The sequence below is a fragment of the Microcella alkaliphila genome, from assembly GCF_002355395.1.
Lineage (GTDB): Bacteria > Actinomycetota > Actinomycetes > Actinomycetales > Microbacteriaceae > Microcella > Microcella alkaliphila_A.
The window spans coordinates 1,534,170-1,982,303 of the sequence record NZ_AP017315.1 but is presented as its reverse complement, the minus strand read 5'-3'; the positions used below and the strand labels follow the sequence as shown (position 1 = coordinate 1,982,303).

Here is a 448,134-nt window from a genome sequence, read left to right as displayed (position 1 = left end):
TCGCTCGGCTGGCCGCCGATCGCGGCGCTCCTTCTCATCGGGATGCACGGAGCAGTCGACGCCGTCGCCATCGTCCGCGCAAATCGCGCCCACCGCGAACCGGCCCCGGTTTAGGCGACCGCACCCCGACAGCAGGCTGATGCTGGCCAGTGGTAATTCACGGTGGGAGCACGTCGGATCGTTTGCTCATCTCGATCGAAGTCGCGATCGCCGACTCGGGCTCCAGAAGCATGGCTGTGCCTCCACCAGTTCGCACGCCACGTTTCACTTCGGGCACGAAACCCGACTTGCCTGACCAGCGCGGTACTCAAGGGTTCTGGAGGACGAATTCGCCAATGACTGTTTCGCCGTCGGACAAGTACACGGGCACCGAAAGCCGCTTGCCTCGCTGTTCTTCTTGCCAGCGCAGTGCGTCTGCGGGCGAGGTGAACTCTTTGGCCGCGGCAGTTCCGTCGATTTCGGCTAGCTCAGCGGTGTACACGTAGCCCGGCCGCCCCTCCGTCGTGAGCACGGCGATCAGGTCTGGCGTTCCGGTCTCATTCGCGACTCCGAAGGTCTCGCCCTTCGCGTTCACGCCCCAATCGGTTGCCTCCCGTGCGACGTACACGGCGGCGATCCGCCACCTCACGTCAACGGGGCTGGTGAGGAAGATGGAATCTTGTCCGTTGACCGGGAAGTCGTACCACGTGGAGGCGGGATCGTCGCCCTGCTCGCAGATGATTTCCGGGCTGTTCAACGGGTCGGTACCAAACGAGATGGTGCCGGCCGACAAACACGTGATCTGGACGCTGACGTGGGTCGCTTCGGATGGTGGTGAAGGAAGAGTCACCTGAGCGGAGCCTGCGCCCGTCTGGTCGACCAGTAGCCCTTCAGTTGGAAGGTCACCGTCGTCTCGCCCTACCGCTTCTGGCGGGAGCACGGTTACGATCTCGCCGCCAGGTAGCGGGGCATTTACCGAGAACGGCCAGTCAAGCAACCCTGCGGCGGCAGCCGCGGTGAGACCCCCGCCGAGCACGAGGAATCCGACTCCAGTCGACACCGTAGCGATCACGGCTCGATTGGGCCGTCGGCTCAGCGCCTCTGCCTCGACGGAGACATGTTTGACGATGGCCTCGCGCCACGCGTCGCTGCGCTCAGGAGTGAACGTAGGGGTGTTCATGAAGCGGCCCCTTCCTCGTCGTCTAGTTCTGCTGCGGTTCGCAGTCTCGCCTTTGCTCGCGATAGGCGAGCCCTCGCGGCGGCGTGTGTCAGTCCGAGCTTCTCTCCCGCTTCCCGCACATTCAGGCCCTGGACTGCGGTGAGGGTCAGAAGCTCTCGGTCTACGTCCGGCAGAGAGCCGAGGGCTCGCTCTGCTTGCTCACGCGCGCCGATGTCATCGAGAACGTCATGCGCCTGTGTTGTCGGTAGCGAGTCGAGAAGTGCCTTGTATCGCCGTAGTGAGCGTTCGTGGTTTCGCGCTACGTTTCTGCAGGTCGTCAGCAACCACGGCAGCACGGAGTTGTTCACGACGCGAACGCGGGCCCGTCGTCGCCATGCCTCCAGGAAGGTGACCCCGGTGACGTCCTCGGCGTCAACAGGATTGGTCACCTGACGCAGTGCCTGCCGAAACACTGCGTCTCGATGTCGATCCCACAACGCGCCGAAAGCCTCTCCGTCGCCGCCCCGACAAGCCGCCCATAGGGCGGTGTCGTCGGCGAGATCATCCCTCATGCCTAAGACTGTCCGCTCACGGGGAAAGTGTGACATCACAACACGCAACCACGGGGGCCACGATCGCCGCGAGCCGCCGCCCCCGCGCATCCCGCCCCTCCCCGCGCCCGTAGGATTGTCGGTATGGCGCGCGCTGAACTCATGGACTTCGACAAGGCCCTCGAACTGTTCGAACCGGTGCTCGGCTTCGAGGTGCACGTCGAGCTCAGCACGAAGACGAAGATGTTCTCCGACGCCCCGAACCCGGCGTTCAGCGGCAATGCCATCACCGAGCCGAACACGGCGATCACGCCGGTCTGCCTCGGACTTCCCGGCAGCCTGCCTGTGGTCAACGAGACGGCCGTTCAGTATTCGATCTCGCTGGGCCTCGCGCTCGGCTGCCAGATCGCCCCGTCGAGCCGCTTCGCGCGCAAGAACTACTTCTACCCCGACCTTGCGAAGAACTACCAGATCAGCCAGTACGACGAGCCGATCGCCTTCGAGGGGATGCTCGAGGTCGAACTCGAGGACGGCGAACTCTGGCAGGTTCCCATCGAGCGCGCCCACATGGAGGAGGACGCCGGCAAGCTGACGCACGTGGGCGGGTCGACGGGCCGCATCCAGGGCGCCGAGTTCAGCCTCGTCGACTACAACCGCGCCGGTGTGCCGCTGGTGGAGATCGTGACGAAGCCGATCTACGGGGCCGAGCACCGCGCGCCCGAGCTCGCGAAGGCGTACGTCTCGACGATTCGCGACATCGTGCGCGCGCTGGGCATCAGCGAGGCCCGCATGGAGCGCGGCAACCTGCGCTGCGACGCGAACGTCTCGCTGCGCCCGCGCGGGCAAGAGAAGCTCGGCACCCGCACCGAGACGAAGAACGTCAACTCGTTCAGATCCGTCGAGCGGGCGGTGCGCTACGAAATTCAGCGCCAGGCGGCGATCTTGGCGAAGGGCGGCACGATCCAGCAGGAGACCCGCCACTGGCATGAAGACACGGGCACCACCTCGCCCGGTCGCGTGAAGAGCGACGCCGACGACTACCGCTACTTCCCCGAGCCCGACCTGCTGCCGGTGACGCCCGATGAGGCGCTGATCGAGCAACTGCGCGCTTCCTTGCCGGAGGCTCCGGCCGCGCGCCGTCGCCGCCTGAAGCAGGAGTGGGGCTTCACCGACCTCGAGTTCCGCGACGTGGTGAACTCGGGGCTCTTGGTCGAGGTCGATGAGACGGTCGCGGCGGGCGCCGCCCCGCAGCAGGCCCGCAAGTGGTGGACGGGCGAGATCGCCCGCATCGCGAACACGCAGGACGCCGAGCCGGCGTCTCTGATCTCACCGGCGGATGTCGCCGCGATTGTCGAGCTGGTCGAGTCGGGCACGTTGACCGACCGCCTGGCCCGTCAGGTCGTCGAGGGCGTCATCGCGGGGGAGGGCAGGCCTAAGGAGGTCGTGGATGCTCGTGGCCTCGCCGTCGTCTCCGACGACGGTGCGCTGATCGCGGCGGTGGATGCTGCACTCGCCTCCCAGCCGGACGTTCTGGAGAAGATCCGCGATGGCAAGGTGCAGGCCGCCGGCGCGATCATCGGCGCGGTCATGAAGGCGATGGGCGGCAAGGCGGATGCGGCGCGGGTGCGCGAGCTGGTGCTGGAGCGGGCCGGAGCATCGAACTAGTGCACGAATGGTGACCTCACGCGTCGTCGACGCGAAATCGCCCTTCTACTGTGTGGGTATTGTTCGCTCCAACTTCAACGAGTTGGCCGAGAATCCCAGGTGCGCATAGAACTGCAAGGCGCTCTCATTCGCGTCAACTGTGAACTGCGCAATGTTCCGCGCGGCACCGTGATCCAGCAATAGCCGCACCAATCCCCGGCCAATGCCGCGGTGACGATGACTTGATCGCACGTAGACGCTTTAGATCTCGCCCGTTGCTCGATCGAACCGCGATGGGTTCGGCACCCTGGGGTGGACTACGAGCCAGGCCATGCCAACCAGCTGATTGCCATCCTCTGCGACCGCGCATGCGCACCACGCTTGCGCGGCTGCTAGCCACTCCTCGAATCGCTCGGTGAAGGCGCGTCGTTCTGACGCAGAAGGCGTCCTGTTCGGCTGGTCCCGCTCAAATCGAAGATCGGCCAGCGACCGAGCGTCCGTAAGAGCCGCAAGACGTATCGGCCCCGGTCCACGCTGCGCTTCACCCACAAGCTTGACGCTAGTGAGTTATCGATCGGGAGTCACGCTGTCGGATGGCGCAGGTCAGCGCCATACAGCGAGTTCATCTGCCAAACGCGTCGCCGTTCCTCGGGGCCTTCGCCACTGGCGTTCGAGCAGATGAATGTGCCGGGTCATGCCGGACTGCGTCCATAACTTGGTGTATCCGGTTCCTCGGCGACCGAAACCTACGGCGCGATCGTCGAGGCGGTAGATGCTGCGCTCGCATCCCAGCCAGACTTTCTGTCGAGGGTCCGCGACGGTAGGGCTGACGTGGCTGGGGTGCACCAACTTGTGCTGGAGCGGGCGGGCACTTCCAGTTAGGTGCGCCAGGCGTATCGGGCCTATCGACGATTCGGCAACGAACATCCAGCGGGTGGGCGTTCTTCGCTCTAGCGTCGAAAGCTTGCCCACAAAGATCAGGTGCTCATCGAACTGCGAGCCCCGGCATTTTCATGCGCAGCGCGCGGGCTAATTCCACGTCCCGCATCGGATCGAGTAAAGGCTAGACCGACCTCCGGCCAACGCCGAGGCCGCGATGACCTGGTCGGATGAAGTAACCCTGAATGTCGTCAGATGCTTGAAGGGTCCGTAGCGGGTTACACGCCGGAGTTGATGATCTTCTCGAGAATTTCGCCGACACGCTCCGGTCGGTAAAGGCGTGTTTCGAGACGGATTAGTCAGCGGACTCGCTAATCAAGTCAGTGAGTTCAGCGACGAAAACCGCACGGACTGCAGTTCCTGCCCGCGTACACCCCGTGACAGCGACGCGGATAGCGCGACCGGTGAAGGCTGAATATGTCGGGGCTGGGCGGTACCCTCAGACCCGACGAGGAGGCGCACGTGGCGATTGATTTGGATGGCTTGCTGAAACAAGTTGGTGACCGTACGGCAGAGAAGCTTGATTCCCTGCCCGACGTCATCGAGAAGGGTCAAGATCTCGACGTCACGAAACTCCCAATCAACTCCACGTGGCATCGGCTTGCTGACGTTGTTTGTGTGGTGGCGGATCTTGAGCGCTCCACCAATCTCGCGAAGGGACGAACTCCAGCTGGTGTGGCGAGCATTTACGATGCGGGCGTGGGGTCAATCGTCCGGATTCTCGCGAGCTTTGGCGCAGACTTCATCGATATTCAGGGCGATGCCGCTTTCGCGCTTTTCTGGGACGAAAGGCGCTATGAAAGGGCTTTCTGTGCCGCGATGACGATCAGGACCTACAATCCAACCTTTACAAAGGAAGTCCACAACCGTTGGCCAAAGGCAGCGTCAACAGGATTCAAGGTTGGCGTAGCGAGCGGACCAGTGCTTGTGAAGCGCGTTGGCCCAGAACGTCAGGTTGACTTCCAAGAGCCTGTGTGGGCGGGACGACCCGTGAACTACGCGGTGAAGACCGCGCAACAGGGCGCGACTGATCGACTGTTGGTAACCGGTTCCGTGTGGGACGTAATCGGCAAGAACGATTACATCGCCTTTTCGTGCGGGTGTGACTCCGGGGTCCCCGGGCGCGAACCGTCGGTGCTCTGGAAGTCAATTGAGCTTGAGAAGATCCCCGATGGGCAGCGACACGGAACGTACGTTGGAAGCACGTGGTGCAGTACGCATGGCCAAGACTTCTGTACTGAGATCATGGCGGGCAAGACTGCACGCGGGGGCATTCCCCACCGTGAGATGAGCAAGCGGAATCTCTTGGACGAGGGGACTGTCCTGCTCAAGGATGCCTCTCGGCAACGCGCTGAGGAGAAGGCGGCATCGCTCAAGACCTTCTTGGACGCGAGCAAGTGATGTTCCGCCGAGCAGCATCGCGCGATGACTTGTTCTACTCGCTCGCTCTCCGCATTCTTGCGGAGTCAAGGGAAGAACTCGCCCGCGCGGACGGTAAGGCATCGATCCTGCTCGCTGCCGCGTCACTGATAGCGGGCGTAGTTCTGTCAGCAATTCTTGCTGGTGACTGGCAACCTGGTGACTTGAATCTTTGTAGCCAGATCGCCTGGTGGGCTGGAATCTTGAGCGCCGCGGTCGGGATAGTCGCATTGGCAACCGCCGTGTATCCGCGCACCAAGTACCGGGGCGCGCGACCGCCGAGTGTGATCGCTTACTTTGGGGACGTTGCGATGACACCAGTGCACACCCTCGCGAAGCGTTTGCGTGAGACCGCTGCGAGCACCGATGCGGTAATCGATCAGATGAAGGCCATAGCGTGGATTGTGGATCGCAAGTATCTCGGTATCCAGACGGCGTTGTGGGCATTTGCACTAGCCGGTCTGCTTTGTATCGGTTCAGTCGTTGTCGATCAAATCTTTTTCTAGCTAAGCACTGAGGATCAACCTTTCGTTCGCACATCGACTTTTGTCGTGGGTCCAGCGTGTCCAAAGGCCCCGACCCATAACCGATCGCGCGCTCGGTTCATCCCGACGTACAGCTCCCGCCGTTCGATCTCGAACCGCTCGCGAACCCCATCCTCAAGCTCGCCAACTCTGGCGGCCCCACCCAGCAACCGCCCCGGCACCCGCGTCAACACCACCTGCTTGAACTCCAAGCCTTTCGCACGCTTGATGGTGCCGACCTTCACCCGCCCCGACACCTCGCCGCGGTAGTCGGTGAGCAGCACGGTCTCGATTCCTGCGGAACGCAGTGCAGCATCCATCGCCGCAACGTCGCGGTTCGTCTGCGCGAGCACGCCGACGTCGCCCGGGTCGACGCCCGACGCGACCAAAGCGTGAATGTGCGCGACGACCGCCGCGTCATGCGCCGCCACAGAACCGAACTGGTGCACCTCGGGAACCGGGCCCGTGCGCGGGATCGCGACCGCAGCATCCCCGCGCCCCGCTCCGCCCTCGATGTCGACGAACTCGTCACCCTCAACAATCTGCAAAGCGAACTCCGCGATCTCGCGGGTGTTGCGGTAGTTGGTCGACAGCACGACTCCGCGGCCGGTGACCGAGAAGCCCGCCTCGGCGAGCGTGTAGCCGCCCGGGTAGATGGTCTGCTGGCCGTCACCGATGAGGGTGAGGCCGTCGGGGCGGTCGCCGACGAGGGCGTGCAGCATGCGGATCATCGCGCACGACAGATCCTGCGCCTCGTCGATCACGACCGCGCTGACCCCCTCCAGCGGGCGCTCGCGCAGCGACGCCTCGGCGCGCAGAATCACGTCCTCGAAGTCCATGACCCCCGCCTCGCGCAGGTTCTGCTGGTACTGCGCGTACAGCCGCCACACCTCGCGGCGCTGGTCGACCGTCAACCTCCGCCGACGCCCGGCGCGGGCCAGGTCGGCGTACTGCTCGAAGGTCGTGAGCCCGCGGCCCTTGATGACGTGCAGCAGCTCGTCCTGCCAGTACTTCGCGTTGCGGTCGAGGGCGCCGAGCGGGCCGCGCATGCCGACCTGGTTCCACGCGCGGTTGAACGCCTGGTTCGCCTCGGGCAGTTTCACCGTGACGCGCTGCCCGCGCTCGCGCAGCACGCGCAAGGCGAACTGGTGCACTCCGGTGAACTCGACCCGGTCGGCCACCTCGGGCGCGAGCCGCGTCATCAGCGTCGCCAGCACGTCGGGCAGGGTGCGCACGTACGTCGTCACGATCACGCGGCCCGTGGATGCGCGCGCCAGGTACGCGGCGCGGTGCAGCCCGACGACCGTCTTGCCACAACCGGCAGGCCCGCGCACGCGCGACGGGCCCGAAAAGCTGCGCCGCACCAGCTTCGCCTGGTCGGGGTGCAGAAACGCCATCCATTCCTCGATGGGGGCGGCGAGCATCCCGGCCAGAAACGTGTCGGCGATCTCGTCGAGCGTGAGCAGCGGCTCGGGCTCGCTTGCGACCGGCTCCGGGATGCTCGCATCCAGCTCCGACGGCGCGTCGCCCACCAGCGGGAAGTGGTCGAGCACCCGGGCCAGCACCGCGTTCTGCGCACGGTCGGTGAGCCGGCGGCCGAAGCCGGCGATGTGCTTCGCGGTGGCACGCTCGCCCACGACCATCAGGCCGCCGAGACCCTCAAGGGGAGTGGGCGGCATGGCTGAGCCGGCGAGCACGATGAGCACGTGCACTTCGCCGGGGGCGAGCCCCACGTCGGCGAGCACCGCTTCGGTGCTGTAGCCGACGTCGGCGAGTCCGGCGAGCTCATCGGTGACGTCGGCCTGGCCGCGGAAGATGCGCCCGGCCGCGACCGTCACCTCGCGCCACGCCTTCGTGTCGACGACGAAGACGCCGCCCGGGCCGACCAGTACGTGGTCGATCTGCGCGCGGCTGCCGCGGCGGGCGCCCGGCCAGCCGCGGTCATGCAAGAAGGTGTAGCCCTGGGCGGTGAGCGGGGCGAGACTGCCGGCGACCTGGCGTTCGGTGCGGTGGGCGATCATCCATCGTTCGGCCTCGTTGCGGGCGATCTCGGCAAGCCGCTGGTGCTCGTCAGCGAGGGCGACCAGGCGGCGCGCCTCAACGCCCGCCGATCGTCCCGCTTCGCTCACGACGCCCCCGATCTGAGTTCTTCTCCATCAGACCAGGCGGGGCGCAAGAAGGGAACCCTCGTTCTGTGGCCAGTTCGGGGGTGACACGTCACCCCTCTCCGCCACACTGAACCCATGCCCGCCGCCTACGTCTTCGACGCCGAGCTCTGGGAGTGGCCCGCCCGCGCATCCTGGTTCTTCGTCAGCGTGCCCGAGCCGATCAGTGACGAGATCGACGCGCGCACCCACGGGCTCACGCCCGGCTTCGGCAGCGTGCGCGTCACCGTGCGCGTCGGCGGCAGCGCATGGGCGACGAGCGTCTTCCCCGACACCACCCGCGGATGCTTCGTGCTGCCCATCAAGAAGGCGGTGCGCGACGCCGAAGGGATCGCACCCGGCGACAGCGTACGCATCCACCTCGACCTCGCGGATGCTCGCCCCTAATTTTCGAGACATCATCTCTTCATCAACTGACTGATGCTTTGGCATGCGTGTATTGCAAGTCACAAGACAGGTCTGTATGGTCAACATATGCCTGACACTCGGGGTCGGTCAGGTGAAGCAGCGGAGCGGTTCATGTCCCCTCAATGCCCCACTACGTAAGCATCGGGAGTGTCCGTTAAACGGTGTGTGAGGTCCGGCGGTTTTCAGTGATTGGTTCTGTCGAACCGTCCGGCGAAGGTGATCGCGAACGCGTTGAGCGCGGGCTTCCACCTGATCGCCCAGCGTGCCCTGCCGCCCCCGGTGGGGTCAAGTGACCGGGTCACAAGGTAGAGACACTTCAGCGCCGCGGCCTCGTTCGGGAAGTGTCCGCGGGCGCGGACCGCTCGCCGGTAGCGGGCATTGATCGACTCGATCGCGTTGGTCGTGCAGATCACCTTTCGGATCTCGACGTCGTACTCGAGGAACGGCACGAACTCGGCCCACGCGTTCTCCCATAGCTGCACGATCGCCGGATACCTGCCGCCCCACTCGGCCGCGAACTCGGCGAACCGGTCCCGGGCCGCAGCCTCGGACGGGGCTGTGTAGACGGGTCGGAGTCCCTTCACGATCGCGTCACGGTGCTGGCGGCCGGCGTAGCGGAAGCTGTTGCGGATCAGGTGCACGATGCACTGCTGCACGACCGTCCGCTCCCAGGTGGTATTGATCGCTTCGGGGAGTCCCTTCAGCCCGTCGCAGACGGCGATGAACACGTCCTCGACGCCACGGTTCTTCAGCTCGGTGAACACCTGCAGCCAGAACCTCGCGCCTTCTGCGCCGTCGCCGGCCCAGATCCCGAGGATGTCGCGTTCCCCGTGCACGGTGACGCCCATGACGACGTAGAACGGGGTGTTGCGGACCTGCCCGTCACGGACCTTGACGACGATCGCGTCGACGAAGATCACCGGGTAGATCGGGCAGTTTCTAGTCATCGTTGCGAATCCTGAGGAAGAGGGATTCAGATGGTGCGTTGGGCGTGGAACAAGTCGCAAGCGGGCGTGAAGAGGCGCTATTTCGAGCTTGTCCGGCAGGGGCTGAGCGGTTCGACTGCGTCGGAAGAGGTGGGAGTGTCGTTCAGCTGCGGATCGCTGTGGTTCATCGATGCTGGCAGCGTGAAGTTCATCGACACCCCGATCAGTGAGAGGTATCTGACCCAGGACGACCGGATCGAGATCGCCGACGGGCTTGACGCTGGCGAGTCAGTGAAGCTCATTGCCGCACGTATCGGGAAGAGCTTTCAGAGCGTGTATCGGGAGATCGCTCGCAACAAGAAGCCCGATGGTCGATATCAGCCTTGGTACGCGCACGGGCAGGCGCATGTCGCGCGGCGGCGCCCGAAGCCGCATCGGTTCAGCAGCGATCCGGAGCTTCGGACGGTGGTTGCAGCCAAGCTGGGCAAGCGATGGTCACCTCAGCAGATCAGCCGCTGGCTCCGCCGCCGATGGCCTGGGCGCTTGGGATGGCATGTCTGCGCGGAGACGATCTATGAAGCCGTCTATCGGGGCCTGATCGTCGTCACCGATCAGGAGGCGCTCCGGACCGGGCGCAAGTATCGTCACAAGCGTGGCCGCGGTCGCAACCGTGAAGGAGCGATGAAGCAGTCCACCAACATGCGCTCCATTCACGACCGGCCGGCCATCGTCGAGGAGCGACTGCAGGCGGGGCATTGGGAGGGCGACCTCATCATCGGTGCGGGGCAGAGATCGGCGATCGCGACGCTTGTGGAACGCAAGAGTCGCAGCACACTCCTCGTTCCGATCCGAGGCGGGCGATCTGCGCAGATCGTCGGTGACGCCCTCATCGATGCCCTGGAGAGCCTCCCGCCGCGGCTGCGCCGCACCCTGACATGGGATCAAGGAAACGAGATGTTCCACCACGAACGGATCGAACGCGACAGCGGCGTGAAGATCTACTTCGCCGACCCCCACTCGCCCTGGCAACGCGGGACGAACGAAAACACGAATGGGTTGCTCAGGCAGTATTTTCCGAAGGGCATCGACCTGGACCAGTTCACCGATCAGCGGCTCCGAGAAGTCAGCGAGGAACTCAACAATCGACCCCGTCTAATCCTCGGCGACCGGTCACCCGCGCAACTCATGAGACGATGGATTCGACAACCGATTCGCAACGATCGGTAGAAACTGCCACGGGTCCAACGGTCGGGAGGACCATTCCGCGAGCTCACCGGCCACCTTCTCCGTGATCCGGCTGATGGTGTCTTTGGAGACCTTCGCGTCGTAGACCTCGTCGAAGTGCGCGGCGATCTCCCCGGTCGTGAGTCCGCGGGCGCTGAGCGACAGCACGATCTGATCGATCCCGTCCAGGCGACGCTTCCGCTTGGGGACGATCACCGGTTCGAACGACCCGTCGCGATCCCGGGGGACCTCGATCTCCACGGGGCCGATCTCGGTGAGAACCGTCTTCGTCCGTGTCCCGTTGCGCATGTTCGACCCGGCAGGCGTCCCGCCATGCTGGTGCCCGAGATGCTCGGTCAGCTCCGCGTTCAACGCCGTCTCGAGGACGTTCTTCGTGAGCTGGTTCAGCAGCCCTCCCGGGCCGACCAGGCTCACGCCCTGCTCCTTCGCCTGCGCGAGCAACCGCTCGGCAAGGTCCTTCTGATCGATAATCTCTCCCGTCACGGGATCGATCATCGCGTCTTCCAACAACTCGGTCGTGTCAGCCACGGCCGTCTCCTTTCGGATCAGGCCGGACCCCACACACCGTTATTCAGACAGTCCCTAAGCATCAGAGAGGATGCACAGGATGAAACTCGTTGCTGCGGCAATTGCGGGAACTGTCGCCGTTGGTGCCGCGGGTCCGCTTCACCATCCACATCAGGAAAGCTCGCCGCTCGAGGTGGGGTACGCGATGGTCGAATTACCCGGGGAGATCGACGAACCGGTCGTGATCGAGCAGGACGGAAGCGATCTGCTCGCCATGAGTCTGCCGGTGGGTTCAGACGCGTCGGTTGAGAGCGTGGGGGATTCGATCGTGTATGTGGATGACGCTGCCTCGTTGATGGTTGACATCAGCGTTCCCGACCTGTCCGGAGAACCTGTCTTGGATTCCGGTGTGCAGGCAATCAAGACTCTGTACGGTGCGGAGGCGGAGGAGACCTTCTCCTATCCGGTTGACGTGCCACAAGGGTTCACCCTGTCGCTCATGGAGGACGGTAGCGTCGAGCTGCTCAACGCCGAGGGCGATATCGAAGGAATCTTTGCGCCCCCGTGGGCGGTTGACGCTGAGGGCAACCCCGTTGAGACCTATTTCGACGTCGTCGGCGACGGGCTTGTGCAGCATGTTCTCCATCGGGCCGAGGGAGTGTCGTACCCGGTCATCGCAGACCCGCTGTTCTTGGTTCCGGTGGCGGTGAAGATCGGCGCGAAGCTTGTCACCGTTCACGTCGTTCGGTCGGCAGCGACGCGGGCGGCCGCACAGCAGGCCGCGCAAGCGATGACACTGCGGGTTGCCGCCCCGCATGTGGTGACTAATGCGCTGAAGTCGTTCCAAACATTGCGCTTCCAAACGGGAAACCGAATCTTCACGCTGGACAAGGAACGAATGACCCATATCCTTGTCCGCCATCACCCGAGCTACTGGAACGGCTCGCTTCCTTCAGGTTCTGCGACTCCGCAGTCCTTCTTTGCTCGCAACGCGAGCATCGCCGACATCCGCTCCTTGGTGCACAGTGCCCTGCGGCTATCGACGACCCGCCTACAGCAGGTCGGGACAGGCTTCGGATCATGGGACGTCAGGATCGATGGGATTCTGTATCGGATCGCGGTCAACAACGGCAGGGTGACGCAGTTCTATCCGAAGGCGTAGGGAGGGCCAAATGGTAAATGTGGCGAGTGACCGGATGGTGTGGGCGCAGAACTATTTCGAGACCTTCTTCCCGTTGCGGGAGCCGATGATCACTTCGGACGTGGATGAAGATCCGGATCGGTACGGAGCGTGTGTTGAAACGCATCCGGATTTGGCTCGTCAGCGGCTGCAGCGCGGGAAGCGACCGTACGACTCTTTGTGCATCGACGGGTGGGTGTACTTCTGGGTCGGCGGAAAGCGATTCTTCGGCGGCGGCCTTCTGGACCCTCCCGTTCAGACGTGGGGGATGCTGCTGCAAGCCGTCGCAGATTTCGTTCGAGACGGCGATCAGGTTGGCTCGCTTGCCGGTTATCCAGACGAGTTTTCGCTCCAGCAGGTGAAGGGCACTGACTTGGTGCGGTTCACATTCCTTGGTGAGCGTGCAACGGTGCCGCGTGAGCGTTTCCTTGCGGATTTCGCGGACGAGTGCGAACGGTTCGTGACCTTTGTTGCGGCAGCCACCGGTGAGTCGTTCGACCACGTTCTTTCTGAGATCGCCGTTGTTCGTGCTGGCCTTTCAGCGTCTGGGTCGGAGGCCGCGGCGCTTCCGGCAGGGTGACTCGCACCACATTCAGGGTGACCGCCGCAGGTTCCAGCGACATCGACACCGGAAAGCGGTCGCTGCCGCGGGAAGTTGTTCTCCACTAACTGCGGGTCTGTGCAACTACCGTGCTGGCGACATCACACTCCCGCGCTGATGACCTATCGACAACGGGAAGAGAACACTCATGAGGGCCATTGAGGTCGAAGACATCAATCTAGGAATCGGCACCCACGACAACCCGTCGGAGGGACTGTGCTTGCTGGAGGCCGTGGCGTACGTGGCTGGCGAAGCGCATTCAGATCATCCACAGTGCGTCAGTCCTGTGCTTGGGGCGTACGGGCGCAAGCTCAACGATTGCCTGGGAAACGAAGACCGTCAGAAACTGAAACCCTTCATCGTGCACATGCCGGGCACCGCAGACGACGGTCTAGACGAAGTGCGCGGTTACATCGCAACCGACTGGGTGGTGCGCACGGCGACACCACGCCTGCTTCGCGCCGCAAACCACACGGCGTTGGCTGAGCGACTGGAGGCCTTGGCGCTGGTCAAGGACAAGAACACGGCTAGTGCGGCTGAGGGTGAAGCACTCAGGGTGCGCGAAATCCGTTCGAATGTCCGCGAGGCGGCTTTCGCCAACCTCGAGGCTCACTTCAGAGAGGAGATCCGGAAGCGTCGCCTCACCGGCACTGCTCCAGCGCCTGACGTAGCCGCTCTTGTTGGTGATCTCCATGACCTGGCCACCATCGATGCTGTCGTCGATGCCGCTGTCGATTGCGCCGTCAACGCCGCTAATGTCGCCGCCTTCGACGCAGCTAATGACGCTGTTGTTCATGCAGCTGTCGACGCCGCTGTCGACGGCGTTGTCACTGTCGTTGTCGACGCCGCTGCCGCTGCCGCACACGATTCCGATGAGCCATCCTCCGGAAAGGACTACTGGGCATTCCGCAACCTCATGTACGAGCAGGTACGTGACGCTCTGCTTTCCTCAGAGTCCGCGTTGGGTGCTGCTGTCCGTCTGAATGCAGAAGAAAGCATCGCGCTTCTCGGTCGCATGATCGCAGCGGAGTAAACACATATCCAGATTGAACTGTCCCCCATGAACTGGCACGGTCACGAGCCCCTCGAACGCTATGGCAGCGAGAGCGTGAGGCAGGTCAAGGCGCTGTCTCATCGGCTCATCTCAGAGTGACCCATCGGTTCCGCGGCCGGCACTTGATCCTGTGGTGACCACACGGTCTTTCCTGGTCTGACAGCCATTGCTGTCAGGCAGAAGGAGACCATCGTGACCGAGCAGAACAGAAACCAGCCTCGCGAAAACTGCGACACCACGACCTACCCGCCAACCCTCGCCGAAGACCTCTTGCTGCTGCTCTTCCAGCCGAGCACCGGCACGTTCGCCGGCGAGAACACCCTGCCCTACGCCCTCGGCGGAGCGGTCTTGTCTGACCTCGCCCTCGCGGGCCAGGTCGAAACCACGGAAGCGAAACCAGCCGGAACGGTCATCCGCGTGGTGGCCGACGCCGAGCCGGGTGACCCGCTCACACGCCCCGGTTGGCAGTACATCGAGCGCAAGCCCCGCACAGCCCAAGCAATCATCGCGGCGATCGGCCCCGAATTGCGCGAAGAGACGATTCGGCGCCTCGTTGACCGCGGAGACCTGATCGAACGCAAGGGCAAGACGCTCGGCGTCTTCTCCAGCACCGAGATTTCCGAGGGCGACACCGGACGCCGGTCCGAGCTCCTCGAGGCGGTGCGCAACGCGCTGGTGAGCGGCGGGGCGGCCGAACCGCGCCTTGCCGCCCTCTGCGGACTCGTGTTCGGAAGCGGAATGATGCCGCAGCTCGATCCCGACATCCCGTGGCGTTCTGACACCATCGCGGCCGCCGAAGCGCACCTGCAGGGCGACTGGGGCGCGGGCGCCGCCGCGCAGGCGGTCGCACGCACGATCGCCAGCGGCGTGATCAACAGCCTCATCGCCGCCGGAGTGCTCTTTCCCACCGTCCGGTAGTTGGGCCGTGCCGCGCGTCGCGGCACTGTCCGGCTCGTATTCCACGACGTCTGCGGCGCGGAGCGTCGGGGGAGTTGCGGCCCACGCGTTGATCCAAGGCGAGGCCAATCGACCCGGCGGCGTCCGAGAACTCCGGCGTACGATGACCTCATGGCCGAGTCGTTGACGCGCACCCTGTGGGCGTCGTTCGGCGCCCTCGGGGTCACTCTCGCTCTTGCCATATCGACGGCAGTGGGGGAGGCGGCACCGCTTGCAGCGGCCGCCAGCGTTGCGGCAAGCCTTCTCGTGATTGCCGCCGCCGTGGTCGCCAGCCGCGGGGCCGTCACCGCGATTCCGCACGCTGAACTCGCCGTCGGGGCGCGATCGCGCGCCCACCGTGAGTCGCTGTCTCACCAGGCCGAGCCCGCGCATCCGCTGACCGCCGGTCGGCCGCTGTCGCGCGCGCCGGGCGTCGCCATCCCGGCCGCCTGACCTGCCGCGCCCGCTCGCCCCGCAGGGGCTGTGTCGTCGTTCGCGCATCCGGTGGCCAGACGCCGCCACCGACCCCTCACGCGAACGGACAGCTCATGGACCCCTCCAGCTATTTTCTTGTCGGCCCGCTCATCACCGCCGCCGCCCGCGGCATTGACACCCTCATCGGGATGCTCGACCCCGCTCTCGGCGGCGCCTCCGCCCCGCTCGTCATCGCCGCCATCACCCTCGTCGTGCGAGCCGCACTCATCCCGCTCGACGTGCGCATGACGCGAGCGGAGGGAGCCAGGCGCCGACTCGCCCCACAGCTCGCCGCCCTTCGCGCGCGCTGGAAGAAGCGGCCCGAAGAGCTACAGAAGCGCACCATGCAGCTCTACCGCGACGCTGGCGTGTCGCCGCTCGCCGGAATGGGGTCGATGCTCGCCCAGGCGCCCATCGTCTCGGTGCTCTACCTCGCCCTGATCGCCGCGACCCTCGACGGCGAGCCGAACCCGCTCGTGCGGTACACCCTCGCCGGGGTGTCGTTCGCCGAGCCGCTCGGCGCCGCCGCCCTGACGGGGTCCGGGGCAGCCTTGCTGCTGGCCGCCGGAGTCGTCGTGTCGCTGAGCATCGCCGGCTGGGTGCAGCGCCAAACCATGACTCGGCTGCAGCGGGGGCTGCCCGCAGCCGACATGCCCGCGGGAGTCACGCGTGCGCTCGGCGTGCTGCCCTTCGTCGCCATCGTGCCCGCCCTCGTGGTGCCGCTCGGTGCCGCCATTTACCTGGTCGTCTCCACGCTGTGGAGCACGATCGAGCGGCCCCTCCTGCGGCGCATCCTGTGGTCGGAGGCCGAGTGGGCGCCGCAGTGAACGTGCGATCGGTGACCGCTCTGCGCGCTGCCCAGGATGCGCATCCCACGGTGTCGAGGCGGGAATGTTCTCGAGGAGTGATCGACTCATCCGGATAGGCTGATTCCGTGACGGATTCTCCGCGAGACAACGGGCGGCCACCCTCGATGGCGCGAAGCCAGGCATGGTTCGCCGTGTTCGCGATACTGGGCGTCGTTGTCGCGGAGCGAGCCGTCGCGGCCATCCTTCTCTCGCTTGAGGGGAGTGGCCCAGTGCCGGAAGTGGGGATGAGCCTGTTCCTCGTTATGGTGGGTCTCCTGACTCTGGCGATCCAGACGCTCTTCATGGTCGCCCTCCCGGTGCTGGCAGCGGTCGCCGTCGGCTCAGTCTTCAGCCGACGTCGGGCCGGCCTAGTCTTCCGAGCGCTCGCCGTGGCGCTAGCGTTCATGGTGGCCTCGGTGGGCATGAAGCTCTTGTTGTCGGCCCACGCGGGAAACCTTGGCCCCGCTGTTCCGTTCATGGTGTTCGACATCGTCGTCGGGTTCGCCCTGGGGGTCGTGGCGACGTCACCGTGGTTCGGGGGCTTCGCCTCCCGCCGCGTCGATTCGGTTCGCAATGTCCGCGCCTCGGTGCCGCCGGGCGCGGCGACCGAAGGTCCTCGGCGCGCGACGTGGCAGGGGTACACGGTGGTGTCGATCGCTTCGGCGATGGTGGTCGGAGCGGTCTTCGCGGTGTATGTCGCGACCGTCGTGACTCCGATCGATCCCGATGGCGTGATCGCCATCGGTTGGCTGGTTGCGATCGCGGCGGCCGCCACGCTGCTCGTGAGCGCCCTCGCCACCCTGACTGCGGTTGCGTTAGCCCAGCTCTCCCGACGAGCATCGACCACACGTGTGCGAGCCCTCATCATCGTCGGTGGACTCACGCTGTCCGTGTCCCTCGTCGCTGTTCCTGTGCTGGTGGAGCTGAGATGGCCACCCGCCGGTATCGCAGGGTTCGTGGCGATCATCGTCCTGATCGCGCTCGCGCTCGCAGGTGGCGCGCTCGCTCCGTGGCGGTACGGTTTCGCGTCCACCCGTGTCGACCGACTCCGGAATCAAAAAATAGAGACTTCATCGCCTAAGCAGGCCTAGAGTAGGCCCGTGAGCACTCCTACTGCCGCGGTGAGCTCCGACAGGGAGTCGCCCGCCGCGGGTGGCACCCTGTGGTTCATTCTCGTGTCGCTCGCCGCCGCCTGGGTCGTGTCACTTGCCGCCGCCGGTGTCCTCTTTGGCGACTGGGGTGAGGGCGCCGCAGCTGCCCTGTGGGCCACCCCGATGATCCTCGCCTTGGCGATCGTGCCGGTCGGCATCGCGGCAATCGTCGGCCACATCGTGTCAGGGCACACCCGGCGCGCCTGGGTGCGCTTCGCGGTCATCGCCGTGGTGGTCACAACCGTGACGTTCATCGGCCTGGCGAGCTTCACCGGCGGAGACATCGTCCAGGGTTTGACCGATCCACTCGTCCTCGTCGTACCCCTGATTGCCGGGCCGGCGCTGGCCGCCGGTGCGGTCGCGCCCTGGTTTGCGGGCTTCGCGTCCCCTCGCCGCGCGTTCACGGCGACCGTTCTCGACACGACCGCAAAGGACACGGAAGCGGGCCGCACCCCGTAAGGATGCGGCCCGCAGCATCAAGCAGCGACAGGCGCGAACGCTACGCGGTCTGCCCCGCGTGCTCGCCCTCGTAGATCTCCTCGACCGTCTTCGCGCAGAAGGCGGGCAGGTCCTTCGGCGTGCGGCTCGAGGTCAGGCCCTGGTCGACCACGACCTCCTCGTCGACCCATTCGGCGCCGGCGTTGATGAGGTCGGTCTTGAGCGACGGGTAGCTGGTGATCTCGCGGCCGCGCACCACGTCGGCCTCGATCAGGATCCACGCTCCGTGGCAGATCACCGACACCGGCTTGCCCTGCTCGAAAAAGTCCTTGGTGAACTTCACGGCCGCCTCGTCCATGCGCAGATGGTCGGCGTTCACGACGCCGCCGGGCAACACGAGCGCATCGTAGTGCTCCGCGTCGACGGAGGTGACCACCGCATCCACCGCCTGGGTGTGCCCCTTCTTGCCCGTCACTTCCGACGGCTTCGGTGACACGAGCAGGGCGCTTGCGCCCGCCTCGGTGACCGCCTTCCAGGGCTCGGTGAGCTCGCTGTCCTCGTATCCGTCGGTCAGCAGAAAGGCCACCTTCTTGCCAGTTAGGTCGTACGTCATGGGTCTCCTCCTTCGGTGAGATGACTCCACGCTAGGCAGACGACAGGATGCTCGTCACGCCCTCCAAGGGCTCGCTCACGTCGTTCCCACGCCCAGCCCAGAAAGTTCGTGACGAACGGGTCTGTCTGGGTTAGTCTCACGTCGTGGCCGTAGAAGAAATCTCGACAAGCGTGGATGCGCCTCCCGCTTCTCGACGACTCTCCACCGTTCCCGCGGCGGTCCTGTACCTTCTCGGCGCGACCGTGCTCGCCTTCGCGCTCGCTGCGGCCGTCGCGGTGGTGCGCCTGACGCCCGGCCTCATCTTTTCGCCGGGGTATCTCGGCATGTCCGACGTCTCGGAGGCCATCACTCGACTCGTCGCGGGCACCGCGTGGCTGCTGCCGATCACCCTCGTCGGCGCGGTCGTTGGCGGCATCGTCTCGCGCACCGAAGACCTCAAGCCGCAGACCGGCATGATCGCCGTTACGGTGGGCGGTGCCGTCGGAGCCCTCTCCGCCACCCAGCTGATGCCGCCGCCCGGCGTTGCCTCGCACGACCTCGCCGCGTGGGCGGTTCTCGCCCCCGCGCTGGCTCTGCTACTTGCGATTCTGCCCTGGCCGGGTGCCCTCGTGCATCCCGACGGGGGCACGGCAGACGACGCCGACGACGAATAGCCACGGTCACTCGAGGGGTTCGGCACCCTCTACAGTTTCTGCATGCCAGCTGCGGAAGCGACGGGGGAGACCGCCTTCGACGACGTGCTCGACGCTGCGCGCTCTGGCGAGGGGTGGGCGTTCACGCAGCTGTGGGTCGAATACGCCCCCGCCGTCGCCGCCTTCCTGACGGCTCGAGGGGCGCGCGAACCTGACGACCTGACAAGCGAAGTGTTCCTGGCCGTGTTCGAACGCATCCCGCAGTTTTCGGGCGACACCGTTGCGTTTCGATCGTTCGTTTTCTCGATCGCCTACCGCCGCCTCGTTGATGAGCTGCGTCAGCGCTCGCGCCGGGGCGAGCACGACGAGTGGACCCCCGAGGATGACCCGCGCCGCGAGCCGAGCGCCGAGGCGCTCGCGGAGCGCTCGCTCGGCGATAGCGCGGCGCTTCGGCTGCTCGACGAGCTGCCCGACGCGCAGCGCGACGTCATGGTGCTGCGGGTCGTCGCCGACCTCTCGATCGAGCAGACCGCGACGGTGCTCGGCAAACGTCCGGGGGCCGTGAAAGCCTTGCAACACCGAGCTATCGCGAACCTGCAGAAAAAAGTTCCCCGAACCCGTAACCCTCGGAGGGGGTCGAACGATAGCGGTGAGTGAGATGAGCGAACGCGTCCGCAATCACGAGGCCGAGCAGCTGCTGGCCGGGTCGACCCCTGAGGGCCGCCCCGAGCTGGGCGCGCTGACCGACGCTCTCGTCGAGTTTCGGGCTGCCGCTTACGAGACGGTGCCGCGTCCCTCCGACGCCCTCGCCGCTCTCGTGTCGGTGCCGGGGAGCGCCGACGTCTCTGCAGCCGCGGCCAATGCCTCGGCGAAGTCGCACGACAGGGCACTCGCCGACGAGGCGGTTGCCGGTCATCCTCATGGGGGAAAACGAATGTTCGAATGGATCGCAGGTCTCAGCGTGGCCGCCAAGGTCGCCGCCGGCACGGGAGTTCTGGCGCTCGGCGCGACGGGTGTCGCCACGGCCGGCGCGACGGGTGTGCTGCCGGGGCCGGTGCAGACCGCGTTCGACTCCGCCGTCACCGTGGTGCTCACCGATGATGAGTTCGTCGAGGACGACCTCATCGGCGACGAGGAGCCCGTCACGAACGATCTCGTCGGCGACGAGGAGCCCGTCACGAACGATCTCGTCGGCGACGAGGAGCCCGTCACGGATGACGCTCCGATTCCCGGCGCGGGCAACGAGTTCGGGAAGTGGGTGAGCGAGAACGCTCAGGACCCGGAGAAGATCGGCGAAGAGTTCGGCGAGCGCGTCTCGGAGCAGGCCCGCAAGCTGGGCGAGCAGAAGCGCGCCGAGCGCCCTGGCGGCTCCGACGTGCTGCCGGCCCCGACGCCGGAAACCGGTGACGACGAGATCGTGGGCGACGCCCCGGCCGTCGAACTGCCGAAGGCCCCGGGCAAGCCAGAGCTGCCCCAGCACAGGGGCGGCGCAAGCGAGCGTGGTGCGAACCGCTAGGGTTCCCACGCTTCCCCGGCGCGCTGCTGACACACCGCGCCGCAGGCGGTCCGCCTCGATTCGGGTTCGAGGCGGACCGCTTCGCCGTTTCTGGGCGGCCGCGGCTACTCTGCGCTTGTGACGATCGCACCTCACCCCGACACGGACCCGAACGACAGAGCCCTCGTCGTCGTCGACCCACAGCGCGGCTTCCTCGACCCGAGCTGGGGGCCGCGCGACAACCCGGTCGCCGAGCGCAACATCGCCCGACTGCTGGAGGCATGGCGTGACGCCGGGCTGCTCGTCGTGCTCGTGCGCCACGACTCTGTCGTTGACGGCTCGCCGCTCGCGCCCGGCACGCCCGGCAACGCGTTCCACGACGGTGTCGACGGCCCGCACGACCTGCTCGTCACGAAGACCGTCAACTCGGCCTTCTACGGCAGCCCGAACTTGCACGACTGGCTGCAGGCGGAGGGGGTGAGCGCTGTGACGATCTGCGGCATCACGACCGACCACTGCTGCTCGACGACCGCCCGTATGGCCGCGAACCTCGGCTACGCGGTCGACTTCGTGCTCGACGCGACCCACTGCCACGACCGGCAGCTGCCCGACGGAACCGTCATTCCGGCGGCGGAGGTCGCGCGGGCCGCGGCCGCGAGCCTGCACGGCGAGTTCGCGACCGTGCGCTCGACCGACGAGGTCATCGCTGAACTCGCCGAGCACTACCCGCCGAGCGACTGACTCCCGCCCCGACGAGGTGCTACGGCGCAGGAACTCGTGGCCTGCCCTCGTGTTCGAGCGCAGGGTCACGTCGATCCCACACCTTGACGATCGCCCACGCGGTCGCCGCGATCGGCACCGACAGGATTGCGCCGACGATGCCGCCCGTGATGGTGCCGACCGAGAGGGCGAGCAAAATCACGAGCGGGTGCAGCTTGAGCGTCTGCGCCATCACGATCGGCTGCAGGAAGTTGCTCTCGAGCTGGTTCACCAACACGACGATGCCGACGACAATCAGCGCCGTGACCAGGTCGTTCGTCACGAGTGCGACGAGGGCTGCGAGCGTGCCGGCGAGCGTCGCACCCACGATCGGGATGAACGCGGTCACGAACACGATCATGGCCAGCGGTAGCGCGAGCGGCACCCCGAGAATCCAGAGACCCAGGCCGATGCCGACCGCATCGGCGAGCGCGACGATCGACGTGCCGCGGATATAGCCGCCGAGCGTCGCGACCGACACCGCGCCGACACGCTCGCCGCGGCGGAAGCGCTCACCCTCGAAGGGCTTGAGGAAGAACGCCCAGATTCTCGGCCCGTCTTTCAAGAAGAAGAAGAGGATGACGATGAACAGGGCGAGGCCCGCGAAGAGCTGGCCGACAGCGGTCGCACCCGCCAGCGCGCCCGAGCCGAACTGGGCGCTCGTCACAAAGTTGACGATCTGATCGAGCGCCTCGTCGAGGTCGAAGTCGCCGACGAACTCGTCCGCGAAGGGAAGGCCCTGAAGCAGCTCGAGCAGCTCGCTGAACCCTTCCGCTGCCTGCGAGACCAGGTCCTCCCACTGGTTGCGCACGGCGATGACGATCGCCCAGATGATGCCGCCGAGCACGGCGAGTGCCCCGAGCAGGGCGATCCACGCGGCGGCCATGTCGGGAACGCCCCTGTCGCGCATCCACCGCATCAGGGGGTTGAAGGCGGCGGCGATGATCAGCGCGAGCAACAGGGGGATGACGGCGATGCTGACCTGCAGCAGTGCCCAGACGGTGACCGTCGAGAGGGTGAGCACGAGCAGAATCTGCAGGCTGCGGATGCCGAGCACGCCGAGGCGGTCGGTCCACATGGCGGTCAGGCTGGAACGACCCGGCTCGACGGGCGGCAGTGGTGGTCGGCGTCGGAACATGGTCAGCGGTCCTCCCCGCGCCGCAGGCGCACCTTGTGTAGTTGGGCGTTCGAGTCGTCAAGCTCGGCGATGTTCGCGCGCGAGGCGAGGAAGTCGCCGAACGTCGAGTACCCGATGGCCTTCTCATTGAAGGCCGGGTCGAGGCGCACCATCTGGCGCTTCAGCTCGGAGGTGTGCAGCCAGTCTTCGTCGTCGCGCTCGTGCATGAGTTCGAGTGCACGGACCAGTAACTGGCTGGAGGCCTTCTTGCCCGTCGCGGTCTCCGCCTTGCCCGCGGAGCCGTCACGGGCATCCGTCTTCTTGGTCGGCGCGGTCTCGTCGGCGCCGCGTGAGGCGCGCCGCGAGCGCGCGGGAGCCTCGTCGGGTTCGGCGACGGCGGCGCGCGCGGCCGGCCGCACGCCCGGCATCGCGTCGTAGTCGGCGAATTCGTCGCACGCGGCGGCCAGCGACTTGCTCGTGCCGCCCGCAACCCCCACACCCACCACGTAGCGTCCCAGCCGCTTCGCGCGCTGCGCGAGCGCGATGTAGTCGCTGTCGCCGGCCGCGATGACGACGTGGGTCACGTCGGGGAGCCGGAAGAGGTCTTCGACCACGTCGACGGCGAGCCGGATGTCGGCGCCGTTTTTCATCTGCTTCGTCGCGGGAAACAGCTGCGTGAGGTCGACGGCGCGTTCCATGAGCTGACCCTGGTAGCTGGCGTTCACCCCGATCGACCAGTCGGCGTAGGCCCGGCTGAGCACCGTCGTGCCGAAGCTCGTCGCATAGTCGATGATCGCGCCGATGTCGACGGTCGCCGCCTCGATCTTCTTTTTCAGCTCGGCGTCGGCGCCCTCGAGGCCCGGGCCGAGCCGGTAGACGTTGTCTTTGCGCCAGGCGCCGCGGCCGTGCACCTGGTCGTATCGCGAGATGACGATGTTGTCGAAGTCGATGTAGACGGCGACGCGACTCTCGGGTGTCTCAGCCATGGTGCTCCCTGCTGATCGGCGGTCGGGGCGGGAGACATCCTTCCACGCCGCGCCCGGCACGCGTTCAGGCCGCGCCCAGGGGCTACGGCTGCGGGTCGAGCGCGTCGTACGCGCGGAGGGTGCGCTGCACCCGCAGAATGACCGCCGCGGCCACCATGATGACGACCCCGCCGAGCAGCGGAGGGAACCACAGCAGCGCGGTCACACTGAGCACGCCGACGTACAGGTCGCCGACGCGCGGCCCGCCGGTGACGACGACGGTGAAGAGCCCCTGCAGGCGCCCCCGCATCTGGTCGGGAACGCTCGCCTGCAGCATCGTGTTGCGGTAGATCATGCTGACCGAGTCTGCCGCACCGGACGCCGCCAACAGGATGCACGCGGCAACCAGCGCGACCCAGTTCACGTCGTCGAGACTCTCGCTGACCGCCACGGGGCTGAGCGCGGCGAGCAGCAGCACGACCCCGAGCAGCAGGATCGTCGCGCCGTAGACCCCGACGCCGATGCCTACGGCGAGGCCCTGGCGGCGCACGGCGCCGAGCCTCCCCGAGAAGATGCCGAGCACGAGCGTTCCGACCGCGACGGCCGAGGTCAAGATGCCGACCGTGATGGCGCCACCGCCGATCAGCACCGCGCCGATCGCGGGAAACAGCACCCGGGGGTTGCCGAACGTCATCGCGAAGATGTCGAGCAGGAAGGAGGCGCGGATGTTCGGGGCCCGCTTCAAGAAGCGCGCCCCGTCGACGACGGCGCGCATCCCGGGTCTGCCGGGGGTGCCCTCGGGGCGCAGCGACGGCAATGTCCAGAGGCCGTAGAAGGCGGCGACGAACAGCACGACGTCGAACGTGTAGGTCCAGGCGAAGCCGACGGTGGCGATGAGCACCCCCGCGAGTGCCGGGCCGACCGTGAGCATGAGGCCGCCGCTGATGCCCCCGAGCGCGCCGGCGGCGGGCAGCAGTTCGCGGCGAATGAGGCGCGGCACCATCGCCTGGCGGGCGACGCCGACCATCGTGGAGGCGACCGTGTTGACGGTGATCAGCAGGTACAGCGGCCAGGTGGGGTCCTCGCCCGACCATGAGAACGCGGCGAGGCCCGCGGTGGTCGCCCAGGCGACCGTCGCCGAGAGCAGGGCCACCTTCCGGCGGTCGAAGCTGTCGGCGAGCACCCCGCCGTACAGGCCGAACAGGATCATGGGGCCGAGCGCGAAGGCGGCGACGAGCGACACCGCGAAGGTCGACTGGGTGCGGGCGTAGATGTCGAGGCCGACGGCGACGATCGTCATCTGGCTGCCGATGCCCGTGATCGAGCCGCCGATCCACATCCGCGCGAATGCGGGGCTCTCGGTCAGCGGTCGTAGGTCGACGAGGTGCCCCCGCGCCCCGCCGCGCGCCGGCAACGCGGCCGACGGGCGCACCTCCTCGATGGGTCCGGTGGGCGGATTCGACTCGCTGATGGTGACCCCAGACAACACGTGGTGCGTGACGCGGTCGCGCCAGCCTGTCAGCCTAACCCGGTGCATCCGTCGTTAGGGTCGAGGTATGCGCCAACGACTTCTCGGACACAGCGGCACCGCCGTCAGCGACCTCGCCCTCGGAACCATGACCTTCGGGGCCGAGAGCGACGAGGCGACGAGCCACGCGATTCTCGACGCCTACGCCGCGGCGGGTGGCACCCTCATCGACACAGCCGACGTGTACTCGGCGGGCGAGAGTGAGCGCATCGTCGGCCGGTGGCTGGCCGCCAACCCCGACGCGGCCGATGGGATGATCGTGGCCACGAAGGGCCGCTTCCCCATGGGACAGGGCCCCAACGACGTCGGCCTGAGCCGCCGTCACCTGCGCCGCGCCCTCGCCGCGTCGCTCGAGCGCCTCGGCGTCGACCACGTTGACCTCTACCAGTTCCACGCGTGGGACCCGCTGACGCCCGTGGAGGAGACACTGCGCTTTGCCGACGACGCGATTCGGGCCGGCGACATCGCGTACTACGGCTGGTCGAACCTCACGGGGTGGCAGCTCGCCGAGATCGTCCACACCGCCCGCGCGATGGGTGTTCCGCAGCCGGTGACCCTGCAGCCGCAGTACAACCTGCTGGCCCGCGAGCTCGAGTTCGAGGTCGTGCCAGCGGCAGAGCGCTACGACGTGGGGCTGCTGCCGTGGGGCCCGCTCGCCGGCGGCTGGCTGACCGGCAAGTACACGAAAGACGCGCGCCCGAGCGGTGCGACCCGACTCGGCGAGAACCCCGACCGCGGCATGGAGGCCTACGACCGGAAGGCGGGCAGCGACCGCACGTGGGCCGTTCTCGACGCGCTCACCGCCGTCGCCGCCGAGGTCGACGCGAGCCCCGCGCAGGTGGCGCTCGCGTGGCTCGTCGACCGGCCCACCGTCACCTCGGTGATTCTCGGCGCCCGCACGGTCGGACAGCTGGAGGCCAACATGGCGGCGGCATCCGTCACCCTGAGCGCCGATCAGCGCGCGCGGCTCGACACAGTAAGCGCCGTGCACGCGCCCGACTACCCGTACGGCGAGCTGGGCATCGAGCAGCGTTCGCGCGGCCTCGGGGGTGGGCGCTAAGCCCCGCCCGACATCAGCTCAAGCGAGGTGATGACCGCCTCGCGCGCAGCGGGGAAGGCGATCAGGGTGAAGGCGATGAGGGTGACGAACACGGTCACCCAGAAGGCGCCGACGAAACTCGCCTTCGTCGTCTTGTGCCGGTACCACCGCATGGCGGCGATCGCGCCGGGCCAGCCGCCGAGCAGGCAGAGCAACAGCAGCGAGCTCTCGGAGGTGCGCCAGCGGCCCTCCTCGGCGCGCCGCTTGTCGTCGGCGTAGGCGAAGGCGGTGACCAGCGAGACGAGGCCGACGACGAGCGGAATGGCGATGCTCATGTCGTACAGCAGCACCCCGGTCGCGAGCATGACGGCAAAACCCAGCACCGCCAGCATCTCGATGACGCTCCAGCGTTGCGGGCGGCGCCGAACGGGCGCGACCCTCTCGTCGACCGCGCCGTGCACGGCGACCCGCGCCGCGTGCATCCGGCCGCGATCGTCGCGTTCGAGCGCGTAGTCGACGCGGTCGCCGACGTGCGGCCGCGGCGAGCCGGGCGCGAGGTCGGAGACGTGGACGAAGACATTGGAGCCGCCGTCGTCGGGCGCGATGAAGCCGAAGCCGCGGTCGTTGTCCCACCGCACCACTTCGCCCACACGCGTCGTTAGCACGCGGCCCCCCTCCTCGGTCGAGTCCCCAGTGTGGCGGGTGCGCCTGAGTTCGGCCAGGGTCTTTCGGTGTTTGCGACGCGAAAGGGGGGAAGACGAGGCGGTTTCGTCGACTACGGGGCAACCCCGAGCCCGAGCAGGCGCCGCGCTTCGGCGACGAAGAGCTCGCGCTCGATCAGCGGCAGCGCCTTCGTCGGCCCGGCGAGCAGCGCGATGGGCACGACCGCCGACTCGTCAGACGGGCCCACCTCGACGTTCAGCGTCGGAACGCGAATGAGGCTGTCGGTCATGGCGCCCAAACGCACGTTCGTGATGCGGGAGGCGGGGATGTGCAGCACGACGTCGGCCTCCTCGTTCGCGCGCCGGATGCTCACACCCGACTCGTCGACCTCGACGAGCGCCCACGAGAGGAAGAACACGCGCTGCGGCCGCAGGTTGTAGCGCAGCGCCAGTGCGCGCATCCCGATGCGCGTCGGGGTGAAGGATGCGGTGGCGGCGCGAATCGCCGACGGCGCGGCCGCCAGCCGGCTCGCCTCCGCAATACCCATGCGCACGCCGCCGGCGAGCAGCGCGCCGACGACGACGATCGCGCCGCCGCCGACCGTCGAGGCGATGATCAGGTACAGCTCGCGCATCTGCTCGGGATTGTCGGCGATGACGAGCGGGCGGCTCAGCGTCCAGCCGGCCGAACCAACGAGGCTGAGCATGCTGAACAAGCGCCAGAACGACCACGTCGGCGCGTTGACCGAAGGGTGCTCCATGCTCATGCTGTCACCGCCTTTGCCTCTCGCCCTGCGACGCCGATTGTAGGCCGTGGCGCTCGGTGCGTGCTGGGATTCTCGCGCGCCTACGGCAGCAGCAGTGCGGCCTCGGCGACCGCCGCGCGCACCTCGGCCCGGTCGACCTCGAGCGGCCCATCGCCGCTCTGTGCGCCGTAGTCGCCGAAGCTCGCGTGGTTCGCCCCCGGGATGCTCACCCGCGTCACCGACGCCGGCAACAGTTCGGTGGCCGCATCGATCTGCGCGGGCGTGCTCAGCCCGTCGTTCGCGCCCTCCACGCTCACCGCCGTGAGGGGTGCTGCGCTCAGGTCGTTCGCGCAGTAGCTGCCGAGCAGGAAGAGGCCGTCGATCCCGCCGTCGGCGGCGACCTCGGCCATGATCGGCACGTACGCGTAGGGGTCGACGCGTGCCCCCGGGTAGAACACGAGCCCCGCGTCGGCGGCGCCCTCCGGGGTGACCACGATGCCCGCGTCTGTGGTCGTAAAGTCGACCCGAGCATCCTCGATCACGGCGACGAGCGCACCCCAGCCGGCGGTGCGAATGCGCGAGAGTACGGTCATGCCCTCCAGTGTGCCCCGTTCCCAGCGAGAACCTGGCAGAATGGGGGGCACCATGAAGATCCTGCCCGCCATCGCCGCCATCGCGTTGTTCCTCGCCTCGTTCCCGATGTTCGCGTACTCGTTCGAGGTGCCGGAGGTGTACGCCCCGTTCCTCTTCTTCGCAGGGATCCTCGCGGTGACGTTCTCGCTCATGATCCCGATCACGATCCTCGGGCGCCGCGACTAGCGTTCTGCGGTCTCCAGAATGCGTGCGGTGAAGGCGCGCACCCGTTCGCTGAGCCCCGCACTGCGCCGCGCAACCAACTCGTCGCGCCGCAGCAGCATCTCGCTCTGCCCGGGGAAGATGCGAATCATGATGGGGCACGCGAGATCGGCGCAGATGTAGGTGCCGATCGAGTTGCCGTCGCGGCCGGCCGCGCCACCGCGAGCCGCGCTGAACATCAGCACCTGCGTCGCGGGCTGCGGGGTGTGGCAGAGCGAACACATCGCGCCAATGCCGGGTCGCAGACCGCCGGAGGCGGCGCGCACCATGACCCCCACCGGCTCGTCGTCGACCCAGGTGACGAGGTAGCCGCGCAGCGAGCCCTGCGGGTCGCGCCAGCCGAGAAATTCGCGCTCCTCCCACACGGTCTCGTGCAGGCCAGGAATCTCCATACGCTGCAGCTCGGCCGCGGGGGCATTGACGAAACTCGCGCGAATCTGGTCTTCGGTGAGGGGACGCATCATCTCCAGGCTACGTGAGTGTTCCGAGAGGATGCGCGCCGCTGGATGCGACGATCGCTATCGGCGCACGAAAGGGGGTGGCGGCCAGCCGGCCACCACCCCCTGTGTTCGCCGCGTGGGCGGCGCAGGTCGCTACGCCGCGTCCTGCTGCAGCTCGAACTGGGCTTCGATGATGAGGGTGACGTCCTCGCCGAGCAGCATGCCGCCGGTCTCGAGCGGGGCGTTCCAGGTCACGCCGAAGTCGGTGCGGTTGATCACGGTCGTTCCGCTGGCGGCCGCCTTGACGGCACCGGTCGGGTCGGTCGCGATGCCGCCAAATTCGCCACGCAGGGTGATCGGCTTGGTGACACCCTTCAGGGTGAGCTCGCCGTCGAGCAGCACCTCGCCGCCCTCCTGGCGTACGCCGGTCGAGCGGAACTCGATCGTCGGGTACTCGCTGGCCGAGAAGAAGTCGTTCGTGCGCAGGTGGGCGTCGCGCGTCTCGTTGCCGGTGTTGATGCTCGTCACGTCGATCGTGACGTGGGCACTCGACTCGGCGGGGTTCTCGGCGGCGATCACGGTGGCGTCGAAGCGTTCAAACTTTCCGCGCACCTTGCTGATGGCGAGGTGGCGAACCGAGAAGCCGATCTCGGCGTGGGCGTGGTCAACCTTCCACGTGCCGGTGCGGTACCCGGGGATCATGTCGGCGGTGATGGTCATGCGGAGTCTCCTTCGTCAGGTGGTCACGGTGTGAAGCGGGCTCTGGCGACGCGCATTTATATGCGTACGCATGAAGCACACGGAACGATAGCGCCTCAAGCTCCCGGCCTATTCCCGGAATACCCAGAATTCTCGAAACGGTCCGCATGCGTTTGACTTGCTCGGTGCACACCTCCGAGCTCCGGGCCGACCTCCTCGACGCCGACTTCACGGTCGACCGCCTGCAGGGTCTGTGGGGTCCCGTCGCTGACGCGGCGCTCGCCCGCGACAATCCGGTGCCGGCGCGGCGGGCACTCGCTGGCCGCGAGCATCCTGCCGCCGTGTTGGCGCGACTGTTCCTGCTGGGGGACGCGCTCGACAGCGCTCAGATCGACCGTGCCCTCCCGCGTACCGGTGCCGCCGGGCTGCGCGCTCGCGGACTACTCGGCCCTGACGGCCGCGCGCTCGTCGAGGTCCGACCGTACTCGGCCGTGGATGCCACCGGCGTCGTCAACTGGTGGGTCGTGTCGGATCACGGCGAGATGGTGCGCCGCGGGCCGCTCAGCGCCGATCATGTGCTCGGCGTCGGTGGTGCGTCGCTGACCCTCGCGGGTCTCGTGCCCACCTCACCCGCGCGGCGCGTACTCGACCTCGGCACCGGGAGCGGTGTGCAGGCCCTTCACGCACGCCGCAGCGCCGCGAGCGTCGTCGCGACCGACCTCAGCGACCGGGCTCTGCGCCTGGCCGCGCTGACCCTGGAACTCAGCGGCGTCGACAACGTCGAGTTGCGGCACGGTGACATGCTCACCCCCGTGGCCGGCGAACGATTCGACCGGATCGTCTCGAACCCGCCCTTCGTCATCACCCCGCGAGAGCGCGGCGTCGACGTGCTGGAGTATCGCGACGGCGGTCGCGTGGGCGACGGCATCGTCGAGGAGCTCGTTCGCGCACTGCCCGACCACCTCGAGCCGGGCGGAACCGCCCACCTTCTCGGCAACTGGGAGTACCCCGCCGGCACCGACGGGCTCGACCGCGTGCGTGCCTGGGTTGAGGCGGCGGGCCTCGACGCCTGGGTAATCGAACGCGATAGGCAAGACGCGGCCGAGTACGCAGAGACGTGGCTGCGCGATGGGGGAGTGCGCACCGCGAGCGAGACCTTCGAGGCGCTCGCCGAGGCGTGGCTCGACGACTTCGCCGCCCGGGGCGTGACCCACGTCGGCTTCGGATACCTGACGTTGCGCCGCCCAGCCAACACCTCGGCACCGAGGCTGCGTCGATTCGAGCGGGTCGCGACGGCGGCACCGTCCGGCACCTCCGGACTCGGCGACGCCATCGCTGCCGGCTTCGCGGCGCACGATCAGATCGCTGCGCTCGACGATGTCGCATTCGCTCGGATGCACGCGACCGTCGCCCCGGACGTCACGGAAGAGCGCCACTTCTGGCCGGGGGCCGAGCATCCGACCGTCATGCGCCTTGTGCAGGGCACGGGGCTCGGTCGCGTGGTCGACCTGGACACAGGCCTCGGTGCCGTGGTGGGTGCCTGCGACGGCGAACTGCCCATGGGCGTCATCGTCGCCGCGGTTGCTGACCTGCTCGATGTCGACGCCGGAGCTCTGGCCGCCGAGGTTCTGCCGCGCATGCGCGAACTCGCGGTGGTCGGCATGATCACGCTCGCCGACCACCGCGAGTGACGGTGCCCTGAGCCGCTCAGTCGCGGGGCGTTGCCCACCGCAGCACGAGGTACAGCGTGAGTGTCGCTAGCGCCGTGATCACGAGACTCCACAGCGCCGTGCCGAGCACTCCCGCGTCGACGAAGAACTGCAATCTGCGCCCCCAGCCGCCTGTCACGCGTTCTACGACGGCCATGGCGGCGATGAGCAACCCGTAACTGAGCGACATGATCCCGAAAAACGCGAGCGTGCCGAGCGCGAAGTCGCGGCGGGTCGCGCCCCAGCCCAGCGCGATCGAGAAGGACATGTTTACCGACTGCACGGCGATGACGAGCATGTAGATGTAGACGAACGCCACCCCGCCGCTGACCGTGATCGTGACATCGGCCTCGCCGCCGGAGTCGGCGGCGCTCTGCGTGGCTTGCTCGATGACGATGCCAATGCCGATGTTCAGGAGTAGGATGAACGCGAGCACGCCGAGCGGCCACGCGACGACGTTCGCGGTGGTCCAGCCGCCGGAGCGGCGAATGATCAGTTGCTGCAGCGACACCGGGCCGACCTCGAGGCCCTCGCCCGCGGCGGATGCACGCTCGGCCTCCGACAGGGCGGCGACCGTTGCGGTGGCGAGCCCGCCGAGCGTCTGGTGGTGCATCACCTCGCGCCCGGTGAGGAGGGTGTCGACCGCGCTCGCCGGGCCGCTGACCGTCACCGCGCTCGCGCGCAGCTCATCGACCGGTGCGTCGAGCACGATGCGTCCGTCGTCGATCACGATCGCGTGTTCCAGCAGGTTCGCGACCTCGTCGATCAGGTGCGTCGACAGGATGATCGTGCGCGGGTTGTCGCTGTAGTCGGCGAGCAGGTGGTCGTAGAAGTTCTGCCGGGCGATCGCGTCGAGCCCGAGGTACGGCTCGTCGAAGATGGTCACCGGTGCCCGCGAGGCGAGGCCGACGATGATGCCAACGCTCGACAGCTGACCGCGTGAGAGCTTCTTGATGCGCTGCTTGCGGGTGAGCCGGAATTCGTCGATCAGTCGCTCGGCGTATTCGGCGTCCCAGTTCGGGAAGAACCGCGGCGCGACCGACATGACGTGCCGCACGCGGAAGTCTTCGGGGTACTTCTGTGCCTCCTTCACGAAGCACAGCGTGCTCATGACCCGCGGGTTTTCGACGGGGTTCTCGCCGAGCACCCGCACCTCGCCCGCCGTCGCGAGTTCTTGGCCGGTGATGAGTTGCATGAGCGTGGTCTTTCCGGCGCCGTTGCGGCCGAGCAGGCCGACGATGCTACCGCCGGGGATGGCGAAGCTGACCTCGTTCACGGCGCGCAATGCTCCGTAGCGCTTCGTGAGGCCGCGTGCCTCGACGGTGAGCGTCATGAGGGGGTGTCCTTTCTGATCAGGTCGATGAGTTCTGCCGTCGTCAGCCCGAGCGTGCGGGCTTCGGTGAGCAGGGGAGAAATGTGCGTCACGGCGAAGCGGTCGCGCCGCGCGGCGAGCAGGCGCTCGCGCGCTCCCGCGCTGACGAACATGCCGACGCCGCGTCGCTTGTACACGACGCCGGCGTCGACGAGCCGCTGAATGCCCTTCAGCGCCGTCGCGGGGTTGATGCGGTGAAACGCCGCGAAGTCGTTGATCGACGGCAGTTGCCCCTCGTCGGGGTAGGTGCCGTCGATGATGCCGTCTTCGATGCGCTCGGCGAGCTGCAGGAAGATCGGTCGCCCATCATCCATGCACGCCTCCGTTCGGTTATGCGGTTAGTTACATGACTAACTAACCAGATAACCGGATGCGCGTCAAGTCTTTAGCGGCGCACCCGCCGCTTCCAGCGCGGCACCGTCAGCACGATCGCCGCGAGGCACAGCCCGACACCGAGCAGCCCGAATCCCGAGCGCCAGGCGTCGGCGTCGCCCAGCGCCACCCCGGGGCCGAGCGCGCCAGCGAGGCCGGGTGCGGCCGCCGGGGCGAACCACCCGACAACGAGCGCCGCGCCCGCCACCGCCGCGAGCGCCACGATGCGCCGTGGGGAGGCGAGGCGCCGTGCGACGGGGCCGTCGGCCCGACCGCTCAGCCACAGCGCCGCCGCCACGACGAGAACGGCGATGCTCCAGATGCCGAGGCCCACCGCAAACAGCACGCTGCCCCCGCCCCACACGCCGTATGTCTGCGTGAGGGTGAGCCCGTCGCCAGCGAGTGCGCGGGGGATCGCGACCGCGGCGATGAGCGCACCCGCGACGCCCAGTGCCACGAGTCCGAGTGCCGACCCGAGGGCTGCGGTGCGGCGCGCGAGTCGCCGATCATCGGGGTCGGCGTCGAGCGCGTCGGGTTCGTCCGGAAAGATCAGGCGTTGACGCACGTCCAGCGGCTCCGCCGGCGCGTTGGCCTGCCCGTCGACCGAGCGCAGAATGTCATCGACGGCGCGGCCGTCGCTCACCCGACGGATTCCCCGCACCACGGCGGCGACATTCACCGCACCGCCCAGAAAGACCGCGATGAGTGCCGCCCACAGCAGGGCGGGAAGGCCGAGAGCCCATCCGCCAATCGCCAGAAACGGCACCATCAGCAGCACGCTGAGACCCCAGCGGAACAGATCGGCGGTGAGACGCATGGGGCTCCTTCGCGGGCGAGGCTCGGCGTGTGCGGCAACCCTAGCGTCACCGCTCGCGTAGCGTCTCCGCGTGGATCGCTACGGAAACGATGTGCTCGCCGGTGACTGGCGGTCAGCGGGTCGCGCACCTGTCGCGCGGGTGCCGGCTGACCCCGGGCTTGTCGTCGAGCTGCCCGACTCGGGCTTCGTGGGCGCGGTTGTCGGCGTCGAGGTTGGCAACGTGCACCTGGAGGACCGGCTGGGTCGAATCCGGGCATTTCCGCTCGGGCCGGGCTTCCTGGTCGACGGTGCACCCGCGACCCTCATCGAGCCGACGGTCGCCGCGCCCGCGGGCCGCGCGCGCTCGCTCAGCGGGTCGTTCCACGTCGCCGACCAGCGCGCGCGCACGGCCCGGGCGAGTCGCCTGTGGGTCGAAGGTCGTCACGACGCCGAACTCGTCGAGAAGGTGTGGGGCCACGACCTGCGGGTCGAGGGCGTCGTTGTTGAGTACCTGGAGGGTGTGGATCACCTTGCCGACCGCCTCGCGATCTTCGCCCCAACGCCGGGGCGTCGGGTGGGCGTGCTCGTCGATCACCTCGTCGAAGGCTCGAAGGAGGCGCGCATCGCGTCGGCTGCACTGCGGACCGTTCCCCGGGGCAGCGTGCACATCGTCGGCCACCCCTTCGTGGACATCTGGCAGGCCGTGAAGCCTGCCCGCCTCGGCATCGAGCGGTGGCCGGAGGTTCCGCGACACCTCGAATGGAAGAGGGGGGTGCTCGCCGCGCTCGGCATGCCCCACGACGACCAGGCCGACATTGCCCACGCGTGGCAGCGCATCCTCTCGCGCGTGCGCAGCTTCCACGATCTCGAGCCCGCGCTGCTCGGCCCCGTCGAGGAACTCATCGACTTCGTCACGGAGGCCTGATGCCCCTTAACGGCGAAAACCGCCCGGCATCGTCGACGGGCGGTTTTCTGTCGGCGCTCGCCCGTGAGGGCTCACGCGTCAGGGTTGCTCTGGTGCGAGCGGGATGGTGCTGCTTACAGCGGGCGAATGTTCTCGGCCTGCAGACCCTTCGGGCCCTGCGCGACGTCGAATTCGACCTTCTGGTTTTCGTCGAGCGAGCGGTAGCCGCTCGACTGGATGGCCGAGAAGTGCGCGAACACGTCGGCGCTTCCGTCATCGGGGGTGATGAAGCCGAAACCCTTTTCGGCGTTGAACCACTTAACGGTGCCAGTCGTCATGACTAACTCCCTTTCCTTCTTGTTTCACGGAGTTTCGACTGTCGAAACCACCAGTCGAACCAACTCGTGAACCGGAATCCATAGGGGAGTGCAACGACCTGCGTACTGCAAGACGCCCTGAACTCACGAGGCGCATCAACTTTCTTCTCCTGAGACTAGTGCACAGCACCCACACCTCTTCGACTGTGACCCAGTTGTTACCCAGGGTGTCGCTCATCGTTTCCTCAGCGCATCGCAGGACTTCCTGCGTACCGTGTGGCTGACCCCAGCCGACGCGGAGGCACGACGTGAGTTTCTTCGACCGATTGTTCGGCGCATCCCGTGACGAGGGCGGACCGCATCCGGCGCCGCCCCGCAGTGACGATGCGCGCGCGGTAGAGCGCTACCGCTACCTGCTGCAGACGGCCCCACCGGAGGCGATCGAGCGGGTGCACCGCGAGGCGTTCGAGCGCCTGGCGCCCGAACAGCGCGCCCTGCTACTGGACGAGTTGCGCAAGGACGCCCCCGAAAGCGAGCAGCCGGCGGACGACACCCCAGACACGCTCGCGCGTGCGGCGACGCGCGCCGAAATGCGCGAGCCGGGCTCGATGGAACGCACGATGCAGGCGCCCGTTTTCGGGCAGGTGCTCGGCGCATCCCTGCTCGGAACCGTCGCCGGCTACGTCGTCGGCTCGGCGCTGGTGTCGGCCTTCCTGCCGCCGATTGATGCCGGGGGCGACGTGGCGAGCGATGGCGGAGCGTTCGACGCGTCCGGGGACGCGGGCGGCGACTTCGGCGGCTTCGGGGACTTCGGGTTTTGATGCGTAGGGGAACCCCCGACACGCCAGGGCCCGGCCAAGAGTCGGTGTGGGACTACCCCCGGCCCCCGCGCGTCGAACCCGTACACGGGCGCGTGACCGTGGAACTGAACGGTCGGATGCTCGTGGACACGACGCGCGCTCTCCGCGTCCTCGAAACCAGCCACCCGCCAACGGTCTACGTGCCGCGCTCCGACGTCGCGCCGGGCGCCCTACGTGACGCGGAGGGAACGTCGTTCTGCGAGTTCAAGGGCCGGGCCGGCTACCTGGACGTCGTCGCGGGCGATGTTGTCGCGGCCCGCGCCGCCTGGTACTACCCGAGCCCCAGCCGCGGGTTTGAGCAGCTCGTCGACCACGTTGCGATCTACCCCGGTCGGATGGACCGCTGCACGCTCGACGGCGACGTGGTCACGGCGCAGGAGGGCGACTTCTACGGCGGGTGGATCACCCCCCGCGTCGTCGGCCCGTTCAAGGGAGCCCCCGGCACCTGGGGCTGGTAGGCGCCGGAGGCGGGACCCGCGTCGTTTTCGGATCGCCGAACCGCGCGCACGCGCGCGTTTTGCCAGGATGACCCCATGACGAACGCGGTGGAGCTCACCCCGACGCGCGCCCAGCTGCGTCGCTGGCGGCGGTATCTCGCCGACGAGCGCGCCGAAGCGGCCGTCTACCGCGACCTGGCCGAGCGTCGTACCGGCGAGGAGCGTGAGATTCTGCTCGCGCTCGCCGACGCCGAACGCCGCCACGAGCAGCACTGGGTCGAGCTGCTGGGCGACCATGCGAAGACGGTGCCGGCCGTCTCGCTGCGCACGCGCATCCTCGGTTTTTTCGCCCGCCGATTCGGGTCGATCTTCTTCCTCGCGCTCGCCCAGCGAGCAGAGGGGCGGTCGCCCTACGAAGCCGACGCGCACGCCACCGACGCGATGGCGGCGGACGAGCGTGTGCACGCCGAGGTGGTGCGCGGGCTCGCCGCGCGGGGGCGTAACCGGCTGGCGGGCACATTCCGCGCCGCCGTGTTCGGCGCCAACGACGGCCTCGTCTCGAATCTGGCGCTGGTGCTCGGCATCGGGGCGACCGGCGTGGCACCCGCCGTCGTCTTGTTCACGGGGCTGGCCGGTCTGCTCGCCGGCGCCCTGTCGATGGCGGCGGGCGAGTACGTGTCGGTGCGCTCGCAGCGCGAACTGCTCGAGGCGTCGACCCCCGACCCCGACTCGCACGGCGCGTTGCCCGCGCTCGACCTCGACGCGAACGAGCTCGCCCTCGTCTACCGAGCCCGGGGCCTGGATGCTCGAGAGGCGGACGAGCGCGCCCGCTCGGTGCTCGCCAGCGACCGCCCCGAGGAGGCGTCGCGTGCCCACGCGCCCGCGATCGATGAGCACGAAGAGGTGGGCTCCGCCTGGCGTGCCGCGTTCTCGAGTTTCGCGTTCTTCGCCTCGGGTGCCGCGATCCCCGTCGTGCCCTACGCGATCGGGCTCACCGGGCTCACGGCCGTGCTCTGGGCGGCCGCACTGGTGGGCATCGCTCTCGTCATCACCGGCGCCATCGTGGGTGTTCTGTCGGGAGCGTCGCCCGTCAAGCGCGCGCTCCGACAGCTTGCGATCGGCTACGGCGCGGCGGCCGCCACGTACCTGCTGGGGCTCGCATTCGGCACCACCATCGCGTAGCGTTCGTTACCTATTTGTAACCTTTCCGCGTCTGTTTGCTACACTGGGGCTTCGTCGGCTCCGTCGCCGACGCGAGCGAGTGCCCAGATGACCCTCATCAGCGAGCGCCATGACCTCGTTTCCCGCCTCGCGTAGTGAGTGCGGTGACCTTCTCGCGACGACGCGATCAGCCGTGTTCGAGGCGCGCCGCGCCGCTCACCGGAAAGCTCATTTCTCCTATGCTCCAACCCCGCCCTGGTGCGTCGCCGCGCGCGCACTTCTCGCGCAAGCCCGCCACCGCGTTGCTCGCCTCCCTGCTCGCCGCCAGCTTCTGGGCGGGTCACCCCATGACCGCCGAGGCTGCCGAGGTCGCGGTGGAGATCGAGGCAGCGGAGGCGCCCGCGCCGGCGCCGCAAACGTACGAGGTCCCGGTCACCGCGATCGCCGCATCCACCGCGATGCTCGCCGCCGAGCGCGACAGCGTCGAGATCACGTGGCGCTCACCCATCCAGTGGCCGGTTGCCGAAGGAAGTCCCATCGGCAACGGCTTCGGCTATCGCGGCAACGTCTGTGCCGGATGCTCGACCTACCACCTGGGCGTGGATCTCTTCCCGGGGTACGGGGCACCAGCCGTCGCAATCGCCGACGGCGTCGTCACCGCGGTTAGTAGTAACGGCGGCTGGGGCACCTACGTGGCTATCGAGCACACCATCAACGGGCAGCGGGTGAACTCGCTGTACGCGCACCTGATTCCGGGCTCTGCGCCCGTTGTTCCCGGGCAGCTTGTTGAGGTCGGTCAGACGATCGGTCAGGTCGGCAACAGCGGTACGACGACCGCAACGCACCTCCACTTTGAGCTCACTGTCGGCGGTGGCCACGTCGACCCCGTCTGGTGGCTGCGAGCGAACATCCCCGCTGATCCGACTCTGTGACGAAGCGGGAAGGGTCTGCGTCGATCCGTAGACTGAGCCGGCCATGACAGCCGCCGACAGCGAAACCGACCGCGCTAGAGGACGACCACGCGAGAACGGTGTCGCGTCGCGTCGTGGCGAAGCTTGTGGTCTTCGTGGCGATCGTCGCGATCGCTGTCGCCACCGGATTGCTCGTCGATCTGCCCTCAGTCGAGCAGGTCCAAACCGCCGCCGACGAGCTGGGCTGGTGGAGTCTCGCCGTGTTCGCCCTGCTCTATGGGGCTATCACGATGACGCCAGCGCCGAAGTCCGTCATATCGATCGCCGCCGGGGCAGTGTTTGGCTTCTGGACGGCACTACCCGTTGTCTTGCTGGGTGCCTTGCTGAGCGCCACCGGCTCGTTCTTCCTTGGCAAAGCGCTCGGCCGCGGCGCCGTCGAGAAGTTCACCGGTCAGCGCGTTGACAAGGTCGATAGACTGCTGTCCGATCGTGGGCTCGTCGCGGTGCTTGGTGTGCGCATGGTTCCGGTCATTCCGTTCATGGCGGTGAATTATGCATCCGGACTCACCGGGTTGCGGCGGCGCGACTACATCCTGGGAAGCGCAATCGGCATGATTCCTGGCGTCGTCGCGTGGGTCGCCATCGGAGCGTTCGGTCTCGAACTGGGTCCGCCCTTTTGGATCGCGGTGAGTGCGCTCGGCATCCTGACGGCGACCGCCGGACTCGTCGCTTGGAAGGCGCGGAAGGCAGAATCAGATGCATGACATCGCCTACGCCCACGCTTCGCCGTCTCACCGCCGCTGACGCGGACGAGCTCACACCGCTCAATGACGCGGCGAGCCCTGCCGTGCCGATCACGGCAGCCGCGGAACTGGCGCGGCTCATCACCCTCGCCGCTCTGCCGCTCGGACTTGAGCGCGATGGGCGACTCGTCGGCTTCGTGCTGGCGCTCGCGCCCGGTGCCGCGTACGACAGCGAGAACTACCGCTTCTTCGAGGGGCGCGGCGTTGCGAGTCTGTATGTCGACCGCATCGTCTTCGCCGAGAGTGAGCGCGGCGCAGGGCTCGGGCAGGTGCTGTACGCCGCGGTCTTCGACGAGGCCCGCACCCGCGGGTTCTCCGAAGTGACCTGCGAAGTGAACCTCGATCCGCCGAATCCCGGGTCGCTGGCGTTCCATGCGCGGCTCGGCTTCCGCCAGGTGGGCGAGCAGGCCACGAAGGGCGGCTCCGTGACGGTCGCGCTCCTTGCCGCCCCCGTCGCGCAGGCGGCGGCGTGACGACGCCGCTCACCGTCTCGATCGTCATCCCCGCGTACAACGAGGAATCGACGATCGAGCCCTGCGTGCTCGCGGCGCTCGCCCAGACCGTGCCGGCCCACGAGATCATCGTCGTCGACAACCGGTCGACCGACCGCACGGCCGCGATCGTCGCCGAACTGCAGGCCTCCCACCCCGACGCGCCCCTCATCTACCTTCCGCAGTTCGACGAGCAGGGGATTGTGCCCACCCGAAATGCCGGCCTCGATGCGGCCACCGGCGACGTGCTCGGCCGCATCGACGCCGACAGCGTGCTCGAGCCCAACTGGGTCGAAGAGGTGCAGAAGGCGTTCGCCGACCCCGAGGTGGCGGCCGCCACGGGACCGGTGCTCTACTACGACATGCCCTTGCGTCGCTTCGGCCTGAAGGCCGACGACACCCTCCGGCGCGCGATCCTGCGCTTGGCCCGCGAGTATCACTTCGTGTTTGGCAGCAACATGGCCCTGCGGGCGAGCGCGTGGCAGGCGATCCGCGGCGAGGTGTGCCGCGACGAAGACGACCTGTTCCACGAAGACATCGACATCTCGGTTCACCTGTACGACGCGGGGCTCACCGCGCGGTACATCCCGACGATGGTCACGGGCATGTCCGCACGGCGGATCGATGACAGCCCGCGCGACTACTACTCGTACGTGGGTCGCTTCGACCGCACGTACACCCACCACGGGGTGCGCAACCGTCGACTGCGCGCCCCCGCGTGGGTCTTTCTCGCCGTCTATCCGGTCGCGAAGGGGCTTCGCTGGGGGCAGGGCGAGTGGGATGCTCGCCGCCCGCAACCTCCCGGCTCGCGTCGCTGACGGCGAGCGCCCCGCACCCGACTAGTAGCGCAGGAGGCCGCTGAGCGGTGCCGGTGCCGCGTCGTCCTCCGCCACGACGATGCGCGCGGCCGTGCCCAGCGCGGCACTGACCACCTCGTCGAGGTCGCCGTCGTGGCTCGCGGCGGCGCTCGCCGACACGATGAGCGTGCCAAGACGCCCCTCGAGGGCCGCGGTCAGCAGTTCGGCGGCGTCGCTCGTGGCCGACCCGTCGGTGCGACCGAGCGCCGCGACGACGGTGCTGAGGGCGTCGGCGCGGTGCGCATCCAATTCGGATTCGATGGCTTTGAGTGCGTGCGCGTGGAGATCCTCAGGCGTCAGCGATTCGGGGTTGTGGTCGACATCGGCGGCGAAGAGGCCGCTCGGCCTTAGCAGTCCGATCACCTCCGCTCCCGCCACGAGCACGATGCGCTCGTGGCGGTCGCTCGTCGCCGCGGTCAGCGCCTGCACGACAGCCTGCGCGTGGTCGTGCTGACGCGTCTCGCGCCACTCGGGGGGAGCGTCGCCGTACACCTGTGCGTTGCTGATCGAGGCGTGGCCGGTGTTCGGGCGAAGCGGCGGGCTCGCCTGCACGGGGTTCTCGTAGTCGTTCTCCACCCCCTCATTGCCGGCGCTCGACGGCAGCCCGACCGCGAGCGCATCGCCGAGGCCCGCGCGCGTCGCCGTGAAGAGCTGGGCGCCGTCGTGCGTGGCAGTGGCGACGAGGAACGCGTCGTCGGCATCGAGCAGACCGAGAACCGGCGCGATGCGGAAGCGTCGGCCGACACTCACCTGCGGGTCGACCGACACTCCAAAGCGCACCAGGCGTGGCTCGTGACCGGCGGTGAGATAGATGCCGAGGCTGGCGCCCTGGTTCTGCCAGAACTCGTGGTCGTCGAGCAACTCGGTGGCGGGGGAGAGGAGGGCGGCCTGGTCGCTGTCGGAGACACCGGCGTCGGCAAGCTTTTCGCCAGCGTCCCGTAGCGCGTTCTTGAGCACGGTGCTGTTCGCGGCCGTCTCCTTTCCCGTCGTTGCCATCGGCACGAGGATGCTCACGGCGAGCTCGGGCTCGGCGGTCGCGAGCGAGACGAGGGTGTCGGGGCTGGCGTTTTCCGTCGTTGCGTACATGGTTTCCTCCGTGATCGAGCACCCGCGGGGGCGGGCGCAGAAGAACCGGAGACGCTAGCGAGGGGCCCTGGGCGCGTCCTCAGAATCTCGCGCGCGGCATCCGTCGAGTCGCTGCCGTAGGCCGCGCGGGCTTGCGGGCGCTAGCGAGCCGCGTCGGAGCGCTTGGGCAGCCACTCCGCGGCAAGGACGGCGGCCTGTGTGCGGCGCTGCATGCCCAGCTTCGCGAGGATGCCACTCACGTAATTCTTAACCGTCTTTTCGGCCAGGTACAGGCGCAGCCCTATTTCGCGGTTCGACAGCCCTTCGGCGATCAGCGCGAGGATCTCGGTCTCGCGTCGGGTCAAGCCATCGAGCGGTGTCGTTTCGCTGGCGGCCGCGCGCATCTTCGCGGTAACGCGAGCGACGACGGCGGGGTCGAGCAGCGACGCCCCCGCATTGACCTGCCGGATCGCCTCGACGAGCCGCGTCGCGCGCACCTCCTTCAACAGGTAGCCGTTCGCGCCGGCCAGCACCGCGGCGAAGACGGCCTCGTCGTCGTCATAGGAGGTCAAGATCAGGCAGCCGATGTCGGGCCGTGCCGACTTCACGTCGCGGCAGACGTCGATTCCGCTGCCGTCGGGCAGACGCCCGTCCAAGACGGCGACGGTGGCGTCGGCCGCGATGATCGCCTCCGCGGTTCCGGCCACCTGGTCCGCTTCGCCCACCACCTCCATGCCGTCCTCCGCGTCGAGCAGGTCGGCAAGCCCGCGGCGCACGATCTCATGGTCGTCGAGCAGGAAGACGCGCACGGTGTCGGTCATGATGCCCCCCAGGGTACGCGCCAGAGAAGTTCGGTGCCGCCGCCCGATGAGGCACCGACCTCACACGTGCCGCCGCGTTCCACGGCACGGGCGCGCAGATTCTCGAGCCCTGACCGTCGCGTCGAATCGCCCAGTCCCTGACCGTCATCAACCACACGGATGCTCACCTCGGCTCCGCGCACCGCCACCGCGACATCCACACGCGTCGCCTGCGCGTGCCGCACGGCGTTCGAGAGCGCCTCCCTCACGACGGCAACGAGGTCATCGCCGAGCTCAGAGTCGACCAGCGTGTCAACCGGGCCCTGGAACTCGAGCCCCGAGTCGAGGTCTTCGCCCTCGAGCGTCTCCCGCACCAGGGTGTTGATGCGGGCCCGCAGACTGTATGCGGCGGCTGACGGCGGCGCCGACAGGCGGTAGATAGCCTGGCGAATCTGCCGGATGGTGGAGTCGATCGCGTCGACCTGGTGGGCGATGCGCGCACCCGTCGGAGTCGTGGGGTCACTCACGACGCTTTGCAGGCTCAACCCCACCGCAAACAGACTCTGGATGACGTGGTCGTGCAGGTCGCGCGCGATCCGGTCGCGTTCGTCCGACAGGGCGATGCGCTGCTCGTCGACGCGTGCCCGAGCGAGCTCACGCGCGATCGTCACCGACTCGACGAAACGGGTGAGCATGGCGTCGTCGTCAGCGATGACGCGGCCGTCACCCCGAGCATCCGTGTGAGGGTCGACGACGAGGCGACCGTCGTCGTCAACCGCGATAACCCCGGTGGGTAGGCCCGTGAGGGTCTGCGCGGCGACGACGATGGCAGTCCCATCATCGGGCGAGAGCTCTCCGGCGAGAAGCCGGCGCGACACATCCTCCGCCGCCTCGAGCCAGACCCGTGAACGTTCCGAACGGGCATACAGGCGCGAGTTCGCGATTGCCGTGCCGGCCATCGCCGCGAGGCTCGCGATCACGCTCGCATCCAGGTCATCGAAGGGCCCGGAGTCGCGCTCGGTGAGATAGAGATTTCCGAAGGCGGCGCCGTCAACGTGAATCGGAACCCCGAGAAACGAGTTCATCGGCGGGTGGTGCGCGGGAAACCCGACAGACCGTGGATCGTCCGACAGTCGTGGCAGGCGAATGGTGGCGTCGTCGGCGATGACCGCGCCGAGAATCCCGCGACCGGTCGGCGGGGGGCCGAGGCGGGCGACGGTGTCGTCGTCGAACCCGGCATGCACAAACCGCTCGAGGCTGCCGTCCGGTGCGATGACGCCGAGGGCGCCGTAGCGGGCGCGCACCAGCTGACGGGCGGCCTCCACGATGCGCTGCAGGGCGATCGACAGGTCCAGATCTTGCGTCATCGCCTGCGCCGCCGAGATCAGCAGGCTGACGCGATGGCGGCCCTCCGTCTCGTCGGCAGCGTCGTCGAGCACCCGCCGCACGAGGGTTTCCAGCTCGTCGCTCTCGCCCAACAGTGGTGCCATGCCCGGAGTCTACTGAGGGCGGGATGCCGCCTTCGAGCCACCGGGCGTACACTGATCGACGTACACGGGAGCCCGATCGCCGGGCTGAGAGGAAGCCACAGGGCTTCGACCGTCGAACCTGATCCGGGTAATGCCGGCGCAGGGAGGACATCTCGCACCCGTGCCGTTGCGAAAGAACGGTGCGCCTCACCGGCGCGCACCCACATCGAAAGGCACGAATCATGACAGCAACCCCCACCCCGAAGTCGACCGCGCGCGGGGGTGCACGCCTGCGCTGGCGCGTCGTCGACATCGTCGTTGCGAGCGTCGTCGGCGTCGCCGTCGGCCTCGTCTTCTTCGCGTGGAACCTCACCTACAACCCGATCGGCAGCGCGCTCGGCGCTCTGCTTCCGGGCGTGCAGGGCAGCGTTCACGGCGTCTGGCTGATCGGCGGTGTTCTGACCGCCCTCATTGTGCGCAAGCCTGGCGCCGCGATCTACGGCGAGATGGTCGCCGCAACCGTGTCGGCACTGTTCGGAAACGAGTGGGGCCCGCTGACGCTGCTGTCCGGGCTCGTGCAGGGCCTCGGCGCCGAGATCGTCTTCGCGCTCTTGCTGTACAAGGCGTGGGGTGTTGTCGCCGCCATGCTCGCCGGCGCGGGCGCTGGCGTCGGCATGGTCATCCTCGACCTCGTGCTCTGGTACGCCGGAGCCGGCGCGCTGTTCGCCACCGTCTACGCCATCTCGGGCATCGCCTCCGGCGCCATCATCGCCGGCCTGTTGTCGTGGTTGGCGATGCGCGCGCTCGCGCGAACCGGCGCGCTTGATCGCTTCGCCGCGGGTCGCGAGCGCGGCGACGACGACGAGGACGAGGGTGACGATTCGTCGCCGGGCGCCTCGGCCGTCGACGGCGAGCACGCCGCCGCCCGGTGACCTCCGCCCTGCCGGCGGGCGCCGGCACCACCACACACCCGCGGGCTGCTCGCCTCGCGGCGCACGGCTTCGGCTGGCGTCCGCGCGGCCGCAAGGCCCCGGTGCTCGCCGACGTCGATCTTGCGATCGAGGCCGGCGAGCGCGTGCTGGTGCTCGGTGCCTCCGGCAGCGGCAAATCCACCCTGCTGCAGGCCTTCGCCGGAGTGCTCGGCGGCGACGACGACGGCGACCGCACTGGAACCATCACAGTCGACGGCCGCGACCCGGCAGATGCCCGCGGCCGGGTCGGTCTGCTTCTGCAAGACCCCGAAGCGGGCATCGTTCTCGAACGCGCCGGCGACGACCTCGCGTTCGGCCCGGAGAACCTGGGAGTACCGGTCGCGGAGATCGCAAGGCGGCTCGACGGTGCTCTCGACCGGGTGGGACTCGACATCGCCGCCGACCGGCGCACACCCGAATTGTCGGGCGGGCAGCAGCAGCGCCTCGCCCTCGCCGGCGTGCTCGCGCTCGAGCCCGGGGCGTTGCTGCTCGACGAACCCACCGCGCAACTCGACCCCTCAGGCGTCGGCGAGATCGTCGACGCCGTCATCGCCGCCGTCGAGCGTCGAGGGCTCACCCTCGTCGTCATCGAACACCGTGTCGACGTGTGGCTTCCCCACATCGACCGCGTCATCGTGCTAGACCGGGGGCGGGTGATCGCCGACGGTGACCCCGCGTCGGTTCTCGAGCGTGAGGGGGCGGCGCTCGCCGAGCGGGGCGTCTGGGTTCCTGGTCGCCCGCCCGTGCATCCGCCTGCCGCCGTCACGGCGGCCGCGCGAGAGCGCGCCGTTCTCCTGAAGGCGACCGGGCTCGCTGCCGGTCCCGCCGGAGCCAAGCCCGTCGTCGAGAACATCGACCTGACCGTGCGCGCGGGCGACGTGATCGCTCTCACCGGCCCGAACGGCGCAGGCAAATCGACTCTCGCCCTGGCGCTCGCGGGGCTGTTGCCGAGGGCCGCGGGCACCGTCACGACCGCCGACGGCGTCGACCCTGCGACGGTCAGCTCGGTCGAGCTGTCGCGGCTCGTCGGCGTGGTGTTCCAGAACCCCGAGCACCAGTTCGTCGCCGCCACCGTGCGTGACGAGCTCGCCCTCGGTGCTGGCGAAGTGCCCGCCGCATTGCTCGACCGTCTCGGGCTCGCGCGCCGCGGAGGAACGAGCCCGTACCGACTGAGCGGGGGAGAAAAGCGCCGCCTGTCGGTCGCGACCGCCATCGCGGCGGGGCCGCCCGTGTTGATCCTCGACGAGCCGACCTTCGGCCAGGACCGCCGCACCTGGGCCGAACTGGCCGCGCTGATCGCCGAACACCGCGATCGCGGCGGGGCCGTCATCATGGCCACGCACGACCGCGAGCTGATCGCCGCTCTCGGCGCGCGCGAACTGCGTCTGCCGGCCCGACCGCCGAGGCCCACTCCCGACGCGGCTGGCGAGGCGGTCGCGGCGGGCGAGACGTCAGCCGGGCCCGCGAGCAGGCCGCCGTTGCTCGAGCGCCTCAACCCGGTCGCCGCGCTCGCCGCCGGCCTGTTCCCCGCGCTGATCCTCGTCGCGACGATCGACATCGTCTCGGCCGCCGTCGCGCTCACGCTGCAGCTCCTGCTGCTTCCGCTGCTCGGGGTCGACGCGCGCACACTCGTTCGCCGCACCGCGCCGGTGTGGATCGCCGCGCCGCTATCGGGCCTCACGATCCTCCTGTACGGGCAAACGAGCGGCCAGATCTACGCCGAATTCCTCTTCGTGCGCATCAGCGACGGGTCGATCGAACTGGCGATCGCGACCGTCCTGCGCGTGCTCGCCATCGGCATCCCCGCTGTTGCGCTGTTCGCGCGCGTCGACGTGACCCGCTTCGGCGACGCGCTCGCGCAAACGCTGCGCCTGCCCGCCCGCTTCGTGCTCGGTGCCGTCGCGGCGCTGCGCATGCTCGGGCTCCTCGGCAGCGACATGCGGATGCTCGAACGGGCCCGCCGCGCCCGCGGGCTCGGCGACCGGGGCCGTATCCGCCGACTTCCCGGCCTCGTGCTGGCGCTGCTCGTCCTCGCGATCCGACGCGGTGCTGCCCTCGCCGTCGCGATGGAGGCGCGCGGCTTCGGCGCCCCCGTCGCCCGCACGTGGACTCGGCCGTCACCCTGGCGTGGCATCGACAGTCTTGCCCTTGCCGTCGCCGTCGCCGTCGCGGTGATCGCGACCGTGGCGGCCGTCGCGACGGGGCAGTGGAACAGCATCCTCACAGGGCGCGAGTTTGGCTAGCGTCGCACCCCCGATCATCCTGATCGACGGTCGCTCGGGCGCGGGCAAGACGACGATCGCGCGCGCGCTCGCCGCGCGCGAGGGCGCAACCCTCCTCAGCCTCGACGACGTCTACCCCGGCTGGGACGGCCTGGAGGCGGCCGAACAGCACGTGCTCGTGCACGTGCTCCGTCCATTCGCGGTGGGTGCGCCCGCGCGATACCGGCGCTGGGACTGGGCACGGGCATCCCCGGCCGACTGGGGCGACATCGACGGCGACCGTCCGCTCGTCATCGAAGGATGCGGGGCGATCGGCCCCGAGGCGCGTCGGCTCGCCGCCCGCGCGATCTGGGTGGAGCTCGGCGACGCCGAGCGCCGCCGCCGCGCGATCGACCGAGACGGCGACCTATTCGCCGCCCAGTGGGAGCGGTGGGCGCGTCAGGAAGAGTGGCACGCGCGGCTGCACCGACCGCGCGAGCTTGCGGGGGAAACGATCAGCGGTTCCAGCGGTCGATGACGGTGAACGGGTCGGCGAAGCGCCACCCGATTCCGGGCTCCGTGATCGTCTCGGCCGACTCGAGGATCACGACCGAGCGGCCGTCGCCCGTCGTCACCGTCATGCGACCGACGGTGGTGCCGCGCAGGACGGTTGTGCGCTCGTCGATCTCGAAGCTCACGTCGACCTCGCCCGCGCTGAGCGACGTCGTCTCGACGGTGTCGGTGGCGACGATGCGGGCGGTCTGGCCCCAGTCCGACACGTACTCGGCCACCGTGTCGCCCGGCGACACGATCGTGGTCGTGCGCAGGTTCTCTTCGAGAGCGGCGACGACAGCGCGCAGCGCCTCCTCCGCGGCCGGGTAGCTGGGTTGCCCGTACAGGGCGATCGTGACGGTCGTGCCCGCCACCTGCACCGAGGTCAAGATACAGACGCCGGCCTCGTCGGTGTACGTGTTGACGTAGCCGTTCGCGCCGATCTCGGGAAGGAACCGGGTGTTGTCGCTGAAGCTCGCGCCGGTCGACACGGTGGAGGGCCGAAGCGCGTAGATGTCGGCCATGACCGGCTGCTGCGCGGTGAGCTGGGCGAGCAGGGCGAGGTCAGCGGCCGACGCCGTCGTTCCCGGATTGATGCCCGACACGTCGGCGACCTGCGTGTCGGTGAGGCCGTTCGCGTCTAGCCACGCGCGGGCCGCCGACTGGTAGGCGCCGAGGTCGCCGAACACGTCGATTGCGAGAAACTCGGCGAGGTTGTTGCCGGAACCGAGCAGGGTGGCGACGAGCAGATCGCGCCGAGTCCACGGCTCTCCGACGAAAACCGGCACGGTGCGGATTCCGGCCGAGGCCAACTCCCGCGTGCGGGACACGTGGTCGGCGGTGATGATGAGCGCCTCACCCGTGCGTCCGACCTCGAGCGGCTCGCGGTCGAGGACGACGTGGGCGAGGATCAGCCGCGCGGTTCCCGCGATGGGTCGCGGGCCCTCGTCGCCGGCCGTGATCGGCTCGCCCGTAGGCAACACGACGGCGGAGGCGCCGACGGCCGGCAGTTCGAGCGCTGCTCCCGCCTCGCCGCCCGTCTCGATGGAGCGCTCGGCGACCTCAAGGGGAGGAATGGGGCTCAGCATCGCTCCGGCGGCGTACACCGCGCCCGCCGCGACGGCAAACGCCAGGAGTCCGCTGATCACCCGTCCGACGCGCCTACCTGCCCCCATACCGCAAGGCTAATTCAGCCCCACCCCAGTCGATGCAGTTCTTCGTCATCGATTCCATAAAAATGAGCGATCTCGTGCACAAGCGTCACGTGAATCTGCTCGCGCAACTCGTCGAGGTCGCCGCCGGCGTGGGCGATGAGCGGCTCACGGTACAGGATGATCCGGTCGGGCAGCTCGCCAAAGCCGTACTGGCCCCGGTCGGTCAGCGCCACGCCCTCGTACAGCCCGAGCAGGTCGAGCGAGCCGTCCTCCGGCCGCGCCTCGGTCACGAAGATCACGTTGTCGAGCCCGTCGACCATGTCGTCCGGCAGGGCATCCAACTCGTCGACCACCATCTGTTCGAACTCGGCCTCTGTCAGCGACAGCGGTTCGGGATGCTCGTGCTCGCTACCGTCCGCCATCGAGCGCCCTCACGAGGTCGTCTTGAATCCACGCCAACCACCGGTACAGGTCTCCCGCCTCGGGCGGGTCGTCCGCTCCCTCGTCGCCGTCGACGAGAATCCCGAGACGATCGGCGAGGATCAGGCGCAGGTCGCCGATGGCGCGCATCCAGTCGATCGCCTCGCCCTCGGTGACCGACAGGGGAGCGGGACCGTCCCCGTCCGCGATGGCGCGCAGTCCGGTTGTCATCGTCGCCGCGAACGCGCTCTTGCGCTCGATGAGGCCCCGCCGGCTGAGCTCGCGCCACTCGCGGGCGGCCTCTTCGTCGTCGCGGTAGGCGTTCGGAATGACCCGGTGCAGGGCCTCGTCGGCAGCGGGATTGCCGCCGAGACCGTCGGCGAGCAGCTGCTGAAGTTGCTCCCCGAGCGAGATGAGGATCTTCGCCTCGTACGGTTCGAGCACTGCCTGGTAGCCGCCGTCGTGCGGCTGGAAGCCCCTCACCGTTCGACCCGCTCGACGCTCGCCCACAGGCCGTACTCGTGCATCGCCTCCACGTGGCGCTCCATCTGCTCGCGGTTGCCCTCCGCGAGAATCGCGCGGCCGTCGTTGTGCACCTGCAGCATGCGCTGCTCGGCGGTGGCCTCGTCCAGTCCGAAATGACGGCGGAACACCCACGAGACGTAGCTCATCAGGTTGACGGGGTCGTTCCACACGACGGTGCGCCAGGGCACCTCGGCCGCGTGCTGGGGCGTCACTACGACCTGGTCGTCGAGAGCGGGGAGCGGGGCGGCGGTCATCACCCCATTGTCTCGCATGACCGCGAGCGACCCTGGGCGTGCGCTCGTGGAAACGGCGTCGGGCCCCGCATCGCTGCGAGGCCCGACGGGTTGGGGTGCCTGAGTAGCACGTTCGGCAACTCCGCCCCCAAGACATAGCCCCTGGTCAACCGGATAAAGCGTGGGGTCTACACGGTCTCCCGACGGCCCAAAAGTGGCGCTCCGAGGGACGATCGTGGCCCTGTTGTGAGGACTATCGAGACGGCTCAAACTTTTCTCACCGCTTTCGAAGTGGATGCGCTCGTCGGCGACTACTTGGCCGGGATGAACGTCAAGGCGCTCGCCGAGAGGTACGGCATCCATCGCGCGACGGTGTTCTCTCATCTGCGTCGCCGCAACGTGCCGAGCCGCCGACCGGAGCTCGGGACCTACGAGAAGGCCGAGGCGGTACGGCTGGCCCGCGCGGGTGTCTCGATGCGCGCGATCGGCTGCCGGATGGGTGTAGATCGCAAAGCCATGCGCGCGGCGCTGGTCGAGGCGGGACTCATCGTAGACAAGATCATCGACGGCGTGTCATGAAGCAGGGTGGTGGTCTGGCTCCGCGCGAGGGCGCATCAAAGTTCGAATGTCAGTGGTCCGCCGTAGGCTTTGAATGACGGTACGAGAGCGGCTCGACCGCAGGTGACGGGAGAGTCCAGCATGGCCAAGTCAGTCTTCTACAGCTTCCACTATGACCGCGACGCTTGGCGGGTGCAGCAGATCATCCAGCTGGGCGCGTTGGAGGGACAGCCCATCCTCAACGCGCAGCAGTGGGAGGAAGTCAAGCGCAAGGGCGACGCGGCTATCAAGAAGTGGATCGCCGATCAGATGGCCTACAAGTCGGCGGTCGTAGTCTTGATTGGCGCTCAGACTGCCAGCCGCCCGTGGGTGCGCCACGAGATCGCCCACGCCTGGGACAACCACAAGCCGCTCGTTGGCATCCGAATCCATGGGCTGGCCGACCGCAACGGCAACACCGACTCATACGGCGAGAACCCGTTAAGCAAGGTCTCGCTCAAGGGCGGCGGCACCGTCGGCGACTACGTGTCGGTCTACAGCCCCAGCGGATCGAACAGCCAGGCCGTCTACGCGGACATCAAAGCGAACATCACTACTTGGGTCAACAATGCCTACAAGCGATCCTGAGTGCCCCTTCTGCGAGATCGTCCAGAGAGACGACCCCGATGCCCGTGAGGTCTATCGCGATCAGCATGTCGTCGCGTTCTTCCCACACAACCCGGCAACCCTCGGACACACCCTTGTCATCCCTCGCGTCCACGTCCCCGACATCTGGTCGCTTGACCGAGGTACGGCAGAACAGCTCGCTGGCGCAACAACCCGGCTCGCGGCAGCGGTCAGACGTGGAGTCAATCCCGATGGGCTCAATGTCATCCAGTCCAATGGCAGTGCGGCGAGCCAGACTGTCTTCCACCTGCACATTCATCTTGTGCCTCGCTGGGAGGGCGACCCCATCGGGCACATATGGCCGCCCGAAAGCAACTACAGCGAGGAGGAGAAGGACGACGCATGGGAGGCGCTGAGAGTCGAGTGTCGGAAGGCGAGCAGCAGTTAAGCACTTCGAGCACACCCTCTGAAGAAGATCGGCGGAAGCACCTGGACTTCATCCAGGCCGTCGTCACTCGCATGTCCGCTGCGTCATCAAGCGCGAAGGGGTGGCTGCTACCAGTTGCGACGGCCACCTATGGATTTGCACTGATCCAGCACTCCCGGGCGGTAACTTTGCTCGGACTTGCCGCGGTCGTGCTCTTCATGTTCCTCGACGCCAACTACTTGCGACAAGAACGCGCCTACCGCCGTCTGTACGACACGGTTGCACGGGGCACGCGGGCCGTCCCGCAGTTCTCACTCGACCCATCCGAGGCTGACGATCCGATACCGGCGTCGGCCGGATGGCGTGAGCGAGCCAAGACTGTTCTTGGCCGGTGGGTCCCGACCTGGAGCGTTTGGTCTTCGTGGTCGATTCTTCCCTTCTACGGCGCGCTCTTGCTCATAGGAGTCGGCATCTATATCCGCGCCGTCCTCTCCTAGCTGCGGCCCAACCGGGGCCGACCGTGTGTACCTCGTCGGTAAGCGAAACGCCGAGAGGAACCGACGATGGCCAGCTTGAGTGATGTCGCGAGCGACGAGCGGACCGCGAGGCTGGTGCTGTCCATGCTGGTCGAGCCCAATGACCCGGTCACAGGTCGCATCCTGTCCAGGCTGGGAGCAGTCGAGACGCTTTGGCTCGCTGAGCGTGTCGGTGCGGTGGTGGGGCTGAGCCCCGTGGACGCGCAGGTCTGGCGCGACCACCTCAGTGTGCCAGGTGCGAATGAACTGGCCGCGCGTTGACGGCGCTCAGCGAATTTCCCCAGAGTTGCTCGTCGATATTCCCCAGGTCGCGTGGGTAGGTTAGCGCAGGTTTGTGCCGGTGGTGGCGCGGCGGAGTTCGTCGGCTGCGGCGTGGTGGTTGCGGAGCCGGTAGGAGGCGCCGTCGAGGGTGACGACGACGGAGCGGTGTAGCAGCCGGTCGAGCATGGCGGCGGCGACGGTGGTGTCGCCGAGGATCTCGCCCCAGGCGCCGACGGGCCGGTTCGTGGTGATCACGATCGAGGTCTTCAGGTAGCGCTGGTTGATGACCTGGAACAGTGCGGACGCGGCTTCGCCGGGCAGGGGGAGGTAGCCGAGCTCGTCGATGATGAGCAGGGTGGGGCCGGTGAAGAACCGCATCATCGTCGCCCATTTCCCTTCGATCGCGGCGCGGTGGCAGCGGGCGGCGAGGTCGGCGGCGGAGGTGAAGTAGACCCGGTAGCCGGCGTTCACCGCGGCATGCCCGAGTCCGGTTGCGATGTGTGTCTTCCCGACTCCGGGTGGGCCGATCAGCAGCACGTTGGTCGCGGTGTCGAGGAACCGGCAGGTGGCCAGTTCGGCCAGCAGCGAGCGGTCGATGCCGCTGGCGGAATCTAGGTCGAAGTCGTCGAGGGTGGTGCCGGTGGGGAGGTTCGCGAACCGGAACCTGCCGGCGAGGCGGCGGGCGTCGGTCGCGGTGACCTCGATCTGCAGGAGCTGTTCCAGGGCGTGGGTGAGGGTCCAACCCTCGGCCTGCGCCTGGTCGAGGACCTTCGGGAGGGCGTCGGCGGCGTCGGCGAGTTTCAGGTCGGTGAGATGGTTGCGGAGCTGCTGATAGACGGACGCTGCGGTCTTCGAGGTGGTCGTGGTGGTGGTCATCGGAGGGTGTTCCTGTTCTTCGCGGCCTGCTCGTAAGCGGCCAGGCTGATCACGGTCGTGGTGGGTGCGGCGGTGCCGGTCAGCACCTGCGCCGCCCGCAGCGCGGCCGCGCCGGGTGGGATGCGTTCCTTGCGGCGGTGCGGGCGCCCCGGTGGCGCTGACGCGAGAGCGATCGCTTCGAGCGCGGTGACGTGCCCGCCGTCGCGGATCGTGACCCCGAGCCCGGGCTGCGCGACGGCGTGTCGGGCGACGACCGTCCCGGAGACGGTGGCGATGTCGATGGTCGCGGCGCCGAGCCGCTGCTGGACGACGACTTTCGCGGCGGCGAGCTCGGGCGGGACGGAGTAGCGGTTCCCGCGCCAGTCGATCAGCGCCTGCCGGGTCGCAGTCCGCTCCTCGGTCACGATCACAGGGAACACCACCGGCGGCAACGGCCGCAGCCGCTCGTCGGCGAACATGGCGGCTGCTGTCGTGGTTCCGTGCTCGCCCTCCCGCTTGCGGGCGTCCTGCCCGGCGGCGAACGTCTCCACGGACGCCTGTGCTTGTTCGAGGGTGAGCTCGTCGGGGAGGTTCCGCCACCACCGTTGCGCGGCGGTGTGGTTGTTCTTCTCGACCACGCCCTTCCGATTCCCCGACCGCGGCCGGCAGACCACCGGCTGGACGCCGTGGTGCTTCGCGAACCCCGCGAACATCGGGGTGAGGTCTCCAGTGACAGGGTGCAGCACGGTCGCCATCCGATCGAACCGCCAGACCCGGGTCAGCCCGCCCAGCAGGGCGAGCAGGGTCGTCATCGCGGCAAGCAGGTGCGGGATATCCATCGACGGGGAGATCACGCCTCGCCAGACCCCTGAGTGCGCCAGAGATCCGACGAGGAGGTACGCGCGCTTGGTCGGGAACCCCCAGTGCGCGGGCGGGTCGGGTAGCTCGAGCCAGTCGAACTGGGTCTCCTCCCCGGGCGGGTGCTCGATGACCGCGTTCGGACGCTTCGTGACATGCGCGCAGGCCGTGCACGCGGGACGCAGGCCACGGGCGCGGATCTGCCGCGTCAACGTCGGATACGAACCCTCGAAGCCGAGTGGTCGTAGCTCGTCGAGCAGCGTCGCGGCCCAGAGGTGCGGGTCCTCGGTCAGCCTCGCGGTGACGTAGTCCACGAACCCGTCGAACTCGTCTGGGGCCGCGCGCTGACGGACTCCCGGGGCGCGGTCTCCGTTCAGGTAGGAACGGATCGTCTTGCGGTCATGGTTAGTGCGGCGGGCGATCTCACTGATCGTCATCCCCTGCCGTTTCAGAGCGTGGATGTCCACGCTGCTCCTCTCTGAAAGCATGAGAAGAGGGCCTCCCCCGGAAGCTGGTGTGTGGTTAGAGACCACCAGCATCGAGGGAGGCCCGCCTCATGTGGCGGAGCGACCCAGGGTGGGGAATTTCGATGAGCAGAAGTGAGGAATTTCAGTGAGCGCCGTCAGCGTATCGACCAGGTGCAGCAATCAGGCGTTCGAGCGCTCATCCCAAGCGATAGCGACTGGCCCACCGCAGTCGACGATCTTGTTGAAGCCGCCCCTACGTGCTGTGGACCCGCGGTGCGTCATCCTTCCTGTCGCGTCCGATGAGCGATCTCGTCACCATCACCGGCGCTCGGGCATGCACCTCCTACGGAGAGCATGTAGCCCGGGAGCTCGCCAGTTCCGTTGCCACCGACAAACGAGTTGTCGTTGCGGGAGGTGCCTACGGGATCGAAGTCGCGTCGCACCAGGCCGCACTCGCCGCAGGTGGCGACACGATCGCAATCCTCGCCAACGGAGTTGATCGCCCGTACCCTGTCGGCCATCGCGACCTACTCGATCGCATCGCTGATGTCGGCCTTCTCGTAAGCGAGGTTCCGCCCGGGGCCGTTCCGACTCGACATCGGGTGTGGTCCCTGATCGACGGACTGTTCAGCGCTGGGGACGCTACGCCGAGGCGATCGCCCGATGGGAACACATCACCGGACGGCCCGCGCCGGCGCCAGCGCTCCTGAACGGTGCCGACGGGCCCCGCCCAGCACCAGGATTCGTTGAATGGTTCATGGGACTGCCGACTGGATGGGTCACGGACAGCGACGACCTGACGCAGAACCAGCAGATCACCGCGCTTGGCAACGGAGTGCTACCTCTTCAGCCGTGTCCGCACTGTCGCTGCTCGCCGCGTGAACGTAGGCTACGAGAGAACCGCGTCCTCCGGTGCGCCCGGTGTTGTTCCCAGAGCGGCGAGTAGGCGGGTCCGGATTCGCTGCTTGCGCTCCTCGAAGAACCGCGTGAAGTCGGCCAGGTCGAGCGGAAGGCCGTCGAGGTCGTTCTCGGCGAGGTAGGTGGCGCGCTTGTCGTCGCTCGGGAAGGCGGTGTCGATCCACTCCGCAGGTAGGCTGTCCTGCTTCTCGATGTTGGCAGTCCCAGCGAGCAACTGGAGGTTCGGCAGGAGGTTCACGGCCGCGAGGTAGTCGTCGATGCTGTCGAGCGGAATCCCGGCGTCGAGGAGCTTCTTCTTGGTGAACCGTGACTTGGGGAAGATGTGATCCTCGTGGAACTTCTTGCTCAGGTCCAGCCCGGGGTACAGCACGGACAGCACTGAGAACGTCCGCTGGCCGGCGTACTTGAGGTTGAGCAGTTCGTCGATCTCGGCGTTGTCGAACGCGAGGCTCTTGCCGACGGCCGCCATCGCCTCCTCGACCGCCGCGACCGGGAAGCCGTTCGTCGAGTTGGTGCGGAGGACATCGCGGATGCGGGTGAGGAGCGTGTCGAGTCCCGACCCCCAGATACCGCGCTTGACGAGCGAACGGGTCACCCATCGTTGAAGGGCAAGCCTGTCGGCCGCGTCCGCGGTGGAGTCGAGGTAGGAGTCGCCCGCACCCCGCAAGTGCAGGTAGTGCGCGACCGGGACGATCACGCTGTTCGCAGTAAGGTTGCGTTCGTTGTACCCGAACTGCTGAAGCAGCGTCGCAGCACGGAGCAAGGCTCCCTTGATCTGCGGCCACGCGGCCTCCACCTTGGCCATGTTCCCCTGGGTGAAGTTGGTGACCTTGAACCGCACGTCCACGTCGGCGATCGTCAACGCGGTCTTCAGCACCACATCCTTGGAGAACGAGAACTGTCGCCCGGCGTTGCTGTTGATCTCGGAGACGAGCGAGCGGACCTCCTCCCGCGCATCCAGCTCTTGCCACTGGTTCGTCGCCATCGACAGAAGCAGGTCAGAGTAGGAGAGCGTGGTGCCGCCGCTGTTGACGCGGACGAAGATTTCAAGCACCTTGTCGGCGTCCTGATCGGTCACCAGGAAATAGTTCATCGGCTTGAGCACCCGCACCGCCTCGTACAGGTCATAGAGCCGCTGAAACGCGTCAGCCGATACGGCGATGCCGCGTTGCTCCAGCTCCCGCATGATCGCAGGTCCAGTGTTGGCCAGATCGAGGACCGCTCCGACCCGGAACCACTTGTCAGCCTCGCCGTCCGCCGGGGCCGCCTCCCGGTCGGTGAGGAACCGAAGGTCGTACTTCGTGCCGAGTTCCTCATCGTCGGGCTCGTCGATGAGGTTGAGGTAGAGGCGCTTGACGGGGAACGCGTCCGCGCTGTTCCACCACGCGTACTTCTTCTTCTCCGCGAAGCTACCGTACAGCGCGATGTTCAGCGAGGTGAGCCGCTGCTGCCCATCGAGTACTGCCGTCGTTCCGCTCCCGGAGGGGACAGTCGCCTTGTCCGCGTAGGGGTTGTCGCGCTCGTGATAGTTCGTCAGGAACTCGTAGAACGTGTACGACTGTGCCGTCTCAGGCTTCACGTCCCACAACAGGAACGACCCGACCGGGTACCCACGCATGAGGCTATCGACGAGCTTGGTGATCTGATCGGCACCCCATACGAACTCACGCTGGATCGCCGGCATCAGGTACTCACGCTTGTGGATGGCGGTAAGCATCTCCTCGATGCTGCGGGGGGTCTGGAACGACATTCGGTTTCTCTCGGTCAGGCGGGCAGGTGGTCAGGCGATGGCGTCGTCATCGATGGCGACCACGGTGTCGTAGAGGCCGTAGCGACGCAGGCCCTTGTGGGACTCGATGCCGGTGTAGGACAGAGACGCGTCCTCGTAGCGGCGGAAGGCGAAGACGGCCTGGTTCATTTGGGTCGCGTTGAAGACGCCGAGGTTCACGAGAAGGTGGAAGTCCTCGACAGTCAGGCCGGTGACGGTGCGGAACAGTCCGGGTTCGAGTTTGGTGATGACATCCTGGAGCGTGTTCTCGCGGAAGTCGGTCAGGTACATGAATGCTGGAATGCGGGTGGCAAACTTGACCAGCTTCTCCTGAATCTGCTTCCGCTTGGACTTGTACTCCTTCTCCTCTGCCGTGAGTTCCTTCTTCTCCGCCGGGGTGATGTCCTCGCCCTTCTCCTTCTTCGCCTTCTTCACAGCGTCACTCTTGTTCACGACGGTCTCGAAGATGTCGTTGCCGAGCGCGCGGAAGCCTTCGATGTTCATGACGGCGCTGAGGGCGTCGGGGTTGTTCATGATCTTGCGCAGGGTGTCGTTGTCGACGTTGACGAGGATCGCGGACTCCCACTTGCGGGCCAGGAGGGTCGCGGAGGTGCCCGACATAGCGATGTCGAGGATGCCGCCGGCATCGACCTGGGTCATGTTCGACCCGTCGTAGGCCAGCACGGGCAGGAACTTCACGAGCTCCTCCACGGCCTGCTCGGGGTTCGGCGTCTCCGGCGACAGGCCTGCGCCGTAGTCGGCGATCTGACGTAGCGCCCGGGTGGGCGCGAAGTCGAACACGAAGCACACGGGCTTGAGGACTGCTTCGGCGCTCGGGTTGTCACCGTCGGGGTTCTTGATCGACCACGGTGACTGTACGCGGAACGCTGCCTGGAAGTATGTCTCGGGTGAGTTGAGGTTTCGCAGCATCAGGATCGAGGACCACTGCTTGACGGTGACGCCCGTGGTGAGCTTGCCGCAGGACAGGGTGATCGTCTTCGTGTCGTGGCCGTCGCCGATCGCCGCTCGCACCGGTGGGAGCGCATCCAGACCAATGCCCGCCCCAGTGCCTGCGACGACGAGAACCTGGTAGTCCTGCCAGAACACGTTCTGCTTCTCCGCGAGCAGGTTCGCCATCGCCTGGCACGCCGCAACGTTGGGCAGGAACCAGAACGAGTGCTGCAGGTACGGCAGGAGCCGGACATCGGAGTACGGGAACGGCGGACGAGTGCCCATTCGCATGGCGTCGACCTGCGTGGGCAGGTGAGCGCCACGGATGAGATCGAGCCACTTCTGCACGTCGGTCTTGTGCGTGAACTCGGCGTCCTTGCCGATGCCCTTCGCCTCGAAGAACTCGTTGAGGTCGAACTCGTCGAACTCTCCCTGGTTCGCGACGGCGATGAGCTCGTCAGGCATCTGGTAGGTGAACAGACGCATCTCCGGGAGCGCCCCGTACGGGTTCCACGCGTCCGGGTGCGCGACGGCGTACTCGGCCTTGGCACGCTGCTCGTCGGTGTAGGTCCAGTTGAAGATTTGCTCCTCGATGAACTCACCGGTTGCCAGCGCCTTGAACGGTGTTCCCGACAGGTACAGATACGCGCGGGTGGTGATCGGCAGGAAGTCGTCCTCGTCGTTGCCGAGCTCGTCAAGCTCTTCATCGAAGGCGACTAGTAGTACTTGGTTAGGTCCTTGTTAATGGTCGTGGTGACTGTTAACCTCGCGGCGTGCGGGTGGATGAGATCGAGCGGGTGCGGGTCGAGTTGGACGAGTTCGTCGGTGAGGTGTTCGCGTCGCTGGCTCGGAAGGATCAGCGGTCCAAGGGTGGCCTGTATCTGCAGGGCCTGATGCTGGAGGGCAGGCGGAAGTCGATGCAGCCGATGGGCGACCGGCTCGGCATCGATTATCAGCAGCTGCAGCAGTTCGTGTCCTCCTCGCCGTGGCCTGTCGAGCCGGTGCGTCGTCGGCTCGCCCGTAAGGCGGCGTCGCTGTTGTCGCCGGAGGCGTGGGTTGTCGATGACACCGGGTTCGTCAAGGACGGCCCAGCCTCACCTGGGGTGGCGCGGCAGTACTCGGGCACGCTCGGAAAGGTCGGGAACGTGCAGATCGGTGTCACCGTGCACGCGGTCACCGATGCGGCGTCTTGCCCGTTGGACTGGCGGCTGTTCCTTCCCGAATCGTGGGACGACACCTGCTCGGACACCAACGAGCACGCCGACCTCGTCGTCGCGCGGCGGGTGAAGGCGCAGATCCCCGACGCGGTGCGGCATCGACCGAAGTGGGAGCTCGCGCTGGAGATGATCGACGAGCTTCGCAGCTGGGGGCTGCTGCCGCCGCTGATCTGCGCCGACGCCGGATACGGCGAGATCGGCTACTTCCGCACCGCGCTCACCGACCGCGGAATCCCTTACGTGGTGCAGGTGAAGTCGGACACCAGCATGCACCCCGAAGCCGCGGTGTTCGAGATGCCGCCCTACCGCGGACGCGGGCGGCCACCCGTGCAGGCCAGCTACCGCAGTGACCCGATCCGCGCGAAGAGCCTCATCGCAGCCCTCGGCGACGACGCGTTCGAGCAGGTGTCGTGGCGGCAAGGATCACGCGGCATGATGACCAGCCGGTTCACCGCCACGCGGGTGCGCCCCGCGAACCGGAACCTGCCCCGCGAGCCCGACGGATCGCTACCCGAGTGCTGGCTACTCGCCGAATGGCCGGACGACGCGGACGAGCCCACCGACTACTGGCTGTCCACCCTCCCCGCCCACACGCCGATCGCGGAGCTGGTTCGGCTCGGGAAGATCCGCTGGCGCATCGAGCACGACTACCGCGAACTCAAGCACGGCCTGGGCCTGGACCACTTCGAAGGACGCACCTGGCCCGGGTGGCACCACCACGTCACGCTCGTGAGCGCCGCGCACCTGTTCATCACGATCCAGCGCCTGAGCGCGGACCCAAAAGCCCGCGGGGCAGCCTGAGCTTCTACGGCATCCTCCGCGACCTTCAGACCGCGGTCATCCGCCTGCTCAGCCACTGCCCCTACTGCCAACGCGCTGGACCAACCTAACCAAGTACTACTAGGCCGTCGTTGTACTCGGCGGCCAACTCCTTCTGCTTGACCTTCTCGTCCTCGCCCTCGAACAGATCCTTGGCGGATTCACGCCAGGCACCGAAGTGGTACTCGTCGAAGATGACGAGGTCCCAGTTGGTGGTGTGAACCCACTCGTTCTTCGCCTTGATGAGCCCGGTCTTCCGGTCGCGCCCGAGCAGGTCCTGGAATGAGCCGAAGTAGACCAGCGGCCGAGTCTTGTAGGCGTCGTCCGGGCTACCCCCAGTCGCTGAGGAGAGGTACTGCCAACCGTCGAAGTCAGCGTGAGACTCCAGGTCGGTCTGCCAGGCGTCCTCCACCGCAGGTTTGAAGGTGACCACAAGGATGCGCTTGGCGCCGAGCCGCTTCGCGAGCTGGTAGGAGGCGAAGGTCTTCCCGAAGCGCATCTTGGCGTTCCACAGGAAGCGTGGCACCGCGTGGTAATCCTCGGCCCAAATCGACTCGAAGTAGCCCTGCGCCTTCTCGACGGCGCTGACCTGCTCCCGGCGCATTGGGAAAGTCTCATGATGGGTGCCGCTAAGCTTCACGCCCGTGCGAAGCTCAGTGATCGCCGTACGCACATCCTCCGGGGTACAGCGCATCCACTCTCGCGCTGAGCCGAAGATCGGGTTCTCGAAGCCCTTGTTGACCAACCGTTGACGCACATCTGAGTCGCGGAAGATCGACCCATCGCCGCGTTCGGCGAGCTCATCCACGTGGAGCGTGTAGGCCTGCTGCATCTGCCCCTGCGACTCGCGGATGCGCGCGTTCACGTCCGCCTTCGTCGTCTGACCCACCTTGAGGAGGCCTACGTATTCAGCTGGCGGATCGTTCGGCGACCACGCGTAGATGCGCAGCCTCGCTTCGGGGCGCTCGGGAAGGAGTTCGTCGATCTCCCTACTCATCGCTATCGTCGGCCCCGTCCTCGTCGAACAGGGCGTCGTCATGAGGAGCGACCTGAGACTCAATGAACGCGATCTCGTCGTCGGTCAGGCCGTAGCGCTCGTAGAGGAGAGCATCCGTCCAATCCCGGTCGAGAGGCAAGTCCGGCACAAACGCATATACGTTCCGCGCAGCGTCTTGTGTCCCCTTTCTTAAAGACACCAGAAAGCGGACGAAGCGAGTGCGCAGGTACGCTGCATACCGCGTCGCCTCCTCCTCAGTGTCGAACCTTCCGGCGACAAGATAAGTCTCCGTGCAGGCCGTGCCGGGCCCGGCAATGATCGGCTTCGAGAGGAACTTCGTCTCGACCGCGGCGCTCGTGCCCTGCACACGCGTCATCAAGACTTTCCAGTCGTCAACCCAATCGCGGTTGGACGGCAAGTCGCCTCGCTCTATCCAATCGACCCTCTGGTTCGCGAAAAGTTTCACCGGCGCGACCATTCGCGAGGGGGATGTACTCCCTCTGAAATTGGTAGCGAGCCCGAAAGGCTTACGACTCGACACCCGTGAGTCGAGCGTTGGCTCCTGCCTCGCTCGAACCTTTTCGAGAATCGGAACGGCTTCATTGCGTCGGACGAGTACGTCGTACGCGTCGAGATAGCGAGCAACACGTGCGCCGAGCGGCTCGCCGTCCCACATGGTCTGGATCGTGCAAGGACCGTCGTATTCGCGATCCCAGAGGAAATACGAGACTCCGCCTCGGATCTTTACGCCGGGGAAGGCCTCGTAGAGTTTGGGGTAGTCGACGATGTCGTGCATGCGATGGTCGGAGAGCATCTTCTTGCGGTACTCATCAAGACCCTTGCCTCCCGCAAACCAACGAGACGGAGTCACAAAGACGGCGAAGCGTGGGTCTAGCCCCAGCGCCTTCTCCACGAACAACTGGTAAATCGGTGCTGCGGAGGTGCCATAGCCGCCGTCACTGAGCTGGTACGGAGGGTTCCCGATGATGACGTCGAACTGCATGTCTTCTCCGAACAGCTCGGCGATGCGAGCCTTGATGTCGTCGGTATGGATGAAAGCGTAGGCGTGAGTCTCGAGGTCTTCGCCACGCCCGTAGTCACCTTCGCCTGCACCGCAATAGACGCACTTGCGGTTGGTATAGGCGATGACTTCTTCGCCGGTAAGTGGATCGGATCGGAACTCTGGTTTACCGCCGTCCCAGGTGTGCTCGGTGCGCTCGAACCAGATATTGCCGTCCTCGGTCGTGAATGACCTGGCGATCGAGTGCGGGCCGTTGGCGAACCTCGAGCAGTAGACGCTCCGGCGCGCAAGCAGCGCAGTGAGCTGGGTGATTCCGATGCCGAACACCTGATGGGTGAGGATGTGATCGACGCGTTGGTCGAGGTCGGGGATTGCCAGGACCAGTCCGTCGGTGAGTCGACGGACGATCTCGCGGAGGAACACGCCGGACTTGGTGAACGGATCGAGGAACGTGACATCGGGGTTAGCCCAGATGTCTGCGCCGTCGTTGGCGTCTGCCCACGCGGTTGCGAGCGTATCGAGCATCTGGTTCGCGAACTCTGGCCGGGTGAAGACCTCGTCGTTGGACAGGTTCGCGATGCAGGTCAAGACATCCGGGTTGTGCCCTCGGAGAGTGAAAGGTGCAAGGCTCACGCGGCGGCCTTCGCGATCTGGCTGAAGGTCATCGTCGGATAGGTTTGCGCGGGAACGAACAGGTCATCGTCGTCGAGTTCGCCGAACAGTGTCCCCTCGTACGAGGCGCGCTGAGTGAGATCGTCGTAGCGGAAGTCCCGCCTCTGGAACTTCCCCTTGCCGAGGTAACCCCACTCAGGAAACGTGATCGGCTGGCCGCTTGGCGCGGTCATAGTCAAGGCATCGCCCTGGACGATATTCACGGCTAGAACCGCGCGTGCCGCTCGCGCCCACTGGTCATCGCTGCCGATATCCAAGAACGTGTTGAACACCTCGGCGAGATTGTCCCGGCACTCCTCGGCGTTGTCACCGAGGAGCTCAATGCCGTAGGTGCACATCAGCGCAAACAGCGCGTAGTGACGCTTCTCGAAGTCGCTCTTGCCGTGGCGAAGCTGGACGGTCACGAGCTTGCGGGCCAAGACTGGCACGAGGAAGTTGCCCGAGCCGCAAGCGGGCTCAAGCACGCGAGAGTCGATCCGCTCAGACTCGTGCTTTACAAGATCGAGCATGTCCTCGACCATCCACGCTGGCGTGAACACCTCGCCGTGATCCGCAACGCGCTGCTTGGACTTCACCAAGCGCTGGGCCTCACTCAGCGTCATCGTCTCTCCTCCCCGTGCTCGTCGTCATGATCGTAGGAGCGGCCACCGACATTGGCGTGACCTGCTGCGGCGCCTCGTGGTCGCTGGCTGCAGCACCCGCGCGCACCCAGTCGTCGATCTCGCTGGCTTGGAACTTCCAGAGGCGTCCGACCTTGTGGGCGGGCATGGCCTTCTCGGCGATCCAGGTGTAGACGGTGTCTTTGGTGACCCCGAGGTGGGCGGCGATGTCATCTGCGGACAGCCACGGCTCAGCCACGTTGGTCCTCCCTCGCTCAATGGCCCAGTCAGGCCAACACTCACGATGATACCGGTGGAGGTACGGCTTGAGTTGGGTTTCTCCGGGCGTGGCCGAACGAGATGGGTGCTGAGGGAGGTCGCTCGGCTCGGCCAATCACCGTGGGACACGTGACGTGAGCCACATGGTCACTGCATACCGCCACCGGTCGGGGTCGGTGTTCCAGCAGAGGGTGTGGCCGGCGTCGAAGGGTTCCAACTCCACAAGATCGGGACGGACGCCTCGGAGTGCTTGTGAGAGCTGGATCGGTACGGAGTCGTCTCGTGTGCCGTGGAGGATCAGGGTCGGCATGGTGAGGTCTGCTGCTCGCGTGGACCAGTCGAACGAGCGGAGCGGGATGCGCTCCGGCAACCCGACGGCGCGCGCCAGCGGGTGAAGGGTGAGCCACCGGATCGCGAGGTGTCCGGCTGCTGAGGGCAGTCCGCTGCTGGCGCAGTTGGCCTTGATGACTTCGGTCCAGTTGAGGACTGGTGAGTCGAGTACAAGTGCGGCAATCAGCCCCTCGTGTCGCGGGTGGCTGGCGAGCTGGAGGGCGATCGCGGCACCCATCGACCAGCCGAAGATCACGACCTGTGCGGCTCAGCGTCGGACGGCATATCCGATGGCGTCGTCAACGTCGGCCATCTCTGCATCGCCGAGGGTTGATCGGCCGGCGCCGTCTCGCGGCCCCTCTACGGTGTTGCGGTAGCTGACGACGAGGGAGCTGTAACCGAGCTCGGCTGCGACCTGGACGCCGCGGAGGGTTCCGGCACGGGTGCTGCCGAGGCCGTGGATGTGGATCGCCCACGTTGAAGGGTCGCCGTCGATGCGCCAGACGGGGCATCGTCCGGCGGGGGTCGTGATGGTGATGTCGCGGGCGTGGAGTCCGGCGTCGGCTGGGGTGGCGTAGTAGATGCCGCTCCACGAGGCACTGTCGCCGACTTTCGGGGTGAAGTCGGGTGCGGTGCCTGTGATTCTGCGAGCGGTGCCAGTGGGTCCGCGGTCGACGATCTCGGTGGAGAGCTGTACCCAGCCGCCGGTCTCGAACCAGAGGTTGTAGATGCCGGCTGCGGTGGTCTGCTCGGTGCGGTCGAGCACGATCAGGCCGCCTCTGTCGTCGTGCTCGACTGCTCGGATGGTGAGGTCGAACGTGCGTGGGTCGGCGGGTGCGGTGAGTCGCCTGGCGATGACCCACCCGGCCCCGGCGGCCGCTGCCGTCGCGATCCCGCCGCCGAGGGCGATGCGGCCGATCACGACTCCCGCTCCTCGACGTAGGGACCGGGCAAGGCCCTTGCGACGGCGCTATCGCTTCCGACGAGGTGGCTCTCGGCGCGTTCGAGCAGGTCGCGGTCGTCGGTGCTGATGTCGAAGGTGATTCGGGGGTCGATCATCGCGTCGCGGATTTCGACGATCACGCGGCGGAGGTGTCCTTCGGGGTCTTCGCTGTTGGCGGCGAGGGGGTCGGCCTGGCTCAGCCCGGGCCGTGCGAGCGTGGCCCGGTGCCAGAGCGGCTCCAACTGCGCCGCGAAGGAGATGGTGTGCCGCCGTCGGGCGTGGTTCTGGGCGCGGCGGACGGCGAGTTGGACCGCGGACCCGGCGCAGAGGAACACGAAAGTGAGGACCGACAGCGGGTCGTAGTCGGGCTGGATGGCATGCATGAGGTCGAGTTGGCCGGTGGCGTGGGCGATGTCCAGGACGATCACGGCGAGGCAGAGGGCGGCGCCGAACGCTGATCCCAGGCTCAGCAGGGCTGCGGGGAGGCGTGGAGGCGAAGAAAATGGGCCAAGCGCGAACCCCGACCAAGGGCGGACCCTTGGTCGCAAGTTCACACCTGACCCATTTGGGGTGAGTAACGGGGCTTGAACCCGCGACCTCCTGGACCACAACCAGGCGCTCTACCGACTGAGCTATACCCACCGTGCGTCGCACGAGTGCGACCGGTCAATGGTAGTACAGGCTAGTGCCCGCCGCGCACCACCGGTAGGTGGCCGGACCACGCATCGACGACCTCGCCGGACACTGTCTGCAGGGCTTCGGTCGTCGGCCCCGGTTCGGGCACGAACGCGGCGCGACGGTAGTAGGCGAGCTCGCGGATCGACTCGAGAATGTCGGCGAGCGCCCGATGCCCGCCGTTCTTCTCGGGCGCGTTGAAGTAAATGCGCGGAAACCACCGCCGAGCAAGCTCTTTGATCGACGACACGTCGACCGACCGGTAGTGCAGGTGCGCGTCAACCGACGGCATCGAGCGCTGCAGGAACGCCCGGTCGGTGCCGATCGTGTTGCCGGCGAGCGGCGCGGAGCCGGCGGTCGGCACATGCTCGACGATGTAGTCGAGCACGGCCTTCTCGGCGTCGGGAAGGTCGGCACCGAGCGCCAACTCGTCGAGCAGGCCAGACGTCTCGTGCATCTGCCGGACGAAGTCACTCATGTTCGCGAGAGCCGTCGGCGACGGCGCGATCACGATCGAAAACCCGGGATGCACGGGGTTTAGGTCGTAGTCGGTGATGACGACGGCGACTTCGACGAGTTCGTCGATGGCTAGGTCGAGCCCCGTCATCTCGCAGTCGATCCAGACGAGACGGTCGTTGGCTGCACTCACCCGGGCAGTCTACCGGCGGGCTCCGACACGGGCGGCGGGAGACCGTCGCGGTACGGAACGCCGAGCGCTCGCACGCGCATCCATGCCCTCACGAAAGCAGTGTGATGCCTCGAGCGGGTCGCGGGCCGAGAAAGGGTGCCCGTGCGAGCATCCGTCTCTCACTGTTCACCGCAGGTTCGCCGAGGGCCGCGCCGTAGCATTGGGGGCGTGCGACTCGAGCTCTACACGTCAGCGTTCTGCGACCCCTGCCATCGGGCCAGGGAGGTCGTCGCCGAGGCGCAGCGCCTCGTGCCCGCGCTCGAGGTCGTTGAGCGCGACGTTGCCGCGCACCAGGAGCGAGCGGCTGACCTCGGCATTCGGTCGACGCCGACCACGGTCATCTACGCGGCCAACGGCGACGAGCACCTCCGCGCGGAAGGCGTGCCGACGCTACCGCGCCTGCTCACCGCTCTCGCCGCCGTCGCTGACGGCTGACGTGCTCGTCGCCTGGTCGTCAGCGTCTTTGATGCGCTCGACGAACCACGAGGCGAGCGTCGCCGTGACCGAACCGACGAGGGCAATGCCCGCGATCATGAGCCCCGAGGCGATGACGCGGCCCGTGCCCGTGACCGGATACAGGTCCCCGTAGCCGACCGTGGTTATCGTCACTAGTGCCCACCACAGTGCGTCGGGGAACGTCGTGATCAGGGCGCCGTCAGCGTTCTGCTCGGCGTCGAGCACGCCGAGCGCACCGATCAGGATGATCACGAGGGCCGCCACCGTGACGTACACCGTGACCGTGCCGCGGAACGCGGAGCCCGTGGCCTTGCGCAGCACCGTCAACAGTGTCAACAGGCGCAACAGGTACAACGGGCGGAAGAACGGAAGGACGACCATCAGCAGCAACGGGATGTTGCGCCAAAACCAGCGCGCCCGCGGCTTCGCAAGCGCCAGCCGCGCCACGTAGTCGACCGCGAACACGACCCACAGAACGAGCAGCGCCACATCGAGCACGATCAACGTCGTGCCCGTCGGCTGGGCGATAACTAGCCACGAACACATGCCCAAGAAGACAATAGCCGTCGAGGCGATCGGTCACTCGGCAACGCGGGTCCAGCGTTCGTACGTCATGCGATCCACGGTAGGCAGGGGGCCGGGATCCGCAGAGAGGGTGCGCCGCTCCGGTACCCTGAACGCGGTAAAGCCCTCGTAGCTCAGCGGATAGAGCAGGAGCCTTCTAATCTCTTGGTCGCAGGTTCGATTCCTGCCGAGGGCGCGCTGACCGCAGATCTCGTGGGCCGTCTCATCTCTTGGTCGCAGGTTCGATTCCTGCCGAGGGCGCGCTCACGCAATCTCGTACGCCTCCGAACGATCCTGACTAGACTCAGGCCAGCCACCCGGGGTGGCGGCCGATCCCGCGCCGCGTGCCCCGTTCATCCACACGAAGGAGTGCGGTGTGTCGTCCTCGAAGCGGGCCATGACGCTGGCCGAGTTGGTTCCTCAGGTCATCACGGGAATCGAAGACCTGAAAGCGACGTACGGAACGTGGGAGGCGCATCCCGCGACCCACGCCGACCCGACGCAGGTCGAGTCGGTACTCGGTGAACTGATCCAGCGACTCGACGCCGATTTTCCGTACTTCCACCCGCAGTACGCCGGGCAGATGCTGAAGCCCCCGCACCCCGTCGCGATGGCGGCGTACATCGCGGCGATGCAGATCAACCCCAACAACCACTCCATCGATGCGAGCCGCGCGACGACGCAGATGGAGCACGAGGTGCTCGACCAGCTCGCCGCCATGTTCGGTCTCGGCGCCGACTACATGGGTCATCTCACCTGGAGCGGCACGACCGCGAACCTCGAGGCGCTGTGGGTGTGCCGCGAGATTCGGCCGGGCGCGGCGATCGCGCACAGCGCCGACTCGCACTACACACACTCCCGCATGGGCGAGGTGCTCGGCATCGACACGGTGAGCGTCCCCACCGAGGCCGACGGTCGCATGTCGCTCGACGCGCTCGAGGAGCAGTTACGCAGCCGCGAGATCGGTGTTGTGGTCGGAACGCTCGGCACGACCGGCCTCGGCGCCGTCGACCCGCTCGCCGACATCATCCCGCTTGCGCGCGAGTACGGCGCGCGCGTGCACGTGGATGCAGCGTACGGCGGCTTCTTCACGCTTCTGCAGGGCGAGCTCGCGCCCGAAACAGCCCGCCACTACGCCGCGATCGGCGAGGCCGACAGCGTCGTTGTCGACCCGCACAAGCACGGCCTACAGCCGTACGGCTGCGGGGCGGTGCTGTTCCCGGACCAGTCGATCTTGCGCTTCTACCACCACGAGTCGCCGTACACGTACTTCGCCTCCACCGAGCGGCACTTCGGTGAGATCCAACTCGAGTGCTCGCGGGCCGGTGCCTCGGCCGCGGCGCTCTGGGCGACCCTCAAGGTGTTCCCCCTCGACATGTCGGGTCTCGGTGCGATCATCGCGCCGGGCTACCGCGCCGCGCAGGCCTGGCACGGCCTCATCAGTGACAGCGAGATCCTGCAGCCGTACCAACGCCCCGAGACCGACATCATCACGTACCTGCCGCGGGTGGAAACAATGCGTCAGCTCGACGAGGTGTCGCACGCCATTTTCGAGATGGCCGCGGCTCCCGCGCGCCCGCAGCAGACACACCTCGCGACGTACGTCGTGAAGCCCGAACAGTTGCGGATGCGCGGCATCAATCTGAAGGACGACGCGCCCACCGCGCGCATCATGCGCAGCGTATTGATGAAGCCCGAGCATGAACCGCTGATCCCCGAGATGCACCACCACGTGTCGATGTGGTCGCGCCGCGCCTACGAGCGCATACTCGCCGGGAAGTCCGCCCTGGCGAGCGCCGCGGAGGCTTAGGAGTTCTCGTCGCCCTCGATGCGTTCGCGAACCGCCGATGCCGGCTTTGGCGCCGGGGCATCGTCGCTCGGCGCTGAGGGCACGACCGCGGGTGGGGGAGCGAAAGCGAGGGCAACGGCCTCCGAGTTCGACGCCTCCGCGGGCTCCGATTCGGGTGTCGCTGGCGCTGGCGTGACGACGGCGGGTGCCGCGACCGTCTTTTCGTGCTCGGCTTGCGTGTGCCCGCGCTCCCACTCGACCTGTTCAGCGACGAGCTTCTGCTCCTCCGGGTCGGCCTCGTACTTCCAGCGCTCAAGGTCCGCGCCGAAAAGCTTCTTCGCCCGGCGGGGCTTCTCGTTCCACGCGATCAGTCGGTCGCGGTACTCGGCGAGCAGCTGCTGGGCCTGGAACGAGAACCCGGCCGAGTTGCGCTTCATGTCTTCCAGCTGGTGGGCCGACCAGTTGGCGGCGAGCGCGGCGCCCGGGACAGGCAGCAATCGGATGCGCGTCTCGGCTTCCGCAATGAGGTGGTCGACCTGCACGCGCTCGATGGTTCCGATCGCATTCCAGCCGGCGGCTTTGCGCCCGGCGAGCACGAGGCCCTGCACCGCGGCGGTGAGCGCATCGCGCTGGTATTGCGCGATCACCCGTTTCGACGCCGCGCGGCCGATCAGGGCCGCGATAATGCCGGCGACGACGATGGCGACGGCGGGCACGACCGAGCTGAACAGCACACGCTGCCCATCGTCGGTGGCCAGCCAGGTGAGTAGATCGTTCCCCCATTGCATGGGGTCAGGCTACTCCCGCTCAGGGCTCATTCGCGGGAGGCCTCGCGGGTGTGGATAGTCGTGATCGGACCGGTATCGAGCGCCAGGTCGGCGTCTACGACCGGACGCTTTCCGACGCGCGCGGTCTGGGCGAGCACAATGCCGACGAGCACGATCGCCGCCCCGAGAACCTGCACGAGCGCGAGCGTTTCGCCGAGCCACACCCAGGCGACGGCGAAGGCGAAGATGACCTCGCTCGAGGCGACGATCCCGGCCGCCGTCGCGGGCAGGTGGCGCAGGGCGGCGAGGCTCAGCAGGAAGGGGGCGAACGAGCCGAGCACGACGTTCCACAACAGCGGAATCAGCATCGGCACGCTGAGCTCACCGAGCACTCCACCGACCTCGACCGGGGTGACGAAGACGCCGGGTTCGAGTTCCCACCATCCACTGACGAAGGCCCAAAAGACGGCGGCGATGAGCATCGTCCAGAACGACACCGCCAGCGGCGAGGTTGTCGCGACCTGACGCTCACCGACGAGGAAGTAGGTGGCGAGGCAGACGGCCGCCGCGAGCGCGAGCAGAACGCCCACGACGTTCAACGTGCTCGACCAGATCTGCGCGACGACGGCGAGCCCCACCAGCACGAAGCCGATCGCGACCCACAGTCGCGCCTTGACCGGCTCGCGGAAGATGAAGAAGGCCACCAGCGCGACGAAGAGCACGGCGAGGTACTCGAGCAACAGGGCGATGCCCACCGGCAAGAGTTGAACGGCGGCGGCGTAGGTGGCCTGCAGCAGGGCGACGCCAACCACGCCGAGCACGATCAGTACCGGCCACTGCCGACGAGGAACCCGAAACGCCCGACGCTCAATGAGGAACAGCACAGCGCCGGCGATGAGCGCCGTGCCGATCAGGCGAAACTGCGTGACCTGCGCGGGGCTGAGACCTGCCTCCATCGTCAGCTTCGTGACGCTCCCGTTTGCCCCGAACAGCACAGCGGCGATCAGGGCGTAGACGTATCCCACCTAGCGCCGGGACCCAGTGCCGTGAACCGCGTGCGTCTCGATCAGGGCGAGCGTGTCGTCGTCGAGCGGCGCGCTCGCCAGTGCATCCAGGTTGTCGTCCAACTGTGCGACGCTCGATGCGCCGATGAGGGCGCTCGTCACCTGCGGGTGTCGCAGCACCCACTGCAACGCGAGCTGAGCGAGGCTCTGGCCGCGGTCCGTGGCGATCTGCTGCAGGGCGCGGGCGCGCTCGAGGTAGGTGTCGTCGATGTGATCGGGGGTGATCCAGCGACCCTCTGCGGCGCGCGATCCGTCGGGCACGCCGTTCAGGTAGCGGTTCGTCAACAGGCCCTGCGCGAGCGGCGAGAAGACGATCGAGCCCATCCCGGTGTCGCTGAGGGCGTCGAGCAGACCATCTTCGACCCAGCGATCGAACATGTTGTATCGCGGCTGGTGAATGACGAGTCGGAGCCCCAGGTCGAGCGCCACGTCGTAGGCCTCGCGCGTCTGGTCGGCCGAGTAGTTCGAGATGCCCGCGTACAGCGCCTTGCCGCTCTGCACGGCACTCGCGAGCGCGCCCATGGTCTCCTCGATCGGCGTCTCGGGGTCGGGGCGGTGGGAGTAGAAGATGTCGACGTAGTCGAGCTGCATGCGCTGGAGGCTCTGATCGAGCGAGGAGAGCATGTACTTGCGCGAGCCCCACTCGCCGTACGGTCCCTCCCACATGTAGTAGCCCGCCTTCGTCGAGATGACGAGCTCATCGCGGTGCTGCGCGAGGTCGTCGCGCAGGATGCGGCCGAAGTTGATCTCGGCACTGCCCGCCGGCGGGCCGTAGTTGTTGGCGAGGTCGATGTGCGTCACACCGCGATCGAACGCGCGCCGGATGATCGCCCGTTGCGTCTCGAGCGACCGGTCATCGCCGAAGTTGTTCCACAGTCCGAGTGAGATGCGGGGGAGCTTCAGACCGCTGACCCCGCACCGGGCGTAGTCGAGGCGGCTGTAGCGATCGGGGGCGGCGACGTAGCTCATGGCGTCACTCTAGCTTTGCCTGCGTACCATGAGCGCATGCGTACCTTTCACCTCGCCGGCGGTTGCTTCTGGTGCCTGGATGCGGTCTACCGCGTGCTCGACGGAGTCGAGGATGTGATCTCTGGTTACACCGGCGGAAGCCTGCCGAATCCGAGCTACGAGCAGGTCTGCACGGGCACAACCGGGCACGCGGAGGCCGTGAAGGTCGTGTTCGATCCGGAGATCATTCCCGCCGACGTCATCCTGGATGTTTTCTTCACCCTGCACGACCCGCGGCAGCTGAACCGTCAGGGGGCCGACATCGGCACGCAGTACCGCTCGGCGATGTTCTACGCCGACGACGAGGAGCGTGCGCTGTTCGAGTCGGCGATCGCGCGCGCCGACGACACCTGGGGCGGCGGGATCGTGACCGAGCTGTCTCCGCTCGGCTACTGGTACGACGCGGAGGAGTATCACCAGGACTTCTTCGCGAAGAACCCTGGCCAGGGCTACTGCCTGGCGGTCGCTCTTCCGAAGGTCAACAAGGTGCGTCAGTCGTACGCTCCTTACCTTCGCTCCCGCTGACGCCCCTACCGGCCTCGGCGCCGGAGGAGTACCGTCGATGAGTGCACCGAGTACGTCCCTGCGTGACGAGTAAGGAGCACCGATGACTAACCACACCGTCTACGACCAGAGCTGGGTCGCGACCGGCTCGGCGGGCACCGTCGGATCGATTCTGCGGCACGGCGACGAATTCTCGATCCGTGTTGCCGGCAAAGATGAGCTCCGCGGCCCGTTCGACTCCTTGGATGCGGCGAAGGGCGCGTTGACCGCCTCGCTCGGTCCCGGCGCCGATCGGCCTGAGTTCCGCGAACACTAGGCGCTTTCCGGCGTCCCTCCTCCCCACGCGGCGGCCGCGTCGCGGCTTCGACACTTCGCGGCTTGTGCCGCCGCCGCACTGTGGTGCGCGCCGACACTGTGCGCGGACGCCGGGCGTTCCCGGCACGAACCGTCCGGCGTCCACCCACACACCCATGAGGAGGACACCATGACCGACACCATCACCGTGACGGGGCTCGTCGCCACTGAGCCGCGCCACATCACGACCCAGAACGGCCTCACCATCACCTCGTTCCGGCTCGCGTCCAACCAGCGCCGCTTCGATCGCAGCCAGAACGCGTGGATCGACGGCGACACCAACTGGTACACCGTGACCGCTTTCCGTCAACTCGGGATGCACGTGGCATCGAGCGTGCGAAAGGGCGAGCGCGTCGTCGTGGCCGGCCGCGTCCGCCAGCGCGACTGGCAGAGCGACACGAACAAGGGAACGACGATCGAGATCGACGCCGACACGGTGGGCCACGACCTCACTTTCGGCCGCTCGACGTTCACCCGCACCGTAAAGGCGGCGTCGACGACGTCCGCCGAGGGTGAGGGTGCACCCGCCGCCGTGCAGCCGACCGGCGCAGAGACGCAGTCCGCGCCCGAGCCGGTTGCGGCAGAGACCGAGGCCGTCGCGCCGTTCTAACGGCGGCCGCCCACGCTTGCCCCGCGCTGACCCGAACGGTGCGGGGCAGCGTGCCGTCTCTAGCGCACGCGAATCTCGCCGCGTTGCCACATCCGCACGGCGGCAACACGCGGGTTGGCGGCGTCGCTCGTGTCGATTCCGAGGGCGTCGAACAGTCGATGCAACATCGTCTCGACTGCGCGTACCGACGTTCCGCGGTGATCAGCCAATGCTTTCGTCGACGCGCCTTCCGCAAGCATGCGCAGTACCTCCGCCTGGGCGGCGGTGACGACGGGAATTCCTTCGTCGTCAACCGCAGGCTCCCCGTCGCTCGTGGCGCCGCTGATCGCGCGTTCGACGGCTCCGCGCAGTTCGCCGATCGCGCCGAGCTTCGACTTCACCAGGTACACCACAGAGTCGGGGATGAGTTGCGGATTCGGCACGGCCAATTCGGGGGAGCGGTGCGAGGTCAGCACCACCAGCCCGATCCACGGAAACTCGTGGGCGACCTTCGCCAAGAGGTCGGCACCCGTCCGCGTCGTGCCGAAGTTGAGGTCTGACACCAGCGCGTGCGGTTCGCCCGTCGCGACGTGGTGAAACGCCTCCTCCACGGTGGTCGCCGTGGTCACGGCGTATCCGGAGGATTCGAGCGCGCCGGCCACGAGCGAAATGGTGAAGGCGTCGTCATCCGCGACGACGACGCGCAAGTGTCGGGCCTCGGGGGCGCTCATTCCGTCACCATACCGTCGACACGGTGTTCGAGCAGCGTGTCCCGCACCGTGGTGAGCAGCATGTTCGTCGTGTACGGCTTCGGCAGGAACCTCGACACGCCCATTCCGACCGCGCGCGCAACACCGCCGTTCGAATTGAGCCCGCTCGCCGCGATGACCGGAATCTCCGGGTGCTCCTCTTCGAGGTGCGCCGACAGCGCAGCGCCATCCATGACGGGCATCATCATGTCGGTGAGCACGAGGTCGACGGGCTCGTTACTGCTGGCGATGACGTCGATCGCTTCGCGCCCGTTCGCGGCCCGCAGGGTTCGGTAGCCGTGGAGCTCCAGCGTCTGGCACGTGATCTGCAGAATGGTCGACTCGTCGTCGACGACGAGGATGCGCTCCCCGTGTCCGCGCGGGAGTAGCGCCTCGGGGCGTGCGGCCGCGGGGCTGTCGGCGCGCGGAGACGACGACACGGGCAAGCCGACCGTGAAGCGGGTTCCGCGCCCCAGCTCGCTGTAGACCTGCATGAAGCCGCCGTGGCTACGCACGATTGCGAGTGACGTGGCGAGCCCGAGCCCCGTCCCCTTGCCGATGTCCTTCGTCGTGAAGAATGGTTCAAAGATCTTCTCCGCGACCTCGGGGCTCATGCCGTGACCGGAATCCTCCACGTCGATCGCCACGTAGCGCCCCGGCATGGCGAGGTGGCTGACGGAGGAGTACGTATCCTCCAAGACCAGTTCCGAACTGCGGATGCGCAGTGTGCCGCCGCTCGGCATGGCATCACGCGCATTCGTCACGAGGTTCACGAGAATCTGTAGCAGCTGGGTCGGGTCGCCGCTCGTCGCGGGCAGACTCGTGTCGAGCACGAGATCGAGGTGCACGCTCTCCGGCAGGACATCTTGGGCGTACGCCACGACGTCGTCGACGAGACGGACGACATCGACCTCGACGCGGCGTCCTTCGACCCCGCGGGCGAACGACAGCACCTGGCGAATCATGTCGGCGCCGCGCTTGACGGCGCCCTCCATGGTTTTCAGGATCTCCCGACGACCCGGGTTGTCTTCTCCCTGCTCGAGAAGCTGCACCGACATGAGAATCGGCGTCAGCACGTTGTTGAGGTCGTGGGCGATGCCCCCAGTGAGGGTGCCGAGGCTTTCCATGCGTTGGGCGCGCAAGCGAGCCTCCTGAGCCTTCTTCTCGGCGGTGATGTCGCTGACGACCGCGAAGATCGACTCGGGGGCGCCCGAGCCGTCGCGGAGCAACTGCCAGCGGCACTCGGCGACCAGGGCGCGGCCCGATCGCGTCCGCTGGTCGAGCTCGCCACTCCAATAGTCGTCGCGCAGTGTGTGAGCGACCGCGTCATCGTAGGCGGCGGTGTCGTCGTACAGCAGCTCGTGCTCAGCCCGGCCGATGGCCTCCGTTGCCGACCAGCCGTAGAGCGCCGCGGCCGCGCGGTTCCAGTAGGTGATGTGACCGTCAAGATCGCGGACGATCATGGCGTCCTTGGCGGCCTCGATGAGCGCGGCCTGTTCGGCTAGCCGCCGCGCCGACTCCTCGCGTTCGTCGCGAAGTCGCTCCTCTTCGGTCACATCCTTCAGGTAGACCGCAACGCCGTTATCGGAGGGGTAGATGGTCGCCTCGAAGATCGCATCAAGTGGCGGGTAATAGTTGCGGGTGATTGTGCGTTCGCGGCGCGTCAACGACGTCTCCAGGGCCGCGAGAAAGCTCGTGCCGGCCGCCTCCGGAAACGCGTCGAGCACCCTGACCCCCTCGAGCGATTCGACAGAAGACTGCAGCATGCGGGCGCCGTCATCGTTGACGAAGGTGAATCGTCCCTCGTGATCGATGAAGAGCATCCCGTCGGTAATGGTGTTCAGCGTTGCTTCCAGTCGCGCCTCGAGCGCTCGAGTGCGCTCTCGTTGCTCCGCGGTCGCCGTGATGTCCCACACAGCGCCATGGGCGCGTTCGATGCTTCCGTCGGCCCCCCGGGCTGCTTCGCCGATCGTACGAATCGTCAAGAGCTCCCCGTCGGTGGTGCGCATAGGGGACTCGATGTCGAAAGGTTCACCAGCAGTGAGGCACCGTTCGAGGTGAGCAGCAACGACCGGGCGCCACTCCTCGGGATGCAAAGTGAAGACCGTCGCGAGGTCGAGCGGTCCGCTCGGAGGCAGGGCGAGTATCGCCCTCGCTTCGGCGCTCAGCTCCAATTGGTGGGTCCGCGCATCGACGGACCACCCTCCGAAACGGGCCATTGTTCCGGCGATTCGCAGCAGTTCTGGACCGTCCGGCGACTCGTTCGCACTCATGGGGTGCTCGCCGACGGAGTGCCGAGCAGGTGGCTGACTCGACTCCGTAGTTCGTCGAGGTCTATCGGCTTGCGGGCGAAGTCGTCGATGAGGGGCGCCTCGCTCGCGGGTACTTCGGTATCGCCGCTGAGGATCAGGATGCGCGCGTCTGGCGCCGCCTCCCGCACGAGTGCAACGTTCGCCGCGAGTCCCGGCCCTGGGATCGAAATGTCGAGAATGGTGAGGTCGACGGCGCCGTCGTCGACGGCGGCGGCGAGAGCGCGCGAGTCGGCCGCCTCGCGGACGGTGAGCGACATCGACGACAGCGCCATCCGCAACACGGTACGCACCAGATCGTCGTCATCGGCGACGACCACGGTGGCGGGCCGGTCGGGTGCAGCCATGGTGCCAGTGTAGGCGCGGCCCGGACGTAGCGCACCGGACAGGCGGCCGAAACTGCGCCCCCCCGATCAGGGGTGGCGCACGTCGCCCAGCCCGGCCTCGGCGCCCAGTCGTTGAAGCTCTCCGGTCACGGCTTGCAGGTGTTCGAGCACGGCGTCGAGCGTGGCCTCCGCCCGCGCCGGGTCGCTGTTCACCATCTCCGCATGGAAGTTCAGTGCCATGACGCAGGCGGCGAGGCGTCCCTGGATGGGCCCGTGCATGAGCTGCGCCATGCGCTCTCGCGCCAGCCGCGAGCGTTCCGCCCTTTGTCCGCGCACCGCGTCGAGTTCGGCGCTCGCCGCGCGCAGGGCTGCACTGTCGTCGGCGTTCGCGTCAGCGACAATGAAGGCGACCGAATACAGGGTGTGAGCGAGCGCGAGAGCCAGCAGGGTGAGGGGGACAACCGGCCACTGTGCCGACGACCACACGCTGGGCGGAATCACTGCGAGGATCACGGCCGCAGCAGCGACGGCCACCGCCTGCAGAATCACCGTCGCCCGGAGGTGGGTCATCCGCTTGCCTCGAGAGGCGCGCTCGGCAAACAGCGCGGGGAGCGCAGCCAGCAGGATGCCTGAAGCGGTCACCGCGAGTGCGACCTGCAACGGCACGATCGGCTCGTAAATGCGCACGGTGTCGGGGATGACTCCGACGAGCGTCGCCAGGGTGACGAGCGCGGCCATGCGCGCCGGCGGCACGGTGGTGATCTCGAAGGCGCGGCGGAAGGTGACCCGTTCTGCGCGCTCCAGCAGTGCCGGCGACGGGTCGGGGGTGTCTTCCCCCTCGACGAGCTCCGCCGTCTCGTCGTGCACGCGCGAGATTCGCATGCTCAATTCGGCCGCCGTCGACCCGGTGATGCGGCGTCGGGCGGCGTTGAGGCTCGCTTGGAGGTCAGCGAGCACCGGCGTGAGCTGGGCTGTCACGGTCGCCAGCAGTCGCGCCTGCAGTTGCTGCGAGGTCTCCTCGCCCTCCGCGCGTTCGCTGAGCAGAGCATCCGTCGTGATGTCGCGTGCCGCGAGCAACAGGCGTCGCTGGTCGAGCTGCGCGACCGCGAACACTGTCACCGGCACCCAGAGCGCACTGATGCCGAGCCAAATCAGCGTGTCGATGATCAGAGACGACTGTTCGGCGTACCCGACCGCGGTCACGGCGTAGGCGACGGCCGCACGGACGACGCACGCGAGGATCCACAGAGTGGCCACGACGCCCACGGGGAGGATGCTGCGCCTGCGGCGGAGAATCGCGCCGACGCCCACCACCACGAGACCGACCGCGATGTGCTGCACCGTCGCCGAGCCGACGCTCCACCACACGCTGTCGGGGCGAAGCGCCTGGTCGCGGTAGACGACGAACGGCAGCGTGACCGGGTAGAGGCCGGCCCAGATCGTCCAGTGCGTCGACCAGGCACCACCGAAAGCCGCGCGTGCGCTCAGGCTCGACATCGGTGGGGGTCCTTCCGCCGGTAGCGGTTCGGCTACGTCCGTGGCTCACGGTACCGCGAGTGCGCGGCCGTGAAAGAGAAGCGGCCGTTCCTGGCCCCACCCGAAGAGGCCAGGAACGGCCGATGTGTCTCAGGAGCTTTCGTCCGACCCGAACGGTCGAAAACCCCTGTCACGGTTGCGGCCCCCCGGCGATCCCCCGATCGCCTGTCCGCTGTTCCTGAGATGAGTCTGCTCCGGCAGTGTGATGGGTGCAAGCGAGTGCAATTGTTCGTGTTCGGATATCGAATACGTCGCTCGCCGCCCGTGTTTTTTTCCAGCGACTGTCGTGTACTACTCCGGGCGCTCGTGCCCACGCCGCGACCGTAGACTCGACGGGTCACCCGGGAAAGGGGCCCCATGCTTCGTCGGTCCGCGTCGCGCACGGCGCTCGCCGGTGCGTTCATTGCGGTCGCGGCGCTCATCACCGCGGGATGCACGTCCTCCGCCCCGACAGACCCTCCGTCGACCGCCGCGCCGCTTCCGACCTCGACGGCCTCGCCCGGCGAGCCGGGCGGCCCCGACGTCGACCCGTCGGAGCCGGCCCCCGAGTTCGTCGAGGGAGGGAGCGCCGCCGACAACGCGCCGTTCGCCCGTTTCGTCGTGCAGCAGGGCGCGGACGCGGTGGGCGAGCGCCCGAGTTCGGCCCAGGTTGCGGAGGCGCTCATCGCCGCAGGCTTCGATCGCGCCGCGCTCGAGGTAACGGCGGACCAGACGCCCCTCGGGTTGGCCACCGACGTCATCTCCTTCGCCGTCCGTATCGACGATGACTGCATCATCGGCGAGGTGCGCGGCTCGTCCGTCACCACATCCGTCGTCCCTGTGCTCGCGACCGGCCGGTGCCTCGTGGGGACCGACGCCTCAATAGACTGAAGCCCATGGCCGAATTCATCTACACCATGGTGCGCGCCCGCAAGACGGTGGGCGAGAAGCTGATCCTCGACGATGTCACGATGTCGTTCTATCCCGGAGCGAAGATCGGCATGGTGGGCCCGAACGGGGCCGGTAAGTCGACCATTCTGAAGATCATGGCGGGGCTCGACACCCCGTCGAACGGCGAGGCGCGGCTCTCCGAGGGCTACTCGGTCGGCATCCTCATGCAGGAGCCCGAGCTCGACGAGTCGAAGACGGTGCTCGAGAACGTGCAGGACGGCGTGCGCGAGCTGTACGACAAGATCACGCGCTTCAACGAGATTTCGGCCGCGATGGCCGACCCCGACGCCGACTTCGACACGCTGCTGGCAGAGATGGGCGTGTTACAGGAGGCGATTGACGCCGCGAATGGCTGGGACCTCGACTCGCAGCTCGAGCAGGCGATGGATGCGCTGCGGTGCCCCCCGGGGGACGCCGTGATCACGCACCTGTCGGGTGGTGAGAAGCGCCGCGTCGCGCTGTGCAAGCTTCTGCTCGAGAAGCCCGACCTCCTGCTGCTCGACGAGCCCACGAACCACCTCGACGCCGAGAGCGTGCTGTGGCTTGAGCAGCACCTGCAGAAGTACCCCGGCGCCGTCATTGCGATCACGCACGACCGGTACTTCCTCGACCATGTCGCCGAGTGGATCGCCGAGGTCGACCGTGGTCGCCTGTACCCCTACGAGGGCAACTACTCGACCTACCTCGAGAAGAAGGCCGAGCGCCTGAACGTGCAGGGCAAGAAGGACGCGAAGCTCGCGAAGCGGCTCGCCGACGAGCTCGAGTGGGTGCGCTCGAACGCGAAGGGTCGCCAGGCGAAGTCGAAGGCGCGTCTGGCGCGCTACGAAGAGATGGCGGCCGAGGCCGAGAAGACGCGGAAGTTGGACTTCGAGGAGATCCAGATTCCCGCCGGTCCGCGGCTGGGCTCGATCGTGATCGAGGCGAAGAAGCTGCACAAGTCGTTCGGCGACCGCACCCTGATCGACGGTCTGTCCTTCAGCCTGCCGCCGAACGGCATCGTCGGCGTGATCGGCCCGAACGGTGTGGGAAAGACCACGCTGTTCAAGACGATCGTCGGCCTCGAAGAGTTGGACGGCGGCGACCTGAAGGTCGGCGAGACGGTCAAGATCAGCTACGTCGACCAGTCGCGCGCGAACATCGACCCGAACAAGACCCTCTGGGAGGTCGTCAGCGACGGGCTCGACATCATCACGGTCGGCAAGACCGAGATCCCGTCGCGTGCGTACGTGTCGAAGTTCGGCTTCAAGGGCCCCGACCAGCAGAAGAAGGCCGGCGTCTTGTCGGGCGGTGAGCGCAACCGCCTCAACCTCGCGCTCACGCTGAAAGAGGGCGGCAACCTGCTGCTGCTCGACGAGCCGACGAACGACCTCGACGTCGAGACGCTGCAGTCGCTCGAGAACGCCCTGCTCGAGTTTCCCGGCTGCGCCGTGGTCATTACGCACGACCGGTGGTTCCTCGACCGCATCGCCACGCACATCCTCGCCTACGAGGGCACGGAGGAGAACCCGGCGAACTGGTATTGGTTCGAGGGCAACTTCGAGGCGTACGAGGCGAACAAGATCGAGCGACTCGGCCCCGACGCGGCTCGCCCACACCGGGTCACCTACCGCAAGCTGACCCGCGACTAGCGGGCGGCGAGTCGCATGTCGCGCGTCAGCGTCGACGTGCCCGTGCGCTGGAGCGATCTGGATGCGTACGGGCACGTCAACAACGCCGCCTTCCTGACTCTGCTGGAGGAGGCGCGCATCAGTGCGTTCTGGGCGGGGCCGGACGCCGTGCATCCCACGGCCGTCCTCCCGTCGGGGCCTCAGGCTGCGCAGCACACCGTGATCGCGGCGCAGCGCATCGAGTACCGCCGCGAGATTCCGCACCTGCGGGAGCCGCTCGAGGTCTCGCTGTGGATCGCGCGCATGGGAGGGGCGAGCCTCGAGGTGCACTACGAGGTGCTTCCCCCGCGCGCTGTCGGTGACGCCGACAGCGGAGACCGTGCCCCGTACGCGGTCGCGGCGACCACGCTGGTACTGGTGGATGCGGCGACCGGCGCGCCCACGCGCATCCCGCCCGCGGTGCGCGAGGTCTGGCAGCGCTTCACGGACGAGCCGGTCGCCTTCCGCGGCTGAGACCCGCTGAGCCCCGAGCCGGACTAGCCCTGGCGCGCCTTGAAGCGCGGGTTCTGCTTGTTGATGACGAAGACGCGCCCGCGGCGCCGCACAACCTGCGACCCGGGCATCTTCTTCATGCTCTTGATGCTGTTGCGGACCTTCATCGCCACTCCTAGCTATAGTGATAATCGTTATCATTAAGCTAGCACGAGGAGTTCGATGCCCGTCCCGCCCGTCTTGGTCACGCTCGTCACCGGGCCGAACCGTGCCCTGCGCGCCGAGGCTGCCGCGCTCGTCGCCGACCGCGTCGGCGAGTGTCGCACGAGCGACGCATCCGGCATCGACATCGACGCCCTCGTCGCCCGCATCGACGACGCGGTGCCCGAATCCGCGCCGGACTCCGCGCCCGTGACGCTCGCCCTCGGCATCGACGACGTGTACGACCCCGCCGACGTCGGCCTTGCGTTGCACGCCGCGCTGTCGGCCCGCGAACCGAGTGAGCGCCCCCTGCACGTGCGAGACGTCATTGCCGTCGTGCGCGGCGACGAGCTCGACCGGCTCCTGCACCCCGGGCGCGACAGGGGCGACGGAACCTCCGCCCAGGCGATTGCGAATCGCGTCGAGTTCGCGACCGCCGTGATCGTGGTGGGTGACGCGCCGCCGCGCGCCGCCGACCTCGCCTATGCGCTGAACCCGCGCGCGCCCATCCTGCTCGTCGACCGCCCCGCGTCGGTCGGCGCCTACCGATTCCGACGCCTCATCCGCCCGCCGGTCGACGACCTCGCCTCCGAGCAGGGCTGGATGCTCGCCCTCAGCGACCGCGCACCGCGGCTTCCGCGCGGGGTCGACTCGGTCGTGTTTCGCGACCCCCGGCCCTTTCACCCGGGCCGCCTCGACGAGGTCGTGCGGGTCTGTCTTACACCCCAGCACGCCGGCACGATCTGGCGCTCCCGCGGGGTCGTGCGCCTGGCCTCCCGCGCCGGAGCGGTCGGCTCATGGTCGAGCGCCGGAGCGCACCTGAATCTCGACCCGACAGGACTGAGCGACGACGAGCCCGACATCATCAGCGGTCAGGAGATCGTGTTCGTGGGCGAGCGGCTACGGGGGAGTGAGATCACCCGCGCGCTCGGCGCGGCCCTGCTCGCCGACGATGAGCTCATCGCCGGGCCGATGGAGTGGGCGAGCTACGTCGACCCGTTTCCCGCGTGGCACCGCGGTCACGCGCACTGAGGCGGGGCGGCTACGCCTGGCGCGGCACCCGCACCATGCCCTCCTGGGCGACGGAGGCCACGAGCATCCCGTCGCGGGTGAAGATGCGGCCGGTCGACAGGCCGCGCCCGCCGATGGCGTTCGGCGATTCCTGCACGTAGCAGAGCCAGTCGTCGACGCGCGCGAAGCGGTGCCACCACATGGCGTGGTCGAGGCTCGCCATCTTGAGGCCGGGCGTCGCCCACGAGTGGCCGTGCACGCGCAAGATCGGCTCGAGGATCGAGTAGTCGCTGGCATACACGAGCGCCGCGCGGTGCAGGTTCTCGTCGTCGGGAAGCGGCGAAAGCGCCCGGAACCACACGGCCTGGTGCGGCACCTGGTCGCCCTCGACCCGGAAGTACACGGGGCCGGGGGCGTGCCGCAGGTCGAACGGCCGGGAGCTTGCCCAGAACTGCGCCGTCGGGTGGTCGATCGGTTCGAGCACCTCGGCGGCGCTCGGCAGCTCTTCGGGCTGGGGGAGGCCCTCGGGCATCGCGGCGTGGTGCTCGAGCCCGGGGTCGTCGTCTTGGAACGACGCGATCATCGAGAAGATCGGCACGCCGTTCTGGTACGCCTGGCTGCGGCGGGTCGAGAACGAGCGCCCGTCGTGAATGCGGTCGACACTGATCGTGATCGGCTGGGAGACGTCGCCCGGCCGCAGGAAGTACCCGTGCATCGAGTGGATGCTGCGGTCGGCCTCGACGGTGCGCATCGCGGCCATGACCGACTGCGCGGCGACCTGACCGCCGAATACGCGGCCGTGCGGCATCCACTGGCTGGGGGCGGTGAAGATGTCTTCGCTCGTGCGCGCACCCGTCTCGCTGAGTGTGAGGGCGGCGAGCATGGAGGCTACGGGGTCGCGAGTGTCGTCAGTCATCGCCCCGTAGTCTAGAAGTGATGCCTGCGACCGTGACCCTCGGCAGCGCTGCGGCGCTGCGCGACCTCGGCACGCTCGCCGCCCGTGGCCTGCGCCTCGATGAGGCCGGCTCAATGCGCATCATCGCCGACTCGGGCGTGCTCGCCGCGTACGTGGCCGTCATTGCGCCGAAGGGCCTGCTCGACCGCAGCCCGACCGTGTTGGGGCTGCGCACGCTGGCCGCGCCCGACGGCACGGTCGACGCGGTCGTTCCGTTGCGCTCGCTGCACACGCGGGTGGATGCACGCCTCGCGGCCGTCACGGACGACGCGACTCCCGTCGACCTCGCCCTGCCGACCCCCGTGCACTCCGTCAGCTGGGCCGCGATCTCGCCGCCGCGGGGCGGCTGGCAGCGCATGGCGCCGATCGCCGCCTCGACCCTGCGGCGGACGGCCACGGAGGGCATCGCCGAGGTCGCGGCCGCGGTGCCCGACAACCCCGGGCAGGCGCTCGTCGACCGGGTGCGTTCCGAGGTGTGGGGGCGCCCCATCGAGGGCCACGACCATCTGCCGGCCGGTGCGGCGTTCGCGGCCGAGAGCCTTGCCTTTCTCGACGACGGAGCGGAGGGTGCCGAGGACGAGCAGGTGCAGCAGTTCGCCTCAGGGGCGTGGCTGCGGCTCACGTCGCGCCGCGGCCACGTGCTGGTCAAGCCCGTCGCCTGGAGCCTCTAGGCGACGCACCCCCATCGCGGCGCCCGCTCCCGGGTGCTCAGGTCATCCGCGCGCGATGGCCCGCCCCGCCCGCAGCCCCGTGTGCAGACAGCCGCCGAGGAACGTGCCCTCGAGCGAGCGGTAGCCGTGCACGCCGCCGCCGCCGAAACCCGCAGCCTCGCCGACGGCGTACAGCCCCGGAACTACCGCGCCACCCGCGTCGAGCGCTCGGCAGTCGAGGTCGGTCTGGATGCCGCCGAGGCTCTTGCGCGTGATGACGTGCAGACGCACGGCGATGAGCGGCCCGTGCGCCGGGTCCGTCAGCCGGTGGGGGCGCGCGACCCGGATCAGCTTGTCGCCGCGGTAGCGACGCGCGCCGCGGACGGCGGTCAGCTGGGCGTCCTTTCCGAAGGCGTTGTCGAGCATCCGATCGCGCGAGGCGATCTCGTCGCGCACGCGATCCGTATCGAGCGGCGCACTCGGTTCGAGGGCGGCCATGCGTTTGACGAGCTCGTCGACGGAGTCGGCGACGAGGAAATCCGCCCCCTGCCGTTTGAACGCCTCCACCGGCTCCGTCGCGCCCTTCCCGAGACGCTGGCGCAGCAGCTCGCGCACACTCTTTCCGGTCAGGTCGGGGTTCTGCTCGCTGCCGCTGAGCGCGAACTCTTTTTCGATGATCGACTGGGTCGTGACGAACCAGCTGTGGTCGTACCCGGTGTGCCGCAGGTGTGCGAGCGTGCCGAGGGTGTCGAATCCGGGAAACAGGGGGGTCGGTAGTCGCCTGCCCGTCGCGTCGAGCCACAGGCTCGACGGCCCCGGCAAAATGCGAATGCCGTGCCGCTGCCACACGGGCGCGTAGTTCTCGAGGCCCTCCACGTAGTGCCACATGCGGTCGCCGTTGACGAGTCGCGCACCGGCCGCCTCGGCGATGCCGAGCCCGCGCCCGTCGACGTGCTCCGGCACGCCGCTGAGCATGCGGCTCGGGGGAGTGCCGAGACGCTCCGGCCACGCCGCGCGCACGAGGTCGTGGTTGCCGCCGATACCGCCTGAGGCAAGCACGACCGCATCGGCCTGCAGGGCAAACTCGCCGACCACGTCGCGATTCGACGGAGCCCCTCGCGCGGCATCGTCGGGGGCGAGGATGCTACCGGTCACCCCGTGAACGCGCCCGTCGGTCACCGACAGCGCATCGACGCGGTGGCGGAACGTGAGCGTGACGAGCCCCTCGTCGACGCCACGCCGCACGGTGCGGATGAACGGCTCGAGGATGCCCGGTCCCGTGCCCCACACGATGTGAAAGCGGGGCACCGAGTTGCCGTGCCGCGTCGCCGTATCCCCGCCGCGCTCAGCCCAGCCGACAACCGGGAAGAGGCCGATGCCCTTTTCGCGCAGCCATGCGCGCTTCTCGTCGGCAGCCCACGCGAGGTAGGCCTCCGCCCACGCCCGTGCGTGGTCATCTTCCGGCCGATCGAAGCCCGCCGTGCCCGCCCAGTCCGCACGCGCGAGCTCGAGCGAGTCGCGGATGCCCATGCGGCGCTGTTCGGGGCTGTCGACGAGGAACAACCCACCGAACGACCACCAGGCCTGCCCGCCGAAGGTGGCCTCCGGCTCCTGGTCGACGATCGTCACGCGTTTACCGGCGTCGACCAGCTCGGCCGCCGCCACGAGGCCAGACAGGCCCGCGCCGATGATGATCGCGTCGGATTGATCGGTCTCGGTCATAGAGAAGTCTCCGCATCGTTGGGGCCCCGGCCAGTATGCCGCGAAGGGCGTGCCCGGCTTGTCGCGGGAGCGCTTCGGGGATACCGTCGTAGGTAGCCTCGGGCACCGTCGCCCGGGTCAGTTTCCGCCACAAGTGGGAACTGTGAGCGTCACCGCGCACCGACACACCAGTCGCGAGCGGTGGATCGGAGGAGCCAATGCCGTCGTCCCTGTCCGAATCCCGCGAGTCGCGGCCGCGCGCATCCGCGCCGCACGACCGCCCGGTTCAGCTGCTCGACCCCTCCGGTCGCCGAGTTCCGCACGCTCCCTACGACGACTACGTCGCCGACGTCTCGGGCGACCAGCTCGCGAGTCTCTACGAAGACCTCGTGATCGTGCGTCGCCTCGACGTCGAGGCGACCGCGCTGCAACGCCAGGGCGAGCTGGGTCTCTGGCCGCCGCTGCTCGGCCAGGAGGCCGCCCAGGTCGGCTCGGCCCGGGTGCTGCGCCCCGACGACTTCGTGTTCTCGAGCTACCGCGAGAACGCCGTCGCCTACTGCCGCGGCGTGAAGCTCACCGAGATGCTGAACGTCTGGCGCGGCACCGCCCTCTCGGGCTGGAACCCCTACGAGGTCGGCATGGCGACCCCCGCGATCGTCATCGGCACGCAGGCCCTGCACGCCATGGGGTACGCGGTCGGCGCGAAGCTCGACGGCGAGGACTCGGTCGCGGTCGCCTACTTCGGCGACGGCGCCACCACGCAGGGCGACGTCAACGAGGCGATGGTGTTCGCCGCCTCCTTCCGCGCCCCCGTCATCTTCTTCTGCCAGAACAACCAGTGGGCGATCAGCGAGCCCGTGACCCTGCAGGCACAGCGGCCGATCGCCGACCGGGCACCCGGCTTCGGCATTCCCAGCGTGCGGGTCGACGGCAACGACGTGCTCGCTGTGATGGCGGTGACCCGCCGCGCCGTCGAGCAGGCCCGCGAGGGCGGCGGCCCGACGTTCATCGAGGCGATCACCTACCGCATGGGGCCTCACACCACCTCCGACGACCCGTCACGCTACGTTGACCCGCTCGAGCGCGAAGAGTGGGCGGGGCGCGACCCGCTCGCGCGCGTGGAGGCGCACCTGCGCGAGGCCGGCGTCCTCGATGACGCGCTCGCCGCATCCATCGCCCGCCGCGCCGACGAGGCGGCCGCCGAATTCCGAGCGGGATGCACGGAACAGACCGACCCGCCACCGCTCGCCATGTTCGACCACGTGTACGCCGAGCCGCACCGCGGTATCGACGAGCAGCGTCGCCAGTTCGGCGAGTACCTCGAGAGCTTTGAGGAGGAGAACTGATGGCCGAGATGACTCTCGCCAAGGCGCTGAACGCGTCATTGCGGCGATCGCTCGCGCACGACGACCGGGTGCTCATCATGGGCGAAGACATCGGCACCCTCGGGGGCGTGTTTCGTGTCACCGACGGGCTCAAGAAGGAGTTCGGCGGCGACCGGGTCATGGATATGCCGCTCGCGGAATCCGGCATTCTCGGCATGGCCGTCGGGCTCGCGTTCAAGGGCTTCCGGCCGGTCGTCGAGATTCAGTTCGACGGCTTCATCTACCCGGCGTTCGACCAGATCGTCACGCAGGTGGCGAAACTGCACTACCGCACCCGCGGGAATGTGCGCATGCCCATCACGATTCGCGTACCGTTCGGCGGCGGCATCGGAGCGGTCGAGCACCACTCCGAGAGCCCGGAGGCCTACTTCGCGCACACGGCGGGCCTCAGGGTCGTGACCTGCTCGACGCCGCAGGACGCCCACACGATGCTGCAGCAGGCGATCCGGTGCGACGACCCCGTGCTGTTCTTCGAGCCCAAGCGCCGCTACTGGACGAAGGGCGAGGTTGACGAGGACGCCATCGACCGCGACGACGTGCTGCCGATGGGCTCGGCCCGCGTCGTCGTGCCCGGCTCGGACGTCACGCTCGTCACCTACGGTCCGCTCGTCGCCACCGCGATCGACGCCGCGGCGGCCGCGGCAGCGGAGTCGGGCGGCGGAGACGCCGACGCCGTCTCGATCGAGGTGATCGACCTGCGCTCGCTCGCCCCCGTCGACGTCGACACGGTCGTCGCCTCGGTCGCGAAGACCGGTCGGCTCGTCATCGCGCACGAGGCCCAGCGCACCGGCGGAATCGGCGCCGACCTTGCGGCCGAACTCACCGACCGCTGCTTCTACCACCTCGAAGCGGCCCCCCAGCGGGTCACCGGCTTCGACATCCCCTACCCGGCGTCGCGCCACGAAGAGCACTTCCTGCCCGACCTCGACCGCATCCTCGACGCGGTCGATCGCACGATGGGCAGACGGCCGGCCCTCTACGCGGGGGCGGTGCTCTGATGGCGACCCGCGAGTTCCGTTTGCCCGACCTCGGGGAGGGGCTCACCGAGTCCGAACTCATCGAGTGGCACATCAGCGTCGGCGACACCGTGACCCTCAACCAGACGATCGCCGACGTCGAGACGGCGAAGGCCGTCGTGCAGTTGCCGTCGCCCGTCGCCGGCGTCGTCACCGAACTGTGTGCCGAACCCGGCGAGACGGTGCAGGTCGGCACGCCGATCGTGCGCTTCGAGGTGGGCGGCGGCGACGCCGCACCCGCGTCGGTCCCCGACGCGCCCGCGGCGAGTGCGTCCTCCGCAGAACCTGCGGCCGCAGCTCCGGCCGAGCCCGAGCGCCAGTCGGTACTCGTCGGCTACGGGCCCGCCGCGGCCTCCGGCAGGGCGCCCGCGCGAAAGGCGCGGAAGGGGGCGTTCCTGCCCGCCGCGACGAGCATCCCGGCCGCCCCGGCCGCCGTCGCGACCGCGACCACGTCCGCGCCGGCCGCCAGGGCCCGCACCCTCGCGACCCCGCCCGTGCGGAAGCTCGCGCACACCCTCGGCGTCGATCTCGCCCAGCTCACCGGCTCCGGGCCGCACGGTGTTGTGACCCGCGACGACGTGCAGCACGCGGCATCGGCGCCGGGCGAACAGAGCGCCCCGGCGTCACCGAGCGCATCGTCGGCAAGGGAGCAAGCGACCTCCGCCCCGGCACCGGCGCGGGCAGGCTTCCCGGCCGAGCGTCACACTCCGATCAAGGGCGTGCGCAAGGCAACGGCGCAGGCCATGGTCGAGAGCGCCTTCACGGCGCCGCACGCGAGCGTGTTCCTCACGGTCGACGTCACGCGCACGATGAAGCTCGTGAGGCGGCTCACCGAGGGGGGCGACCGTGCGTCGCTGCTCGCCGTCATCTCGAAGGCCGTGTGCTTGGCGGCCGCGGCTCAGCCCGCGCTGAACTCCCACTGGGATGACGACGCCTCCGAGATCGTCGAGTGGGGTCATGTGAACCTCGGCATCGCGGTCGCCGCGCCACGCGGGCTGATGGTGCCCGTCGTGCACGATGCCCACGCGAAAACGGTCGCGGAGCTTGCCGACAGCATCGGAGAGCTGGCGCGCACCGCGCGGGCTGGCGAGCTCAGCCCGCAGCAGCTGAGTGGCGGCACGATCACGATCTCGAACGTGGGCGTCTTCGGAATCGACGCGGGCACGCCGATCCTTGTGCCCGGGCAGGCGGCGATCCTCGCGACCGGTGCCGTGCAGCGTCGCCCGTGGGAGCATCGCGGAAAGGTTCGCCTGCGCGACGTCATGACTCTCAGCCTGTCGTTCGACCATCGCCTGGTCGACGGCGAGCAGGGTGCGCGCTTCCTCACCGACGTCGGGCGCATGCTGAGCGACCCGGCGACCGTGCTGGGGCGGGTGTAGCGCAGTGAACGCGGCAACCGCATCCCGCTCGTCGAGCTCCGCGGCGGGCGCGCCGCGCCGCAACCACTTCGACGCACCGAGCGTTCCCGAGAACTACCACCGCTACCTCGACCCGGTGCTGTTCGAGCCGTGGGCCCACCGGCTGGTGCGCCTCGCACACCTCACGCCGGGCGCGACGGTGCTCGACGTCGCCGCCGGAACGGGCGCCGCCTCGCGCGCGGCGGCCGCGGCCGTCGGCGAGTCCGGTCGCGTGATCGCGTGCGATTCGAGCGCCCGGATGCTCGATTACGCCATCGAGGATGCCGCGCCCGGCCGCGCCCCCATTGAGGCACTTGTGGGCGACGCGACGGCCATCGAGCTGCCCGACGACAGCGTCGACGCCGTGCTCTGCCAGCAGGGCCTGCCGTTCATGGCCGACCGCCGGGCGGCCCTCGCCGAGTGCCGACGAGTGCTGAAGCCAGGGGGAGTGCTCGTCGTGGCCGTCTGGGCCGAGGGCGAGCGGCTCGACCCGTTCGACGCCTTCGCCGACGCGCTCACCGCCGACGCGGCCGCGGCAGGCACCCCGCGCACGATCTCAAACGCGGCGCTCACCATGTCGGTGGCCGACGTCGTCGACGCGCTGCTGGGCGCGGGGCTGTCCGAGGTGCGCGCGGCGCGCGAGTCGCTGCCGGTGCGTTGGCCGAGCCTCGACGCCGAGCTGAACGGGCTGTTCGGCACCCCGTTCGGCCCCGTGGTCGACCGCTTCGATGACGACCGGCGCGCGGCGCTCATGCGCTCGCTGCGGCTCATGCTGACGAGCGGCGACGGCGCGACTGTCGACCACGTGACCACCTCGGTGCTCGGCCGGGCGGTGAAGCCGAGCCGAGCATCCGCCTAATCGGACGACGCCGAATCGCGGCGAGTACGCGCGCTATATCTTCGCGCGCACGTACTGCGGCGGCCAGATGTCGGCGCCCTCATCGAACTCGACGCCGAGTTCGCGGGCGAATCGCAGCGGTGCGTGCGGGTCGCGCATGAACTCGCGGCCCATCATGATCGCGTCGGCCTTCCCCTCGCGGAGGATCTGCTCGGCCTGCTCGGCGGTCGTGATGAGGCCGACGGCGTTCACCGGAACCTCGCCGTGCTCGCGGACGTGCGCCGCGAGCGGCACCTGGTAGCCGGGGCCGACGGGGATCGGCGCGCGCACGAGCCCGCCGGATGAGATGTCGAACAGGTCGGCGCCGGCCTCGAGCGCCCAGTGGGCGACGGTGGCCGTCTGGTCTTCGTCCCAGCCGCCGTCGGTGTAGTCGGTGGCGCTGAAGCGCACGAGCACCGGGGTGGTGGGGACCGCCGCGCGCACCGCCCGCACGATGTCGAGCAGGAAGCGCGCGCGGTTCTCGAGTGAGCCGCCGTACTCGTCGCCGCGCTCGTTCGACAGCGGCGACAGGAACTGGTGAATCAAGTAGCCGTGGGCGGCGTGAATCTCGACGAGGTCGAAGCCGGCCTCGACGCTGCGACGCGCGCCGTCGGCGAACGCCGCAACGAGCTCCTGGATGCGCGGGGCCATCAGTGCGACGGGCGTCGCGTACGGCTCGAACGCAATCGCGCTCGGCGCCTCGGTCACCCACCCGCCCTGCTCGGCGGGCACCGTGCCGCGTCCGGTGTGGCCACCCGCGAGCGTGCCCCACTCGGGGTAGACGCTCGCCTTGCGGCCCGCGTGGGCGAGCTGGATCGCCGCGGCCGAGCCCTGGCTGTGGATGAAGTCGGTGACCCGCTTCCACGCGGTGGCCTGCTCGTCGTTCCAGATGCCGGTGTCGTGCGGGCTAATGCGCCCTTCCGGAACGACGGCGGTCGCCTCGGCCATGACGAGGCCCGCACCGCCGCGGGCGAACGAGCCGAGGTGCACGAGGTGCCAGTCGGTCGGCATACCGTCGGCGTTCGTCGACGAGTACTGGCACAGCGGCGACACCCAGAGGCGGTTGCGCAGGGTCAGCGAGCGGAGGGTCAGGGGGCTGAAAAGCATCGAATCCACGTTTTCATCCAAGCGGACGGCGGCTCAGCGTATTCCCGCCGTAGGGTGGGCGCATGAGCGGTGAGGCTGGGGCGTTCGGGGTGTCAGATGCGGCCACGTGCATCCGTGTGCCGAAGGATTCGGATGACAAGTACGCGCGCGGCGTGCTGGGCGTTGTGGCCGGGTCTGACCGATACCCGGGGGCCGCGGTGCTCGCCGTCGAGGCGGCGCTGCGCGCGGGCCTCGGCATGGTGCGCTATCTCGGGCCGCGCCGCGCCGCCGACCTCGTGCTCGCCCGCCGCCCCGAGGCCGTCACTGCCTCAGGTCGCGTGCAGGCGTGGCTCATCGGCTCCGGACTCGACGACTCGGGTGAAACCGACCCGCTCGCCGACGATCGGGTGAGTGTTGCGCTCGAGGCGGGGGCGCCGCTCGTGCTCGACGCCGGAGCCCTGCCGCTCGCCCGTGACCCGCGTGCCCGATCCGTACCGCGTGTGCTCACTCCGCACGCGGGCGAGCTGGCCCGCCTCACCGGTGTCGAGCGCGCCACCGTTGCGGCCGACCCCGAGCGGGCCGCGCGCGACGCGGCGGTCACGCTCGACGCGGTCGTGCTGCTGAAGGGCGCGACCACCCGCATCGCCACCCCCGACGGCCGGATGCTCGTGGTCGCGGAGGCAACGCCCTGGCTCGCCACCGCCGGCGCCGGCGACGCACTGGCGGGAATCCTCGGTGCCCTCGTCGCCACTCACGCGCGCGACCTCGCGCTCAGCGAGATTGCCCGCGGTGCCGACCACGACCGGCTGGCCGAGCTCGCCGCCGCCGCGGCGGTCGTGCACGGGCGGGCGGCGCGGCGCGCCTCGGCGGGCGGCCCGCTGACGATTCTTGACCTGTGCGCGGCCGTGCCGGCCGTCATTCGCGGGCTGCTCGACGGGAGTGAGCGCTGAACGAGGAGCGAGCGCTGACGCGGGAGCGAACGCTGACCCGGGCGCGAGCGCTGACCCGGGCGCGCTTCAGGGCGGTGGGCGCGCATCCCGTCGCCCTTATCGGTGGCTTCGTCGCGGTGCACGCCTGGTTGGTCGCCGGAAACCTGCTGCTGCCGGGCTTGCCGCTCGGCGACGTGCAGCTGGTGTACCCGTTCTGGGCGGCGCTCGGCATCACCGGCGAGGGCTGGGTCGGCATTGACACGGCGTGGGTGTACCCCTACCCGGCGCTGCTGCCGATGCTCGCCGTGTTCCCGTTTGGGCAGGGGCTTGCCGGGTCGCTCGCGTGGCTGCTGCTCATGTCGGTGCTCAACGCGATCGCGCTGGTGGCGCTCGCGGGCGTGCAGCGCGATGTGCGACGGGTGGCCGCGGCCTGGTGGTGGCTGGCGTTTCTCGCCGTGCTGGGCCCGATCGCGCTCGGCCGCATCGACGCGGTGACGGCCGCGCTCGCGGTTTCGGCGGCCGCGGTACTGGCGGAGCATCCGCGCTGGGCGGGCGCTCTCATGGCGGCGGGTGCCTGGGTGAAGGTGTGGCCGGGGGCGCTGCTGCTGGCCGCGGTCGTCGCCGCTCGACGCTGGGTCGACGTGACCCGCGGCTTCCTCGGTGTCAGCGTCGTGGTGATCGGGGTGGGCGTGCTGCTCGGCGGTGGGTGGGCGCTCCTCAGCCCGCTCACCGAGCAGACCGGCCGTGGCCTGCAGGTCGAGTCGCCGCTCGCGCTGCCCTGGATGTGGCTCGCGGGCCTCTCGGGCAGCGGCGCGGGCGTTCGCGGGGCCGGTGCCGAGCGGCCTGTCGTCATTGCCTACGACACCGACATTCTCACCTGGCAGGTGTCGGGGCCGGGGAGTGAGCTCATGGCGGCACTCGCGACCCCTGTGCTCGCCGCGGTTGTGCTGGGCGTGCTCGCCCTCGGTCTTCTCGCGCGTCGCCGCAAGGTCGCCGAGCACCTACTGCTGCCCGCCCTCACGCTCGCCCTCGTGGCCGCGCTGATCACGGTGAACAAGGTCGGATCTCCGCAGTTCGCGACGTGGCTCGCGGCGCCGATCGTGCTCGGCATCCTCGCCCGCGCCGACGGAGGCGTGCGGTTCCGCGTGCCCGCGACGATCGCGATCGCCGCCGCGGCGCTCACGCAGGTGATCTACCCGGTCGAATACGGCGCCGTCTTGAGCGCCGAACCCTGGATGCTCGTGGTGCTCACCGTCCGCAACCTCGCGTACCTGGCGCTGCTGCTGTGGGCGACCTGGATGCTCGTGGCGCTCGTGCGGGGCAGGATGGGTGCGGACGGCGGGGCGCGCACGGTGCGGGCCGCCGTCGCGGACGCGGAAGGAGCATCCCCATGATCGTCGCCTTTTCGGTCGCCCCGTCGGGCGGCAGGGCCGGCTCGGAGCCCGACTCGGTGCACGAGGCGGTGGCGGCCGCCGTGCGCATCGTGCGTGAGTCGGGGCTGCCGAACCGCACGTCGTCGATGTTCACCGAGATCGAGGGAGAGTGGGACGAGGTCATGGACGTCGTGCGCCGCGCCACCGAGGCCGTTGGCGAGTACGGCACGCGGGTCTCGCTCGTGCTGAAGGCCGACATCCGGCCGGGGCGCGTCGGAGAGTTGGACGGCAAGGTGGCGCGGCTGGAGGCGGCGCTGGAGGGTGGCGACACGCCGTAGAGGCGGATTGTGGCGGCGGTCTGGCGTGCAGCTGTGCGGTGTCATAACGCGGTCTCATGCCGCTCGGCGAGGTTATCCCCAGCCTGCGCGCGCGGCCGACGGTGCCCACCGAATGTCGGTGGTCGCTGGTTCACTTCACTCATGGACGCCCCCACCGCCACCCCGAGCTTCGACCGCCACGCCGTGGTCGACCGGTTCGGGGTCGCGGTACCCGTCGCCGATCCCGACGGCGAGCGCGAGCAGCAACTGCTCGACGACCTGATCGAGCTGCAGGCCCGTGAGTCGCTCATCGAGGCGCGTCGCGCGCGCACGATCGAGCAACTGCGGGCGCTCACCGAGCGCCGCATTGTCGCAACGGCCGCCGCGCGTTCCGCGGAGTCCGGCGACAATTCTGCGGATGCACGCGGCGGCGCCACCTGGACGCCCCGCTTCACCGCCCGCCGCGAACTCGCCACCGAGCTGGCCACGCTGCTGCGCGAGTCGGAGCGCACCGCCGAAACCCGCATCGCGCACGCCGAGTTGCTCGGCGCCCACCTGTCGGAGACGGCCGACGCGCTCGAGCGCGCAGTCATCACGCCGCGTCATGCTCAGTTGATCATCGACCGAGCGTGCGACCTACCCGCCGAGACGCGGGCCGAGTTTGAGCGGCTTGCGCTCTCCGCGGCCGAGCGCATGGGCGTCGGCCCATTCGCGCGACGGCTGCGGCGGCTTCGCGAACTGATGCACCCCGAGCCGATCGAGCAGCGGGCCGAGACGGCCAGCGCCGAACGGTGGGTGGCGGTCGAGCCCGCCGCCGACGCGATGGCCTACCTCACCGCCTACCTGCCGGCCATCGACGCGGTGGCGATCCACGACCGGGTGATCGCCATTGCGCGCAACCTCGCCGGGGACGGCGAGACGCGTACCGCGGCCCAGCGGCGCGCCGACGTCTTCACGGCACTCCTCGTCGCGGGAGAGGTGCCGGGCGGGGCGTGTGAGACCGCAGGACCGGGGAGTGACGACACGGCACACCGCGCCGGTGCCGCTCCAGCACACACGCCGCTCGGTCACGGCATCAGACCCCGCGTCTCGATCACGGTTCCCGCCCTGACGCTGCTTGCCCGTGCCGGCGTCGACGTACCCGCCGACGCCCGGGCGGCGCACCTGGAAGGCTACGGTCCTATAGACGACGAGACGGCTGCGCGGTGGGCGGCTCGAGCACCGAGCTTCCGGCGCATCCTCACCGACCCCCACACCGGCGCCGTGCTCAGCGTCGGCCGCGAGCGCTACGCCGTGCCCGCCGACCTGGCCGCCGCCCTCCGGGTGCGCGACGACACGTGTCGGTTCCCCGGCTGCGTGCGGGCCGCGAGCTCCTGCGAACTCGACCACACTGTCGACTGGGCTCACGGGGGAGCGACCTCCGCCGACAACCTCGCCCACCTGTGCCGGTCACACCACCAGCTGAAGCACCGAACCTCGTGGGGCGTGAAACACCTCGGCGCCGGGCGCCTCGAATGGACATCGCCGCGCACGCGCGTCCACGTGACCGAACCACCGGGCTTCGACGACCCGCCGCGGGTGCGAAGCACTGCGCGAAAGGCGACGGAGGCGATACCGGTGGGGTCGCGCGAACGCCGCGACGACGGCAGCCCGCCTCCACGACCGCGCCGACAATTCGGGCCGACAGCGCCGCTCCCCGACGAACCGCCGTTCTAAAGAGCGGTATTGGACCCGCGCTGCGACACCCGGCTGGAACACCCGACTCGAATCGATTCGATACGCTGGGGGTGTGACGACATCCACTGACTCGGCTGAGGCGTCCGCAGCAGGGGTCACCCATCCGCGCACGACACGCACCCTCTCGCGCCGCCGCACGATCGCCGCGCTGCTCGCCCTCGCCCTCGGCGGCTTCGGCATCGGCGCCACCGAGTTCGCCGCCATGGGCCTGTTGCCCGACATCGCCGCAGACCTCGTGCCGGGCCTGCTCGCCACCGACCCCGACGCCGCAATCGGACTCACCGGCTGGGTCATCACCGCCTACGCCCTGGGCGTCGTCGTCGGCGCCCCGACGATCGCGGCGATCGCCGGGCGGTTCCCGCGCCGCGGCCTGCTCGTCGCCCTCGCCGTCGCCTTCACGCTCGCCACCCTCGCGACCGCCGCACTTCCCACCATCGAGGGCGTGATCGCCGCTCGCTTCATCGCCGGGCTCCCGCACGGCGCCTACTTCGGCGTCGCCGCGCTCGTCGCGGCCGAACTCATGGGTCCCGGCAAGCGCGGCCAGGGCGTCGCGCTCGTGCTCGCGGGTCTCACCGTTTCTACCGTGATCGGCGTGCCGATCATCACCGCGGTCGGCCAGGCCGCCGGCTGGCGCGCCGCCTACCTGCTCGTCGCCGCCGTCTTCGCGGCCACGATCCTCGCCGTGCGCATCCTGGTGCCCGTCGTCGCGGGAGACCCGAACTCGACGATCCGGCGCGAGCTCGCCGCCTTCGCGCGCCCCCAAGTCTGGATCGCCGTCTCCGTCGGCGCCATCGGTTTCGGCGGCTTCTTCGCCGTCTACAGCTACATCGCGCCCCTCGCGACCGAAGAGGCCGGCTTCTCCGCGGCCGCGGTGCCGTGGCTTCTCGCCAGCACGGGCGTCGGCATGACCCTCGGCAACCTTCTCGGCGGTCGCCTCGCCGACGGCGGCGCCACGCGCGCCGTCTTCATCGCCTTCGCGGGCCTCGCCGCGGCGCTCACCCTCACGGGCCTCGCGGGGGGCACGCCGGTCGGCGCCGCCATCGGCACCTTCGCCGTCGGATTCACGGCGGCCGCCCTGTCCCCGATCATCCAAACGCGCCTCATGGATGTTGCGGGCGACTCCCAAACGCTCGCCGCGGCCCTCAACCACTCGGCCCTCAACCTCGGCAACGCGCTGGGCGCATTCCTCGGCGGGCTCGTCGTCGTCGCAGGGTTCGGCTACCTCGCACCCGCCTGGGTGGGCCTGGTGCTCGCCGCGATCGGAGTCGGCCTCGCACTGCTGAGCGTCGTGGTTGCCCGGGGTGAGGGCGCGCGGGTGCGCGGCTAGACCGGTTTCGTCGCCTAGACCGGGCTCGCCCCGGTCGGGGTGTCGACGAGAATCCCGTCGTTGATGGCCTGCTTCCGCAGGGCCACCTTCGTGCCGACGTCAATACCGGCAATGCGGTACTTCTCGCGGATCCGCTTGAGGTAGCTCTTCGCCGTCTCCTCCGAGATGCCGAGCTGGTACGCGACCGACTTCACGGGTTCACCGGCGCCGTACAGCGCCATGACGCGCCGCTCCTGCGCGCTGAGGCGCGGCGATCCGCCGCCCTCGCTGGCGTGCAGCGCGAGGTCGAGCTCTGTCGAAATGAACGACTCGCCCTGGCGAGCGGCGCGGATCGCCTCCACGATCATCCCGGCGTCTTCGCTCTTCACGAGGTAACCGAGCGCGCCCGCGTTCAGCGCCTCGCGCACCACGTTCGGCTCGGAGTAGGTGCTCATGAGCACGACCCGCACGCCGGTCGACTTCAGCGTCTGAATCTTCAGCGATACGGGGATGTTGTCTTTGAGGTCGAGGTCGAGAAGCACCACATCGACCGGGAACTCGGGGTGGGCGAGCAGCTCTGGCCAGCTCGCCACCGCCGCCACCATGTCAATGTCGTCGGCGGCCTGACGGATCCACTCCGTCAGAGCCCCCAGAAGCATGCGGTGGTCGTCAACGATCGCCAGACGGATCGACGGGTTCGCGGATGCCATGCGGTGCCCCTCCACAGGTTCGTCGGCTCGCGTGCCCGGTCAGGAGGGCCGGGCGGCGTCAGCCGGGTTCACGACCACGCAGTCCACCTCGATGCGAAGCGAGCCCTGGGCCGTGGTGTCACTGTAACGCCCGACGCGGTCGAGGGCTTCCCACACACCGGGGTCGACACGATTCCGTTTCATACTTGAGACACGGACGGCGATCGGTACGATCGTCCGGTCGCCGCCGGTGGAGACCGCCCCGCCCACCATCGGGCCGAGCTCGACGGCAATGGTGCGCGCGGGCGCCACTCCGACCGGGTCGGTCGACAGCAACCACAGGGCCGCCAACAGGGCGTCGCGCTGCACGTCATCGAGCAGACCCGCAAGCGTCCCCGGATCACTGACCGTGACGTGACGGCCGAGGTGATCCGACTCAGTGATCGCGTGGAACAGCCACGTCTCACGCCTGCCCTGCACGAGGTGCAGGCGCAACTCCGTCGCGAGCGAGGATGCGCGCGACGCAAGCGACGGCGGGAGCGGAAGGGGAGCATCCCCCGTGGCCACCGCGTCGAGGAGTTCCTCCGCGTCATAGTCAAGCCGCGCCAGCTCCTCGCTGGCGAGCATTCCCACGGCAAGCCGCGGCGCCGTGACGGTCGACTGCACGAGCACGCGATCCAGTTCGCGCCGCAGAATGCGTTCAAAGCCCGCAACGAGCAAGACGCCGATGATGCCCGGCGACACCGCGAGGGCGACGGCGGTCACCTGATACGGAATCGTCACGGGCGTGAGCGGCGTGGTCAGCACGATCGCCACCACGAAGGCGACGCCCAGCAGGCTGGTGGCGACCAGCACCTCCCAGCGTGACCGCAGCGTCACGATGACGAGCAGGACGAACCCCGCCGAAATGGATGCGCTGGCATTGCGCCCCACGTCATTGAACGGCGCAATCGCCACGAAATCGAGCCAGACGACCGCGCCGAGGGCGACGAGGAAGAACGCGTACAACCAGTCGGGCAGCCGCTCGCCCGTCGCGGAGATCGTCACGATGATGCCGAGGAAGGTGACGAGCAGCAAGGTCCACGCCGAGACGGCGGGCAGCAGGCTCGCGTACGTGTCGGCGCGCGCCAGGAAGATGCCGAGGCCGAGCATCGACTGCAGCGCCGCGACGATCGCGATGCCGATGCCGAGGAAGCCGCTGCCGAGCGCGGACACGTGCGTCGAGGAGGGTGAGCCGCGGCGAGTCGACGAGCGGGCGCCGGCCGGGCGGATACGCGCACCGAGGGTCCGCTCATCTGGTGCCGCCAACGCGTGCTTGCCCCTCATCGCGGGACCTCGAGAATGACGGTGGTGCCGGCCCCGGGAGTCGAGAACAGCCGCGCATTTCCGCCGACGTCCCGCAGCCGGGCAATGACCGACTCGGCGACGCCAAGCCGCCCGACCTCGACCTCGTCGAGGGAGAATCCCACCCCCGCGTCGGTCACCACGGCGCGCAGGGTGTCGTCACTCTCGGTGATCGTGACGTCGGCGTCCGTGACACCGGCGTGCCGGCGCACGTTCTCGAGACACTCCGCCAGGGCGAACAGGAACGCATCGAGCACGTCGCTGCGCAAGAGAACCTGGCCGGTACCGTGCCAACGCACTTCGAGGCCCATGCGGAGGAAACGCTGCTTGACGCTTTCCAGCGTCGTGCCAAGCGTCGACTCCGACACGGGTTCGAGGTTGTACGAGCCCGAGAACCGCGGCATGGGAGTCGAGCCGAGCCGCAACTGGCGCAACAGGCGAGCATCCTCTGTCGCCTGCTGGCGGAGCGCATCAGCGTTCACGCCGACACCCGAGTGGGCGAGCAACGTCAGGGTTGCGAGCACCGTGTCGTGCAGCAGACGCGCGCTCTGCCGCCGCTGCGCCTCCATCTCGCTCGCCTGGCGCTCCACCTGGTGGGCCCGCCCGATTCCGTCGATGCGCACGAGCGAGCGCTGCACGCCGACGGTCACCCAGATGCCGACGATCATCGTGATCGTCCAGCCGGCGAGAGTCGCAATCGCGGCGGTCGAGAAGAAGCCCATGGTGGGTCCGGCGAGCGCGACGAGGAAGGCTGAGCCGAGTGTGCCGCCGGCCCACAGCAGCCAGCGCGGTTGGCTCTCACTCAAGACGATGCCGACGGCGCCGATGCCGACGGCGCCGAGCGGGGCGAGCGCGATCGGCAGCGACACCGACGTGTTTCCGCCGAACGGCAGTTGCGCGACAGCGAGCGCTGCGAGGCCGAGCACGATCGTGAGCGCCGGCCAGCCGACGTGCTCGCTGCGGCCGACCATGACCAGTGCTCCGGCCTGACCAGCGAGCAAGATCATGACCGACGGCAGCAGGTCAGGGTCGACGATGCCGGGCAGCGACAGGCAGAACGCCGCGATGATGAGACCGGCAAGCCCGATCGCGCGCGCGGCCCGCTGCAGCAGGCTGCGTCGTTCGCGCTCGATCACAGGGTCAGTCTGTCATCCTGCGTCCCGTGCGCCCCGGCGCCGACACGCGAGCGGGGTCAGTCGGCGAGCAGCGCCGCTAGATGCCGGCCGACGAGTTCGTCCTCGATGAGGAAGGCGTCGTGGCCGAAGGGGGAAGAGATGACGACCGCCTCCGAGCCGTGAATGGTCGTCGGGATACCCGCTGCGATCGCCTGCTGCTGTTCGACCGGGAACAGCCGGTCGGTGTCGATGCCGAGCACGAGGGCGCGTGCGGTGACCGTCCCGAGCACGTCGGCGAGCGTGCCGCGGCCGCGGGTGACGTCGTGCGAGTTCATCGCCTCGACGAGCGTGATGTAGCTGTTGGCGTCGAATCGCCGGGTGAACTTGTTGCCGTGAAAGTCGAGGTAGCTTTCGACCGCGAAGCGGCCGCCGTGGCCGAGCGGGTCGAGGGCGCCCTGCCACGAGCGTTCGAAACGCTCATTCAGCTCATCGGGTGAGCGGTAGTTCAGAAGCGCCATGCGCCGGGCGAGGGCGAGCCCGCGATACGGTCCCTCGTCCTCGTCGTAGTAGGCGCCGTTGCGGAACGTCGGATCCATGCGGATCGCCTCGATCTGCACCGAGTTCAGAGCGATCTGATCGGCGTTCGAAATGGCAGGAGCGGCGAGGATGGCGACGCGGTCGAGTCGATCGGGCGAGCCGACCGCCCACTCGATCGCGTGCATCCCGCCCATCGAACCGCCGATGACGGCGGCGAAGCGCTCGATGCCCAGCCGGTCGGCGAGCAGGCGCTGCGCGGCAACCTGGTCGCGGATCGTGAGGTACGGGAAGCGCGACCCCCACTCGACGCCGTCGGGGGCGAAGGAGGCGGGGCCGGTCGATCCCTGGCAGCCGCCCAGCATGTTGGGGGCGACGACGAAGTAGCGGTCGGTGTCGATGGGAAGGCCCGGTCCGACGATGCCGCCCCACCAGCCGGCGGTGGGATGCCCGGGACCGGGCCTGCCGACCACGTGGCTGTCACCCGTTAGCGCGTGCACGATGAGCACCGCATTGGATGCGTCAGCGTTCAGCTCGCCCCACGTCTCGTAGGCGAGGCGCGTGACGGGCAACGTCTCACCCGACTCCAGCGCGAGGGCTCCGAGCGAGGCGAACTGGCGGTCGCCCGGGTCGTCCCCCTCGCGCCACGCGCCAGTCGTCGGGGGCGTGCCGCGCAGGGCGCGACGATTCGCCTCGGTGATGAACGCCGAGGGAACGGTGTCTTCGCTGGTCTGCCAGTCCATCAGGGCCATTCTGGTGCACGCGCGGGGTGCTGGCCCGCACGTGCACCAGAGACCGAGTGCTACGCGCCGGCGGTCTTCGCGGCCGCGAAGCCGCGCTCGAGGTCGGCGATGATGTCGTCGAGGTTTTCGAGCCCGACGGACAGGCGCACGAGGCCGGGCGTGACTCCTGCTGTCAGCTGCTGCTCGGCTGTCAGCTGCGAGTGCGTCGTCGAGGCGGGGTGGATGATGAGGCTGCGCACGTCGCCGATGTTCGCGACGTGGCTGAACAGCTGCACGCTGTCGACCAGCGCGCGACCGGCGTCGACCCCGCCCTTCAGCTCGAACGAGAGCACCGCGCCGACGCCCTTCGGGGCGTACTTCTGGCCGGCCGCGTGCCAGGCGCTCGACTCGAGGCCGGCGTAGTCGACGTGCGCGACGTCCGGGTGGGCCTCCAGCCACCGCGCGACGGCGAGGGCGTTCTGCACGTGCCGCTCGATGCGCAGGCTGAGCGTCTCGATGCCCTGAATGAGCTGCCAGGCGTTATCGGGCGAGATCGCCGAGCCGATGTCGCGCAAGAGCTGCACGCGCGCCTTGATGATGTAGGCGATGCCGTCGCCGAGCACGCCCGTGTAGCTGGCGCCGTGGTACGAGGGGTCGGGCGCGGTGAGTCCGGGGAACTTGGCGACGTGCTGCGACCACGGGAAGCTGCCGCCGTCGACGATCACGCCCCCGAGCACCGTGCCGTGCCCGCCCAAGAACTTCGTCGCCGAGTGCACGACGATGTCAGCGCCGTGCTTCAGCGGCTGAATGAGGTACGGGGTCGCGATCGTGTTGTCGACGATGAGCGGCAGTCCCGCCTCGTGCGCCACACCGGCGACTTTCTCGATGTCGAGGATGTTCACCTTCGGGTTCCCGACCGTCTCACCGAACAGCAGCTTCGTGTTCGGGCGGATCGCGGCGCGCCACGCCTCCGCGTCATCCTGGTCTTCCACGAACGTGACCTCGATGCCGAGCTTCGCGAGCGTGTACTTGAACAGGTTGTAGGTTCCGCCGTACACGGTCGACGACGAGACGATGTGGTCGCCCGCGTTGGCGATGTTCAGCACCGCGTAGGTCGTCGCCGACTGGCCAGACGACAGCAGCAGGGCGGCCGTGCCGCCCTCGAGGGCCGCGACGCGCTGCTCGACGACGTCCTGCGTCGGGTTCTGGATGCGCGTGTAGATGTTGCCGAACTCGGCCAACGCGAACAGATTCTTCGCGTGCGAGGAGTCGTTGAACGTGTAGGCGGTCGTGCGGTAGACCGGCGTCGCTCGGGCGTTCGTGACCGGGTCGGGCTGCGATCCGGCGTGGATCTGCAGCGTCTCGAAGCGCCAGTCGGCGGTGGGGTTCTCGCTCATGATGGGTCCTTCCCTGTCGCGGTGTGCCCACGCTAGGGGGCGGCGGGTGGGGCGGCAACGGCTCGTGACACACGCCGTAACCGGACCGTGACACCGGGCGTCACGCGGGGTGTCTCGCGGGGTGTCTCGCGACTAGCGTTTTGACGAGAGAAGCCACTCGACGCGCGGTTCGATGATGGGTCGGGTGATCGCGCGCACGGGGCGACTCGCGAGCACCACCGTGAGGGCAACCGACCCGGCGATCAGGCCGACGAACCACACCCACCCCGGGGCGCCCACCCCGGTGAGCTCGCTCTGCCGCAACGCATAGAGCGGGAACGTGTGCAGCAGGTACACGTACATCGTGTGCGTGCCGATCCACGTGATGGGCGTCACGGTCCGGGGCACGAGCGCCAGCATGCTGAGCGTCATGAGCACGCCGAGCCCGATGACGAGCAGGCGCACGACGCCCGCCCACCATTCGTCGAGGCCGAGGGCCGCATACGGGTCGGCGTAGAACAGGATGCGCCCGGCGCCGATCGACCCGAAGTAGTCGGTGCCGATGAGGGCGATGGTGGCGGCCGTGCCGAATACGAAGGCCGCCACCGCGCGGGTCACGACCACCGTCGGGTCGAAGCGGGCGCGCTCGAGCCAGCGCACGCGGTCGATCACGCGGGTGTGGGCGAGCCACCAGCCCAGCGTGAAAAACGGCAGGAGGCCGAACAGGCGCGACAGCGAGAAGGTCGTGTCGACGCTGTCGACGTAGCCGACCCCCACCGACAAAAGGATCGTGACGACGAGCGGCCACCGCAGGCGGGCGATGACCGGCAACACCATGCGGAAGATCGCGAGCGCCAGCAAGAACCACAGTGTCCACGACGGCGACGCCGGGTCAAACGTCGTGCCGCCGGTGACGACGAGGCGGACGACGGTCCAGATCGTCTCAACGATCAGGTACGGCACAAGCAGGTCGGTGACGATACGCCCCCACTGCTTCTTCCCGGGCTCCGCCCTGCTGAAGTACCCGGCGAGGAGGGCAAAGGCCGGCATGTGGAACGCGTAGATGACGAGGTACGTCGCATACGACGGCGCGTACTGACTGTTCAGAGGCTGAATCGCGTGTCCGATGACGACGAGGGTGATGGCGATGGCGCGGGCCGTATCCCAGTACGGGGTGCGAGTCGTCGTAGGCACCGCGTTAGCCTACGAGCATGAGCGACCACAGCGCTTCCACGAGCCACCCCGCCCGACGTCACGCCCTCGTCACCGGAGCCTCCAGCGGCATCGGCGCCGCCACCGTCCGCCGCCTCGCCGCGGCCGGCTGGTACGTCACGGGCGTCGCGCGCCGCGCCGACCGCTTGGAGGCGCTCGCCGCCGACACGGGATGCTCGGTGCACGTCCTCGACGTGACCGACGACGCCGCCGTGGCCGGCCTCGCAGACGTGCTGCGGGCATCCCGCGAATCGGGGGCGCCGCCGGTCGACGCCGTCGTATTGAACGCGGGTCTCGCGATCGGGGTCGATCCGGTTGTCGAGGCGTCCACGGCTGACTGGGCGCGCATGTTCGACGTGAACGTGCTCGGCGCCCAGCGCGTGCTGCGCGTCCTCGTGCCGATGTTGCGCGACGCGGCCCGCGCGCGCGGCGGGGCCGACATCGTCGCCGTCACGTCGACGGCCGGCCAGCGTGCCTACGAGGGCGGCGCCGGGTACTCGGCGTCGAAGGCGGGTCTGCGCATCATGATGGACGCGCTGCGCCTCGAACTCGCCGGTGAGCCCCTGCGGGTGATGCAGGTGGCCCCCGGCATGGTGCGCACCGACGAGTTCACGCTGAATCGGCTCGGGGGTGACGCCGAGCGCGCGGCGGCGCTGTACGAGGGCGTGGACCGCCCGCTGACCGCCGCCGACGTTGCCCGCGTGATCGTCGACGCGCTCGAGCTGCCCCCGCACATCAACGTCGACGAAGTGACGATGCGGCCCGTCGCGCAGGCCGCGCAGCACAAGCTCGTGCGCGGTCCGCTCAACCCTCGGTAGCGGCGTCGGGGCGCGCGGTCGCCGCCCCGGGCGAGGCGATCGATTCGGCGACCTCATCGATGATGGGATCGCGGAAGGCAAGCTTCGGCACGAACACGAGCAGCACCGCGCCGATGAGGGCGGTGCCGCCGCAAATCGCGAACACGGTCATGTAGCCGCCGTAGGTGCCAGCCGTCGCGACCACCGACTGCGTTCCGACGTAGACCACGACGATCGCGAAGATCGCGCTCGCGAACGAGCCGCCGATCGTCTTCGTCGTGTTGGTGAGCCCGGCCGCGATGCCCGTCTGCCCGAGCGGTGCCGCGGCGGCCGCAGCGGCCGGCAGGGCGGCGACAAGCGCGCCCGAGCCGAGCCCCGCGATCACCATGTTGGTCGCCACCTGCACGGGAGTGAAGTGGAGCGGCAAGAAGAGCAGGTAGCCGACCGCCACGAGGCTTGTCGCGACGATGAGGGCGACCCGAGGGGAGAGTCGCCGCGCCGTCGCTGAAAACAGGGCTGCACCGGTGATCATGCCGATGAGGTAGACGCCGACGATGGTGGAGATGTCACTCGCGCCGAGCCCGAGGCCGTACCCCGCCTCGACGGGGGTGCCGGCGAACGTGGCGAGCGGCGCCTGCGCGCCCAGCACGCTGATGCCGAAAAGCCCCGCGACCAGCTGCACGGGCCACATCTCGGGCCGGTGCAGCACACGAATGTCGATCGCCGGGTCGGGGTGGCCGAGCACCCAGCGGCCGAAGGGGTAGAGCAGAGCGAGCCCCAGCAGAATCACGAGGTAGACCCAGATCGCCTCCGGCCCGTTGATGCGCAGGAACGCGAGCCCGCTCGTGATGGTCATGAGCGACAGCGTCAACAGCACGAAACCAACGGTGTCGAGTCGGCGACCGGGAACAGGTGTCGACTCGGGTACCCCGAACAGGATTACGAAGAATGCGATCGTCACCGCGATCGCGGGCACGGCGAATGTCAACGGCACATTGCCGTCGAACGCGTCGAAGATGCGCCCGCCGCCGAGCGCGCCCACGATCGCGCCTGCCTGCAGGGCGACGACGAGCAGTCCGGCCGCGCGCCGGGTCTGCGAGGGGCCCCGGCCCGTCGTGCGCCCCCGGTCGAAGATCAGCGCAATCTCGAGCGGCAGCCAGACGACATAGAAGCCCTGTAGCGCCCAGGCGATCAGGAAGCTCCAGAAGTCGGCGGCGGCGACGAGCCACCAGCTCGCGCCCGCCGTTACGACGGTCGAGATCAGCAGCACCTTCTTGTGCCCGATCATGTCGCCGAGCTTCGCGAGGATCGGCACCACGAGCGCGCTCAGCAGCAACTGCGCGGCCTCGAACCAGTTGAACTCGGGGTCGTTGATGGCGAGGTACCGGGCGAGGTCCGGGATGAGCGGAATGTAGTAGCCCTGAATGATGCCGCTGACGAACTCGACGAAGAACAGGTACCCGACGAGCCCTGCAGTGATCGCGCCAGATTTTCCGGCCAGCCTCGATGCCATGGTCGCGAGGCTAGCCCTCGGGATGCCCAGGGCTCGGTAGCGTGGGCCCGTGCGCGTCCCCGAGATCATCGCCCCGCCAGGCGGCCTGGGTGACGGCTGGGCCGTGGCGCTTGACACGGTGGACCCGCAGCTCGACGACGCTCTGGCGGCGATCGCCGCCCGGCTCGATGCTGAGGCCTCTGCGGGCCGCGAATGGCTACCGGCTCCTCAGCGTGTGCTGCGCGCGCTGACCGTGCCGCTCGCCGATGTGCGGGTTCTCGTCATCGGCCAAGACCCGTACCCGACGCCCGGCCATCCCGTCGGCCTCGCCTTTTCGGCGGATCGCTCCGTGCGGCCGCTTCCGCGCAGTCTCGCGAACATCTACCGCGAGCTCGCCGATGACGTGGGAGTCCCCCCGCCGCCGCACCCCGACCTGTCACCGTGGTCCGAGCGCGGCGTGCTCCTACTCAACCGCGTGCTCACCGTCGCGGCGGGCCGGGCGAACTCGCACCGCGGCCTCGGTTGGCAGCGCGTCACCGATGCCGTCGTGCGCGCCCTCGTCGCGCGCGGCGGACCGCTCGTCGCCGTGCTCTGGGGGCGCGATGCGGAGGCCGTGCGCCCGCTACTGGGCGATGTTCCGGTGGTCGCGAGCGCACATCCGAGCCCTCTGTCGGCCCGCCGCGGGTTCTTCGGCTCACGCCCGTTCAGTCGGGTGAACGCGGCGCTTCTCCTGCAGGGTGCCGAGCCGATCGACTGGGACATCAGCCCGTAACCCGCGCGACGTAGGCTGATTCCATGCTTGAGGAGGAATACCAGCAGCGTCGGCGCTTGCCGCGTCACCTGAAGCCTGCCCCCGAGCCAGAACCGGAGTTCAGTTTCACCCTGCGCGACGCGGTGACCGCCGACCTGCCCGCGGTGCGCGAGATCTACAACCACTACGTCGCGAACTCGACCGTCACGTTCGACGAGCAGCCGTGGACGCTGAAGGGGCTGAAGCAGAAGTTCGCGCATCTGCAGAAGCTGGGGTACCCGTTCCTCGTCGCCGAATCGCCCCGCGGTCAGCTACTCGGGTTCGCGTACGTGTACCCCTGGAAAGAGAAGGCCGCCTACCGCTACACGGTCGAGAACTCGATCTACCTCGCGCCCGCCGCCACCGGTCGAGGGCTGGGCAAGGCCATGCTCGGCGAGCTACTCGAGCGCGCCGCCGACGCCGGGGTGCGCGAGGTGGTCGCCGTCATCGCCGACCAGGGCGCCGAGGGCTCGATTCGCCTGCACGAGTCGTTCGGCTTCACTCAGACCGGGTCGATGGGCCGCGTCGGCTTCAAGTTCGACCGGTGGCTCGGCATCGTGCTCATGCAGAAGTCATTGCGTCGTCGTCGCTGAGCGGGGCAAGCGCCGCGGCGACCGCCGCGCGCACGTCGGCGGGCGTGTGCGGTTCGCCGCGCCACAGCATCCGCAGGATCAGCCCGTCGAGGGCGAGCGCCGCCGTGCGGATGCGCGTGGCGCGATCCGGTGCGTCCTCCGGCAGTGCCGTGGCCAGGTCCCGCTCGAGCAGGGTGTACCAGTGTTCGGCATCGGTGCGGAGTGTGGGTCGCCGGGTGGCGAGCAGCAGCAGTTCGTAGTGGGCCACCGCGGTCGAGCGCTCGTCGATCGCATACTGGCGGATCGTCGCGGCCGCGGCGTCGACGTCGAGCGCATCGAGCGGGCCGACGGTTGCGTCATAGTCCGCGATGCTCCGCCGAAGAACTGACACGAGCAGGTCGTCGATGTCCGCGAAGTAGTACGTGGCCGCCGACGTGGGCAGCCCCGCCTCGGCCGCCACCGCTCGGTGGGTGAGCGCAGCCGGGCCGTCCCGCTCGATGACCGTGAGAGCGGCGTCCAGCAGGGCGTCTCGGCGCGCGCGGCCCTTGGCGGTTAGCCGGGGGCCGTCTTCCCGGCGGGCGCTCGGGCTCATGCCTTCGGGAGGGTCGCCGGCGCACTGAGCCCGCTGGCCACGGTCGCACCGTGGTCGCCCGTGAGCTCGACGAGGGCGACGCCGGCGATGATCAGGGCGATGCCGATGAGCTGGCCGATGGTGAGCGTCTCGCCGAAGACGAGCCAACTGACGCCGGCGACGAGCGCGACGCCCATACCCGCCCAGATGCCGTAGGCCGTGCCGAGGGGCACGCCGCGACCGAGCGACGCCGACAGCATCGTGAATGCCGCGATGTAGCCGACGACCACGATGGGGAAGGCCCACCAGACGACCCGCTCGCCGCTCGTGAGCTTCAGGAAGCTCGTGGCGATGACCTCAGCGACGATCGCGCCGGCCAAATAGATGTAGCCCATGGAATCCTCTCCTCAATTCTGGAACAAATGTACCAAAATGAGGACGAGCTGGCAGGGCGCGCTGATGCACGGGCGCCGACGTGCGGCGCCGACTCATCCTGCGCGCTATTCGAGGGCGCCGTAGGCGACCCCGCGCAGCTCTTCGGTCAGCAGAATCGACTCGTCGAAGCCGGCCTGGCCGCCGAGCGAGTTCAACATCGAGAACCATGCATCGTTCGTGATCAGGTTGTAGATCGCGGGCGGCCCTCCCGCGTCGCCGATGAGGCCGTAGGCGAGTGAGGAGTCGTCGCGGTCATACGCGATATACCCCTGCGCGATCAGGTCGTCGATCGTCTGCGCGCGGGTCGCGGCGTTCAGCGGAGCAACGCTCAGCAGGATGGTCGAGAGATCGACGCCCTCCTGACCCCAGACGCAGCTGATGCCCCCGACGAGCTGTTCGGGAGTCTCGTCGAAGAAGAACTCGTCGCCGTAGATGCTGCCGGGCCCCCCGAGCAACTGCAGGTTCTGCACCTCGAGCGACGCCACGCGCGCGGCCGGCAAGATCTCGGTGCAGTCGCTCGGCATCGTGAAGACGAGTTCGGGCTCCGGTTCGGGCTCGGGTTCCGGCTCGGTCGTGGGCTCCGGCTCCGGTGTCGTGGTCGGTTCGGCGATCGGGTCGGGGGCCTCGACGGGCTGGTCGGCGCACGCGCCCAGACCGACAGCGAGCAAACCCGCAGCGAGGGCGGAGACGAGGCGGGATGCGCGGCGAGGGCGGAAAGCGGTCACCATGGCGCGAATGTATCAGCGGGAGAAGAACGGAAGAGGCATGATTCCCCGGCGCAGTGCCCCCAGCATCCCTTCGTTGTCGAATCGATACGGGTGCGCGGCCGTAGGCTGACACGATGACCGCCCTGCACGAGTTGACCGCTCTCGAGCAGTGGACCCTCATTCGATCCGGCGAGCTCACGCCCGGGGACCTCGTCGAGCACTATCTGGCGCGCATCGAGAGACTCAACCCCCGTGTGGGTGCGCTCACCGTGGTCGAGGGCGACCGGGCGCGCGACGCCGCGGCACGCCTCACGGAGACCGTCAGCACCGCCGCACCGCTGTTCGGATTGCCGCTCGTCGACAAAGAACTGACGGCACGGGCCGGGCAGCGCACCACCTACGGCTCGCGCCTGTTCGCCGACAACGTGCCCGAGGCCTCTGACGAACTCGCCCGGCACCTCGATGAGGCCGGGGCGATCAGCCTCGGGGCGAGCGCGGCGCCCGAGTTCGGGCTGCCGTCGTACACCGAGTCGCGCGTCGCGCCGCCCGCGCGCACGCCGCACGCCCTCGACAGGGGTGCTGGTGGGTCGAGCGGCGGGGCGGCCGCCGCGGTTGCTGCCGGCCTCGTGCCGTTCGCTCCGGGCTCCGACGGCGGAGGCAGCATCCGCATCCCCGCTGCGGCGTGCGGCATCGTGGGGCTCAAGCCCTCTCGGGGCAGGGTGCCCGCGGGCAGCGGGCTCGCATCGCTCGCCGGACTCGTGGTCGCGGGCCCTCTCGCCCGTACCGTCGCCGACGCGGCGCTGTTGCTCGACGCGCTCGTCAGCGCCAGCCCCTGGCCATTCGCGACGCGCGCCGCTGGCCCCGCGGCGGAGGGACCGTTCCTCGCCCACGCGGTCCGCGGCGAGGGGCGTGTCCAGGTGGGCGTGCTGACCGAGAGTCCCTGGCAGCTCGACTATGAGCTGACAATCGCGCCTGAAGCGCGCCACGCCCTCGACCGGGCCATCCGCCACCTCGACGCCATGGGCCACGGTGTCGACGACATCGACCTGGGGCCGAGCGACGACTGGGCCGGCTACCCCGACGCGTTTCGGATCGTCTGGATGGCAGCGGCCGCCGGAATCCCGGCCGAGAGCGACGCCGAGCTCGCGCTGCTCGAACCGCTCACGGCCTGGCTGGTCGCCCGAGGACGCGAGTTGCCGGTCGCCCGTCTCACGGCGGCGCTGTCGTGGCTCTCGGGCTTCGAACGGCGGCTGATCGCGCGGTTTTCGAGCGTCGATGTCGTGATGACGCCGGCACTCGCGCTGACTCCGCGCCCGCTCGGCTGGTACGACGCGGGGGATGCGGAGCGCAACTTCGCGCAGCAGGTGCAGTACACCCCGTGGACGAGCATGATCAACGTCGCGGGGCTTCCCGCCATCACGATCCCGATGGGGCTGAGCCGCGAATCGGACGGCGAACTCAGCGATCGACCCGGCATGCCCATGGGCGTGCAGCTCATCGGCCGGCCGGGCGGTGAGGCAACGCTGCTGGCGGTGGCCGCGCAACTGGAACGGCGGCTACGGCTTCCGTCGACCCCCGTGCTCGACTGAGCGCCGGGGCGAGCTGCCGCTACGGCGCGCTGAGCTGCGTGCCCGCGTCGAGGGTGAGCGGTTCGGCATCGCCGCCGAAGGCCTCCGTCGCGACGAGGAGGCCGTCAACGATGAGGTGCGCCTCGCTGTACGGGAAGTCGCCGTCGACCACGAGCGTGTAGAGCTGCCCGCCGAGTGCCGAGGACCCGGTGAACCCCGCCGTGTCGGTCAGGTGCTCGGCAACGAAGTCGGCCGTTGCGTCGTCGATGCGGATGATCGTGGTCGTCGACCCGCTCTCGCTGAACGGCAGGATCCAGCTGCAGCTGACTCGCTCCATCGCGCCCTGGAGGAGGGCGACGATCACGGCGTCGCCGCTGCCCCAGCCACCGGCACCCGCCGCGGCCGTGTCGCCGAGTGACTCACGCCCCTCGTCGGTGAGTTCTGCGGTGAGCTCGGGGGAGTAGATCTCGTCGCAGCCCGGCAAGGCGACGACGTCGTCCGTGTCGCCGTCGCCCGGGTCGATGCCGGCATCGGCGTCGGGGGTCGGCGAGGCCGAGGCGGGCGCGTCCGGCGATGACGGAAGGGTATTCGGATCGGGCCCCGCGCATCCGGCCAGCGCGAGAAGAGCCGCGACGGTCAGCGCCGCGGCGCGAATCGATGTGTCAAGGCGAACGCGGGCACGGGGGCGCGCGGGCTGGGTCATGCGGTGTCTCCGGTGGGGATTCTGCTACCGAACCGATCTTCGACCGCCGCGAACAACTCGTCGCCGAGCCGCGTGTCGGTGGCCGAGCGGTGGGTCGCTGCCCAGGGTGTCAGACCGTCGAAGTAGGTTCCGTTGGGCACGCCCAGTTCGGGCGTGTCGACCAGGTGGACGAGGGGCGCGGCACCGGCCTCGACGCTGATCTGCAGGGGCGCGGTCAGCGATTGCACGAATCGCGCGCTTGACGACCGGGCACCGAACCCGCTGCGCACGTATCCGGGATGCACGGCGACGTTCTCGAGTCCCGTGCGCGCGGCCAGCGCCCGCGCGTACAGAATGACGCCGAGTTTTGCGGCGGCGTAGGGCTTCCACCCACCCTTGTAGGGGCGGCGGTCGAAGTCGAGGTCGTCGATGCGCAGGCCACCGAGGCGATTCATGACGCTCGAGGTGTGCACGATGCGGGCCCGGCTCTCGGTGAGGCGCGGAAGGAGGAGGGTGGTGAGGAGGGCGCTTGCGAGCAGGTTGCGCTGGAGCGTTGTCTCGTGACCGTCGACGGTGAGCGCGCGCTGCGGCACGAGACCGCCCGCGTTGTTGACGAGCACGTCGATGCGTCCGAAGCGACCCTGGAGTGCGTCGGCGAGGGCGCGCACATCGTCGAGGCGATCAAAGTCGGCGACGAACGGGACGGCGCCGATCTCGGCCGCGACATGGGCGGTGCGTTCAGGGTGACGGCCGGCGACCGCGACCTGCCAGCCGCGTCGGACGAGTTCGCGCGCCGCCTCAGCGCCGATGCCGGCGCTTGCCCCCGTGATGACGGCGGTACGGCTCATCTAGACCACGTCCATGCGCCCCATACTGGCAGGAATTGTCTACTCCCGCTTGCCGGATTTCGACAGGGGGTGGTCAGGAGGGTCTGCCGAGCGCCTCGAGGAGGCGCAGCCAGACTTCGCTGGCCGTCGGATACGCGGGCACGGCATGCCACAGCCGCGCAATCGGCACTTCGCCGACGATCGTGACGGTGGCGGCGTGCAACAGTTCGGCGACCTCGTCGCCGACGACCGTGAAGCCGACGATGACATCGCGCTCGGCGTCGACCACGAGCCGGGCCTGACCCTCCGCACCGTCGCGGTGCACCGAGACGCCGGCGACGCGTCCGAGCGCGTAGTCGACGACGCGGGTGGGGATGCCCGCTTCGGCGGCCTGGTCTGCCGTCAGTCCGACGCTTGCCACTTCGGGGCTCGAGAAGCACACCTGCGGCACGGCACGATGGTCGGAGGTCGCCACGTGCGTTCCCCAGGGAGCGTCGTCGATGGGCCGCCCCGCCGCGCGGGCGGAAATCGCGTCACCGGCCGCGCGAGCCTGGTACTTGCCCTGGTGGGTCAGCGGCGCCCGCATGGTGGCGTCACCGGCCGCGTACAGCCAGTCGGTGCCGGTCACGAGCATCGTGTCGTCGACGGGGAGCGCGTCGCCGGGGGTGAGGTGGTCGAGCCCGAGAGTGTCGACCCCGACGTCTGCGGTGCGCGGCGTCCGGCCGGTGGCGACCACCACCTCGTCGGCCTCGATGGTGTCGCCGCCTGCGAGCGACATGCGGACGCGTCCCGTAGCGTCGCGCTCGACCCGGGTGGTCCCTGTGTGCGTCAGCACCCGCGCGCCTGACTCTTGCAGGCGCTGAGCGACCGCATCGCCGGCAAAGTCTTCGAGCGAAGCGAGGAGGCGACCGCGCGCGATGACCGTCACCGAGCATCCGAGAGCGGTGTAGGCGGTGGCCATTTCGACGGCCACGACGCCGCCGCCGATGATGGCGAGCGAGCCGGGCACCTCTTTCGCGCTCGTCACCTCGCGGCTCGCCCACGGCTCCGCCTCGACGAGGCCCTCGATCGGCGGGATGCTCGCCCCGCTTCCCGTGCACACCGCAACGGCGTGCCGGGCGGTCACCCGCCGCGTCGCGCCCTCGGCGTCGGTAATCACGACCGTGCGCGCGCCGTCGAGCCGGGCGTGCCCGCGCGCGAGGTCGATGCCGGCCTGCTCGACCCAGCGCACCTGGCCGCTGTCGTCCCAGTGTGCGGCGAAGGAGTCGCGGCGGGCGAGTACCGCGGCGACGTCGACGCGGTCACCGGTGATGGCCTGCGTCGCGCCATCGACCGCGCGGGCGGCGTCGAGCGCGGCGGCCGAGCGCAGGAGCGCCTTCGACGGCATGCACGCCCAGTACGAGCACTCGCCGCCGACCAGCTCGTGCTCGACGAGCAGCGTGCGCAGGCCTCCCTGCACGGTACGATCGGCGAGATTCTCGCCCACGGCGCCGGCGCCGATCACGATGACGTCGTACTGGTCGTCGCTGCTCATGGGGTCTCCGTTCGGCGGGCGGTCACATGGCGCTCAGAGTCAGCGCCCGACGAACTGGGGCGTGGACCGGGTCATGAAGGCTTCCACGCCGATGCGGGCGTCTTCTGTCTGCATGAGGCGGACGAGTTCGCCAGGCAGGCGGGTCGCGGCGGCGGCCTCGCCCTCCGCGACGGCGAGGCGGGCGTTGGCGAGGGTCGCTTGCACGGCGAGCGGGGCCTGAGCGGCGATGGTCCGCGCGATCGCGGTGGCGCGCTCGAGTTGCGTGCCCGGTTCGACGACCTCCTGCACGATGCCGATGCGGTGCGCCTCGTGCGCGTCGAAGCGGTCGCCCGTGAGCATCCAGCGCATGGCGTTGCCCCAGCCGACCTGGGCGGCGAAGCGGGTCGTCGCGCCGCCGAACGGCAGGATCGCGCGGGCCACTTCCAGCTGCGCGAACACGGTGTCGGAGGCGGCGACGACGATGTCGCTCGCGAGCGCCAACTCGATGCCGAGGGTCAGGCAGGTGCCCTGCACGGCGAGCATGACGGGCTTCGAGACCCGAGTGCCGTCCATGCCCCACGGGTGAATACCGCCTTCGGGAACCATGTCGAGGCCGCTCGCTCCGATGCGCGGGGCGATGTCGGCGAGGTCGAGCCCTGAGGTGAAGTGCTCCCCGTGGGCGTAGACGACGCCCACGCGCAGCTCGGGGTCGCGGTCGAGTTCGCCGTACGCGAGGGCGAGCTCGCTGAGCAGCCGATGGTCGGCGGCGTTCATCTTCTCGGGGCGGTTCAGGCCGATGAGCAGCAGGTGGCCGTCGCGGTCGACGGTGACGCGGGGTTCAGACATGGCAGCAGGCTAGTGATCGGGATGCGCCGGACGCCGATTCCTGTGGCATTCGCTCAGCGGGCACGATGTCCGAACGCGCATTCATTGTCAGTCGGCGCTGAGCGCGGCGATGACGCGCAGGATCGTCGCGGACTCGTCGGCGAGCAGCTCGGGGTCGGCGTCGGCCGCGGGCGCGTACTCGGTGACGCCGGCTCCGCCGAGCGGAAGGGCCGCGCGAGCGTCACGCACCGCGCCGAGCAGCTCGTCGAGGCTCAACCCGAACGGCTCGGCAAAGCCCACACTCGCCATGATCGACGGATCGAGCACGTCAAGGTCGATGTGCACGTACAGCACGGCCGCGTCGCTTGCGCGCGCGGCGATGGCGGCGCCGACCATCTCGGCCGTCACGGTGTCAATGCCGAGCCTCTCGGCGGCGTCCGCCTCCGCGTCATCGAGCGCGCGCACACCGAGCATGACGACGTCCGCGGGAGCAACGAGGCCCGAATCGATCATGTCGCGCAGCACCATGCCGTGGTAGGCGCCGCTCGGGCTCGTCTCGGGAGTGTTGAGGTCGGCGTGCGCGTCAGCCCACAGCAACACGAGCCGGCCGCGTCGTGCTGCCCGCTCCACCCCGGCGAATTCGACGCCGCAGTCGCCGCCGATCACGACGGCAACCTCGCCGTCTTCGAGCCCCGCGAGGGACTTCTCGGTGCGTTCACGGGTGAGCCGAATCGAACTGAAACGGTGGATGCCCGTCCCTTCCGCATCTCCGGCTTCGAGCGGTACCTCCACGATGTCGGTCGCGCGACCCGGCAGGTCAGCCGCGATCGCCTCCGCACCCTGCTGAAGGCGCATGGCGCGCGCGGCACCCGACCCCTGCCACTGCGGAACGACCGTGAAGCGACGCATCATCCGCTCAGTCTGGCACTGAGGTGCGCCGAGCGGCGGAGCCGGCCACGAGCATCCCGACCTGCGCGAGCGCGTATTCGAGCGGGCCGCGCCGTCCGAGCCGCTCGGCGATAAGCGCGAGAGCGGCGCTTCCGACGAGGAGGGCGCCGAGCATCCACCAGCCGGCCGGGCTCTCGTACGCGCCGGCGGGGCCGATGCCGGCCACGCCCACAACGAGCGCGATGACGAGCACGTGCAGGGTGTAGATCGTCAGCGGCATGCGCCCGATCGCCGTGAGCGGAGCGAGCGCCACCCGCGAGAGCGCGGCGCCGCGGCCGCCGGTGTCGAGCAAGAGCAGGGCCGCGCCGATGATCGCGACGGCGAGTCCGCCCGAGCCGACCAGTTCTGCGGGGGTCACGGAGTGTGCCTCGGCGCTGACCCCGGGGATGAGCAGGCCGGCGCCGTAGCCGGCGAGGGCGGCGGTGAGCCCCGCGGTCACCATGACGAGTCGGGTCAGGGTCGACGACAGGTCGCTGCGCTGGGCGATGAGACCGGCGCAGAGCAGCGGAACCCACAGCAGGGCGGGGTAGTAGCCGGTGAGGAAGGCGTCGGCCAGCACCGACGCGGGGTTCTGTGCGAGGTCGAGCGCGCGGTCGACCGGGCTCGTCGCCGAGTAGAGCACGTACGGCGGCAGCGAGTCGGTCAGGCTCACGAGCAGCGGGCCGATCGCCAGCAGCGCCGCGGCCACGATCGCCAGCACCAAGCGGTTCGCGAACAACAGCGGCACCATCAGCAGGAACATCAGCCCGTAGGCGTCCAGGATGATGGCGATGTTCGTCGGCAGTGTCCAGAGCCAGAGGCCAAGCAGCATGAGCAGCAGCGCGCGAACACCGAGCGACGCCCGCGCGCGTCCCCGGATCACCCCGGTTCTCTCGGGGTGCTCGGCCGCGCGGGTGGGGGCGAGCAGGCCGAGAGAGAGGCCGGCCAGCACGGCGAACAGGATCGACGGCCGACCGTCGACCACCAGTTCGGCGTCCGTCGTGCGCGGAATGACGTGCGCCGCGATCATTCCGACGATGGCGAGCCCGCGCGCGGCGTCAACGCCGGGGAGCCGCAGCGGTCGAGCGCCCGGCACGCCTGCCGTCGCTCCGCCCAGCGTCACTGACCGTCGGTGAGCTGCGCGGGTCCGCCGCCCGCCTTCAGTGCGGCGAGGCGCGCCTCGATCTCGGTCTGGGTGCTGACGTCCTCGAGCGCCTCGAACTGCGCATCGAGCGTCGATGCGGCGAGCTCCTGGCGGCCGAGCACTCGCGCCTCCTCGCGGCGGATTTTCTCTTCGAAACGGCCCAGCTCGCTCGTCGGGTCCATGATGTCGATCGACTGCACGGCGTCCATGACCCGCGACTGCGCTTCGGCGATTTTTGCGCGCGCCACGAGCTCGTCGCGCTTGCCGCGCAACTGCTCGAGCTTCATCTTCATGCCCTCGAGGCCGCTCTTCAGCTGCTCGACGACGGCCGTCTGCGACTGGATCGTCGGCTGGGCGGCGCGGGCCTGATTCTCGCTCGCCAGCTGCTTGCCGAGCGCAACCTTCGCGAGATTGTCGAACTTGTCGGCGTCGGCCGCGTTGCCCGCAGCGCGGAACTCGTCGGCCTTCGCGCTCGCCGCGACCGCCTTACGGCCCCAGTCCTGCGCCGTCGCGACGTCTTCGGCGTAATCCTGCTCGAGCAGTCGCAGGTTGCCGATCGTCTGCGCGATCGCCGCCTCCGCCTCCTGGATGCTCGCGGTGTAGTCCCGCACCATCTGGTCGAGCATCTTTTGCGGGTCTTCGGCCTGGTCGATCAGGGCGTTGATGTTCGCCTTCGCGAGCTGCGCGATGCGACCGAAGATGGACTGCTTCGTCATGGGGGGCCTTTCGTGAGGGTCCTGGCGCGCGCACCGTCGTCGCGCGGGCGGCGGAAGCGATTCTTCCACCGCGCGCGCCCGCGCGTCGAGGATTCGCCCGTCTCTAGGGAAGAACCAGGGATGCTCGCGGCGAGATCACGACGACCGGATCGCTGATCGGCTCGCCGTCGTCGGTCTGCCGCACGTCGAGCGCGGCCACAACCTCGTACGCGCCCGGGCCTGGGAGCGGGGATCCACCGCGGATGCTCGCCTCCGGGTCGGTGCCACCGCAGTCGACGAGTTCGAGCGCCCCCGTGTACTCGAGCGACTCGCCGGGGTCGAGCGTCGGCACGAGCGCGGCGGCCTCCATCCCGACCGTCGACCAGATCACCTCGCCGTCGCGGGCGAGCCCAACGACGAGGTGCGTGGCGGTCAGAAGCTCGAGGCGTTCGGAGGAGACGTTGGTGAGGGTGCCGGTGACGGTCAGTTCGCCGTCTCTGGCTGAACTCCCGTCGAGCGGAGCGAGCTCGAGACGGAGCCGATCGTCGCCGGAGTGTCCCACCGGGGGGAGTGGCTCGCCGCAGCGGACCACGTCCCACACGGTCTCGCCGTCGGCCCCGCCGAGGTCCCCGTCCACCTCGTCTCCGCCGTCGGGGCTGGCAAACGGCTCTGCCGCGCCGCCGGAGGTGTCGTCGTCGCGGACACTCTCGCTCGCCGAGAACTCGCCTGCGCCGCCAAGGAGGCCGGGCATCCCGGCGATCGCGACGCCGCCGAACCCGGCGACGAACGCGACCGCGGCCGCGCCCAGCCCCAGCTGGGCGGGCAGTCGGCGGCGACGCGCGCCGCGCGCGATCGCGGCCGCATCGAGCGGGATTCCGGGGCCGGAGGCGTCCTGCGCGTCGGCGCGCAGCATCCGTTCGATTCGTTCGTGGTCAGACATGGGGCAGCTCCCTTCGAGCGTCGTCGAGAGCAGCAGCGAGCTTCGCGAGGCCGTCGCTCAAGTAGCGCTTGACGGCTCCCGAGCTGATGCCGAGGGTGCGGGCGATGTCGTCCACCATGAGATCGCCGTAGTAGCGATGCACGACGCAGGCGCGTTCGCGAGGGCTCAGCCGGTCGAGGTGACCGCGCATGTCGAGCCGCTCGTCGCTCGCGCCGCCGGCCGCGGGAACCGCGTCGTCGGTGACGAGCAGGTGCGCCCGCTGTCGAAAACGGGTCGCCTTGCGTCCCGCATCGACGTACGCGCTCGCGATCGCTTTGCGCACGTAGCTTTCCGCCGTCTCGACGTCGAAGCCATTGCGTAGCCGGCCGAAGGTCTTCTCCAGCGCGGTCTGCACGAGGTCGGCCGCGTCGTCGCGGTTGCCGCACAGCATGACGGCATACCGCGTGAGCGCGTCGCCCCGCAGGGCAACGAGCTCGGTGAGAACGGCCTCCCAGCCCGCCGTGCGCGCCACTCGCCTCCCTCCACCGTGCGTGTCGCGTGAGTGTTGCTCTCACCGTGTCAGACGAACGGGCGATGCGAAACGTTGGGGGCGGCCCGCCGCGAACTTCGCGACGGGCCGCCCCCGTGTGCTGTGTGTGCCGGCTACGCGGTGCCCGCCTCCGCCTCGCGCTGGGCACGCACCCGCGAGCGCAGGTGGCTCAGTTGGTGTCGCAGCTCGGCGGGCAACTTGTCGCCGAAAGTCTGGAAGAAGTGCTCCACGTCGTCGGCCTCGGCCTCAAGCTCGTCGGTGTCCATCCGGAACAGCTCAGTGAGGTCCTCTTCGGGAAGGTCGAGCCCCGCAACGTTGAGCTCGCCCTGACGGGGGATGCCGCCGAGCGGGGTCTCGTCGATGCACGCCTCACTCTCGAGGCGGGCGACCATCCACTCGATGACGCGGCCGTTCTCGCCGAATCCGGGCCACAGGAACTTTCCTTCGGGGCTCTTGCGGAACCAGTTCACCTGGAACACGCGCGGCACCCGGGCCGAGCGGCGCAGGCGCTTACCGAAGTCGAGCCAGTGGGCGAAGTAGTCGGCCATGTTGTAACCGGCAAACGGCAGCATCGCGAACGGGTCGCGGCGCAGCTGCCCGACTGTGCCCTCGGCGGCCGCCGTCTGCTCTGACGAGATCGTGGCGCCCATGAAGACACCGTGATCCCAGTCGCGCGCCTCTACCACCAAGGGTGCGAGAGCACGTCGGCGGCCGCCGAAGATGATGGCGTCGATGACGACGCCCTCCGGGTCGTCCCAGGTGTCCGCGATGGACGGCGCCTGGTGAGCGGCCACGGTGAAACGAGAGTTCGGATGCGCGGCAGGGCGACCAGAATCGGGCGTCCACTCTTCTCCGCGCCAGTCGATGAGACGCGCCGGGGGCGTGTCCGTCAGTCCCTCCCACCAGACGTCGCCGTCCTCGCGAAGCGCCACGTTCGTGAAGATCGTGTTGCCCCAGAGGGTGTCGACGGCTGTGCGGTTGGTGGAGATTCCGGTGCCGGGGGCGACGCCGAAGAAGCCGGCCTCGGGGTTGATGGCGCGCAGGCGACCGTCCTTCCCGATGTGCAGCCAGGCGATGTCGTCGCCGATCGTCTCTACCGTCCAGCCCGGAGTGGTCGGGGTGAGCATCGCGAGGTTCGTCTTGCCGCACGCACTCGGGAACGCCGCAGCCATGTGGTATTTCTTCCCCGCGGGCGACGTCACCTTGATGAGCAGCATGTGCTCCGCGAGCCAGCCCTCGTCGCGGGCCATCACCGAGGCAATGCGCAGGGCAAAAGCCTTCTTCGCGAGGATGGCGTTGCCGCCGTAGGCCGAGCCGTACGACCAAATTTCGCGTTCTTTCGGGAAGTGCGCGATGTACTTCGTCTCGTTGCAGGGCCACGGCACGTCCTTCTGGCCGTTGTTGAGCGGGGCGCCGACGGAGTGCACGGCGGGAACCCAGGACTGGCCGCGGACGATCTGAGCGAGCGCTGCCGAGCCCAAGCGGGTCATGGTGCCCATCGAGACCACGACGTAGGGCGAGTCAGTGAGCTGCACGCCGTAGCGTGTCATCGATGACCCGATCGGCCCCATCGCGAACGGCACGACGTAGAGGGTGCGGCCGCGCATGCTGCCCGTAAACAGCGGCTCGAGCTCAGCGCGCATCTGCTCGGGTGCCATCCAGTTGTTGGTGGGGCCGGCATCCTCTTCTCGCTCGGAGCAGATGAAGGTGCGCTCCTCGACCCGTGCGACGTCGCGCTCGTCGGAGCGCGCGAGGAATGAGTAGGGACGGATGTCGGGGTTCAGCTGAGTGAGGGTGCCGGCGGCGACGAGCTGCTGCAGCAGTGCGTGCCGCTCGCGGGTGCTGCCGTCGACCCAGTGGATCTGGTCCGGGGTGGTGAGGCGCGCAATCCGCTCGACGAAGGCGACGACGTCGGCCGGCCGGTCGGCCTCCAGCACGACGGGCGCGCTCGACGGGGAGTTCGCTGCGGTCGTGATCTCTGGGCGAGCGTCGGGCGTGCGGTGCGGGGCCGTCGTGCGCGGGCGGTCGAGCAGCGTCATGGGAGCGTCTCCTTCGGTGCGTTCGTGCCGGATCGGGCGGCCTGTCGTGGCGTGTTTCCACTTTTGCCGATATCCGGGCGCCATTTGAGGCAGATCACGTGGAAAGAATCGCGTTTCTTTCGCTAGAGTGAAGTGCATGGGTGATCTTGTGACGCTGGGGCAGCGCATCCGGCATTTCCGACAGGAAGCCGGCCTCACGCTCGATCAGGTCGGTGAACAGGTGGGCACGGCCGCGAGTCAGCTGTCCCTCATCGAGAACGGGCGACGCGAGCCGCGCGTCACGCTTCTCGGCGAGATCGCGAAGGCCCTCGGTGTCACCGTTCCCGATCTGCTCGACGAGACGCCGCCGTCGCCGCGGGCCGCCCTCGAGATTGAGCTTGACCGGCTGCAGCGCTCGGCGCTGTACGCGCGGCTGGGGCTTCCGCCCGTGCGACCGGGGCGCACCCTCGGCGACGACGTGCTCGAAGCTCTCGTCGGGCTGCACCGCGAGCTGGTCGACCGAGAGCGGCGCAGCATCGCCACCCCGGAGGAGGCGCGGCGCGCGAACACCGAGCTGCGTCACCGCATGCGCGAGAAGAACAACTACCTGCCCGACCTCGAAGAGCTCGCCGAAAACCTCGTGCGCTCCTCCGGGCATGTGAGCGGCGCCATCACCCACCGCGAGGTCGGCCTCATGGCGAAGCGGCTCGGCTTCGAGCTGGTGTACGCGAACGACCTGCCGCGCTCGGCGCGCAGCATCACCGACCTCGAAAACGGTCGCATCTACTTGCCCCCGGCCTCGATCCCCGGCGGGCACGGTCTGCGTTCGATGGCGCTGCAGGCGATGGCACACCGGATGCTCGGCCACGAGGTGCCCGAAACATACGCCGACTTCTTGCACCAGCGGCTCGAGATCAACTACTTCGCGGCGGCGTGCCTCATGCCGCTCACCCAGTCGGTCGCCTTCCTGCAGCAGGCCAAGAGCGACCGCAACATCGCGGTCGAAGATTTCCGCGACGCGTTCGGCGTCACCCACGAGGCGGCGGCGCTGCGCTTTACGAACCTCGCCACGAGCCACCTCGACCTACAGCTGCACTTTCTGCGGGTCGGCGATGACGGCGCCGTCTACAAGGCGTACGAGAACGACGGGCTGCGGCTGCCCGTCGACGTCACCGGCTCCACCGAAGGGCAGCCGGTCTGCCGCAAGTGGAGTGCGCGCGTCGCCTTCACCCGCACCAACCGCACGACCGAGTTCTACCAGTACACCGACACCCCCGAAGGCACGTTCTGGGAGTCGACGCAGACCGGCACCGGAACAGGCAGCGAATTCTCGATCACGGTGGGCGTGCCGTTTGCCCAGGCGAAGTGGTTCCGCGGCCGCGAGACGACGCAGCGCCAGGTGTCGACGTGCCCCGACCCCGCGTGCTGCACACTGCCCGACAACGAGTTAACGGGCCGTTGGGGCGGCAAAGTGTGGACGAGCGCCCGCCTGCACGCGCACATCCTCTCGCCGCTGCCGAGCGGAACATTCCCCGGCGTCGATGACCAGGAGGTCTACCGCTTCCTCGAGCAGCACGCCAGCGACGACTGAACGGACGCGACGCGGATGCTCGGGGCTAGTTCTCGAGGCGCGCTTGCTTCGGAAGGCGCCGCACTTTTGCTCTGCGCCGGCGCGTCGGAATCATCGAGCGCATCTCGTCCATCTTGCCGAAACACAGCAGTCGATCTTCGGCCTCGAGCACCTGGCTGCGCTTCGGGTTCGGGATCACGCTGATCCCGCGATTGATCGTGAGCACCGTGATGTCGCGCTCGAGCAGGCCCGAGTCGCCGAGGCTCTTGCCGACGATGTCGGCGCCCGCGTGCACGTGCAGCTCGGCGACGCCGTAGCCCGTCGACACGCTCAGCCGCTGGCGCACGTCGATGTCGGGGAAGGCGACCTCGCCCGAGATGTAGTCGATGATGGCGCCCGCGACATCCAACTTCGTCGCCGCTTCGATTCCCTGGAGTCCCGGCGAGGAATTGACCTCCATCACGAGAGGGCCATCGTTGCCCTCGAGCATGTCGACGCCGGCGACGCGCAGTCCCATGATCTGGGCACTGCGCACGGCGGCGCGCTCATACTCAGGGCTGAGCTCGACGGCCTCGACGCTGCCGCCGCGGTGCACGTTCGAGCGGAACTCGTCGCCCGCCGCCGTACGACGCATCGCCGCGACTACGCGGTCGCCGATGACGAGCGCTCGGATGTCGCGGCCCCGACTCTCCGAGATGAAGCTCTGAATCAGCACGTTCTGGTTTGTTGAGTGCAGCGTCTCGATGATCGCCTCGGCGACCTTCACCTGGGGGGCGAGAATCACGCCGATCCCCTGGGTGCCCTCCAGCAGCTTGATGACGACCGGGGCGCCACCCACTCGCTCGATCGCGGGGCGCACGTCCGCGCGGTTGCGCACGAAAGCGGTGGCGGGCATCCCGATGTTGTGTCGAGACAGAATCTGCGTCGCCCGCAGCTTGTCGCGGGCGTTCATGATGCCGTTGGCGGTGTTCGGCGTGTAGACGTCCATCTGCTCGAACTGCCGCACGACGGCCGTGCCGAAGTACGTGATGGAGCTGCCGATGCGGGGGAGCACGGCGTCGTAGCTCGACAAAGGCTTCCCCCGAAACTGCAGGTCGGGTTCATCGCTCGAGAGATCGATCGCGAACTTCAGCGTGTTCAACACCTTCACGTCGTGGCCCCGGTCGAGCGCGGCGGCCCGCAGTCGCTGCGTCGAGTAGGCGTGCGGCGCACGGGAGAGGATGGCGAGTTTCACGGTTCCGTCCTGACATGATGGCGAGGTGGCCAGAGCGACCCATTCAAGCATCCCGGCGGGGTGGCGCGAGTGGGTTTGCTTGCCCGAGGTGCCCGTGCCGTGGATCAAGGCGAAGCTCGACACCGGCGCCCGCACCTCATCACTGCACGTGTTCCGCTGCGAGGAGTTCACCCGCGACGGCGCCGACTGGGTGCGCTTCGACGTGCATCCCTGGCAAGAGTCGCGCGACGACTCCGTGACGGTTGAGCTGCCCGTGCACGACCGGCGGCGCGTGCGCTCGTCGTCGGGGCACGCGGAGGAGCGCATCGTGGTGCTCATGACGATTCGGATGCTCGAGCGCACGTTCGCGGCGGAGGTCACGCTCACCAACCGCGACGCAATGGGCTTCCGCATGCTGATCGGGCGCCAGGCCCTGCGCCAGGGCTTCACGGTCGACTCGGCCCGCTCGTACCTCGGCGGCAAGGCGCCGAAGCCGGTGCGCCGCGCCAACCGCGGCAGGTAACTCGCGCCCCCGACAGGATTCGAACCTGCGACCCTCAGTACCGGAAACTGATGCTCTATCCCCTGAGCTACGGAGGCGTGGTTCAGCCTAGCGGGTCACGGGGGTACGTCTGGCCACCCGCCTATGGCAGGTTGCGGCGGATTGCCTCGAGCAGGGGAGCGACGTCGGCGGGCTCGAGGAAGGCGCTCGACTCGGCCGTGATCCAGTACGACCCGGTGAAGGCCTCGACGACGCCGAGCCCCGCTTCGGTTCGGTAGTACCCCTCCATGCCGAGCCCGCGTGTCGTTCCGCCCGCCGATGCGGCGGCGGACTTCACGCGTTGCAGGTTCGCGCTGTCGAAGCGCGCGACACCGATCGAGTAGGTCTGCGTGCTCGTCTGGTTGAGCCAGCCGCAGGCGGTGCCCGAGAGTTCGACGGCGCGGGCGGGGCCGCTGCCGGCGCGCACCCGGTAGCCGGGGTCGGCGCCGATGTTCGGGTTGTAGTCGTAGACGTCTTGCGGGGTGAGCAGCCGGTCACAGGCAATCTGCAGGCGAATGCCGGTGAGCGCCGTCGGGGTCGCCGTGGGAGACGGGCTGGGGGAGGCCGTGCGCGACGGCGTGGGGCTTGCTGTGGCGTCGGGTTCGTCGGGCCCGTCCGCGTCGTCGGGTTCAGGGCTCGCGCTCGGTGCCGCGCTCGGGCTCGCCGACGGCGGGATGCTCGCGCTCGGTTCCGGCGCGGCCCCCGGCTCGTCCGCCGCGCACCCCGCGATGAGCGCGACCGTGATGATGGCCGCAGCCACGTGCATCCCCCTGACCCCCGTCATGCCGCCCATTCTGGCCCCGATCGCGGCGCGGTGGGTCGAGGCGCGCCCGATAGGATCGTCCACCGTGGAACCCGCTCAGCTCGCCGAATCCCTGCTCGCCGTCGTCACCTCGGCGCTCGAGCGACGCGGGGTGGATGCGGCGAGTGTGACGCTCGACGACATCGCTCTCGAGCGGCCCCGCAACCGCGATCACGGTGACTGGGCGACGAGTGTCGCGCTGAAGCTCGCGAAGCGCGTCGGGGTGCCCCCGCGCGAGCTCGCTGCCGACCTGCAGTCGGGCCTCGCGGGTGTCGACGGAATCGCGTCAGTCGAGATCGCCGGCCCCGGCTTCTTGAACATTCGCCTCGACGCCGCCGCGGCGGGTTCACTCGTCTCGACGATCCTCGAGCAGGGCGAGCGTTATGGGACGAGCGAGACGCTCGCCGGCCAGTCGATCAACCTCGAATTCGTGTCGGCAAACCCGACCGGGCCGATCCACCTCGGCGGCACGCGTTGGGCGGCGGTGGGAGACTCGCTCGCCCGCATCCTGGGTCACGCCGGCGCCGCGGTGACCCGCGAGTATTACTTCAACGACCACGGCGCTCAGATCGACCGTTTCGCGCGGAGCCTCGCGGCGGCGGATGCGGGCGAGCCGGCTCCGGAGGACGGTTACGGGGGTGCCTACATCGGCGACATCGCGCGGCGCGTCCGCAGCGTGCGCCCGGACGTCGCCGATGCGGTCGGCGCGGAGCGGCAAGAGATCTTCCGGGCGGTCGGCGTCGAGCTGATGTTCGAGGACATCAAGAAGAGCCTCGCGGACTTCGGTGTGCACTTCGATGTGTACTTCCACGAGAACTCTCTGCACGAGGGCGGTGCCGTGGAGCGCGCGGTCGCGCGTCTCCGCGAGCTCGGGCACGTGTTCGACGCCGACGGCGCCGTCTGGCTGCGCAGCACCGAATTCGGGGACGACAAGGACCGGGTGATCATCAAGTCCGACGGGGCGCCCGCCTACATCTCCGGAGACCTCGCGTACTACCTGAACAAGCGCGAACGCGGCTTCGACCGATGCATCATCATGCTCGGCGCCGACCACCACGGGTACGTGCAGCGCCTGATGGCGATGTGCGCCGCTTTCGGCGACGAGCCGGGCGTCAACCTGCAGATCATGATCGGCCAAATGGTGAACCTCGTGAAGGACGGTCGGCCGGTTCGCATGTCGAAGCGCGCCGGCACGGTCGTCACGCTCGAGGACCTGGTCGATTCCGTCGGAGTGGACGCGGCCCGATACGCGCTCGTGCGCTCGTCGAGCGACTCGAACGTCGACATCGACCTCGACGTTCTGCAGAAGCGCAGCAACGACAACCCGGTGTTCTACGTGCAGTACGCCCACGCTCGCACCCACCAGGTCGCGCGCAACGCCGCCCAGTCGGGCGTCGAGCGCGTCGACTTCGACGCCGCGACCCTGACCGACGAGACCGAAAGCGTGCTGATCGGGGTGCTCGCGGAGTTCCCGCGCGTCGTCGCACAGTCAGCAGAGCTGCGCGAACCCCACCGGGTCGCCCGCTACCTCGAGCAGCTCGCGGCGGCGTACCACAGGTGGTATGACACCTGCCGGGTCACGCCGCAGGGCGACGACCCGATCGAGTCTGTCCACCGGGCGCGCCTGCACTTGAGCGACGCCACCGGCCAGGTGCTGCGCACGGGTCTTGACCTGATCGGCGTGTCCGCCCCCGAGCGGATGTAGCGCGGTGTCGCGGCGCGCGAAAGCCCTCATCGGCGGCCTGGTCGCCGTCGTCGTCCTCGGTGTGCTGCTCGTTGCTGCCGAACTCGTCGCCCGCTCGATCGTCGCCGACCGCGTCGACGCAGAACTTCGGCAAGCCTTTGCGCTCGACGCCGACGACCCACTCACGGCCTCTGTCGATGGTCCGATCGTTCTCCTGCAGCTCGCTCAGGGGCGCCTCGACCGCGTGCGCGCCGAGATTCCCGGGGTGGGGGCAGGCAGCATCAGGGCCGACGTGGAGCTCATCGCGGAGGGTGTGGCGCTCGACGCACGCCAGCCGAGCGACCGCGTCGAGGCGACCGTCCGCATCGCCGAGAGCGACGTGTCGCGCCTGCTCGGAGCCCTCGGTCAGGCGGTCGTGCGCGACATCCAGTTGGTCGACGGCGAGGTGGTGCTCGTGACCGGCTTCGACGTCTTCGGTCTCGGCTTCGAGCTGGCAGCCGGCGTCGCGCCGTCGATCGAGCGCGGCATCGTGTCGCTCGCGCCGTCCAGCCTCGCCCTGAACGGTGCCCGTGTCGAACTCGCCGAGCTGCGCGGCCAGTTCGGCGGGTTCATCGACCCCATCGTCGACCCGCTGCTCGCTCCCCGCGACATCTGCATCGCCGAGGCGCTCCCCGTCGGGCTGACCGAGCAGCGCGTCGACGTTCTCGACCGCGAACTCGTCGTGATCGTGTCGGGCGAGAATGTGGCGCTCGGCGGCGACGACCTCGTCGAACGCGGCAGCTGCCCCTGAGGTGCGCCGAGTCGGCATACGAGGCTCGGTAGACTCAGGCGACGGCCCCGGCGATCCCGGTGAGACCGCGCTCACTCCGCATCGACCCCCCTGAGGTTCTTCGTGTCTGCCCACCCGCTCGCCCCCGCCTGGCTCGAGCGCCCCGCCGACGGCAATGCGCTGGCGCCGCAGCTGTGGCCGGCGAGTGCGCGGCGCGGCGGGGAACGCGGAGAACTCGAGATCGGCGGCGTGCGCGCCAGTCGGCTGGCCGCCGACTACGGCACCCCTCTCTACGTGATCGACGAGACGGATGCTCGCGCGCGCGCCCGCCGGATCCGTCGCGCTCTCGAGACGGCCACCGCCCGCGCCGGCACCTCTGGTGTCGTCTACTACGCGGGTAAGGCGTTTCTCTCGACCGCCGTTGCCCAGTGGATGGCCGGTGAAGGCCTCAACATCGATACGGCGAGCGGCGGCGAACTCGCCGTGGCGCTCGCCGGGGGCATCGACCCGGCTCGCATCGGGCTGCACGGCAACAACAAGTCGGACCGCGAGCTCGAGAAGGCGGTCGGCGCCGGCGTCGGGGCGATCGTGATCGACGCTGTCGAGGAGATCGACCGTGTCGCCGAGGTCGCGAGACGCCACGGCCGCGTGCAGCCCGTTCGCCTGCGCATCAACTCGGGAGTTCACGCGCACACCCACGAGTACCTGGCGACCGCGCGCGAAGACCAGAAGTTCGGCGTGCCGCTGACGCAGGCAGACAGTGCGGTCGCGCGTATCCGCGAGCACGCGGGGGTTCTCGAGTTTCTCGGGCTGCACTCACACATCGGCTCGCAGATTCTCGTTGCCGACGGTTTCCTCGAGGCGGCTCGGCGACTGCTCAGCGTGCACGCTCGGCTGCTCGAGCACGGGCCCGTTCCGCAGGTGAACCTCGGCGGCGGATTCGGCATCGCCTACACGGCCGCGGACGAGCCGGCCAACATCGAGGAACTGCTGAGCCGGCTCGTCGACACGATTGCGGAGGTCTGCGCAGAGCTGCGAATACCCGTCCCCGCGATCGCGATTGAGCCAGGACGCAGCATCATCGGGCCAGCGGGCGTGACCCTCTACGAAGTGGGCGCCATCAAAGACGTCGAGGTGCTGACCAACGCGGGTGAACTCGCGGTGCGCCGCTACGTCAGCGTCGACGGGGGCATGAGCGACAACGCCCGCCCCGCCCTGTACGGAGCCGACTACGCCGTTCGGCTCGCGTCGCGCGCCTCCGACGTCGACCCCGTACTCGTGCGCATCGCCGGCAAGCACTGCGAGAGCGGAGACATCGTGGTCGATGCCGACTATCTGCCGGGCGACGTGCGCCGCGGTGACCTTGTTGCCGTGCCTGCCACGGGGGCGTACTGCTTTTCGCTGTCCAGCAGCTACAACTACCTCACCCGGCCGGCCGTCGTCGCCGTTGCCCGGGGCGAGGCCCGCCTCATCGTGCGGGCTGAGTCCGTCGCCGAACTGTTGCGTCGTGACGTCGGCGCCACCGAAGCCACCGAAGTTCTCCGATCAGAAGGGTCCCGCTACTCGTGATCTCGTACCGCAACCTTCGCGTCGCCGTCCTCGGAGCCGGCAGCGTCGGCTCCCAGGTCGCCGACCAGCTGCTCACGCACGGCCCCGAACTGTCCTCCCGCATCGGCGCGGGCCTCGAGCTCGTCGGTGTCGCCGTGCGCGACCTCGACGCACCGCGTGACACCGCGATCCCTCGCGAGCTGCTCACCACCGACGCCGAATCGCTCGTGGTCGGCGCTGACGTGGTCATTGAGCTCATGGGTGGGCTGGAGCCCGCGCGCACCCTCATTCTGAAGGCGCTGAATGCCGGCGCCGACGTCATCACCGCGAACAAGGCGCTCTTGGCGACCCACGGCCCCGAGCTGTTCGACGCGGCCGCCCAGGTGGGCGCGCAGCTCTACTACGAGGCGGCCGTCGGCGGCGCCATTCCGATCATTCGGCCGCTGCGTGATTCGCTCGCCGGTGACCGGGTCACGCGCATCCTCGGCATTGTCAACGGCACCACGAACTTCATCCTCGACCGCATGGACACGGTCGGCGAAAGCCTGGAGGAGGCGCTCGCCACCGCCACGGAGCTCGGCTACGCCGAGGCCGACCCGACCGCCGACATCGAGGGCTACGACGCGGCGCAGAAGGCGGCGATCCTCGCGAGCCTCGCCTTCCACACACGCGTGCCGCTCGAATCGGTGCACCGCGAGGGCATCACGAGCATCAGCCACGAGCAGGTCGTCGCCGCCCGTAAGGCTGGCTACGTCGTGAAGTTGCTCGCCATCTGCGACCGCGTGGACGGCGAGAACGGGGGAGTCTCGGCGCGCGTGCATCCCGCCCTCGTCCCCGTTGACCACCCGCTCGCGGCCGTCCACGGCGCCAACAACGCCGTCTTCGTCGAGGCCGAGGCCGCCGGGCCGTTGATGTTCTACGGAGCCGGAGCGGGCGGAATTCAGACCGCATCCGCCGTACTCGGTGATGTCGTCTCCGCCGCCCGCCGCCACGTCGTCGGGGGCCCCGGCGTAGCCGAGTCCCAGCACGCGAACCTCCCCGTGCTGCCGATCAGCGCCGTGACCACCCGCTACCAGATCACCCTCGAGGTGGCCGACCGCGCCGGCGTTCTCGCCGCGATCGCGGGCATCTTCCAAGAACACGGCGTGTCTGTCGAGACCCTTGAGCAGACCGTCATCCCCGCCGGAGCCGGGTACGCGGGCGACCAGCCCGCCGCTACCCTGGTGATCGGCACCCATGAGGCGTCCGAGGCCGACCTGGCCGCGACCGTGGCGTCACTGACCGGCAACGACGTCGTCCACTCTGTGACGAGCGTGCTGCGAGTAGAAGGACTGTAATTTAGTGGCCCACCAGTGGAAGGGCGTGCTGCACGAGTACGCCGACCGACTCGACGTTTCCGACGCGACGCCCGTCATCACGCTCGGCGAGGGCGGCACGCCCCTCATCCCGGCGCGCTACCTCTCCGAGCGCACCGGCACGCGCGTGTACGTGAAGTACGAGGGGATGAATCCGACGGGGTCCTTCAAAGACCGCGGCATGACGATGGCGATTTCGAAGGCCGTCGAACACGGCGCCAAGGCCGTCATCTGTGCCTCGACGGGCAACACCTCGGCGTCGGCTGCGGCCTACGCCACGCACGCGGGGATTGCGGCCGCGGTGCTCGTGCCCGAGGGCAAGATCGCGATGGGCAAGCTCAGCCAGGCCGTCGCGCACAAAGCCCAGATCATCCAGATCGAAGGCAACTTCGACGACTGCCTCGACATCGCGCGCGATCTGGCGAAGAACTACCCCGTGCACCTCGTCAACTCGGTCAACCCCGATCGTATTGAAGGGCAGAAGACCGCGGCATTCGAGGTCGTCGAGGTGCTCGGCGATGCGCCCGACTTCCACATCTTGCCGGTCGGCAACGCCGGCAACTACACCGCCTACCACCGCGGTTACAGCGAGGAGTTGGCGCGGGGCGTCACGACGAAGCTGCCGAGGATGTTCGGCTTCCAGGCCGCGGGCAGTGCCCCGATCGTGCTCGGCGAGCCGGTGACGAAGCCCGAGACGATCGCCAGCGCGATCCGGATCGGTAACCCGGCCTCGTGGGAGCTTGCGCTCACCGCCCGCGACAACAGCGACGGCTACTTCGGCGCCATCGACGACGCCGGAATTCTCGCCGCGCACCGCATGCTGAGCCAAGAGGTCGGCATCTTCGTCGAGCCCGCCAGCGCCATTTCGGTCGCCGGCCTGCTCGAGCGCGCGGAGGCCGGCCACATTCCGGCGGGCTCCACAGTGGTGCTCACCGTCACGGGTCACGGACTGAAGGACCCCCAATGGGCCCTGCGCGGGCCTGACGGCGTCGACGTGCAGCCGACGGTCGTTCCCGTCGACACGGTCGAGGTTGCCTCGGTGCTCGGCCTCGAGAAAGCACCGGTGTGACCCTCGACCCGCGGCTCGTCGGCCGGCGGGTCAGCGTTCGCGTGCCCGCCACCACGGCAAACCTCGGGCCGGGCTTCGACACGCTCGGGCTGGCGCTCAGCGTGTACGACGAGCTCGAGGTGACCGCCGTCGCCGAGCCGGGCGCTCACGTTGAGGTGCACGGCGTGGGGGAGGGCACGGTCGAAACCGACGAATCGAACCTCGTCGTCCGATCGATCGCCCACGTGTTCGACCGCGTCGGCATCACGATGCCGGGGCTTCGGCTTGTCGCGCACAATGCGATCCCGCACGGCCGCGGCATGGGGTCGTCCGGCGCCGCGATCGTGGGCGGCGTGATGGCCGCCAAGGGCCTCCTCGACGGAATCGTCGAGCTCGACGAGGAGGATCTGCTCGCTCGCGCCACCGAACTTGAAGGTCACCCCGACAACGTGGCCCCCGCGCTCTTCGGCGGCCTCACAATCGCGTGGATGGGCGAGCGCGGACCGCAGCACAAGCGCTTAACCGTCCACCGGGGCGTGTCACCACTCGTGTGCGTTCCGGAAGCGTCCACCATGTCCACCGCGATGGCCCGCACGCTCCAGCCCGCCCAGGTGCCGCACTCCGACGCGATCTTCAACGTGTCCCGATCGGCGCTCCTGATCGCCGCGCTGATTCAGAGCCCCGAACTACTGCACACGGCGACCGAAGACCGCCTCCACCAGTCGTATCGCGCGGCCGCGATGCCCGAGACCGACGCGCTCATCCAGGTGCTGCGTCAGGCCGGTTTCGCGGCGGTGGTGTCGGGCGCCGGCCCCTCGATTCTCGTCTTGTGTGCCGACCCCGGCGAGCGGCTGCGAGCGGCCGAACTCGTCGAGAAGCACCGCGCCACGCCCTGGCAATTGCACATGCTGGCCGTCGATGTGCTCGGTGCTACAGTGGTGACGCACCCCGCGCAGTAAGTGGCGTCGCCACCGTTGCGCATCTTCCGAGCACTCGCTCACCCGTACCTCCCGCACGCACCCCGCGTCATGTGACGAGCGTCGTCTATGCCGGTGGCTCGCCGGGAGGCGGACCCGTGCATCCCGGGCCATTTCTCGTGCCCGAGTCGAAAGGACCGACACCCCCGTGACCGAAACATCCAACGATCTGTCCGGCCTCAAACTGCCGCAGCTGCAGGAGCTCGCCTCCTCACTCGGCGTCGCCGGAATCTCGAAGCTCCGCAAGGGCGAGCTCGTCGCCGCGATCGAGGCGGCCCGCGGCGGCGCGGCTGCGCCCGCCCCGAATGACGCCCCCGCAGCGGATGCGGCACCCGCCGAGGCGCCCGCTTCTGAAGTCGCTCCCGGTGACGCTGAGCCCGCCGCGGACGGCACTCCCGCGGCCGACGCCGCTTCCGCCCCCGAGCGGTCGGGCCGCCGCGGCTCGCGGCGCGCCACCACCGGAACGGTGACCGCCGCGGCCGACACCCGCCGATCGGCCGCCGACCATGTCGCCGGCGGTGACGCGGGCGTCGCCGTCGCCCCCGACGCGGCGGCAGCCGGCGAGGCCGCGAACGCCGACCGGAAGTCCGACGGTCAGAAGGCCGACGAGCAGACGACCGCCGAGCAGCAGGCCGATGGCCAGCAGGGTGACCAGTCGCAGAACGAGCGCGGCGGGCGCGGTCGGGGTCGCGGTCGCGGGCGCGGTCGCGGCGGCGACAAGAACGACCAGGGCCAGGGCGGCCAGAATGGCCAGAACGGCCAGAACGGCCAGAACGGCGACGCCAAGAAGGATGAGCAGCCGGCTCAGGGTGGCCAGCAGCAGGGCGGTCGTGGCCAGAACGCGGGCCAGAACGGCCCCCGCGACGACGACCGAGATGACGAGTCGGGTCGCGGCCGCGGACGCGCACGCGACCGCAAGCGCGGTCGCGGCCAGAACGACGACGTTGACCCGGAAATCAGCGACGACGACGTCCTCATTCCCATTGCGGGCATCCTTGACGTTCTCGACAACTACGCCTTCGTCCGGACCACCGGCTACCTTCCCGGCCCGAGCGACGTCTACGTCTCCCTCGGCCAGGTGAAGAAGTACCAGCTGCGCAAGGGCGACGCCGTCGTCGGCGCCATCCGGCAGCCGCGAGAGGGCGAGAATCAGGGCCGCCAGAAGTACAACGCGCTGGTGCGCGTCGACTCGATCAACGGCCAAAGCATCGACGAGGCGCGTTCGCGCGTCGAGTTCAGCGCGCTCACGCCGCTCTACCCGCAGGAACGTCTGCGTCTCGAGACGGCCCCGACGAAGCTCGCGACCCGCATCATCGACCTCGTCGCTCCCATCGGCAAGGGCCAGCGTGGTCTCATCGTCTCGCCGCCGAAGGCAGGCAAGACCCTCGCGCTGCAGGCCATCGCCGGAGCCATCGCCGAGAACAACCCTGAGGTGCACCTCATGGTCGTGCTGGTCGACGAGCGCCCTGAAGAGGTCACCGACATGCAGCGCTCGGTCAAGGGCGAAGTCATCGCCTCGACCTTCGACCGTCCCGCCGACGACCACACGACGGTTGCCGAGCTGGCGATCGAGCGCGCGAAGCGCCTCGTCGAGCTCGGTCACGATGTGGTGGTGCTGCTCGACTCGATCACTCGACTCGGCCGCGCGTACAACGTGACCGCGCCGACGAGCGGCCGCGTGCTGTCCGGCGGCGTCGACTCGGCCGCGCTGTACCCGCCGAAGAAGTTCTTTGGCGCCGCCCGCAACATCGAAGACGGCGGCTCGCTGACGATCCTCGCCACGGCACTCGTGGAGACCGGGTCGAAGATGGACGAGGTGATCTTCGAAGAGTTCAAGGGCACCGGCAACATGGAGTTGCGTCTGTCTCGCCAGCTCGCCGACAAGCGCATCTTCCCCGCCGTCGACATCTCCGCCTCGGGCACCCGTCGTGAAGAGATGCTGCTCGGCAACGATGAGGTCGCGGTCACCTGGCGTCTGCGTCGCGCGCTCGCGGGTCACGACCCGCAGCAGTCGCTCGAGATCGTGCTGGGCAAGCTGAAGGAGACGCAGTCGAACGTCGAGTTCCTCGTGCAGATCCAGAAGGCGCTGCCCCAGAACGGCGCGGCCCACAAGGGCGAGTGACACACGTGTTCGATAGCGTCGAGGCGCTCATCGCCGAGCACGCCGAACTGCAAGAGCAGCTCGCCGACCCGGCGGTGCACGCCGACCCCGCGCGCTCGAAGAAGCTCAACCGGCGATATGCCGAGCTGAACCAGATCGTGCACGCGCACGACGTGTGGCAGCAGGCGGGCGATGACCTAGCGGCCGCGCGTGAGCTTGCGAAAGACGACGAGGCGTTCGCCGACGAGGTCCCCGCGCTGGAGGAGGCTCTCGCTGAGGCGCAGGAGAAGCTGCGCCGCCTGCTGATTCCTCGTGACCCCGACGACGGGCGCGACGTGATCATGGAGATCAAGGGCGGCGAGGGTGGCGAAGAGTCGGCACTGTTCGCCGCCGACCTCTTGCGCATGTACTCGTACTATGCCGAGTCGCGCGGCTGGAAGGTGGAGCTTCTTGACTCGACCACGAGCGACCTGGGCGGCTACAAGAACGTGCAGGTCGCCATCAAGTCGACGTCGTCCGATCCCGCCGACGGCGTGTGGGCGAGCCTCAAGTACGAGGGGGGCGTGCACCGCGTGCAGCGCGTTCCGGCGACCGAGTCGCAGGGCCGCATCCACACGTCAACGACCGGTGTGCTCGTGTTCCCCGAGGTGGACGAGCCCGAGGAGGTCGACATCAACCAGAACGACCTGAAGATCGACGTTTACCGGTCGTCCGGCCCGGGCGGCCAGAGCGTCAACACAACCGACTCGGCCGTGCGCATCACGCACCTCCCGACCGGAATCGTCGTGGCGATGCAGAACGAGAAGAGCCAGCTGCAGAACCGCGAAGCGGCCATGCGCGTCCTCCGCGCCCGCATCCTCGCCAAGCAGCAGGAAGAGATCGCGGCTGCGCAGTCGGATGCGCGCAAGAGTCAGATCCGCGGGATGGACCGCTCCGAGCGCATCCGCACCTACAACTTCCCCGAAAACCGCATCGCCGACCACCGCACCGGGTACAAGGCCTACAACCTGGATGCCGTGATGAACGGGGCCCTCGGCCCCGTCGTCGAGGCGTGCATCCAAGCGGACGAGGAGGCGCGGCTCGCCGCTCTCGGCGACGAAACGTGAGCGGCGCGAGACGTGGCGTCAGCGCGATGAGCGAGGCGGCCACGATCGATGCCCTGCTCGCCTGGGCGAGCGACGAACTCGCGGCGGCGGGCGTGGCATCGGCCCGCGGCGACGCGGCCCATCTCATCGGTCACGTTCTCGAGCTCGGTCGCGGCGAGGTCGAGGCGAAGGCGATCACCGCGATGAGGGTGCCGGCCGACCGGGTCGCCGAGGTGGTGACGCTCGTCGATCGTCGTGCGCGCCGGGAACCGCTCCAGCACATCCTGGGCGTCGCGGCCTTTCGCGGGCTCACCCTCGCGGTCGGCCCAGGCGTATTCGTTCCGCGGCCCGAAACCGAAATCGTGGCGCAGTACGCCATCGACGCGCTGCGGGCGCGCCCCACCGTCGAGCCGCTCGCCGTCGACCTCGGCAGCGGCAGCGGCGCCCTGGCGCTCGCGCTGGCCACGGAGGTGCCGAACGCTCGAGTCGTCGCGGTCGAGAAGACGCCCGAGGCGGTGCCGTGGACGCGCCGCAATGTCGAGCGGCTCGGGGCCGGTCGCGTGAGCGTGGTCGTTGCCGACCTCGCCGACGCGCTCCCCGAGCTCGCCGGAAGCGTTGACGTCGTGGTGTCGAACCCGCCGTACGTGCCCGAGCGCGCGCTGCCCCGCGACCCCGAGGTTCGGCTGTTCGACCCCCCAGAAGCTCTCTACTCGGGCACGGACGGATTGGACGCGATGCGAGCCGTCGCTGCCACGGCCCATCGGCTGCTCGTGCCGGGCGGCACCCTCGTCGTCGAGCACGGTGAGGAGCAGGGATCTGCGGTCCGGCGCATCCTGGCCGAGGCCGGCCTGCGGGCGTCGGCGACGCATCCCGACCTGCTCGGACGCGACCGCGCGACCACGGCCGCCCGCTGAGTCGTCAGGCGGCGGCGCGTTCAGCGAACGCGCCGATCGCGGCCCGCAGGCCGGCCGCGTGTACGTACACGTGACCGGTGATGCCGAGGGATTCGGCGCCGGCGACGTTGTCGGGCCGGTCGTCGGTGAAGAACGTCTGTGCCGCGGTCGCCCCGTAGTGCTCCATGGCGCGGGCGTAGACGGCGGGGTCGGGCTTCCGGGCCCCGAACCGGGCGCTCGCGTGCAGATGCTCGCGTCCCATCACCTCGGCGAGCTCGGACGCGACCTCGTGCAGATGCTCGTGGATCAGGATCGAATTGTTCGTCAGCAACGCGACGCGACCGAATTCGGCGGCCCGCCGCACGGCATCCACCGCCTCTGGCCGCGCGACCGTTGATTCCGCCCGGATGCGCACCCATTCCTTTCGAGGAATGTCCGCCCCGATCGCTGCCGTCACGACGGCCAGGTACTCGTCGGCGTCGGCCGGATCGCCGGCCTCGGCCGCGAATTCGAGGCCGTTCAGCCACCAGCGCCGCCGCAACTCGGTGAGATCGTGCCCCGTTCGGGCCGTCAGGGCCGCCATCCGCGTGCGCCAGTCGTAGTCGCACAGCACGTCGTCCATGTCGAACAGAAACAGCACGGCGGATCGGGGTCCTCTCGGCGGGGTCGGGCGCCGCTCGACCGGGCGGCACCTCCAGTCTGCCCGACTATGATGGGAGCATCATGGTGAGCGTTTTTGACTGCAGCGTGGAGGCCGAACTCCTCGCCGGATTGCGGGCCGCGCGAGGCGCCATCGGCCGCGGCGAGCTCGTCGTCATGCCGACGGACACGGTCTACGGCGTCGCCGCCGACGCCTTCCGCCCTGAAGCGGTTCAGCGCCTGCTCGACGCCAAGGAACGCGGCCGCGACGCGCCCCCGCCGGTGCTGATTCCGGGTATCCCGACGCTCACCGCTCTCGCCGAGGTCGTGCCCGACGAGATCACGGCGCTCGTGCGCGAGTTCTGGCCGGGGGGCTTGACCGTCGTCGTCGAAGCACGCGAGTCGCTCACCTGGGACCTCGGTGAGACGGGAGGGACTGTCGCCTTGCGTATGCCCGATGACACCGTCGCCCTGAACCTCTTGGCCGACACCGGGCCGCTCGCGGTCTCCAGCGCGAACCTCAGCGGCCGCCCGGCCGCCCGTAGCTGCCAGGAGGCCGTCGACATGCTCGGCGATCGCGTCGCCGTGTACCTCGACGCGGGTCCGCGGGGCGTCGCGCCCGTCAACGGCCGCGACAACGGCTCGACGATCGTCGATGCCACGAGCCTGGCGCTTCCCGAGGGGCGACTGCGGATCCTTCGCCACGGCGTCATCCCCGACGACGACATCGCCCGCATCGTCGGTGCGGAGCGCATCGCGTGAGATTCCTGCTGCTGATTGCCCTCATCGCCGCGGTCATCAGCCTCGTCGGTGCCTGGGCGATCGTGCGGCTCAGTCATCGCTTCAAGCTCTATCCCGGCATTCGTGAGCGTGACGTGCACACCCGTCCGACGCCGCGACTCGGGGGTATCGCCATCGTGGTGGGGGTTCTCACGGGCCTCGCCGTGGCCTCTCAGATCAGCTGGTTCCGGCCCGTGTTTGCCGACCCGTGGCCCGTTCTTGCGATCGCGGCCGCGGCGCTCATCATGCTCGCAATCGGCGTGGTCGACGACATCCTCGACCTCGACTGGGTGACGAAGCTCGCCGGCCAGCTGCTGGTCGGCGGGTTTCTCGCCTGGGCGGGCGTGCAGATCGTGTCCCTCCCGGTCGGGCCGGGGGAGGGCATCACGGTGCTGTCTCCGACGCTCTCGCTGATCATCACGATCCTGGCGGTCGTCCTCGTGATGAATGCCGTCAACTTCATCGACGGTCTCGACGGACTCGTCGCCGGGGTCACGTTGATCGCGGGCGGCGTGTTCTTCGCCTACAGCTACATCCTGTCGACCTCGACCGGTCAGTCGGCGTTCAACCTCGCCTCCATGGTGATGGCGGTTCTGCTCGGCGCCACCCTCGGATTCCTGCCCTTCAACTGGCACCCCGCGAAGATTTTCATGGGCGACGGGGGAGCGCTCGTGATCGGGATGCTCATGGCCGTCTCCACGGTCACGGTGACGGGACAAATCGACCCGGCGTCGATCGGCTCGGAGCAGCTGCTTCCGGCGTTCATCCCGCTCATGCTTCCCTTCGCGGTGTTGATCGTTCCCCTGATGGACTTCGGGCTTGCGGTGCTGAGACGTCTGCGGGCCGGGAAGAGCCCGTTCAGCGCCGACCGTCTGCACCTGCACCACCGCCTGCTCGACATGGGGCACAGCCACTTTCACGCCGTGCTGATCTTCTACGGCTGGACGGCGGTCGTTGCGGTCGGCACGCTCGCCTTCATGTTTGTCGACTGGCGTATCGCCCTCGGCGGCGTGAGCGCGGGCCTCGTGCTCTGCGCCATTGTCACGCTTGCCCCGCTCAGCCGACGCAAGCGCGTCGAGTCTGCCGCGCAGCGCGCCCCGCACCCCGATGCCCAGCTCGCGCAGTACGACCCGCTCGACGCGGCCGCGCCGCCGATCGACCACGAACCCGACCCCCGCGACGCGCCCGTCGCTGACACCACCGAGGAGAACCGCCGGTCATGAACGTCGAAAAGACTCTGAAGCTGTCACTGCTCTACGGAGCCGCGGTGAGCATCCTGATTGCCATCGTCGGCAGCGTCGTCGGGGCTCTTGTCGCCGGTCTCGCCGGACTGCTGTCGGCGCTCATCGGCGCGGCCGTCGGCTTCCTGTTCGTCGGCATCACCGCGCTCAGCTTGCTGATCGCCGTGCGCACGACGAAAGACGACCCCTCCAGCCCCGTGTTCTTCGTCATCATCATGGGCGCATGGCTGGTGAAGCTGGTGGGCTTCATCGGGTTCGTCGCCGTATTCCGCGGGGTGGATGCACTGGATCCGGTCGCTCTGTTCGTCGCGCTCGTCGCGGCCGCAGTCGGCAGCGTGGGGGCCGACGTTGTCGCCGTTCTGCGCTCGCGTATTCCGTATGCCGACCCTCCACTGCCGGGGGACGCCGCCGATTCGTCCGACCGGGCCTCGAGTTGATAGGGTTGACCCCGGTCACCCACGCCGATCACCTCGCTTTCTGATCTGACCGACGCCCTGATCTTGGAGACTGCGCTGTCTACTTCTGCCCTCGTCACTGCCTCTCTCCTGCGACCCTTCGCCGGCGAAGACGGCCAGTTCAAAGCCCCCGGCATCGACGAGTTCGTCGGCCTTCCCGCTCTGTTCTTCGAAGGCACGCCCTTCGAGATCAACCGCATCATCATGGTGCGCCTCATCGCGCTGGCCATCATGGTGCTCTTGATGTACTTGGCTCTTCGCAAGTCGCGCCTCGTGCCGACCCGCGGCCAGGGAGCCGCCGAGATGGCCCTCGACTTCGTGCGCGTGCAGATCGCCGAGGAGATCCTCGGTGAACGCCTCGGGCGCCGCTTCCTGCCGCTTCTGGCATCGCTGTTTTTCGCGATTCTCGCGATGAACATCACGGGCATCGTCCCATTCGCCAACATCGCCGGAACATCTCTCGTCGGAATGCCACTCACGATGGCGCTGGTGTCCTACGTCGCGTTCATCTACGCCGGCATCCGCGAGGTGGGCGGGTGGCCGTTCATTCGCAACGCGCTCTTCCCGCCCGGCGTTCCTCCGGTGCTCTACTTGCTCCTGGCGCCCGTCGAGCTGATCAACATCTTCATCATGCGGCCCGTCTCGCTCGCGCTGCGTCTTCTTCTGAACATGATGGTCGGCCACCTGCTGCTCGTCCTGGCGTTCTCCGCGACGAACTTCTTCTTCGTCAGCGTCGCAGGCCCCGCTGCGGCGTTCGGCGCGCTGACGCTGTTCGGCGGCATCGTCATCACCCTGTTTGAGCTGCTGATCGCGGTTCTTCAGGCGTACGTCTTCACCCTGCTTACCGCGGTCTACATTCAGCAGGCCGCGTCCGATCACCACTAACCTCCGCACCGCTTCGTCACTCGACGACGCGATCACCACCGAAAGGAAACACACGTGGACTCCACAATCCTCGCGCAGATCACGGGCAACATCGCGACGGTCGGCTATGGCCTCGCAACGCTGGGCCCCGGCCTCGCCGTGGGTATCATCGCCGGTAAGACCGTCGAGGCGATGGCTCGCCAGCCCGAGATGGCCGGCCGCCTGCAGGTGACGATGTTCCTCGGCATCGCGTTCGCCGAGCTGCTCGCCTTCATCGGCGTCGCCACCTTCTTCATCTTCCAGTAAGGCGCACCTGATGCTGTCGAGCCCGACGATCGCCGCGAACGCAGGAATCGCGCTGTTCCTGCCTCCGGTGTACGACATCGTGTGGTCAGCGGTTCCCTTCGCGCTGATTCTCGCGTTCTTCTTCCTCTGGGTCATGCCGCGATTCCGGAAGATCTTGGACGAGCGTGCTGAGCTCATCGAGGGGGGCATCGCCAAGGCCGAAGCCGCCCAGGCTGAGGCGTCGGCGCAGCTCGAGGAGTACAACGCGCTCCTCGCCGAGGCGCGCGCCGAAGCGGGGCGCATCCGTGAGCAGGCCCGCACCGACGGTCAGGCGATCCTCGCCGACCTCAAGCAGCAGGCACAGTCCGAGGCTGCGCGCATCACCGCGACCGCTCAGCAGCAGATCGAGGCGGAGCGCCAGGCTGCGGTCGTGTCGCTGCGCACCGAGGTGGGAACCCTCGCGATCCAGCTTGCCGGGGGAGTCATCGGGGAGACCCTGACGGACGACGCCAAGGCCACCGCCATCGTCGACCGCTTCCTGGCCGACCTGGACGCCGACGAGAAGGCGACCACGTAAATGGGGTCAGCGACTCGGACGGCTCTGGCTGGCGCGCGCGAGGTGCTCGCGGCGACACCGGGGCTCGACCGCGCCGCGGGTGAGCAGCTTCTCGCCGCTGCCCGGCTCATCGGCTCCTCCCACGGTCTGCAGTCGGCGCTGTCCGCCGCAGACGGTACCGCGGCGACGGCGATGCGCGACCGCGTGTTCGCCGAACTCGGCGTTCCCGCGCGAGCGGTGCTGGAGGCGGCACTGTCCGCATCCTGGTCCTCGCCTGCGGAGCTGATCGCAGGGATCGAAGAGCTCGGCATTCGCGCGATCGCCCTTTCCTCGGACGATGCGGATGCGGTCGCTCGCGAACTCGATGGGGTCGGCCAGCTCGTCGCCGGCAGCGCAGAGCTCGAGCTCGCCCTCAGCGGGACGCGCGGCACGCCGGCGGCGCGCGGCGCGCTCGTCGAGAGTCTCCTGGCCGGTCGTGCGAGCGGGGAGGCCACGACGATCATGAGCCACCTCGTCCGCCAGCCGCGCGGTCGGCGCGTCGGTGAGCTCGTGCGCACCGGGGCGGAGCTCGTCGCGGACGCGGTCGGCAAGGGTTTCGCGACGATCACCGTCGCTGCGACACTCTCCGACGCCCAGCTCGCGAACGTCGCCGAGACCGTTCGCGAGCGCTACGGCCGGGAGCACCTGCTGGTGCAGGTGGTGGACCCGGCGATCCTCGGCGGCGCCCGCATCCAGGTCGGGCACGAGGTCATCGACGGCAGCATCGCCGCGCGACTGACCGATCTCACGCTTCAGCTGGCGCGGTAGCGCCGGCCACACCACCCAGCGGCCCGGCTTCGGGACGCAACGACGAAGGAAAAGACATGGCAGAACTTTCGATCAGCCCGGACGAGATCCGCGATGCGCTGAAGGACTTCGCGAACTCGTACGAGCCCGGCGCCGTCGCGGCGACCGAGGTCGGCCGGGTGGTGGATGCCGCGGACGGCATCGCACACGTCGCCGGCCTGCCGAGCGTCATGGCGAACGAACTGATCCGCTTTGCGGACGGAACGCTCGGCCTGGCGCAGAACCTCGACGCGAACGAGATCGGTGTCGTCGTGCTCGGCGAGTTCACCGGCATCGTCGAAGGCATGGAGGTGACCCGCACGGGCGAGGTCCTCTCCGTTCCCGTCGGTGACGGCTACCTCGGACGCGTCGTCGACCCGCTCGGCGCACCGATCGACGGTCTCGGCGACATCGCCGACGAGGGTCGTCGTGCCCTCGAGCTCCAGGCCCCCGGCGTCATGCAGCGCAAGAGCGTGCACGAGCCGATGCAGACCGGCATCAAGGCCATCGACGCCATGATCCCGATTGGCCGCGGCCAGCGTCAGCTGATCATCGGTGACCGCCAGACGGGCAAGACGGCGATCGCGATCGACACGATCATCAACCAGAAGGCCAACTGGGACTCGGGCGACGTCTCGAAGCAGGTGCGCTGCATCTACGTCGCCGTCGGCCAGAAGGGTTCCACGATCGCCGCCGTCAAGGGCGCGCTCGAGGACGCGGGAGCGATGGAGTACACCACCATCGTCGCGGCCCCCGCCTCCGACCCCGCCGGCTTCAAGTACCTCGCCCCCTACACGGGCTCGGCCATCGGCCAGCACTGGATGTACGGCGGCAAGCACGTGCTCATCATCTTCGACGACCTGTCGAAGCAGGCCGAGGCCTACCGTGCCGTGTCGCTCCTGCTGCGTCGCCCGCCGGGCCGTGAGGCGTACCCCGGAGACGTCTTCTACCTGCACTCTCGTCTGCTGGAGCGTTGCGCGAAGCTCTCCGACGAGCTGGGCGCCGGATCGATGACGGGTCTTCCGATCATCGAGACCAAGGCGAACGACGTCTCCGCGTACATCCCGACCAACGTGATCTCGATCACGGACGGTCAGATCTTCCTCCAGTCCGACCTGTTCAACGCCAACCAGCGTCCCGCGGTCGACGTGGGTATTTCGGTGTCCCGCGTTGGTGGTGACGCGCAGGTGAAGAGCATCAAGAAGGTCTCCGGAACGCTCAAGCTCGAGCTCGCGCAGTACCGCTCGCTAGAGGCCTTCGCCATGTTCGCCTCCGACCTCGACGCGGCGAGCCGACGCCAGCTGGCGCGCGGCGCTCGCCTGACGGAGCTGCTCAAGCAGCCGCAGTACTCGCCGTACCCCGTCGAGGAACAGGTCGTCGCGATCTGGGCCGGCACCAAGGGCAAGCTCGACACGATCGCGGTCGATGACGTGCTGACCTTCGAGCGCGAGCTGCTCGATCACCTGCGGCGCAACACCTCGATCCTCACGACCCTCGCCGAGCGCAATGTGCTCGATGAGGAGACCGAGGCCGAGCTCGATGCCGCGATCGACTCTTTCGTGACCGAGTTCCAGGGCGCGGGAAGCGACGGCGTTCAGGCCGGCAGCGAGCAGTTCGGCGAGACCGAGACCGAAGACATCAACCAGGAGAAGATCGTCCGCAGGAAGCGCTGACGGTCCCCGCCGCAGACGACCGACGATCACACCTAAGGAAAGACGACACTCATGGGAGCGCAACTTCGGGTCTACCGGCAGAAGATTCGTTCTGCCCAGACGACCAAGAAGATCACGCGCGCGATGGAGCTCATCTCCGCCTCGCGAATTCAGAAAGCGCAGGCGCGCATGGCCGCCTCGACGCCGTACGCCCGGGCCGTGACCCGAGCGGTGTCGGCGGTCGCGACCTACTCCGACGTCGATCACGTGCTGACGACGGAGCGCGAAACGCCGAAGCGGGCAGCCGTGCTGATCTTCACGTCCGACCGCGGTCTCGCGGGCGCCTTTAGCTCGCAGGTGATTCGCGAGGCTTCCGAGCTGCGCACGCGGCTCGAAGGCGAGGGCAAAGAGGTCGTTCACTATCTCGTCGGGCGCAAGGCCGTGCAGTACTTCACATTCCGTCGTCGTCCGAGCGCCCAGCAGTGGACGGGCAACACGGATCAGCCGGAGTTCAGCACGGCAAAGGAGATTGCCGACACGCTCGTCGAGGCCTTCATCGCCGGCGGCGAGTCCGACGGTGGCGTCGATGAGATCCACGTCGTGTACAACCGCTTCGTCAACCTCGTCTCGCAGGTGCCCGAGATCGTGCGGGTGCTGCCGCTCGAGATCGTCGACGGCGTCGACGACCCGGGCGACACGGAGCTGCTGCCGCTGTACTCCTTCGAGCCGGACGCCGACGAGGTGCTCGACTCGCTGCTGCCGGTGTACATCGAGAGCCGGATCTTCAACGCGATGCTGCAGTCGGCTGCCTCCGAGCACGCCGCGCGTCAGAAGGCGATGAAGTCGGCGAGCGACAACGCGGACAAGCTCATCCTCGACTACACCCGACTCGCGAACAACGCGCGTCAGGCCGAGATCACCCAGCAGATTTCCGAGATCGTGGGCGGCGCCGACGCCCTGGTGTCGGCGAAGTAACCAGAAGAAGAGGGAAAACACCCATGGCTACCGCAACCACGAAGAAGCAGGCCCAGCCGGCCGCTGTCGCTGGCGTCGGCCGCGTCGCACGCGTCACCGGCCCGGTTGTCGACATCGAGTTCCCGCACGATGCCATCCCCGGCATCTACAACGCGCTCGAGACCGACATCACGATTGGTGACGCGACCACCACTCTGACGCTCGAGGTCGCCCAGCACCTCGGCGACGACCTCATCCGCGCCATCGCACTGAAGCCGACGGACGGTCTCGTGCGTGGGCAGGAGGTGCGCGACACCGGTGCCGCCATCTCGGTGCCCGTCGGCGACGTCACCAAGGGCAAGGTGTTCAACGTGATCGGCGAGGTGCTCAACGCCGAGCCGGGCGAGACGATCGAGGTCACCGAGCGGTGGCCGATCCACCGCAAGCCTCCGGCATTCGACCAGCTCGAGTCGAAGACGCAGCTCTTCGAAACCGGCATCAAGGTCATCGACCTGCTCACCCCGTACGTGCAGGGTGGAAAAATCGGCCTCTTCGGAGGCGCCGGCGTCGGCAAGACGGTCCTCATCCAGGAGATGATCCAGCGCGTGGCGCAGGACCACGGTGGTGTGTCGGTGTTCGCCGGCGTGGGTGAACGTACCCGTGAGGGCAACGACCTGATCCAGGAGATGGACGAGGCCGGAGTCTTCGACAAGACCGCCCTCGTCTTCGGTCAGATGGACGAGCCGCCGGGCACGCGTCTGCGCGTCGCGCTGTCGGCCCTGACCATGGCCGAGTACTTCCGTGACGTGCAGAAGCAGGACGTTCTGCTGTTCATCGACAACATCTTCCGCTTCACGCAGGCCGGCTCCGAGGTGTCGACCCTGCTCGGCCGTATGCCGTCGGCCGTGGGTTATCAGCCGAACCTCGCCGACGAGATGGGTATCCTCCAGGAGCGCATCACCTCGACGCGCGGTCACTCGATCACCTCGCTGCAGGCGATTTACGTTCCTGCCGACGACTACACCGACCCGGCCCCGGCAACGACGTTCGCGCACCTTGACGCGACCACCGAGCTGAGCCGTGAGATCGCGTCGAAGGGTCTCTACCCCGCGGTCGACCCCCTCACCTCGACGAGTCGTATCCTCGACCCGCTCTACATCGGCGAGGACCACTACCGGGTGGCAACGACCGTCAAGCAGATTCTGCAGAAGAACAAGGAACTGCAGGAGATCATCGCGATCCTCGGCGTCGACGAGCTCAGCGAGGAAGACAAGATCACGGTGTCGCGTGCCCGTCGCATCCAGCAGTTCCTCTCGCAGAACACGTACATGGCGAAGAAGTTCACCGGTGTTGAGGGCTCGACCGTCCCGCTGAAGGACACCATCGAGTCGTTCGACGCGATTGCCAAGGGCGAGTTCGACCACGTGGCCGAGCAGGCCTTCTTCAACGTCGGCTCGATCAGCGACGTCGAAGAGAAGTGGGCGCAGATCCAGGCGGAGAACGAGTAATCGTGGCCGAGCTGTCCGTCAGCGTCGTCGCCGCCGACCGCGAAGTGTGGTCGGGCGCGGCGAAGCAGATCGTCGCGCGCACGACCGAGGGCGAGATCGGAATCCTGCCGGGACACGAACCCGTGCTGGGCATTCTGGGCGCCGGCGAGGTGCGCATCACCCCCGTGTCGGGGTCGCCGATCATCGCGCGCGCCGAAGACGGCTTCCTCTCCGTTGAGAACGACACCGTGACGGTCGTCGCGGGTTTCGCCGAAATCCAGTAGCCCTTTCGTGCTCGTCGCCATGGCCGGCCTTCCCGGCTCAGGGAAGTCGGCCGTGGCCGAGCAGATCGCGGCACGGTTATCGATACCGGTTGTTTCCGTCGACCCGCTCGAGTCAGCGATTCTCAGCGCCGGCATCGACGCGGGGCAGCCCACGGGCCTCGCCGCCTACCTTGTTGCCGAGCGTATTGCGGAAGCGGTTCTGCGTTCACGGCAGAGCCTGATCGTCGACGCGGTGAACGCGGTCCAGCCCGCCAGGGAACAGTGGGTGACGCTGGCCGATCGCTATGGCGTGGAAGTGCGCTTCATCGAGGTGGTGTGCAGCGACCGCGACGTGCATCGCGCGCGCCTGGAGCAGCGCAGACGCGACCTCGCGCACATCGCCGAGCCGTCGTGGTACGCGGTGGAACAGTCGCTCGACGAATACGCGCCGTGGTCGCATCTTGCCGAGCAGCGTCCGAGGCTCCAGCTCGACACGGTCGAACCGCTGCCCGATCTCGTTGATCGGGCCGTCGCCTTCCTCCGCTCGTGACGATCATCCTCCTGCCCCCGTCGGAGACGAAGCGTGACGGGGGAGAGCCCGCGCGCGACGATCTGTCGCCGAGATTTCCGACACTCGTCGACCCGCGACGAACGGTGCGCCGTGCGCTCGACGAGCTGGTCGCCGGAAGTGATGACGAGGTCATCGCGCGGGCGCTCAAGGTGGGTCATCGAGCGGCCGCCGCGGAGATTGCGCGTGACCGAGCCCTCGACGAGGCACCCATGATGCCAGCGATCGACCGCTACACGGGTGTGTTGTACGACGCGCTCGACGCCGGCTCCCTGGGCGCCGCAGAGCGGCAGGTGCTGGGTACATCGGTGCTCGTGCAGTCGGCACTGTTCGGACTCCTAAGCGCGCTCGAGCACATCCCGGCGTACCGGTTGTCGGCCGACTCGCGCCTGCCGGGGGTGTCGCTGAAGCGGGTGTGGGCACACGCGTGCACCGAGACCCTCGCCCGTACAGGCGAGACGCTCGTCGACTTTCGCTCGGCGAGCTACGCAGCGCTCGGGCCGTTGCCGACCGCGTCGCCTGCTCAGGAGGTCGCCACGGTGACCGTGGTGGCGAGGGATGCCGATGGCACGACGCGCGCGCTGAACCACTTCAACAAGCGCGGCAAGGGCTTGTTCGTGCGCGATCTGGTGTCTGCTGGCCCCGTGCCCGCAACGCTCGATGACCTGTGCGCCCGCGCCGCGGGACTCGGGTGGGAGCTTCGCCGTACGGGGAAGGACTCGCTGGAACTCGTCGTGCCGCAGGATCGCTGACCCGGATACGCCGTGTCGACGCCTGACACTCACTAGTCGCCGGCGCGCCAGCAGCCAGCGATGTGATCGTCAACGACGCCCGTTGCCTGCATCAGGGCGTACATCGTCGTCGGGCCGACGAAGCGAAAACCGCGCGACTTGAGCGTCGCGGCGAGTGCGCGCGACGCCTCCGTGTGCGTCGGAACATCGGCGAGGGTGCGTGGTCGCTGACGTTCGGACGGCTCGGGGGCGAACGACCACACGAGCGCGTCGAGCGCGTGCGTCTGCTCCGCCTGCCACGCCACCAAAGCGCGGGCGTTCGCCACGGTCGCCTCGATCTTTCGACGATTGCGGATGATCGTGTCGTCGTCGAGGAGCCGGGAGACGTCGGCATCGCCGAATTGTGCGACCGCCGCGGGGTCGAAGCCCGCGAACGCCGAGCGGAAACCGTCGCGGCGGCGCAGAATCGTCAGCCACGACAGCCCGGATTGAAATCCTTCGAGCGCAATGCGTTCGAAGAGTGCCCGGTCGCCGCGCACGGGAACACCCCACTCGTCGTCGTGGTAGTGCTGCACGTCGGCGGTGTCGCCCACCCAGGCGCAGCGCGCGCGCCCATCGGGGCCGATCACGGTGGCGGGGGAGATGGTGGCGGCGTCAGCGGGGTCGATCGGGGTCTCGGGCATGCGGGGAACGCTACCGGGCGCATCCGACGCGGTGCGAGCATCCCGAGCCTCACGGGGAGACGGGACATCGATTCGGGGTTTGGGAGGATAGGAGGCATGACAGAGATGACGTACCGCACCCTGGGCACCTCGGGACTTCGGGTCTCGAGCGTCGGGCTCGGCTGCAACAACTTCGGCCGACCGGGTACCGCGACGGAGGAGCAGGAGGGCGCGGCTCGCGTCATGCACGCGGCCATCGACCACGGCATCACACTCTTCGACACGGCCGACATCTACGGCTACGCCTACGGCCGCAGCGAATCGATGATGGGCGAGGCGCTCGTCGGTAAGCGTGACCAGATCGTGCTCGCGACGAAGTTCGGTCACACCGACTACGAGAGCCCGATTCCGCACTGGGGGGCGCGCGGATCCCGCCGTTACGTGCGACTTGCCGTCGAGCAGAGCCTCACGCGGTTGAAGACCGACTGGATCGATCTCTACCAGCTCCACACACCCGACCCGCTCACGCCGATCGAGGAGACCCTCGCCGCCCTCGACGAGCTCATCGACGAGGGCAAGATCCGCTACATCGGGCACTCCAACTTCGCCGCCTGGCAACTCGTCGAGGCCGACCTCGTCGCGCAGCTGCACGGCCACGAGCGCTTCATCTCGGCGCAGAACGAGTTCAACCTCCTCACGCGCGACGCGGAGCGAGAGTTGCTGCCTGTCGCGGAGAGCTACGGTGTCGGCTTCCTGCCCTGGTTCCCGCTCTACAACGGCCTGTTTACTGGCAAGTTCAGCCGCACCGGAGGCCCGACCGATTCCCGCATCATGCGTCAGCGACCTCACCTTCTGGAGGGCGCGCCCTGGGACGCGATCGACGCATACGAACGCTTTTGCCACGACCGCGGCATCGGGATGCTCGAGGCAACGATCGGATGGCTTTTGTCGCGTCCCGCCATGGCGTCCATCATCGCGGGGGCAACAACCGTCGAGCAGGTTGCGCAAAACGCCGCCGCAGTCTCCGCATGGACCCCGGCCGCGGAGGACCTGGATGCGATCGATCAGCTCTTCCCGATCTAGCCGTCGGGCTCGGCCTCCTGCGGGGTGACCGAGATGTTGATCGCTCGGTTCAGCTCCGCGGCTTCAGCGTTCAGGGCCTCGAGATCGGCAACGAGGGCGTTGTAGCGATCAACGGCGGCGTTCAGGGCATCGCGCGACGCTTCAAGCGCCTCCTGGCGGGCAATGATGTCGGCCCGCTCGGCGGCGAATTGCTCCTCGCTGTCGAAGGCGCCCGGCGTATCGGCGCGCTCGTTGAAGTCGGCGATGTCGGCGGCGAGTTCGTCGGATTCGCGGATGAATTCGGCACGGTCGGCGTCGATCACGGCGGAGAGTTCCGTGAGGTCGTCTTGCAGTGCCTCGAGCCGCCGGTCAAGGTCGCGGAACACGGCGTTCGCCTCGGCGTACAGCCCCGTCACGCGATCACGGTCGTTAAACCATCCCGAATAGTGCTCGACCAGGACCGCGGGAAGGTCGGCAACCTCGGTTCCGAGGATCGCGTATAGCTCGGGGATTCGTGAGCTCGGGTCCATCTCCTCGTACAACGCGATGCGCTCGACCAGCTCGTGATCGGGGCCGAGCGCGGCAAATGCCTCCTCGAGGGGGCCAGCGAGCGCTTCCTGTTCTTCCCTCTCCATCCGGTCCCACACGGCGTGCAGCATCTCGTGAGCGGCAACGACGACCTGCAGGCCCTCGAGCTCGGGTGAGCTGATCGGGAAGAGGAAGATGCGACCGTCTGCGAGGGTGTAGCACCCGAGTACGCCGATTCCCGGTTCGCGGAAGGTGCACACATCGTCGAACTCGACGGTCGGCACGATCTCGGGGCGGCTGGCATAGAAGTAGAACCGACCACGATCACTGAGCCCAGCCCGGTCGGCGAGCGCGGAGATCTCGGCCGGCGGCGTGTAGCGGGCGACGGTCCACTGGTCGGCGACAACCCGTGGATTCTGCACGCCCCAGGCGACGCCTCCGAGGATCGCGAACTGCACGGCGACCATGAGGACGGCGAGGCTCAGCGCGATCGCGCGCCCGGCCCGCGCGGCAGGCGACAGGGGGCGGGGGTGGTGGGCGGTCACACGACCACGGTAACGCGCGAGTCGACGCTAGAGTGCCAGCACGGCAATGGCTGCGTTCAATGTCATGGCGTACAGCACCCAAACAAAGGCGGGGATCAGAAGCAGGGCCCCACCGTGGCTCAGTTCCCAGAAGCGGAACAGGGTGGCCAAAAGGACGATCGCGGTCAGCACGATCACGACGAGCGAGGCCCACGGCCCTGCAGCGCCGACTACACCGCCGAGTCCGAAGAATGCGGGAGCCCAGATGGCGCCCAGCGCAAGCTGAAGGACGTAGACCGTCAATGCTGCCGATCGCTCCTCGGTTTCGGGAGTCAGCCAGACAAGCCACGCTCCGACTGCCATCAGGCCGTAGCTGAGGCCGAGCACCGGGGCGAACGCGTCATCGGCGGGGGTCCACATCGGTTTGTCGGCCGATGCGTACCAGCCGGCCACCGCATGGCCCGCGACGAGGGCGCCGGTCAGCGCGACCGTTGCGCCGATGATGAGGAACGTGAGCAGCGTCGCGATGGAACGCGCCCGCGTCGGACGCGACTCCTCGCGCACGGCGGTCGCGCTCGTCGCGCGCGTCGCGCCGCGGGGTCCCTGCTCAATCACGCGTTGAGCGTAGAAGTCGAGCCTCCACGTCTTCTGCGCGTCAACTCACGACGCGCCGAGTCCCACCTCAGGGACGGCGGGCGATCACGATCGTTGACACGCTCTCTAGGGCAGGATCACCGCGTAGGCCACGGTGATGGAGGCGGCGTAAATCACCCAGAGCGCGTACGGTGCCGTGAGGATGCTCGCTGTGCGTCGGACTTGCCAGAACTCGCTGGTCATCACGACGAGAGACAATAGCAACGCCATGTGAATACCGAGAGCAAGCCAGGTGGCGGGCGATCCGATGGCCGGATACAGGGCGAAGAACACGGGTGACCACAGGCAGTTGAGCACCATCTGAATGACGTAGGCCGTCAGCGCGATCGTCACCCGCCGCCGTCGACGCTCCCGCCAGACCAGCCACGCAGCGATGGAGATGCTCAGATACAGCGCCGACCACACGACACCGAATACCCAGTTGGGTGGCACCCAGATCGGGGGCGCGACCTCGGCATACCAGCCGTTGATGTGCGGGCGCGACACGGCGGAGCCGAACATGGCGATCAGGGCGTTCACCGCGATGAGGCTGGCGAGAACGAGAACGTCGGCGGGATTGAGCGCGCGGGCCCGTCGCCGGGTCGCCGGGGGAGGCGGGGGCGCAACCGTCGTCGTCATGTGCCGAGTATGGCGGATTCCCAGGCGCGCCGCGCGGGGTAGACAGGGGGTCGGGTCGCCGCTATCGTCGCGCGCGACCCGACCGAACGGTGTCGATTACAGGCGGTTGGATGCCTCGGTCAGGACCGCACGCAGAATCGCTTCGATCTCGTCGAACTCCTTCGGGCCGATGGTGAGCGGCGGCGCGAGCTGAATCACGGGGTCTCCGCGATCATCCGCACGGCAGTAGAGCCCGGCGTCGAACAGCGCCTTCGAGAGGAAACCGCGCAGCAGCCGCTCCGACTCGTCCTCGTTGAAGGTTTCGCGCGTCTCCTTGTTCTTGACCAGCTCGATACCGAAGAAGTAGCCCTCACCGCGGACGTCGCCGACGATGGGGAGATCCTTGAGGCGCTCGAGCGCGGCGCGGAACTTCGGGGAGTTCTCGCGCACGTTCTCGAGAATGTTTTCTTCCTCCATGATCGCGATGTTCTCGAGCGCGACGGCCGCCGAGACCGGGTGACCGGCGAAGGTGTAGCCGTGGTAGAACGCGGTCTGGCCGTGCGTGAACGGCTCGTACAGGCGATCGCTGACGATCATCGCGCCGAGCGGTGAGTAGCCACTCGTGAGGCCCTTCGCGCTCGTGATGATGTCGGGAACGTAGCCGAGCGCGGTGCAGGCGAACATTTCGCCGATGCGACCGTACGCACAGATGACCTCATCGCTGACGAGCAGCACGTCGTACTTGTCGCAGATCTCGCGGACGCGCTGGAAGTAGCCGGGGGGCGGCGGGAAGCAGCCGCCCGAGTTCTGCACCGGCTCAAGGAAGACCGCAGCCACCGTGTCGGGCCCCTCGAAGAGGATCGCCTCTTCGATACGGTTCGCGGCCCACTGCCCGAACTCTTCCAGCGAGCCGTGGAACCCCATCTCTTCGGCGCGGTAGTAGTTCGTGTTGGGAACGCGGAATCCGCCGGGCGTCAGCGGCTCGAACATCTCCTTCATGCCGGGGATGCCGGTGATCGCGAGGGCGCCCTGCGGCGTGCCGTGGTACGCGACCGCCCGCGAGATGACCTTGTGCTTCATGGGCTTTCCGGTCAGCTTGAAGTACTGCTTGGCGAGCTTCCAGGCCGACTCGACGGCTTCGCCGCCGCCGGTGGTGAAGAACACGCGGTTCAGGTCACCGGGTGCGTAGTCGGCCAGCTTGTCGGCGAGCTCGATCGCGGCCGGGTGGGCGTATGACCACAGGGGGAAGAACGCGAGCTCTTCCGCCTGCTTGCGTGCGGCCTCGGCGAGACGCTCACGGCCGTGACCGACCTGCACGACGAACAGTCCAGAGAGGCCATCGATGTACTTCTTGCCCTCCGCGTCGAAGACGTGGTGTCCCTCGCCGCGCACGATGATGGGGACGCCGTTGCCGGCTTCCATTCCCGACTGGCGCGCGAAGTGCATCCAGAGGTGGTCCTTCGCCTTGCGCTGCAGCTCGGCGTGCTCGCTCGCGGCGATGGCACCGTCGAGGGCCCCGTCGGCAACCACGCTGTGCTCGTGGTGGTGCGTGGTTTCGGCCTTGTGGGCCTTCTTCTTGCTGCGCGTGAAAATGCTCATCTCGTTCCCCAGTTGTAGAACTGCTTTTGCAGTCGTAGATACACAAACGTCTCGGTACTCGCCACGCCCTCGATGCCGCGGATGCGCGTGTTGAGCAGGCTGATCAGGTCGTCGTCGTTCTCGCACACCACTTCGGCGAGGATGTCGAAGCTGCCGGCGGTTAACACGACGTAGTCGACGGCCGGGATACTCGCGAGGGTTTCTGCGACCGCCGTCGTGTCGCCGGTCACCCGGATGCCGATCATCGCCTGACGGTAGAAGCCCAGCTGCATCGGGTCGGTCACGGCAACGACCTGCATCACGCCGGCGTCGGTGAGTTTCTGCACGCGTTGGCGGACGGCTGCCTCACTGAGGCCGACGGCCTTACCGATCTCGGCGTACGAGCGTCGACCGTCGGTCTGCAGCTGTTCGACGATCGCTTTTGACACTTCGTCGAGCTGTACCGGTTTCGGGCGTGCGGACATGCTCCTGATTCTGACAGCGCAAGCAGGCTTTGGCAAGCGATTCCGCATCACCATGGGGATAATTGCGACGGAATCCGTTGTCAGACTCTGGATTCGTGCCGTGAGCGCCGCTATCGTGGCCCCATGAGTGAGACGATTCTGCGCCCCATCATCGACGGAACCGAGGTCGAGAGCGCCGCGAGCGACGCCATCGCCCTCATCGACCCGGCGACCGAGGAGGTGTACGCGCACGCTCCCATCACGACAGCAGAGGAGATCGATCGCGCCTATGCCGCCGCGGATCGCGCCTTCGCCTCGTGGGGCCGCACCACTCCCGCCGAACGTCAGCTCGCACTGTTCCGCCTCGCCGATGCCATGGAGGCTCACGCCGACGAGTTCGCCGACCTGGAGTCGCAAGACACCGGAAAGCCGCGCGCCTCTCTGGTGGCCGACGAGATCGATCAGTCCGTTGATCAGCTGCGCTTTTTCGCCGGCGCCGCGCGCGATCTCGATGGGCGTTCCGCCGGAGAGTATCTCGCCGGGCACACGTCATTCATTAGGAGGGAGCCCGTCGGCGTCATCGGGCAGGTCACGCCCTGGAACTACCCGCTCAACATGGCGGCGTGGAAGATCGCTCCGGCGATCGCGGCAGGGAACACCGTCGTCCTGAAGCCGTCCGACACGACGCCGCAGTCGACGTTGCTGCTCGGCCGACTCGCCGCCGAGCACCTTCCGGCAGGGGTTCTCAACGTCGTCACCGGCGACCGCTCGACGGGCGCAGCGCTCCTGCAGCACGCGACGCCGCAGATGGTCGCCATAACCGGCTCCGTCCGCGCGGGCATGCAGGTTGCTCGTGCCGCCGCCGACGACCTGAAGCGCGTGCATCTCGAGCTCGGCGGGAAGGCGCCGGCCATCGTGTTCCCCGACGCCGACCCCGAGAAGGTCGCGGAGGGTCTCGTCCTCGCCGCCTACTTCAATGCGGGACAGGACTGCACGGCCGCGACGCGGGTCATCGTGCACGAGTCGGTCCACGACGACGTCGTGGCGGCGCTCGTCTCTCGGGCGCGCTCGCATGCCCGAACTGGCGCGCCGCACGAGGACGGAATCCTGTACGGCGCCCTCAACAACGTCGACCAGCTTGCCCGCGTTTCGGGCGTGATCGAGCGCCTACCCGCTCACGCGGAGATCGTGACCGGCGGTGCACGTCAGGGCGACCGCGGCTACTTCTTCGAGGCGACGATCGTGACCGGCATGCGACAAGACGACGAAGCGGTGCAGGAGGAGATTTTCGGACCCGTCCTCACGGTTCAGACCTTCCGCACCGAGGAGGAGGCACTCGCGCTGGCGAATGGTGTGCGGTACGCCCTCGCCGCGTCCGTCTGGACCGACCATCACGCGAGGGCGATGCGTTTCAGCCGCGATCTCGACTTCGGATGTGTGTGGATCAACACCCATATCCCCTTCGTGAGCGACATGCCGCACGGCGGCTTCAAGCACTCCGGCTACGGCAAGGACCTCTCGCACTACGGCTTCGAGGACTACACGCGCATCAAGCACGTGATGAGTTATCTCGGCGAGGAATGATCTCGGGGTAGCGTGGCGGGGTGCGCGCCGACGACTCTGAAGACCGCGAGAGGCGCGATATCGACGACACGATCATCCGCCTTGTCGAACCGTCCGAGGCCACGGCCCAGCGTCCGATCAGCGTGGCGGTGGACGACGTGCTGCGGTCGCTGCCGGGCGTCCGGGCGGTCCGCCACGTCGCGGACGACGACGCCAACGACGAGGCTCCCGCTTCCGACACCCCTCGATGGATGCTCGCGGTGCGCGGCACGACCACGGTCGTGCCCCTTGACCGCCCGGTCATCATCGGGCGCGCTCCCGGCGGGTCGCGCGTGCCCACCGGGGCCGACCCCCGCCGACTGGTGGTGCCCGCCGACCGCGTTGGAATATCGTCGACGCACGCGCGCATCGAGCAGCTCGGCCAGACCCTTGTGGTGACCGACCTCGGGTCGACGAACGGCCTGCACGTACACTGGGCGTCTGGGCCTGCCCGAAGGCTCCGGCCGGGCGAGTCGTGCGCCGTCCTGCCCGACACTGCCGTCGACCTCGGTGACGGCATTGTGCTCGAGTTCCGCCCCTACCCGCCCGCCCACGAGGAGTCGTCGTGACCGCCATCGGCCGCAGCACCGTGCGCCACATCGTGGGGCTTCCCCAGCGTTCGGGCGCCATCGAGCTTGCCTGGCACGGCGTCACGCACGTGGGGTACCGACGCGCTCACAACGAAGACAGCTACCTCGCTGACGTGCCGCTCTTCGCCGTCGCCGACGGGATGGGCGGCCACCTGCACGGCGACCGTGCGAGCGACGCGGTGGTTCGGCGTCTGCAGGCCGCGGGGACGGGCGACTTTGTAGGCCGCGACGAGATCTCGGACGCCCTCCACCGTGCTACCTGGGACATCCACGATCTCGACGAAGAAGAGCGCGGAATCGGCACGACCGTGACGGGCGTGGCTCTGACGGCCGACGAGGCCGGCGCTCGGCTCACCGTGTTCAACGTCGGCGACTCGCGGGTGTACGCGTTCACGGGCAATGAGCTCCGTCAGGTGACGGTCGACCACTCGCTGGTGCAGGAGCTCGTGGCCGCGGGCGAAATCGCCGCGGAGGACGCCGAGGCGCACCCCGAGGCGAACGTGATCACGCGCGCCGTGGGCTTCTCGCTGGAGCCCGACATTGACTTTGTCGACCTCTCGCTGGAGACCGGGATGCGCCTGCTGCTGTGCTCCGACGGTCTGACGAAAGAGGTCCCGCACGAGCGGCTGCGTCTGCATTTGGCCGCCCGCCTGAGCGCTCGCGAGACGGCCAACGCACTGCTGGATGCGGCGCTCGCGCAGGGCGGTCGCGACAACATCACCTTAATCGTGATCGACGTGGTACGCGCCCCTGCCGCCGCGAACTGAGCGGACCTCCTACACTTATCGCAATCACACCGGGAGGGGGGTCTCGTGGTGCTCCGTCGGCCATCAGCGCCTCCGATCCTGCCCGGGTTCACGCACGTGCGCCTGCTCGGTACCGGTGGCTTTGCCGACGTCTTTCTCTACGAGCAGAACATGCCGAGGCGCCAGGTGGCCGTGAAGGTCATGCTTGCCGACGTCGTCACCGAGAGCGTGCGCCGCATGTTCCAGGTCGAGGCGAACCTGATGGCCCAGCTGTCGTCGCACCCGGGGATCCTCACGGTGTACCAGGCGAGCATCTCGGCGGATGGGCGGCCCTATCTCGTCATGGAGCTGTGCAGCGCGCAGTTGGCTGACCGGTTCCGCACGGAGCGTATCCCGGTTGCCGAGGCGGTGCGGATCGGCGTGCAGATCGGCAGCGCCATCGAGACCGCCCATCAAAGCGGTGTGTTGCACCGAGACATCAAGCCGTCCAACATCTTGACGACGCTCTTCGGGCACCCCGTTCTCAGCGACTTCGGAATCGCCGCGAGTCTCGGGGCCGCGCCGGATGCGGGGGAGACCGTCGGGATGTCCGTGCCCTGGTCCGCGCCGGAAGTCCTGCTGGATGAGACCACCGGAACGATCGCCAGCGAGATCTGGTCGCTGTCCGCGACCCTCTATTCGCTCATCGCCGGCCGATCCCCGTTCGAGGAACCCGGCGGCGCGAACGAGACGCGTGACCTCATCGCCCGCATCACGCGCGCCCGCCTGCCCGCGATCAGGCGAGATGATGTTCCGGCGTCTCTCGAGGCGGTGCTGCGTCGCGGCATGAGCAAAGACCCCGCGAAACGTCAACAGAGTGCGCTCGAGCTCGTCCGCGACCTGCAACGCATCGAGGCCGAACTCGGACTGGCGCCGACCCATGCCGACATCGCGGTCGACGACTGGGCCCGCGCCATCAGCGGCGACACGGGAGAGCAGACGGTCGTGCGGTCGGCGTCTCCCCGCACGCCGACATCGGGGAAGTCTCGCCGCCGCCGTCGGCGCCCGATCGAGCCCGATCAGACGGTGGCCTCGGCCGAAGCCGGCACCGATACCCGCCGTCGCACCACGAGCTCGCGCCGATCGAACCTCATCGCGACAGCACTCATCCTGATCGCCCTCGTTGTTGTGGGACTCGGCGCGACAGCGACGTGGCTTGCCGTGCAGAACGAAGACGGTTCCCTCCCGCGCGTGACCGATGTTCGTGCGGAGGCCGACGGCTCAGAAGTGACCTTCATGTGGGACGACCCGGGCCTCGCCGCGGGTGACAGTTTCCACGTGCGCGTCGACGACGGCACGCCCGCTCTGCAGCGCACTGCCGAGTTCGCGGTCGTGGCGGAACCCGGCCAGCACGTCTGCATCGTCGTCCGAGTCGCGCGCGAGGGTCGCATTGGTCCCGCGAGTGCCGAGCAGTGCATCCAGACCGAGGGGGCGTAAGCGATGGTTCTGGCTGCTGCGACTCGGCGTGCGTCACGCCGACGGTCCGCGTGGCTGAGCGCCGTCAGCGGAACCCTGATCGCCGCCGTCGTGTCGACCGTCGCCATTCTGTACGACGGTTTTGAAGCGCAGCGTGCCGACCTGAACGACGGCGCCCTCTGGGTAACAAGCGGCGAGCGGCAAGCGGTCGCGCGCGCCAACGTGCAGATCGGCGCACTCGACGCTCTCGTCGAAACGGAGGGCGCCGACCTCCACGTGCGCCACTACGGCGCCGACGTCGTCGTGATCGACCAGCAGAACGCCTCCGCCGACGTGCTCGACGTTGCCCGTGCGCAGATCGACTACTCGGTACCGTTGCCGCCGACCGACGCCGACGTACAGTTCGTCGGAGAGACCGTCGTCGTCCACACGAGCGTGACGGGCGAGCTGTGGACGGTCCCGTGGGTGCTGTTCGACGACTTCGACACCACGCGGGCCGCGCCGCTGTCGTTCGGCCCGGGGTCACGGGTGGCCGCGACCGAGTTGTTCGGTGTGCTCGTCGCCGCGCCCTCCACGGGCGAAATCCACCGCTTGGCGCCCGACCGGCTCGACCGCGTGGCGGAGATCTGGGAGGTCCCGACGACCGACGCGAGCGACATCGCGGTCACGATCGCGGCGGGCACGTGGTGGGCCTACGAGCCGGAAACCCGCACACTGTGGCGAGACGGCGAACCCATCGATCTCTCCGCGGTCGTCGGCGAGGGAGATGTCGCGCTCGCGCAACCGAGCGACACCGCGACCGAGTTGGTCGTGGCGACGAGCTCCGGCGCCGTCGCCGTGTCCGCGACCGGCGAGTTGCGCACGATCGTAAGCGACCGGGCCGGTGCTCCCGTCGCGCCGGTCGTGATCAACGGGTGCACGGTCATCGCCTGGGCGGATGCCTCCGCGTGGCGCTCCTGCGCGAACCCGCCCTCCGTATCGCTCACAGGTCTCGTGCCCACGGACACGCTGGAGTTCGTCGTGCGCGACACGCGGGTCGTGCTGAACGATCGTGCCTCGGGCGCGGTCTGGGACGTGCTCGGTACCGGAGCCCTCATCGATAACTGGGACGACCTGCTCGCGCAGGAGCAGGACGAGCGCGACGAAATGGTGGACGCGCTAGACGTGCCACCCGAGACCGAGCGCGTGCAGCAACCGCCCGTCGCGGTCGACGACGAGTTCGGTGCCCGGCCCGGACGCTCGACGGTTCTTCCCGTGCTGCTCAACGACAGCGATCCGAACGGCGACGTCCTCGTGATCAGCGAGGTCACCGAATTGGATGCGGCGCTCGGGCGCCTCGACATCGTCGACAGCGCGCAGAAAGTGCAGCTGACGCTGCCGCCCGATGCGTCGGGCGTCCTCAGTTTTGGGTACACGATCACCGATGGGCGTGGAGGTTCGGACTCCGCGACCGTCGTCGTCACGGTGCGACAGCCGTTCGAAAACGGCGCCCCTTTCCAGGTGCGGCCCGCCCGTACGACGGTCGCCGAGGGGGGACGGGTGTCGGCGAATGTCCTGGGTGAGTGGGTCGACCCCGACGGTGACCCGATCTTCCTCGAGGAGGTGAGCGTCGCATCCCCCGATCAGGTCGCATCGCGACCCGACGGGCGCGTGACGTTCGCCGAGCGTGGGGGTGTGGGCGAATTGCGCTCCGTCCAGTTGCGGGTGTCCGACGGCACCCTCGCCGGCGAGGGCGAACTGGCGGTGACGGTCAGGCCCGCCGGCCAGGTTCCGATCATCGCCGAGCCGTTCGCGGTGCAGGCCTTCGCCGGCCAGGAGGTGCGCATCGAGCCGCTGCGCTCGGTCCGCGGCGGAACCGGCGTCATCCGACTCGTGTCCGTACCCGAACGCGCCGGTGCCGTGATCACGCCGCGGCTCGAACGCGGATTCTTCCGCTTCTCATCTGACGAAGTGCGCACCCACTACGTCGAGTACGTCGTCAGCGACGGCGACCAGACGGCGACAGGGCTCGTTCGGGTGGACGTGTCGGCACCGCCCGAACTCGCTGTGCCGATCACGGTGCCGAAAACCGCCTACGTGCGATCGCTCAGCAGCGCTACCGTCGCGGTCGCCACGACCGACATCGACCCGGCCGGCGGGGTACTTGTCGTCACCGGGGTCACCGATGTTCCGAGCGATAGCGGCATCCGCGCAGAGGTGATCGACCAACGCGACGTGCGCATCTCGCTCACCCGCCCGCTCAGTAGCCCCGTGGACGTCTCCTACCGGGTCTCCAACGGCTTTGCGGATGCGGTCGGCACAATCACGGTCATTGAGATTCCGCGCCCCGAGACGCTGCAGCCTCCCATCGCCAACGATGACTCCGTGACGGTTCGCGTGGGGGACGCCGTAACGATCCCCGTGCTCGACAACGACGAACACCCCGATGACGAGCCGATCACCCTGAACCCCGAACTCGTTCGCGGGCTCGAGGGCGACGACGGGCTGCTGTTTGTCAGCGGCGACCGATTGCGATACCTCGCCCCCGACCGCCCGGGTGACTTCACCGCCGTGTACGAGGTGCTCGGTCCGCTCGGAGTCGAGCGCGCGCAGGCGACCGTGCGCATCAGCGTGCGCGAGGTCGATGAGGCGACGAACGCCCCGCCCGTGCCGCGAACGATCACGGCGAGAGTCATCGCAGGCGAAACCGTGCGGATCCGTGTGCCGGTCGGTGACATGGACCCGGATGGCGACTCGGTGCAAGTGGTCGGCCAGGAGACCGCGCCCTCGCGCGGCGTCGTGGTCGACTCCGGCATCGACTTCTTCGACTACCAAGCCGGTGAATACGCGGCCGGCACGGACGAGTTCCGCTACACCGTCGTCGACTCCCTGGGCGCGCGGGCATCCGGCACCATCCGGGTGGGCATCAGCCCGCGCCTGGAGGGTGCACGCAACCCGGTTGCCAACGATGATCAGGTCACGGTTCGTCCGGGCGGCAGCGTACTCGTGCCGGTGCTCGAGAACGATTCCGACCCAGACGGCAGTGTGCTGCGCGTCGTGTCGGCTGAAGTGACCGATCCCCGCACGACCGCCGAGATCGTCGACGGTCGCTACGTGCGGCTCGTCCCCCCCACGGCGGTCGGATCGTACGGCGCGATCTACACCATCGAGAACGAGTTCGGGGGAGCATCACAGGCGTTCGTCACCGTCAATGTCGTTGCCGACGCGCCGTTGCTGGCTCCGACAGCCCGCGATGTGGTGCTGTCGCTGTCGGACATCCTCGATCGCGAGACCGTCGATGTCGACGTGCTGGCGCGCGCGTTCTTCGCCGAGGGCGACGTGGGCGCGCTCGGCGTGCGCATGGTCCCAGGCTTCGAACAGGCGGGCACGGTGCTGCCCGACCGGCGGATTCGTGTCGCCGTGGGGGAGCGGCGTCAGATCATCCCGTTCTCGCTCGTTCATCCGGCGGACTCCTCCGTGACCGGGACCGCGTTCATCTGGGTACCGGGAACTGCCGACGCGCTGCCGCAGCTCGATCGTCGCGCGCCGCGTATCCGCGTGGTGAGTGAGCAGGCCATCACGATCCCGATCAACGATTTCGTGATCGCGGTCGGCGGGCGACAGGTGCAGCTGACCGACACCGCAACGGTGCGCGCATCGAACTCCGACGGCTCGTCGCTCGTCGTCGACTCGCAGACGCTGCGATTCCGCTCGAGCGACCTGTACTTCGGTCCGGCATCCCTGTCGTTCGAGGTCACAGACGGCGTGTCGCCGACCGATCCCGACGGGCGCGTCGCGACGATCGTCCTGCCCATCGAGGTGGCGCCCCGCGAGAACCAGCCGCCCGTGTTGGTCGGCGCGACGATCGAACTGGAGCCGGGCGGTAGCCGTGAGCTCGATCTCGTTCGCGTCACCTCCTACCCATACCCCGACGATCTCGACGAACTCGAGTACCGGCTGACGCAGTCGTTGCCCGAGGGCCTCACCATCGACATCGTCGGGCAGCGCGCGATCGTCAGTGTCACACCGGGTGTGCCCCGCGGGACCAGGCTCGGCGCGACGGTTGGCGTGCGGGACGCGGCCGCTGATGGCACCCCGGGCCGCATCGATGTGCTTGTCGTTCCGTCGACCCGACCGCTCGCCAGGCCCGCTGACGACGCTGCCATTGCCCCGCGCGGCCAGACGACCACGGTCGACGTGCTCGCCAACGATGCGGCGACGAATCCGTTCCCGTCCGTCCCGCTGCGGGTTATCGACATTCGCGGGCTCGACAACGCGCGCATACCCGCGGGTGTCACCATTCAGCCGAGTGCCGACGGCCAGCGCTTGCAAGTGACGGTCGCGTCGACGGCATCGCCCGGCGACACCGTGCTCGAATACCAGGTCGCCGACGCCACCGATGACCCCGAGCGGTACGTCTGGGGGAGCGTGCGGATCTCTGTGCAAGACGTCCCCGACCCGGTGACGGGGCTGCGAGTGCAGGAGTTCGCCGACCGCTCCCTCGTGCTCGCCTGGCAACCCGGCAGCTCTAACAACGCTCCCGTCCAGCGCTTCGACGCCGTCGTCACTCGCGTCGCGGACGGCGCGGTGACCGCCACCGTGCCCTGCTCTGCCTCGCCCTGCACCGTTCCGACGCCCGGCAACGGGCCGGACAACCGCGTACGCATCGCGGTGTCCGCCGTCAACGCGCAGGGCCCGAGCGCGCCGACCGCCCTTCCCGACCCCGTGTGGTCGGACCTCGTGCCGCCTGCACCCGACACGCTGACGCGGTCGCCGCTGGACCGCGGGATGCGGGTGGGGTGGACGAAACCCGATCAGCCCGCGTCGGCATCTCCCATCCGGCGCTACATCGTGACCGTGGGGCCGGTGACGCGCGAGGTCGCGGTGTCGGCGGGCGACCCGGTCGGCACGCCGTATTGGCTGAACGTAGTGGACACCGGAGCTCTGCAGAACGGCACGAGCTACACCATAACGGTGAGCGCGCGTAACGACGCGTTCGGACCGCTGACCAACTGGAACAGCGCGGAGACCTCGGGCACCCCGGCGGGCGCGCCGCTCAGTCTGGCGACGCCGACCGCCGAGCAGTCGGGAAACCCCGCGAGCCCCGCTGATGGACAGACGGTCCGCGTCGACTGGGCTGGCGCGTTCGGGTCGAACGGTCGCCCCATCGACCGCTTCTACGTATGGCATACGGACGGCGGTGAGTCTGCGCCGCGTTGCGAGGTGACGGGGGTTGAGGAGGGTGCGCCCACGCTGTCCCCGCCGGCGGGCACGACCCGCGTCGGAGGCGACGTGACGCAGCACACGATCTCTGGCCTCGCGGGCGATCGCACGTACCGTGTGGTCGTCTACGCGCACAACGGCCAGGGATGCACCCAGAGTCCGGAAACCACTGCGCGGACCGTCGCCCAACCTGGCCGCGTCACGGCGATAACCACCGCGGGCGGGGAGGAGCTCGCCCCGGGACGGTGGGAGACACGAATCACGGCGGTGACGACCAACGTTCCGGGCGAGCCCATACCGTTCATCCAGTACCGCTACGTCGGTGACGGCGTGAGCACAACACCATCGACGCCGTCGGCACTGCCGATTACGCCGCAAGACGGTACGCGCCACTACGGCCGCCAGCTCGGCGTCGATGTTCGCGTGTGCCGAGATGTGGGTGCTCTCAACTGTGGTCCATGGTCGAGCACCTTCTCGATTCCGGTCGCCGTACTGATCGACGTTCAGCCAACGTTCGTCTTCTCGGACGGCCCCGCGCCCGAACGCACCGCGACGATCACCTGGACTCCGATCGATGAGGCGAACCGTCCCGCCTACTCGTCCGTCGAGTACCTCTGTCGCGCTCGGCCCGACGACGAGCCGTTGTCAATCGAATCGGGATCGTGTGAGATCGCCGCGCCCCCGTCCTCCGACCCTCGCCTCGAGGTCACCGTTAGCGTGGGGGGCACGAGCTTTGTCCGGATCTACCGACCGTGACTGAGCACCGACACCGACGAAGGAATTCGCCATGACGATGACCCCCGAGCAGGCGCAGTGGTTCTCCGGCCTCGCCGAGCGGATCGTGACCAATGTCGAATCGGTGCTCCTCGGCAAGTCATACGTTGTGCGCCTCGGGCTCACCGCGATGTTGAGCGAGGGGCACCTGCTGCTCGAAGACGTGCCGGGGACGGGGAAGACCTCGCTCGCGCGGGCGCTGGCTGAGAGCATTCGAGGCACGACGCAGCGCGTGCAGTTCACCCCCGACTTGCTGCCGGGCGACATCACGGGCATCACGGTCTACGACCAGCGCAGTGGCGAGTTCTCCTTTCACCCCGGCCCCGTGTTCGCGACCGTCGTCCTGGCCGATGAGATCAACCGGGCCAGCCCGAAGACGCAGTCGGCGTTGCTTGAGGTGATGGAGGAGGGGCACGTCACGATCGACGGTACGACCCACCCGGTCGACGCGCCCTTCCTGGTCATTGCCACCCAGAACCCGATCGAACAGGCTGGCACCTACCGTCTACCGGAGGCGCAGCTCGACCGCTTCCTCATCCGCACGGCGATCGGCTACCCCGATCACGCGTCGACCGTGAGAATCCTCGCGGGAGCGTCGGGGCCGCGCGCCACGGTGCTCGAGCCGGTCATCGACCTCGACACGGTGCGCAGCATGATCGATGCGGCGCGCACCGTGCATGTCGATCCGGTGATCGGTGACTACGTCGCGCGTCTCGTGGAGGCGACCCGCGCGCATCCCGACGTCCGGCTGGGGGCGAGCGTCCGTGGCGCCCTGGCGCTCGTGCGGTGCGCGAAGACGTTCGCGGCCCTCGACGGACGCCACTACGTCATTCCCGACGACGTGAAGTCGCTCGCCGAACCGGTGCTCGCGCACCGACTCGTTCTCGACCCCGAGGCCGAATTCGACGGCGTCACGCAGGCGTCCGTTATCGCTCAGGTCGTCGTGGAGACCGCCCCGCCGAGCGACCGGGTCGCCGTGTGACCGACGGGTCGTCACCGCGGTCGACCGTTACGCGGGAGGTCACCGGCTCCTCCGGGGGGTCGACGGTCACCACTGCGCGCACCCGGCTCGTCGGCGAGCGGACGGGCTGGTCGGCGGATGCTCTGGTCACTGTCGTGCGCGCCGGTCGCGCCGTCGGCCGTGTCGCGTCCCGTGCAGGCCGCGCCGCCTCCTCCGTGGTGACCCCCCTTGGCTGGGTCGTCATCGCCGTCGCGCCTCTGTCGCTCGGGGCGGGGTATCTCTGGGGCTGGACGGAACTCGTCCTCGCCGGTGCCGTCGGCGTGGCGCTCACGATCGTCGCCGTCGCGTACCTGGTGGGCAGGATCCGACTGCACTTCCAGCTTGTTCCGCCGCCGGTTCGCGTCGCCGTCGGTGACGAGGCGCACGCCCGGCTGGTCGTGACGAACCCCACCTCACGGCGCTCCTTCGGCACGGTCGTCGACCTGCCCGTCGGCGAGCGCATCGTCCCCATCGCGGTTCCCGGCATCGGCCCGGGCGATCGGGTCGAGCCGTCCGTCGCTCTCCCGACCGATCGTCGTGGCCGCCTGACGGTGGGGCCGGTGAAGACCGTTCGGGCTGATCCCGTGGGGCTCGTGCGTCGCGAATACCACTGGGCCGATGCGGCCGAGTTCATCATCCACCCGCGCACCATCGACGTGCCATCGACGTCGAGTGGGCTCGTGCGCGACCTCGAGGGCCGGCCGACCCGAGACCTGACCGTGAGCGATCTGGCGTTTCATGCGCTGCGCGAATACGTGCCCGGAGACGATCGCCGCCACATCCACTGGAAGTCGTCGGCGAAGACCGGCACCTTCATGGTGCGGCAGTTCGAGGAGACCCGTCGCAGTCGCATGCTGCTCGCCCTGAGCATTGCGAGTGTCGACTTCGGTTCCGACGCCGAGTTCGAGCTCGGCGTGAGTGCGGCGGCGAGCCTCGGCGCGCGCGCTATTCGTGACGCTCGTGATGTCGACGTTCTCGTCAGCGAGATCACTCCCGAGTTCGCGAAGCGGGCCGTCGTCGCCGTCCGGCCGCTGCCGACGCTCACCCCCAACCGCCTGCTGGACGAGCTCGCCGTCGTCGAACACGGACCAGCGGCTCTCGGCGTCGTCGACGTCGCGCGCCTCGCCTCCGATGCTGTGCCGGGCGTGTCGGTCGCGATCCTCGTGGTCGGCTCCACGGTCGCACCGCGTCGCCTGCGCACGGCCGCCGCAGCGTTTCCTGCCTCCGTCGAGGTCATTGCGGTGCAGTGTGACCCCGACACAGTGCCGGGCCGGCGCAGTCTCGGTTCCTTGACCGTCCTCACCGTGGGGTCGCTCACCGATCTCCGACGCGCCATCCGGGGAGGCGAGACCGAGTGAGTCCTTCGCCGAGCCGCTCGTCAGCGTCTGTGCTCCCGCGACCCGCCATCCTGGTGAGCATTGTGCTGTTCACGATGGCGGCGTGGGCCGTCATCGCGTTCGCCTGGTGGCCCGTGTACCGCGACCCCGGTTTCGTGGTGGTGGCCGCCGTCGCCATCCCGCTCGGCTGCGCGCTCGCGGTGGTCGCAACGGCGCTCCGCTGGCCGGCCTGGGGACTCATGCTCGCGGTCACGGCCGCACTCGTCGTGGTGGGGGTTCCGCTCGCGGTTCCCTCCCGGGCGCTTTACGGCGTCCTCCCCGAGCCCGAGGGACTGCTGGAGTTGATCTCTGCCGTCGCGCTCGGCTGGACGAGACTCGTCACCATCGACCTTCCCGTCGGCACCTATCAGTCGCTCCTCGTGCCGGCGCTCGTCAGCCTGCTCGTCGGGAGTGCGGCGACCGTCGCCGTGGCGTTGCGCGCCCGCCGTCCGGCAACGGCCGTGGCCATTCCCGCCATCGGCTATCCCCTCGTTCTCGCCTTCGGGCCGGAAAGCGTCGTGTGGCCGATCAGCACCACCCTGGCCTTACTGCTGGTCCTCCTGCTCTGGCTCGCGGTGTGGCGTCGGCACCGCCGCACAGACGCGCTCATTGGCAGCGTCGACCGGGGGCGCGGGGGCGCGGTGCGGCAGTTCGCCTCGGCCGTGATGGTGGTACTGGTCGCGGGAGGAGCAGGCGCAGGCCTTATTGCGCTCATCCCGCCGCCGGATGAGCGGACAGTCATCCGCACCGTTGTCGATCAACCGTTCGACCCTTTCGCCACTCCCAGCCCGCTCGCCGCGTATCGCGCGTCGTTCCAGCCGGAGCGAGCCGACGCCATCGCGCTCACCGCTGAGGGACTGCCCGACGGGGAGCGAGTGCGCGTCGCCGTCCTGGACAGTTACGACGGGGTCGTCTTCGCGGTGGGCAGCGACAGCGTCGACAGCGCCTCCGGCCGATTCGTGCGGGTGCCCGCCCGGCGAGACGTTCCAGAGGGGGCCAGTGTCGCGGCCGTCGAGCTTTCCCTCGGCAGGGCGTTCGGGCCGTGGCTGCCGTCCACTGGCCAGCTCGTCGACGTGACGATCCGTGGTGAGGATGCGCCGGCGGTGCGCGACCGCGTGGTTTACAACGCGGTGACCGACAGCGCAGTCCTCGTGGGTGGCGCTCCCGCCGGTTTGCGCTATCGCCTCGACGTCATCCCGGCGCCCGTCGAGGAGGTGGACCTGTCGACCGTGTCGCCGGGCGCCGCCGCGGTTCCCGCGATCGTGAGCGTGCCCGACGAGCTGCGTGACTGGCTGAGCCCCACCATCCAGGCGATCGAGGGGGAGGGAGCGAGGCTCGCGGCCGTCGTTGAGCGGCTGCAATCGGACGGTTTCCTGTCTCACGGAACCGACGACGACGAGGCGCCGAGCAGGCCGGGGCACTCCATTGATCGCCTCGACGAGTTGGTCACGGCTACCCCGATGGTCGGGGACGCGGAACAGTATGCAGCTCTCGCGGCCCTGGCCGCTCGGGAGATCGGGTTCCCCTCGCGCGTCGTGCTCGGCTTCATCGAGGGTGTGCGCGATGACCGCGGCGAACCGCCGGTGGACCCCGCGGCGTTCCGCGAGCGCGACCTGACCGCGTGGATCGAGGTGTCGACTCTCGAACGCGGTTGGGTGGCCGTCGACGTGGTGCCGCCGCGCCGCGAGGTGCCGCCGCCCGACTCCGACGAGACGACACCGATCACACGGCCACAGCCCGCCGTGCAACCTCCCCTCGAAGACGCGCCCCCGCCCGACGAACAGGCGCCGCCCGACGTCGACCTCGACGAGCGCGATGAGGCCACGGGGCTCGACCCTCTGCTCCTTCTCGCCCTGCAGATCGGCGGCGCGGTCCTCGGGCTGATCCTGCTCGGTCTCACACCGGTCCTCGCGATTCTGGCGATCAAGGCGCGTCGCCGTCGCCGGCGCCGTCGCGCGCGCGACCCCGCCACGCGCATCCTGGCCGGGTGGATGCAGGTGGTCGACGACGCGACCGATCGCGGCATCGCCGTGCCCCCGACGGGGACGCGGCGTGAGCGCGCTGCGGCCATCGGGGCGCCCTCCGTGCTCGTGCTCGCGCGGGTCGCCGATCGCGCGGTCTACGCCCCCGACGAGCCCAACCCGGACGAGGCAGCCAGGGTGTGGAGCGCCGTCGACGCAGTACGCCGCACCTTCCGCGACTCGGCCACCCGCCGCGAGCGCCTGCGCGCCGCCGTATCCACGCGTTCGCTGCGCCGCTATTCTGACCGAAGCGGCGGGCGAGGGCGACGGAAGGAACGCGGATGACGTGCGAGCACTGCGGGGCGGCGTTGCCCCCGGTCGCGCAATTCTGCGGTCGCTGCGGACGCTCCGTGGGCGTGAGCACGCCGCCCGCCTCTCCGGCCCCGTGCCCCGTGTGCGCCACGGTGCCCTTCCCGGGCGACCGCTACTGCGGCGAGTGTGGGACGCGGCTCGGCGTGCCGATCGATGCGCCTCCGCCGGCGATCGTTCGTGAGCCTGAGCCTGAGCCGGAGCCGGAGCCGGAGCCGGAGCCGGAGCCGGAGCCGGAGCCGGAGCCTGAGCCTGAGCCAGAGCCGGAACCCGAGCCGGAACCCGAGCCCGAGGTACGGGCTGAGCCGGTGCGCTTCGTCTTGCAGTTCAGCACCGGCGAGAGCGTGTCGGTGATCGGAACGGGACTTCTCGGCCGCAACCCGCGGCCCGAGCCGGGGGAGGCGATCGACCACATCGTCATCGTGAGCGACCCCACCCGCTCGATGTCGAAGACGCACCTCGAATTCGGGCACGACGATGGCATGTTCTGGGTGAGCGACCGACACTCCGGCAACGGCACGGTGTTGCGCGAACCCGGCCAGTTGCCGCGCTACTGCGAGCCCGGCAGGCGGTATCACATCGCGCGCGGCACCCGCGTGGACATGGGTGACCAGTTCATGATCCTCGGCTGATCGCTCCTCCCCACCCCCGCGGTCGCGACAGCTGTGCCCTCGTCGTGAGGTCGCCGGCGTCGGCCGCGTCGACGCCGTGATGCAGTGAGCCGGTGACGATCACGTATCCCGAGCCGCCCCGAGCATCCCCGCGCGCCCCGTTTCCGGTGATCGCGGTGATCGCGCCCCTGATCGCGGCGGTCGTCATCGGGGCCATCATTCGATCGCCGTATGTGCTCGTTTTCGCCGCCCTTAGCCCCATCATCGCGGTCGCGAGCGCTCTCGAATCCCGCCGGGCAGCGCGTCGACACGCGCGTGAGGAGGACAAGCGCTTCGCGCTCGAATGCGCGGCAACGGAACACGCGATCGAGCGTGCGCACCGCGATGAGACGGAACGCGCGTTCGCGACACCACCGGGTGACGGCGGCTCCGTCGTCGGAGCGGCGCCGGGCGCAAGCACGATCGCCGGGAGCGCCCCGACAGTGGATGCCCATCCCGAGCAATCCGTGCGGGAGCGCTTGCGCGCCCTGCACGCCCGTGCCGCGCGCAACCCGCGCCTTCCCGTCCGCGTCCCGCCGGGCCCGGTCGAGGTGCACGGGTCCGGCTTCATCGCCGAGCGCCTCCGCGCACGACTCGGTGACCGCGCGGTGCCGGACGGGTCGCCGTCTGACGGGCGCGCTCGCACGACCATCTCGGTGTCCGGGCTCGCGCGCCTCGACATCGTGCTTCCCGGCGGCGAGCGCGTCGCAGCGGACGCGGTCGTGTCGTACCTCGCCGACGAAGAGGCGAGGAACGCCCGCGCTCGAGCTGCCGCGCTGCCCGAGCGCTGTGAGTGGGCGGCGGCCCGCGATGGCCAGTCGACCCCGGGTCTCGCCGTCGGACTCGGAGCGGCCGGCACCGTCACACTCGACCTCATCACCGACGGCCCGCACGTGCTCGTCGGGGGCGCCACCGGAAGCGGCAAGAGCGAATTCCTCCGCGCACTCGCCCTGTCGGCGGCAGCGGACCCGGGTGCGTGGTCCGTGCTGTACGTCGACTTCAAGGGCGGGGCCACCTTCCAGGACCTCGCCGAGCTGCCCTCGACGGTCGGCGTCATCACGGATCTGGACGCTGTGCTCGCGACGCGTGCGCTCACAAGCCTTCGGGCGGAGATCGAGCGTCGAGAGCGTGTGCTCGCACGCGAGCGCGTCCGCGACATCGCTCAGCTCGCCTCGGGGCTGTCCCGCCTGTTGATCGTCGTCGACGAGTACGCCGCACTCGTGGCGACACATCCCGCCTTGCAGGCGGTGTTCTCCGACCTGTCGGCGCGAGGCCGCTCGCTCGGCATCCACCTCGTCTTGTGCACGCAGCGTCCGAGCGGGGTGGTGCACGACACGGTGGCGGTCAACTGCGCCATCCGCGTCCTGTTCCGCACCACGGATGCCGCCGACGCTCGCGCGCTGCTGGGCGGTGACGCCCCGTCCGTCGCCGCTGCGCCCCGCGGTCGTGCGGTGATTCGCACGAGTGAGCAGTTGCTCGCCGCCCAGGTCGGTCTCGTCGCACCCGCGGACATCGCCGCGGTGGCGAGTGCGGCGTCGTCGGCACGCGCAGATCCGCCCTGGGCGCCGGTCTTGCCGTCGGAGCTGTCTCCGACGCAGCCGGAAGTCGTCGATGGGTGGCGCCACTCCCGGGCCGAGGGGAGCCTGCTCGTCGGCCTGATCGATGACGTCGCCGCCCAGCGCTGGAGCGCGGCGAGCTGGCATCCGCGCCGCGACGGCGCGCTGGCGATCCTCGGGTGTTCGGGGAGTGGGCGAACGACCGCGCTGGCGCAGCTGGCCGCGGAAGCGCGGCAGATCGGCTGGGAGGCAACGCTCTTGCCGCACAGCCTCGCCGATGCGCATCAGGTCCTCACGGACATCGCCTCCGGTTCGGCGGCGTCGAGCCAGCCGCAGCTGCTGCTGGTAGACGGGCTGGCCGACCTGATCGACGCCGAGTCGCCCGAGCACGCGACGCAGCTTCTCGCCCGATTGGATGCCGCCCTGCGTGCCCTCCACCAGCGAGGCGGCGGTGCCGCCGTCGCCGTGGGCACCGCCTCGAGCGCCGGCCGTCTCCTTGCCGGGCGCTTCGGCGCACGCCTGCAGCTACGCGCCCTTGATTGTGACGACCACCACGCCTCCGGCGCTCCGCGCGGCGAGCATAATGACCGCGCTCCCGCCGGGCGCGGGTGGTGGCGCGGGCAGCCCGTTCAGGTCGTCCAGCCGACGCAGTCGCTGCCGCCGGCGCTCCCGCCCCGTATTCGGACCGTGGGGTCCGAGCCCGTCATCGCGGTGGTCTCGGCGAACCCGGACCGCTCCCTCGAGGCGTTACGAGCATCCTGCCCCCGTCCGGTGCGAGGGGTGCCGCTTGCGGCGCTCGTCGACGCCGCCAGCCGGCACGATGTCCGGGATGGCACCCTCGCCTGCGTCGGTCATCCTGATGACTGGCAACGCGACTGGGCGGCCTTCGCGCACGCGCGTCGCGAGGCCGTCATCGCGTTCGACGGATGCGACATGAGCGACCTGCGCGCACTGGTCAGCGCGCGCATTCAGCCGCCGCCGATCGACCAGCGTGACCTGTGGGTGATCGAGCCGGGAGGCGGCTCGACCCCCGAGGTTCTGCGGGCACGCTGGTCACCGCCCTCGAGCGATGTTGCGCACTGACGTCGGGTGTTAGGCGAGGACGCTCGCCAGAGCCACAGGCTCGAGCCCGTGGGCCTCACCCACCGCGGCGTTGGTCGCGCGCCCGTCGTGCGTGTTCAGTCCGAGCGCGAGTGCAGGATCGGCCGCCAGCGCCGCCCGCCAGCCATTGTTGGCGATCGCGCGCACATACGGCAGAGTCGCGTTCGTCAGTGCGTACGTTGACGTCGCCGGGACGGCGCCCGGCATGTTGGCAACGCAGTAGAAGATGCTCTCGTGCACCGTGAACGTCGGTTCGGCGTGCGTCGTGGGTCGGGTGTCGGCGAAGCATCCGCCCTGGTCGACAGCGATGTCGACGAGCACGCTTCCGGGCTTCATACGGGAGACGAGCTCGTTGCTGACGAGCTTCGGAGCCTTGGCTCCCGGCACGAGCACCGATCCGATCACGAGATCGGCGGCGACAACGGCCTTGTCGATCTCGTAGCCGTTCGACGCGATTGTCTTCACGCGGCCGGCATACAGAGCATCGAGCTCACGCAGACGCTGGAGGTTCGTGTCGAGCACGGTCACGTCCGCGCCCAGTCCCACGGCCATCGCGACCGCATTCGTGCCCGCGACGCCACCGCCGAGCACCACGACATTCGCGGGGTGCGTGCCCGGAACTCCCGGCACCAACAGCCCCTGGCCCCCGTTGGGCCGCATCATCGCGTTCGCGCCAACGATGACCGACAGCCGACCGGCCACCTCACTCATCGGGGCGAGCAGGGGCAGTGCGCGCGAGGGCAGTTGGACCGTTTCATACGCGATCGCGGTGACCCGTGCATCCAAGAGCGCGTGCGTGAGCGCCTCCTCTGCGGCGAGGTGCAGGTAGGTGAACAGCAGGAGATCGTCGCGGAAGTAGCCGTACTCCGACGCGATCGGCTCCTTCACCTTGAGCAGAAGCTCGGCCTCGCCCCACGCCGTAGCCGCGTCGGGCACGATGCGGGCGCCCTGGGCCACGTACGCCTCGTCGGGGATGGACGATCCCGCTCCGGCGCCAGCCTGCACCAGCACCTCGTGCCCGTTGGCAACAAGGTCGTGCACACCGGACGGCGTAATGGCCACGCGGAACTCGTTGTTCTTGACCTCGGCGGGGACGGCGATTCTCATCGGAACTCCTTGGATCGGGACGTTTCGGCGCGAGGGCGCGCGCTGTTGCGCCGCGCCCCACTGCGCTGCGGCACCACTGTAGCGCCGATTCACGATGGATTCCGCACTCTTTTTCGCCTGGATGTGCTGATTTCGTGAAATTTATGTTTCAGAATGGACGAATCGAGCGCTGTGGGGTGCGGTACGCGTAGTCCGTGTGTCAGTATCAAAGACACCACAGCCGCCAGGACAGTGACGTACCTGAACGACCAAAGGAGCAGCGCCATGAATCGTCCGCTTCCCGAAGACCCGATGGTCCGCAGCCTGATCGCGCACGCACGCCGCGCACAGCTGACCCGTCGCACGATGCTCGCCGGTACCGGCGCATCCGCAACGGCTCTCGCTCTCGCGGCCTGTGCAGGAGGCGGCAATGAGCTGCAGCCCGCCGAGGACCGTTCCGAGTCGGATCCGACGCTCATCTGGGCAAACTAGCCCTTCTACATCGACGAAGACGATGACGGCAACTACCCCACGCTCGAAGCCTTCCAAGAGCAGACGGGCATCTCGGTCACCTACAACATCACGGTGGACGACAACAACTCGTACTACGCCACCGTTCGCGACCAGCTGGCCCTCGGTCAGGACATCGGCGCCGACACCGTCTGCCTCACCGACTGGATGGTGAGCCGCTGGATTCAGCTCGGCTACACGCAGGAGCTGAACTACGACAACATCCCGAACGCCGCAAACCTGTCCGAAGACCTTCGTAACCCCGAGTTCGACCCGGGCCGCCGTTTCTCCATTCCGTGGCAGGGTGGCTTCGCGGGTATCGCCTGGAACACCGAGCAGGTGGGTGAGCTTCGCTCGGTCGATGACCTCTGGGCGCCCGAGCTCCGTGGCCGCGTGGGTGTGCTCTCCGAGATGCGCGACACCATGGGTCTCATTCTCATGAATAACGGCGTCGACATTTCTGGCGACTTCAGCGCCGACGACTTCAATGCGGCGCTTGACATCTTCCGCGAGCAGGTCACGGGCGGCCAGATCCGCAACGTCCGCGGCAACGCGTACACGGAAGACCTCGTCAACGAGGACACTCTGGCCGCGATCGCCTGGTCGGGCGACATCACGCTGCTGAACTTCGAGGCCGGTTACGAGAAGTGGAAGTTTGTGATCCCCGAGGCTGGCGGCACCCTGTGGGCCGACAACTTCCTCGTGCCGATCGGCTCGCCGCGCAAGACGAACGCCGAGACGCTCATCAACTACTACTACGAGCCGGAGGTTGCGGCCGAGGTCGCGGCCTGGGTGAACTACATCACCCCGGTCGAGGGAGCCCGTGAGGCGATGGAGGCGATCGACCCCGAACTCGCCGACAACGAGCTCATCTTCCCGAGCGACGAAACGCTGGCGAACACCCGCATCTTCCGCGGCCTGACCGGTCAGGAAGAGAACGAGTACCAGGCAGCATTCCAGTCGGTGCTGCTCGGCGCCTAGCCGCGTAGCACCACCCGATCTACCACCCCAAGGAGCACACCGCGGTGACAAACAGTGCTGTTTCGCGTGGGGATTTCGCTGAGGCAGGTGCCGACCTCGAACTGGTCGGCATCTCCAAGCGATTCCCCGGATTCACGGCAATCGACGACCTCGATCTCACGATTCCTGCTGGATCGTTCTTCGCCCTGCTCGGCCCGTCGGGCTGCGGCAAGACGACGACGCTCCGGCTCATCGCGGGCCTCGAGGAGCCGACCGCCGGCCGCATCCTCATCGGCGGCAAGGACGTCACGCAGACGAAGGCGTTCCAGCGTCCGGTCAACACGGTGTTCCAGAGCTACGCCCTCTTCCCGCACATGACGATCCTCGAGAACGTCGCGTTCGGCTTGAAGCGTCGCGGGGTGAAAGACGCCACGAGGCTCGCGCACGAGGCCCTGCAGCTGGTCGAACTCGACCACGTCTCGGCGCGCCGACCCTCGCAGTTGTCCGGAGGGCAGCAGCAGCGCGTCGCGTTGGCACGCGCGGTCGTCAACCGACCGGCGCTGCTGCTGCTCGACGAGCCTCTCGGTGCGCTCGACCTGAAGCTGCGGCGTCAAATGCAGATCGAGCTGAAGGACATCCAGTCGGAGGTCGGTCTGACCTTCCTGCACGTGACCCACGACCAGGAGGAGGCCATGACCATGGCCGACACGGTCGCGGTCATGAACAAGGGCCAGATCGAGCAAATGGGTGCTCCCCAGGAGCTGTACGAGCTGCCGCGGACCGCGTTCGTCGCCACCTTCCTCGGCCAGTCGAACCTCTTCACGGGTCAGGTGGTGTCGTCGAACGCCGACAGCATCACCGTCGACTCGGCGGGAGCGCGCATCACGGTGCCAAAGCCTCGGGCGGAACGCCAGTCCGGCCTCGTCACAGTGGGCGTCCGTCCCGAGAAGGTATCGCTGACCAGCACGAAGCCTGCCGAAGCTGCCGGCGTCAACGTGGTGGGCCCCGGACGCATCAGCGACGTGTCGTTCAGTGGCGTAAGCACCCAGTACGAGGTGACGATCGCCGGTCACGGACCGATCTCCGTGTTCGAGCAGAACACGAGCATCGCGCGCATGCACCACGACGGCGATGAGGTCTGGCTCACCTGGAGCGTCGAGCACTCGTTCGGCCTCGCCGACGAAGGCGACGTCGAACACGACGTCCCGCGCTTCGTCGACGACACGCCCACGACGTCCATTGCGACGCGCAAGCGCGCGCAGCTCAAGGCGGAACTCGAGGAGGGCTAGCCCATGGCCTTCTCCGCGTTCACCCCGACGGAGCAGAAGGCCGATGCGTCGATCCAGAAGCGATCGCCGGTCGCCCTGCTCTTGCTCTTGCCGGGTGTCATCTTCCTCGTTCTGTTCTTCGTCACGCCCCTGCTCTCGCTCCTACTGACGAGCCTCCAAGAGCCCGTTCCCGGCGGCTTCTTTGGTGAGTACCGCCAGGCGTTGCGCTGGGAGAACTACGTCTTCGTGCTGGAGACCTACGGCACGCAGACCCTGCGCTCCTTCGGCTATGCCGCGCTCGCCAGTCTCTTCGCGCTGTTGATCGGTTTCCCGCTGGCGTACTTCATCGGCATCACCCTGCGGCGCTTCCCGCTGCTGCAGGCGCTGTGTCTGGTTCTCGTCATCGCCCCGTTCTTCATCTCGTTCCTGCTGCGCACCCTGGCGTGGAAGCAGATCTTCGCGATCGAGGGGCCCGTCGCCGGGTTCTTTTCGATGATCGGGATCCTCGGGCCCGGCCAGTCGGTCACGGGAACCGCGTTCTCGGTGGTCTTCGGCCTCACCTACAACTTCATCCCGTTCATGACGCTCCCGATCTACGCGACCCTCGAACGGCTCGACCTCCGACTCGTGGAGGCGGGCGGCGACCTGTACGCGAGCCCCGCCACGACGTTCCGCACGGTGACGTTGCCGTTGGCGGCGCCCGGCGTGATCTCGGGAACGCTGTTGACGTTCATCCCGGCATCGGGTGACTACATCAACGCGTCCCGCGACTTCCTCGGCTCGACCGAGACGGCGATGATCGGAACGGTGATCGAGGCGAACTTCCTCGTGCTGCAGAACTATCCCGCGGCGGCTGCGCTGTCCATTGTGCTGATGGCCGTCATCCTCGTGCTGGTGGGCATCTACGTGAAGCGCAGCGGAACGGAGGACCTGCTGTGAGAGGCTTCGGCAAGTACACCATCTGGGTCTACTCGGGGATGGCGCTCGTCTTCCTGATGATCCCGATCGTCTACACGATCATCTTCTCGTTCAACGACGCACGGCGCACGAACATCATCTGGCGCGGCTTCACGCTCGACAACTGGCTCAACGTGTGTGCTGCGCAAGACGTGTGCCGGGCCTTTGGTAACTCCATTCTGATCGCCGTCGTGGCGACCTTCATCGCCACGGTGCTCGGAACGATGATCGCGATCGCGCTCGTGCGGTACCGCTTCCGGTTCCGCAACACCACGACACTGCTGATCTTCTTGCCGCTGACGACGCCCGAGGTGGTTCTCGGTGCCGGCCTCGCCGCGCAGTTCCTGCAGGCTGGCGTGCCGAAGGGCCTCGGAACGGTGATCATCGCCCACGCCCTGTTCTGCATCAGTTTCGTCATCGTGACGGTGCGGGCCCGCGTCGCGAGTCTCGACCCTGCGCTGGAGGAAGCCGGGCGTGACCTCTACGGCTCGCCGCAGCAGGTGTTCTGGCGCATCACCTTCCCGCTCCTGTTGCCGGGCATCATCGCCGCAGCGCTGCTGTCGTTCGCGCTGAGCTTCGACGACTTCATCATCACGAACTTCAACCGTGGTGCCGAGGTCACCTTCCCGAGCTTCGTCTACACGGCGGCCGCCCGCGGTATCCCGCCGGAGGCGAACGTCATCGCGTCGGCGGTGTTCCTCCTCGCGATCCTGCTCGTGCTGGTGTCGCAGTTCACGGCGGCCGCGCGCCGCCGTCGACTGGCGAAGCTCTAGTCGCCGCGGCGGGTTGCGTGTGCGCTACACGGTGACGCGCAGCCCGCCGACGACGGCGTCACCGCCCCGTACGGGCTCCTCGAGTTCGGCCCGAAGCGCCGCGACGGTGTCGACGTCGACCTGACCTGTCGCGGCAAGAAGCTCGAGCGCCACCGGAGTGGTGGCACGCATCGACCCGTCCAGGATCTTCACCGCGACGCCGACGCCGTTCGGGAGGCCGATCACCACGAGCCCCTCCGCGCCGATCTTCGCGATCGCGCCCATGGTTTCGATGACGCGGGTGTTCGCACGACCCTCACCGTCGATCGCCCACGGCTCGGCGGTGACGGCCGCCATGAGCCGCTGCGCTGCCGGCGTGGTCCCCGCGGCCACGCGGGCCGTGGCCCGCGCCAGTGCGGCGAGCGACGTGGCGTGCAGCGGAGCCCCGCACCCGTCGACGCCGGTGGTGCGGATGCGCTCACCGAGCATCCCTTCGATGCTGTCGACGATGCGGCGCTGTACGGGATGCTCGGGGTCCAGATAGCGAGACGGGTCGCCGTCTCCGAGGGCGTCGCCGGCGCGCAGGAACCCGGCATGCTTCCCCGAGCAGTTCATGGCGAGCCGGCTGCGCTCGCCACCATTCGCCCGGTACGCAGCCCGCTCGGCTGAGCCGAGCGGCCAGTCGGCCGGGCACTGCAGCTCGGCGGCAGTACGGCCGTCGGCGGCGAGCATGCGCTCGACGACGGCCAGGTGGCGGGGCGAACCGCAGTGGCTTGCCGTCGCGAGCACCAGCTCATCGTCGGCGAACTCCGCACCCGATTCGATCAGGGCGAGCGCCTGCAGGGGTTTCAGCGTCGAGCGCGGGAAGACGGTCGCGTCCACGTCGCCGAGCGTGCGCAGCCGCTCGCCATCCGCCGTGACGACCGCGGCAGCCCCGATGTGGCGGGATTCGATGAGGCCCGAGCGGTGGAGGTGCGCGAGTTCGACGCTTCCGTCGACGCTCAAGGGTGCGGGGGCGGCGGACGGGGTCGAGTTCATGGTGGAATCGAGCGTAGCGCCGCGATGCGGCGACGAGAGGGAGAGGCACATGCGCGAGCACGGCTACGCCGTCACCGTCACCTGGAGCGGCAATCGCGGCGAGGGCACGTCCTCGTACCGCGCATATGGGCGGGACCACGCCATCAGGGCGGACGGCAAGCGGCACGCCATCGATGGCTCAGCCGACCGCACGTTTCACGGCGACGCCGACAGGTGGAACCCCGAGGAGTTGGTCATCGCTGCCCTCGCACAGTGCCACATGCTGAGCTACCTGCACGTCGCCGCCGACGCCGGCGTCGTCGTCGTCGACTACGTCGATGCGGCGTCTGGAACGCTCGAGACCCGCGCGGACGGGGGAGGGGCGCTTACAGAGGCGGTCCTGCGGCCAGTCGTCACCCTCGCCTCCGGCGGCGACACGGAGCTCGCTGACCGCCTGCACGAGCGGGCGGCCGAACTGTGCTTCATCGCCAACTCGGTGTCGTTCCCCGTTCGCCACGAGGCGCGCACGGTCATCCGCGACTGACGTCTGCGCGCGGATGCGGGCCCGATCCCCCGCCGCAGCTGACGGGGGATGGGGCGTGGAGCCGATTCCAACGCGACAGGTGGCAGACTGGGCCCTTCCGTTCCATCGACGCCTAAGGACCTCCTGTGCGCCATTCCACCGTATTTTCCAGCCTCATCGCGGCCGGGCTCGTCGTCGGGCTCGCCGCGTGCACGCCGTCGGGGGAGTCGACGAGCAGCGAGCGCGATACCGCGGACGGTTCCTGCGCGGTCGCCGGCGCCGCCAGCGACGCGGTCACGATCGACGGCGACTACGGGCAGAAGCCGGTCTATGAGTTCGACGGGCCGCTGAGCCCCGACACGACCGAGCGCACCATCGTCTCCGAGGGGGACGGGGCCGAGATCGACGAGGGGGACATCGTCGACCTGAACTACTCGATCATCAACGGCGCGACCGCCGAGGAGATCGAGTCGACATACGATCAGGGAACGTCGGTTCAGCTGCGCGTCGACACGCTCGCTCCCGTGCTCAGCGGGCTGTCGAAGACGATCGCGTGTGCCACCGAGGGCAGCCGCATCGTCGGCGTGATCCCCCCGGTCGACGCCTTCGGCGAGGCCGGCGCGCCCGAGTTCGGGCTGGAGGCCTCGCAGTCTCTGGTCTTCATTGCCGACATTGTGCGCATCGCGCCCGAGCCCCTTGTTCGTGCTGAGGGCGAGCCGCAAGAGGCCCCCGCCGACTTCCCCGTCGTGGAACTCGCCGAGAGCGGCGTGCCGACGATCACCATTCCCGACGCCGAGCCCCCCGCCGGGTACGAGGAGGCGACGCTGATCCTCGGCGACGGTGATGTTGTTCCCGACGGCGCGACCGTGACGGTGCACTACACGGGCATCAACTGGAACACCGGCGAGGTCTTCGACTCGAGCTGGGAGCGTGGGCAGCCCGCCTCCTTCCCGACCGGAGGCGTGATCCCGGGCTTCCGTGACGCCCTGGTGGGCTCGACCGTGGGCTCGCAGATCGTCGCGATCATCCCGCCCGAGCTCGGCTACGGCCCGCAGGGCGGAACCCCCGACGGTTCCATCGGGGCGGACGACACGATCGTCTTCGTCGTCGACATTCTCGGGTTCGCCGGCTAGTCGCCGACGCGCGCGGTCACGGGATGCTCGCGCCCCGTCGGGCAGGATGGTCACCATGCGTGACGTGATCATTCTCGGCTCGACGGGTTCCATCGGGGTGCAGGCCCTTGAGGTGGTGGAGGCGAACCCTGACCGTTTCCGGGTGGTGGGGCTCGCCGCGGGCCGCAATCGCGAGCTGGTGGACGAGCAGGCTCGTCGCTTCGGCGTAGAGCACGTCGCGCTCGGCGCGGAGGAGGCGGCCCGACTCGTCGAGACGGTCGACTGCGACGTCGTGCTGAACGGCATCACCGGCTCGGTGGGGCTCGCCCCGACGCTCGCGGCGCTGACCGCTGGCCGCACGCTCGCTCTGGCGAACAAGGAGAGCCTGATCGTCGGGGGCTCCCTCGTGACGGAGCTCGCGCATCCCGGTCAGATCGTGCCCGTCGACAGCGAGCACTCGGCCATCGCGCAGGCGCTGCTCGCCGGCGCTGAACACGAGGTGCGGCGCCTGGTGTTGACGGCCAGCGGAGGTCCGTTCCACGGGCGCTCGCGCGCGTCGCTCGAGGGGGTCACCCCGGCGGAGGCGCTCGCCCACCCCACGTGGGACATGGGCCGCGTCATCACGACGAACTCCTCGACGCTCGTGAACAAGGGTCTCGAAGTCATCGAGGCGCACCTGCTGTTCGGGGTGCCGTACGACCGCATCGACGTCACGGTGCACCCGCAGTCGATCGTGCACTCCATGGTCGAGTTCGTCGACGGGTCGACGATCGCGCAGTGCTCGCCGCCCGATATGCGCCTGCCGATCTCGCTCGGGCTCGACTGGCCGCACCGTGTGGCCGGTGTCGGGGCGCCGCTCGACTGGACAACGGCGAGCACGTGGACGTTCGAGCCGCTCGACGCTGACGCGTTTCCCGCGGTCGACCTGGCGAAGCAGGTGGGGGCCGCGGGGGCGACCTTCCCGGCCGTGTTCAACGCGGCGAACGAGCAGGCGGTGCACGCCTTCCACGACGGGCGAATCGGCTACCTCGCGATCCTCGACACCGTGCGCGACGTCGTCGATCGGCACGAGGCGAACCCAATGACGCTCGAGGGTGTGCTCGAGGCAGAGGCCTGGGCACGCCGCGCGGCTGACGCGGTGATCGCCGCGGCCTAGTCGCGGTTGCCCCGGCCGCCGCCGCGACCGTTTCCTGAGTTGTTCCCCGGGCCGCTGTTGTCGCTGCCCGGACCGCGGGGGGAGCCGCCTCCGCCCTCGGACGCCTCGCGCTCCGCCTGCTCGCGCTCGGCCTGCTCGCTCGCCTCGCGTTCGGCGCGCTCAGCCTCGGCCTGCTCGGCCGCCACGCGTTCGGCCTCCACGCTCGCCGCGACAAGGGCGATGGCGGCGATGATGCTGTCTAGGCGCTCCGTCGAGACGAGCCCGCGGGCGTGAGCGTCGCGCGCGTCTGCCTCGAGGGCCATCAGCCGCATGGCCGCAGCATTCCAGTCGCCGTCGGCGGCGGCCGTGGTCACTGCAAGGGTTTGTTGTTGAAGATCACGCGCAGTGTCGTCGTCGTAGGACGTGCCGCCCGCACAGCCCGATACGACGAGCCCCGCGGCGACGGCGAGCGCGACCGCCCGCGCTATGCGCACGGTCAACCTCACGGGGTCACGCTCCGCTGCAGTCGTTCGAGGTTCTCGCCGAGTTCGCCGGGCACAGCCGGATACTCGACGGCCGGCTCGGCCGACGGGTTTCCCGCCGTGAGTGAGGTCGCGAGGGCCACGCCGGCGACCCCGAGGGAGACGACTGCGATCGCCGCGGCGGCACCGAGGGCGACGCGGGGCAGCGGCTGACCAAGGCCGAAGCGCCGACGTGACGTGTGCGGTCGGCTCGCGTCGACGGCGCGTGCCACGGGCTCTGGGCGGCCCACCCCGCCGATCACCTCGGTCGTCCGCTGCTCGACCGGCGGCAGGATGCGGGTTGGCTCGGGCATCGCGCCCGTCGCCTCATCGTCGATGGCGACCTCCGCGGTGCTGGCGGGTGCCGATGCTGGGGTGGCGACGGTTGCCGCTCCGTCATCGTCGATCTCGGGTAGCGCTGGGGCGTCGGCGAGACTCCTCAGCTCGTCGGCGACCTCGAGCGCCGTGGGTCGATCGTCGGGGTCGCGCGCCGTCATGCGGCCGAGCAACGAGCCCCACCCGACGTGCATGTCGTGGGGGATGGCGGGGTCGCGCGTCACGCGCGCTGCGGCGGCTTCCACACCGGCGCCATCGAACGCGCGGCGCCCCGTGAGCGCTTCGAGCACCACGAGAGCGAGCGAGTAGATGTCGCTCGGCGGACCGACGGCGGAACCGAGGGCCTGTTCGGGGCTCAAGTAGTGCACGGTGCCGAGCACCGCGCCCGTTCCGGTCTGCCCGTCAGCGTCCACGAGGCGCGCGATGCCGAAGTCAACGAGCTTCGCGCGGGGGGAGGTTTCTCCCTCCGCGGTCGCCGGGACGAGGATGTTGCCGGGCTTGACGTCGCGGTGGATGATGCCGCGGTCGTGGATGTGCGCGAGCGCCTCCGCGATCGTGGCTCCGATGACGGCCACCTGATCGTGGGGCAGGCGGCCGCGGGAGATCATGCGCCCCAGGTCGTCGCCGTCGACGAGCTCGAGCACGAGGGCTGCGCCTCCGGGGGTCGGCACCCCGTCGACGGCGTCAAACAGCGTGACGAGAGCGGGGTGGTTGAGGCTCGCCAGGAGGTCGACCTCGTCGCGGTGCCGGCGCATCCCGTCGCCCGCGGCCAGCTCCGCGCGGAACACCTTGAGCGCGACCTCGCGCCCGAGCTGAGTATCGGTGGCGGCAAAGACGCTCGACATGCCGCCGCGGCCGATGAGTCGGTCGACGCGATAGCGGTCGCCGACGGTTCGGCCCGGCGCGAGGTCGAGGCCGCTGGTCCCTGCGGACGTGGCGGTCATGAGACGCAATGCTAGACCCGGTTACTCTGTGCCCGTGGAATCCGTCCTGCTGTACATCGTCGGCATCCTCGTCGTCGTTGTCGGGCTGGTGGTCTCGATTGCGCTGCACGAGCTGGGCCACTTTGTGCCCGCCAAGGCGTTTGGCGTGCGCGTCGGGCAGTTCATGATCGGCTTCGGTAAGACGATCTGGTCGACGCGGCGTGGCGAGACCGAGTACGGCTTCAAGTGGATCCCGCTCGGCGGTTACATCTCGATGGCGGGCATGTACCCGCCGGCGAAGGGTGAGGCCGAGGGGCGTACCGCCTCGACCGGCTTCTTCCAGACCCTGGTGCAAGACGCGCGTGCGGCTTCCGCCGACACCATCCCTGAGGGCGATGAGCACCGCACGTTCTTCCGGCTACCGGTCTGGAAGCGCATCATCATCATGCTCGGTGGCCCGTTCATGAACCTCGTCATCGCGGTCGTGCTGTACGCGGTGGTGCTGATGGGTTTCGGCATCAACCAGCCCTCGACGACGCTCGGCAGCATTAACGAGTGCGTCGTTCCGGCGACGAGCGCGGTGCAAGAGTGCGGCCCCGACACTCCTGTGGCCCCGGGCAACGAGGCGGGCCTGTTGCCCGGCGACCGCGTGCTGTCGATCGACGGCCGCACCATCACCGAATGGCAAGACATCTCCGACGCCATTCGTCCCGCCGCTGGCCGCACAATTCCGGTCGTCGTCGAGCGCGACGGCGAGGAGGTGAGCCTACGGCTGACGCCGCTACTCACCGAACGCTTCGTTCTGGATGATCGGGGCCAGATTCTCGAGGACGCCGCCGGCAACCCGGTCACCGAGGAGGTCGGCTTCGCCGGCATCGCGCCGGCGTACGAGACCGTTCAGCAGCCCGCGAGCGAGGTCTTGCCGGCGGTCGGTGAGAACGTCGAGGCCGTTGCGCGAATCATCGTGACTTTGCCGCAGCGCATGATTGACGTCGCGCAGGCGGCCTTCGGCCCGGCCGAGCGTGACCCGAACGGCCCGATCAGCGTCGTTGGCGTCGGGCGCATCGCCGGCGAGATCGCGAGCCTCGACACGATCCCCATCGTCGAGCGCGCGTCGTTCTTGGTCGGCGTGCTCGCTGCGCTGAACGTTGCGCTGTTCGTCTTCAACCTGATTCCGCTGCTGCCGCTCGACGGCGGGCATGTCGCGGGGGCGCTGTTCGAGAAGCTGCGCCGCTTCCTCGCGAAGCTGTTCGGGAGGCCCGACCCTGGCCCGCTCGATACAGCACGTCTCGTTCCGATCACCCTCGGCGTTGTGCTCGTGCTCGGAGTGATGAGCGCCCTGCTCATCTATGCCGACATCGTGAACCCGGTCAGGCTGTTCGCTCCGTAGCGGCGGGTCGCCCTCGACCGCGACCCGCCGAGGGTGCCGGTGCTTAGACCGACTCGAGCAGCATCGACTGCCCCTGTCCGCCGCCGCCGCACAGCGAGATGGCGGCGCGACGGGCGCGGCCCTCGTGAACGGCGTGCGCGGCGTGCGCCACGAGGCGCGCCCCGGATGCCCCGATGGGGTGCCCGAGGGCAATCGCGCCGCCGTCGGGGTTCACAATCGTCGGGTCGACGCCCAGGTCGCGGGTCGACTGGATCGAGACGGCCGCGAACGCCTCGTTGATCTCAATGTGGTCGAGGCTGTCGACGCTCCAGCCGACCCGGTCGAGGGCGGCCGTGATTGCCCGCGACGGCTGGCTGTGCAGCGAGTTGTCGGGGCCGGCGACTTCGCCCCAGCCGACGACGCGCGCGAGGATCGTCGCACCCTGCTCGCGGGCCCAGTGCTCACGCGCGACGACAACCGCCGCGGCGCCGTCGCTGAGGGGCGACGCGTTGCCCGCCGTGATCGTGCCGTCGGCCGTGAAGGCGGGCCGGAGGGCGCCGAGCGTTTCCGCCGTGCTGTCGGGCCGCACTCCTTCGTCGCTGTCGACGGTGGTGGTGCCCCGTCGGTGTGCGATCTCGATAGCAGCGATTTCGGGAGCAAGTCGGCCGTCGTCCGCGGCGGCCGCCGCCCGCTGGTGTGACGCCGCAGCGACCTCGTCTTGCTCGGCGCGGCTGATGCCGAGGCGTCCGACGTGACGTTCGGTGCTTTCCCCCATCGAGATGCCGTCGACCGCGTCGGTGAGACCGTCATGCGCAGCATGGTCGAGCGCGCTCTGCGTGCCGTAGACCCAGCCCATGCGCACGCCCGGCAGCAGGTGTGGCGCGTTGGTCATCGACTCCATGCCGCCGGCGAGGACTGCGTCGGCGTCGCCGAGGCGCACGAGTCGCGCCGCGTCGGCGATCGCCCGCGCGCCCGAGAGACACACCGAGTTCACGCTCGAGGTTGCCACCGAGGGCGCAAGGCCTGCGCCCAATGCGACCTGGCGCGAAGGGTTCTGGCCGCAGCCGGCGGGCAATACCTGGCCCATGATGGCGGCCTCGATTGCCTCGGCGGGCACACCGCTGCGCTCAAGCACCGCACGGGCGGCGTGGATCCCGAGGTCGACGGCGGAAAGGCGGGCGAGGCTTCCGCGGACGCGACCCTGTGGGGTGCGGGCGGCGGCGATGATGACGACTGCGTTGTCGCTCATGAGAACTCCATTCGTGGGGAGGGTGAGTGTCTTCGACCCTAGCGGCGCGCTCGCGCTAGTTTGGGCGTATCCCGAACAGGGACCGAGTCAGCGCCGACTCCGCGCCGACTCGTCGTGCCATCCCACAAGGAGACGAACGATGACGATCGACAAGACGGTCGGCAGTCCTGCCGACGCCGTCGCCGACATACCCGATGGCGCGAGCCTCGCGGTGGGTGGCTTCGGACTGTGCGGCAATCCGATGCTGCTGATCGAGGCTCTGCTGGCGCAGGGCGCACGCGAGCTGAAGATCGTGAGCAACAACTGCGGGGTCGACGACTGGGGTCTCGGCATTCTGCTGGCGGCGGGGCGCATTGCCAAGATGACGTCGTCATACGTCGGAGAGAACAAGGAGTTCGAGCGGCAGTTCCTGTCCGGCGAACTCGAGGTCGAGCTCACACCCCAGGGAACGCTGGCGGAGAAGCTGCGTGCGGGCGGCTCGGGGATCGCGGCGTTCTACACCCAGACCGGCGTCGGAACGCAGGTCGCGGAGGGCGGCCTCCCGCGACGCTACAACTCGGACGGGACGGTGGCTGTCGCGTCACCGGCCAAGCCCGTCGCGACCTTCGCGGTGCGCGGCGAGGATCGCGAGTTCGTCCTGGAGGAGGCGATTACCACCGACTTCTCGCTCGTCCACGCCGCGCTCGGCGACCGCCACGGCAACCTCGTGTTCTCCCGGTCGGCCCGCAACTTCTCTCCGCTCGCGGCGATGGCGGGTCGGGTGGCCATCGCGCAGGTCGAGAGACTCGTCGAACCGGGCGAGCTCGACCCTGACATGGTTCACCTCCCCGGCGTCTTCATCGACCGAGTCGTCGAGGTGGGTTCGGACATCGAGAAGCGCATCGAGCGACGAACGGTGCGTTCAGGAGAGGGGAGCTGATCATGGCACTGTCCCGCACAGAAATGGCGGCGCGCGCCGCCAGGGAGCTCACCGACGGCGCGTACGTGAATCTCGGTATCGGTTTGCCCACCCTCGTTCCCAACTATGTGCCGGACGGCGTGACCGTCGTCTTGCAGAGTGAGAACGGCATCCTCGGCGTCGGCCCCTACCCGACCGACGATGCGGTCGATCCCGACCTCATCAACGCCGGCAAGGAAACGGTGACCGTCCTTCCGGGCTCCGCCTTCTTCGACTCGGCAACGAGCTTCGGCATGATCCGCGGCGGCAAGATCGACGCGGCGATCCTCGGGGCCATGCAGGTCTCCGAAAAGGGAGACCTCGCGAACTGGATGATCCCGGGAAAGATGGTCAAAGGGCCCGGGGGAGCCATGGATCTGGTGCACGGCGCAGGGCGTGTCATCGTCTTGATGGAACACGTCGCGAAAGATGGCTCGCCCAAGATCGTGACCGAGTGCTCGCTGCCGCTCACCGGCCGCGGCGTCGTTGACCGCATCATCACGGACCTCTGCGTCATTGACGTCAGTGACGAGGGCCTCACGCTCGTGGAACTCGCGCCCGGCGTGGGACTCGACGACGTGACGTCGACGATGGAGCCGTCGCTCATCATCCCGCACGAGATTTGGCGCGCGGAGCGGGCTCGAGTCGGCCGCGAGCCCTGAGGCGCGGGTTCAGGGCGGTGCTCTAGTCTGAGCACCGTCCTCCCGCGGCCCTCTTCGCCGTCACCCTGAACCCGAAAGTCGAGTTCTCGTGCCCGCAGTCAATCTCGGAATGCCGAAGGTTCCCGAGGTTCTTGCCCCGCGCCGCAAGACCCGCCAGATCAAGGTCGGCAAGGTGATGGTCGGTAGTGACCACCCGGTCAGCGTGCAGTCGATGACGACGACGCCGACGACCGACATCAACGGCACCCTGCAGCAGATCGCTGAGCTCACCGCCACGGGCTGCGACATCGTGCGCGTCGCCGTCCCCAGTCAGGACGACGCGGATGTGCTGCACATCATCGCGAAGAAGAGCCAGATCCCCGTCATCGCCGACATCCACTTCCAGCCGAAGTACGTGTTCCAGGCAATCGACGCCGGGTGCGCCGCCGTACGGGTCAACCCCGGCAACATCAAGAAGTTCGACGACAAGGTCGGCGAGATCGCGAAGGCCGCCAAAGACGCTGGCGTCAGCCTGCGCATCGGTGTGAACGCCGGCTCGCTCGACCCGCGACTGCTGCAGAAGTACGGCAAGCCCACCGCCGAGGCGCTCGTCGAGAGCGCCGTGTGGGAGGCGAGCCTGTTCGAGGAGCACGACTTCCACGACTTCAAGATCTCGGTCAAGCACAACGACCCGATCGTCATGGTGAAGGCCTACCGTCAACTCGCCGAGCGGGGCGACTGGCCCCTGCACCTCGGCGTCACGGAGGCTGGCCCCGCGTTCCAGGGCACGATCAAGAGCGCGACGGCGTTCGGCATTCTGCTCGGCGAAGGGATCGGCGACACGATCCGCGTCTCCCTGTCGGCCCCGCCCGCCGAGGAGATCAAGGTCGGCCTCAAAATCCTCGAGAGCCTGAACCTGCGCGAGCGCAAGCTCGAGATCGTCTCGTGCCCGTCGTGCGGCCGCGCACAGGTCGACGTCTACACGCTCGCCGAAGACGTCACGAAGGGGCTCGAGGGTATGACCGTGCCGCTGCGGGTCGCCGTCATGGGCTGCGTTGTGAACGGACCGGGCGAGGCTCGCGAGGCCGACCTCGGCGTCGCCTCCGGCAACGGCAAGGGGCAGATCTTCGTCAAGGGCGAGGTCATCAAGACCGTCCCCGAGTCTGAGATCGTGCAGACACTGATCGACGAGGCGAACCGCATCGCCGCGGAAATGCCCGACGCGCCGACCGGCAGCCCCGAGGTCGTCACCGCGTAGCACGGAGTTGCCCTCCGGCGCGAGCAGCGGCTAACCCCCCGATGGGGGACTAAACCGCCGTTCGTGCGCCGCGATAGTTTCAGAGGCGGGCCTGCGAGCGAAACAAGCCCCCCTTGCCGTCGCTCGCAGGCCCTCCGCTTATTGTCACGCGAATCGCGCTCGAATTCCAGCATCGGCCGTCCGACCGGCGCGGCGGCCGACGCTACGCTGGATGATCGTGACCACTCGCATGAGCCAGCTCTTCGTTCGAACGCTGCGTGACGACCCCGCCGACGCCGAGGTGGCGAGCCATCGCCTGCTCGTCCGTGCCGGTTACATCCGTCGTCAGGCGCCGGGCATCTTTGCCTGGCTGCCTCTCGGACTGCGCGTGCGTCGCCGTATCGAGGCGATCATCCATGACGAAATGGCGGCCGCGGGAGCCCAGGAGGTCCACTTTCCCGCGCTGCTGCCGCGCGAGCCGTACGAGGCCACCGGGCGCTGGACGGAGTACGGCGACGGAATCTTCCGCCTGAAGGACCGCAAGGGCGCCGACTACCTGCTGGCCCCCACCCACGAGGAGGTCTTCACGATGCTCGTGAAGGACCTCTACTCGTCGTACAAGGACCTGCCCCTGTCGATTTACCAGATCCAGGACAAGTACCGTGACGAGGCACGGCCCCGCGCCGGACTTCTGCGCGGCCGCGAGTTCTCGATGAAGGACGCCTACTCGTTCGACTACACCGACGACGGGCTCGACGCCTCGTATCAGGCGCAGCGCGACGCTTACGAGCGCATCTTCACGCGCCTGGGGCTCCAGTACGTGATCGTGCAGGCCGACGCCGGGGCGATGGGTGGCTCGCGCAGTGAAGAGTTCCTGCACCCGACGGCGGTCGGCGAAGACACGTTCGTGCGCTCAGCCGGCGGGTACGCCGCCAACGTCGAGGCGTATCGCACGACCGCGCCCGCGGCCCTGCCGATCGACGGGCAGCCCGAGGCGGTCGTGTTCGACTCGCCCGACACGCCGACGATCGCCACGCTCGTGGCGCTGGCGAACGACCGACACCCGCGCGAGGACCGCCAGTGGGAGGCGGCCGACACGCTGAAGAACGTCGTGCTGCGGCTCACGCATATCGATGGCTCCAGCGAACTCGTCATCGTTGGGGTTCCCGGTGACCGCGAGGTCGACATGAAGCGCGCCGAGGTGGCGTTCGCGCCCGCCGAGGTCACCGCCGCCACCGACGAAGACTTCGCGAAGCACCCCGGCCTCGTCAAGGGCTACATCGGCCCGTGGGCTGCCGCTGGGCCGGTGCTCGGCGAAGAGGGCTCAACCACGGGAATCCGCTATCTCGTCGACCCCCGGGTGGTCGACGGCACCGCCTGGGTGACCGGCGCGAACGAGCACGAGAAGCACGTCTTCCACCTGGTTGCTGGCCGCGACTTCGTGGCCGACGGGATCGCAGACATCGCCGAGGTGCGTGCGGGCGATCCTGCGCCCGACGGCTCTGGCCCCGTCGAGCTCGCCCGCGGCATGGAGATTGGCCACGTCTTCCAGCTCGGCCGCAAGTACGCCGAGGCGCTCGAGCTGAAGGTGCTCGACGAGAACGGCAAGCTCGTGACCGTCACGATGGGCTCGTACGGCATCGGCGTGACGCGCATCCTCGCGGCGATCGCGGAGGGCAATCACGACGAGCGCGGACTCATCTGGCCCCGCGCCGTGGCTCCCTTCGACGTGCACGTCGTCGCCACGGGCAAGGATCCGGTCGTGTTCGAGATCGCCGAGACGCTCGCGAGCGAGCTCGAGGCCCAGGGTCACGACGTGCTGCTGGATGACCGGCCGAAGGTCTCGCCGGGCGTCAAGTTCGGCGACGCCGAGCTGCTCGGCGTGCCGCTCGTGGTCATCGTCGGCCGCAACGCCGCCGAGGGCACGGTCGAGTTCTGGGATCGCCGCTCGGGCGAGCGCCGCGACGTCGCGCTGCACGAGGTGCCGGCGGTGCTGCAGCAGGTGGACTGACCGGTTCACCCCCCGTTCACGGGGCGAACACCCTCCGGTCGCACGACGGTCACGCAGACGTCGCGCCCCTGAGCTACGGTGGCGGAGCATCCGTCATCTGACCGAGGGGGCTCGACCATGACCATCAGCGCCGACACCGACCAGCGCACCCGCCTGCCGATCATCGACCACGCGCGCGGCAAGCGCTCACCCGTGACGTGCCGCCTGAAGTGCGCGGACGCGTGCCTCGGGCCCGAGTGCAACACGTCGAGCAATGCGACGTTCCGCTCGATCGCCCAGACGGCCTTCAGCCGACGCGCGCTGCTCGGCGGGGCGGCGGCCGGCGCCGTGGTGATCGCCACGACCTCGCTCGAGCGGCCGACGGCGGCCGTCGCCGCGCCCGCCGCGACGGGACTGCCGTTCACCCCGATCGCGCCGGTCGACTCGAGCGTCGACTCGTTCGTCGTGCCCGAGGGCTACACGTGGGCGCCGCTCATCCGCTGGGGCGACCCCGTGCTCGCCGGCGCACCGGTCTTCGACATCGGCGCGCAGTCCGCCGCAGCCCAGGCCGCGCAGTTCGGCTACAACAACGACTACATCGACATCATCGTCGACGCCGGCGGGCTCACGGGCGTGCTCGTCGCCAACCACGAGTACGTGAACCCCGAGATCATGTTCCCACCGTCGAGCGACCCCGCCGAGCTGCGCCGGCGCAGCGAGATCTACAAGGCCGCGCAGGGCATGAGCGTCGTCGAGGTCGTGCGGGATGCGCCCGGGGCTCCGTGGCGCACGGTTCCCGGCGGGCGCCGCAATCGCCGCTTCACGGTCGACTCGCCGTTCGTGCTCACCGGCCCGGCCGCGGGCTCGGAGCTCGTGCGCACGGCGGCCGACCCCGAGGGCCGCACCGTGCTCGGCACGCTCGGCAACTGCGCGGGAGGCACGACGCCGTGGGGCACCGTGCTCTCGGGCGAGGAGAACTTCAACGGCTACTTCTCGTCGCCCGCCGACACGCCCTCGCGCGCCCGGTACGGCTTCCGCCAGCGCCCGACGAGCACGGGCTGGGAGACGTGGGACGTTCGCTTCGATGGCGCCGCGCCCGGCTACGAGAACGAGGAGAACCGCTTCGGCTACATCGTCGAAGTCGACCCGCTCGACCCGACCTCGACTCCCGTGAAGCACACGGCCATGGGTCGCTTCAAGCACGAGGGCGCGAACGTCTCGATCGCCGAGGACGGCCGGGTCGTCGCCTACATGGGCGACGACGAGCGCGGCGACTACCTCTACAAGTTCGTCTCGAAGCACCGCGTCAACACCGGCAGGGGGCCGGGGGCGCGCAAGCAGAACCTCAAACTGCTGAGCGAGGGCGACCTGTTCGTCGCGCGCTTCACGGGCGACTCGCCCGCGAACGAGATCGACGGCTCGGGCCGCCTGCCGCAGGACGGCCTGTTCGACGGCACGGGGGAGTGGATCGCGCTCACGCGCAACGGCCGCAGCGCGGTGCCGGGGATGAGCGTCGAGCAGGTGCTCGTGCACACGCGCCTCGCGGCCGACCTCGTCGGCGCGACCAAGATGGACCGCTGCGAGGACGTCGAGCCGCACCCGACGACCGGCCGCGTCTACATCGCGTGCACCAACAACTCGCGACGCGGCATCGATGCGCCCGTCGACGAGGCCAACCCTCGCCTGTCGAACAGGGATGGTCACGTCATCGAGCTCGTGGAGCAGGAGGGCCAGGGCGGCGCGCGGTTCGCCTGGAGCATCCTGCTGCTCTGCGGCGACCCGAGCGGGGCGGCGCTGACCTACTTCGCCGGGTTCCCGCCCGCGATGGTCTCGCCGATCTCGTGCCCCGACAACGTCGCATTCGACTCCGAGGGCAACCTCTGGATCTCGACCGACGGGGCGCCGAGCTCGATCCGCAAGAACGACGGCCTGTTCAAGGTTCCGCTCGAGGGGCCCGAGCGCGGTCGCGTGCAGCAGTTCCTGTCGGTGCCGCGCGACGCCGAGACGTGCGGCCCGATCATCCGCGTCGAGGATGGCATGGTGCTCGTCGCGGTGCAGCACCCGGGGGAGGACGGCTCGTTCGCGGCGCCGAACTCGCTGTTCCCCGACTACGGGGCGACCGGCCCCGGCACGGCCCGGGCGCCTCGCCCCTCGGTCGTGCAGGTCTGGCGCGCCTAGACGATATGGGTCTTCGGTCTGGTTCTTGAGGCTGGGACCTCGATTCGCGTATTCGTGGGTTGCCAGCTGTCGAGGGCTGGCCTATCCACCAGGCGAATGGAGGCCCCAGTTGAGAATCCAGCGTATGAGCGTCGGTCTGGACGTGCACGCCCGTAGCGTCGTGGGATGCGCAATCGATGAGGACACCGGGGAAGTGATCCGTCATCGTTTCGGCTACGACCCCGCGGCAGTTGTGGAGTGGGTGCGGTCGCTGCCCCAGCCGGCGGCGGTGACCTATGAAGCTGGGCCGACCGGGTTCGCTTTGGCCCGGTTGTTCACCGCCGCAGGCATCGAGTGCTTCGTGGCGGCGCCGTCGAAGTTGCAGCGCCCGGTCGGGGATCGAGTCAAGACCGACGCCAGGGACGCGATGCATTTGGCAAGACTGCTGCGACTGGGTGAGATCGTCGCGGTTGCCGTGCCCACGATCGAGCAGGAAACCGCCCGCGACTTGGTGCGAGCCCGGGAGGACAATCGGGGTGAGCTGATGGCTGCACGGCATCGGCTCTCGAAGCTGCTGTTGCGCCACGGGATCATTTATGACGGCAAGCAGGCGTGGACCGGCGCGCATGATGCCTGGCTGCGTCGGCAGAGGTTCGACCATCCCGGACTGCAGGCTGCGTTCGATGCCGACTACGAAGCAGTGCAGCAGGTGCGCGCCCGCAAAGACCGACTCGACGCGATCATCGAGCAGATGGCCGCGGCCAGCACCTACGCGCCCGTGGTGCGACGCCTGGGGTGCTTGCGTGGGATCTCGACCTTGACCGGGTTCGGCCTCGCGGTCGAGATCGGCAACTGGGAGCGCTTCACCGGATCCAGCATCGGAGCGTTCGTCGGGCTGGTGCCCTCAGAGCACTCCTCCGGACAGTCCCGCTCGCAAGGCTCGATCACCAAGACCGGCAACACTCACGCCCGCCGCCTGCTGGTGGAAGCGGCCTGGCATCACCGCAAGCCCTATCGTCCCGGAGCGGTGATGCAGGCCCGGTGGGCTGCCGCGCCCAGCCTTGCAGCGTCCCGCGGCGACGACGGCAACCGGCGCCTGCATCAGAAATGGCAGCACTTCACCGCACGCAAGAAGCGGCCCACGATCGCGAACGTCGCCATCGCCCGCGAGCTCGCCGGCTGGTGCTGGTCCTTGGCCGTGATGCCCGACTGACCTGGGCCCCCTGACCGGTCGGTTCAGACGGCAGGTGACGGCAGCGCGAGGAGCGACCCGCGGAACAGCTATGAGCAGCCCGCCCGAAGGGCAGGCGACGCTCGATCCTAGACAAGCGGAACCGCTCCAGCCGAACAGCACGTCCTGCGGTAACCAACCCGCGCATATCAGTCTGACCGCGCGTCGCCCACGACACGCACGACACCCACACCGCCCGCGCCGACCACACGAAAGAGCGCCCGGAGCATGATCACTCCGGGCGCTCTTACCCCTGCCACTTGACAGGAATCAGCCACATATCAGTTGTACTGAGTCACGAGGTTGGTGACACTCGGCCGGCGGGCGTGAGCCCGTGGGCTGTGTGGATTCGCTCAGTGTTGTAGTTGTGCAGCCACGGAGCAAGGGCTTCTGCGCGGGCAGTGTTTGAGGTGAACGGCTGCCGATAAGCCCACTCGGCTGCCAGGGTGCGGTTGACCTAACTGTCAACCAGGTCGTGACTCAGTACACCTAGTCGTTCCGCTCGGCCTCTGCGGGGGTGAGGAGGGGGCGTGGAGTCGGGTACCGTGGAACTCCGACCCGCGCCCCCTCTCTCGAGCGGCGCGTCGCCCAATCGAATAGCGGAGGCACCCCACGTGGACATCGACCTGGCAGTCCTGAGGATGATGGAGCGCGAGCGGGAGATCCCGTTCGATGAGCTCGTGCAGATCATCGAGCAGGCGATCCTCACGGCCTACCTCAAGCACACCGATCAGGCCGACCAGCGCGGCTCCGACGCTCCCCAGCCGCGCGTCGAGCTCGACCGCAAGACCGGTCACGTGACCGTGTACGCGCCCGTGCTCGACGACGAGGGCGCCGTGATCGGCGAGGCCCCCGACAGCCCCGACGACTTCGGGCGCATCGCGGCGTTCGCGGCCAAGCAGGTCATCAACCAGCGACTGCGCGACATCGGCGATGACCGCGTGCTCGGCGAGTTCAAGGGTCGCGAGGGTGACATCGTCGCCGGTGTCATCCAGCAGGGTCCGAACCCGCGCATGGTGCACATCGACCTCGGCACGGTCGAGGCCATCCTGCCGCCCGAGGAGCAAGTTCCCGGTGAGGAGTACCCGCACGGCAGCCGCATCCGCGTGTATGTCACGAGCGTGTCGAAGGGCCTCAAGGGTCCGTCGATCACGGTGAGTCGCACGCACCCGTCTCTCGTCCGCCGCCTGTTCGCGCTGCACGTGCCCGAGATCGCATCCGGTGTCGTGGAGATCGTCTCGCTCGCGCGCGAGGCGGGCCACCGCACCAAAATTGCCGTCAGGGCGACGGAGCCGGGCGTCAACGCGAAGGGTGCGTGCATCGGAGAGCTGGGGCAGCGCGTGCGCGGTGTGACCGCCGAACTCGGCACCGAGAAGATCGACATCGTCGACTACTCGGATGACCTCGCGACGTTCGTGAAGAACGCACTGTCGCCCGCGAAGGTGACGGACGCGTTCGTCATCAACCCGGACACGAAGGCGGTTCGCGCCCTCGTGCCCGACTACCAACTGTCGCTCGCGATCGGTAAGGAAGGGCAAAACGCCCGCCTCGCCGCGAAACTGACGGGCGCGAAAATTGATATCCAGCCCGATTCCGTGATGGATGACTAGCACCCGCTAGGATGGAACCCGTCAGAACCTGCGTCGGCTGTCGTGCTCGCGCTCCTCGTTCCGAACTTATTCGGTGCGTCGTGCGTGATCAGTCAATCGTCGCGGACGCGTCGACCAGTCTTCCTGGCCGGGGCGCGTGGGTGCACGGCACCCGCGACTGCATCGAGACGGCGACGTCACGCCGAGCATGGGCTCGCGCGTTTCGCACCGCCGGTCCGCTCGATGCGGGAGAGCTTCTGACACTGTACGGATCCACCGGATCCTCGAGAGAACAGGCTGATCGGCACATGGACAACTGATGAGCGGCTCGAAATGAGACCCGTCCACCATTAGTGGTCTGCCCCTGTCCGGGTGCAGGCCCAGACAGGAGAGAAGTGGCTGGAAAACCACGCGTACACGAAATCGCCAGCGAGTTCGGAGTATCGAGTAAAGACGCGCTGGAGAAGCTGAAGGAGCTTGGCGAATTCGTCAAGGGTCCCTCGTCGACGATCGAACCGCCCGTAGCGCGAAAGCTTCGCGCTGCTCTCGAGGCTGACGGCGCCAAGCCCGTCGCCGACGAGAAGCCGGCGGCAAAGAAGCCGGCCCCGAAGGCCGCACCGAAGCCCGCGCCGGCTACCGCCGCGCCCGCGGCCGAGCCGGAGGCTCCGGCCGCGTCCGCCGCCGAGGCTGCTCCCGCCGAGCCCGCGGCTCCGGAAGCGCCCGCGGCGCCCGCCGCCGACGCGGAGAAGCCCGCGCCGTCGAAGCCCGCCGCGACGGGTGGTCCGCGTCCCGGCAACAATCCCTTTGCATCCCAGCAGGGCATGGCGCGCCCCGGCACGCCCCGACCCGGTAACAACCCGTTCTCGTCCTCGCAGGGCATGCCCCGCCCGGGCGGCGCGGGTGGCGCCATTCCGCGTCCGCCGCGTCCCGGCGCGCCCCGCCCCGGAGCCCCCCGACCCGGTGCGCCCCGTCAGGGAGCGCCCGGACGCGGCAACGCGCCGTTCCAGACCCGCCAAGGCGGCGGTGCGCGGCCGGCGCCCGGTACAGCCGGCTTCCGTCCCGGTGGTCCTGGAGGCCCCGGAGGCCCCGGCGGCGGTGGTGGCGGTTTCCGCGGCGGCGGCCGTGGCCGCGGCCCCGGTGGCGGCACCGCTGGTGCCTTCGGTCGTGGTGGCGGTAAGAGTCGCGCCCGCAAGTCGAAGCGGACGAAGCGGCAAGAGTTTGAAATGCGGGAGGCGCCGTCGGTAGGCGGCGTCAGCGTTCCCCGCGGCGACGGCAAGACCGTTATTCGCCTGCGGCAGGGCGCGTCCATTACGGACTTCGCTGACAAGTTGGAGAGCGCCACGGGCATGAACTGCCCGCCCGGAAACCTCGTGACGGTGCTGTTCCACCTCGGTGAGATGGCAACCGCCACCGAGTCGCTCGACGGCGCCACCTTCGAGGTGCTCGGCGAGGAGCTCGGTTGGAAGATCGAGATCGTCTCGCCGGAGGACGAAGACAAGGAACTGCTCGAGGCGTTCGACATCGACCTCGACGAGGTGGACGACGAGGAAGACCTCGTCATCCGTCCTCCCGTGGTCACCGTCATGGGCCACGTCGACCACGGTAAGACGAAGCTGCTCGACGCGATCCGCGAGGCGAACGTCGTCGCGGGCGAGGCCGGCGGCATCACCCAGCACATCGGCGCCTACCAGGTGTGGACCGAGCACGAAGGGATCGAGCGCGCAATCACCTTCATTGACACCCCGGGTCACGAGGCGTTTACCGCCATGCGTGCCCGCGGTGCGCAGGTGACCGACGTCGCGATCCTCGTGGTCGCCGCCGACGACGGCATCATGCCGCAGACGGTGGAGGCCCTGAACCACGCCCAGGCGGCGAACGTGCCGATCGTGGTCGCGGTCAACAAGGTTGACAAGGACGGGGCCAACCCCGCCAAGGTGCGCCAGCAGCTCACTGAGTACGGTCTCGTGGCCGAAGAGTACGGCGGCGACGTCATGTTCATCGACGTCTCTGCGCTGCAGAAGAAGGGCATCACCGAGCTGCTCGACGCCGTTCTGCTGACGGCCGACGCCGGACTCGACCTGCGCGCGAACCCGAACCGACTGGCGCGCGGAACCGCGATCGAGGCGAAGCTCGACAAGGGCCGCGGAGCGGTGGCGACCGTGCTGATTCAGGCCGGAACCCTGCGCGTCGGCGATGCCATCGTCGCGGGCACCGCCTACGGCCGCGTGCGCGCCATGACGGACGAGAACGGCGAGAAGGTCGACGAGGCCTACCCGTCGCGTCCGGTGGCCGTTCAGGGTCTGTCGACCGTGCCGCGTGCGGGTGACACGTTCATCGTCACCGACGATGACCGCACCGCCCGCCAGATCGCCGAGAAGCGTGAGGCCGCCGAGCGCAACGCCATGCTGGCCAAGGCTCGCAAGCGCATCAGCCTCGAAGACTTCACGAAGGCGCTGGAAGACGGCAAGGTCGAGTCGCTCAACCTCATCCTCAAGGGTGACGTCTCGGGTGCTGTCGAGGCCCTGGAAGAGGCGCTTCTCAAGATCGAGGTCGACGAGAGCGTGCAGTTGCGCATCATCCACCGCGGTGTTGGTGCGGTGACCGAGAGCGACGTGAACCTCGCGACGATCGACAACGCGATCATCGTGGGCTTCAACGTGCGCCCCGACACGAAGGCGCGCGAGCGCGCCCAGCGTGAGGGCGTCGACATCCGCTTCTACTCGGTCATCTACTCGGCGCTCGAGGAAATCGAGAACTCGCTGAAGGGCATGCTGAAGCCTGAGTTCGAAGAGGTGCAGTCGGGCGTGGCCGAGATTCGCGAGATCTTCCGCTCGTCGAAGTTCGGCAACATCGCCGGTGTCATCGTGCGCAGCGGCACGATCACGCGCAACGCGAAGGCGCGCGTGATTCGTGAGGGCGTCGTCGTCGGCGACAACCTCGCGATCGAGTCGCTGCGCCGTTTCAAGGACGACGTCACCGAGGTCAAGACCGACTTCGAAGCCGGCATCGGCTTGGGCAAGTTCAACGACATCCAGGTCGGCGACGAGATCGAGACGATCGAGATGAAGGAAAAGCCGCGCGCCTAAGCGCCGCGATCGTGTCCGTCGGGCCCCGGCCCCGTGCATCCGCACGGTGGACGGGGCCCGTTCGGCACCGAACAGAACCACACGCACCACACGACGAAGAAGGTGGGTCACCATGAGTGAGAACCCTCGCGCCCGCAAGGTCGCCGACCGCATCCATGAGGTCATTGCCACGCGCCTCGAGAGAGGCCTTCGTGACCCGCGACTCGGCTTTGTCACCATCACGGAAGTGCGCGTCACCGGTGACCTGCAGCACGCCAGCATCTTCTACACGGTGTACGGCACCGACGAGGAGCGCGCTGATTCGGCCGCGGCCCTGAAGGCGGCCACCGGCATGCTGCGCACCGAGGTCGGCAAGAACCTCAACACGCGCCTGACCCCCACGATCGAGTTCATCGCCGACGGCGTGCCCGAGAACGCGGCGGCGATCGAGAACCTGCTGCGCGAGGCGCGCGAACGCGATGCCCAGACCGAGGCGGAGGCGAGAAGCGCCCAGTACGCAGGTGACGAAGACCCGTACGTCAAGCCCCGCGAGGCCGACGACGAGTAGGGGACAGCGGCCTAGGAGTGGCCGCCGAGGTCGATCGACCCCGTGTTGAAGATCGACACGGCAATCAGGATCACGCCGGCGACGATTGACAGTCCCGCGATCACGCCGAACAGGGCGACGCCCGCCTTTTCGATCAGGCCGGGGCGGGGTTCTGCGCCGGTGTGCTCTGCATCCATGCTCATCGAGTGACTCCTTTGTGACGGGATCGCGTTCGTCGACTCCTCCTATCGTGCCGCACATTGCTGAGAAGCGAGGACGGAACGCCCGGGCGAGTGCAGCGTTCGCCGTCTAGTGGGCGTCCAGTTCGGTGGGAAGGCGCCGCATTCCGAGGAGGGGAGAGGCGACGACGAATCCGGCGGCGAGGAGAACCCCGGCGGTAGCGAGCCACAACAGGGCCGGAATTCCGATGGCGGTCGCGATAACCCCCGACAGGACGCCCGCGATGGGCATGACGCCCCACACGACGAATCGGATGGACGCATTCATGCGACCGAGGAGGGGCACGGGGCAGATGCGCTGCCGGAAGCTCACCTGGGCGATGTTGTAAACGAGCACGCTCACACTCGTCACCGCGTTCCCGACCATGAGGAGCGCGATGGCGATGGAGGGGAAGACCGGCATGAGCGCGAACAGGACCATCCCAACCACGCCCAGGAGCGCGGAGAGCGGGATCACGGTTCCTTCACCGATGCGTTCCGAGGCGGGTGCGGCGAGCACTGCTCCGATGAGACCCCCGACCGCGCCGACGGACAGCGCGATGCCGTACAGCGCCGGACTGATCTCGAGGTCACGGAGGACGAGCAGCGGCAGCATCGTGAACAGCAGGCTGGCGAAGAAGTTCGTGAGCGCCGTGCAGGCCGCAATCGACCGCAGGAGGCGCTGGTTCCAGACGAAGGCGAGACCCTCAACGATCTCCGTCCACAGCGGTCGTCGCTTATCTCGCGGCGCGGGCAGCTCCTCATCGCGGATGCTCGCGATCGCCACGAAGGAACCGAGGTAGGTGATCGCGGTCGCCGCCAGCAGTATCGGGGCCTGCACAACGGCGAGGAGGAGGCCACCGAGCCCCGGGCCGGCAACGCCCGCGAGCTGGGCGGTCGATTCGAGCTTTCCGTTCGCATCGGAGATCCTGTCGCGAGGAACCAGCACGGGGATGTAGCTCTGGTAGGCGACGTCGAAGAACACCTGGGCGAATCCGATGATCGCGGCCAGCACGATCAGGTGCCACATCTGCAGGGCGCCAGCGGCCCAGAGGATTGGGATCGCCCCGAAGGCGAGGGCTCGCGTGATGTTTGCCCGCATCATCACTCGTCGCTTGAGGCTGCGGTCTACCCATGCCCCGGCCGGGAGCCCGACGACGAGGAACGCGAGGGTGCCTGCGGCACCGAGAAGGCCGACTTCCCACTCGTTGGCGCCCAGGATCGCGACCGCGAGGACGGGAATGGCGATGCCGCCGAATTCTGCCCCGAATTGAGCTCCCGCTTCGCCGCTCCACAGCCGCATGAAGTTGCGGTGGCGCCACAGGGTCGGGGAGCGCGGGGGAGGCGAGGTCACGGGGACATCCTCGATCAACCGATTGATAAGTGTCAATCGGTAGGTCGATGTTCGCAACGCTTCGCTATGGTCGAGCGGTGGCGACCACTCCCTCGGCGAGCGCGAACTCCGACGATGCAGATGCGCGCCAGCTGTCGGCTGGGCGCGCACTGGCATCGCCGCTGCGGTTGCGCATCCTGCGCTTCTGTCTCTACGACGCGCACACGAATCGCGAGATTGCGGAGGAGTTCGGCCTGAACGTCGGCACGAGTCTTCACCACGTGAGAACGCTCGTCAACAACGGATTCCTTGTGGCGGAAGAGCCGCGCACCGGTCGGCGAGGAGCGCGGGAGATTCCCTATCGGGCAACCGGCCTGTCATGGTCCACCCGCATTGACGGCCAGGGTGCCCTTGTCATCCGGACCTTCCTGGAAGAAGTCGATGGCCTCGATCTCGACGAGCAGTTCATGGTGCGGATGGGCTTCAAACTCACTGCCGAACGGCTAGAAGAACTGCAGAACCGTTTGGTGGAGGTCATCCTCGAGTACCACGAGTCACCCGACGACGACGGCGCCCGGCACGGGCTGTTCCTCTCGGTCCACCCCGAGGGTCACCGCTCTTCGCGCACCGAGTCGGGAAGCGAGTAGCCCCGGTCATCATCGCCCGTCGCGAGGCCATCAGCGAGGAGACCGCTGAGGGCGCGCTCGCGCTGACCAGGGTCGGGCCACACACCCTCGATGACCCCGGAGGGCACCGGACCGTCGCTGTGGCGCAACTCCCGCATGATGAGCCCGCGCACCTGCCGGTCGCTTCCCTCGAACCGGGCCTGCCGCGGCGCCGCCGGCCCGTCGTAGGCGGGAAAGCCGGCCGCTCGCCACGCGCAGAGATCGGCGATCGGGCACGCGTCGCAGCGCGGAGCGCGGGCGGTGCAGACCGTCTGCCCGAGCTCCATGGCGCCCGCGTTGACGTCGTGCGCCTCGGTCGGGTCCTCGGGGAGCAGCGCGTCCATCGCGGCGAGGTCGGCCCGGGTGCGGGCGGGGCCCGCCTCGCCGTGGCCGTGCACGGCGCGCGCGATGACGCGACGGGTGTTGACGTCGACGACGGGGACGCGCATCCCGAACGCGAAGCAGGCGACCGCGCGGGCGGTGTAGTCGCCGATTCCGGGGAGGGCGAGCAGCGCGTAGACGTCGGCCGGAACCTCGCCGCCGTGCTGTTCGGCGATTCTCGTCGCCGCGGCGTGCAGGTTGAGGGCGCGGCGGGGGTAGCCGAGGCGGTCCCACGCCCGCACCGCCTCGGCGGGTGAGTCGGCCGCGAGTGCGTCCGGCGTCGGCCACCGGGCGAGCCACTGCTCCAGCCTCGGAATGACCCGGGCGACGGGGGTCTGCTGCAGCATGATCTCGCTCACGAGCGTGCCCCAGGGGCTGAACCCGGGGCGGCGCCACGGCAGGTCACGGGCGTTACCGCGGTACCAGGCGGCGATCGTCGAGCTCAACTGCACGCGTTCAGCCTAGGCTCGCCCTGAAAGCGGAGACGCGCACGGCCCCGCTCGATGAGCTGAGCGACGAGTTGCTCGCGGCACACCGCGCCGAGCGACACGCCCGCGGCTGCGACTCGGCAGAGGGCTACCACCGCCACTCGTTCGACCATGGCGCCCTGCGCGAGCAGACGGTCGTGCCGTTCCGTTCCAGCGCGACCGCCGTTCAGACGGTGGTCGACGTGCCGCGACGGGCAGGCGATCTATCGGCGCGAGGCGCAGCCGCACCGCGCGGCGACGATCGTGATCGACAATGCCGACCACGAGCATCCCCGCCCGGTATTCGCTGACTTTTGCTGAGCGAATGGATGCGCGGGGCGCGTTCAGGAGGCGCGGCTAGCGTTCCCGGCATGCGCATCCTCGTCACCGGCGCGACCGGGTACATCGGCGGCCGGCTCGTGCCGCGACTCGTCGCGGCTGGCCACACGGTGCGGGTGTTCGTGCGCGACGCCGACCGTCTGCGTGACGTGCCCTGGAGCGGCGATGTGGAGGTGGCGACGGGCGACCTGCGGAGCCCGCACGACGTCGCGGCGGCCCTCGACGGCGTCGAGGTGCTCTACTACCTCGTGCACTCGATGACCTCGGGGCTCGACTTCGAGGCGCTGGAGAAGCGCATCGCCGACACGGTCGCCCGCGCGGCCCGGGAGGCGGGGGTTCGCCGCATCGTGTATCTCGGCGGGCTTCACCCCGACGGGCCGCTGTCGCGGCACCTGCGCAGCCGCGCCGAGGTGGGGCAGATCCTGCTCGAGAGCGGCGTGCCCACCGCGGCGCTGCAGGCGGGAGTCGTGATCGGCTCGGGCTCGGCGAGCTTCGAAATGATTCGACACCTGACCGAGGTGCTGCCGTACATGCCCGCGCCGAAATGGGTGCGCAACTTTATCCAGCCGATCGCGGTGCGTGACGTACTGCACTATCTGATCGGCGCGGCGACCCTCCCCGCCGACGTGAACCGCACCTTCGACATCGGCGGACCGGACGTCTTGCGGTACGGGCAGATGATGAACGGCTATGCGCTGGAGGCGGGGCTCAAGCAGCGACCGATTGCGAGCCTGCCCGTTCTCACCCCGTATCTCGCGAGCCAGTGGGTGAACCTTGTCACCCCGATTCCGCGCTCGCTCGCCGTGCCGATCATCTCGTCGCTGCAGTACGACGCGATCTGCAGCGAGCACGACATCGAGCAGTACATCGCCGCGCCCGAAGGCGGGCTGACCGGCTACCGGCAGGCTGTGCGCTACGCGCTCGCGAAGATGCGCGAAGGGGAGGTCGAGACGAGCTGGCGCAACGCGGCCGTCGCCGAGGCTCCGGCCGATCCGCTGCCGAGCGACCCCGAGTGGAGTGGGGCGACCGTGTTCGTCGACCACCGCGAGGCCGACAGCGATGCGAGCCCGGACGAGCTGTGGCGCATTGTCGAGGGCATCGGCGGCGACAATGGCTGGTACTCACTACCGGTCGCGTGGGCGGCCCGCGGCTGGCTCGACAAGCTCGTCGGGGGAGTGGGGCTGCGGCGTGGGCGGCTCGACCCCGAGCGCCTCCAGCCGGGCGACGCCCTCGACTTCTGGCGGGTCGAACAGCTCGACAGGGGCACGTTCCTGCGGCTGCGTGCCGAGATGAAGCTTCCGGGTCGCGCGTGGCTCGAATTTCGCGTCAGCCCCCGCGAGGGTGGTGGTTCGCACCTCGACCAGCGCGCCGTGTTCTTCCCGTCGGGGCTCGGCGGCCGCCTGTACTGGGGCATCATCATCCCTTTCCACGGCGTGATCTTCCCCGGCATGGCGGAGGGCATGGCCCGTCAGGCCGAGGCGAATGCTCGCATTCGGCAGGAGATTCGCGCAGAATAGGGCGCGTGGGGGCCGCACGGGGGGGGTGCTGGCGTCGCTCGCGGGGTTGATGCTCGCGGCGGCGCTGATCGTCGCGCCCGGCGCCTCGACGCCCGCCCACGCCAGTGAGGCTGGCACGATTCACTCGCTGCTCAATCAGGCCAGGGGAGGCTCGGGGCTGGGCCCGTTGGCTCGCAATGGAGCGCTCGACCAGGTTGCGCTGAATTGGGCGAATCAGATGGCGGCCGAGGGGCGGCTGTACCACAACCCGAACTACAGCGCGCAGATACCCGGCGGCTGGAGCCGCGCCGCGGAGAACATCGCGCAGGGCTACCCGACGGGTGTATCCATGCACGACGGCTGGTGGAATTCGCCCGGCCACAGAGCGAACATGCTGGGCGACTTCACCGATGTCGGTATCGCGTTCATCCAGGCCGGCGGCACGACCTGGGGCGTGCAGGTGTTCGCGAAGTACGGCTCCAGCGTGCCCGCGCCCGCGCCGCCGCCTCCCCCCGCACCCGCAGAGCCGGCGCCGGCGCCCGAACCGGAGCCCGATACCGCCACCGCCATGCCCGTAAAGGAGCCGCGGCCGACGCCCGAAGCGAGGGTCGTCGACGACGCGACCGCGAGCATCCGCATGTCGAATTCGGCAGCGCTGTCCGCGACCGAACTTCCCCCCGCGGTCGGTGCGGCAGCCGGGATGCTCGGTGCCGGTCTCATCGGATTGCTGGCGGTCGCCGGGTCGTTCTTCCCCCGAAAGGGGGCTGAGAATCGCCGCACTCGCGGGCGCCTTTGGTCACGGAACGGTAACGGAACCCCCTAGGCTGGTCGGCACCGCACCGACGCGGTGACCCGACGATTGGGAGGTTTCGTGACGCATTCCGAGACCCAGCCCCGCCGTTTTTGTCGCGGTCACCGCTACTCGTTCCGTCGCGTGTCGACGACGGTCGCGGTGACTGTCGCCCTCGTGGGTGTGTTCTCGGTGGATTACACGGCCGCGACGGCATACGCCGCCATTCCGGCGTATGCGCAGGCGATGAATGACGGGGTTCCGCTGACCGCCGCGCACCGCGGTGATCCGGTCGCAGCTCCCGAGAACACCGTGCCGGCGATCGTCGCGGGCATCAACGGTGGCGCCGACATTGTGGAGTTCGACCTGCAGCTTACGAGCGACGGCCACGCCGTGCTGATGCACGACGACATGGTTGATCGCACGACGGACGGAGCGGGACCGATCAGCGAGTTCACGCTCGACGGCATCCGACAGCTGGACGCGGGATCGTGGTTCGGTCCTGCATGGCGCGGCACCCCGGTGCCGACGGCACGGGAGGCGCTCGAACCCTTCATCGACGTGCCGACGACGGCGCTCGTCGAGTTCAAGGGCACGTGGCGCGAAGAAGACGTCGCCCCGGTCATCGCGGTGATCGACGAACTGGGGATCGGTGATCGCACCGTCGTCTCGAGCTTCGAGGCGCGCACCATGATCGCCTTGCAGCGGGCTGCTCCGCACCTGCAACGGGCCCTCACGATGCGCGTGCTTCCGGCGTCGCCGCTCGGCCTCGTGACGGCCTACGACGCCTCCGTGGTCGTGACGAGTATGCGCTCGATCGACCTGTCGCCGCGAATGGTGGCGCAACTTCAGCAGGCCGGCGTGACCGTGATCGTCTACACGCTGAACACCCCGACGCTCTGGCAGAAGGCACGACAGGCAGGCGTGGATGTCATCGTGACCGATGACCCGCGCGGCATGAACCACTGGGCCGACTGGCTCGGTTCGTAGGGCGCATCTCGCTTCAGCGTTGGCGCAGTAGCGCCTCGTAGACACGCACGCCCTCCAGGAACGCCGCCACCCGAATACGCTCGTTCTTCGCGTGGAGGCACGCGCGCTCGTCTGCCGTCATGCGGAACGGCGCGAATCGGTAGACGTGATCGCTGATCGCGGTGAACCAGCGGCTGTCGCTCGCCTGCATCATGACGTAGGGCGAGACCACCAGCCCGGGATGCACGTCGTGCACCGCCTGCACGATCGCCTCCCAGCCCTCCCCGGATGCGGGTGACACGGGGGAGGGTTCGCTCGGTTCGAGCACCTCGACCGTGACGCGTTCGTCGTCTATGGCGGTTTCCGCCTCGGAGACGGCCTCGGCGACGGAGGTTCCGGGCGCGATGCGCATGTTGATCGTGGCTTCGGCGCGTTCGGCCAACGCGTTGGCGGCGTGGCCGGCCCGCAGCTCGGTGACCGCGCGGGTCGTTCGCACGAGCGCGCGGGTCTCGGGACTCGTGCGCAGAAAGACGCGCAGCAGCAGCGGCGCGAACAGGTCCACCCGCCGGAACACGAAGCGGAGGGCCGGCTTCGCGCGTTCGCCGAGCGTACGAATCATGAGTCGGGTCGTCGCATCGAGCCGCGCGTGGGCGGGTCGGGCGTTCAACCGCAGGATGGCGCGCGCGAGCCGCTCGGTTGCCGCCAGCGGCGGCGGGCTCGCGGCGTGCCCGCCCTGCTGCTCGACGGTGAGGCGCAGGGTGGTGATGCCCTTCTCGGTCACGCCGACCACCGCGTACGGCTCGTCGACACCGGGAAAGGCGCCGGACACGATCGCCCCTCCCTCGTCGAGCACGAGCGATGGCCGCACTCCGCGCTCGCGCAGAACCTCCACGATGGCACGGGCACCGCGCCCGCTAACCTCCTCGTCGTCGCCGAGGCTGACGAGAACGTCGTGCCGGGGGCGGAAGCCGGCCGCGAGCAGACGCTCGATGGCCTCGAGAATGGCGGCGGCGCATCCCTTGTCATCGATCGTGCCGCGGCCCCACAGCACCGCCTCGTCGCCGTCGGGACCGGAGTCGGTGATGACGGCGACGAACGGCGGGTGTTGCCAACCCTCGTCGGTCGCGGGCACCACGTCGTAGTGCGCCATCAGGACCGTGGGCGATGACGCACCGGTGGGATCAGCTCCCGGCCAGCGGTACAGCAGCGCCGCGTCGCCGACGCGCTCGCGGGTCAGGTGCTCATGCACGAGCGGGTAGAGCGTCGGGAGGGTGTCGATGAAACGCTCGAACGGCTCCGGGTCGCGGCGCGGCCCCGGCCCGTAGGGCGGCCGGGAGATCGTCGGGATGCGCACCAACTCTCGCAACCGCGCGATCGCCCTCTCGTCGTGCCGCGTGTCAGGCGATAGCGTCGAGGTCATGCGCCCCATCGTCGCACTGCTGGGTCTCGTCACGGCGATGCTGGTCGGCGTGGCCGCTCCGCTCGGCGCGATCGTCACCGCCGGGTTGCTGTCGCGGCAGCCACTCAGCGCAGCCGGGGCCGAGGTGAACGATCACCTCACGGGTCTCGACCAGTACATCCGCCTCGCCGAGGCCGATCGGATGCGCGTGCTGCAGTCGCCGCAGGGTGCGCTGCGCGAACCGATCGACCCGAACGACCGCGGCGCGCGCCCGTTCACCGTCGGCGCCTTTGCCGCCGGCGTCGGCTCGGTCAGCTCCACCCTGTCGTCGAGCTAGTCGGGCACGAGCTCCCCGGGCGGCTCCGGCGGCGGCGGGTCCTCGGGCGGCGGAGGAGGCGGTGGAGGCGGCGGCGGCGTGTAGTCGCGCCGCGCGAGGTCGTCTCACGGGTGATGCGCGTAACAATTCGACCCGGATCGCGCGTCAGAACGTGGCCTCGGTTCACAATGACTGTCACCCGCACTCTCACCGTACCTGGAGGCCCTCGTGACCACGCGCATCCGTCGTCTTACCCCGCTCGCCGCTCTCGCGGCATTCGCGCTCGTTCTCGCTGGCTGCGCCGCCGATGCGCCCGCTGATGATGCGAGCGGCTACGTCACGGAGGGCGTGCTGACGATCGCCACCGGTGAGCCCGCCTACTTCCCGTACGTGATCGACGACGACCCCACCACGGGTGAAGGGTTCGAAGCGGCGGTCGCGTACGCCGTGGCCGAGGAGCTCGGATTCGCGCCCGAGGACGTGGTGTGGGTGCGCACGAGCTTCGAGTCGGCGATTCAGCCGGGCCCGAAGACCTTCGACTTCAACCTGCAGCAGTACACGATCACCGCGGAGCGGGCCGAGAACGTCGACTTCTCGACCCCGTACTACGCAACGCCGCAAGCGGTGATCACCGTCGAGTCGTCGCCCGCTGCCGGCGCGGCGAGCCTTGCCGACCTGGAGGGCTTCCTGATTGGCGCTGCGACCGGAACGACGAGCTTCACGGCGATTGAGCAGCAGATCGCTCCGACTGCGGGCGCCCAGGCGTTCAACACGAACGACGATGCGGTGCTGGCGCTGCAGAACGGCACGGTAGATGCAATCGTGGTCGACCTTCCGACCGCGTTCTTCCTCAGCGCCGTCGTGCTCGAGGGCGGCGTGCTGCTCGGCCAGCTGCCAGCAGACGCCGGCATCAGCGACGAGTGGGGCCTCGTGCTCGCGAAGGACAGCCCGCTGACGGAGGCGGTCTCGGCCGCGGTTGACCGCCTGCGCGACAGCGGTCGCCTGGCGGACATCGCCGACGAGTGGCTCGGCGCCGACGCGGGCGCGCCTATCCTGCAGTAGTGCCAGCGTCCCGCGAAACCGTCAGCGACGTCGAACTCGGTCGGCGTGCGTATCGACGGAAGCAGAATGCGCGCTCGGTCCTGATCTCCTTCGTCTCCACGATCGTCTTCGCGGTGATCGTGTGGATCACGATCATCAACACGCCGGGCTGGAACCGGGTGCAGCGCAGCTTCTTCGACCTGGAGACCGCGATCGCCGCCTGGCCGCGCGTGATCGCGGGTCTGTGGATCAACGTGCAGGTGCTGTTCTTCGCGGTGATCGGCGTGCTCGTGCTGAGTGTGCTGATCGCGACGATTCGCACGCTCCGGGGGCCGATCTGGTTCCCGCTGCGCGCGCTCGCCGCCGCCTACACCGACCTGTTCCGCGGCCTGCCGCTGATCATCGTGCTGTTCCTCGTCGGCTTCGGGCTCCCCGGGCTCGAACTGTTCCCCCGCAACAGCGCGCAGTTCTGGGGCACGATCGCACTCATCCTGACGTATTCGGCGTACGTGAGCGAGGTGTTCCGCGCCGGAATCGAGGCCGTACACCCCTCACAGCGGCTGGCTGCGCGTTCCCTGGGCCTGAACCACGGGCAGTCGATGCGCATCGTGGTACTACCCCAGGCGGTGCGGAAAGTCACCCCGGCCCTCATGAACGACTTCGTGGCCATGCAGAAAGATGTCGGGCTCATCTCGGTGCTCGGGGTGGTCGACGCCGTGCGTGCCGCGCAGATCGAGACGGCGGCGAACTTCAACTTCACCCCCTACGTCGTCGCGGGCCTGCTGTTCGTGCTCCTTGCCCTGCCGATGATTCGCCTCACCGACTGGTACACGGCGCGGCTTCGGGCGCGCGAACAGATGGGGAGCGTCGTATGACCCCGCCTGTCCTCCGGCTCGACGGCGTGCGCAAAAGATTCGGCGACACCGAGGTGCTCGGCGGGGTCGACCTGACCGTGGCCGAACACGACGTCGTCGCGCTCATCGGTGCCAGCGGATCGGGAAAGTCGACCCTGCTGCGGTGCGTCAACCTGCTCGAGCGAATCGACGACGGTCAGATCTGGTTGCGCGACACCGACATCTCCGACCCGCGGGTGCACGCCGACCGGGTGCGCGCCCGCATCGGAACGGTGTTCCAGCAGTTCAACCTGTTCCCGCACATCCGGGTCATCGACAACGTCACGCTCGCGAGCCGTCGCGTGCTGCGCATCCCGCGCGCAACGGCCGAGGCGACCGCGCTCGAGCTGCTCGATCGCGTCGGGTTGGCGGGCAAGGCGCGCGAGTATCCCGACCGGCTCTCCGGCGGTCAGCAGCAGCGCGTCGCCATCGTGCGGGCGATCGCGACGAACCCCGAACTGCTGCTGCTCGACGAGATCACCTCGGCGCTCGACCCCGAACTGGTCGTCGAGGTGCTCGACCTCGTGCGTGAGCTGAAGAACGAGGGCACGACGATCGTGATGGCGACGCACGAGATGGCGTTCGCCCGCGACGTGGCCGACCGCGTCGTCTTCCTCGACGGCGGCGTCATCGTCGAGGAGGGGCCGGCCGCTCAGCTGCTGCGCGAGCCCCGGGAGGATCGCACACGCGCCTTCCTCGCTCGCTTCCTCACGTAGCGGGGGCGTGCCTGCGGACGACGTCGGCGATACCCGCGATCTCGGCGGGGCCGACCCGGCAGCATCCGCCGACGATACTCGCTCCCTCCTCCAGCCACCGCGACACCTGCGCCGGAGCAAAGCCAGGCTCGCCCTCCCAGCGTCGCTGTGCCCGATTCCAGTGCTCGCCGCTGTTCGGGTAGACGACGATCGGCTTGTCGGTCACGGAGCGCGCGGCGCGGATTGCGCCCGACACCTCGGCGGGGTGGGAGCAGTTGATGCCGACCGCGACGATCTCGTCGACCGCGTCGGCGTCCGCAAACGCGTCCGTGAGGCTCTCGCCCGTGCGCAGCCGCCCATCGGCCACCGTGAACGACAACCACGCCGCGACGCCCGTCCCGCGCAGCAGCTCGAGCAGCGCCCTCGACTCGGTACGGCTCGGAATGGTTTCGATGGCGAGCAGGTCCGCGCCGCTCTCGGCCAGCACGGTGAGACGCCGCGCGTGCCACGCGCGCAGTCCGGCGCGGTCGAGGTCGTAGTCGCCGCGGTACTCGGATCCGTCGGCTCGCGCCGCGCCGTAAGGGCCAACGGAGGCCGCCACCAGCCCCTCGGGCCGGTGTTCGTCGCGGGCCTCGGCGGCGATGGTCACACTGGCACGCATCAGCTCGGTCGCGTCGTCATCGGACAGCCCGCGACGACGCGCGCCCTCGAAGGAGAGCTGATACGAGGCGGAAATCGCGATGTCGGCGCCGGACGCGAAGTAGTCGTGATGAGCATCCCGAATCGCATCCGGATGGTCGTGAAGCAGGCGGGCGCTCCAGAGGTCGCCGCTCAGGTCGTGGCCGATCGCCTCGAGGTGACTTCCGAGTCCGCCGTCCAAGACGGCGACCGGGGGAAGGGGCGGATGCTGCACAGGATTATCGTGCAACACGCACGCCCCTCTTCGCCTCCCTGCGCGGCATGATTCGTCATGTGTGGGCGCCGGTGCAGTAGACTGGACGCGGCATTTCGGCTCACCGGGCGTTCTCGACCGGGTCAGGGCACGAGATGCTCCCGGCCTTTGTGACCACCGCGGGGCCGACGCTTCACCCTCGCGGGCCGCGCACCAGAACCGCGAGACGTCACACGTTTGCACCCGAGGAGGGTCATGGCCCAGACCGGCCAGCGCACCAAAAACAACGCCCGCGGCACTCAGGCGCGGCGACGCCGTCGACCCCTCGACGAAGAGGGCATCATCCCGATCCTCGCCCGCGCCGTTCGCGAGGTCGAGAACGCCGCAGGCCGCGGCAAGGTGAGCCCGTCGAACCGCACCAAGTTCCAGGTGGCGGCCTTGCTCGTGCGTGAGGAACGTGCACGCGTGAAAGATGACGCTGAGGTTCCCGAGTCAGAGCGCGCCGAGGTCTTGAAGCGCCTCGACGGCCTCGCGGGCATCATGGCGAAAACCGCCGCCCGCGACACCTCGCTCATCGCCCTGCTCGCCCCGGAAGCGAAGGTCTCGGACGCCGCGAAGGCGCTGCGCCGCGACATGCTGCTCGCCTCGGGCGCCGAGCTCGAGCCCGACGAGCTCATCATCGTCACCGAGGCGATCGAGGTCGCCCCCGAGGTGGCCAAGCAGGTGACGCCGCCGAGCGTCAAGCAGGCGCAGCTGGCAAACCCCTTCCTCGCCCCCGACCTGTCAGCTCTGACCCCGCCGCGCAAGCCGGCCTCGACGCGGCTCGCCAACTGGGAGCTCATCGAGCCGCTGTTCCGGTCGTTCGAGTACGGCGCCGGTGGGCAGGCCGCCACGATGGAGCTGCCCGAGGCCGACTCGCTTGCAACCCCCGGCGGCCTTCCCCTCATGCGCCACCAGGCGCGTCTCGTCGAGTCGGTCAGGGCCGGCCACCGCACCTTCCTGCTCGCCGACGAGCCGGGTCTCGGCAAGACGGCGCAGGCGCTCATGGCGGCGAACGTGGCGAAGGCCTTTCCGCTGCTGGTCGTCGTGCCGAACGTCGTGAAGACGAACTGGGCGCGCGAGGTGGAGCGCTGGATCCCGCAGCGCTCGGCGACCGTCGTGCACGGCGACGGGGACGACCTGGACGCGTTCGCCGACGTCATCATCGTCAACTACGAGATCCTCGATCGGCACGTGGGTTGGCTCGGCCGTTTCGGCTTCAAGGGCATGGTCGTGGACGAGGCGCACTTCATCAAGAACGCGACGTCTCAGCGTTCGCGGCACGTGCAGTCGCTGGCCGCGAGCATCCGCATGTTGCACCCGAAGGCGCTGATGATGGCGCTGACGGGTACGCCCCTGATCAACCAGATCGAGGACTTCCGGATGATCTGGAAGTTCCTCGGCTGGATCGACGACAAGAAGCCGCTCGGCGAGTTGATGGAGAAGCTGGAGGAGACGGGGCTCACCCCCGCCGACCCCGGGTTCTTCAGCGAGGCGCGCAAGGCCGTCATCGACATGGGCATCGTGCGACGCAAGAAGGTGGATGTTGCGTCCGACATTCCGGCGCGCCGCATCGCCGACATTCCGGTCGAGTTGGATGACGAGATCGGGCGGTCGATTCGCGCCAGCGAGCGTGCGCTCGTCGCGCGGCTGCTCACGCGGTACCGTCGCGCTGCTGAGGCGCGGGAGGTGCCGCCGGTGGAGACCGACCACGAGCTGGTGCGCCTCGTTGCGGCCGCCGAGCTGGAGGAGTCGCGCCAGTCGTCGACGGGCGACAACGTGTTCACGATGGTGCGCCAGATCGGGACCGCGAAGGCGGTGCTCGCCGCGGACTACACGGCGCAGTTGGCCCGTAACGTCGGCAAGGTCGTGTTCTTCGCGAAGCACATCGACGTGATGGATGCGGCGGAGCAGCATTTCGCGCAGGCGGGCTTGCGCTCGGTGAGCGTGCGCGGCGACCAGTCGTCGAAGGCGCGCCAGGAGGCGATCGATGCGTTCACGAACGACGAGGACGTGTCGGTCATCGTCTGTTCGCTGACTGCCGCCGGTGTCGGCCTGAACCTGCAGGCCGCGTCAAACGTGGTGTTGGCGGAGTTGTCGTGGACGTCGGCCGAGCAGACGCAGGCCATCGACCGCGTGCACCGCATCGGTCAGGAGATGCCGGTCACGGCGTGGCGCATCCTGGCCGCGCAGACGATCGACGCGCGCATCGCCGACCTCATCGACGCGAAGGCGGGCCTCGCCGCGCGCGCGCTCGACGGGTCGGACGAGGAGGTCGCGGCCGAGGGCACGGTGCAGTTGCAGGCGCTCATCTCGCTGCTGACCGACGCGCTCGGCGGAAAGTAGGGGCCTGTTTGTCAGGCGAGCCAGCCGGTTTCTGGCAACCACCCCGCTGACGGCGGATGTCGCACGCGGCTGACCGGTCGGCAGTAGGTGGGCGCGCGCTCGCGATCGCAGGTTGATTCGTGACGGGCGATTGTTGTGGCTGTGGGGATGAGTCTTCGCGGGCTGCGGCGGTCGGGTTCGTCGTCGTGCTCCGGAAGTGTTTCCCAGTGAATGACGACCGGTACGGTGCTGCGGGCGCTGAGCGGCCGGCTCGCGATCGGCGAGTTTGCGCGGACACAGATGTGCAGGGGGAGCGTGAGGTGTGCATCCTGCCGGTAGGGGTCGGTGCCAAATTCGCGGTGACGTCCCCTGGGGTGGTGTAATTCTCGGGCTCGAGTGTCGCGTCGTTGACGTGGTGAGCCATCGTGCGATGGTCAGGGAGAACTGTCTAGGAATCTCACGAAAGGACACATACGCACGATGGCTCTTGACCAGTCTGCCCTCCTCGAGTTGCTCGGGGAACTTAAACTCACCGATGTCACCGACCGAATCCGGGTTGCGACCGAGACGCTCTATCAGGAGCTGATCGATGCCGAAGCGGCTGCGTTCATCGGTGCCGCCCCGTTCGAACGCACTCCGGATCGTGTCACGCAACGCAACGGCACCCGCCCGCGCACCCTTGCGACCACTGCGGGCGAGTTGGAGTTGCGGGTTCCGAAGCTGCGGCAGGGGTCGTTCTTCCCGTCGCTGCTGGAGCGGCGCCGCCGAGTCGATCAGGCCTTGTTCGCGGTCGTGATGGAGGCCTACGTTCACGGCGTCTCGACCCGCAAGGTCGACGATCTAGTGAAAGCGCTCGGCGCTGACACCGGCATCTCCAAGAGCGAGGTGTCGCGGATCTGTTCGAACCTGGACGAGGACGTCGCCGCGTTCCGAGACCGGCCACTGGCCGACCAGGCCTACCCATACGTGTTTCTCGACGCGACCTATTGCAAAGCCCGCGTCGGCCGGCGGGTGGTCTCCCAAGCCGTCGTCGTCGCGGTCGGCATCGCCGCCGACGGGCGCAGGGAAGTGCTCGGTTTCGAGGTGGGAGACACCGAATCGCAACCGTTCTGGACCACGTTCCTGCGTTCGTTGAAGGCTCGTGGGCTTGCCGGGGTGAAGCTGGTCATCTCCGACGCCCACACGGGTTTGATTGCCGCGATCGAGACCGTGTTCCACGGCTCGTCCTGGCAGCGATGCCGGGTCCACTTCATGCGCAACGTGTTGGCGAACGTGCCCAAGACTGCAGGCCCCATGGTTGCCTCGATTATCCGCACGATCTTCGCCCAACCCGACGCCGAGCACGTGAACACCCAGTTCGACGAAGTCACGCGCATGCTCACCCGCTCCCACCCCAAGATCGCCGACATGCTCGAGACCGCGCGCGAGGACCTGCTCGCCTTCACCGGGTTCCCGACCGCGCACTGGCGACAGATCTGGTCCACCAACCCACTGGAGCGGGTCAACAAAGAGATCAAACGCCGCACCGATGTCGTGGGCACCTTCCCGAACCCTGCCGCGCTACTGCGCCTGGCCGGGCACGTGTTGATCGAGCAACACGACGAATGGGACGGCGCCGACCGCCGCTACTTCAGCGAACACTCCATGAAACTCCTCAACGCAACAGAACAGGAGGTGGCGATCCCGGAACTGAACGCGGCATAATCACCAAAAGCTGATCCCGCACGGTGTTGAGAAACTCCACCACTCAGAGGGACGTCACCAAATTCGCGTGCGGACCGACAGGTGAGAAGCCCGCTCCACGCCCACGCGTGCACGATGGGCGAGGCAATCTCGGGGTGCGCGTACCACCCGCGCCGGATGCGCCGTAGGGAGTCGTAGTCGTGCGCGATCCGAAGGTTTTGAGCGTCGAGACCGTACGGGTAGAGCTCGCGGGCTGAGGCGATGCCGCCGAGGTCTGCGAGGAGGCGGGCGATGCTGCGGGGGCTCCACATGGATCCCATGGTGTGTGCAGGCGGTCTCGGCCGCCGCGCGTCAGTCTGGTTTTCGGGATGGCGCGCGCTACGGGCGTCACGTGGAGGAGCCGCATCCGGTCGCAACGAGCATGACCGAGACCGGTTTTCCGCCACGATCACCGCTGTCTCTCAGATGTCATCCCACTCTGCCAGCGACTACTCCGCTGTAGGACTTCCTACAGTTTGGTCTCGAGTCGCTCGCACCGCGCGCCCCGCTGGTGTAGGGCTTCCTACATTTCGGGGCCAGCAGGCTCGATTGCGGGGCGCTCCTCGAGTGTAGGAAGTCCTACACCGGAGTAGTCGCGGGGGAGGGGGGAGTACTTTCGGGCCGGATTTGCCGGAACCTCCCCCGGACGATTCGGGCACGTCGGATGACTCGGGCAGCGCGCCCCGTGTAGCGTGAGCGCCGCTCAGCGGGCGCTGGCGCGCGCTTCCGAGACCAGGTAGCGCACCGCATCCATCGGGATCGGCAACCAGGTGGGGCGGTTACGCGCCTCGTACATGGCCTCGTACACGGCCTTGTCGAGCTCGAAGGCGTCAAGCAAGGCGCGGTGCGCGCGCAGATCCACGCCCGACTCGGCGATGTAGCCGTCGAGGAAGGCGTGGCGGGTGCCGCGCGACCAGGCGGCGTCGACGCGCGCCCGTGCATCCGCGTCGGGAGCGGTGTTCAACCGCGCCCCGGTCACGTAGTCGAACGACCGCAGCATGCCGGCGACATCGCGCAGCGGCGAGTCGACCCGGGTGCGCTCATCGAGCGGGCGCAGCGGCTCGCCCTCGAAGTCGACGACCACCCACTCGCCGCTCGCGCGACGCAGCACCTGCCCCAGGTGGTAGTCGCCGTGCACACGCTGCAGGTCGGGCCACGGTGCATCCTGGGCCGCGTCGTACACCGCCTCGATCGCGGGTCGCAGCTCGCGCAACGCCGGCACGTCCGAGCTCGCCACCGCGAGGCGCTGATGCCAGCCAGCGACGAACCCCACGATGTCGCCCAGCGTCGCGGGGCGCACGGGCATCGCCTCGGCGAGACCCGCGTGGATGCGCGCCGTCACGCGGCCGAGCTCAGTCGCCTCGTCGACGAACGCATCCCCGGCGGCGGCGCGCTCAAGCGCCAACTCCCACCCGTCGACCACGTCGCGCACAAACTCCTGCGCGAACGCGAGGTGACCCGAGAACAAGCGGCTCGGCTCGTGCGGGTCATCCCAGTAGCCGGTCACCGAGCCGAGCATCCGCGGCACCTGGCGGTAGCCGCGCGCCGTCAGCGCCGACGGCAGCGTCACATCGGGGTTCTCGCCCGCGTGCACCAGTCGGAACACCTTCGCCACGACCGGTGCCTCGCCTCCCCGGTCGAAGATGATCGACGTGTTCGACTGCTCGCCACCGTGCACGCGTGAGGTGCGATCCTGCCGGTGCACGTGCATCCGGCGCAGCAGCGCGCTCGTGTAGGCCGGGTCGTGAGCCCCGTCGAAGAGGTAATCGCCGTCGTTGTTCTTGCCGATGAGAGCCGGGCCCGCGCCCTTCGGCACCGTCTGCCGCAGCACGATCGGCACGTGGTAGAGCGACGGCGGATTGTTCGCCAGGTCGCGCACGATGAGCACGAGAACGCGCGCGTCGGGATCGTCTGACGACCACTCTTCGCGGGTCACCTCTACCAGGTTCGGCAGTCGGCCCTTGCCGGCGTACCAGCGCTGGCGTGTCATCCAGTCGGTGAGACACTCCATCGTGCTGTTCATGCGTTCGACCCTATCCCCGGGCCGGAAGCTACGCGCGACGAGCCCTCAAGAATTCGTTCATTCGGTGGCTCAACTCAGCATCGACCGGGAGCGGCTCACCATCGACCGCGCGAGTGGGCGCCGCATGCCGCACACTCGACACGAGCCATGCCGCGTCGGCCGACATCAGGTCGGATGCGCGCAGCACCTCGATCGCGGTCGACAGGCCCCACAGGTGCGCGGCCTCGAACAGGTCGGCCTGGGTCGTTCCCGCGAGAATGCCGAGCGACGCCGGGGGAGTGACGAGCTGCGACCCCCGCCGCACGATGAGGGTCGAGGTGGGCCCCTCGAGCAGCAGCCCATCGCTGGAGACGAACACCACGTCGTCGGCGCCGCGCCGCGCCGCCTCGCGCTGGGCGGCCCGATTCACCGCATAGGAGAGGGTCTTCGCTCCTGCGAGCAGCCAGGGGCTCGTCGACGCCACGTCGCTGCGCAGGCCCCGATCGAGCACGGCGACGCTGATGCCCTCGATGCGTGCGCGGCTGAAGTCGGGGGCGGGAGCCGCATAGACCCACCCGGTGGGCGCCGTGCCCTCGGGCGCCGAGCCGGTTGCGGCGGGGCCAGCCTCCACACCGCGGGTCAGCACGATTTTCAGCCAGGCCTCCTCGACGTCGGCGAAATGCGCGGCGATCGCGAAGATCGCGTCACGCCACACGGCGAGCGTCGGCTCGGGCAGGTCGAGGGCTCGCGCCGACGCGGCGAAGCGTTCCAGGTGCCGTTCGAGCGACTGCGGCCGCCCGTTCGCGACGCTGAAGGTCTCGAAGATGCCGTCGCCGCGAACGGGCGCCGAGTCGAGCACGCTCAGCTGGGGCCGCGACACGTCGGCCTCGAGAAACCCGACCGCGACCCCGTCGGGCCGGTGCGTGATCAGGGCGAGATGCTCGGGCGCGCTCATGTATCCCTTTTCTAGCACGCTCCCCGGGCCACTTGACACGCCTATGCACTGCCTGTAAAGGTAGTACTCAATGTACGGACACAGGGGTCCGACTGGCGTACCCCGGATTACCCAAAGGAGACGGATTCACCATGGCAGCTGAATCCCGCGTTCGCGTGCCGTTGTTTGACGGTATGAACCGAGTCCCGGGCGGACTTATGCTCATCCCGCTCATCCTCGGCTCAATCTTCGGCACCTTCTTCCAGCCGGCTCTGGAGATCGGAAGCTTCACGACGGCTCTGTTCCAGAACAGCGCACTACCACTGATCGCCCTCTTGATCTTCGCCACGGGCACCCAGGTTTCGGTCCGCAATACCGGCCCCGTTCTCGCGCATACCGGCGTCATCCTGCTCACGAAGTCGCTCATCCCCGCGGCGCTCGTGATCGGTCTCGGACTCATCGTGGGCCTCGACGGTATCCTCGGCGTCTCGATTCTCGCGCTCCTCGTCGCCATCGATAACAGCAACGGCGGGCTGTGGCTTGCGTTCACCGGTAAGTACGGTGACAGCCGCGACCGAGGCGCCTACATGGCCTCCGCCGTCAACGATGGTCCGTTCCTTTCTCTGCTGTTCCTCGGTGTGTCGGGTCTCGCCGCAATTCCGGCGCTCGCCCTCCTCGCGGCAGTGATCCCGTTCGTCCTCGGCATGATCGTTGGAAACCTCGACCCAAAGTGGAAGAGCATTCTCGTTCCGGTTCCGAACATCGTGATTCCGTTCTTCGCCTTCGCGCTCGGAACAGGCATCAACCTCGGCAACGTCGTCACTGGTGGTGCACAGGGCATTGTCGTGGGCCTTATCGTCGCCCCGTTCACTGGGTTCCTCGTCTACCTCGGCTACAAATACATTCTGCGCCGCGGCATCAAGAGCGGACTCGGCTTCGCCGCAGGAACGACGGCGGGTAACGCCATCGCGACGCCCGCGATCGTCGGCCAGATCGACTCGACGTTCGCCCCGTACGTCGAGGTGGCAACCGCGCAGGTCGCCGCGTCGGTTCTGATCACGGCGATCCTGGCTCCGCTGATTGCCGCGTTCGTTTTGAAGCGCCACGGTGCACTGAATTCCCCCGATGATGAGGTTGTCGCTGAGGCGCGCGATATGGCAACTGCCGACGAGTCCGAACAGGCCACGGAAGCGGACGGGCCACGCCTCTAGGTCGTCGCGCTCATACGGGGCACCATACCCGTGCGGGACGTGCGTCTTCGGGTGGCGCATGTCCCGCACGTCCCCGTAGCACCCATGGAAAGGGCAACTGACATGACCCCGTCAATCGACATCGGGATCGTCGCCGACGACCTGACGGGCGCTAACGACACGGCAGTCCAATTTGGCATGCGAGGCTGGGATGCTCGCATTGCGCTCCGTGAGGACGCGGAGCTGTCTGGCCAGATAGTCGCCATCAGTTCTGATGCGCGGCCACTCGCGGACATTCCGGCTGCTCGCGCGACCGAAGCCGCCATCGAGCATCTGAATCCCACCCGGCTGTACCTCAAGATCGACTCCACGGCGCGGGGCAGCATCGCCGCTCAGGTCGAGGGTGCGCTCGCTGCGTGGACACGCCGGCACGCCGATGCTGTCGCCGTCGTGTGCCCCGCCTACCCCGCGATGGCTCGCACCGTCGAAGCTGGTCAGGTATTGGTGGGAGGCTCTCCCGTGCACCGCACCGCCATCGGTACAGACCCGGTGACACCGGTCACCGAGAGTTCGCTCGTGGCGCGCATCCCGAACTCGAAAGTGGCGACGATCGATGACATCCCGGCGGCCGCGCCCGGAGCGATTCTGATCCTCGACGCACGCGGCCAAGCGGAACTCGATCAGTACGCGCTACGCCTCGCGCAGCTGGGGGAGCGGTTCATCGTCGTTGGGTCGGCCGGGTTCGCGGAATCGCTCGCGCGTCACCTTCCCGGCTCGCGCGAGAGTTCAGACGTGCCACGGCCCCGCGGACGGAGCGTCATCCTCCTGTCGTCTCTCAACCCCGTGTCGCACGCCCAGGCCGACACGTTGCGGGACTCTCGTCCGGATGTGGTCCAGGTGGTCGAGCCGACGCTGGCCGACGCTAGCGCCGTATCGGCGGCTGGCTCGACAGTGCCGGCCGAGCGCCCCGTCACGCTCATCCGTACGCCACAAAGCCGAGTCTCCGAGGGCAACGGTGACGCGGCTGCGGCGGTCGCCGATGTTTTGGCTGCCGTGACTGTGTCGATCATCGAACGCGAGCATCCGGCCGTCATCGGGCTCGTCGGTGGCGACGGCGCTCGTGCGGTCCTCCGTCGCCTGGGGGCCCGCGCGCTCGCGGTTCGCGACGCGGCGGTCGAAGGGGCGCCGATGATGACGATCGTGGGCGGACCCCACGATGGACTTGCCGTGTGGACGAAAGCCGGCGGGTTCGGAGATTCCGAAACTCTGCTGCGCATTCTCGAACACACCGGCGCGGTGGCTGCGCCCGATGTAACCCGATCCGTAAAGGAGGACACCCCGTGAGTCGTTCGACCCCCCGTCTCGCCGTCACCCTCGGTGACGCCGCAGGAATCGGCCCCGAGATCATCGCCAGGGCGCTGCTCGAGCACCCGGAGCTTCGCGGCCGGCTGTCACCGATCGTCGTCGGTGACTCCGGTGCGGTGCGCCGCGGCGTCGCGGCCGTGGGGCTCGACCCCTCAGCCGTCGTCACGATCTCGCACCCGGATGAGGCGACCAACGATCCCACCACCATCGAGGTGTTGCAGACGGGTCCTGACCTGTCCGACGTGCCCGTCGGCGAACTGTCGGCAGCGGCCGGCGATGGTGCCTACCGTTTCGTCGTTGAAGCGTGTCGACTGGCGAAGGAGGGATCGGTCGACGCAATCGTGACGCCCCCGCTCAACAAGGCCGCCATGCACCTCGGCGGGCATGCGTTCCCCGGCCACACCGAACTGCTGGCTCACGAATTTGGCGTGAAGAACTATTCGCTCGTCCTCTCGGCTGGCGCCCTGTCGATCTTCCACTTGACGACCCACGTGTCGCTCAGTGACGCGATCGAGGGAATCACTCCGGCGCGCGTCGACGGCGTGCTGCGTCTCGTGCACGCGTATGCGAGCGCCATCGGACGGGGGGCAGAGCCAATCGGCGTCGCCGGACTGAACCCTCATGCGGGTGAAAACGGGCTCTTCGGCCACCAGGACGATGAGATCTTGCGCCCCGCGGTTGAGCGGGCCGTGGCGGCCGGAATTCCGGCGCACGGCCCCATTGCAGCGGACGCTCTCATTCCGCAGGCCGTGCGGGGGAAGTGGAACTTCGTCGTCGCCTGCTACCACGATCAGGGGCACGCGCCATTCAAGGCCGTTTACGGCGACGACGGGGTCAACATCACTGTGGGTCTTCCCGTTGTCCGGGTCTCCGTAGACCACGGGACGGCGTTTGACATCGCTGGTCGGGGTATCGCTCGGGAAGGCTCGCTTGTGCTCGCGCTGGAACGTGCCGCTGAACTTGCACCCGGCTGGGATCACGTGTGGCATGCCGCCCAGGCGAGCGCCGACGCGCTGCAGGCGTGAGTGGCAGCACGGATTCCCGTGCGTAGGCTGGCGTCATGACCGAGGCCGCCACCCCGCGCCCGATTCCAGGGCATCTCGATACCCAGTCGCGGGAGCCGCTGCACGCGCAATTGGCGCGAGTCATCCGTGATCAGATTCGTGACCGTGATCTCCTCCCCGGCGAGGTGCTGCCCACCGAGGCGCATCTGCAGGAAAAATTCGGCGTTTCGCGGTCTGTCGCCCGTCAAGCGATGGCGACGCTCGTCGCCGAGGGGCTCGTTGTGCGGGGACGGGGCCGCGGCTCGGTCGTCGCCCCGGAGCGGCAGCGGCACCGCATCGTCAATGACGCCTCGGGCCTGTATGCCCAGATGCGCGATGCCGGTCTCGAACTGCGGACCGACATCTTGTCGATGACCACGGAGGTTGCGCCTCGCCCGATTCCCGAACTGGGCGGGCGGGAGGCAGTGCGGCTCGAGCGTTTACGCTCACTCGACGGCATGCCGACGGCGTTCATTCGCACGTGGTTGCCGGTTGAGCTCGGTGGTGAACTGAGCGTGAGCGACCTTCGCGATGCATCCCTGCACGCGGTTCTCAGCGAGCGATTCGGGCTGCGCATTGACGGCGGGCGGCGCACCGTTCGTGCGGTGGCTGCGGACCATGCTCTCGCCGGCCTGCTGAACGTACACACCGGGTCGCCGCTGCTGCTCCTCGAGGGAGTGACCGAGTCGGAAGATGGGCGATTCGTGGAACACTTTGCGACGTGGCATCGCGGTGACCTCATTGCCTTCGATCTTGACGCGCATCGGGGGAACCAAGGGGCCCCAGACGCGCGCCTCTCAGAGGCTCGGGCACTGATTCAGCGGGCAGGGGAGTTGCTCGACGCTCGCGTCTGACGGTGGTTGATCGTCACGGCGATCGCGGTGAGCCCGATGATGAACGCCGCGATGGCGACAACGTGGGCGACCACCCCCGGAACGCCGTTCGGGCCGAACGGCTCGAGGAAGGGGTAGGGGTACCAGCCGTCGGCCGCCCCGCGCAGCATGGTCACGCCGACCCAGATGAGCGGGTAGGACACGGCCAGCCACATGGCCGACCAGGCGATGCGGGCGCGACCGGTGGCGAGCATCCAATCGACGGCGATGTAGACAGGAATCCACACGTGCAGCGCCTCATTCGGCCACCACGGGCCGACGTAGCCGTCGTCGTTTGGCACGTCGCGCAAGAGCAGGTTGTAGACGACCCCGGTCACGATCGCGTACGAGAACACGGATGCGCGGATCGCCGTGTACAGCTGCGTGTCGCGCTCGGCGCGCAGCGCCATGATGCCGCCGGCGGCCAACACCACAATGTTGATCATCGCCGCCTGAATCGTGAAGAACGCGAAGTACTCGGTCGGCTCGAACCGCCCGACCGAGATTTGGTCGGTGATCTGCGTCACGAGCGCAGCGAATACGGTCGCGCTCGCGGCGAGCGAGAGGATTCCGGCGCTACGGCGCAGAACGAGCAGGCGGCGGGATGCTGTGGCGCTCTCGGGCGCGGACGTCGCTGTCACGAGGGGGAGGCTAGCAAGCTTCGTGTGTGCACGCGCACAGATTCGCGCGTGCCGCGCAGCGCGACCGGTGTCGTCGCTCTCCGCGACCTAGGCTTCCGGCATGGCGATGTTCGACGTGGCGGTGGTCTACGTGACCCGCACGGTCGGCATCGCCGGCACGCGCCGGCGCGAGGTGCTGCTCGGCCGCAAACTCACGGGCCTCGGGGTCGACCGGCTCGTCGGTCCGGGCGGAAAGCTCGAGCCGGGCGAGAGCCCGCGCGACGCGGCCGTGCGCGAAGTCGCCGAAGAGGTGGGGCTCACAATCGACCCCACGGACCTCCAGCCGATCGGCGAGATCGCCTACCCGTTCGTCGACGAGCCGCGCTGGTCGCAGTTCTCGCACGCGTTCACGACCGACCGGTTTCGCGGCGAGGTGCGGGCGAGCGATGAGCTCGAGCCTGTGTGGCACCCGCTCGACGCGTTGCCGGTCGACCGCATGTGGGCCGACGCGGCGCTGTGGCTGCCGCGCGCCCTCCGCGGCGAGTTCGTGCGCGCAACCCTGCATTTCGGGGCGGGCGATCGGGTGGTGCGGCAGGAATGGGGAGTGGCGCGGCGCTCGTGACGCGCTGCGTGCATCCGGCTCTCTGCGTGCATCCGGTTCTCAGTGAGAGCTCGTACGGTGTGGACACGTGACGGACTCTGCGAACACCCAGCCCACTACCGACTTCGGCCCGCTCGTGCTCGGCGGCAACGTCTTCGGGTGGACAGCCGACCGCGACGCCAGCTTCGCCGTGCTCGACGCCTTCGTCGAGGCCGGTGGCCGGGCGATCGACACGGCCGACGTGTACTCCGAGTGGGCCGACGGCCACACCGGCGGCGAGTCGGAGTCGGTGATCGGCGAGTGGCTCGCGGCGCGCCCCGGCATGCGCGAGAACGTCAGCATTGCCACGAAGGTGTGCCAGAAGAGCGACCGCCGCGGGCTGTCGCCGGTGAACCTGCGCGCCGCGCTCGCCGAGTCACTCGAGCGGCTGCAGACCGACTACGTCGACCTCTACTACGCGCACCGCGACGACCCCGAGGTCCCGCAGGACGAGGTCGTCACGGCAATGGCCGAGTTCGTCGCCGAGGGTCGCGTGCGCCAGCTGGGTGCGTCGAACTTCAGCGCGGAGCGGCTGCGCAGCGCCGTCGACGTCGCGACCGCGCACGGCATTCCGGGCTTCACGGTCGCGCAAGACCTGTACAACCTGGTGCGCCGTGACTACGAGACCGACCTGAAGCCGACCATCGCGGCGCTGGGGCTCGTCGAGTTGCCGTTCGGCGCGCTGCAGGGCGGTTTCCTCACCGGCAAGTACCGCGCCAGCGGCGAGCCGATCGACTCGCCGCGCGCGGTCAACGCGACGAAGCTGCTCGACGACGACCGCGCGGTGGCGACGCTCGAGGCGCTGCGCGGTGTGGCGGATGCTCGCAGAGCGTCCATGACCGCCGTCGCCCTCGCCTGGTTGCGCCAGCAGCCCACCGTGGGCGCCCCGATCGCGAGCGCGCGGTCGACCGAGCAGCTGACCGCACTCGTGGAGTCGTTCGACCTGACGCTCACCGCCGAGGAGCTCGCCGCGCTCGCCTGAGCATCGCCGTCGGCGGGCACGTCGCGATCCGTGGCACGCACGGAGGTTTTTCGCCGTGTTGACGGCGTAGAACGGTCCTTCTCGATAGTCGAGGGATACGCAATAGTGGAAATCCGTCGCATATCGCGCCTAGGGTCGAACGCATGTCACGGGTGCCTCGCCGTCGCCGAGTGGTTGCGGTGGCGGGCGCGTTCACCCTACTTGCGCCAATTGCGCTGCTCACAACGCCGGGCGCCGCTGCCTCCGACGGCGGGTTCGACGCGTTCGCGAACCCCGGCGAGACGGTCACGGTCGACTTCCCGTACCGCGCCGAGCAGTACGAGTGGGTCGTGCCCGATGGCGTCAGCGAGATCACGGTGGAGCTCGCGGCGGGCTCGGGCGGCCGCATCACCGTGGGCGACGCCGACGGGGCGGTCGGTGGCGTGGGAGGGCACCTCATTGCGCGGGTGCCCGTCGACGAGGGCTCACCACTGTTCATTTCCGTGGGCGCTCGCGGCTCCGCGAACGCCGGTGGCGGGGCGACGGCGCTCGCGACGACCAGCGCAGTGCTGGCTGCCGCGGGCGGCGGCGGAGCGGGCTGGGCTGGCGGCAACTGTGAGCTGATCGACTACGTGTGCGCCACGGGTGGCGCCGGTGGGTTTTCGCGTCAGTCCGGCACATCTGCCGGACTCGACGGAGCCGACAACAGTCCGCTCAGCGAGATCATGGTCAATGGCGTGGGCGCTACGGCGGATGCCGCCGGCTAGAGCCAGCCCGAAATGGGCGTCACGCGTGAGGACGACAACGACCCCGCCGTCGCGGTGCTCACGCCAGCCGTTCAGCCGGCCCCGGCTCCGATGTCGGTCACGGGCGGGGTCATCTCCCCTGCATCGGGCCCGGTGGGTGACATGTTCACCGGCGGCGGATCGGGCTATTTCGCTGGCGGGCACGGCGCGTCGGTGGATGTCCAGATCTTTGACCAGGGAGATCTGGCGTCACGAATCCGTTATCCGGGTGGCGGCGGCGGCGGTTCCGGCTACCTCGCGCCCGGTGCCGAAGAGCTCGAGCTGCGCGACAACGTCGGCGACGGATTCGCCACCATCAGCTACACGGTTCCCCAGCCCGACGTCGTCGACGCGGACGACCCGGAGCTTCGACTGTCAGCTCCGACGGTGCGTGCAGGCGACGCGTTCACGCTGCTCGGTGCGGGCTTTGACCCGGAGCGGGAGTATCCGGTGATCCTCACCTCCGACGCCGTCCTGGTCGGCACGGTGACGACCGACGGCGACGGCGCCTTCGAAGCCCAACTGACGATGCCGGCGTCAGTTCCCGCGGGCGAGCGCGTGCTGACCGTCGGCGACACGAGCATCCCGATTACGGTACTGGCGGCGGCCGCGACCGATGACGCGCCGCCCACCGAGCTCGTTGCTGACGTCTCGCCCGAGCTCGCCGCGACGGGCGCGGACCCGGCCGCCGCGACGGGCGCGGACCCGGCCGCCGCGAGCATCCTGGGTCTCGTCGCCGCGGCGCTACTCGCCGCGGGCGCTGCCGCCGTCAGGGCGTCGCGTCAGCCGCACCCGGTGTGTCAGCCGCAGCGTCACCCGCACCCGACGAGCCGGCGACCGTAGCGTCAGCGTCAGCCGGAGCGTCCGCCAGTCCCAGCACGTCGAGCAGCCACGCCAGCTCGATGGCGCGCTGGTTCCACGCGGAGTAGCGGCCCGATACGCCGCCGTGCCCGGCCTCCATCTCGCAGCGCAGCATCGCGTCGGCGCCGACCTCGCGCAGGCGCGCCACCCACTTGGCCGGCTCGACGTACAGCACGCGCGTGTCGTTGAGCGACGTGACGGCGAGGATGCGCGGGTACGCCTGCTCGCGCACGTTCTCGTACGGCGCGTAGCTCTTGATGTACTGGTACGCCTCGGCGTCGTGGAGCGGGTTACCCCACTCGTCCCACTCGATCACCGTCAACGGCAGCGACGGATCGAGGATGCTCGTCAGCGGATCGACGAACGGCACGTCCGCGAGAATGCCGGCGAACAGTTCGGGCGCCATGTTCGCGACGGCGCCCATGAGCAGACCGCCGGCGCTGCCGCCCTCGGCGACGAGCCGCTCGGGGGCGGTGACGCCGGTGTCGATCAGGTGGCGCGCGCAGGCAATGAAGTCGGTGAACGTGTTCTTCTTGTGGCCGAACTTGCCCTTCTCGTACCAGTCGCGGCCGAGTTCGCCGCCGCCGCGCACGTGCGCGATCGCGAAGACGACGCCGCGGTCGAGCAGCGACAGGCGGGGGATCGAGAAGCCCGGGTCCATGCTCGCCTCGTACGAGCCGTAGCCGTACAGCTCGAGCGGGCTGGGCTCGGGGCGTGCGCCACCCGCAAGGGGGCCGTTCGATGCTTCGCCGCCGTCGAGCGCCGGCACGAGCCCGCGCTTCCAGACGAGCGAGATCGGGATACGCGTGCCGTCGTCGGCGATCGCCCAGTCGCGCTTCTCGGCGTAGTCCCCCGAGGCGTAGCCGCCGAGCACGGGCTGGCGCTTCAGCACCGTGTAGAAGCCCGCCGCCACGTCGTAGGAGGCGACGGTCGCCGGCTCGATGAAGCTCGTGTAGCCAATGCGCAGCGTCGGCTGCTGCCACTCGGGGTTGCCGCGTGCGCCGATCGACAGCAGCCCGCCTCGACCGGATGCGGTGGGCGGCACGAGCTCGTCCCACGTGAGCTCGGCCAGCGCCTGCCCGCCATCGAGCCGCGCCACCGCGGTCTTCGGTAGGCCTCCCGTGCGGTAGTCGAACACCAAGAACCGCGCGAACGCGTCGACGCCTTCGACGCGCCGCCCGGCCTCGTGCTCGATCACCGTGACGGGCTCGGCGTGCGGGTTCTCGACCGGCACGGCGACGACCGTGAAGTCGGGCGCGTTCTTGTTGTGGGTGATGAGCCACCAGTCGCGGCCGGCGAGCACAGCGTGCTCGGCGTCGTACTCGACGCCCTGCTCGCGCGCCCAAATGAGCGCGAACTCGCCGGTCGGGTCGCTCGCGTCGAGCACGCGGGTCTCGCTCGTCACCGACGAGGATGCGCCGATCACGAGATACCGCCCGCTACGGGTGCGCCCCGCCCCCACCCAGTAGGAGTCGTCGGGCTCGTGGAAGACCCGCACGTCGGCCGCCGGGTCGGTGCCCACCTCGTGTCGCCAGACGGTGTCGGGGCGCCACGAGGCGTCGACGGTTGAGTAGAAGACGTAGCGACCGGACGGATCGAAGAACGCGCCAGACGACGTCCCACGAATCTCGTCGGCGAGCTGTTCGCCGGTCTCGAGGTCGCGGATGCGTAGCGTGTACCGCTCGTCGCCCTCGGTGTCGACGCCGAACAGCAGGAAGCGCCCGTCGTCCGAGATGTCAAACGTGCCGAGCGAGAAGAAGTCGTGGCCCTCGGCCTCGACGTTCGCGTCGAGGATGACCTGCTCGCCCTCCCGCGGCTCGGCCGGGTCCTTCAGCGGCGGCGGGGGAGTCCACGCGACCGGGTCGGTGGGGTCGGCCGGGTCGATGGGTCGCGCCGCCACCCGACACTGGATGCTGTACTGCTTGCCCTCGACGGTGCGGCCGTAGTACCACCAGTCGCCCTCGCGCACGGGAATCCCCATGTCGGTCTCCTGCGTGCGCGAGCGGATCTCGGCCACGATGCGCTCCCGCAGCGGGTCGAGGTGCTGCATGCGCGCCTCGGCATACGCGTTCTCGGCGCGCAGGTGCGCGAGGACGTCCTCAGACGTCTTGTCGCGCATCCATTCGTAGTGGTCGGTGACGGTGTCGCCGTGGTGCGTTCGAGTGACGGGGATGCGCGGGGCCTGTGGTGGGGGAATGCTCACGCAGCCAGCGTAGGCTTTTCCGCGACTATGGCTGACTCACCCCTGGCGTCGAACCCGTACGAGGTTCTCGGAGTCGCGCCGAACGCGAGCGACGACGAATTGAAGCGCGCGTACCGCAAGCGGCTGCGCGAGGCGCACCCCGACACGGGCGGCTCGAGCGCCGAGTTCGACCGGGTGCAGCAGGCCTGGCAGCGGGTGGGCACGCCGTCGGCGCGCACCGCCTACGACACCGGCGCCGACGCGGGCAGCGGCGGAGGCGGCTCGTGGGCGCAGTCGGCGAGCGGAGGTGCGCGCCGGCGCGGCGATAGCCGTCCGAACGCGACGAGCCACGGGCATCCCGGCGGGTATTTCCGCGAGCGGTACCTCGACCTGATGCGCGAGTGGGTGGGGCGCGGCGTCGAGCTCGACGACCCGTACGACCCGCAGCTCGTGCGTCGCGTGCCGCGTGAGATTCGTCACCTGCTCGCCGCGGCCGTGGCAGAGGAGAAGACGGCGACGGCGCTGTTCACGCTCGGCATGGGGTTCACGCTGTGGCACGACGTGCTGGCCGGGCCCGGCCCCCTCGACAAGATCGACCACATCGTGCTCGGCCCGACCGGCCTCTGGGCTGTGTTGAGCGAAGACTGGGGCGGTCCGGTGAAGGTCAAGCGTGGGGAGGTCATCGGCGAGGGGCTAGCGCCGGGGGAGCGGCCGCTGCACGACCTCGCCGTGCGCGCCAAGGTCGTCGCCCGCGAGGCGAAGGTGCGCTTTTCGGCGCTCGTGGTGGTCGTCGACGATGAGCACGCGCCGCAGTCGCTGATGGAACTCAAGTCGATCCGTGGCGCGCAGGGGCTGCTCGTCGAGCGGTCGCGGCTCGTCAACCTCATCCGCACCGGCTTGCCGGGAGTGGGGGTCGGCGGGACCGACCTGTTCGAGGTGCGCACGCGCATCCAGCACAGCGTTCGCTACGTGTACTGAGCGCGAACATCGCGACACCCCCGTTTACGGGGTATTGAATCGCGCTCGGCTGTGCCAGTGTGATGCGTGGAGTCGACCACCCATCGGCTTCCGGCGTACCCGCGCCGAGCATCATCCCCACACCCGAACACCCGAGATTCCATACCTGACCCGCTGGTGACTGTCGTCGCCTGTGACGCTCGCCTCCCGAGGCGCCGCGCTACACCTCACGCCGCCGGTGGGTGGAACCCGATGGGAGCCCCCATGCCCCGGCTGATTGAGATTCCCCTGCCCGACGGTGAGCCGACCGACGCACCGCCCCCTCACGAACCCGCCTTCCGCATCGAGCACCCGCTGTACGAGTCCGAGACGCGCGCGGAGTGGATCGCCGAACGGCTACTCACCGACGATGACCTCTTTGCCGGGAAGGTGCACGTGCCCGCCAAGAAGTCGGGCAAGAGTATCGGAGGGGCGAAGGCGATCACCTATGCGACGTTCCGCGGCGTCGTCGACCACATGTTGCGCGGCGCGCGGCGCGCAGAATCTGTCTGTCTGCCTGACCAGCTCATCGCCGAAGCCGTGCTCGAGGGGCCCAACTCGCTGACGCACCACAAGGTCGAACAGGGTGGCCATCTATTGGCGCGCCTGTTTCTGCACTACTGGCGCGCGGTCGCGAACGCCTTTGACGAGGCGTGGGACGACCACCACGACCACCTGCTGTGGCACCCGCACGGTCTCGCCGCGTTTGGTTCGCTCGGTTCGCGCATCGTTCAAGACCAGGTCGACACCTACAACATCCGTCAGCACTACTTCGATGAGGTGCTGGAGGGGGTCGCCGCGAAGGTGAGCCTGAAGAAGAGCGACCACGCGCACGTCGCCGCGCACGACATGACCGATCACCTGCTCGGGCTGCTCGCCTCGGCGCGGGCATCCAGCCGTCGCACGACAGGGCTGACGGCGATTCCGGGCACGGTCGGATCGATCGACTGGGGGTCGGGCGCAGCCCCGCTCTCGCCCGACGTCGACCTGGACCTCGACCTCGACGGTGGCATCACGATCGCCTCGGCGAGTTGAGTTTCGGGGCCTCGGCCCCTGAGTTCAGTACTGCACGCGGCGCGAAGGGGGCGCCGCGTTCAGGCTTCTGCCACCTGGCTGACAGCAACACGCGGGGTTACCTCCAGCCCACGCGCTGGTGGCGAGAGCACCCTGACGGGCATGGCATGGCTGACGAGGAAGCGGCCGGATGCGGGGCCCGCACCCGACCCGAACGGTGACGACGCGCTGACGACCGACTGGTCGAGCGATGACCCCACGGGGTCGATCATGGTGGTGCACGAGCGCATCGCAACTTCCTCGCCGCCGACGGGCCCCATTCTCGCTGGTCCGGTGCTTGACGGCGCCGTGAGCGCCACCGTCATCGAAAAGGTCGACGGGCTCATGCAGCAGGTGCAATACGACCTGTCGATCGGACACCACCTCGAAGCGGACGAGCTGCTGCGCGAACGCCTGAAGGCGTCGCAGATCGAGCTCGAGGAGGAGCAGATCGCCGCACTCGTCGATGAGCTCGCCCCCGTTGACTACGCGCGACACGAGCGCGAGCGCCGTGAGGCGGACGAGGCGGCAGACGCCGCCGGTGAGGAGACGAGATCATGACACTCGATCTGTCCAGTCAGGGACTGCGTAGCGACATGTACGCGAACCCCCACCGAGAACGGATGCCCGTGATCGCCTCGCAGGACTCTCCGGTCATGCAGGGCTGGTCGGATGCGACGGCACGGCAGAAGATTGCCGGCGTCGTCGACCAGGTGCGCCTCGACCTGTCCCGGGGCCACCATCACACGGCGGAGGAGCTGCTGCGTGAGCGCTTCACACAAACGCGCCTCGACGTGGATGACGAGCGCATCATCGCCCTGGCGATGTCGTTGCGCGCGGTCGACCACGAGCTCACCCGCCGTGAGGAGGAGGCCCGCCGCGCCGCCGCAGGGAGCGGCGGGCCATCCGCCTAGTGCGTTACTGCGCCTGCAAGTAGAAACCTTCCGAGTCGAAGTAGCTGTAGACCAGCCAACGGCCGTTCTCGACGTCGGCACTCGGCACGAGTATGGTCACGTTGCCGGTCGCCGTGTCGCCCTCGCTCAGCTCACCGAGGTCGAAGAACGACGGCTCGGGGTCAACGACCAGCGCGTCGAACTGCGTGTGCGTCGTGTTCGCGCTCGACAGGTACTCGACCTCGATGGCGAACCACGGGTCGGCCGGCTCGCCGGCGATCTTCGTCACCGTGAGCGTCATGACCGCGTACTGGGTCCCCGGCCCCGGTGGCTCGTTGAACTCGTTTGCGCTGAGCACGGCCTCATCGGCGAACAGTTCGACGGCGTCGACCGTGACCTCCCACGTGTCGACGCCGAAATCGGTGAGAGTCACAGTCTCGCCGATCGCGAGCGGCTCATCGAACGACCCCGGCCCGCTTGCGGGCGTGGTGACCTCGAAGAGGCCGTTGCCGGGGTCAGTCGGGTCGGGGTCGCTCGCTCCGTCATCACCGGGGTCGGCCGGATCTGTGGGTTCGATGCTCTCGAACGGCGTCGGTGTGAACTCCTGCTCGAGTTCGGTGACAATCGCGGCGAAGCCGACGGCGTAGAGGATCACGAAGATGAGCGCCAGGAACGCGGCAAGCGCGTTGATGATGACGCCCGAGATCGACAGTCCCTTGCCGGCCGCGTACTTGCGCAGCGCCAGGATGCCGAGCACGAGACCGACGATCGCCATGATGAGCGAACCGATGTTCAGGAGCGGGATGGCGACGCCCAGCAGGGCGAGGATTCCCAGCACGAGCGACGTGATTGCCATGCCGCGACCGGGCGCGCCGCCCGGAGCGGCGGCTGCGGGCGTGCCACCGGGGGCGGCGGCACCGTAGGCGGGAGCGTAGGGGCCTGCGGGCGGCGGCGGGGGTGGCGGCTGTTCGGGCGGCGGGGGAGGCGGCGTGTCATTGCTCATGCCTCGACCGTACTGGTCGAGGGGTGCTCGTGTCTGGACGAACTGTCTACCGGGCGCGCCGCACCCCAGTGCGCACGCCACTGACTGGCGCGGGCGGTGCGGCGGGCGGGTGCGACGATGCTGGCGACGCGTCCGCGTGCATCCCGGTCGACGGTGGCGGGGTCGAGCGTGCCGAGCGCCTGCGTTCTGGCGGAGCCGTGCCGGTGCCAGAACGCGGCCGTGTAGGCGCAGAGTGCGGCGTCAATGAGGTCCTCGCGGTGCTTGCGCGTCTTTTCACCGCTCGGCGGGGTCAGGGTTGCGGCGATCTCGGCGGTGACCGCGTGGCTTCGGACGTCAAGACGCGGGTCGGCGTCTGCCTCGGCGAGCCGGTCGAGGCGGAGGATGAGCTCGTCGGTTGCGGCGGCGCGGCGAAGCTTCGCCTCGGAGGACGCGATCGAGCGGTCGAGGCGCTTGTAGCGGGGGCGCTCGTCGTCGTAGCCGAAGGCGTCAACGCCGACCAGGGTGGTGTACGGGTAGCACTCGAAGGCGACGGCGGCGCCGGGGGCCGCGGGCGTGGTGCCGTCGGTGTAGGCGACTCCGCGCTGTTCGAGCAGCTCGAGCAGCACCTCGCCGGCGCGGCTCGCGAGCGCCCGGTTGCTCGCGTTGGCGCCCACCTTCCAGCGCCCGTAACAGCGGCCGACGTCGCGTTCGCACGCGCGCATCCCGGTCTCGTTCGGCACGATCAGCGGCGCATCGATCGCGATCACGACCGTCTCGCCGGCAGCGCGGTGCTGCGCGAGCATCGTTCCGACCCACTCGTCGACGGCGCCCGGCCCGCGGGTCCAGCCGGCATCGAGGATGCACCCGGTCTCGTCGAGCGCGCACAGTCCGGTCTCGTTGGGCGGTCGCCTCCCGCCGAGCCCCCACGCGAGGTCGATGCCGAGGAACAGCGCCATGGGCTGAGTGTAGGTCGACGCCCTGGAGGCTCCACCGCGCCCCTCGGCCGCGCGACCTTCCCCGGTGCCGTGACCTCCGCCCGTGCCGTAGCCTTGAGGGTCGGGCCACAAGCCCGGTCGACGCGAGGAGTATCAGCTATGGACGAGTGCATTCACGGATTCGAACCGGGGATGTGCGCCAGCTGCTTCCCCGCCCCTGAGCCCGAGAAGCAGGCTCCCGCTCGCCGCGCGTCAGCCAAGCCCGCCTCGTTGCGCACCCCGAAGGCCGACGCGTCGGGCCGGGTCGCCCCGGTCAAGGCCCCCAACCTCCCGCAGCGCATCTTCCACGTCACCCACGTCGACAACCTCGCCGGAATCCTCGGCGACGGCGCGATCAAGCCGTCGAGTGCGGCCGAGCCCGCCGTAAAGCTGGGCAGCGAGATCACCGACGAGCTGCGCCGCACCGCGTCGGCCACGAACGCGGCGTCGGTCGCCGACTGCGTCGCCTTTTCGCTGAGCCCCCAGGCCACGTGGTGGGGCGAGGTGCAGCAGGGCGCTGCCGGCCCGACGTGGAGCGAGCAGGCCCGCCACGCCACCATCACCGACTTCGTCGTCCTCGGTGTGCCCGTCGCGGCGGTTGAGGATCGCCTGGTGGTCACCGACGGCGATGCGGCGGCGATGGTCACGACCATTTCGACTCCCGACACCGTTCGACGGATGCTCGCGCGCGCCGCCGGGGACCCGGCCGTCCTGCAGGCGGCTGAAGCGCTCATCCCCGGCGAGGTCGCGTTGGACGCGGTCGCGCTGGTCGCGGTCGCCAACGACAAGCGGCGCGCGGAGGTGCGCGGTTTGCTCGCCGAGGCGGGCGTGAATGCGAAGGTGGTCGTCTACCCGCCGTGGTTCGTCGCGCTCGAGTGGGAGTAGTCGCGGGGGGTCCGGCACACCCCTCGCGCGGCGAGAATCGGCGATCTGCGCTTAGGCGACGCGGACGCCGCGCTCGGCGTTGAGCAGTTCGACCGAGGTGGGTGGTTCGGCGCCGACCTGGCCGACGGTGTACTCGGCGGTGCGCTGCGCCCAGCAGGCGATGGTACGCAGGGTCTTCAGGTCGATGGAGGCGAGTTCGTCGCGGTGCGCCTGACGGCGCAGGCCGACGATGTCGATGCCGCTGATGAGCCCGGCCATGAACGCGTCGCCGGCGCCGACGGTGTCGACGACGGCGGGACGGTTCGACGCAATGTGGGTGCGGTGATTCTCGGTGGCGAGGTGCACGCCCCGCTCGGCGTCGGTGATGGCGACGAGGGCGGCGCCGGCGGCGAGCCAGCGTTCGGTGGCTGCCGCGATCATCCGTTCGGTGCTGGATTCGATGCGCCGGCTCGGGTCGGCGAGCAGCTCGGGGTGGATGTGGGCGAGGTCGTCAACGCTGGCGCGCACGATGTCGGCGAGTCCGGCGTGCCGGTCGACGCGGGCGCGGGCGGCGTCGCGGTCTCGGTCGATGAGGGGCCGAATGTTGGGGTCGTAGCTGACGAGCGCGTTCGGTCGGAACGTGTCGACGAGCTGGTCGACGTGGGTGGCGCCGGGCTGGATGACGGTCGAGATGGATCCGAAGTGGACGAAGTCGGCGAGCCCGTTCTCGGGTGTGTCCGTGTGTTCCAGGGTGAAGGTGAGGTCGAACTCGTAGCTGGCGTTGCCGTCGGCGTCGATGGTGGCGAGGGCCACGCTGGTGCGGCGTCCGTGGCGGAGGGGCGAGTAGACGTCGACCCCTTCGGTGACGAGGCGCAGTTCGATCTGGTCGGCAAGGTGGTCGCGGCCGAGGTCGGTGACGAAGGCGACGTCGGCGCCCTGGCGGGCGAGGCCGATGGCGACGTTCATGGGGCTGCCGCCGGGCTTTTCGGTGCGGTGGTCGCCGTCGATGAGGACGTCGATTAGTGATTCTCCGATAACGAGTGCGCGCAGTGGGCGCGTGGCCGACCCGTTCATATCACCCCCCAGTGAGCGATCCGTGCTGCGGTAGCGCGTGCTGTTTGCGCGTGATGTGTGCCTGCGCTTACTGCATGTGCTGCCTCATATTCGGAGCATCCCTGCTCCTGGATCGTTGCTTGAGAGTACGGGCGCGCGTGGCTTCTCGTATATCCCCCAGTACGTGGGGGACGACAGATACGTCTGTCCACAGCAGCTGTCACCCGTCACCTCCCTCACGCGCACTGTCCGTTCCGCGCCACGTCCGTCACGCGCACCGTCCTTCAGGCGCACCGTCCGTCACGCGCCCCTTCTGTCACGCGCTGAGCGCGTCGCGGAGCGCCGCACTGCGGCTGGGCATGTCGCGCCAGTGGTGGGGCTGTTGTTCTGTGCCCGGTGGTTTCAGCACGTAGCTGGGGCCGGCGCGTTCGATTTCCCACCCGTGGTTGTGGGCGAGCATGTGGTGGTGTCGGCAGAGGAGGATTCCGTCGGCGACGTCGGTTCGCCCGCCGTCTCTCAGCCAGTGGTTGATGTGGTGCGCTTCGCACCAGCTGGGTGGTCGTTCGCACCCGGGCCAGCGGCATCCGCCGTCGCGCGCGGTGAGTGCGACGCGTTGGGCGCGGCTGAAGAGGCGCCGTTCGCGGCCGAGGTTGAGGGGTTGACCGGCGTTGTTGGGGTCGCTGTCAACGGTGATCTGGATCGTGCCGCCCGCGCACGCGAGGCGTTCGACTGTGTCGACTGAAATTGGGTCGGTTTGCCCCTCGAGCCAGCCGCGCCCACGTCGCTGTTCGAGTGTCGACGCGGCGACGATCACCCGCACGGCGGCCGGCCCGTCGCCGAGCAGCCCGCTGGTGTCGGAGTTCGACCCCTGGCGCAACAGCTCGGTGAACATGTCGCTCGCGTACTGCTCGAGCGTGCGCTCGTCGGTATCGGAGCCGCCGGCGTCTTCTTCATGACTAGCGAGATCGTCGGCATTCCCCTTGCCATCGGCGCCAACACGGCCATCAGCGCTGCCCCGCCCCGGTATTGCGTCGCTCGAGTCGAACGACGGCACGCGTCGCTTGGGAGAGGTGACGCGGTCGTAGAGGTCGCTGACGATGGCGAGGGTTTCGGGGTCGAGTACCCAGTGCGCCCAGCCCATTCCGTTGGCTTTCTTGCCGATACGGAACGACCGCTGGTCGCGCCGTTCTTCTTCACGCTCGGCCACTCCGGCGAGGTCGAGTTCGTCGCGCAGCGCACGCGCCTCCCTCAGGGCTCGGTCGGCGTCGAGGGCGGCCGCGCGCTCGAGAAGTGAGTGGGCGGCGGCGTCGAGGGCACGAGCATCCAACTGGTGGGTGGGGCGGCCGAGCCCGGTGGTGATTGCGTCGGCGACGGCGACGCTGACCCGACCGTCGAGCACGGCGGTGCCCAGCGCGGTGGGCGTTTCGGCCGCCGCGGCGGCCCCGACCCGGACGGCGGTGCGGGCGTCGGCTGCGGTTGTTCCGGTGGCGACGCGCACCGCCTCTTCGGGGGTGCGGTGGCCTTCGCGCTGTGCGAGCCCGTCGCTGCCGAGTTCGGGTGCCGAGCGTCGCGCGATCTCGCCGGCGAGCAGTGACACGTGCAACTGCGCGAGCCGTACTTCGTCGGCGGCGACGCGGGTGAGTGCGAGGAGCGCCTCATCGTCGAGGGCGCGCACGCGTTCGACCTCGCGTGGAACGCGTTCGAGTGACGCGACGGCGGCAGCCATGCGGGTGGCGAGTTCGCCCACGGTGCCTCCGTTCGTCGCGCGCTGGTGTGTCATTCGAATATACGTTCGACTACCGACATTCGGCGTGGAAGTGGTGCGTCTGTGGACGGCGGGCCCGGACTTCGCGGGTGTGGGGGAGTGGCGGCCGGGCGTCTCGCGAACGTGCGTCAGGCGAGCGTCAGGGTGCGAGCATCCAGGTGGTTGAGGGTGTCGCGTGTGGCGCGTCCGCCGATGCCGGCGGCGTGGAGGGCGACGAGGAGGCGCGCGATGATCACGTCAGCGCGGTCAACGACGCTGATGGTGGGGTCGTCGAGAACCGAATCGACGGGAATCGAGGCCGACCGCGCATCCGAATGCGGCTCCACCGCCGACTCCACGTCCGCCCTCGCACCGAACCCGGTCCACACTCGCACCTCGCCGCCGCGCGCGTGGTCGATGACGGCGACGAGTCCGACTCCGGCCTGCAACCACCGGTCGGCCCAGTGCCGCACCATGGCGTGCCGCGCGTCTCCGTCGGGCGGGTAGCCGTGGGGAGAGTATTCGGTGCTGATGTGGGCGAGGTCATCGACGGTCACGGTCACGATGTCGGCGGCGGCGGCGTGCGTGTCGACGCGGTTCCGTACGGCCACCCGGTCGGCGTCGTGCGCGAAAAGGATGCGCGGGGCGTAGCTGATGAGGGACCGCCAGCGCATGAGGTCGACGTAGGCGGCGACCCCGGCGGCGCCGGGCTGTCGGGCGCTGCCGAGCGACCCATAGTGCACGATGTCTGCGTGCGCGTATGGGCCGCCGATGTGGGTGCCGTCGAGCGTCCACACTCAGTCGTCGTCGAGCCGGTCGGTGGTGAGGCCGTCGGCGTCCATGTAGACGGAGCGCCTCGCGGTGCGGCCCGACCGCGGGGGTGTGCGCACGCTCATGCCGGTCGCGCGCAGCGTCGTGGCGATGCGCTCGCCAGCGTCGTCGTCTCCGAGCTGCGTGAGCAACGCGGTGCGTGCCCCGCGCCGCCGCAATTCTGTCGCGATGACGACGGGGCTGCCCCTGTACCACCGCAACGCCGCGTCCGGTTCAGGCGTGCAGGTCACGCCGTAGGTCATCGGCGGCGCGGCGGGCGAGTTCGGCAGTGTCGGTCGGCGCCTGCGCTTCGATGAGCGGCTGCTCCGCGAGCGACCGCAACAGATGCGTGATTCTTCTGCGATCAGAACCTTTGAGGTGCGCACTTACCGTTGCGCTGTCGGTTACGCAGGCAAGAAGCGTGATCGCGTCAAGGAGGTGGCGATCGCGATCTCGCGCGTCGACTATGTGCGCGGCAGCTTTGAGCACGAGTGCGCCGTGCAATGTCGGCAGCGGAACGGCAACAGTCCGGTCACCAGTCGCGAAGTGCAGCGCCTGCGTTCTGCTGAGCGCCTGCTGACCGCCTTCGACCCGCAGTACTACTTTGCGCCCGAATCGGGGAGCTGGCCTCTGGTGATCTGCCACCATCAGGTCTACGACATCACTATTGCGGCGAAATCGATACGCGTATCGAGTTGATTCATCGAGGGAGTAGCCCCGCCCGATCAGGGCGGTGGCCGCCGCTGCATAATCGAAGGACCCGGCCTCCACTCGTGCCGCAACGTCGACGTCGACCGTGACTCGTGTCGCCTCGACCTGTGCTGACATCGCATGGGCTTGCACCATGAGCCCGCCAATGAGAGCCCACCGGGTGGCGGGAAATGCGTCGGCCAGTTCCCAGACTTGTGGCCATGGGCTTCGCCACCCACCGACAGGTTCACTGATCGTGATGGCTTCGTTCACATCAGCGTCTTCTGCCGCCGCAGCAAACGTTCGCGTGCAGCGCTGCTTGAACGTTCGTCGCCGTACGCGTACAACGCGATGTCGGTGACGACCGCTGTGGCAGTGGTGTCGAGTTCTACGAGCACTGTCTGGCCGGTTGCGTCGTTGATCAGCCGCCACTGCCGCGCAAGATCGTCGGCGCTTGCAGTCACGGCGACGTGCACACTTGACCCTGTAGCGGTGAGCGACCCGTCCCCATCGCCGATGCTGGGGGGGCTGGCCGCGGTGGCACGCCAGAGTGAAACTCTGGCGCCGAGCACCTGGTGGGCGAGTGCGTCCACGCTGAGCTCGCGCAGGCGGGCGCGTAGGCGACTGCGTTGGCTTCCCGACATTGCGGTTGTTTCGCCGCACTCGAGCAGTTCGCAAGCGGCACGCACGGTGTTTTCCTCCCATGGGCGCCCGCGGCCCCGCGATCGGCTGGCGGCCAGAACTGACCTGCTCGACACGAGTGTGCGCCCGGCGATGTCACGATGTGCCAGGCGGCCGGCCCGGGTCATTCTCTGAACCTGCCTTTGGCTGAGGCCGAGTTGCAGGGCGGCCGTTCGCGTCGCAGTTTCCATGACATATATAGTCGCCTAAGCGACGTATTACGTCAACACGCAACAACCCCTACCGCCGCTCGATCGCCCCAACCCCCGAGTGGTAGTACGCGACACTGCCGTGCTGCGCCCCGGTCATGGTGATGACGTAGCTGCCGTCGGCGCCTCGCGCGTACCCGGTGGTGACCCACGCGTTGTCAGGAGCCAGCACGCGCCCGTCGGGTGCCACGTGTGCGTGCCCGCTGTCGACGGCGTAGAGCACGTCGGGCACGCCTCCTGCCGCAACGTTGTTGATGACGTACACGAGCGTGCCGAGCTCCATGCTGAGCCGCGTGAACTCACTGTCGGCATCCGCAAACACCGGAACCTCCACGACGGCCGCATTCGGCGCCCCGATGACGGCACCGTCGCTGACAACCGCATCCTGATCGATGGATGCTGTACTCGCCCCCGTCGCGGACGCCACGACCGCGCGCGTCACGTCGGGCAGGGCGGGCAGTGTCAGCCCGAACCACCCGTTGGCGAGGATGATCGCACTGGAGGCGAGGGCGACGCCGCCGAGGGCGATGCCGGTGCGCGCCATGCCGCGGTGCCGGGCGAGGCCGACCCGCCAGGCGCGCAGGGTGCTGACGCCGAGGGCGACGGCGATGAGTCCGATGGTGGAGAGCAGCGCGGTGTAGCCGCCGTCGCCGGCGGGCCACGAGATGGCGGCGGTGGCGATGGCGACCACGCCGACGATGAGGGCGGCGAACCCGTGGTCGCGCGACACGAGCGGGCGGGTGCGGCGCGGGCGCTTCGCGCGCACTCCGCGGCTCGCCACCCCGCCCGCCGACGTGGCGCCGGTCGCCCCGGTCGTGGCAGGGCTGTCGTACACGTAGCCGCCGCCGGGCGTCCAGTCGCGCGGCCCCGGCTCGCGGCGCAGTGGCTCTCGATTCACGACGTCTCCTCACCCTCGGACGCGTCCCGTCTACCGGTCACGGCCGACACGCGCCAGGCTGAGAGGCGCCACCACCCCCGTACTGGGGTTACGCAGACGGCGCCACTCTGCCGCGACCGGGTGCACGCGCACCGTGGCAAGGGCGTGCGCGTTCACGGCGCGCCCGGCCCGGCGCTAGTGGCGGCCGCGCTTAGCCTGCGACCTTTGCGCTGACGAGCCGGTTCAGGCTGATGCCTTGCTCGGCGGCTTCGATCGCGAGTGCTCGGTGGAGGCTTGGCGGGATGCGAAGGCGAAACTCTCCGCTGTAGTGCCGGTCGGCGAGCGGTTCGGGTACCGGGTCGCCACTCGCCCGTAGATCCGCGACGACGTCCGCGACGAGGCTCCGCAGCTTCGATAGGGCTGCGGTCGGGTCGGTATCGAGCCACGAGAGCGATCCGAATTCGGCGACGGTCGCGACGTACTCGCCGTCTTCGGGCGACCAGGTGACGCGGTAGGTGTAGTGGTTGTCACTCATCAGCGGCCCCTCCTCGGAGTCGTGTAGCGCGGCGAGGCGTTCAATTGCCTTGATGACTTGCCGCACTGGGTAAGGCTTTGCCGAACCGTTGTCGTTTTGAATGTTCACGCGAGGGTCACCGGCCCACGGCATCGTGTAGACGACGTGGCTTCCATTCGACCGCCTGGGCGTGCCGAAGTGGTGCGTGCATACCGCTTCCAGGTCGCCGAACCTCACCGATGCCGGTGAGGCTTTCATGTGCGCGACCAGTCGATCGATCTTCCGTTGTGGTGTCATTAATGGTACCGGCCTGGCCTCGCGTCTGCTACTGCCTCGCCGCGAAGGTAGGCGGCACCCCCGACCGATGAAGTCGGATCACGCACGACTGCGGAAAACCGCTCGCCAGACGCCCACTTCTTTCTCGGGCAGGTCGCAGCTGCCACGGGGCCCGGGGTTTCGAGTGACAGGGCATCCCCGTCGTGCGTCACCCCCCAAAAAGGGGTCACCTGCCCCTCGCCACTCCGCCGCCCGCCCTCGCTTTCGTGAATAGCCCTCGATAGCGTCAAGTGGTGTCCTCCGCTTACCCGGCGCTCGTGCACGCGCGGGTGCGCCGCAACTGTCGGGTGGCTCCGCGGCTGTTGCAGGCGATCAGCCGCACGCTGGCGCGCCCGCTGGATCATTCGAGCGACCGGATGCCCACTTCGACTCCCAGCTCGCTGCAGGTCGACGAGGTGGCCGCGGGCCGTGAACTGCCGGCCCTGCTGAGCGCCCTGAAGCGGTTGGGCGAGTGTTACGACCCGGAGGACATCGTGGTGTTGAGCCCGTTCGGCCCGCAGTCGTCGCTGGTGGGCCGCTTTCTCGCCCGCGAGCCCGCCAACATGGAGGAGCGGGCCCTGCGCGAGCTGCTCACAGGGGAGCGCCCGGTCGCCTGGCGCTCGATCTTCAAGGCGAAGGGCCTGGATGCTCCGGCCGTCGTCGTCACCGACGTCACCGTCGAGGCGGCCGCCTGGGCCGACGAGCACAACCTCAGCTGGAACGACCTGCTCTACGTCGGCATGACCCGCGCCCGCTACGCCTGCACGGTGCTGCGCGGCGAGGGCGCCCCCTGGCGCCTCGCGAGCGACTGGATGCACGTGCCCCATCGCGAGGGAGTGCGGGTTCTCGGCGGGGCCAGCCCTGCGGCGGTGGCGGCCGCGGCCGTAGCGCGGAGGCCCGTGTCGTGATCATGGCGGCACGGTAAACCCGACCTCGGACACGGCCCCTATCGCAGTTGTCAGGCAGGTGTCGTATGGTACTTGGGTACCAGCACGAGGACTGATGGGGGACACTGATGGCAACTGCACCGCTGAAGGTTTCGCCAGAGACCGACCGTCTCGTCAGCGAGGTTTCGCACTACTTCGGCCGCACGAAGAAGGATCTGGTCGACGCTGCCGTACGCGAGTACGTCGAGAACCACCGAGATGAAATCGCTGCGGCCGTGCGGGCCTCGCTTGCGCGTCTCGACGGCACGCTCCCATCGATCGTCAGTGAGATCACGGGCTTCTCGCGTGACGAGCTCGACGAGCTTGGCGGCTTCGACGACGGAGGTCGCCGCTAGCCTCCCCGCATGACTTCCTCAGCTGGTGACGGCGTACGGCCAACGCGGCGAGTCCTTGACCGTCTCGGCGTTCCGATTCCTGTCTTGACGACCCTCTTGCACGAGGTGACTGACCCGCTCATCGCGAAGGCACAGTCTGTTCCGCACGACGTCGAATCGGGCGGAGGCGAGCGCATCCGTACCTTGTCGGATCGTGTGTGGTTCAAGGTCAAGAGGGCGCGTCAGCGCGGTGCGTGCACTCAGTTGACAGCCGGCGAACTGAACGCGCTCACGATCTCTCACCCGTGGTGGCTCGGTGCCGCCGGCACCAGAACCGCCGACAGCCGCACTGACTTCTATGCCGAACTCGATACTTACGGGAAGGACTCTGCTGAACTGTTGCCGTCTGAGTGGGACTGGCGACGGCTTGAGGCAGAGGCGGCAACTCTCGCAGTGAGGGTGACCCGCGCAGCAATGCAACAGGCTGTCAGTCGAGCCCTCGTGTCGGGCGACATCATCGTCGTGAGATTGGGCGAGCGGGATGTTCGTATACGGATCCGCGTTCTGCCTGATGGCGAGGCGTACGTGGCGATTAGCTTCGTCAACTCGATGGAGACGGAATTCATGGTCACGGTGCTCGACGCCATCCCCGGTGTTGACGCGTCAGACTGGCAACCCGAACCGACGAGCCCTCTGCACCTCGAGCTCGAACCAGGGGAAATGATCTTTTCGACGCTCCTCAGTATCGAAGTGCAGCAGCGACTCGCCGCTGTGAGCACCTGACGGCTCCACGCGCCGCCGGGAATCCACCACCCCCAAACTGGGGCCACGCATCACCCGCCTCACTGCCCCTCACCCTTCCCATCCTGAATCCTCCTCGATAGCGTCGAATGATGAGCACCAGAGGCTTCGCCGTCGTTGATGTCGAGTCGACGGGCCTCTTCCCGGGGGGCTCTGATCGCGTTATCGAGCTTGCCGTGGTGACGACCGACGAGTTGGGCTCGGTGACCGGCGAGTGGGAGACGGTCGTGAACCCCCGCCGGCACATCGGCGCCGGCCACGTGCACGGACTCGACGGCGCCACCCTCATGAACGCCCCCGCGTTCGCCGACATCCTCCCTGACCTGGTCGACGTGCTCGACGGCCGCGCGATCGTCGCGCACAACGCCAGCTTCGACCGCCGGTTTCTGGCCGCCGAATTCGCCCGCGCCCGCGCCCCGCTGCCCGACGACGCGCCGTTCGTGTGCACGATGCGGCTGGCCCGCGAGATCATCCCCGGCGCCGGTCGCAGCCTCGCCGACTGTTGTGCGGCGTTTGACGTCGAACTGTCGAGCGCCCACCACGCCCTCGGCGACGCCCGTGCGACGGCCGAGCTACTGGCTGGCTACATCGCGAGCACGGGTGCCGCGATGTGGAGGCCGCACCTCGAGAAGGCGGCGTCGGTGTCGTGGCGGCGCCCCGAGCACACGTCGCCGGCGCCGTTTTCGGCTTGGATGCCGCGCGCCACCGCCCGTGATGACCGCCATTTTCTTGAACGGATGTCCGCGGCGCTTCCCGAGGTCAGCGCACCGGAGGCGCACCTCGACTACCTGGCGTTGCTCGACCGCTGCCTGATCGACCGGCACGTGTCGCAGCATGAGGCCGTCGAACTGATCGCCCTGGCCGACGAGCTCGGAGTCGACCGCCCGACCGCTCTAGCCCTCCACGAGTCGTACGTCCAGCAGCTCGCCGCCGTCGCGTGGGCCGACGGCGTGCTGACGGCCGAGGAGCGCGCCGACATCGAGGCGGTCGCGCGCATGCTGGGCGTCTCTGACGAGTTGCGCGAGCGGGCCCTGGATGCTCGCGGTCGTGAGCCCGCAACTCCCGTCGCGCCCGCCCCGGCTGCCGGCGCGGCGGCGTCGGCGATCGCCCTCGGCTCGATCGTGGTGCTCACCGGGGCGATGTCGCGCCCCCGCGAGCAGTGGGAGGCCGAGCTGGTCGCGGGAGGATTCCGCATCGCGTCGGCGGTATCGAAGAATGTCGGTCTGGTGGTCGCCGCCGACCCCGACTCGCTATCCGGCAAGGCGCGCAAGGCCCGCGAGTATGGCATCCCGGTGGTGGGGGAGTCGTACTTGGATGTTTTGCTGTCGCAACGTGTCGAGGCCGGATCATGAACACATGGACTACGCGAGATGTGGCGAAGCCAAGCGTCGATAGCGCCGACTCGGTGTCATGTGGCCGAGGTCCTTTCCTGCGCCTTACCGCTGAGCGTTTCAACGTGACAAGAGGTGAGGGGATGCGCGTTTTCGGCGAGCCTATGGTTTCTCTGGACGCGGGCGCCGTAGACAGGAACCAACCGTTGCAGTGTCGGTCCTTGGTCTGGCTGAGGCCTGAGGTTCAGGGTTTCCGGATGTGCAATGAACACGACCACACAGTGAACACGGAAGCACTTATTGCTGCGATGCTGTCCAAACTGGAACGGGAGCAGGGGCTCACGCCGCCAGATCTGACGCTCTTGCGCTCCAAGATTGCAGCCCTCAGCGATGTGTTCTAGCGGTTCCCGTTCGCTTGCGTCGGCAAAGCGGTCCTGTAAAGCCATCCATACAGCTAAGAAATCGGCGATGGTGTACCGGGGCTAGTCTGCCGGTTGGTTGCGACTCCTTTAGGTTGTCCCCGCGGTGCCGGATCTTGCGCACGTCGAGACTTGCGCTCGGTATTTGTGCCAAACGCAAGTTCGGGCTCCTGAGAAGTGTGGAGGTGTCGCGCGGGCCCCGGGAGCCGACGGCACCTCTTGGCTCCTGGTCTGACGCCCACAGTCTCGACGTGACAGTAGCTACAATGCGCTTCTCGTAGTCAAGACCAGGTACGAGTTGCACCGGTGTCGCCGGATACGTGTGCAGGCCAATGTCGTTCTGCGACGCCCTATCTGTGATTGAGGGCGGCAGCGTCTGCCAGGTCCCGTGGCCACGCAATGACGAATCTTGACCGTCCATGTACACATCCGGAGTCGTAGCATCGGGAGCCGACCTCGCTGACGTCCAGATTTCTGGTCGGTCGCCATCGGACAGGCCATAGTGACTGGCTCACTCGAGATTGAGGTGGGCCTCGCGGCCCTAGCCGCCGCGCGCCGCGACCGGTGGGCGAGGCTCGTGCGCGAGGCGGAGGAATCCCAGCCGCGCGACTTCGACCGCAACGGCTGGGTCGTGCACGCGCTGCAGGGAGCCTGGTCGAGCATCCACCATGCGGGCGTCGCCGTGCTCGAAACGGGGGCTCCGCGCGCGACCGCGCTGCGCGACGGCCTCGAACGCGCCGTGCGCGGAGGGCGCGACACCGACACCGTCGCCGCCATCGCCGGCGGGATGCTCGGCGCCGTACACGGGGCATCGGCCACGCCCGCCGCCTGGCGGCGGCTCATCCACGGCTGGCCCGGCCTCGACACCCGCGGCCTCACCGAGCTCGCCGTGCGGGCCGTCCGCGGTACCGAACCCGGCGCCGGCGAGTGGCCGCTCGGCGAACGCATGGACTACGACGGGTGGGGTGCGCGGGCGATGCTCACCGCGCATCCGCACGACGAGGGGGTGCTGCTCGGCTCGATCGTCGACCTCGACACGGTGCTCGACGGCAGTGCCGGGGTGCAGGTCGACGCGGTCGTGTCGCTATGCCGGGTGGGGCGGGCGCAGCGGGCCGCCACCCACATCGAGCAGTGGCTCATCGACGATCCCGAAGACGGGCTGAACCCCAACCTCAACCACGTGCTCGCCGACACGGTCGATGTGATCGCCCAGCTGCGGGGTGAGGGCAAGACCGTGCTCGTGCACTGCGTGCAGGCGCAGAGCCACACGCCGTCGGTCGCGGCGCTGTATGCGGTGCGGCAGTACGGGGTCGGGGTCGATGAGGCGTTCGAGGCCGTGAGGCGAGTGTTGCCGGGGGGCGCGGCCACAAAGGTTCCTCGTTGACGCCGTGCGGAGGCTCGCCGGGGCGTAGCCACGAAACACCATTCGTGTCGCCTCCCTCACAGCCAGGAGGTCGCTCACGGCATCACCGGGTTGTGGGGCGAGGCGCCACGTACTGCCGGAAAAGGCGCACGGTGGCGTCATGACCGGACGCTTTCGCACCATCGCCCCGCCCGACAGCACCTTCATCAACGACGCCGACCGACAATTCATCGAAGCACTGGGCCCGGCCATACGCCGTCAACTGTGGCTGCGCTTCGACACGCCCGGTGCCGCCACCAAAGGCGTGGTCATTCAGCTCGACCAGCTGCCCGCGGCCGCTCCGCCAGAAGCGGCAGCCAACCTGACGAATGTCATGGCGGCGCTCGTCGAGCAGGGCAACTACACGAGCGTGACACCCGTGCTCGAACGCCGCGGAGGGCCCCAGCCCACCGCGCGCGACCGGGAATGGATGCGCGCAGTCCGCGACGCGGCCGAACGCGTGGGACTCGACATTGGCCTCGTGCTCATCAGTCACAGCCGGGGAGTTCGCGCATACGCCCAGTATCCCGATGGTTAGTCCACTAAACTTAGTCCGCATGAGGGTACAGGTGAACGTGCACGAGGCGAAGACGCGCATGTCTGAGCTGCTCGCGCGTGTCGAAGCGGGTGACGAGGTGATCATCGCCCGCGCAGGCCACCCCGTCGCGACCCTCGTGGCCATCGCCGAGCCGACCGCACGCGAACTCGGGTTCGTCGAGGGCTTCACCCTGCCTGACTCATTCTTCGAACCGTTGCCCGACGACGAAGTTTCCGTGTGGGAGGGGGCGTGACCCGGGCGCTGCTGCTCGACACCCACGTCCTCCTGTGGGCGCTGACGCAGCCCGAGAAACTGACAGCTCGGGCTCGGTTGCTCCTCGCCGACCGGAAAGTCGATCTCTTCGTTTCCGCGGCCAGTGCGTGGGAGATCGCGACGAAACACCGCATCGGAAAACTGCCGGGAGTCGAACGCATCATGAGCGACTTCGAGCAACACGTCGATCGGCTGGGGGCGCACACGCTCTCGATCACCCCAGCTCACGCCCTCGCCGCCGGACAACTCGACTGGCACCACCGCGACCCGTTCGACCGCGTGCTCGCCGCTCAGGCCCAGCTCGAACAGCTGCCCTTCATGACGGCCGACCCCGTGTTCGGCGAGCGCCGACCTCACAGTGGTTCCAGCTTGAGCGTCGTGACCCGCTCAGCGTCACCGCGCTTTATCGGCGATGTCGGTGCTCGCCGCTAGCGTTGCCGCATGTACCTGATCGATCACGGTGACGGGTCGCAGCTGCTCGTCACCTCGGCGAGCGACCTCAACGCGGCCGCCGAGTGCGAGTTCGGCTTCGCGCGCCGCGTCGACGCGCTGCTCGGCCGCATCGAGGCGCCCGACGAGCCGCTCGACGCTATGAACGAGCGCACCATCGTCATGGGCCACGCGCACGAGGCCAGGCTGATCGAGGCGTACCGCGCAGCCGGCTCGCTGATTGAAATCGACCGGCCCGCCCGCGGCATCGACGGGATGCTCGCGGCCCAGCAGGCGACGCTCGACGCGCTGCATGCCCGCACCGACATGGTCGTGCAGGCGACGTTCTTCGACCCCGAACACGGTCCCGACGTCACGCCCGGCATGGGGCTCGGCTTCGTCGGCTACGCCGACTTCCTCGAACACCGCGGCGACGGCGTCTACCGCGTGCTCGACTCGAAACTCGCCCGCCGCGCCAAAGTCACCGCGCTCATGCAACTGGCGGCATACGCCGAACAGCTCGAGCGGTTGGGTATCCCCGTCGACAGCGAGACGGGGCTGATCCTCGGCGACGACGAGCTGAGCATCCACCGCCTCGACGACATCGCGCCCGTACACCGCCGCCAGCGCGACCGGATGCACGCCCTCCTCCGCGACCGCGCGCGCGCCTCCGACGTGGTCACCTGGCGCGCCCCTGGCCTGAGTCACTGCGGAAAGTGCGTGTGGTGCGCCGACAGCATCGCCAGCCACGGCGACGTGTGGCAGACCTACGGGCTGCGCGGTGGCCAGTGGCAAAAACTCGCCGACGCCGGAATCACCACCATGAACGACCTCGTCACCCACACCGCCGCGGTGGCGGGCATCCCGCAGCGCACGCTCGACGGGCTGCGCGCGCAAGCCGCACTTCAGCTGCGCGCCGACGCCGGTGACCCCGTGCCGCCCGTCGAACTGATCGACGCCTCCGCCCTCGACTCCCTGCCCGCGCCGAACCCCGGCGACCTGTTCTTCGACTTCGAAGGCGACCCGCTGTACACCGAAGAGGGCGCCGGCTGGTGGGGCATCGACTACCTGTTCGGGGTCACCGACCGCGACGACGCCTTCACCGCCTACTGGGCGCACACCTTCGCCGACGAACGCGCCGCGCTCATCGCCTTCCTCGACGACGTCGACCGGCGCCTCGCCGAGCACCCCGACCTGCACATCTACCACTACGCCCCCTACGAGAAGACCCACCTGCGCCTGCTCGCCGCCCGCCACGGCATAGGCGAAGACACCGTCGACCGGCTGCTGCGCGACGGCGTGCTCGTCGACCTCTACGCCGTCGTCAAACGCGCGCTCCGCATCGGCAGCACCAGCTACTCGATCAAGAAACTCGAACCCCTCTACTGGCCCGAATCCCGACTCGGCTCGGCCGTCACCGCCGGCGACGACTCCGTCGCCGAATACGTGCGCGCCCGCGAACTGCGGCTCGGCGGCGAGACGCACGAGGCTCAGCAGATCCTCGACGACATTGCCGACTACAACCGCATCGACTGCGTCAGCACCCGCAAACTCGAACAGTGGCTGCGCGCCTACCCCCGGGGGCGCGGCGTCGACAGCGGGGGAGCAGGCGGCGACGGGTCGGGTGACGGCGACGCGGGGGCGGGTGCCGACCCCGACGCGGCCGGCCCGGACTCGGCGGGCGCCGACGCGCCGGGCGCGGTCGACGACCGCATCATCGAGACCTCGCCCCTGCACGACGACCTCACCCGCCTCGCCGCGAACCCCGACGGCAGTCCCGCGCTCGAACCCGACCGCACCGCCGAACAGCGGCTCTACGCCTACGCGGCCGCCGCCATCGACTACCACCGGCGCGAACACAAAACCTACTGGTGGGCTCACTTCGACCGACTCTCCAGCCCCCTCGACGAGTGGGCCGACACCCGCGACGTCTTCATCGTCGACCCCGACCAGCCCGTCACCCAAACCGACTGGGGCATGACCGGTCGGCAACGCTCCCTCCGACGGCAACTGCGCATGCACGGGCAATGGGCGCCCGGAAGCCGGCCATCGATCGGCGGTCAAGGGGGCCCGTTCGCCGTATACGAGCATCCCGCGCCGCTACCCCTCAACCCGCGCGACCCGCTCAGCCGACCCGCGCGCGGTATCACCCTCGACGCCGCCGGAGACGACTGGGTGGCCATCACCGAAACGCTCGCCACCGACCCGTACACGGGTCGACCCGTCGACGAATACCGCGACCTGCCCGCCGCCCTCACGCCCGCAAAGCCCCCGCCCGCCGGCAAACAGGTCGACGCCATCCACGAGTGGGGGGCGCGTCTCGCCATCACCCACCCCGAGCTGCCGCGTGACGCCGTCGTCGACCTCCTGCTGCGCCGCCCGCCGCGCACCCGCGGCGACGTCGGGCTCGCGGCCGTCACCGCCGACGAGCACGGTGAACCCGACCGCATCCGCGCCGTCGCCGACAGCCTGCTCGCCCTCGACCACAGCTACCTCGCCGTGCAAGGCCCGCCCGGAACCGGCAAGACCTACCTGGGCTCCCGCGTCATCGCCCGCCTCGTCGCCGAGCACGGCTGGCGCGTCGGCGTCGTCGCCCAGGGACACGCCACCGTCGAACACGTGCTCGACGCCGTCGTCAGCGCCGGCCTCGACGGGGCGCACGTCGCCAAAGCCCCGAAGACGGGGGCCGACCCCGCGCAGTACGCCACCGCCGAGTGGACCGTGCTCGGCCGCGCCGACCAGCTCGCCGCGTGGACCGCCGAACAGCCGCGCGGCTACGTCATCGGCGGCACAGCCTGGGACTTCGCCAACCCCGCCCGCGTCGAACGAGACAGCCTCGACCTGCTCGTCATCGACGAAGCCGGCCAATACTCGCTCGCCGCCACCATCGCCGCGAGCGTCAGCGCCCGCAACCTCCTCCTGCTCGGCGACCCGCAGCAGCTGCCGCAGGTCAGCCAGGGCACCCACCCCGAACCCATCGACGGCTCCGCCCTCGGCTACCTGACCGACGGCCACGACGTGCTCCCCGCCGACTACGGGTACTTCCTCGCCGAAACCCGCCGCGTGCACCCCGCCCTCGCCGCCCACGTCAGCGACCTCTCCTACGAGGGCCAGCTGCACGCCCACCCGAGCGCCGCCCGCCGCCACCTCGACGGAATCGCGCCCGGAATCCACGCGCACCCCGTCACCCACCACGGCAACGCCACCGAGTCGGCCGAAGAGGCCGCCGCCGTCGTCGCCCTCGTCGACCGGGCCATCGGACGCCCGTGGACCGACCCCACAGACGGCCCCGTCGCGCGCGGCGACGCCCCGCGCTCCCGCCCGCTCACCGCCGCCGACATCATCGTCGTCACGCCGTACAACGCCCACGTGCACGCCGTGCGCGACGCCCTCGACGCAGCCGGGCACACCGACACCCGCGCCGGCACCGTCGACAAGTTCCAGGGTCAGGAGGCCGTGATCGCCATCGTCACCCTCGCCGCATCCAGTGCCGCCGACGCGCCCCGCGGGCTCGACTTCCTGCTCAACCGCAACCGGCTCAACGTCGCCATCTCGCGCGCCCAATGGGCCGCCCACATCGTGCACTCGCCCGCCATCGCCGATCACCTGCCGCACACTCCCGCAGGCCTCGCCGAACTCAGCGCGTTCCTCCGCCTCATCGACTGAGCGACGGGCCTCGAATCCCTCACACGGGTTCAACGCGGCGCTGCTATCCACCGTCGTTCGAATGTCGCGTGTGAGCGGAGGACCAGTCGGCACGCTGGCCCCATGACGACCACGACAGCCCGTGTTATACCGAGTTATACTGCATGCATGAAGACCGCAATATCGCTACCTGATGAGCTGTTCCAGCGGGTCGAAGCTGCGCGAGCCGAAGACGGCACAGGGCGATCAGAGTTCTTCGCGGAGGCGGCACGAGCGTATTTGCAACAACGCGAGTCCGAGCGGCTTCGAGAGGAAATCGATGCGGCCGTCACGGCGATCGCGGCCGATCCCGACGGCAACGACGATGACAGCACTGCCGAGATCGTGGCCTACTCGATGCAGCGATGGGCACAACTCAGCGAGGATGAGGACTGGTGATCAGTCGAGGAGACATCTGCTGGGCTGACTTGGGGCCGATCGTCGACCACGCGCCCGCGAAACGTCGCCCCGTCGTTGTCGTGCAGAACGACATTTTCACGCACACCTCCATCGGCACGATCCTGGTCGTCGCGATGAGCAGCAAGTTGGGAAGGGCGCGCCTTCGGGGAACGGTGTTTGTTCCCAAGTCGATCAGCGGCCTGCCGCACAACAGCATGATCGTGCCGACAGAGATCATCACGGCCGATCGTTCTCGGATTGAGCAGCCTGTCGCACGACTTCCACGGCCCCTGCTCGACGAACTCGATGCTGGCCTCCGGCTAGTCCTGAACGTGTAGATCGCGGCCTCTCGGGCCGCCGAAGTGCCACCCGACGCTCGCACCCAGCCGCCCGCGCTACCGTGGACGGATGCCCGCGAACGCCCGCCCCAGCATCCCGCGCATCGTCGCCGGGGTCGCGGCCGACTACGCGTACGTGCTCGGCCGCCGCCTCACCGCCACCCTGAAGCCCCGCGCGCCGCTGCCCGGAGACGGCACCCCGCCCGGCAGCAGGGGACGCCCCGTCGTCATCCTGCCCGGCATCTTCGAAAGCTGGCACTACCTCGAACGCATCGTCGAAGCCCTCTCCGCCGCCGGCCACCCCGTCTACATCGTCGGCGACATCGGCATCAACGGTCGGCCCATCCCCGCCACCGCCCGCCGCGTCTACCGCTACCTCGTCGCCCACGACCTGCGCGACGCGATCCTCGTCGCCCACTCCAAAGGCGGGCTGATCGGCAAGCACGTCATGTTGCACGACGCGCAGGACAACCCCGGTGCTGACCTTCCGGGTCGCCGCCGCGTCGCCCACCTGATCGCCGTCAACACCCCCTGGCGCGGCAGCGAGCTCGCCCGGTACGGGGTCGGCGCGTGGCGCGAGTTCGCGCCGCGCCGCCCCGTGATGGCGCGCCTCGCCGCCGAAAACGACGTGGATGCACGCGTCACCGCGATCGACTCCGCCATCGACCAGTACGTGCCGCGTGATTCCGCGCCCGACGCGGCCACGCGCATCCCGGTGCCGCTCGTCGGACACTTCCGGGTGCTCGCGCACCCCAGCGTCGTCGCCCTGATCGTGGACCGCGTGCGCGAGGTGACCCGCGCGAGCGGCGGCGTGCCACCCCGCACCCGCGTCAGCTACCTCGGTGTAGGAATTCCTACAGCGGAGTAGCAACTCCGCGAACCACATCGTCTGCTCTGGTAGCCGTGTCGGAGGTCGTCCCTAGCGTCAGGGGTGCGATGTCGAACCCGTCATCGCGTTCCCCCACACCACGCGCGTGGACCGAGGCCGGTCGCACACGCACAGGAGAGACACCATGTCCGACACACAGAACCCCGAGCCCGGCGACGCCGATCAGCGAGCAACGCCCCCACCTCCGCCCACGCCCACGGCTGCGACCGCCCCCGTCCCCGTCGGGCAGAAGAGCTTCCTGCTGACGTGGATCTTCGCTCTCTTCCTGGGGTTGTTCGCCGTCGACCGCTTCTACCTCGGCAAGATCGGCACCGCGATCGCGAAGTTGCTGACCCTCGGCGGTCTGGGCGTCTGGGTACTCGTTGACCTCATCCTCGTCCTGGCGGGCAAGCAGACCGACAAGAGCGGCGCCCGACTTGACGGGTACGACCAGTACAAGCTCGTCGCCATCATCGTCACAGCCGTTCTCCTGCTCGGCAGCGTCCTCGTCAACGCCGTCACAGCTGCGGGAAACACCGACGACGGTGCCACACCGGCTCCGACTCAGCCGGCCGAACCCGACGACTCACCCGCTCCCGAAGAGGAGCAGAACGAGCCGGAAGAGGAACCGCAACCCGACGAAGCGCCCGTGGACGACTTCGCCGCCTGGGCCACTGACGCCTACGGGGAGTTCGACGCCATCGAGCAGTCCGGCGCCGGCGACACCCTGATCAGCCTGCCCGCGGGAATCTCGGCGGCCGTGGTGGTCGCGTCGCACGATGGCAGTCGCAACTTCGTCGTCAACGTCCTCGACCAGGACAACTCGGCAACGGGCGACCTGCTGGTCAACACGATCGGTGCCTACAGCGGCGCGACGGCGTACGGACTGGGCGGGTCGTTCGGCGGTGACCCGACCCGACTCGAGATCAACGCTGACGGCAACTGGACCATCAGCATCCGTCCCATCGCGAGTCTCGAGCCGATCGCGGAAGCCGGAACGGGAGACGCAGTGAGCTCCTACGTCGGAGGAGCGGGCGCCCTCACCGCGACGCACACGGGCGAAAGAAACTTCATCGTCCAGCAGTACACGAACGAGGCGTTCTCATTCGGACTCTTGATCAACGACATCGGCGCCTACAACGGAACGGTGCCGCTGTCGGCGGGCCCTGCGGTGATCACCGTCCAGGCCGACGGTGCCTGGACTCTGGCGATTGACTAGCAAACCCACGATTCGCCGGCGGGCTCAGGGCAGAATCGTGCCCTGGGCCCGCCCCTACGACTCCGTCGCCCCGCGCTCCTCCGGGTCCGACCGCTCCTCGGTCTCGTCGTTCACCCACTGCCCCTCGGCGAGGTACGCGAGCCGGCGCAGCGCCTCGCGATTGCGCAAATCGAGTGGCGGGTCGGTGAACAGCCGGGGCACAAACTGCAGGGGCCCGCGCACCGCCCACTCGTGAATGCGTACCACGCAGCCTGAAGCGTGCGGCCGCGTCTCCACCACGATGCGGGCCTCACCGATCGGCCAGCCCTTCGCGTGAAACACGGCGCGCTTCGGCGCATCCCACTCCACGACGACCGTCTCGTCGTCGATCACCGCCGGCCAGATGCCCACCGAGTGGTTGATCCGCGAACCCGGCGATGGCCACTCCTCGTCGACGTACCGCATACGCGACGCGCCGACGACCCACGTGGGGTACGTCCACCCGTCGGCGAGCACCGCGAACACCGCCTCGGGCGGGCATCGGAACAGCCTCGTCGTCGTCGCCATCAGTGCGTCCCCTCCGTCAGATCGATCGCCGACCCGGCGACCCCGAGGTGCGGCAGCTCCCGCACCCCAAACTCATTTCTCAGCGCGCTGCGGGCCGCGTACGCGCCCGCGAGCCCGTGCACGCCCGGCCCCGGCGGCGTCGCCGACGAGCACAGGTACACGCCCGGCAGGGGAGTGCGCCACGGATCCACCGCCAGCCGCGGACGCGCCGCCAACTGCCACAGCGTCGCCGCGCCCGTCGCGATATCGCCGCCCACATAGTTCGGGTTCTGGCGCTCCATCTCCACCGCCGAAAAACCCGCGGATGCCCGGATCACGTCCCGGAAACCCGGCGCGAACCGCTCCACCTGCCGCGTGATCGCCTCCGTCTGATCCACCGTCGAACCGTGCGGCACGTGCGTGTACGTCCACAGCACGTGCTGCCCGTTGGGCGCCCGCGAGTCGTCCACGATGGACGGCTGTGACACGAGCACATACGGGTTCGACGAGTGCCGCCCCTGCGCCACGTCGCGCTCGGCCGCCGCGATCTCCTCCCGCGTGCCGCCGAGGTGCAGCGTCGGGGCCGACCGCAGCTCGGGGTCGCGCCACGGCACCGGGCCCGACAGGGCGAAGTCGACCTTCGCGACGGCGTCCCCGTGACGGTAGGCGAGCATCCGGCGGGCGAACCAGCTCGGCAGCGCGCCCCCCGCAAGCTCGACGAGCGCGCGCGGCGTCACATCCAGCAGCACGGCGTCGGCGGGCGGCAGCTCCGTGAGCGAGCGCACCGGGTGGTCGGCGACCACCTCGCCGCCGTGGGCGACCAGATCGGCGACCAGAGCATCCACAATCGACTGGGACCCGCCGCGCGGAATCGGCCAGCCGCCCGCGTGCGCGGCCGTCGCGAGCGCGAGCGCCGTACCGGCCGTCGCGAGGCTCGGCATGGGTCGCACCGAGTGGGCCGCCACCCCCGCGAACAGGGCGGGGGCGACCGCGTCGCGGAACCGCAGATTCCAGGCGGGGGAGCCCTGCTCGAGCGCCCGCACGCCAAACATGCCGGTCGTCACGGGATGCGCGGGGATGCGCAGCAGAGACGACCCCGTGAACTGCGCCACCTCCCGCGCGCGCTCGACGAGCGGTTCAAAGAGCGCGTGCCAGGCGTTGCCGTCGCCGGCAGCGAAACCCCCGCCCGGCAGCGGGATGCCCGTCTCGTCGAGCCGGTCGGCGGTGTCCTCCAGGCTCCGGAAGGCGATGCCCGCCGGGCGGTCGTCAAGCGGGTGGGCGTACGAGATGTCGGGCGTGATCAGGTCGACGCGCTTGTGCAACTCGAACTTTCGGAAGAATCCCGACGCGACCGCGAGCGGATGCACGGCGCTGCCAAGGTCGTGACGGAAGCCGGGAAGGGTTAGCTCACCGGTTCGGGCGCCGCCACCGACCGTGTCGGCCCGCTCGAACACGGTGACCCGCACGCCGGCGCGGGCGAGCAGCACCGCCGCGGCGAGACCGTTCGGGCCCGAGCCGACGACGACGGCCGTGTGGGTGTCACGCGAGAACGCCATCCGACAACGCTAGTGAGCGTGGGGCGTTCGTGCAGGCCAGTCTCAGGGTTGTTGGAGGTTCGCGGGCACGAATCAGTCCTCGGCGAACCACGCGAGCCACGCGTCGCGCAGTGGGCCGGCCGGCGCGCCCTCGGGCCACTGCCACGCGACGTGTGCGCGCACCGCCTCGCGATCCGTGCGAAAGCGACGGGCGAGCATCCGCCGTTCGGCGTCGGTGAAGGCGAACGGTGCGGCGCCCGCGAGGGCCGCGTTGTCGGCAGCGCGGCGAACCTCCGCGAGCTGCGCATCGGTGCGACGACGAACCCCGGGCACCCAGCCGACGCGGGCGCGTCGACGAGCGAGGCCCGCGATCGCGGCCAACGCCTCTCGGCTGGGCGGGGGCACGACGGCGGCGGGGCCGTCCGTATCCACGGCCAGGCTGGCGGCATCCAGGCCGAGCGTCGCCACCAGCGCATCGACAGCCGAACCGCCCGACACGGGTGTGACGAGCACGCGAACCTTCCCGTCGGGGTCCGTCCACCGCCGCAGCAAGTCGGCATAACGGTGTTCGTGGGCGCGCTGGTCACTGGCGAGCGCCGCGCGTGCCGTGAGCGTCGTCTCCCCGGTCTGCTCGGCGAGTCGCACCGACTGGGCGAGGGCGGCCGCCAGCGCGTCGTCGGGTCGGCGCACGGGCAATACGACGTCGACACTGTCGGCAACGGTGCGCAGTTCGCGGCGCAGCCCCGACGGGTCGGCGAGCCACGCGGCTCCAGGGGCGACAAGCACGAGGGTGTGGGCGCCCGCGTCTCGGGCGTCGTCGGCCACACGGCGCAGGCGGTCGCGCACCACCTGGCGCGCCTGAGGGGGCCGGGCGCGCAGCGCCCCGTGGCCGTCGTTTGGGCGACTGGCGCCTGACAACTCGACGAGCTCTGCGTGCACGGTAACGCTGTCGGCCGTTCGCCCAAACCACGCCGCATCGAGCGGATAGACCACCCCCGCGGGCAGTGCACCGGCGGTGGCCCGGGCGCTCAGCTCAGCGGCCAGCGACGAGGTCGCCGTCCAGCGGGGGGCGAGGACAGCGACGAGGCGCAACGGTGCGGTCACTCCCCGAGTCAATCACGCCCCAGTGTGTGAGGAGGCGCGGTCAGCCTGTGGCCTCGGTCGGCAGATCGCCCAGCTCGACCCAGTATTGAATCGATCCGTCCACCCCGGCCCAGCGCACCGTGATGAGACCGACGACCGAGCTGTCGTCGGCGACCGCGTTGCAGACGAAGACCGAGCCGATGCGAGCATCCGACGAGTCCGGGCAGACCACTCTGAGCCCGAGGTCCTGAGACTGCAGATCCTGCGCGATGCTCTGCTCGACGGTGCGCATCTCGGCGACGGTCGCCTCACGCGGGGCGAGGAACGGTGCGGCAACGCCGAGCGCCGCTACCGTCACGATGACGCCCACGTGCACCCAGGTGGGGGATGCGCTGCCGCGCCCCTCACGCCGGGTCGCCACCGCGCGGGCGATCAGGTAGAACAGCGGCCCAAGAAGAATCCAGAACCCGGATGCGCGCTGCTGGAATCCGAAGCGGGACAACGCGCGCCGGTCAAGCATAACCCAGACGATCAGCAGCAGCGGGATCGCCAGCAACACCCCGCCCAGGATGGCGAGCCCCGTCGTGTCGGCTGCAAGCGCCGACAGGGGAGCGGCCGACGCGCTGAGGGCGCCGCCCGCGAGAACAGTGGCGGCAAGGAGAGCGCCCACGAGCAGAAGCAGCGCGATGAGCGGGCTGAAGGCGAGCATCCAGGCGGAGACGGTGCCGGAGCGCGTCGGTGCCGGAGGGAGTGTGCGCGGCGGATTCAACACTCCGCGCGGCAGCGGTTCGTAGTCGACCGAGGCGAGCTCGACGGCCGACAGCGGTACCGCGCCACCGTCGACGCTGACCCAGGGGCGCGCGAAGCCTTCGTCGTCTTCCGCGTTGGACGGAGCGATCGGAGTCTGAGGAAGCGTCGCCGGGATGGCGGCGGAGGCGGGGCGTGTGCCGGGTGCGTCGGCCGGGCGTGCCCCGTGTGCGTCGGCCGCGTAGCGGTGCGGCACCGCCGCCGGAAAATCGGGCACCGCGGGCTCGGCGGGCGCGCTGGGCACCACGGGCTCTGAGCTGATGACACGAGGAGAGGGCTCCGCGGGCGCCGGAGGCGGCGCCACGGTCGGGCCCGGCACGGGTGACTCGACTGCGGCGAAAGCAGCGACACCCGGATCGTTGAACGCCTCCAGCGGCGGGATGCGCAGGTCGACCACCGGTTGCGGGCCGGTGAGTGAGCTCGCGGCCGGGGCGGACGATGTTGACGCTCCCGAGCCGGCCGATTCGCTCGACGCCGTGGATGCGGTTGACGGCGCTGACTCGCCCGACTGGGTCGAGGTGGCCGACTCCAACTGACGGCGTTCGCGCCGACTCGGCAGCTGCGGCGGGGGTGCGGTCTCGAGCGCGCTGCGGCGGGCGACGGGCGCGTCGGGTCGGCGGCCGGGCGACGCCAGCGGATCCGGCAGCAAGAAGCCCTCCGGCGTTGCCGTCGTCGCGGTGTGAGCGGCGGTTGGCGCCGCAAAGGTCGCCGCCGGGGCTGGCGCGATCGCGGTGGCCGCCCCAGACACCGCGGGGGCAGCGGCTCGGGGTTCGGCGGGCGCGGCCGCGACCGCCGCCGTTTCGGCGGTCGGTGCAGAGACAGCAGCAGCATCTTGCACGTGCTCGGTCCACGCCGAACCGTCCCACCAGCGCACGAGGCGTGCGTCTGCCGGGTCGTGGTACCAACCGGGTACCGGGGTGGATGCGGTCATCGAGTCAGCCCCCCTGCGCGATGTTGCGCTCAGCCTAAGCCGTGAGAGCGTCTCAGGCCTACCCCCGTTCCGGGGGTATTTCGGCGCACTGTGCGCGGTTCCCAGCGGGCGACTGTCAGCATGGGCGCATGCCCGCCGCCGCTCCGATCGCCCCGACGGACTCCCTTCCGATCCTCAGCGCCAAGCTGATCCCCGCCGCCATCGTCGCGACGAGCGCGATCGTGCTGTTCGGTTTCGAGAACCGGCTCATCGGCTACCCCTGGCTTCTCGCGGGCCTGATCGTCGCGTACGTCGTCGACCGCGAACTCATGCGCGACCTCGGCATCATCGCGGCGGGCCTCATCGTGGTGAGCACGGTGAGCGTCAAGGCCGACATTTCGTGGCCCAACTTCTTCCTGCTCGGGTTCGTCTTGAGCCTCGCCGTGGCCGTACCGTTCGTGCTCGACCGGTTCGTGCTGAAGCGGCGCGTGATCCGCTTTCCCTGGCGGGGCGGGCAGAAGTGGCAGCCGTGGGAGAAGTCGTATCTGTTCGCCGTGCCGTTCCTCGGCTGGCTGATCCTGCCGCTCTACTTCATCCAGTCGGGCTCGTACCAGAACTGGCCGGCGGTCAGTGAGTTCAGCGAGGTGGCGCGCCTCTTCGTCGGCGTCAACGCGGTCGGCATCTGGGACGAATTGTTCTTCATCTGCACCTGTTACGTGCTGCTGATGCGACACTTCCCGCTCTTAGTCGCGAACATCCTGCAGGCGATCATCTTCGTCAGCTTCCTGTGGGAGCTCGGTTACCAGGCCTGGGGCCCGCTCATGACGATCCCCTTCGCCTTGCTGCAGGGTTGGATCTTCCACCGCACGAAGTCCCTCACCTACGTGATCATCGTGCATCTGTTGTTCGACCTGGTCGTGTTCCTCGCGATCGTGCACGCCCACAACCCCGGCGTCTTCCCGTTCTTCCTGATCCAGGCGCCGGGGTCGTAGCGCGCTAGCCCTGCCAGTCCTCGCGCTCGTCAGAATCCCGGTCGGGCACACCCGGCGCGTCGTCAGCGTCGGACCGTTCATCCGCCTCGTGGGCGCGCTCCGCGGCACCGTCGGGGTCGGTCCAGTCGTCGACGTCATGCCCGATCGTCGTCTCGCGCTGCCCCTTCTGAGCATCGTTGTCGGGAAGGGTGTCGGTCAGCTTGTCGCGGTCGTCATGCGTGGCCATCAGCGGCGCCCTTCCTGCTCGTCGCGGCGCTCATCGTCGCGCACCGGAACCCCGGTGGCCGCGTCGTTCGCGGCGGCACCGATCGCTCCGCCGATCGCGCCGCCCCCGAGCATCCCGTCGCGGTAGGCGCCGTCGACGTTCTGCTCGCCGTCTTCCAGATCGTCGGGATGCTCGAGGTCGTCTGACGCGAACCCCGCGTCGTGCGCCTCCTCGCCCCGCTCCGCCGGGTCGTCGCGCCGCTCACTCATGGCCGCCACCCAACTCGCCGAGGTCGCGGTCGGTCGCCCCACCGTCGGTGCCGAGCGGGTCGTCGAGCCCGTCGGGCGGCGTCGGCTCGCCCAGCGGCTCGGTGCGGTCGTCGTTCTCGCGGGGCGCGTTTCCGTCGCCCACTCCGTCCACGCGACGGTCCTTCGGGGTTTCGCCCGCGTCTCCCGCCGCCGTGTTGTCGGCCGCAATCTTCTCAGCCTGTGCGCGCTCCGCCTCCTGCTGCTGACGGGCAGCGAGCTCTGCGGGGTCGTGGATGTCGCCGTACTCTTCTCCGGAATTCGCATTGGTATCCATGCCGACCAGGCAAGCGGAGCCTACGCGGAAGAAAAAGGGGTTGACTTCCCAGGAAGTCGAGCAGGCACGCGCACGCTGACAAACTGGAGCGTGTGACCCCCCTCATGAGCGCAATGCCCGCCCCGTTCGAGGCGGGTGCGGCGTTCGACGCGATCGCCGCCTGGGCGGAGAGCACGGGGCGGCCGCTGTATGAGGCGCAGGAGGAGGCGATCTTCGAGCTCGTCGCCGGAGCCCACGTGGTGCTCGCCACCCCGACCGGTAGCGGCAAGAGCCTCGTCGCCGTCGCCGCCCACGCGATCGCGCTCGCGCAGGGGCGTCGCAGCTATTACACGGCACCCATCAAGGCGCTCGTGAGCGAGAAGTTCTTCCAGCTGGTCGACACTTTCGGCGCCGAGAACGTCGGCATGGTGACCGGAGACAGCGCCGTCAACGGTGACGCGCCGATTATCTGCTGCACGGCCGAGATCCTTGCCAACCAGGCGCTGCGCTCGGGTGACGCGCTCGATGTGGGTCACGTCGTCATGGACGAGTTCCACTACTACGCCGATCCCGAGCGCGGGTGGGCGTGGCAGGTGCCGCTGCTCGAACTGACCGGCACGCGCTTCCTGCTGATGAGTGCGACGCTCGGCGACGTGAGCGCGATCGCGAGCGACCTCGAGAGGCGCACCGGGCATCCCGTCAGCGAGGTCACGCACACCGAGCGGCCGATCCCGCTGTCGTACGAGTACGTGCGCACGCCTGTGCACGAAACGGTGCAAAGACTGCTCGAGGAGCGGCGGGCCCCCGTCTACGTCGTGCACTTTAGCCAGGCCGCCGCGATGGAGCGCGCGCAGGCGCTGTCGAGCATCAAGGTGATCACGCGCGAGCAGCGCGACGAGATCGCCCGCGAGCTCGGCGAATTTCGCTTCACGACCGGCTTCGGGCAGACCCTCAGCCGGCTCGTGCGCTCCGGCATCGGCGTGCACCACGCGGGCATGCTGCCCAAGTACCGACGCCTCGTCGAGGTGCTCGCCCAGAAGGGTCTGCTGAAGGTCATCTGCGGCACCGACACCCTCGGCGTCGGCATCAACGTGCCGATTCGCACAGTGCTGCTGACGGCGCTCAGCAAATACGACGGCGAGAAAACCCGCCACCTCACCGCGCGCGAGTTTCACCAGGTCGCGGGGCGGGCGGGCCGCGCCGGCTTCGACGATGAAGGTTTCGTCGTCGTGCAGGCCCCTGAGCACGACGTCGAAAACGCGCAGGCCGAGGCGAAGGCGCAGAAGGCCGGGACGAGCGGCAAAAAGGTGAAGAAGGCGCCCAAGAAGTCGGCACCCGCCGGCACCGTCGTGTGGACAGAGAAGACGTTCGAGCGGCTCGTTGCCGCACCGCCCGAGCCGCTCGAGAGCCGCATGCAGGTGTCAGCGGCGATGCTCATCAACCTGATTGCCCGCGGGGGAGACGTCGTCGCCCACGCCCGCGCGCTGCTCACCGAGAACCACGAGCCGCCCCACCGTCAGCGAGAGCTCGTGCGCCGCGCGCTCGGCATCGCCAAGACCCTCGTCACGGCCGGCGTCGTCGAGATCGTGCGCCCACCCGAGTCTCGTGTTGACAACTCAGGACTAACGGCCGATGACGGCGCTGACGAGCCCCAGACGGTGGGGTCATCTCGCAGTAGTCCTGAGTTGTTGACACCCGAGGTGCGGCTGACCGTCGACCTGCAGCCGAACTTCGCCCTCAACCAGCCCCTCAGCCCGTTCGCCCTGTCGGTGATCGGGATGCTCGACCCGGCCGACACCGTCGGCTTCCGTCGCGACGACACCGGCGCCGCGAACGGCCTGCTCGGCACGGGGCACTACGCCCTCGATGTCGTGAGCGTCGTTGAGGCGACGCTCGACAACCCGCGCGCCGTGCTCTCGCAGCAGCAGTTCCGTGCCCGCGGCGAGGCTGTCGCCCAGATGAAGGCCGACGGTATCGAGTACGACGAGCGGATGGAGCGGCTCGAGGCCGTCACGCACCCGCAGCCGCTCGCCGAGCTCCTCGAGGAGGCGTTCGAGGGTTTCGCGGCCGCCCAGCCGTGGATTCGCGACGTCGAGCTGAAGCCGAAGAGCGTCGTGCGCGACATGTTCGAACGCGCGATGACGTTCGGCGAGTACGTCAGCTTCTACCAACTGCAGCGCAGCGAGGGCGGACTGCTGCGGTATCTGAGCGACGCCGACCGCGCGCTGCGTCAGACCGTACCGCCGGAGGCGATGACCGACGAGCTGACCGACATCGTCGAGTGGCTGCGCGAGCTCGTGCGCCAGGTCGACTCGAGCCTGCAAGACGAGTGGGAGGCGCTGACGCAGGCGGCCGACGCGGGAACGCCCGCCGCGCCGAGCGACACGCCGGTGACGCCGCCGCCCCCGCCCGACGTCACCACCAACCGTCGGGCCTTCACCGTGCTCGTGCGCAATGAGGTGTTCCGCCGCGTGCAGCTGGCCGCGCGCGAGGCGGACGACGAGCTTGTCGCACTCGACCCCGACGCCGACTGGCCCGCCGGTCTCGACGCCTACTTCGCCGAGCACGACGACATTGGCATCGACGCCGCCGCGCGGGCGACGGCGCTCGTGCACATCGATGAGAAGCCCGAGGATGCTCGCCCCGGCGAACGCGTCTGGCGCGTTCGTCAGGTGCTCGCCGACCCGGCCGGCCACCACGACTGGGGGATCGACGCGGTCGTCGACCTCGACGCGAGCGCCGAGGAGGGCGTCGCCGTGCTGCGAGTGACCGGGCTCACCCGGCTGTGAGAGTGCCCTACCCCGCCGTGCGCTCGAGGCGCCCGATCATGCTCCACACCGTCGGCGTGAGGTCGGGGTAGCTGAGGGCGATCTGGCGCAGCATGCGGTAGTTCATGGCGGGGGTGGGGCGGCGGCCACCGTCAGCGGCGATGCGGTCGGCCCTGAGCATCCAGACCACGAGTTCATCGACGGTGGGAATCTCCGACATGAAGTCCCACGGGTCTTCGCCGCCGCGCGCCCGCTCGTGCACGACCGTCGCCAGCTCGTCGGCGGCTTCGGCACGAAGCACTTCGAGGCTGGCCCTGCGTGGATGGTCGTCGGACGTCACCCGTCGAGCCTACGCGCGCGAGAGTGCGGGTATACCGTCGGTGGACCGAGGGCCCTCGGCCCACCGACGGTGTGCGGTCGCGCGGCTAAAGGGGGGACAGCCGCGCGACCGGTCTACAGGCCGGCCGCCGCGAGGACGCGGTCGAACCACGCCGGGTCGAGTACGGTAGCAACGGCCACCACCACGCCCTGCAACAGACCCCACAGGATCAGTGCGGGCCACGGGCTGGCGCCGGTCGTCCGGTGCAGTTGCACTCCGCGCGAGCCGAGGTACACAGCCGGCATGATGACCGCCACGATCCACGGCGTGGACGTCAGGTGGCCGGCGGCGGCGAGCTGGCGGGCATCCTGGCTGGCGAGCGCGCCGTAGAGAACGAAGGGCAGCACCATGGCAAGCCAGATGGACTGCTGCGGGGCGGCTCCGGAGGCGGACAGCTCGAGCACCCAGTGCATGATCAGCACCTGCGTGATCGGCATGACCGCGATGAGCCACTGCGAGACCGTGTGAACCTTCGGACGCTCGACACGGTGAGTGTGCGGGCGCCGGGTGGGCGTTTCCTTCCACAGCTCGTCGAGGTCGAGGCGAGTGGGCGTGAGACCGGCGGCCGACGCGGTGGCCGCACGGGCGGCAGGAGCCTCGGCGGCGGCGCGGGTGGCGACCGGCGTGCCAGCGGCGGGCGTGACGGGCGAGACAGGCGTGCCCGGGTGCAGCGACATCGTCTCGGCCACGCGGGCCGCCTCGCGGCGCGCCTCCTGCGTGTAGCTGGCGCTCAAGCGCATCGCTTCGACCGTGGCGGGCGAGATGTCGGGGCTCGTCGGAGCGCTCCAGGCGGTCTCAACCGAGCGCGGAGTGTCTCCGATGAGCGCGGTGTGGTGCGTCCAGCCGTGGCCGTCCCACCAGCGGCGGTGCGTCGGCTGGCCCGACGCATCGGCGCTGAGCGGGTCGGCGTACCAACCTGCCGGCACCCGAACTGCCGTCGTTGTCATTGCAATTCCCCCAGATCCCGGTCCCCCGACCGGGTTCGTGATCACCCGTAGCCCCCCGGCTACCGGTGTGCGTCGCGCGTGTTCGGGTCTGCGCGACCGGCATTCGCGTCACTCTCGTACCGGGTATTCGGCGCCGAGTGCGGCGTGGATGCCGTCGATGTTCAGTTGTGGTGTGGTGCGTACATCCAGTGTCTCCGGCGGTGTCTCATCTCGCGAGTTTCGGGCGTGCGTGCCCTTCGCTTTCCGAACGCCGGGGGGGTACCCGGATGTCACGCTGTTCAGTTGTGCTGTGGTGTGAGGTTTCGCGCCGTGGCTCAGCGCGAGAATCCGAAGACGCCCCAGTCGTCGACCTGCCACGCGATCCAACCGTTGGCACGCTGGAGGCTGACGGTGACGATGAAGGCCTCACCGGACGGGTTGACGGCCGGGCAGCGTAGCTGCTGGCCGATGAACAGGGGCGGCGTGGCGGGGCACGTCGCAGTGAGGTTCGCGCCGATCGAGCGGCTCGTCGACGAGATCGTCTGGTTCGCCTGCTCGGCGAAGACGCCGGGGAACGACGCGATCACGAGACCCGGAACAGCCAAAATGGATGCTCCCATCAGGCCGGTGAGGAGCAGCCAGACCGCGACGGGGCCGAATCCGACGCCGGAGACGCGGCTCAGGCGCACAGCCCGCACGATGAGGTACACGATCGGACCGGCGAGGGCCCACCAGCCGCTGGCCGGGCGGTCGAGCCCGAGGCGACCAAGGCGGCGGGCGTCGAGAAGCGCGAGCACGACGACGATCGGCAGCGGCCCCAGCCAGATGCCCGCCATCATGGCGAGGCTCGGGCCGGTCGCGAACGCCGACACGACGAGCAGGCTGAACAGCAGCTGCAGCATCGGAAGCAGGGCGATCGCCCACGCCTCGACGGTGTGGAGACCTGCGACCCCGGCGGGCGCGCCCGCCGCGAGTGCTCCGCGACGGCCGGCGGACACCGGCGCATCGCCCGCGGCCTGCGCATAGCCCGGAGCGCCCGGTGCGCTCCCGAAGCCTGGTGCCGACGCCGAACCGTAGCCCGGAACGCTGCCGTAGCCGGGGGCCGAGCCGAATCCGGGGGCCGACCCGTAGCCGGGGGCCGAGCCGTAGCCCGGGGCCGAGCCGTAGCCCGGTGCGTACGGGTGCGGCGTGCTGCCCGCGAGGTTCTGGGCGGCGGCACTTCCGGGAACCGAGGCCGAGGGCATCCCCGTGACGGAGGCCGCTGAGGCGACGCTCGCCTGGCTGCTGGCCGAATTCACGCTGGAGCGCGCCGAGCGGGGCTCAGCGGTCATCTCGTCCCGGTTGACGGGAACCCACGGTGAGGCCGCCGGCGACGTCGTGCCGGCTCCGGTCGCGGCCGTGGCCGAGCTCACGCTCGGGTCGGTGAACGCGGCGGCGGCGAAGGCGTCCGCGGCGTTCGATGCGGGGCGCGATGCCTGCGGGGGAGCGTTGTCCGCTCCCGGCGTGCCGATCGACTCGGTCGGCCGGACGGTGGCTGCCGCGGCGCGGGCCTCTGCCTCGCGACGCTCTGCCTGCACACGCTCTGCCTCGAGACGGGCGGCTTCGACACGCTCCTGTTCTCGGCGGGCCTCTTCGAGACGGTCCTGTTCGGCGCGCGCTTCGGCGATCTTGCGGGCGCGCTCGGCTTCCTCACGGGCGGCGGCTGCCGCGGCCGCAGCAGCGGCGGCCGCGTCGGCGTCGGTCACCTTTGCGTCGGCGACGGGAGGGGCGAGCTGACGCAACACCTGTGCGGTGGGCTGCTGCGCAGGCTGGCTGTCGTTGACGCCGCCGTCGACGGGCGTGCTGTCGGCCGACTCGGCGCTGCGCCGGTCGCGGCGGCGCGGAAGGTCATCGTCGGCGTACGCGGTCTCGGTGGGCACCATCGGCTGGCGCGCGTCTGAGACGTGCTCCGTCCAGGCGTGGTTGTCCCACCAGCGAAGCTGCGGAAGCCCCAAGGGATCGGGATACCACCCTGCAGGTACGCGCCCGTATTCGTCGTCTGCCACGATGTATCGCCCCCGAGTTCGAGTGCCGATCCCCCGACCGGCTGTGTGCAGTCTAAGGTTGCGAGGCTCTGTCGACTAGACGGATAGGTCCCCCCAGTACGAGTGTGCCCCTTTTGGGGGGTACTCGACACATGTCGTTGGTCACAGCGCGGTCGCGGCGTTCGCAAGGGTGTGGCGCAGCCACGCGTCGCGCTCACCGTCACGCACGAGTACGGGCCCGTCCACCCAGCGCTCGACCGCGCGGGCCCCGTGCAGGGCGCTCAGCACCCACAGGCTCGTTCTGGCCAGCTCGGCGACGGTGGGGCGGGCCTCGTCGACCGCGAGCCCGTGCGTGCGGGCGGCGTCCCGCACGAGACGCTCGGTCACACTGGGGATGCGCGGGGCCGGCTGCCCGATGACCGCCAGGCGGCCGTCGCGCGCGATGAGCAGGGAGCTGTACGCGCCCTCGACGAGGCGGCCCCGAGCATCCACGATGACGGCCTCATCCGCGCCGGCGAGCTGTGCCTGCGTGCGCAGCGCGGCGAGCCGCTCCAGGTCGGGGCCTTTGACGAGCGGCACGCGTCGCGGGTCGTGTGTTGCCGTCGCCACGGTGATCGCGGCGAGGCCGTCGCCCGTGACGATCGGAGGGCTCGGGCGCACGAGCAGCCGAAACTCCCCGCGCTCGCGCCTCTCCAGGCGGGGGAACAGGGCGGGATGCTCGGGGTCGGCCGCCACGATCGTGCGCAGGGCCGCCAGCGCATCCTCCCAGAAGGCGGTGGCGCGCTCCAGCTCGCCAGGACCGTTTATCGCCGCGCTCGCGAGGAAACGCTGCCGATGGTGAGCGAGGCCGCGCACTCGTCCGCCGTCCAGCCGAAACGAGTCGGCGACGGCAACCCCGCCCTGCCCCGGGTCGCACCAGTCGACCGTCGTGAAGGCGCGCGTGGTGCCCGCCGCATCGGGGCGCCAGACGAGGGTGCTGCCGATCGCCCCGCCGCCCGCGCCCATACACTTCAGCGTATGGCGAGGGGACCCCGAACGGTGCGCGTGCACCGCATCGACCTCGGCAGGATCGACGACCTCGAAGCACTCGCCGCACGGGTGCACGCCGACCCCCGCCTATTCGCGATCGAGGGGGTGGAGCGCGAGGCGTCGGCGGCCGACCCGCTCGGCGTCGCGTGGCTCGACTCGGGCCGCGATGCGCGCCACGGCCGCAGCGTGCTGGCGGTCGGCTCGCGGGTGGCCCTGGCGCGAGGGGAGACCCTGTCCGGCCTGCGGGCCGCGCTTGCCGCGCAACGCGCGTCGCTCGGCGCCGCGGGTGAGCTTCCGTCGCCGATCGGACTCGTCGGCTGGTTCGGCTACGAGCTGCGCGACGAGACCATGGGCGCAACGGTGCCCGGCGTTGCCGACGCGCACCGAGCATCCTGGATGCGCGTGGATGCGGCGCTCGTGCGCGACCACGCGACTGGGCGCGGTCACGTGCTCGCGCTCGCGACCGATGCTGACGCGGTCGCCTGGGCCGAGCGGGTGCGGGCGCTGATCGACGAGTCGGCTGAGCACTCGCCGGATGAGCCGCTTGCGCAGCCCGCGCGGGACGTCCTGTGGCGCGACACCGACGACCACTACGCCGAGCTCGTGCGCCGCTGCCTCGCCGCCATCCGTGACGGGCAGGCCTACCAGCTGTGTCTGACGAGCGCGGCGCGCGTCGCCGACCCCGACGAGCCGATCACCGTCTATCGGCGCCTGCGCCGCTCGAGCCCCGCGCACCACGGCGCGCTCATCACGATCGGCGGCGTCAGTCTGCTGTCGGCGAGCCCGGAGACCTTCCTCACGGTCGCCGACGGCCAGGTGACGACCAGACCCATCAAGGGCACGCGCCGCCGCGGGGCGGATGCCGCAAGCGACGCACAGTTGGCCCGCGAGCTCGCGGAAGACGACAAGGAGCGCGCCGAAAACCTGATGATCGTCGACCTCATGCGCAACGACCTGCAGCGGGTCTGCGAGGTCGGCACCGTGACCGTGACCGGACTGCACGACGTCGAAACCTACGCACACGTGCACCAGCTGGTGTCGACCGTCACGGGCCGGCTACGGCCCGGGCTCGACGCGCTGGATGCGGTGGGTGCGTGCTTCCCCGCCGGGTCGATGACGGGCGCTCCCAAGCGTCGCGCCGTCGACCTGCTCGCGGAGTGGGAGCGCGCGCCGCGCGGCATCTATTCGGGCGCGTTCGGGATGCTCGGGGCTGACGGGTCCGCCGACCTCGCGATGGTCATCCGCTCGATCGTCATCGCCGACGGTGTCGCGACGGTGGGTGCGGGCGGCGGCATCACGGCGCTCAGCCAGCCGGAGGCGGAAACCGAGGAGATGCACCTGAAGGCGCGCGCCCTCCTCGCCGCGCTCGGTGCCAGAGAAGGCGACTAACCTGGGACGTCGGGTCACTGCGCCCCGACAGCCACCCCACTTTTCGCGATTGAGAGCCCCGTGAGCGACAGCACCGCCGACACCGAGCACGACTACGACCCGCACCGCATCGAGGCCGCCTGGGCTCCGGTGTGGGACGAGGTGAAGCCGTTCTCGACGCTCGACAGCGAGCTCGACGAGAGCGAGCGGGCGAGGCCGCGCAAGTACATCCTCGACATGTTCCCCTACCCCTCGGGCGACCTGCACATGGGTCACGCCGAGGTCTACGCGCTCGGTGACGTCGTTGCCCGCTACTGGCGCCAGCGCGGCTTCACCGTCTTGCACCCCATCGGCTGGGACTCGTTCGGCCTGCCCGCCGAGAACGCCGCCATCAAGCGCGGCGCCGACCCCCGCGAGTGGACGTACGAGAACATCGCCCAGCAGAAGGCGTCGATGAAGCGCTACGCGGCGAGCTTCGACTGGGATCGCGTGCTGCACACCTCCGACCCCGAGTACTACCGCTGGAACCAGTGGCTGTTCTTGAAGATGTACGAGAAGGGGCTCGCCTACCGCAAAGACAGCTGGGTCAACTGGGACCCGGTCGACCAGACCGTGCTCGCGAACGAGCAGGTGCTGCCCGACGGCACCTCGGAGCGCTCGGGCGCCGTGGTCGTCAAGAAGAAGCTGACGCAGTGGTACCTGAAGATCACCGACTACGCCGACCGGCTGCTCGACGACCTGAACCAGCTCGAGGGTTCCTGGCCCTCGAAGGTGCTGACGATGCAGCGCAACTGGATCGGCCGCTCGACCGGTGCCGACGTCGACTTCGTCATCGAGGGTCGCGAGGCGCCCGTGACCGTCTTCACGACGCGCCCCGACACGCTGTTCGGCGCGACCTTCATGGTTGTCGCGCCCGACAGCGACCTCGCCGCCGAGCTCGCATCGGGTTCGACGCCCGAGGTGCGGATGCGCTTCCAGGCCTACCTCGACGAGGTGCAGAAGAAGAGCGAGATTGACCGACAGGACGCGTCGCGCGAGAAGACCGGCGTCTTTCTCGACCGTTACGCCATCAACCCCGTCAACGGCGAGCGGCTGCCCATCTGGGCGGCCGACTACGTGCTGGCCGACTACGGCCACGGTGCGGTCATGGCCGTGCCCGCGCACGACCAGCGCGACCTCGACTTCGCCCGCGCGTTTGACCTGCCGATCCGCATGGTGGTCGACACGCTCGCGCCTGTAACCGGCGCGATCCCCGTCATCACCCCCGAGATGCTCGAGGAGGAGCCGCCGACGATCGACCCCGCCGTCACCGGCGAGGCTCTCACGGGCGACGGGCGGATGATCAACTCCGGTCCGCTGGACGGCCTCAGCAAGAACAACGCCATCAAGCGCGTCATCGAGCTGCTGGAAGAGCGCGGCACCGGTCGCGCGGCGAAGACGTACCGGTTGCGCGACTGGCTGATCAGCCGCCAGCGTTACTGGGGCACGCCCATCCCGATCATGTATGACGAGGACGGGCGCGAGATTCCCGTGCCGGAAGACCAGTTGCCCGTGCGGCTGCCTGACGCGGCCGGCATGGACATGAAGCCGAAGGGCACCTCGCCGCTCGGCGGCGTTCCGTCGTGGGTCGAGACGACGACCCCCGAGGGGAAGCCCGCGCGTCGCGACACCGACACGATGGACACCTTCGTCGACTCGTCGTGGTACTTCCTGCGCTTCTTGTCGCCGGGCGACGACTCGCAGGCGTTCGACCCTCGCGAGGCCGAGAAGTGGGCGCCCGTCGACCAGTACGTCGGCGGCGTCGAACACGCCATCCTGCACCTGCTGTATGCGCGGTTCATCACCAAGGTCTTGTTCGACCTCGGCTACGTCAGCTTCACCGAGCCGTTCAGTGCGCTGCTCAACCAGGGCATGGTGATTCTCGACGGCGCGAAGATGTCGAAGTCGAAGGGCAACCTCGTCTACTTCACCGAGGAGCTCGACCAGTACGGCGTCGACGCGGTGCGCCTCACCATGGCGTTCGCCGGGCCGCCGGAAGACGACATCGACTGGCGCGACGTGTCGGTGACGGGCTCGCAGAAGTTCCTGGCGCGCGCGTGGCGTCTGTCGGGGGAGGTGTCGTCGCCGGTCGACGTCGACTTCGCCGACGGTGATGTGGCCCTGCGTCGGGTCACCCACCGGTTCCTGTCCGAGGTTCCCGCGCTCGTTGAGTCGTTCAAGTTCAACGTCGCCGTCGCGCGCACAATGGAGCTTGTCAACGCCATCCGCAAGGCCGTCGACTCGGGGCCGGGCGCCGGCGACCCGGCCGTGCGTGAGGCCGTCGAGGCGGTCGCCATCGCCCTCTCGCTGTTCGCGCCGTACACCGCCGAAGACATGTGGCACCGGCTCGGACGCGGCGACGCGTCGGCCGGGAGATCGGGTCTCGTCGCCTTCGCCGGTTGGCGCAAGGCCGACCCGACGCTGCTCGTCGACGAGCAGGTCACGGCGGTCGTGCAGGTCGACGGCAAGGTGCGCGACCGGCTCGAGGTGAGCCCGCGCGTCGGCAACGATGAACTCGAGGCGCTGGCGCTGGCGTCCGATGCCGTGCAGCGCGCGATCGGCGGGCGCGAGATCGCCCAGACCATCGTGCGCGCGCCGAAGATCGTGAGCATCGCCACGAAGAAGTAGCGGGCGCGCCCGGTGGGTGCCGCGTGCGTCCCCCACAGGGGCGCCTCGGGATGCTCGTCCCCGATCGAGCGGGCGTGGGCCGCTGGAGGGGTGGTCGCCTCGTAGCCTCGCCGCGTGCATCCGCCCGATTCGATCGCTCCGTCGACCCGCGGTGAGCGCGGAGCGGCCGGGGTGGCCGGTCTGTCGAGCACGGCAGTCGAGCCGCCGCGCCGCTCGGCGCGCGTGCGCGCGGCGGTCAGCGGCACCGTCGTGCTCGTGCTCATCGGGTTCGGAGCCGCTGTTGTTGCGTCGATCGTGACCCCGGGTGGCGAGCGCGTCCCCGTGGGGCAGAGCGCGGCGGCCGGGTCGCCCTCCGGGCACGGTGATCGCGACGAGACGGGCGATCGAGGTGAAGGGCCCGGCGACGACGGAGGGAGCGAGGGCGCGGCCGGGAATGGTGCAGGCCTAGCGGGTGCACCGGCTGCACGGGCCGTATTCGTTCACATCACCGGCGCGGTCGAGTCCCCGGGCGTTGTCGAGCTGTCCGAGGGGGCCCGCGTCATCGATGTCGTCGCCCGCGCCGGTGGCGCGACCGACGACGCTGACCTGGCCGCGGTGAACCTCGCCCGCGAGATCGTCGACGGCGAGCAGATCCACATCCCCCGAGTCGGAGAGCACCCGCCCGATTCGCCGGCGGCCGGCCCCGGGTCGTCGGCGTCCGGCGGTGGGGCGGGCGGCGCGGCCGCGGGCGGCGTTGTCAACATCAACACGGCCGCCTCTGCCGAGCTGGAGGCCCTGCCGGGCGTGGGCCCGGCGCTGGCTGGGCGCATCATCGCCTGGCGCGAGCAGAACGGGCCCTTCCGCAGCGTCGACGAGCTGCTCGCCGTGTCGGGCATCGGTGAGAAGACCCTGTCGGGCTTCCGCGACCAGGTGGGCATCTAGTGCGAGTCCTCGACGCTCGGCTGGCCATTCCTGCCGGGGTCGCGTGGGTCGGGGCGCTCGTGCTCATCGGGGTGAGCCGAGACGTCGTCGTGCCGGTCGCCTGGAGCGTCGCCACCGCGGCGATCGCTCTGTCGCTCGCAACTTGGTGGCCCCTCCGGCGGACCCGTTCCGCCGTCCCGTCCCTGCTCGCGCTCGCCCTGATCGCCGGGGCAGTGGGGCTCGCGGCACCGGCGCGAACGCCCCCGGCGCTCACCGACGCGCTGGACGGTGCGCCGACTGAGCTCGTCGTGCAGCTGGAATTGACGGCGACACCCGAGACGACGACGGTGCCCGCGCGCATCGTCGGCGTCGTGCAGTCCGAGGGTGCGGTCGCCCGCGTCTCGGTACCAGTGCGGCTGTTGTCGATCGACGTCGATCGCCGCACGCCCCTGGGCACAACGCTCGTCGGAACCGGCCGACTGATCCCCGTGGGAGCGGGCGACGGACGCGTCGCCCTCGTCCGCGTCATCGGCGCGTGGACTCCCACCCGCGACCCGCCGCCACTGCTTGCCGCGGGCGACGCGCTGCGCGAGCGATTCCTCGCCCTGATGGAACAGTTCGGCGGCGACGGCGCCGTTCTTCTGCCCGGCCTCGCCATTGGCGACACGTCGGAGGTGCCCGACGACCTCGACCTCGCCATGAAGCAGAGCGCCCTCAGCCACCTCACGGCGGTCAGCGGAGCCAACTGCGCGATCGTCGTCGGCCTCATCCTCGGGCTCGGAGGCATCCTGCGCTGGCCCCGCTGGGTGCGCATCATCATCGCGCTGGCCGCGCTCGGCTTCTTCGTGGTTCTCGTGACGCCCGAGCCGAGCGTCATTCGTGCGGCGATCATGGCGACCGCCGTGCTGCTCGCCACACAGGTGGGAAGGCCCGTGCACGGGCTGCCCGTGCTCGCGCTCGCTGTGATCGGCATCATCGTGCTCGACCCGTGGATCGCGCGGCAGTACGGCTTCGTGCTGTCGGTGCTCGCCACCGCGGCTCTGCTTGTGCTGGCCGGCCCCATCGCCGACCGGCTGTCGGCAATCATGCCGCCCGCCATGGCTCTCTGGGTTGCGGTGCCGCTCGCGGCCCAGCTCGCGTGCCAACCCGTGCTCATCCTGCTGCAGCCCGAGGTGCCGGTGTGGGGTGTCGTCGCGAACATCCTGGCCGCGCCCGCCGCGCCCGTGGCGACGGTCGTCGGCATGATCGCCTGCGTGCTTGCCCCGAGCATCCCGTGGTTAGCGACGGTGGTCGCGGGCGTAGCCTGGGTGCCGTCCGCGTGGATTGCGGGCGTCGCGCGCGTGAGCGCGGGCATGCCGGGGGCGCTCATTCCGTGGCCCGAGGGCGCGCTCGGCGCGACACTGCTGGCGGTGCTGACCGCGCTGCTGCTCGTGGCATGGCGGGTGCCGGCGGCGCTCGGCTCGCAGCGCTTTCGCCGACGACTCGTTGTGGCAGGGCTGGTCGCTGCGGTCATCACGCTCGGGGTGACGGCGGGGCGCGACGCGCTGACCCGGATCGCCGTTCCTGCCGACTGGGTGATCGCCCAGTGCGATGTGGGGCAGGGCGACGCGGTGCTCGTGCGTGATGGTCCGCTGACGGTGCTGATCGACACCGGCCCGACCGCCGAGGCGCTCGGCGAATGCCTCGACGTGCTGCGGGTCGACAAGGTCGACGTCTTTCTGATCAGCCACTTCGACCTCGACCATGTGGGCGGCGTCGAGGCGATTCTCGGACGGGTCGATTCCGTCTGGACGGGGCCCGTCGGTCGCGACGCCGACCAAGCGGTGCTGGATGCTCTCATCGCGTCGGGTGCGGAGGTCCACAACGTGCGCCAGGGCGACGTTCTGCAGCTCGCCGACGCGCGTTGGCAGGTCTTGTGGCCGCCCGACCATCGGGGCGTGGTGCCCGGAAACGACGCGAGCGTCGTCGTCGACGTGCGGTTCGGTGCCGGGTGTCCGCGGTGTCCCAGCCTCCTGGCCCTGGGGGACCTCGGCGAGTCCGTGCAGCGCACGATGATGGCGACGGCCGACGTCCGGCCCGTCGACGTGGTGAAGGTGAGCCACCACGGGTCGCCCGACCAGTTCGACGAGGTGTACGCGCGCGCCGGCGCTGCGGTGGGTCTCATCGGAGTGGGGGCCGACAACTCGTACGGGCATCCGGCGGCGTCGGTGATCGACACCGTGGTGAGCGCCGGCGGTGCGGTCAGCCGTTCTGACCTCCACGGGCTCGTCCTCGTCGGCGCCGACGGGGACGGTCTGTGGGTGTGGCACGAGCGGCCCGGAGGTGTCGGAGCCGATCAGTAGGCTGGCGGGGGAGGACATCAATGGCACGAGCGAAGGCACCCGCGCGCGGGGGGTCGGGGCGGTCTGCCGGCACGCGCATCCCGCAGCTGGCGTGGCACGAGATTCGCCCCGCGCCGATCGTGCTCATCAGCGGCACCGAGGGGTTCCTCGCCGACCGGGCCCTGCGCATCCTGCGCGACGCGTTGCGCACAGAAGACCCGGCCCTTGAGGTGCACGATGTCGACGCTGCGGCCTACGCGCCGGGCGAGCTGCTGACGCTCGCGAGCCCGTCGCTGTTCGGCGAACCGCGCCTTTTGCGCGTCACGAACGTCGAGAAGATGACCGACGCCTTCCTCGAGGAGGCGCTGGCGTTTCTGGAGGAACCTGCCGACGGTGCGGTCGTCGCGTTGCGTCACGCCGGGGGAGTGCGCGGCAAGAAGTTGCTCGATGCGATCCGCGCGGGCACGGATGGCGGCGTGGAGGTGGTGTGCGCCGAGCTGAAGCGCGAATCCGACCGTGCCGACTTCGCCGCGGCCGAGTTCCGGCACGCGGGCCGCGCGATCGCCCCGGTCGCACTGCGCGCGCTCGTCGCCGCCTTCGCCGACGACCTCGGCGAGTTGGGGGCCGCGTGCCAGCAGCTGATCGCCGACACTGAGGGCGACATTTCTGCCGAGATCGTGCAGCGCTACTACGGCGGGCGGGTCGAAGCGACCGCGTTCGCCGTCGCCGACGCAGCCATCGCCGGGCAGCTCGGGCAGGCGCTCTCGCTGCTGCGGCACGCGCTCGACACCGGCGCCGACCCCGTCCCGATGGTTGCCGCGTTCGCGATGAAGCTGCGCACCATGGCGAAGGTCGGCGGAACCCGCGGCTCGGGCGGCCAGATCGCCTCGCAGTTGGGGCTCGCCCCGTGGCAGGTCGACCGCGCGCGGCGCGACCTCCAGGGGTGGGACGAGGTCGGACTCGGCCGCGCCATCCTGACGGTCGCCGAAACCGACGCCGCCGTGAAGGGCGCAAGCCGCGACCCGGTGTTCGCCCTCGAGCGCCTCGTCACCCTCATCGCCGACCGGGGACACCCCCGCGCCTGACCCCCGCCGCCCGTTCAGCGCCGCTGCGACGCCCGCCCAGCGTCCCGGCGCGCCCAGGCGTCGACAACTCAGGACTAGCGCGCGCGGCACCTGTGCCCGCGCCCGTAGCGCCGGTGTCAACAACTCAGGACTAACGCGCGCGACCCCTGCACCCGCGCCCGCAACCCGCTGTCAACAACTCAGGACTAACGAGTCCCGTGCCCACCCAGGCCGCGGGAGGCACAGTCGCAGAACCCCGCTAGTCCTGAGTTGTTGGCGTTGCCGCGTGGTGCGCTCCTGCGGCGCGCGCAGCGCTAGTCCTGAGTTGTTGACGGCCGGACGTGAAGAACTGCGTTGCGACCGCGGCCGTTAGTCCTGAGTTGTTGACACGCGTGGGTGGGCCGGGCCTGCGCACGGCGCTCCGCAGGCACCAGTAGGCCCCGGACACAGCGAAGCGCCCCGGGGCGCTGAGCCCCGGGGCGCTTCTGCGTGCGTGTGGTGACGACCTAGAGGGCCGCGACCTGCTTCGCGATGGCCGACTTGCGGTTCGCGGCCTGGTTCTGGTGGATGACGCCCTTGCTGACCGCCTTGTCGAGCTTCTTCGACGCGACCTTCAGCGCGGCGGTCGCCGCCTCCTTGTCGCCCGCCGCGATCGCCTTACGCGTGCTACGCACGGCGGTCTTGAGCTCGCTCTTGACGGCCTTGTTGCGCTCCTGGGCCTTCAGGTTGGTCTTGATGCGCTTGATCTGCGACTTGATGTTCGCCATGACTGTCTTTCTTCGTGTGTGTACGGGATGAGCGACCGGTCGTGGGGTGTGCCTGACGGAGAACTGAGCCCGGTCGCGTTCCGTGCCGGAAGAGAGAGGGCTTCCTGGCACGCAAGCCAACAGGAAACATTACCAGTCGGGCGCCGCGGCCGACAATCGTGCGGGATGCACGGAGCGCGTGTCGCACGCGGCCCCGATTCCGCGGGCACCCGCCCGCCGTGGGAGAATGGCCCGACATGTCTCCTCGCGCCCACACCCCGCTCGCGCCCGCCGCGACCGACCCGACGCAGATCCGCAATTTCTGCATCATCGCCCACATCGATCACGGCAAGTCGACCCTGGCCGACCGCATGCTCGGTATCACCGGGGTGGTGGCGGACCGCGATATGCGCGCGCAGTACCTCGACCGGATGGACATCGAGCGCGAGCGCGGCATCACCATCAAGAGCCAGGCCGTGCGCATGCCGTGGGCGGTCCCGGGGCCCGACGGCAAGCCGGTCACCTACGCGCTCAACATGATCGACACGCCCGGTCACGTCGACTTCACCTATGAGGTGAGCCGCTCGCTCGCGGCCTGCGAGGGCGCCATCCTGCTCGTCGACGCGGCGCAGGGCATCGAGGCCCAGACGCTCGCGAACCTGTACTTAGCGCTCGAGAACGACCTCACGATCATCCCGGTACTGAACAAGATCGACCTGCCGGCGGCCGACCCCGACAAGTACGCCCGCGAGCTCGCGCAGCTCATTGGCGGAGACCCCGACGACGTGCTGCGCGTGAGCGGCAAGACGGGCGTGGGCGTCGAAGAGCTGCTCGACCGCGTCGTCGAGCTGATTCCTGCGCCGGTCGGCAACGCCGATGCGCCCCCGCGCGCCATGATCTTCGACTCGGTGTACGACTCGTACCGCGGCGTCGTCACCTACGTTCGCATGGTTGACGGGCGCCTCGACCCGCGTGAGCGCATCCAGATGATGTCGACGAAGGCGACGCACGAGATCCTCGAGATCGGCGTGTCGAGCCCCGAGCCGACCCCGAGCAAGGGCCTCGCCGTGGGCGAGGTCGGCTACCTGATCACGGGCGTGAAGGACGTGCGCCAGTCGAAGGTCGGTGACACGGTCACGACGGCGTCGAAGGGCGCCACCGACCCGCTTCCCGGCTACACCGACCCTCTCCCGATGGTCTTCTCGGGCGTGTATCCGATCGACGGCAGTGACTACCCCGATCTGCGCGACGCGCTCGACAAGCTGAAACTGTCGGATGCTGCGCTCCAGTACGAACCGGAAACGTCCGTCGCGCTCGGCTTCGGTTTCCGCTGCGGGTTCCTCGGGCTCTTGCACCTCGAGATCGTGACCGAGCGCCTGCGCCGCGAGTTCGACCTCGACATCATCACGACCGCCCCGAGCGTGATCTACAATGTCACGACCGAGGACCGCTCGACGGTCGAGGTGACGAACCCGAGCGAGTACCCGACGGGACGCATCGAGAAGGTCATGGAGCCGATCGTCTCGGCGTCGATCCTCGCGCCGAAAGAATACGTCGGCTCGATCATGGAGCTGTGCCAGTCGCGCCGCGGCACCATGCGCTCGATGGACTACCTCGGCGAGGATCGCGTCGAGCTGAAGTACACGCTGCCCCTCGGCGAGATCGTCTTCGACTTCTTCGATCAGCTGAAGAGCAAGACGCAGGGCTACGCGAGCCTCGACTACGAGCCGGCCGGCGAGCAGGAGGCGGACCTGGTGAAGGTCGACATCCTCCTGCAGGGCGAGCAGGTCGACGCCTTCAGCGCGATCGTGCACAAAGACAAGGCGTACGCCTACGGCACGATGATGGCCCAGCGCCTTCGCGAGCTGATCCCGCGTCAGCAGTTCGAGGTGCCCATCCAGGCCGCGATCGGCGCGCGCATCATCGCCCGCGAGAACATCCGGGCCATGCGCAAGGACGTGCTCGCGAAGTGTTACGGCGGTGACATTACCCGTAAGCGCAAGCTGCTCGAGAAGCAGAAGGAGGGCAAGAAGCGCATGAAGATGGTGGGCCGCGTCGAGGTTCCCCAGGAGGCGTTCATCGCTGCGCTGTCGGGCGACGTCGAGTCGAAGAAGGACAAGAAGTAGGCGCCATGCCGGCGACTGCCGACCGCCCGCCGGTCACCTACGCCGTCGTCGGCGCGACGCAAGCGCCCGACCTGATGACGTTCCCGCCGCGCGGGTTCCGTCCGGCCGCCTACACCGCGCGCATTGGCCACGGCGAGAACCGGTGGGCGTACGCGGTCGAAGGCCTTCTCGATGGCGGCGTGTACCGCGGCGCCGGTATGACAGTGCGGTACCGGCCGGCACCTGACCAGATCGCCGCCGACGGGTACACCCCGGTCGGATTTGACGACGACGGCGAGCCGGTCGAGCCGGCCGAGCTGTCGCCGGCCGAGCAGGTGTTCACGGCCGATGGCCGTCCCCTGCTGCGTCCTGCCGACGAGATCACCGTCGGCCTCGACGTGCGCAACGCGCTCTGGTTTCCTCTGCCGACCCGGGTGGTGCTGCTCGAGCAGGCTGAGTCCCGCGTGACGCTGGTGATGGGCACCCTGCCCGGACACGTTCTGCGCGGCGAGGAATCGTTCACCCTGGAGCGAGCATCCGATGGCTCCGTGTGGCTGACCGTGCGCAGCTTCGCGCGCCCGGCGCACTGGTGGCTGTGGCCGGCATGGCCCGGGATGCTCGTGGCGCGCCGCCTGATCGCCGCCCGGTTCTTAAAGGCCCTCGCTGGGCCGATTCCCACCCGCGAGGGGTCACAATGACGAGCGTGTCTGATTCGGCTGCCGCTCCGTCTCGCGTGAACGGCTTTACGCGCGTTCTCGTCGCCGTGTACGGCATTCTCGCGTTGGCCGCGACGGGTCGTTCGTTTTACCAGATCGCGACGAAGTTCGAGGAGGCGCCGCTCGCGTACTCCCTGTCCGCGGTCGCGGCGGTCGTGTACATCCTGGCGACGGTGGCTCTCGTGGCGCCGGGGCGCGTCTGGTTTCGCGTCGCGTGGCTCGCGATCGGTTTTGAGATGGTCGGCGTCGTCGCGGTTGGCGCCGTGAGCATCGCGATTCCGGAACTGTTCCCGGCGGACACGGTGTGGTCGCAGTTCGGTCGGGGCTACGGTTTCGTGCCGCTCGTGCTGCCGATCCTGGGGCTCTGGGCGCTGTCGCGTACCGCTCGCGCCCGCCGCGATCGCGCTGAGGTGAGCGCATGAGCGACCCCCGTGTCGTCACCGGCATCGAGGCTCTGCCTCGAGATGGCCGCCGTTCCGCGGTCACGATCGGCAAATTCGATGGCGTGCACCTCGGCCACCAACGGGTGTTGGAGCGCTTGTGCGACGAGGCGGCCGAGCGCGGGATCGACCGCACGGTCGTCATCACCTTTGACCGCAACCCGCTCGAGGTACTGCGCCCCGAGGCGGCACCGCTGCCGCTCATCAGCATTGCCCAGAAGACCGAGGCTCTCCTTCAGGCGGGCGTCGACCTCGTGGTGGTGATTCCGTTCACTCCCGAGTTCGCGGCGCTCGCCCCCGATCGCTTCGTCGATGACGTGCTCGTGTCGGGCCTCAGTGCCGCCTGCGTGCTCGTCGGCTCCGACGTGCGCTACGGCGCGAACGGCGCCGGCACGCTCGAAACCCTGCGCGCCGCCGGCGAGACCCACGGGTTCGATGTCGCCCTGGTCGACGATGTCTGCGTGTCCGACGGCGAGCGCATCTCGTCCACGGGCATCCGCCGCCTCTTGGAGGTCGGTCACGTCGCCGAAGCCGCCGCCGCGCTGGGACGACTCCCGCGCATCCGTTCGCTCGTCGTGCCCGGGCACCAGCGGGGGCGCACGCTCGGCTACCCGACGGCGAACCTCGCGCACGGCGCGGAGGGGTTCATTCCCGCCGACGGGGTCTACGCCTGTTGGATGCACGTGAACGGTGAGCGCTTCGGCGCGGCCGTCTCGGTCGGCAACAATCCGACGTTCGGCGACGTGCCCGAAAAGACCGTCGAGGCGCACGCCATCGACGTGACCGTCGACCTGTACGGCCAGACCGTCGAGCTGGAGTTCGTGCGGTTCATTCGCGGCATGCGGAAGTTTCCGAGCGCCGACGCTCTCGCGCACCAGATGCGCGTCGACGAGCTCGAGATCCGTGAGGTACTGGGGCTCCCGGCGGAGCCTCAGGCCTCGTAGTCGTCCTCGTCCTCGTCGTCGCGTGGACGCCGGGGTCGCGGCTCCGGCTCGGGAAGTTCGTCGGGGATACCTCCGCGTCCGGCGAGAAACAGCACGATGCCCGCGCTCGTCGCGTACAGCGGACGACCGGCCCCCACCTGCCAGCCGCCGTCGACGGCGCGCATGGCGCGGGCGGTGAGCACGGCGCGCCGCTCGGTCGGAACCCGCAACGCCAGGTCGAGCGCGACGGCGCCCAGGTCGTGCGGGTCGACCGTCAGCGGCACGGTGTGACGGGACGCGATGTCGAGGGCGACGACAACGATCTCGCTGAGGGCCTGCACCGAGGTGGGGCGCTCACTCGAGGTACGCGCCGCCGCCTCGACGCGCAGAATCTCGGGGAGAGCGGCGGTGTCGAGACCGGCGAGCTCGTCGCTGGGTGCGTCGACCACGCCGACGACCGCGAGGAGGCGCTGCCAGCGCGACCAGCGCATCCGGGTGAGGGCGATGCGCAGGGCGCGGTCGACGGTCACGTCGGCGTGTGCGGTGTCGGCCATGAGCAGGTCGGGGCGCGCGGTGAGCACGTCGGCGAGGGCCGTCAGCACGGCCGCCGTTGCCGCCGACCGGTCGCCCGTGACGGCCGACTCGTCGCGGCGCGGGCGGTTGCTCAACGGCAGGTGCCGCGCCCAATCGCTCACGGTTCCACTGTAGGCGTTCGTGGTGGGCGGCCGTAGGCTGAGCGTCGTGCCCGGCGCATCCTCCGCGACAGCAGGCCGCCCGGTCGCTCCGGGCGTGTTCTTCGCCGTCGTCGCGATCCTGCTGCTCGCGGTGAACCTGCGCACCGGCGTTGGCGGGCTGTCGCCGTTGGCATCGACGATCGGTGAAGAGATCCCGCTGTCAGCCGCGAGTCTCGGCGCGCTTGGCATCGCAGCGCCGCTCGGGTTCGCGCTCGCCGGCGTGCTCGCTCCGTCGGCCGCGCACCGGTTCGGGCTCGAGCGCACGCTCGTCGCGGCACTGGTCGCGATGATCGCCGGTCACCTCGTGCGCGCGGCCGCCGCGGACGTCGCCACCCTGCTGACCGGAAGCCTCATCGTTCTGCTGGGTGCCGGCTTCGGGAACATCCTCCTGCCGAGCGCCGTGAAGCGTTACGCACCGAATCGCATCGCCGCGCTCACCGCCGCCTACGGCACCGCGATGTCGATCGGGGCCGCCCTGCCGCCGCTGGTCGCCGTGCCGATCGCGGTGGGCGCCGACTGGCGCGCATCCCTGGCCGTGTGGAGCGTCGTCGCGGTCGCCGCGCTCGTTCCGTGGACCGTGCTCGCCGTGCGCGCCCGTCGCGTCGCGACGCGCGGCGGCGACACTCCGACAGCCCCGGATGCGCGGGGTGCGATCGCGCTTGCCCGCTCGCGCACCGTCTGGGGCATCACCATCGGGTTCGGCCTGTCCAGCGTGTCGGCGTACGCGCTGTTCACGCTGTTGCCGGAGGTCCTGCGAGAAGGCGCCGGCGTGGGGCCGGCCGCCGCCGGTGCGCTCGTCGCGCTGTTCGGCATCCTTGGGCTCCCGCTCGCGTTGACCGTGCCGGGGCTCACGGCGCGGCTGCGCACGCCGACGCCCCTGCTTACCGCCGCGACCGTGCTGTTCGGCGTCGGCTGGGGCGGGCTGTGGCTGGCGCCCGCGCTCGCGCCCGTCGTGTGGGTGGCGGCGATCGGGCTCGGGCAGATTGCGTTCCCGCTGGGGCTGACGCTCATCGGCCTGCGCACCCGCACCGACCGCAGCGCTGCCGCCGTCAGCGGGTTCGTGCAGACGGTCGGCTATCTGGCGGCCGCTGCGGTGCCTCCGGTATTGGGTCTGCTGCGGGACACGTCGGGCTCCTGGTCCGCCTCGATGGCGCTCATGACCGTTCTCACGGTGGCGACGGCGACGGCAATCCCGCTCCTGCGGCGTGCGCGCTACGTGGACGACGAGATCGCGCGCTAACCGACCTGCTCGCGGTGGTGGATGAGCGCGGCAGCGCCGATCAGCGGCCCCTCACCGCTCAGCCCGCTCGCGACGACGCGGGTGCTCGTCACGAAGCCGAAGTCGCTGTGCCCCGCGACGGTGCGGGCGACGATGTCGATGTAGTCGTCGGCGACGTGCGAGAAGCCACCGCCGATCGCGACGACGTCGAGGTCGAGCAGTGCCGATGTCGACGCGATGGCGTGGCCGACGGCGGTCGCTGAGCGCTCGATCGCCGCGCGCGCGATGGGGTCGCCGCCGCGCGCCCTCTCGGCGAGCTGCTCGCCGGAGTCCCCGGCCCAGCCGTTCCGGCGCGCCCAGGCGACGGTGCGCGGGCCCGAGGCGACGGCCTCGAGGCACCCGCGTGCGCCACAGGCGCACTGGTCATCGTGACCGGCGACCTGCACGTGGCCGATGTGTCCGGCGTTGCCCGAGGGTCCGCCGTGGGTGCGCCCGTCGAGCAGCAAACCGCCGCCGACACCGGTCGACACGACCATGCCCATGACGTTGCGCTCGCCCTGGGCCGCACCCACCCAGGTCTCGGCGAGGGTGATGGCGATGCCGTCGATGCGGGTCACGACCGGCACGTCGGGCACGAGAGAGGCGACCAGATCGCCGAGCGGATACCCGCGCCAGGCGGGCAGGTTCAGGGGAGAGACCCGGCCGTCGGAACCGACGAGCGGGCCCGCGGAGCCGATTCCCACGCCGACCACGCGGTCGTGGCGGGTCGCGTCGACGAGCGCGCCCACCGCATCCTGAACGGCCTCGGTGACGCTGCGCGCGAGATCGTCGCTCGTGGCGGCCTGGCCGGTCGGTCGGCGGTGCCGCGATCCGGGCAGAACCGAGCCGGTCGGGTCAACGATGGCGGCTTCGACTTTGGTGCCGCCGAGGTCGACGGCGAGGGCGTAGTCGGTCACCCGTTCAGACTACAGATTGGCGCGTTGCTGCTCATCTGAGCAGACACGCAACAAATGTTGGTGGATGCCCGGGGTGCGCAATAGCGTGGACGAACGGGGCGCTCGCCTCGCCGCCACCCCGCGCCGTACACCGCGCCCCATCGCCTCGGAGGGACCGTGCCGCTCGACACCAGCGACAGCGAACTGCTCGCCGTGCGGGCGGCGGAGCTCTACTACGAGGAGAACAAGACCCAGGACGAGATCGGCGCGATTCTGCGCATCACGCGCTGGAAAGTCGGGCGTTTGCTCGCCCAGGCCCGTGATCGCGGCATCATCCGCATTGAAATCGTGCACCCGCGCGCCCGTCGGCTCGGGCTCGAGCGCGACCTGGCCGCGCAGTTCGGGCTCAAGGACGCGGTGGTCGTTCCGGCGCCGCTCGACGACGTCGAACTGCAGTCACGAGTCGCCGAGGCGGCGGCCGACTACCTCGTCAGCATGCGGCCGATCCCGCGGCTGCTCGGGCTCAGCTGGGGCCGCACGCTGCACCAAGTCGCCGAAGCGCTTCCCGTTGGCTGGTCGACCGGCGTCAACGTCGTGCAGGTGAACGGGGGTGTAAGCCTCTCGAAGCGGCCGGGAACCGCGGCGGCCACCGCGACGATGATCGCCCAGAAGGCCGGCGGTCAGGCGACCCTGCTGCCGACTCCAGCCATCCTCGAGCGCCTCGAGACGAAGCGCGCCATCGAGGGCGACCGCACGGTCGGCGGCGTCATCCAGCTCGCCCGCACCGCGAACGCCTACCTGTATTCCGCCGGCCCGGCCGACACCAGCTCGGTGCACGTCGACAGTGGCTACCTGACCGCCGACGACATCACCCGCCTCGTCGACCTCGGCGCCGTGGGCGACGTGCTCGGCCGATACATCACCGCCGATGGCGAAATCGCCGACCCCGAGCTCGACGCCCGCACGCTCGGCCTCGGCCTCGATGAGCTGCGTGCCGCGACCACGAGCATCCTGGCCGTCGGGGGCGAGACGAAGCACCCGGTTGCCCGCGCGATCGTGACGCACGGCCTCTGCTCGGTGCTCGTCACCGACGAGCACACGGCCCGATTCCTGCTCGGCCGCGACCGCGATGCCGACCGCGATGCCGACCGCGATTCCGACCGCGATGCCGACCGCGATGCCGACCTCGACCACTCGACCGACTCGACGCCTTCCACCGCACCGCGAGAGGACACCCCATGACCATCGACCACCCGGTCGCCCTGGCACCCGCTGAGCGCGCCGTTCGGCTGCTCGGCGGCGACCTCACCGAGAAGGCGCTCGCGCTGCACCTCGACGGTCTCGCCGGCGTCGACGCTGTCGGCCTCGAGCAGCGCGCCGCGGGCCTCGCGACCCGCTCGATCAAGACCAGCTCGAAAGCGTGGGCGCTCGACACGATCATGCGCACCTGCGACCTGACCACCCTCGAGGGAGCCGACACGCCCGGCAAGGTGCGCTCCCTCGTTGCCAAGGCCGTCACCCCCGACGCGAGCGACCCGACGACGCCGCGCGTCGCGGCGGTCTGCGTCTACGGCGACATGGTTCCGTACGCCGTCGAGGCGCTCGGCTCCTTGCACGGCGACCCGGATGCTGGCCTCGTCTCGGTCGCGGCCGTCGCCACCGCCTTCCCCTCCGGTCGCGCGAGCCTCGACATCAAGCTCGCCGACACCAGCGAGGCGGTCGCCGCCGGGGCCGACGAGATCGACATGGTCATCGACCGTGGAGCCTTCCTCTCGGGCCGCTACGGTCTCGTCTTCGACCAGATCGTCGCCGTCAAGGAAGCCTGCCGTCGCCCCGACGGCACGTACGCGCACCTCAAGGTGATCCTCGAAACCGGCGAGCTCGTGACGTATGACAACGTCAAGCGCGCCTCGTGGCTCGCGATTCTCGCCGGTGCCGACTTCATCAAGACGTCTACCGGAAAGGTGAGCCCCGCGGCGACCCTACCCGTCACGCTGCTCATGCTGGAGGTCATTCGCGACTGGCACCGGCTCACCGGCGAGAAGGTCGGAATGAAGCCGGCCGGCGGCATCCGTGCCTCCAAAGATGCCGTGCGCTACCTCGTCACCGTCGCCGAAACGGTCGGCGAAGAGTGGCTGACGCCGCACCTGTGGCGATTCGGGGCGTCGAGCCTCGTCAACGACGTGCTGCTGCAGCGCCAGAAACTGCGAACCGGTCACTACAGTGGCCCCGACTACGTGACGGTGGACTAACCCATGAGCTTCCTCGAGTACGCCCCTGCTCCCGAATCCACGAGCATCCTGAACCTCAAGAGCGAGTACGGGCTCTTCATCGACGGCGAGTTCGTTGACGGTTCCGGTGAGGTCTTCGACACGATCTCGCCCGCTACCGAAGAGGTCATCGCCCGCATCGCGCAGGCCGACGCCTCCGACGTCGACCGCGCCGTCGCCGCCGCCCGCCGCGCCTACGACCGCACGTGGTCGCGCATGTCGGGTAGCGACCGCGGCAAGTACCTGTTCCGCATCGCGCGCCTCGTGCAGGAGCGCTCGCGCGAGCTGGCCGTCGCCGAGAGCCTCGACAACGGCAAGCCGATCCGTGAGACGCGCGACGTCGACGTGCCGCTCGTCGCCGCCTGGTTCTTCTACTACGCCGGCTGGGCCGACAAGCTCGAGTACGCCGGACTCGGGCCGAACCCGCGATCGCTCGGCGTCGCCGCGCAGGTGATTCCGTGGAACTTCCCGCTTCTCATGCTCGCGTGGAAGATCGCGCCGGCTCTCGCCGCCGGCAACACGGTCGTCATCAAGCCGGCCGAGACCACGTCGCTCACCGCGATGCTGTTCGCCGAGATCCTGCAGCAGGCCGACCTCCCCGCCGGTGTCGTCAACATCGTCACCGGCCCGGGCTCGACCGGACAGGCGCTCGTCACCCACGACGACGTCAACAAGGTCGCCTTCACCGGCTCGACCGGCGTGGGCCGCATGATCGCGCGCCAGGTCGCCGGCTCGTCGAAAAAGCTCACCCTCGAGTTGGGCGGCAAGGCGGCGAACATCGTCTTCGACGATGCCGCGATCGACCAGGCCGTGGAGGGCATCGTCAATGGCATCTTCTTCAACCAGGGCCACGTCTGTTGCGCCGGAAGCCGCCTACTCGTGCAAGAAAACGTGCACGACGAGGTCGTCGACAAGCTGAAGTACCGGCTGTCAACCCTGCGTCTCGGCGACCCCCTCGACAAGAACACCGACATCGGGGCGATCAACTCTGCCGCGCAGCTCGAGCGCATTCGCACGCTCAGCGACACCGGCGAGAACGAGGGAGCCGAGCGCTGGCAGCTCGACTGCACGATTCCCGAGAAGGGCTTCTGGTTCCGGCCGACGATCTTCACGCGCGTCTCAGCCGCGCACACGATCGCCCGCGAAGAGATCTTCGGGCCCGTGCTGTCGGTCTTGACGTTCCGCACGCCCGACGAAGCGATCGCGAAGGCCAACAACACCCCGTATGGCCTGTCGGCCGGTATCTGGACCGAGAAGGCGTCCCGCATGCTCGCCGTCGCCGACCGCCTGCGCGCCGGCGTCGTCTGGGCCAACACGTTCAACAAGTTCGACCCCGCGTCGCCGTTCGGCGGCTACAAAGAGTCGGGCTACGGCCGCGAGGGCGGCCGCCAGGGCCTGGCCGCCTACCTCGAATCGGCCGGCTGGGAGGCGCCCGCCGCGATCATGGCGAGCGCAGCATCCGCGACCACGGCCGCCTCCGGCGGACGCAAAAAGACGACGAAGAAGGCGGTGGCGAAGTGAGCCGGTTGGCCGTGCCGAAGACGTACAAGCTCTACATCGGCGGAAAGTTTCCGCGCAGCGAGTCGGGGCGCACCTACGAGGTGACGACGCCGGCCGGAGAGTTCGTCGCGAACGCGGCGCTCGCCTCGAGGAAGGACGCCCGCGACGCCGTCGTGGCAGCTCGCGCGGCCGTCAAGGGATGGGCCGGAGCCACCGCGTACAACCGCGGGCAGGTCATCTACCGCATCGCCGAGGTGCTCGAGGGTCGTCGCGCGCAGTTCATCGACGAGATCAGCCGCACCGAAGGGGTGACCGAGGCCGCCGCCGGCGCCCAGGTCGACGCCGCCATCGACGTGTGGGTCTGGTACGCCGGCTGGGCCGACAAGTACGCGCAGGTCGCGGGCAACGGCAACCCCGTCGCGGGCCCGTACTTCAACCTGTCCGTGCCCGAACCGACCGGCGTCGTCGCCGCGATCGCGCCGCAGCAGCGCGTCGGAACGTCGCTGCTGGGTCTCGCCGCCGTCGTCGCGCCGATCATCGTGTCGGGCAACACCGTCGTCGTCGTGCCGAACCAGCAGGCGCCCCTGTCGGCCATCACCCTCGCGGAGGTGCTCGCCACCTCGGATGTGCCGGGTGGCGTCATCAACGTGTTGACCGGCTCGCCCGCCGAAATGGCGCCGTGGCTGGCCGCGCACGCCGACGTGAACGCGCTCGACCTCGCCGGAGCCGCCGACATCGAGTGGGTCGACCTGCAGCTGTCGGCGGCCGAGACGCTCAAGCGCGTGCTCGCCCCGGTGTCGGGCGTTCCCGCCCCGGCGCTCGAGCGCATCACCGCGTTCACCGAGACGAAGACGGTCTGGCACACCAAGTCGATGCTCTAGCTCTCTGCTGCGTCAACAACTCAGGACTAGCGCGCGCCGCGGCGCCCGCGCCCGCCCCACCCGGTGTCAACAACTCAGGACTAACGCGCCATCACGCGGTCTGCCGCGGCGCGATCACGGCCGCTGGCGGCGTTAGTCCTGAGTTGTTGACACATGGGTCGTGAGGGGGAGCGGGTTCCCCCGCGCGGGGGATGGCGAGTGACCCTCGTGTCGGTAACGTTGCAGGCTGACCCTGAGGAGAGATAGTCACGTGATTGCCGATATTCAAGAGTTCACCGCGTCCGTCGACCCGCTGTGGCAGTGGCTCGCCGTCATGGGGGCGGGAGCGATTCCGTTCGTCGAGTCGTACGGTGCGGGCCCGATCGGGATCGTCGTCGGGGTGACGCCAATCGTCGCGATCCTGGCCGCCATCGCCGGGAACATTGCATCCATGACGATCGTGGTGCTCGCGACGAGCGGCGCCCGCGACAAGCTCACGAACGCCGAGAAGCCGCTGAGCCCCCGCCGTCAGAGCTTCACCCGAGCGTTCGACAAGTGGGGTGTGCCCGGCGTGAGCCTGCTCGGTCAGTGGATTCTGCCGAGCCAGATCACGTCGTCAATCATGGTGGGGATCGGCGCGTCGAAGCAGAAGGTCATCGTCTGGCAGATCATCTCGATCATCCTGTGGGGCGTCGCGTTCGGCGCGCTCGCCTGGGCCGCCGTCGCCGCGATCCGCGGCTGAGTGTGTCAACAACTCAGGACTAACGGTCCGGCACGACGCGACACCCGCCTCTACGGGCGCGTTCGCGCGCGCTAGTCCTGAGTTGTTGACGAGCGGGGCGGGAGGTGCCCGCGCGTTAGTCCTGAGTTGTTGACGGGAGCGCGAGGGCGAGGCGGGCGAGGGTGTCCGCGGGGCTGAGGTGCTCGCCGGTGCGTTCGACCTCGTGCACGAGCGCAACGAGCGCGGAGTTCACCGGCGTGGGCACGCCGTGCGCACCGCCGAGGGCGACGATGACACCGTTGATCTGATCGACCTCGGTCACACGACCGCGGCGAATACTCTGCAGCATGGATGCCGGGTTCGGCACGTCCCCCATCCCTGTGGCCAGGCGCCTCGCCAGCTCGTCGGCGGCGACACGGCCTCGCTCTCGAATGCGCGCGACGGCGTCCGCATTCACGCCCCCGATCGGGCCCCACGAGACGCCCTCGGCGTCGCCGACAGCGACGGTTTCGACCATCCCGCTTGTGAGAACGCGGCGGAGTCGGTCATCGGCGATGGTCTGCTGGACGCTCAGCCCGGTGATGGCGGGTAGGGCATTGACCTGGTTGATGAGCAGCTTGGTGAACTGTGCGCCGCGGATGTCGTCGGTGACGGTGAGCTCCGCCGGAAGCGCATGGCGCAAGACCGGCTCTGTGACCGCCACGGCGTCGTCTTCACCTCCGAGCGTCAGACCGTTCGGCCCGGTCACGGTGATGCGACCGGGGCCGGTGAGGCTCACGGCGAACAGCGCCAGGCCGACGGCGACGGGAGAGTTCGGAAGCGCATCCCGAACCGCCTGCTCGCCACCCAGACCGTTTTGCAGCACCAGCACCGGAGTGCCGTCGTGGCCGGCCCACTCTGGGAGCGCCGCCGCGGAGTCATGCGCTTTCGTGGCGAGCACGAGAAGGTCGGCTGCCTCGGCGTCGCCGCCCACGACCGAGACGCGGGCGCGCCACTTGCCCCAGCCCCCGTCGACGTGAAGACCGTCGGCCGCGATCGCCGCCGCGTGCTCACCGCGCGCGACCACCGCGACGACGTGCCCCGCGCGGTGGAGGAGCGCGGCGAGCACCCCGCCGACGGCTCCGGCTCCGATCACGATGACGCGCATCCGCCCATGCTAGGTCGAGCCGGTAGCGTTGACTCCGTGATCTCCGGCCTGCTGCTCGTCGATAAGCCTGCCGGCCTCACCAGCCACGACGTGGTCGCTCGCGCTCGTCGCGCCCTCGGTACGCGCAAGGTCGGCCACGCCGGCACCCTCGACCCTGCGGCCACCGGCCTGCTGACGCTGGGCGCGGGCCCTGCGACGCGCCTGCTCACCTATCTCGTGGGTCTCGACAAGCAGTACACGACGACGATCCGCCTCGGCCAGAGCACGACGACCGATGACGCCGAGGGTGACGCGATCGGCGAGCGAGCGTCGGCCGCCGCGCTCGCCGCCGCCACCGACGACCGCATCGCCGCCGCGGTCGCCTCCCTCACCGGCGAGCTCGACCAGGTGCCGAGCGCGGTCAGCGCGATCAAGGTCGACGGTCGCCGCGCGTACGACCGCGTGCGCGCGGGCGAGGAGGTCACGCTGGCCTCGCGTCGCGTGACCGTCTCGCGCTTCGACGTGCTCGACATTCGCCGAACGAGTGACTCCGTCGACGTCGACGCGGTCGTCGATTGCTCGTCGGGCACCTACATCCGCGCGCTCGCCCGCGACCTCGGCACCGCCCTCGGCGTCGGCGGGCATCTGACGGCCCTGCGCCGCACCCGCGTCGGCCCGTTCACAGTTGACGACGATGCGACGATCACCCTGGATGCTCTTGTCGCCGCGGGCGGGGACGCGTCCGCCCCAGCCCTCCTCGCGCCGCCCGCCGAGGTCGCCGCCCGCCTGTTCCCCGTCCTCCACACCACGGACGACCAGACGCGGGATCTGTCGCACGGCAAGAAGCTCGACGGCCTGGACATCGCCGACGCTTCCCCGGTCGCCGCCGTCGACATGCAGGGCCGTCTCGTGGCGTTGCTCAGCGTTGAGGCGGGACGGGGCCGTATTCTGACGGGGTTCCCGCAGGAGCCGTAGACCCCCGCACTGCACAGCCCGCATCGCAGACCCCCGCCGCCCAGGAGTACACCGTGATCGAGTGGTTCAGCTTCGTGCAGATCGGCGTCGCCACGCTGGTTGGTCTGATCGCGCTGGTCTTCGGCGCGATGGGGCGTCGCCCCGACGACGTGACGGTGCTCGGGAGCGCCCTCGTCGCGCTACTGCTCATTGCGCAGATCGTCGTCGGCATCGTGCAGCCGCTCGTCGGCAACGACCCGACCGGCGACATCGTCGAGTGGTGGCTCTACCTCATCGTGGCGCTGCTGCTCGTGGTCGCCGGCGTTGTGTGGGCGCTCATCGATCGCACCCGCTGGGCGACCATCATCTTGGGCGTGGTTGCGGTCACCGTGGCGGTGATGGTCTACCGCATGAACCAGATCTGGTTCGTGCAGACGGTGGGCGGCGCGCTCGGCGCGTAGCTCAGCTACAGCGCCTCGATCGCCGCCATCACCTCGTCGAGGTGCCCGTCGATGGTGGGCACGACGAGCACCGCTGACGTCTCTCGCAGTTCCTCGACGCTGAACACCCCGGTCGCCACCGCGATGAACGGGATGCCCGCTGCCACCGCCGCCTCGTCGTCGCGCGGGGTGTCGCCGATGATCACGAGGGTTTCGTCGGGCAGAGCGGCGCGCGCCGCCCGGGTGATGTCGCTGCGCTCGGGCGCGGTCGCCCCGAAGAACGAGCGGTTCCAGTCGAATCGGTCGGCGCCGAGCCCCGAGCCGTCGAGCTTGACGCGGGAGCGGGTGGCCGAGTTGCCGGTGAGTAGTGCGTTGACCCAGCCACGGGCATCCGCCTGATCGAGTGCCTCTCGGATGCCCGGCGCGATCTCTCGACGATCGCCCGCCTCCGCGCGCTCGACCGACAGCTCGTCGAGCGCGACTCGAGCCCGCTCGTGCCACTCGGCCGCGTCGAAGCCGAAGTGCTCGAGGATGTCGGTGAGGATGTGGCCGTCGGTCTTGCCGTGGGTGCGGGGGAGCGGCGGGCTGAGCTCGCGGCCCACGGCCCGCTCGACAGCGGTGTGGTAGAGCTCGCCGCCGCCGGTGAACGAGTTGAGCAGCAGGGTTCCGTCGACGTCCCAGAGAATCGTGGTCACGTCTCCATCCTTTCAGGCGTCGGCCAGGCGCCAGACCGGCGAGAATGGTGGTGATGCCCAGCGCCCTGCCCCTCGCCGACCCGGCCCCCGACGACGGGGCCCTGCCGGCGACCGTCGCCGACGGCGCCGCCGACCGGGCCTTCGGCGTCTACCTGCACGTGCCCTACTGCCGCGTGCGCTGCGGATACTGCGACTTCAACACCTACACGGCCGACGAGGTGCGGGGAACGTCCCGGGCCGATTTCGCCGAGCAGGCAATCGCGGAGGTCGAGCTTGCTACCCGCGTGCTCGCCGAGGCCGATCTTCCGCCCCGCCCCGCGAGCACGGTGTTCTTCGGCGGCGGAACCCCCACCCTTCTGCCGACGCGCGACCTTGCCCGCATGCTCGACGCCGTGCGCGGCGCCTTCGGCCTCGCCGACGGCGCGGAGGTGACGACGGAGGCGAACCCCGACTCCATCGATGCGCGCGGTCTCGCCGAGCTTGCCGAGGCGGGTTTCACCCGGGTGAGCCTGGGCATGCAGTCGGCGGTCCCGCACGTGCTGGCGACGCTCGAGCGCACCCACGACCCCGAGAACGTGCCGCGGCGGGTCGCCGAGGCGCGTGCGGCGGGCCTGCAGGTGAGCGTCGACCTGATCTTCGGCACGCCCGGCGAGAGCCTCGCCGACCTTGACCGCAGCATCGACGCGGCGCTCGCGACGGAGCCCGACCACCTGAGCGCCTACGCGTTGATCGTCGAGGAGGGCACGAAGCTCGCTCGCCAGATCGCCCGCGGCGAGGTGCCCCCGGTCGATGACGACCTGCACGCCGACATGTACGAGCACCTGGATGCACGGCTCGCCTCGGCCGGATACGCCTGGTACGAGGTCAGTAACTGGGCGCGCGACAACGCTCATCGCTCGCGCCACAATCTCGCCTACTGGACCGGTGAGGATTGGTGGGGCGTCGGTCCCGGCGCGCACAGCCACGTCGGCGGCGTGCGCTGGTGGAACGTGAAGCACCCGGCCGCCTACGCGCAGCGCCTCGCGTCTGCCCTGAGCCCGGCTGCGGGCCGCGAAACGCTCGACGCCGAGACGCGGCGGGTCGAGCGCGTGCTGCTGGAGACCCGCACGGCCCTCGGCCTGTCGGTCAGCGCGCTCGATGCGCCCGGACGCACCGCGGTCGCCGGTCTCATCGCCGACGAACTCGTGGATGCTCGCCTCGCCATCGCAGGCCGCCTCGTGCTCACGGCGCGCGGCCGCCTCCTCGCCGACGCGGTTGTGCGTCGGCTGCTGCCCGAGCCCGCGTAACCGCTGCGCTTAGTTCTTGATGAAGCGAATCGCGAGCGGGTAGGTGTAGGCCTGGCCGCGGTTCGCGGCCACTGCGGCGAGGATCGACAGCACGAGGATCGCGATCGACACCCCCACCAAGATCAAGAAGCCCACCAGCACGAGCGTCAACACGCTGCCAACGATCGCCGCGATCAGCATCGTGAGCTGGAAGTTGAGCGCCGTCGCCGTGTGGTCGCGCACGAACGGACCGCGGTCCTTCAGCACGAGGTATCCGATCAGCGCGGGGAGGAATCCGAAGAAGATCCCGCCGATGTGAATGAGGGTGGCCCAGAGTTTCTCGTCTTCCGGCCGCATCGGCTGCGGCGGGGCGGCATACGGCGAGCTCGGGGGAGGCACGTCAGTCATGAGGCCAGTAAACACCCAGCAGTGCCCTGCACGCGAGAGGGGCCCGGCCCTGCGGCCGAGCCCCTCGTCGTGTGATCGGTCAGGCGGCGCCTACTTGATGAGGCGCAGCGCGAACGGGTAGCGGTAGGCCACGCCGTCCTTCGCTTTCTGGAAGCCCATGATGCTCCAGATGAGCGAGAGCACCCAGAGCCCGAGCGGGAAGATCCAGCCGATCAGCGCCCAGAGGCCGAACGTCACTGTGGTGAGGATTGAGTTCAGGATGAACACGGCGATCTGGGCGATGGCCATCGTGATCTGGAAGTTCAGGGCCTCTTTCGACTCCTGACGCGTGAAGGTTCCGCGGTCCTTGAAGATCAGGAAGATGATGAGCGACGGCAGGATGCCGATGATGCCGCCGAGGTGCGCGAACGAGGCCCACTGGCGGTCTTCGGCCTCGCTGAGCGGCGCCGGTGCGGCCGACGACGCGGGGGGAGGAGGGGTGTCAGTCATGGGGTGAACTGCCTTTCGAGCGAGCGAACGGTGCGTATGAATACCCGGGGTGGAGCATGACCGTGCCGGCGCCGTCGGAGAGCACGGAACGCCTTCGTTGGCACTGACACACGCTCGACCGTACTCGCGCCGCACCGCGAGGGCAACGATTTCGCGCCCGCGCCCCGCGGTAGAATTGGCAGTCACGTCAGGTGAGTGCCAGGAATGGCGGCGGCGAGCGGCACGAAAGGGGGCATCGCATGGTGTCGGATCGAGCACTGCAGGTGCTTCGCGCCATCGTGCAGGACTACGTGTCCTCGCGAGAACCCGTGGGCTCGAAGGCCCTGGTCGAGCGTCACCAGTTCGGGGTGAGTTCGGCGACGATTCGCAACGACATGGCCCTTCTCGAGGAAGAAGAGTTGATCGCCGCGCCGCACACGTCCTCCGGCCGCGTTCCGACCGACAAGGGCTACCGGATGTTCGTCGACCAGCTCGCCGAGCTGCGGCCGCTGAGCGCTGGCCAGCGCCAGGCGATCGCGCAGTTCCTCGATCAGTCGATCGACCTTGACGACGTGTTTGCCCGCACCGTGCGCCTGCTCAGCCAGCTCACCAACCAGGTGGCGCTCGTGCAGTACCCGACGCTCGGCAATGCCCGCGTTCGTCACGTCGAGTTTGTGCCGATGACGGCGACCCGTCTCATGACGGTCTTCATCACCGACGGTGGGCGGGTCGACCAGCGCATCATCGAGCTTCCGCTCGAGGCCGACGAGGTGTTCGTCGGCGAATTGCGCGCGAAGGTCAACGCGCTTCTCGACGGCCGGCCGCTCGCGGACGTCGGCGGCCTCGCCGACGTTCTCGGCGAGCATTTCGCACCCGAGCGACGGGACGCCGTTCGCGTCGTCGCCGAGGCCCTCGTCGGCCACGTGGATGCGCACCGGCAAGATCGGCTCGTCATGGCGGGGGCGGCGAACCTCGTGCGCACAGAGGGCGACTTCGCCGGCAGCGTGTACCCGGTGCTCGAGGCCATTGAGGAGCAGGTGACCCTGCTCAAGCTCTTCAGCGAGATGGAACTCGACTCGCAGGCGGTCGCGGCTCGGATCGGCCGCGAGAATGCGGAGGCCCTGCACGAGGCGGCGGTTGTGACGTCGCCGTACAGCATGGGCGCAGATCAATCGGCGAGGCTGGGCGTTCTGGGCCCGACCCGCATGGACTATTCGAACAACATGGCAGCGGTACGCGCCGTCGCGCGCTATGTCAGCCGCCTACTGGGTGAGGACGAACGCTAAGTGGCAGATCACTACGAGACCCTCGGGGTCGCCCGAGACGCGAGCGCCGACGACATCAAGAAGGCCTACCGGCGCCTCGCGCGCGAGCTGCACCCCGACGTGAACCCGTCGAGCGAGGCGGCCGAGCGCTTCAAGCAGGTGACGCACGCGTACGATGTGCTGAGCGACCCGAACCAGCGCCAGCAGTACGACCTCGGCGGCTCCGGCGGCATGGGCGGCGGCTTTGGCGGCTTCGGCGACATCTTCGAGACGTTCTTCGGCGGCGGTCAGTCGCAGCGCGGCCCCCGATCGCGCCGCGAGCGCGGCCAGGACGCCCTCCTGCGCGTCGAGGTCGAGCTGAACGAGATTATCTTCGGCACGACCCGCACCCTCGATGTCGACACGGCGATCCTCTGCGAGACCTGCAACGGCTCGTGCTGCGCCCCCGGAACCGAGCCCATCACCTGCGACATCTGCCGCGGCTCCGGCCAGATTCAGCGCACGGTACGCAGCCTGCTCGGCAACGTGATGACCTCGTCGCCGTGCGGATCCTGCCGCGGTTACGGCACGGTCATCCCGAACCCGTGCCCGTCGTGCGCCGGTCAGGGCCGCGTGCGCGCCCGCCGCTCGATCCCCGTCGACATTCCCGCCGGCGTCGACACCGGCCTGCGCATCCAACTGCCCGGACAGGGCGAGGTGGGCCCCGCCGGCGGCCCCAACGGTGACCTCTACCTCGAGATCAAGGTGAAGACGCACGAGACGTTCAGCCGCCAGGGCGACGACCTGATGGCCACCGTCGAGGTGCAGATGGCCGACGCGATCCTCGGCACGACCGTCACCCTGCCCGCGCTCGACGGCGACGTGTCCATCGAGATCAAGCCGGGCACGCAGAGTGCCGAGGTGCTGACCGTGAAAGAACGCGGTATTACGCGCCTGCGCGGCGCCGGTCGCGGCGACCTGAAGCTCGGCATTCAGGTGGTCACGCCGGTGAGGCTCAACAGCAAAGAGACGAAGCTCATCCAAGAGTTTGCGCAGAGCCGCCGGCCCGTGCCTCCGCAGTTCTCGACCTTCCAGCAGGGGCTGTTCTCGAAGCTGCGTGACCGCTTCCTGAACCTGTAGCGTCGGCGGCGTGGCGCACTTCTACCTCGACGAGACGCTCGCGCTGGCCAGCGCCGCCGCGGGCCACGAGGTCGCCCTGACCGGTCCTGATGCCCGTCACGCCGTCACGGTCGCACGCCTGCGCGCTGGCGAAACGGTGCGCGTCGGCGACGGCGCGGGAACGATCGCGCTCGGAGGCGTGCGCGACGCGGCGCCCGATCGGGTCGTGCTCGTCCTCGAGAGCGTGGATGCGCATCCCGAGCCCCCGACGCGCCTCACGCTCGTCCAGGCGCTCGCGAAGGGCGACCGCGATGAGTTGGCCATCCAGGCCGCGACCGAGCTGGGTGTCGACGCCATCGTGCCGTGGCAGGCCGCCCGCAGCGTCTCGATCTGGAAAGGGCCGAAGGCAGATAAGGGCCGCGCCCGCTGGCAGACGATCGTGCGGGAGGCCTCCAAGCAGGCGATTCGCCCGCGCGTGCCCTCCGTGGCACCGATCGCGACGACCCGCGAGCTCGTCGCGCAGGCCGGGGAAGTGGACGTCAGTGTGCTCGTGCTCGAGCCCACCGCACCGGACCGGCTGAGCGCACTCACGCCGGATGAGCTGGGCAGCGAGGTGCTGCTTGTCGTCGGGCCCGAGGGGGGTGTCGCGCCCGACGAGCTCGCCGCACTGACGACCGCCGGCGCGCGACCGGTGCGCCTCGGCGACACCGTGCTGCGCACCTCGACGGCGGGGCCCGCCGCTCTCAGCGTGCTGTCGACCACACTCGGCCGCTGGTGATCGCTTTTCGGCACGTCAGCGGCTCCGCTGCAAGCGAACCCTGAGCGGTAGCCGGGGCGCGCATCCGATATCGCCCGTAGAATTGCGCTCATGGAAACCCGCGAGCGGACGATCTTCGAGCGCATTATTGCGCGTGAGATCCCGGCCGACATCGTGCACGAGACCGACAGCGTGATCGCGTTTCGCGACATCGCGCCGCAGGCCCCCGTGCACCTCCTCGTCGTGCCGAAGACCGCCGCGTACGCCACGGTCGCCGAGCTGGCGGCCGGCGACCCCGAGCTCTTGGCCGAGGTCGTCGCCACCGCGCAGACGCTCGCCGAGAGTCACGCTGACGGGCACTTCCGCCTCGTGTTCAACTCGGGGGAAAACGCGGGCCAGGCCGTCTTCCACGTTCACGCGCACGTCCTCGCGGGCGGGCTCGCCGAGGGGTCGCTTGCCCACGGATAACGCACCCCACGCGCCCCTTCCCGACGCGCCATACACCCGCCAACTCGACGTCGACGGCGTCGCCATGGTGCGGCTGCTCGGCCCCCAGGACCGCCTGCTGACGACGCTCGAGCGCGAGCACCCCGGCGTTGACGTGCACGTGCGCGGCAATCAGATCACCCTGCAGGGCGAGCGCCCGGCAGTCGAACAGGCGGCAACGCTGGTAGAGGAGCTCATCCGGATGGTGCGAAACGGGACCGACCTCGGCGAGGTCGAGGTGCAGAGCTCGGCGCGCATCCTGCGCGACGGTTCGGGCAGCCCAGCCGATGTGCTGAGCCAGGCGATCCTGACGAGCCGAGGCAAGAGCATCCGCCCGAAGACGCTCGGCCAGAAGGCGTACGTCGACGCGATCGACCAGCACACGATCGTGTTCGGCATCGGCCCGGCCGGAACCGGCAAGACGTACCTCGCGATGGCGAAGGCCGTGCAGGCGTTAACGCGCAAGGAGGTCGACCGCATCATCCTGACGCGCCCGGCCGTCGAGGCCGGCGAGCGCCTCGGCTTCCTGCCCGGCACGCTCACCGACAAGATCGACCCGTACCTGCGGCCGCTCTACGACGCCCTCAACGAGATGATGGACCCGGAGCTCGTGCCGAAGCTGCTCGCCTCCGGCGTCGTCGAGGTCGCGCCGCTCGCCTACATGCGCGGCCGCACGCTGAACAACTCCTTCGTCGTGCTCGACGAGGCGCAGAACACCACTCCTGAGCAGATGAAGATGTTCCTCACCCGCCTCGGCTTCGGCTCGACCATGGTCGTCACGGGCGATATCACCCAGGTCGACCTGCCGGGCGGCGCGTCGGGGCTGTCACTCGTGACCCGCGTGCTCGACGGCATCGACGACATCCACTTCGCCCGCCTCACGAGCGACGACGTCGTGCGCCACTCGCTCGTCGGCCGCATCGTCGACGCGTACACGAAGTACGACGCCGAGAAGCAGAAGGCTGAGTACGAGCGCGCCGAGCGGCGCCGCTCGGGCGGCGGAAACGGGGATGCACGGGGCGCGCAGGGCGTGAACCGCGCGGCCCGACGCGCCGCGACCCGCGACCGGCTTCCCGGGCGCAGCCGTCGCGGTACGCAACGATGGTGAGCGTGAGTAGGGCGAGAGGTCGCGCGTGAGCGTCGAGATCAACAACGAGTCGGGCATCGACGTCGACGAGGCGGCGATCCAGCGGCTCGTCGTGTACGCGTTTGACCACTTGAACGTGCATCCCGATGCCGAGGTCGCGATCCAGATGGTCGATGAGGGCGCCATGGAGCGGCTACACATCGAGTGGATGGACGAGCCCGGCCCGACCGACGTGCTGAGCTTCCCGATGGACGAGCTGCGCCCCGGCAGCGACGACGAGCCGACCCCGCCGGGGCTACTCGGCGACATCGTGCTCTGCCCGCAGGTCGCGATCGCCCAGGCCGAAACGGCCGGGCACTCGGTGATGGACGAGCTGCTGCTGCTCACCACCCACGGCCTGCTGCACCTGCTCGGCTTCGACCACGCCGAGCCCGAGGAAGAGCGCGAGATGTTCGGCATCCAGCGCGACGTGCTCGTCGGCTACACGCTCGCCGAACGCAAACGCTGATGGTGCTCACCACCGTCTTCTTCGCGGTGGCGTTCGTGCTCGTCGTGCTCGTCGGCTCGAGCCCGCGCAGCGTCGGCCGCGCGCATCCGCGTGCGCTGATCGTCGCAACGGCGCCGCTCGTGCGGACGATCCGCGTGCTGACCGGCCCGATCGCCGACGCCCTCGTGGTCATCGGCAACCGGGTCACGCCTGGACGGCCGCGCAGCGTGGCCTTCTCCAGCGAGGAGCAGCTGCTGTCGATGGTCGACGAGGCCACCGACCTCGACGTGCTCGAGGTCGAAGACCGCGAGCTGATCCACTCGATCTTCGAATTCAACGACACGATCGTGCGGGAGGTCATGGTGCCGCGCACCGACATGATCACGCTCGAAACCGGGCAGACGGTCGCCGAGGCGATGGCGCTGTTCCTCGAGAAGGGGGTGTCGCGCATCCCACTGATCGGCGACGACGCCGACGACATCCGCGGCGTCGTCTACCTGCGGGACGTGACGCGGCTCACCGTCTCGTCGCCCGAAACGGCGGGGGCGACGCAGGTCGACGTGCTCGCGACGCCCGCGCAGTTCCTGCCCGAGTCGAAGAAGGCCGACGACGCGCTGCGGTATCTGCAGCTCGAGTCGAACCACCTGGCGCTCGTCGTCGACGAGTACGGCGGAATCGCGGGGTTCGTCACCATGGAGGACCTCATCGAGGAACTCGTCGGCGACATCACCGACGAGTACGACCGCGAGCAGAGCGCGTTCGAGCAGCTCGGTGAGAATCGCTTCCGTGTGAGCGCGCGCATGCCCGTCGACGAACTCGGCGACCTGTTCGGTATCGACTTGGACGACGACGACGTCGACACGGTGGGCGGCCTGCTCACCAAGCACCTCGACCGCCTACCTGTGGCCGGCTCGACCGTCGAGGTCGACGGGTTGCACCTCACCGCCGAACGCACGGAGGGGCGCCGCAAGCGCGTCGTCACCGTGCTGGTCGAAGCCGACCAAGCGCTCATCGACGCGCGCCTCGCGTTTGCCGCCGCGTCATCAGACACCGGCGCGATCCCCGTCCAGGATGCCCGCCCCACCTCCCCGAGGAGCGCCCCGTGACCGACGCCCCCGACGCCCCCGACGCCCCCGACGCCCCTCCCGCCCGCACACCCCGCGCCAGCGCGACACCCCCTTCCGAAACCGCGGAACACCGAGCCGGATTCGTCACCTTCGTCGGCCGCCCGAACGTCGGCAAGTCGACCCTCATGAACGCGCTCGTCGGCGAAAAGGTCGCCATCACCTCCTCAAAGCCGCAGACGACGCGGCGGGCGATCCGCGGGATCGTGCACCGAGCATCCGGGCAGTTGATCGTCGTCGACACGCCGGGCGTGCACCGGCCCCGCACGCTCCTCGGCGAGCGGCTCAACGCGCTCGTGCAGGAGACGCTCGGCGACGTCGACGTGATCGGGTTCTGCGTTCCCGCCGGCGAGCCGATCGGCCCCGGCGACACATACATCAACGAGCAGCTGGATGCGCACGGCGGCCGCGTACGCAAGGTTGCGATCGTGACGAAGACCGACCGCGTCGGCCCCGAGCGCGTCGCCGAGCAGCTCATCGCCGTGTCGGCCCTGCGCGACTGGGACCTCGTGATCCCGCTGTCGGCGCTCACCGGCGACCAGGTCGACGTGCTCGCCGACGAGCTGATTCGCCTCATGCCCGTGTCGCCGCCGCTCTACGAGGCCGAGTCGACGACCGACGAGACCGAGGAGGACCGGGTCGCCGAGCTCATCCGCGAGGCGGCGCTCGAGGGCGTCAGCGACGAGCTGCCGCACTCGCTCGCCGTCACGATCGACGAGATGGTCGAGCGCGAGGGCGACGGCCTGCTGCAAATCTTCGCCAACGTCTGGGTGGAGCGCGACAGCCAGAAGGGCATCATCATCGGCCACCGCGGCTCGCGGCTCGGCGACGTGGGCCGGCGGGCCCGCGGCGAGATCGAGCAGTTGCTTGGGCGTCGCGTGTTTCTGAAGCTGCACGTGAAGGTCGCCAAAGAGTGGCAGCGCGACCCGAAGCAGTTGGGTCGACTCGGGTTCTAGGGGCCGTTCGGCGCGCGCTCCCCGCGGTATCAGCTGCGCAGCGGACTGCCTCGGTGACGCCTCATGTTCGAGGGCGGTGTCTGCCAGGCCGACAGGTCGAGTGCGGTTGCGGAGTGTCGGCCACAAGACTCGGCGCGTTGCGCCGCGCTGTCGGTCCTGCAGACATCCACCCGGGGATATCGGCCAGGTGGATGGGCCGGTCCGGTGTCTCGGCCAGGTGGGAGAGCCCGCCGGGCGGCACGCGGGCGGGGGTGCGCGGCCCTCAGCGGCGAGGGAGCAACCCGTGGTCGTGCGCGTAGAGCACCACCTGCACCCGGTCGCGCAGTCCGAGTTTTGCGAGAATGCGCCCCACGTGTGACTTCACCGTCGCCTCGCTGACGTACTCGCGTTCGGCGATCTCGGCGTTGCTCAGGCCCTCGGCGATGGTGCCAAAAATCTCGCGCTCGCGGGGGCTGAGGGCGGTGAGGGCGGTGTCGCGCGCCGCGGTGAGGTCTGCCGGGGGCGCGGGGCGGGCATCCACGTGGGTGAGCAGGTCGGCGATCGCGCCGGGCGCGACGACGGCGTGTCCGCCGTGCACGGCGCGGATTGCGGCGAGCAGGAACTCGGGCTCGGCGTCCTTCAGCAGGAAGCCGCTCGCGCCGGCGCGGATTGCCCGCAGCGCCGCGTCGTCGAGGTCGAAGGTGGTGAGCACGATGATGCGGGGCGCTGTCTGTTCAGCCTCGGCTGCGGCGCGCAGGATGCCGCTCGTGCCGGCGATGCCGTCGACGCGCGGCATGCGGATATCTATCAGAACAACGTGGGGCGAGTGTTCGGCGGCCGCGGTCACCGCCTCGCCCCCGTCGCCTGCCTCGCCGACAACGGTGAGGTCGGGTTGCGACTCGATGAGCATGCGCATCCCGCGCCGGAACAGCGGCTGATCGTCCACCAGTAGCACGCGAATTGGTTTCACGCGGCACTCCACGGGAGGGTGGCCGGGGTGAGAGGCCGGCGCGGCACAACGACGAATCCGACCGGAATAGTGACGGTCGCGGCGTCGGCGGCTGAGTGGCTCGCCGGCGCGTTCCCGGGCGACACCGGCGCGGTCACGCGTGCACCTCGGTGACGACGTCCTCGCTGTCCCGAGCCTCGGAGCGGGGATGCTCGAGCGGTTCCCGCGGGAGCCGCGCCCTCACGCGATACGTCGCGCCCTCATGGATGCTGAACTCGCCGCCCGCAAGGATCGAACGTTCGCGCATCCCGTCGATGCCGTGGCCGCGTTCGGGCTGGTGGTCGCCGTGCTTCACCACTGTGACGGCCGCGTCGGTTGTCGCCGGGGCCGGGGCCGCCGCGACGTTCGTGACGAGCAGGTCGACGGTCGCGTCGCCCCAGTCGAGGTCGAGGGTTGCCGCGCCATCGCCGTGGCGGAGGGCGTTCGTGAGCGACTCTTGCGCGATTCGGTAGAGCGCCAGCTCGCGGGCATCGGTGAGTCGACCCCGATCGCCGAACTCATGCACGGTGAGCTCGAGCCCAGAATCGCGGAATGATTCGAACAGCGCATCGAGGTTGGCGAGCCCGGGCTGCGGCCCGGACTCCTGTGTGTGCCGGAGTTCGGTGAGCAGCGTGCGCACGTCGGCGAGCGCGTCACGCGCCGTCTGCGCGATCGCGCCGAACGCGTCGGCCGCGGCGGGGGAGTCGGCTGTCGTCGCGTAGCGCGCACCGTCGGCCTGGGCGATGACCACCGTGAGGGAGTGCGCCACGATGTCGTGCACGTCGCGCGCCACCCGCGTGCGCTCGGCCTCGAGGTCGGCACGGGTGAGTGCGGCGTCGCGCTCGGTGCTCACCGTTTCGACGGCGGCGGAGAGCGTTCGGCGGTTGCGGATGTTGCGCACGAGTTCGCCGAGGACCCACGGGAGCATCGCGAGTAGTGGCCAAATCAGTAACTCGATGATTCGGCTGGCGACGTAAAAGATGCTGGTGTTCCCAGAGAATGCGCTGCCCAGTGCAAATGCAAGAACGAGCGAGACTGCCGCAACAAGCGAAATGCCCAGAGCAACGTTTCGAGCGAGCGGCGTTCCATACGCGGCAGCGCCAAACACGATTACTGCCGCCCCAACAATGGTGAGTGGCGTAGCGCTCGCGCCCGATAGGGCTGCAAGGAGTACACCCAACACCGCGAACCCTAAACCAGCAAGGGCGTAGTGAGGGCGAATGCGGTGGAGTGCGACCCCCGCACCTAGTGCGAAAGCGACCAAGGCGTTTCCGATGGTGTGAGATGCCCCTCCCCACCACTGTTGGTTGAGAAGCACTGCAATCGTGAATGACGCGCCGAGCGCGATCTCGAGCGAGAACCGGAGGAGCGCAGCCCTTTGGGGCGTGAACCACGTGACTATTCGGTCGAACATGAGCGTCACGCTACGCATCGCGAAGCGGCGCGTCGCGCGAAACGCGCCCCGTTCATCCGCTCGGATGCGAGCTTTCATCCTTTAGTCGTACAGAACCGGGCCGGCAGTCGTACCGGGGGCGTGCATCCCGTGCCGTTGGCGGGTGCGTGCGCGCCGGGTGTACCCTGAAAGCGTGTTCGGCACGCTTCTTCTTCGTTGCCGCGACGAGGCTTAGCCCTTAGCCTCCCTCGTCGCGGAGTTCGTCGTCGGCTGAGACCAGCATCAGACACGTCACCCAGGAGCCGCGAAGACCATGAAGAACCGCCAACAGCCGTCGGGAATGCCGACGCATAAGTACCAGCCGTACCAGTCGATCGTGCGGGTCGACCTGCCCGACCGCACGTGGCCGACGAAGACCATCACTGAGGCTCCGCGGTGGTGCGCCGTCGACCTGCGCGACGGCAACCAGGCCCTCATCGACCCGATGAGCCCCGAGCGCAAGCGCATCATGTTCGACCTGCTCGTGCGCATGGGGTTCAAGGAGATCGAGGTCGGGTTCCCCTCGGCGTCGCAGACCGACTTCGACTTCGTGCGCACGCTGATCGAGGACGATCTGATCCCCGACGACGTGACGATTCAGGTGCTGACGCAGGCGCGCGAGCACCTCATTGCCCGCACCTACGAGTCGATCAAGGGCGCGAAGCGGGCGATCGTGCACTTCTATAACTCAACGTCGGTGCTGCAGCGAGAGGTCGTCTTTCGCACCGACGTCGAGGGCGTCAAGGAGATCGCTCTGCAGGGCGCGCGCTGGTGCAAGCAGTACGAGGCGACCGTTCCGGGCACCGAGGTGTTCTACGAGTACAGCCCCGAGAGCTACACCGGCACCGAGCTCGAGACCGCGCTCGAGGTTTGCAACGCGGTTATCGAGGAGCTGCAGCCGACCCCCGAGCGCCAGCTGATCATCAACCTGCCGGCGACCGTCGAGATGGCGACGCCGAACGTGTACGCCGACTCAATCGAGTGGATGCACCGCCGCCTCGCGCGCCGCGACTCGATCATCCTGAGCCTGCACCCGCACAACGACCGCGGCACCGCGATCGCCGCCGCCGAACTCGGCTACATGGCCGGCGCCGACCGCATCGAGGGCTGCCTCTTCGGCAACGGTGAACGCACCGGCAACGTCGACCTCGTCGCCCTTGGCATCAACCTGTTCACGCAGGGCATCGATCCGCAGCTCGATTTCAGCGACCTCGACGAGATCAAGCGCACCGCCGAGTACTGCAACCAGTTGAAGGTGCACGAGCGCTCGCCCTGGGCGGGCGACCTCGTCTACACGGCGTTCAGTGGGTCGCACCAGGACGCCATCAAGAAGGGCTTCGAGGCGATGGAGGCCCGCGCTACTTCGGAGGGCGTATCCGTCGACCAGCTGGTGTGGGGCGTTCCCTACCTGCCGGTCGACCCGAAGGATCTCGGGCGCTCGTATGAGGCGGTGATTCGCGTCAACTCGCAGTCGGGCAAGGGCGGCGTCGCCTACCTGCTGAAGACCGATCACGCGCTCGACTTGCCCCGCAAGCTGCAGATTGAGTTCAGCCACGTCGTGCAGGCGAAGACCGACGCGGAGGGGGGCGAGGTCACGAGCGAGCAGATTTGGGAGATCTTCCAGGACGAGTACCTGCCCGCCGCCGACGAGCGCGAAAAGTGGGGGCGCTTCGAGCTGCTCTCGACCCGCACCGCGTCAGACATGACCGGATCGGTCGCACTCGACGTCACCCTGCGCGACGGCGACGCGATCGATGGTGTCTCGGCGACCGGCAACGGGCCGATCGCGGCGTTCCTCGGCATCATGCAGGGGCAGGGCATCGAGGTGCGGCTCTTCGACTACGTCGAGCACGCGCTCTCGGCCGGCGGAGACGCCCACGCCGCCTCGTACGTCGAGCTCGAGGTGAACGGCCGAACTCTCTGGGGCGTCGGGATTGACCCCGACATCTCGACGGCCTCGCTGAAGGCCGTCGTCTCGGCGGTCAACCGCGCCATTCGCCTCGAGACGGGCGCCCGCGAGCTCGCCACGGCGTAAGGGTGTGGCGCTGTGCCGCGATGTGCGGCGCCTGCCCCTGGGCCGTCAACAACTCAGGACTAACGCCGCGCGGCCCGAACCGGGTCGCCGTCAACAACTCAGGACTAACGCCGCGCCGCCCGAACCGGGTCGCCGTCAACAACTCAGGACTAACGCCGCGATCACGGTCATTTCGTCGCGCAGTGTTGCGGCTAACGGGCCGCACCTCACGCGTTAGTCCTGAGTTGTTGACACCGCGGCGAGGAGTGCCCGCACTTCTCGGGTTCGGCGGGTGCGCAGGACAACGAGGTCGGGACGGGTGCGCACAGCACTCTCGATGAGGTTGCGATACTTGTTGCGGGTCGACACCGTCCAGCGGATGATCCCCTCGCGGTGCAGAATTGCGTGCCGGATGCCCGGTTCCTGGTTGCCGTTCCACAGCTCTTCGCGCCGGAGGCGTCGCCACAGTGTCCGTGAAACCACCCGTCGGAAGGTCGTGCGGAACGGCGGATCCAGCCAGATCATCACCGTTGCCCGTCCGAGGATCAGGGGGCGCACCGCGCGGTACTGCCACTCCGTGACCCAGCGTTCGCGAGCGACGAGTTCACAGACGTCGTCCGCGAACGAGGGCCGCGGAGTCCAATCGGCTCCCCAGTGCAGGGCGTCCAGCTCGGTGTAGGGCAGATCGACGGCCGCCGACAGCCGGCGAGCGAGCGTGGACTTCCCCGAGCCGGAGACCCCCGCGATGGCGACCCGCGCATCCGGCGCTCTGAGCGCGTCCACCGCGGCCATGAGCTCGGGGCTGGGCACACGCTTCGGCACCCGACGACTGTAGTCGCCGCCCGCGTGTCAACAACTCAGGACTAACGCAGTGCGATGGCCCGGCGACCCGCGTCCGGCCGGGCCACGGCAGCGCGACCGGCCGCGTTGGTCCTGAGTTGTCGACACCCCCGCGGATTGGCACCGGGAGGAGACGAGGCGCACTAGTCCTGAGTTGTTGACAGCCGCTGCCAGCGGGCGCCCTCAGCCGCGCGCCCGGCTCGCACCCGGGATGGGGGAGCGGCGCCGCACCCGCGGCTCGGCATCGGGCGCATCGCTGACGACGGGGATCGCGGCCGTGGTCGCGTGTAGGTGAATAACCCCCGTCGCGGTCGTGACGACCCGACCGCGCTCGGCTCCGACGGTCGCCGACTGGCGTCGCCGACCCGGCATGGCGGGCAGCGGCGGCAACTTCGGCAGCCGCGTGATAGCGCGCTGTTCGGGCAGGCTCCAGCCGAACAACACCGACAGAATGCGGATCGCGAACGTCAGCGCGACGCCAATCACGGCGGCGACGAACACGTCGACACCAAACTCGAGCAGCCCCGCGATGGCCACAGCCCCGCCGGCCGCGGCGAGCGCGTACAGCGACCCCACGTGCATGAGCGCGATCGGCAGGGTGAGCAGCACGTCGCGCAGAATCGACCCGCCGACGGCCGCCAAGACGCCGACGAACACCGCGGCCACGGGCGGAAGCCCGAGCGACAGGGCTTTGGTCGTACCGATCGCCCCGAAGAGTCCGATGGTGAGCGCGTCGAGCGCGGTGATGATGCGCGAGAGCTTCGACAGCACGCGCTCGAGCAGCATGCCGAGCAGCGCCGCACCCGTCGCCACGGCGACGTACCAGTTCGACTGCAGCGGTGCGAGTTCGACGTTCAGCAGCAGGTCGCGCAGGAGACCGCCGCCGAACCCGACGACGATGCCGATGATGGCGACGCCCAGCCAGTCGAGCCGCCGATCACGGAACTGCGCGGCGAACATGGCGCCCTGCAGCGCGCCGACGCCGACGGCGAGAAGGTCGGCCCACAGGGGGATCACGAACAGCGGGCTCACGAGCCCCATTCTGGATGCTCGCAGCACTCTCCGAGTACACCCCGCGCCGCCACTCGCGCCGCCCAGTTCGGGTGCACCCCACCTTTAGTGCTAGACTTCGTTCTGGTCATCTTGACTGTAACTCTGCGTCGCCCGGCGCAGCGAAGCCGACCGAAGGGGCGCCGTGAGCGACAGCAGTGACGTGCTCCGCGCATCCATCGGTCTCGCCGTGTCGACGGTGATCTTCGCGCTGCGCGATGCCGAGGGCAGCACGAGTGGGCCCGCCGTGGCCACCGACGCGCCGGCGACCGTCTGGCTGCCACTCGTGCGCCGCATCCGCGAGCCGCAGTGCGGCCGGTGGGCGCTGCCCGGCGGCATGGTCGAACTCGACGAGAGTCTCGAAGGCGCGGCGCGCCGCAACCTCGCCGAGACGACCCAGCTCGAACCCGCCTACCTCGAGCAGCTGTACGCCTTCGGCGACGTCGACCGCTCGCCCGACCGGCGCCTCGTGTCGATCGTCTACTGGGCACTCGTGCGGCCCGATGAGGCCGAACGCCTGACGCTCGGAGAGAACGTGCAGTGGTTCCCTGCTGACGAGCTGCCCGAGCTCGCCTTCGACCACAACCTCATCGTCGACTACGCGCTGTGGCGTCTGCGCACCAAGATGGAGTACTCCGCCATCGCGCACGCCTTCCTGGGCGACGAGTTCACGCTCGCCGAGCTGCGCGGCGTCTACGAGGCGGTGCTGCAGAAGCCTCTCGACCCGGCGAACTTCCGCCGCCAGATGGAGTCGTCCGGCGCCATCGAACCCACCGGCGGGGTCGTCACCGGCGGCCGCCACCGCCCCCCGAAGCTCTACCGCTACACCGGCGACGTGCAACTCGTCGACGCCGGCCCGCTCACCCCGAGGATCCCCGCATGACCACGACACCCCTCACCCTCGACACGACGATCCGCGGCATCACCAACGGTGTGCTGCCCGGCGAGACGTGCACGCCCGAGCTCGCGAAAGGCCCATGGGAGTTCGACGCGACCCCCGGCTACGGCCCCGGCTCGTCGATGTACGACGTGATCCCGACCGGCTCGCCCGTGCAGGGCGGGCTGCCGCGCGAGTACCAGGATGCGTCGACGAACGAACTGCACGCCCGCATTCGGGCGGCGAAGCAGTCGCTGGGTGAGCGCCTCGTGATCCTCGGGCACTTCTACCAGCGCGACGAGGTCGTGCAGCACGCGGATTTCCTCGGCGACTCGTTCCAGCTCGCGAATGCCGCGCTCACCAAGCCCGACGCCGAGTACATCGTGTTCTGCGGCGTGCACTTCATGGCCGAGACGGCCGACATCCTCGCGCGCGACTCGCAGCGCGTGATCCTGCCGAACCTTGCCGCCGGATGCTCGATGGCCGACATGGCCGACATCGACAGCGTCGAGGCGGCGTGGGAAGAGCTCGTTTTGCTCTACGGTACCGAGCCGGATGCGGAGGGCCGCGCCCCGATCATCCCCGTGACGTACATGAACTCGTCGGCGGCGCTGAAAGCGTTCTGCGGGCGCAACGGGGGCATCGTGTGCACGTCGTCGAACGCGAAGACCGTGCTCGAGTGGGCGTTCGAGCGGGGGCAGCGGGTGCTGTTCTTCCCCGATCAGCACCTCGGGCGCAACACCGCCAAGGCGATGGGCGTGCCGCTTGAGCAGATGCCGATGTGGAACCCCCGCAAGCCGCTCGGCGGGTCGACGCGCGACGAGTTGCTGGACGCCCGGGTCGTGCTCTGGCACGGGTTCTGCAGCGTGCACAAGCGATTCACCGTCGAGCAGATCGAGAAGGCGCGCGCCGACTACCCCGACGTGCGGGTCGTCGTGCACCCCGAATGCCCCATGCCCGTCGTCGACGCGGCCGACGAGGCGGGGTCGACCGACTACATCCGCCGCGCGGTGGCCGGGGCGACCGAGCCGACGACGTTCGCGATCGGCACCGAGGTGAACATGGTGAACCGGCTGGCCGCCGAGTACCCGCAACACACGATCTTCTGCCTCGACCCGGTGATCTGCCCGTGCTCGACCATGTACCGCATCCACCCGGGATACCTCGCGTGGGTGCTGGAGGAGTTAGTGGCCGGCCGCGTCGTCAACGAGATCGTCGTGCCGTCAACAATTCAGGACGAAGCGCGCGTCGCGCTCGAGCGCATGCTCGCGGCGAAGCCGCGCGACTAGGGCTGTCGCGGCTCTCGGACTCGGACACTCATGGGACACGTCCTCGTCATCGGCAGCGGCATTGCCGGCCTGATCAGCGCTTTACGTGCCGCGCGCATTCACGACGTGACGCTCGTGACGAAGGCTGAGCTGACCGCTGGCTCGACCGCATGGGCGCAGGGCGGAATCGCGGCCGCGGTGTTCGCCGACGATAGTCCTGAGTTGCACACACGCGACACGCTGGCGGCCGGCGCCGGACTGAGCGACCCCGACGCGGTGCGGGTGCTGACCACCGAGGGTGCGGCGCGCCTGCACGACCTGGTCGCGCTCGGGGTTGAGTTCGATACGGCGGCGAGCGACGGTAGCGATACGCGCGGCCCGCTCGGCTGGGCGCGCGGCCTGGAAGCCGCGCACTCGGTCGCCCGCGTCCTGCACGCCGGGGGCGACGCCACCGGCCGCATCATCGAGCACGCCCTCGCGAGAGCGCTCGACGATGCTCGCAATTCCGGGCGGATGCTCGTGCGCGAGCACACGACGGCCGTCGCGATCGTGCGCGGAAGCGATGGGCGGGTGTGCGCCGTCGACCTGGCCCCGAGCATCCCGAGTGACGGAACCGTCGTGACCGAGCGTCTGGACGCCGACGCGGTCGTCATCGCGACCGGCGGCAACGGTCAGTTGTACCGGCACACGACGAACCCGCCGGTGGCGACCGGGGACGGCGTGATTCTGGGCTACGCGGCGGGGGCAGCGGTCGTCGACCTCGAATTCGTGCAGTTCCACCCGACCGTGCTGCCCGGCGGCGGCCTCGTCTCGGAGGCGGTGCGTGGCGAAGGGGCGGTGCTGGTGGACTCGGCGGGGCGGCGTTTCCTCACCGGGGCTGGCCACGACCCGCGGGCCGAGCTTGCCCCGCGCGATGTGGTCGCCCGCGCGATCGCGGCGCAGATGCGCGAGCAGGGCGGAGCTCCCGTGCTGCTCGATGCGACCGGCCTGGGGGAGCGGATGCTGCGCGAGCGCTTCCCGACGATCGACCGACTCGTGCGCGCGGCCGGGTACGACTGGACTCGCGAGCCGGTGCCGGTCACGCCGGCGGCTCACTACGCGATGGGCGGGTTGCTGACCGACCTGAGCGGCCGCACGACGGTTGCGGGCTTGTTCGCTGTGGGCGAAACCGGCTCCACCGGCGTGCACGGAGCCAACCGGCTCGCGTCGAACTCGCTGCTGGAGGCGCTCGTCGTCGGCTGGCGCGCCGGAGACCTGCTCGCCGCCGACCCGAGCGCGGCGCCGCTGCCGACCCCGTCCCCGTCAACAACTCAGGACAAACGCGGTGACGATTCTGGCGCGGTCGAGGTGCCGACTGTCCTGAGTGAAGCGCCTGGCGCATCGGACGCGCTGGCCGACGGCGCCACGCCCGTCGCTGGCGAGTACGTGCGCGACCGCGCGTGGGATGCGCTCGGGCTCCTCCGTGACGGAGTGACGATGGGCGATCTGGCCCGAGAACTCGCGGATGCGCAGCCTGCCGATGCTCTCGCTGCCCGACTCTTGCCGCTTGCTCGCCTCACCGCTGAGGCAGCGCTCGCGCGTCGGGAATCGCGTGGCGCCCACGCCCGCACGGACTATCCCGCGACAGACCCGAGGCAGCGGTGGCGACGCGCGTGGGCGCGGCCGGTTATCGCTAGTCCTGAGTTGTTGACGAACGACCTGCACCGCGATCATTGCGAGCCTGCCCTCGCGGCGGCCGCACCTACCCGAGAGGTGAAGATATGAGCGCGACCGGCTCCGAGCATCCGACGGCCGCGATGGGTCACGTTCAGGCACCATCGCGGGCGATTGCCGGTCTGGTCGCTCGCGCCCTTGCCGAAGACGCACCCTGGGGTGACGTGTCGGGCGAGGCGAGCATCCCGGCGACGGCCACCGCCCGCGCCGAGTTGGTCAGCCGTGCCGAGGGAGTCCTCGCCGGATCGGAGTGCATCGTCGAAGCCTTTCGCCAGGCCGACCCGGAAGCCGGCATCGTCATGCACCGAGCCGACGGTGACCGTCTCACACCGGGCGCGTCCATCGCCACGATCACCGGGAACGCGCGCGCGATCCTGCGCGCCGAGCGCATCGCGCTGAACTTCGCGCAACGACTCAGCGGTATCGCCACCCTCACCGCCCGATACGTCGACGCGGTGGCGGGCACGGGCGCGCGCATCGCCGACACGCGCAAGACCACCCCCGGCCTTCGGATGCTCGAACGCGCCGCCGTGCGCGCCGGCGGCGCCCACAATCACCGCTTTTCGCTATCGGACGCGGTGATGCTGAAAGACAACCACCTTGCCGTGCTGGCGCAGCAGGGGCTGGACCTCACTGAGGCGATTCGGGCCGTGCGGGCCCGGATTCCGCACACGATGCATCTCGAGGTGGAGGTCGACCGTCTCGACCAGTTGCCTGCCGTCCTGGAGGCCGGTCCCGACACGATCATGCTTGACAACTTCAGCCTGGACGACCTGCGAGCCGGGATTGCGCTGATCGACAGGCGTGCAATTGTCGAAGCGAGTGGGGGAGTGACCCTGGACACCGTGCGTGCGATCGCTGAGACCGGGGTCGACGTGATTTCGGTGGGGGAACTCACCCACAGCGCGCCATCGCTCGACTTAGGGCTCGACTTCGCACCCGATGGCGCAGCTTCCGAGGGGTGAACGGTGACCCTCATCGATCTCGATCAGTCGGCGACCACGGCCGTGCGGCGCGAGGTGCTGGAGGCCATGTGGCCATACCTGACCGGTGCCTACGGCAATGCGTCGAGCCGACACGCCCTCGGTCGGCACGCGGCTGACGGTCTCGCTGCCGCGCGCGAGACCGTCGCACGGCTCGCAGGTGTTCGGCCCGCTCAGATCGTGTTCACGAGCGGTGGTACGGAGTCCGACAACCTGGCCGTCATCGGCCTGACCCTGGGCGCGATCGCAGCTGGCCGCGGACGGCACATCGTGGTATCGGCGATCGAGCACGAAGCGGTGCGGGCCTCGGCGGACTACCTGGCGCGCTGGCACGACATTGAGGTCAGTGTGCTGCCCGTCAACAACTCAGGACTAGTGGATGCTGGGGCACTCGAGGCTGTCGTGCGTCACGACACCGCACTGGTGAGCGTGCAGCACGCCAATAACGAGGTGGGATCGCTGCAACCCGTGCAGCAGCTGGGCGAGTTGGCTCGCGCGGTCGGCGCCCGCTTCCACGTGGACGCGGTGCAGACCGCAGGCTGGGTGTCGCTCGACGCGAGCGTTAGTCCTGAGTTGTCGACAGCCGACGCGATCACTGTCTCGGCCCACAAGCTCGGCGGGCCCAAGGGCGTGGGCGCCCTCGTCCTGCGCACCAACGCCCCGCTCGAGCCGGTCATCCACGGCGGGGGCCAGGAGCGCGACCGCCGCAGCGGAACCGAGAATGTCGCCGGAGCCATCGGCTTCGCTCGAGCGCTGGAGCTCGCCGCCGCAGAACACGACCCCACAACCGTCGCGAGGGTGAGCGCGGATCGCGATGCGTTCATCCACGCGGTCACGAACTCCGTGCCCGGCGCACATCTCACCGGGCACCCCACGTTGCGCCTGCCCGCGCACGCGTCGTTCGTCGTGCCCGGGATCGGCGGCGAGCCGCTGCTCGTGGCACTCGACGACGCCGGGGTGCTCGCGTCGAGCGGTTCCGCGTGTGCCGCTGGCCGTGACGAGCCGTCACCGGTGCTGCTCGCGATGGGGTTCGATGCCGACACGGCGCGGACGGCAATCCGCTTCACCTGGGGTGTGTCAACAACTCAGGACGAGCTCACTCGCGCCGCACACCTTCTCGCCAATTCTGCTGCCTCTCTGCGCGCCTAGGGGGTCTGGCGGCGCGTTAGTCCTGAGTTGTTGACGGCCGCGCGGCGTCGAGCGGCCGCCGGCGCGCTGCCGCGCCCCACTGCGCGCTCTCCGCGTCAGGCTCGCCACCCCGCGCGCGCCGCTCAGCGCGCACCACACCCCGCGCGGGATACTGGAGCCCGTGCCCACCTACCGTGACGAAGCCGTCGTGCTGCGCACCCACAAGCTGGGTGAGGCTGACCGCATCGTGACGATGCTCGGCCGGCAGCACGGCAAGATCCGCGCGGTGGCGAAGGGCGTGCGCCGCACGGGCAGCCGTTTCGGCAGTCGGCTCGAACCGTTCATGGTCGCCGACCTGCAGCTGTACCGCGGCCGCAGCCTCGACATCGTGCAGCAGGCGGTGACTCTCGGCGCTTACGGGGCCGACATCTCGAGCGACTACGGCCGGTACACGGCGGCGAGCGCCATGGTCGAGACGGCCGACAAGGTGACGGGCGACGACGGCGGAGGCCTCCAGCAGTACCTCTTGCTCGTGGGAGGCCTGCGCTCCCTCGCCCGCGGCGAGCACGACCCGTCGCTCACTCTCGACTCGTACCTGCTGCGTACCCTGTCGATCGCCGGCTGGGCGCCGACGTTCGGCGACTGCGCCGTCACCGGTGCCCCCGGACCGCACCGCGCTTTCGTCGTTCAGCTGGGCGGCATGGTCGCCGACGAGGTCGCCCCGCCGGGCGCTCCCCGCGTCGACGACGACACGCGCGCCCTCTTGAGCGCGCTGCTCACCGGCGATTGGATGCTCGCTGACGCTTCCGACGAACGCACCCGCAACAAGGCGAGCGGCCTGATCGCCGCCTACACGCAGTTTCACCTGGAACGCGGTTTGCGTTCGCTCCCGCACGTCGACCGCGCGGCGCGCGAATCCCGCGCGCCGGCGGCAGCTCCCACCGACCCCACCCCGGCCGCCCCGGCTGCCTCATCCGCCCACGCCGAGGAGGTCGTCTGATGTCGCGTCGCGAGCAGCCCGAGCCGCTGCGTCCGCTCGACTGGACGGGCGAGCATCCACCGTCGATCCCGGCGAAGGTGGTTCCCGCCCACGTCGCGATCGTGATGGACGGCAACGGCCGCTGGGCAAACCAGCGCGGGCTCACCCGCGTCGAGGGTCACCGCGCCGGCGAGGCGAGCCTGCTCGACGTCGTCGCGGGTGCCATCCAGGTCGGCGTGACGCACCTGAGTGTGTACGCCTTCAGTACCGAGAATTGGAGCCGCAGCCCCGACGAGGTGCGCTTCCTCATGGGCTTCAACCGCGAGGTGTTGCGCCGCCGCCGCGACCAGCTCGACGCGTGGAACGTGCGCATCCGCTGGGCCGGCCGTCGCCCGCGTCTGTGGCGCAGCGTGATTAGCGAGCTCGAGGAAGCGCAGGCCCGCACCGCTGACAACACGGGGCTCACCCTCACGATGTGTGTGAACTACGGCGGGCGCGTCGAGCTCGTCGACGCCGTACGTGCCCTCGCCGCCGACGTCAAGGCTGGGCGCCTGAGCCCCGAGCGCATCACCGAGCGCACGATCGCGAAGCACCTGTACGAGCCCGACCAGCCCGACGTCGACCTGTTCGTCCGATCGAGCGGCGAGCAGCGCACGAGCAACTTCCTGCTGTGGCAGAGCGCGTACGCCGAGATGGTGTTCCTCAACACGCTGTGGCCCGACTTCCGCCGCCACCACCTGTGGGACGCGATCGAGCAGTACGCGGGCCGCGATCGCCGGTTCGGCGGTGCCGTGGATGCTCCCACCACGCCGCCGGCGCAGCCGCCCGCCTCGTAGACGCGACGATCCGCACGCCCGCGGCCGCGCGCATCCTGTGTCGCGGGGCGGCGCTCGGCGCGACCAGGCCACGGCGCCTCGGGTGGCTCTGGACGCGCTCCCGACCAACGCGCGACACTGAGCGCGTGACTATGTCTCTCGACGACGCCCGCGCACGTTTCGGACCGAACGCCGCCGGGTATTTGGGGACGGCTGCCCTCGGCCTGCCCACGCGCGAGACCGTCGCGGCGATGACCGCCGACCTCGACGTGTGGTTCGCCGGCGATCGCGGCGCCCCCGACTACGACCGCGTCGTGGATGCATGCCGCGCGGCGTATGCGCGGCTCGTGCGGGTGCCGGTCGCGAACGTGGCGGCCGTCGCGCAGGTCAGCGCCGCCGTCAGTGTGATCGCGGCAGATCTCGCCCCTGGTTCCGAGGTGATTGTCGTCGAGGGCGACTTCTCGTCGATGGTGTTCCCGTTTCTCACCCGCGGCGACCTGGTGGTGCGGCATGTTCCGGTCGCGCAGGTCGCCGACGCGGTACGAGAGGGCACGGCGCTCGTGTCGTATTCGCTCGTGCAGTCGGCGACGGGGGAGCGCGCCGATGCCTCCGCGATCCGCGAGGCTGCCGCGCGGGTCGGCGCGCGCACACTCTGCGACGTCACGCAGGCCGCGGGCGTCATGCCCGTCGACGCGTCGGTCGCGGACGCCACCGTGTGTCACCCCTACAAGTGGCTGTGCTCGCCGCGCGGTGTCGCGTTCCTCACGATCTCCGACGACTGGATGCACACCCTCCGCCCCATCCAGGCCGGCTGGTACGCCGGAGACCAGGTCTGGCAGTCCGCGTACGGGCCCGAAATGCGCCTCGCCCCGAATGCGCGCCGCTTCGACGTCAGCCCCGCGTGGCCGGCCTGGGTCGGGGCCGAGCCCGCCCTCGAGCTCTTCGCCGCGCTCGACGACGCCGAACTGTGGCGCCACGCCGTGGGGCTCGGCGACGCGTACTGCGAGACCATCGAGCACGAACCGCTGGGCCAGGCGATCGTTTCCATCCCTGACCCCGACGGCAGGATGCTCGCCGCCGCCCTCGAGGACGGCCTCCGCATCACCGGCCGCGCCGGCCGGCTCCGCGCGTCCTTCCACCTCTACAACACGCTCGACGACGTGGAGCGGCTGGCACGGATCGTACGCGACCAGGCCGCCCCGCGCATCCTGTGAGGCGGCGCTCAGTAGACTGAGCGATCGTGCGCCGCGCAGCCCTCGCGGCGGCCCCGAGACCTGCAGGAGTACCCCCGTGGCAGCATCCACTCACCTCGATTCCGTCATCGCGCTCGCGAAGCGGCGCGGCTTCGTCTTCCAGGCGGGCGAAATCTACGGCGGGTCGCGGTCGGCGTGGGACTACGGCCCCCTCGGCGTCGAGCTGAAAGAGAACATCAAGCGCCAGTGGTGGAAGACCATGGTGCAGTCACGCCACGACGTCGTCGGGCTCGACTCGAGCGTCATCCTGCCGAAGCGGGTATGGGAGGCCTCCGGGCACGTCGACGTGTTCAGCGACCCGCTCGTCGAGTGTTTGCAGTGCCACAAGCGGTATCGGGCCGACCACCTCGAGGAGGAATACGAGGAGAAGAAGGGGCGTGCGCCCGAGAATGGGCTCGCCGACATCGCCTGCGCGAACTGCGGCACCCGGGGTCAGTGGAGCGAGCCGCGTGAGTTTTCGGGACTGCTGAAGACGTTCCTGGGGCCGGTCGACGACGAGTCGGGGCTGCACTACCTGCGGCCCGAGACGGCGCAGGGCATCTTCGTGAACTTCGTCAACGTGCTGAACGCCTCGCGCATGAAGCCGCCGTTCGGCATCGGGCAGATCGGCAAGTCCTTCCGCAACGAGATCACGCCCGGAAACTTCATCTTCCGCACCCGCGAGTTCGAGCAGATGGAGATGGAGTTCTTCGTCGAGCCGGGCACCGACGAAGAGTGGCACCAGTACTGGATCGACGCCTCGGAGGCGTGGTTCACGGGGCTCGGGATCGACCCGGCGAACATCCGGCAGTACGAGCACCCGCAAGAGAAGCTGTCGCACTACTCGAAGCGCACCGTCGACCTCGAGTACCGCTTCGGCTTCACCGGCAGCGAATGGGGCGAACTCATGGGCGTCGCCAACCGCACCGACTTCGACCTGTCGACCCACGCGCAGGCGTCTGGCCAAGACCTGTCGTACTTCGACCAGGCGAAGAACGAGCGCTGGACCCCGTACGTCATCGAGCCGGCGTTCGGCCTGACCCGCGCGCTGATGGCGTTCCTGCTCGACGCGTACGCCGAAGACGAGGCGCCCAACACGAAGGGCGGAGTCGACAAGCGCACCGTACTGCGCCTCGACCGACGCCTCGCTCCCGTCAAGGCCGCGGTGCTGCCGCTGTCGCGCAACGAACGCCTCTCGCCGGCGGCGCGAGAGCTCGCCGACACGCTGCGCCAGCACTGGAATGTCGACTTTGACGACGCCGGCGCCATCGGCCGCCGCTACCGCCGCCAGGATGAGATCGGCACGCCCTTCTGCATCACCGTCGACTTCGACACCCTCGACGACCAGGCCGTGACCGTGCGCGAGCGCGACAGCATGGAGCAGCAGCGCATCCCGCTGGAGGGCGTCGAGAAGTTCCTGGCCGGCGAGCTGCTCGGAGCGTAGCCACCCGCGCCCGGCGGGGCCGCGCGCATCCGCCTCGCCCCGCACCCACTACCCCGACCCTGTCAACAACTCAGGACTAACGCGTGCTCGTGCCCCGTTACGCGGCCCTTTGCCGTCGCGTGGTGGCGTTCGTCCTGAGTTGTTGACGCGGCGCGGTTCGTTCGCGACTCTCGTCTCCCACTCAAGGGCGCTGGGGCGAGCCTTTTGCACAGCTGGCGCCGTTTTGCTGACGGTTGAATGCGCATCCACACATGATGCGTCAATGTTCCAGACGTTGATCACTGACATCACAAATGCCGGGGGCGCCGCGGGTCGCGCGTACCTCGTGAGCCTCGGCCACGACGATCGCGAGCTCGCCGCCGCCGTGCACCTCGGTGCCGTCGTGCGCCCCCGACGCGGCTGGTACGCCGTGTGGCGCGACGACGACCCGCGCACGCACGCGCTGCGTGTCGGCGGCCGGCTCACCGGCCTCTCGGCCATCGCGGCGATGGGCGGTTGGGTGCGTCGTCGAAGCAGGATGCACGTGGCCGTGCCCGTCAACGCCTCGCGTTTGCGCTGTCCCCACCGCCGCAGGGTTTCCTTCGCTCGTTCGCCGCGTCGCTCGCAGGTGGTGCTGCACTGGACCCGTGAACGTCACGATCGCGACCGGTCGTCGGGTCTCGTCGGGGTGCGGGAGGCGCTCGAGGTCGTGCTCGCCACGGAGCCGTTCGAAGATGCCGTTGCTGCGGTTGACTGGGCACGCCGAGCCGGGCTCATCGACCAGATCGATGCCCATCAGCTCATCCACCGGGTGCCCGCCCGTGCTCGTGCAGTGGTTGACGCATCGAGCGAGAGGTGTCACTCTCTGCCCGAAAGTCTCGCCCGCACTCGGCTTACCAGACTGGGGCTGCGGGTCACGGAGCAGGTGGCGCTCCCCAACGATCCGAGCCCGATTGATCTCGTCATAGAAGACACCGTCGGGCTCGAGGTCGACGGTGAAGAGTTCCACCGGGAGCGGTTCACCCGTGACCGCAGCAAGGACCTCGCGATCACGATCACTGGACTGCACGCGATACGCCCCGCGGCAAGCCAGGTGTTCGACGACTGGCCGCGCGTGGAGGCCGCGGTCCTCACTGCCCTCGCCGCCCGCGGCCTCGCCGCACCGCTCGGCTCGACTGCGCCCGCCAACAACTCAGGACAACGGCCTCGGTATCGGCGTCCAACACGGGCAAACCCGCGCTCCTCAAGCCCTCAGCCGCGGGCGCGGGCCCGCTAGTCCTGAGTTGCTGGCAATCCGGCAGCATCCAGTCGGAATACGGGGCGGGCGCACGCGTTGATGCCAGAGTGAGCAACGTAGTCGACGTTCAGATCTGGTCAGACGTTCAGTGCCCGTGGTGCTACATCGGTAAGCGGAAGTTTGAAGCCGCGGTCGAACAGTTCCGCCTCGAAGGCGGCGACGTGAAAGTGACCTACCGCAGCTTCGAGTTGGCGCCCGACACCCCTGTCGACTTTGAGGGCACCCCCATCGACTACTTGAGCGAGCGCAAGGGCATCAGCCCCGAGCAGGCACAGCAGATGGTCGACCGCGTAAGCCACATCGCCGCGAGTGTCGGTCTCGAGTACCACTATGACCGCATCCAGCAAACGAACACCGTTCTTGCGCACGAGCTGTTGCACTTCGCGAAGGTTCACGGGAAACAGTCCGAGCTGAAGGAGCGCCTGCTTCTCGCCTATTTCACCGAGGGTCGTCATGTCGGTCGCGCCGACGAGCTGGCCGACCTCGCTGCAGAGGTCGGCCTCGACCGTGACGCGGCGGCGGCCGCTCTCGCCGAACACACGTACCTTCCCCACGTGAAGGCCGATATGGCCCAGGCCGTGGCATACGGCATCCAGGGTGTTCCGTTCTTCGTCCTCAATGACGCGTATGGGGTGTCGGGCGCGCAGGAGGCTGCATCGTTCCTCGCTGCCCTCCAGCAGGCCGCGGCCGACGCCGAGCGGGCGAGGGTGCACGGCGCGCGGGGTGGCGACGCGTGACGGCAGGGGCCAGCGGATCGCGGCCGTTCACAATGCTCGGTGAGCCAGGCGCCGCTGCTTGCGACGGTGAGGCGTGCGAGATTTCGACACCCGTCAGCTCGGATCCGTCGAGCCTGGGCGTGTCAACAACTCAGGACTAACGCCCCGAGTTCGTCGCGTAAACCCCACCATCTCGGGACTGTCAGCGCCTGCCTCGCGGCTTAGTCCTGAGTTGTTGACGCGCGGGCGTGTGGGGCGCGACGTGCGGGCGCGCGGGCCGCGGCCCGGGGCTGGGCGCTACTCGGGGTCGCTGATGTCGGCGACGGTGGCGTCGAGGGCGTGCAGCAGCGGCTCGGCTTCCGTGAGCAGGCTGTGGCCGGGGCGCCCGGCGCCGAGGGCGACGCGGCCCGAGATCGTCTGGTCGGCGATGACCGGCCACGCGGTGGCTGAGCCGAGCGGCACGATCGTTCCCCGTTCGAACCCGGTGGCCGCGAGCGCCTGTTCGGGCCGCGGCATCTGCACTTTGTTGACGCCGAGCACCGCGCGGATCTTCGGCCACGACAGCGCTCGCCCTCCCGGCACGAGTGCGAACACAAACGTGTCATCGCTTTTCTTCAGCACGAGCGTCTTGACGACCTGCGACGGCTCGACCCCTACGTTCGCGGCGGCTTCTTCGAGCGACCGCGCGTCGCCTCGCTCCACGATGTCGACGCTGAGGCCGAGCGCGGCCACGGCGGAGTCGACGCGCGCGGCGCCGTCGGCAGGGTTCGACATCGGGCTTCCTCCACACACTCGAAACGGGATGCTCGGTGCAACACCCAGCCCACGGCACGGCATTCCCGCCCGCGCTCACCGCCCCTGGGTACCCCGCGCACGGGCTCTCCGAGCCTCCCACCCGCAACCCCGGGGCCCGAACTCGTCGTTTACCGACGGGTGCGACAATGGACTCCGTATGTCGTCTCTCACCGTTCCCGCCCCGCCGCTGAGCATCGGCCCGTTGCCGCTCAGCGTGCCGGTCGTGCTCGCACCGATGGCGGGCATCACGAACACGGCGTTCCGCCGGCTGTGTCGCGAGTACGGCGCCGGCCTATACGTGAGCGAGATGATCACGAGCCGCGCCCTCGTTGAGCGCACGCCGGTGAGCATGCGGCTGATCCGCCACCACGAGAGCGAGACGACCCGCAGCATTCAGCTGTACAGCGTCGACCCGGTGACGGCGGGCGAGGCGGCTCGCTTCTTGGTGGGCGAGGGTCTCGCCGACCACATCGACATGAATTTCGGATGCCCCGTGCCGAAGGTCACTCGCAAGGGCGGGGGAGCGGCCCTCCCGTGGAAGCTCACTCACTTCCGGCGCATCGTCGAGGAGACCGTGAAGGCGGCGGGCGACATTCCCGTCACGGTGAAGATGCGCAAGGGCATCGACGCCGACCACCTCACCTACTTGGAGGCGGCGAAGGCGGCTGAGGGTGCCGGTGTCAGCGCCGTCGCGCTGCACGCCCGCACGGCCGCCGACTTCTATTCGGGCACTGCTGACTGGGATGCGATCGGCACTCTGAAGGAAACGATCACGAGCATTCCGGTCCTCGGCAACGGCGACATTTGGAGCGCCGACGATGCCCTGCGCATGGTCGAGCAGTCAGGCTGTGACGGCATCGTGGTGGGCCGCGGCTGCCTCGGCCGCCCCTGGCTGTTCGGCGACCTCGCTGCCGCGTTCCGGGGCGAGAAGCGCAAGGCGACGCCGACGCTCGGCGAGGTGGGCGATGCTTTGCGCCGCCACGCCGAACTGCTGGTCGAGTTTTTCGACGGCGACGAGCAGCGCGGTTGCCGCGACATTCGCAAGCATGTCGCCTGGTATTTCAAGGGGTACCCGGTGGGAGGCGAGTTGCGCGCGCGCATGGCCCGCACCGAGAGCCTGCAGCATCTGGACGACATGCTCGGCGAGCTCGACCGCGACGCCCCGTACCCGGGCGAGGCTGCCGAGGGCCAGCGCGGACGCGCTGGTACCCCGAAGAAGCCCGCCCTGCCCGACCGTTGGCTCGAGAGCCGCGAGCTCAGTGAGGCGAGCCGCGCCGAGGTGTCCGCCGCCGAACTGCACAACAGTGGCGGCTAGGGCATGTTGTACGAGGAACACGACACCGAACGTCGCCATTCCGAGCAGCATTCGACGGACCGGGCGCACTTCGCCCGCGACCGCGCTCGCCTGTTGCACTCGAGCGCTCTGCGCCGTCTGAGCGCGAAGACGCAGGTGCTGAGCCCGACGGCGGGTGTCGATTTCGCCCGCAACCGTCTCACCCACTCGTTGGAGGTCGCACAGGTGGGCCGTGAGCTCGCCGGAGCGCTCGGCCTCGCCCCCGATGTGGTCGACACCGCGTGCCTCGCCCACGACCTCGGCCATCCGCCGTTCGGTCACAACGGCGAGGGCGCGTTGAACCTCTGGGCGCGCGACATCGGCGGCTTCGAGGGCAATGCGCAGACCCTGCGCCTGCTGACGCGACTCGAGCCGAAGGTGATGGGCGCCGACGGCCAGAGTTTCGGCTTGAACCTCACCCGGGCGAGCGTCGATGCCAGCTGCAAGTACCCGTGGCCGCTTGCGAACGCGGTGGATGACCCGGGGGGTCGGCGCAAGTTCGGCGTGTACGCCGACGACCGCGAGGCATTCGATTGGATGCGCGAGGGCGCCCCCGCAGGCATCCCCAGCATCGAGGCGCAGGTCATGGACCTCTCCGACGACATCGCCTACTCGGTGCACGACTTCGAGGACGCGATCGTCGGAGGATCGATTGATCCGCGCATCCTGTCGAGCGCCGACGACCACGAGGCTCTTGTCGCCGGCGTTCTGCGCTGGAACGGCGACGAGCTCACCGAGAGCGACGTGCGCGCCGCCTTCGCGCGACTGGAGCGCCTCGAGACGTGGATCACCCGCTGGTCAGGCTCACGGGCCGACCTGGCGGGCCTGAAGAACCTGACGAGCCGCCTCATCGGTCGATTCGCGCACGACGCCGTGCACGCCACCCGGCACGCGTACCCGCAGACATCGCTCGTGCGGTACCACGCGCACGTGGTCGTGCCGGTGCACACGCGCGCCGAGATCGGCGTGCTGAAGGGCATCGTCGGCACCCTCGTGATGGCGAACGACGAGCGCCAACCGCTGTACGCCCGGCAGCGGGCGCTGCTGACCGATCTCGCCGACGCCGTCTGGGCGGCCGGGCCGCAGGCTCTCGCTCCGGTGTTTCAGGCTGACTTCGCCGAAGCTGTGGACGATGACGCCCGTCGTCGCGTCGTGGTCGACCAGGTTGCCTCCCTCACCGACCAGTCGGCGCTCGCTTGGCATGAGCGCTGGGTCGAGGGTCACCGAGCGCCCGCCTGATCCCACCTAGAATCGGGCCTGTGGCCGGCCGCATTCGACGTAGTGACATCGACGAGGTGCGTACCCGCGTCAACATCGCCGACGTCGTCGGCGACTACGTCACGTTAAAGAGCGCGGGCGTGGGCTCGATGAAGGGCCTGTGCCCCTTCCACGACGAGCGCAGTCCCAGCTTCCACGTGCGCCCCCAGGTCGGCTTCTATCACTGCTTCGGTTGCGGTGAGGGCGGTGACGTGTTCACCTTCCTGCAGAAGATGGACCACATGACGTTCGCCGAGTCGGTCGAGCGTCTCGCGGCGCGCATCGGCTACGCCCTGCAGTACGAGGACGGCGGACCCGCTGTCGACCAGGGCAATCGGCGGCGCATCCTGGCCGCGAACGAGGCGGCCGAAGCGTTCTTCCGCGCCCAGCTCGCGACGCCCGAGGCGGAGCCCGCCCGCGGCTTTCTCGGCGAGCGCGGCTTCGATGCGATAGCGGCCGAGCGTTTCGGGGTCGGCTACGCGCCGAACGCCTACGACGCTGTTGGCTCTCACCTGCGTGCGAAGGGTTTCACGGCTGAGGAGATCCTGGCCGCCGGGCTTCAGGGCCAGGGCGACCGCAGCCCGTATGACCGCTTTCGGGGCCGCCTCATCTGGCCGATTCGCGACACGACGGGGGCGACCCTCGGCTTCGGCGCCCGGCGTCTGCTCGAGAGCGACAAGGGCCCGAAGTACCTGAACACCCCCGAGACGCCGGTCTACCACAAGGCCAAGGTGCTGTATGGGCTCGACCTCGCGAAGCGCGACATCGCACGCGGCAAGCAGGCGGTCGTCGTCGAGGGCTATACCGACGTCATGGCCTGCCACCTGGCCGGCGTCACCACCGCGGTTGCGACCTGTGGCACGGCGTTCGGCGGCGACCACATCACCATGCTGCGCCGCGTGATGGGGGACACCGAGAACGCCGATACGATGCAGCTCGGCGAGGTCATCTTCACCTTCGACCCCGACGAGGCGGGCCAGAAGGCGGCGAGTCGCGCTTTCGCCGACGAGCAGCGCTTCGCCGCGCAGACCTTCGTCGCCGTCGCCCCCGACGGGCTCGACCCGTGCGACCTGCGCCTCGAGCGCGGCGACGAAGCCGTGCGGCAACTCGTGAGCACCAGGCGCCCGATGTTCGAGTTCATGATCCGCCGCCAGCTCGACCAGTTCGACCTCGAGACGGTGGAGGGCCGCGTCGCCGCGGTGCGAGCCGCCGCCCCGGTCGTCGCGCGCATCCGCGACCGTGCCCTGAGCTCGGGTTACGTCCGGCAGGTGGCCGGCTGGATCGGCGTCGACACCGCCGACGTCCAGCGCGCGGTGACGGCCGCATCCCGCACCCCCAGCCCCTCGGATGCCCGTGGCCCCGGCACCCGCACCGCTCCCGATCGCGCGCCCTCCGGCCCGCAGGCCGCCGCCGCAACGCCTGACCTCTCCGGCGGTCCTGCGTCGCGCCCCGGGGAGTCCGCCGCGGGCGGCGTCCCCGCGGCGCCCGCCATCGGGCTCGCGCAGTTGCCCAATGATCCGGTGACGCGGCTGGAACGTGAGTTGCTCATGGCGCTGCTGCAGCATCCCGAGGACGTCCCGCGCGAGACCGCGCAGCGGGCGCTCGCGACGGCATTCAGTCAGCCGGCGCTCGCGACCGTGCGTGACGCGCTCATCGCGGCCTTCGAGCACTACGGAACCGCCCACTGGGCGCGCATGGTGTCGGAGGAGGCTCCCGGAGCCTTCGCGCCGCTCGTCACGCAGCTGGCGATCGCGCCCTTGCCGGTGCGCGACGACCACGTCGCCGAGTACTGCGCGGGCATCACGACGTCACTGATTGAGCGTGACCTGTTGCGCCGCAAGGCCGAGCTGCTGGGCGCGCTGCAGCGCACCGATCAGGCGGCGGATCCGACGCGGTACCGCGATCTTCAGACCCAGCTAATGACGATTGAGGCGGAGAGGCGGCGCGTTCGCGGAGACCTGTGATGAGTGTTCATCAGCCCGTGACGCAACACCACTAGACTCTCGCCGACCCGTCGCCGACGGGAGGGGAGAGGCGCTCGATGTCCACAGCCGCGGTGTCCGCGCGCGACTTGAGCCTGCGCTTTTCCGGCATCGAGGGTGCCCCGTCGGTCGACGCCGTGCAGGGGGTGAGTCTCGACATCGCTCCGGGCGAGACGCTCGCGATTCTCGGCGAGGCGGGCAGCGGCAAGAGTGCCCTGGCGCAGGCGATTGCGGGCCTCACCGATCGCACGGTCGACCGTGGCCCGAAGGTGGTCGGTGGCTCGCTCGAGGTGCTCGGCATCGACGTGCGTAGCCTGCGTCGACGCGATGACAATGAACTCGCGCTGCGGGTCGGCTACGTGCCGCAGGATGCGGGGACTGCTCTCGACCCGCACCTCACCGCCGGCGAGAACGTCGCGTACCCGCTGTATCAGCGCACCCCGAAACTCGACCGCGTTGAAGCCGGGGGCATCGTCGCGGAGGCGATCGACGCCATGCACCTGACGCTCGCGACGATCCCCAAGTACCCGCACGAGCTCAGCCGGGGCCAGCGACAACGGGTCGCCATTGCGCGCGCCCTGGTGCTCGAGCCCGAGCTGCTCGTGACCGACGAGGCGACGAGCGGTGTCGACGCCACCGTGCGCTCGACGATCCTCGACCATCTCGCCGAGGTGCAGCGCAACCGCGGCTTCGCGGCTCTCGTCATTTCGAGTGAGATCGGCGAGGTGCGGCGCCTCACCGACCGTCTGGCCGTGATGCACGGGGGTCGGTTCGTCGGTTACGGCTCGGTCGACGAGGTACTCGAGACGGGAACACACCCCTACGTGCGAGCCCTTGCGGCGCTCGGCCGACGTCGGGCGGTCGCCGTCTAGCCTGGGCCTATGCCCGCTGACGACACCGCACCGTCCCGTTACGACGTCACGCCGCCGGAGCGCGCGCCGGATCTCGCCCAGCACCGTGACCCGCTCTCCGGGCACGCGGCCACGCCGCCCCGTCCGGTGACCCCCGGGCCGATTGCCGTCCTTCCCGAAGCGCACTCCCTCTTCGTCACCGCCGTGGAAAGCGCGGGCGGCACGGTTGCCCCGCTCGGCGACGACACCCGAGGCCTGCTGTGGCTGAGCGCGGCCCGCTCGGATGAGCTCGATGACGTGCTCATCACCCACCCCGGCATCGCCTGGGTTCAGCTGCCGTGGGCGGGGGTCGATGCGTTCCGCGACGTGCTGCGCGACCACGCCGACGGCCCGATCTTCACGAGTGCGAAGGGCGCGTACTCCGAGCCGGTCGCCGAACACGCCGTGGCCCTCGTGCACGCGACCCTGCGCGAGTTCGCCCCGAAGGCGCGGGCGGCCCGCTGGGCTGAGAAGCGTACGGGTCGATCGCTGTACGGGCTGAACGTCACCATCGTTGGGGCGGGCGGCATCGCGGCCGAGATCATCCGACTCCTCGAGCCGTGGCGGTGCACCATCACGGTCGTGCGCCGCGGCGCCGACCCCATGCCGGGTGCGACGCGCACCGTCCAGGCTGCGGACCTCGACAGCGTCCTGCCGACGACCGACGCGCTGATCCTCGCAGCAGCGTCCACCGACTCGACCCGCCACCTCATCGACGCGCGCCGCCTCGCGCTGATGCCCCGCGATTCCGTGCTGGTGAACATCGCCCGCGGGCCGCTCGTCGACACGGACGCCCTCACCGAGGCCCTCGCCGCCGGCAGCCTGCGTGGAGCGGGCCTCGACGTGACCGACCCCGAGCCGCTTCCCGACGATCACCCGCTCTTCGCCGAACCTCGCTGCCTGATCACCTCGCACTCGGCCGACACGGCAGAGATGACCGCACCACTGCTCGCCGGCCGCGTCGACGAGAACGTGCGCGGCTTCCTTACCGGCACCGGCCTCGTCGGCATCGTCGACCCGCGAGAGGGGTACTGAGTGGTCCGAAGGAGTACTGAGCGGTCCAAACCGTCGTCCGATTTCTGATACCGTAGAGCCCGCTGTTCACAGCGATCCTCGATAGCTCAATTGGCAGAGCAGCCGGCTGTTAACCGGCAGGTTCTTGGTTCGAGTCCAAGTCGGGGAGCCACACAACCCTTGCACTGATCGCGGCGCGTCCGGGCCCGTGAAGGAGCCCATCCGTGAGTGACGTCGCCGCGAGCATCACTGTCGCGATCGCCGTGATCGCCGGCATCGGGATGCTCGTGGCCGCGTCGATCGCGCTCGTCGCGTCCTCGAGGCTCCGCCGCGAGCGCGCCGAGGCACTGGCCACCGCCGATCGGGCACGCGAGCTCGAGATTGCGCTCGGCGAGCAGACGGCGCGGCTGCGCCTCATCCGTGAGCAGCACGACGTGGCTGCCCACCGGATGACCGGGGTCGTGCAGTTGGCGGAGGGCGCGAGCGCGGCGGCCACGCGAGATCCGAGTGTCGCTGCGCGAGCATCCGAGCAGATCGCGGCGAGTGCTCGTGCGACGCTCGCCGAGTTGCGCCGCGTGGTTACCGCGACGGCGGAGGCCGAACAGTTGGCCGCCGCCCGGCCCGCCCTCGAGGCCCTCGACGGTCTGTTCGATGCCCTGCGGGCGCGGGGTCTCGTCGTGACCGTCTCCGAGCTGGGGGAACGCTTCGCCGTCGCTGAGGGTGCCGGGCTCGCGCTGTACCGCATCCTCGAAGAGGCGCTCGCGAACGCGCTGCAGTACGGCGGCGAGGGCACCGAGGTGCGCGTCGGCCTCACGTGGTCGGACCAGGGCTTGCACGCGCGCATCGATGACGATGGCATCCGCGCCCAGGCCCGCCGGGAGGGCCTGACCCCCGACGAGCTCGCGGCCCGCGGGTACACGATCGACGAAGATCTCGCGGCACTGACCGAGCGCATCGCCGGCACGGGGGTGGGCGAGATGCGCGCCCGCGCCGAGCTGTTCGGCGGCGTGCTGAGCGCGCAGACGGTTCCCGGTGTCGGTTTCTCGGTGTCGGTGGTGTTCCCGGCCCTTCGCTTCCACAACGCTGTGCACGGCGTGAACGTGCGCCGGTGATGGTCGACGTCCCCCTCGACGAGACGGCGGCGCGGAAGGAAGCGCTGAAGGCGTCTGTCGCTGTCGGGCTCGCGGTCGCCGCCTACGGCGTCTCGTTCGGCGCCCTTGCCGTTGCTTCGGGTCTGACGGTGTGGCAGGCGTGCGTGTTGAGCCTCGTGATGTTCTCGGGCGGGTCGCAGTTTGCCCTGATCGGGGTAATTGCGGCCGGTGGCGTGGCCGCCGGGCCCGCCGCAATTGCCGGCGCCACGCTCCTGGGGCTGCGGAACGGCCTGTACGCGATCCGCGTGTCGCCGATCGTCGGGCCGGGATTCGCGAAACGCGTCGTCGCCGGACACCTCACGATCGACGAGTCGACGGCTGTGGCGACGGCGCAGGCGGTGCCGAGCGCGCAACGCGTGGGATTCTGGGCAACCGGCATCATCATCTACGTCGGCTGGAACCTCATGACGCTTGCCGGGGCGCTGCTCGGCAACCTGCTGGGCGACGTGAGCGCCTTCGGGCTGGATGCGGCCGCCGCCGCGGCGTTCCTCGGCCTGCTGTGGCCGCGTCTGAAGAGCCTGCAGCCGGTGGCCGTTGCGGTTGGTGCGGCGGTGGTCGCGGTGGTGCTCATCCCGATGGTTCCTCCCGGCGTCCCCGTCCTTGCCGCGGCCCTTGTCGGCGTCGTCGCGGGTCTCGCCGCCGCGCGGAGGGACCGCGCATGACGCTCTGGCAGATCATCCTCGCCGCGTCGATCGCGGTGCTCGCGATCAAGCTCCTCGGCTACCTCGTGCCGCCCCGCGTGCTCGAGAAGCCCGCCGCCGCACGCACGGCCGAGCTCGTCACGGTTGCCCTCCTGTCGGCGCTCATCGTCGTGCAGACCGTCGGGGCCGGACAGGGCCTCGTGCTGGATGCTCGTCTCCCGGCCATCGGCGTCGCCGCTGGCCTGTTCGCGCTCCGGGTCCCGTTCATCCTCGTGATCGTGGCCGCCGCCGCGACGGCCGCTGCGCTGCGCGCGCTCGGTTGGGCCGCCTAAGCGGCCCCTCGCGCACCGCTAGTCTTCGAGGCGGTCGATTCCGGGCGTCCAGCTCTGGCCGGGCCCACCCCACGAGTTGCGCTTGATGGCTTTCGCCGCGAGCTTCCCATACGGATGCTCGAGCCGGTCGACGTACAGCACACCGTCGAGGTGGTCGAACTCGTGCTGGAAGATGCGGGCAAGCCAGCCGTGCGCCTCAATCTCGAACGGCTCTCCGTCGAGGCCGGTGGCGCGCAGGAGGGCCCGTTCGGAGCGCATGAGCGGGAAGCGCTCGCCCGGCACCGAGAGGCACCCTTCCGAGTGGTCCCACTCATCGGGCTCGTCGATCGGTGGCGGCGAGATCCACAGTTCGGGGTTGATGGCGGTGCCGGTATGGCGCACGTCGTCCTCGTCGGCCCAGTCCCAGATGAACAGCCGCGCGTCGACGCCCACCTGGGGGGCGGCGAGCCCCACGCCGGGCGCCTCGGCCATGGTGTCGCGCATGTCGGCGACGAGCCGCTCGAGCGACTCGTCGATCTCGGTCACGGGGGCTGCGGGGCTGTGCAGGACGGGCTCGCCAACGATGCGAATGGGGAGGATTGCCACAGGCTCCAGCGTATCTGCGTGGCGGTGGGGCGACGCTCAGTAGAGTGGCGCGGTGGCGCCCGACGTGACCGACCTCGCTGGTGAGCTGTTGCGCAGCCCGCTCGTCGCCGTGGGCATCCCGCTCGCGCTGATCGGCGCGGTCTTCCTCTCGCTCGGCGCTCAGTTCCAGAACCGCGGGGTCGAGAAGATCGAGCGGCGGCACGGCGACGGCAGCCGCGCGGGGTTGAGTCGCCGACAGCTGGTGCGTCTGCTGGGGCGCCCGTCGTGGCTGATCGGTTCGGTCATGCTCGGCATCGCCGTGCTTTTCCAGCTGGTGAGCCTGGGTTTCGCCCCGCTCATCGTGGTCCAGCCCATCGGGGTGGTGGCCCTCGTCGTGACCGCGATCCTCAACGCGAGGGTGGCGCGCATCCGCCTCGACCATCGAGCGAAACGCGCAATCATCCTCTGCGTCGGCGGCGTCGCCGTGTTCGTCGTTGTCGCGGCACTGTACGCCGTCGATCGCCTCGTCGACGACACGCAATTGCTGATCATTCTCGGGATGCTCGGGGCGCTGACCCTGACGTTCGGCATCGTCTTCGCCGTGGTGCGCCGCCGCTCGGGCGCGCTCTTCGCGATCCTCGCCGCGGGAGTTCTGTTCGGCTTCGTCGCAACGCTCGCGAAAGTCGTGATCACCCGCATCACGACGGCGGGACTCGACCCGCTCACGATCGTGGCGATCGTGGCGCTGATCACTGCGGCCGCCCTTGGCGGGTACTTCGTGCAGACCGCTCACCAACTGGGTTCCCCCGACCTGGTGATTGCCGGGCTCACCGTCGTCGACCCGATCGTCGCGGTGCTGGTCGGCGCATTCGTCGTGGGCGAGGCGGTGCTCATGCCGTGGCCCGCCGTGCTGCTCGGCGTTGCCGCCGGCGTCGTCGCCGTCGTGGGCGTGCGCGAGCTCGCGAAGCACCACCCGCAAACCCATCGATAGCCCACGGGCTCGGCTAGGGTTATCGGCGGGTCGACGCCGTCGGCCCGGCTCTGTCGCCCCCGAGACTGTCAAGGATCCCGCCGTGACCGACGACCCGCACGCGAGCAGTTCGCCCGACCGACCGTTGCGCATCCTCATCGGCTGCGACACCTTCGGCCCCGACGTGAACGGGGCGGCGAAGTTCGCTGAGCACCTCGCCGCCGGCATGGTCGAGCGGGGGCACGAGGTGCACGTCGTCGCACCCGGCGCCGAGCGCGGTCCGAACGTGACCCGCATCGAGGTGCACGAGGGCCAGAAGATGACCGTGCACCGCCTGCGCTCGTGGCGCTGGCGTCCCCACCCGTGGCTGCGCTATGCATTGCCGTGGCGTATCGAGGCGAACGCGGCCCGCATCCTCGACACCGTGCGCCCCGACGTCGTGCACTTCCAGTCCCACATCGTCGTGGGGCGCGGGCTTGCCCGACAGGCGGCGAAGCGCGGCATTCGGGTGATCGGCACGAATCACTTCATGCCCGAAAACGCCATGCAGTTCACCCCGTTCATCGGGCCGTTGCACGACATGGTGGTGCGTGCCCTGTGGCGTGCGGCCGGGCGAACCTTCGGCATCGCGGACGAGGTCACCACCCCGACGCTGAAGGCCGCGCAGTACCTCGAGAAGTACACCGACCTCGACAAGGTCCACGCGATCAGCTGCGGGCTTCACGTCGAGAACTACACCGCAGACCTCACGCCGCGCAGCGAGAACGTCGTGTTGTTTCTCGGGCGCGTCGAGGCCGAGAAGCACATCGACGAGTTGCTGCGCGCCGTTGCATTGCTCGACGACGACCTCGCGGTGCGGGTCGAGATCATCGGCGACGGAGAGCAGCGCCACGCTCTCGAGAAGCTCGCTGTCGAGCTGGGTCTCGCTGAGCGCGTGCACTTCGCTGGATACGCGACCGACGAATACCTGCGCGCTCAGTTGACCCGCGCATCCGTGTTTGCGATGCCCTCGCGAGCGGAACTGCAGTCGATCGCCACGATGGAGGCCATGGCGTCCGGGCTGCCGGTCGTCGGCGCGAACGCGATGGCGCTGCCGCACCTCATCCACGACGGCGAAAACGGCTACCTCTACGAACCCGGCGACATCGAGGGGTTCGCGGAGCGGCTTCGGCGCATCTTCACGATGCCGCACGACGAGCGCGTCGCCCTGCAGCGCGACAGTCTGCGCATCGTGTCGGGCCACGACATTCGCCGCACCTTCGACACCTTTGAAGACCTGTACCGCGGCCGGCCCGTCACCGACCCCGTGGTCGACACGGGCGTCATTACGGTGATCGAGCGCGACGCCGAAGCCGCCGGGTAGCATCGCTATCGGCGCGTTTCGCGCCACGGGGCGGTAGCTCAGCTGGTTAGAGCAGTGGACTCATAATCCATCGGTCACGGGTTCAAGTCCCGTCCGCCCTACGGACCACCGTGGTCGTCGAGGAGGCCGCCGTGACCCTGCCCGCACCGCCGTCTGCCCGGTCGACCGCGCTCGGCGCGGGCCTGCTCGCCGGGCAGCTGCTCACCTCGGTGCTGCTCGTCGTCTCGACCGGCGGGCTTCTCGATGTCATGGTCTCGTTCGAGCCGCCGCAGGTGAGCCAGGACGGCTCCTTCGCCTTCGTCGCGGGCGCCGGGATCTGGTTCTCCGCCGAGGCGGGGATGCTTCCCGTGCTGCTCGTCACGGGGGCGGTGCTCGCGTCGCGTGCCGTTCGCGCCAGCCGCGGCGCCCTCTCGGCTCACGCGGCCTCGACCCTGCACTGGGTCGCCGTCTCGCAGTCGCTCGGCATCACGATTGTCATCGTTGCGCTGCTGAACGGGGTCACGGCCGCGGCGACGATCGTCGCGCTCTATGCGCTTGCCGCCGGCTCCGGGATGCTCGGCTGGCTCTCCGACCGTGCCTCGCGCCACGACGGCTCCCGCGGGCACCTGTGGCCCTACGCCTTCCTGACGGTGATCGCCATCGTGCCCTGGGGCGTAGTCGCGCTCGTCCAGGTCACGGGTATCGTCGTCGGAGCGCCGGCGAGCGAGGGCGTTCGCGTGACGACGCTCGTGGTCCTCGCCGCCACCGTCCTGTGGGCCGTCGCCGAGTGGGCGATCGCCCGTCCCGCAGGCATCGCGCGCGACCCTGCGCGCGCGGCGACCCTGCGCGTGGCGTCCTCGGCCGCGCTCGCGAGCATCCCGGCCGGCGCCGTCGTGGCGCTGGGGGTCCTCGGGGGCTAAGCCTGCCCGCGCGTCGATTGGCGCGCATCCCGCATCGCTTGCAGGATGGACGCATGGCCGACACCGCCCCCGCCCCGACCCCCGCCGAGCGCTACGCAACCTTCCGTGAGCGACGTGCGCTTGCCGCCACGCAGCCGCAGGGGCCGCTGGCGCTCGTCAACACGCAGTGGGTGGGGGAGGAGCAGACGATTTGGGGCGTGCCCGGCACGTGGGCGCCCGCGCCCGAGGGCGGCCTGTTGCTCACGGCGACGGCGGCTGACGGCATCACCGTCGACGGTGAGGTCGTCGACGGCACCGTGCGCGTGCGCGGAAAGGACGACCCGTCTCCCAGCACCATCCAGTTCGACGAGCACACCACCGGCTTCGTGATCGCGGGCGAAGACGGGCTGTACGCGCTGCGGGTGTGGGACGCACAGAGCGACGGCATCCAGAACTTCGGCGGCATCGACGCGTTCGACTACAACCCCGATTGGGTGGTCACCGGCACGTTCCGGGAGATCGAGGGCGGGACCACCCTCGGATTCGAGCACCTGAAGAGCGATGGGCACACCCGCGACGAGGTTGTTCCCGGCGAGATTCGCTTCACGCACGACGGGGTCGAGTACGACATCGCGGCGTTCAAGTCGGGGCGCGCGCTGCAGCTCGTGTTTGCCGACGCGACGAACGGAGACGACACCTACTCGGTCGGGCGCTTTCTGTTCATGGCGCCGAACCCCGACGGCACGATCACCCTCGACTTCAACACGGCCATCCTGCCGCCGTGCGCCTTCAGCTACCACTTCAACTGCCCCCTGCCGCCGAAGCAGAACCGATTCCCCTTCCGCATCGAAGCGGGGGAGAAGAACGTGCTGGCCTCCGACGGGTCTCTGCTGCACTGACGCACCGCCCGAGGCGCATGCCTGACGCCGCTCGGGGTTAGGCTGAGCGCACGCGTTCGACGGTGAGCGCGGGAGGAGGTGCCCGATGGTGCAGCCGAATGCGGCCGCCGGATCACGACACCGCGATGTCCTCGAGACCGCCGCGGCGACGCTGACGCGCGGGATCGACACCGCACGCGCCGCCGGCATTCGGCCTCTCGTGCACGAATCCTGGATGCGCGCGATCGATTCCGCGGTCGACCCCGACTCGCTCCCCGGGGCGATCGATCTCACCGAAAGCGATGTCAGGGAGTATCGCGCTTCTCATCCCCTCGCTCTCGCCCTACCGGTAATCCACCGGTTGTTGATCCGTCACACCTTCGATGCCGGGCTGATTATTGCGATCGGTGATCAAGAGGGACGGCTGCTCTGGATCGACGGCGACCGTGATCTTCGGCGCCGGGCCGAGCAGATGGCCTTCGTTGAGGGCGCCAACTGGTCCGAACGAGTGGCCGGCACCTCCGCGCCCGGTACAGCGCTCGCTGTCGATCGGGGTGTGCAGATTCGCGGTGCCGAGCACTACGCGCGCATCGTGCACCCCTGGAGCTGCACTGCCGTACCCGTTCACGACCCGGCGAGCCGACGCATCATCGGAGTAATCGACATCACGGGCGGCGAGTCGGCGGCAGATCCCACGACGCTCCCACTGCTCGAGGCGACGGTCGCGGCGGTGGAGGCCGAGTTGCATGTTCGACGACTCGACCAGCTGGCAACGTCGCCGCCAGTCACAACCGGTGACATGACCGCACCGATTCGCGGCGAGGCGGCTGCGGCGCTGACACCGATCACGAGCCTTGGTCTCAGCGCGCACACCGAGGCCCAGGCGCCGGTGTTGCACATCCTGGGGCGTGACCGGGGCTTGCTCGTCACGGCCCGCGGAGAGCTCGAACTGTCGATGCGGCACACCGAGCTTCTCGCTCTGCTGGCCTGGTATCCGGACGGCATCAGCGCGGAACGCCTCGCCGCGCTCACCTACGAACGCGATGACGCCGTCGGAACCCTCCGGGCCGAACTGGTGCGTCTGAAGCGTGTGCTCACTGACGCGGGCTGTGCAGAGTTCGTCCCCGTGGGGCGACCGTATCGCCTGAGCACGCGACTCGACCTCGATGCGCATCGAGTTCTCGCGTTTCTCGATCGCGGGGCGCATCGCGTGGCTCTCGGGCACTATGCGGGTCGCGTCGTTCCCGGGTCGGCTGCACCCGGGGTCGTCGCGATTCGCGACGACGTGTCCGCCCTGATTCGGGACGCGATGCTGAGCGACGCCGCGCCCGACGTGCTCGACGACTACGCGCGCGGTGATGAGGCGGCGCTCGACGCTGACGTCTGGCGCACACTCCTGCAGGCGTTGCCGACCGACAGCCCTCGGCGCACAGCGGTGGTGACGCGTCTCGAGCGCATCGAGCGCGATCTGAGCTGAACGCGCATCCGCAAGCGCTCGCAACGCGGCGCAACTCCGTGCAACGGCACGCCGTTTACGGTCGAGCAAGGCCCTCGCTCGGCGAGGGACGTTCCCATTCCGACAGCGTCGTCGCAAGGAGAATCATGACCATCTACGCGGCCCCGGGCACGCCCGACAGCCTCATCACGTTCAAGTCCCGTTACGAGCACTGGATCGGGGGTGAGTGGGTCGCGCCAGCCAAGGGCATGTACTTCGAGGACATCACCCCGGTGACCGGCAAGCCGTTCGCCGAAGTTGCCCGAGGCACCGCAGAGGACATCGAGGCCGCCCTCGATGCTGCACACAAGGCCGCCCCGGCGTGGGGAAAGACCAGCACGACCGAGCGAGCCCGGGTGCTCAACGCCATCGCCGATGTCATCGACGATAACCGCGAGATGCTCGCCGTCGCCGAGACCTGGGACAACGGCAAGGCGATTCGAGAGCCCCTAAACGCCGACCTTCCCCTCGCCGCGGATCACTTCCGCTACTTCGCGAGCGCGATTCGATCCCAGGACGGTGACTTCCAGGAGATGGACGGCACCATGACGGCCTACCAGTATCACGAACCCCTCGGAGTCGTCGGCCAGATCATCCCCTGGAACTTCCCCATCCTCATGGCGGTCTGGAAGCTCGCCCCCGCGTTGGCGGCGGGAAACGCGGTGGTGTTGAAGCCAGCCGAGCAGACCCCCGTGTCGATCCTCGTGCTCATGGAACTCATCGGCGACCTCCTTCCTCCCGGCGTCGTCAACGTCGTCAACGGGTTTGGCGTCGAGGCCGGAAAGCCGCTCGCCAGCAGCAACCGCATTCGCAAGATCGCCTTCACGGGTGAGACCACCACCGGTCGCCTGATCCTGCAGTACGCGAGTGCCAACATCATTCCGGCGACCCTCGAGCTCGGCGGGAAGAGCCCGAACGTCTTCTTCTCCGACGTCGCTGACCACCACGATTCCTTCTACGACAAGGCGCAAGAGGGCTTCACGCTATTCGCCTTCAACCAGGGTGAAGTCTGCACGTGCCCGAGCCGCGCGCTCATCGAAAAGCCGATCTACGACTCGTTCCTGGGTGACGCGATCGAACGCACCCGCAAGGCCGTGCAGGGGAACCCGCTCGACACCGACACTCAGGTGGGCGCGCAGGCCTCGAACGACCAGCTCGAGAAGATTCTGAGCTACATCGACATCGGCACTCAGGAGGGCGCGAAGCTGCTGCTCGGCGGGGAACGGGCTGACCTTGGCGGCGACCTGTCGGATGGCTACTACGTTCAACCGACGATCTTCGAGGGACACAACCGTATGCGCCTGTTCCAGGAGGAGATTTTCGGTCCGGTTGTTGCCGTGACCAGCTTCGACGGCTACGACGACGCCATCTCGATCGCTAACGACACCCTGTACGGGCTCGGGGCTGGCGTCTGGTCTCGCAACGGCAACGTTGCCTACCGTGCCGGTCGAGACATCCAGGCCGGTCGCGTCTGGGTCAACAACTACCACGCCTACCCGGCCGGAGCGGCCTTCGGCGGCTACAAGAGCTCGGGGATCGGGCGAGAGAACAACAAGCTGGCCCTGTCGCACTACCAACAGACGAAGAACCTGCTGGTGTCCTACAGCGAAGAACCTCTCGGCTTCTTCTAGTCCGTCATCGTCGGAGTGCCGGCCTCAGCCTGGGGGGCCGGCACTCCGTGTGCTACTTGGCTCCAGGGCGCGGAAGGAGGGACCACCGTGTACGAATCTCAGGTCACCATCGAGGGTGAGCGGCACTCGCGGGTCGCGCTGAGCGATGAGGCGCTCGCCCTCGTTCGCCGGCTCTGGACGATCCACGGCCCACTCATGTTTCACCAGTCAGGGGGATGCTGTGACGGCTCGTCGCCCATGTGTTTCCCCGTGGGGGACTTTCACACCTCGGCGCACGACGTCCTTCTCGGCGCGTGGGACATCGCATCGGACGCAGACGTCAGCATGCCGGTCGAGTTCTGGATGAGCAGCGAGCAGTTCGCGTATTGGTCGCACACCCACCTCACGGTCGACGTGGTTGCCGGCCGGGGGAGCGGGTTCAGTGTCGAGGCACCAGAGGGTGTGCGGTTTCTCATCCGGTCGCGGCTCATGGATGCCGCCGAACCCTTCGCGTAGTAAACCTGGGTCGGCCCGCACAGGCAGGCACCGAAATGACACTCTTGTCATTTCGGGCGCCAATGCGCCATAATTCAAGGGATACCCGCTCCGGGCATCCGTAATCGAATACGCCGCTGCGAGTGAGTTCGGTTCTCGAAGGTCGATGGGGAAGTCGCACCTGAAAGAGAAACGGACGGACTATCGTGGCACACACACTCGCTCGCGGAGTGCTCTTCGTGCACTCCGCTCCTCGCGCGCTCTGCCCCCACATTGAGTGGGCTGCCGGGCGCGCTATAGACCGTGCCGTCAACTTCGAATGGATCGAGCAGCCGGTCCTGAAGGGCACGCAGCGGGCCGAGTTCGTCTGGGAGGGCGAGCGCGGCAGCGGGGCGAAGATCGCGAGCGCCCTGCGCGGCTGGGAGCACCTGCGCTTCGAGGTGACGGAAGAGCCATCGCCCGGTGCCGACGGCGGCCGGTGGATGCACACGCCCGACCTCGGCGTCTTCTTCGCGCAGACCGACACGGCGGGCAACACCGTGATCCCCGAGGATCGCGTGCGCTACGCACTCGACGTGTCCGGCGGCAACGCCCTCGATCTTCAGCGCGAACTGCGCCTCGCCCTCGGGCAGGCGTGGGACGACGAGCTGGAACCCTTCCGCCACGCGGGCGACGGCAGTCGCGTCGTGTGGCTGCACCGCGCCGGCTGATCCCCCCGATCCCCCCCGCCGACGCGCACGTCAACAACTCAGGACAAGGGCCGACGCAGGCACCGGGTGACGTACTCCCCGGGCTCGCGAGACGTCGTTAGTCCTGAGTTGTTGACGTGCCCGCGGCCAGGGGGCGAGCGGGGTGCGGTCTAGTCGTCGTACGAGCGGAACGCCACGACCGAGTTGTGGCCGCCGAAACCGAACGAGTTCGAGATCGCCAGCTGCGGACCATCGCCGAGGGCCCGGGGCGACGTGACAACGTCGAGCGGGATCCGCTCGTCCTGGTTGTCGAGGTTGATCGTCGGCGGCGCGGTGCGCTCGTGGAGCGCGAGAATCGTGAAGATCGCCTCGAGGGCGCCGGTGCCGCCGAGCAGGTGACCCGTGGATGCTTTGGTCGCCGACACGGGAATCTCACCAACCCGGTCTCCGAACACCCGCTTGAGGGCCTCGAACTCGGCCACGTCGCCCACCGGCGTCGAGGTCGCGTGCGCGTTGATGTGGGTGACATCGTCGGCCGCGGCGCCCGCCTGCTCAAGGGCGGCGATGACGGCGCGGGCGGCTCCCGAACCCTCGGGGTCAGGAGCGGTGATGTGGTACGAGTCGCTCGTCACCGAGCCACCGGCGAGTTCGGCGTAGATGCGCGCCCCGCGGGCGAGCGCGTGCTCCTTGGTTTCGAGCACGAGGGCGGCGGCGCCTTCACCGAGCACGAAGCCGTCGCGGTCGACGTCGTACGGGCGCGAGGCCGCGGCGGGGTCGTCGTTGCGCTTGGACAGCGCCTGCATGGAGGCAAAGGCGGCGATGGGGAGTGGGTGCACTACGGCCTCCGTGCCACCGGCGACCACCACGTCGGCGAGCCCGAGCTGCAGGTGCTCGTACGCGTTCGCGATCGACTCGGTGCCGGAGGCGCAGGCCGACACGACAGAGCGGGCGCCCGCACGCGCACCGAGGTGCATGCTGATCGCCGCGGCAGCCGCGTTCGGCATGAGCATGGGGATCGTCATGGGAAGAACGCGACGCGGGCCCTTCTCACGCAGGGTGTCCCAGGCGTCCAACAGGGTCCAGAGCCCGCCGATGCCCGTTGCATAGTCGACGAGAATCCGTTCGGGGGCGACGTCGGGCGTTCCCGCGTCGGCCCAGGCCTCGCGGGCGGCGATGAGCGCGAACTGCGAAGAGGGGTCGAGGCGCTTCACCTCCTGCCGCTCCAGCACCTCCTCCGGCCGCACGAGCGCCTGTGCGGCGAAGGTGACGGGGATCTCGTACTGCTCGACCCAGTCTTCCTCGATCGGTCGAGCGCCAGAGGCGCCGGCGAGGAGCGCCGTCCAGCTATCGCGGGCGGTGCCGCCGATGGGGCTGGTCGCGCCGATTCCGGTGACAACGATCGTGGTCATGCGAGTTCTCCGGTCGAGATCGGGGGGAGGGGATGCGTCCGTGCGACGAGCCTGTCGCCGCACGGACGCGAATGCGGCGTCAGCCGCAACGCACCTACGCGGAGGCGTTCACGATGAAGGTGACGGCGTCGCCGACGGTAGTCAGGTTCTTGACCTCTTCGTCGGGGATCTTCACGTCGAACTTCTCTTCGGCGTTCACGACGATGGTCATCATCGAGATCGAGTCGATGTCGAGGTCGTCGGTGAACGACTTGTCGAGCGCGACCGAGTCGGTGGCGATGCCGGTCTCGTCGTTGATGAGTTCGGCCAGGCCGGCGAGGACCTCTTCGGTGGACAGTGCCATGAGTGTTATCTCCTTGGGGATGGTGTCGAATGACCGTCCCCATCCTAGGGCGGGGGTCGGCCCTGGTCGGGGGTTTAGGGCAGGCGCACGACCTGCGCGCCGTACACGAGGCCCGCGCCGAATCCGATCTGCAGGGCGAGCCCGCCGCTGAGCTCGGGGTGCTCGGCGAGCAGCGCGTGGGTGGCGAGGGGAATCGACGCGGCCGACGTGTTGCCGGTCGTCGCGATGTCGCGCGCCACGACGACGTGCTCGGGCAGCTTCAGCTGCTTGGCGAACTCGTCGATGATGCGCATGTTGGCCTGGTGGGGGATGAACGCGGCCAGGTCCTCGGGACTTACTCCGGCAGCATCCAGCGCCTTCTGCGCCACCTTCGCCATCTCCCACACTGCCCAGCGGAAGACCGTCTGGCCCTCCTGTCGCAGCGTCGGGAACTCGCCGTCTGGGTCATTCCACGCGTCCTTGAGGGGCCGATCCATGCCGACCGCATCCCACTTGGAACCGTCGGAGCCCCACACCGTCGCGCCGATGCCCGGCTCGTCGGCGGGACCGACGATCGCCGCGCCCGCGCCATCACCGAGCAGGAACGAGATGGTGCGATCGGTCGGCTTCGCGAAGTCGCTGAGCTTCTCGGCGCCGACAACCAGCACGAACTGAGCGAGGCCCGCGCGTACGAGGGCGTCGGCCTGGGCGATGCCGTACGTGTAGCCAGCGCACGCCGCTGACACGTCGTAGGCCGCTGCCGGGCCCACGCCCACGCGCTCGGCGAGCAGGGCGGCGAGAGACGGCGTCTGCACGGTGTTGGAGATGGTCGCCACGATGACGGCCCCGACCTGTCCGGGCTCGATGCCGGCCTTCTCGATCGCCTCGCGCGCAGCCGTCTCGGCCAGGTCGACGGCCTCAACGTCGGCGCCCGCGCGCATCCGGGTGATGACGCCCGTGCGCTGACGAATCCATTCGTCGCTCGAGTCGATCGGGCCCGCAATGTCGTCGTTCGTCACGGCGAGCTCGCCGCGCGCGGCGCCGAGGGCGTAGATGCGCGTGTGGGCCGCGCCCGTCGACGGCGTCAGCGCGGCGCTCATGCGGCGTCCAGCATGTCGATGGCCGCGGCGAGGTCGGCGGGCGTCTTGACGGCGACCGCCGGCACGCCCTTGAGGGCGCGCTTCGCGAGACCTGCCAGCGCGCCGCCCGGCAGCAATTCGATGATGCCGGTGACGCCGTCAGCGGCGAACGACTCCATGCAAAGGTCCCAGCGCACCGGCGACGAGATCTGCCCGACGAGGAGCTCGACGAAGTCAGCGCCCGACGTCACGACGGTGCCATCGCGGTTCGTGTACAGCCGGATGCTCGGATCACTCACCGAGACGGTCTCTGCCGCCTGCCGAACCGCGTCCACGGCCGACCCCATGTACGAGGTGTGGAACGCCCCAGCCACCTGCAGCGGGATCACGCGAGCCCCCGGGATCGGGTCGGCGGCGAATGCCTCCAAGTTGTTCAGTTCGCCGGCGACGACGACCTGCCCGCCGCCGTTCACGTTCGCCGGTACGAGGCCCAGCTGTTCGAGGCGCTCGAAGAGTGCATCCGCGTCGCCTCCGATGACGGCGCTCATGCCGGTCGGGATTTCGGCAGCGGCCGCCGCCATGGCCTCACCGCGCACGCCCACGAGGGAGAGCGCATCTTCGTCGCTCAACACGCCCGCGATCGCGGCGGCGGCGAACTCGCCGACGGAGTGACCGGCAACCGCGCCCACCCGATCGCGGCGGCCCGTCAGCAGAGAGCTGGCACTCAGCAGGCTCGCCGCCACGATGAGCGGCTGCGCTATCCGGGTGTCGCGAATGGTGTCGGCGTCGCTCGTCGTGCCGTGGGCGACAAGGTCGACCCCGATCGACTCGCCGAGCGCGCCGAGGCGGTCGCGGGACTGCGCGTCCTCAAGCCACGGCTCGAGGAATCCGGGGGTCTGCGAGCCCTGGCCGGGCGCGACGACGATGATCATGGGTTCCATCCTCCCAAGGTGAGGGGTCGGGGTGGTGGTGGGTCTCTCCAGTGACAAGCGGGAAGCGTTGGTGCGTTTCGACAATCAGCGGCGCGGAGCACCCGGTTCGGCGATCGCGCCGACGATCAGGGCCGTCTGCAGAATGGTGGCCTCTCGGGGACCCGTCGCATCCCACCCGATCACATCGCTGATGCGCTTCAGACGGTACCGAACAGTATTCGGATGCACGAACAACTCCCGCGCGGTGGCCTCCAGGCTCCGCCCGTTGTCGAGGTACGCCCACAGAGTCGCGAGCAGCTCCGTGTTGTGCTGCTTGAGCGGCTGGTAGATGCGGCTGATGAGGGTCGCGCGCGCGATGGGGTCGCCGGCGAGCGCACGTTCGGGTAGCAGATCGTCGGCGAGCGCCGGCCGCGGAGCGTTGCGCCACGCCCGCGCGACCGCGAACCCGGCGAGCGCGGCTTTCGCGCTCTTGCCGGCGTCGACAACGTCGGGCACCTCGGGGCCGAGCACCAGGTGGCCCGGCCCGAACGCAGGCTCGAGCGCCTCCGCGATCTGGGGGAACGTGAAGCTGCGGTCTCCCGCCTGCTCCTCGCCGCGAGGCAGAGCCCGGCCGATGACGACGACGAGACGGTTTCCCTGCACGCCGATCAGCACGTCAGCGTCGACGTGGCGTGCGGTGCGGCGCAGCTGATCGACGTCGACGATGCGCGGTGCCGTGCCGACGAGGACGCACACCTCGCCGTGGCCGTTCCACCCGAGCGCGGCGATTCGGCTGGGCAACTCGTTGTCGTACTCACCCGAGAGGATTGAGTCGACGACGAGCGCCTCGAGTCGGGCATCCCACAGACCGCGAGCCTCCGCAGCCCTGGCGTAGACGTCCGCGGCGGCGAAGGCAATCTCGCGGCTGTACAGCAGGATCGCTTCGCGCAGGGTTGCCGGTCCGTTCGTCAGACGCTCTTCGACGACCTCGACAACTACGCGAATGAGTTGCAGCGTCTGTTGCAGGCTGACCGAGCGCAACAATTCGCGAGGAGCGGCGTCGAAGACGTCGGCGGCGATCCACGCCTGCGAGCGAGGGTCGTCGTACCAGCTGATGAACGAGGTGATGCCCGCCTGGGCGACGAGGCCGACGGCGCTGCGCCTACTCGGCGGCATGTCGCCGTACCAGGGCAGCGTCTCGTCCAGGCGCTTCAGCGTCTCAGTGGCGAGTTCGCCCGAAATGTTTCGCAACCAGGCGAGCGTCTGCGCCTTTGTCATCGCCGCCATGCGAACTCCTTGTGAACGAGGATGCGGTGCCCCGTCCCGAAGGACGGGGCACCGAGTGGGGTGCTACGCGTCGCCGCCGGCCGCGCCGGTTGTGCCCGCCGTCACGTCGTGCAGGCGGTACTGCTCGATCGCGCGGGCGGGGGCCTGCGCATCGACGAGGCCCTGGCGGGCAAGGCGCTGCAGCGTGCGCACCACGATCGACGGGCTGTCGATCGTGAAGAAGCGCCGCGCCGCGGCACGCGTGTCGCTGAACCCGAATCCGTCGGCGCCGAGCGTCGCGAAGTCGCCGGGCACGAACGGGCGGATCTGGTCGGGAACGGCGTGCATGAAGTCGCTCACCGCGACGAACGGACCCTCCGAGCCCTGCAGCTTCTGCGTCACGTAGGGCACGCGCTGCTCGGCCGTCGGGTTCAGGAAGTTGTGCTCGTCGGCGGCGAGGCCCTCGCGGCGGAGCTCCGTCCACGACGTCACGCTCCACACATCGGCGCTGACGCCCCAGTCGTCGGCCAGCAGCTGCTGCGCCTCCAGCGCCCAGGGCACACTGACACCGGAGGCGAGAATCTGCGCCTTGGGCCCGGGGGCATCGTTCTTCTTCAGCAGGTAGATGCCCTTGAGCAGTCCGTCGACGTCGAGGTCGTCGGGCTCGGCGGGCTGCGCGATCGGCTCGTTGTAGACGGTGAGGTAGTACATGACGTTGGGGTCAGGGTGCGAGCCGCCGTACATACGCTCGAGGCCCGCGCGCACGATGTGCCCGATCTCGTAGCCGAATGCCGGGTCGTACGTCACGACCGCGGGGTTCGTCGACGCGAGCAGCGGTGAGTGTCCATCCGCGTGCTGCAGACCCTCGCCCGTCAGCGTGGTCCGACCAGCGGTGGCGCCGATGATGAAGCCGCGAGCCATCTGGTCGGCGGCCGCCCACATCGCGTCGCCCGTGCGCTGGAAGCCGAACATTGAGTAGAACACGTACACCGGAATGAGCGGCTGCTGATGCGTCGCGTAGCTCGTTCCGATCGCGGTGAACGCGGCGAACGCACCCGCCTCGTTGATGCCGGTGTGAATGATCTGACCCTGCGGGCTCTCCTTGTAGGCGAGCAGCAGTTCGCGGTCGACCGAGGTGTAGTGCTGACCCTTCGGGTTGTAGATCTTCGACGTCGGGAAGTAGGCGTCCATGCCGAAGGTGCGTGCTTCATCCGGAATGATCGGCACGATGCGGTCGCCGAAGTTCTTGTCGCGCAGAAGATCTTTCAGTAGACGCGCGAACGCCATCGTCGTCGCGACGCCCTGCTTGCCCGAGCCCTTCTTGACGACGCCGTACGCGCTCTCCTCCGGGATCTGCACGTCGACGTACTTCGAGCGACGCTCCGGCAGGTAGCCGCCGAGCGCACGGCGGCGCTCGTGCATGTACTGAATCGCGGGGTGGTCGTTGCCCGGGTGGTAGTACGGCGGGCGGTACGGGTCCTCGTCGAGCTGAGCGTCCGTGACGGGGATGCGCATCTCGTCACGGAACTGCTTCAGGTTGTCGAGGGTGAGCTTCTTCATCTGGTGGGTCGCGTTACGGCCCTCGAAGCTCGGGCCGAGGCCGTAGCCCTTCACCGTCTTCGCGAGGATCACGGTCGGCTGACCCTTGTGCTCGACAGCGGCCTTGTAGGCGGCGTACACCTTGCGGTAGTCGTGCCCGCCGCGCTTCAGGCGCCAGATGTCGTCGTCGGACATGTCGGCCACCATCGCGGCGGTGCGCGGGTCGCGGCCGAAGAAGTTCTCGCGGATAAACGCGCCCGACTCGGCCTTGTACGTCTGGTAATCGCCGTCGGGCGTCGCGTTCATCAGGTCGCGCAGGGCGCTGTCGTGGTCGTTGGCGAGCAGAGCATCCCATTCGCGACCCCAGATGACCTTGATGACGTTCCATCCGGCACCGCGGAAGAAGCTCTCGAGCTCCTGGATGATCTTGCCGTTGCCGCGCACCGGGCCGTCGAGGCGTTGCAGGTTGCAGTTGATCACGAAGGTCAGGTTGTCGAGTCCGTCATTGGCCGCGAGCTGCAATGCGCCGCGGCTTTCCGGCTCGTCCATCTCGCCGTCGCCGAGGAAGGCCCACACGTGGCTCTTGCCCGCGTCCTTCAGGCCGCGGTTCGTCAGATACTTGTTGGCCTGCGCCTGGTAAATCGCGTTGATGGGGCCGAGACCCATCGACACCGTCGGGAACTGCCAGTAGGCGGGCATGAGGCGCGGGTGCGGGTAGCTCGAGAGCCCTCCGGCCGCGTGCGACTTCTCCTGGCGGAAGCCGTCGAGGTGCTCGGGGCCGAGACGCCCCTCAAGGAACGAGCGGGCGTACATGCCGGGGGAGGCGTGGCCCTGGTAGAAGATCTGGTCGCCGCCGTCGGGGTGGTCTGCGGCCTTGAAGAAGTGATTGTGGCCCACCTCGTAGAGGGCTGCACTCGACGCATAGGTCGAGATGTGGCCGCCCACGGCGATGTCGGGGCGCTGCGCGCGGTGCACCGTGATCGCGGCATTCCACCGAATCCAGCGGCGGTACTCGCGCTCGAGCTCCTCGTCGCCGGGGAAGTCAGGCTCGTTCTCAGACGCGATCGTGTTCAGGTAGTCGGTGGTCGGCACCATCGGAACACCGAGGTGCAGTTCCTTTGACCGCTTGAGCAGGCTCAGCATGATCTCGCGACCGCGCTGGTGGCCGCGCTCGGCGACGAGTGCCGACAGCGACTCGCTCCACTCGGCGGTTTCTTCCGGATCGGCGTCCATCGCCTCGACCGAATACGGATCCTGGTCGTTGACCGTCACCCTTGACCTCTTCCTGGTGGTAGACAAAAGAGTGCGTTGCGGCGCGCGGCGCCGTCGGGTGCGACGGGGGCGTGCTGGCAACCCCCCGAGTCTAGTCACTGTCGCGAAGGAGCTTTGTGTGAGTGCGACAACGTCGGCGCTGCCCGAGATCGGCTCGTCGGCCCCCGATTTCACCCTGCGTGACCAGTGGGGAGCGGCCGTAACCCTCAGTGATTTTCGGGGAGTTTCCCCGGTCGCGCTCGTATTCTTCCCGCTCGCCTTCACCGGCACGTGCACGGGCGAACTCTGTGAGCTGCGCGACAACATTGGCGTATTCGCCGAGGCCGGCGTTCAGTTGGTGGGCATCTCTGTCGACTCGGTGGCGACCCTGCGGCAGTTCGCCGACCAGGAGGGGTTTACCTTCCCGCTGCTGAGCGACTTCTGGCCCCACGGCGCGGTGGCTCAGGTCTACGGCGCCTTCGTGGAGGAGCGCGGCTTCGCCACCCGCGCCACCGTGGTTGTCAACAACTCAGGACTAGTGCACGCCGCCTTCCAGACGTCACCCGGCGAGGCCCGCGATCTCGCGGCCTACCGCGAGGCGATTGCGCGCCTCTGACGCGGTAGTCCTGAGTTGTTGACGCGGGGGCGGTAGGCTGGCGCCGCACGGGCTCTTAGCTCAGTTGGTTAGAGCGCCACGTTTACACCGTGGATGTCGGGGGTTCGAATCCCTCAGGGCCCACTGTTCCGAGCGTGCGGGGGCGGATCGGCGTCACGCCGTGCAGATTGGTGCCGCCACCCCTGGGCGCGTCGAACTCTAGAAACCAGGTGTGCTCGATCCCGGTCAGCATCTGGATGCTCTTTGCGAGCGGCGTAACGTCGCGAAGACGTGGGGTCGCGCGGTCACCTTCGTATGCGGCGACTGTTGACGGCGTGAGGCCGAGCTTCACTGCGAACTCGCGCTGGTCGAGGCCAGATATCCGACGCGCCTTGCGGAACTTGTCGCCGAACGTCCAGCCGGGCACGTAGGGGCCGGGCTGACTGTTGAGACTTGTTTTGGGCATGCAGACATTATGCACGCATGCGCAACAGTGCGCAAGAGCAGAAAAAGCACGACACGCCGACGAAGTTACGCTTGCACAACTTCGCTACGCATGCTTATGTATGCGCATGGCAGTTACGCATACGCAACCCGGTGAGACCCAGATCGGCATTGGCGAGGCCGCCGCTATCGCGCAACTCCACCCCGACACAATTCGTCGAGCGGTGAAGCGCGGACAGATCCCTTTCACGACCACCCCGGGCGGTCAGTACCGATTCCGTCGCACCGATATTGAAGCGCTCGTCGCACCCACCGGGTCGCTCGCCGACGGCGGAGACGCCGCATGAAGGGCTCAGCTGCGATCGCGCACCGCGAACCAGCGGTAGGCCTTCGACTTGAAGGCAGCGATCTCCTCCGCACCCCGACCGTGTTCCTCGGCGAGCTTCCAGATTCGGTACCAGCCACGACCCCACGCATCGGCATCCTCTCGGGAGGCCTCACCGTCCGCCGGCGGGATCTCCGGCAGGTCGCCCGGCGGCTTTCCGGGCAGGCGCCCGCTGACGCTCAGCCCAGCACTGCGACGAGCCATTCGGAACCAAGTGTCGAGATCCTTCGCCGCTTTTTGCGTCGCCTGATCCAGCTCCTCCGCGGTCACCGCACGCTCAACCGGCGCGAGCCCGTCGGTCGCCTTGGTCACCTCGACGGCCACAACGATGACCGGCGCAAGCTTCCCGTCCGAGCCCCGCACCATCAAGCGGTCGCCGACGACCGGCGCCGGAGTCAGCGTGGACACGTACCGATAGGTCGACCGGAGCTCATTCTTCGGAGGCGGCTCGCTCAGTTCCCGGAAGGCAACACTCACCACGGTCTGCTTCTTCGAGAAAAGGCCCATCACAGCACGCTAGCCCCCGCCCAGGCTCAGCAACAGACCCCGGCGCTCGCCGAGGGCGGTGATGCCGCGTGAGCTCTTCATTCCGCAGCCTCGTCACCTCGACCGTCGCAGAGCACGGCCTCGACGACATGGACGCCACCGTCGACCTCGTCATGAAGGCGATCAAGCCCGCCGACTACCCGGCCATGCTCCGCTCGGCGATCCGCGAGCAGTTGGTCAGCGCCGCCGGCGACCTCCGACGCAAAGCCACCGGCCCCATCAAGCCCGGACACTCCCGCAAGCAAGAACTCATCCGCACCGAGTGGTGGCCCAAGTTCCTCGACCAGAACATCCCCGTCGACGGCATCGTCAAGCGGCTCCGCGACTGCACCGCAGAAGACCTCCTCACCGTCGCCGGCGCTCGCCGCAAGCTCGCGAACGAGGCCCTGTACCGGGTGCAGCAGTTCGAACACCTCGCCGCCGCGATGCGGGCATCCCGGGCCAAGACCCTCGGCGACCTTTCCGCCGATGTCGCCTCCCCGATTCTGGAGCGTGCAGCATGACCGACCACCCCGAAACCACCCCGCCGACCAACGCGGACACGCGATCCAGAGAACGCCCGTCGGCGGGGTCCACAGACAGCCCGAGCCACGACGATTGCGTAAACCAGGAACCACCCGCTCGGGCACCCTTCCCTCCGGACGCCATTGACCTGACGTCCACCAGACACCAACCGCGTCCGGAGGATCAAGCAGTCACGACCGGCCAAGAGGCATACGATGCCCACCTCTGCCTCGCCGATCGTGACGACATTCCTGCCGCCGCCAGAATCCGGTCGGAGCCCACAGGATGACCCGCCAGCGGCAGGATCCCCTCTTCGACGCCTACCTCTGCCTAGTCGCCGACACGCTCGACGACCTCGAGCGCACCCGCATCGCAAACGAGAATCGCGTCCGGCAGCTCACCCGATCCGCCACGGATTCGGACGGCGAACAGCGCGGCCTGGGCCTCGACGCACGATCGCCCGAGGTCGCCCGAGCCCAGGCGCTCGTCGCAAGCATCGCTGCGCTCGAGCACGCCGCCGAGCTAGACCTCAAGCGGGCACTCCGCACCCACCCGCTGTACCCGTTCATCAAGCGAACGATCGGAGTGGGGGAGAAGCAAGCCGCGCGCCTGCTCGCGGCGATCGGCGACCCCTACTGGAACGACCTCCACGACCGCCCTCGCACTGTCTCAGAGCTCTGGGCGTACTGCGGGTACGCCGTCCACAATGGGGCCGCTCAGCGTCGACGTCGCGGCGAGAAAACCAACTGGTCAGACACCGCGAAGATGCGCGCGTTCCTGATCGCACTGTCGTGCATCAAGCAGGAGAACAGCCCCTACCGGATCGTGTACGACGAGTCCCGTATCGGCGACGTCGACAAGCTCCACACCACCGAGTGCGTCCGTTGCGGCCCGTCCGGTAAGCCGGCGCAGCCCGGCACGCCGCTCTCTGCTGGCCATCAGCACCAGCGTGCGCTCCGCCGAGTCTCCAAGGCGCTGCTCAAGGATCTCTGGATCGAAGCCCGCGCTCTACACCGGCCCGACCTCGCAACTGAGGAGGCCGCGTGAGCGCGTATCTCCTCCTCAACATCGCCGTCGTTGGCATCCTCGTCGCCGCCGCGCTCCTCGTCGTCGGCACGATCCTTCTGGGCCGCATCGTGACACTCGTGTATCGGGCGAACCGTCGCCTGGTGCTCGCGGAGAAGAGGAACGACGCGGCGAACGTCGCCTATTGGGATTCTCTGCACACGTACTGGGCGGCGCTCGATGCCGTCCGCAAGGCGGGGGTGCGCTCATGACGACCACGCGCCTTCACACTCTCGACGGCCCCCCGACGCTGCCGGCGTCTCCGTCGAGTGCCCCCAGCGGGAGCGCGGCACCGCAGACCCGAAGCGGCCGCCGCGCTCCCGCACCCATCCGGCACCTCGCCCGCCTCACCGTCCTCGGAGTCGTTTTCGTCGGCATTCACGCCGCCGCCAGCCACCCCCTCGCCGCCGTCACCGTCGCGGCAGTCCTGTTCGCCGTCCTGTACTTCACACCGTCCCGGAGGTAACCCGCCGTGCGTAGCCACCCCACACTCCGCCGCATCCGCCCCACCAACATCGCAGCGTTCCTCGCCGGCGCCGCCGTCGTCGTCGCGATCCACGTCGGCGGCCTGCAACCCGTCCTCGACTACCTCGCCCAGGCCGCCATCCACACGCGAGTGATCTTCCTCGTCATCGTGGCCGCGCTCCTCGGCGTCGTCGGGCTCGGTTCCGCGATCCTCACTCTTCGCCACCTCGAGCGCCCCGCAGTCCGATGAGCGACGAACCGCGCACCGTGGTCATCCCGTTCCGTTGGTTCGGGCACGGCATCGACATCCGCGCAGTCCAGACCAGCGGCGACAGCGAAGCCCGCTTCGTCGGCCCCGACATCTACGCCGCCCTGGAGTTGCTCGACGACAACCGTGACCTACTCACCGTCGCCGACGTCGTCGCCCTCGCCAACGAGTTCCCTACTGAGAAGCGCATGGAGTTTCTCGTGTGGTTTGACGGCGTCCGCTCTGAGCTGCTTGATGGCGTGCTCTACGCGATCGCCACGAACTCGCCCTTCTCCCGCGCTCGCGTCGACGACGGACACCTCTCCGTCGGTGAAGCGGCCGACATCCTGTCCCGCGACCCAGTTATCCGCATAACTCGCGACGAGCTGTTCCGCGACCTGCTTCGCGACTACGGGTGGGCCATGCAGGAGCCCATCACTCGTGCGTGGATCCCCACCGACCGGGCAACGGATGCCGGCTGGCTCGTCCGCGACCAGACCCGCGGCCGCACCGACCGAATCGCCTACCCCCAGGTCCGCGTCACCCGCGCTGGCCTCGAAGAGCTCCACCGGCGCCTCGGCGGCATCGCCGCGCTCCACGTTGACGACCACCACCCGCAGCTGATCGAGCCGACAGCATGACCCGCGACCGGTACACGATCGTCGTCGTCGACCAGGACGCCGGCGCCACGTTCACCCTCACCCGAACACCCATCGGCAGGTCGATCGAGGGCACTCGCGCAGACGGTCACATCATGCCCGGCAGCGAGGCGCTCGCCCTGCTGCACGACATCACCGTCGACCAGCAGCTGCAGTCGATGGAGGCCGGCCTGTGATCCGCGTCGAGCCCCTCACCCAGGCGACGTCGACGACGCTTACCTGCGACTTCTGCACGAACACGGTCCAGCACGTCGCCGGCACCGAGTCACCCTCCATGGTCGAGTACTTCTCCCGCCTCGGCTGGGTTGTGCGCAGGCATCCCGAGCTGGAGTTCCTCGTCGTGGTCTGCAACCGCTGCCGACTCCTCATGGACGACGTCGCAGCCGAGCTCGACGCCGCGATCGCTCGCGCGATCGCCGAACGCATGAACCCACCCCAGTCCACCCCGACCGAGCCCCGCAGGCGGCCCACGGAGGCCACAGCATGACCTACTTCCTCGTCGACGACCAGTTCCCCTTCCACCCGAAGGCCCTCGCAGCGGGAAACGCCGCCCTCGGCCTGTGGGTGCGCGCCGGCGCCTGGTCGAAGCAGTACGTCACCGGCGGCCACATCCCCAAGGGGATCGCCACCAGTCTCGGCACGAAGGCCGAAGCAGAAGCGCTCGTCAAGGCCGGCCTATGGGTGAAGGTGTCCGACGGCTACCGCTTCCACGACTGGCAGGACGTACCCGGCAATCTCGACGCCGACGGGGAGAAGAAGCGCCGCGATTCCGCTCGCGAGCAAGCCCGCGTCCGCAAGCAACGGCAACGGTCGAAACAGACCCCCAGTCACGGTGACAGTCACGCCGAAAGTCACGCCGTGACAGACACCGTGACAGGTCACGATGTCACGGCGGGAGTCACGCCCCCTGTCACGGGCACGTCACGCACCCCCTCAGTCCACAGTCCTGTTAACAAGACTTCTTCTGTCCGTCCAGTACCCGAACGCGCGGAAAGCGACGGACGGACAGATGATCCCGACGCCGACCACAACACCGTCCGCGCCTCCATCGCCGGCCTCGGCGTCGACTACGACAAGACCGCTACCGCCATCGGCAAAGCCTGCGGCCGCATCGCGTCCCCATCCGACGTCGCCCGCATCGTCACCACGATCCTCGACCGCGCCAGCAGCCCGCCGCGCTCACCCACCGGCTTCGTCATCACCGCCATCACGAACGACTGGCCCGAGTTCCAGAAGCTCATCGACACCGCCGAGGAGGCAGCATGACCACCCCACCCCAACAAGCCATCTGGGACGCGCTCGTCGACGCGATCGCCGCCCACGCCGAACAGAAATGCCCCTCCGACGGCCACGACTGCCCCGAGATGCGGAGCCTCGCCGACGCACTCGTGGCCGCGTTCGACAACCTGCCCGCCGAGGATGCGATGGCGAACCTCCGCTGGCTGATCGAGCAGCTCCACGACACCAACTGCGCGAACTCCCGCACCGCATCCGAAGACGCCGGCCACCCCGCAGCAGCCATGACCGCCTTCAACATCGCCGAAACCGACGGCCTCCTCGCCGCCCTGCTCTACATCAGCCACGCCCAAGGCGACACCGAGTTGGACGACGCAGCCACCCTCATCATCCGCACCCTCGGCGACGCCGCCATCCACCGCACAGTCGCCGCGATCATCCCCGCCCTCCTCCAAGCAGGCAAGACCCGCCACCACCAGATGGCCGCCCCCATCAGGGGCACCCGGTGACCGCCCTGCCCGCGTCGATCGACGCCGCCGCATACGCGAAGCTGCGCGCCGACCAGATGACCGAGAAGCAACTCCAGGACGTCGTCACCCGCCTCGCCGGCACCCTCGGCTGGCGCTGCTACCACACGCATGATTCACGCCGCAGCCAACCCGGTTTCCCCGACCTCGTCCTCGTCCACCCCCGCCTCAAGTTCACCCTCTGGCGCGAGCTCAAGACCCAGACAGGCAAGACCAGCCGCGCCCAAGACGGCTGGATCCGCGACCTCACCGCCGCCGGCCAAAACGCCTCCATCTGGCGCCCCATCGACTACTTCACCGGCCGCATCGAGGCACAGCTGCGAGGCGAAGCATGACCGGGCCGGCGCTCGCCGCAGCGGTCCTCGCCGAGCGTGCCCGGTGGGAGCGGAACCTCGAAGCCGAACGCGTCACGCACTCGCGCGAGACGCTCCCGCAGCTCGTCGCCCGCCTCGAGGCCACCGAACGTCCCCGGCCCGCCCGTCCGCGCGTGTCGCTGGCGCCGCTCGGTGACGCCGCGATCCGCCGCCTGTGCGACGACGTCGCCGAGCTGAACCCGTGGAGCCCCGATGCGTGACCACACACCCGCGCCGACCGCCGGCGCCCCGTCGTGGACGGTCGCGCAGATCCTCGACTTCGCCCGCACCCACCCGCGCCTCGGCATCAAGAACGACAAAGCCATCCGCCAGCAGCTGCACGTCTCCCGCACCCGCTACACGCAGATCCTCGCCACCCTCGTCGACCCCAAGCAGGGCTACCTCAAGATCGCGCTGCAGACCGACCCGATCACCACCCACCGCATCATCGACCACCTCGCCACCCGCCAGGGCCCCCGCGCCCACTACACGAAGTAAGGACCCCGCCATGCCCGGCAAGACCGCCACCCCCACCCTCACCGTCGTCAACCTCAACCCCGCTGACATCCGCGTCGATGCCAACATCCGCCGCAACGTCAAGACCGACCGAGGCTTCTGGGCCTCCGTCAAGCAGGACGGCGTCGTCGTGCCCGTCATCGTCGAGCAGACCGACGACGGCTACCGCCTCATCGACGGACAACGCCGCACCCTCGCCGCCACCGACGCGAAACTCGACACCATCCCCGCCGTCGTGATCGACCCCCTCGCCGACGACGCCGGCCGCATCATCCGCCAACTCGTCGTCAACGAACACCGCGAGCAGCTCACCGACGCCGACCGCACCGCCGCCTTCCAAACCCTCTTCGACCTCAACGTCTCCGCCGACCAGATCGCCCGCAAGACGAAGACCCCGAAGGCGCGCGTCGAAACCGCCCTCAAGGTCGCCGCGTCCCCCCACGCGGGACTGTCTGAATAACGGTGTGTGGGGTCCGGCCTGATCCGAAAGGAGACGGCCGTGGCTGACACGACCGAGTTGTTGGAAGACGCGATGATCGATCCCGTGACGGGAGAGATTATCGATCAGAAGGACCTTGCCGAGCGGTTGCTCGCGCAGGCGAAGGAGCAGGGCGTGAGCCTGGTCGGCCCGGGAGGGCTGCTGAACCAGCTCACGAAGAACGTCCTCGAGACGGCGTTGAACGCGGAGCTGACCGAGCATCTCGGGCACCAGCATGGCGGGACGCCTGCCGGGTCGAACATGCGCAACGGGACACGGACGAAGACGGTTCTCACCGAGATCGGCCCCGTGGAGATCGAGGTCCCCCGGGATCGCGACGGGTCGTTCGAACCGGTGATCGTCCCCAAGCGGAAGCGTCGCCTGGACGGGATCGATCAGATCGTGCTGTCGCTCAGCGCCCGCGGACTCACGACCGGGGAGATCGCCGCGCACTTCGACGAGGTCTACGACGCGAAGGTCTCCAAAGACACCATCAGCCGGATCACGGAGAAGGTGGCCGGTGAGCTCGCGGAATGGTCCTCCCGACCGTTGGACCCGATCTACCCGGTGATCTTCGTCGACGCGATCGTCGTCAAGGTCCGTGACGGGCAGGTCCGCAACACCCCGTTCTACGTCGTCATGGGCGTCACCGTGCACGGGGAACGCGACATCCTCGGGATCTGGGCCGGCGACGGCGCAGAAGGCGCGAGGTTCTGGCTGCAGGTGTTCACCGAGCTGAAGAACCGTGGCGTCGAGGACGTGTTCATCGCCGTCTGCGACGGGCTGAAGGGACTCCCCGAAGCGATCAATACCACCTGGGAGCGGACGGTCGTGCAGCAGTGCATCGTGCACCTGATCCGCAACAGCTTCCGCTACGCCGGCCGCCAGCACCGTGACGCGATCGTGAAGGGACTCCGACCCGTCTACACAGCCCCGTCCGAGGCTGCGGCCCGGGACCGGTTCGCCGAGTTCGCGGCCGAGTGGGGCGGCAGGTATCCGGCGATCGTGCAGCTATGGGAGAACGCGTGGGCCGAGTTCGTGCCGTTCCTCGAGTACGACGTCGAGATCCGAAAGGTGATCTGCACGACCAACGCGATCGAGTCGATCAATGCCCGCTACCGGCGAGCGGTCCGCGCCCGCGGACACTTCCCGAACGAGGCCGCGGCGCTGAAGTGTCTCTACCTTGTGACCCGGTCACTTGACCCCACCGGGGGCGGCAGGGCACGCTGGGCGATCAGGTGGAAGCCCGCGCTCAACGCGTTCGCGATCACCTTCGCCGGACGGTTCGACAGAACCAATCACTGAAAACCGCCGGACCTCACACACCGTTTAACGGACACTCCCCCCCACGCGGCCGCCGCGATCGAGAAAAACGTCCCCCTCGACCTCGCCGCGGAGATCCTGGAGTTCGACGACGATCCCGACGTCGCAGCCGAACTCACGGACGTCGCCGCGACCAACCCTGGACAGTTCGCTCACCTGATCCAGCGCCGCCGGCAGGAACGCCAAGAACGCGAAGTGATCGCCGCGGCGCTCGCCGAGCTCGAGCAGGCAGGCGCCCGCGTCATCGCTGCATTTGACCGGTACGAGCACAAGGGCCCCGAGAAGTACCTCGACGAACTGTCCGCCACCGCCGAAGGCGCCGCGAAGTACACACGGTTCGACGCAGAGAAGCACGCAACGTGCCCTGGTCACGCCGTGATCGTGCGCGCCGGCTACGACTGGTCCCAGGAAGGCACACGATCGGCCGTCGCGAACATCACTCCCGTCTGCACCGACTGGAAGGCGAACGGCCACTTCGTGCGCGGCCGCGCGACGGCCACCGCCGGCGGCGCGATCGACGACGACGAGAAGGCCCGCCGCAAACTCGCCCGCGAGAACAACAAGGCCTGGTCGACCGCGACCGTCGTCCGCGTCGAGTTCGTCAAAAACCTTCTCGCCGAAAAGGAGCCGCCCGCCGCGTGGGAGGGATTCGTCGCGCATTTCCTCGCTCGTGGGGGAGTGGAGGACTACCGGATCCGCTCCTTCACCGAGCAGCTGCTCGACATCCGATCCGACCGCCTCAAGTGGCTCAAGGAGAACCCGACCCGCGCCGCCCACATGTGCCTCGCCCACGCGATCGCCGCGATCGAGGGCCAGTACGAGTACGCCAAGAAGGGCTGGGACCACTCACTCACGCCGAACTACCTCGCTTGGCTGTCCGGCTGGGGCTACACCCTCTCCGACGTCGAAGAGGCCGCGAAGGCCGCGAAGGCGAAGAAATGACCGCCTCCGCCGCCACAGGCCTCGCCGTCGCTGCACTGGTCGGCGCCCTCTCCACACTGCGCCCGACCTACACGAACGAGGCGGACCTGCAACGTGCGATCGCCGACCACCTCACCGAGCGCGGCTACACCGTCCAGCGGGAGGTCGAGCTCAGCGGCGCCGACCGCATCGACATTTACCTCCCCGTCCTGCGGTTCGGCATCGAAGTGAAGATCAAAGGCAACCTCTCCACGGTGGAGCGTCAGCTGACCCGCTACGCCGCCTCACCCGCGATCGACGCCCTCATCCTCGTCACCACACGCGCAAGCCACACCCGCATCCCGCACACCATCAACGACATCCCCGTCGCCGTGCACCCCCTCCTCGAGGCCGGCCTATGACCCGCACCTACGGCACCTACACCCTCGGCCACACCGAAGCCACAGCCATGACCCCCGGCCGACCCACCTGGTACCTCACCCTCGAACCCGACGTCCGCATGCGCGCCCGCCGCATCTTCGGCCGCATCGGACACACCCGCACCGAGCAGGTCACCATGACCCACACCCCAGAGGTATGCACCGACCTCACCTGGTTCATGGACCGCTACCCCCTCACCCCCGAACGACCCGACGACGCTGCGGCGCTCGCCGAGGGCGCGGCACAACATGCTCGAGCTCGCGAGGCGGTCGAGCAGCTCCGTAGTGGCGGTCCGGTGACGCTGCAGCTCGAGCACGAGCCCGCGAAGACGCCGCGCGAGTACCAGCTCGCCGCCGTGCAGCTGCTACGCGCGACCCGCCGTCTGATCCTCACCGATGAGGTCGGGCTGGGGAAGACGTTCACTGGGCTGCTGGCGGTCAATCACGCCGACGCGCGTCCCGCCCTGGTCGTCCCGCCGACGCACCTCCCGCCCCGTTGGGTGACAGAGCTCCAAGAGGCCTTCCCGACGTTCACCTACGACGTCGCGAAGAAGACCGCATTCCCGCCGAAATATGCCGTCGAGGACCTCCCCGACGTCCTCATCGTGCCCTACTCGAAGCTCGAGGGTTGGGCGTACCACCTCGCCGGTCGGATCCGCACGGTGATCTTCGACGAGGTGCAGGACCTCCGACGCGGCACCGTCACCGTAAAGGGCGCCGCCGCAGCTCGCCTCACCCAGACCGCCGAGTACGTCCTCGGCCTCACCGCCACCCCCGTGCACAACTACGGCGGCGAGATCTGGAACCTCTACGACATTCTCGCCCCGGACGCCCTTGGCACCCGCGAAGAGTTCACCCGCGAATGGGTGTCCACGTTCGTATCTCAGAACGCCGTCGTCGCCGACCCAGCCGCGCTCGGCGCCCACCTCCGCGAGCACGGCCTCATGCTCGGCCGCACCCGCAAAGACGTCGGCCGCTCACTCCCAAAGACCGTCAAGGTCCCCATGGTCGTCGACTCCGACCACAAGGCCCTCGCCGACGTCGCCGAATCCGTCCGCCGCCTCGCCGAGCGCATCCTCTCCGACGACGCCACCAACCAAGAGAAGTGGCAAGCCGGCGGCGAGATCGACTGGCAGCTGCGCCGCGCCACCGGCGTCGACAAAGCCCCGCACGTCGCCGACGTCGTCCGCATGCTCCTCGACTCTGAGGAACGCGTCGTCCTGTTCGGCTGGCACCGCGACGTCTACGACATCTGGCTCGACCGCCTCAAGGACTTCAACCCCCGCCTCTACACCGGCTCCGAGACCCCGAAGCAGAAGCAAGCTGCGATCGACGCGTTCTCCGAACCGCTCGACGACGACCGCGACGACCAGTGCCGCATCCTCATCATGTCGCTCCGCTCGGGCGCCGGCGTTGACGGTCTCCAGAAGGTTGCCCGCGTCGCAGTGTTCGGCGAACTCGACTGGTCCCCCCAAGTACACGAGCAAGCCATCGGCCGGCTCCGCCGCGACGGAATGGGCGACGACCCACCCGTCGCCTACTTCCTCCACTCGACCGAGGGCTCCGACCCCGCCCTCCTCGAAGTCCTTCAGGTCAAGCGGCAGCAGGCTGAACCGATCGTCTCACCCGACGGCAAGCTCCTCGGCAACGCCACCATCGACACCGGCCGCGCACGCCGCCTCGCCGAAAGCATCCTCGGACCGGTTACCAGCCGATCGGCCGCCGCATGATCCGCCAGTGCTGCAACCTTCGCCACCATCGCCTGACGGCGAACGGAATTTCCCGCACACGCAGCGCAATGGGACCCGTGAGGCGAGCCGCGCGACCCCACTGCTCAAGCACATCGCGAAGCCTCTCAACATCACGTCGCGACACCTGCAGGAGGCGGTCATCCGGGCGGTGGGAGTTCTCTTCTCGGACGTACGCCTCCACGGACCAAAGCTCGTCAACGCGCCGGCACATCCACTGCCAGAACGGTCGCGCGTGCGGATCTAGCCCGATCAATTCCTCGGGCGGCTCCTCAACCAAGTACTCGTCATCCAGGTGGTCCCTCAGCGGATACGACTCCCAGTGGGCGGGGAAAAAGAACCCCTCGAGCCTCCGCTTCGAGAAGCCGACCCACGGAAGCCGCAACGCAACAAGCTCGCGGCGACGCTCCTGCCAGCTCTTGACTAGCGGAGCCGTGGCGGCGCCAACAAACGCCGTGACTGCCGCAGCCCCCGCCGTAACCCAGACCGAAGGCCAATTGACACCCGCAACCTCAGTCACATCCACAACCGAACTCTACTCACCGGCGCTCGCCGCATGACCCGCCGCAACTTCGACCCCGACTGCACCGTCTGCGACACCGGCGGCCCCATGACCCCCAACCACGACCCCTCACCCCACTGCCAATCCGGTTCCCGCCCCCACTGCACCTGCGACACCTGCTACTAGGAGACCCCCACCATGACCCACACCCCCGATTTGAGGAGCACGGCGCTCGCCGGATCACGTCGTGTTGATGTGGAGGCGGCGATCGCGCCGATCCTGCTTCGAGCGATGGACCGTTTCGACGAGGCATCCTTTCGGCTGGACCAACGTGTTCTGTGGGCTCGGCCTGCAGCGCTCCGCTCCCGTCAGTCGCAGATCCGCGAGCTCGCTCGTGCCTTCTACCGCCTGAACGTGGCGATGAACCGTGCGTTCAGCGCAGGCTTCGGGGGTCGCTGATGTTGCAGGGGTATCCAGCGCACGTGTCGGCGTCGACGTCGTCTGAGTGCATGGTTCCCGCATGCGCTCGCACGCCGGTGCCGGCGGCGGATCTGTGCCCGCAGCACGTGAACGAGCTGACCCGCACGCTGGCGCAGGTCGCTGAGCTGATGGTGCCGTTGCGGAGGTCGACGTTGCGGGTCACGACGCACCGGTCATACACGGCGCGCCCGTCCGGTGGGGGAGAGCCGCGCGACGTGTCGGCGGCGTGGAATCCAGCGGCGACGCCGGTCGCATCCCAGGCGGACGACTACGCCGGGTTCCTGGCGCGCACCGTCATCCGCGAGCGGGTCATGCCGGCGGGTCAGTCGTACGGGTTCACCCTCAACGATCGGCCGGAGCTGCAGCTGACGGTCATCGCGCGCCGGCATGGCGGCTGGCTGGGCCGTTATCCGGAGCTCGGCCCGGACGTGCTCGACTCGATGAAGGGTCTGCTGCGTCGCGTGGAGGCCGCCCTGTCGACGACGCCGGTCCGCCGTGTGCTGCTCGAGCGGGACGGTGAGGCGATCCGCTGCCGCGATGTCGTCCTCGAGACCGACTACGGGCCCGTCCTGTGCGAATCACCCCTGGCCGCGATCCTCGCGTCCGACGACCATGCGACCCCGTCCCGCATCGTCTGCACCGCCGACCGCGACCACACCTCGTATGCGCCCTCCCAGTGGGACGAGCTCGTCACCGCCTGGACCCCGACGGTATGACCCATGACGACCGGTATCTCAACGCGGCCGCAGCCGCCCTGATGCTCGGCGTGTCCGTGAAAACCGCCCGCAACATCGCCGCCTCCGAAGGGTGGCGCCACGACCACGGCAGACCCCGCCGCTGGCACATCGACGACATCCGCCGAACCCGCACCCACCGGAAGGACCACCCCGCATGACCACCACCCGCCCCACCTGGCCTGCCTGGCTGCGCCGCGCAGTCCGCGACAACGTCATGACTCCCGATGCGGCTGACAACCTCGCGCAGAACTACTTGCACCTCATCCCGGTGCCGTCGACGTCGAGCGACGTGTCGGCCCGCTGGCGCCGCCCTGCCCGTACGCGCTCGATCGGCACCCGCATCGGTTACACGATCGGCGCCCTCATAACCATCCTCATCGCCGGCAGCGTCATCACATCCGTCATCGCCCTCATCGTCATGGTGTGGCGCTGGATCCTCGGAGGCTAACCAATGACCACACCCCGCCCCGTCATCGTCGCCTACGAACCCCTCACCGTCGAACTCGAACGCGAAGCCGCCAACGCCATCGACGACTTCATCCGCGACCACAGCGACGAACTCAACGAGGTACTCAAGCCCTACGGCATCACCCACACCGACATCGCACGACCCAACTACCGCCGCTTCGCAACCCCCAACGAAATCAGAACAGCGCTCGCCGAGGAGGCCTCCGATGGCTGACGGAAGGACGCTCGCCATCCCCATGCCGGCGGTAGCGCCGACGGGATTCGAGATCGACAACGCCGAGGCGGTGCATCCCGTCTGGGACATGGTCATCAGCGAGCAGAACGGGCGCGCGCAGTCGATCGAGGACCGAATGCTCATGGCGATCCTTCGGGCAGTGCACGAGGGGCTCAACCGAGTGAAGCCGTGCGCGACCTGCACGCCAGAACCCAGCAAGGAGTCAGCATAGTGAGCACCGAGGCGAGGGCCTACGACATGAGTCGATACCAGCGGGTGATCGGCACGGACGGGAGAATCAGCGGCACTTGGATCGTGCTCTCCGCACGCGGCCGGGACCGTGTGTGCATCCGACCGTACGACGTCACGATCTATGACGAGACGCATCGATCGGGCCGAATTCTCGGTCGCGATGATCTCCTCGCTTGGGTTCGCGGCGACGAGGTGGATGTGCCGAAGCACATGGTCCGCGACCACGTGCGCGACGAGGTGGAAGTGGTTTGGAACGAGCTTAACGAGCTGCTCAAGCTGATCGCTCAGGCGTTCGTCGACGGGCCGCGGGAGCCCGACCGCAACTCGGCTGATTCATCGAACGGAGAAGACCAATGAGCACACCATTCATCGAACGCCGCAAGCGCGAGGGCATTGAAAGCGGGGACGGAACGCCGGACTACACGCGCAGCGACCCGGACGAGGGCGAGTCGGCTGATTCATCGAACGGAGACGACCGTGGCTAAAGACATTGGCATGGAGATCGTGGACGCACGCGACGCTCTCGGCTTCATCGTGCTCAGAAAGACCGATGACGGGCAAGTGGTTGGCGAGATCAAGTCGCTGGCGATCGACAAGCTCTCGGCCGCGAAGATGCTCTACCAGATGGCGAAGCAACTCAAGGCGCTCCACGACGCCGAGACGGCTACGAACGATTCGGCGGAGGCCAGCGATGGCCGGTGACGGAGTGTGCATGGAGTGTGGCGCGACCATCTCACTGTCGAACTGCGCAGAGCCGACCAACCGGTGCGAGCAGTGCGGTCAATGCGACTGCCTTCGCCGTCGGTCTCGGACGGCTGATTCAGGGGAGGCACGCGCATGACGGCCTGGCTGCACCAACGAAAGGGGAAGGTTGTCGGCACTGAGGTCGGCGGTGATGACACCTGGATGAGAGTCAGGCTGCGCGAGGACGCTTGGGCCGATGTGCGTCGCCGTCACCTGTACACAGCTGGCTCGGTTCAGACGTATCGCCGCTCGCTGATGGTCGAGGTAGTGGATGCCGAGTCGGCTGATTCAGGGGCGGCGGAACGATGACGCGCCATATTCAGAACCCGCGCGAGAACCTTTACGCCGCGTCGGTGTGCGGCGATCCACCGATCCTGACGGGCGGCACCTGGTCCCGCGATCGCGCCGACTGCAAGCGATGCATCCACATTTACGACGAGATGTTCCCCGCGTCGCCTGATTCAGGTGCGGCGAAGCAATGAGCGCCGGCGCCTTCCTTTCAGACATGGCCGACCGTAACCTTGAAACCATGCCCCGCCCCACGCCGAAGCAGCTGCTGACGCTGGCGCTCGCCGTAGTCGATCCGATTACTCCGTGGGCGCCGGTGCACATCGTCTCGGGGAAGAACGCGGGCACAGCCACAGTGCGGCGCCTCGTTGCAGACGGATTGCTCGTTGAGCACGATCACCTTCTGACGGCATCGATCAAGGGCATCGAGGCGGTTCGGCTAGCAGACGAAGAGGGTCGCCTGCCGGACGGTGTGCTGGAAGAACAGATCTTGGCCTTGGCGAAGCGTGGACTGCAGTCACGGTAGCGCGAGTCGATAGGGCTTCGACAGTCACGAGTACTCGGTGACTTAGAGCCGGTTTGGATGCGCCGGAAGCGTCCTAGATTGTCTGGGATTGCGACACGCCGAGCCCAATGCGGCGAATTGTCGGTCAATGCCGGGACGTTTGTCGCATAACGTCGGGCGTCCTGCGTCCGTAGTTCGAGCCTCGCGCTGCGGGGCTCTTCCCGTTCCTGAGGGAACTCACTCGCCGCACGGCCCGGGTCATAGGGGTGGCTGGTCGCGCGGTCCGGCCTGATCCTCCGGGCATTCGATGCAGAGCGGATCCTTCGCGCGCCGGCGGTCGGGGCTTGCTCCGCGGGCCGCCGGCGCGCACTCAGACAGCCCGCCGCCGCTCTTCACACCATCCTGACTGCGAGCCCGAGCGGCGGGCGCTCACGTGAGGAGCATCCCCTCATGGCAGGCCGAGACAAGAGCACGAAGGCGCGCCAGTTCCGAGCCGACATGAAGGCGATCTGGCAGGCGATCAACCAGGCCTGCGGGATCTGCGGTCAAGCGACCATCGACTGGGACGCGCCACCGAATCAGCCCGACAGCTTCGAGCTCGACCACATCCACCCGCTGGTCCGCCGCCCCGATCTGGAGTTCGAGCCGAGCAACGTCCGCCCATCGCATCACCGATGCAACCGCTCGCGCGGAGCCGGCCGCCCGATGGCAGTGGTCGGCGAGACATCGGAGGCGTGGTGACGGTATCCCGGATTGAGTTTCGGGGTAGGTAGAGACTCCTACCCGGACGATCGCGACCGGGGAAGGGGGGTCTCAATCCCTGTGGGGATTGGTGGAGGCACCTTCGCCGGCAGTCTTTTCCCCCACCCAGGTTCAATTGGGTCCGCGATCGCGCGTACCCGTCACACATCCAAGGCAGGTTCCCATGCCGCAAACCGAGGAGCAGAGAAAGGCCGCAGCCCGCGAACGGGCTAGGAAGTACCGGCAGAAGAAGGCAGCCGAGCGGGAGGCCGCACGCCAGGCAGAGCGTGACGAGCGTGACGCCGAAGCTCCCCGCACGATGCGGGAGTCGGTGCGCGCTTCGCTCGAGGCGATGAAGTGGCTCGTCGACTCCGACGTCGCCGCCGTGCTGCAGGCGAAGATGCTCGCCGAGCAGATCGACCTGATGACCCACGCCGGCGAGACCACCAAGGCCCTCTCTGCGCACCGCGCGCTCACGACCGTCCTCGATCGGCTCGGAGGAACCCCGACAGTCCGCATGCAGCACGAGCTGCGATCGCTGCGCATGGCGGCGAAGACGGAAGGGGGCAAGGATGGCGACGAAGGCGCCGACACGCCGCCCAACGTCTCGAGGTTCGAGAGGCCGAAGCGCCGGCGCCGCTCCAGCTAAGCGCTACGGCGACGTCACCCCTCGCATCTGGACGAAGCCGCTGCGGAAGCTCACGCCGAAGACGTCTCTCGGCTTCGACGTCATCGAGTTCGCCGACTGGATCCGCAACCGCCTCGAGGAGCTCGCTCGCGTCAATGACGAGCCCGAGCTGCTCGAGCTCGCCCCGCGCCTGCTCGAATGGCAGCGCTGGCTGCTCATCCACGCGCTCGAGCTGCTCCCCGGACCCGACCTCGTATTCCGGTTCCGCACCGTCCTACTCCTCGTCGCCCGCCAGAACGGCAAGTCGACGCTGCTGGTCTACCTGATCCTCTGGCGGATGTACCAAGACGGCGCCCGCATGGTCCTCGGCACCGCGCAGTCCGTCGAGGTCGCCGAAGAAGCCTGGTCGAAGGCGGTCGAGATCGCCGAAGCGATCCCCGAGCTCGCCGACGAGATCGACAAGGTCAAGGAGGGCAAGGGGTCGCAGCTGCTGAAGCTAGACGGGGGAGAGCGCTACCGCATCGCCGCCGCCAACCGTCGAGGCGGCCGCGGCTTCACCGGCGACCTCGTCATTTTCGACGAGCTGCGCGAGCACCAGACCTGGAAGGCGTGGTCCGCCGCGTCGAAGACCACTATGGCTCGCGACCGCGCCCAGGTGTGGGGGGTCTCGAACGCTGGCGACGCGAGCTCGATCGTGCTCCGTCACCTCCGCAAGGTGGCGATCGCGCAGATCAACGGCGAGATCGCCGACGAGATGCCCGACGACCTCGAGATCGACGGTGCATCGATCGGCCTGTTCGAGTGGTCTGCCGGCACGGTCGACGGCACCGAGCGCGGCGCTCCGCTCAGCGTCTGGGACCGAGACGGTTGGGCGCAAGCGAACCCGTCGCTCGGCCACACCATCACCGAGACCGCGATCGCCGCGGCCGCCGCGACCGACACCGAGCACGACTTCCGTACCGAGGTCCTCTGCCAGTTCGTGAACACGGCCGGCTCTGGGCCGTTCCCGACCGGCAGCTGGCAGAAGACGCGTGTCGCGAAGGTGACCCGCGATCGGAACCGGCCCGCAACCTACGGCATCGACATGTCGCACGACCGCACCATGGTGCACGTCGTCATCGCGTTCTGGGACACCGAAGGGCGCCGCCGCGTCGAGCTCGCCGCATCGCGTGCTGGCACCGAGTGGCTGCTCCCATGGCTCCAGAGCACCGACCGCGCCGTCGAGCCTGAGCATGTCACGCTGCAAACCAACGGCGCCCCCGTCTCATCGCTCATCACTGAGTTCGAGGAGGCGGGCATCGAGCTCACCACCTGGGCCGGCCCGGACCTCGCGCGAGCGTGCGGGCTGTTCTTCGATGGGATCCGCGTGGCTGTCGCCGACGACGTCGAGCTCAACGACCACGGTCAGCCGAAGCTCGTCCTCACCCACGGAGACCAGCCGGCGCTCGACGTCGCTGCCACGACCGCCCGCATCAAGGCGCTCGGCGACGGCTGGGTCATCGATCGCCGCAACTCGCCCGAGGACGCCGCCCCGCTCATGGCAGCGATCGGCGCCCACTGGCTGCTCATGACCAACCCCGCCCCACCCGCCCGATCGGCATACGAAGACCGCGGGCTGATGGTGGTCTGACCGAACGAGGTTCCCCATGTTCGCGTTCGCCCGGTTCCTGCTGCGCCGTCGTGTCATCGTCAACCTCGACGACGGCACGGCGATCAGCGGGATCGCCTACAAAGCCGCCGGCCCCTTGCTCGTACTGAAGAAGGCCGAGCTCCTCCTCGCTGGCACCGAACCGACGCCGCTCGACGGCGACACCGTCATCGAACGCGACCGCGTCCTGTTCATCCAGGCGCCGTAGCCAGGAAGGGGCACCGATGGCCTTCGCTGTCAGCGCCGGATCTCTCCAGGCCATCCAGAAGCCGACCGCCCGCGCGCCATACTCCCTCCGGCTCAGCGACGACCTCTCCGAGGACTACGCCGCGATCTACCGCAGCCAGGACGCCGTGCGCACCGTCGTCGACTTCCTCGCCCGCAACATCGCACAGCTCGGCCTCCACAGCTACCGGCGCCTCTCTGACACCGACCGCGAGCGGCTCACCGACCACCCGCTGCCGCAGCTGCTCAGCCGACCCAACTCCCGCACCACGACGTTCCGCCTGATGCGGTCCCTCGTCGCCGACCGCGGCATCTACGACGCCGCCTACTGGCTCAAGATCCGCGAGAACGGTGCACCGGCCCTGGTCCGGCTGCCGCCAAAGATGGTCACCGCCCTCGGCGACAACTGGCTCCACCCCGCCGCGTTCGAGGTCAAGGGCAACCGCGGCAAGACCGTCATCCCAGCCGACCGAATCATCCACTTCCACGGCTACAGCCCAACGAGCGAAACCGACGGGGTCTCCCCGATCGAAACGCTCCGCCGCATCCTCGCCGAGGCGTACGCCGCCGGCCAGATGCGCGAGCAGGTGCTCCGCAACGGCGCCCGCCACTCCGGATACATCACGCGGCCGCAGAACTCCGAATGGTCGGACGCGGCGGCGCGACGTTTCAAGGAGGGCTGGCGCGCCCAGTACCAGGGGCAGAGCGCGACCGAGGCGGGCGGCACTCCCGTGCTCGAGGACGGCATGCAGTTCGTGCCGGCCTCGCAGACCGCGGCTGACCTGCAGTACGTCGAGGCGCGGAAGCTCACCCGCGAGGAGGTCGCGGCCGCATACCACATCCCTCCGCCCATGGTCGGCCTGCTCGACAAGGCCACGTTCTCGAACATCGAAGAGCAGCACAAGATGCTCTACCAGGACACCCTCGGCCCGATGCTCGAGGAGATCCAGCAAGAGCTCGAGCTGCAGTTGCTGCCCGAGTTCGACGACGTCGACGGCGTGTACATCGAGTTCAACCTCGCCGAGAAGCTGCGCGGCTCCTTCGAGGAGCAGGCGGCGCAGCTGCAGACCTCGGTCGGCGCGCCGTACATGACCCGTAACGAGGCGCGTGCACGCGCAAACCTCCCCGCGGTCGCCGGCGGCGACGAGCTCGTCACCCCGCTGAACGTCCTCATCGGCGGTCAAGCGTCACCCACCGACAGTGCGCCGGATGGTCAGCTGTCGTGGCGGATCCCCGGATCCAAGGCGCTCGGCCCGGTGAGGGTGAAGGCGCGACCGCAGCAGTCGCACGTCGCGCAGATGCAGCGCAAGCTATCGGACTTCTTCGCCCGGCAAGAGCAAGAAGTCCGATCGCAGCTCGGCGCCAAATCGTCCGCACCGTGGTGGGACGAAGAGCGGTGGGAGAACGAGCTCGCTGCAGACCTATACGCCCTGTCAGCGATGATGACGGTCGCCGTCGCACGGCGCACAGCAGCATCGATCGGGCTCGACCCCGATGACTACGACGTCGACCGCACGCTCGCCTACCAGGCGACCGTCGCACGGTCGAACGCACGCAGCATCAACGCAGTCACCCGCATCCAGCTCGAAACGGCGCTCGACGAAGCCGAAGAGCCGCTCGAGCAGGCCGCGCAGGTCTTCGAGGTTGCGAAGACAGCACGAGCGCAGCAGGCCGGCACCACCATCGCGACCGCGCTTGCCGGCTGGGCCACGGTCGAAGCCGTCGAGCAGCTGCGCGGCACGCGCGGCGCGGTCAAGACGTGGGTCACCACCTCCAGCAACCCCCGCTCGAGTCACGCCGCCATGAACGGCGAGACGGTTCCTCTCGATTCCACCTTCAGCAACGGCGCCCGATGGCCGGGCGATTCCGCCGCACTCGACGTCGAAGACATCGCCGGCTGCGAGTGCGACGTCGTCATCACCCTCGAGTAGGAGCTCGCATGTTCACGAAGTCCTTCACCGCCCGCGTCAAGTCGATCGAGGAGAGCACCGAGCTCGACGACGGCATCTTCGAAGCGATCGTCGCCGTGTTCGGGAACGTCGACAGCTACGGTGACCGGATCCTGCCCGGCGCCTTCAAGGACACCCTCGACGAGTGGCAGGCGTCGGGCAACCCGGTGCCGATCTACTGGTCCCACCGGATGGACGACCCCGACTACAACATCGGGCACGCCCTCGAGCTAAAAGAGCTCGAGCCCGGCAACGACCTACTTCCGCCCGACCTGAAGGATCTCGGCGGCCTGTGGGTGCGCGGCCAGCTCGACCTCGAGGGCTCAAAGGCCCGACAGGTGCACCGGCTTATGAAGGGCCGCCGCGTCACCCAGTTCTCCTTCGCGTACGACCTCATCGACTACGCGATCGTCAAGACCGAGGAGGACGACGGGCAGGTCTGGGAGCTGCGAAAGCTGAAGCTCTACGAGGTCGGCCCGACCCCCATCGGCGCCAACCAGGAAACCGAACTCCTCGCGGTGAAGCACGCCGGCCACGTCGCCGCGCGCATCGCCGGCGAGGTCAAGTCTGGCCGGGTCCTCTCGGCCAAGAACGAGGGCGAACTGCGCGACGCGCGCGACGCGATCGACCGCGTCCTGCAGACCCTCGACACCGACGACGACAGCAAGGCCAGCGGTAGCGAGCCGGTCAAGGCCGAGGAGTCCCACGGGGCCAAGGCCGAGGAACCCACTCGCGGACCGTCCGCTCTGGCGCGTCTGCAGATCGATCTGGCAACCGCCGAGATCGACCACATCTAGTCCGAAAGGAGTCCTCAATGGGCGCCAAGGAAAGAATGCAGGCTGCTCTGAAGGCGGCCCGCGACATCGCGGTCAAGGCTGAGAACGAAGGCCGCGACCTCACCGCTGACGAGACCCTCGAGGCGCAGAAGCACCTCAAGGAGTACGAGGCGGCCAAGAAGGAGTTCGAGGCCGGCAAGGCGAGCGACGAGGTCATCGCGTCACTCAAGTCCATCGGCTTCGAGCTCGGCCTCGAGATGAACGACCCCGCCGCCCGCCAGAAGGCCGGCGAGTTCGTGCGTCCCACCCGCGGCAAGAGCCTCGGCCAGCTGTTCGTCGACTCCGAGCAGTACAAGTCGATGCTGAAGGGCGTCGCCACCAACGACGGCCGCATCAACGAAAAGAGCCGCGTCCAGTCGTCCCCGTTCGGCGTCAAGGCGCTCGTCACGGGCGGCTCGGACACCTCGGGTGGCGCCTGGGTCCGCACGGACTACCAGGATGACTACGAGGCGCTCGGCCGTCGCGAGCTCACGCTGCGCGACCTGATCTCGGTCCGCCAGACCGAGTCGGACACGGTCGAGTACGTCCGCCAGACCACGCAGCTCACCGCTGCCGCCCCGGTTGCCGAGGCCACCACCGCCGCGGCACCGACGGCACCGGAAACGGGCGGCGGCGCGCTCATCAACGCCACCGGCGGCGGCTACAAGCCCGAGGGCACGATCGCGTTCGAGAAGGTCACCGAGACCGTCAAGACGATCGCCGAGTGGGTGCCCGCCACCAAGCGCGCCCTCTCCGACGCCGCACAGCTGCGCGGCCTCATCGACGATGAGCTCCGCGCCGACCTGGCGGAGGAGGAAGAGACGCAGATCCTCAACGGCGACGGCTCCGGCGAGAACCTGCGCGGCATCCTCCAGACGTCCGGCATCCAGACGCAGAGCTGGTCGACGGACCTTTTTCAGACGATCCGCAAGGCGAAGACGAAGGTCCGCACCGTCGGCCGCGTCGTCCCCAACGGCATCCTCCTCAACCCGGAGGACGCCGAGCGGCTCGACCTCGCCATCCCCACAAGCGGCAACGGCCAGTTCTACGGGCCCGGCCCGTTCGCCGCGGCCGGCATCCGCACCGTGTGGGGCATGCCGATCGTCGAGTCGGAGGCGATCGCTGCCGGCACCGGCCTCGTCGGCGACTTCACGAAGGCGGTCCTGTGGGATCGCGAGGAGGCGTCGATCAGCGTCACCGACTCGCACGCGGACTTCTTCATCCGCAACCTCGTCGCCATCCTCGGTGAGGAGCGCGTCGCGTTCGGCGTCACCCGGCCGAAGGCGTTCGTGTCGGTCACCCTCACCTCCTAACCGAACGGGGACCACCGTGCCTGCCTGCCGGATCTGCAAAGCGCCACACGCGAGCTGCGGGCCCGAGAGCACGGTGGTCCCCGTCGACCTCCGGGTCGACGAGAGAAAGGAGACCGCGATGAGCGATCTCAAGCCGTACGAGGTTGAGATCCCCGGGCGCGGCGCCCCGCGCCGCACCACGCTCCTGCTGTCCGACGAGGACGCGAAGAAGCAGGGACTTCTCGGCAAGCACGTGACCAAGAAGGCGCGACAGCCGCAGAACAAGGCCGCCAAGCCGGCCAGCAACAAGTCGGCGGCGCCCGCCGCCGACAAGTAGGGGAGAGGGGGCGGGGATGCCCGAGCAGACACCGGAAGCGTTCGCCACTGCCGAGCAGATGGAGGCCCGCACCGAAGGAGCCATCCCCGCCACCCGCCCCCACCTGAACGACGCGCTCCTCGCCGTCACCCGGCGAATCCAGCGGCACTGCCGCTGGCACATCGCCCCACAGCGCGAGCAGACCCTCGTCCTGCCGGCACGCCGCGGCAGCACCCTGTGGCTGCCGACAGCGCACCTCGTCGACGTCGTCGAACTCTCCACCGGCGGCCACCCCATCGACGTGTCGCAACTCGACTGGTCCGAGGACGGCGAGCTCGGCTACACCGGCTGGATTACCGGCCGCCGCTCCGTCACGGCCAAGATTGTGCACGGCTACGAGAGCGTCCCCGAGGACCTCACCGAGCTCTGCCTCCAGGTCGCCGCCCGCGCCCTCGGATCCCCGCTCGGCATCCTCCGAGAGCAGGCAGGTGCGGTCGCCGTGACCTACTCTGCAGCTGGCACCGTCCTTCTCGCTGACGAGCTCGCACAGCTCGCCGACTACCGACTCGGCAGGCTCCCATGAGCGCCATCCGCCGGCACAACATCACACGCGAGCGTCCCGCCCGCGTCGACGACGGGCGCGGCAACAAGAAAGACGACTGGTCGAACCCCCAAATCGCTGACTACGAAGGCTGGGCGATCGACGCCGGCGGGACCGCAGAGGACCTCGCCAACCGCGAAGGCACTCGAGTCGACTACGTCATCCGCGGCCCCGTGTCGGCCGACATCCGCGCACGCGACCGCATCACCCTCCGCGGCGAGAAGTACCGCGTTGAGGGCAGGCCAGTGGTGCAGCCCGGCGTGACAGATGCCACCACACACCAGATCGTCCGACTGAGCGCTTGGGAGGGCTGATGAGCAAGCAGACCCGAATCAGCCTGAACTCCGATGGGATCCGTCAGCTGCTGCAGTCGGCACCCCTGCAGGCCGACATGGAGCGCCGGACCCGGGCAATTGCCGCAGCCGCCGGCGGAGAGCCCGACTTTGAGGCCCGCGTCGAGGTGAAGGGCGGCTCCAGCCGTCTCGGCCGCGTGATGGGCTACGTCGCCACGGCGACGATGGAAGGCCGCCGCGCGGCCGCCACGGACAACGCCCTCATACGCGCGCTGGACGCCGGCCGTGGCTGAGTTGCTCGTCCCCGCCGACGTGGAGGTCGACGTCGCCGCCGAGCTCGACAGTCGCTTCGCCAGCAACCCTCACCTCGACGTCACGTGGGCCACGAGGATCCCCGGCCGAGACGATCAGCCTCGACCCGAGCGGTGGGGCCGCGTCCTGGCTGCCGGCGGATCCGGCCGAGACCTCGTCACCGACCGCTTCACGGTCACCATCGAGGGCTGGAGCACCACGGAGAGCGAAGCCGAGCGGATCTGCGCATACGGAGTCGCATACCTCCAACAGGCCGCCCGCGAGAAGCAGATCGGCGCGACCGCATGCTACGGGCTCGCCGTGTTCGGCCTTCCCGCCAACCTGCCCTTCCCGGGCATCCCGGACCGCTACCGGTTCACCGCAACCGTCTCGATCGACCTCCGACGGTCGACGAGCTGAGTTCCCACCCACCGCAGCGTCGAAAGCCGGCGCCGCTCCGTCATGCCTCTGGAGGGCGAACATGGCAGTCAACAGCAAGAACGTCTTCGTCGGCGCGCCCGACCAGGCGACCACAGGGGCGATCCTCACCGGCCCCGAGACCGACACCATCCCGCAGACGATCGACGACTTCAGCTTCACCGGGCTGAACGACTCGGGCTACGTCAATGAGGACGGCGTCACCATCACCCCGTCCGACTCGACCTCGTCCATCAAGGACTGGGCGGGCGCCGAGATCCGCCGCATCCTCACCGAGTTCACCGGCGAGATCTCGTGGACCCACCTCGAGCTCAGCGCCGAAGCCGCCCGCAACTACTTCGGCGAGGAGCAGGTGCAGGTCACCGCCGCGACCGAATTGCACGGCACGCAAATGCGCGGCAGCCTCGGCAAGAACTACCTGCCGAACAAGGCCTGGTACTTCAAGGTCAAGGACGGCGACCGCCGCGTCGTCGTCTTCGTCCCGCACGGTCAGGTCGTCTCCCGTGGCGATATCCCGCTCGTGCAGAGCGGCCCCATCACCCTCCCCGTCACCCTCGCCACCTACCCGGACGCCCACGGGCAGAACATCTACCTCTACACGGACGACGGCATCTTCTCCGCGCCCGCACCGGAAGGCCCCTAGGGCGACTAACCCGACCACCGGGCGGGGCGACGGGAACCCGCCCCGCCCGGTGCCACACCGGTTCCCATCACCGAAGAAAGGTTCCCCATGGCTCCGTTCGCCGTGCCTGAGTCGAAGCGCTCGATCCGTCAGAACCAGTACGAGTTCACCCTCCCCGGCGGGAAGAAGGTCTACCGCATCCCCAAGGCGAAGTTCCTTCCCGTCGGGATCATCGAGAAGTTTGACGGCGGTCAGAAGAACCTCAGCATCGCCGACGTGCTCGCCATGTTCGAAGGCGGCGACAAGGCCGCACTTGACGCGATTCGAACACTCGACTCCGAGCAGCTGCAAGCACTCACCAAGGACTGGCAGGCGGACTCCGGGTTGACCGTGGGGGAATCCGAGGCCTCCACCGACTCCTAAGCGAGCACGGGGAGGCCATCGAGTACGACCTACTCGAACGCGGCTACCACCTCGACGATCTGGGCACCGAGCGGCTGTCCTGGCGGGACCTTTACGTGCTCGTCCGACGGTGGCAGACGATGCCCGAGACCGCGCTCGCGCACGCGGTGTACGGCGAACGATGGTCCATCACTGACCAACTGCTCGCCCTCATCTTCGACGTCCTGCAGCTCGGCAACTGGCAGCGCGCCAGGAAGCGCACAGCGCCAAAGCCTAAGCCGCTTGTGCGGCCCTGGCAGCGGAAGAAGACCACGTCACTTGGGCGTGACGCGATCCCGATCTCCCAGTTCGACGACTGGTGGGAGTCCAAGAAGCGGAAGTAGGCGAGCATGTCGACCGGTGCCGAACTCGCAACCGCATGGGTCCGCCTGACCTACTCTTCCGACGGCATCACCGACCAGGTGACGAAGGACATGCTCCCCATCGTCGGGGTCGCCGGCAAGCAGGGCACTCTCGCCGGTAACCGGCTTTCCATGGGCCTCAAGGCCGGCGTCGTTGCCGCGGCCGCCGGCGTCGTCGCAGGGTTCGCCGGCCTCTACAAGGTCGGCGAGACTATGGCGGATCTCAAGAACACGATCCGCGCCGGCACCGGAGCATCCGGGGAGGCGCTGCAGGGCCTCGTCGACAACGCGAAAAACGTCGCGCAGAACGTGCCGACGAGCTTCGAGGCCGCATCGCAGACCGTCGCTGACCTGAACACTCGCCTCGGCTTGTCCGGCGAGACGATGGAGACGGTCGCCGCTCAGTACCTCGAGGCTGGCCGCATCCTCAAGCAGGACGTCGACATCAACACGACGTCCGCCGCGTTCCGCGCATTCGGGATCGAGGGCGAGCAGATCGTCGGCGGCATGGACGCCCTCTTCCGAGCCTCGCAGGCGACCGGCGTGAGCATGAACGAGCTCGCATCCGGTGTGCAGAAATCGGCCCCGGCCTTGAAGGAGCTCGGCTTCAGCTTCGAAGAGTCGATCGCCCTCATGGGGACGCTCGACAAGGCTGGCCTCAACTCCGGGCAGATGGCGTCGGCTCTCACCCGCTCACTCACTAATCTCGCAAAGGAAGGTGAGGCACCAGCTGAGACCTTCCAGCGCGTCGTGGGCGAGATGGACGGATTCATCGAGTCCGGCGATCGCGCCGCCGCATACAACCTCGCTGGCGAGATCTTCGGCACCCGAGGCGCATCTCAGTTCGTCGCGGCCATCGACAGCGGCATACTCAGCCTCGACAATCTCACCGCGGCCGCCGGCGTCTCCGAAGACACCATCCTCGGAGTGGGCGAGGAAACCCTCAAGTTCGGCGACCGCTGGCAGATGGTGTCGAATCAGGCACAGGTCGCGATCGAGCCGCTCGCGACCGCGATCTTCGACGGCCTCGGCAGCGCGCTCGCCGACATCATGCCCCATCTGCAGGCGTTTGGCTCATGGCTCGGTGAAAATATCTGGGTCATTGGGGCGGTCGCCGCCGTCATCGGCGTGACCCTCGTCGCCGCGATGATCGCCTGGACCTCGGCTATCTGGGCTCAGACCGCCGCGCTGCTCGCCTCACCCATCACGTGGATCGTCCTCGCGATCGTCGCTCTGATCGCGGCGATCGTTCTCCTCGCTATGAACTGGGAGGACGTCACCGCCTGGATCTCGGACGTGTGGAACGGATTTGTCGGCTGGCTGAGCGACGGATTCAACGCCCTCGGCCGGTGGTGGGGCGACCTCTGGTCCGGCATCGCGAGCTGGGCCGAAGACGTCTGGACTGGCCTCGTCGACTGGTTCAGCGGCGCGCTGCAGTGGCTCGTCGACCTCTTCCTGAACTGGACCCTCCTCGGTCAGATCATCAAGAACTGGGACGCTATCAAGACCGCCTTCGTCGACGCGTGGCGAGGGATCGTTTCATTCTTCGACAACGCCATACAATCCTTCGTCAGCGGATGGCAATCTGCATGGACGGGCATCGGAAATTTCGTGCGCGAAACTTTCGAGAACGCCGTCGCATTCGTGAAATCGCCCCTGAACGCCATCATCTCCCTCGTGAATGGCGTCATCGGTGCCATCAACGGCCTGAAGATCGACATCCCCGACTGGGTGCCCGGACTCGGCGGCCAGACCCTCGGGTTCAACATTCCCAACCTGCCGATGCTCGCCACCGGAGGCACCATCCTCCGCAGTGGGTCCGTCATCGTCGGCGAGAAAGGACCCGAGCTGCTGACCCTCCCCGCCGGCGCTGTCGTCGACCCCGACATCGATCGGGGCGCCGGCGGGGGAGTCACCTTCATCAACAACGCGCCTCTCGGGCAGACCGTTAGTCAGGCGCTCGCGGAGTTCTCCGACCAAGCGAGAGGGGCCGAATGGTGAACGCCTCGGTTCGACTCGTCGCGCCCAGCCGGGGCACGATCGTGCTGCGATACGACGCCCTGAACTACCTCCGTATGCCCGGCGCGTCCGGGTGGGGGCTGGCGCCCGTCGTCAACCAGTTCTTCGAGGGCGCCGGGGACGGTGCGCAGCTGCGGGGGCAGCGGCGCACCATCCGATCGCTGCGACTGCCGATGGGCGTCTTCGGCTCGAGCCCGCAGCAGATCGAGAACCGGTTGCGCGCTTGGGCGCGCGTCGTGCGCGAACCGTTCCGCATCGTCGTCGACTATCCCAACGGGGACCAGTTCTCGATTCCCGCTGTCTACGACTCCGGCGGCAGCGGCGCCTACACGGACTCGCCCACAGACTGGGCCGAGATGCCCGTGACGTTCAAGTGCGAGGACCCCTTCTGGACCTCCACCGCGCTGCGCGAGTTCGTCGTCGAGCAGGCTCCACCATCGCCCGGACTGCTGCCCTGGTTGTCGCTGATGACGGTGTCCCCGTCGGGTGCGTTCGGTCAGGGTGAGCTCACGAACCCGGGCGACGTCGAGTCGCCGGCACAGTGGATCATCACCGGCCCCGCGGAGAGCGTGTCGATCGACATCGCCGGCATCGGCTTCACCCTCGGCGCGATCGCCGCCGGCGAAGTCATCCGGATCCGGAAGGAGAACCGGCACTGGAGCGTCGTCGACCAGAACGGCACCAACCGGTACGGGCTCACCAACACCACCGCCGTCTTCCCCTACGTGCCAGCCGGCACCTCGAGCATCACCATCGACGTCGTCGGCGCGACGAGTGAGACGAAGGTGGTGTGCCTCTACCCCGAGCGGAGAGAGATCGTGTACCGATGATCGTCGAAGTGCGCAACGCGGAGTTCGAGCGGGAAGGGCAAATCGACCGCGACCAGCTCGACATCATGTTCGTCGAGACCTTCCGCGACGTCGGCGCGTGGGAGCTGAAACTACCCGCAGAGCACCCGCTCCTCCCCGTGCTGCGCGGCAAAGGTTCCGGCATCATCATCCGCGACGGCAGCCAAGTGTTCTCTGGCCGCACGCGGCGCGCGATCCTGTCCACCGACCCGGCCGACCCGAAGGGCACCTGGGTCATCAGCGGCGTCGACGACGCTGTCATCCTCGCCGCGACATCCGCCCTGCCCGACCCCGCGAACGCGCCCAACGCGCAGACGCAGGACCGCGACCGTCGGAACGGTCCCGCCGAGACGATCATGAAAGAGTTCGTCCGGGCCAACGCTGGCGACCTCGCGACGCCCGAGCGCAGCTATCCCTGGCTCGACGTCGCACCCGACCTCGGCCGAGGCGACGTCTTGCCTGAGTCGGCACGCTTCCAGTCGCTGCTCGAGATCCTGCAGCGCATCGGCACCAATAGCGGCCTCGGGTTCCGCGTCGCTCAAACCGAGATCGACGGCCAGCCGATGCTCCGCTTCGATGTCTACGAACCGACCGACCGTCGCGACGAGATCAAGATGTCGATCGCGAACGAAATGATCGACAAGGCAAGCTGGGGCTACCAGGGCCCGAACGCCACCCACCTATTCGTCGGCGGCAAAGGTTCCGGCGCAGACCGCACGATCAAGGTTATCACCACCGATGCCTCGCTGCAGCAGGCTGAAGAGTGGGGCATGCGCTGGGAACTCTTTCAGGACCGCCGCGACACCGACGAGGAAGACGAGCTCGAGCAGGCCGGCCTCGAGACGCTCGCCGAGAATGGCGAAGAGACCAGCATCGATGTCGTCCCCGCAGACGCACCGTCGATGGCGTACGGCGTCGACTGGGGTCTCGGAGATCTCGTCACCGTGATCGTCGACGGCCAGCCCACCGCGGCGATCGTCACGCAGGTCGCGCGTTACGTCGGCCCCGACGGTGACTTCGTCCGCGCTCGCGTCGGAGAGCCGACCGGGTTCAACTTCACAGCCCGAATGGCGCGCAAGGTGGAGCAGCAAGACAAGCGGATCCGGCAGCTCGAGCTCAGCGCGGCCGCCGTCGCCGCAGCAACGACCATCCCCGTGGGTGCCCACCTGCCCGGCGAATGGTCCACGAGCGCCGTACCCGCCGGCTTCCTGCTCCCCGATGGCACCGTCTACAACATTGCCGACTACCCGGCGCTCGCCGCGCACTACGCAAACGTCTACGGCATCCCGAACTTCCACGGTGGGAACGGTCTGACGACGTTCGCTGTGCCGGACACTCGGGAACGGGTGTACGTGAATCAGGGCGGTTCAGACATATTTGCGGCTATCGGCGCGAAAACGGGTGCCAAGACGCATTCGCTGACCGAGTCGGAGATGCCGGCGCACGCGCACAACGTCACGGGCACACTAAGTCTGGTTGTCACTGCGCAGCCGTCTTCTGCCACCGCAGGACCAAGCAACAATGGCTTGTCGGCTGTGATGGGCGGCACCGGTGGACGCTTTACTCACCAGGTCGCCGCCTTCGACTCAAGCGGCCCCTCGAATCTGGTTGCGCAGAATCAAGGCAACGGCGCGGCGCACAACAATGTGCAGCCGTCGTTTGTCTGCCGCTATGTCATCCGCGCTGCTTAGGCGGCCCGGATCACGTACCGGCACACGAAGCTCGGCTGGACGATGCTGTGCGGCTGCCCGCCTCCAGCAAAGCCAGTCCTGACCGGGTTCGTCGCTGTCCCGGGGCGCAGGATCGCCATGTTGGAGCCTGATTGACCCTGCACCTCCCATCGAAGCTGTACAGCGTCGACGAATATCCCTTCGTGGCGGTGCGACGGCAGTTGACCTTCAGTCAGCGTGTGCGTCTTCGCGCCGGTTTTCGTGCCGATAGCCGCAATTCTGTTCGATCGAATATCAGGAGCCCCAGTGATTGCCAGCAGCAACAGTGTCCCGGCCGGTGCGATCGAGCGTGAACACCACGTCATCGAGATTCCGCAGACGACGTACCGGCACACCGAGTTCACCGATGGTGAGCTGTCTGCCCGAATCGACGGCGGTGACTTGCTCGTGCGCGTGTCGACGATCGACGGCGACATGACGTTGCGCATCCCGATGCAGCACCTCACGGCGATTTGCGACCTCATCGCGTACGTGCGCGACGACCAGTAGCCGCAAGCCGACCACCCACCTCTGAGCCCCGCCACGCGCGGGGCTTCTGCATCTAAGGAGTACCGATGGGGATCACGAACTGGCCAACGCCGCCCGACTTCGACGAGAACGGCCAGCCGGTCCCGGGAACGGGCCAGACGACCGCCGAGCAGTACGGGCAGCTGTTCTCGTACATCATCGACGGCGTCGCCGGCACGCCTCTCGACAACGCTCTGCGAGTCACGGGCGACGTCGGCGGCATGTTCGTCCGCGTGAACATCGACAGCGGAGATCCCGCCTTCGGCGCGATCCGCGGGCAGGCGTTCGTCGTCGACGCGCAGGAACAACTCGCCATCACCGCCACGTCCGGCACGCTGCGGTTCGACCTCGTCGTCGCCCGCCACACTCTATCGACACGCGCGGTCACGCTCGAGGTCGTCGAAGGCGTCCCGGGCGCGGGCGAGGCCCCCACGCCGCAGTCTGGTGGCGGCATCTACGAGATCCCACTTGGCATCGTCCGCGTCGCCGGCTCAGCCGTGACGATCAACCCGGCCGACGTCACCGACGTGCGCCGCTTTATCGGCCGGCAGGTCGGGATCTGGGGCAACTCGAACCGTCCCGCCGGCGCGGTCGGCGTGTTCGGCTTCAACACCGAGAGCGGAGTCTGGGAAGGCTGGAACGGGACCACCTACGGTCCCCTCACGCCGGAGCTCACGTGGGCTGCGATCACTGGCAAGCCGTCGACGTTCCCGCCGGCAGCTCACACGCACCCGTGGGACTCGATCACGAGCCGACCGTCGACGTTCCCGCCGGCAGCTCACACGCACCCGTGGGACTCGATCACGAGCCGACCGTCGACGTTCCCGCCGGCAGCTCACACGCACGCCGCCGGCAACATCACCTCAGGCACCTTCGCGAAGGCTCGCATCCCGTTCCTCAACCTCGGCGACGACGTCGGCGGCGGCACCGTCAGCGGCAGCATCGGCGCGACCGGCAACGGCATCTTCAACGGCGCCTACAACAACGACCTCGGCGCGGTCACCCGCCGCGCCGTCTGGATGTCGACGAACGGCGCCCTCGGCTACTCCTCCTCCTCGAAGCGTTACAAGAAGGCCATCCGCCGCGCAGAAACCGACCCGCAGGCGATCCTCTCGCTCGAGGCCAAGTACTACGAGACGCGCAGCACGAAGTGGAAGGACGAGCAGGACCACCCGCCCACCTACATCGGCTTGATCGCCGAGGACCTCCACGACGCAGGCCTGTGGGAGTTCATCTGGTACGACGACAAGGGTCGCCCCGACGGCATCCACTACGAGCTGCTCGGCATCGCCGCGATCATCGCCGCCCGCGCCCTCAACGACCGCCTCACCGCCCTTGAACAGCGGCTGGCGGCGCTTGAGGAGCGCTGATGAGTCTCGCCTGGGGCGGCCACCAAAACGGCCGCATCCCCACGAGCGCGCTCACCCCCATCGGCCGGGGCGCACTGCCGGGCGGCATCCAGTTCGGCAAAGAGCAGTACGCGCACCCCGCGGCCGCCGCCGCATGGTTCCGCCTTCGCGACGCCGTACAGACCCGCACTGGCGTGCGCATGGGCGTCGCCGAGGGATACCGAGACCTCGCTCTCCAGCAGCACTACTGGAACACCCTCCCGTTCCCGATGGCCGCCACCCCCGGCACCTCCAACCACGGCTGGGGTCGCGCGATCGACATGTACGGCTACACCGCGGCCGCGCTTCGCGCCGTCCGCGACCTCGGCCCGGGTCTGGGCTGGTCGCTCGCGACCGGCGACCGGGTTGGTGAGCCGTGGCACATCGAGTACGTCGGATCTCTGACGGTCACCACCACCACGAGTCCTGAGGAGGACGACATGCCGAAGCTCATCCGCCGCGTGGGCGAATCCACGCTCGAGTGGTCCCTTTTCGACCCGTCACTGCGCGGCCCCTCCGACCTCGAGCGCGGCTACATCGTCATCACGAACCAGAACACGGCCCGTGACCTCGCCCGCCTCTATTACCCTGGCGGCTTCGGGGATGAGCAGAAGGAGCCGCGCAGCGTCTACGTCGAGATGCAGAAGTCGGCACGCATCGTCCACCAGGCATACCAGCGCGGCCTGCCGGCGGCGACGACGTCGTCAGGTGGATTCACCGACTCTGACCGCAGCACGCTCAACACGGTCCGCGCTGTGGTTGAGGCGATCCGCGACGCCTTCGGCCGCGTATTCCGGTGACCGGCCGATGGTCGTAACAGATCCCCGGATCAACGACAGCCGCCGCATCAAAGAGGCGATGATCCGCGTGATCGACATCATCACCTATGCGGCGGTACTCGCCGGCGGGTTCTTCGCCGTGAAGTTCACCCCCGACTCGGTCCTTGCGCTCCTCGAAGGGTGGGAGTGGGTCATCGGGCTGTGGGCGCTGCTGCTGATCATCGGCGGGCTTCTCGGCTTCATTGGCCGCCTCACGCGAGTGTGGGCGATCGAAGTGCCCGGGACGGGCGCAGGTATCGCAGGCGCGCTGATCTACGCCGTCGTGCTGGCGAACATAGCCTTCATGACACCGACCGCCCTGGTCGCAGAAGCCCTCGTCGTCATCGCAACGCTCACCCTGTTGCGTCGCTACATCGAGCTGCAGATCTTCACCACCGAACCCGGAGAGAAGTCATTCACTGACCGCCTCGCTGCCGCCCTAAAGCGGCGCACCACCGACACAGTCGGACGACACCGCTGAGGGGACAGGAAGCGTGGAATGGGAGAACGTCAGCCCAGTAGCCCTGATCGTCGCAGCCATCGGAGCTGGCGGACTCGGAGTGTTCTTCCGAGACCTCGTCGACGTCTTCTTGAAGCTCCGCGACGGCCTCTCCGCCCGTGAGAAGAACCGCAAGATCGACATCGTTCAGCAGCGTGATCAGGCGCTGAAGCGTGAGCAGATCGCCTGGCAGGAACGCGACGTCGAGGCCGCTAAACGTCGACGCATGGAAGAGCACGCGTCCGAGCTCCGCCGGCAACTGATCGAAGCCGGCATCACCCCACCCGACTATCCCGTCATCGAAAAGACCATGCCCGCCTCCGAAGTGCGGCGCATCATCAAGGAATCAGAGGAGAACGACTCATGACCACCACCACGCCCACGCAGGTCGCCAGGCCCTGGCGCGCCACACTCCGCACCGCAGCACAGACGTTCCTGGCTGTGCTGCTCGCTCTCGTCGCGATCGCGCCTGTCGTCCAGGAGTTCGTCGCGGAGGTCGCACCCGGCTCGCCCGTGCTCGGCTTCATCGCCGCCGCGTCGGGAGTGATCGCCGCGCTGGCCGCCGCCATCACCCGCATCATGGCACTCGAGAAGGTGAACGACCTCCTGACGCGAGTCGGCCTGGGCGCTGCGCCGAAAGATGCCGGCACATACTCGCCGGGCGTAAGCATCTCCGACGTGCCGGACCAGGACACCCACCGCCGCCTGCAGCAGTGACCCGCCCTGACCCTGACGACGAGTACGTCGTCCCCGAAGACCCCATGGACGCGCTGCACTGCGAAGCCTGCCAGTAACGCTGTTGCTGATTGCCCCCGGGCATCCCGTTGACCTTCACAGGTCCGGGATGCTCGGGGGCTCTTCTGCGTTGCTACTGGACCGTGTCGCCAACGGTGATGCAAGGGGTCTTTTGTCGTTGGCGGGCGGTAGGATGAGCGCATAACTCCTCACCGTCCTCCGGGACTGGTGGGGCTTGCAGCAGGCCGGTTACCGGAACGCCGCTCGCCGAAAGGCCCCGCTTTGGGTGCGGGGCCTTTCGTGCACTATGCGGCGATCTGCGATCGCCCAGACCGTTGCGGCAGGGGGACTCCCTCGAGAGCGTGGATGCCCTCACGTCTCCTGTCGGCGCTTACCTGCGTGTATATCTGAGTCGTCGCGACCGACTCGTGTCCCATCAGCTCGGCAATGACACGAATGTCAACACCTGCGTCGACAAGATCGGTACCGAAAGAGTGTCGCAGAGAGTGCGCCGTCAGTCGAGGATCGGTGATGCCCGCCCGAACTTTCGCATCTCGCACCGCATCCGTCACCGACCCTGGCCGCACATGCCCTTCGCGTCCACCTCTGGCGGGAAACCACCACCCGTCCGCCGGCATTGTGGCCGCCAGGGTACGAACGACAGGGTGCAGCGGGAACACCAGCGCCTTCGAACCCTTCGCGACGGTGCGGATCGTGCCGCTGGTGAAGTCAACATCAGCGCCGTGCGTTGCCGCGATCGACGCGACCCGGAACCCCTGAAAGTAGCCCAGCAGAATCATCGCACGCGTGCGCCGGTACGCGCCCGACCTCAGCATTAGGTCAATCTGCTCCCTGGTGAATGGGCGCGGTGTTCCTCGCGGCGCGCGCACCTTCGCGAGCCGCAGGGTGGGGTCATCGTCGCGCAGTCCTTCCTCTACGAGGTGGGCGAACACGGCCGCGAACGCGGCGCGCTCTGTTCGTCTCGTGCCAGCGCTGATGCCGTCGCGTCCTAACCGGAGCCGCAGGTCAGTGACCGTGATGTCGGGCAGTTGCTTTCCGGTGGCGCGAATGAGGCCGCGAATGATGGAGTGTCGATTGCGTATTGTGTTCGCCGCCAGCCCTTGCGCGCGTTGGACGGCGGCGAATTGCTGAAGTAGGTCACCGTCCATCAGATCAAGTGACCATCTTTCGCGGGCGCGCGCTAGAGCCCCGAACTGGGACATGACGTTACTCAGGCCGTCGAGTAGGACCGATGAAGGGGTGCTCATCACACCCGAAGCATTTCTCGGTGCACGCGCCGGAGCATCCGCCGCAGATTGTCAGCGCATCGTCCCAGTCATTCTCCAACCCGTCGCCGCCGCACCACGTGCACCAGTGCTGACCGACAGGAGGTTCAGCGGGCGGGTCACCCGCTATGAAGGTGTTCTCGTCCACCTCGATGATCGTCGCCACTATCCGGCCCTCCGCACGAACGGGAGAACTTCGGCCAATTGCCGTGCTTTCACCGTGGATGTCGGGGGTTCGAATCCCTCAGGGCCCACTACCCGGAACGCGGCATCACACAACCGTGTCGGATGTCGCTCGTACGCTCGCGGTGTGCCGCGACCCGTCCACGACTGGTGGGCCCGACGCCAGTGGGCGACCGGGCTCGCTGAGCCCTACCCGGTGGGCCGCTTCCGCGACGCGTGGGCGCCGTACGTGCCGCTCGTCGGCCAGTACCGCCCCGAGCGAAACGCCGAGTTGCTGCTGTCGCAGATTCCGCCGGCTGCTGATGTCTACCTCGTGTGGGTGTGCACGATCGGCCACGACTTCGTCGCGACCCCGGCCGAACAGCGCGCGCGCCCCGGCGCGCGTCGCGCCCGCGGCGACTGGTGTCCGGTCTGCGCGACCCCCTCGGCCGCGCCGGCTGGGGCCTCTCGTTACCCGCGTCCGCCGATGACCGAGCCCGCGGCGATCAGACGACGCCCTCCCGCAGACCCGGTGCGCCAGCGCCCCCTGCCCGACGCGACGCCGCCGCGGCCCGGCACCGCGTTCGTCTCGGCCCGCGCCTCGGCCGCAACCTCCGCCGCACAGGAGAGGCTCCGCGGGCTCATCGCCGAGCGGCTCGACTGCGACCTCTCGGCGACGGCAATCACCACTGCCCAGACCTTCCACGGCAAACGCGAGGTATGGCCCGACGTGATCATCCCCGAGCTCGCGGTTGCGATCGAGTACGACACCGTCGGCCGCGCGGGCGACGAACACATCGGCCGCCGCGAGCGCTCCGACCGCCGCAAAGATGCGCTCCTGCGGGCGGCGGGCTGGGAGGTCGTGCGCCTGCGCCAGAAACCGTTGCGTCCACTCGGCGCCCATGACCTGGTCGTCGCGGGCGTTTCCGCTCAGGCCGTCGAGGCCCTCATTGACCGGCTCGCCGAGCTGCGGGGTGCGCTCATCGTCGATGCGTATCGGCGTCACGCGAACACCGGCTGACGTCGACCTAGAGGCCGGCGAAGAGCGCGAGCACGAGGGCGACGAACACGACGACGAACACGGTCGGCGTCACGAACCGCACCACGTTCACGCCCCAGCCCATCGCGATGATGCGCGTGGCGAGCGGGCTGAGCGCATCGACCGCGCGCAATCCCTGAACGACCGCCGCCCCCTCGGTCGCCGCCGCGTACTGTGCGGCGGCCCCGAGGATCCCCGAGGCGAGCAGGATGCCCGTGGCGGCCACGCGGACGGCGAGCGTCGTCTCGGCGAGCCCGTCCACGAGCATCCAGACGGTGAAGGCGAGAAGCAGCGTGGGCGCAATCTGCGACACGATGATGTGCCACCGGGTCGTGTTCCACTGACGGATCAGGTCGGTCTCGCTCATGCGCGCTCCTCGTCATTGGGGTGTCCGGATGCGGGCCATGCCCGCTCAGCGCTCAGTCTCGCACCGTTGCCTGCGCGGATACGATGGCACGACCCTCGTGTCGACCACGAGCCGTCACCCCTCGGAGCCGCCGTGATTCTTGCCGTTTGGGCCGTCGTTCTCGCCTCGGCGCTGTGGGGCACCACCGGCACGGCCGCGACGTTCCTCTCGAGCGACGTCAGCCCGCTCGCGACCGGCTCGGCGACCATGGCGATCGGCGGTGCGTTGCTCTTCGCCATCGCCGCTCGGCCCGCCTCTCGGGCGATCGCCGACCCGCGCGCCCGCCGCTGGCTGCTCGTCGGCGCGATCGGCGTCGTCGTCTATCCGCTCGCGTTTTACAGCTCGATGTCGCTCGCGGGTGTCGCGATCGGAAACGTCGTCTCCCTCGGCTCGGGGCCGCTGTTTGCTGCCCTGTTGGAGTGGCGCGTCACGCGACGACCGCTGACGCGCCGATGGATGCTCGCGGCCGCGATCTCGATCAGCGGCGTCGTCATGCTCGCGGCCGGTGGGCACGGCGGCGACTCACCCGTGAACCCTGACGACGTTCCGGCCGGAGTCGGGCTCGGACTGCTCGCGGGGGCCGCGTACGCCCTCTACACGTTCACCTCCGCCGAGGTGATCGCGCGCGGCCACAGCAGCCGAGCGACGATGGGTGCCGTCTTTGGGCTGGGCGCGATCCCGCTCACCGTGGTGCTCGTCTTCACCGGTGCCCCGCTTGTGCAGTCCCTCGGAAACGTGTCGATCATCGTTTACCTCGCGCTCGGTCCGATGTTTCTCGCGTACGTCCTCTTCGGTATCGGGTTGCGTCGCCTGCGCAGTTCCGTCGTGACCGTGATCACGCTGCTCGAGCCCCTCATGGCGACTCTCCTCGCGGTCGCGGTCGTGGGGGAGCGCCTCGACCTGCTCGGCTGGTGTGGCCTCGGGGTCATCCTCATCGGCGTAACCCTGCTTTCTCCGGCCCGTCGCCCCCGGTTGCGGCCCCCGCGCACCTAACATCGGGGCCATGGTCGACAGTCCCGCGTCCGCCCCCGACGACGCTGACTCCGTGACGCCACCGGGCCCGCGTCGTTCGACCTACACGCCTCCGCAGGCGCAGAGCCCTGACGATGACCCGATTGCCGATGCGATCGCTGCGGAGTATCGCGCCTGGGTGCCGGTGAAGCGTCAGCCCGAGCCGCCCGCTCCGGCGGCCTCCGCGCCGAACACACCCGTCACCCCTCCCGAGAACCCGCTGGCAGGGTTGAGCGCACCCGAGGCAGCTCCGCCCAGCCCATCGATCCCGCCGCCGCCGCCGCGCGCCTCCCTCACTGACGCCGACCTCGTCGCCGTGCTTGACCCCGATCTCGCCGGGGGCAACACGGGTGCGCTCATCAACCTGTTCCAGGAGCAGCTCACCCTGCGCGAGCAGGAGCTGCGGCAACTCGACGCGTGGGAGGAGCAGGTACGCCGCCTCGGCGTCGACAGCGCCGACGAGATTGTCGCCTCGGTGCGCTCGGCGTACACCGGCGTGATCGACGTCGTGCCGCCGGCCGCGCACGCACAGAATCCGTCCGCTTCCTCGCCGCCGGAGGCTGCGGACCCCGTACCTGCACCCACAGTCGCGCCGCCGCTCGCGCCCGCGCCCAGCGACGTACAGTCGGCAGACAGCGCGCCGACGGCTCCCGGTCAAGTTGTTCCTCCCGTCGTGGACCCCGCGACGTTGACGGCGGGCGAGCTGTCGTCGGTCCTTGCGGATGCACCCCCGCCCAACATGGCCCAGCGCACGGTAGCGACCCCGCCGGAGGAACTCGCCGAACTCGACGAGTCCACTCCGCCACCGCTCGTGGAACCCGACATCGCCGACTCCCCGAGCGACCCCCTCGCACAGACATCGAACTGGGATGCTCTGCTCGCGGCGGCGACGGAGGGAACGCCGGCGACCCCCGACCCGCCCGCGCTCTCGCCGTTCACACTCACACCGACGTCGCCCTCCGCCCCGGCGGAAACGTCCGCGTTCGCCGAGGAGTCACGGCCCGACAGGCAGGCCGACAGTGCGCCGCCCAGCCCCGAAGCTGCCCCCGAGACGCCGCCATCCGCACCGGCTCCCGTTCCTGCAGCCGCCCCGGCAGCTGCACTCGCTCCCGCGACGCCTCAGCTGCGGCCCGCCGGGACACCACCCGCAACCGCCCATCCGCCCCTCCCGACCACCGCCGACACGCCCGCTCGTGGCCACCGCGCCTTCGCGCTCGAGCAGAGCGCGCTCGAGCCGACCCCGGCGGCGCTGCGGGCCGGCCGCGCCGTACGGCTCTTCTGGCTCTGGTTCGCGGTCAACGCCTCGGTCGTGACGGTGGCCCTCGGGGCGCTCCTCATCGCCGACGGCGCGAGCTTGCGCCAGGCGGTGCTCGCCGCCCTCGGCGGTGTCGCACTGTCGTCGTTCCTGCTCGGAGTCATCACCCGCACGGGGCGGTGGAGCGGGCAGCCGACGATCGTCGTCGCGCGCGCCACATTCGGTACCGTCGGCAACGCGATTCCTGCCGCAGTCGCCGTCCTCGTGCGCGTGCTGTGGGCAACCGCCCTGCTGTACCTGCTCGGCATCGGTGTCGCCGAGGTTCTCGTCGAGGCGCAACTGGACGGCGGGCTGGGCCGTCCCACGATGACCGTCATCGTTGCCGCGGTGGGCTTCCTCATCGCCGCCGCCGCCGCTCTCGTGGGTTTCGGGCTCATCGCCCGACTCGGGGCCATCATCGCCCCGCTCGCGGGAATCCTCGTCGTCGGGCTCATCGTGCTCACCGCGCCGCTCGTCGATCTCGGCAACGCCCTGTCGATCCCCGACGGATCCTGGGCGCTGCTCGTCGGCGGATCCGTCTTGATTCTCAGCGCCATCGGGCTCGCGTGGGTGAGCAGCGGAGGCGACCTGGTCCGCTACCAGGCGCCCGGGGCCTCCGGAACGGCCGCCGCACTGTGGACCAGCCTTGGGGTCGCGGTCCCGGCATTCCTGCTGATCGGCTGGGGCGCGGTGCTCTCCGCATCGAACCCTCTGGTGCTGGAGGGACTCGTCGCCAATCCCGTCGACACGCTCGCGCGGCTGCTGCCCCTCTGGTACCCCGTGCCCCTGGCCCTCGCCGTCGCGTTGAGCCTCATCGCGGGCGCTGCGTTCAGCCTGTATTCCGGGGGTTTCGCCGTCCTCACGCTGGGCGCACCGGCCCCGCGCTGGCTGGGCGTGCTGATCGCCGCCGTGGTTGCTGCGGCTGCCCTGGTGGCTCTCATCCTCGCCGGTGGGGGAGTCGCGGGCCTCCTGCGTGACGCCCTCGTTGTATTGGCGGTGCCCGTCGCGGCCTGGGCGGGCATCGTCGGCACGGAGACTCTGCTGCGCCGTCGGCGCGTGTACGCCCCCTCGCTCCTGCAGCCGGGTGGTGTCTACCCGGCTGTTCGGTGGGTACCGCTCGCCGGGTTCGCCGTCACCGCGGCCCTCGGTCTGGGCTTCGTGACGGCGTCGACGTCGTGGCTCGCCTGGACCGGCTACCTATGGCCCCTTGTGCCACTGCCCACCGACAGCGCATGGGTCAATTCGGATGCGGGCGTCATTCTGGCTCTCCTTCTCGGCGCGCTCGTCGCGGCCATCAGCCTCCCCGGGCTGCGCCGTCTGCACGATGCCGAGGCCAGCGCGACCGCGTGAGCGACCGTCTCGCGCGCGGGGGCCCTGCTCCTAGACTGGCGGGCATGCCCGTGACTCTCCGCGATGTGTGCGCCGTCCTCGAGCGGCGCTTCCCGCTCGACGGTGCCGAAGAGTGGGACGCGCCCGGGCTTGTCGTCGGCGATCCTGAGGAGCCGGTCACGAGCATCCACCTCGCCGTCGACGCGGTCGCCGCGACGATCGACGAGGCGGTCGCGCTCGGGGCGCAGCTGCTTCTCGTCCACCACCCGCTGCTCTTGCGCGGCGTGACGTCCGTCGCGGAATCGACGGCCAAAGGCGCGCTGATCGCACGCCTCATCCGATCAGGATGCGCGTTGTACGCCGCCCACACGAACGCTGACGTTGTCGAGACGGGCACGAGCGCGCGGCTCGCCGGCGCGATCGGCCTGGTCGATGCCGTTCCGATCGTGCCGGGGGCGCCCGGACGCGGTCTTGGCCGCGTTGGCGAGCTCGACCCGCCGCTCACGCTTGGCGCGCTTGCGCAGCGAGTCGCCGACGTGCTGCCGCCCACCGTCGGGGGAGTTCGCTTCGCTGGCGACCCCGAGCGCTCGGTGTCACGCGTCGCAGTGTGTGGCGGGGCGGGCGACTCGCTGCTTTCTGACCCGGCCGTGCGCGCCGCCGACGTGTACATCACCTCCGACCTGCGCCACCATCCCGCGAGCGAGGCGCTCGAGACGGCCGCGGTCGCCGGCGGACCAGCACTCATCGACACCGCTCACTGGGCGAGCGAGTCGCTCTGGCTCGACGCGGTCGCCGACGAGCTCCGCGCCGACTTTCCCCACGTGACGGTCACCGTCAGCCGCCTGTCCACCGACCCGTGGACGGGCGTCGTCCACCGTGCGGCACCGTCCCCGTCTGACCACCCCTAACCCCAGGAAGGCCCGCACACCCGCATGGCTCTCACCGCTCCGCCCGAGGCCCAGGCGCTGCTGCTCGACCTGCAGCGCATCGATACCGACCTGCAGCGCATCGCGCATCGCTCCCGCACCCTGCCCGAGCAGGCTCGCCTGGACGAACTCACGGCGCTCAATGCTTCCGTGCGCGAAAGCCTCGCCGAGCGCGAAAATGCGCTCGAGGATGCTCGTCTCGAACTCTCGCGGGTCGAGTCGGACGTGGCGCTTGTCGAGAAGCGTATCGCGCGCGACGAGGGGCTCGTACAGCAGAGCTCGTCGGTGAAAGACATTGCGGGTCTCGAGCACGAGGTTGCCTCCCTGAAGACGCGCTTGTCGGACCTGGAAGAGATTGAACTGGCCATCATGGAGAAGGTCGAGACGATCGAGGCCGAGGTCGCCGATGCGCGCTCGACGCTCGAGGCTCACGAGTCGGCGGTCGCGGCGGCTACCGAGGCGCGCGACGAGGCGCTCAGGGGTCTTGCCCGCGAACGCGACAACCAGACGGCTGACCGCGCCGACGTCGCTAGCCGCATCCCGACCGATCTGCTCGCCCTGTACGAAAAGCAGCGCGAACGCTACGGCGTCGGCGCCTCGCACCTACGCGCCCGCGTGTCCAGTGCGAGCGGCGTCGAGCTGACGGGTAACGACCTCGCGAGCGTCCGTGCCGCGGCGCCTGACGCCGTCATCCTCTGCCCCGACTCGAACGCGATCCTCGTCCGCACGGCGGAGTCGGGCCTGTGACCCGCGAGCTCGTCGTCGAGGCCGACGGCGGCTCGCGCGGTAACCCCGGGCCCGCCGCCGGGGGAGCGGTGGTCATTGACCCGCAGACCGGTGAGGTGCTCGCCGAGCTGGGCGTGTGGGTCGGTACCGCCAGCAACAACGTCGCCGAGTATCGGGGAATGATCGAGGGCGTCCGCACCGCCATCGCCCTCGACCCCACCGCCGAGCTCACCGTGCGTCTCGACTCGAAGCTTGTCGTCGAGCAGATGACGGGCCGCTGGAAGATCAAACACCCCGCCATGGCTGAGCTCGCCGCGGAGGCGCGCGAGGTACTCACCGGCACCCCGGTGCGCTTCGAATGGATCCCGCGCGAGAAGAACACGCGCGCCGACGCCTGCGCAAACCAGGCGATGGACGCGCGGGCATCGTTCCGTCGATAGCCGCCGCCCCGCGCATCCCGCCCGCCAGGCGCTAGCCTGGATACGCAAGCGGGTCGGCTAGACGGTCGCGTCGGATGCGCGCCCCGAGCAATCGGGGAACGGCACCGCCGAGGAACGTCCGGGCTCCGTAGAGCAGGGCGGTGGGTAACACCCACCCGGAGCAATCCGCGAGAAAGTGCAACAGAAAGCAGACCGCCACGGGCTTCGTGCCCGGGGTAAGGGTGAAACGGTGGTGTAAGAGACCACCAGGGCCCCGGGCGACCGGGGTCGCTAGGTAAACCTCGCCCGGAGCTAGATCAGACAGGCACCGGTGACGCTGCTCGCCGAGGTGCCGGGTAGATCGCTAGAGGGTGTCGGTAACGCCACCCCGAGAGAGATGGCCGTCACCCGGGGAAACCCGGGGACAGAACCCGGCGTATCGGTCGGCCCGCTTGCCCCGACCGCGACACGCCGGGCTGACCTGCCATATACCCGTAGGGGCATGGCGTGCCGCGTAGCGTCGAAGCATCTACCGGGCACCTGCTCGATCGCCATGACGGCTGGGAAGTCGCACCGTGACCCCCTGAAAGTCGCATGTCTGCATCTTCTCTCGGTCCCATCCGCACGACGAGCCCTCGGCCCGCCGACTACGTTCACCCCACGAGCACCTACGCCGCGCTGATGCGCACGGTGCGCGACGCGGGGTTGCTGCGTCGCCGCACCGGCTTCTACTACGCGGTATTCGCCGGCCTCGCTGTTGCGCTGGGCGGGGCGATCACCGGGTTCATCCTGCTCGGCGACAGCTGGTTCCAGCTGCTCATCGCGGGCGCGCTCGGCATCATCCTCACTCAGATCGCGTTCGTGACGCACGAAGCCGCCCACCGCCAGATCTGGGCATCCGGGAAGGCGAATGACCGGGTCGGACGCATTCTCGCCGCCGGCGTGGTCGGCATCAGCTACCACTGGTGGATGCACAAACACTCGCGTCACCACGCGAAGCCCAATCAGCTCGGCGCCGACCCGGACATCGAACCGGACACGATCGTTTTCACGGCGGAGGACGCTGCGAAGCACACCGGATTCCTGGCGGCGATCAGCCGCAAGCAGGGCTACCTGTTCTTCCCGCTGCTCATGCTGGAGGGCCTGAACCTGCACGTCCAGGGGCTGCGCCATCTGTTGCAGCGCGGCCCGGTCGAAGGCCGCGCCATCGAGCTCGGGCTCATCGTGCTGCGCCTGTCGCTGTATGTCGCCGTGATTTTCTGGGCGCTGCCCCTCGGCATGGCCTTCGCCTTCCTTGGCGTGCAGCTGGCCGTGTTCGGCGTATACATGGGGGCAAGTTTTGCCCCGAACCACAAGGGCATGCCGATCCTGCCGGCCGACAGCCCGCTCGACTTCCTGAGCCGCCAGATCATCACCTCGCGCAATATCCGCGGCGGGTGGTGGGCGACGACGCTCTTCGGCGGCCTCAACCACCAGGTCGAGCACCACCTGTTCCCGAACATGCCTCGCCCCGCGCTCGCCCGCGCCCGCGAAATCACGAGGGAGTACGCGCAGCAGCTGCAGATTCCGTACACCGAGGCCGGGGTCGTTGAGTCGTACCGCATCGTCATCCGCTACCTCAACGAGGTGGGGCTGAACGCGCGCGATCCGTTTGACTGCCCGCTGGTGAACCGCTTCCGGACCACCTGATCAGGGTCGTTCCGCCATACTGGACACGAGGTATCTCGTCGAAAGGATTGCAATGACGCAGCGACTCATCATGGCCGTTTCCGTACTGTCCGCGCTCGTGATCGCGGGCGTCTTCATCTGGTACGTCGCCGTCAACTACGTGCTGGCGTAGCTGCATTCACGCCTCGCTAGACGTGGCGCTGTGCGAGTGCTGCTGCTCCCATCAGCCCGGCGTTGTTGCGCAGGCCCGCCGGGACGATCGGAGTTCGCAGCCGAAGCAGCGGAAGGAACTCCTCGTGATGCTTCGACACCCCACCTCCGACGACGAACAGGTCGGGGGAGAAGAGGAACTCGACGTGAGAGTAGAAGCGCTGGAGGCGCGCCGCCCACTCCTCAAAGCTCAGCTCGTCACGTTCGCGGACAGAGTTCGCCGCCCAGGTTTCCACGCCGGCGCCGTCGAGTTCGAGGTGTCCCAATTCAGTGTTGGGCAGCAACACGCCGTCGTGAATGAATGCTGAGCCGATGCCGGTGCCGAGCGTTGTCACGATGGTGAGCCCTGCGCGGCCGGCGGCCGCGCCATATCGCGCTTCAGCGTATCCGGCCGCATCCGCATCGTTGACGAAGTGGATTTCGCGGCCGAGCGCATCGGCGAACAACTGGTCAGCGTCGAGGCCGATCCAATCGTCCGAGACGTTCGCGGCCGACATTGTCCGTCCGCCGAGCACGATCGCGGGGAAGCACACCCCGACCGCGTCGAGCGATGCTGCGCCGAGTTCCTCGGCGATCTCAGCGACAGTCGCAATGACGTCGGTGGGGCGACCACCCTCCGGGGTTGCGCGCTTGACGCGCTCGCTCACGAGCTCGCCCGAGTCGAGGTCGACGAGTGCCCCCTTGATGCCGGTGCCGCCAATGTCGATGCCGATCGCCTGCGTCATGCTGGTTGTCGCCTCTCGTCGAAGACTCGGGATGCGCGCCTACGGCAGCGTCAGGATCTCGGCCCCGCGTTCGGTCACCACGAGCGTGTGTTCGAATTGCGCCGAGTACTTCTTGTCTTTCGTGGTGACCGTCCAGTCGTCTGTCCACATGTCCCACTCGTGCGTACCAAGCGTCAGCATGGGTTCGATCGTGAACACCATGCCCTCCTGAATCGGCTGGTCGTAGAGCGGGGCGGCGTCGTAGTGCGGGATCACGAGGCCGGTGTGAAACGACGTGCCCACCCCGTGCCCCGTGAAGTCACGAACAACGCCGTAGCCAAAGCGCTTCGCGTACGCCTCGATGGCTCGGCCGATCACGTTGATGGGGCGGCCGGGGGCGACGGCCTTGATGCCGCGACGCAGGGCCTCCTCGGTGCGTTCCACGAGCATCCGCGCCTCGTCGGCGACCTCGCCCGCGAGGAAGGTCTTGTTGAGGTCGCCGTGCACGCCGTCTTTGTAGGCGGTGATGTCGATGTTCACGATGTCGCCCTCGGCGATGACGGTGTCGTCGGGGATTCCGTGGCAGATGACCTCGTTGAGGCTCGTGCAGCACGACTTCGGAAAGCCGCGATAGCCGAGGGTCGACGGATAGGCGCCGTGGGCGGTGACGAACTCGTGGGCGATGCGATCCAGTTCGTCGGTCGTCACACCAGGACGGATGGCGGCGCCCACCGCCTCGACGGCCCCGGCGGCGATGCGGCCGGCGGCTCGGATGCGCTCGACCGTCTCGGCGTCGTAGACGTCGCCGCCCACGTGCTCGGGGGGCGCGGCCTTCCCGACGTACGGCGGCCGTGCGATAGCTGCGGGGACGGGGCGAAGGGGGGAGATGCGCCCCGGAATCAGGCGGCCAGAATCGTCGCGGGGCATAGGCTCGAGTCTACCGAGCGCGGGGAGACGCCCCGGCCGGTCGACGGGGGAGGCGCGCGATGGCCTGGTGGTACAACCATCGAACCGGTGAGGTCGAGGAGGGTCCGAAGTCACTCGGCAGTGACCGCTACGGCCCGTTCGACAGCCGCGAGGAAGCAGAGCGAGCCCCGCAGAAGCTGCAGCAGCGCGCCGACGAGTGGGAGGCCGACGAGCGCGAGGACGACTGAGTTCGCGCGCCTAGCGTGGCCTATTCGCGCTCGCGGTGCGCCTTATCGGCGGTCTCGTCGCTGTAGCTGTGCTCCGCGTCGGGGTAGGCCCCCGACTCGACGTCGGCCTTGAACGCCGTCGCCGCGTCGAAGAGGATCTCGCGCAGGTTCGCGTACTGCTTCACGAACTTCGGGATGCGGCCACTCGTGAGCCCCGCCCAGTCGGTCCAGACGACGAGCTGACCGTCACAGTGCGGTCCGGCGCCGACGCTGATGGTCGGGATGCCCAGCTCGGCCGTCACGCGCGCCGCCGCCTCCGCAGGCACCATCTCGAGCACGACCGCGAACGCCCCGGCCTGTTCGACGGCCTTCGCGTCCGCGAGCAGTTGGTCGGCTGCGGTCCCGCGGCCCTGAATGACGTGGCCGCCCAGCCCGTGCTCGGACTGCGGGGTGAAGCCGACGTGCCCCATGACGGGGATCCCTGCCGACACGATGCGGCGAATCTGCTCAGCGGAGCGCACCCCGCCCTCGAGCTTCACCGCGTGCGCGCCCGTTTCCTTCATGAACCGGAACGCGGTGTGGAGGGCCTCGTCGGGCCCCGTCTCGTACGAGCCGAACGGCATGTCGGCCACGACGAGCGCACGCTTGACCCCGCGCACGACGCCGCGGGTGAGGGGAATCAGGTCGTCAATGGTGACGGGGAGTGTCGTGTCGTAGCCGAGCACGGTGTTGCCGGCGGAGTCGCCGACGAGGAGGAAGTCGATGCCCGCCTCGTCGAAAATCTGGGCGGTGAGCACGTCGTATGACGTGAGCCCGGTGATGGTGATGCCCTCCTCCTTCGCACGAGCGAAGTGGCGGGTGCGGACGCGCTTCGGTGCTTCGGCCATGCAGCGAGCCTACTCGCGGCCGCGTCCGATCAGTCGGTCGGCCTGTAGGTAATCGGCAGGCGCCGGTCGCGGCCGAACGCAATCGCCGAGATCTTCGGCCCGATCGCCCCTTGGCGGCGCTTCCACTCTGCCCGGTCGACGAGACCGGTGACGAACTCCACCGTTTCACGGTCGTAGCCGAGGGCGACGATGTCGTCCTTTCCGAGCAGTTCGGAGATGTAGTGCTCGAGGATCGCGTCGAGTAGTTCGTACGGCGGCAGCGAGTCTTGGTCGGTCTGCTCGGGCCGCAGCTCGGCGCTCGGCGGCTTCTCGATGGACCCGACGGGGATTGGCGGTGTTTCGCCGCGCGCCCTGGCGTGCTCGTTGCGCCAGCGCGCGAGTTCCCACACGAGCAGCTTGGGCACGTCCTTGATGGGGGCGAAACCGCCCACCGAGTCTCCGTAGATGGTCGAGTAGCCCACCGCGAGCTCGGTCTTGTTGCCGGTCGTCAGCACCAGGTGGCCGTGCATGTTCGACAGCCCCATCAGGATGATCCCGCGGATGCGCGCCTGCAGGTTCTCCGCCGCCACCCCGTCGAGCGCCAACTGGGTCTCGACCGGATGCACGAGGTCGGCGATCGGCTCGACCGAATAGTGGATGCCCGTGGCTGCGGCGAGCAGGTCCGCGTCGCTGCGCGAGTGGTCGCTCGAATACTTGCTCGGCATAGACACGCCGTGCACACGCTCGGGGCCGAGCGCGTCGACGGCAATCGCCCCACAGACCGCCGAGTCGATCCCGCCCGACAGCCCGAGCACGACGGAGCGGAAGCGGTTCTTCTCGACGTAGTCGCGCAGGCCCGTCACGAGCGCGTTCCACACCTGCTCGCGATCGTCGGGGAGCACGGTGATGTCTGTCGGGGCGGGGGAGCGGTCAGGGCGGTCGTTCGCCGCCAGTTCGACTCGGTGCACGCCCGCCGGGGCCGGGTGGTCGCCGGCTGCCTCGGCGTCCACGTCAACGATCAGGAGGTGCTCGTCGAACTGCGGCGCGCGGGCGAGGATCGTGCCGCTGCCGTCAACCACGACGCTGTCACCGTCGAACACGAGATCGTCTTGCCCCCCGACGATGTTCACGTACGCGACCACCGTGTCGGTTTCGGTGGCTCGCCGCGTGACGAGCGGCAACCGAACCTCGTCTTTGTCGCGTTCGAAGGGGGACGCGTTCAGCACGAGCAGAAGCCCCGCGTCCGACTCGAGGACCCGCCCCACGGGGCCGCCGTCGCGCCACAGGTCTTCGCAGACGATGACGGCGGCGTCGACCCCGCCGATGCGGATGACGAGCAGCTCGTCGCCGGGAATGAACACGCGGTATTCGTCGAACACGGAGTAGTTCGGCAGGTGGTGCTTGGCGTAGCGCGCCACGACGCGGCCGTGCTGGAGGACGCTGGCACAGTTCTGGGCGATCGCCGTCGGGGCGTTCGAGCTTCCGATGGCGCGCGGCTCGAACGGACCGTCGGGGTGACCGACGATGACAGCGAGCGGGCCGAGCCCGCGTGCATCCAGTTCGCGCGCCAGCGCGTCGACGGCCCGGCGAGACGCGGCGAGAAACGACGGCCGGGACGCAAGGTCTTCAATGGGGTACCCGGACAGGGCCATCTCGCCGGTGACGAGCAGGTCGGCGCCCGCATCGTGCGCGGCGTGCGCGGCGTCGAGAACCTGACGGGCGTTGCCCGACAGGTCGCCGACAACCGGGTTCGTCTGGGCGAGGGCGACGCGCAGTCGAGGCATACGCAGTAGCCTAATGGCGGGCCCGTGACAGGCCGCCGAGAGGCGCGATCACGGCTCACACCCGGTAGTAGTGGCGGCCCGTCAGGGGGCCCGACGGAAGGGCAGCATGGACAAGCAGAGGGACTTCGTTCTGCGCACCATCGAAGAGCGCGGCGTCAAGTTCGTGCGGCTGTGGTTCACCGACGTGGTGGGCACCCTGAAGATGGTGGCGATCGCCCCCGCCGAGGTGGAGGGCGCATTCGCCGAGGGGCTCGGAATCGACGGCTCGTCGATCGAGGGCTTCACCCGCGCCTACGAAGCCGACGTGCTGGCGCACCCCGACCCCACCACGTTTCAGATCCTGCCGTGGCGCGGTGACGTCGACCCCACCGCGCGAATGTTCTGCGACATCACGACGCCCGACGGCCAGCCGGCCGCAGCCGACCCTCGCCAGGTGCTGAAGCGCACGCTCGCCAAGGCCGCTGACGCGGGCTTCACGTTCTACACACACCCAGAGATCGAGTTCTACCTGCTGAAGAGCTCAAAGTTCGGCCCGGAGGGCCCGCAGCCGGTCGACTCGGCGGGGTACTTCGACAACGTTCCCGGCGGCTCGGCGCACGATTTCCGTCGCCGCGCGGTGCGCATGCTGGAAGACCTCGGCATCTCGGTCGAGTTCAGCCACCATGAGGCGGGTCCCGGTCAAAACGAGATCGACCTGCGCTACGCCGATGCGCTGACGACGGCCGACAACATCCAGACGTTCCGCACCGTCGTGAAGGAGGTGGCGATCGAGCAGGGCGTGTACGCCACCTTCATGCCCAAGCCGCTCGAGAAGCACCCCGGAAGCGGCATGCACACCCACATGTCGCTGTTCGAGGGTGACACGAACGCGTTCTTCGACCCGGGCGGGCAATACCAGCTGTCGCAGATCGGCCGCCAATTCGTTGCGGGGCTGCTGCACCACGCGCCCGAGATCACGGCGGTCACGAACCAGTTCGTGAACTCGTACAAGCGGATCTGGAGCGGCGACGAGGCTCCCAGCTACGTCACCTGGGGCCACAACAACCGATCCGCCCTCGTCCGTGTGCCTCTGTACAAGCCCGGCAAGGGCCAGAGTGCGCGGGTCGAATACCGCGGTCTCGACTCGGCTGCGAACCCCTACCTGGCCTACTCGCTCCTGCTTGCCGCCGGCCTTAAAGGCATCGAAAACGGCTACGAACTTCCGCCCGAGGCGGAAGACACGGTGTGGGCGCTCAGCGAGTCTGAGCGTCGCGCCCTCGGCTACAAGGGTCTGCCCGCCAGCCTCGACCGGGCCCTCGGCCTCATGGAGGACAGCGAGCTCGTCGCCGAGACCCTGGGCGAGCAGGTGTTCAACTACGTGCTGCTGAACAAGCGTCGCGAGTGGCGCGAGTACCGCGCCCAGGTGACCCCGTACGAGCTCTCGAGCAACCTCGAGATCCTGTAGCGCTCGGAGGCCAGGCCACCCGCATGAATTCCCGTCCGGCGTCGACGCTGACGCTGCTCGCCCGACTCGGTTTCGACGATCTCGGCGCCGCGAAGTCGACGATCGACGCGCTCGATGCGACGCCGGGTGCGGGCGGCATCACCGAGCACCTCGATCTCTTCGCGCTCGCCGCCGACCCCGATCGGGCCCTCAGGGGTCTGCACGCACTGCTCGATCGTCATCCCGACGCGCTCGCGCCCGCATTGGAAGACGCGTCATGGATGCGCCGCATCATTCGCGTTCTCGGCGCAAGCGAAGGCCTCGGCCAGTTCCTCCTGCGGCGGCCGAACGAGCTCGCGGCGCTTCGAGAGCCGCTCGGCGAGCCCCGGGATACCGAGGTCTACCGCCGCGACATCGTGGAGGCTGTGGCGAGGCTCACGGGCGAGGACGCGCGGCTCGCGCTACGGGTGCGTTACCGACGACACCTGCTGCAATTGGCCGCCTGGGATCTCGACCACGACGACCCCCTCACCGCGATGCCCGCGGTGGGCCGTGCGCTGGCCGACCTCGCAGGCGCAAGTCTCGATGCCGGCCTCGACATCGCGCGCCGCGAATGCGGCTTTCCTGACGTCCAGGTGGCAGCGACGCGACTGGCGATCATCGGCATGGGCAAGTGCGGCGCTGCCGAACTGAACTACCTGAGCGACGTGGACGTCATCTACGCCGTCGAGGCGGGCGATGGGATCGAAACCGGGCGGGCGGTAGAGATCGGAACGCGATTGGCCTCGATGGCGGCCCGCAGCATCCAGGAGCCGGGAATTGAACCGCCGCTCTGGGAGGTGGACGCGAACCTGCGCCCGGAAGGCAAAGACGGCGCCCTCGTGCGCAGCCTCGACTCCCACCGCGCGTACTACGAACGCTGGGCGAAGAACTGGGAGTTTCAAGCTCTGCTGAAGGCGCGGCCCATCGCCGGGGACCCGGACGTGGGGGAGGGGTTCCTCGCCATCACGCAGCCACTCGTCTGGGAGAGTTCGCAGCGCGACGGCTTCGTCGAACAGGTGCAGGGGATGCGCGAACGCGTCACGGCACACATCCCGGCCGACGAGGTGGACGTGCAGGTGAAGCTCGGCCCCGGAGGGCTTCGCGACATCGAATTCACCGTTCAGTTGCTGCAACTCGTGCATGGCAATCACGACGACCGCGTTCGGCAACGCGACAGCCTGGGGGCCCTCGCGGCCCTCGCGGAGTGCGGCTACATCGGCCGTGCCGAGGCCGCCGAATTCTCGGGTGACTACCGCCTCCTGCGGGTGATCGAACACCGCCTACAGCTCGACCGGCTCAGCCGCACCCACCTCATGCCGCGCGACGCCGACAGACAGCGCGTCATCGCGCGCGCGACCGGCCTCGCATCCTCGGCCGAAGAACTGCTGTCGCAGTGGCAGCGCACGAAACTCGCCGTGCGATCGCTGCACGAAAAGCTGTTCTATCGGCCGCTACTGTCGGCGGTTGCGAAGCTTCCCGACGAGCAGCTGGCGCTCACATCCGACCAGGCGGAAGCGCGCCTCGCGGCCATCGGCTTCGTCGATCCCGAACGCGCTCTGCAGCACATCGCCGCCCTCACCGGCGGGGTGTCGCGCCGTGCTGCCATCCAGCGCACGCTCTTGCCCGTGATTCTGCAGTGGCTGGCGGACGGCGCCGACCCCGACCACGGTCTGCTGTCGTTCCGGCGCCTGAGCGACGCGCTCGGCGAGACCTACTGGTTCCTGCGCATGCTGCGTGACTCATCCGGAGCCGCACAGCGCCTGTCGACCGTGCTCGCCGCCTCGCACTTCGTCGGGACTCTGTTCGAGCGCATCCCCGACGGGGCCGCGTGGCTCGAAGACGATGACGAACTTCGCCCGCGCCCGCTCGGCGCGCTGCTCGACGAGGTCCGTGCGACGGTTGCCCGGCACGCGGGCGACGACGATGCGGCGGCGAAGGCGCTTCGAGTCGCTCGCCGCCGAGAGACGCTGCGCGTCGCACTCGCCGCCATGGTCGACGTCATCGACGTTCAGCAGTTGGGCGTCGCTCTCAGCGACATCACGACCGCCTACCTCACGGGTGCCCTCGCGCTCGCGCATACGTACGGCGACGGGGTGGAGTTCGCCATCATCGCGATGGGCCGTTACGGTGGCGCAGAACTCGGATTCGGATCCGACGCCGATGTCATCTACGTCTTCCGTGACGCGGGCGCCGGCGACCGCGCCGCGACCGTTGCCCAGCGCATCGTCACGCGTCTGGGGCAGCTCACCGAGGACCTTCGTTTGCCCTTCGAATTGGATGCGGGGCTTCGGCCCGAGGGACGCAACGGCCCGATCGTGCGGTCGCTGGATTCCTACCGTGCCTACTACGAACGATGGTCGCTGACGTGGGAGGCGCAGGCGCTGTTGCGTGCCCGACCCGCGGCGGGGGACGACGCGCTGTCGGCCGACTTCATGGAACTGGCGGACGCCGTTCGGTATCCATCGACGTTCGGCGAGGCTGAGGCGCGGGAAGTGCGGCGCATCAAGGCTCGAGTCGAATCGGAGCGCTTGCCGCAGGCCGCCGACCCCGCCCGGCATCTGAAGCTCGGGCGGGGATCACTGAGCGATGTCGAGTGGTTCGTGCAACTGCTGCAGTTGCGCCACGCCCACGAGGAGCCCGCGCTGCGAACTCCGTCGACATTGGGGGCCCTCGCCGCTGCCGCCGACGCGGGACTCCTTCCGTCCCGCGACGCCGAACGATTGCGTGCGGCCTGGTTGATCGCATCTCGCGTGCGTTCGGCGGCAATGCTGTGGACGGGCCGCACAACGGACGTGTTGCCCGCCGACCGCCGGCAGCTCGATGCGATTGCCCGCCTGCTCGCCTACCCGCCTAAGTCGGCGGCGCGCCTCGAAGAGGACTACTTGCGCACGACACGCCTGGCCCGTCAGGTGTTTGAAAAAGGCTTCTACGCCACGTAGGGCGTAAACGCCGCGAAGGCCCCGCTCCACTGCTGGAACGAGGCCCCCGGGCGTACTGTGTCGCGCTTAAACCGAGAAGTACAGCTCGTACTCGAACGGGTGCGGCCGCTGCGCGGCGGGGAGGATCTCCTTCTCGCGCTTGTAGTCGATCCAGGTCTCGATGAGATCCTTCGTGAAGACGCCACCGGCGAGCAGGAACTCGTGGTCGTTTTCGAGAGCGACGAGCGCCTCTTCGAGCGAACCGGGAACCTGCGGGATGCCCTTGGCCTCCTCCGGGGGGAGTTCGTAGAGATCCTTGTCGACCGGCTCGTGCGGCTCGATCTTGTTCAGGATTCCGTCGAGACCCGCCATCATCTGCGCCGCGAAGGCCAGGTAGGGGTTACCCGAGGCGTCGGGCGCGCGGAACTCGATGCGCTTCGCCTTCGGGTTCGTGCCCGTGATGGGGATGCGGATGGCCGCCGAGCGGTTACCCGCCGAGTAGACCAGGTTGACGGGGGCTTCGAAGCCCTTCACGAGACGGTGATACGAGTTCAGCGACGGGTTCGTGAACGCGAGTACAGCGGGTGCGTGCTTTAGCAGGCCGCCGATGTACCAGCGGGCGATGTCGCTGAGGCCCCCATAGCCTGCCTCGTCGTAGAACAGCGGCTTGCCGTCGTTCCAGAGCGACTGGTGCACGTGCATGCCCGAACCGTTGTCGCCGAACAGCGGCTTCGGCATGAAGGTCGCGACCTTGCCCCACTCGAGAGCGGTGTTCTTGACAACGTACTTGAACTTCAAGATGTCGTCGGCCGAGTGAACCATCGTGGAGAACTTGTAGTTAATCTCGGCCTGGCCGGCGGTACCCACCTCGTGGTGGGAGCGCTCAACTTCCAGGCCCACCTCGGTGAGCTTCATGACGATGTCGTCACGCAGGTCAGCCTGCTTGTCGACGGGGGAGACGGGGAAGTACCCGCCCTTGAACGGGGTCTTGTTGGCCAGGTTTCCGCCGGCCTCCTCGCGACCGGTGTTCCACGCCGCTTCGTCCGAGTCGACCTGGTAGAAGCTCTTGCCCTGGCTGACCTCGTAGCGCACATCGTCGAAGACGTAGAACTCGGCCTCGGGGGCGAAGAAGGCGGTGTCGGCGATGCCGGTCGAGGCGAGGTACTTCTCGGCCTTCTTGGCGACCTGGCGCGGGTCACGCGTGTAGATCTCGCCGTTGCGCGGGTTATAGATGTCGAAGACCATCACGAGCGTGCGCTCGGTGCGGAACGGGTCGACGTAGGCGGTCGAGACGTCGGGGATGAGCTGGAGGTCCGACTCGTGGATCGACTGGAAGCCACGGATGGAGGAACCGTCGAACAGTTGGCCGACGGTGAAGAAGTCTTCGTCGACGGTGGAGGCGGGAATGTTGAAGTGCTGCTGCACACCGGGCAGATCGGTGAAGCGGATGTCAAGGAACTTGACGTCCGTCTCCTTGATGAACTTCAGCACCTCGGACGAGTCACGGAACATGCGTATGGTCTCCTGAGCTAGATCCGGGTAGGCGGGCGCAACTGCGACCGTGTTTCACCGTAGACGGGTGGGATTTCCCCACAGTGTCCCCAATGTTTCGGCGATGTTACGCGGGCTAGCTGACCGCCTGCGCAAACCCGGCAGCACTGTCGGCCAGCTGACGAAGGTGGTCGGGGATGGGGCGACCCTTCGCGACCATCGACTGCGCCCACAGCCGGCCGGCCCGGTAGCTCGAGCGCACGAGCGGGCCAGCGAGGACACCGAGGAAGCCAATCTCTTCGGCCTCCGCCTTGATCTCGACGAATTCTTCCGGCTTCACCCAGCGATCGATGGGGTGATGCCGCGGTGTGGGGCGGAGGTACTGCGTGATCGTGACAATGTCTGTGCCGGCGTCGTGGAGGTCGCGCAGCGCCTGACTGACTTCCTCCCGCGTCTCGCCCATCCCGAGGATGAGATTCGACTTGGTGATCAGCCCGAAGTCGCGCGCCTGGGTGATGACGTCTAGCGAGCGGTCGTAGCGGAACGCCGGCCGAATGCGCTTGAAGATGCGCGGAACCGTCTCGACGTTGTGGGCGAAGACCTCGGGGCGCGATTCGAAGACAACGCGCAGCAGCTCGGGATTTCCGCTGAAGTCGGTCGCCAGAATTTCGACGCCCGTGCCCGGGTTCAGCTCGTGGATCTGCCGCACAGTCTCGGCGTGCAGCCACGCCCCCTCGTCGGGGAGGTCGTCACGCGCGACGCCGGTCACCGTGGCGTAACGCAGGTTCATTTCGCGCACGCTCTCGGCGACGCGACGTGGCTCATCCGTGTCGTAGTCGGCCGGCTTCCCGGTATCGATCTGACAGAAGTCGCACCGCCGGGTGCACTGGCTTCCCCCGATGAGGAATGTGGCCTCGCGGTCTTCCCAGCACTCGTAGATGTTGGGGCAGCCGGCCTCCTGGCAGACAGTGTGCAGCTGCTTGTCGCCGACGAGGGAGCGCAACGCGCTGAATTCGGGGCCCATCTTGGCCCGCGTCTTGATCCACTCCGGCTTCTTCTCGATCGGAGTCTGCGCATTGCGCACCTCCAGGCGCAGCATCTTGCGGCCGTCGACGGGTGCGGTCATGCGAGAACTCCAGAGGGTGTGGGATGTGATTCAGGGGTGGATGCGGAACTCGCGACGTGCGCGTAGACGTGCTCCTCAAAGCGGGCGCGCACCGCGACGGCCGCCTCGGCGGGGGTCACGGTTCGGCCGAGCTCGCGACTAACGGAGGTGACACCGGCGTCGCTGAGGCCACACGCGATGATGCGGTCGTAGGCCTCGAAGCTGTTCGAGCAGTTCAGCGCGAAGCCGTGCATGGTGACGCCCGAGGCGACGCGGATGCCGATGGCCGCGATCTTGTCCGTGCCGCGCATCCAGACGCCGCTGCGTCCGGGGACGCGTTCGGCGCCCGTGACGCCCACGTCATCGAGGACGGCGATGAGCATCCCTTCGAGGCGGCGAACATAGCCGACGACGTCGATCGGTTCGGCGAGGCGCAGGATGGGGTACCCGACGAGTTGGCCCGGGCCGTGCCACGTGATCTTGCCGCCGCGGTCGACGTCGACGACGGGCGTGCCGTCCGTCGGTCGCTCGTGCGGCGCGGTGCGTTTGCCGGCGGTGTAGACGCTCTCGTGCTCGAGCAGCATCACAGAATCAGGCGCCCGGCCCTCGACGACAGCAGCGTGCAGGGCACGCTGCTGTTCGAGACCCGACAAGTACGGCACGGAGTTGGCGCTTAGCCCCGTGTCGACAAAGTCGATCACGGGACCGAGTGTACGCCGCGAAGCCGGAAAGGCTCTGCGCGCGCCCCGAATTCGCCCACCCCGGTGCTTCTACACTGGGCGTGTGACCCCCGATAGTGAACTTCCCGACTGGCCGGGGCAACGCATCGGCCTCCCCGAGTCCGGATCCCGCTCGGTCGCCCGCCTGGGGCGCCGCATCGGGGGCATCGCGATCGATTGGGGCTTTAGCGTCATCATTTCGGCCGCGTTCTTCTCCTACGAGCCGCTCGCCACCCTGGCCGTCTTCGCCGGTCTGCACATCGTTTCGACCGCACTTCTGGGCGGCAGCCCCGGTCACCTGATTCTGGGGATGCACGTGGTGCCAATGGCGGGTGGCCGCGTCGGACTGTGGCGCCCGGTGCTGCGCACTGCCCTGCTCGTGCTTGTGCTGCCCGCTGTGTTCTTCGATGTGAACCACCGGGGGCTACACGACCGCGCCGCAGGAACGGTTTTGCTCGTCAAGTAGCTGCGTTCGGCGTCGCCTCGGCACAACGACAGCGGCCCCGGTTCCGAGCGTGGAACCGGGGCCGCTGTCGTCTGCGGAGATTAGTGCTTCTCCGCCTCGATCTCGCTCTGCGTGACGGGTGCGACGCGGTCTTCGAAGAACCAGCGGGAGAGGCCTGCACGGACGCGCTGGCGCACCGTGATGCGGCCGTTGTCGTCGGGGCGGATCATCAGCGGCTGGTACTCGTCGTGCGCCACCAGCTTCCAGCGCTCGTAGTCGTCGAGCTGCTCGTGCACCTCGATGTACTCGCCTCCGGGGAGGCGGACGATGCGGCCGGTCTCGAAACCGTGCAGCGCCATCTCGCGGTCCTTGCGCTGGAGCGCCAGGCATACACGCTTGGTGATCCAGTAGGCGATGAACGGCCCCACCACGGTGATGAACTGCAGCGTGTGGATGACGCCCTCGAGTGTGACGCGGAAGTGCGTCGCGATGAGGTCGGAGCTTGCCGCCGCCCACATACCGCAGTAGAAGACGACCGCCGCGGCGCCGATTCCGGTGCGAACCGGGGCGTTGCGGGGGCGCTCGGCGATGTGGTGCTCGCGCTTGTCGCCCGTGATCCACGCCTCGAAGAACGGGTACGCCGCAATCGCTGCGAGGAATACGACCAGCACGACGGTGGGAATGAGAACGCCCATCGGCAGTGTGTAGCCGAAAATCACCCAGTCGAGGTTCGGCGGCATCAGACGGAGGGCACCGTCGGCGAAGCCGATGTACCAGTCGGGCTGGGTACCCGCTGTCACGGGGGAGGGGTCGTACGGACCGTAGTTCCAGATCGGGTTGATCGTGAACAGCGAGGCAATCAGGACGATGGTGCCGAAGACGATGAAGAAGAATCCACCGGCCTTCGCAGCGAACGTCGGCATGACCGGGGCACCCACGACATTGTCGTTGGTGCGGCCGGGGGCTGCGAACTGCGTGTGCTTGTTGACGATCAACAGCAGCATGTGCACCCCGATCAGCGCGATGGTGATCGCGGGGAGCAACATGATGTGCAGGATGTACAGGCGCTGGATGATCTGCGTGCCGGGGAACTCGTCGCCAAACAGGAGGTACGAGATCCAGACTCCGACGAGCGGAACCGCCTTGATCATGCCGTCGATGATGCGCAAGCCGTTGCCCGAGAGCATGTCGTCGGGCAGCGAGTAGCCGGTGAAGCCCAGCGCCATCGCCATCACGAAGAGCAGGAAGCCGATGACCCAGTTGAGCTCACGGGGCTTGCGGAACGCACCGGTGAAGAACACGCGCAGCATGTGCAGCGCGATCGCGGCGACGAACAGCAGCGCCGCCCAGTGGTGCACCTGACGCATCAGGAGGCCGCCGCGAATCTCGAACGAGATGTCGAGAGCCGAGTGGTAGGCGACCGACATCGGAATGCCCTGCAGCGGCACGTACGACCCGCTGTACTCGACCTCGGTCATCGACGGATCGAAGAAGAACGTCAGGAACGTTCCGCTGATCAGGATGACGATGAAGCTGTAGAGCGCGACCTCACCGAGCATGAACGACCAGTGGTCGGGGAAGATCTTGCGCCCCAGAGTTTTGACCGCGGTCGACGCGCTCGTGCGTTCGTCAATGTAGTTCGCGGCCCATCCGGTGAACCGCATGCCGGTGCTCGGCGGGACCTGCGTCGTCGTGCCAGCGCTCGGCGGGGTAGTGGTCGTGGTCATCGCGCAATCTCCCAGAAGCTCGGACCCACAGGTTCGGGGAAGTCGCTACGCGCGACAAGGAATCCTTCATCGTCCACAGTGATCGGGAGCTGGGGAAGAGGACGTGCCGCCGGTCCGAAGATGACCTCGGCGTGGTTCGCGACGTCAAACTGGGACTGGTGGCAGGGGCACAGCAGGTGGTGCGTCTGCTGTTCATACAACGCGACGGGGCAACCCACGTGCGTGCAGATCTTTGAGTAGGCGACGATGCCGTCGTACGACCAGTCGGCCTTCGCGGGGTCTTCATTGAGCTCGTCGACGGGGAGGCGCATCAACAGCACGGCCGCCTTGGCCTTCTCCTCGATGCGGTGGTATTCGAGTTCCGCGAGTCCCTCGGGGATGACGTGGAACGCCGAGCCGATGGTGACGTCTGCGGCGCGGATCGGGGTGCCGGAGGGGTCGCGGCAGAGCCGCACACCCTCGTCCCACATGGTCTGCTTCAGCAACGCGACCGGGTCGTCGTCGCCGGCAAGGTCGCGGAACATGACGACGGCCGGAATCGGCATCACGGCGACGGCACCGATGAGCGTGTTGCGCACAAGGCGGCGGCGGGTGAAGCCTGACTCCTTGTTGGCTTGGCTGAAGATCTCGACGGCCTTTGTGCGCGACTCGTCCGAGCCGCGCGTTGGGTGGCGCATCTCGACCTCTTCATGGCTGTGCATGAGGGCCTTCGACCAGTGCACGGCGCCGATACCGACGCCGAGAAGGGCGAGGGTGATGCCGAGCCCGAGGAACAGGTTGTTGAGACGTACCGAGCCGGGGTTGGCCTGGTCGATCGGGAACGCGAAGTACGCAACCACAGCCAGCACGCTGCCCACGATCGAGAGCAGGAAGAGGGCGCTGATGGTGCGCTCTGCCTGCTTCTCCTTCTTGGGGTCGAGGTCGGTGACGCGCGGGCGGTGCGGCGGGAAGCCGGGGTTCGGAATACGGTCTGCGCGCACAACTGCGGTCGCGGGAGCCGCAGCACTGTGGTCGTCCACCGTGGCGACCTCGGTCGACGGGGCTACTGCCTCGTCGCGGTCGTCGTGGATGTCGGCCATTATCGATCCTTCCTAATCGCGCGCATCCGTCAGTTCGACTTCGCGGTGAGCCAGACGGTCACGGCGACGAGGCCGCCGAGGCCGAAGATCCAGATGAAGAGACCCTCCGAAACGGGGCCGAGCGAGCCGAGGTCAAAGCCACCGACCGACGGGTTTTCGTCGATGTAGCGGAGGTACGAGATGATGTCGTTCTTCTCTTCGGGGGTGAGGTTCATGTCGCTGAAGACCGGCATGTTCTGCGGCCCGGTCACCATGGCGCCGTAGACGTGAATCGGGTCGATGTTCGCAAGTCCCGGGGCGTACTTGCCCTCGGTCAGCGCGCCTCCCGCGCCGGCGACGTTGTGGCACATGGCGCAGTTGATGCGGAACAGCTCGGCGCCGTTCGCGACGTCGCCGTCACCCGCGAAGTAGCGCTCGGCGGGGATGGCGGGTCCGGGTGCCAGCTCAGCAACCCAGGCGCCCATCGCGTCGATCTGCTCCTGGCTGAACTGCACGGGCTTGACCTCGGCCTGCGGGCCCGAGGCGGCCATCGGCATGCGGCCGGTGCCCACCTGGAAGTCGACCGCGAGGGCGCCCACACCGATGAGCGAGGGGCCAGCTGCCGTGCCGTCAGCGAGGATGCCGTGGCAGCTGGCGCAGTTCGCCGCGAAAAGCTTGCCGCCCTCCTCGACCATCTCGGCCGTGTGTGCCGGCGTCTCGGCCGTTGCCGTGCTCGTGGCGAGCGCGTAGGCGCCGCCCGTCGCGAGGAGGCCGACGATCAACAGGGCCGCGGTCGCCAGCGGGTGGCGACGGCCGGTGCGTCGGGGGGAAGCGGGTGAGGTGATTGCCATGGTGCGGTGCGTCTCGATTCTCGGTGTCTGCTGTCGCGTTACGAGCTGATCGGGCTACTTACTGGAGGACGTAGATGACGAGGAACAGGCCGATCCAGACGACATCGACGAAGTGCCAGTAGTACGACACGACGATGGCGCTGGTGGCGTCCCGGTGGGTGAAGTTCTTGACGGCATAGGCGCGGCCGATCACGAGGAGGAAGGCGATGAGCCCACCAACCACGTGCAGGCCGTGGAAGCCGGTGGTCAGATAGAAGGCCGAGCCAAATGCATCAGAGTTCAGCCACACAAACTTGCTCGTGAGGAGCGAGTACTCGTAGATCTGGCCGACGACGAAGATCGCGCCCATCGCGTAGGTCACGAAGAACCACTCGATCATGCCCCACTCGGTGATCTTCCAGCTCTTGCGTCGCGGCTGCAGGCGCTCGGCCGCGAACACCCCGAACTGGCAGGCCACCGACGACAGCACGAGGATCGTCGTGTTCACCGCCGCGAAGGTGACGTCGAACTTCTCGGTGCCCATCGCCCACAACTCAGGTGAGGTCGACCGCAGCGTGAAGTAGATGGCGAACAGTCCGGCGAAGAACATCACTTCGCTGCCAAGCCACACGATCGTTCCGACGGCGACGACGTTGGGTCTGTTGATCGTGGGGGCGCTGAGCGATGCGGCGAGTGGGGTACTGGTCACCGTCACATTATGACCGATGTTTCTGGAGGTTCTTTGCGCTCGCCACGCGACTTTGCAGGTTTTCACTAGCATCGTCACATGTCTGTGACCCTGACCTGGCCGGCCGTCCTCACACGACTCATCGAGGGGCAGGATCTGTCGATCGCCGAGGCCACGTGGGCCATGGAACAGGTCATGGCGGGGGAGACGACCGACGCGCAGTTGGCGGCATTCCTCGTCGCGTTGCGCGTCAAGGGTGAGACGGTGGGCGAGATCGTCGGGTTCCGGGATGCGGCGCTCAGCCACGCGCATCCCGTCGCGATCGATCCCATGGTGCTCGACATCGTCGGCACCGGGGGAGACCCGTACGGGGCCGTCGTCAACGTGTCGTCCATTGCGTCCATCGTCGTCGCGGCGACGGGAGTGCCGGTCGCCAAGCATGGCAATCGCGGAGCAAGCTCGAAGTCGGGCGCGTCTGACGTCCTCGGCGAGCTGGGCATCAACCTCGCGCTCGATCCGGACGAAGTCGCCGACGTGCATCGCGAAGTGGGCGTGACGTACCTCAACGCTCAGGTTTTCCACCCAGGGTTCCGCCATGCGGGCCCGGCGCGGCGAGAGATGGGCGTGTCGACCGTCTTCAACATCCTGGGGCCGCTGGTGAACCCGGCCCGCCCGGAAGCGTCCGCCGTGGGGGTGGCCCATCTCGACCGCGTGCCGCTGATGGTCGGGGTCTTCCGCACGCGCGGAGCCACGGCGCTCGTGTATCGCGGCGACGACGGGATCGACAAACTCAGCGTGAGCGGCCACTCGCACATGTGGGAAGTGTCGAGGGGGTCGGTGACCGAGCACGACATCGACCCGCGCGAGCTGGGCTTGAGCTACCACCCCGTTGAGGCGGTGCTCGGTGGAGAGCCGGCCCACAATGCCGACATCGCCCGCCGGGTGCTTGCCGGCGAGGAGGGCGCCGTGCGCGACATCGTGTTGCTGAACGCCGCTGCTGGCCTCGTATCGTTCGGGCTCGCGCAGGACCCGTCCCAGATCACGCGACCCATCACTGAGCGGCTCGCGGAGCAGCTTGCCGTCGCCACCGAAGCGATCGACTCAGGCGCGGCGCAGGCGAAGCTCGCCGAGTGGGCCGCCGCAACACAGCGTTGACGCGAGGTCGCGGTTAGGCCCGTGCAGTCACGACTCCGGGGCCGTCCATAACGTCGAAGACCAGTTGCGTCTCGGTGTGGACGACGCCCGGGTGCTGTGTGATGTGCTCCAGCACGAGGTCGCGCAGTGTACTCGCGTCAGCAACGGCGACGTGCAGCAGGTAGTCGTCGGCGCCCGCAACGTGGAAGATGCGGATGACACCCGGGATTCGCCGCAAGCGCGCGTGAAAGGCGAGGACGCCGTCCCGGTCGTGGCTGCCGAGCCGCACCTTGATCACGGCCTGCATGGGGCGACCGACGGCGGCAGGGTCGATGTCCGCGCGGAATGCTCGGATGACGCCGCGATCTCGCAGGGCGCGCATCCGCTGTGTGCATGTTGACTCAGCGATCCCCGCCGCCTGTGCGAGCGCCGCGTTGGTAAGCCGTGCGTTCTGATCGAGAGCGGCGAGCAGTGCGCGATCGACCGCGTCGAGCGGGGTGCGCGGATTCTGCGGGTCGGAGACGTCAGCCACCACTCCAGCCTGCAGGTTCAGCGGCAATTTCTCCACCGCTCGCGGATTATTCGAACAACATTGATGGCTGCCGCGCCTTCGCCCAGACTCTCTTCATGCCGCTCGACACCGCCGTCGCCCCCGCCTCTCTCGACACCGTGGCTGTTCACGCCGGCCGCGCCGATCTCACGGGGCTTGGCGTGCACGCTCCGCCGCTCGACCTGTCATCGACCAATCCCCTCCCCGATATCGACACCGGGGGAGAGTCGTACGAGTCGATGGCCACGGGCGGGCACCCCACCGAGGGCGGCTCTGTCTACGCGCGGCTCTGGAACCCCACCGTGGCCCGCTTCGAGAGCGCGCTCGCCGAACTGGAAGGAACCGACGAGTCGGTAGCCTTCGCCTCCGGTATGGCGGCATTCTCGGCAGCCGTCACCGCGGCGGCGAGTCGCGGTGCGGGCCGGCACGTCGTCGCGGTGCGCCCGCTCTACGGCGGCACCGATCACCTGCTGGCCTCGGGGATGCTCGGGATCGAGACCACCTTCTGCTCACCTCACGAGGTGGCCGGGTCCCTTCGACCCGACACCTGCCTGGTCGTCATGGAGACGCCCGCGAACCCCACGCTCGAGCTCGTCGACATCGCGGCCGTCGTGGACGCGGCAGGGGAGCGCCCCGTCCTCGTCGATAACACGTTCGCCACACCCGTGCTGCAAAACCCCGCAGCGTTGGGGGCCGCCCTCGTGCTGCACAGCGCGACCAAATACCTCGGCGGCCACGGCGACGTCGTCGGCGGAGCGCTCGCGGTCAGCGCCGAGTGGGCAACCGCGATTCGCCCCGTGCGCGCGATCACCGGAGGAATCTTGCACCCGATGGCCGCGTACCTGCTCCATCGCGGCCTGCCGACGCTGCCCCTGCGGGTTCGCGCGCAACAGGCGACCGCCGCGCAGCTCGCCGCGAGGCTCGTCGAGCATCCCGCCGTCGCTCGTGTCTTCTATCCGACGGTCGACGGTGGCGATCCGGAGGGTCTCCTCGGCCGCCAACTGCGGGGGCCGGGCGCGATGCTCAGTGTCGACCTCGTCGGTGGTTACGCCGCCGCACAGAAGCTCACGCGTGGCCGTCGCTGGTTCACGCACGCCGTGTCGCTGGGCGGCGTCGATTCGCTGATTCAGCACCCGGCCTCGCTTACGCACCGGCCCGTCGCGCCCGAGGCGCGACCCGGTGCCGGCATCGTTCGCCTCTCCGTCGGGCTCGAAGGCATCGACGACCTGTGGGAGGACCTGGAGATCGGGCTCGGCTAGTCCGGCACCGCTCCTCTCACACGCCCTGTGCTATTGTCGGCGCCGTTGACACGGGGTGCCCGCCGCGCGGGCTGAGATCACACCCGTTGAACCTGATCTAGCTCGTACTAGCGAAGGGAATGTCGTTATGTCTGCGCACCAATCCGCCGTCCTCGTTGATCCGGAGAATGCCCTCGCCCTGCTGCGCTCCTCGCAGCCGCTCACGCAGTGCATCACGAACGCGGTGGTGACCAACATGACTGCTAACGCGCTGCTCGCGATCGGAGCCTCGCCCGCGATGTGCGACATACCGGGTGAGGCGGGCGTCTTCGCCCGCATTTCGGGCGGAGTGCTCGTGAATCTCGGGACGCCCACCGCCGAACAGCGCGACGCGGCGAGGGAGACCGTCGTCGAGAACGCCCGCTGGGTGCTCGACCCTGTCGCCGTGGGGGCCCTGCCCATACGCACCGCTCTCGCCGCCGAACTGCTCGCGCACCGTCCCGCGATCATCCGGGGGAACCCCTCTGAGATCATCGCGCTGGCGGGCGCGGGGTCGGGAGGGCGCGGCGTCGACAGCACCGACAGCCCCGACGATGCGCTGGACGCGGCCACACGACTCGCGGAAGAGACGGGCGCGGTCGTCGCCGTGTCCGGCGAGCGCGACCTGATCACCGACGGGCGACGCGCAGCTCGCGTATCCGGGGGTAGCGCACTCCTGACGCGAATCACGGGCGGCGGATGCTCGCTCGGCGCCGTCATGGCGGCTTTTCTCGCCGTTACCGATCCGTTCTCCGCGGCGGTGGCCGCGTCGGCGGTCTACGCCGTCGCGTCGGAGCGCGCGGAAGCGCGCGGAGTCGGGCCGGGCAGTTTCTCTCCGGCTTTCCTCGACGAGCTGGACGCTCTCACGCCGCGCGACTCCGCGCTCAGCGCGCGCGTCAGCGAGGGCATCGCGTCGTGACGGCGTCGACTGATCTGTCCCTGCATCTCGTCACGGCCGAGGGGCTTCCCACGGACACTCTGTGCGCGATCGTCGACGCCGCGGTCGACGGGGGAGTGACGATCGTCCAGGTGCGCGAGAAGACCGCGAGCGCGCGCGAGTTGATCGAGCGGACCGTGCGCGTTTCAGACACGGTCGCTGGCCGCGCTGCCGTGCTCGTCGACGACCGGGTCGACGTGGTGCTCGCCGCGAGGGACCGCGGAGCGCGGGTCGACGGCGTGCACCTCGGCCAATCGGATCTGCCGGTCGAGGTGGCGCGCCGCCTGCTCGGAGCAGAAAGCGTCATCGGACTCACCGCGAACACGGTGGATCACTTCGCCACCGCCGAAGCGTTGCGACCGGGCACCGTTGACTATCTCGGCGTCGGCGTGATCAGGCCGACCGCGACGAAGCCCGATCATCCCGCGCCGCTTGGCATCGACGGCTTTGCCGCACTGGTTGCCCGCACGAGCATCCCGTGCGTCGCGATCGGCGGCGTCCGACCCGACGACGTGGCCGGCCTCCGCGCGGCAGGCGCCGCGGGGGTCGCGGTCGTGTCGGCCATCGCCGGTGCGAGCGATCCACGCGCGGCCGCCCGCGCCTTCCGCGAGGCGGCACGCCGATGAGCGCCCGGCCGTCGCGTCCTCGCGTCCTCGCGATCGCCGGATCCGATCCGAGCGGCGGGGCGGGCATCCAGGCCGACTTGAAGTCGATCGCGGCATTCGGCGGCTACGGCATGGCCGCCATCACAGCGCTCACGGCACAGAACACGCGCGCCGTCGACGGCGTCCACGCTCCGCCGGCCGAGTTCGTGGCGGATCAACTCCGTGCGGTCTCCGACGACATTGCGGTCGATGCGGTCAAGATCGGGATGCTCTTCTCCGCTCCCATCGTGGAGGTCGTCGCCGAGTGGGTGCGGCGCACCCGCCCCGCCGTCGTGGTCCTCGACCCGGTCATGATCTCGACGAGCGGGCACCGACTGCTGGACGCTGCCGCCGAGCGGGCGGTGCTCGAGCTGGCACGTGCGGCGCACCTCATCACGCCCAACCTCGATGAGCTCGCGGCCCTCGTCGGCGCCCCTCGCGCTGCCTCGTGGTCGGACGCCCTCGATCAGGGACGGCGACTGTCGAGGCAAACCGGCGCGCGGGTCGTCGTGAAGGGCGGCCACCTCGCCGGTCCGAGCGCGCCCGATGCACTCGTCGACAGCGACGACGTGTACGAGGTGCCGGGGGAGCGGGTGGAGAGCCGCAACACCCATGGCACGGGTTGCTCGCTCTCGGCCGCTCTGGCAACAGTGCGGGCGGACGGCGCCACCTGGGAGGACGGACTCGTTCAGGTGAAAGCGTGGCTCACCGCCGCGATCCGCGCGGGGGAGGGGCTCGCCGTAGGCTCGGGCAACGGGCCGATCGATCACCTGCACGCGCTCGACCCGCGCACCTCTGCTGACCGCGAGAACGGGTCGTGGGCACGCAGCGCGTGGGATCGCGGTGCCGCCGTACGGGCCGACATTCTCGCTGTCTCGTTCGTCCGCGGATTGGCCGACGGCTCCCTATGCCGCGGGCACATGGCGGAATACCTCCGTCAGGACGCCCACTACCTGGCGGGTTACGGGCGCGTGCTGCGTCGCCTCGCCGAGCTCGCACCTACGACGGATGATCGAGAGTTCTGGGCGGCTTCGGCCGAGGGCGCGGACCTCGAGGTCGAGCGCCTGCACCGCCGCATCGTGGGCGAGGACGTCGGGATGCCCGCTCCGGTGACGGTGGGCTACCTCGACCACCTGGAACGCACGGCGGCCCGGGGCGACTATGCCGAAACGGTCGCGGCGGTGCTGCCGTGCTTTACGGTGTACGCGGACCTGGGCCGTCGCTTCGCGCCGATCGAGAGGGCGGGCCACCCGTACGCCGAGTGGCTCGATGCGTACGGTGACCCCCAGTTCTTGCGCACGAGCGCGCTCGCGGAGTCGGTCGCATCCCGCATCGCCGCTACAGCGAGTCACGAGCAGCGTCGGTCAATGGAGCGCGCCCACGACGTCTCGCTGATCTGGGAGAGGGACTTCTTCGACGAAGCCTGGCGCGGGACCGAGGTGTCCTCTGCGTACACCGCGACTGACCCCGGTCACGTCGGCTGAGCGGCCAGCGGGGGTGCCGAGCGGCGTCCGCCTCGCTGAGCGGCCGCCCCCGCGATGACGACGAGGGCGATCCCCGCGATCTGCGCGAGCCCCGGTACCTGCAGCAGCACGAGCATCCCGATGACGAGGCCGATCGCGGGCTCGACGGCCATGAGGGTGCCGAACGCGGTGGCCGTCATGCGGCGAAGAGCGACCATCTCGAGGGCGAAAGGCACGACGGGCACGAGAAGCGCCAGCCCAGCTCCGATGATGAGGTGCTCCAGCCGCAGCGAGCCGACCGCCTGGGGCACGCCGATGAGCGCGGCCGTGAGCGCGGCAATCGGGATCGTGATCGAGAGAGCGCGAATGCCGCTGAATCGGTCGCCCACCTTCTGCGTGAGCACGATGTAGATGCCCCAGCCGGTGCCGGCAAGGGCCGCAAACAGCACCCCGATCGGGTCGACGGTGTCGCGCCACGGCTCGGTCATGAGCACGACGCCCGCGAGGGCGAGCAGCGGCCACGCCAGCGCTCGACCGCTCGGTCGGCGCAGCGCGGCGACGGCGAGAGGACCGAGAAATTCGATCGCGACGGCGATGCCGAGGGGGATGCGCGCGAGAGCGGCAAGGAAGAACACCGTCATGAGGCCGGTCGCTACCCCCAGCCCAAGGAGCGGCAGCACGTCGCTGCGGCGGATCGATCGCAGGGGCGGCCGGGCGATCGCGACGAGGATGATCGCGCCGAGCGTCAGGCGGAGCCAGGCGGTGCCGCCGGCCCCCAGCTCGGGAATGAGCAGGGCCGCCGACAGGGCCGAGCCGAGTTGGATCATGAGCATCGCCGCGACGGCGAGCGTCCACGGGGGAGTGGCGGCGGTCGCGCGGGCCGCTCCCCGTTCGAGCACGCTCACGGGGCCGGCTCGAAGACGGTGAGGATGAACGTGACGGGTTCGCCGTCGGCGGGTCGGTAACTGTGGGGCCGATCTCCCGGAAAGCTCGCCGCGGCCCCCGCGCCGAGCCTGTGTCGGTCGCCGTCAACGATCAACTCGAGCGTGCCGGCGATAACGTGCACCAGCTCGCGCGCGCCCGTGGGGTGAGCGTCGCTGTCTCGCGTCTCTCCGGGGTGCATGGTCCAGGTCCAGAGCTCGAGCACGTCGGGGGTCTTCGCGCTGGCAAGCAGGGATGCGGTACCACCGGCGTCACCGCGCCACAGCACCGGAGCTGATCCCGCCGGGGAGACCGCCACGTCGCCAGCGCGCGGCGGCTCGACGAGTTCGGGAAGACCGAGACCGAGAGCCTGCGCAAGCCGCAACAGGGTGGCGACGCTGGGATTGGCGGATCCCTGCTCGACGTTGACGAGCATCCGCCGCGACACGTCCGCAGACGCAGCGAGCTGATCGAGCGTGAGCGACCGACGGATGCGTGCATCGCGCACGCGGGCACCGATCGCGGCGGCGAGTTCATCGGGGGCGCTGGCCGACGTGTCCATGAGTGCACTATACTGCACTTTAGGTGCACAATGCCGTCGACGCGCACGGGGAACCCGGGCCGATCTAGGCTCGGTGCCGTGCACTTCTTTCTAGGCGTCATCGATACCGTCAGCGGCTCGGCCACCTCCGACGAAGGGGCGGCCATCGACGCGGCACGACACGTGGCGGTCGCCGCATCGCGCGCATGCAATCGCCGCGTCGAGGTCCGGCCGCTGCTCGGACTCGCGGACTGAGTGCAGCGGCGCGGGGAGCGGCGCGAACGTCACTACCGGGGTCGAATCGCTCTTGATCTGACATAATGCAGATTATCGGATATTGGTCCTACTCGGCGATGCGCACCATTCGGGCCTCGAGAAACGTCGGCACCCGGTCGTCGGGCTTGACCGTTCCGTCGAATCGGAATCCGTTGCGGCGGTAGAACGCCTGAGCGCGCGGGTTGCGCTTTGCCACCCACCGAACCGTGTCATCCTCGTCGGTGACCACAGCATCCAGCAATTGCTGGCCGATGCCGGTTCCGTGGTGCTCAGCGAGCACGTACAGGGTGTACAGCTGGCGCCCGGCTCCGGTCGCCCGATCGGACTCATCGAGCGGTGGCCCGGACGATGCGAAGCCGATGATCTCGGCGTCGCGTTCCGCCACGGCGATGCGCTGCGTCGGAACCGTGGCGTCACCAGCAGTGGCGGTGCGGACCTCGTACGTCACCGCCGCACACTCGCGTCTGTCGAAACCAGTAAGCGATCTCGCGTGTGCGGACGGCCAATCAGGAACCACAGCAGCGGTCCGATGACCTGTAGAAAGACGACCAGGAGCAACCAGCCGACGAGGGCCAGGCTCGTGAGTCCGTCGCGGTGCCGGGAAATGGACACAATCGCGCAGACGAGCGGTATGACCACGATGAGGACGGCCATCGACCAGACGGCGTCGTAAAGCGGCGGGAGCACCAACTCCGCACCCGCAACGGGCGGCGGGAACTCGGTCACGCTCATCCGCCAAACTCCGCCATGTAGTAGACCGCCGTGTGGTTGCGACTGCACGCCGTGTGGATGGTGGTGACCGCGTCGTACGCGCTATCGAGTGCCATCCCGACGTCTCCCCCGAGTGTTGCCCGCACGCCGGCAAACACGTCCTTCAGTTCGGATTCCGCGGAGGCGGCGAGGGCGTCGAGGTCGGCCGTGGCGAGCGCGATGCGCTCGCTCCACTCGTCTTCATCTACGGCGTTGTAGTAGCGGTAGCCGTGATCCGCATTCGACAGGGCGCTCACGATGGGAACGAACGCAGCGCAGTCCGCACCGATCGACGCGTCGGTCAGGAACGGCATCGGCGAGAACGCCGGCGTCAGCGTCCACGATGCCTCGTCATGGACGAAGATGCGCAGGGCCGAGCGGAACGACTCGGTAATAGGCCAGACGAATTCGCTGGTGGAGGAGCACTCGCCGCGGTGCGAACCCGCGGTGGCCTCCAGCATGGTGCCGAACTCAATGGCGAACGCGCCGGGGCCTTCGCAGTCGAACTCGATGCGGAACGAGTTTGATCCTTCGGGAATGTCGAGCATGATCGGCTTTTCGAGCGTCGGCCCCACGCCGGTCAGCACGGACGGCGTCGCGTCGATGATTTCGAGGATCGGCGCCTCGCCCGTCGGGTCGGACTCGGCGGTGTCCACTCCCCCTGCGCATGCCGCCATGACGAGCGCTGCCGCAGCGACAGTGGATGCGACAGCGACGCGTCGATGCTGAGCAGAACGCAGAAAAAGTGTGAGCATGCCCCGACTCTAGGGGTAGTCGTTGCCCGTGACCAGACCTTTCTCCCCCGACACGCCGTAGCGGCGAACCGCCGGCCTCCCCCACGCAAACCACCTGAGTGCGCCGATGGGCCCAGCGATGATGACGATGGCGACCCACGCCATGAGCGTCGAGTCGCGCATCCACTGTCGATGGGCGTGCAGCGGGGTGAGCGCCCACAGCCCGGACGCGAACACCACGATCAAGAGGCCAGACACCGGCGAGTCGAAAAACGGCGGGATGCTCGCCACGGCGAGTTCCGTGTCGTAGCTTCCCGGCGCATCCATGTCGCGATTTCAGCGCGTGACGCTGAAAAGTACCCGCGTGCCGATTGGCACAGGAGCCCCGCGGTGTGCTCTAGTTGCGCGCGGAGGGGAGTATCCCCGCACTCGACGTCGCCTCGTCACCACGGTTCGCAATCGAACCCGGGGCCACGGACCGGTTCGCCGGTTGGGAGAGACCTCCTGATCATCACCCGCGTGTCGGGTGGTCAGGAGAACTGCACCATGGACGTCGCTCTCTGGGTCTGGTTCGCCGTCATCGGCGCCATCATCGCTTTGCTCGCGATCGATCTGTTCGCGCACCGAAAGGCGCACGTCATCGGCGTGCGCGAGGCCGCTCTCTGGAGCCTCTTCTATATCGTCGTCGGCGTCATCTTCGGCGGCATCGTGTGGGCGGTGTGGGGCGCCGAGTTCGGCCAGCAGTACTACGCCGGGTACCTCATCGAGAAGTCGCTCTCGGTCGACAACGTCTTCGTCTGGGCGATCATCTTCACCTTCTTCGGGGTGCCGCGGCAGTATCAGCACCGCGTACTGTTCTTGGGCGTGTTGGGCGCCCTCGTATTCCGCGGGATCTTCATCGGCGTGGGCGCCGTGCTCATCAGCCAATTCGGTTGGGTGCTGTACATCTTCGCGGCCTTCCTCATCTACACGGCCATCACGATGATCGTGAAGCGTAACGACCACATCGACGTCGCCAACTCGAAGGTGATGCGGTGGTTCCAGCGCGTGACCCCCATGACCGACGCGTATTACGGGCAGAAATTTGTGATCCGTCGCGCGGGCGTCGTCTACGCCACTCCCCTGCTCGCCGTGCTCGTGCTCGTCGAGGTGAGCGACATCATTTTCGCTGTCGACTCGATTCCCGCGATCTTTGGCGTGAGCCAGGAGGCGTTCATTGTATTCACCGCCAATGCGTTCGCCATCCTCGGGCTGCGAGCGCTGTACTTCCTGCTTGCCGACCTCATTCACCGTTTTGTGTACTTGAAGATCGGGCTCGCGGTCGTCCTGCTGTGGGTGGGTGCAAAGCTTGCCCTGATCGACGTGCTGCACGTGCCGACCGCCATATCACTGGCCGTCATCGCTCTGATCCTGACCACTGCGATCGTGGCGAGCATCGTGAAGACGCGTGGCCAGGGTCGCCACGCGCCTGGGGTCGACCAGGCTCCGCCGTTCCGCGAAGCCACCGACGACGAGCTGGCGAGCGCCGAGGCAGTGTTCGGTCGCAAAGAGTTGACGCGTTCCTGACGCGTCAGACGGACCTCGCCGCCAGCCGAATCAGGTCGGGGAGGTGCGCGGGCTCGAACGGCTCGGTACCCGACTCAAGGTCGTCCGCTGTCGCCCAGCGGTGCGCGGTCACGTCGACGTGCTCGTCGGGCGTCCAGTTCGCATTCGACGGTTCGAAACGTTCCGCGACGCGAAGAACGTAGTACACGGCGTGACCCCGATCGTGATCGGCTTCGTCCCAGCGCACATCGAAATCGAACGAGTGGATGCTCGCGCCCACGTTGTCGACTTCCAGCCCCGTCTCCTCGAACAGCTCGCGCACCGCGGCCTGAGCGTGCGTTTCTCCGGGGTCGACCCCGCCGCCCGGCGTGATCCACCGCGCGAAGCGCGACGAGTCGGGAGCCGCGGTGAAGAACAGCAGCGCGGCTCCATCGGATGCGACCACGAGGATGCGGGAGGTGCGTCGCAGGCCGGGCGTCGGCCCCATGACTATTCGCCTGCGTACTCGGTGAAGTAGCTGACGTCGCCCACGAGGCGCGTGTTGTCCGCCGGTACGGGTTCGACGGCGGCGAGCGCGACTTCCGCGGCGAACTCTGAGACGTTGTAGAGCTTGCCGGCCGCTTCCTTCCGCGTCTCGATGGCGCCGGGACGCGCGCGTTCCAGCAGCGTCGCGGTGATGGTGCCTTCGATCATGTCGCCGGACACGACGGTGAAGCCGATCCCTCGCTCCGCGAGGTCCGCGATGCGCTCGCGCAGAGCATCCTCGCCCGCACGCTTCGAGAGCGCGACCGCCTCGTATTCCGGCATGGTCGGAACGGTGCGGATGAAGTGTGCCTGGTGGCTCGTGACGAACACGACGCGGCCGCCCTCGCCCATCAGCGCGGTTCCCTGCTCGAGCACGTTCACCTGCGCATCGCGGTTGAGGCGCAGAGCGTAGTCCTCGCCCATGTTCGACTCCATCCCACCGGAGGCGTTCAGCACGAGGACGTCGAGCGAGCCGAAGCGATCGCGGATCGTGTCCATCATCGCGGCGACGGACTCCGGATCGGTGAGGTCGGCTCCGACGGCGATCGCCGCGGTTCCCTGCTCGGCCAGCTCCGCGACGAGCTTGTCGGCGCGCGGCGCCTTCGAGCGGTAGTTGATGACGACGTTGGCGCCCGCCGCCGCGAAGTAGCGGACGGTGTCTGCGCCGATGCCGCGCGAGGATCCCGTGACGAGGGCGGTCTTGCCGGCGAGTGCGCCAGCGGGAAGTGGACTGTTCACGGGTTCCGAGCGTACCGGGTGCTGATGTTCGGCTGCGCGTCGGTGTGTGCTGATAGCGTGCCAAAAGCACCGTTTGACAGCACGCGACGAAGGGGCGCCACGATGCTGCTGGACCTCACCCAGTACCTGTGGATCATGTGGCTCGTCTTCGTGCTGATCTGCGTGATCATCGAGTTGCTGACCCTGGAATTCACCTTCCTCATGATCGCGGCCGGTTCGCTGATCGGTGGGCTCGGCGCCGACCTGCTCGGGTTGCCCTGGTGGGCGCAGATCGTGCTCGCCGCGGTGATCGCGGGCAGCCTGCTGTTCACCATCCGCCCGCTACTGCTCAAACGCCTGAAGTCGGGCGGCGACCCCACCAAGAGCAACATTGACGCCCTGTACGGGATGCGCGCACGGGCAACCAGCGACATCACGGACGGCGGCGGCTTCGCTCGGCTGGCAAACGGAGAAACGTGGTCGGCGCGACGTGCGCCCGATCACGAACACACGACCATCGCGGAGGGCGCACGACTCGTCGTCACCCGCGTCGACGGGGCGACCGTGGAGGTTGCGCCAGAAGAAAGGACTGAGACCGAATGATCGGCCCATCCGAATTCATCGGGCAGCTGTTCGTCATCGCCCTGCTCGTCGTTCTCGCGATCTTCGTGATCGTGGTGATCGTCCGCGCGATTCGCATTGTTCCCCAGGCCTACGCCGGTGTCGTTGAACGCCTCGGCCGCTACCACAAGACACTGCAGCCGGGTCTGAACATCCTGGTGCCGTTCATCGACCGCATGCGACCTCTGGTCGACATGCGCGAGCAGGTCGTGTCGTTCCCCCCTCAGCCCGTCATCACGGAGGACAACCTCGTCGTTTCGATCGACACGGTCGTCTACTTCCAGGTGACGGATGCCCGTGCCGCGACCTACGAGATCGCGAACTACCTCGCCGCGGTCGAGCAACTGACCACGACGACCCTGCGTAACGTCGTCGGTGGCCTGAACCTCGAAGAGGCGCTCACGAGCCGCGACAACATCAACGGTCAGCTCCGCGTCGTGCTCGACGAGGCGACCGGCAAGTGGGGCATTCGCGTCAACCGTGTCGAGCTGAAGGCGATCGACCCGCCCGTGTCGATTCAGGACTCAATGGAGAAGCAGATGCGCGCCGAGCGGGACCGCCGCGCGGCGATCCTCACGGCCGAGGGTACGAAGCAGTCGCAGATTCTGGAGGCAGAAGGTCGCCGACAGGCCGAGATCCTGAAGGCCGAGGGTGACGCGAAGGCCCAGGTGCTGCGGGCCCAGGCCGAAGCCGAGGCCATCCAGACGGTCTTCGACGCAATCCACAAGGGCGACCCCGACCCGAAGCTGCTGGCGTACCAGTACCTGCAGACACTTCCGAAGCTTGCCGAAGGCGACTCGAACAAGATGTGGATCATCCCGAGCGAGCTGACCGAGGCGCTGAAGGGAATCGGGCAGGGCTTCTTCTCGCCCAAGGGTGAGCACCGCACTCCCCCGAGCGCGTAGCGCCCTGTGGCGAGCGAACTGCCCTACTTCGCTCCGGCGAGGCCGCGTGTGCTGGCGCACCGCGGCCTCGCCGTTTCCGCTCCAGAAAACACGCTGCTCGCGTTTCAGCACGCGCTCGAGGCCGGTGCCGACCACATCGAGACCGATGTGCACGCGAGTAGCGACGGGCACGCGATCGTCGCGCACGATGACGACCTCAGCCGGGTCGGTGGCGTCGACGTGCGCGTGGATGGCCTCACCGCGACGGAGCTGGCCCGGCTCGACCTCGGCGCCGGGCAGCACGTGCCGACACTCGCCGAAGCGCTGGATGCCTTCCCCGACGCATTCTTCAACATCGACCTCAAGTCACCCGGCTCCATCGAACCGGCCGTCGCCGCCATTCGCGCAACCTCGGCTGAACAGCGTGTGCTGGTGACGAGCTTCAGCGAGCGGCGCCGCGCGGCCGCGCTACGGCTGCTTCCCACGGTGGCGACCAGTGCATCCGGGCCCCGTTTTGCGATGGCACTCGCCGCCACAGTCCTCCGGGCCACTCCCCTGGTGCGCCGGGCCCTGCGCGGCCTGCACGCCGTGCAGATCCCCGAGCGCGCCCTCGGGCTCACGACGGTGACTCCCGCGCGCATCGCCGCCTTCCACGCCGCAGGCGTCGAGGTGCACGTGTGGACCGTCAATGAGCCGTCCGACATGGAGCGGCTCCTTGACCTCGGCGTTGACGGAATCGTGACCGACCGCGCCGATCTCGCGCTCGCTGTCGTGGCGAGCCGCGCCTGACGCCCTCGTCGGCGACGGCCGCGCCGGGACTGTCAAAGTTCTGGGAACACAGCGCCTTCGTCGTCGGTTCTCATCTGCCGGGCCTATACCTTTACATGGAATCGTTCCGGACGGTGACAGGAGGTGCACGATGGCTGATCGAACCCTTCGCGGCATGCGACTCGGCTCGCAGAGCGTGCAGAGCGAGGACGGCGTCGAGTTTGCCGATCGTCAGCGCGCTCGTTTCCGCACGGCCGATGGCGAAGAATTCGAGGTGATCTTTGCCGCCGACGCCGAGCTCCCTGACCTGTGGGAGTCGCCGAAGTCCGGCAAAGAGGGCCGCCTGCTCACCCCCGATGGCACGCCCATCGAAAGTGACGAGGGCGAGCAGAAGGCCGCGCGCACCCACTGGGACATGCTGCTCGAGCGCCGCACCCGCGACGAGCTCGAGGAGCTGCTCCAAGAGCGTCTCGAGTTGCTACGCGCGCGCCGTGGCGGCGGCGAAAAGATCGGCGCGTAACGCCGACGCTAGATGTCCCACCCCGTGAGGCGGCGCCGTCCGCCTCGGGAGGCGATGCCCCAGGCCGTCACGCGGCCGAGCGCTTCAGCGACGATTCCCGCGTGCATCTTCGACCGGCCACTCGCACGTTCGACGAACGCGATCGGATGCTCGCGCACCACGCCCCCGGACTGCTCGACGCGCCAGGCGAGCTCCACTTGGAAGCAGTACCCCTGGCTGGATACGTGCGCACGGTCGATGCCAGAGAGCGCGGCCACGCGGTAGACCCGGAAACCGGCCGTGATGTCCTTGATCCGGGACCCGAGCATCCGCCGTGCGTAGCTGTTGCCCGCCCGCGAGATCGCCCGTCGGAACCATGGCCAGTTCACCACCGAGCCGCCCGGGACCCATCGTGAGCCGATGACGAGGTCGGCACCGCTCGTGTGTGCGAGGGTGAGCATGGCGGGAAGTTCGGCGGGATCATGTGAGCCATCGGCGTCGATCTCCACGACACGGGCGTAACCCCGGTCGGCCGCCACCGCGAAACCGGCGAGGTAGGCGCTTCCGAGGCCGTCTTTGGCCGCACGGTGTAGGACATCGACGCGCCGGTCGGCTACGGCGAGTTCGTCGGCGATGGCTCCCGTTCCGTCGGGTGAGGCGTCGTCGACGATGAGGATGTCGGCGTCGGGGACGGCGACGCGGATGCGCGCGATGATCGAGCGCAGGCTGTCGGCCTCGTTGTACGTGGGCACGACAATCAGGCAGTCGGCCCCCGAGGCGGCGGGTGGCGTCATGCGGTCGCGGCTCCATGCCGGGGGCGGGCCAGCACGGCCGCGCTCGTGATGGTCACCACCGTGAAGAGGATCACGAGCCACTCGAGTGTGCGGCCGAGCGCGTGTGCGGGGGTCGTCGTGTTGCTCAACGGCACCTCAGCAACCATCGTTCCCGGCTCGAACAGCGGGAGATCGACGATGGTCGACCCGTCCGGCGCGATGATCGCGCTCGCCCCAACCGTGGATGCGTTCACCAGTGCGCGCCCCGCCTCGACCGCGCGGAGGCGCGCGATGGCGAGCTGCTGCACGCTCTGGTCGGTGACGCCGAAGTCGGCATTGTTGGTCGGCGAGATGATGACCTCGGCCCCCTCGTCGATCATCTGCAGAAAGAGGTCGTCAGCGACGATATCGAAACAGATGGCGATGCCGGCGATGACGCCATCGATGTCGAAGACCGTGTCGCGCTGGCCGAAGGCGAAGTCGCGCGGCACGAGGTCGAAGAGGTCGGGGGCGAGCGGGTAGAAGAACTCGCGCGCTGGCAGGTACTCCGCAAACGGCACCGGGCGAATCTTGTCGTATTGGTCGACCGCGCCTTCGCCGGTGCGCCACATCAGCTGGCTGTTGAAGGTCTTGTCGCCGGCAACCGTGATCGTGCCGACGAGTAGTGGTGCGTTCACCTGCTCGGACACGATGTCCATGACCCCGGCGGCGTATTCGCTCCGCAGTGGGTCGAGATCACTGGCGTTTTCTGGCCACACGAGCATGTCGATGCCCTCCCGCCCAAAGAGCGGGCGGGTGGCGTCGTAGTGTGCCTGCAGGATTTCGCCTCGCTCGTAGTCGGCGAAGAGTCCTGAGTTGGAGTTGCCCTGCACAGCCGCGATCGTCGTGGTGCCGATGATCGTGACGGGGAACGCCGGCCACACCAGGAGGAGAACGGCGAACGCAGCAGGCACGGATGCCCGCTCTGCTCGCGACCGGCGTGCCTCGACGAGCGCGGCAACCGTCATCGCCACGAGCGCCGCGATCAGGAAGCTGAGCGCGGAAAAGCCCGTCCACGCAACGAGGGGCGACAGCGGGCCTTCCGCCTGACTGTGGGCGAGCCTCCCCCAGGCGAAGCCGCCGAAGGGGAACACGCTGGAGACGGCCTCGCGGACCATCCAAGCGCCGCCGACTACGAGCGGTGTCAGCACCAGGCGGCCCGCGGTGCCGGGCCACGCGCGCGGGACCCAGCGCCAGGCGAGCGCAATGAGCGCGCCGCCGAGAGCGGTGAAGAACACCTGGGCGAGCGTGAGGGCGAGCCACGGCACGGGACCGAGGTAGGCGGTGAGCCAATCGATGAGAGCACCGTAGTAGGCGAATCCGCTGACCGCGCCGATGATCAGGCCCCCGCCCACTGTTCGGCCGCGGAGGGCCCATAGGACGAGTCCGAGCCCGGGTAGCAGCATCGGCCACCAGCCCGGGTCGGGGTAGGCGAGGCTCATGAGCCAGCCACCGAGCACGGCGGCGAGCAGGGCGACGCCGATGCGCGGCCCCGGGCGGGTCGTCGGGTTCAGATCAGGCAACGGAACTGTAGGCGACGATTCCGCGTCGCACGGAGTCGAGGGCTGTACGGGCTGTGCGACCGACTTTCCCGTCGGCAACGAGCGAGATCTGGTCGAGGAGGTCGATGGTCTGCTTGCACCAGCGTACGAAGTCCCCCGCGGCGAGGTCGGCGTCGCGCAACACCACGTCGAGCGCGGTACCCTGTGCCCACTTCTGCATGGGCAGAGCCAGCGATGTTGCGAGAGGGTCCGTGCCGGGCAGGCGGTGCTCGCGTTCCAGATCGTCGAGTCGAGCCCAGAGCTCTTGTGTGCGCTCGAGTGCGGGACGGAAGGCCCCGCGCGGGAGCGCATACTCGGGGGCCTGTCCGTCGTCGCGTCGCGCTTCGAACACGATCGCGCACGCCATGGCGGCGAGCCCCGCGGCATCGAGGTCGCGCCAGAGGTCGCGACGCAGTGCCTCGGCGACGAGCAGGTCGCGTTCACCGTAGATGCGCCGAAGCGCGCGACCGTGGGCCGACAGGCCGAGCCTGCCGTGGTCGTCATCGACGAGGTAGCCGAGTTCGCCCAGCACGTCGGTGACCCGATCGAACACCTGCGCAACGGCCCCCGTGCGCCCCTGAATCTGGCGGCTCACCTTGTCGCGTTCGTGTTTCAGGCGCCAGTAACGCTCCGCCCAGCGCGAGTGGGCCTCCCGATCGGCGCAGCCATCACACGGATGCTTGCGCATCCGCGTTCTGACGCCCTCGATCTGTTTCTGTCGACGGTCACGCTCGGCACGCGCGCCACGCGCATCCGACGACCGCTGACGCTCCAGATCGCTCAGTTCACGGCGGAGCGACGAGTACTGGCGGAAGTCGCCGAGGTGGCACTCCATGGCGCGGGCGTAGCCGTCGAGCGCCTCGTCGTGCTTGCGGACCGTGCGCGCGAGGTCGACGACGGCGCGGTCTGCCTGGAACTGCGCGAACGAGCTTTCGAGAATCTCGCGCGTGCGCGGGCGGCCAAATTGCTCGATGAGGTTCACGGCCATATTGTAGGTCGGGCGGAACGAGGAATTCAGCGGATAGGTGCGCCGGGAGGCGAGCGAGGCGACGGCCTGCGGGTCGAGCCCCGAGGCCCACTGAATGACCGAGTGCCCCTCGACGTCGATGCCGCGGCGGCCAGCCCGGCCGGTGAGCTGGGTGTACTCCCCCGGCGTGATCGGCACGCGCGCCTCGCCGTTGAACTTCTCGAGCTTCTCGAGCACGACGGTGCGGGCGGGCATGTTGATGCCGAGCGCGAGTGTCTCGGTGGCGAAAACTGCCTTCAACAGCTTCTTCTGGAAGAGCTCTTCGACGACCTCCTTGAAGGCGGGGAGCAGGCCGGCATGGTGGGCGGCGACCCCCCGCTGTAGGCCGTCGAGCCACTCCCAGTAGCCGAGCACGGCGAGGTCGTCATCGCGCAGTGTGCGGCAGCGCTCTTCGACGATCTGGCGAATTTCTTCCCGCTCGTGGGCGTCGGTCAGGCGCACGCCCGAGCGCAGCACCTGCCGAACGGCCTGATCGCAGCCCATGCGGCTGAAGATGAAGAAGATCGCGGGAAGGAGATTCTTGCCGTCGAGCAGCTGCACGATCTCGGCGCGCGACATGCGGCCCTCGTCACGGCCACGGTGTGCCTGCCAGCGGCTGGGGTGCTTGCGCCCGCGCCCGCCTCCCTGCTGCGAATAGCCACCCGCCCTGGCCAACTGCACGAGCTCGGGATTCACCCGATTGGTGGCCGCGCGGCCGGACGAGTCGAACAGGTCGACCATCTTTGAGCGCACGATGACGTGCTGCTCGAGCGGCACCGGGCGCACCTCCGAGACGATGACGTCCGTGTCTCCCCGCACGGCCTGCAGCCAGTCGCCGAACTCCTCCGCGTTCGACACCGTGGCCGACAGCGAGATGAGACGTACCGACTCGGGTAGGTGGATGATCACCTCTTCCCACACGGCGCCGCGGAAGCGGTCGGCGAGGTAGTGCACCTCGTCCATCACGACGTAGGCGAGGTCGGTGAGCAGGTCGGAGTCGGCGTAGAGCATGTTGCGCAGCACCTCGGTCGTCATGACGACGATGCGGGCGGTCGCGTTGATGTTTGTGTCGCCGGTCAGCAACCCCACCTCGCTGGCCCCGTATTGGGCCACGAGTTCGGTGTACTTCTGGTTGCTCAACGCCTTCATCGGCGCGGTGTAGAAGATCTTCGCGCGCGCGTCGAACATCGCGAGGAAGACGGCGAATTCCGCGACAATCGTCTTGCCGGCGCCCGTGGGTGCCGCAACCAGCACGCTGCGGCCCTCTTCCAGCGTGCGACAGGCGGCCGCCTGGAAGGGATCGAGATCGAACGTCAGCTGGTCACGGAAGGCCCGCAGTCGCGGCAGCTGGCGTAACGCTCGGGCCTCTTCGTATCGCTCGGCCGGTGACCTGACGTCAGTCATCAGAAGACGCTAGTCCGTACTCGTCGGCCAGCGTCGCCTCCTTGCGGGCAATGCGACGGTCGTTGAAGGCAGCCACCGCGCACGCGGCGAAGTACAGGCCGACGAGCGGAATCGCCAACAGCACCATCGAGAGCACGTCAGCGGCGGGCGTCGCGAGCGCCGTGAAGGTGGCGATCGCGAGTATCGCCCAGCGCCACGCCTTCAACATCGCCTGGGCGCTGACGACGCGGGCGAAGTTGAGCAGCACCAGCAGGAGCGGGAGCACGAATCCGACCCCGATGGCGAGGATGAACTTCACCGCGAAGTCGAGATAGATGCGCGCTTGGAGAAGTGTCGCGGAGTCACTAAAGGCGAACCCGGTGAGCAGGGTGACGATGTTCGGAAACACCAGCCATGCGGCGACGCAGCCGCTGATGAACAGTGGTGCGCCGGCGACCAGGAATCCGACGGCGTAACCCTTCTCGTTCTTGTGCAGCGCAGGCACGATGAAGGCCCAGAGCTGGTAGAGCCACACCGGTGATGCCACCACGATTCCGACCAAGAACATAATGATGAGGTGGGTGTCGAACGCCTCGCCGACCGTGACGTACGTGAGTGAAGCATCCCGGTCTTGCTCTTCCGCGATGCGCAGAACCGGCTCGCTGAGCGCTGCCCAGATCGGGTCGACAAGCCACCAGCCACCAATCGCGGCGATGATGATCGCCACACCGGCGATCGTGATGCGCTTGCGCAGTTCGACCAAGTGCTGGCCGAGGGTCATGCGGCCCTCGGGATTCCGGGACCGCGTCGGGCGGTCGCTCACCGCCCTACTTGCTGGTGGCGGAGTCGGGACCGTCGGTCGCCGCGTCGGTGCTCTCGGCGGTCTGATCGCGCTCTGCCGCCTCGGCGTCCTTGCCGGCCTTCACTTCCTTCTTGAAGATCGTCATGGACTGGCCCAGGCTCTTGGCGAGCTGCGGAAGCTTCGGAGCGGCGAAGAGGAGCAGGATGACCAACAGCAGAATGAGGCCGGTCCAGCCGGAGAGTTGGGGCATTCAGCTCACGTCCTTCGTGTGCGGGGGTGCGAGGTGGTCACGAGTCTAACCGGCGATTCTGTGCGGCAATGGCGCGTTCGGCCCAGTGTCGGGCTTCCGTCGCCGCCTCCGGCGTGACGATGTGCCCAGCGCCGACGAGCCGGGCCGCAAGTCGCCCCACCTTCGTGACGTTCGAGAGCTCCACCGTGGCGCGTACGCGGCCTGGGTCACCGTCGACCGGGCGCACGTCGTCGGGTAGGTAGTCGGCGACCAGCGGAAGTGCCGCCTCGTGCAGTTCGAACTCGACACGCACGGCGCCCGCCGCCCCGCCACTGAACAGGCTCGCCGGGTCCGCCGTCGACGCGGGATGCTCATCTGCCGTGCCCGCGGATCGAACGTTCGCGATCCGGTCGACCCGGAACGTTCGCTCGGCACCGCGCGTCAGGCACCAGGCGCGCAAGTACCAGACCCCGTCGATCGAGTCGAGACGGATGGGATCGACGAGACGTTCCTCGCGGTCACCGTCGCCGCTCACGTAGTCGAGCGCGAGCCGGAGACCCGCGGACTGAGCACGCCGCACCTCCTGCAGCGTCTCGCTGGAGTCGCCCGGTGCGACAGCGACGGGAGCAACGCCGGAGGCCGAGCCGCGCGCGAGCTTCTCGCGCAGCGCCCAGAGGTCGTCGCGCTCGGCGTAGTCGGGCAGCGCCATGATGGTCTGCAACCCCGCGATGAGAGCCGCAGCTTCGCGACCCGATAACCGGGGCTGCTCGGTGAGCGGCGCCTGGCGGAAGCGGATGATCGACTGCTCCTCGAACTGGTCCCAGTCGATGTCGAACATGCCGGAGCCCGGCAGCACACTGCCGCTGGCGTCGGGCACGCCGCTCACCGCGATGAGTTCAACCGCGCGTCGGATGCGCTCTGGCGTCGTACCGAAGTGGTCGGCGGCCTCGTCCACCGAGACGCTCACCTGGTCGATGAGGTACGGCACGAGGGCGAGGAGGAACGCGAGACGGTCGGTGCTCGTGCCGCCTGCGTCGCGACGGTCAGCCATGGGAGCCTGCCACGTGCATCCACCGGTCGAGGACCGCGTCGACCAGGACCCGAGGGCTCACGACCTGCACCTCGTCGCCGAATCCGGCGAGTTCGTCAGCCAGCAACTGGAAATCGGTGGTGTGCACCACGAGTACGTCGCCGTCGACCTCTGTGCCAGCCCGATTGCGGAGAACCACGTCGGCCTCGCTGCCGGGGGTCACGGAGACGGTCGCGCGCTGCTGCGTCCACAGCGTGCGCAAGTCGGCGAGGGCGCGCTCGGCGGCGTCGCTGGCGGGCTCGCGCGCCACGTCCGTGCGCAGGCGAACGCCCCCCACGATGCGCTGCAGGAGGAAGGTTCGCTCGCCCCCCTTGCCCTCGTCGAAGCCCTGCAGGTGCCAGCGTCCTTCGTGCTGCACGAGCGCCTGGGGTGACACGCGCCGATGCTCGGGTCGAGCATCCCCCGGTTTCAGGTAGTGGAATTCGACCTGACGGCCCCGACTGATCGCGAGGGTGAGCGGCGCGTGCGCCCGGTCGTGCGCGCGCAGTGTCGGGGCGACCCCGATGACGGTGGCGCCGACCGCGACGCCGAGGCCGCGCAGCTTCGTGAGGGCGCGGCGAGAATCGTCACTCAGCGAGCCCTCTCGCCAGACCTGCCCGGCGAGCCCCAACAGTGCGAGCTCTTCCGAACTGAACGTGATGTCGTCGGGAAGGGGGTACTCGGCCCGCGATACTCGATAGCGTTGCAGCTTCGTGTCGCCGTCGGCGCCCGGCTGGTCGAACGTCTCGAGCGGGATGCCGAGCTCGCGCAGGTCATCCTTGTCCCGCTCGAACTGCCGCTCGAGGCTCGCATTGTCCCCGCCGGGCACAAACCGTGCGCTGTAGCCCTCGACGGTCGACAGGATCTGGGTCTTGGTGAGCCCCGTCTCGGTCGCGATGAGCGCGAGCACGAGACTGAACTGCCGCTCTTCGGCTGAGACGCGGCGGCCGGAGGCATCAGCGGTCACGCTCGCCATCCTAGAACGCGATGGCTGCTCAGCCGCGGTCCTCAATGCCGAGAACGTCGACGACGAACACCATCGTGCTGCCCTCCGGAATCGACGCGGGTGCCTGCCCCGAGGGGTAGCCGAGTGACGGCGGGATCACGACGACCACCTGCGAGCCGACCGTCTGACCGACAAGAGCCTCGGCAAGACCCGGAACGATGCCATTGGGGTCGTCGAGGAAGCTCGTCGCGGGGAAGGTCGCGGGTGCGCCGCGCTCCCAGCTCGAGTCGAACACGCGCTCGGTCTCCCACACGAGGCCGGTGTAGTGCATGACGACGCTGTCGTCGGCGGCAACCTCGGCGCCGCCTCCCCGCGTCAACACGTGGGCGACCAGCTCGTCGGGCGCGTCCTGGTTGGGAATCGTCACGCCGGGGCGCCCGTCGGGGGCCGTCACCACGGCGGGTACGCCGTTCGCGCCGAGCTGCGGGGTGCCCGTCGCGCGGCCGAGGTACGCCGCCTCGATGTCGAGCACGAGCACGACGGCGTCACTGTCGTCGAGCCCGAGGGCGGGGTCGAGCGTGCCGGCCCCGAACACGTCGGCGATCGTGCCGGTCGCCGCAATACGCGAGCCGACCTGAGCGCACTGCACGACCTCGGCGAGGATGTCCATGTCAGCGCCAGCCGTCCGGCGCAACGGGCTGCTCGTGTCGTCGTACGCGCTCTGGGTGATGAGTTCACCGTCGACACCGGAGTACAGGCTCACCTGGAAGTCGACGACCTGACCTTCTGCGATCGTGTCACCCTCCCCCTCCACGAGCACGGCCTGCTGGGCGCCCTGCGTCCGCAGCGGGGTCGGGAAGCTCACGTCCGGCGCGCTCGACACGGGCCCGGAGGCGCGCACAAATGTGGGCGATTCACCGCTCGGGATGGCCGGCTCGCATGCGGCGGAACCGCCCAGCGGCGCGCACGCTGTCAGCGTGGCGAGCAGGGCCGTCGAGACGATGAGCGCGGGAACAGTGCGCACGAGACCTCTTTCGTCGAGTTGGGCGTTCTTCACTCTAGTGCGCCGTCGGCTGACCGCTTCGCGGTCGACTGCGCCTGCCGCGCGGCTTTTCGCAGCCGCTTCGCGCTCGCCTGACGTTCGCCGACCGCGCCCGGCGTCCAGAGCTCGACGTCCTCGTCGCTCGCCTCGGTCTTGGAGCCGCGACGGGCCTTGGAGAACGTGGGTGATCCGTCGGCGAGGCGGCGCGCCGTGATGAGGAAGCCGGTGTGGGCAACCATGCGGTGGTCGGGGCGGACAGCAAGGCCATCGAGGTGCCAGCCGCGCACCATCGTCTCGTTGGCGAGCGGCTCGGTGAACCGGCCGAGATCGCGCATGGCTTCGGCGACGCGCGACAGCTGCGTGACGGTCGCGACGTAGCACAGCACGACTCCCCCGGGCACAAGCGCGTCGGCGACGGAGTCCAGACACTCCCAGGGCGCGAGCATGTCGAGCACAGCGCGGTCGGCACTTCCCGCGTCCACCACGGTGGGCAGCTGCTCTTGAAGGTCGCCGAGGGTGATGCTCCAGTTGTCGACCCGGCCGCCCATGAAGGTCTCGACGTTGCCGCGGGCGATGTCGGCGAACTCCTCGCGGCGCTCGAACGAGAACAGGTGCCCCTCGGGGCCGATCGCGCGCAGCAGCCACGTCGATAGAGCCCCCGAGCCGACGCCCGCTTCGATTACACGCGCGCCCGGGAAGATGTCGGCGGCGCCGAGAATCTGGGCCGCATCCTTCGGGTAGATGATCGCCGCGCCGCGCGGCATCGACATGACGAAGTCGGTCAGCAGAGGGCGGAGCGCCAGGTAGGCGACACCGGCAGAGTTTTCGACCACGCTTCCGTCGGGTAGCCCGATCAGGTCCTCGTGGGCGAGGGCACCGCGATGCGAGTGGAACGAGCCTCCCGGTTGCAGGGTGACCGTGTTGAGGCGCCCCTTCGGGTCGGTGAGCTGCACCTGGTCGCCAACCCGGAACGGCCCGCGACGCCGTGCGGCGCTCATCGGTGCCCCTCCGCGGCCGGGCGGAATCCGTGGTGAGCGTTCAACACGGCGGTGAGATCGGCGATGGTGCGCCCCTCTAGGCTCGGCCACAGCACGTGCGTCGGCCCCTCCTGAAGCGCCAGGTGCAGCGGGGCGCCGATCGCGGCGGCGCCGGAACTGATAGCCGAGGCGAGCCCGAACTGCGAGTCTTCAATCGCGACACAGTGGCTGATCTCGACGCCGAGCCGCTCGGCTGCGGTCAGATACGGCTCGGGGTGGGGCTTCTCGTGCTCCACGTCGTCGCCGCCGATCACCACGTCGAAGGTGCCGGGCCCGATGGCGTCGGCGACGCGAAGCGCCATGCGTCGCATCGACATCGTCACGAGCGCGATCGGGATGCCCGTGTCGCGCAGGCGCTCAATCAGTTCGCGGGCGCCCGGTCGCCAGGGAACCGCAACGTCGATCTGCGTCAGCACCTCGTCGGTCAGGCGGTCAATGATCTGCTGCACCTCGAGGTCAACACCCGCGCGCTGCAGGATCACCGCCGAGTTTTCGAGGCCAGAGCCGACGAGCTGCATGGCGTCCTCGGTCGACCAGGAGCCGCCAAAGGACTCGACGAGGGCGACCTCCGCGGCCATCCAATACGGCTCGGTGTCGACAATGGTGCCGTCCATATCCCACAGCACGGCGGCGGGACGGTCGAAGGGCTGGCTGGCGCTGGTCACGACGCACGAGTCTAGTTGCGTTCTATCCTGGGGGACGCTCCGGTGAGCATCCGGAGCCCAAGGGAAATGAGGGCGCGTGGCGCACACGGATCTTTTTCGCGGAGGACGTCTCCTTGTCGTGGCCTTTGAAGGCTGGAACGACGCCGGGGAGGCCGCGAGCGGCGCGGTGCGCGCGCTGAAGGATGTGCTCGACGTCGTCCCCATCGCCGACATCGACCCGGAGGACTACTACGACTTCCAGCTGAATCGGCCGATGATCGAGACGGACGACGACGGCCGGCGCCGGCTGCGATGGCCCGGGGTGACCCTGTTCGGACCGGCGGTCGATGACGGTTTGCCTCGCGCATCCGCCGCACCGTCCGATGACCCGCTCGCGGTGAGCGGGATGAACCACGACAACATCTACCTGCTGCTCGGCACGGAACCCTCGCGCGGGTGGCGCACGTTCGCGACCGAGACCGTTGACCAGGCACTCACCGCCGACGTGACCGGCATCATTCTGCTGGGGGCGCTGCTCGCCGACGTCCCGCACACGCGCCCGATCGCCGTGACCGCCACGAGCGAGAACGCCGAGGTGCGCGACGAACTCGGGCTCGAGCGGTCGAGCTACGAGGGCCCCGTGGGCATCCTCAGCGTCATCGTGGAGGCCGCTGAGGAGGTGGGCATTCCGACGGTCTCGCTGTGGGCATCCGTGCCCCACTACGTGCACAACGCACCCTCGCCGAAGGCCACGCTCGCGCTGCTCGATCGGCTGGAGGAGCTGGTCGACGTGACGATTCCGCGCGGCGAACTGCTCGATGAAGCCCGCACCTGGGAGGAGGGCATCGACGCGCTCGCCGAGGAGGACGACGAGATGCGCGGCTACATCGCGCAGCTCGAAAAAGCGCGGGATGCCGTCGAGGCTCCCGAGGCGAGTGGCGAGGCCATCGCGCAAGAATTCGAGCGCTACCTGCGCAAGCACGACGACGACGAGCCCGGCGGAGACGTGCGCCGCGACGAGTAGCGCGTCGGATCAGCCTTCGAGCACGCCCGTCGAGAGCAGGATCAGGATCGTCGAGCCGAGCAGCACGCGATAGATCACGAATGGCAGGAACGAGCGCTTCGAGATGTAGGCCATGAGCCCCGCGATGACGACGAGGGCGATGACGAAGGCGATGCCGGTGGCGACGAGCGTCTCTCCCCAGCCGAAGGGGCCGGTCGTTGTCGGGTCGATCAGTGCCGTGCGCAGCTCGTAGAACCCTGAGCCGAAGACGGCCGGGATCGCGAGGAGGAAGGCGTAGCGGGCGGCGGCGGGCCGGGTGTAGCCGAGCGCGAGACCCATGGTCGTCGTGGCGCCCGAACGCGAGACGCCCGGCACGAGCGCCAGCATCTGCGCGAGGCCGTAGTAGAGGCCGTGCGGGTACGTGAGGTCGTTCAGCTCGCGCGTGCGTCGGCCGAGATAGTCTGCCAGGCCGAGCAGCAGGCCGAAGCCGATCAGAAAGATCGCGACGAGCCACAGCGAGCGGAAGGTGTCGCGAATGTACTCCTGCCCGAAGTAGCCGGCCACGGCGATCGGCACGGAGCCGATGATGATCAGCCAGCCCATGCGCACGTCGGGGTCGCTCGCGGGAACCCCGCGACGGAACACGTGCGCGAACCAGCGGCTGAGGATGCGCGTGATGTCGCGCCAGAAGAACAGCACGACGGCAAGCTCCGTACCGATCTGCGTGATCGCGGTGAAGGTCGCGCCAGGGTCGGTCGCGGCGGGCAGGAATTCGCCGACGATGCGCAGGTGCGCGCTGGAGGAGATCGGCAGGAATTCGGTGATGCCCTGAACGACGCCCAGGATGATCGCGTCGACGTACGTACTGGTGCTCACGGGATCGGGAATCGCTTTCTAGTAGGTGAGGAGGAAGTCGGTCAGCGCGCGGTGGCCGAAGTCGAGGGCGGCGAGCGGAACGCGCTCGTCGACCCCGTGGAACATAGCGGGAAAGTCGAGCTCGGGCGTGAGGCGCAGCGGGGCGAAGCCGTATCCGGTGATGCCGAGCTCGCTGAGCGCCTTGTTGTCGGTGCCGCCGCTCAACAGGTACGGCAGCACCTCAGCCTCGGGGTCGTGGGCCTTGAGCGTGCCGACCATGGCGTCGACGATGGGGCCCGAGAAGGGGTTTTCGAGCCCGACGTCTTGCACGACGATCTCGAGCTCGATGTCGTCGCCGATGAGTTCTCGCACCCTGTCGAGCACGGCGTCTTCGTCGCCCGGCAGGGTGCGGATGTCGATGAGCGCCTCGGCCGCGTCGGGGATCACGTTGTGCTTGTAGCCGGCCGCGAGCAGCGTGGGGTTGCTCGTCGTGCGGAGGGTCGCCGTGAGGAAACCGGCGGCCGTGCCCGTACGCAGCAGCAACTCATCAGGGCCCGTGGTCTCGAGGTCCGCGTTGAGCAGGCGTGCGACTTCGCCGAGCAGTTGAGACGTGGTGTCGGTGAGGTGCAGCGGCCACTCTTCGCGGCCGAGCGCGACAACCGCCTCGGCAAGCTTCGTGACCGCATTGTTCGGGATGACGCGGGATCCGTGGGCGGCGACCCCGCGAGCGCGCAAGCGGATCCAGATGAGCGCCTTCTCCCCCGTCTGCAGCAGGTAGGCGCGCTTGCCGCCGATCTCGACGGAGTAGCCGCCCACCTCGCTGATGGCTTCCGTCGCGCCGGCGAACAATTCGGGGCGATGCGTGACCAGGTGATGCGAGCCATAGACGCCGCCGTTCTCCTCGTCGGAGAAGAACGCGATCGTCAGGTCGCGATTCGGCTGGCGACCGCCCTCGAGAATCTCGGTGAGCGCGGTCAGGATCATCGCATCCATGTTCTTCATGTCGACCGCGCCGCGACCCCACAAGAGCCCATCGCGGATCTCGCCGCCGAACGGGTCGACGCTCCAGTTCGCCGGGTCGGCGGGAACGACGTCGAGGTGGCCGTGCACGACGAGCCCGGGGCGCTCGGAGCGGCTCGTGTCGACCGGGTTCGCGTAGGAGCCGGCGACCTTCGCGATGACGCTGGTGCGACGATCGGCGGCGTCGACGTATTCGATGCTGAGGCCGAGCGATTCGAGGATCGCACCGACGTATTCGGCCGCCTCCGTCTCGCCGCGACTGCGGCCCTCACCCCAGTTCGTCGTGTCGAAACGAATGAGGTCGCGGGCGATCCGGGCGGTGTCGCTGAGGGTCTCGTCGGCGGCCATGAGTTCCACGCTACCCGGCGCGCATCCGCGCCCGCATTCCGTGCTAATGTCGTACCTCGTTCGGCCCCTCGGGGCCCGACAAACCAGCGCGGGTGGCGGAATTGGCAGACGCGCTAGCTTGAGGTGCTAGTGCCCGTATTAGGGCGTGGGGGTTCAAGTCCCCCCTCGCGCACGCTGGGTGTAAGCGGCCCCCGAGACGATGAATCTCGGGGGCCGTTTCGCATGTCTTCGCCGTTCGGCCGTCACAGCTCGCGACGCATGAGCCAGCGGGTGCGATGGCCGGCGTGCGCCGAGGTCTCGATCACCCGCTCAAAGCCGTGCGCCTCAAACAGCGCTGTCGTGCCGACGTACCCCGAGATGCTGTCGATGCGCTCGCCCTGGGTTTCGGCCGGATAGCCCTCGACCACGGTGGCACCGTGTGCCGCCGCGTGGGCCACCTCGCCGTCGACGTACGCGAGGACACCGGGGCCGGGTTCGGTCTCGCACTCACGCGCCATATAGCCAGGGCGCTCGGCGTTCGCCGGCCGGGAGTCGCGGTAGCTCATGCACCAGCAGGCGCCTGCGCCGGGGTTCTTCGTGCCAACGACCTCGGCGACATCCGCAAAGCGGCCGACGGCGGAGAGAACCTCGATGCTCATGCCGGAACGGTACTCCCCTGCCCCGACGCGCCCGGCTCGGTTTCGAGCGCGGCCGCGTGCTGCCGCTGCCGCTCGAGGTGCCGCTCGCGGTTCATCAGAAACAGCGGAAACGTGAAGGCGATCGCCGTCAGCCCCGAGAACACGATGTACGCCCACAGGTGGCGCATGCCGAGCCGGCGTCCCTCGATGACGATGAACGCGCATCCCGCGACCGCCATGACGAGCAGATCGGTGGTCAGCGAGCCGACGGCGGGGCCGTTGTTGAACCAGTCGCCGAGGAAGTCGGTGCGTTCGATGATGGCGATGGCGTTGTACGTCCAGGTGCCGACGAGGCCAGCGACGGCGATGATGCCGAAGACGGCGGCGCGCGGGGTCCAGTAGCGGGTCATGGGGTCATTGTGCCCGGCGCGGTTCGGCGAGGATGGAGGCGTGAGCGCATTCTCAGCACCGTTCGGACTGCTTCTCGACGTTGACGGGCCGATCGCGAGCCCGGTGGAGCGGCGCATCGTCGAGCCGAGCATCCTGCCCGACCTGGTGGCGTTGGCGACGGTGGGCGTGCCGATTGCCTTCATCACGGGGCGCAGCACGGTGTTTGTGCGTGATGAGGTCGCGGCGCGGCTGGTCGAGGCGGGGCTGCCCGACGGGGCGCCCGTCTTCGCCGTCGTGGAGAAGGGCGGCGCGTGGGCGCCGATCACCGCCGATCGCGGTCTCGGTGAGATCGAGGTGGATGCGGGGCTCGCGATCCCGACGGACGTCACGGAGGCGGTGCACGCCCTCGCGCGCGCCGAGTATGCGCACGCGATGGAGGTCGACGAGGGCAAGCACGTCATGATCTCGCTCGAGGCGCGCGCCGACATCGCGCACGAGGAGTACTGGCCGGCGCGCGACGAGTTTCAGGAGCGCGTATGGCAGCTGCTCGTCGACCGCGGGCTGGGGCTGCGCTACGGCGAGCGGGAGCAGGCGGATGCGCGGGGCGAGATTCCGTGGCGGATCGACCCGACGATCATCTCGACCGACGTCGAATCGGTGCTACTCGACAAGGATCGTGGGGCGGCGCGGGCGCTCGAGTGGTTCGCGGGGCACGGAGTGAGCGCGCCGCGCTGGTATTCGGCGGGTGACTCGCGCTCGGACTACCTGATGGCCGACCACGTTCACGCCGACGGGCTTGAGGCGGTGCACGTCGACGTGCGGCCGAGCGACGGGATGCTCGCGCGCGACTACCCCGTCGTCACCATGGGCGAGCTGATTCACGACGCCGCGGGGGCGGCGTTTGTGCGTGAGCGAGTTGAGGAGTTGGGGCTCTAGCAGGGAGCTGTGTCGAATCGACTCACGCGCAGCGCTGAGACTGGACCAGCCAGCCGCCCCCGGCTGCCTCAACTACCGTCAGGACCCAGTCGTCGGCGACGACGGTCTCCCCTGACTCGGTCCAGCCCGTGTCAGGCGCATCGGTGGTGGCGGCCCACGCTTCGGCGGCCTCGATCGGTGTCGCAAAGCCGGCCGCGTCGGGCGTGAGTTCGGCGTCGAATGCGCCCGAGCATCCTGAACCATTCGAGGCGCATCCCACGAGGGTGAGGGCGGCGATGGCGGTGAACACCGCGGTCGCCCTGAGCCGAATCATGCTCGAAGCCTCCTCCCCCGGCGCCGTCCCGTCAACACATTCCGCAACACGCCGATTGAATGTCGGTGCAGCTTGCCATATTCGAACGTATGTTCGACCATGGAGAGGTGCCCGCGCTTGCCCTCGCCTCCCCCCAGCCGACCCCGTCGGCTGTTGAGGCGTTGCAGGCGCGCATCAACGCGATGCAGCGAACGACGCTCGACACGAAGCTCACGCCGACCCACGAGGCCCTCGCCGACCTCTTACCCGACGGCGGGCTGAAGCAGGGCGCCGCCTACTCGGTAACCTCGTCGAGCGCGCTCGTGATGGCGCTGCTCGCCGGGCCGTCGCAGGCCGGCTCGTGGTGCGGAGTCGTCGGCATGCCCGAGTTCGGTGTCGAAGCGGCCGAAGCGCTCGGCATCGACCTCGACCGGCTCGTGCTCGTGCCGCACCCCGGTGACCAGTGGCTCACCGTCACCGCGGCGATCGCCGACGCCATGAGCGTCATCGTCGTGAAGCCCGGGCGCGCGGCCAGCGACGGCGCCGTGACGAAGCTCGCCGGGCGGCTGCGCGAGCGCGGGTCAACCCTGCTCGTGCTCGGCACCTGGCCACAGACGGAGGCCATGATCAGCATCACCGCGAGCCGCTGGTCGGGGCTCGGGCAGGGCTGGGGCTACCTCACCCAGCGCGAGGTGACCGTCACCGTCAGCTCGCGTCGCTCCCCCACGCCGCGCAGCGGCCGGCTCGTCTTGCCCGACCCCGAGGTGGGCATTCGGCGCCTCGACCCGCCGCTCGGCGCCGGCCGCGGCCGCACAGCGTCGGTGACGCCCCTCCCGCGGAGGGCCGGCTGATGCAGCGCACCATGGTCGTCTGGGTGCCCGACTGGCCGGTGCTCGCCGCCGTGCGCGACGAGGCGGCGCCTGCCGGTGACGCGCATCCCATCGCCATCATGGCCGCCAACCGCGTCGTCGCCTGCTCGGCCGCCGCCCGCGCCCACGGCCTGCACCGGGGGCAGAAGCGACGCGACGCGCAAGGGGCCTGCCCGCACCTCGTCGTCGTTGCCCACGACGACGACCGCGAGCACCGGCACTTCGCGCCCCTTATCGACGCCGTCGAAGCCCGCGCCGCCGGCGTGCAGATCGTGCGCCCCGGCCTCCTCGCGCTCGCCGCGCGCGGCCCCGCCCGCTACTACGGCGGCGAAAAGGCGGCGGCGGTCGCGCTCATCAGCGCGGTTCTCGACGAGGGGGTGCCGGATGCACGCGTCGGGGTCTCCGACGGACCCTTCGCCGCCGACCGCGCCGCCCGCGACACGCGCGCCCACGCCCCCGTGCGCATCGTCGCCGAAGGCGCCGCTGCCGCCTACCTCGCCCCCCTGCCCGTGTCGACGCTCGCCGACCCCGAGCTCGCCACCCTGCTCACGCGGCTCGGCGTGCGCACCCTCGGAGCCTTCACCGCCCTACCCGCAGCCTCCGTGCGCGAACGCTTCGGGCCGAGCGGTGCGCACGCGCACGCGCTCGCCGGTGCTATCGACGCGACCCCGATCATCCCGAGAACACCGCCCGATGACCTCGAACGCGTCATCGAGCTCGAACCGCCGCTCGACCGGGTCGACCAGATCGCCTTCGCCGTGCGGCAACTCGCCGACGACGTCGTCGAAACCCTCGCCACCCGGCGGCTCGTCGCCACCGCCGTGCGGGTGAGCGTGCGCGACGAGTCGGGGCGCGAATCCGACCGGGTGTGGCTGCACCCGCGCGCGTTCCGGGCGAGCGAGATCGTCGACCGGGTGCGCTGGCAGCTGAGCGGCTCGACGCGCCGGCTCGGCTCCACGCCCGACGCGGCGCTCGGGCCCGGCCTCGCCTCGCCCGTCGACCGGGTGAGCATCGCGCCCGACAGCGTCGACACCACCACCAACCACGAGCCGGGGCTCTGGGGAGGCGAACCCGACGACCGGGTGCACCACGCCCTCTCGCGCGTGCAGAGCATGCTCGGGCACGAATCCGTCGTCACCGCGCAGCGGGCCGGCGGGCGCACCCTCGCCGAGCGGCGCATCCTCGTGCCGTGGGGCGACCGCGCCGTGCACCAGCGCCCGCTCGACCGGCCCTGGCCGGGCGCCCTGCCGCAGCCGGCGCCCGCGACCGTGTTCCCCAGCCGGCACGCCGTCACCGTCATCGACGGTCACGGCGACATCGTGCTCGTCGACGATCGGCTGCGGGTCACCGGCGCACCCGCCGCGTTCGCGCCCGCCGCCGGAGGGGCGACCCGGCCCATTCGATCGTGGGCGGGGCCGTGGCCGCTCGACGAACGCTGGTGGGATGCGGCGCAGCGCCGCCGACTGCACCGGCTGCAGGTCGTCGACGAGGCCGGCATCGCCTGGCTGCTCGTGCTCGACGGCGGCAGCTGGTGGGCGGAAGCGCGGTACGACTAATGGGTGGCGAGCACTGATGGGTGGCGAGCACTGATGGGTTGGCACAACCCGCCCATCCCCTGGAGCGAACTCGAACGCACCCTGCGCTCGGGCAACCGCCCCGACCCCTCGCTGCCCGAGGTGGGCGACGGCAGCGACTCCCCCGCGTGGTCGACCAAGCGGGCCCCCTACCGGCCGGGTCGCGTGGAACAGCCCGACCCCGAGACGGTCGTGCCGTACGCCGAACTGCACGCGCACTCGAGCTTCTCGTTTCTCGACGGGGCTTCCAGCCCCGAAGAACTACTCGAAGAGGCCGCGCGCCTCGGCCTCACGGGGCTCGCGCTCACCGACCACGACGGCTTCTACGGCGTCGTGCGCATGGCCGAGGCCGCCGAACCGTACGGGCTCACCACGGTGTTCGGCGCCGAACTCTCGCTCGGGCTCACCAAGCCGCAGCTGGGCGAACCCGACCCGGAGGGCACCCACCTGCTCGTGCTCGCCCGCGGCCAGGAGGGCTACCACCGGCTCGCCGCCGCCCTCACCGACGGGCAGCTCGCCGGCGGCGCAAAGGGGCGACCCGTCTACGACCTCGAGGTGCTCGCCCAGCACGCCGGGCGCGGCGGCGACGCCACGGCACCCGGCCACTGGGTGATCCTGACCGGCTGTCGCAAAGGCGCCGTGCGCACGGCGCTCACCGCCGGCGACCCGAACGGGCAGACGGTGCCGAGCCGCGCATCCATCGCCGCCGCCGGCCGCGAACTCGACGCACTCGTCGAGCGGTTCGGGCGCGAGAACGTCGTCGTCGAGCTGTTCGACCACGGGCGTCCGCTCGACACCGTCTACAACGACGCGCTGGCCGCCCTCGCCGCCGAGCGGGGTCTGCCGGTCGTCGCCACCGGTGCCGTACACTACGCGCACCCCGGCCGCTACCCGCTCGCGAGCGCCTTCGCGGGCCTGCGCGCCCGGCGCAGCCTTGACGACATGGACGGCTGGCTGCCCGCCGCCGGCACCGCGCACCTCAGAAGCGGCGCCGAAATGCAGCGGCTGTTCGCCCGCTACCCCGGCGCCGTCGACCGCAGCGTCGAACTCGCCCGCGAGCTCGGGTTCTCACTGCGCCAGGCGAAGCCGAAGCTGCCGAAACTGCCCGTGCCCGAGGGTCACACCCCCATGAGCTGGCTGCGCGAGCTCGTCTGGCAGGCGGTTCCGCAGAAGTACCCCGACGCCTCCGACGCCGATCGGGCGCGCATCGCGCGCGAGCTCGAGGTGATCGAGCAGAAAGACTTCCCCGGCTACTTCCTCATCGTGCACGACATCGTGCGCTTCGCCCGCTCGCGCGGCATTCTCTGCCAGGGTCGCGGCTCGGCGGCGAACTCGGCGGTCTGCTACCTACTCGACATCACCGCTGTCGACTCGATCTATTACAAGTTGCCCTTCGAACGTTTCCTGTCGGCGCTGCGCGACGAAGAGCCCGATATCGACGTCGACTTCGACTCCGACCGGCGCGAAGAGGTCATCCAGTACGTGTACGAGACGTACGGCCGGCGCAACGCCGCCCAAGTCGCCAACGTCATCAGTTACCGGCCGAAGAACGCGGTGCGCGACATGGCGAAGGCGCTCGGCTACTCGACCGGCCAGCAGGACGCGTGGAGCCGTCAGGTCGAACGCTGGGGCGCCGTGCTCTCGAGCGACGACCACGACATCCCCGACGCGGTCGTCGACCTCGCCCAGCAGGTGCTCACGTACCCGCGGCACCTCGGCATCCACTCCGGCGGCATGGTGCTCACCGACCGACCCGTCGGCGAGATCGTGCCCATCGAGCACGCCCGCATGACGAAGCGCACCGTGCTGCAGTGGGACAAAGACGACTGCGCCTGGATGGGCCTCGTGAAGTTCGACCTGCTCGGCCTCGGCATGCTCGCCGCCCTGCAGTACGCCTTCGACCTCATCGATGACCATCTCGGCGAGCGGTGGGAGCTCGCCACGATCCCGAAAGAAGAGCAGACCACCTACGACATGCTGTGTCGCGCCGACTCGATCGGTGTTTTCCAGGTCGAAAGCCGCGCCCAGATGGGGCTTCTGCCGCGACTGCAGCCGAGAAAGTTCTACGACCTCGTCGTGCAGATCGCGCTGATTCGCCCCGGGCCCATTCAGGGTGGCGCCGTGCACCCCTTCGTCAAGCGCAAGCTCGGCGAAGAGCCCGTTACCTATGACCACCCGAAGCTCGTCGAACCGCTCGAGCGCACGCTCGGGGTGCCCATCTTCCAAGAGCAGCTCATGCAGATCGCCATGGCGGTCGGCGGCTGCACGGGCGACGACGCCGACCTGCTGCGCCGCGCCATGGGCTCCAAGCGCGGCCTCGAACGCATCGAATCGCTGCGCGGCACCCTGTACGCCGGCATGGCCTCCAACGGCATCACCGGGCGCCTCGCCGACGAGATCTACGCCCGCATTCAGGCGTTCGCGAACTTCGGCTTCGCCGAAAGCCACTCGCTGAGCTTCGCCCTGCTCGTCTACGCCAGCTCGTGGATCAAACTGCACTACCCGGGCGTCTTCCTCGCGTCCCTCCTGCGCGCCCAGCCGATGGGCTTCTACTCCCCCGCCTCGCTCACCGCCGACGCCGAACGGCACGGCGTCGAGGTGCGCGGCCCCTGCATTGTGCGCTCCGGCGTCGAGGCGGGCCTCGAGCGCCTCGACCTCACGGTCGACGACCCGTTCTCACCGCTCAGTGCGGATGCTCGCCGCGCGGCGCCGACGGGGCTCGCCTCGTGCACGCACCGCGTGCATCCGCCCGTCCCTGAGTTTCGACCAGACTCGCGCGACGGCGAGTTGGAGGATCTCGTGCCGCACCGCCGCGACGGCGAGCTCGCCGTGCGGATGGGCCTCGGCGCGGTGTCAGGGCTCGGGAAAGAGACCGCCGAGAAGGTGATCGCCGAGCGTGAGCGCTACGGCCCCTACCGCGACCTCACCGACCTCGTGTACCGCACGGGGCTCACGGCGGCGCAGCTCGAGTCGCTCGCCACCGCCGGGGCCTTCGAGGTGTGGGGCATGACGCGGCGCGAGGCGCTGTGGGCGGCGGGGGCTGCGGCGCAGGCACGGCCCGAATACCTGCCGGGCAGCGTCGTCGCGATCCAGCCGCCGCTGTTCGACGACCTCGAACCGGCCGAGCGCATGGTCGCCGACCTCGTCACGACGGGGGTCGCCCCCGGCGACCACCCCGTGCGCTACGCCCGCGAGCGGTTGCGTGCGCGCGGGGTGCTGAGCGCCCGCGAGCTGCGCAGCGCCGAGCCGGGGCGCCGCGTCGAGGTCGCGGGCGTCGTCACCCACCGGCAGCGGCCCGCGACGGCCAGCGGCATCACTTTCCTGAACCTCGAAGACGAGACGGGGCTCGCCAACATCATCTGCTCGGTCGGGCTGTGGGGGCGCTACCGGCGCACGGTCCGCGAGAGCCGGGCGCTCATCGTGCGCGGCATCCTCGAGCGCTCGCCCGAGGGGGTCGTCAACGTCGTTGCCGACCGGGTCGAGGCGCTGTCACTGAAAGCCACCATGCCGAGCCGCGACTTTCGCTGAGCGCACCCCGAGTGTTCACTGCGGCTGCGTGGCGGCGGCGCTACCCTCGGCGGATGCCGCAGACACCATCGCGCTCTTCTGCCCGTCACGCCACGCACCGCCTGCACAACAGTCGCGTGTGGCGCGGCCTCGCCCGCACCGGCTTCGCCGTCAACGGACTGCTGCACATCCTCATCGGCGCGATCGCGATTCAGCTCGCCCTTCCGGGCGGCAGCGACGCCGACGCCGACCAGGGCGGAGCGCTCGAGAGCCTCGCCGCGACGCCCTTCGGTGGGGTGCTGCTGTGGGTGGTGACCGCGGGGCTCGCCGCCCTCGGCCTGTGGCTGATCGTCGACGGCATCATCGACCGCCCCGAGGATGGCGTCGCCCAACATGTGGCCGTGGCATTCGCCAAAGGTCTGACATACCTGGCACTGTCCGCCACCGCCACGCGGGTCGC

At 68.8% G+C, this 448,134-nt stretch carries 463 protein-coding genes, 8 tRNA genes, 1 other RNA gene, 4 pseudogenes and 2 riboswitches (2 of these 478 running past the window's edge); of the genes and pseudogenes, 299 read left to right on the top strand and 177 right to left on the bottom strand.

From position 1 onward, the window contains the following. Window positions 1-114, top strand: partial view of a DUF6498-containing protein gene (locus tag CPY97_RS09795; RefSeq protein ID WP_096422302.1) — the 3' end only. 708 nt of this gene lie to the left of the window's left edge; the window shows 114 of its 822 coding nt (coding positions 709-822); its start codon lies off the left edge, out of view; the stop codon is at window positions 112-114. 193 nt (window positions 115-307) lie between these two features. On the opposite strand, the gene CPY97_RS09790 is transcribed toward CPY97_RS09795, so the two are convergent. Further along, entirely contained in the window at window positions 308-1,159 is an 852-nt protein-coding gene (locus tag CPY97_RS09790; protein ID WP_096422300.1) for a hypothetical protein, read from the bottom strand. Next, window positions 1,156-1,710 (bottom strand): RNA polymerase sigma factor, encoded by a 555-nt coding sequence (locus CPY97_RS09785; RefSeq protein ID WP_231923912.1) that lies wholly within the window; start codon window positions 1,708-1,710, stop codon window positions 1,156-1,158. The genes CPY97_RS09790 and CPY97_RS09785 overlap by 4 nt, the downstream gene beginning before the upstream one ends. Before the next feature lie 123 nt (window positions 1,711-1,833). Here CPY97_RS09785 and gatB point away from each other — a divergent pair, with 123 nt between their 5' ends. Next, entirely contained in the window at window positions 1,834-3,354 is a 1,521-nt protein-coding gene (gatB, locus tag CPY97_RS09780) for an Asp-tRNA(Asn)/Glu-tRNA(Gln) amidotransferase subunit GatB (protein ID WP_096422296.1), read from the top strand. Between the two features lie 45 nt (window positions 3,355-3,399). Here the strand turns inward: gatB and CPY97_RS13890 are convergent, their stop codons facing one another. Beyond that, a complete protein-coding gene (locus tag CPY97_RS13890; protein ID WP_096422294.1) occupies window positions 3,400-3,585 on the bottom strand; it encodes a GNAT family N-acetyltransferase in 186 nt (61 codons plus the stop codon). Window positions 3,586-4,734: 1,149 nt separating this feature from the next. On the opposite strand from CPY97_RS13890, the gene CPY97_RS09770 reads away from it, so the two are divergent. Both CPY97_RS09770 and CPY97_RS09765 read left to right on the top strand, forming a co-directional pair. Then, complete coding sequence (locus CPY97_RS09770) at window positions 4,735-5,673, top strand: adenylate/guanylate cyclase domain-containing protein (protein ID WP_161494112.1); 939 nt, start codon at window positions 4,735-4,737, stop codon at window positions 5,671-5,673. Window positions 5,674-5,702: 29 nt separating this feature from the next. Then, window positions 5,703-6,197: a Pycsar system effector family protein gene (locus tag CPY97_RS09765; protein WP_150129254.1), complete on the top strand. Its 495-nt coding sequence runs from the start codon at window positions 5,703-5,705 to the stop codon at window positions 6,195-6,197. A 14-nt stretch (window positions 6,198-6,211) separates the two neighbouring features. Here the strand turns inward: CPY97_RS09765 and CPY97_RS09760 are convergent, their stop codons facing one another. Continuing rightward, window positions 6,212-8,344: a nuclease-related domain-containing DEAD/DEAH box helicase gene (locus CPY97_RS09760; RefSeq protein WP_096422288.1), complete on the bottom strand. Its 2,133-nt coding sequence runs from the start codon at window positions 8,342-8,344 to the stop codon at window positions 6,212-6,214. Between the two features lie 114 nt (window positions 8,345-8,458). On the opposite strand from CPY97_RS09760, the gene CPY97_RS09755 reads away from it, so the two are divergent. Next, a complete protein-coding gene (locus CPY97_RS09755) occupies window positions 8,459-8,767 on the top strand; it encodes a DUF1905 domain-containing protein (protein ID WP_096422286.1) in 309 nt (102 codons plus the stop codon). Between the two features lie 203 nt (window positions 8,768-8,970). Here the strand turns inward: CPY97_RS09755 and CPY97_RS09750 are convergent, their stop codons facing one another. Further along, window positions 8,971-9,765, bottom strand: coding sequence for an IS256 family transposase (locus CPY97_RS09750; RefSeq protein ID WP_419866122.1), 795 nt, complete (start codon window positions 9,763-9,765; stop codon window positions 8,971-8,973). Between CPY97_RS09750 and CPY97_RS09745 the strand changes: the two genes are divergently transcribed. Next, entirely contained in the window at window positions 9,766-10,941 is a 1,176-nt protein-coding gene (locus CPY97_RS09745) for an IS30 family transposase (RefSeq protein ID WP_096422284.1), read from the top strand. It abuts the gene before it with no gap. A gap of 12 nt (window positions 10,942-10,953) precedes the next feature. Here the strand turns inward: CPY97_RS09745 and CPY97_RS09740 are convergent. Next, window positions 10,954-11,454 (bottom strand): annotated as a pseudogene (locus tag CPY97_RS09740) (transposase); the annotation flags it as partial. A gap of 112 nt (window positions 11,455-11,566) precedes the next feature. Between CPY97_RS09740 and CPY97_RS09735 the strand changes: the two are divergent. From CPY97_RS09735 to CPY97_RS09700, 8 genes are all read left to right on the top strand, one after another. Next, window positions 11,567-12,628 carry a hypothetical protein gene (locus tag CPY97_RS09735; RefSeq protein WP_150129253.1) on the top strand — a complete coding sequence of 354 codons (1,062 nt, stop codon included), beginning with the start codon at window positions 11,567-11,569 and terminating at the stop codon, window positions 12,626-12,628. 34 nt (window positions 12,629-12,662) lie between these two features. Further along, a complete protein-coding gene (locus tag CPY97_RS09730) occupies window positions 12,663-13,226 on the top strand; it encodes a hypothetical protein (RefSeq protein WP_150129252.1) in 564 nt (187 codons plus the stop codon). Window positions 13,227-13,395: 169 nt separating this feature from the next. Further along, the gene (locus CPY97_RS09725; RefSeq protein ID WP_096422278.1) at window positions 13,396-14,280 is read left to right on the top strand and encodes a hypothetical protein; all 885 of its coding nucleotides are present in this window, start codon (window positions 13,396-13,398) and stop codon (window positions 14,278-14,280) included. 213 nt (window positions 14,281-14,493) lie between these two features. Further along, window positions 14,494-15,219: a GOLPH3/VPS74 family protein gene (locus CPY97_RS09720; protein WP_096422276.1), complete on the top strand. Its 726-nt coding sequence runs from the start codon at window positions 14,494-14,496 to the stop codon at window positions 15,217-15,219. Between the two features lie 150 nt (window positions 15,220-15,369). Next, on the top strand, window positions 15,370-15,690 hold the full coding sequence (locus CPY97_RS09715) for a DUF6412 domain-containing protein (protein WP_096422274.1): 321 nt from the start codon (window positions 15,370-15,372) through the stop codon (window positions 15,688-15,690). A 95-nt stretch (window positions 15,691-15,785) separates the two neighbouring features. Next, window positions 15,786-16,538: a YidC/Oxa1 family membrane protein insertase gene (locus tag CPY97_RS09710; RefSeq protein ID WP_096422272.1), complete on the top strand. Its 753-nt coding sequence runs from the start codon at window positions 15,786-15,788 to the stop codon at window positions 16,536-16,538. Window positions 16,539-16,645: 107 nt separating this feature from the next. After that, window positions 16,646-17,650 carry a hypothetical protein gene (locus tag CPY97_RS09705; protein ID WP_150129251.1) on the top strand — a complete coding sequence of 335 codons (1,005 nt, stop codon included), beginning with the start codon at window positions 16,646-16,648 and terminating at the stop codon, window positions 17,648-17,650. Between the two features lie 9 nt (window positions 17,651-17,659). Further along, window positions 17,660-18,169 (top strand): hypothetical protein, encoded by a 510-nt coding sequence (locus tag CPY97_RS09700; RefSeq protein ID WP_150129250.1) that lies wholly within the window; start codon window positions 17,660-17,662, stop codon window positions 18,167-18,169. 40 nt (window positions 18,170-18,209) lie between these two features. Here the strand turns inward: CPY97_RS09700 and CPY97_RS09695 are convergent, their stop codons facing one another. After that, window positions 18,210-18,761 (bottom strand): type 1 glutamine amidotransferase domain-containing protein, encoded by a 552-nt coding sequence (locus CPY97_RS09695; RefSeq protein WP_096422266.1) that lies wholly within the window; start codon window positions 18,759-18,761, stop codon window positions 18,210-18,212. Between the two features lie 143 nt (window positions 18,762-18,904). On the opposite strand from CPY97_RS09695, the gene CPY97_RS09690 reads away from it, so the two are divergent. The 4 genes from CPY97_RS09690 (at window position 18,905) to CPY97_RS09675 (ending at window position 21,629) form a co-directional block, all read left to right on the top strand. Next, complete coding sequence (locus tag CPY97_RS09690; protein ID WP_096422264.1) at window positions 18,905-19,414, top strand: hypothetical protein; 510 nt, start codon at window positions 18,905-18,907, stop codon at window positions 19,412-19,414. A gap of 42 nt (window positions 19,415-19,456) precedes the next feature. Beyond that, on the top strand, window positions 19,457-20,050 hold the full coding sequence (locus CPY97_RS09685) for an RNA polymerase sigma factor (protein WP_096422262.1): 594 nt from the start codon (window positions 19,457-19,459) through the stop codon (window positions 20,048-20,050). A 1-nt stretch (window position 20,051) separates the two neighbouring features. Continuing rightward, a complete protein-coding gene (locus CPY97_RS09680; protein WP_096422260.1) occupies window positions 20,052-20,909 on the top strand; it encodes a hypothetical protein in 858 nt (285 codons plus the stop codon). A 117-nt stretch (window positions 20,910-21,026) separates the two neighbouring features. After that, window positions 21,027-21,629, top strand: a complete 603-nt coding sequence (locus tag CPY97_RS09675; protein WP_231923911.1) for a cysteine hydrolase family protein — start codon at window positions 21,027-21,029, stop codon at window positions 21,627-21,629. A gap of 19 nt (window positions 21,630-21,648) precedes the next feature. On the opposite strand, the gene CPY97_RS09670 is transcribed toward CPY97_RS09675, so the two are convergent. The 3 genes from CPY97_RS09670 to CPY97_RS09660 all read right to left on the bottom strand — a co-directional run bounded on the left by CPY97_RS09670 (window position 21,649) and on the right by CPY97_RS09660 (window position 25,266). After that, window positions 21,649-22,725, bottom strand: a complete 1,077-nt coding sequence (locus CPY97_RS09670) for an AI-2E family transporter (RefSeq protein WP_231923910.1) — start codon at window positions 22,723-22,725, stop codon at window positions 21,649-21,651. A gap of 62 nt (window positions 22,726-22,787) precedes the next feature. Then, complete coding sequence (locus CPY97_RS09665; RefSeq protein WP_096422256.1) at window positions 22,788-23,750, bottom strand: NYN domain-containing protein; 963 nt, start codon at window positions 23,748-23,750, stop codon at window positions 22,788-22,790. Between the two features lie 82 nt (window positions 23,751-23,832). Next, window positions 23,833-25,266, bottom strand: a complete 1,434-nt coding sequence (locus CPY97_RS09660) for an MFS transporter (protein WP_096422254.1) — start codon at window positions 25,264-25,266, stop codon at window positions 23,833-23,835. Between the two features lie 19 nt (window positions 25,267-25,285). Here CPY97_RS09660 and CPY97_RS09655 point away from each other — a divergent pair, with 19 nt between their 5' ends. Next, complete coding sequence (locus tag CPY97_RS09655; protein WP_096422252.1) at window positions 25,286-26,317, top strand: aldo/keto reductase; 1,032 nt, start codon at window positions 25,286-25,288, stop codon at window positions 26,315-26,317. Here the strand turns inward: CPY97_RS09655 and CPY97_RS09650 are convergent. The 3 genes from CPY97_RS09650 to CPY97_RS09640 all read right to left on the bottom strand — a co-directional run bounded on the left by CPY97_RS09650 (window position 26,314) and on the right by CPY97_RS09640 (window position 28,297). Beyond that, window positions 26,314-26,961 carry a DUF1294 domain-containing protein gene (locus CPY97_RS09650; protein WP_096422250.1) on the bottom strand — a complete coding sequence of 216 codons (648 nt, stop codon included), beginning with the start codon at window positions 26,959-26,961 and terminating at the stop codon, window positions 26,314-26,316. The genes CPY97_RS09655 and CPY97_RS09650 overlap by 4 nt on opposite strands. Window positions 26,962-27,071: 110 nt before the next feature. Beyond that, the gene (locus tag CPY97_RS13480; protein WP_161494111.1) at window positions 27,072-27,725 is read right to left on the bottom strand and encodes a hypothetical protein; all 654 of its coding nucleotides are present in this window, start codon (window positions 27,723-27,725) and stop codon (window positions 27,072-27,074) included. Window positions 27,726-27,805: 80 nt separating this feature from the next. Beyond that, the gene (locus CPY97_RS09640; RefSeq protein ID WP_161494110.1) at window positions 27,806-28,297 is read right to left on the bottom strand and encodes an alpha/beta hydrolase; all 492 of its coding nucleotides are present in this window, start codon (window positions 28,295-28,297) and stop codon (window positions 27,806-27,808) included. Window positions 28,298-28,349: 52 nt separating this feature from the next. On the opposite strand from CPY97_RS09640, the gene CPY97_RS13475 reads away from it, so the two are divergent. Next, window positions 28,350-28,523 (top strand): hypothetical protein, encoded by a 174-nt coding sequence (locus CPY97_RS13475; protein WP_161494109.1) that lies wholly within the window; start codon window positions 28,350-28,352, stop codon window positions 28,521-28,523. Here the strand turns inward: CPY97_RS13475 and CPY97_RS09635 are convergent. Beyond that, on the bottom strand, window positions 28,520-29,020 hold the full coding sequence (locus CPY97_RS09635; protein ID WP_096423568.1) for an FBP domain-containing protein: 501 nt from the start codon (window positions 29,018-29,020) through the stop codon (window positions 28,520-28,522). The two genes, CPY97_RS13475 and CPY97_RS09635, sit on opposite strands and share 4 nt — an antisense overlap. A 132-nt stretch (window positions 29,021-29,152) precedes the next feature. Continuing rightward, window positions 29,153-29,719, bottom strand: a complete 567-nt coding sequence (locus CPY97_RS09630) for a YceI family protein (RefSeq protein WP_096422246.1) — start codon at window positions 29,717-29,719, stop codon at window positions 29,153-29,155. 164 nt (window positions 29,720-29,883) lie between these two features. Here CPY97_RS09630 and CPY97_RS09625 point away from each other — a divergent pair, with 164 nt between their 5' ends. Beyond that, window positions 29,884-31,389: a DUF7059 domain-containing protein gene (locus CPY97_RS09625; RefSeq protein ID WP_331716201.1), complete on the top strand. Its 1,506-nt coding sequence runs from the start codon at window positions 29,884-29,886 to the stop codon at window positions 31,387-31,389. Between the two features lie 16 nt (window positions 31,390-31,405). Here the strand turns inward: CPY97_RS09625 and CPY97_RS09620 are convergent, their stop codons facing one another. The 3 genes from CPY97_RS09620 to CPY97_RS09610 all read right to left on the bottom strand — a co-directional run bounded on the left by CPY97_RS09620 (window position 31,406) and on the right by CPY97_RS09610 (window position 33,968). Next, window positions 31,406-32,740, bottom strand: coding sequence for an ABC transporter ATP-binding protein (locus tag CPY97_RS09620; protein ID WP_096422242.1), 1,335 nt, complete (start codon window positions 32,738-32,740; stop codon window positions 31,406-31,408). After that, window positions 32,737-33,093: a GntR family transcriptional regulator gene (locus CPY97_RS09615; protein WP_096422240.1), complete on the bottom strand. Its 357-nt coding sequence runs from the start codon at window positions 33,091-33,093 to the stop codon at window positions 32,737-32,739. The genes CPY97_RS09620 and CPY97_RS09615 overlap by 4 nt, the downstream gene beginning before the upstream one ends. 71 nt (window positions 33,094-33,164) lie before the next feature. Next, window positions 33,165-33,968, bottom strand: coding sequence for a hypothetical protein (locus tag CPY97_RS09610; RefSeq protein WP_096422238.1), 804 nt, complete (start codon window positions 33,966-33,968; stop codon window positions 33,165-33,167). 70 nt (window positions 33,969-34,038) lie between these two features. Between CPY97_RS09610 and CPY97_RS09605 the strand changes: the two genes are divergently transcribed. Next, complete coding sequence (locus CPY97_RS09605; protein WP_096422236.1) at window positions 34,039-34,872, top strand: DUF3097 family protein; 834 nt, start codon at window positions 34,039-34,041, stop codon at window positions 34,870-34,872. A 113-nt stretch (window positions 34,873-34,985) separates the two neighbouring features. On the opposite strand, the gene CPY97_RS09600 is transcribed toward CPY97_RS09605, so the two are convergent. Continuing rightward, window positions 34,986-35,189 carry a cold-shock protein gene (locus tag CPY97_RS09600; RefSeq protein ID WP_047567327.1) on the bottom strand — a complete coding sequence of 68 codons (204 nt, stop codon included), beginning with the start codon at window positions 35,187-35,189 and terminating at the stop codon, window positions 34,986-34,988. 287 nt (window positions 35,190-35,476) lie between these two features. Between CPY97_RS09600 and CPY97_RS09595 the strand changes: the two genes are divergently transcribed. From CPY97_RS09595 to CPY97_RS09565, 7 genes are all read left to right on the top strand, one after another. Beyond that, the gene (locus tag CPY97_RS09595; RefSeq protein WP_096422233.1) at window positions 35,477-35,989 is read left to right on the top strand and encodes a hypothetical protein; all 513 of its coding nucleotides are present in this window, start codon (window positions 35,477-35,479) and stop codon (window positions 35,987-35,989) included. Beyond that, window positions 35,989-36,486 carry a DUF427 domain-containing protein gene (locus CPY97_RS09590; protein WP_096422231.1) on the top strand — a complete coding sequence of 166 codons (498 nt, stop codon included), beginning with the start codon at window positions 35,989-35,991 and terminating at the stop codon, window positions 36,484-36,486. Before CPY97_RS09595 ends, CPY97_RS09590 begins: the two co-directional genes overlap by 1 nt. 75 nt (window positions 36,487-36,561) lie before the next feature. Continuing rightward, window positions 36,562-37,647, top strand: coding sequence for a VIT1/CCC1 transporter family protein (locus CPY97_RS09585; protein ID WP_096422229.1), 1,086 nt, complete (start codon window positions 36,562-36,564; stop codon window positions 37,645-37,647). Window positions 37,648-37,865: 218 nt separating this feature from the next. Beyond that, window positions 37,866-38,558 carry a M23 family metallopeptidase gene (locus CPY97_RS09580; RefSeq protein WP_096422227.1) on the top strand — a complete coding sequence of 231 codons (693 nt, stop codon included), beginning with the start codon at window positions 37,866-37,868 and terminating at the stop codon, window positions 38,556-38,558. 113 nt (window positions 38,559-38,671) lie between these two features. Beyond that, complete coding sequence (locus CPY97_RS09575; protein ID WP_197702223.1) at window positions 38,672-39,301, top strand: TVP38/TMEM64 family protein; 630 nt, start codon at window positions 38,672-38,674, stop codon at window positions 39,299-39,301. Further along, entirely contained in the window at window positions 39,298-39,813 is a 516-nt protein-coding gene (locus CPY97_RS09570) for a GNAT family N-acetyltransferase (protein ID WP_096422223.1), read from the top strand. The genes CPY97_RS09575 and CPY97_RS09570 overlap by 4 nt, the downstream gene beginning before the upstream one ends. Continuing rightward, window positions 39,810-40,649 carry a glycosyltransferase gene (locus CPY97_RS09565; RefSeq protein WP_096422221.1) on the top strand — a complete coding sequence of 280 codons (840 nt, stop codon included), beginning with the start codon at window positions 39,810-39,812 and terminating at the stop codon, window positions 40,647-40,649. The genes CPY97_RS09570 and CPY97_RS09565 overlap by 4 nt, the downstream gene beginning before the upstream one ends. 21 nt (window positions 40,650-40,670) lie before the next feature. Here the strand turns inward: CPY97_RS09565 and CPY97_RS09560 are convergent, their stop codons facing one another. The 3 genes from CPY97_RS09560 to CPY97_RS09550 form a co-directional block, all read right to left on the bottom strand. Continuing rightward, window positions 40,671-41,774, bottom strand: a complete 1,104-nt coding sequence (locus tag CPY97_RS09560) for a hypothetical protein (protein ID WP_096422219.1) — start codon at window positions 41,772-41,774, stop codon at window positions 40,671-40,673. Window positions 41,775-41,914: 140 nt separating this feature from the next. Continuing rightward, window positions 41,915-42,574 carry a response regulator gene (locus CPY97_RS09555; RefSeq protein ID WP_096422217.1) on the bottom strand — a complete coding sequence of 220 codons (660 nt, stop codon included), beginning with the start codon at window positions 42,572-42,574 and terminating at the stop codon, window positions 41,915-41,917. Then, the gene (locus tag CPY97_RS09550) at window positions 42,571-44,043 is read right to left on the bottom strand and encodes a GAF domain-containing sensor histidine kinase (protein ID WP_096422215.1); all 1,473 of its coding nucleotides are present in this window, start codon (window positions 44,041-44,043) and stop codon (window positions 42,571-42,573) included. The genes CPY97_RS09555 and CPY97_RS09550 overlap by 4 nt, the downstream gene beginning before the upstream one ends. Window positions 44,044-44,097: 54 nt before the next feature. Beyond that, window positions 44,098-44,205, top strand: a riboswitch (TPP riboswitch). Between the two features lie 59 nt (window positions 44,206-44,264). On the opposite strand from CPY97_RS09550, the gene CPY97_RS09545 reads away from it, so the two are divergent. From CPY97_RS09545 to CPY97_RS09535, 3 genes are read left to right on the top strand one after another with little or no spacing between them, the layout of a single operon-like run. Then, window positions 44,265-44,954 carry an ECF transporter S component gene (locus tag CPY97_RS09545; RefSeq protein ID WP_096422213.1) on the top strand — a complete coding sequence of 230 codons (690 nt, stop codon included), beginning with the start codon at window positions 44,265-44,267 and terminating at the stop codon, window positions 44,952-44,954. After that, entirely contained in the window at window positions 44,951-47,236 is a 2,286-nt protein-coding gene (locus tag CPY97_RS09540) for an ATP-binding cassette domain-containing protein (protein ID WP_096422211.1), read from the top strand. The genes CPY97_RS09545 and CPY97_RS09540 overlap by 4 nt, the downstream gene beginning before the upstream one ends. Beyond that, on the top strand, window positions 47,229-47,732 hold the full coding sequence (locus tag CPY97_RS09535; RefSeq protein ID WP_096422209.1) for a hypothetical protein: 504 nt from the start codon (window positions 47,229-47,231) through the stop codon (window positions 47,730-47,732). The genes CPY97_RS09540 and CPY97_RS09535 overlap by 8 nt, the downstream gene beginning before the upstream one ends. Here CPY97_RS09535 and CPY97_RS09530 read toward each other — a convergent pair. The 4 genes from CPY97_RS09530 to clpS are packed head-to-tail and all read right to left on the bottom strand — an operon-like array spanning window position 47,710 to window position 50,099. After that, entirely contained in the window at window positions 47,710-48,921 is a 1,212-nt protein-coding gene (locus tag CPY97_RS09530) for a hypothetical protein (protein ID WP_096422207.1), read from the bottom strand. The two genes, CPY97_RS09535 and CPY97_RS09530, sit on opposite strands and share 23 nt — an antisense overlap. 14 nt (window positions 48,922-48,935) lie before the next feature. Next, on the bottom strand, window positions 48,936-49,322 hold the full coding sequence (locus CPY97_RS09525; RefSeq protein WP_096422205.1) for a metallopeptidase family protein: 387 nt from the start codon (window positions 49,320-49,322) through the stop codon (window positions 48,936-48,938). Then, window positions 49,309-49,803, bottom strand: coding sequence for a DUF2017 family protein (locus CPY97_RS09520; RefSeq protein ID WP_161494108.1), 495 nt, complete (start codon window positions 49,801-49,803; stop codon window positions 49,309-49,311). The genes CPY97_RS09525 and CPY97_RS09520 overlap by 14 nt, the downstream gene beginning before the upstream one ends. Next, window positions 49,800-50,099: an ATP-dependent Clp protease adapter ClpS gene (gene clpS / locus CPY97_RS09515; protein WP_096423566.1), complete on the bottom strand. Its 300-nt coding sequence runs from the start codon at window positions 50,097-50,099 to the stop codon at window positions 49,800-49,802. Before clpS ends, CPY97_RS09520 begins: the two co-directional genes overlap by 4 nt. Window positions 50,100-50,369: 270 nt before the next feature. On the opposite strand from clpS, the gene CPY97_RS09510 reads away from it, so the two are divergent. The 5 genes from CPY97_RS09510 (at window position 50,370) to CPY97_RS09495 (ending at window position 52,466) form a co-directional block, all read left to right on the top strand. Next, complete coding sequence (locus CPY97_RS09510) at window positions 50,370-50,657, top strand: hypothetical protein (RefSeq protein WP_173826879.1); 288 nt, start codon at window positions 50,370-50,372, stop codon at window positions 50,655-50,657. A gap of 120 nt (window positions 50,658-50,777) precedes the next feature. Beyond that, window positions 50,778-51,263, top strand: coding sequence for a TIR domain-containing protein (locus CPY97_RS09505; protein ID WP_096422201.1), 486 nt, complete (start codon window positions 50,778-50,780; stop codon window positions 51,261-51,263). Beyond that, on the top strand, window positions 51,244-51,690 hold the full coding sequence (locus tag CPY97_RS13605) for an HIT family protein (protein ID WP_197702222.1): 447 nt from the start codon (window positions 51,244-51,246) through the stop codon (window positions 51,688-51,690). The genes CPY97_RS09505 and CPY97_RS13605 overlap by 20 nt, the downstream gene beginning before the upstream one ends. Further along, window positions 51,645-52,166, top strand: a complete 522-nt coding sequence (locus CPY97_RS13600; RefSeq protein ID WP_197702221.1) for a hypothetical protein — start codon at window positions 51,645-51,647, stop codon at window positions 52,164-52,166. Before CPY97_RS13605 ends, CPY97_RS13600 begins: the two co-directional genes overlap by 46 nt. Before the next feature lie 66 nt (window positions 52,167-52,232). After that, window positions 52,233-52,466: a hypothetical protein gene (locus CPY97_RS09495; RefSeq protein ID WP_096422199.1), complete on the top strand. Its 234-nt coding sequence runs from the start codon at window positions 52,233-52,235 to the stop codon at window positions 52,464-52,466. Between the two features lie 60 nt (window positions 52,467-52,526). Here the strand turns inward: CPY97_RS09495 and istB are convergent, their stop codons facing one another. Both istB and istA read right to left on the bottom strand, forming a co-directional pair. Continuing rightward, the gene (gene istB, locus CPY97_RS09490; protein WP_096420763.1) at window positions 52,527-53,342 is read right to left on the bottom strand and encodes an IS21-like element helper ATPase IstB; all 816 of its coding nucleotides are present in this window, start codon (window positions 53,340-53,342) and stop codon (window positions 52,527-52,529) included. Next, complete coding sequence (gene istA, locus CPY97_RS09485; RefSeq protein ID WP_096420762.1) at window positions 53,339-54,667, bottom strand: IS21 family transposase; 1,329 nt, start codon at window positions 54,665-54,667, stop codon at window positions 53,339-53,341. The genes istB and istA overlap by 4 nt, the downstream gene beginning before the upstream one ends. A 278-nt stretch (window positions 54,668-54,945) precedes the next feature. Between istA and CPY97_RS09480 the strand changes: the two genes are divergently transcribed. Then, on the top strand, window positions 54,946-55,356 hold the full coding sequence (locus CPY97_RS09480) for a DNA-processing protein DprA (protein WP_231923908.1): 411 nt from the start codon (window positions 54,946-54,948) through the stop codon (window positions 55,354-55,356). Window positions 55,357-55,535: 179 nt separating this feature from the next. On the opposite strand, the gene CPY97_RS09470 is transcribed toward CPY97_RS09480, so the two are convergent. Together CPY97_RS09470 and CPY97_RS09465 are read right to left on the bottom strand one after the other, a co-directional pair. Further along, window positions 55,536-57,314, bottom strand: coding sequence for a DUF262 domain-containing protein (locus CPY97_RS09470; RefSeq protein WP_096422197.1), 1,779 nt, complete (start codon window positions 57,312-57,314; stop codon window positions 55,536-55,538). A gap of 30 nt (window positions 57,315-57,344) precedes the next feature. Then, window positions 57,345-58,748: a hypothetical protein gene (locus CPY97_RS09465; protein ID WP_231923907.1), complete on the bottom strand. Its 1,404-nt coding sequence runs from the start codon at window positions 58,746-58,748 to the stop codon at window positions 57,345-57,347. Window positions 58,749-58,805: 57 nt separating this feature from the next. On the opposite strand from CPY97_RS09465, the gene CPY97_RS13750 reads away from it, so the two are divergent. Both CPY97_RS13750 and CPY97_RS09460 read left to right on the top strand, forming a co-directional pair. Beyond that, window positions 58,806-59,003 carry a hypothetical protein gene (locus CPY97_RS13750; RefSeq protein WP_231923906.1) on the top strand — a complete coding sequence of 66 codons (198 nt, stop codon included), beginning with the start codon at window positions 58,806-58,808 and terminating at the stop codon, window positions 59,001-59,003. Window positions 59,004-59,056: 53 nt separating this feature from the next. Continuing rightward, a complete protein-coding gene (locus tag CPY97_RS09460; protein WP_150129172.1) occupies window positions 59,057-60,301 on the top strand; it encodes an IS701 family transposase in 1,245 nt (414 codons plus the stop codon). 85 nt (window positions 60,302-60,386) lie between these two features. Here CPY97_RS09460 and CPY97_RS09455 read toward each other — a convergent pair whose 3' ends face one another. The 9 genes and pseudogenes from CPY97_RS09455 to orn all read right to left on the bottom strand — a co-directional run bounded on the left by CPY97_RS09455 (window position 60,387) and on the right by orn (window position 66,484). Continuing rightward, window positions 60,387-61,316, bottom strand: a complete 930-nt coding sequence (locus CPY97_RS09455; RefSeq protein ID WP_197702220.1) for a DEAD/DEAH box helicase family protein — start codon at window positions 61,314-61,316, stop codon at window positions 60,387-60,389. Continuing rightward, window positions 61,309-62,970, bottom strand: a complete 1,662-nt coding sequence (locus CPY97_RS09450) for an Eco57I restriction-modification methylase domain-containing protein (protein ID WP_231923905.1) — start codon at window positions 62,968-62,970, stop codon at window positions 61,309-61,311. Before CPY97_RS09450 ends, CPY97_RS09455 begins: the two co-directional genes overlap by 8 nt. Next, complete coding sequence (locus CPY97_RS09445) at window positions 62,967-63,611, bottom strand: N-6 DNA methylase (protein ID WP_096422195.1); 645 nt, start codon at window positions 63,609-63,611, stop codon at window positions 62,967-62,969. The genes CPY97_RS09450 and CPY97_RS09445 overlap by 4 nt, the downstream gene beginning before the upstream one ends. A gap of 79 nt (window positions 63,612-63,690) precedes the next feature. Continuing rightward, a pseudogene (locus CPY97_RS13745) lies at window positions 63,691-63,867 on the bottom strand (helix-turn-helix domain-containing protein); the annotation flags it as partial. 135 nt (window positions 63,868-64,002) lie between these two features. After that, window positions 64,003-64,473: an alpha/beta hydrolase family protein gene (locus CPY97_RS13740; RefSeq protein WP_231923903.1), complete on the bottom strand. Its 471-nt coding sequence runs from the start codon at window positions 64,471-64,473 to the stop codon at window positions 64,003-64,005. 12 nt (window positions 64,474-64,485) lie between these two features. After that, window positions 64,486-65,139: a hypothetical protein gene (locus CPY97_RS13735; RefSeq protein WP_231923902.1), complete on the bottom strand. Its 654-nt coding sequence runs from the start codon at window positions 65,137-65,139 to the stop codon at window positions 64,486-64,488. Then, entirely contained in the window at window positions 65,136-65,588 is a 453-nt protein-coding gene (locus CPY97_RS09430; protein WP_197702219.1) for a DUF6545 domain-containing protein, read from the bottom strand. The genes CPY97_RS13735 and CPY97_RS09430 overlap by 4 nt, the downstream gene beginning before the upstream one ends. 138 nt (window positions 65,589-65,726) lie before the next feature. Continuing rightward, window positions 65,727-65,802 (bottom strand) — tRNA-His (locus CPY97_RS09425). A 40-nt stretch (window positions 65,803-65,842) separates the two neighbouring features. Continuing rightward, window positions 65,843-66,484 (bottom strand): oligoribonuclease, encoded by a 642-nt coding sequence (gene orn, locus CPY97_RS09420; RefSeq protein ID WP_096422193.1) that lies wholly within the window; start codon window positions 66,482-66,484, stop codon window positions 65,843-65,845. A gap of 207 nt (window positions 66,485-66,691) precedes the next feature. Between orn and CPY97_RS09415 the strand changes: the two genes are divergently transcribed. Continuing rightward, the gene (locus CPY97_RS09415; RefSeq protein ID WP_150129248.1) at window positions 66,692-66,958 is read left to right on the top strand and encodes a glutaredoxin family protein; all 267 of its coding nucleotides are present in this window, start codon (window positions 66,692-66,694) and stop codon (window positions 66,956-66,958) included. On the opposite strand, the gene CPY97_RS09410 is transcribed toward CPY97_RS09415, so the two are convergent. Further along, window positions 66,914-67,525, bottom strand: coding sequence for a potassium channel family protein (locus CPY97_RS09410; RefSeq protein WP_096422191.1), 612 nt, complete (start codon window positions 67,523-67,525; stop codon window positions 66,914-66,916). The genes CPY97_RS09415 and CPY97_RS09410 overlap by 45 nt on opposite strands. A gap of 141 nt (window positions 67,526-67,666) precedes the next feature. Here CPY97_RS09410 and CPY97_RS09405 point away from each other — a divergent pair. Both CPY97_RS09405 and CPY97_RS09400 read left to right on the top strand, forming a co-directional pair. After that, a tRNA-Arg gene (locus tag CPY97_RS09405) sits at window positions 67,667-67,739 on the top strand. A 180-nt stretch (window positions 67,740-67,919) separates the two neighbouring features. After that, entirely contained in the window at window positions 67,920-69,353 is a 1,434-nt protein-coding gene (locus CPY97_RS09400; RefSeq protein ID WP_231923901.1) for a pyridoxal phosphate-dependent decarboxylase family protein, read from the top strand. On the opposite strand, the gene CPY97_RS09395 is transcribed toward CPY97_RS09400, so the two are convergent. The 3 genes from CPY97_RS09395 to CPY97_RS09385 are packed head-to-tail and all read right to left on the bottom strand — an operon-like array spanning window position 69,350 to window position 72,132. Next, window positions 69,350-70,120 carry a hypothetical protein gene (locus CPY97_RS09395; protein ID WP_096422189.1) on the bottom strand — a complete coding sequence of 257 codons (771 nt, stop codon included), beginning with the start codon at window positions 70,118-70,120 and terminating at the stop codon, window positions 69,350-69,352. The genes CPY97_RS09400 and CPY97_RS09395 overlap by 4 nt on opposite strands. A 26-nt stretch (window positions 70,121-70,146) precedes the next feature. Further along, on the bottom strand, window positions 70,147-71,124 hold the full coding sequence (locus CPY97_RS09390; RefSeq protein WP_096422187.1) for a DMT family transporter: 978 nt from the start codon (window positions 71,122-71,124) through the stop codon (window positions 70,147-70,149). After that, window positions 71,125-72,132, bottom strand: a complete 1,008-nt coding sequence (locus tag CPY97_RS09385) for an aldo/keto reductase (protein ID WP_096422185.1) — start codon at window positions 72,130-72,132, stop codon at window positions 71,125-71,127. A gap of 36 nt (window positions 72,133-72,168) precedes the next feature. On the opposite strand from CPY97_RS09385, the gene msrA reads away from it, so the two are divergent. From msrA to ssb, 3 genes are all read left to right on the top strand, one after another. Then, window positions 72,169-72,696, top strand: coding sequence for a peptide-methionine (S)-S-oxide reductase MsrA (gene msrA / locus CPY97_RS09380; protein ID WP_096422183.1), 528 nt, complete (start codon window positions 72,169-72,171; stop codon window positions 72,694-72,696). 82 nt (window positions 72,697-72,778) lie between these two features. Then, window positions 72,779-72,991: a methyltransferase gene (locus tag CPY97_RS09375; protein WP_096422181.1), complete on the top strand. Its 213-nt coding sequence runs from the start codon at window positions 72,779-72,781 to the stop codon at window positions 72,989-72,991. A 168-nt stretch (window positions 72,992-73,159) separates the two neighbouring features. Next, a complete protein-coding gene (ssb, locus tag CPY97_RS09370; RefSeq protein ID WP_096422179.1) occupies window positions 73,160-73,639 on the top strand; it encodes a single-stranded DNA-binding protein in 480 nt (159 codons plus the stop codon). 59 nt (window positions 73,640-73,698) lie between these two features. Here the strand turns inward: ssb and CPY97_RS09365 are convergent, their stop codons facing one another. The 4 genes from CPY97_RS09365 to CPY97_RS09350 form a co-directional block, all read right to left on the bottom strand. Then, window positions 73,699-74,349 (bottom strand): response regulator, encoded by a 651-nt coding sequence (locus tag CPY97_RS09365; protein WP_096422177.1) that lies wholly within the window; start codon window positions 74,347-74,349, stop codon window positions 73,699-73,701. Further along, the gene (locus tag CPY97_RS09360) at window positions 74,346-76,640 is read right to left on the bottom strand and encodes a PAS domain-containing hybrid sensor histidine kinase/response regulator (protein WP_096422175.1); all 2,295 of its coding nucleotides are present in this window, start codon (window positions 76,638-76,640) and stop codon (window positions 74,346-74,348) included. Before CPY97_RS09360 ends, CPY97_RS09365 begins: the two co-directional genes overlap by 4 nt. Then, window positions 76,637-77,023 carry a response regulator gene (locus CPY97_RS09355; RefSeq protein WP_096422173.1) on the bottom strand — a complete coding sequence of 129 codons (387 nt, stop codon included), beginning with the start codon at window positions 77,021-77,023 and terminating at the stop codon, window positions 76,637-76,639. The genes CPY97_RS09360 and CPY97_RS09355 overlap by 4 nt, the downstream gene beginning before the upstream one ends. Before the next feature lie 66 nt (window positions 77,024-77,089). Beyond that, window positions 77,090-78,499, bottom strand: coding sequence for a hypothetical protein (locus CPY97_RS09350; RefSeq protein WP_096422171.1), 1,410 nt, complete (start codon window positions 78,497-78,499; stop codon window positions 77,090-77,092). A 396-nt stretch (window positions 78,500-78,895) separates the two neighbouring features. Here CPY97_RS09350 and CPY97_RS09345 point away from each other — a divergent pair, with 396 nt between their 5' ends. The 3 genes from CPY97_RS09345 to CPY97_RS09335 are packed head-to-tail and all read left to right on the top strand — an operon-like array spanning window position 78,896 to window position 81,588. Next, window positions 78,896-79,408, top strand: coding sequence for a DUF6993 domain-containing protein (locus tag CPY97_RS09345; RefSeq protein WP_096422169.1), 513 nt, complete (start codon window positions 78,896-78,898; stop codon window positions 79,406-79,408). Between the two features lie 5 nt (window positions 79,409-79,413). Beyond that, the gene (gene ettA, locus CPY97_RS09340; RefSeq protein ID WP_096422167.1) at window positions 79,414-81,096 is read left to right on the top strand and encodes an energy-dependent translational throttle protein EttA; all 1,683 of its coding nucleotides are present in this window, start codon (window positions 79,414-79,416) and stop codon (window positions 81,094-81,096) included. Between the two features lie 15 nt (window positions 81,097-81,111). Next, complete coding sequence (locus tag CPY97_RS09335) at window positions 81,112-81,588, top strand: acyl-CoA thioesterase (protein ID WP_096422165.1); 477 nt, start codon at window positions 81,112-81,114, stop codon at window positions 81,586-81,588. A gap of 23 nt (window positions 81,589-81,611) precedes the next feature. Here CPY97_RS09335 and ykgO read toward each other — a convergent pair whose 3' ends face one another. Further along, window positions 81,612-81,734: a type B 50S ribosomal protein L36 gene (ykgO, locus tag CPY97_RS09330; RefSeq protein ID WP_096423556.1), complete on the bottom strand. Its 123-nt coding sequence runs from the start codon at window positions 81,732-81,734 to the stop codon at window positions 81,612-81,614. 55 nt (window positions 81,735-81,789) lie between these two features. Here ykgO and CPY97_RS09325 point away from each other — a divergent pair, with 55 nt between their 5' ends. Then, entirely contained in the window at window positions 81,790-82,800 is a 1,011-nt protein-coding gene (locus tag CPY97_RS09325) for a GTP-binding protein (RefSeq protein ID WP_096422163.1), read from the top strand. 10 nt (window positions 82,801-82,810) lie between these two features. On the opposite strand, the gene CPY97_RS09320 is transcribed toward CPY97_RS09325, so the two are convergent. After that, window positions 82,811-83,695 (bottom strand): acyl-CoA thioesterase, encoded by an 885-nt coding sequence (locus tag CPY97_RS09320; protein ID WP_096422161.1) that lies wholly within the window; start codon window positions 83,693-83,695, stop codon window positions 82,811-82,813. 20 nt (window positions 83,696-83,715) lie between these two features. Between CPY97_RS09320 and CPY97_RS09315 the strand changes: the two genes are divergently transcribed. Beyond that, complete coding sequence (locus CPY97_RS09315; protein ID WP_096422159.1) at window positions 83,716-84,405, top strand: hypothetical protein; 690 nt, start codon at window positions 83,716-83,718, stop codon at window positions 84,403-84,405. A gap of 42 nt (window positions 84,406-84,447) precedes the next feature. Here the strand turns inward: CPY97_RS09315 and CPY97_RS09310 are convergent, their stop codons facing one another. After that, window positions 84,448-86,106 carry an FAD-binding dehydrogenase gene (locus CPY97_RS09310; protein WP_096422157.1) on the bottom strand — a complete coding sequence of 553 codons (1,659 nt, stop codon included), beginning with the start codon at window positions 86,104-86,106 and terminating at the stop codon, window positions 84,448-84,450. A gap of 197 nt (window positions 86,107-86,303) precedes the next feature. Between CPY97_RS09310 and pdhA the strand changes: the two genes are divergently transcribed. Genes pdhA through CPY97_RS09290 form a run of 4 tightly spaced genes read left to right on the top strand, consistent with a single transcriptional unit; the run spans window position 86,304 to window position 90,742 of the window. Beyond that, entirely contained in the window at window positions 86,304-87,431 is a 1,128-nt protein-coding gene (pdhA, locus tag CPY97_RS09305) for a pyruvate dehydrogenase (acetyl-transferring) E1 component subunit alpha (protein WP_096422155.1), read from the top strand. Beyond that, window positions 87,431-88,468: an alpha-ketoacid dehydrogenase subunit beta gene (locus CPY97_RS09300; RefSeq protein ID WP_096422153.1), complete on the top strand. Its 1,038-nt coding sequence runs from the start codon at window positions 87,431-87,433 to the stop codon at window positions 88,466-88,468. Before pdhA ends, CPY97_RS09300 begins: the two co-directional genes overlap by 1 nt. Next, window positions 88,468-89,865: a dihydrolipoamide acetyltransferase family protein gene (locus CPY97_RS09295; protein ID WP_096422151.1), complete on the top strand. Its 1,398-nt coding sequence runs from the start codon at window positions 88,468-88,470 to the stop codon at window positions 89,863-89,865. Before CPY97_RS09300 ends, CPY97_RS09295 begins: the two co-directional genes overlap by 1 nt. 4 nt (window positions 89,866-89,869) lie before the next feature. Then, complete coding sequence (locus tag CPY97_RS09290) at window positions 89,870-90,742, top strand: class I SAM-dependent methyltransferase (RefSeq protein ID WP_096422149.1); 873 nt, start codon at window positions 89,870-89,872, stop codon at window positions 90,740-90,742. Between the two features lie 33 nt (window positions 90,743-90,775). Here CPY97_RS09290 and CPY97_RS09285 read toward each other — a convergent pair whose 3' ends face one another. Beyond that, window positions 90,776-91,867, bottom strand: coding sequence for an NADH:flavin oxidoreductase/NADH oxidase (locus CPY97_RS09285; RefSeq protein ID WP_096422147.1), 1,092 nt, complete (start codon window positions 91,865-91,867; stop codon window positions 90,776-90,778). 62 nt (window positions 91,868-91,929) lie between these two features. On the opposite strand from CPY97_RS09285, the gene CPY97_RS09280 reads away from it, so the two are divergent. The 5 genes from CPY97_RS09280 (at window position 91,930) to CPY97_RS09260 (ending at window position 97,529) form a co-directional block, all read left to right on the top strand. Next, the gene (locus CPY97_RS09280) at window positions 91,930-92,796 is read left to right on the top strand and encodes an NAD(P)H-hydrate dehydratase (RefSeq protein ID WP_096422145.1); all 867 of its coding nucleotides are present in this window, start codon (window positions 91,930-91,932) and stop codon (window positions 92,794-92,796) included. Between the two features lie 74 nt (window positions 92,797-92,870). After that, entirely contained in the window at window positions 92,871-94,169 is a 1,299-nt protein-coding gene (locus CPY97_RS09275) for a glycosyltransferase 87 family protein (RefSeq protein ID WP_096422143.1), read from the top strand. Then, the gene (locus CPY97_RS09270) at window positions 94,166-94,486 is read left to right on the top strand and encodes a thiamine-binding protein (RefSeq protein WP_096422141.1); all 321 of its coding nucleotides are present in this window, start codon (window positions 94,166-94,168) and stop codon (window positions 94,484-94,486) included. The genes CPY97_RS09275 and CPY97_RS09270 overlap by 4 nt, the downstream gene beginning before the upstream one ends. 141 nt (window positions 94,487-94,627) lie before the next feature. After that, a complete protein-coding gene (locus CPY97_RS09265) occupies window positions 94,628-96,181 on the top strand; it encodes an HNH endonuclease signature motif containing protein (protein ID WP_096422139.1) in 1,554 nt (517 codons plus the stop codon). Window positions 96,182-96,254: 73 nt separating this feature from the next. Continuing rightward, window positions 96,255-97,529 (top strand): MFS transporter, encoded by a 1,275-nt coding sequence (locus CPY97_RS09260; protein WP_331716200.1) that lies wholly within the window; start codon window positions 96,255-96,257, stop codon window positions 97,527-97,529. Window positions 97,530-97,543: 14 nt separating this feature from the next. On the opposite strand, the gene CPY97_RS09255 is transcribed toward CPY97_RS09260, so the two are convergent. The 6 genes from CPY97_RS09255 to CPY97_RS09230 form a co-directional block, all read right to left on the bottom strand. Beyond that, the gene (locus CPY97_RS09255; protein ID WP_096422137.1) at window positions 97,544-98,218 is read right to left on the bottom strand and encodes a response regulator transcription factor; all 675 of its coding nucleotides are present in this window, start codon (window positions 98,216-98,218) and stop codon (window positions 97,544-97,546) included. A 39-nt stretch (window positions 98,219-98,257) separates the two neighbouring features. Beyond that, the gene (locus tag CPY97_RS09250; protein WP_150129247.1) at window positions 98,258-99,412 is read right to left on the bottom strand and encodes a hypothetical protein; all 1,155 of its coding nucleotides are present in this window, start codon (window positions 99,410-99,412) and stop codon (window positions 98,258-98,260) included. 107 nt (window positions 99,413-99,519) lie between these two features. Beyond that, the gene (locus CPY97_RS09245; RefSeq protein ID WP_096422133.1) at window positions 99,520-100,677 is read right to left on the bottom strand and encodes a sensor histidine kinase; all 1,158 of its coding nucleotides are present in this window, start codon (window positions 100,675-100,677) and stop codon (window positions 99,520-99,522) included. Window positions 100,678-100,733: 56 nt separating this feature from the next. Next, the gene (gene metX, locus CPY97_RS09240; protein WP_096423552.1) at window positions 100,734-101,933 is read right to left on the bottom strand and encodes a homoserine O-acetyltransferase MetX; all 1,200 of its coding nucleotides are present in this window, start codon (window positions 101,931-101,933) and stop codon (window positions 100,734-100,736) included. 59 nt (window positions 101,934-101,992) lie between these two features. Further along, entirely contained in the window at window positions 101,993-103,309 is a 1,317-nt protein-coding gene (locus CPY97_RS09235; protein ID WP_096422131.1) for a bifunctional o-acetylhomoserine/o-acetylserine sulfhydrylase, read from the bottom strand. Between the two features lie 132 nt (window positions 103,310-103,441). After that, window positions 103,442-104,482 carry an acyltransferase family protein gene (locus tag CPY97_RS09230; RefSeq protein WP_096422129.1) on the bottom strand — a complete coding sequence of 347 codons (1,041 nt, stop codon included), beginning with the start codon at window positions 104,480-104,482 and terminating at the stop codon, window positions 103,442-103,444. 17 nt (window positions 104,483-104,499) lie between these two features. Here CPY97_RS09230 and CPY97_RS09225 point away from each other — a divergent pair, with 17 nt between their 5' ends. After that, entirely contained in the window at window positions 104,500-105,318 is an 819-nt protein-coding gene (locus CPY97_RS09225; protein WP_096422127.1) for an SDR family oxidoreductase, read from the top strand. Here CPY97_RS09225 and CPY97_RS09220 read toward each other — a convergent pair. Continuing rightward, a complete protein-coding gene (locus tag CPY97_RS09220) occupies window positions 105,305-106,810 on the bottom strand; it encodes an MFS transporter (RefSeq protein ID WP_231923900.1) in 1,506 nt (501 codons plus the stop codon). The genes CPY97_RS09225 and CPY97_RS09220 overlap by 14 nt on opposite strands. Window positions 106,811-106,859: 49 nt before the next feature. Between CPY97_RS09220 and CPY97_RS09215 the strand changes: the two genes are divergently transcribed. Both CPY97_RS09215 and CPY97_RS09210 read left to right on the top strand, forming a co-directional pair. Beyond that, window positions 106,860-107,561, top strand: coding sequence for a uracil-DNA glycosylase (locus tag CPY97_RS09215; RefSeq protein ID WP_419866101.1), 702 nt, complete (start codon window positions 106,860-106,862; stop codon window positions 107,559-107,561). Between the two features lie 23 nt (window positions 107,562-107,584). After that, the gene (locus CPY97_RS09210; protein ID WP_096422124.1) at window positions 107,585-108,172 is read left to right on the top strand and encodes a GNAT family N-acetyltransferase; all 588 of its coding nucleotides are present in this window, start codon (window positions 107,585-107,587) and stop codon (window positions 108,170-108,172) included. On the opposite strand, the gene CPY97_RS09205 is transcribed toward CPY97_RS09210, so the two are convergent. The 3 genes from CPY97_RS09205 to CPY97_RS09195 all read right to left on the bottom strand — a co-directional run bounded on the left by CPY97_RS09205 (window position 108,141) and on the right by CPY97_RS09195 (window position 109,885). Then, window positions 108,141-108,743 (bottom strand): TetR/AcrR family transcriptional regulator, encoded by a 603-nt coding sequence (locus tag CPY97_RS09205; protein WP_096422122.1) that lies wholly within the window; start codon window positions 108,741-108,743, stop codon window positions 108,141-108,143. The genes CPY97_RS09210 and CPY97_RS09205 overlap by 32 nt on opposite strands. After that, window positions 108,740-109,117, bottom strand: a complete 378-nt coding sequence (locus CPY97_RS09200) for a DMT family transporter (RefSeq protein WP_096422120.1) — start codon at window positions 109,115-109,117, stop codon at window positions 108,740-108,742. The genes CPY97_RS09205 and CPY97_RS09200 overlap by 4 nt, the downstream gene beginning before the upstream one ends. A gap of 105 nt (window positions 109,118-109,222) precedes the next feature. Next, complete coding sequence (locus CPY97_RS09195) at window positions 109,223-109,885, bottom strand: hypothetical protein (protein WP_096422118.1); 663 nt, start codon at window positions 109,883-109,885, stop codon at window positions 109,223-109,225. Between the two features lie 113 nt (window positions 109,886-109,998). Between CPY97_RS09195 and CPY97_RS09190 the strand changes: the two genes are divergently transcribed. Continuing rightward, window positions 109,999-111,453, top strand: a complete 1,455-nt coding sequence (locus CPY97_RS09190; protein ID WP_096422116.1) for an amidase — start codon at window positions 109,999-110,001, stop codon at window positions 111,451-111,453. 19 nt (window positions 111,454-111,472) lie between these two features. On the opposite strand, the gene CPY97_RS09185 is transcribed toward CPY97_RS09190, so the two are convergent. The 10 genes from CPY97_RS09185 to CPY97_RS09140 form a co-directional block, all read right to left on the bottom strand. After that, complete coding sequence (locus CPY97_RS09185; protein ID WP_096422114.1) at window positions 111,473-112,135, bottom strand: hypothetical protein; 663 nt, start codon at window positions 112,133-112,135, stop codon at window positions 111,473-111,475. Continuing rightward, window positions 112,132-112,962, bottom strand: coding sequence for an SDR family NAD(P)-dependent oxidoreductase (locus tag CPY97_RS09180; protein ID WP_096422112.1), 831 nt, complete (start codon window positions 112,960-112,962; stop codon window positions 112,132-112,134). Before CPY97_RS09180 ends, CPY97_RS09185 begins: the two co-directional genes overlap by 4 nt. A gap of 73 nt (window positions 112,963-113,035) precedes the next feature. Beyond that, window positions 113,036-114,475: a dihydrolipoyl dehydrogenase family protein gene (locus tag CPY97_RS09175; protein WP_096422110.1), complete on the bottom strand. Its 1,440-nt coding sequence runs from the start codon at window positions 114,473-114,475 to the stop codon at window positions 113,036-113,038. 39 nt (window positions 114,476-114,514) lie between these two features. Next, window positions 114,515-115,300 carry a crotonase/enoyl-CoA hydratase family protein gene (locus CPY97_RS09170; protein ID WP_096422108.1) on the bottom strand — a complete coding sequence of 262 codons (786 nt, stop codon included), beginning with the start codon at window positions 115,298-115,300 and terminating at the stop codon, window positions 114,515-114,517. A gap of 87 nt (window positions 115,301-115,387) precedes the next feature. Next, the gene (locus tag CPY97_RS09165; RefSeq protein ID WP_096422106.1) at window positions 115,388-116,191 is read right to left on the bottom strand and encodes an arginase family protein; all 804 of its coding nucleotides are present in this window, start codon (window positions 116,189-116,191) and stop codon (window positions 115,388-115,390) included. Window positions 116,192-116,195: 4 nt separating this feature from the next. Next, window positions 116,196-117,329: a DUF418 domain-containing protein gene (locus CPY97_RS09160; RefSeq protein WP_096422104.1), complete on the bottom strand. Its 1,134-nt coding sequence runs from the start codon at window positions 117,327-117,329 to the stop codon at window positions 116,196-116,198. Continuing rightward, complete coding sequence (locus CPY97_RS09155) at window positions 117,326-118,066, bottom strand: PspA/IM30 family protein (protein ID WP_096422102.1); 741 nt, start codon at window positions 118,064-118,066, stop codon at window positions 117,326-117,328. Before CPY97_RS09155 ends, CPY97_RS09160 begins: the two co-directional genes overlap by 4 nt. A gap of 103 nt (window positions 118,067-118,169) precedes the next feature. Then, window positions 118,170-118,985 carry a hypothetical protein gene (locus tag CPY97_RS09150; RefSeq protein ID WP_150129246.1) on the bottom strand — a complete coding sequence of 272 codons (816 nt, stop codon included), beginning with the start codon at window positions 118,983-118,985 and terminating at the stop codon, window positions 118,170-118,172. Next, entirely contained in the window at window positions 118,978-119,496 is a 519-nt protein-coding gene (locus tag CPY97_RS09145) for a sigma-70 family RNA polymerase sigma factor (protein ID WP_231923899.1), read from the bottom strand. Before CPY97_RS09145 ends, CPY97_RS09150 begins: the two co-directional genes overlap by 8 nt. Before the next feature lie 131 nt (window positions 119,497-119,627). After that, window positions 119,628-121,553 (bottom strand): phosphoenolpyruvate carboxykinase (GTP), encoded by a 1,926-nt coding sequence (locus CPY97_RS09140; protein ID WP_096422098.1) that lies wholly within the window; start codon window positions 121,551-121,553, stop codon window positions 119,628-119,630. A 136-nt stretch (window positions 121,554-121,689) separates the two neighbouring features. Between CPY97_RS09140 and CPY97_RS09135 the strand changes: the two genes are divergently transcribed. After that, on the top strand, window positions 121,690-123,123 hold the full coding sequence (locus tag CPY97_RS09135; RefSeq protein ID WP_096422096.1) for a helix-turn-helix domain-containing protein: 1,434 nt from the start codon (window positions 121,690-121,692) through the stop codon (window positions 123,121-123,123). Window positions 123,124-123,148: 25 nt separating this feature from the next. Here the strand turns inward: CPY97_RS09135 and CPY97_RS09130 are convergent, their stop codons facing one another. Continuing rightward, a complete protein-coding gene (locus tag CPY97_RS09130) occupies window positions 123,149-124,336 on the bottom strand; it encodes a RimK family alpha-L-glutamate ligase (RefSeq protein WP_096422094.1) in 1,188 nt (395 codons plus the stop codon). A 25-nt stretch (window positions 124,337-124,361) separates the two neighbouring features. On the opposite strand from CPY97_RS09130, the gene CPY97_RS09125 reads away from it, so the two are divergent. Then, complete coding sequence (locus CPY97_RS09125; protein ID WP_096422092.1) at window positions 124,362-124,838, top strand: ATP-dependent zinc protease; 477 nt, start codon at window positions 124,362-124,364, stop codon at window positions 124,836-124,838. A gap of 4 nt (window positions 124,839-124,842) precedes the next feature. Here the strand turns inward: CPY97_RS09125 and CPY97_RS09120 are convergent. Further along, window positions 124,843-124,915: transfer RNA gene (locus CPY97_RS09120), tRNA-Arg, on the bottom strand. Window positions 124,916-124,959: 44 nt separating this feature from the next. Further along, on the bottom strand, window positions 124,960-125,640 hold the full coding sequence (locus CPY97_RS09115; protein WP_150129245.1) for a hypothetical protein: 681 nt from the start codon (window positions 125,638-125,640) through the stop codon (window positions 124,960-124,962). 64 nt (window positions 125,641-125,704) lie between these two features. Here CPY97_RS09115 and argS point away from each other — a divergent pair, with 64 nt between their 5' ends. The 9 genes from argS (at window position 125,705) to prmC (ending at window position 137,139) form a co-directional block, all read left to right on the top strand. Continuing rightward, on the top strand, window positions 125,705-127,363 hold the full coding sequence (gene argS / locus CPY97_RS09110; protein WP_173826878.1) for an arginine--tRNA ligase: 1,659 nt from the start codon (window positions 125,705-125,707) through the stop codon (window positions 127,361-127,363). Window positions 127,364-127,367: 4 nt separating this feature from the next. Continuing rightward, entirely contained in the window at window positions 127,368-128,132 is a 765-nt protein-coding gene (locus CPY97_RS09105) for a DUF2993 domain-containing protein (RefSeq protein WP_096422088.1), read from the top strand. 102 nt (window positions 128,133-128,234) lie between these two features. Continuing rightward, the gene (lysA, locus tag CPY97_RS09100; RefSeq protein ID WP_096422086.1) at window positions 128,235-129,680 is read left to right on the top strand and encodes a diaminopimelate decarboxylase; all 1,446 of its coding nucleotides are present in this window, start codon (window positions 128,235-128,237) and stop codon (window positions 129,678-129,680) included. Continuing rightward, window positions 129,677-130,996 (top strand): homoserine dehydrogenase, encoded by a 1,320-nt coding sequence (locus CPY97_RS09095; RefSeq protein WP_096422084.1) that lies wholly within the window; start codon window positions 129,677-129,679, stop codon window positions 130,994-130,996. The genes lysA and CPY97_RS09095 overlap by 4 nt, the downstream gene beginning before the upstream one ends. Before the next feature lie 4 nt (window positions 130,997-131,000). Beyond that, entirely contained in the window at window positions 131,001-132,083 is a 1,083-nt protein-coding gene (gene thrC, locus CPY97_RS09090) for a threonine synthase (RefSeq protein ID WP_096422082.1), read from the top strand. After that, the gene (thrB, locus tag CPY97_RS09085; protein WP_096422080.1) at window positions 132,080-133,021 is read left to right on the top strand and encodes a homoserine kinase; all 942 of its coding nucleotides are present in this window, start codon (window positions 132,080-132,082) and stop codon (window positions 133,019-133,021) included. Before thrC ends, thrB begins: the two co-directional genes overlap by 4 nt. Before the next feature lie 166 nt (window positions 133,022-133,187). Next, complete coding sequence (gene rho / locus CPY97_RS09080) at window positions 133,188-135,161, top strand: transcription termination factor Rho (RefSeq protein WP_231923897.1); 1,974 nt, start codon at window positions 133,188-133,190, stop codon at window positions 135,159-135,161. Between the two features lie 5 nt (window positions 135,162-135,166). Further along, entirely contained in the window at window positions 135,167-136,246 is a 1,080-nt protein-coding gene (prfA, locus tag CPY97_RS09075; RefSeq protein WP_096423544.1) for a peptide chain release factor 1, read from the top strand. 26 nt (window positions 136,247-136,272) lie between these two features. Continuing rightward, a complete protein-coding gene (gene prmC, locus CPY97_RS09070; protein WP_096422077.1) occupies window positions 136,273-137,139 on the top strand; it encodes a peptide chain release factor N(5)-glutamine methyltransferase in 867 nt (288 codons plus the stop codon). Window positions 137,140-137,143: 4 nt separating this feature from the next. On the opposite strand, the gene CPY97_RS09065 is transcribed toward prmC, so the two are convergent. Continuing rightward, window positions 137,144-137,758 (bottom strand): HAD-IA family hydrolase, encoded by a 615-nt coding sequence (locus tag CPY97_RS09065; RefSeq protein ID WP_096422075.1) that lies wholly within the window; start codon window positions 137,756-137,758, stop codon window positions 137,144-137,146. An 83-nt stretch (window positions 137,759-137,841) separates the two neighbouring features. On the opposite strand from CPY97_RS09065, the gene CPY97_RS09060 reads away from it, so the two are divergent. From CPY97_RS09060 to CPY97_RS09000, 13 genes are all read left to right on the top strand, one after another. Next, window positions 137,842-138,519, top strand: coding sequence for an L-threonylcarbamoyladenylate synthase (locus CPY97_RS09060; RefSeq protein ID WP_096422073.1), 678 nt, complete (start codon window positions 137,842-137,844; stop codon window positions 138,517-138,519). Continuing rightward, window positions 138,516-139,760, top strand: coding sequence for an MraY family glycosyltransferase (locus CPY97_RS09055; RefSeq protein WP_096422071.1), 1,245 nt, complete (start codon window positions 138,516-138,518; stop codon window positions 139,758-139,760). Before CPY97_RS09060 ends, CPY97_RS09055 begins: the two co-directional genes overlap by 4 nt. Continuing rightward, on the top strand, window positions 139,757-140,215 hold the full coding sequence (locus CPY97_RS09050) for a hypothetical protein (RefSeq protein ID WP_096422069.1): 459 nt from the start codon (window positions 139,757-139,759) through the stop codon (window positions 140,213-140,215). Before CPY97_RS09055 ends, CPY97_RS09050 begins: the two co-directional genes overlap by 4 nt. Window positions 140,216-140,278: 63 nt before the next feature. Next, on the top strand, window positions 140,279-141,118 hold the full coding sequence (gene atpB, locus CPY97_RS09045) for a F0F1 ATP synthase subunit A (RefSeq protein ID WP_231923896.1): 840 nt from the start codon (window positions 140,279-140,281) through the stop codon (window positions 141,116-141,118). A gap of 54 nt (window positions 141,119-141,172) precedes the next feature. Beyond that, on the top strand, window positions 141,173-141,403 hold the full coding sequence (gene atpE, locus CPY97_RS09040) for an ATP synthase F0 subunit C (protein WP_096422065.1): 231 nt from the start codon (window positions 141,173-141,175) through the stop codon (window positions 141,401-141,403). A 10-nt stretch (window positions 141,404-141,413) separates the two neighbouring features. Then, window positions 141,414-141,959 (top strand): F0F1 ATP synthase subunit B, encoded by a 546-nt coding sequence (locus CPY97_RS09035; protein ID WP_096422063.1) that lies wholly within the window; start codon window positions 141,414-141,416, stop codon window positions 141,957-141,959. Then, window positions 141,960-142,745, top strand: coding sequence for a F0F1 ATP synthase subunit delta (locus CPY97_RS09030; protein ID WP_096422061.1), 786 nt, complete (start codon window positions 141,960-141,962; stop codon window positions 142,743-142,745). It abuts the gene before it with no gap. A gap of 56 nt (window positions 142,746-142,801) precedes the next feature. Continuing rightward, entirely contained in the window at window positions 142,802-144,436 is a 1,635-nt protein-coding gene (gene atpA / locus CPY97_RS09025; protein ID WP_096422059.1) for a F0F1 ATP synthase subunit alpha, read from the top strand. Between the two features lie 51 nt (window positions 144,437-144,487). Further along, window positions 144,488-145,390, top strand: coding sequence for a F0F1 ATP synthase subunit gamma (locus tag CPY97_RS09020; RefSeq protein ID WP_096422057.1), 903 nt, complete (start codon window positions 144,488-144,490; stop codon window positions 145,388-145,390). Window positions 145,391-145,413: 23 nt separating this feature from the next. Beyond that, entirely contained in the window at window positions 145,414-146,877 is a 1,464-nt protein-coding gene (atpD, locus tag CPY97_RS09015; RefSeq protein WP_096422055.1) for a F0F1 ATP synthase subunit beta, read from the top strand. 2 nt (window positions 146,878-146,879) lie between these two features. Continuing rightward, window positions 146,880-147,140 (top strand): F0F1 ATP synthase subunit epsilon, encoded by a 261-nt coding sequence (locus CPY97_RS09010; protein WP_096422053.1) that lies wholly within the window; start codon window positions 146,880-146,882, stop codon window positions 147,138-147,140. Between the two features lie 19 nt (window positions 147,141-147,159). Further along, on the top strand, window positions 147,160-147,669 hold the full coding sequence (locus CPY97_RS09005; protein ID WP_231924086.1) for an AAA family ATPase: 510 nt from the start codon (window positions 147,160-147,162) through the stop codon (window positions 147,667-147,669). Next, complete coding sequence (locus CPY97_RS09000; protein ID WP_231923895.1) at window positions 147,666-148,439, top strand: YaaA family protein; 774 nt, start codon at window positions 147,666-147,668, stop codon at window positions 148,437-148,439. Before CPY97_RS09005 ends, CPY97_RS09000 begins: the two co-directional genes overlap by 4 nt. Before the next feature lie 32 nt (window positions 148,440-148,471). Here the strand turns inward: CPY97_RS09000 and CPY97_RS08995 are convergent, their stop codons facing one another. Next, window positions 148,472-149,101 carry a DNA-3-methyladenine glycosylase I gene (locus CPY97_RS08995; protein WP_162495428.1) on the bottom strand — a complete coding sequence of 210 codons (630 nt, stop codon included), beginning with the start codon at window positions 149,099-149,101 and terminating at the stop codon, window positions 148,472-148,474. 96 nt (window positions 149,102-149,197) lie between these two features. Here CPY97_RS08995 and CPY97_RS08990 point away from each other — a divergent pair, with 96 nt between their 5' ends. Next, window positions 149,198-150,163, top strand: a complete 966-nt coding sequence (locus tag CPY97_RS08990; protein ID WP_096422049.1) for an aldo/keto reductase — start codon at window positions 149,198-149,200, stop codon at window positions 150,161-150,163. Here CPY97_RS08990 and CPY97_RS08985 read toward each other — a convergent pair. The 5 genes from CPY97_RS08985 to CPY97_RS08965 form a co-directional block, all read right to left on the bottom strand. Beyond that, entirely contained in the window at window positions 150,160-151,215 is a 1,056-nt protein-coding gene (locus CPY97_RS08985; RefSeq protein WP_096422047.1) for a hypothetical protein, read from the bottom strand. The two genes, CPY97_RS08990 and CPY97_RS08985, sit on opposite strands and share 4 nt — an antisense overlap. Before the next feature lie 27 nt (window positions 151,216-151,242). Next, window positions 151,243-151,809, bottom strand: coding sequence for a TspO/MBR family protein (locus tag CPY97_RS08980; protein WP_096422045.1), 567 nt, complete (start codon window positions 151,807-151,809; stop codon window positions 151,243-151,245). Window positions 151,810-151,914: 105 nt separating this feature from the next. Beyond that, complete coding sequence (locus tag CPY97_RS08975; RefSeq protein WP_096422043.1) at window positions 151,915-152,466, bottom strand: TspO/MBR family protein; 552 nt, start codon at window positions 152,464-152,466, stop codon at window positions 151,915-151,917. 96 nt (window positions 152,467-152,562) lie between these two features. Next, on the bottom strand, window positions 152,563-153,891 hold the full coding sequence (locus CPY97_RS08970) for an aspartate aminotransferase family protein (protein ID WP_231924085.1): 1,329 nt from the start codon (window positions 153,889-153,891) through the stop codon (window positions 152,563-152,565). 149 nt (window positions 153,892-154,040) lie between these two features. Then, complete coding sequence (locus CPY97_RS08965) at window positions 154,041-154,508, bottom strand: Lrp/AsnC family transcriptional regulator (protein ID WP_096422039.1); 468 nt, start codon at window positions 154,506-154,508, stop codon at window positions 154,041-154,043. A 123-nt stretch (window positions 154,509-154,631) separates the two neighbouring features. Here CPY97_RS08965 and CPY97_RS08960 point away from each other — a divergent pair, with 123 nt between their 5' ends. From CPY97_RS08960 to CPY97_RS08915, 10 genes are all read left to right on the top strand, one after another. Beyond that, entirely contained in the window at window positions 154,632-156,071 is a 1,440-nt protein-coding gene (locus tag CPY97_RS08960) for a gamma-aminobutyraldehyde dehydrogenase (RefSeq protein WP_096422037.1), read from the top strand. Between the two features lie 20 nt (window positions 156,072-156,091). Further along, window positions 156,092-156,658 (top strand): FHA domain-containing protein, encoded by a 567-nt coding sequence (locus CPY97_RS08955; protein WP_096422035.1) that lies wholly within the window; start codon window positions 156,092-156,094, stop codon window positions 156,656-156,658. Further along, window positions 156,655-157,446 carry a PP2C family protein-serine/threonine phosphatase gene (locus CPY97_RS08950; protein ID WP_096422033.1) on the top strand — a complete coding sequence of 264 codons (792 nt, stop codon included), beginning with the start codon at window positions 156,655-156,657 and terminating at the stop codon, window positions 157,444-157,446. The genes CPY97_RS08955 and CPY97_RS08950 overlap by 4 nt, the downstream gene beginning before the upstream one ends. Before the next feature lie 45 nt (window positions 157,447-157,491). Then, window positions 157,492-158,901: a serine/threonine-protein kinase gene (locus CPY97_RS08945; protein WP_096422031.1), complete on the top strand. Its 1,410-nt coding sequence runs from the start codon at window positions 157,492-157,494 to the stop codon at window positions 158,899-158,901. Between the two features lie 3 nt (window positions 158,902-158,904). Further along, complete coding sequence (locus CPY97_RS08940; RefSeq protein ID WP_096422030.1) at window positions 158,905-164,838, top strand: Ig-like domain-containing protein; 5,934 nt, start codon at window positions 158,905-158,907, stop codon at window positions 164,836-164,838. A gap of 31 nt (window positions 164,839-164,869) precedes the next feature. Beyond that, the gene (locus CPY97_RS08935; RefSeq protein ID WP_096422028.1) at window positions 164,870-165,838 is read left to right on the top strand and encodes an AAA family ATPase; all 969 of its coding nucleotides are present in this window, start codon (window positions 164,870-164,872) and stop codon (window positions 165,836-165,838) included. Further along, complete coding sequence (locus CPY97_RS08930; RefSeq protein WP_096422026.1) at window positions 165,835-167,214, top strand: DUF58 domain-containing protein; 1,380 nt, start codon at window positions 165,835-165,837, stop codon at window positions 167,212-167,214. Before CPY97_RS08935 ends, CPY97_RS08930 begins: the two co-directional genes overlap by 4 nt. Before the next feature lie 53 nt (window positions 167,215-167,267). Further along, window positions 167,268-169,538, top strand: coding sequence for a transglutaminaseTgpA domain-containing protein (locus tag CPY97_RS08925; protein WP_150129244.1), 2,271 nt, complete (start codon window positions 167,268-167,270; stop codon window positions 169,536-169,538). Beyond that, window positions 169,535-170,194: a double zinc ribbon domain-containing protein gene (locus tag CPY97_RS08920; protein ID WP_096422022.1), complete on the top strand. Its 660-nt coding sequence runs from the start codon at window positions 169,535-169,537 to the stop codon at window positions 170,192-170,194. Before CPY97_RS08925 ends, CPY97_RS08920 begins: the two co-directional genes overlap by 4 nt. Window positions 170,195-170,286: 92 nt before the next feature. Next, window positions 170,287-172,851, top strand: coding sequence for an FtsK/SpoIIIE domain-containing protein (locus CPY97_RS08915; protein WP_096422020.1), 2,565 nt, complete (start codon window positions 170,287-170,289; stop codon window positions 172,849-172,851). Window positions 172,852-172,860: 9 nt separating this feature from the next. Here CPY97_RS08915 and ald read toward each other — a convergent pair whose 3' ends face one another. Beyond that, complete coding sequence (gene ald / locus CPY97_RS08910) at window positions 172,861-173,976, bottom strand: alanine dehydrogenase (protein ID WP_096422018.1); 1,116 nt, start codon at window positions 173,974-173,976, stop codon at window positions 172,861-172,863. A gap of 264 nt (window positions 173,977-174,240) precedes the next feature. Here ald and CPY97_RS13845 point away from each other — a divergent pair, with 264 nt between their 5' ends. From CPY97_RS13845 to CPY97_RS08890, 5 genes are read left to right on the top strand one after another with little or no spacing between them, the layout of a single operon-like run. Further along, window positions 174,241-174,447 carry a hypothetical protein gene (locus tag CPY97_RS13845; RefSeq protein WP_331716199.1) on the top strand — a complete coding sequence of 69 codons (207 nt, stop codon included), beginning with the start codon at window positions 174,241-174,243 and terminating at the stop codon, window positions 174,445-174,447. A 9-nt stretch (window positions 174,448-174,456) separates the two neighbouring features. After that, window positions 174,457-175,446, top strand: coding sequence for a spermidine/putrescine ABC transporter substrate-binding protein (locus CPY97_RS08905; RefSeq protein WP_331716232.1), 990 nt, complete (start codon window positions 174,457-174,459; stop codon window positions 175,444-175,446). Between the two features lie 44 nt (window positions 175,447-175,490). Then, window positions 175,491-176,714, top strand: a complete 1,224-nt coding sequence (locus CPY97_RS08900) for an ABC transporter ATP-binding protein (protein WP_096422016.1) — start codon at window positions 175,491-175,493, stop codon at window positions 176,712-176,714. A 3-nt stretch (window positions 176,715-176,717) separates the two neighbouring features. Then, complete coding sequence (locus CPY97_RS08895) at window positions 176,718-177,632, top strand: ABC transporter permease (protein ID WP_096422014.1); 915 nt, start codon at window positions 176,718-176,720, stop codon at window positions 177,630-177,632. Window positions 177,633-177,670: 38 nt separating this feature from the next. Further along, window positions 177,671-178,423: an ABC transporter permease gene (locus CPY97_RS08890; protein ID WP_419866121.1), complete on the top strand. Its 753-nt coding sequence runs from the start codon at window positions 177,671-177,673 to the stop codon at window positions 178,421-178,423. Window positions 178,424-178,447: 24 nt separating this feature from the next. On the opposite strand, the gene CPY97_RS08885 is transcribed toward CPY97_RS08890, so the two are convergent. Beyond that, complete coding sequence (locus tag CPY97_RS08885) at window positions 178,448-179,440, bottom strand: asparaginase (RefSeq protein ID WP_096422012.1); 993 nt, start codon at window positions 179,438-179,440, stop codon at window positions 178,448-178,450. Window positions 179,441-179,489: 49 nt separating this feature from the next. On the opposite strand from CPY97_RS08885, the gene CPY97_RS08880 reads away from it, so the two are divergent. The 3 genes from CPY97_RS08880 (at window position 179,490) to dxr (ending at window position 182,210) form a co-directional block, all read left to right on the top strand. Continuing rightward, window positions 179,490-179,963, top strand: a complete 474-nt coding sequence (locus CPY97_RS08880; protein WP_096422010.1) for an OsmC family protein — start codon at window positions 179,490-179,492, stop codon at window positions 179,961-179,963. A gap of 125 nt (window positions 179,964-180,088) precedes the next feature. Further along, window positions 180,089-181,075 (top strand): FKBP-type peptidyl-prolyl cis-trans isomerase, encoded by a 987-nt coding sequence (locus CPY97_RS08875; protein ID WP_096422008.1) that lies wholly within the window; start codon window positions 180,089-180,091, stop codon window positions 181,073-181,075. A 55-nt stretch (window positions 181,076-181,130) separates the two neighbouring features. After that, window positions 181,131-182,210 (top strand): 1-deoxy-D-xylulose-5-phosphate reductoisomerase, encoded by a 1,080-nt coding sequence (gene dxr, locus CPY97_RS08870; RefSeq protein ID WP_096422006.1) that lies wholly within the window; start codon window positions 181,131-181,133, stop codon window positions 182,208-182,210. Here the strand turns inward: dxr and CPY97_RS08865 are convergent. Beyond that, window positions 182,207-182,695, bottom strand: coding sequence for a hypothetical protein (locus tag CPY97_RS08865; protein WP_150129243.1), 489 nt, complete (start codon window positions 182,693-182,695; stop codon window positions 182,207-182,209). The genes dxr and CPY97_RS08865 overlap by 4 nt on opposite strands. After that, the gene (locus tag CPY97_RS08860) at window positions 182,692-183,990 is read right to left on the bottom strand and encodes a serine/threonine-protein kinase (protein ID WP_096422002.1); all 1,299 of its coding nucleotides are present in this window, start codon (window positions 183,988-183,990) and stop codon (window positions 182,692-182,694) included. The genes CPY97_RS08865 and CPY97_RS08860 overlap by 4 nt, the downstream gene beginning before the upstream one ends. Window positions 183,991-184,024: 34 nt before the next feature. Here CPY97_RS08860 and CPY97_RS08855 point away from each other — a divergent pair, with 34 nt between their 5' ends. Next, the gene (locus tag CPY97_RS08855) at window positions 184,025-185,359 is read left to right on the top strand and encodes a M50 family metallopeptidase (protein WP_231923893.1); all 1,335 of its coding nucleotides are present in this window, start codon (window positions 184,025-184,027) and stop codon (window positions 185,357-185,359) included. 43 nt (window positions 185,360-185,402) lie between these two features. Here the strand turns inward: CPY97_RS08855 and CPY97_RS08850 are convergent, their stop codons facing one another. Next, on the bottom strand, window positions 185,403-186,587 hold the full coding sequence (locus tag CPY97_RS08850) for an acetyl-CoA C-acyltransferase (RefSeq protein ID WP_096421998.1): 1,185 nt from the start codon (window positions 186,585-186,587) through the stop codon (window positions 185,403-185,405). Window positions 186,588-186,726: 139 nt separating this feature from the next. On the opposite strand from CPY97_RS08850, the gene CPY97_RS08845 reads away from it, so the two are divergent. The 6 genes from CPY97_RS08845 to CPY97_RS08820 all read left to right on the top strand — a co-directional run bounded on the left by CPY97_RS08845 (window position 186,727) and on the right by CPY97_RS08820 (window position 194,762). Next, window positions 186,727-187,506, top strand: coding sequence for a CoA transferase subunit A (locus tag CPY97_RS08845; RefSeq protein WP_096421996.1), 780 nt, complete (start codon window positions 186,727-186,729; stop codon window positions 187,504-187,506). A 2-nt stretch (window positions 187,507-187,508) separates the two neighbouring features. After that, window positions 187,509-188,186, top strand: a complete 678-nt coding sequence (locus CPY97_RS08840; RefSeq protein WP_197702218.1) for a CoA transferase subunit B — start codon at window positions 187,509-187,511, stop codon at window positions 188,184-188,186. Window positions 188,187-188,274: 88 nt separating this feature from the next. Further along, window positions 188,275-189,423, top strand: coding sequence for a flavodoxin-dependent (E)-4-hydroxy-3-methylbut-2-enyl-diphosphate synthase (gene ispG / locus CPY97_RS08835; protein WP_173826876.1), 1,149 nt, complete (start codon window positions 188,275-188,277; stop codon window positions 189,421-189,423). 211 nt (window positions 189,424-189,634) lie between these two features. Next, window positions 189,635-191,413, top strand: a complete 1,779-nt coding sequence (locus CPY97_RS08830) for a proline--tRNA ligase (protein WP_419866100.1) — start codon at window positions 189,635-189,637, stop codon at window positions 191,411-191,413. Window positions 191,414-191,530: 117 nt separating this feature from the next. Further along, window positions 191,531-193,570: a PhoX family protein gene (locus CPY97_RS08825; RefSeq protein ID WP_096421992.1), complete on the top strand. Its 2,040-nt coding sequence runs from the start codon at window positions 191,531-191,533 to the stop codon at window positions 193,568-193,570. A 124-nt stretch (window positions 193,571-193,694) separates the two neighbouring features. After that, on the top strand, window positions 193,695-194,762 hold the full coding sequence (locus CPY97_RS08820) for an IS110 family transposase (protein ID WP_096420087.1): 1,068 nt from the start codon (window positions 193,695-193,697) through the stop codon (window positions 194,760-194,762). A 313-nt stretch (window positions 194,763-195,075) separates the two neighbouring features. Here CPY97_RS08820 and CPY97_RS08815 read toward each other — a convergent pair. Then, window positions 195,076-195,234: pseudogene (locus CPY97_RS08815) on the bottom strand (integrase core domain-containing protein); the annotation flags it as partial. Window positions 195,235-195,394: 160 nt separating this feature from the next. Between CPY97_RS08815 and nusA the strand changes: the two are divergent. From nusA to rbfA, 4 genes are all read left to right on the top strand, one after another. Next, window positions 195,395-196,390 (top strand): transcription termination factor NusA, encoded by a 996-nt coding sequence (gene nusA, locus CPY97_RS08810; RefSeq protein WP_096421990.1) that lies wholly within the window; start codon window positions 195,395-195,397, stop codon window positions 196,388-196,390. Window positions 196,391-196,401: 11 nt separating this feature from the next. After that, window positions 196,402-196,689, top strand: coding sequence for a YlxR family protein (locus CPY97_RS08805; protein WP_096421988.1), 288 nt, complete (start codon window positions 196,402-196,404; stop codon window positions 196,687-196,689). Window positions 196,690-196,764: 75 nt separating this feature from the next. Beyond that, on the top strand, window positions 196,765-199,455 hold the full coding sequence (gene infB / locus CPY97_RS08800) for a translation initiation factor IF-2 (RefSeq protein WP_096421986.1): 2,691 nt from the start codon (window positions 196,765-196,767) through the stop codon (window positions 199,453-199,455). 112 nt (window positions 199,456-199,567) lie between these two features. Next, a complete protein-coding gene (gene rbfA, locus CPY97_RS08795; protein ID WP_096421984.1) occupies window positions 199,568-200,002 on the top strand; it encodes a 30S ribosome-binding factor RbfA in 435 nt (144 codons plus the stop codon). 11 nt (window positions 200,003-200,013) lie between these two features. Here the strand turns inward: rbfA and CPY97_RS13470 are convergent, their stop codons facing one another. Together CPY97_RS13470 and CPY97_RS08790 are read right to left on the bottom strand one after the other, a co-directional pair. After that, window positions 200,014-200,184, bottom strand: a complete 171-nt coding sequence (locus CPY97_RS13470; protein ID WP_161494107.1) for a hypothetical protein — start codon at window positions 200,182-200,184, stop codon at window positions 200,014-200,016. Window positions 200,185-200,290: 106 nt separating this feature from the next. Further along, window positions 200,291-201,553, bottom strand: coding sequence for an MFS transporter (locus CPY97_RS08790; protein ID WP_231923892.1), 1,263 nt, complete (start codon window positions 201,551-201,553; stop codon window positions 200,291-200,293). Window positions 201,554-201,630: 77 nt separating this feature from the next. Between CPY97_RS08790 and CPY97_RS08785 the strand changes: the two genes are divergently transcribed. Beyond that, entirely contained in the window at window positions 201,631-202,179 is a 549-nt protein-coding gene (locus CPY97_RS08785; RefSeq protein WP_231923891.1) for an ArsR/SmtB family transcription factor, read from the top strand. On the opposite strand, the gene CPY97_RS08780 is transcribed toward CPY97_RS08785, so the two are convergent. After that, window positions 202,143-203,030: an A/G-specific adenine glycosylase gene (locus tag CPY97_RS08780; protein ID WP_231923890.1), complete on the bottom strand. Its 888-nt coding sequence runs from the start codon at window positions 203,028-203,030 to the stop codon at window positions 202,143-202,145. The two genes, CPY97_RS08785 and CPY97_RS08780, sit on opposite strands and share 37 nt — an antisense overlap. Before the next feature lie 386 nt (window positions 203,031-203,416). Here CPY97_RS08780 and CPY97_RS08775 point away from each other — a divergent pair, with 386 nt between their 5' ends. The 3 genes from CPY97_RS08775 to CPY97_RS08765 are packed head-to-tail and all read left to right on the top strand — an operon-like array spanning window position 203,417 to window position 206,660. Then, window positions 203,417-204,901, top strand: coding sequence for an SDR family oxidoreductase (locus tag CPY97_RS08775; protein WP_096421980.1), 1,485 nt, complete (start codon window positions 203,417-203,419; stop codon window positions 204,899-204,901). Window positions 204,902-204,926: 25 nt separating this feature from the next. Further along, entirely contained in the window at window positions 204,927-205,703 is a 777-nt protein-coding gene (locus tag CPY97_RS08770; RefSeq protein ID WP_161494106.1) for a CAP domain-containing protein, read from the top strand. A 48-nt stretch (window positions 205,704-205,751) separates the two neighbouring features. Next, window positions 205,752-206,660 (top strand): glycerophosphodiester phosphodiesterase, encoded by a 909-nt coding sequence (locus tag CPY97_RS08765; RefSeq protein WP_150129242.1) that lies wholly within the window; start codon window positions 205,752-205,754, stop codon window positions 206,658-206,660. 13 nt (window positions 206,661-206,673) lie between these two features. Here the strand turns inward: CPY97_RS08765 and CPY97_RS08760 are convergent, their stop codons facing one another. Continuing rightward, window positions 206,674-208,059, bottom strand: a complete 1,386-nt coding sequence (locus CPY97_RS08760) for a M20/M25/M40 family metallo-hydrolase (RefSeq protein ID WP_096421974.1) — start codon at window positions 208,057-208,059, stop codon at window positions 206,674-206,676. Between CPY97_RS08760 and CPY97_RS08755 the strand changes: the two genes are divergently transcribed. The 4 genes from CPY97_RS08755 to CPY97_RS08740 all read left to right on the top strand — a co-directional run bounded on the left by CPY97_RS08755 (window position 208,058) and on the right by CPY97_RS08740 (window position 211,004). Continuing rightward, window positions 208,058-208,375: a hypothetical protein gene (locus CPY97_RS08755; RefSeq protein WP_096421972.1), complete on the top strand. Its 318-nt coding sequence runs from the start codon at window positions 208,058-208,060 to the stop codon at window positions 208,373-208,375. The genes CPY97_RS08760 and CPY97_RS08755 overlap by 2 nt on opposite strands. 207 nt (window positions 208,376-208,582) lie before the next feature. Then, the gene (locus tag CPY97_RS08750; protein WP_096421970.1) at window positions 208,583-209,416 is read left to right on the top strand and encodes a transporter substrate-binding domain-containing protein; all 834 of its coding nucleotides are present in this window, start codon (window positions 208,583-208,585) and stop codon (window positions 209,414-209,416) included. Beyond that, complete coding sequence (locus tag CPY97_RS08745) at window positions 209,416-210,270, top strand: amino acid ABC transporter permease (RefSeq protein WP_096421968.1); 855 nt, start codon at window positions 209,416-209,418, stop codon at window positions 210,268-210,270. The genes CPY97_RS08750 and CPY97_RS08745 overlap by 1 nt, the downstream gene beginning before the upstream one ends. Further along, on the top strand, window positions 210,267-211,004 hold the full coding sequence (locus tag CPY97_RS08740) for an amino acid ABC transporter ATP-binding protein (protein WP_096421966.1): 738 nt from the start codon (window positions 210,267-210,269) through the stop codon (window positions 211,002-211,004). Before CPY97_RS08745 ends, CPY97_RS08740 begins: the two co-directional genes overlap by 4 nt. Here CPY97_RS08740 and mmuM read toward each other — a convergent pair. Beyond that, a complete protein-coding gene (mmuM, locus tag CPY97_RS08735) occupies window positions 210,997-211,896 on the bottom strand; it encodes a homocysteine S-methyltransferase (RefSeq protein WP_096421964.1) in 900 nt (299 codons plus the stop codon). The two genes, CPY97_RS08740 and mmuM, sit on opposite strands and share 8 nt — an antisense overlap. A 234-nt stretch (window positions 211,897-212,130) precedes the next feature. On the opposite strand from mmuM, the gene CPY97_RS08730 reads away from it, so the two are divergent. Together CPY97_RS08730 and CPY97_RS08725 are read left to right on the top strand one after the other, a co-directional pair. Beyond that, window positions 212,131-214,260 (top strand): DEAD/DEAH box helicase, encoded by a 2,130-nt coding sequence (locus tag CPY97_RS08730; RefSeq protein ID WP_096421962.1) that lies wholly within the window; start codon window positions 212,131-212,133, stop codon window positions 214,258-214,260. Between the two features lie 459 nt (window positions 214,261-214,719). Further along, on the top strand, window positions 214,720-215,943 hold the full coding sequence (locus CPY97_RS08725; protein ID WP_096420758.1) for an IS256 family transposase: 1,224 nt from the start codon (window positions 214,720-214,722) through the stop codon (window positions 215,941-215,943). Window positions 215,944-216,664: 721 nt separating this feature from the next. Here CPY97_RS08725 and CPY97_RS08720 read toward each other — a convergent pair. Both CPY97_RS08720 and CPY97_RS08715 read right to left on the bottom strand, forming a co-directional pair. Continuing rightward, entirely contained in the window at window positions 216,665-217,984 is a 1,320-nt protein-coding gene (locus tag CPY97_RS08720; protein WP_096421960.1) for a maltokinase N-terminal cap-like domain-containing protein, read from the bottom strand. A 28-nt stretch (window positions 217,985-218,012) separates the two neighbouring features. After that, a complete protein-coding gene (locus CPY97_RS08715) occupies window positions 218,013-218,918 on the bottom strand; it encodes an aminotransferase class IV (protein ID WP_096421958.1) in 906 nt (301 codons plus the stop codon). A gap of 131 nt (window positions 218,919-219,049) precedes the next feature. Here CPY97_RS08715 and CPY97_RS08710 point away from each other — a divergent pair, with 131 nt between their 5' ends. The 4 genes from CPY97_RS08710 to CPY97_RS08695 all read left to right on the top strand — a co-directional run bounded on the left by CPY97_RS08710 (window position 219,050) and on the right by CPY97_RS08695 (window position 223,349). Continuing rightward, a complete protein-coding gene (locus CPY97_RS08710) occupies window positions 219,050-220,108 on the top strand; it encodes a 2-keto-3-deoxygluconate permease (RefSeq protein ID WP_096421956.1) in 1,059 nt (352 codons plus the stop codon). Window positions 220,109-220,210: 102 nt separating this feature from the next. After that, window positions 220,211-221,431, top strand: a complete 1,221-nt coding sequence (locus CPY97_RS08705; RefSeq protein WP_161494105.1) for a four-carbon acid sugar kinase family protein — start codon at window positions 220,211-220,213, stop codon at window positions 221,429-221,431. Next, a complete protein-coding gene (gene pdxA, locus CPY97_RS08700) occupies window positions 221,428-222,477 on the top strand; it encodes a 4-hydroxythreonine-4-phosphate dehydrogenase PdxA (protein ID WP_096421952.1) in 1,050 nt (349 codons plus the stop codon). The genes CPY97_RS08705 and pdxA overlap by 4 nt, the downstream gene beginning before the upstream one ends. Window positions 222,478-222,512: 35 nt before the next feature. Next, the gene (locus CPY97_RS08695) at window positions 222,513-223,349 is read left to right on the top strand and encodes a GntR family transcriptional regulator (RefSeq protein WP_096421950.1); all 837 of its coding nucleotides are present in this window, start codon (window positions 222,513-222,515) and stop codon (window positions 223,347-223,349) included. On the opposite strand, the gene CPY97_RS08690 is transcribed toward CPY97_RS08695, so the two are convergent. Further along, complete coding sequence (locus CPY97_RS08690; protein WP_096421948.1) at window positions 223,313-224,008, bottom strand: Pr6Pr family membrane protein; 696 nt, start codon at window positions 224,006-224,008, stop codon at window positions 223,313-223,315. The genes CPY97_RS08695 and CPY97_RS08690 overlap by 37 nt on opposite strands. 100 nt (window positions 224,009-224,108) lie before the next feature. Here CPY97_RS08690 and CPY97_RS08685 point away from each other — a divergent pair, with 100 nt between their 5' ends. From CPY97_RS08685 to CPY97_RS08670, 4 genes are all read left to right on the top strand, one after another. Continuing rightward, complete coding sequence (locus tag CPY97_RS08685; protein WP_096421946.1) at window positions 224,109-224,609, top strand: 8-oxo-dGTP diphosphatase; 501 nt, start codon at window positions 224,109-224,111, stop codon at window positions 224,607-224,609. A 67-nt stretch (window positions 224,610-224,676) separates the two neighbouring features. Next, window positions 224,677-225,609, top strand: coding sequence for an aldo/keto reductase (locus CPY97_RS08680; RefSeq protein ID WP_096421944.1), 933 nt, complete (start codon window positions 224,677-224,679; stop codon window positions 225,607-225,609). Between the two features lie 143 nt (window positions 225,610-225,752). After that, complete coding sequence (locus tag CPY97_RS08675) at window positions 225,753-226,355, top strand: hypothetical protein (protein ID WP_150129241.1); 603 nt, start codon at window positions 225,753-225,755, stop codon at window positions 226,353-226,355. 12 nt (window positions 226,356-226,367) lie between these two features. Then, a complete protein-coding gene (locus tag CPY97_RS08670) occupies window positions 226,368-227,216 on the top strand; it encodes a hypothetical protein (protein WP_096421940.1) in 849 nt (282 codons plus the stop codon). Here the strand turns inward: CPY97_RS08670 and CPY97_RS08665 are convergent. Continuing rightward, window positions 227,143-229,431 carry a S9 family peptidase gene (locus tag CPY97_RS08665; protein WP_096423528.1) on the bottom strand — a complete coding sequence of 763 codons (2,289 nt, stop codon included), beginning with the start codon at window positions 229,429-229,431 and terminating at the stop codon, window positions 227,143-227,145. The two genes, CPY97_RS08670 and CPY97_RS08665, sit on opposite strands and share 74 nt — an antisense overlap. Window positions 229,432-229,464: 33 nt before the next feature. On the opposite strand from CPY97_RS08665, the gene CPY97_RS08660 reads away from it, so the two are divergent. The 4 genes from CPY97_RS08660 to CPY97_RS13595 all read left to right on the top strand — a co-directional run bounded on the left by CPY97_RS08660 (window position 229,465) and on the right by CPY97_RS13595 (window position 232,379). Further along, window positions 229,465-230,394 carry a J domain-containing protein gene (locus CPY97_RS08660; RefSeq protein ID WP_096421938.1) on the top strand — a complete coding sequence of 310 codons (930 nt, stop codon included), beginning with the start codon at window positions 229,465-229,467 and terminating at the stop codon, window positions 230,392-230,394. Window positions 230,395-230,637: 243 nt separating this feature from the next. Further along, window positions 230,638-231,447, top strand: coding sequence for a hypothetical protein (locus CPY97_RS08655; protein ID WP_096421936.1), 810 nt, complete (start codon window positions 230,638-230,640; stop codon window positions 231,445-231,447). Window positions 231,448-231,588: 141 nt separating this feature from the next. Beyond that, window positions 231,589-232,026 (top strand): hypothetical protein, encoded by a 438-nt coding sequence (locus CPY97_RS08650; RefSeq protein WP_096421934.1) that lies wholly within the window; start codon window positions 231,589-231,591, stop codon window positions 232,024-232,026. Then, on the top strand, window positions 232,023-232,379 hold the full coding sequence (locus CPY97_RS13595; protein ID WP_197702216.1) for a hypothetical protein: 357 nt from the start codon (window positions 232,023-232,025) through the stop codon (window positions 232,377-232,379). The genes CPY97_RS08650 and CPY97_RS13595 overlap by 4 nt, the downstream gene beginning before the upstream one ends. A gap of 4 nt (window positions 232,380-232,383) precedes the next feature. Here the strand turns inward: CPY97_RS13595 and CPY97_RS08640 are convergent, their stop codons facing one another. Beyond that, window positions 232,384-233,361 (bottom strand): DUF4190 domain-containing protein, encoded by a 978-nt coding sequence (locus CPY97_RS08640; RefSeq protein WP_150129240.1) that lies wholly within the window; start codon window positions 233,359-233,361, stop codon window positions 232,384-232,386. Continuing rightward, complete coding sequence (locus tag CPY97_RS08635; protein WP_096421930.1) at window positions 233,358-234,296, bottom strand: DUF429 domain-containing protein; 939 nt, start codon at window positions 234,294-234,296, stop codon at window positions 233,358-233,360. The genes CPY97_RS08640 and CPY97_RS08635 overlap by 4 nt, the downstream gene beginning before the upstream one ends. Before the next feature lie 138 nt (window positions 234,297-234,434). Between CPY97_RS08635 and CPY97_RS08630 the strand changes: the two genes are divergently transcribed. After that, complete coding sequence (locus CPY97_RS08630) at window positions 234,435-235,199, top strand: DarT ssDNA thymidine ADP-ribosyltransferase family protein (protein WP_096421928.1); 765 nt, start codon at window positions 234,435-234,437, stop codon at window positions 235,197-235,199. A gap of 51 nt (window positions 235,200-235,250) precedes the next feature. Here the strand turns inward: CPY97_RS08630 and CPY97_RS08625 are convergent, their stop codons facing one another. From CPY97_RS08625 to CPY97_RS08590, 8 genes are all read right to left on the bottom strand, one after another. Beyond that, window positions 235,251-236,252, bottom strand: a complete 1,002-nt coding sequence (locus tag CPY97_RS08625; RefSeq protein WP_096421926.1) for a PfkB family carbohydrate kinase — start codon at window positions 236,250-236,252, stop codon at window positions 235,251-235,253. Between the two features lie 295 nt (window positions 236,253-236,547). Next, window positions 236,548-238,011, bottom strand: coding sequence for an HNH endonuclease signature motif containing protein (locus CPY97_RS08620; RefSeq protein ID WP_096421924.1), 1,464 nt, complete (start codon window positions 238,009-238,011; stop codon window positions 236,548-236,550). Between the two features lie 113 nt (window positions 238,012-238,124). Continuing rightward, window positions 238,125-238,772, bottom strand: a complete 648-nt coding sequence (locus CPY97_RS08615; RefSeq protein WP_096421922.1) for a hypothetical protein — start codon at window positions 238,770-238,772, stop codon at window positions 238,125-238,127. Next, on the bottom strand, window positions 238,773-239,036 hold the full coding sequence (locus tag CPY97_RS08610; RefSeq protein WP_096421920.1) for a hypothetical protein: 264 nt from the start codon (window positions 239,034-239,036) through the stop codon (window positions 238,773-238,775). Continuing rightward, complete coding sequence (locus CPY97_RS13300) at window positions 239,020-239,748, bottom strand: hypothetical protein (RefSeq protein WP_150129239.1); 729 nt, start codon at window positions 239,746-239,748, stop codon at window positions 239,020-239,022. The genes CPY97_RS08610 and CPY97_RS13300 overlap by 17 nt, the downstream gene beginning before the upstream one ends. Then, on the bottom strand, window positions 239,745-240,347 hold the full coding sequence (locus tag CPY97_RS13295) for a hypothetical protein (protein WP_150129238.1): 603 nt from the start codon (window positions 240,345-240,347) through the stop codon (window positions 239,745-239,747). Before CPY97_RS13295 ends, CPY97_RS13300 begins: the two co-directional genes overlap by 4 nt. 49 nt (window positions 240,348-240,396) lie before the next feature. Then, on the bottom strand, window positions 240,397-241,263 hold the full coding sequence (locus CPY97_RS08595; protein WP_096421914.1) for a hypothetical protein: 867 nt from the start codon (window positions 241,261-241,263) through the stop codon (window positions 240,397-240,399). A 190-nt stretch (window positions 241,264-241,453) separates the two neighbouring features. Then, complete coding sequence (locus CPY97_RS08590; RefSeq protein ID WP_096423526.1) at window positions 241,454-241,777, bottom strand: type II toxin-antitoxin system HicB family antitoxin; 324 nt, start codon at window positions 241,775-241,777, stop codon at window positions 241,454-241,456. Between the two features lie 548 nt (window positions 241,778-242,325). Between CPY97_RS08590 and CPY97_RS08585 the strand changes: the two genes are divergently transcribed. The 13 genes from CPY97_RS08585 to CPY97_RS08520 all read left to right on the top strand — a co-directional run bounded on the left by CPY97_RS08585 (window position 242,326) and on the right by CPY97_RS08520 (window position 255,033). Beyond that, the gene (locus CPY97_RS08585) at window positions 242,326-242,979 is read left to right on the top strand and encodes an ATP-binding domain-containing protein (protein WP_150129237.1); all 654 of its coding nucleotides are present in this window, start codon (window positions 242,326-242,328) and stop codon (window positions 242,977-242,979) included. A gap of 107 nt (window positions 242,980-243,086) precedes the next feature. Continuing rightward, window positions 243,087-243,353, top strand: a complete 267-nt coding sequence (locus CPY97_RS08580; protein WP_173826875.1) for a type II toxin-antitoxin system VapB family antitoxin — start codon at window positions 243,087-243,089, stop codon at window positions 243,351-243,353. Between the two features lie 9 nt (window positions 243,354-243,362). After that, the gene (locus CPY97_RS08575; protein WP_150129236.1) at window positions 243,363-244,115 is read left to right on the top strand and encodes a hypothetical protein; all 753 of its coding nucleotides are present in this window, start codon (window positions 243,363-243,365) and stop codon (window positions 244,113-244,115) included. A 110-nt stretch (window positions 244,116-244,225) separates the two neighbouring features. Further along, entirely contained in the window at window positions 244,226-245,485 is a 1,260-nt protein-coding gene (locus CPY97_RS08570) for an exonuclease domain-containing protein (RefSeq protein WP_096423524.1), read from the top strand. 885 nt (window positions 245,486-246,370) lie between these two features. Further along, entirely contained in the window at window positions 246,371-247,267 is an 897-nt protein-coding gene (locus CPY97_RS08560) for an ADP-ribosylglycohydrolase family protein (protein ID WP_331716230.1), read from the top strand. A 139-nt stretch (window positions 247,268-247,406) separates the two neighbouring features. After that, entirely contained in the window at window positions 247,407-247,823 is a 417-nt protein-coding gene (locus CPY97_RS08555; protein WP_096421902.1) for a hypothetical protein, read from the top strand. A 19-nt stretch (window positions 247,824-247,842) separates the two neighbouring features. Next, window positions 247,843-248,076: a type II toxin-antitoxin system Phd/YefM family antitoxin gene (locus CPY97_RS08550; RefSeq protein WP_096421900.1), complete on the top strand. Its 234-nt coding sequence runs from the start codon at window positions 247,843-247,845 to the stop codon at window positions 248,074-248,076. Then, entirely contained in the window at window positions 248,073-248,528 is a 456-nt protein-coding gene (locus tag CPY97_RS08545) for a type II toxin-antitoxin system VapC family toxin (protein WP_096423522.1), read from the top strand. Before CPY97_RS08550 ends, CPY97_RS08545 begins: the two co-directional genes overlap by 4 nt. Window positions 248,529-248,537: 9 nt before the next feature. Beyond that, on the top strand, window positions 248,538-252,191 hold the full coding sequence (locus CPY97_RS08540) for a TM0106 family RecB-like putative nuclease (RefSeq protein WP_096421898.1): 3,654 nt from the start codon (window positions 248,538-248,540) through the stop codon (window positions 252,189-252,191). A gap of 102 nt (window positions 252,192-252,293) precedes the next feature. Next, window positions 252,294-252,608 (top strand): CopG family ribbon-helix-helix protein, encoded by a 315-nt coding sequence (locus CPY97_RS08535; protein WP_150129235.1) that lies wholly within the window; start codon window positions 252,294-252,296, stop codon window positions 252,606-252,608. Further along, complete coding sequence (locus CPY97_RS08530) at window positions 252,605-252,946, top strand: type II toxin-antitoxin system PemK/MazF family toxin (protein ID WP_231923889.1); 342 nt, start codon at window positions 252,605-252,607, stop codon at window positions 252,944-252,946. Before CPY97_RS08535 ends, CPY97_RS08530 begins: the two co-directional genes overlap by 4 nt. 70 nt (window positions 252,947-253,016) lie before the next feature. Further along, window positions 253,017-253,814: an esterase/lipase family protein gene (locus CPY97_RS08525; RefSeq protein ID WP_096421892.1), complete on the top strand. Its 798-nt coding sequence runs from the start codon at window positions 253,017-253,019 to the stop codon at window positions 253,812-253,814. Window positions 253,815-253,959: 145 nt separating this feature from the next. Further along, window positions 253,960-255,033: a TM2 domain-containing protein gene (locus tag CPY97_RS08520; protein ID WP_096421890.1), complete on the top strand. Its 1,074-nt coding sequence runs from the start codon at window positions 253,960-253,962 to the stop codon at window positions 255,031-255,033. A 54-nt stretch (window positions 255,034-255,087) separates the two neighbouring features. Here the strand turns inward: CPY97_RS08520 and CPY97_RS08515 are convergent, their stop codons facing one another. The 4 genes from CPY97_RS08515 to CPY97_RS08500 all read right to left on the bottom strand — a co-directional run bounded on the left by CPY97_RS08515 (window position 255,088) and on the right by CPY97_RS08500 (window position 259,914). Further along, window positions 255,088-255,579, bottom strand: coding sequence for an SRPBCC family protein (locus CPY97_RS08515; RefSeq protein ID WP_096421888.1), 492 nt, complete (start codon window positions 255,577-255,579; stop codon window positions 255,088-255,090). Beyond that, window positions 255,579-257,114: a phytoene desaturase family protein gene (locus CPY97_RS08510; RefSeq protein ID WP_096421886.1), complete on the bottom strand. Its 1,536-nt coding sequence runs from the start codon at window positions 257,112-257,114 to the stop codon at window positions 255,579-255,581. The genes CPY97_RS08515 and CPY97_RS08510 overlap by 1 nt, the downstream gene beginning before the upstream one ends. Before the next feature lie 72 nt (window positions 257,115-257,186). Further along, entirely contained in the window at window positions 257,187-258,197 is a 1,011-nt protein-coding gene (locus CPY97_RS08505) for a hypothetical protein (RefSeq protein WP_096421884.1), read from the bottom strand. Between the two features lie 40 nt (window positions 258,198-258,237). Further along, on the bottom strand, window positions 258,238-259,914 hold the full coding sequence (locus CPY97_RS08500) for a DUF2510 domain-containing protein (RefSeq protein WP_096421882.1): 1,677 nt from the start codon (window positions 259,912-259,914) through the stop codon (window positions 258,238-258,240). A 128-nt stretch (window positions 259,915-260,042) separates the two neighbouring features. Here CPY97_RS08500 and CPY97_RS08495 point away from each other — a divergent pair, with 128 nt between their 5' ends. Next, complete coding sequence (locus tag CPY97_RS08495) at window positions 260,043-260,885, top strand: CPBP family intramembrane glutamic endopeptidase (protein WP_096421881.1); 843 nt, start codon at window positions 260,043-260,045, stop codon at window positions 260,883-260,885. Between the two features lie 4 nt (window positions 260,886-260,889). On the opposite strand, the gene CPY97_RS08490 is transcribed toward CPY97_RS08495, so the two are convergent. Genes CPY97_RS08490 through CPY97_RS08480 form a run of 3 tightly spaced genes read right to left on the bottom strand, consistent with a single transcriptional unit; the run spans window position 260,890 to window position 261,672 of the window. Continuing rightward, entirely contained in the window at window positions 260,890-261,111 is a 222-nt protein-coding gene (locus CPY97_RS08490; RefSeq protein ID WP_096421879.1) for a hypothetical protein, read from the bottom strand. Continuing rightward, window positions 261,111-261,359, bottom strand: a complete 249-nt coding sequence (locus CPY97_RS08485) for a hypothetical protein (protein WP_150129234.1) — start codon at window positions 261,357-261,359, stop codon at window positions 261,111-261,113. The genes CPY97_RS08490 and CPY97_RS08485 overlap by 1 nt, the downstream gene beginning before the upstream one ends. Beyond that, on the bottom strand, window positions 261,352-261,672 hold the full coding sequence (locus CPY97_RS08480) for a hypothetical protein (RefSeq protein WP_096421875.1): 321 nt from the start codon (window positions 261,670-261,672) through the stop codon (window positions 261,352-261,354). Before CPY97_RS08480 ends, CPY97_RS08485 begins: the two co-directional genes overlap by 8 nt. Window positions 261,673-261,776: 104 nt before the next feature. Here CPY97_RS08480 and CPY97_RS08475 point away from each other — a divergent pair, with 104 nt between their 5' ends. Continuing rightward, window positions 261,777-264,440 carry a DEAD/DEAH box helicase gene (locus tag CPY97_RS08475; RefSeq protein WP_096423520.1) on the top strand — a complete coding sequence of 888 codons (2,664 nt, stop codon included), beginning with the start codon at window positions 261,777-261,779 and terminating at the stop codon, window positions 264,438-264,440. Between the two features lie 7 nt (window positions 264,441-264,447). Here the strand turns inward: CPY97_RS08475 and CPY97_RS08470 are convergent, their stop codons facing one another. The 4 genes from CPY97_RS08470 to CPY97_RS08455 all read right to left on the bottom strand — a co-directional run bounded on the left by CPY97_RS08470 (window position 264,448) and on the right by CPY97_RS08455 (window position 268,753). Next, window positions 264,448-264,759 carry a tryptophan synthase subunit alpha gene (locus tag CPY97_RS08470; RefSeq protein WP_096421873.1) on the bottom strand — a complete coding sequence of 104 codons (312 nt, stop codon included), beginning with the start codon at window positions 264,757-264,759 and terminating at the stop codon, window positions 264,448-264,450. Between the two features lie 113 nt (window positions 264,760-264,872). After that, on the bottom strand, window positions 264,873-265,745 hold the full coding sequence (locus CPY97_RS08465) for a DUF2510 domain-containing protein (RefSeq protein ID WP_096421871.1): 873 nt from the start codon (window positions 265,743-265,745) through the stop codon (window positions 264,873-264,875). A gap of 314 nt (window positions 265,746-266,059) precedes the next feature. Beyond that, complete coding sequence (locus CPY97_RS13730; RefSeq protein ID WP_269457818.1) at window positions 266,060-267,769, bottom strand: DUF2510 domain-containing protein; 1,710 nt, start codon at window positions 267,767-267,769, stop codon at window positions 266,060-266,062. Between the two features lie 141 nt (window positions 267,770-267,910). Continuing rightward, window positions 267,911-268,753 carry an aminotransferase class IV gene (locus tag CPY97_RS08455; RefSeq protein ID WP_096421869.1) on the bottom strand — a complete coding sequence of 281 codons (843 nt, stop codon included), beginning with the start codon at window positions 268,751-268,753 and terminating at the stop codon, window positions 267,911-267,913. A 12-nt stretch (window positions 268,754-268,765) separates the two neighbouring features. Between CPY97_RS08455 and pabB the strand changes: the two genes are divergently transcribed. From pabB to holA, 5 genes are all read left to right on the top strand, one after another. After that, window positions 268,766-270,166, top strand: a complete 1,401-nt coding sequence (pabB, locus tag CPY97_RS08450; RefSeq protein WP_096421867.1) for an aminodeoxychorismate synthase component I — start codon at window positions 268,766-268,768, stop codon at window positions 270,164-270,166. A 48-nt stretch (window positions 270,167-270,214) separates the two neighbouring features. Then, a complete protein-coding gene (leuS, locus tag CPY97_RS08445) occupies window positions 270,215-272,812 on the top strand; it encodes a leucine--tRNA ligase (RefSeq protein ID WP_331716229.1) in 2,598 nt (865 codons plus the stop codon). A gap of 114 nt (window positions 272,813-272,926) precedes the next feature. Beyond that, on the top strand, window positions 272,927-273,733 hold the full coding sequence (locus tag CPY97_RS08440; RefSeq protein ID WP_231923887.1) for a ComEA family DNA-binding protein: 807 nt from the start codon (window positions 272,927-272,929) through the stop codon (window positions 273,731-273,733). Then, a complete protein-coding gene (locus tag CPY97_RS08435) occupies window positions 273,733-276,054 on the top strand; it encodes a ComEC/Rec2 family competence protein (protein WP_096421863.1) in 2,322 nt (773 codons plus the stop codon). The genes CPY97_RS08440 and CPY97_RS08435 overlap by 1 nt, the downstream gene beginning before the upstream one ends. A gap of 20 nt (window positions 276,055-276,074) precedes the next feature. Then, a complete protein-coding gene (gene holA, locus CPY97_RS08430; protein ID WP_096421861.1) occupies window positions 276,075-277,118 on the top strand; it encodes a DNA polymerase III subunit delta in 1,044 nt (347 codons plus the stop codon). Window positions 277,119-277,603: 485 nt separating this feature from the next. Here holA and rpsT read toward each other — a convergent pair whose 3' ends face one another. Next, window positions 277,604-277,864: a 30S ribosomal protein S20 gene (gene rpsT, locus CPY97_RS08425; protein ID WP_096421859.1), complete on the bottom strand. Its 261-nt coding sequence runs from the start codon at window positions 277,862-277,864 to the stop codon at window positions 277,604-277,606. A gap of 236 nt (window positions 277,865-278,100) precedes the next feature. On the opposite strand from rpsT, the gene lepA reads away from it, so the two are divergent. The 4 genes from lepA to CPY97_RS08405 are packed head-to-tail and all read left to right on the top strand — an operon-like array spanning window position 278,101 to window position 282,048. Then, complete coding sequence (gene lepA / locus CPY97_RS08420; protein ID WP_096423516.1) at window positions 278,101-279,969, top strand: translation elongation factor 4; 1,869 nt, start codon at window positions 278,101-278,103, stop codon at window positions 279,967-279,969. 5 nt (window positions 279,970-279,974) lie between these two features. Continuing rightward, entirely contained in the window at window positions 279,975-280,646 is a 672-nt protein-coding gene (locus CPY97_RS08415) for a DUF1990 family protein (RefSeq protein ID WP_096421857.1), read from the top strand. Then, entirely contained in the window at window positions 280,643-281,086 is a 444-nt protein-coding gene (locus CPY97_RS08410) for a hypothetical protein (RefSeq protein ID WP_096421855.1), read from the top strand. Before CPY97_RS08415 ends, CPY97_RS08410 begins: the two co-directional genes overlap by 4 nt. Then, window positions 281,083-282,048 (top strand): bifunctional riboflavin kinase/FAD synthetase, encoded by a 966-nt coding sequence (locus tag CPY97_RS08405; protein ID WP_096421853.1) that lies wholly within the window; start codon window positions 281,083-281,085, stop codon window positions 282,046-282,048. Before CPY97_RS08410 ends, CPY97_RS08405 begins: the two co-directional genes overlap by 4 nt. Here the strand turns inward: CPY97_RS08405 and CPY97_RS08400 are convergent. Continuing rightward, window positions 282,036-282,722: a hypothetical protein gene (locus tag CPY97_RS08400; protein WP_096421851.1), complete on the bottom strand. Its 687-nt coding sequence runs from the start codon at window positions 282,720-282,722 to the stop codon at window positions 282,036-282,038. The genes CPY97_RS08405 and CPY97_RS08400 overlap by 13 nt on opposite strands. Window positions 282,723-282,768: 46 nt before the next feature. Between CPY97_RS08400 and CPY97_RS08395 the strand changes: the two genes are divergently transcribed. Then, window positions 282,769-284,001: an MFS transporter gene (locus CPY97_RS08395; RefSeq protein WP_161494103.1), complete on the top strand. Its 1,233-nt coding sequence runs from the start codon at window positions 282,769-282,771 to the stop codon at window positions 283,999-284,001. Here the strand turns inward: CPY97_RS08395 and CPY97_RS08390 are convergent. Next, window positions 283,998-284,936, bottom strand: a complete 939-nt coding sequence (locus CPY97_RS08390; protein ID WP_096421847.1) for an ROK family protein — start codon at window positions 284,934-284,936, stop codon at window positions 283,998-284,000. The genes CPY97_RS08395 and CPY97_RS08390 overlap by 4 nt on opposite strands. A 156-nt stretch (window positions 284,937-285,092) precedes the next feature. On the opposite strand from CPY97_RS08390, the gene CPY97_RS08385 reads away from it, so the two are divergent. The 5 genes from CPY97_RS08385 (at window position 285,093) to CPY97_RS08365 (ending at window position 290,287) form a co-directional block, all read left to right on the top strand. Next, window positions 285,093-286,157, top strand: a complete 1,065-nt coding sequence (locus CPY97_RS08385; protein ID WP_096421845.1) for a sugar-binding transcriptional regulator — start codon at window positions 285,093-285,095, stop codon at window positions 286,155-286,157. Further along, window positions 286,154-287,167 (top strand): deoxyribose-phosphate aldolase, encoded by a 1,014-nt coding sequence (gene deoC / locus CPY97_RS08380; protein WP_096421843.1) that lies wholly within the window; start codon window positions 286,154-286,156, stop codon window positions 287,165-287,167. The genes CPY97_RS08385 and deoC overlap by 4 nt, the downstream gene beginning before the upstream one ends. 3 nt (window positions 287,168-287,170) lie before the next feature. Beyond that, a complete protein-coding gene (locus tag CPY97_RS08375) occupies window positions 287,171-288,706 on the top strand; it encodes an aldehyde dehydrogenase family protein (protein WP_096421841.1) in 1,536 nt (511 codons plus the stop codon). Further along, window positions 288,703-289,566: an aldehyde dehydrogenase family protein gene (locus tag CPY97_RS08370; RefSeq protein WP_096421839.1), complete on the top strand. Its 864-nt coding sequence runs from the start codon at window positions 288,703-288,705 to the stop codon at window positions 289,564-289,566. The genes CPY97_RS08375 and CPY97_RS08370 overlap by 4 nt, the downstream gene beginning before the upstream one ends. Window positions 289,567-289,816: 250 nt before the next feature. Then, entirely contained in the window at window positions 289,817-290,287 is a 471-nt protein-coding gene (locus CPY97_RS08365; RefSeq protein WP_096421837.1) for a hypothetical protein, read from the top strand. A gap of 115 nt (window positions 290,288-290,402) precedes the next feature. Here the strand turns inward: CPY97_RS08365 and CPY97_RS08360 are convergent, their stop codons facing one another. Then, entirely contained in the window at window positions 290,403-291,413 is a 1,011-nt protein-coding gene (locus tag CPY97_RS08360) for a ketopantoate reductase family protein (protein ID WP_096421835.1), read from the bottom strand. Between the two features lie 6 nt (window positions 291,414-291,419). Between CPY97_RS08360 and truB the strand changes: the two genes are divergently transcribed. Continuing rightward, a complete protein-coding gene (gene truB / locus CPY97_RS08355; protein ID WP_096421833.1) occupies window positions 291,420-292,367 on the top strand; it encodes a tRNA pseudouridine(55) synthase TruB in 948 nt (315 codons plus the stop codon). A 53-nt stretch (window positions 292,368-292,420) separates the two neighbouring features. Beyond that, complete coding sequence (locus CPY97_RS08350; protein ID WP_096421831.1) at window positions 292,421-292,807, top strand: hypothetical protein; 387 nt, start codon at window positions 292,421-292,423, stop codon at window positions 292,805-292,807. Between the two features lie 5 nt (window positions 292,808-292,812). Here CPY97_RS08350 and CPY97_RS08345 read toward each other — a convergent pair whose 3' ends face one another. Beyond that, window positions 292,813-293,481 (bottom strand): HAD family hydrolase, encoded by a 669-nt coding sequence (locus tag CPY97_RS08345; RefSeq protein WP_096421829.1) that lies wholly within the window; start codon window positions 293,479-293,481, stop codon window positions 292,813-292,815. A gap of 53 nt (window positions 293,482-293,534) precedes the next feature. On the opposite strand from CPY97_RS08345, the gene hemW reads away from it, so the two are divergent. Then, a complete protein-coding gene (hemW, locus tag CPY97_RS08340) occupies window positions 293,535-294,767 on the top strand; it encodes a radical SAM family heme chaperone HemW (protein ID WP_096423514.1) in 1,233 nt (410 codons plus the stop codon). Between the two features lie 9 nt (window positions 294,768-294,776). Here the strand turns inward: hemW and CPY97_RS08335 are convergent, their stop codons facing one another. Both CPY97_RS08335 and CPY97_RS08330 read right to left on the bottom strand, forming a co-directional pair. Further along, on the bottom strand, window positions 294,777-295,154 hold the full coding sequence (locus CPY97_RS08335; protein WP_231923886.1) for a DUF4870 domain-containing protein: 378 nt from the start codon (window positions 295,152-295,154) through the stop codon (window positions 294,777-294,779). A gap of 90 nt (window positions 295,155-295,244) precedes the next feature. After that, window positions 295,245-295,643 (bottom strand): DUF4870 domain-containing protein, encoded by a 399-nt coding sequence (locus CPY97_RS08330; RefSeq protein WP_096421825.1) that lies wholly within the window; start codon window positions 295,641-295,643, stop codon window positions 295,245-295,247. A gap of 239 nt (window positions 295,644-295,882) precedes the next feature. Here CPY97_RS08330 and hrcA point away from each other — a divergent pair, with 239 nt between their 5' ends. The 8 genes from hrcA to era all read left to right on the top strand — a co-directional run bounded on the left by hrcA (window position 295,883) and on the right by era (window position 302,882). Beyond that, window positions 295,883-296,908, top strand: coding sequence for a heat-inducible transcriptional repressor HrcA (gene hrcA, locus CPY97_RS08325; protein ID WP_096421823.1), 1,026 nt, complete (start codon window positions 295,883-295,885; stop codon window positions 296,906-296,908). Beyond that, entirely contained in the window at window positions 296,909-298,006 is a 1,098-nt protein-coding gene (dnaJ, locus tag CPY97_RS08320) for a molecular chaperone DnaJ (RefSeq protein ID WP_096421821.1), read from the top strand. It abuts the gene before it with no gap. A 10-nt stretch (window positions 298,007-298,016) separates the two neighbouring features. After that, window positions 298,017-298,763 (top strand): 16S rRNA (uracil(1498)-N(3))-methyltransferase, encoded by a 747-nt coding sequence (locus CPY97_RS08315; RefSeq protein ID WP_096421819.1) that lies wholly within the window; start codon window positions 298,017-298,019, stop codon window positions 298,761-298,763. Between the two features lie 90 nt (window positions 298,764-298,853). Next, a complete protein-coding gene (locus tag CPY97_RS08310; protein ID WP_096421817.1) occupies window positions 298,854-299,210 on the top strand; it encodes a histidine triad nucleotide-binding protein in 357 nt (118 codons plus the stop codon). 64 nt (window positions 299,211-299,274) lie between these two features. Then, window positions 299,275-300,336: a PhoH family protein gene (locus CPY97_RS08305; RefSeq protein WP_096421815.1), complete on the top strand. Its 1,062-nt coding sequence runs from the start codon at window positions 299,275-299,277 to the stop codon at window positions 300,334-300,336. A 25-nt stretch (window positions 300,337-300,361) separates the two neighbouring features. Then, window positions 300,362-300,823, top strand: a complete 462-nt coding sequence (gene ybeY, locus CPY97_RS08300; protein WP_096421813.1) for an rRNA maturation RNase YbeY — start codon at window positions 300,362-300,364, stop codon at window positions 300,821-300,823. Further along, on the top strand, window positions 300,823-301,908 hold the full coding sequence (locus tag CPY97_RS08295; RefSeq protein ID WP_096421811.1) for a hemolysin family protein: 1,086 nt from the start codon (window positions 300,823-300,825) through the stop codon (window positions 301,906-301,908). Before ybeY ends, CPY97_RS08295 begins: the two co-directional genes overlap by 1 nt. Further along, a complete protein-coding gene (gene era, locus CPY97_RS08290; RefSeq protein ID WP_096421809.1) occupies window positions 301,905-302,882 on the top strand; it encodes a GTPase Era in 978 nt (325 codons plus the stop codon). The genes CPY97_RS08295 and era overlap by 4 nt, the downstream gene beginning before the upstream one ends. Window positions 302,883-303,144: 262 nt before the next feature. Here era and CPY97_RS08285 read toward each other — a convergent pair whose 3' ends face one another. Further along, entirely contained in the window at window positions 303,145-303,831 is a 687-nt protein-coding gene (locus tag CPY97_RS08285) for a response regulator (RefSeq protein WP_096421807.1), read from the bottom strand. Between the two features lie 133 nt (window positions 303,832-303,964). Continuing rightward, window positions 303,965-304,777, bottom strand: coding sequence for a sensor histidine kinase (locus tag CPY97_RS13465; RefSeq protein ID WP_161494102.1), 813 nt, complete (start codon window positions 304,775-304,777; stop codon window positions 303,965-303,967). A gap of 778 nt (window positions 304,778-305,555) precedes the next feature. Between CPY97_RS13465 and leuA the strand changes: the two genes are divergently transcribed. Beyond that, complete coding sequence (leuA, locus tag CPY97_RS08275) at window positions 305,556-307,316, top strand: 2-isopropylmalate synthase (RefSeq protein WP_096421803.1); 1,761 nt, start codon at window positions 305,556-305,558, stop codon at window positions 307,314-307,316. A 213-nt stretch (window positions 307,317-307,529) separates the two neighbouring features. Here the strand turns inward: leuA and CPY97_RS08270 are convergent, their stop codons facing one another. Then, window positions 307,530-308,117, bottom strand: coding sequence for an AAA family ATPase (locus CPY97_RS08270; protein ID WP_231923885.1), 588 nt, complete (start codon window positions 308,115-308,117; stop codon window positions 307,530-307,532). 414 nt (window positions 308,118-308,531) lie between these two features. Then, window positions 308,532-309,176 (bottom strand): annotated as a pseudogene (locus CPY97_RS08265) (trimeric intracellular cation channel family protein); the annotation flags it as partial. Between the two features lie 154 nt (window positions 309,177-309,330). On the opposite strand from CPY97_RS08265, the gene CPY97_RS08260 reads away from it, so the two are divergent. The 11 genes from CPY97_RS08260 (at window position 309,331) to CPY97_RS08210 (ending at window position 321,637) form a co-directional block, all read left to right on the top strand. Beyond that, window positions 309,331-310,068: an NUDIX hydrolase gene (locus CPY97_RS08260; protein ID WP_231923884.1), complete on the top strand. Its 738-nt coding sequence runs from the start codon at window positions 309,331-309,333 to the stop codon at window positions 310,066-310,068. Then, window positions 310,065-311,351, top strand: a complete 1,287-nt coding sequence (gene nadA, locus CPY97_RS08255; protein ID WP_096421799.1) for a quinolinate synthase NadA — start codon at window positions 310,065-310,067, stop codon at window positions 311,349-311,351. Before CPY97_RS08260 ends, nadA begins: the two co-directional genes overlap by 4 nt. Window positions 311,352-311,381: 30 nt before the next feature. Next, the gene (locus CPY97_RS08250) at window positions 311,382-313,094 is read left to right on the top strand and encodes an L-aspartate oxidase (protein WP_096421797.1); all 1,713 of its coding nucleotides are present in this window, start codon (window positions 311,382-311,384) and stop codon (window positions 313,092-313,094) included. 32 nt (window positions 313,095-313,126) lie between these two features. After that, window positions 313,127-314,008, top strand: a complete 882-nt coding sequence (nadC, locus tag CPY97_RS08245) for a carboxylating nicotinate-nucleotide diphosphorylase (RefSeq protein WP_173826907.1) — start codon at window positions 313,127-313,129, stop codon at window positions 314,006-314,008. Between the two features lie 3 nt (window positions 314,009-314,011). Then, window positions 314,012-315,175: a cysteine desulfurase family protein gene (locus CPY97_RS08240; protein WP_096421793.1), complete on the top strand. Its 1,164-nt coding sequence runs from the start codon at window positions 314,012-314,014 to the stop codon at window positions 315,173-315,175. Between the two features lie 160 nt (window positions 315,176-315,335). Next, complete coding sequence (recO, locus tag CPY97_RS08235) at window positions 315,336-316,154, top strand: DNA repair protein RecO (protein ID WP_096421791.1); 819 nt, start codon at window positions 315,336-315,338, stop codon at window positions 316,152-316,154. Continuing rightward, complete coding sequence (locus CPY97_RS08230; protein WP_096421789.1) at window positions 316,154-316,969, top strand: isoprenyl transferase; 816 nt, start codon at window positions 316,154-316,156, stop codon at window positions 316,967-316,969. Before recO ends, CPY97_RS08230 begins: the two co-directional genes overlap by 1 nt. 131 nt (window positions 316,970-317,100) lie before the next feature. Beyond that, a complete protein-coding gene (locus CPY97_RS08225; protein ID WP_096421787.1) occupies window positions 317,101-318,162 on the top strand; it encodes an aminotransferase class V-fold PLP-dependent enzyme in 1,062 nt (353 codons plus the stop codon). Between the two features lie 76 nt (window positions 318,163-318,238). Further along, window positions 318,239-319,624, top strand: a complete 1,386-nt coding sequence (locus tag CPY97_RS08220; protein ID WP_096421785.1) for a glycine--tRNA ligase — start codon at window positions 318,239-318,241, stop codon at window positions 319,622-319,624. A gap of 262 nt (window positions 319,625-319,886) precedes the next feature. Further along, window positions 319,887-320,879 carry a glycyl-tRNA synthetase gene (locus CPY97_RS08215; protein WP_096421783.1) on the top strand — a complete coding sequence of 331 codons (993 nt, stop codon included), beginning with the start codon at window positions 319,887-319,889 and terminating at the stop codon, window positions 320,877-320,879. A gap of 68 nt (window positions 320,880-320,947) precedes the next feature. Then, the gene (locus CPY97_RS08210; protein WP_096421781.1) at window positions 320,948-321,637 is read left to right on the top strand and encodes a DsbA family oxidoreductase; all 690 of its coding nucleotides are present in this window, start codon (window positions 320,948-320,950) and stop codon (window positions 321,635-321,637) included. A gap of 276 nt (window positions 321,638-321,913) precedes the next feature. Here CPY97_RS08210 and CPY97_RS08205 read toward each other — a convergent pair whose 3' ends face one another. After that, window positions 321,914-322,390 carry an aminoacyl-tRNA deacylase gene (locus CPY97_RS08205; protein ID WP_096421779.1) on the bottom strand — a complete coding sequence of 159 codons (477 nt, stop codon included), beginning with the start codon at window positions 322,388-322,390 and terminating at the stop codon, window positions 321,914-321,916. 178 nt (window positions 322,391-322,568) lie between these two features. Here CPY97_RS08205 and dusB point away from each other — a divergent pair, with 178 nt between their 5' ends. The 9 genes from dusB (at window position 322,569) to CPY97_RS08160 (ending at window position 331,011) form a co-directional block, all read left to right on the top strand. Continuing rightward, on the top strand, window positions 322,569-323,726 hold the full coding sequence (gene dusB, locus CPY97_RS08200; protein WP_096421777.1) for a tRNA dihydrouridine synthase DusB: 1,158 nt from the start codon (window positions 322,569-322,571) through the stop codon (window positions 323,724-323,726). A gap of 3 nt (window positions 323,727-323,729) precedes the next feature. Further along, window positions 323,730-324,983, top strand: a complete 1,254-nt coding sequence (locus CPY97_RS08195; RefSeq protein ID WP_096421775.1) for a deoxyguanosinetriphosphate triphosphohydrolase — start codon at window positions 323,730-323,732, stop codon at window positions 324,981-324,983. A gap of 20 nt (window positions 324,984-325,003) precedes the next feature. After that, on the top strand, window positions 325,004-326,965 hold the full coding sequence (gene dnaG / locus CPY97_RS08190) for a DNA primase (protein WP_096421773.1): 1,962 nt from the start codon (window positions 325,004-325,006) through the stop codon (window positions 326,963-326,965). 77 nt (window positions 326,966-327,042) lie between these two features. Continuing rightward, entirely contained in the window at window positions 327,043-327,855 is an 813-nt protein-coding gene (locus CPY97_RS08185) for an ATP-binding cassette domain-containing protein (RefSeq protein WP_096421771.1), read from the top strand. Window positions 327,856-327,864: 9 nt separating this feature from the next. Further along, window positions 327,865-328,908, top strand: coding sequence for a D-isomer specific 2-hydroxyacid dehydrogenase family protein (locus CPY97_RS08180; protein WP_096421769.1), 1,044 nt, complete (start codon window positions 327,865-327,867; stop codon window positions 328,906-328,908). Window positions 328,909-328,983: 75 nt separating this feature from the next. Beyond that, a tRNA-Asn gene (locus CPY97_RS08175) sits at window positions 328,984-329,059 on the top strand. Window positions 329,060-329,111: 52 nt separating this feature from the next. After that, the gene (locus CPY97_RS08170; protein WP_096421767.1) at window positions 329,112-329,999 is read left to right on the top strand and encodes a sensor histidine kinase; all 888 of its coding nucleotides are present in this window, start codon (window positions 329,112-329,114) and stop codon (window positions 329,997-329,999) included. Further along, complete coding sequence (locus CPY97_RS08165) at window positions 329,999-330,700, top strand: AzlC family ABC transporter permease (RefSeq protein ID WP_096421765.1); 702 nt, start codon at window positions 329,999-330,001, stop codon at window positions 330,698-330,700. The genes CPY97_RS08170 and CPY97_RS08165 overlap by 1 nt, the downstream gene beginning before the upstream one ends. Further along, window positions 330,697-331,011: an AzlD domain-containing protein gene (locus CPY97_RS08160; protein ID WP_096421763.1), complete on the top strand. Its 315-nt coding sequence runs from the start codon at window positions 330,697-330,699 to the stop codon at window positions 331,009-331,011. Before CPY97_RS08165 ends, CPY97_RS08160 begins: the two co-directional genes overlap by 4 nt. An 18-nt stretch (window positions 331,012-331,029) precedes the next feature. Here the strand turns inward: CPY97_RS08160 and def are convergent, their stop codons facing one another. Then, window positions 331,030-331,596, bottom strand: coding sequence for a peptide deformylase (gene def / locus CPY97_RS08155; RefSeq protein WP_096421761.1), 567 nt, complete (start codon window positions 331,594-331,596; stop codon window positions 331,030-331,032). 52 nt (window positions 331,597-331,648) lie between these two features. Between def and CPY97_RS08150 the strand changes: the two genes are divergently transcribed. The 9 genes from CPY97_RS08150 (at window position 331,649) to CPY97_RS08110 (ending at window position 339,974) form a co-directional block, all read left to right on the top strand. Next, complete coding sequence (locus CPY97_RS08150; RefSeq protein WP_096421759.1) at window positions 331,649-332,566, top strand: DMT family transporter; 918 nt, start codon at window positions 331,649-331,651, stop codon at window positions 332,564-332,566. 82 nt (window positions 332,567-332,648) lie between these two features. After that, window positions 332,649-333,908 (top strand): glycosyltransferase, encoded by a 1,260-nt coding sequence (locus tag CPY97_RS08145; protein ID WP_231923883.1) that lies wholly within the window; start codon window positions 332,649-332,651, stop codon window positions 333,906-333,908. Between the two features lie 27 nt (window positions 333,909-333,935). Further along, window positions 333,936-334,009, top strand: a tRNA-Ile gene (locus CPY97_RS08140). Window positions 334,010-334,039: 30 nt separating this feature from the next. Further along, the gene (locus CPY97_RS08135; protein ID WP_150129233.1) at window positions 334,040-334,807 is read left to right on the top strand and encodes a hypothetical protein; all 768 of its coding nucleotides are present in this window, start codon (window positions 334,040-334,042) and stop codon (window positions 334,805-334,807) included. A 53-nt stretch (window positions 334,808-334,860) separates the two neighbouring features. Continuing rightward, on the top strand, window positions 334,861-335,685 hold the full coding sequence (locus CPY97_RS08130; RefSeq protein ID WP_096421755.1) for a DUF1684 domain-containing protein: 825 nt from the start codon (window positions 334,861-334,863) through the stop codon (window positions 335,683-335,685). Between the two features lie 85 nt (window positions 335,686-335,770). Then, window positions 335,771-337,141 (top strand): GAF domain-containing protein, encoded by a 1,371-nt coding sequence (locus CPY97_RS08125; RefSeq protein WP_096421753.1) that lies wholly within the window; start codon window positions 335,771-335,773, stop codon window positions 337,139-337,141. 125 nt (window positions 337,142-337,266) lie between these two features. After that, window positions 337,267-338,790 carry an aldehyde dehydrogenase family protein gene (locus tag CPY97_RS08120; protein ID WP_096421751.1) on the top strand — a complete coding sequence of 508 codons (1,524 nt, stop codon included), beginning with the start codon at window positions 337,267-337,269 and terminating at the stop codon, window positions 338,788-338,790. A gap of 87 nt (window positions 338,791-338,877) precedes the next feature. After that, window positions 338,878-339,285, top strand: coding sequence for a DUF779 domain-containing protein (locus CPY97_RS08115; RefSeq protein WP_096421749.1), 408 nt, complete (start codon window positions 338,878-338,880; stop codon window positions 339,283-339,285). Between the two features lie 185 nt (window positions 339,286-339,470). Beyond that, complete coding sequence (locus CPY97_RS08110) at window positions 339,471-339,974, top strand: DUF3145 domain-containing protein (protein ID WP_231923882.1); 504 nt, start codon at window positions 339,471-339,473, stop codon at window positions 339,972-339,974. A gap of 149 nt (window positions 339,975-340,123) precedes the next feature. Here the strand turns inward: CPY97_RS08110 and fabF are convergent, their stop codons facing one another. The 6 genes from fabF to aceE all read right to left on the bottom strand — a co-directional run bounded on the left by fabF (window position 340,124) and on the right by aceE (window position 347,751). Next, the gene (gene fabF / locus CPY97_RS08105; protein WP_096421747.1) at window positions 340,124-341,362 is read right to left on the bottom strand and encodes a beta-ketoacyl-ACP synthase II; all 1,239 of its coding nucleotides are present in this window, start codon (window positions 341,360-341,362) and stop codon (window positions 340,124-340,126) included. 94 nt (window positions 341,363-341,456) lie between these two features. Then, complete coding sequence (locus CPY97_RS08100; RefSeq protein WP_096421745.1) at window positions 341,457-341,705, bottom strand: acyl carrier protein; 249 nt, start codon at window positions 341,703-341,705, stop codon at window positions 341,457-341,459. A gap of 74 nt (window positions 341,706-341,779) precedes the next feature. Then, window positions 341,780-342,784, bottom strand: a complete 1,005-nt coding sequence (locus CPY97_RS08095; protein ID WP_096421743.1) for a beta-ketoacyl-ACP synthase III — start codon at window positions 342,782-342,784, stop codon at window positions 341,780-341,782. Beyond that, the gene (locus CPY97_RS08090) at window positions 342,781-343,695 is read right to left on the bottom strand and encodes an ACP S-malonyltransferase (RefSeq protein WP_096421741.1); all 915 of its coding nucleotides are present in this window, start codon (window positions 343,693-343,695) and stop codon (window positions 342,781-342,783) included. The genes CPY97_RS08095 and CPY97_RS08090 overlap by 4 nt, the downstream gene beginning before the upstream one ends. 84 nt (window positions 343,696-343,779) lie before the next feature. Further along, window positions 343,780-344,952 carry a PucR family transcriptional regulator gene (locus CPY97_RS08085; RefSeq protein ID WP_096423504.1) on the bottom strand — a complete coding sequence of 391 codons (1,173 nt, stop codon included), beginning with the start codon at window positions 344,950-344,952 and terminating at the stop codon, window positions 343,780-343,782. A 72-nt stretch (window positions 344,953-345,024) separates the two neighbouring features. After that, window positions 345,025-347,751, bottom strand: coding sequence for a pyruvate dehydrogenase (acetyl-transferring), homodimeric type (aceE, locus tag CPY97_RS08080; RefSeq protein ID WP_096421739.1), 2,727 nt, complete (start codon window positions 347,749-347,751; stop codon window positions 345,025-345,027). A gap of 118 nt (window positions 347,752-347,869) precedes the next feature. Between aceE and CPY97_RS08075 the strand changes: the two genes are divergently transcribed. Both CPY97_RS08075 and CPY97_RS08070 read left to right on the top strand, forming a co-directional pair. After that, entirely contained in the window at window positions 347,870-348,346 is a 477-nt protein-coding gene (locus CPY97_RS08075) for a peroxiredoxin (RefSeq protein ID WP_096421737.1), read from the top strand. 49 nt (window positions 348,347-348,395) lie between these two features. Then, window positions 348,396-348,469 (top strand) — tRNA-Val (locus CPY97_RS08070). Here CPY97_RS08070 and CPY97_RS13885 read toward each other — a convergent pair. Next, on the bottom strand, window positions 348,429-348,791 hold the full coding sequence (locus CPY97_RS13885; protein WP_096423502.1) for a helix-turn-helix domain-containing protein: 363 nt from the start codon (window positions 348,789-348,791) through the stop codon (window positions 348,429-348,431). The two genes, CPY97_RS08070 and CPY97_RS13885, sit on opposite strands and share 41 nt — an antisense overlap. A 106-nt stretch (window positions 348,792-348,897) precedes the next feature. Here CPY97_RS13885 and CPY97_RS08060 point away from each other — a divergent pair, with 106 nt between their 5' ends. Then, the gene (locus tag CPY97_RS08060; RefSeq protein ID WP_161494101.1) at window positions 348,898-349,116 is read left to right on the top strand and encodes a helix-turn-helix domain-containing protein; all 219 of its coding nucleotides are present in this window, start codon (window positions 348,898-348,900) and stop codon (window positions 349,114-349,116) included. 5 nt (window positions 349,117-349,121) lie between these two features. Here CPY97_RS08060 and CPY97_RS08055 read toward each other — a convergent pair whose 3' ends face one another. After that, window positions 349,122-349,661, bottom strand: coding sequence for a hypothetical protein (locus CPY97_RS08055; RefSeq protein WP_096421733.1), 540 nt, complete (start codon window positions 349,659-349,661; stop codon window positions 349,122-349,124). Between the two features lie 68 nt (window positions 349,662-349,729). Between CPY97_RS08055 and CPY97_RS08050 the strand changes: the two genes are divergently transcribed. The 15 genes from CPY97_RS08050 (at window position 349,730) to CPY97_RS07980 (ending at window position 357,055) form a co-directional block, all read left to right on the top strand. After that, a complete protein-coding gene (locus tag CPY97_RS08050; RefSeq protein WP_096421731.1) occupies window positions 349,730-350,203 on the top strand; it encodes a hypothetical protein in 474 nt (157 codons plus the stop codon). A 286-nt stretch (window positions 350,204-350,489) separates the two neighbouring features. Continuing rightward, window positions 350,490-351,251 (top strand): hypothetical protein, encoded by a 762-nt coding sequence (locus tag CPY97_RS08045; protein WP_096421729.1) that lies wholly within the window; start codon window positions 350,490-350,492, stop codon window positions 351,249-351,251. Beyond that, the gene (locus tag CPY97_RS08040) at window positions 351,248-351,481 is read left to right on the top strand and encodes a hypothetical protein (protein WP_096421727.1); all 234 of its coding nucleotides are present in this window, start codon (window positions 351,248-351,250) and stop codon (window positions 351,479-351,481) included. The genes CPY97_RS08045 and CPY97_RS08040 overlap by 4 nt, the downstream gene beginning before the upstream one ends. Next, window positions 351,478-351,735: a hypothetical protein gene (locus CPY97_RS08035; RefSeq protein ID WP_096421725.1), complete on the top strand. Its 258-nt coding sequence runs from the start codon at window positions 351,478-351,480 to the stop codon at window positions 351,733-351,735. Before CPY97_RS08040 ends, CPY97_RS08035 begins: the two co-directional genes overlap by 4 nt. 6 nt (window positions 351,736-351,741) lie before the next feature. After that, the gene (locus CPY97_RS08030) at window positions 351,742-351,984 is read left to right on the top strand and encodes a hypothetical protein (protein WP_096421723.1); all 243 of its coding nucleotides are present in this window, start codon (window positions 351,742-351,744) and stop codon (window positions 351,982-351,984) included. After that, window positions 351,981-352,622 (top strand): phage antirepressor KilAC domain-containing protein, encoded by a 642-nt coding sequence (locus CPY97_RS08025; protein WP_096421721.1) that lies wholly within the window; start codon window positions 351,981-351,983, stop codon window positions 352,620-352,622. The genes CPY97_RS08030 and CPY97_RS08025 overlap by 4 nt, the downstream gene beginning before the upstream one ends. Beyond that, window positions 352,619-352,816: a hypothetical protein gene (locus tag CPY97_RS08020; RefSeq protein ID WP_096421719.1), complete on the top strand. Its 198-nt coding sequence runs from the start codon at window positions 352,619-352,621 to the stop codon at window positions 352,814-352,816. The genes CPY97_RS08025 and CPY97_RS08020 overlap by 4 nt, the downstream gene beginning before the upstream one ends. After that, window positions 352,813-353,127 (top strand): hypothetical protein, encoded by a 315-nt coding sequence (locus CPY97_RS08015; protein ID WP_096421717.1) that lies wholly within the window; start codon window positions 352,813-352,815, stop codon window positions 353,125-353,127. The genes CPY97_RS08020 and CPY97_RS08015 overlap by 4 nt, the downstream gene beginning before the upstream one ends. Continuing rightward, window positions 353,124-353,906, top strand: a complete 783-nt coding sequence (locus CPY97_RS08010) for a hypothetical protein (RefSeq protein WP_096421715.1) — start codon at window positions 353,124-353,126, stop codon at window positions 353,904-353,906. The genes CPY97_RS08015 and CPY97_RS08010 overlap by 4 nt, the downstream gene beginning before the upstream one ends. Next, complete coding sequence (locus CPY97_RS08005; protein WP_096421713.1) at window positions 353,903-354,385, top strand: hypothetical protein; 483 nt, start codon at window positions 353,903-353,905, stop codon at window positions 354,383-354,385. Before CPY97_RS08010 ends, CPY97_RS08005 begins: the two co-directional genes overlap by 4 nt. Beyond that, complete coding sequence (locus CPY97_RS08000) at window positions 354,382-354,738, top strand: VRR-NUC domain-containing protein (protein ID WP_096421711.1); 357 nt, start codon at window positions 354,382-354,384, stop codon at window positions 354,736-354,738. The genes CPY97_RS08005 and CPY97_RS08000 overlap by 4 nt, the downstream gene beginning before the upstream one ends. Continuing rightward, window positions 354,735-354,977 carry a hypothetical protein gene (locus tag CPY97_RS07995; protein ID WP_096421709.1) on the top strand — a complete coding sequence of 81 codons (243 nt, stop codon included), beginning with the start codon at window positions 354,735-354,737 and terminating at the stop codon, window positions 354,975-354,977. Before CPY97_RS08000 ends, CPY97_RS07995 begins: the two co-directional genes overlap by 4 nt. Continuing rightward, window positions 354,970-355,254: a DUF3263 domain-containing protein gene (locus tag CPY97_RS07990; protein ID WP_096421707.1), complete on the top strand. Its 285-nt coding sequence runs from the start codon at window positions 354,970-354,972 to the stop codon at window positions 355,252-355,254. Before CPY97_RS07995 ends, CPY97_RS07990 begins: the two co-directional genes overlap by 8 nt. 10 nt (window positions 355,255-355,264) lie before the next feature. Next, window positions 355,265-355,732, top strand: coding sequence for a ParB/RepB/Spo0J family partition protein (locus tag CPY97_RS07985; protein ID WP_096421705.1), 468 nt, complete (start codon window positions 355,265-355,267; stop codon window positions 355,730-355,732). 72 nt (window positions 355,733-355,804) lie between these two features. Next, window positions 355,805-357,055, top strand: a complete 1,251-nt coding sequence (locus CPY97_RS07980) for an IS256 family transposase (protein WP_096423302.1) — start codon at window positions 355,805-355,807, stop codon at window positions 357,053-357,055. A 24-nt stretch (window positions 357,056-357,079) separates the two neighbouring features. Here the strand turns inward: CPY97_RS07980 and CPY97_RS07975 are convergent, their stop codons facing one another. Beyond that, entirely contained in the window at window positions 357,080-357,259 is a 180-nt protein-coding gene (locus tag CPY97_RS07975; RefSeq protein WP_096421703.1) for a hypothetical protein, read from the bottom strand. Window positions 357,260-357,268: 9 nt separating this feature from the next. On the opposite strand from CPY97_RS07975, the gene CPY97_RS07970 reads away from it, so the two are divergent. From CPY97_RS07970 to CPY97_RS07960, 3 genes are read left to right on the top strand one after another with little or no spacing between them, the layout of a single operon-like run. Then, window positions 357,269-358,015 carry a hypothetical protein gene (locus CPY97_RS07970; RefSeq protein WP_096421701.1) on the top strand — a complete coding sequence of 249 codons (747 nt, stop codon included), beginning with the start codon at window positions 357,269-357,271 and terminating at the stop codon, window positions 358,013-358,015. After that, window positions 358,012-358,395 (top strand): hypothetical protein, encoded by a 384-nt coding sequence (locus CPY97_RS07965; protein ID WP_096421699.1) that lies wholly within the window; start codon window positions 358,012-358,014, stop codon window positions 358,393-358,395. Before CPY97_RS07970 ends, CPY97_RS07965 begins: the two co-directional genes overlap by 4 nt. Beyond that, window positions 358,392-360,143 (top strand): DEAD/DEAH box helicase, encoded by a 1,752-nt coding sequence (locus CPY97_RS07960; RefSeq protein ID WP_096421697.1) that lies wholly within the window; start codon window positions 358,392-358,394, stop codon window positions 360,141-360,143. Before CPY97_RS07965 ends, CPY97_RS07960 begins: the two co-directional genes overlap by 4 nt. On the opposite strand, the gene CPY97_RS07955 is transcribed toward CPY97_RS07960, so the two are convergent. Continuing rightward, complete coding sequence (locus CPY97_RS07955; protein WP_096421695.1) at window positions 360,118-360,687, bottom strand: hypothetical protein; 570 nt, start codon at window positions 360,685-360,687, stop codon at window positions 360,118-360,120. The two genes, CPY97_RS07960 and CPY97_RS07955, sit on opposite strands and share 26 nt — an antisense overlap. Before the next feature lie 174 nt (window positions 360,688-360,861). Between CPY97_RS07955 and CPY97_RS07950 the strand changes: the two genes are divergently transcribed. From CPY97_RS07950 to CPY97_RS07790, 35 genes are all read left to right on the top strand, one after another. Then, the gene (locus CPY97_RS07950) at window positions 360,862-361,122 is read left to right on the top strand and encodes a hypothetical protein (protein WP_150129232.1); all 261 of its coding nucleotides are present in this window, start codon (window positions 360,862-360,864) and stop codon (window positions 361,120-361,122) included. A 50-nt stretch (window positions 361,123-361,172) separates the two neighbouring features. After that, entirely contained in the window at window positions 361,173-361,859 is a 687-nt protein-coding gene (locus tag CPY97_RS07945) for a hypothetical protein (RefSeq protein ID WP_150129231.1), read from the top strand. After that, window positions 361,856-362,038, top strand: a complete 183-nt coding sequence (locus CPY97_RS07940; RefSeq protein ID WP_096421689.1) for a hypothetical protein — start codon at window positions 361,856-361,858, stop codon at window positions 362,036-362,038. Before CPY97_RS07945 ends, CPY97_RS07940 begins: the two co-directional genes overlap by 4 nt. Next, the gene (locus tag CPY97_RS07935; protein WP_096421687.1) at window positions 362,035-362,328 is read left to right on the top strand and encodes a hypothetical protein; all 294 of its coding nucleotides are present in this window, start codon (window positions 362,035-362,037) and stop codon (window positions 362,326-362,328) included. The genes CPY97_RS07940 and CPY97_RS07935 overlap by 4 nt, the downstream gene beginning before the upstream one ends. 3 nt (window positions 362,329-362,331) lie before the next feature. After that, window positions 362,332-362,562 carry a hypothetical protein gene (locus CPY97_RS07930; protein ID WP_096421685.1) on the top strand — a complete coding sequence of 77 codons (231 nt, stop codon included), beginning with the start codon at window positions 362,332-362,334 and terminating at the stop codon, window positions 362,560-362,562. Continuing rightward, on the top strand, window positions 362,555-362,794 hold the full coding sequence (locus CPY97_RS07925) for a hypothetical protein (RefSeq protein ID WP_096421683.1): 240 nt from the start codon (window positions 362,555-362,557) through the stop codon (window positions 362,792-362,794). Before CPY97_RS07930 ends, CPY97_RS07925 begins: the two co-directional genes overlap by 8 nt. Continuing rightward, window positions 362,794-363,171, top strand: coding sequence for a hypothetical protein (locus CPY97_RS07920; protein WP_096421681.1), 378 nt, complete (start codon window positions 362,794-362,796; stop codon window positions 363,169-363,171). Before CPY97_RS07925 ends, CPY97_RS07920 begins: the two co-directional genes overlap by 1 nt. Beyond that, on the top strand, window positions 363,168-363,299 hold the full coding sequence (locus tag CPY97_RS13815; RefSeq protein WP_269457817.1) for a hypothetical protein: 132 nt from the start codon (window positions 363,168-363,170) through the stop codon (window positions 363,297-363,299). Before CPY97_RS07920 ends, CPY97_RS13815 begins: the two co-directional genes overlap by 4 nt. Further along, window positions 363,292-363,516 (top strand): hypothetical protein, encoded by a 225-nt coding sequence (locus CPY97_RS07915; RefSeq protein ID WP_150129230.1) that lies wholly within the window; start codon window positions 363,292-363,294, stop codon window positions 363,514-363,516. Before CPY97_RS13815 ends, CPY97_RS07915 begins: the two co-directional genes overlap by 8 nt. A gap of 347 nt (window positions 363,517-363,863) precedes the next feature. Continuing rightward, window positions 363,864-364,040, top strand: coding sequence for a hypothetical protein (locus CPY97_RS13460; protein WP_161494100.1), 177 nt, complete (start codon window positions 363,864-363,866; stop codon window positions 364,038-364,040). Between the two features lie 47 nt (window positions 364,041-364,087). Beyond that, complete coding sequence (locus tag CPY97_RS07910; RefSeq protein WP_150129229.1) at window positions 364,088-364,372, top strand: hypothetical protein; 285 nt, start codon at window positions 364,088-364,090, stop codon at window positions 364,370-364,372. 429 nt (window positions 364,373-364,801) lie between these two features. After that, on the top strand, window positions 364,802-365,092 hold the full coding sequence (locus tag CPY97_RS07905) for an HNH endonuclease (RefSeq protein WP_096421675.1): 291 nt from the start codon (window positions 364,802-364,804) through the stop codon (window positions 365,090-365,092). 184 nt (window positions 365,093-365,276) lie between these two features. Next, window positions 365,277-365,741 carry a terminase small subunit gene (locus CPY97_RS07900; protein ID WP_096421673.1) on the top strand — a complete coding sequence of 155 codons (465 nt, stop codon included), beginning with the start codon at window positions 365,277-365,279 and terminating at the stop codon, window positions 365,739-365,741. Further along, the gene (locus CPY97_RS07895; protein WP_096421671.1) at window positions 365,665-367,350 is read left to right on the top strand and encodes a terminase large subunit domain-containing protein; all 1,686 of its coding nucleotides are present in this window, start codon (window positions 365,665-365,667) and stop codon (window positions 367,348-367,350) included. The genes CPY97_RS07900 and CPY97_RS07895 overlap by 77 nt, the downstream gene beginning before the upstream one ends. 16 nt (window positions 367,351-367,366) lie before the next feature. After that, window positions 367,367-367,576, top strand: coding sequence for a hypothetical protein (locus CPY97_RS07890; RefSeq protein WP_096421669.1), 210 nt, complete (start codon window positions 367,367-367,369; stop codon window positions 367,574-367,576). Window positions 367,577-367,592: 16 nt separating this feature from the next. After that, entirely contained in the window at window positions 367,593-369,524 is a 1,932-nt protein-coding gene (locus tag CPY97_RS07885) for a phage portal protein (RefSeq protein WP_096421667.1), read from the top strand. Window positions 369,525-369,532: 8 nt separating this feature from the next. Next, window positions 369,533-370,339 carry an HK97 family phage prohead protease gene (locus CPY97_RS07880; protein WP_161494099.1) on the top strand — a complete coding sequence of 269 codons (807 nt, stop codon included), beginning with the start codon at window positions 369,533-369,535 and terminating at the stop codon, window positions 370,337-370,339. Window positions 370,340-370,356: 17 nt separating this feature from the next. Further along, window positions 370,357-371,670 carry a phage major capsid protein gene (locus CPY97_RS07875; protein ID WP_096421664.1) on the top strand — a complete coding sequence of 438 codons (1,314 nt, stop codon included), beginning with the start codon at window positions 370,357-370,359 and terminating at the stop codon, window positions 371,668-371,670. Window positions 371,671-371,788: 118 nt separating this feature from the next. After that, complete coding sequence (locus CPY97_RS07870) at window positions 371,789-371,986, top strand: hypothetical protein (RefSeq protein ID WP_150129228.1); 198 nt, start codon at window positions 371,789-371,791, stop codon at window positions 371,984-371,986. A 16-nt stretch (window positions 371,987-372,002) separates the two neighbouring features. After that, window positions 372,003-372,548: a hypothetical protein gene (locus CPY97_RS07865; RefSeq protein ID WP_096421660.1), complete on the top strand. Its 546-nt coding sequence runs from the start codon at window positions 372,003-372,005 to the stop codon at window positions 372,546-372,548. After that, a complete protein-coding gene (locus CPY97_RS07860; protein WP_096421658.1) occupies window positions 372,545-372,880 on the top strand; it encodes a hypothetical protein in 336 nt (111 codons plus the stop codon). The genes CPY97_RS07865 and CPY97_RS07860 overlap by 4 nt, the downstream gene beginning before the upstream one ends. Further along, window positions 372,880-373,152, top strand: a complete 273-nt coding sequence (locus CPY97_RS07855) for a hypothetical protein (protein WP_096421656.1) — start codon at window positions 372,880-372,882, stop codon at window positions 373,150-373,152. Before CPY97_RS07860 ends, CPY97_RS07855 begins: the two co-directional genes overlap by 1 nt. Continuing rightward, on the top strand, window positions 373,145-373,570 hold the full coding sequence (locus CPY97_RS07850) for a hypothetical protein (RefSeq protein WP_096421654.1): 426 nt from the start codon (window positions 373,145-373,147) through the stop codon (window positions 373,568-373,570). Before CPY97_RS07855 ends, CPY97_RS07850 begins: the two co-directional genes overlap by 8 nt. A 61-nt stretch (window positions 373,571-373,631) precedes the next feature. Next, window positions 373,632-374,231, top strand: a complete 600-nt coding sequence (locus CPY97_RS07845; RefSeq protein WP_096421652.1) for a hypothetical protein — start codon at window positions 373,632-373,634, stop codon at window positions 374,229-374,231. 87 nt (window positions 374,232-374,318) lie between these two features. Then, entirely contained in the window at window positions 374,319-374,633 is a 315-nt protein-coding gene (locus CPY97_RS07840; protein WP_096421650.1) for a hypothetical protein, read from the top strand. Window positions 374,634-374,752: 119 nt separating this feature from the next. Further along, a complete protein-coding gene (locus tag CPY97_RS07835) occupies window positions 374,753-374,995 on the top strand; it encodes a hypothetical protein (RefSeq protein WP_150129227.1) in 243 nt (80 codons plus the stop codon). Window positions 374,996-375,001: 6 nt separating this feature from the next. Beyond that, window positions 375,002-377,014: a phage tail tape measure protein gene (locus CPY97_RS07830; RefSeq protein WP_096421646.1), complete on the top strand. Its 2,013-nt coding sequence runs from the start codon at window positions 375,002-375,004 to the stop codon at window positions 377,012-377,014. Then, the gene (locus CPY97_RS07825) at window positions 377,008-377,862 is read left to right on the top strand and encodes a hypothetical protein (protein ID WP_096421644.1); all 855 of its coding nucleotides are present in this window, start codon (window positions 377,008-377,010) and stop codon (window positions 377,860-377,862) included. The genes CPY97_RS07830 and CPY97_RS07825 overlap by 7 nt, the downstream gene beginning before the upstream one ends. Beyond that, complete coding sequence (locus tag CPY97_RS07820; protein WP_096421642.1) at window positions 377,859-379,571, top strand: Gp37-like protein; 1,713 nt, start codon at window positions 377,859-377,861, stop codon at window positions 379,569-379,571. The genes CPY97_RS07825 and CPY97_RS07820 overlap by 4 nt, the downstream gene beginning before the upstream one ends. A 285-nt stretch (window positions 379,572-379,856) precedes the next feature. After that, on the top strand, window positions 379,857-380,099 hold the full coding sequence (locus CPY97_RS07815) for a hypothetical protein (protein WP_096421640.1): 243 nt from the start codon (window positions 379,857-379,859) through the stop codon (window positions 380,097-380,099). A gap of 65 nt (window positions 380,100-380,164) precedes the next feature. Next, window positions 380,165-381,487: a hypothetical protein gene (locus CPY97_RS07810; RefSeq protein ID WP_096421638.1), complete on the top strand. Its 1,323-nt coding sequence runs from the start codon at window positions 380,165-380,167 to the stop codon at window positions 381,485-381,487. Next, window positions 381,487-382,305 carry a M15 family metallopeptidase gene (locus CPY97_RS07805; protein WP_096421636.1) on the top strand — a complete coding sequence of 273 codons (819 nt, stop codon included), beginning with the start codon at window positions 381,487-381,489 and terminating at the stop codon, window positions 382,303-382,305. The genes CPY97_RS07810 and CPY97_RS07805 overlap by 1 nt, the downstream gene beginning before the upstream one ends. Before the next feature lie 7 nt (window positions 382,306-382,312). Beyond that, entirely contained in the window at window positions 382,313-382,804 is a 492-nt protein-coding gene (locus CPY97_RS07800; RefSeq protein ID WP_096421634.1) for a hypothetical protein, read from the top strand. Between the two features lie 13 nt (window positions 382,805-382,817). Continuing rightward, entirely contained in the window at window positions 382,818-383,189 is a 372-nt protein-coding gene (locus CPY97_RS07795) for a hypothetical protein (protein ID WP_096421632.1), read from the top strand. After that, the gene (locus CPY97_RS07790) at window positions 383,186-383,539 is read left to right on the top strand and encodes a hypothetical protein (RefSeq protein ID WP_197702215.1); all 354 of its coding nucleotides are present in this window, start codon (window positions 383,186-383,188) and stop codon (window positions 383,537-383,539) included. The genes CPY97_RS07795 and CPY97_RS07790 overlap by 4 nt, the downstream gene beginning before the upstream one ends. Window positions 383,540-383,862: 323 nt before the next feature. On the opposite strand, the gene CPY97_RS07785 is transcribed toward CPY97_RS07790, so the two are convergent. Further along, window positions 383,863-384,726, bottom strand: coding sequence for a tyrosine-type recombinase/integrase (locus CPY97_RS07785; protein WP_161494098.1), 864 nt, complete (start codon window positions 384,724-384,726; stop codon window positions 383,863-383,865). Window positions 384,727-385,030: 304 nt separating this feature from the next. Between CPY97_RS07785 and CPY97_RS13290 the strand changes: the two genes are divergently transcribed. Both CPY97_RS13290 and CPY97_RS07780 read left to right on the top strand, forming a co-directional pair. Continuing rightward, a tRNA-Glu gene (locus CPY97_RS13290) sits at window positions 385,031-385,097 on the top strand. A gap of 56 nt (window positions 385,098-385,153) precedes the next feature. Then, window positions 385,154-386,026, top strand: coding sequence for a hypothetical protein (locus CPY97_RS07780; protein ID WP_096421628.1), 873 nt, complete (start codon window positions 385,154-385,156; stop codon window positions 386,024-386,026). A 7-nt stretch (window positions 386,027-386,033) separates the two neighbouring features. On the opposite strand, the gene CPY97_RS13725 is transcribed toward CPY97_RS07780, so the two are convergent. Further along, on the bottom strand, window positions 386,034-386,411 hold the full coding sequence (locus CPY97_RS13725; protein ID WP_150129226.1) for a hypothetical protein: 378 nt from the start codon (window positions 386,409-386,411) through the stop codon (window positions 386,034-386,036). Between the two features lie 132 nt (window positions 386,412-386,543). Here CPY97_RS13725 and CPY97_RS13720 point away from each other — a divergent pair, with 132 nt between their 5' ends. From CPY97_RS13720 to CPY97_RS07745, 7 genes are all read left to right on the top strand, one after another. Then, the gene (locus CPY97_RS13720) at window positions 386,544-387,443 is read left to right on the top strand and encodes a DMT family transporter (protein ID WP_150129225.1); all 900 of its coding nucleotides are present in this window, start codon (window positions 386,544-386,546) and stop codon (window positions 387,441-387,443) included. 10 nt (window positions 387,444-387,453) lie between these two features. Then, on the top strand, window positions 387,454-390,105 hold the full coding sequence (locus tag CPY97_RS07770) for a cytosine permease (protein WP_096421626.1): 2,652 nt from the start codon (window positions 387,454-387,456) through the stop codon (window positions 390,103-390,105). A gap of 44 nt (window positions 390,106-390,149) precedes the next feature. After that, the gene (locus CPY97_RS07765) at window positions 390,150-390,992 is read left to right on the top strand and encodes a Nif3-like dinuclear metal center hexameric protein (RefSeq protein ID WP_096421624.1); all 843 of its coding nucleotides are present in this window, start codon (window positions 390,150-390,152) and stop codon (window positions 390,990-390,992) included. 24 nt (window positions 390,993-391,016) lie between these two features. After that, window positions 391,017-391,757, top strand: a complete 741-nt coding sequence (locus tag CPY97_RS07760) for a zinc ribbon domain-containing protein (RefSeq protein WP_096421622.1) — start codon at window positions 391,017-391,019, stop codon at window positions 391,755-391,757. Next, window positions 391,754-392,176, top strand: coding sequence for a reverse transcriptase-like protein (locus tag CPY97_RS07755; protein ID WP_096421620.1), 423 nt, complete (start codon window positions 391,754-391,756; stop codon window positions 392,174-392,176). Before CPY97_RS07760 ends, CPY97_RS07755 begins: the two co-directional genes overlap by 4 nt. A 49-nt stretch (window positions 392,177-392,225) precedes the next feature. Beyond that, an RNA gene (gene rnpB / locus CPY97_RS07750) (RNase P RNA component class A) lies at window positions 392,226-392,610 on the top strand. A gap of 139 nt (window positions 392,611-392,749) precedes the next feature. Then, window positions 392,750-393,844 (top strand): fatty acid desaturase family protein, encoded by a 1,095-nt coding sequence (locus CPY97_RS07745; RefSeq protein WP_096421618.1) that lies wholly within the window; start codon window positions 392,750-392,752, stop codon window positions 393,842-393,844. 167 nt (window positions 393,845-394,011) lie between these two features. On the opposite strand, the gene ppgK is transcribed toward CPY97_RS07745, so the two are convergent. Continuing rightward, on the bottom strand, window positions 394,012-394,758 hold the full coding sequence (gene ppgK / locus CPY97_RS07740; RefSeq protein WP_096421616.1) for a polyphosphate--glucose phosphotransferase: 747 nt from the start codon (window positions 394,756-394,758) through the stop codon (window positions 394,012-394,014). A 39-nt stretch (window positions 394,759-394,797) separates the two neighbouring features. Beyond that, a complete protein-coding gene (gene map, locus CPY97_RS07735) occupies window positions 394,798-395,664 on the bottom strand; it encodes a type I methionyl aminopeptidase (protein WP_096421614.1) in 867 nt (288 codons plus the stop codon). 59 nt (window positions 395,665-395,723) lie between these two features. Here map and CPY97_RS07730 point away from each other — a divergent pair, with 59 nt between their 5' ends. Continuing rightward, the gene (locus CPY97_RS07730) at window positions 395,724-395,891 is read left to right on the top strand and encodes a methionine aminopeptidase (RefSeq protein ID WP_096421612.1); all 168 of its coding nucleotides are present in this window, start codon (window positions 395,724-395,726) and stop codon (window positions 395,889-395,891) included. 20 nt (window positions 395,892-395,911) lie between these two features. On the opposite strand, the gene panB is transcribed toward CPY97_RS07730, so the two are convergent. Continuing rightward, on the bottom strand, window positions 395,912-396,757 hold the full coding sequence (panB, locus tag CPY97_RS07725; RefSeq protein ID WP_096421610.1) for a 3-methyl-2-oxobutanoate hydroxymethyltransferase: 846 nt from the start codon (window positions 396,755-396,757) through the stop codon (window positions 395,912-395,914). Window positions 396,758-396,786: 29 nt separating this feature from the next. Beyond that, a complete protein-coding gene (locus CPY97_RS07720; protein WP_096421608.1) occupies window positions 396,787-398,520 on the bottom strand; it encodes an NAD+ synthase in 1,734 nt (577 codons plus the stop codon). Window positions 398,521-398,626: 106 nt separating this feature from the next. Between CPY97_RS07720 and CPY97_RS07715 the strand changes: the two genes are divergently transcribed. Beyond that, window positions 398,627-399,964 (top strand): glutamine synthetase family protein, encoded by a 1,338-nt coding sequence (locus tag CPY97_RS07715; protein WP_096421606.1) that lies wholly within the window; start codon window positions 398,627-398,629, stop codon window positions 399,962-399,964. A gap of 23 nt (window positions 399,965-399,987) precedes the next feature. Continuing rightward, the gene (locus CPY97_RS07710) at window positions 399,988-402,924 is read left to right on the top strand and encodes a bifunctional [glutamine synthetase] adenylyltransferase/[glutamine synthetase]-adenylyl-L-tyrosine phosphorylase (protein ID WP_096421604.1); all 2,937 of its coding nucleotides are present in this window, start codon (window positions 399,988-399,990) and stop codon (window positions 402,922-402,924) included. 66 nt (window positions 402,925-402,990) lie between these two features. On the opposite strand, the gene glnA is transcribed toward CPY97_RS07710, so the two are convergent. From glnA to lipB, 3 genes are all read right to left on the bottom strand, one after another. After that, window positions 402,991-404,415: a type I glutamate--ammonia ligase gene (glnA, locus tag CPY97_RS07705; RefSeq protein WP_096421602.1), complete on the bottom strand. Its 1,425-nt coding sequence runs from the start codon at window positions 404,413-404,415 to the stop codon at window positions 402,991-402,993. Window positions 404,416-404,530: 115 nt separating this feature from the next. Further along, window positions 404,531-405,520, bottom strand: a complete 990-nt coding sequence (gene lipA, locus CPY97_RS07700; RefSeq protein WP_096421600.1) for a lipoyl synthase — start codon at window positions 405,518-405,520, stop codon at window positions 404,531-404,533. After that, complete coding sequence (gene lipB / locus CPY97_RS07695; RefSeq protein WP_096421598.1) at window positions 405,517-406,200, bottom strand: lipoyl(octanoyl) transferase LipB; 684 nt, start codon at window positions 406,198-406,200, stop codon at window positions 405,517-405,519. The genes lipA and lipB overlap by 4 nt, the downstream gene beginning before the upstream one ends. Window positions 406,201-406,282: 82 nt before the next feature. Between lipB and CPY97_RS07690 the strand changes: the two genes are divergently transcribed. Next, window positions 406,283-406,684 (top strand): RDD family protein, encoded by a 402-nt coding sequence (locus CPY97_RS07690; protein WP_096421596.1) that lies wholly within the window; start codon window positions 406,283-406,285, stop codon window positions 406,682-406,684. An 80-nt stretch (window positions 406,685-406,764) separates the two neighbouring features. Here CPY97_RS07690 and CPY97_RS07685 read toward each other — a convergent pair whose 3' ends face one another. Genes CPY97_RS07685 through CPY97_RS07670 form a run of 4 tightly spaced genes read right to left on the bottom strand, consistent with a single transcriptional unit; the run spans window position 406,765 to window position 410,987 of the window. Further along, entirely contained in the window at window positions 406,765-408,390 is a 1,626-nt protein-coding gene (locus CPY97_RS07685) for a cytochrome b (RefSeq protein ID WP_096421594.1), read from the bottom strand. After that, the gene (locus tag CPY97_RS07680; protein WP_096421592.1) at window positions 408,387-409,469 is read right to left on the bottom strand and encodes a ubiquinol-cytochrome c reductase iron-sulfur subunit; all 1,083 of its coding nucleotides are present in this window, start codon (window positions 409,467-409,469) and stop codon (window positions 408,387-408,389) included. Before CPY97_RS07680 ends, CPY97_RS07685 begins: the two co-directional genes overlap by 4 nt. Before the next feature lie 29 nt (window positions 409,470-409,498). Further along, entirely contained in the window at window positions 409,499-410,299 is an 801-nt protein-coding gene (locus tag CPY97_RS07675) for a cytochrome c (RefSeq protein WP_096421590.1), read from the bottom strand. Window positions 410,300-410,357: 58 nt separating this feature from the next. Next, complete coding sequence (locus CPY97_RS07670; RefSeq protein WP_231923881.1) at window positions 410,358-410,987, bottom strand: cytochrome c oxidase subunit 3; 630 nt, start codon at window positions 410,985-410,987, stop codon at window positions 410,358-410,360. Between the two features lie 78 nt (window positions 410,988-411,065). Here CPY97_RS07670 and trpD point away from each other — a divergent pair, with 78 nt between their 5' ends. Continuing rightward, window positions 411,066-412,121 carry an anthranilate phosphoribosyltransferase gene (gene trpD, locus CPY97_RS07665; RefSeq protein ID WP_096421588.1) on the top strand — a complete coding sequence of 352 codons (1,056 nt, stop codon included), beginning with the start codon at window positions 411,066-411,068 and terminating at the stop codon, window positions 412,119-412,121. Window positions 412,122-412,134: 13 nt separating this feature from the next. Here trpD and CPY97_RS07660 read toward each other — a convergent pair whose 3' ends face one another. Further along, entirely contained in the window at window positions 412,135-412,632 is a 498-nt protein-coding gene (locus CPY97_RS07660) for an Lrp/AsnC family transcriptional regulator (RefSeq protein WP_173826873.1), read from the bottom strand. Between the two features lie 95 nt (window positions 412,633-412,727). Between CPY97_RS07660 and CPY97_RS07655 the strand changes: the two genes are divergently transcribed. The 4 genes from CPY97_RS07655 (at window position 412,728) to CPY97_RS07640 (ending at window position 416,992) form a co-directional block, all read left to right on the top strand. Next, on the top strand, window positions 412,728-413,909 hold the full coding sequence (locus CPY97_RS07655) for a trans-sulfuration enzyme family protein (protein WP_096421584.1): 1,182 nt from the start codon (window positions 412,728-412,730) through the stop codon (window positions 413,907-413,909). Between the two features lie 41 nt (window positions 413,910-413,950). Beyond that, window positions 413,951-414,046: riboswitch (TPP riboswitch) on the top strand. Continuing rightward, window positions 414,037-414,846: a hydroxyethylthiazole kinase gene (thiM, locus tag CPY97_RS07650; protein ID WP_096421582.1), complete on the top strand. Its 810-nt coding sequence runs from the start codon at window positions 414,037-414,039 to the stop codon at window positions 414,844-414,846. (Overlaps the previous riboswitch by 10 nt.) Beyond that, window positions 414,843-415,490 (top strand): thiamine phosphate synthase, encoded by a 648-nt coding sequence (gene thiE, locus CPY97_RS07645; RefSeq protein WP_096421580.1) that lies wholly within the window; start codon window positions 414,843-414,845, stop codon window positions 415,488-415,490. Before thiM ends, thiE begins: the two co-directional genes overlap by 4 nt. Then, window positions 415,487-416,992, top strand: coding sequence for a bifunctional hydroxymethylpyrimidine kinase/phosphomethylpyrimidine kinase (locus tag CPY97_RS07640; protein WP_096421578.1), 1,506 nt, complete (start codon window positions 415,487-415,489; stop codon window positions 416,990-416,992). The genes thiE and CPY97_RS07640 overlap by 4 nt, the downstream gene beginning before the upstream one ends. Here the strand turns inward: CPY97_RS07640 and CPY97_RS07635 are convergent. Further along, window positions 416,980-417,876, bottom strand: a complete 897-nt coding sequence (locus CPY97_RS07635; RefSeq protein ID WP_419866099.1) for an EamA family transporter — start codon at window positions 417,874-417,876, stop codon at window positions 416,980-416,982. The genes CPY97_RS07640 and CPY97_RS07635 overlap by 13 nt on opposite strands. Further along, on the bottom strand, window positions 417,873-418,454 hold the full coding sequence (locus tag CPY97_RS07630; RefSeq protein WP_096421576.1) for a helix-turn-helix domain-containing protein: 582 nt from the start codon (window positions 418,452-418,454) through the stop codon (window positions 417,873-417,875). The genes CPY97_RS07635 and CPY97_RS07630 overlap by 4 nt, the downstream gene beginning before the upstream one ends. 78 nt (window positions 418,455-418,532) lie before the next feature. On the opposite strand from CPY97_RS07630, the gene CPY97_RS13455 reads away from it, so the two are divergent. Beyond that, entirely contained in the window at window positions 418,533-418,688 is a 156-nt protein-coding gene (locus tag CPY97_RS13455) for a hypothetical protein (protein WP_161494097.1), read from the top strand. An 88-nt stretch (window positions 418,689-418,776) separates the two neighbouring features. Here CPY97_RS13455 and CPY97_RS07625 read toward each other — a convergent pair whose 3' ends face one another. Genes CPY97_RS07625 through CPY97_RS07610 form a run of 4 tightly spaced genes read right to left on the bottom strand, consistent with a single transcriptional unit; the run spans window position 418,777 to window position 420,520 of the window. Further along, on the bottom strand, window positions 418,777-419,157 hold the full coding sequence (locus CPY97_RS07625) for a GNAT family N-acetyltransferase (protein ID WP_231923880.1): 381 nt from the start codon (window positions 419,155-419,157) through the stop codon (window positions 418,777-418,779). Beyond that, window positions 419,154-419,441, bottom strand: a complete 288-nt coding sequence (locus CPY97_RS07620) for a PLDc N-terminal domain-containing protein (RefSeq protein WP_096421574.1) — start codon at window positions 419,439-419,441, stop codon at window positions 419,154-419,156. The genes CPY97_RS07625 and CPY97_RS07620 overlap by 4 nt, the downstream gene beginning before the upstream one ends. Further along, entirely contained in the window at window positions 419,438-420,214 is a 777-nt protein-coding gene (locus tag CPY97_RS07615; RefSeq protein ID WP_150129224.1) for a hypothetical protein, read from the bottom strand. The genes CPY97_RS07620 and CPY97_RS07615 overlap by 4 nt, the downstream gene beginning before the upstream one ends. Window positions 420,215-420,223: 9 nt before the next feature. Further along, the gene (locus CPY97_RS07610) at window positions 420,224-420,520 is read right to left on the bottom strand and encodes a hypothetical protein (protein ID WP_096421570.1); all 297 of its coding nucleotides are present in this window, start codon (window positions 420,518-420,520) and stop codon (window positions 420,224-420,226) included. A 219-nt stretch (window positions 420,521-420,739) separates the two neighbouring features. On the opposite strand from CPY97_RS07610, the gene CPY97_RS07605 reads away from it, so the two are divergent. Continuing rightward, on the top strand, window positions 420,740-421,759 hold the full coding sequence (locus CPY97_RS07605; protein WP_096421568.1) for a TerC family protein: 1,020 nt from the start codon (window positions 420,740-420,742) through the stop codon (window positions 421,757-421,759). Between the two features lie 4 nt (window positions 421,760-421,763). Here CPY97_RS07605 and CPY97_RS07600 read toward each other — a convergent pair whose 3' ends face one another. Continuing rightward, on the bottom strand, window positions 421,764-422,225 hold the full coding sequence (locus tag CPY97_RS07600; RefSeq protein ID WP_096421566.1) for an NUDIX hydrolase: 462 nt from the start codon (window positions 422,223-422,225) through the stop codon (window positions 421,764-421,766). A gap of 2 nt (window positions 422,226-422,227) precedes the next feature. Further along, window positions 422,228-423,001: an SDR family oxidoreductase gene (locus CPY97_RS07595; protein WP_096421564.1), complete on the bottom strand. Its 774-nt coding sequence runs from the start codon at window positions 422,999-423,001 to the stop codon at window positions 422,228-422,230. A gap of 102 nt (window positions 423,002-423,103) precedes the next feature. On the opposite strand from CPY97_RS07595, the gene CPY97_RS07590 reads away from it, so the two are divergent. From CPY97_RS07590 to CPY97_RS07575, 4 genes are all read left to right on the top strand, one after another. Next, window positions 423,104-423,583 (top strand): NfeD family protein, encoded by a 480-nt coding sequence (locus CPY97_RS07590; RefSeq protein ID WP_096421562.1) that lies wholly within the window; start codon window positions 423,104-423,106, stop codon window positions 423,581-423,583. After that, entirely contained in the window at window positions 423,580-424,506 is a 927-nt protein-coding gene (locus CPY97_RS07585) for an SPFH domain-containing protein (protein ID WP_096421560.1), read from the top strand. The genes CPY97_RS07590 and CPY97_RS07585 overlap by 4 nt, the downstream gene beginning before the upstream one ends. A gap of 6 nt (window positions 424,507-424,512) precedes the next feature. Further along, entirely contained in the window at window positions 424,513-425,274 is a 762-nt protein-coding gene (locus CPY97_RS07580; protein WP_173826872.1) for a glycerophosphodiester phosphodiesterase family protein, read from the top strand. A 130-nt stretch (window positions 425,275-425,404) separates the two neighbouring features. Continuing rightward, window positions 425,405-425,773, top strand: coding sequence for an RNA polymerase-binding protein RbpA (locus CPY97_RS07575; RefSeq protein WP_096421558.1), 369 nt, complete (start codon window positions 425,405-425,407; stop codon window positions 425,771-425,773). 8 nt (window positions 425,774-425,781) lie between these two features. Here CPY97_RS07575 and CPY97_RS07570 read toward each other — a convergent pair whose 3' ends face one another. The 10 genes from CPY97_RS07570 to CPY97_RS07525 are packed head-to-tail and all read right to left on the bottom strand — an operon-like array spanning window position 425,782 to window position 436,284. After that, the gene (locus CPY97_RS07570) at window positions 425,782-426,546 is read right to left on the bottom strand and encodes a polyprenol monophosphomannose synthase (RefSeq protein WP_096421556.1); all 765 of its coding nucleotides are present in this window, start codon (window positions 426,544-426,546) and stop codon (window positions 425,782-425,784) included. After that, window positions 426,543-428,087 (bottom strand): apolipoprotein N-acyltransferase, encoded by a 1,545-nt coding sequence (lnt, locus tag CPY97_RS07565; RefSeq protein ID WP_096421554.1) that lies wholly within the window; start codon window positions 428,085-428,087, stop codon window positions 426,543-426,545. Before lnt ends, CPY97_RS07570 begins: the two co-directional genes overlap by 4 nt. Continuing rightward, entirely contained in the window at window positions 428,080-430,515 is a 2,436-nt protein-coding gene (locus tag CPY97_RS07560; RefSeq protein WP_096421552.1) for a DEAD/DEAH box helicase, read from the bottom strand. Before CPY97_RS07560 ends, lnt begins: the two co-directional genes overlap by 8 nt. Beyond that, window positions 430,508-431,317, bottom strand: a complete 810-nt coding sequence (tatC, locus tag CPY97_RS07555; protein WP_231923879.1) for a twin-arginine translocase subunit TatC — start codon at window positions 431,315-431,317, stop codon at window positions 430,508-430,510. The genes CPY97_RS07560 and tatC overlap by 8 nt, the downstream gene beginning before the upstream one ends. A gap of 4 nt (window positions 431,318-431,321) precedes the next feature. Beyond that, a complete protein-coding gene (locus CPY97_RS07550; RefSeq protein WP_096421548.1) occupies window positions 431,322-431,546 on the bottom strand; it encodes a twin-arginine translocase TatA/TatE family subunit in 225 nt (74 codons plus the stop codon). Window positions 431,547-431,583: 37 nt separating this feature from the next. Next, a complete protein-coding gene (locus tag CPY97_RS07545; RefSeq protein ID WP_096421546.1) occupies window positions 431,584-432,576 on the bottom strand; it encodes a helix-turn-helix transcriptional regulator in 993 nt (330 codons plus the stop codon). Continuing rightward, on the bottom strand, window positions 432,569-433,570 hold the full coding sequence (locus tag CPY97_RS07540) for a WYL domain-containing protein (protein WP_096421544.1): 1,002 nt from the start codon (window positions 433,568-433,570) through the stop codon (window positions 432,569-432,571). Before CPY97_RS07540 ends, CPY97_RS07545 begins: the two co-directional genes overlap by 8 nt. 19 nt (window positions 433,571-433,589) lie before the next feature. Further along, complete coding sequence (locus tag CPY97_RS07535; protein WP_096421542.1) at window positions 433,590-434,597, bottom strand: FKBP-type peptidyl-prolyl cis-trans isomerase; 1,008 nt, start codon at window positions 434,595-434,597, stop codon at window positions 433,590-433,592. Then, a complete protein-coding gene (locus CPY97_RS07530) occupies window positions 434,594-435,580 on the bottom strand; it encodes a tRNA (adenine-N1)-methyltransferase (RefSeq protein ID WP_096421540.1) in 987 nt (328 codons plus the stop codon). The genes CPY97_RS07535 and CPY97_RS07530 overlap by 4 nt, the downstream gene beginning before the upstream one ends. Continuing rightward, window positions 435,577-436,284 (bottom strand): HAD family hydrolase, encoded by a 708-nt coding sequence (locus CPY97_RS07525; RefSeq protein ID WP_269457816.1) that lies wholly within the window; start codon window positions 436,282-436,284, stop codon window positions 435,577-435,579. The genes CPY97_RS07530 and CPY97_RS07525 overlap by 4 nt, the downstream gene beginning before the upstream one ends. A gap of 76 nt (window positions 436,285-436,360) precedes the next feature. On the opposite strand from CPY97_RS07525, the gene CPY97_RS07520 reads away from it, so the two are divergent. Beyond that, window positions 436,361-437,287, top strand: a complete 927-nt coding sequence (locus CPY97_RS07520) for a PAC2 family protein (protein WP_096421538.1) — start codon at window positions 436,361-436,363, stop codon at window positions 437,285-437,287. Window positions 437,288-437,296: 9 nt separating this feature from the next. On the opposite strand, the gene CPY97_RS07515 is transcribed toward CPY97_RS07520, so the two are convergent. Together CPY97_RS07515 and CPY97_RS07510 are read right to left on the bottom strand one after the other, a co-directional pair. After that, on the bottom strand, window positions 437,297-438,142 hold the full coding sequence (locus CPY97_RS07515; RefSeq protein WP_096421536.1) for an undecaprenyl-diphosphate phosphatase: 846 nt from the start codon (window positions 438,140-438,142) through the stop codon (window positions 437,297-437,299). Window positions 438,143-438,160: 18 nt separating this feature from the next. Then, the gene (locus tag CPY97_RS07510; RefSeq protein ID WP_096421534.1) at window positions 438,161-439,489 is read right to left on the bottom strand and encodes a M20/M25/M40 family metallo-hydrolase; all 1,329 of its coding nucleotides are present in this window, start codon (window positions 439,487-439,489) and stop codon (window positions 438,161-438,163) included. An 86-nt stretch (window positions 439,490-439,575) separates the two neighbouring features. On the opposite strand from CPY97_RS07510, the gene CPY97_RS07505 reads away from it, so the two are divergent. Continuing rightward, window positions 439,576-439,661: transfer RNA gene (locus CPY97_RS07505), tRNA-Leu, on the top strand. A gap of 70 nt (window positions 439,662-439,731) precedes the next feature. Here CPY97_RS07505 and CPY97_RS07500 read toward each other — a convergent pair. Further along, complete coding sequence (locus tag CPY97_RS07500) at window positions 439,732-440,127, bottom strand: GNAT family N-acetyltransferase (RefSeq protein ID WP_096421532.1); 396 nt, start codon at window positions 440,125-440,127, stop codon at window positions 439,732-439,734. Then, window positions 440,124-440,516: a DUF2834 domain-containing protein gene (locus CPY97_RS07495; protein WP_096421530.1), complete on the bottom strand. Its 393-nt coding sequence runs from the start codon at window positions 440,514-440,516 to the stop codon at window positions 440,124-440,126. Before CPY97_RS07495 ends, CPY97_RS07500 begins: the two co-directional genes overlap by 4 nt. 40 nt (window positions 440,517-440,556) lie before the next feature. On the opposite strand from CPY97_RS07495, the gene CPY97_RS07490 reads away from it, so the two are divergent. Next, window positions 440,557-441,432, top strand: coding sequence for a hypothetical protein (locus CPY97_RS07490; RefSeq protein WP_096421528.1), 876 nt, complete (start codon window positions 440,557-440,559; stop codon window positions 441,430-441,432). A 22-nt stretch (window positions 441,433-441,454) separates the two neighbouring features. Here the strand turns inward: CPY97_RS07490 and CPY97_RS07485 are convergent, their stop codons facing one another. Further along, a complete protein-coding gene (locus tag CPY97_RS07485; protein WP_096421526.1) occupies window positions 441,455-441,745 on the bottom strand; it encodes a hypothetical protein in 291 nt (96 codons plus the stop codon). Window positions 441,746-441,834: 89 nt separating this feature from the next. On the opposite strand from CPY97_RS07485, the gene CPY97_RS07480 reads away from it, so the two are divergent. The 4 genes in view from CPY97_RS07480 to CPY97_RS07465 are tightly spaced (at most 53 nt apart) and all read left to right on the top strand, a layout consistent with a single transcriptional unit that may run on beyond the window. Then, the gene (locus CPY97_RS07480) at window positions 441,835-442,575 is read left to right on the top strand and encodes a hypothetical protein (protein WP_150129223.1); all 741 of its coding nucleotides are present in this window, start codon (window positions 441,835-441,837) and stop codon (window positions 442,573-442,575) included. After that, complete coding sequence (locus tag CPY97_RS07475; protein ID WP_096421522.1) at window positions 442,575-444,149, top strand: DNA polymerase Y family protein; 1,575 nt, start codon at window positions 442,575-442,577, stop codon at window positions 444,147-444,149. The genes CPY97_RS07480 and CPY97_RS07475 overlap by 1 nt, the downstream gene beginning before the upstream one ends. Before the next feature lie 33 nt (window positions 444,150-444,182). Beyond that, window positions 444,183-447,695, top strand: coding sequence for an error-prone DNA polymerase (locus CPY97_RS07470; RefSeq protein WP_096421520.1), 3,513 nt, complete (start codon window positions 444,183-444,185; stop codon window positions 447,693-447,695). A 53-nt stretch (window positions 447,696-447,748) separates the two neighbouring features. Continuing rightward, on the top strand, window positions 447,749-448,134 hold the 5' end (the start) of the coding sequence (locus CPY97_RS07465; protein ID WP_096421518.1) for a DUF1206 domain-containing protein. Its footprint extends 436 nt past the window's final position; 386 of the gene's 822 nt are visible here — the first part of the coding sequence; its start codon is at window positions 447,749-447,751; its stop codon lies beyond the right edge, outside the window.

What these genes read in the sequence shown, in the direction of transcription:
- CPY97_RS07965 (WP_096421699.1), top strand. Translation starts at nt 358,012, where the DNA reads ATGACCGCCTCCGCCGCCACAGGCCTCGCCGTCGCTGCACTGGTCGGC.
- CPY97_RS08060 (WP_161494101.1), top strand. Translation starts at nt 348,898, where the DNA reads ATGGCAGTTACGCATACGCAACCCGGTGAGACCCAGATCGGCATTGGC.
- CPY97_RS07785 (WP_161494098.1), bottom strand. Translation starts at nt 384,726, where the DNA reads ATGGACGGTGACCTACTTCAGCAATTCGCCGCCGTCCAACGCGCGCAA.
- CPY97_RS08625 (WP_096421926.1), bottom strand. Translation starts at nt 236,252, where the DNA reads ATGAACGGGTCGGCCACGCGCCCACTGCGCGCACTCGTTATCGGAGAA.
- nadA (WP_096421799.1), top strand. Translation starts at nt 310,065, where the DNA reads ATGACCACGACACCCCTCACCCTCGACACGACGATCCGCGGCATCACC.
- CPY97_RS09530 (WP_096422207.1), bottom strand. Translation starts at nt 48,921, where the DNA reads ATGGGGGCAGGTAGGCGCGTCGGACGGGTGATCAGCGGACTCCTGGCG.
- CPY97_RS09235 (WP_096422131.1), bottom strand. Translation starts at nt 103,309, where the DNA reads ATGAGCGAGAACCCCACCGCCGACTGGCGCTTCGAGACGCTGCAGATC.
- CPY97_RS09735 (WP_150129253.1), top strand. Translation starts at nt 11,567, where the DNA reads ATGAAACTCGTTGCTGCGGCAATTGCGGGAACTGTCGCCGTTGGTGCC.
- CPY97_RS09640 (WP_161494110.1), bottom strand. Translation starts at nt 28,297, where the DNA reads ATGACCGTACTCTCGCGCATTCGCACCGCCGGCTGGGGTGCGCTCGTC.
- CPY97_RS09350 (WP_096422171.1), bottom strand. Translation starts at nt 78,499, where the DNA reads ATGTCGAGCCTGAGCGCACGCGCGGCTTTCGGTGGTGCCTGGTCGACG.
- CPY97_RS08850 (WP_096421998.1), bottom strand. Translation starts at nt 186,587, where the DNA reads ATGAGCGACAACGCAGTCGTCATCATCGCCGCCGCCCGCACCCCACAG.
- CPY97_RS08415 (WP_096421857.1), top strand. Translation starts at nt 279,975, where the DNA reads ATGCCGGCGACTGCCGACCGCCCGCCGGTCACCTACGCCGTCGTCGGC.
- CPY97_RS09210 (WP_096422124.1), top strand. Translation starts at nt 107,585, where the DNA reads ATGCTTGAGGAGGAATACCAGCAGCGTCGGCGCTTGCCGCGTCACCTG.
- gatB (WP_096422296.1), top strand. Translation starts at nt 1,834, where the DNA reads ATGGCGCGCGCTGAACTCATGGACTTCGACAAGGCCCTCGAACTGTTC.
- CPY97_RS08330 (WP_096421825.1), bottom strand. Translation starts at nt 295,643, where the DNA reads ATGACTGACACCCCTCCTCCCCCCGCGTCGTCGGCCGCACCGGCGCCG.
- CPY97_RS08640 (WP_150129240.1), bottom strand. Translation starts at nt 233,361, where the DNA reads ATGAGCAATGACACGCCGCCTCCCCCGCCGCCCGAACAGCCGCCACCC.
- truB (WP_096421833.1), top strand. Translation starts at nt 291,420, where the DNA reads ATGCTAGGTCGAGCCGGTAGCGTTGACTCCGTGATCTCCGGCCTGCTG.
- CPY97_RS07745 (WP_096421618.1), top strand. Translation starts at nt 392,750, where the DNA reads ATGTCTGCATCTTCTCTCGGTCCCATCCGCACGACGAGCCCTCGGCCC.
- CPY97_RS07685 (WP_096421594.1), bottom strand. Translation starts at nt 408,390, where the DNA reads ATGACCACGACCACTACCCCGCCGAGCGCTGGCACGACGACGCAGGTC.
- CPY97_RS09410 (WP_096422191.1), bottom strand. Translation starts at nt 67,525, where the DNA reads ATGTGTTCGTGGCTAGTTATCGCCCAGCCGACGGGCACGACGTTGATC.
- CPY97_RS08730 (WP_096421962.1), top strand. Translation starts at nt 212,131, where the DNA reads ATGGCCCAGACCGGCCAGCGCACCAAAAACAACGCCCGCGGCACTCAG.
- CPY97_RS13295 (WP_150129238.1), bottom strand. Translation starts at nt 240,347, where the DNA reads ATGGAAACTGCGACGCGAACGGCCGCCCTGCAACTCGGCCTCAGCCAA.
- CPY97_RS07640 (WP_096421578.1), top strand. Translation starts at nt 415,487, where the DNA reads ATGAGCGCCCGGCCGTCGCGTCCTCGCGTCCTCGCGATCGCCGGATCC.
- CPY97_RS09635 (WP_096423568.1), bottom strand. Translation starts at nt 29,020, where the DNA reads ATGCGTCCCCTCACCGAAGACCAGATTCGCGCGAGTTTCGTCAATGCC.
- CPY97_RS09185 (WP_096422114.1), bottom strand. Translation starts at nt 112,135, where the DNA reads ATGACCCAGCCCGCGCGCCCCCGTGCCCGCGTTCGCCTTGACACATCG.
- CPY97_RS08570 (WP_096423524.1), top strand. Translation starts at nt 244,226, where the DNA reads ATGAGCACCAGAGGCTTCGCCGTCGTTGATGTCGAGTCGACGGGCCTC.
- CPY97_RS09715 (WP_096422274.1), top strand. Translation starts at nt 15,370, where the DNA reads ATGGCCGAGTCGTTGACGCGCACCCTGTGGGCGTCGTTCGGCGCCCTC.
- CPY97_RS09115 (WP_150129245.1), bottom strand. Translation starts at nt 125,640, where the DNA reads ATGACGGGGGTCAGGGGGATGCACGTGGCTGCGGCCATCATCACGGTC.
- CPY97_RS07870 (WP_150129228.1), top strand. Translation starts at nt 371,789, where the DNA reads ATGAGCGATCTCAAGCCGTACGAGGTTGAGATCCCCGGGCGCGGCGCC.
- CPY97_RS07875 (WP_096421664.1), top strand. Translation starts at nt 370,357, where the DNA reads ATGGGCGCCAAGGAAAGAATGCAGGCTGCTCTGAAGGCGGCCCGCGAC.
- CPY97_RS13725 (WP_150129226.1), bottom strand. Translation starts at nt 386,411, where the DNA reads ATGAGCGAGACCGACCTGATCCGTCAGTGGAACACGACCCGGTGGCAC.
- CPY97_RS08920 (WP_096422022.1), top strand. Translation starts at nt 169,535, where the DNA reads ATGACGTGCGAGCACTGCGGGGCGGCGTTGCCCCCGGTCGCGCAATTC.
- CPY97_RS07985 (WP_096421705.1), top strand. Translation starts at nt 355,265, where the DNA reads ATGCCCGGCAAGACCGCCACCCCCACCCTCACCGTCGTCAACCTCAAC.
- CPY97_RS09255 (WP_096422137.1), bottom strand. Translation starts at nt 98,218, where the DNA reads ATGGCATCCGCGAACCCGTCGATCCGTCTGGCGATCGTTGACGACCAC.
- CPY97_RS08480 (WP_096421875.1), bottom strand. Translation starts at nt 261,672, where the DNA reads ATGGATACCAATGCGAATTCCGGAGAAGAGTACGGCGACATCCACGAC.
- CPY97_RS07770 (WP_096421626.1), top strand. Translation starts at nt 387,454, where the DNA reads ATGGTCGACAGTCCCGCGTCCGCCCCCGACGACGCTGACTCCGTGACG.
- CPY97_RS08010 (WP_096421715.1), top strand. Translation starts at nt 353,124, where the DNA reads ATGACCTACTTCCTCGTCGACGACCAGTTCCCCTTCCACCCGAAGGCC.
- CPY97_RS08995 (WP_162495428.1), bottom strand. Translation starts at nt 149,101, where the DNA reads ATGCCCGAGACCCCGATCGACCCCGCTGACGCCGCCACCATCTCCCCC.
- CPY97_RS08975 (WP_096422043.1), bottom strand. Translation starts at nt 152,466, where the DNA reads ATGACGACGACGGTTGCGCCCCCGCCTCCCCCGGCGACCCGGCGACGG.
- CPY97_RS08740 (WP_096421966.1), top strand. Translation starts at nt 210,267, where the DNA reads ATGACCCCGCCTGTCCTCCGGCTCGACGGCGTGCGCAAAAGATTCGGC.
- CPY97_RS08695 (WP_096421950.1), top strand. Translation starts at nt 222,513, where the DNA reads ATGACCGAGGCCGCCACCCCGCGCCCGATTCCAGGGCATCTCGATACC.
- CPY97_RS08670 (WP_096421940.1), top strand. Translation starts at nt 226,368, where the DNA reads ATGGGCGTCACGCGTGAGGACGACAACGACCCCGCCGTCGCGGTGCTC.
- CPY97_RS09790 (WP_096422300.1), bottom strand. Translation starts at nt 1,159, where the DNA reads ATGAACACCCCTACGTTCACTCCTGAGCGCAGCGACGCGTGGCGCGAG.
- ettA (WP_096422167.1), top strand. Translation starts at nt 79,414, where the DNA reads ATGGCCGAATTCATCTACACCATGGTGCGCGCCCGCAAGACGGTGGGC.
- CPY97_RS13845 (WP_331716199.1), top strand. Translation starts at nt 174,241, where the DNA reads ATGAATCGTCCGCTTCCCGAAGACCCGATGGTCCGCAGCCTGATCGCG.
- CPY97_RS09190 (WP_096422116.1), top strand. Translation starts at nt 109,999, where the DNA reads ATGACCGCCCTGCACGAGTTGACCGCTCTCGAGCAGTGGACCCTCATT.
- CPY97_RS08225 (WP_096421787.1), top strand. Translation starts at nt 317,101, where the DNA reads ATGTCTCTCGACGACGCCCGCGCACGTTTCGGACCGAACGCCGCCGGG.
- CPY97_RS09180 (WP_096422112.1), bottom strand. Translation starts at nt 112,962, where the DNA reads ATGAGCCGTACCGCCGTCATCACGGGGGCAAGCGCCGGCATCGGCGCT.
- CPY97_RS09455 (WP_197702220.1), bottom strand. Translation starts at nt 61,316, where the DNA reads ATGAGTAGGGAGATCGACGAACTCCTTCCCGAGCGCCCCGAAGCGAGG.
- CPY97_RS08885 (WP_096422012.1), bottom strand. Translation starts at nt 179,440, where the DNA reads ATGAACTCGACCCCGTCCGCCGCCCCCGCACCCTTGAGCGTCGACGGA.
- CPY97_RS08820 (WP_096420087.1), top strand. Translation starts at nt 193,695, where the DNA reads ATGAGCGTCGGTCTGGACGTGCACGCCCGTAGCGTCGTGGGATGCGCA.
- dxr (WP_096422006.1), top strand. Translation starts at nt 181,131, where the DNA reads ATGCGTGACGTGATCATTCTCGGCTCGACGGGTTCCATCGGGGTGCAG.
- CPY97_RS09670 (WP_231923910.1), bottom strand. Translation starts at nt 22,725, where the DNA reads ATGTGGACCGACCGCCTCGGCGTGCTCGGCATCCGCAGCCTGCAGATT.
- CPY97_RS07480 (WP_150129223.1), top strand. Translation starts at nt 441,835, where the DNA reads ATGTTCGACCATGGAGAGGTGCCCGCGCTTGCCCTCGCCTCCCCCCAG.
- CPY97_RS07720 (WP_096421608.1), bottom strand. Translation starts at nt 398,520, where the DNA reads ATGCCTCGACTGCGCGTCGCCCTCGCCCAGACGAACCCGGTTGTCGGC.
- lepA (WP_096423516.1), top strand. Translation starts at nt 278,101, where the DNA reads ATGTCTCCTCGCGCCCACACCCCGCTCGCGCCCGCCGCGACCGACCCG.
- CPY97_RS09270 (WP_096422141.1), top strand. Translation starts at nt 94,166, where the DNA reads ATGATCGTCGCCTTTTCGGTCGCCCCGTCGGGCGGCAGGGCCGGCTCG.
- CPY97_RS09725 (WP_096422278.1), top strand. Translation starts at nt 13,396, where the DNA reads ATGAGGGCCATTGAGGTCGAAGACATCAATCTAGGAATCGGCACCCAC.
- istB (WP_096420763.1), bottom strand. Translation starts at nt 53,342, where the DNA reads ATGACCACCACCACGACCACCTCGAAGACCGCAGCGTCCGTCTATCAG.
- CPY97_RS07880 (WP_161494099.1), top strand. Translation starts at nt 369,533, where the DNA reads ATGTTCACGAAGTCCTTCACCGCCCGCGTCAAGTCGATCGAGGAGAGC.
- CPY97_RS08045 (WP_096421729.1), top strand. Translation starts at nt 350,490, where the DNA reads ATGACCCGCCAGCGGCAGGATCCCCTCTTCGACGCCTACCTCTGCCTA.
- atpA (WP_096422059.1), top strand. Translation starts at nt 142,802, where the DNA reads ATGGCAGAACTTTCGATCAGCCCGGACGAGATCCGCGATGCGCTGAAG.
- CPY97_RS09550 (WP_096422215.1), bottom strand. Translation starts at nt 44,043, where the DNA reads ATGGCACCACTGTTGGGCGAGAGCGACGAGCTGGAAACCCTCGTGCGG.
- CPY97_RS13480 (WP_161494111.1), bottom strand. Translation starts at nt 27,725, where the DNA reads ATGAGCATGGAGCACCCTTCGGTCAACGCGCCGACGTGGTCGTTCTGG.
- prmC (WP_096422077.1), top strand. Translation starts at nt 136,273, where the DNA reads ATGAGCGAGGCGGCCACGATCGATGCCCTGCTCGCCTGGGCGAGCGAC.
- CPY97_RS08755 (WP_096421972.1), top strand. Translation starts at nt 208,058, where the DNA reads ATGCGCCCCATCGTCGCACTGCTGGGTCTCGTCACGGCGATGCTGGTC.
- CPY97_RS08090 (WP_096421741.1), bottom strand. Translation starts at nt 343,695, where the DNA reads ATGATCATCGTCGTCGCGCCCGGCCAGGGCTCGCAGACCCCCGGATTC.
- CPY97_RS08710 (WP_096421956.1), top strand. Translation starts at nt 219,050, where the DNA reads ATGGCAGCTGAATCCCGCGTTCGCGTGCCGTTGTTTGACGGTATGAAC.
- glnA (WP_096421602.1), bottom strand. Translation starts at nt 404,415, where the DNA reads ATGTTCCGTGACTCGTCCGAGGTGCTGAAGTTCATCAAGGAGACGGAC.
- CPY97_RS08485 (WP_150129234.1), bottom strand. Translation starts at nt 261,359, where the DNA reads ATGAGTGAGCGGCGCGACGACCCGGCGGAGCGGGGCGAGGAGGCGCAC.
- CPY97_RS08230 (WP_096421789.1), top strand. Translation starts at nt 316,154, where the DNA reads ATGTCGCGTCGCGAGCAGCCCGAGCCGCTGCGTCCGCTCGACTGGACG.
- CPY97_RS07615 (WP_150129224.1), bottom strand. Translation starts at nt 420,214, where the DNA reads ATGCTCACACTTTTTCTGCGTTCTGCTCAGCATCGACGCGTCGCTGTC.
- CPY97_RS08830 (WP_419866100.1), top strand. Translation starts at nt 189,635, where the DNA reads ATGATCGTGACCACTCGCATGAGCCAGCTCTTCGTTCGAACGCTGCGT.
- CPY97_RS09355 (WP_096422173.1), bottom strand. Translation starts at nt 77,023, where the DNA reads ATGGCTGCACCCGACCGGCCCGCCACCGTGGTCGTCGCCGATGACGAC.
- CPY97_RS08375 (WP_096421841.1), top strand. Translation starts at nt 287,171, where the DNA reads ATGAGCTTCCTCGAGTACGCCCCTGCTCCCGAATCCACGAGCATCCTG.
- CPY97_RS08520 (WP_096421890.1), top strand. Translation starts at nt 253,960, where the DNA reads ATGTCCGACACACAGAACCCCGAGCCCGGCGACGCCGATCAGCGAGCA.
- CPY97_RS08035 (WP_096421725.1), top strand. Translation starts at nt 351,478, where the DNA reads ATGACGACCACGCGCCTTCACACTCTCGACGGCCCCCCGACGCTGCCG.
- CPY97_RS09365 (WP_096422177.1), bottom strand. Translation starts at nt 74,349, where the DNA reads ATGAGCGCCCCCGAGGCCCGACACTTGCGCGTCGTCGTCGCGGATGAC.
- CPY97_RS07835 (WP_150129227.1), top strand. Translation starts at nt 374,753, where the DNA reads ATGCCCGAGACCGCGCTCGCGCACGCGGTGTACGGCGAACGATGGTCC.
- CPY97_RS07840 (WP_096421650.1), top strand. Translation starts at nt 374,319, where the DNA reads ATGGCTCCGTTCGCCGTGCCTGAGTCGAAGCGCTCGATCCGTCAGAAC.
- map (WP_096421614.1), bottom strand. Translation starts at nt 395,664, where the DNA reads ATGCCCCGCGACGATTCTGGCCGCCTGATTCCGGGGCGCATCTCCCCC.
- CPY97_RS07765 (WP_096421624.1), top strand. Translation starts at nt 390,150, where the DNA reads ATGCCCGTGACTCTCCGCGATGTGTGCGCCGTCCTCGAGCGGCGCTTC.
- CPY97_RS09335 (WP_096422165.1), top strand. Translation starts at nt 81,112, where the DNA reads ATGTCGCGCGTCAGCGTCGACGTGCCCGTGCGCTGGAGCGATCTGGAT.
- trpD (WP_096421588.1), top strand. Translation starts at nt 411,066, where the DNA reads ATGTCTGTGACCCTGACCTGGCCGGCCGTCCTCACACGACTCATCGAG.
- ald (WP_096422018.1), bottom strand. Translation starts at nt 173,976, where the DNA reads ATGAGAATCGCCGTCCCCGCCGAGGTCAAGAACAACGAGTTCCGCGTG.
- CPY97_RS09685 (WP_096422262.1), top strand. Translation starts at nt 19,457, where the DNA reads ATGCCAGCTGCGGAAGCGACGGGGGAGACCGCCTTCGACGACGTGCTC.
- CPY97_RS08725 (WP_096420758.1), top strand. Translation starts at nt 214,720, where the DNA reads ATGGCTCTTGACCAGTCTGCCCTCCTCGAGTTGCTCGGGGAACTTAAA.
- CPY97_RS08720 (WP_096421960.1), bottom strand. Translation starts at nt 217,984, where the DNA reads ATGAACAGCACGATGGAGTGTCTCACCGACTGGATGACACGCCAGCGC.
- CPY97_RS08970 (WP_231924085.1), bottom strand. Translation starts at nt 153,891, where the DNA reads ATGCACTTCGCGCGCCAGTCGGGAATGGAAGCCGGCAACGGCGTCCCC.
- CPY97_RS09620 (WP_096422242.1), bottom strand. Translation starts at nt 32,740, where the DNA reads ATGACGCTCACCGTCGAGGCACGCGGCCTCACGAAGCGCTACGGAGCA.
- rpsT (WP_096421859.1), bottom strand. Translation starts at nt 277,864, where the DNA reads ATGGCGAACATCAAGTCGCAGATCAAGCGCATCAAGACCAACCTGAAG.
- thiM (WP_096421582.1), top strand. Translation starts at nt 414,037, where the DNA reads ATGTCTGCGCACCAATCCGCCGTCCTCGTTGATCCGGAGAATGCCCTC.
- CPY97_RS08360 (WP_096421835.1), bottom strand. Translation starts at nt 291,413, where the DNA reads ATGCGCGTCATCGTGATCGGAGCCGGAGCCGTCGGCGGGGTGCTCGCC.
- CPY97_RS08660 (WP_096421938.1), top strand. Translation starts at nt 229,465, where the DNA reads ATGGCTGACTCACCCCTGGCGTCGAACCCGTACGAGGTTCTCGGAGTC.
- leuA (WP_096421803.1), top strand. Translation starts at nt 305,556, where the DNA reads ATGAAGAACCGCCAACAGCCGTCGGGAATGCCGACGCATAAGTACCAG.
- CPY97_RS08535 (WP_150129235.1), top strand. Translation starts at nt 252,294, where the DNA reads ATGACGACCACGACAGCCCGTGTTATACCGAGTTATACTGCATGCATG.
- CPY97_RS09560 (WP_096422219.1), bottom strand. Translation starts at nt 41,774, where the DNA reads ATGTACGCAACGACGGAAAACGCCAGCCCCGACACCCTCGTCTCGCTC.
- CPY97_RS09165 (WP_096422106.1), bottom strand. Translation starts at nt 116,191, where the DNA reads ATGATGCGTCGCTTCACGGTCGTTCCGCAGTGGCAGGGGTCGGGTGCC.
- CPY97_RS07885 (WP_096421667.1), top strand. Translation starts at nt 367,593, where the DNA reads ATGGCCTTCGCTGTCAGCGCCGGATCTCTCCAGGCCATCCAGAAGCCG.
- CPY97_RS07530 (WP_096421540.1), bottom strand. Translation starts at nt 435,580, where the DNA reads ATGAGCGCCGCACGGCGTCGCGGGCCGTTCCGGGTTGGCGACCAGGTG.
- CPY97_RS09345 (WP_096422169.1), top strand. Translation starts at nt 78,896, where the DNA reads ATGCTTCGTCGGTCCGCGTCGCGCACGGCGCTCGCCGGTGCGTTCATT.
- CPY97_RS07855 (WP_096421656.1), top strand. Translation starts at nt 372,880, where the DNA reads ATGAGCAAGCAGACCCGAATCAGCCTGAACTCCGATGGGATCCGTCAG.
- CPY97_RS07820 (WP_096421642.1), top strand. Translation starts at nt 377,859, where the DNA reads ATGATCGTCGAAGTGCGCAACGCGGAGTTCGAGCGGGAAGGGCAAATC.
- CPY97_RS09585 (WP_096422229.1), top strand. Translation starts at nt 36,562, where the DNA reads ATGACGAACGCGGTGGAGCTCACCCCGACGCGCGCCCAGCTGCGTCGC.
- CPY97_RS08555 (WP_096421902.1), top strand. Translation starts at nt 247,407, where the DNA reads ATGACCGGACGCTTTCGCACCATCGCCCCGCCCGACAGCACCTTCATC.
- CPY97_RS07900 (WP_096421673.1), top strand. Translation starts at nt 365,277, where the DNA reads ATGCCGCAAACCGAGGAGCAGAGAAAGGCCGCAGCCCGCGAACGGGCT.
- CPY97_RS08215 (WP_096421783.1), top strand. Translation starts at nt 319,887, where the DNA reads ATGTTCCAGACGTTGATCACTGACATCACAAATGCCGGGGGCGCCGCG.
- CPY97_RS08510 (WP_096421886.1), bottom strand. Translation starts at nt 257,114, where the DNA reads ATGGCGTTCTCGCGTGACACCCACACGGCCGTCGTCGTCGGCTCGGGC.
- CPY97_RS09655 (WP_096422252.1), top strand. Translation starts at nt 25,286, where the DNA reads ATGCGCCAACGACTTCTCGGACACAGCGGCACCGCCGTCAGCGACCTC.
- CPY97_RS08525 (WP_096421892.1), top strand. Translation starts at nt 253,017, where the DNA reads ATGCCCGCGAACGCCCGCCCCAGCATCCCGCGCATCGTCGCCGGGGTC.
- CPY97_RS09050 (WP_096422069.1), top strand. Translation starts at nt 139,757, where the DNA reads ATGAACGTCGAAAAGACTCTGAAGCTGTCACTGCTCTACGGAGCCGCG.
- CPY97_RS07865 (WP_096421660.1), top strand. Translation starts at nt 372,003, where the DNA reads ATGCCCGAGCAGACACCGGAAGCGTTCGCCACTGCCGAGCAGATGGAG.
- CPY97_RS07675 (WP_096421590.1), bottom strand. Translation starts at nt 410,299, where the DNA reads ATGGCAATCACCTCACCCGCTTCCCCCCGACGCACCGGCCGTCGCCAC.
- CPY97_RS07600 (WP_096421566.1), bottom strand. Translation starts at nt 422,225, where the DNA reads ATGGGGCCGACGCCCGGCCTGCGACGCACCTCCCGCATCCTCGTGGTC.
- CPY97_RS09680 (WP_096422260.1), top strand. Translation starts at nt 20,052, where the DNA reads ATGAGCGAACGCGTCCGCAATCACGAGGCCGAGCAGCTGCTGGCCGGG.
- CPY97_RS08550 (WP_096421900.1), top strand. Translation starts at nt 247,843, where the DNA reads ATGAGGGTACAGGTGAACGTGCACGAGGCGAAGACGCGCATGTCTGAG.
- CPY97_RS08650 (WP_096421934.1), top strand. Translation starts at nt 231,589, where the DNA reads ATGGCATGGCTGACGAGGAAGCGGCCGGATGCGGGGCCCGCACCCGAC.
- CPY97_RS07940 (WP_096421689.1), top strand. Translation starts at nt 361,856, where the DNA reads ATGACCCATGACGACCGGTATCTCAACGCGGCCGCAGCCGCCCTGATG.
- CPY97_RS09155 (WP_096422102.1), bottom strand. Translation starts at nt 118,066, where the DNA reads ATGACGAAGCAGTCCATCTTCGGTCGCATCGCGCAGCTCGCGAAGGCG.
- CPY97_RS08990 (WP_096422049.1), top strand. Translation starts at nt 149,198, where the DNA reads ATGACAGAGATGACGTACCGCACCCTGGGCACCTCGGGACTTCGGGTC.
- CPY97_RS08410 (WP_096421855.1), top strand. Translation starts at nt 280,643, where the DNA reads ATGACGAGCGTGTCTGATTCGGCTGCCGCTCCGTCTCGCGTGAACGGC.
- CPY97_RS09315 (WP_096422159.1), top strand. Translation starts at nt 83,716, where the DNA reads ATGCCTGCGACCGTGACCCTCGGCAGCGCTGCGGCGCTGCGCGACCTC.
- CPY97_RS07810 (WP_096421638.1), top strand. Translation starts at nt 380,165, where the DNA reads ATGGGGATCACGAACTGGCCAACGCCGCCCGACTTCGACGAGAACGGC.
- CPY97_RS09710 (WP_096422272.1), top strand. Translation starts at nt 15,786, where the DNA reads ATGGACCCCTCCAGCTATTTTCTTGTCGGCCCGCTCATCACCGCCGCC.
- CPY97_RS08880 (WP_096422010.1), top strand. Translation starts at nt 179,490, where the DNA reads ATGCGCGAGCACGGCTACGCCGTCACCGTCACCTGGAGCGGCAATCGC.
- hemW (WP_096423514.1), top strand. Translation starts at nt 293,535, where the DNA reads ATGCCCAGCGCCCTGCCCCTCGCCGACCCGGCCCCCGACGACGGGGCC.
- CPY97_RS09600 (WP_047567327.1), bottom strand. Translation starts at nt 35,189, where the DNA reads ATGACGACTGGCACCGTTAAGTGGTTCAACGCCGAAAAGGGTTTCGGC.
- CPY97_RS07550 (WP_096421548.1), bottom strand. Translation starts at nt 431,546, where the DNA reads ATGCCCCAACTCTCCGGCTGGACCGGCCTCATTCTGCTGTTGGTCATC.
- CPY97_RS07590 (WP_096421562.1), top strand. Translation starts at nt 423,104, where the DNA reads ATGCTGCTGGACCTCACCCAGTACCTGTGGATCATGTGGCTCGTCTTC.
- CPY97_RS09610 (WP_096422238.1), bottom strand. Translation starts at nt 33,968, where the DNA reads ATGCGTCTCACCGCCGATCTGTTCCGCTGGGGTCTCAGCGTGCTGCTG.
- CPY97_RS08495 (WP_096421881.1), top strand. Translation starts at nt 260,043, where the DNA reads ATGCCCGCCGCCGCTCCGATCGCCCCGACGGACTCCCTTCCGATCCTC.
- CPY97_RS07945 (WP_150129231.1), top strand. Translation starts at nt 361,173, where the DNA reads ATGGTTCCCGCATGCGCTCGCACGCCGGTGCCGGCGGCGGATCTGTGC.
- CPY97_RS09035 (WP_096422063.1), top strand. Translation starts at nt 141,414, where the DNA reads ATGCTGTCGAGCCCGACGATCGCCGCGAACGCAGGAATCGCGCTGTTC.
- CPY97_RS13600 (WP_197702221.1), top strand. Translation starts at nt 51,645, where the DNA reads ATGGGAGGCGCTGAGAGTCGAGTGTCGGAAGGCGAGCAGCAGTTAAGC.
- CPY97_RS07575 (WP_096421558.1), top strand. Translation starts at nt 425,405, where the DNA reads ATGGCTGATCGAACCCTTCGCGGCATGCGACTCGGCTCGCAGAGCGTG.
- CPY97_RS07930 (WP_096421685.1), top strand. Translation starts at nt 362,332, where the DNA reads ATGACCACACCCCGCCCCGTCATCGTCGCCTACGAACCCCTCACCGTC.
- CPY97_RS08845 (WP_096421996.1), top strand. Translation starts at nt 186,727, where the DNA reads ATGACGATCGACAAGACGGTCGGCAGTCCTGCCGACGCCGTCGCCGAC.
- CPY97_RS07610 (WP_096421570.1), bottom strand. Translation starts at nt 420,520, where the DNA reads ATGGATGCGCCGGGAAGCTACGACACGGAACTCGCCGTGGCGAGCATC.
- CPY97_RS08095 (WP_096421743.1), bottom strand. Translation starts at nt 342,784, where the DNA reads ATGAGCGCCGCGCTGACGCCGTCGACGGGCGCGGCCCACACGCGCATC.
- CPY97_RS09505 (WP_096422201.1), top strand. Translation starts at nt 50,778, where the DNA reads ATGGCCAAGTCAGTCTTCTACAGCTTCCACTATGACCGCGACGCTTGG.
- CPY97_RS08195 (WP_096421775.1), top strand. Translation starts at nt 323,730, where the DNA reads ATGTTGTACGAGGAACACGACACCGAACGTCGCCATTCCGAGCAGCAT.
- CPY97_RS09265 (WP_096422139.1), top strand. Translation starts at nt 94,628, where the DNA reads ATGGACGCCCCCACCGCCACCCCGAGCTTCGACCGCCACGCCGTGGTC.
- CPY97_RS09360 (WP_096422175.1), bottom strand. Translation starts at nt 76,640, where the DNA reads ATGAGTGCGAACGAGTCGCCGGACGGTCCAGAACTGCTGCGAATCGCC.
- dusB (WP_096421777.1), top strand. Translation starts at nt 322,569, where the DNA reads ATGTCGTCTCTCACCGTTCCCGCCCCGCCGCTGAGCATCGGCCCGTTG.
- CPY97_RS09200 (WP_096422120.1), bottom strand. Translation starts at nt 109,117, where the DNA reads ATGGGCTACATCTATTTGGCCGGCGCGATCGTCGCTGAGGTCATCGCC.
- CPY97_RS07960 (WP_096421697.1), top strand. Translation starts at nt 358,392, where the DNA reads ATGACCCGCACCTACGGCACCTACACCCTCGGCCACACCGAAGCCACA.
- fabF (WP_096421747.1), bottom strand. Translation starts at nt 341,362, where the DNA reads ATGACCACGATCGTTGTCACCGGAATCGGCGCGACCAGCCCCATCGGC.
- CPY97_RS08715 (WP_096421958.1), bottom strand. Translation starts at nt 218,918, where the DNA reads ATGAGCGCGCCCGAGCATCTCGCCCTGATCACGCACCGGCCCGACGGG.
- CPY97_RS13465 (WP_161494102.1), bottom strand. Translation starts at nt 304,777, where the DNA reads ATGCTCCCGTGGGTCCTCGGCGAACTCGTGCGCAACATCCGCAACCGC.
- CPY97_RS08805 (WP_096421988.1), top strand. Translation starts at nt 196,402, where the DNA reads ATGGAACCCGTCAGAACCTGCGTCGGCTGTCGTGCTCGCGCTCCTCGT.
- CPY97_RS08935 (WP_096422028.1), top strand. Translation starts at nt 164,870, where the DNA reads ATGACGATGACCCCCGAGCAGGCGCAGTGGTTCTCCGGCCTCGCCGAG.
- CPY97_RS07620 (WP_096421574.1), bottom strand. Translation starts at nt 419,441, where the DNA reads ATGAGCGTGACCGAGTTCCCGCCGCCCGTTGCGGGTGCGGAGTTGGTG.
- CPY97_RS09570 (WP_096422223.1), top strand. Translation starts at nt 39,298, where the DNA reads ATGACATCGCCTACGCCCACGCTTCGCCGTCTCACCGCCGCTGACGCG.
- CPY97_RS07560 (WP_096421552.1), bottom strand. Translation starts at nt 430,515, where the DNA reads ATGACTGACGTCAGGTCACCGGCCGAGCGATACGAAGAGGCCCGAGCG.
- CPY97_RS08775 (WP_096421980.1), top strand. Translation starts at nt 203,417, where the DNA reads ATGCGCATCCTCGTCACCGGCGCGACCGGGTACATCGGCGGCCGGCTC.
- CPY97_RS07605 (WP_096421568.1), top strand. Translation starts at nt 420,740, where the DNA reads ATGGACGTCGCTCTCTGGGTCTGGTTCGCCGTCATCGGCGCCATCATC.
- CPY97_RS09140 (WP_096422098.1), bottom strand. Translation starts at nt 121,553, where the DNA reads ATGACGCTGCTCGACCGCCCGCGCACGACGGCCCCGCACCGCACGCCC.
- CPY97_RS09135 (WP_096422096.1), top strand. Translation starts at nt 121,690, where the DNA reads ATGGGTGATCTTGTGACGCTGGGGCAGCGCATCCGGCATTTCCGACAG.
- CPY97_RS08405 (WP_096421853.1), top strand. Translation starts at nt 281,083, where the DNA reads ATGAGCGACCCCCGTGTCGTCACCGGCATCGAGGCTCTGCCTCGAGAT.
- CPY97_RS09630 (WP_096422246.1), bottom strand. Translation starts at nt 29,719, where the DNA reads ATGACCATCACCGCCGACATGATCCCCGGGTACCGCACCGGCACGTGG.
- CPY97_RS07925 (WP_096421683.1), top strand. Translation starts at nt 362,555, where the DNA reads ATGGCTGACGGAAGGACGCTCGCCATCCCCATGCCGGCGGTAGCGCCG.
- CPY97_RS07905 (WP_096421675.1), top strand. Translation starts at nt 364,802, where the DNA reads ATGGCAGGCCGAGACAAGAGCACGAAGGCGCGCCAGTTCCGAGCCGAC.
- CPY97_RS08890 (WP_419866121.1), top strand. Translation starts at nt 177,671, where the DNA reads ATGGCGCTCGTCTTCCTGATGATCCCGATCGTCTACACGATCATCTTC.
- CPY97_RS08675 (WP_150129241.1), top strand. Translation starts at nt 225,753, where the DNA reads ATGTCACGGGTGCCTCGCCGTCGCCGAGTGGTTGCGGTGGCGGGCGCG.
- CPY97_RS07800 (WP_096421634.1), top strand. Translation starts at nt 382,313, where the DNA reads ATGGTCGTAACAGATCCCCGGATCAACGACAGCCGCCGCATCAAAGAG.
- CPY97_RS08960 (WP_096422037.1), top strand. Translation starts at nt 154,632, where the DNA reads ATGAGTGAGACGATTCTGCGCCCCATCATCGACGGAACCGAGGTCGAG.
- CPY97_RS09320 (WP_096422161.1), bottom strand. Translation starts at nt 83,695, where the DNA reads ATGACTGACGACACTCGCGACCCCGTAGCCTCCATGCTCGCCGCCCTC.
- CPY97_RS08005 (WP_096421713.1), top strand. Translation starts at nt 353,903, where the DNA reads ATGACCACCCCACCCCAACAAGCCATCTGGGACGCGCTCGTCGACGCG.
- CPY97_RS08965 (WP_096422039.1), bottom strand. Translation starts at nt 154,508, where the DNA reads ATGTCCGCACGCCCGAAACCGGTACAGCTCGACGAAGTGTCAAAAGCG.
- CPY97_RS13460 (WP_161494100.1), top strand. Translation starts at nt 363,864, where the DNA reads ATGACGCGCCATATTCAGAACCCGCGCGAGAACCTTTACGCCGCGTCG.
- CPY97_RS07860 (WP_096421658.1), top strand. Translation starts at nt 372,545, where the DNA reads ATGAGCGCCATCCGCCGGCACAACATCACACGCGAGCGTCCCGCCCGC.
- CPY97_RS08465 (WP_096421871.1), bottom strand. Translation starts at nt 265,745, where the DNA reads ATGACAACGACGGCAGTTCGGGTGCCGGCAGGTTGGTACGCCGACCCG.
- CPY97_RS07935 (WP_096421687.1), top strand. Translation starts at nt 362,035, where the DNA reads ATGACCACCACCCGCCCCACCTGGCCTGCCTGGCTGCGCCGCGCAGTC.
- CPY97_RS08635 (WP_096421930.1), bottom strand. Translation starts at nt 234,296, where the DNA reads ATGGCGCTGTTCCTCGGCATCGACCTCGCGTGGGGGCTCGGCGGGAGG.
- CPY97_RS07730 (WP_096421612.1), top strand. Translation starts at nt 395,724, where the DNA reads ATGGCCTGGTGGTACAACCATCGAACCGGTGAGGTCGAGGAGGGTCCG.
- CPY97_RS09755 (WP_096422286.1), top strand. Translation starts at nt 8,459, where the DNA reads ATGCCCGCCGCCTACGTCTTCGACGCCGAGCTCTGGGAGTGGCCCGCC.
- CPY97_RS08085 (WP_096423504.1), bottom strand. Translation starts at nt 344,952, where the DNA reads ATGACAAAGGCGCAGACGCTCGCCTGGTTGCGAAACATTTCGGGCGAA.
- lipA (WP_096421600.1), bottom strand. Translation starts at nt 405,520, where the DNA reads ATGACCGCACCCGTCGACGGCCGCAAGATGCTGCGCCTGGAGGTGCGC.
- CPY97_RS07980 (WP_096423302.1), top strand. Translation starts at nt 355,805, where the DNA reads ATGATCGATCCCGTGACGGGAGAGATTATCGATCAGAAGGACCTTGCC.
- CPY97_RS08205 (WP_096421779.1), bottom strand. Translation starts at nt 322,390, where the DNA reads ATGTCGAACCCTGCCGACGGCGCCGCGCGCGTCGACTCCGCCGTGGCC.
- istA (WP_096420762.1), bottom strand. Translation starts at nt 54,667, where the DNA reads ATGCTTTCAGAGAGGAGCAGCGTGGACATCCACGCTCTGAAACGGCAG.
- CPY97_RS07715 (WP_096421606.1), top strand. Translation starts at nt 398,627, where the DNA reads ATGGACAAGCAGAGGGACTTCGTTCTGCGCACCATCGAAGAGCGCGGC.
- CPY97_RS08620 (WP_096421924.1), bottom strand. Translation starts at nt 238,011, where the DNA reads ATGACACACCAGCGCGCGACGAACGGAGGCACCGTGGGCGAACTCGCC.
- metX (WP_096423552.1), bottom strand. Translation starts at nt 101,933, where the DNA reads ATGGACTGGCAGACCAGCGAAGACACCGTTCCCTCGGCGTTCATCACC.
- CPY97_RS08840 (WP_197702218.1), top strand. Translation starts at nt 187,509, where the DNA reads ATGGCACTGTCCCGCACAGAAATGGCGGCGCGCGCCGCCAGGGAGCTC.
- ssb (WP_096422179.1), top strand. Translation starts at nt 73,160, where the DNA reads ATGACCGACACCATCACCGTGACGGGGCTCGTCGCCACTGAGCCGCGC.
- CPY97_RS07495 (WP_096421530.1), bottom strand. Translation starts at nt 440,516, where the DNA reads ATGACCCGCTACTGGACCCCGCGCGCCGCCGTCTTCGGCATCATCGCC.
- CPY97_RS09205 (WP_096422122.1), bottom strand. Translation starts at nt 108,743, where the DNA reads ATGAGCCCGAGCGCCCGCCGGGAAGACGGCCCCCGGCTAACCGCCAAG.
- CPY97_RS09150 (WP_150129246.1), bottom strand. Translation starts at nt 118,985, where the DNA reads ATGTCTGACCACGAACGAATCGAACGGATGCTGCGCGCCGACGCGCAG.
- CPY97_RS07910 (WP_150129229.1), top strand. Translation starts at nt 364,088, where the DNA reads ATGCCCCGCCCCACGCCGAAGCAGCTGCTGACGCTGGCGCTCGCCGTA.
- CPY97_RS09465 (WP_231923907.1), bottom strand. Translation starts at nt 58,748, where the DNA reads ATGCCTGACGAGCTCATCGCCGTCGCGAACCAGGGAGAGTTCGACGAG.
- pabB (WP_096421867.1), top strand. Translation starts at nt 268,766, where the DNA reads ATGGCGAGGGGACCCCGAACGGTGCGCGTGCACCGCATCGACCTCGGC.
- CPY97_RS07990 (WP_096421707.1), top strand. Translation starts at nt 354,970, where the DNA reads ATGCGTGACCACACACCCGCGCCGACCGCCGGCGCCCCGTCGTGGACG.
- deoC (WP_096421843.1), top strand. Translation starts at nt 286,154, where the DNA reads ATGACCATCGACCACCCGGTCGCCCTGGCACCCGCTGAGCGCGCCGTT.
- CPY97_RS09695 (WP_096422266.1), bottom strand. Translation starts at nt 18,761, where the DNA reads ATGACGTACGACCTAACTGGCAAGAAGGTGGCCTTTCTGCTGACCGAC.
- CPY97_RS07805 (WP_096421636.1), top strand. Translation starts at nt 381,487, where the DNA reads ATGAGTCTCGCCTGGGGCGGCCACCAAAACGGCCGCATCCCCACGAGC.
- atpD (WP_096422055.1), top strand. Translation starts at nt 145,414, where the DNA reads ATGGCTACCGCAACCACGAAGAAGCAGGCCCAGCCGGCCGCTGTCGCT.
- CPY97_RS08475 (WP_096423520.1), top strand. Translation starts at nt 261,777, where the DNA reads ATGAGCGCAATGCCCGCCCCGTTCGAGGCGGGTGCGGCGTTCGACGCG.
- CPY97_RS09480 (WP_231923908.1), top strand. Translation starts at nt 54,946, where the DNA reads ATGAGCGATCTCGTCACCATCACCGGCGCTCGGGCATGCACCTCCTAC.
- CPY97_RS08335 (WP_231923886.1), bottom strand. Translation starts at nt 295,154, where the DNA reads ATGACTGACGTGCCTCCCCCGAGCTCGCCGTATGCCGCCCCGCCGCAG.
- CPY97_RS09295 (WP_096422151.1), top strand. Translation starts at nt 88,468, where the DNA reads ATGGCGACCCGCGAGTTCCGTTTGCCCGACCTCGGGGAGGGGCTCACC.
- CPY97_RS09730 (WP_150129252.1), top strand. Translation starts at nt 12,663, where the DNA reads ATGGTGTGGGCGCAGAACTATTTCGAGACCTTCTTCCCGTTGCGGGAG.
- CPY97_RS13595 (WP_197702216.1), top strand. Translation starts at nt 232,023, where the DNA reads ATGACACTCGATCTGTCCAGTCAGGGACTGCGTAGCGACATGTACGCG.
- CPY97_RS08185 (WP_096421771.1), top strand. Translation starts at nt 327,043, where the DNA reads ATGTCCACAGCCGCGGTGTCCGCGCGCGACTTGAGCCTGCGCTTTTCC.
- CPY97_RS08020 (WP_096421719.1), top strand. Translation starts at nt 352,619, where the DNA reads ATGACCCGCGACCGGTACACGATCGTCGTCGTCGACCAGGACGCCGGC.
- CPY97_RS07830 (WP_096421646.1), top strand. Translation starts at nt 375,002, where the DNA reads ATGTCGACCGGTGCCGAACTCGCAACCGCATGGGTCCGCCTGACCTAC.
- CPY97_RS07995 (WP_096421709.1), top strand. Translation starts at nt 354,735, where the DNA reads ATGACCGGGCCGGCGCTCGCCGCAGCGGTCCTCGCCGAGCGTGCCCGG.
- ppgK (WP_096421616.1), bottom strand. Translation starts at nt 394,758, where the DNA reads ATGACGCAGGCGATCGGCATCGACATTGGCGGCACCGGCATCAAGGGG.
- ykgO (WP_096423556.1), bottom strand. Translation starts at nt 81,734, where the DNA reads ATGAAGGTCCGCAACAGCATCAAGAGCATGAAGAAGATGCCCGGGTCG.
- CPY97_RS08540 (WP_096421898.1), top strand. Translation starts at nt 248,538, where the DNA reads ATGTACCTGATCGATCACGGTGACGGGTCGCAGCTGCTCGTCACCTCG.
- CPY97_RS08655 (WP_096421936.1), top strand. Translation starts at nt 230,638, where the DNA reads ATGCCCCGGCTGATTGAGATTCCCCTGCCCGACGGTGAGCCGACCGAC.
- CPY97_RS08580 (WP_173826875.1), top strand. Translation starts at nt 243,087, where the DNA reads ATGGCAACTGCACCGCTGAAGGTTTCGCCAGAGACCGACCGTCTCGTC.
- CPY97_RS09280 (WP_096422145.1), top strand. Translation starts at nt 91,930, where the DNA reads ATGAGCGGTGAGGCTGGGGCGTTCGGGGTGTCAGATGCGGCCACGTGC.
- CPY97_RS13470 (WP_161494107.1), bottom strand. Translation starts at nt 200,184, where the DNA reads ATGAGCATGGATGCAGAGCACACCGGCGCAGAACCCCGCCCCGGCCTG.
- CPY97_RS09225 (WP_096422127.1), top strand. Translation starts at nt 104,500, where the DNA reads ATGAGCGACCACAGCGCTTCCACGAGCCACCCCGCCCGACGTCACGCC.
- CPY97_RS08455 (WP_096421869.1), bottom strand. Translation starts at nt 268,753, where the DNA reads ATGGGCGCGGGCGGCGGGGCGATCGGCAGCACCCTCGTCTGGCGCCCC.
- hrcA (WP_096421823.1), top strand. Translation starts at nt 295,883, where the DNA reads ATGGTGTCGGATCGAGCACTGCAGGTGCTTCGCGCCATCGTGCAGGAC.
- CPY97_RS08305 (WP_096421815.1), top strand. Translation starts at nt 299,275, where the DNA reads ATGGTGCGGCTGCTCGGCCCCCAGGACCGCCTGCTGACGACGCTCGAG.
- CPY97_RS08100 (WP_096421745.1), bottom strand. Translation starts at nt 341,705, where the DNA reads ATGGCACTGTCCACCGAAGAGGTCCTCGCCGGCCTGGCCGAACTCATC.
- CPY97_RS08895 (WP_096422014.1), top strand. Translation starts at nt 176,718, where the DNA reads ATGGCCTTCTCCGCGTTCACCCCGACGGAGCAGAAGGCCGATGCGTCG.
- CPY97_RS08165 (WP_096421765.1), top strand. Translation starts at nt 329,999, where the DNA reads ATGGTCGACGTCCCCCTCGACGAGACGGCGGCGCGGAAGGAAGCGCTG.
- CPY97_RS07485 (WP_096421526.1), bottom strand. Translation starts at nt 441,745, where the DNA reads ATGATTCGGCTCAGGGCGACCGCGGTGTTCACCGCCATCGCCGCCCTC.
- CPY97_RS13605 (WP_197702222.1), top strand. Translation starts at nt 51,244, where the DNA reads ATGCCTACAAGCGATCCTGAGTGCCCCTTCTGCGAGATCGTCCAGAGA.
- CPY97_RS07500 (WP_096421532.1), bottom strand. Translation starts at nt 440,127, where the DNA reads ATGAGCATCGAGGTTCTCTCCGCCGTCGGCCGCTTTGCGGATGTCGCC.
- rbfA (WP_096421984.1), top strand. Translation starts at nt 199,568, where the DNA reads ATGAGTGAGAACCCTCGCGCCCGCAAGGTCGCCGACCGCATCCATGAG.
- CPY97_RS08310 (WP_096421817.1), top strand. Translation starts at nt 298,854, where the DNA reads ATGGAAACCCGCGAGCGGACGATCTTCGAGCGCATTATTGCGCGTGAG.
- CPY97_RS08705 (WP_161494105.1), top strand. Translation starts at nt 220,211, where the DNA reads ATGACCCCGTCAATCGACATCGGGATCGTCGCCGACGACCTGACGGGC.
- CPY97_RS13815 (WP_269457817.1), top strand. Translation starts at nt 363,168, where the DNA reads ATGAGCACACCATTCATCGAACGCCGCAAGCGCGAGGGCATTGAAAGC.
- CPY97_RS09395 (WP_096422189.1), bottom strand. Translation starts at nt 70,120, where the DNA reads ATGCAATGGGGGAACGATCTACTCACCTGGCTGGCCACCGACGATGGG.
- CPY97_RS07845 (WP_096421652.1), top strand. Translation starts at nt 373,632, where the DNA reads ATGGCAGTCAACAGCAAGAACGTCTTCGTCGGCGCGCCCGACCAGGCG.
- CPY97_RS09785 (WP_231923912.1), bottom strand. Translation starts at nt 1,710, where the DNA reads ATGAGGGATGATCTCGCCGACGACACCGCCCTATGGGCGGCTTGTCGG.
- CPY97_RS07760 (WP_096421622.1), top strand. Translation starts at nt 391,017, where the DNA reads ATGGCTCTCACCGCTCCGCCCGAGGCCCAGGCGCTGCTGCTCGACCTG.
- CPY97_RS09470 (WP_096422197.1), bottom strand. Translation starts at nt 57,314, where the DNA reads ATGTCGTTCCAGACCCCCCGCAGCATCGAGGAGATGCTTACCGCCATC.
- CPY97_RS07630 (WP_096421576.1), bottom strand. Translation starts at nt 418,454, where the DNA reads ATGGACACGTCGGCCAGCGCCCCCGATGAACTCGCCGCCGCGATCGGT.
- CPY97_RS07680 (WP_096421592.1), bottom strand. Translation starts at nt 409,469, where the DNA reads ATGGCCGACATCCACGACGACCGCGACGAGGCAGTAGCCCCGTCGACC.
- CPY97_RS08490 (WP_096421879.1), bottom strand. Translation starts at nt 261,111, where the DNA reads ATGGCCACGCATGACGACCGCGACAAGCTGACCGACACCCTTCCCGAC.
- CPY97_RS09555 (WP_096422217.1), bottom strand. Translation starts at nt 42,574, where the DNA reads ATGACCGACACCGTGCGCGTCTTCCTGCTCGACGACCATGAGATCGTG.
- CPY97_RS07545 (WP_096421546.1), bottom strand. Translation starts at nt 432,576, where the DNA reads ATGGCTGACCGTCGCGACGCAGGCGGCACGAGCACCGACCGTCTCGCG.
- CPY97_RS07475 (WP_096421522.1), top strand. Translation starts at nt 442,575, where the DNA reads ATGCAGCGCACCATGGTCGTCTGGGTGCCCGACTGGCCGGTGCTCGCC.
- CPY97_RS08295 (WP_096421811.1), top strand. Translation starts at nt 300,823, where the DNA reads ATGGTGCTCACCACCGTCTTCTTCGCGGTGGCGTTCGTGCTCGTCGTG.
- CPY97_RS09195 (WP_096422118.1), bottom strand. Translation starts at nt 109,885, where the DNA reads ATGGTGACCGCTTTCCGCCCTCGCCGCGCATCCCGCCTCGTCTCCGCC.
- pdhA (WP_096422155.1), top strand. Translation starts at nt 86,304, where the DNA reads ATGCCGTCGTCCCTGTCCGAATCCCGCGAGTCGCGGCCGCGCGCATCC.
- CPY97_RS08055 (WP_096421733.1), bottom strand. Translation starts at nt 349,661, where the DNA reads ATGGGCCTTTTCTCGAAGAAGCAGACCGTGGTGAGTGTTGCCTTCCGG.
- CPY97_RS09545 (WP_096422213.1), top strand. Translation starts at nt 44,265, where the DNA reads ATGACAGCAACCCCCACCCCGAAGTCGACCGCGCGCGGGGGTGCACGC.
- CPY97_RS09495 (WP_096422199.1), top strand. Translation starts at nt 52,233, where the DNA reads ATGGCCAGCTTGAGTGATGTCGCGAGCGACGAGCGGACCGCGAGGCTG.
- CPY97_RS08940 (WP_096422030.1), top strand. Translation starts at nt 158,905, where the DNA reads ATGGTTCTGGCTGCTGCGACTCGGCGTGCGTCACGCCGACGGTCCGCG.
- CPY97_RS09030 (WP_096422061.1), top strand. Translation starts at nt 141,960, where the DNA reads ATGGGGTCAGCGACTCGGACGGCTCTGGCTGGCGCGCGCGAGGTGCTC.
- CPY97_RS09005 (WP_231924086.1), top strand. Translation starts at nt 147,160, where the DNA reads ATGGCCGGCCTTCCCGGCTCAGGGAAGTCGGCCGTGGCCGAGCAGATC.
- msrA (WP_096422183.1), top strand. Translation starts at nt 72,169, where the DNA reads ATGCGTACCTTTCACCTCGCCGGCGGTTGCTTCTGGTGCCTGGATGCG.
- CPY97_RS08025 (WP_096421721.1), top strand. Translation starts at nt 351,981, where the DNA reads ATGAGCGACGAACCGCGCACCGTGGTCATCCCGTTCCGTTGGTTCGGG.
- CPY97_RS09300 (WP_096422153.1), top strand. Translation starts at nt 87,431, where the DNA reads ATGGCCGAGATGACTCTCGCCAAGGCGCTGAACGCGTCATTGCGGCGA.
- CPY97_RS09525 (WP_096422205.1), bottom strand. Translation starts at nt 49,322, where the DNA reads ATGGCGGACGGTAGCGAGCACGAGCATCCCGAACCGCTGTCGCTGACA.
- CPY97_RS09745 (WP_096422284.1), top strand. Translation starts at nt 9,766, where the DNA reads ATGGTGCGTTGGGCGTGGAACAAGTCGCAAGCGGGCGTGAAGAGGCGC.
- CPY97_RS08130 (WP_096421755.1), top strand. Translation starts at nt 334,861, where the DNA reads ATGGCCGACACCGCCCCCGCCCCGACCCCCGCCGAGCGCTACGCAACC.
- CPY97_RS08575 (WP_150129236.1), top strand. Translation starts at nt 243,363, where the DNA reads ATGACTTCCTCAGCTGGTGACGGCGTACGGCCAACGCGGCGAGTCCTT.
- CPY97_RS09060 (WP_096422073.1), top strand. Translation starts at nt 137,842, where the DNA reads ATGGTGAGCGTTTTTGACTGCAGCGTGGAGGCCGAACTCCTCGCCGGA.
- CPY97_RS08685 (WP_096421946.1), top strand. Translation starts at nt 224,109, where the DNA reads ATGGCGATGTTCGACGTGGCGGTGGTCTACGTGACCCGCACGGTCGGC.
- CPY97_RS09665 (WP_096422256.1), bottom strand. Translation starts at nt 23,750, where the DNA reads ATGGCTGAGACACCCGAGAGTCGCGTCGCCGTCTACATCGACTTCGAC.
- CPY97_RS07510 (WP_096421534.1), bottom strand. Translation starts at nt 439,489, where the DNA reads ATGGCCGCCGACGAGACCCTCAGCGACACCGCCCGGATCGCCCGCGAC.
- CPY97_RS09660 (WP_096422254.1), bottom strand. Translation starts at nt 25,266, where the DNA reads ATGCACCGGGTTAGGCTGACAGGCTGGCGCGACCGCGTCACGCACCAC.
- CPY97_RS09220 (WP_231923900.1), bottom strand. Translation starts at nt 106,810, where the DNA reads ATGGCATCGAGGCTGGCCGGAAAATCTGGCGCGATCACTGCAGGGCTC.
- CPY97_RS09385 (WP_096422185.1), bottom strand. Translation starts at nt 72,132, where the DNA reads ATGAGCTACGTCGCCGCCCCCGATCGCTACAGCCGCCTCGACTACGCC.
- CPY97_RS07655 (WP_096421584.1), top strand. Translation starts at nt 412,728, where the DNA reads ATGCCGCTCGACACCGCCGTCGCCCCCGCCTCTCTCGACACCGTGGCT.
- CPY97_RS13475 (WP_161494109.1), top strand. Translation starts at nt 28,350, where the DNA reads ATGAAGATCCTGCCCGCCATCGCCGCCATCGCGTTGTTCCTCGCCTCG.
- CPY97_RS09325 (WP_096422163.1), top strand. Translation starts at nt 81,790, where the DNA reads ATGCCCGTCCCGCCCGTCTTGGTCACGCTCGTCACCGGGCCGAACCGT.
- CPY97_RS09170 (WP_096422108.1), bottom strand. Translation starts at nt 115,300, where the DNA reads ATGTCTGAACCCCGCGTCACCGTCGACCGCGACGGCCACCTGCTGCTC.
- CPY97_RS08500 (WP_096421882.1), bottom strand. Translation starts at nt 259,914, where the DNA reads ATGACCGCATCCACCCCGGTACCCGGTTGGTACCACGACCCGGCAGAC.
- CPY97_RS07890 (WP_096421669.1), top strand. Translation starts at nt 367,367, where the DNA reads ATGTTCGCGTTCGCCCGGTTCCTGCTGCGCCGTCGTGTCATCGTCAAC.
- CPY97_RS09590 (WP_096422231.1), top strand. Translation starts at nt 35,989, where the DNA reads ATGCGTAGGGGAACCCCCGACACGCCAGGGCCCGGCCAAGAGTCGGTG.
- CPY97_RS07470 (WP_096421520.1), top strand. Translation starts at nt 444,183, where the DNA reads ATGGGTTGGCACAACCCGCCCATCCCCTGGAGCGAACTCGAACGCACC.
- CPY97_RS08860 (WP_096422002.1), bottom strand. Translation starts at nt 183,990, where the DNA reads ATGACCGCCACGTCCGCAGGGACCAGCGGCCTCGACCTCGCGCCGGGC.
- CPY97_RS07570 (WP_096421556.1), bottom strand. Translation starts at nt 426,546, where the DNA reads ATGACGCCACCCGCCGCCTCGGGGGCCGACTGCCTGATTGTCGTGCCC.
- CPY97_RS08825 (WP_096421992.1), top strand. Translation starts at nt 191,531, where the DNA reads ATGACCATCAGCGCCGACACCGACCAGCGCACCCGCCTGCCGATCATC.
- CPY97_RS08630 (WP_096421928.1), top strand. Translation starts at nt 234,435, where the DNA reads ATGGACGAGTGCATTCACGGATTCGAACCGGGGATGTGCGCCAGCTGC.
- CPY97_RS09615 (WP_096422240.1), bottom strand. Translation starts at nt 33,093, where the DNA reads ATGGATGATGGGCGACCGATCTTCCTGCAGCTCGCCGAGCGCATCGAA.
- CPY97_RS07585 (WP_096421560.1), top strand. Translation starts at nt 423,580, where the DNA reads ATGATCGGCCCATCCGAATTCATCGGGCAGCTGTTCGTCATCGCCCTG.
- CPY97_RS09580 (WP_096422227.1), top strand. Translation starts at nt 37,866, where the DNA reads ATGCTCCAACCCCGCCCTGGTGCGTCGCCGCGCGCGCACTTCTCGCGC.
- CPY97_RS08180 (WP_096421769.1), top strand. Translation starts at nt 327,865, where the DNA reads ATGCCCGCTGACGACACCGCACCGTCCCGTTACGACGTCACGCCGCCG.
- CPY97_RS09175 (WP_096422110.1), bottom strand. Translation starts at nt 114,475, where the DNA reads ATGAGCAGCGACGACCAGTACGACGTCATCGTGATCGGCGCCGGCGCC.
- CPY97_RS08125 (WP_096421753.1), top strand. Translation starts at nt 335,771, where the DNA reads ATGGTGCAGCCGAATGCGGCCGCCGGATCACGACACCGCGATGTCCTC.
- panB (WP_096421610.1), bottom strand. Translation starts at nt 396,757, where the DNA reads ATGGCCGAAGCACCGAAGCGCGTCCGCACCCGCCACTTCGCTCGTGCG.
- CPY97_RS08760 (WP_096421974.1), bottom strand. Translation starts at nt 208,059, where the DNA reads ATGACCTCGACGCTATCGCCTGACACGCGGCACGACGAGAGGGCGATC.
- CPY97_RS08160 (WP_096421763.1), top strand. Translation starts at nt 330,697, where the DNA reads ATGACGCTCTGGCAGATCATCCTCGCCGCGTCGATCGCGGTGCTCGCG.
- CPY97_RS08515 (WP_096421888.1), bottom strand. Translation starts at nt 255,579, where the DNA reads ATGGCGACGACGACGAGGCTGTTCCGATGCCCGCCCGAGGCGGTGTTC.
- CPY97_RS09020 (WP_096422057.1), top strand. Translation starts at nt 144,488, where the DNA reads ATGGGAGCGCAACTTCGGGTCTACCGGCAGAAGATTCGTTCTGCCCAG.
- CPY97_RS07790 (WP_197702215.1), top strand. Translation starts at nt 383,186, where the DNA reads ATGACCACCACCACGCCCACGCAGGTCGCCAGGCCCTGGCGCGCCACA.
- CPY97_RS07540 (WP_096421544.1), bottom strand. Translation starts at nt 433,570, where the DNA reads ATGGCGAGCGTGACCGCTGATGCCTCCGGCCGCCGCGTCTCAGCCGAA.
- CPY97_RS08250 (WP_096421797.1), top strand. Translation starts at nt 311,382, where the DNA reads ATGGGACACGTCCTCGTCATCGGCAGCGGCATTGCCGGCCTGATCAGC.
- clpS (WP_096423566.1), bottom strand. Translation starts at nt 50,099, where the DNA reads ATGACCGCCGCCCCGCTCCCCGCTCTCGACGACCAGGTCGTAGTGACG.
- holA (WP_096421861.1), top strand. Translation starts at nt 276,075, where the DNA reads ATGGCACGAGCGAAGGCACCCGCGCGCGGGGGGTCGGGGCGGTCTGCC.
- CPY97_RS13885 (WP_096423502.1), bottom strand. Translation starts at nt 348,791, where the DNA reads ATGCCCAAAACAAGTCTCAACAGTCAGCCCGGCCCCTACGTGCCCGGC.
- CPY97_RS07825 (WP_096421644.1), top strand. Translation starts at nt 377,008, where the DNA reads ATGGTGAACGCCTCGGTTCGACTCGTCGCGCCCAGCCGGGGCACGATC.
- CPY97_RS09310 (WP_096422157.1), bottom strand. Translation starts at nt 86,106, where the DNA reads ATGACCGAGACCGATCAATCCGACGCGATCATCATCGGCGCGGGCCTG.
- nadC (WP_173826907.1), top strand. Translation starts at nt 313,127, where the DNA reads ATGGGTCACGTTCAGGCACCATCGCGGGCGATTGCCGGTCTGGTCGCT.
- CPY97_RS07950 (WP_150129232.1), top strand. Translation starts at nt 360,862, where the DNA reads ATGACCCACACCCCCGATTTGAGGAGCACGGCGCTCGCCGGATCACGT.
- CPY97_RS08120 (WP_096421751.1), top strand. Translation starts at nt 337,267, where the DNA reads ATGACCATCTACGCGGCCCCGGGCACGCCCGACAGCCTCATCACGTTC.
- CPY97_RS07895 (WP_096421671.1), top strand. Translation starts at nt 365,665, where the DNA reads ATGGCGACGAAGGCGCCGACACGCCGCCCAACGTCTCGAGGTTCGAGA.
- CPY97_RS07710 (WP_096421604.1), top strand. Translation starts at nt 399,988, where the DNA reads ATGAATTCCCGTCCGGCGTCGACGCTGACGCTGCTCGCCCGACTCGGT.
- CPY97_RS09445 (WP_096422195.1), bottom strand. Translation starts at nt 63,611, where the DNA reads ATGACGCTGAGTGAGGCCCAGCGCTTGGTGAAGTCCAAGCAGCGCGTT.
- CPY97_RS09285 (WP_096422147.1), bottom strand. Translation starts at nt 91,867, where the DNA reads ATGCTTTTCAGCCCCCTGACCCTCCGCTCGCTGACCCTGCGCAACCGC.
- CPY97_RS08590 (WP_096423526.1), bottom strand. Translation starts at nt 241,777, where the DNA reads ATGAGTGACAACCACTACACCTACCGCGTCACCTGGTCGCCCGAAGAC.
- CPY97_RS09375 (WP_096422181.1), top strand. Translation starts at nt 72,779, where the DNA reads ATGACTAACCACACCGTCTACGACCAGAGCTGGGTCGCGACCGGCTCG.